General features: G+C 67.0%; 419 protein-coding genes, 4 tRNA genes and 1 pseudogene (2 of these 424 cut by a window edge). 189 read left to right on the top strand and 235 right to left on the bottom strand.

All coding sequences use genetic code 11. The annotated features are described in order from the left end of the window. The 4 genes from HBF32_RS06945 to dapA form a co-directional block, all read right to left on the bottom strand. Positions 1-248, bottom strand: the 5' end (the start) of a protein-coding gene (locus tag HBF32_RS06945) for a hypothetical protein (protein WP_166698959.1). 709 nt of this gene lie to the left of the window's left edge; the window shows 248 of its 957 coding nt (coding positions 1-248); the start codon lies at positions 246-248; the stop codon falls past the left edge of the window. Between the two features lie 70 nt (positions 249-318). Beyond that, a complete protein-coding gene (locus HBF32_RS06950; protein WP_166698960.1) occupies positions 319-1,335 on the bottom strand; it encodes a hypothetical protein in 1,017 nt (338 codons plus the stop codon). 210 nt (positions 1,336-1,545) lie between these two features. After that, complete coding sequence (locus HBF32_RS06955; RefSeq protein WP_166698961.1) at positions 1,546-2,136, bottom strand: hypothetical protein; 591 nt, start codon at positions 2,134-2,136, stop codon at positions 1,546-1,548. A gap of 28 nt (positions 2,137-2,164) precedes the next feature. Next, on the bottom strand, positions 2,165-3,058 hold the full coding sequence (gene dapA, locus HBF32_RS06960) for a 4-hydroxy-tetrahydrodipicolinate synthase (RefSeq protein ID WP_166698962.1): 894 nt from the start codon (positions 3,056-3,058) through the stop codon (positions 2,165-2,167). A gap of 149 nt (positions 3,059-3,207) precedes the next feature. Here dapA and HBF32_RS06965 point away from each other — a divergent pair, with 149 nt between their 5' ends. From HBF32_RS06965 to HBF32_RS06985, 5 genes are all read left to right on the top strand, one after another. Then, positions 3,208-3,783 carry a glycine cleavage system transcriptional repressor gene (locus HBF32_RS06965; RefSeq protein WP_166698963.1) on the top strand — a complete coding sequence of 192 codons (576 nt, stop codon included), beginning with the start codon at positions 3,208-3,210 and terminating at the stop codon, positions 3,781-3,783. 25 nt (positions 3,784-3,808) lie between these two features. Continuing rightward, a complete protein-coding gene (locus tag HBF32_RS06970) occupies positions 3,809-4,270 on the top strand; it encodes a peroxiredoxin (RefSeq protein WP_166698964.1) in 462 nt (153 codons plus the stop codon). Between the two features lie 82 nt (positions 4,271-4,352). Beyond that, entirely contained in the window at positions 4,353-5,741 is a 1,389-nt protein-coding gene (locus tag HBF32_RS06975) for a PhoH family protein (protein ID WP_166698965.1), read from the top strand. 85 nt (positions 5,742-5,826) lie between these two features. Next, positions 5,827-6,597 (top strand): bifunctional hydroxymethylpyrimidine kinase/phosphomethylpyrimidine kinase, encoded by a 771-nt coding sequence (gene thiD / locus HBF32_RS06980; RefSeq protein ID WP_166698966.1) that lies wholly within the window; start codon positions 5,827-5,829, stop codon positions 6,595-6,597. Between the two features lie 100 nt (positions 6,598-6,697). After that, complete coding sequence (locus HBF32_RS06985) at positions 6,698-7,621, top strand: aspartyl/asparaginyl beta-hydroxylase domain-containing protein (protein WP_338039796.1); 924 nt, start codon at positions 6,698-6,700, stop codon at positions 7,619-7,621. Positions 7,622-7,783: 162 nt separating this feature from the next. On the opposite strand, the gene HBF32_RS06990 is transcribed toward HBF32_RS06985, so the two are convergent. From HBF32_RS06990 to grxC, 3 genes are all read right to left on the bottom strand, one after another. Next, the gene (locus tag HBF32_RS06990) at positions 7,784-8,806 is read right to left on the bottom strand and encodes an isocitrate dehydrogenase (protein ID WP_166698968.1); all 1,023 of its coding nucleotides are present in this window, start codon (positions 8,804-8,806) and stop codon (positions 7,784-7,786) included. A gap of 88 nt (positions 8,807-8,894) precedes the next feature. Beyond that, entirely contained in the window at positions 8,895-9,284 is a 390-nt protein-coding gene (locus tag HBF32_RS06995; RefSeq protein WP_166698969.1) for a carboxymuconolactone decarboxylase family protein, read from the bottom strand. Next, positions 9,284-9,553: a glutaredoxin 3 gene (gene grxC / locus HBF32_RS07000; protein WP_166698970.1), complete on the bottom strand. Its 270-nt coding sequence runs from the start codon at positions 9,551-9,553 to the stop codon at positions 9,284-9,286. The genes HBF32_RS06995 and grxC overlap by 1 nt, the downstream gene beginning before the upstream one ends. Positions 9,554-9,710: 157 nt before the next feature. On the opposite strand from grxC, the gene HBF32_RS07005 reads away from it, so the two are divergent. From HBF32_RS07005 to HBF32_RS07045, 9 genes are all read left to right on the top strand, one after another. Continuing rightward, complete coding sequence (locus HBF32_RS07005; protein ID WP_166698971.1) at positions 9,711-11,327, top strand: M48 family metalloprotease; 1,617 nt, start codon at positions 9,711-9,713, stop codon at positions 11,325-11,327. A gap of 105 nt (positions 11,328-11,432) precedes the next feature. After that, a complete protein-coding gene (gene phoB, locus HBF32_RS07010) occupies positions 11,433-12,122 on the top strand; it encodes a phosphate regulon transcriptional regulator PhoB (RefSeq protein WP_166698972.1) in 690 nt (229 codons plus the stop codon). Between the two features lie 58 nt (positions 12,123-12,180). Then, positions 12,181-13,458: a phosphate regulon sensor histidine kinase PhoR gene (phoR, locus tag HBF32_RS07015; RefSeq protein WP_166698973.1), complete on the top strand. Its 1,278-nt coding sequence runs from the start codon at positions 12,181-12,183 to the stop codon at positions 13,456-13,458. Positions 13,459-13,545: 87 nt separating this feature from the next. Next, a complete protein-coding gene (gene ppk1 / locus HBF32_RS07020) occupies positions 13,546-15,621 on the top strand; it encodes a polyphosphate kinase 1 (protein WP_166698974.1) in 2,076 nt (691 codons plus the stop codon). Beyond that, on the top strand, positions 15,618-16,763 hold the full coding sequence (locus HBF32_RS07025; RefSeq protein WP_166698975.1) for an MGDG synthase family glycosyltransferase: 1,146 nt from the start codon (positions 15,618-15,620) through the stop codon (positions 16,761-16,763). The genes ppk1 (HBF32_RS07020) and HBF32_RS07025 overlap by 4 nt, the downstream gene beginning before the upstream one ends. Continuing rightward, positions 16,760-17,293: a hypothetical protein gene (locus HBF32_RS07030; RefSeq protein WP_166698976.1), complete on the top strand. Its 534-nt coding sequence runs from the start codon at positions 16,760-16,762 to the stop codon at positions 17,291-17,293. The genes HBF32_RS07025 and HBF32_RS07030 overlap by 4 nt, the downstream gene beginning before the upstream one ends. A 73-nt stretch (positions 17,294-17,366) precedes the next feature. Then, positions 17,367-18,884, top strand: coding sequence for a Ppx/GppA phosphatase family protein (locus HBF32_RS07035; protein WP_166698977.1), 1,518 nt, complete (start codon positions 17,367-17,369; stop codon positions 18,882-18,884). A gap of 65 nt (positions 18,885-18,949) precedes the next feature. Beyond that, positions 18,950-19,666 carry a peptidylprolyl isomerase gene (locus tag HBF32_RS07040; protein WP_166698978.1) on the top strand — a complete coding sequence of 239 codons (717 nt, stop codon included), beginning with the start codon at positions 18,950-18,952 and terminating at the stop codon, positions 19,664-19,666. Then, positions 19,663-20,388, top strand: a complete 726-nt coding sequence (locus tag HBF32_RS07045) for a UDP-2,3-diacylglucosamine diphosphatase (protein ID WP_166698979.1) — start codon at positions 19,663-19,665, stop codon at positions 20,386-20,388. The genes HBF32_RS07040 and HBF32_RS07045 overlap by 4 nt, the downstream gene beginning before the upstream one ends. Before the next feature lie 68 nt (positions 20,389-20,456). Here HBF32_RS07045 and HBF32_RS07050 read toward each other — a convergent pair whose 3' ends face one another. The 12 genes from HBF32_RS07050 to HBF32_RS07105 form a co-directional block, all read right to left on the bottom strand. After that, complete coding sequence (locus HBF32_RS07050; protein WP_166698980.1) at positions 20,457-21,254, bottom strand: ferritin-like domain-containing protein; 798 nt, start codon at positions 21,252-21,254, stop codon at positions 20,457-20,459. A gap of 109 nt (positions 21,255-21,363) precedes the next feature. Further along, positions 21,364-22,842: an amidophosphoribosyltransferase gene (gene purF, locus HBF32_RS07055; protein ID WP_166698981.1), complete on the bottom strand. Its 1,479-nt coding sequence runs from the start codon at positions 22,840-22,842 to the stop codon at positions 21,364-21,366. Positions 22,843-22,854: 12 nt separating this feature from the next. Continuing rightward, on the bottom strand, positions 22,855-23,490 hold the full coding sequence (locus HBF32_RS07060; protein ID WP_166698982.1) for a CvpA family protein: 636 nt from the start codon (positions 23,488-23,490) through the stop codon (positions 22,855-22,857). Between the two features lie 42 nt (positions 23,491-23,532). Beyond that, positions 23,533-24,534, bottom strand: coding sequence for an SPOR domain-containing protein (locus tag HBF32_RS07065; protein ID WP_166698983.1), 1,002 nt, complete (start codon positions 24,532-24,534; stop codon positions 23,533-23,535). A gap of 136 nt (positions 24,535-24,670) precedes the next feature. Beyond that, a complete protein-coding gene (gene folC / locus HBF32_RS07070) occupies positions 24,671-25,957 on the bottom strand; it encodes a bifunctional tetrahydrofolate synthase/dihydrofolate synthase (RefSeq protein ID WP_166698984.1) in 1,287 nt (428 codons plus the stop codon). 4 nt (positions 25,958-25,961) lie between these two features. After that, on the bottom strand, positions 25,962-27,269 hold the full coding sequence (locus tag HBF32_RS07075; protein WP_166698985.1) for an adenylosuccinate synthase: 1,308 nt from the start codon (positions 27,267-27,269) through the stop codon (positions 25,962-25,964). Between the two features lie 31 nt (positions 27,270-27,300). Further along, positions 27,301-28,170 (bottom strand): protease modulator HflC, encoded by an 870-nt coding sequence (gene hflC, locus HBF32_RS07080; protein ID WP_166698986.1) that lies wholly within the window; start codon positions 28,168-28,170, stop codon positions 27,301-27,303. After that, positions 28,167-29,300 carry an FtsH protease activity modulator HflK gene (gene hflK, locus HBF32_RS07085; RefSeq protein ID WP_166698987.1) on the bottom strand — a complete coding sequence of 378 codons (1,134 nt, stop codon included), beginning with the start codon at positions 29,298-29,300 and terminating at the stop codon, positions 28,167-28,169. The genes hflC and hflK overlap by 4 nt, the downstream gene beginning before the upstream one ends. Positions 29,301-29,410: 110 nt before the next feature. Next, on the bottom strand, positions 29,411-30,709 hold the full coding sequence (gene hflX / locus HBF32_RS07090; RefSeq protein ID WP_166698988.1) for a ribosome rescue GTPase HflX: 1,299 nt from the start codon (positions 30,707-30,709) through the stop codon (positions 29,411-29,413). Positions 30,710-30,802: 93 nt separating this feature from the next. Further along, on the bottom strand, positions 30,803-31,063 hold the full coding sequence (hfq, locus tag HBF32_RS07095) for an RNA chaperone Hfq (protein WP_166698989.1): 261 nt from the start codon (positions 31,061-31,063) through the stop codon (positions 30,803-30,805). Between the two features lie 110 nt (positions 31,064-31,173). Further along, positions 31,174-32,133, bottom strand: a complete 960-nt coding sequence (miaA, locus tag HBF32_RS07100; protein ID WP_166698990.1) for a tRNA (adenosine(37)-N6)-dimethylallyltransferase MiaA — start codon at positions 32,131-32,133, stop codon at positions 31,174-31,176. 459 nt (positions 32,134-32,592) lie between these two features. Further along, complete coding sequence (locus HBF32_RS07105; protein ID WP_166698991.1) at positions 32,593-34,746, bottom strand: S46 family peptidase; 2,154 nt, start codon at positions 34,744-34,746, stop codon at positions 32,593-32,595. 215 nt (positions 34,747-34,961) lie between these two features. Between HBF32_RS07105 and tdh the strand changes: the two genes are divergently transcribed. The 3 genes from tdh to kbl all read left to right on the top strand — a co-directional run bounded on the left by tdh (position 34,962) and on the right by kbl (position 40,984). Further along, complete coding sequence (gene tdh, locus HBF32_RS07110; RefSeq protein ID WP_193570335.1) at positions 34,962-35,996, top strand: L-threonine 3-dehydrogenase; 1,035 nt, start codon at positions 34,962-34,964, stop codon at positions 35,994-35,996. Positions 35,997-36,096: 100 nt separating this feature from the next. Further along, complete coding sequence (locus HBF32_RS07115) at positions 36,097-39,708, top strand: DUF748 domain-containing protein (RefSeq protein ID WP_166698992.1); 3,612 nt, start codon at positions 36,097-36,099, stop codon at positions 39,706-39,708. Positions 39,709-39,784: 76 nt separating this feature from the next. Next, on the top strand, positions 39,785-40,984 hold the full coding sequence (gene kbl / locus HBF32_RS07120) for a glycine C-acetyltransferase (RefSeq protein ID WP_166698993.1): 1,200 nt from the start codon (positions 39,785-39,787) through the stop codon (positions 40,982-40,984). Here the strand turns inward: kbl and HBF32_RS07125 are convergent. The 4 genes from HBF32_RS07125 to HBF32_RS07140 all read right to left on the bottom strand — a co-directional run bounded on the left by HBF32_RS07125 (position 40,981) and on the right by HBF32_RS07140 (position 44,883). After that, a complete protein-coding gene (locus HBF32_RS07125; protein ID WP_166698994.1) occupies positions 40,981-41,718 on the bottom strand; it encodes a pseudouridine synthase in 738 nt (245 codons plus the stop codon). The genes kbl and HBF32_RS07125 overlap by 4 nt on opposite strands. Positions 41,719-41,786: 68 nt before the next feature. After that, complete coding sequence (locus HBF32_RS07130; protein ID WP_338039743.1) at positions 41,787-42,347, bottom strand: C40 family peptidase; 561 nt, start codon at positions 42,345-42,347, stop codon at positions 41,787-41,789. A 392-nt stretch (positions 42,348-42,739) separates the two neighbouring features. Then, a complete protein-coding gene (locus tag HBF32_RS07135; protein ID WP_166698996.1) occupies positions 42,740-43,444 on the bottom strand; it encodes a YggS family pyridoxal phosphate-dependent enzyme in 705 nt (234 codons plus the stop codon). Continuing rightward, a complete protein-coding gene (locus tag HBF32_RS07140) occupies positions 43,441-44,883 on the bottom strand; it encodes a M20 family metallopeptidase (protein WP_166698997.1) in 1,443 nt (480 codons plus the stop codon). The genes HBF32_RS07135 and HBF32_RS07140 overlap by 4 nt, the downstream gene beginning before the upstream one ends. 192 nt (positions 44,884-45,075) lie before the next feature. Here HBF32_RS07140 and HBF32_RS07145 point away from each other — a divergent pair, with 192 nt between their 5' ends. From HBF32_RS07145 to HBF32_RS07155, 3 genes are all read left to right on the top strand, one after another. After that, positions 45,076-45,393, top strand: coding sequence for a ComEA family DNA-binding protein (locus HBF32_RS07145; protein ID WP_166698998.1), 318 nt, complete (start codon positions 45,076-45,078; stop codon positions 45,391-45,393). An 83-nt stretch (positions 45,394-45,476) separates the two neighbouring features. Then, on the top strand, positions 45,477-45,938 hold the full coding sequence (locus HBF32_RS07150; protein WP_166698999.1) for an SET domain-containing protein-lysine N-methyltransferase: 462 nt from the start codon (positions 45,477-45,479) through the stop codon (positions 45,936-45,938). A 21-nt stretch (positions 45,939-45,959) separates the two neighbouring features. After that, positions 45,960-46,496, top strand: coding sequence for a GNAT family N-acetyltransferase (locus HBF32_RS07155; protein WP_166700459.1), 537 nt, complete (start codon positions 45,960-45,962; stop codon positions 46,494-46,496). Between the two features lie 33 nt (positions 46,497-46,529). On the opposite strand, the gene HBF32_RS07160 is transcribed toward HBF32_RS07155, so the two are convergent. From HBF32_RS07160 to HBF32_RS07170, 3 genes are all read right to left on the bottom strand, one after another. Further along, complete coding sequence (locus HBF32_RS07160) at positions 46,530-47,441, bottom strand: hypothetical protein (RefSeq protein ID WP_166699000.1); 912 nt, start codon at positions 47,439-47,441, stop codon at positions 46,530-46,532. Further along, complete coding sequence (locus tag HBF32_RS07165; RefSeq protein ID WP_240147798.1) at positions 47,438-49,669, bottom strand: M1 family metallopeptidase; 2,232 nt, start codon at positions 49,667-49,669, stop codon at positions 47,438-47,440. The genes HBF32_RS07160 and HBF32_RS07165 overlap by 4 nt, the downstream gene beginning before the upstream one ends. Positions 49,670-49,782: 113 nt before the next feature. Next, entirely contained in the window at positions 49,783-50,643 is an 861-nt protein-coding gene (locus HBF32_RS07170) for a 2OG-Fe(II) oxygenase (RefSeq protein WP_166699001.1), read from the bottom strand. Between the two features lie 40 nt (positions 50,644-50,683). Between HBF32_RS07170 and HBF32_RS07175 the strand changes: the two genes are divergently transcribed. Further along, positions 50,684-51,085, top strand: a complete 402-nt coding sequence (locus HBF32_RS07175) for a DUF3224 domain-containing protein (protein ID WP_166699002.1) — start codon at positions 50,684-50,686, stop codon at positions 51,083-51,085. On the opposite strand, the gene HBF32_RS07180 is transcribed toward HBF32_RS07175, so the two are convergent. Beyond that, positions 51,070-51,324, bottom strand: a complete 255-nt coding sequence (locus tag HBF32_RS07180; protein WP_166699003.1) for a GIY-YIG nuclease family protein — start codon at positions 51,322-51,324, stop codon at positions 51,070-51,072. The two genes, HBF32_RS07175 and HBF32_RS07180, sit on opposite strands and share 16 nt — an antisense overlap. A gap of 28 nt (positions 51,325-51,352) precedes the next feature. Between HBF32_RS07180 and HBF32_RS07185 the strand changes: the two genes are divergently transcribed. Continuing rightward, positions 51,353-52,417 (top strand): aminotransferase class I/II-fold pyridoxal phosphate-dependent enzyme, encoded by a 1,065-nt coding sequence (locus HBF32_RS07185; protein ID WP_166699004.1) that lies wholly within the window; start codon positions 51,353-51,355, stop codon positions 52,415-52,417. Between the two features lie 3 nt (positions 52,418-52,420). Here the strand turns inward: HBF32_RS07185 and HBF32_RS07190 are convergent, their stop codons facing one another. After that, complete coding sequence (locus HBF32_RS07190) at positions 52,421-53,239, bottom strand: tRNA threonylcarbamoyladenosine dehydratase (RefSeq protein WP_166699005.1); 819 nt, start codon at positions 53,237-53,239, stop codon at positions 52,421-52,423. A 65-nt stretch (positions 53,240-53,304) separates the two neighbouring features. Here HBF32_RS07190 and HBF32_RS07195 point away from each other — a divergent pair, with 65 nt between their 5' ends. The 4 genes from HBF32_RS07195 to cqsA all read left to right on the top strand — a co-directional run bounded on the left by HBF32_RS07195 (position 53,305) and on the right by cqsA (position 57,648). Continuing rightward, positions 53,305-53,694, top strand: a complete 390-nt coding sequence (locus tag HBF32_RS07195; RefSeq protein ID WP_166699006.1) for a cytochrome c — start codon at positions 53,305-53,307, stop codon at positions 53,692-53,694. Next, a complete protein-coding gene (locus HBF32_RS07200) occupies positions 53,691-55,070 on the top strand; it encodes a sensor histidine kinase (RefSeq protein ID WP_166699007.1) in 1,380 nt (459 codons plus the stop codon). Before HBF32_RS07195 ends, HBF32_RS07200 begins: the two co-directional genes overlap by 4 nt. Continuing rightward, positions 55,070-56,107 carry a response regulator gene (locus HBF32_RS07205; protein WP_166699008.1) on the top strand — a complete coding sequence of 346 codons (1,038 nt, stop codon included), beginning with the start codon at positions 55,070-55,072 and terminating at the stop codon, positions 56,105-56,107. The genes HBF32_RS07200 and HBF32_RS07205 overlap by 1 nt, the downstream gene beginning before the upstream one ends. 275 nt (positions 56,108-56,382) lie before the next feature. After that, positions 56,383-57,648, top strand: coding sequence for an alpha-hydroxyketone-type quorum-sensing autoinducer synthase (gene cqsA, locus HBF32_RS07210; protein ID WP_166699009.1), 1,266 nt, complete (start codon positions 56,383-56,385; stop codon positions 57,646-57,648). 18 nt (positions 57,649-57,666) lie between these two features. On the opposite strand, the gene HBF32_RS07215 is transcribed toward cqsA, so the two are convergent. From HBF32_RS07215 to HBF32_RS07230, 4 genes are all read right to left on the bottom strand, one after another. Continuing rightward, complete coding sequence (locus tag HBF32_RS07215; protein WP_166699010.1) at positions 57,667-57,972, bottom strand: Mpo1-like protein; 306 nt, start codon at positions 57,970-57,972, stop codon at positions 57,667-57,669. Positions 57,973-57,985: 13 nt separating this feature from the next. Further along, positions 57,986-58,855 carry a pirin family protein gene (locus tag HBF32_RS07220; protein WP_166699011.1) on the bottom strand — a complete coding sequence of 290 codons (870 nt, stop codon included), beginning with the start codon at positions 58,853-58,855 and terminating at the stop codon, positions 57,986-57,988. Between the two features lie 157 nt (positions 58,856-59,012). Beyond that, a complete protein-coding gene (gene cspE / locus HBF32_RS07225; RefSeq protein WP_089973954.1) occupies positions 59,013-59,216 on the bottom strand; it encodes a transcription antiterminator/RNA stability regulator CspE in 204 nt (67 codons plus the stop codon). Between the two features lie 380 nt (positions 59,217-59,596). Next, a complete protein-coding gene (locus HBF32_RS07230) occupies positions 59,597-59,806 on the bottom strand; it encodes a cold-shock protein (RefSeq protein WP_036111834.1) in 210 nt (69 codons plus the stop codon). Positions 59,807-60,111: 305 nt separating this feature from the next. On the opposite strand from HBF32_RS07230, the gene HBF32_RS07235 reads away from it, so the two are divergent. Further along, the gene (locus HBF32_RS07235; protein ID WP_240147799.1) at positions 60,112-60,576 is read left to right on the top strand and encodes a hypothetical protein; all 465 of its coding nucleotides are present in this window, start codon (positions 60,112-60,114) and stop codon (positions 60,574-60,576) included. Here the strand turns inward: HBF32_RS07235 and HBF32_RS07240 are convergent, their stop codons facing one another. Continuing rightward, positions 60,577-61,845 carry a winged helix-turn-helix domain-containing protein gene (locus HBF32_RS07240; RefSeq protein ID WP_338039744.1) on the bottom strand — a complete coding sequence of 423 codons (1,269 nt, stop codon included), beginning with the start codon at positions 61,843-61,845 and terminating at the stop codon, positions 60,577-60,579. A 90-nt stretch (positions 61,846-61,935) separates the two neighbouring features. Here HBF32_RS07240 and HBF32_RS19120 point away from each other — a divergent pair, with 90 nt between their 5' ends. Beyond that, positions 61,936-62,505 carry an EF-hand domain-containing protein gene (locus HBF32_RS19120; RefSeq protein WP_193570337.1) on the top strand — a complete coding sequence of 190 codons (570 nt, stop codon included), beginning with the start codon at positions 61,936-61,938 and terminating at the stop codon, positions 62,503-62,505. Between the two features lie 153 nt (positions 62,506-62,658). After that, positions 62,659-63,726: a phospholipase A gene (locus HBF32_RS07255; RefSeq protein ID WP_166699012.1), complete on the top strand. Its 1,068-nt coding sequence runs from the start codon at positions 62,659-62,661 to the stop codon at positions 63,724-63,726. Between the two features lie 94 nt (positions 63,727-63,820). Here HBF32_RS07255 and HBF32_RS07260 read toward each other — a convergent pair whose 3' ends face one another. After that, positions 63,821-64,303 carry an FKBP-type peptidyl-prolyl cis-trans isomerase gene (locus HBF32_RS07260; RefSeq protein WP_166699013.1) on the bottom strand — a complete coding sequence of 161 codons (483 nt, stop codon included), beginning with the start codon at positions 64,301-64,303 and terminating at the stop codon, positions 63,821-63,823. A gap of 190 nt (positions 64,304-64,493) precedes the next feature. On the opposite strand from HBF32_RS07260, the gene HBF32_RS07265 reads away from it, so the two are divergent. From HBF32_RS07265 to kynU, 11 genes and pseudogenes are all read left to right on the top strand, one after another. After that, complete coding sequence (locus HBF32_RS07265) at positions 64,494-66,491, top strand: acetyl/propionyl/methylcrotonyl-CoA carboxylase subunit alpha (RefSeq protein WP_166699014.1); 1,998 nt, start codon at positions 64,494-64,496, stop codon at positions 66,489-66,491. A gap of 11 nt (positions 66,492-66,502) precedes the next feature. Next, positions 66,503-67,402, top strand: coding sequence for a hydroxymethylglutaryl-CoA lyase (locus tag HBF32_RS07270; RefSeq protein WP_166699015.1), 900 nt, complete (start codon positions 66,503-66,505; stop codon positions 67,400-67,402). A 180-nt stretch (positions 67,403-67,582) separates the two neighbouring features. Beyond that, a pseudogene (locus HBF32_RS19265) lies at positions 67,583-68,068 on the top strand (GNAT family N-acetyltransferase); the annotation flags it as partial. A 150-nt stretch (positions 68,069-68,218) separates the two neighbouring features. Continuing rightward, positions 68,219-68,554 carry a GNAT family N-acetyltransferase gene (locus HBF32_RS19270; RefSeq protein WP_338039797.1) on the top strand — a complete coding sequence of 112 codons (336 nt, stop codon included), beginning with the start codon at positions 68,219-68,221 and terminating at the stop codon, positions 68,552-68,554. Continuing rightward, positions 68,551-69,111, top strand: a complete 561-nt coding sequence (locus tag HBF32_RS07280; RefSeq protein WP_166699016.1) for a GNAT family N-acetyltransferase — start codon at positions 68,551-68,553, stop codon at positions 69,109-69,111. The genes HBF32_RS19270 and HBF32_RS07280 overlap by 4 nt, the downstream gene beginning before the upstream one ends. Positions 69,112-69,252: 141 nt before the next feature. Beyond that, positions 69,253-70,020 (top strand): SDR family oxidoreductase, encoded by a 768-nt coding sequence (locus HBF32_RS07285; protein WP_166699017.1) that lies wholly within the window; start codon positions 69,253-69,255, stop codon positions 70,018-70,020. A gap of 30 nt (positions 70,021-70,050) precedes the next feature. Then, positions 70,051-70,617, top strand: coding sequence for an elongation factor P-like protein EfpL (gene efpL / locus HBF32_RS07290; RefSeq protein WP_166699018.1), 567 nt, complete (start codon positions 70,051-70,053; stop codon positions 70,615-70,617). Positions 70,618-70,716: 99 nt separating this feature from the next. Then, on the top strand, positions 70,717-72,786 hold the full coding sequence (locus HBF32_RS07295; RefSeq protein ID WP_166699019.1) for an FUSC family protein: 2,070 nt from the start codon (positions 70,717-70,719) through the stop codon (positions 72,784-72,786). 61 nt (positions 72,787-72,847) lie between these two features. After that, complete coding sequence (locus HBF32_RS07300; RefSeq protein WP_166699020.1) at positions 72,848-73,873, top strand: amidohydrolase family protein; 1,026 nt, start codon at positions 72,848-72,850, stop codon at positions 73,871-73,873. Positions 73,874-73,960: 87 nt separating this feature from the next. Next, on the top strand, positions 73,961-74,458 hold the full coding sequence (locus HBF32_RS07305; protein WP_166699021.1) for a hypothetical protein: 498 nt from the start codon (positions 73,961-73,963) through the stop codon (positions 74,456-74,458). A gap of 16 nt (positions 74,459-74,474) precedes the next feature. Beyond that, positions 74,475-75,746 carry a kynureninase gene (kynU, locus tag HBF32_RS07310; RefSeq protein WP_166699022.1) on the top strand — a complete coding sequence of 424 codons (1,272 nt, stop codon included), beginning with the start codon at positions 74,475-74,477 and terminating at the stop codon, positions 75,744-75,746. A 19-nt stretch (positions 75,747-75,765) separates the two neighbouring features. Here the strand turns inward: kynU and HBF32_RS07315 are convergent, their stop codons facing one another. The 7 genes from HBF32_RS07315 to HBF32_RS07345 all read right to left on the bottom strand — a co-directional run bounded on the left by HBF32_RS07315 (position 75,766) and on the right by HBF32_RS07345 (position 83,630). Further along, positions 75,766-77,058: an argininosuccinate lyase gene (locus tag HBF32_RS07315; protein ID WP_166699023.1), complete on the bottom strand. Its 1,293-nt coding sequence runs from the start codon at positions 77,056-77,058 to the stop codon at positions 75,766-75,768. 16 nt (positions 77,059-77,074) lie between these two features. Next, positions 77,075-78,022: an N-acetyl-gamma-glutamyl-phosphate reductase gene (gene argC, locus HBF32_RS07320; protein ID WP_166699024.1), complete on the bottom strand. Its 948-nt coding sequence runs from the start codon at positions 78,020-78,022 to the stop codon at positions 77,075-77,077. A gap of 6 nt (positions 78,023-78,028) precedes the next feature. Next, on the bottom strand, positions 78,029-79,345 hold the full coding sequence (locus HBF32_RS07325) for an acetylglutamate kinase (RefSeq protein ID WP_166699025.1): 1,317 nt from the start codon (positions 79,343-79,345) through the stop codon (positions 78,029-78,031). Then, the gene (locus HBF32_RS07330) at positions 79,335-80,432 is read right to left on the bottom strand and encodes an acetylornithine deacetylase (protein WP_166699026.1); all 1,098 of its coding nucleotides are present in this window, start codon (positions 80,430-80,432) and stop codon (positions 79,335-79,337) included. The genes HBF32_RS07325 and HBF32_RS07330 overlap by 11 nt, the downstream gene beginning before the upstream one ends. An 8-nt stretch (positions 80,433-80,440) precedes the next feature. Next, complete coding sequence (locus HBF32_RS07335) at positions 80,441-81,646, bottom strand: argininosuccinate synthase (RefSeq protein ID WP_166699027.1); 1,206 nt, start codon at positions 81,644-81,646, stop codon at positions 80,441-80,443. Between the two features lie 43 nt (positions 81,647-81,689). Continuing rightward, complete coding sequence (locus HBF32_RS07340) at positions 81,690-82,697, bottom strand: N-acetylornithine carbamoyltransferase (RefSeq protein WP_166699028.1); 1,008 nt, start codon at positions 82,695-82,697, stop codon at positions 81,690-81,692. Between the two features lie 396 nt (positions 82,698-83,093). Beyond that, a complete protein-coding gene (locus HBF32_RS07345) occupies positions 83,094-83,630 on the bottom strand; it encodes a glycine zipper 2TM domain-containing protein (RefSeq protein WP_166699029.1) in 537 nt (178 codons plus the stop codon). 216 nt (positions 83,631-83,846) lie between these two features. Between HBF32_RS07345 and cysS the strand changes: the two genes are divergently transcribed. Beyond that, entirely contained in the window at positions 83,847-85,226 is a 1,380-nt protein-coding gene (gene cysS, locus HBF32_RS07350) for a cysteine--tRNA ligase (RefSeq protein ID WP_166699030.1), read from the top strand. Further along, positions 85,223-85,660 carry a SufE family protein gene (locus HBF32_RS07355; protein ID WP_166699031.1) on the top strand — a complete coding sequence of 146 codons (438 nt, stop codon included), beginning with the start codon at positions 85,223-85,225 and terminating at the stop codon, positions 85,658-85,660. The genes cysS and HBF32_RS07355 overlap by 4 nt, the downstream gene beginning before the upstream one ends. Before the next feature lie 155 nt (positions 85,661-85,815). Here the strand turns inward: HBF32_RS07355 and dksA are convergent, their stop codons facing one another. Then, complete coding sequence (gene dksA / locus HBF32_RS19700) at positions 85,816-86,904, bottom strand: RNA polymerase-binding protein DksA (RefSeq protein WP_425482187.1); 1,089 nt, start codon at positions 86,902-86,904, stop codon at positions 85,816-85,818. A gap of 169 nt (positions 86,905-87,073) precedes the next feature. Between dksA and yidD the strand changes: the two genes are divergently transcribed. From yidD to HBF32_RS07375, 3 genes are read left to right on the top strand one after another with little or no spacing between them, the layout of a single operon-like run. Next, positions 87,074-87,280 (top strand): membrane protein insertion efficiency factor YidD, encoded by a 207-nt coding sequence (gene yidD, locus HBF32_RS19275; protein WP_240147931.1) that lies wholly within the window; start codon positions 87,074-87,076, stop codon positions 87,278-87,280. After that, the gene (locus tag HBF32_RS07370) at positions 87,273-88,613 is read left to right on the top strand and encodes a dihydroorotase (protein WP_166699033.1); all 1,341 of its coding nucleotides are present in this window, start codon (positions 87,273-87,275) and stop codon (positions 88,611-88,613) included. Before yidD ends, HBF32_RS07370 begins: the two co-directional genes overlap by 8 nt. Next, on the top strand, positions 88,610-89,419 hold the full coding sequence (locus HBF32_RS07375) for a M23 family metallopeptidase (protein WP_166699034.1): 810 nt from the start codon (positions 88,610-88,612) through the stop codon (positions 89,417-89,419). The genes HBF32_RS07370 and HBF32_RS07375 overlap by 4 nt, the downstream gene beginning before the upstream one ends. An 84-nt stretch (positions 89,420-89,503) precedes the next feature. On the opposite strand, the gene folE2 is transcribed toward HBF32_RS07375, so the two are convergent. From folE2 to efp, 7 genes are all read right to left on the bottom strand, one after another. Beyond that, positions 89,504-90,427, bottom strand: coding sequence for a GTP cyclohydrolase FolE2 (folE2, locus tag HBF32_RS07380; RefSeq protein ID WP_166699035.1), 924 nt, complete (start codon positions 90,425-90,427; stop codon positions 89,504-89,506). A 109-nt stretch (positions 90,428-90,536) separates the two neighbouring features. Continuing rightward, positions 90,537-91,373, bottom strand: coding sequence for a squalene/phytoene synthase family protein (locus tag HBF32_RS07385; protein ID WP_166699036.1), 837 nt, complete (start codon positions 91,371-91,373; stop codon positions 90,537-90,539). Then, positions 91,370-92,050, bottom strand: a complete 681-nt coding sequence (gene gph / locus HBF32_RS07390; RefSeq protein ID WP_166699037.1) for a phosphoglycolate phosphatase — start codon at positions 92,048-92,050, stop codon at positions 91,370-91,372. The genes HBF32_RS07385 and gph overlap by 4 nt, the downstream gene beginning before the upstream one ends. Continuing rightward, positions 92,047-92,754: a bifunctional 2-polyprenyl-6-hydroxyphenol methylase/3-demethylubiquinol 3-O-methyltransferase UbiG gene (ubiG, locus tag HBF32_RS07395; RefSeq protein ID WP_166699038.1), complete on the bottom strand. Its 708-nt coding sequence runs from the start codon at positions 92,752-92,754 to the stop codon at positions 92,047-92,049. The genes gph and ubiG overlap by 4 nt, the downstream gene beginning before the upstream one ends. A 4-nt stretch (positions 92,755-92,758) precedes the next feature. Beyond that, positions 92,759-93,043 (bottom strand): YciI family protein, encoded by a 285-nt coding sequence (locus HBF32_RS07400; RefSeq protein ID WP_166699039.1) that lies wholly within the window; start codon positions 93,041-93,043, stop codon positions 92,759-92,761. Then, entirely contained in the window at positions 93,040-94,377 is a 1,338-nt protein-coding gene (locus tag HBF32_RS07405; protein ID WP_166699040.1) for a TRZ/ATZ family hydrolase, read from the bottom strand. Before HBF32_RS07405 ends, HBF32_RS07400 begins: the two co-directional genes overlap by 4 nt. Before the next feature lie 95 nt (positions 94,378-94,472). Next, a complete protein-coding gene (efp, locus tag HBF32_RS07410; protein ID WP_166699041.1) occupies positions 94,473-95,051 on the bottom strand; it encodes an elongation factor P in 579 nt (192 codons plus the stop codon). Positions 95,052-95,116: 65 nt separating this feature from the next. Here efp and epmB point away from each other — a divergent pair, with 65 nt between their 5' ends. Together epmB and HBF32_RS07420 are read left to right on the top strand one after the other, a co-directional pair. Beyond that, complete coding sequence (gene epmB, locus HBF32_RS07415) at positions 95,117-96,142, top strand: EF-P beta-lysylation protein EpmB (RefSeq protein WP_166699042.1); 1,026 nt, start codon at positions 95,117-95,119, stop codon at positions 96,140-96,142. A 100-nt stretch (positions 96,143-96,242) separates the two neighbouring features. Then, the gene (locus HBF32_RS07420) at positions 96,243-98,306 is read left to right on the top strand and encodes an EAL domain-containing response regulator (RefSeq protein ID WP_166699043.1); all 2,064 of its coding nucleotides are present in this window, start codon (positions 96,243-96,245) and stop codon (positions 98,304-98,306) included. A 161-nt stretch (positions 98,307-98,467) separates the two neighbouring features. Here HBF32_RS07420 and rplS read toward each other — a convergent pair whose 3' ends face one another. The 5 genes from rplS to ffh all read right to left on the bottom strand — a co-directional run bounded on the left by rplS (position 98,468) and on the right by ffh (position 101,965). Beyond that, positions 98,468-98,863 (bottom strand): 50S ribosomal protein L19, encoded by a 396-nt coding sequence (rplS, locus tag HBF32_RS07425; protein WP_166699044.1) that lies wholly within the window; start codon positions 98,861-98,863, stop codon positions 98,468-98,470. A gap of 10 nt (positions 98,864-98,873) precedes the next feature. Then, the gene (gene trmD, locus HBF32_RS07430; protein WP_166699045.1) at positions 98,874-99,656 is read right to left on the bottom strand and encodes a tRNA (guanosine(37)-N1)-methyltransferase TrmD; all 783 of its coding nucleotides are present in this window, start codon (positions 99,654-99,656) and stop codon (positions 98,874-98,876) included. 19 nt (positions 99,657-99,675) lie between these two features. Next, positions 99,676-100,191 (bottom strand): ribosome maturation factor RimM, encoded by a 516-nt coding sequence (gene rimM / locus HBF32_RS07435; protein WP_166699046.1) that lies wholly within the window; start codon positions 100,189-100,191, stop codon positions 99,676-99,678. Continuing rightward, positions 100,191-100,442, bottom strand: coding sequence for a 30S ribosomal protein S16 (rpsP, locus tag HBF32_RS07440; RefSeq protein ID WP_166699047.1), 252 nt, complete (start codon positions 100,440-100,442; stop codon positions 100,191-100,193). Before rpsP ends, rimM begins: the two co-directional genes overlap by 1 nt. Positions 100,443-100,585: 143 nt before the next feature. Beyond that, positions 100,586-101,965 (bottom strand): signal recognition particle protein, encoded by a 1,380-nt coding sequence (gene ffh, locus HBF32_RS07445; protein WP_166699048.1) that lies wholly within the window; start codon positions 101,963-101,965, stop codon positions 100,586-100,588. 178 nt (positions 101,966-102,143) lie between these two features. Here ffh and HBF32_RS07450 point away from each other — a divergent pair, with 178 nt between their 5' ends. Next, a complete protein-coding gene (locus HBF32_RS07450) occupies positions 102,144-102,941 on the top strand; it encodes a cytochrome C assembly family protein (RefSeq protein ID WP_166699049.1) in 798 nt (265 codons plus the stop codon). A 67-nt stretch (positions 102,942-103,008) separates the two neighbouring features. Here HBF32_RS07450 and radA read toward each other — a convergent pair whose 3' ends face one another. The 9 genes from radA to HBF32_RS07495 form a co-directional block, all read right to left on the bottom strand. Continuing rightward, positions 103,009-104,397, bottom strand: coding sequence for a DNA repair protein RadA (gene radA / locus HBF32_RS07455; RefSeq protein ID WP_166699050.1), 1,389 nt, complete (start codon positions 104,395-104,397; stop codon positions 103,009-103,011). Between the two features lie 61 nt (positions 104,398-104,458). Beyond that, a complete protein-coding gene (gene alr / locus HBF32_RS07460; RefSeq protein WP_166699051.1) occupies positions 104,459-105,547 on the bottom strand; it encodes an alanine racemase in 1,089 nt (362 codons plus the stop codon). A 138-nt stretch (positions 105,548-105,685) separates the two neighbouring features. Next, on the bottom strand, positions 105,686-106,444 hold the full coding sequence (locus tag HBF32_RS07465; RefSeq protein ID WP_166699052.1) for an SGNH/GDSL hydrolase family protein: 759 nt from the start codon (positions 106,442-106,444) through the stop codon (positions 105,686-105,688). Between the two features lie 39 nt (positions 106,445-106,483). Then, positions 106,484-107,926: an NAD(P)-binding protein gene (locus HBF32_RS07470; protein WP_166699053.1), complete on the bottom strand. Its 1,443-nt coding sequence runs from the start codon at positions 107,924-107,926 to the stop codon at positions 106,484-106,486. 35 nt (positions 107,927-107,961) lie between these two features. Beyond that, positions 107,962-109,377, bottom strand: a complete 1,416-nt coding sequence (locus HBF32_RS07475) for a replicative DNA helicase (RefSeq protein WP_166699054.1) — start codon at positions 109,375-109,377, stop codon at positions 107,962-107,964. 174 nt (positions 109,378-109,551) lie between these two features. Then, positions 109,552-109,998, bottom strand: coding sequence for a 50S ribosomal protein L9 (gene rplI, locus HBF32_RS07480; protein ID WP_166699055.1), 447 nt, complete (start codon positions 109,996-109,998; stop codon positions 109,552-109,554). A 105-nt stretch (positions 109,999-110,103) separates the two neighbouring features. Next, a complete protein-coding gene (rpsR, locus tag HBF32_RS07485; protein WP_029214018.1) occupies positions 110,104-110,334 on the bottom strand; it encodes a 30S ribosomal protein S18 in 231 nt (76 codons plus the stop codon). Positions 110,335-110,349: 15 nt separating this feature from the next. Beyond that, complete coding sequence (gene rpsF, locus HBF32_RS07490; RefSeq protein WP_166699056.1) at positions 110,350-110,772, bottom strand: 30S ribosomal protein S6; 423 nt, start codon at positions 110,770-110,772, stop codon at positions 110,350-110,352. Positions 110,773-111,041: 269 nt separating this feature from the next. Then, on the bottom strand, positions 111,042-111,365 hold the full coding sequence (locus tag HBF32_RS07495) for a HesB/IscA family protein (protein WP_166699057.1): 324 nt from the start codon (positions 111,363-111,365) through the stop codon (positions 111,042-111,044). Positions 111,366-111,484: 119 nt separating this feature from the next. Here HBF32_RS07495 and asnS point away from each other — a divergent pair, with 119 nt between their 5' ends. Genes asnS through HBF32_RS07525 form a run of 6 tightly spaced genes read left to right on the top strand, consistent with a single transcriptional unit; the run spans position 111,485 to position 116,757 of the window. Next, positions 111,485-112,888: an asparagine--tRNA ligase gene (asnS, locus tag HBF32_RS07500; protein ID WP_166699058.1), complete on the top strand. Its 1,404-nt coding sequence runs from the start codon at positions 111,485-111,487 to the stop codon at positions 112,886-112,888. 15 nt (positions 112,889-112,903) lie between these two features. Further along, positions 112,904-113,728, top strand: a complete 825-nt coding sequence (locus tag HBF32_RS07505) for a MalM family protein (RefSeq protein ID WP_338039745.1) — start codon at positions 112,904-112,906, stop codon at positions 113,726-113,728. Positions 113,729-113,733: 5 nt separating this feature from the next. Continuing rightward, positions 113,734-114,066, top strand: coding sequence for a hypothetical protein (locus tag HBF32_RS07510; protein ID WP_166699059.1), 333 nt, complete (start codon positions 113,734-113,736; stop codon positions 114,064-114,066). Between the two features lie 22 nt (positions 114,067-114,088). Then, a complete protein-coding gene (locus tag HBF32_RS07515; protein ID WP_166699060.1) occupies positions 114,089-114,877 on the top strand; it encodes an SDR family oxidoreductase in 789 nt (262 codons plus the stop codon). 7 nt (positions 114,878-114,884) lie between these two features. Further along, positions 114,885-116,336, top strand: a complete 1,452-nt coding sequence (locus HBF32_RS07520; protein ID WP_166699061.1) for an aldehyde dehydrogenase — start codon at positions 114,885-114,887, stop codon at positions 116,334-116,336. Further along, on the top strand, positions 116,326-116,757 hold the full coding sequence (locus HBF32_RS07525; RefSeq protein ID WP_166699062.1) for a RidA family protein: 432 nt from the start codon (positions 116,326-116,328) through the stop codon (positions 116,755-116,757). Before HBF32_RS07520 ends, HBF32_RS07525 begins: the two co-directional genes overlap by 11 nt. A 55-nt stretch (positions 116,758-116,812) precedes the next feature. On the opposite strand, the gene hutG is transcribed toward HBF32_RS07525, so the two are convergent. Genes hutG through HBF32_RS07540 form a run of 3 tightly spaced genes read right to left on the bottom strand, consistent with a single transcriptional unit; the run spans position 116,813 to position 120,254 of the window. After that, the gene (gene hutG, locus HBF32_RS07530; protein WP_166699063.1) at positions 116,813-117,604 is read right to left on the bottom strand and encodes an N-formylglutamate deformylase; all 792 of its coding nucleotides are present in this window, start codon (positions 117,602-117,604) and stop codon (positions 116,813-116,815) included. 16 nt (positions 117,605-117,620) lie between these two features. Beyond that, positions 117,621-118,982 carry a glutathione-disulfide reductase gene (gene gorA, locus HBF32_RS07535; RefSeq protein WP_193570338.1) on the bottom strand — a complete coding sequence of 454 codons (1,362 nt, stop codon included), beginning with the start codon at positions 118,980-118,982 and terminating at the stop codon, positions 117,621-117,623. 12 nt (positions 118,983-118,994) lie between these two features. After that, positions 118,995-120,254 carry an NAD(P)/FAD-dependent oxidoreductase gene (locus tag HBF32_RS07540; protein ID WP_166699064.1) on the bottom strand — a complete coding sequence of 420 codons (1,260 nt, stop codon included), beginning with the start codon at positions 120,252-120,254 and terminating at the stop codon, positions 118,995-118,997. Positions 120,255-120,366: 112 nt separating this feature from the next. Here HBF32_RS07540 and HBF32_RS07545 point away from each other — a divergent pair, with 112 nt between their 5' ends. Both HBF32_RS07545 and HBF32_RS07550 read left to right on the top strand, forming a co-directional pair. After that, positions 120,367-120,939, top strand: a complete 573-nt coding sequence (locus tag HBF32_RS07545) for a C40 family peptidase (RefSeq protein ID WP_166699065.1) — start codon at positions 120,367-120,369, stop codon at positions 120,937-120,939. Positions 120,940-120,967: 28 nt separating this feature from the next. Continuing rightward, positions 120,968-121,420 carry an organic hydroperoxide resistance protein gene (locus HBF32_RS07550; protein ID WP_166699066.1) on the top strand — a complete coding sequence of 151 codons (453 nt, stop codon included), beginning with the start codon at positions 120,968-120,970 and terminating at the stop codon, positions 121,418-121,420. A gap of 79 nt (positions 121,421-121,499) precedes the next feature. Here the strand turns inward: HBF32_RS07550 and HBF32_RS07555 are convergent, their stop codons facing one another. After that, complete coding sequence (locus HBF32_RS07555; protein ID WP_166699067.1) at positions 121,500-121,988, bottom strand: FKBP-type peptidyl-prolyl cis-trans isomerase; 489 nt, start codon at positions 121,986-121,988, stop codon at positions 121,500-121,502. 31 nt (positions 121,989-122,019) lie between these two features. Further along, complete coding sequence (locus tag HBF32_RS07560; RefSeq protein WP_166699068.1) at positions 122,020-123,276, bottom strand: MFS transporter; 1,257 nt, start codon at positions 123,274-123,276, stop codon at positions 122,020-122,022. Between the two features lie 122 nt (positions 123,277-123,398). Between HBF32_RS07560 and HBF32_RS07565 the strand changes: the two genes are divergently transcribed. The 4 genes from HBF32_RS07565 to HBF32_RS07580 all read left to right on the top strand — a co-directional run bounded on the left by HBF32_RS07565 (position 123,399) and on the right by HBF32_RS07580 (position 126,807). After that, on the top strand, positions 123,399-123,701 hold the full coding sequence (locus HBF32_RS07565; protein WP_166699069.1) for an EF-hand domain-containing protein: 303 nt from the start codon (positions 123,399-123,401) through the stop codon (positions 123,699-123,701). Positions 123,702-123,756: 55 nt separating this feature from the next. After that, positions 123,757-124,419, top strand: coding sequence for a class I SAM-dependent methyltransferase (locus HBF32_RS07570; protein ID WP_166699070.1), 663 nt, complete (start codon positions 123,757-123,759; stop codon positions 124,417-124,419). A 464-nt stretch (positions 124,420-124,883) separates the two neighbouring features. Further along, positions 124,884-126,260 (top strand): DEAD/DEAH box helicase, encoded by a 1,377-nt coding sequence (locus tag HBF32_RS07575; protein ID WP_166699071.1) that lies wholly within the window; start codon positions 124,884-124,886, stop codon positions 126,258-126,260. A 103-nt stretch (positions 126,261-126,363) separates the two neighbouring features. Continuing rightward, positions 126,364-126,807, top strand: coding sequence for a DoxX family protein (locus tag HBF32_RS07580; RefSeq protein WP_166699072.1), 444 nt, complete (start codon positions 126,364-126,366; stop codon positions 126,805-126,807). Here the strand turns inward: HBF32_RS07580 and rimJ are convergent. Both rimJ and fghA read right to left on the bottom strand, forming a co-directional pair. Beyond that, positions 126,760-127,314 carry a ribosomal protein S5-alanine N-acetyltransferase gene (rimJ, locus tag HBF32_RS07585; protein WP_166699073.1) on the bottom strand — a complete coding sequence of 185 codons (555 nt, stop codon included), beginning with the start codon at positions 127,312-127,314 and terminating at the stop codon, positions 126,760-126,762. The genes HBF32_RS07580 and rimJ overlap by 48 nt on opposite strands. After that, positions 127,311-128,150, bottom strand: coding sequence for an S-formylglutathione hydrolase (fghA, locus tag HBF32_RS07590; RefSeq protein WP_425482233.1), 840 nt, complete (start codon positions 128,148-128,150; stop codon positions 127,311-127,313). The genes rimJ and fghA overlap by 4 nt, the downstream gene beginning before the upstream one ends. 157 nt (positions 128,151-128,307) lie before the next feature. On the opposite strand from fghA, the gene HBF32_RS07595 reads away from it, so the two are divergent. Further along, a complete protein-coding gene (locus tag HBF32_RS07595; protein ID WP_166699075.1) occupies positions 128,308-130,122 on the top strand; it encodes a DEAD/DEAH box helicase in 1,815 nt (604 codons plus the stop codon). Positions 130,123-130,215: 93 nt separating this feature from the next. On the opposite strand, the gene HBF32_RS07600 is transcribed toward HBF32_RS07595, so the two are convergent. Then, positions 130,216-130,557, bottom strand: a complete 342-nt coding sequence (locus tag HBF32_RS07600) for a YkgJ family cysteine cluster protein (RefSeq protein ID WP_166699076.1) — start codon at positions 130,555-130,557, stop codon at positions 130,216-130,218. A gap of 3 nt (positions 130,558-130,560) precedes the next feature. Further along, positions 130,561-131,433, bottom strand: coding sequence for a KPN_02809 family neutral zinc metallopeptidase (ypfJ, locus tag HBF32_RS07605; RefSeq protein ID WP_166699077.1), 873 nt, complete (start codon positions 131,431-131,433; stop codon positions 130,561-130,563). A gap of 104 nt (positions 131,434-131,537) precedes the next feature. On the opposite strand from ypfJ, the gene HBF32_RS07610 reads away from it, so the two are divergent. After that, the gene (locus HBF32_RS07610; protein WP_166699078.1) at positions 131,538-131,969 is read left to right on the top strand and encodes an MAPEG family protein; all 432 of its coding nucleotides are present in this window, start codon (positions 131,538-131,540) and stop codon (positions 131,967-131,969) included. Positions 131,970-132,063: 94 nt separating this feature from the next. Here the strand turns inward: HBF32_RS07610 and HBF32_RS07615 are convergent, their stop codons facing one another. After that, positions 132,064-133,638, bottom strand: a complete 1,575-nt coding sequence (locus tag HBF32_RS07615) for a TerC family protein (RefSeq protein ID WP_166699079.1) — start codon at positions 133,636-133,638, stop codon at positions 132,064-132,066. A gap of 132 nt (positions 133,639-133,770) precedes the next feature. Between HBF32_RS07615 and HBF32_RS07620 the strand changes: the two genes are divergently transcribed. After that, on the top strand, positions 133,771-134,550 hold the full coding sequence (locus tag HBF32_RS07620; protein ID WP_166699080.1) for a CPBP family intramembrane glutamic endopeptidase: 780 nt from the start codon (positions 133,771-133,773) through the stop codon (positions 134,548-134,550). Between the two features lie 11 nt (positions 134,551-134,561). On the opposite strand, the gene HBF32_RS07625 is transcribed toward HBF32_RS07620, so the two are convergent. Next, positions 134,562-135,158: a class I SAM-dependent DNA methyltransferase gene (locus tag HBF32_RS07625; protein ID WP_166700467.1), complete on the bottom strand. Its 597-nt coding sequence runs from the start codon at positions 135,156-135,158 to the stop codon at positions 134,562-134,564. A 105-nt stretch (positions 135,159-135,263) separates the two neighbouring features. On the opposite strand from HBF32_RS07625, the gene HBF32_RS07630 reads away from it, so the two are divergent. Beyond that, positions 135,264-135,563, top strand: coding sequence for a hypothetical protein (locus HBF32_RS07630; protein WP_166699081.1), 300 nt, complete (start codon positions 135,264-135,266; stop codon positions 135,561-135,563). Positions 135,564-135,618: 55 nt separating this feature from the next. Here the strand turns inward: HBF32_RS07630 and HBF32_RS07635 are convergent, their stop codons facing one another. From HBF32_RS07635 to HBF32_RS07645, 3 genes are all read right to left on the bottom strand, one after another. Further along, positions 135,619-137,436 carry a glycoside hydrolase family 15 protein gene (locus HBF32_RS07635; protein ID WP_205287717.1) on the bottom strand — a complete coding sequence of 606 codons (1,818 nt, stop codon included), beginning with the start codon at positions 137,434-137,436 and terminating at the stop codon, positions 135,619-135,621. Between the two features lie 65 nt (positions 137,437-137,501). Beyond that, positions 137,502-139,733 (bottom strand): DUF5916 domain-containing protein, encoded by a 2,232-nt coding sequence (locus HBF32_RS07640; RefSeq protein WP_166699083.1) that lies wholly within the window; start codon positions 139,731-139,733, stop codon positions 137,502-137,504. Between the two features lie 80 nt (positions 139,734-139,813). After that, on the bottom strand, positions 139,814-140,701 hold the full coding sequence (locus HBF32_RS07645) for a LysR family transcriptional regulator (protein ID WP_193570339.1): 888 nt from the start codon (positions 140,699-140,701) through the stop codon (positions 139,814-139,816). A gap of 101 nt (positions 140,702-140,802) precedes the next feature. On the opposite strand from HBF32_RS07645, the gene HBF32_RS07650 reads away from it, so the two are divergent. Together HBF32_RS07650 and HBF32_RS07655 are read left to right on the top strand one after the other, a co-directional pair. Beyond that, entirely contained in the window at positions 140,803-142,227 is a 1,425-nt protein-coding gene (locus HBF32_RS07650) for an aldehyde dehydrogenase family protein (RefSeq protein ID WP_166699084.1), read from the top strand. A 155-nt stretch (positions 142,228-142,382) separates the two neighbouring features. After that, positions 142,383-143,294, top strand: a complete 912-nt coding sequence (locus tag HBF32_RS07655) for a peptidylprolyl isomerase (RefSeq protein WP_166699085.1) — start codon at positions 142,383-142,385, stop codon at positions 143,292-143,294. Between the two features lie 89 nt (positions 143,295-143,383). Here the strand turns inward: HBF32_RS07655 and HBF32_RS19625 are convergent, their stop codons facing one another. From HBF32_RS19625 to HBF32_RS07670, 3 genes are all read right to left on the bottom strand, one after another. Continuing rightward, a complete protein-coding gene (locus HBF32_RS19625) occupies positions 143,384-144,220 on the bottom strand; it encodes a DUF3014 domain-containing protein (protein ID WP_166699086.1) in 837 nt (278 codons plus the stop codon). 267 nt (positions 144,221-144,487) lie between these two features. Then, the gene (locus HBF32_RS07665) at positions 144,488-147,940 is read right to left on the bottom strand and encodes a methylmalonyl-CoA mutase family protein (protein ID WP_166699087.1); all 3,453 of its coding nucleotides are present in this window, start codon (positions 147,938-147,940) and stop codon (positions 144,488-144,490) included. A gap of 191 nt (positions 147,941-148,131) precedes the next feature. Further along, complete coding sequence (locus HBF32_RS07670; RefSeq protein ID WP_166699088.1) at positions 148,132-149,001, bottom strand: alpha/beta fold hydrolase; 870 nt, start codon at positions 148,999-149,001, stop codon at positions 148,132-148,134. Between the two features lie 125 nt (positions 149,002-149,126). Between HBF32_RS07670 and HBF32_RS07675 the strand changes: the two genes are divergently transcribed. Together HBF32_RS07675 and HBF32_RS07680 are read left to right on the top strand one after the other, a co-directional pair. After that, positions 149,127-149,465: a YXWGXW repeat-containing protein gene (locus tag HBF32_RS07675; protein ID WP_166699089.1), complete on the top strand. Its 339-nt coding sequence runs from the start codon at positions 149,127-149,129 to the stop codon at positions 149,463-149,465. 196 nt (positions 149,466-149,661) lie between these two features. Next, entirely contained in the window at positions 149,662-150,765 is a 1,104-nt protein-coding gene (locus HBF32_RS07680; protein ID WP_166699090.1) for a Glu/Leu/Phe/Val dehydrogenase dimerization domain-containing protein, read from the top strand. A 70-nt stretch (positions 150,766-150,835) separates the two neighbouring features. On the opposite strand, the gene HBF32_RS19475 is transcribed toward HBF32_RS07680, so the two are convergent. Continuing rightward, the gene (locus tag HBF32_RS19475; RefSeq protein ID WP_275690414.1) at positions 150,836-150,964 is read right to left on the bottom strand and encodes a hypothetical protein; all 129 of its coding nucleotides are present in this window, start codon (positions 150,962-150,964) and stop codon (positions 150,836-150,838) included. Positions 150,965-151,374: 410 nt separating this feature from the next. Between HBF32_RS19475 and HBF32_RS07685 the strand changes: the two genes are divergently transcribed. The 18 genes from HBF32_RS07685 (at position 151,375) to HBF32_RS07770 (ending at position 168,927) form a co-directional block, all read left to right on the top strand. Then, entirely contained in the window at positions 151,375-151,644 is a 270-nt protein-coding gene (locus HBF32_RS07685) for an acyl carrier protein (RefSeq protein WP_166699091.1), read from the top strand. Between the two features lie 8 nt (positions 151,645-151,652). Further along, complete coding sequence (locus tag HBF32_RS07690; RefSeq protein WP_166699092.1) at positions 151,653-152,450, top strand: glycosyltransferase family 2 protein; 798 nt, start codon at positions 151,653-151,655, stop codon at positions 152,448-152,450. Beyond that, positions 152,438-153,046: a LolA family protein gene (locus tag HBF32_RS07695; protein WP_166699093.1), complete on the top strand. Its 609-nt coding sequence runs from the start codon at positions 152,438-152,440 to the stop codon at positions 153,044-153,046. The genes HBF32_RS07690 and HBF32_RS07695 overlap by 13 nt, the downstream gene beginning before the upstream one ends. After that, a complete protein-coding gene (locus HBF32_RS07700; RefSeq protein ID WP_166699094.1) occupies positions 153,043-155,457 on the top strand; it encodes an MMPL family transporter in 2,415 nt (804 codons plus the stop codon). Before HBF32_RS07695 ends, HBF32_RS07700 begins: the two co-directional genes overlap by 4 nt. Before the next feature lie 31 nt (positions 155,458-155,488). Continuing rightward, positions 155,489-156,715, top strand: a complete 1,227-nt coding sequence (locus tag HBF32_RS07705) for a beta-ketoacyl-ACP synthase (RefSeq protein ID WP_166699095.1) — start codon at positions 155,489-155,491, stop codon at positions 156,713-156,715. Next, entirely contained in the window at positions 156,715-157,941 is a 1,227-nt protein-coding gene (locus tag HBF32_RS07710) for a beta-ketoacyl-[acyl-carrier-protein] synthase family protein (RefSeq protein WP_166699096.1), read from the top strand. Before HBF32_RS07705 ends, HBF32_RS07710 begins: the two co-directional genes overlap by 1 nt. Next, complete coding sequence (locus tag HBF32_RS07715) at positions 157,938-158,663, top strand: beta-ketoacyl synthase chain length factor (RefSeq protein ID WP_166699097.1); 726 nt, start codon at positions 157,938-157,940, stop codon at positions 158,661-158,663. The genes HBF32_RS07710 and HBF32_RS07715 overlap by 4 nt, the downstream gene beginning before the upstream one ends. Beyond that, a complete protein-coding gene (locus HBF32_RS07720) occupies positions 158,624-159,424 on the top strand; it encodes a lysophospholipid acyltransferase family protein (RefSeq protein ID WP_338039746.1) in 801 nt (266 codons plus the stop codon). The genes HBF32_RS07715 and HBF32_RS07720 overlap by 40 nt, the downstream gene beginning before the upstream one ends. Further along, positions 159,421-159,684, top strand: a complete 264-nt coding sequence (locus HBF32_RS07725) for a phosphopantetheine-binding protein (RefSeq protein WP_166699099.1) — start codon at positions 159,421-159,423, stop codon at positions 159,682-159,684. Before HBF32_RS07720 ends, HBF32_RS07725 begins: the two co-directional genes overlap by 4 nt. After that, positions 159,672-160,844 carry an ApeI family dehydratase gene (locus HBF32_RS19285; RefSeq protein ID WP_240147800.1) on the top strand — a complete coding sequence of 391 codons (1,173 nt, stop codon included), beginning with the start codon at positions 159,672-159,674 and terminating at the stop codon, positions 160,842-160,844. Before HBF32_RS07725 ends, HBF32_RS19285 begins: the two co-directional genes overlap by 13 nt. Beyond that, positions 160,837-161,790, top strand: coding sequence for a lysophospholipid acyltransferase family protein (locus tag HBF32_RS07735; RefSeq protein WP_166699100.1), 954 nt, complete (start codon positions 160,837-160,839; stop codon positions 161,788-161,790). The genes HBF32_RS19285 and HBF32_RS07735 overlap by 8 nt, the downstream gene beginning before the upstream one ends. After that, positions 161,780-162,238: an acyl-CoA thioesterase gene (locus HBF32_RS07740; protein ID WP_166699101.1), complete on the top strand. Its 459-nt coding sequence runs from the start codon at positions 161,780-161,782 to the stop codon at positions 162,236-162,238. The genes HBF32_RS07735 and HBF32_RS07740 overlap by 11 nt, the downstream gene beginning before the upstream one ends. Continuing rightward, the gene (locus tag HBF32_RS07745) at positions 162,235-162,957 is read left to right on the top strand and encodes a class I SAM-dependent methyltransferase (RefSeq protein ID WP_166699102.1); all 723 of its coding nucleotides are present in this window, start codon (positions 162,235-162,237) and stop codon (positions 162,955-162,957) included. Before HBF32_RS07740 ends, HBF32_RS07745 begins: the two co-directional genes overlap by 4 nt. After that, a complete protein-coding gene (locus tag HBF32_RS07750; protein WP_166699103.1) occupies positions 162,954-164,132 on the top strand; it encodes a beta-ketoacyl-ACP synthase in 1,179 nt (392 codons plus the stop codon). The genes HBF32_RS07745 and HBF32_RS07750 overlap by 4 nt, the downstream gene beginning before the upstream one ends. Next, complete coding sequence (locus tag HBF32_RS07755) at positions 164,129-164,602, top strand: hotdog family protein (RefSeq protein WP_166699104.1); 474 nt, start codon at positions 164,129-164,131, stop codon at positions 164,600-164,602. The genes HBF32_RS07750 and HBF32_RS07755 overlap by 4 nt, the downstream gene beginning before the upstream one ends. Beyond that, positions 164,599-165,327 carry a 3-oxoacyl-ACP reductase FabG gene (gene fabG / locus HBF32_RS07760; RefSeq protein WP_166699105.1) on the top strand — a complete coding sequence of 243 codons (729 nt, stop codon included), beginning with the start codon at positions 164,599-164,601 and terminating at the stop codon, positions 165,325-165,327. The genes HBF32_RS07755 and fabG overlap by 4 nt, the downstream gene beginning before the upstream one ends. 106 nt (positions 165,328-165,433) lie before the next feature. Then, the gene (gene yccS / locus HBF32_RS07765; protein WP_166699106.1) at positions 165,434-167,542 is read left to right on the top strand and encodes a YccS family putative transporter; all 2,109 of its coding nucleotides are present in this window, start codon (positions 165,434-165,436) and stop codon (positions 167,540-167,542) included. 227 nt (positions 167,543-167,769) lie between these two features. Beyond that, positions 167,770-168,927, top strand: coding sequence for an isovaleryl-CoA dehydrogenase (locus HBF32_RS07770; protein ID WP_166699107.1), 1,158 nt, complete (start codon positions 167,770-167,772; stop codon positions 168,925-168,927). Positions 168,928-168,972: 45 nt separating this feature from the next. Here the strand turns inward: HBF32_RS07770 and HBF32_RS07775 are convergent, their stop codons facing one another. After that, complete coding sequence (locus HBF32_RS07775) at positions 168,973-171,774, bottom strand: S8 family serine peptidase (RefSeq protein WP_166699108.1); 2,802 nt, start codon at positions 171,772-171,774, stop codon at positions 168,973-168,975. A gap of 205 nt (positions 171,775-171,979) precedes the next feature. Here HBF32_RS07775 and HBF32_RS07780 point away from each other — a divergent pair, with 205 nt between their 5' ends. The 5 genes from HBF32_RS07780 to HBF32_RS07800 all read left to right on the top strand — a co-directional run bounded on the left by HBF32_RS07780 (position 171,980) and on the right by HBF32_RS07800 (position 178,472). Beyond that, complete coding sequence (locus HBF32_RS07780; protein WP_166699109.1) at positions 171,980-173,155, top strand: thiolase family protein; 1,176 nt, start codon at positions 171,980-171,982, stop codon at positions 173,153-173,155. Between the two features lie 156 nt (positions 173,156-173,311). Continuing rightward, positions 173,312-173,695, top strand: coding sequence for a hypothetical protein (locus HBF32_RS07785; RefSeq protein WP_166699110.1), 384 nt, complete (start codon positions 173,312-173,314; stop codon positions 173,693-173,695). 135 nt (positions 173,696-173,830) lie between these two features. Next, complete coding sequence (locus HBF32_RS07790) at positions 173,831-175,438, top strand: carboxyl transferase domain-containing protein (RefSeq protein WP_166699111.1); 1,608 nt, start codon at positions 173,831-173,833, stop codon at positions 175,436-175,438. Positions 175,439-175,602: 164 nt separating this feature from the next. Next, positions 175,603-176,946 carry an exodeoxyribonuclease VII large subunit gene (gene xseA, locus HBF32_RS07795; protein WP_166699112.1) on the top strand — a complete coding sequence of 448 codons (1,344 nt, stop codon included), beginning with the start codon at positions 175,603-175,605 and terminating at the stop codon, positions 176,944-176,946. A gap of 95 nt (positions 176,947-177,041) precedes the next feature. Continuing rightward, positions 177,042-178,472 (top strand): aldehyde dehydrogenase family protein, encoded by a 1,431-nt coding sequence (locus HBF32_RS07800; protein WP_166699113.1) that lies wholly within the window; start codon positions 177,042-177,044, stop codon positions 178,470-178,472. Here the strand turns inward: HBF32_RS07800 and HBF32_RS07805 are convergent. Then, positions 178,459-179,832: an FAD-containing oxidoreductase gene (locus tag HBF32_RS07805; RefSeq protein ID WP_166699114.1), complete on the bottom strand. Its 1,374-nt coding sequence runs from the start codon at positions 179,830-179,832 to the stop codon at positions 178,459-178,461. The two genes, HBF32_RS07800 and HBF32_RS07805, sit on opposite strands and share 14 nt — an antisense overlap. Positions 179,833-180,042: 210 nt before the next feature. Between HBF32_RS07805 and HBF32_RS07810 the strand changes: the two genes are divergently transcribed. Then, positions 180,043-180,222 carry a hypothetical protein gene (locus HBF32_RS07810; protein ID WP_166699115.1) on the top strand — a complete coding sequence of 60 codons (180 nt, stop codon included), beginning with the start codon at positions 180,043-180,045 and terminating at the stop codon, positions 180,220-180,222. A 28-nt stretch (positions 180,223-180,250) separates the two neighbouring features. On the opposite strand, the gene HBF32_RS07815 is transcribed toward HBF32_RS07810, so the two are convergent. Both HBF32_RS07815 and HBF32_RS07820 read right to left on the bottom strand, forming a co-directional pair. After that, positions 180,251-180,574 carry a hypothetical protein gene (locus HBF32_RS07815; RefSeq protein WP_166699116.1) on the bottom strand — a complete coding sequence of 108 codons (324 nt, stop codon included), beginning with the start codon at positions 180,572-180,574 and terminating at the stop codon, positions 180,251-180,253. A gap of 87 nt (positions 180,575-180,661) precedes the next feature. Further along, the gene (locus HBF32_RS07820; RefSeq protein ID WP_240147801.1) at positions 180,662-181,660 is read right to left on the bottom strand and encodes an SOS response-associated peptidase family protein; all 999 of its coding nucleotides are present in this window, start codon (positions 181,658-181,660) and stop codon (positions 180,662-180,664) included. 72 nt (positions 181,661-181,732) lie between these two features. Here HBF32_RS07820 and HBF32_RS07825 point away from each other — a divergent pair, with 72 nt between their 5' ends. Further along, on the top strand, positions 181,733-182,929 hold the full coding sequence (locus tag HBF32_RS07825; protein WP_166699118.1) for an acyltransferase family protein: 1,197 nt from the start codon (positions 181,733-181,735) through the stop codon (positions 182,927-182,929). Positions 182,930-183,314: 385 nt separating this feature from the next. After that, the gene (locus tag HBF32_RS07830; protein WP_166699119.1) at positions 183,315-184,061 is read left to right on the top strand and encodes an SGNH/GDSL hydrolase family protein; all 747 of its coding nucleotides are present in this window, start codon (positions 183,315-183,317) and stop codon (positions 184,059-184,061) included. On the opposite strand, the gene HBF32_RS07835 is transcribed toward HBF32_RS07830, so the two are convergent. The 42 genes from HBF32_RS07835 to HBF32_RS08040 form a co-directional block, all read right to left on the bottom strand. After that, positions 184,042-185,007: a hypothetical protein gene (locus tag HBF32_RS07835; RefSeq protein WP_166699120.1), complete on the bottom strand. Its 966-nt coding sequence runs from the start codon at positions 185,005-185,007 to the stop codon at positions 184,042-184,044. The two genes, HBF32_RS07830 and HBF32_RS07835, sit on opposite strands and share 20 nt — an antisense overlap. Before the next feature lie 6 nt (positions 185,008-185,013). Next, positions 185,014-185,610 (bottom strand): putative phage tail protein, encoded by a 597-nt coding sequence (locus HBF32_RS07840; RefSeq protein ID WP_166699121.1) that lies wholly within the window; start codon positions 185,608-185,610, stop codon positions 185,014-185,016. Next, positions 185,607-186,776: a baseplate J/gp47 family protein gene (locus tag HBF32_RS07845; protein ID WP_166699122.1), complete on the bottom strand. Its 1,170-nt coding sequence runs from the start codon at positions 186,774-186,776 to the stop codon at positions 185,607-185,609. Before HBF32_RS07845 ends, HBF32_RS07840 begins: the two co-directional genes overlap by 4 nt. Before the next feature lie 69 nt (positions 186,777-186,845). After that, a complete protein-coding gene (locus HBF32_RS07850; RefSeq protein WP_166699123.1) occupies positions 186,846-187,295 on the bottom strand; it encodes a phage GP46 family protein in 450 nt (149 codons plus the stop codon). Between the two features lies 1 nt (position 187,296). Next, the gene (locus HBF32_RS07855; protein ID WP_166699124.1) at positions 187,297-187,677 is read right to left on the bottom strand and encodes a hypothetical protein; all 381 of its coding nucleotides are present in this window, start codon (positions 187,675-187,677) and stop codon (positions 187,297-187,299) included. Positions 187,678-187,685: 8 nt separating this feature from the next. Beyond that, complete coding sequence (locus HBF32_RS07860; RefSeq protein WP_166699125.1) at positions 187,686-188,240, bottom strand: phage baseplate assembly protein V; 555 nt, start codon at positions 188,238-188,240, stop codon at positions 187,686-187,688. Continuing rightward, positions 188,237-189,304: a phage baseplate assembly protein gene (locus tag HBF32_RS07865; protein WP_166699126.1), complete on the bottom strand. Its 1,068-nt coding sequence runs from the start codon at positions 189,302-189,304 to the stop codon at positions 188,237-188,239. The genes HBF32_RS07860 and HBF32_RS07865 overlap by 4 nt, the downstream gene beginning before the upstream one ends. Before the next feature lie 3 nt (positions 189,305-189,307). Beyond that, positions 189,308-190,696: a DNA circularization N-terminal domain-containing protein gene (locus HBF32_RS07870; protein ID WP_166699127.1), complete on the bottom strand. Its 1,389-nt coding sequence runs from the start codon at positions 190,694-190,696 to the stop codon at positions 189,308-189,310. Then, the gene (locus HBF32_RS07875) at positions 190,693-192,687 is read right to left on the bottom strand and encodes a phage tail tip lysozyme (RefSeq protein ID WP_166699128.1); all 1,995 of its coding nucleotides are present in this window, start codon (positions 192,685-192,687) and stop codon (positions 190,693-190,695) included. The genes HBF32_RS07870 and HBF32_RS07875 overlap by 4 nt, the downstream gene beginning before the upstream one ends. A gap of 105 nt (positions 192,688-192,792) precedes the next feature. After that, complete coding sequence (locus tag HBF32_RS07880) at positions 192,793-193,083, bottom strand: phage tail assembly protein (protein ID WP_205287718.1); 291 nt, start codon at positions 193,081-193,083, stop codon at positions 192,793-192,795. Between the two features lie 2 nt (positions 193,084-193,085). Beyond that, positions 193,086-193,463, bottom strand: coding sequence for a phage tail tube protein (locus HBF32_RS07885; RefSeq protein ID WP_166699129.1), 378 nt, complete (start codon positions 193,461-193,463; stop codon positions 193,086-193,088). A gap of 63 nt (positions 193,464-193,526) precedes the next feature. Next, positions 193,527-195,032, bottom strand: a complete 1,506-nt coding sequence (locus HBF32_RS07890) for a phage tail sheath subtilisin-like domain-containing protein (RefSeq protein WP_166699130.1) — start codon at positions 195,030-195,032, stop codon at positions 193,527-193,529. Further along, complete coding sequence (locus HBF32_RS07895; RefSeq protein WP_166699131.1) at positions 195,029-195,250, bottom strand: DUF2635 domain-containing protein; 222 nt, start codon at positions 195,248-195,250, stop codon at positions 195,029-195,031. The genes HBF32_RS07890 and HBF32_RS07895 overlap by 4 nt, the downstream gene beginning before the upstream one ends. A gap of 9 nt (positions 195,251-195,259) precedes the next feature. Continuing rightward, positions 195,260-195,889 (bottom strand): phage tail protein, encoded by a 630-nt coding sequence (locus tag HBF32_RS07900; protein ID WP_166699132.1) that lies wholly within the window; start codon positions 195,887-195,889, stop codon positions 195,260-195,262. Next, positions 195,886-196,215: a head-tail joining protein gene (locus tag HBF32_RS07905; protein ID WP_166699133.1), complete on the bottom strand. Its 330-nt coding sequence runs from the start codon at positions 196,213-196,215 to the stop codon at positions 195,886-195,888. The genes HBF32_RS07900 and HBF32_RS07905 overlap by 4 nt, the downstream gene beginning before the upstream one ends. Continuing rightward, positions 196,215-196,694, bottom strand: coding sequence for a hypothetical protein (locus tag HBF32_RS07910; protein ID WP_166699134.1), 480 nt, complete (start codon positions 196,692-196,694; stop codon positions 196,215-196,217). The genes HBF32_RS07905 and HBF32_RS07910 overlap by 1 nt, the downstream gene beginning before the upstream one ends. Continuing rightward, on the bottom strand, positions 196,694-197,773 hold the full coding sequence (locus tag HBF32_RS07915; RefSeq protein WP_166699135.1) for a major capsid protein: 1,080 nt from the start codon (positions 197,771-197,773) through the stop codon (positions 196,694-196,696). Before HBF32_RS07915 ends, HBF32_RS07910 begins: the two co-directional genes overlap by 1 nt. 90 nt (positions 197,774-197,863) lie before the next feature. After that, positions 197,864-198,559, bottom strand: a complete 696-nt coding sequence (locus HBF32_RS07920) for a head decoration protein (RefSeq protein WP_166699136.1) — start codon at positions 198,557-198,559, stop codon at positions 197,864-197,866. Positions 198,560-198,592: 33 nt separating this feature from the next. Continuing rightward, positions 198,593-199,225, bottom strand: coding sequence for a hypothetical protein (locus HBF32_RS07925; RefSeq protein WP_166699137.1), 633 nt, complete (start codon positions 199,223-199,225; stop codon positions 198,593-198,595). 19 nt (positions 199,226-199,244) lie between these two features. Further along, entirely contained in the window at positions 199,245-200,117 is an 873-nt protein-coding gene (locus tag HBF32_RS07930; protein WP_166699138.1) for a S49 family peptidase, read from the bottom strand. Further along, positions 200,117-201,769: a phage portal protein gene (locus HBF32_RS07935; RefSeq protein ID WP_166699139.1), complete on the bottom strand. Its 1,653-nt coding sequence runs from the start codon at positions 201,767-201,769 to the stop codon at positions 200,117-200,119. The genes HBF32_RS07930 and HBF32_RS07935 overlap by 1 nt, the downstream gene beginning before the upstream one ends. Next, complete coding sequence (gene gpW / locus HBF32_RS07940; RefSeq protein ID WP_205287719.1) at positions 201,766-202,044, bottom strand: gpW family head-tail joining protein; 279 nt, start codon at positions 202,042-202,044, stop codon at positions 201,766-201,768. Before gpW ends, HBF32_RS07935 begins: the two co-directional genes overlap by 4 nt. 20 nt (positions 202,045-202,064) lie before the next feature. Continuing rightward, a complete protein-coding gene (locus HBF32_RS07945; protein ID WP_166699140.1) occupies positions 202,065-204,203 on the bottom strand; it encodes a phage terminase large subunit family protein in 2,139 nt (712 codons plus the stop codon). Beyond that, complete coding sequence (locus HBF32_RS07950) at positions 204,142-204,747, bottom strand: hypothetical protein (RefSeq protein WP_166699141.1); 606 nt, start codon at positions 204,745-204,747, stop codon at positions 204,142-204,144. Before HBF32_RS07950 ends, HBF32_RS07945 begins: the two co-directional genes overlap by 62 nt. 129 nt (positions 204,748-204,876) lie before the next feature. Then, the gene (locus HBF32_RS07955) at positions 204,877-205,500 is read right to left on the bottom strand and encodes a hypothetical protein (protein ID WP_166699142.1); all 624 of its coding nucleotides are present in this window, start codon (positions 205,498-205,500) and stop codon (positions 204,877-204,879) included. Beyond that, positions 205,501-205,779 (bottom strand): Rz1-like lysis system protein LysC, encoded by a 279-nt coding sequence (gene lysC, locus HBF32_RS07960; protein ID WP_166699143.1) that lies wholly within the window; start codon positions 205,777-205,779, stop codon positions 205,501-205,503. After that, positions 205,755-206,126 carry a hypothetical protein gene (locus HBF32_RS07965; RefSeq protein WP_166699144.1) on the bottom strand — a complete coding sequence of 124 codons (372 nt, stop codon included), beginning with the start codon at positions 206,124-206,126 and terminating at the stop codon, positions 205,755-205,757. The genes lysC and HBF32_RS07965 overlap by 25 nt, the downstream gene beginning before the upstream one ends. Continuing rightward, positions 206,123-206,374: a DUF7940 domain-containing protein gene (locus tag HBF32_RS07970; RefSeq protein ID WP_166699145.1), complete on the bottom strand. Its 252-nt coding sequence runs from the start codon at positions 206,372-206,374 to the stop codon at positions 206,123-206,125. The genes HBF32_RS07965 and HBF32_RS07970 overlap by 4 nt, the downstream gene beginning before the upstream one ends. Further along, on the bottom strand, positions 206,371-206,694 hold the full coding sequence (locus HBF32_RS07975; protein ID WP_166699146.1) for a hypothetical protein: 324 nt from the start codon (positions 206,692-206,694) through the stop codon (positions 206,371-206,373). Before HBF32_RS07975 ends, HBF32_RS07970 begins: the two co-directional genes overlap by 4 nt. 15 nt (positions 206,695-206,709) lie before the next feature. Then, positions 206,710-207,201 (bottom strand): glycoside hydrolase family 24 protein, encoded by a 492-nt coding sequence (locus HBF32_RS07980; RefSeq protein ID WP_166699147.1) that lies wholly within the window; start codon positions 207,199-207,201, stop codon positions 206,710-206,712. Positions 207,202-207,372: 171 nt separating this feature from the next. Continuing rightward, positions 207,373-207,448, bottom strand: a tRNA-Gly gene (locus HBF32_RS07985). Between the two features lie 96 nt (positions 207,449-207,544). Continuing rightward, positions 207,545-208,228 carry a DnaJ-like cysteine-rich domain-containing protein gene (locus HBF32_RS07990; RefSeq protein ID WP_166699148.1) on the bottom strand — a complete coding sequence of 228 codons (684 nt, stop codon included), beginning with the start codon at positions 208,226-208,228 and terminating at the stop codon, positions 207,545-207,547. Between the two features lie 14 nt (positions 208,229-208,242). After that, on the bottom strand, positions 208,243-208,461 hold the full coding sequence (locus tag HBF32_RS07995; protein ID WP_166699149.1) for a soluble NSF attachment family protein: 219 nt from the start codon (positions 208,459-208,461) through the stop codon (positions 208,243-208,245). Then, the gene (locus HBF32_RS08000) at positions 208,458-208,901 is read right to left on the bottom strand and encodes a VRR-NUC domain-containing protein (protein WP_166699150.1); all 444 of its coding nucleotides are present in this window, start codon (positions 208,899-208,901) and stop codon (positions 208,458-208,460) included. Before HBF32_RS08000 ends, HBF32_RS07995 begins: the two co-directional genes overlap by 4 nt. After that, positions 208,898-209,437, bottom strand: a complete 540-nt coding sequence (locus tag HBF32_RS08005; RefSeq protein WP_166699151.1) for a Ref family recombination enhancement nuclease — start codon at positions 209,435-209,437, stop codon at positions 208,898-208,900. Before HBF32_RS08005 ends, HBF32_RS08000 begins: the two co-directional genes overlap by 4 nt. After that, positions 209,434-209,832: a hypothetical protein gene (locus tag HBF32_RS08010; protein ID WP_166699152.1), complete on the bottom strand. Its 399-nt coding sequence runs from the start codon at positions 209,830-209,832 to the stop codon at positions 209,434-209,436. Before HBF32_RS08010 ends, HBF32_RS08005 begins: the two co-directional genes overlap by 4 nt. Further along, entirely contained in the window at positions 209,829-210,167 is a 339-nt protein-coding gene (locus tag HBF32_RS08015) for a hypothetical protein (protein WP_166699153.1), read from the bottom strand. The genes HBF32_RS08010 and HBF32_RS08015 overlap by 4 nt, the downstream gene beginning before the upstream one ends. After that, on the bottom strand, positions 210,164-210,580 hold the full coding sequence (locus HBF32_RS08020; RefSeq protein ID WP_166699154.1) for a hypothetical protein: 417 nt from the start codon (positions 210,578-210,580) through the stop codon (positions 210,164-210,166). The genes HBF32_RS08015 and HBF32_RS08020 overlap by 4 nt, the downstream gene beginning before the upstream one ends. Next, the gene (locus tag HBF32_RS08025; RefSeq protein WP_166699155.1) at positions 210,580-211,899 is read right to left on the bottom strand and encodes a replicative DNA helicase; all 1,320 of its coding nucleotides are present in this window, start codon (positions 211,897-211,899) and stop codon (positions 210,580-210,582) included. The genes HBF32_RS08020 and HBF32_RS08025 overlap by 1 nt, the downstream gene beginning before the upstream one ends. Beyond that, positions 211,896-212,783: a hypothetical protein gene (locus HBF32_RS08030; protein ID WP_166699156.1), complete on the bottom strand. Its 888-nt coding sequence runs from the start codon at positions 212,781-212,783 to the stop codon at positions 211,896-211,898. Before HBF32_RS08030 ends, HBF32_RS08025 begins: the two co-directional genes overlap by 4 nt. A gap of 238 nt (positions 212,784-213,021) precedes the next feature. Beyond that, positions 213,022-213,213, bottom strand: a complete 192-nt coding sequence (locus HBF32_RS08035) for a hypothetical protein (RefSeq protein ID WP_166699157.1) — start codon at positions 213,211-213,213, stop codon at positions 213,022-213,024. 73 nt (positions 213,214-213,286) lie between these two features. Further along, positions 213,287-213,892, bottom strand: a complete 606-nt coding sequence (locus tag HBF32_RS08040) for a hypothetical protein (RefSeq protein ID WP_166699158.1) — start codon at positions 213,890-213,892, stop codon at positions 213,287-213,289. A 122-nt stretch (positions 213,893-214,014) separates the two neighbouring features. On the opposite strand from HBF32_RS08040, the gene HBF32_RS08045 reads away from it, so the two are divergent. Next, complete coding sequence (locus tag HBF32_RS08045; RefSeq protein WP_166699159.1) at positions 214,015-214,311, top strand: hypothetical protein; 297 nt, start codon at positions 214,015-214,017, stop codon at positions 214,309-214,311. Positions 214,312-214,621: 310 nt separating this feature from the next. Here HBF32_RS08045 and HBF32_RS19705 read toward each other — a convergent pair whose 3' ends face one another. Then, entirely contained in the window at positions 214,622-214,966 is a 345-nt protein-coding gene (locus HBF32_RS19705) for a helix-turn-helix domain-containing protein (protein WP_425482189.1), read from the bottom strand. Between HBF32_RS19705 and HBF32_RS08055 the strand changes: the two genes are divergently transcribed. Continuing rightward, the gene (locus HBF32_RS08055) at positions 214,965-215,618 is read left to right on the top strand and encodes an XRE family transcriptional regulator (protein ID WP_166699161.1); all 654 of its coding nucleotides are present in this window, start codon (positions 214,965-214,967) and stop codon (positions 215,616-215,618) included. The genes HBF32_RS19705 and HBF32_RS08055 overlap by 2 nt on opposite strands. A gap of 272 nt (positions 215,619-215,890) precedes the next feature. Here HBF32_RS08055 and HBF32_RS08060 read toward each other — a convergent pair whose 3' ends face one another. Continuing rightward, the gene (locus tag HBF32_RS08060) at positions 215,891-216,178 is read right to left on the bottom strand and encodes a hypothetical protein (RefSeq protein WP_166697607.1); all 288 of its coding nucleotides are present in this window, start codon (positions 216,176-216,178) and stop codon (positions 215,891-215,893) included. On the opposite strand from HBF32_RS08060, the gene HBF32_RS19710 reads away from it, so the two are divergent. The 3 genes from HBF32_RS19710 (at position 216,093) to HBF32_RS08075 (ending at position 217,194) form a co-directional block, all read left to right on the top strand. Next, positions 216,093-216,584, top strand: coding sequence for a helix-turn-helix transcriptional regulator (locus HBF32_RS19710; RefSeq protein WP_425482234.1), 492 nt, complete (start codon positions 216,093-216,095; stop codon positions 216,582-216,584). The genes HBF32_RS08060 and HBF32_RS19710 overlap by 86 nt on opposite strands. Next, positions 216,581-216,916: a hypothetical protein gene (locus HBF32_RS08070; RefSeq protein WP_166699163.1), complete on the top strand. Its 336-nt coding sequence runs from the start codon at positions 216,581-216,583 to the stop codon at positions 216,914-216,916. Before HBF32_RS19710 ends, HBF32_RS08070 begins: the two co-directional genes overlap by 4 nt. Positions 216,917-216,981: 65 nt before the next feature. Further along, the gene (locus tag HBF32_RS08075; protein ID WP_166699164.1) at positions 216,982-217,194 is read left to right on the top strand and encodes a hypothetical protein; all 213 of its coding nucleotides are present in this window, start codon (positions 216,982-216,984) and stop codon (positions 217,192-217,194) included. Between the two features lie 251 nt (positions 217,195-217,445). Here the strand turns inward: HBF32_RS08075 and HBF32_RS08080 are convergent, their stop codons facing one another. Further along, complete coding sequence (locus HBF32_RS08080; protein WP_166699165.1) at positions 217,446-217,625, bottom strand: hypothetical protein; 180 nt, start codon at positions 217,623-217,625, stop codon at positions 217,446-217,448. Positions 217,626-217,747: 122 nt separating this feature from the next. Between HBF32_RS08080 and HBF32_RS08085 the strand changes: the two genes are divergently transcribed. The 15 genes from HBF32_RS08085 to HBF32_RS08155 all read left to right on the top strand — a co-directional run bounded on the left by HBF32_RS08085 (position 217,748) and on the right by HBF32_RS08155 (position 224,981). Next, complete coding sequence (locus HBF32_RS08085; RefSeq protein ID WP_166699166.1) at positions 217,748-217,990, top strand: hypothetical protein; 243 nt, start codon at positions 217,748-217,750, stop codon at positions 217,988-217,990. Further along, positions 217,987-218,307: a hypothetical protein gene (locus tag HBF32_RS08090; RefSeq protein ID WP_166699167.1), complete on the top strand. Its 321-nt coding sequence runs from the start codon at positions 217,987-217,989 to the stop codon at positions 218,305-218,307. Before HBF32_RS08085 ends, HBF32_RS08090 begins: the two co-directional genes overlap by 4 nt. Further along, a complete protein-coding gene (locus HBF32_RS08095; protein ID WP_166699168.1) occupies positions 218,304-218,519 on the top strand; it encodes a hypothetical protein in 216 nt (71 codons plus the stop codon). The genes HBF32_RS08090 and HBF32_RS08095 overlap by 4 nt, the downstream gene beginning before the upstream one ends. 279 nt (positions 218,520-218,798) lie before the next feature. Then, the gene (locus HBF32_RS08100; protein WP_193570341.1) at positions 218,799-219,044 is read left to right on the top strand and encodes a hypothetical protein; all 246 of its coding nucleotides are present in this window, start codon (positions 218,799-218,801) and stop codon (positions 219,042-219,044) included. Positions 219,045-219,192: 148 nt separating this feature from the next. After that, a complete protein-coding gene (locus tag HBF32_RS08105) occupies positions 219,193-219,993 on the top strand; it encodes a DUF7666 domain-containing protein (RefSeq protein WP_166699169.1) in 801 nt (266 codons plus the stop codon). A gap of 6 nt (positions 219,994-219,999) precedes the next feature. Then, positions 220,000-220,197 carry a hypothetical protein gene (locus HBF32_RS08110; protein ID WP_166699170.1) on the top strand — a complete coding sequence of 66 codons (198 nt, stop codon included), beginning with the start codon at positions 220,000-220,002 and terminating at the stop codon, positions 220,195-220,197. Then, a complete protein-coding gene (locus tag HBF32_RS08115) occupies positions 220,194-221,171 on the top strand; it encodes a DNA cytosine methyltransferase (RefSeq protein ID WP_205287720.1) in 978 nt (325 codons plus the stop codon). Before HBF32_RS08110 ends, HBF32_RS08115 begins: the two co-directional genes overlap by 4 nt. 34 nt (positions 221,172-221,205) lie before the next feature. Beyond that, entirely contained in the window at positions 221,206-221,781 is a 576-nt protein-coding gene (locus HBF32_RS08120) for a winged helix-turn-helix domain-containing protein (RefSeq protein WP_166699171.1), read from the top strand. A gap of 2 nt (positions 221,782-221,783) precedes the next feature. Continuing rightward, positions 221,784-222,560 carry a hypothetical protein gene (locus HBF32_RS08125; RefSeq protein ID WP_166699172.1) on the top strand — a complete coding sequence of 259 codons (777 nt, stop codon included), beginning with the start codon at positions 221,784-221,786 and terminating at the stop codon, positions 222,558-222,560. Between the two features lie 2 nt (positions 222,561-222,562). Then, a complete protein-coding gene (locus HBF32_RS08130; RefSeq protein ID WP_166699173.1) occupies positions 222,563-222,751 on the top strand; it encodes a hypothetical protein in 189 nt (62 codons plus the stop codon). Beyond that, entirely contained in the window at positions 222,748-222,915 is a 168-nt protein-coding gene (locus HBF32_RS08135) for a hypothetical protein (protein WP_166699174.1), read from the top strand. The genes HBF32_RS08130 and HBF32_RS08135 overlap by 4 nt, the downstream gene beginning before the upstream one ends. After that, positions 222,912-223,178: a hypothetical protein gene (locus HBF32_RS08140; protein WP_166699175.1), complete on the top strand. Its 267-nt coding sequence runs from the start codon at positions 222,912-222,914 to the stop codon at positions 223,176-223,178. Before HBF32_RS08135 ends, HBF32_RS08140 begins: the two co-directional genes overlap by 4 nt. After that, positions 223,178-224,503, top strand: coding sequence for a hypothetical protein (locus HBF32_RS08145; RefSeq protein WP_166699176.1), 1,326 nt, complete (start codon positions 223,178-223,180; stop codon positions 224,501-224,503). Before HBF32_RS08140 ends, HBF32_RS08145 begins: the two co-directional genes overlap by 1 nt. Next, positions 224,500-224,736, top strand: a complete 237-nt coding sequence (locus tag HBF32_RS08150; RefSeq protein WP_166699177.1) for a hypothetical protein — start codon at positions 224,500-224,502, stop codon at positions 224,734-224,736. The genes HBF32_RS08145 and HBF32_RS08150 overlap by 4 nt, the downstream gene beginning before the upstream one ends. After that, a complete protein-coding gene (locus HBF32_RS08155) occupies positions 224,733-224,981 on the top strand; it encodes a hypothetical protein (protein WP_166699178.1) in 249 nt (82 codons plus the stop codon). Before HBF32_RS08150 ends, HBF32_RS08155 begins: the two co-directional genes overlap by 4 nt. An 83-nt stretch (positions 224,982-225,064) precedes the next feature. Here the strand turns inward: HBF32_RS08155 and HBF32_RS08160 are convergent, their stop codons facing one another. Then, positions 225,065-225,289, bottom strand: a complete 225-nt coding sequence (locus HBF32_RS08160) for a hypothetical protein (RefSeq protein WP_166697608.1) — start codon at positions 225,287-225,289, stop codon at positions 225,065-225,067. Here HBF32_RS08160 and HBF32_RS08165 point away from each other — a divergent pair. Together HBF32_RS08165 and HBF32_RS08170 are read left to right on the top strand one after the other, a co-directional pair. Next, on the top strand, positions 225,288-225,986 hold the full coding sequence (locus HBF32_RS08165) for a hypothetical protein (RefSeq protein ID WP_205287721.1): 699 nt from the start codon (positions 225,288-225,290) through the stop codon (positions 225,984-225,986). The two genes, HBF32_RS08160 and HBF32_RS08165, sit on opposite strands and share 2 nt — an antisense overlap. Positions 225,987-226,166: 180 nt before the next feature. Then, the gene (locus tag HBF32_RS08170) at positions 226,167-227,147 is read left to right on the top strand and encodes a tyrosine-type recombinase/integrase (RefSeq protein WP_166699179.1); all 981 of its coding nucleotides are present in this window, start codon (positions 226,167-226,169) and stop codon (positions 227,145-227,147) included. A gap of 77 nt (positions 227,148-227,224) precedes the next feature. On the opposite strand, the gene HBF32_RS08175 is transcribed toward HBF32_RS08170, so the two are convergent. The 3 genes from HBF32_RS08175 to HBF32_RS08185 form a co-directional block, all read right to left on the bottom strand. Next, positions 227,225-227,301, bottom strand: a tRNA-Arg gene (locus HBF32_RS08175). Between the two features lie 108 nt (positions 227,302-227,409). After that, positions 227,410-227,844 carry a GFA family protein gene (locus tag HBF32_RS08180; protein ID WP_193570343.1) on the bottom strand — a complete coding sequence of 145 codons (435 nt, stop codon included), beginning with the start codon at positions 227,842-227,844 and terminating at the stop codon, positions 227,410-227,412. A gap of 46 nt (positions 227,845-227,890) precedes the next feature. Next, a complete protein-coding gene (locus HBF32_RS08185; protein WP_166699180.1) occupies positions 227,891-228,148 on the bottom strand; it encodes a DUF2188 domain-containing protein in 258 nt (85 codons plus the stop codon). A 174-nt stretch (positions 228,149-228,322) separates the two neighbouring features. On the opposite strand from HBF32_RS08185, the gene amaB reads away from it, so the two are divergent. The 6 genes from amaB (at position 228,323) to HBF32_RS08215 (ending at position 236,904) form a co-directional block, all read left to right on the top strand. Beyond that, on the top strand, positions 228,323-229,858 hold the full coding sequence (gene amaB / locus HBF32_RS08190; RefSeq protein WP_166699181.1) for an L-piperidine-6-carboxylate dehydrogenase: 1,536 nt from the start codon (positions 228,323-228,325) through the stop codon (positions 229,856-229,858). Between the two features lie 15 nt (positions 229,859-229,873). Further along, on the top strand, positions 229,874-230,641 hold the full coding sequence (locus HBF32_RS08195; RefSeq protein WP_166699182.1) for a class I SAM-dependent methyltransferase: 768 nt from the start codon (positions 229,874-229,876) through the stop codon (positions 230,639-230,641). Continuing rightward, entirely contained in the window at positions 230,641-231,669 is a 1,029-nt protein-coding gene (locus HBF32_RS08200) for a quinone-dependent dihydroorotate dehydrogenase (RefSeq protein ID WP_166699183.1), read from the top strand. The genes HBF32_RS08195 and HBF32_RS08200 overlap by 1 nt, the downstream gene beginning before the upstream one ends. A 17-nt stretch (positions 231,670-231,686) precedes the next feature. After that, positions 231,687-232,706, top strand: coding sequence for a UDP-N-acetylmuramate dehydrogenase (gene murB / locus HBF32_RS08205; protein WP_166700473.1), 1,020 nt, complete (start codon positions 231,687-231,689; stop codon positions 232,704-232,706). Between the two features lie 162 nt (positions 232,707-232,868). Continuing rightward, positions 232,869-235,028 carry a polyphosphate kinase 1 gene (ppk1, locus tag HBF32_RS08210; RefSeq protein WP_166699184.1) on the top strand — a complete coding sequence of 720 codons (2,160 nt, stop codon included), beginning with the start codon at positions 232,869-232,871 and terminating at the stop codon, positions 235,026-235,028. Between the two features lie 193 nt (positions 235,029-235,221). Further along, positions 235,222-236,904: a GGDEF domain-containing protein gene (locus HBF32_RS08215; protein WP_166699185.1), complete on the top strand. Its 1,683-nt coding sequence runs from the start codon at positions 235,222-235,224 to the stop codon at positions 236,902-236,904. Positions 236,905-236,993: 89 nt separating this feature from the next. On the opposite strand, the gene HBF32_RS08220 is transcribed toward HBF32_RS08215, so the two are convergent. From HBF32_RS08220 to HBF32_RS08235, 4 genes are read right to left on the bottom strand one after another with little or no spacing between them, the layout of a single operon-like run. After that, positions 236,994-239,258, bottom strand: a complete 2,265-nt coding sequence (locus HBF32_RS08220) for a thiamine pyrophosphate-dependent enzyme (RefSeq protein WP_166699186.1) — start codon at positions 239,256-239,258, stop codon at positions 236,994-236,996. A gap of 24 nt (positions 239,259-239,282) precedes the next feature. After that, positions 239,283-239,906 carry a glutathione S-transferase family protein gene (locus HBF32_RS08225; protein WP_240147803.1) on the bottom strand — a complete coding sequence of 208 codons (624 nt, stop codon included), beginning with the start codon at positions 239,904-239,906 and terminating at the stop codon, positions 239,283-239,285. A 24-nt stretch (positions 239,907-239,930) separates the two neighbouring features. After that, on the bottom strand, positions 239,931-240,470 hold the full coding sequence (locus HBF32_RS08230) for a GNAT family N-acetyltransferase (RefSeq protein WP_166699187.1): 540 nt from the start codon (positions 240,468-240,470) through the stop codon (positions 239,931-239,933). Between the two features lie 7 nt (positions 240,471-240,477). Further along, on the bottom strand, positions 240,478-241,647 hold the full coding sequence (locus HBF32_RS08235; protein WP_166699188.1) for an acyl-CoA dehydrogenase family protein: 1,170 nt from the start codon (positions 241,645-241,647) through the stop codon (positions 240,478-240,480). Positions 241,648-241,784: 137 nt separating this feature from the next. On the opposite strand from HBF32_RS08235, the gene HBF32_RS08240 reads away from it, so the two are divergent. After that, positions 241,785-242,660, top strand: coding sequence for a DMT family transporter (locus HBF32_RS08240; RefSeq protein WP_166699189.1), 876 nt, complete (start codon positions 241,785-241,787; stop codon positions 242,658-242,660). A 119-nt stretch (positions 242,661-242,779) separates the two neighbouring features. On the opposite strand, the gene HBF32_RS08245 is transcribed toward HBF32_RS08240, so the two are convergent. The 3 genes from HBF32_RS08245 to HBF32_RS08255 form a co-directional block, all read right to left on the bottom strand. Continuing rightward, positions 242,780-243,832, bottom strand: a complete 1,053-nt coding sequence (locus HBF32_RS08245; RefSeq protein ID WP_240147804.1) for a 5'-nucleotidase — start codon at positions 243,830-243,832, stop codon at positions 242,780-242,782. Continuing rightward, positions 243,829-244,587, bottom strand: coding sequence for an NAD kinase (locus HBF32_RS08250; RefSeq protein ID WP_166699190.1), 759 nt, complete (start codon positions 244,585-244,587; stop codon positions 243,829-243,831). The genes HBF32_RS08245 and HBF32_RS08250 overlap by 4 nt, the downstream gene beginning before the upstream one ends. Before the next feature lie 196 nt (positions 244,588-244,783). Then, the gene (locus HBF32_RS08255; protein ID WP_166699191.1) at positions 244,784-249,703 is read right to left on the bottom strand and encodes an NAD-glutamate dehydrogenase; all 4,920 of its coding nucleotides are present in this window, start codon (positions 249,701-249,703) and stop codon (positions 244,784-244,786) included. A gap of 444 nt (positions 249,704-250,147) precedes the next feature. Between HBF32_RS08255 and HBF32_RS08260 the strand changes: the two genes are divergently transcribed. From HBF32_RS08260 to HBF32_RS08305, 10 genes are all read left to right on the top strand, one after another. Beyond that, positions 250,148-251,371 (top strand): efflux RND transporter periplasmic adaptor subunit, encoded by a 1,224-nt coding sequence (locus tag HBF32_RS08260; protein ID WP_166699192.1) that lies wholly within the window; start codon positions 250,148-250,150, stop codon positions 251,369-251,371. A 12-nt stretch (positions 251,372-251,383) separates the two neighbouring features. Continuing rightward, positions 251,384-254,710, top strand: coding sequence for an efflux RND transporter permease subunit (locus HBF32_RS08265; protein WP_166699193.1), 3,327 nt, complete (start codon positions 251,384-251,386; stop codon positions 254,708-254,710). A gap of 192 nt (positions 254,711-254,902) precedes the next feature. Beyond that, positions 254,903-255,193, top strand: a complete 291-nt coding sequence (locus tag HBF32_RS08270; protein WP_205287722.1) for a BrnT family toxin — start codon at positions 254,903-254,905, stop codon at positions 255,191-255,193. Further along, positions 255,150-255,485 carry a BrnA antitoxin family protein gene (locus HBF32_RS08275; protein WP_166699194.1) on the top strand — a complete coding sequence of 112 codons (336 nt, stop codon included), beginning with the start codon at positions 255,150-255,152 and terminating at the stop codon, positions 255,483-255,485. Before HBF32_RS08270 ends, HBF32_RS08275 begins: the two co-directional genes overlap by 44 nt. Before the next feature lie 395 nt (positions 255,486-255,880). Beyond that, entirely contained in the window at positions 255,881-256,546 is a 666-nt protein-coding gene (locus HBF32_RS08280; RefSeq protein ID WP_166699195.1) for a CDP-alcohol phosphatidyltransferase family protein, read from the top strand. Next, positions 256,543-257,475, top strand: coding sequence for a phosphatidate cytidylyltransferase (locus tag HBF32_RS08285; protein ID WP_166699196.1), 933 nt, complete (start codon positions 256,543-256,545; stop codon positions 257,473-257,475). The genes HBF32_RS08280 and HBF32_RS08285 overlap by 4 nt, the downstream gene beginning before the upstream one ends. Positions 257,476-257,546: 71 nt before the next feature. Continuing rightward, a complete protein-coding gene (locus HBF32_RS08290) occupies positions 257,547-258,530 on the top strand; it encodes a DUF2235 domain-containing protein (protein WP_166699197.1) in 984 nt (327 codons plus the stop codon). 65 nt (positions 258,531-258,595) lie between these two features. Then, positions 258,596-259,132 carry a hypothetical protein gene (locus tag HBF32_RS08295; protein WP_166699198.1) on the top strand — a complete coding sequence of 179 codons (537 nt, stop codon included), beginning with the start codon at positions 258,596-258,598 and terminating at the stop codon, positions 259,130-259,132. Between the two features lie 94 nt (positions 259,133-259,226). Continuing rightward, on the top strand, positions 259,227-260,408 hold the full coding sequence (locus HBF32_RS08300; RefSeq protein WP_205287723.1) for a hypothetical protein: 1,182 nt from the start codon (positions 259,227-259,229) through the stop codon (positions 260,406-260,408). Next, positions 260,405-261,214, top strand: coding sequence for a GSU2403 family nucleotidyltransferase fold protein (locus tag HBF32_RS08305; RefSeq protein ID WP_166699200.1), 810 nt, complete (start codon positions 260,405-260,407; stop codon positions 261,212-261,214). Before HBF32_RS08300 ends, HBF32_RS08305 begins: the two co-directional genes overlap by 4 nt. A 47-nt stretch (positions 261,215-261,261) precedes the next feature. Here HBF32_RS08305 and HBF32_RS08310 read toward each other — a convergent pair whose 3' ends face one another. After that, a complete protein-coding gene (locus HBF32_RS08310; RefSeq protein ID WP_166699201.1) occupies positions 261,262-261,645 on the bottom strand; it encodes a VOC family protein in 384 nt (127 codons plus the stop codon). Between the two features lie 151 nt (positions 261,646-261,796). After that, complete coding sequence (locus HBF32_RS08315; RefSeq protein ID WP_166699202.1) at positions 261,797-262,957, bottom strand: acyl-CoA dehydrogenase family protein; 1,161 nt, start codon at positions 262,955-262,957, stop codon at positions 261,797-261,799. 170 nt (positions 262,958-263,127) lie between these two features. Here HBF32_RS08315 and HBF32_RS08320 point away from each other — a divergent pair, with 170 nt between their 5' ends. Genes HBF32_RS08320 through metH form a run of 3 tightly spaced genes read left to right on the top strand, consistent with a single transcriptional unit; the run spans position 263,128 to position 267,847 of the window. After that, positions 263,128-264,054, top strand: a complete 927-nt coding sequence (locus tag HBF32_RS08320; RefSeq protein WP_166699203.1) for an ArsR/SmtB family transcription factor — start codon at positions 263,128-263,130, stop codon at positions 264,052-264,054. A 14-nt stretch (positions 264,055-264,068) separates the two neighbouring features. Then, positions 264,069-265,151, top strand: a complete 1,083-nt coding sequence (locus HBF32_RS08325) for a homocysteine S-methyltransferase family protein (protein ID WP_166699204.1) — start codon at positions 264,069-264,071, stop codon at positions 265,149-265,151. Next, positions 265,148-267,847, top strand: a complete 2,700-nt coding sequence (gene metH, locus HBF32_RS08330; protein WP_166699205.1) for a methionine synthase — start codon at positions 265,148-265,150, stop codon at positions 267,845-267,847. The genes HBF32_RS08325 and metH overlap by 4 nt, the downstream gene beginning before the upstream one ends. 100 nt (positions 267,848-267,947) lie before the next feature. Here metH and HBF32_RS08335 read toward each other — a convergent pair whose 3' ends face one another. The 8 genes from HBF32_RS08335 to pilV all read right to left on the bottom strand — a co-directional run bounded on the left by HBF32_RS08335 (position 267,948) and on the right by pilV (position 275,898). Beyond that, positions 267,948-268,277 (bottom strand): lipid-A-disaccharide synthase N-terminal domain-containing protein, encoded by a 330-nt coding sequence (locus tag HBF32_RS08335; protein ID WP_166699206.1) that lies wholly within the window; start codon positions 268,275-268,277, stop codon positions 267,948-267,950. A gap of 229 nt (positions 268,278-268,506) precedes the next feature. Beyond that, positions 268,507-268,581, bottom strand: a tRNA-Val gene (locus HBF32_RS08340). A gap of 51 nt (positions 268,582-268,632) precedes the next feature. Beyond that, positions 268,633-269,235: a GspH/FimT family pseudopilin gene (locus tag HBF32_RS08345; RefSeq protein WP_166700476.1), complete on the bottom strand. Its 603-nt coding sequence runs from the start codon at positions 269,233-269,235 to the stop codon at positions 268,633-268,635. Between the two features lie 7 nt (positions 269,236-269,242). Beyond that, a complete protein-coding gene (locus HBF32_RS08350; protein ID WP_166699207.1) occupies positions 269,243-269,671 on the bottom strand; it encodes a type IV pilin protein in 429 nt (142 codons plus the stop codon). A gap of 16 nt (positions 269,672-269,687) precedes the next feature. Continuing rightward, a complete protein-coding gene (locus tag HBF32_RS08355) occupies positions 269,688-273,392 on the bottom strand; it encodes a pilus assembly protein (RefSeq protein ID WP_205287724.1) in 3,705 nt (1,234 codons plus the stop codon). Positions 273,393-273,394: 2 nt separating this feature from the next. Then, entirely contained in the window at positions 273,395-274,015 is a 621-nt protein-coding gene (locus HBF32_RS08360) for a pilus assembly PilX family protein (RefSeq protein ID WP_166699209.1), read from the bottom strand. Between the two features lie 18 nt (positions 274,016-274,033). Next, the gene (locus HBF32_RS08365) at positions 274,034-275,359 is read right to left on the bottom strand and encodes a PilW family protein (protein WP_166700477.1); all 1,326 of its coding nucleotides are present in this window, start codon (positions 275,357-275,359) and stop codon (positions 274,034-274,036) included. Then, a complete protein-coding gene (gene pilV / locus HBF32_RS08370; protein ID WP_205287725.1) occupies positions 275,356-275,898 on the bottom strand; it encodes a type IV pilus modification protein PilV in 543 nt (180 codons plus the stop codon). Before pilV ends, HBF32_RS08365 begins: the two co-directional genes overlap by 4 nt. A gap of 180 nt (positions 275,899-276,078) precedes the next feature. On the opposite strand from pilV, the gene HBF32_RS08375 reads away from it, so the two are divergent. Both HBF32_RS08375 and HBF32_RS08380 read left to right on the top strand, forming a co-directional pair. After that, the gene (locus tag HBF32_RS08375) at positions 276,079-276,264 is read left to right on the top strand and encodes a hypothetical protein (RefSeq protein WP_166699210.1); all 186 of its coding nucleotides are present in this window, start codon (positions 276,079-276,081) and stop codon (positions 276,262-276,264) included. Positions 276,265-276,381: 117 nt separating this feature from the next. Then, complete coding sequence (locus tag HBF32_RS08380; protein WP_193570344.1) at positions 276,382-276,642, top strand: hypothetical protein; 261 nt, start codon at positions 276,382-276,384, stop codon at positions 276,640-276,642. A 32-nt stretch (positions 276,643-276,674) separates the two neighbouring features. Here the strand turns inward: HBF32_RS08380 and HBF32_RS08385 are convergent, their stop codons facing one another. Continuing rightward, a complete protein-coding gene (locus tag HBF32_RS08385; protein WP_166699211.1) occupies positions 276,675-277,232 on the bottom strand; it encodes a GNAT family N-acetyltransferase in 558 nt (185 codons plus the stop codon). A gap of 52 nt (positions 277,233-277,284) precedes the next feature. On the opposite strand from HBF32_RS08385, the gene HBF32_RS08390 reads away from it, so the two are divergent. Further along, positions 277,285-277,725, top strand: coding sequence for a GFA family protein (locus HBF32_RS08390; RefSeq protein WP_205287726.1), 441 nt, complete (start codon positions 277,285-277,287; stop codon positions 277,723-277,725). Between the two features lie 149 nt (positions 277,726-277,874). Here HBF32_RS08390 and HBF32_RS08395 read toward each other — a convergent pair. The 6 genes from HBF32_RS08395 to murJ form a co-directional block, all read right to left on the bottom strand. Next, positions 277,875-277,950: transfer RNA gene (locus HBF32_RS08395), tRNA-Thr, on the bottom strand. Positions 277,951-278,004: 54 nt separating this feature from the next. Then, positions 278,005-278,946, bottom strand: a complete 942-nt coding sequence (gene ispH / locus HBF32_RS08400; RefSeq protein ID WP_166699213.1) for a 4-hydroxy-3-methylbut-2-enyl diphosphate reductase — start codon at positions 278,944-278,946, stop codon at positions 278,005-278,007. Positions 278,947-279,135: 189 nt separating this feature from the next. Continuing rightward, positions 279,136-279,642, bottom strand: a complete 507-nt coding sequence (gene lspA, locus HBF32_RS08405) for a signal peptidase II (protein WP_166699214.1) — start codon at positions 279,640-279,642, stop codon at positions 279,136-279,138. Positions 279,643-279,708: 66 nt separating this feature from the next. Then, positions 279,709-282,597 (bottom strand): isoleucine--tRNA ligase, encoded by a 2,889-nt coding sequence (ileS, locus tag HBF32_RS08410; protein ID WP_166699215.1) that lies wholly within the window; start codon positions 282,595-282,597, stop codon positions 279,709-279,711. After that, positions 282,594-283,574 carry a bifunctional riboflavin kinase/FAD synthetase gene (locus HBF32_RS08415; protein ID WP_166699216.1) on the bottom strand — a complete coding sequence of 327 codons (981 nt, stop codon included), beginning with the start codon at positions 283,572-283,574 and terminating at the stop codon, positions 282,594-282,596. Before HBF32_RS08415 ends, ileS begins: the two co-directional genes overlap by 4 nt. Positions 283,575-283,649: 75 nt before the next feature. Continuing rightward, positions 283,650-285,257, bottom strand: a complete 1,608-nt coding sequence (gene murJ / locus HBF32_RS08420; protein WP_166699217.1) for a murein biosynthesis integral membrane protein MurJ — start codon at positions 285,255-285,257, stop codon at positions 283,650-283,652. A gap of 323 nt (positions 285,258-285,580) precedes the next feature. Between murJ and rpsT the strand changes: the two genes are divergently transcribed. Further along, on the top strand, positions 285,581-285,844 hold the full coding sequence (gene rpsT, locus HBF32_RS08425; protein ID WP_166699218.1) for a 30S ribosomal protein S20: 264 nt from the start codon (positions 285,581-285,583) through the stop codon (positions 285,842-285,844). 235 nt (positions 285,845-286,079) lie between these two features. Here rpsT and cgtA read toward each other — a convergent pair whose 3' ends face one another. The 4 genes from cgtA to HBF32_RS08445 all read right to left on the bottom strand — a co-directional run bounded on the left by cgtA (position 286,080) and on the right by HBF32_RS08445 (position 288,632). Further along, entirely contained in the window at positions 286,080-287,147 is a 1,068-nt protein-coding gene (gene cgtA / locus HBF32_RS08430) for an Obg family GTPase CgtA (protein WP_166699219.1), read from the bottom strand. Between the two features lie 154 nt (positions 287,148-287,301). Further along, the gene (rpmA, locus tag HBF32_RS08435; RefSeq protein ID WP_072321611.1) at positions 287,302-287,559 is read right to left on the bottom strand and encodes a 50S ribosomal protein L27; all 258 of its coding nucleotides are present in this window, start codon (positions 287,557-287,559) and stop codon (positions 287,302-287,304) included. Positions 287,560-287,579: 20 nt separating this feature from the next. Next, on the bottom strand, positions 287,580-287,894 hold the full coding sequence (rplU, locus tag HBF32_RS08440; RefSeq protein ID WP_166699220.1) for a 50S ribosomal protein L21: 315 nt from the start codon (positions 287,892-287,894) through the stop codon (positions 287,580-287,582). Between the two features lie 231 nt (positions 287,895-288,125). Further along, complete coding sequence (locus HBF32_RS08445) at positions 288,126-288,632, bottom strand: DUF2059 domain-containing protein (RefSeq protein ID WP_166699221.1); 507 nt, start codon at positions 288,630-288,632, stop codon at positions 288,126-288,128. Positions 288,633-288,809: 177 nt separating this feature from the next. Between HBF32_RS08445 and uvrA the strand changes: the two genes are divergently transcribed. From uvrA to HBF32_RS08465, 4 genes are all read left to right on the top strand, one after another. Next, the gene (gene uvrA, locus HBF32_RS08450) at positions 288,810-291,728 is read left to right on the top strand and encodes an excinuclease ABC subunit UvrA (RefSeq protein ID WP_166699222.1); all 2,919 of its coding nucleotides are present in this window, start codon (positions 288,810-288,812) and stop codon (positions 291,726-291,728) included. Beyond that, entirely contained in the window at positions 291,725-292,153 is a 429-nt protein-coding gene (locus HBF32_RS08455; RefSeq protein WP_166699223.1) for an acyl-CoA thioesterase, read from the top strand. Before uvrA ends, HBF32_RS08455 begins: the two co-directional genes overlap by 4 nt. 170 nt (positions 292,154-292,323) lie before the next feature. Next, complete coding sequence (locus HBF32_RS08460) at positions 292,324-293,784, top strand: DUF4139 domain-containing protein (RefSeq protein WP_166699224.1); 1,461 nt, start codon at positions 292,324-292,326, stop codon at positions 293,782-293,784. Between the two features lie 155 nt (positions 293,785-293,939). Then, positions 293,940-294,695: an enoyl-CoA hydratase/isomerase family protein gene (locus HBF32_RS08465; RefSeq protein WP_166699225.1), complete on the top strand. Its 756-nt coding sequence runs from the start codon at positions 293,940-293,942 to the stop codon at positions 294,693-294,695. Positions 294,696-294,770: 75 nt separating this feature from the next. Here HBF32_RS08465 and HBF32_RS08470 read toward each other — a convergent pair whose 3' ends face one another. Further along, a complete protein-coding gene (locus HBF32_RS08470) occupies positions 294,771-295,709 on the bottom strand; it encodes a Nudix family hydrolase (RefSeq protein WP_166699226.1) in 939 nt (312 codons plus the stop codon). Then, on the bottom strand, positions 295,709-296,224 hold the full coding sequence (locus HBF32_RS08475) for a dihydrofolate reductase (protein WP_166699227.1): 516 nt from the start codon (positions 296,222-296,224) through the stop codon (positions 295,709-295,711). The genes HBF32_RS08470 and HBF32_RS08475 overlap by 1 nt, the downstream gene beginning before the upstream one ends. Positions 296,225-296,385: 161 nt before the next feature. On the opposite strand from HBF32_RS08475, the gene HBF32_RS08480 reads away from it, so the two are divergent. Then, on the top strand, positions 296,386-297,744 hold the full coding sequence (locus tag HBF32_RS08480; protein ID WP_166699228.1) for an epoxide hydrolase family protein: 1,359 nt from the start codon (positions 296,386-296,388) through the stop codon (positions 297,742-297,744). 48 nt (positions 297,745-297,792) lie between these two features. Here HBF32_RS08480 and HBF32_RS08485 read toward each other — a convergent pair whose 3' ends face one another. Together HBF32_RS08485 and HBF32_RS08490 are read right to left on the bottom strand one after the other, a co-directional pair. Beyond that, positions 297,793-298,275 (bottom strand): helical membrane plugin domain-containing protein, encoded by a 483-nt coding sequence (locus HBF32_RS08485; protein WP_166699229.1) that lies wholly within the window; start codon positions 298,273-298,275, stop codon positions 297,793-297,795. After that, complete coding sequence (locus tag HBF32_RS08490) at positions 298,275-298,535, bottom strand: hypothetical protein (protein ID WP_166699230.1); 261 nt, start codon at positions 298,533-298,535, stop codon at positions 298,275-298,277. Before HBF32_RS08490 ends, HBF32_RS08485 begins: the two co-directional genes overlap by 1 nt. A gap of 41 nt (positions 298,536-298,576) precedes the next feature. Between HBF32_RS08490 and HBF32_RS08495 the strand changes: the two genes are divergently transcribed. Continuing rightward, complete coding sequence (locus HBF32_RS08495) at positions 298,577-298,741, top strand: hypothetical protein (protein WP_338039798.1); 165 nt, start codon at positions 298,577-298,579, stop codon at positions 298,739-298,741. Positions 298,742-298,940: 199 nt separating this feature from the next. Here HBF32_RS08495 and HBF32_RS19295 read toward each other — a convergent pair whose 3' ends face one another. After that, positions 298,941-300,374 carry an RHS repeat-associated core domain-containing protein gene (locus HBF32_RS19295; protein WP_166699231.1) on the bottom strand — a complete coding sequence of 478 codons (1,434 nt, stop codon included), beginning with the start codon at positions 300,372-300,374 and terminating at the stop codon, positions 298,941-298,943. Positions 300,375-300,828: 454 nt separating this feature from the next. Then, positions 300,829-305,466 (bottom strand): RHS repeat-associated core domain-containing protein, encoded by a 4,638-nt coding sequence (locus HBF32_RS08505; protein WP_166699232.1) that lies wholly within the window; start codon positions 305,464-305,466, stop codon positions 300,829-300,831. 318 nt (positions 305,467-305,784) lie between these two features. Here HBF32_RS08505 and HBF32_RS08510 point away from each other — a divergent pair, with 318 nt between their 5' ends. Then, complete coding sequence (locus HBF32_RS08510; protein WP_166699233.1) at positions 305,785-306,327, top strand: DUF4142 domain-containing protein; 543 nt, start codon at positions 305,785-305,787, stop codon at positions 306,325-306,327. Positions 306,328-306,330: 3 nt separating this feature from the next. Here the strand turns inward: HBF32_RS08510 and HBF32_RS08515 are convergent, their stop codons facing one another. Continuing rightward, positions 306,331-307,125: a thymidylate synthase gene (locus HBF32_RS08515; RefSeq protein ID WP_166699234.1), complete on the bottom strand. Its 795-nt coding sequence runs from the start codon at positions 307,123-307,125 to the stop codon at positions 306,331-306,333. A gap of 13 nt (positions 307,126-307,138) precedes the next feature. Next, positions 307,139-307,966 (bottom strand): prolipoprotein diacylglyceryl transferase, encoded by an 828-nt coding sequence (gene lgt, locus HBF32_RS08520; protein WP_166699235.1) that lies wholly within the window; start codon positions 307,964-307,966, stop codon positions 307,139-307,141. A gap of 151 nt (positions 307,967-308,117) precedes the next feature. Between lgt and HBF32_RS08525 the strand changes: the two genes are divergently transcribed. The 3 genes from HBF32_RS08525 to HBF32_RS08535 all read left to right on the top strand — a co-directional run bounded on the left by HBF32_RS08525 (position 308,118) and on the right by HBF32_RS08535 (position 316,436). Beyond that, on the top strand, positions 308,118-310,094 hold the full coding sequence (locus HBF32_RS08525; protein WP_240147805.1) for an alpha/beta hydrolase family protein: 1,977 nt from the start codon (positions 308,118-308,120) through the stop codon (positions 310,092-310,094). 273 nt (positions 310,095-310,367) lie between these two features. After that, the gene (locus tag HBF32_RS08530) at positions 310,368-313,172 is read left to right on the top strand and encodes a TonB-dependent receptor domain-containing protein (protein WP_338039747.1); all 2,805 of its coding nucleotides are present in this window, start codon (positions 310,368-310,370) and stop codon (positions 313,170-313,172) included. Between the two features lie 273 nt (positions 313,173-313,445). After that, positions 313,446-316,436 (top strand): TonB-dependent receptor, encoded by a 2,991-nt coding sequence (locus tag HBF32_RS08535; protein WP_166699236.1) that lies wholly within the window; start codon positions 313,446-313,448, stop codon positions 316,434-316,436. Between the two features lie 76 nt (positions 316,437-316,512). On the opposite strand, the gene HBF32_RS08540 is transcribed toward HBF32_RS08535, so the two are convergent. The 4 genes from HBF32_RS08540 to HBF32_RS08555 all read right to left on the bottom strand — a co-directional run bounded on the left by HBF32_RS08540 (position 316,513) and on the right by HBF32_RS08555 (position 319,090). Beyond that, the gene (locus HBF32_RS08540) at positions 316,513-317,013 is read right to left on the bottom strand and encodes a TPM domain-containing protein (RefSeq protein WP_166699237.1); all 501 of its coding nucleotides are present in this window, start codon (positions 317,011-317,013) and stop codon (positions 316,513-316,515) included. Next, positions 317,013-317,903: a TPM domain-containing protein gene (locus HBF32_RS08545; protein WP_166699238.1), complete on the bottom strand. Its 891-nt coding sequence runs from the start codon at positions 317,901-317,903 to the stop codon at positions 317,013-317,015. Before HBF32_RS08545 ends, HBF32_RS08540 begins: the two co-directional genes overlap by 1 nt. Further along, entirely contained in the window at positions 317,903-318,526 is a 624-nt protein-coding gene (locus tag HBF32_RS08550) for a LemA family protein (RefSeq protein WP_166699239.1), read from the bottom strand. Before HBF32_RS08550 ends, HBF32_RS08545 begins: the two co-directional genes overlap by 1 nt. Positions 318,527-318,718: 192 nt before the next feature. Beyond that, entirely contained in the window at positions 318,719-319,090 is a 372-nt protein-coding gene (locus tag HBF32_RS08555; RefSeq protein WP_166699240.1) for a diacylglycerol kinase, read from the bottom strand. Positions 319,091-319,388: 298 nt separating this feature from the next. Between HBF32_RS08555 and HBF32_RS08560 the strand changes: the two genes are divergently transcribed. From HBF32_RS08560 to HBF32_RS08580, 5 genes are read left to right on the top strand one after another with little or no spacing between them, the layout of a single operon-like run. Beyond that, positions 319,389-320,924, top strand: a complete 1,536-nt coding sequence (locus HBF32_RS08560) for a peptide MFS transporter (protein ID WP_166699241.1) — start codon at positions 319,389-319,391, stop codon at positions 320,922-320,924. A gap of 54 nt (positions 320,925-320,978) precedes the next feature. Beyond that, the gene (locus tag HBF32_RS08565) at positions 320,979-322,259 is read left to right on the top strand and encodes an ATP-binding protein (protein ID WP_338039748.1); all 1,281 of its coding nucleotides are present in this window, start codon (positions 320,979-320,981) and stop codon (positions 322,257-322,259) included. Continuing rightward, positions 322,256-322,834 (top strand): response regulator transcription factor, encoded by a 579-nt coding sequence (locus tag HBF32_RS08570; protein ID WP_166699242.1) that lies wholly within the window; start codon positions 322,256-322,258, stop codon positions 322,832-322,834. Before HBF32_RS08565 ends, HBF32_RS08570 begins: the two co-directional genes overlap by 4 nt. Before the next feature lie 2 nt (positions 322,835-322,836). Then, positions 322,837-324,012, top strand: coding sequence for a sialidase family protein (locus tag HBF32_RS08575; RefSeq protein ID WP_166699243.1), 1,176 nt, complete (start codon positions 322,837-322,839; stop codon positions 324,010-324,012). Beyond that, the gene (locus tag HBF32_RS08580; protein WP_166699244.1) at positions 324,012-324,479 is read left to right on the top strand and encodes a TlpA family protein disulfide reductase; all 468 of its coding nucleotides are present in this window, start codon (positions 324,012-324,014) and stop codon (positions 324,477-324,479) included. Before HBF32_RS08575 ends, HBF32_RS08580 begins: the two co-directional genes overlap by 1 nt. A 35-nt stretch (positions 324,480-324,514) precedes the next feature. On the opposite strand, the gene HBF32_RS08585 is transcribed toward HBF32_RS08580, so the two are convergent. From HBF32_RS08585 to HBF32_RS08595, 3 genes are all read right to left on the bottom strand, one after another. Beyond that, positions 324,515-325,507 carry a sensor histidine kinase gene (locus tag HBF32_RS08585; RefSeq protein ID WP_166699245.1) on the bottom strand — a complete coding sequence of 331 codons (993 nt, stop codon included), beginning with the start codon at positions 325,505-325,507 and terminating at the stop codon, positions 324,515-324,517. A gap of 26 nt (positions 325,508-325,533) precedes the next feature. After that, entirely contained in the window at positions 325,534-326,262 is a 729-nt protein-coding gene (locus tag HBF32_RS08590) for a response regulator transcription factor (protein WP_029213612.1), read from the bottom strand. A 176-nt stretch (positions 326,263-326,438) separates the two neighbouring features. Then, positions 326,439-327,050, bottom strand: a complete 612-nt coding sequence (locus tag HBF32_RS08595; protein WP_166699246.1) for an arylesterase — start codon at positions 327,048-327,050, stop codon at positions 326,439-326,441. On the opposite strand from HBF32_RS08595, the gene HBF32_RS08600 reads away from it, so the two are divergent. Further along, positions 327,049-327,735 (top strand): ABC transporter ATP-binding protein, encoded by a 687-nt coding sequence (locus tag HBF32_RS08600; protein ID WP_166699247.1) that lies wholly within the window; start codon positions 327,049-327,051, stop codon positions 327,733-327,735. The two genes, HBF32_RS08595 and HBF32_RS08600, sit on opposite strands and share 2 nt — an antisense overlap. After that, positions 327,732-330,215, top strand: a complete 2,484-nt coding sequence (locus HBF32_RS08605; protein ID WP_166699248.1) for an FtsX-like permease family protein — start codon at positions 327,732-327,734, stop codon at positions 330,213-330,215. Before HBF32_RS08600 ends, HBF32_RS08605 begins: the two co-directional genes overlap by 4 nt. Before the next feature lie 109 nt (positions 330,216-330,324). On the opposite strand, the gene rimI is transcribed toward HBF32_RS08605, so the two are convergent. The 3 genes from rimI to pssA are packed head-to-tail and all read right to left on the bottom strand — an operon-like array spanning position 330,325 to position 332,055. Then, positions 330,325-330,798 carry a ribosomal protein S18-alanine N-acetyltransferase gene (gene rimI / locus HBF32_RS08610; RefSeq protein WP_166699249.1) on the bottom strand — a complete coding sequence of 158 codons (474 nt, stop codon included), beginning with the start codon at positions 330,796-330,798 and terminating at the stop codon, positions 330,325-330,327. Positions 330,799-330,802: 4 nt separating this feature from the next. Continuing rightward, positions 330,803-331,267, bottom strand: coding sequence for a hypothetical protein (locus HBF32_RS08615; RefSeq protein WP_166699250.1), 465 nt, complete (start codon positions 331,265-331,267; stop codon positions 330,803-330,805). A gap of 5 nt (positions 331,268-331,272) precedes the next feature. Then, on the bottom strand, positions 331,273-332,055 hold the full coding sequence (pssA, locus tag HBF32_RS08620; RefSeq protein ID WP_166699251.1) for a CDP-diacylglycerol--serine O-phosphatidyltransferase: 783 nt from the start codon (positions 332,053-332,055) through the stop codon (positions 331,273-331,275). A 166-nt stretch (positions 332,056-332,221) separates the two neighbouring features. Here pssA and HBF32_RS08625 point away from each other — a divergent pair, with 166 nt between their 5' ends. From HBF32_RS08625 to HBF32_RS08635, 3 genes are all read left to right on the top strand, one after another. Next, complete coding sequence (locus tag HBF32_RS08625; protein WP_166699252.1) at positions 332,222-332,638, top strand: DUF4124 domain-containing protein; 417 nt, start codon at positions 332,222-332,224, stop codon at positions 332,636-332,638. Between the two features lie 77 nt (positions 332,639-332,715). Further along, complete coding sequence (locus tag HBF32_RS08630) at positions 332,716-334,413, top strand: proline--tRNA ligase (protein WP_166699253.1); 1,698 nt, start codon at positions 332,716-332,718, stop codon at positions 334,411-334,413. 212 nt (positions 334,414-334,625) lie between these two features. After that, positions 334,626-334,955: an H-NS histone family protein gene (locus tag HBF32_RS08635; protein ID WP_166699254.1), complete on the top strand. Its 330-nt coding sequence runs from the start codon at positions 334,626-334,628 to the stop codon at positions 334,953-334,955. A gap of 52 nt (positions 334,956-335,007) precedes the next feature. Here HBF32_RS08635 and HBF32_RS08640 read toward each other — a convergent pair whose 3' ends face one another. The 20 genes from HBF32_RS08640 to pilG form a co-directional block, all read right to left on the bottom strand. Further along, positions 335,008-336,294 (bottom strand): threonine/serine exporter family protein, encoded by a 1,287-nt coding sequence (locus HBF32_RS08640; RefSeq protein WP_166699255.1) that lies wholly within the window; start codon positions 336,292-336,294, stop codon positions 335,008-335,010. Next, positions 336,284-336,736, bottom strand: a complete 453-nt coding sequence (locus tag HBF32_RS08645) for an NfeD family protein (RefSeq protein ID WP_166699256.1) — start codon at positions 336,734-336,736, stop codon at positions 336,284-336,286. The genes HBF32_RS08640 and HBF32_RS08645 overlap by 11 nt, the downstream gene beginning before the upstream one ends. 4 nt (positions 336,737-336,740) lie before the next feature. Next, the gene (locus HBF32_RS08650) at positions 336,741-337,703 is read right to left on the bottom strand and encodes an SPFH domain-containing protein (protein ID WP_166699257.1); all 963 of its coding nucleotides are present in this window, start codon (positions 337,701-337,703) and stop codon (positions 336,741-336,743) included. Between the two features lie 50 nt (positions 337,704-337,753). Continuing rightward, positions 337,754-339,145 carry a sensor histidine kinase gene (locus HBF32_RS08655; RefSeq protein WP_166699258.1) on the bottom strand — a complete coding sequence of 464 codons (1,392 nt, stop codon included), beginning with the start codon at positions 339,143-339,145 and terminating at the stop codon, positions 337,754-337,756. Positions 339,146-339,158: 13 nt separating this feature from the next. Next, the gene (locus HBF32_RS08660) at positions 339,159-340,493 is read right to left on the bottom strand and encodes a sigma-54-dependent transcriptional regulator (RefSeq protein WP_166699259.1); all 1,335 of its coding nucleotides are present in this window, start codon (positions 340,491-340,493) and stop codon (positions 339,159-339,161) included. Between the two features lie 75 nt (positions 340,494-340,568). After that, positions 340,569-341,786 carry an ABC transporter permease gene (locus HBF32_RS08665; RefSeq protein ID WP_166699260.1) on the bottom strand — a complete coding sequence of 406 codons (1,218 nt, stop codon included), beginning with the start codon at positions 341,784-341,786 and terminating at the stop codon, positions 340,569-340,571. Between the two features lie 2 nt (positions 341,787-341,788). After that, entirely contained in the window at positions 341,789-343,093 is a 1,305-nt protein-coding gene (locus HBF32_RS08670; RefSeq protein WP_166699261.1) for an ABC transporter permease, read from the bottom strand. A gap of 21 nt (positions 343,094-343,114) precedes the next feature. Next, positions 343,115-344,329 carry an ABC transporter permease gene (locus HBF32_RS08675; RefSeq protein ID WP_166699262.1) on the bottom strand — a complete coding sequence of 405 codons (1,215 nt, stop codon included), beginning with the start codon at positions 344,327-344,329 and terminating at the stop codon, positions 343,115-343,117. Between the two features lie 10 nt (positions 344,330-344,339). Then, positions 344,340-345,647 (bottom strand): ABC transporter permease, encoded by a 1,308-nt coding sequence (locus HBF32_RS08680; protein WP_166699263.1) that lies wholly within the window; start codon positions 345,645-345,647, stop codon positions 344,340-344,342. A 29-nt stretch (positions 345,648-345,676) separates the two neighbouring features. After that, entirely contained in the window at positions 345,677-346,387 is a 711-nt protein-coding gene (locus tag HBF32_RS08685) for an ABC transporter ATP-binding protein (RefSeq protein ID WP_166699264.1), read from the bottom strand. A 14-nt stretch (positions 346,388-346,401) separates the two neighbouring features. Continuing rightward, a complete protein-coding gene (locus HBF32_RS08690) occupies positions 346,402-347,679 on the bottom strand; it encodes an efflux RND transporter periplasmic adaptor subunit (protein WP_166699265.1) in 1,278 nt (425 codons plus the stop codon). A 233-nt stretch (positions 347,680-347,912) separates the two neighbouring features. Further along, positions 347,913-348,473 (bottom strand): hypothetical protein, encoded by a 561-nt coding sequence (locus HBF32_RS08695; RefSeq protein ID WP_166699266.1) that lies wholly within the window; start codon positions 348,471-348,473, stop codon positions 347,913-347,915. Between the two features lie 88 nt (positions 348,474-348,561). Next, complete coding sequence (gene hemP / locus HBF32_RS08700) at positions 348,562-348,759, bottom strand: hemin uptake protein HemP (RefSeq protein ID WP_166699267.1); 198 nt, start codon at positions 348,757-348,759, stop codon at positions 348,562-348,564. A gap of 226 nt (positions 348,760-348,985) precedes the next feature. Next, entirely contained in the window at positions 348,986-349,456 is a 471-nt protein-coding gene (locus HBF32_RS08705; protein WP_166699268.1) for a chemotaxis protein CheW, read from the bottom strand. Further along, positions 349,453-351,153, bottom strand: coding sequence for a chemotaxis protein CheB (locus HBF32_RS08710; protein ID WP_166699269.1), 1,701 nt, complete (start codon positions 351,151-351,153; stop codon positions 349,453-349,455). Before HBF32_RS08710 ends, HBF32_RS08705 begins: the two co-directional genes overlap by 4 nt. Continuing rightward, positions 351,146-357,349, bottom strand: a complete 6,204-nt coding sequence (locus tag HBF32_RS08715; RefSeq protein WP_166699270.1) for an Hpt domain-containing protein — start codon at positions 357,347-357,349, stop codon at positions 351,146-351,148. Before HBF32_RS08715 ends, HBF32_RS08710 begins: the two co-directional genes overlap by 8 nt. Before the next feature lie 4 nt (positions 357,350-357,353). Beyond that, on the bottom strand, positions 357,354-359,387 hold the full coding sequence (locus tag HBF32_RS08720; protein WP_166699271.1) for a methyl-accepting chemotaxis protein: 2,034 nt from the start codon (positions 359,385-359,387) through the stop codon (positions 357,354-357,356). Between the two features lie 144 nt (positions 359,388-359,531). After that, complete coding sequence (locus HBF32_RS08725) at positions 359,532-360,077, bottom strand: chemotaxis protein CheW (RefSeq protein ID WP_166699272.1); 546 nt, start codon at positions 360,075-360,077, stop codon at positions 359,532-359,534. A 7-nt stretch (positions 360,078-360,084) separates the two neighbouring features. Next, positions 360,085-360,459, bottom strand: coding sequence for a response regulator (locus HBF32_RS08730; RefSeq protein WP_166699273.1), 375 nt, complete (start codon positions 360,457-360,459; stop codon positions 360,085-360,087). 36 nt (positions 360,460-360,495) lie between these two features. Then, positions 360,496-360,852: a twitching motility response regulator PilG gene (gene pilG, locus HBF32_RS08735; RefSeq protein ID WP_166700483.1), complete on the bottom strand. Its 357-nt coding sequence runs from the start codon at positions 360,850-360,852 to the stop codon at positions 360,496-360,498. Positions 360,853-361,164: 312 nt separating this feature from the next. On the opposite strand from pilG, the gene gshB reads away from it, so the two are divergent. Both gshB and HBF32_RS08745 read left to right on the top strand, forming a co-directional pair. After that, entirely contained in the window at positions 361,165-362,106 is a 942-nt protein-coding gene (gshB, locus tag HBF32_RS08740) for a glutathione synthase (protein ID WP_166699274.1), read from the top strand. Beyond that, entirely contained in the window at positions 362,103-362,963 is an 861-nt protein-coding gene (locus HBF32_RS08745; protein WP_166699275.1) for an energy transducer TonB, read from the top strand. The genes gshB and HBF32_RS08745 overlap by 4 nt, the downstream gene beginning before the upstream one ends. Before the next feature lie 122 nt (positions 362,964-363,085). On the opposite strand, the gene HBF32_RS08750 is transcribed toward HBF32_RS08745, so the two are convergent. Continuing rightward, entirely contained in the window at positions 363,086-363,409 is a 324-nt protein-coding gene (locus HBF32_RS08750) for a hypothetical protein (RefSeq protein WP_205287727.1), read from the bottom strand. A gap of 92 nt (positions 363,410-363,501) precedes the next feature. Between HBF32_RS08750 and HBF32_RS08755 the strand changes: the two genes are divergently transcribed. From HBF32_RS08755 to HBF32_RS08775, 5 genes are all read left to right on the top strand, one after another. After that, on the top strand, positions 363,502-364,068 hold the full coding sequence (locus HBF32_RS08755) for a YqgE/AlgH family protein (protein WP_166699276.1): 567 nt from the start codon (positions 363,502-363,504) through the stop codon (positions 364,066-364,068). Positions 364,069-364,081: 13 nt separating this feature from the next. Continuing rightward, positions 364,082-364,501 carry a Holliday junction resolvase RuvX gene (ruvX, locus tag HBF32_RS08760; protein WP_166699277.1) on the top strand — a complete coding sequence of 140 codons (420 nt, stop codon included), beginning with the start codon at positions 364,082-364,084 and terminating at the stop codon, positions 364,499-364,501. Between the two features lie 46 nt (positions 364,502-364,547). After that, positions 364,548-365,474, top strand: a complete 927-nt coding sequence (locus HBF32_RS08765) for an aspartate carbamoyltransferase catalytic subunit (RefSeq protein ID WP_166699278.1) — start codon at positions 364,548-364,550, stop codon at positions 365,472-365,474. A gap of 103 nt (positions 365,475-365,577) precedes the next feature. Then, positions 365,578-367,326, top strand: a complete 1,749-nt coding sequence (locus HBF32_RS08770) for a hypothetical protein (protein ID WP_166699279.1) — start codon at positions 365,578-365,580, stop codon at positions 367,324-367,326. 195 nt (positions 367,327-367,521) lie between these two features. Beyond that, positions 367,522-367,884 (top strand): BON domain-containing protein, encoded by a 363-nt coding sequence (locus HBF32_RS08775; protein WP_166699280.1) that lies wholly within the window; start codon positions 367,522-367,524, stop codon positions 367,882-367,884. Between the two features lie 152 nt (positions 367,885-368,036). Here the strand turns inward: HBF32_RS08775 and HBF32_RS08780 are convergent, their stop codons facing one another. Together HBF32_RS08780 and HBF32_RS08785 are read right to left on the bottom strand one after the other, a co-directional pair. Beyond that, entirely contained in the window at positions 368,037-369,200 is a 1,164-nt protein-coding gene (locus HBF32_RS08780; protein WP_166699281.1) for a PilT/PilU family type 4a pilus ATPase, read from the bottom strand. A 276-nt stretch (positions 369,201-369,476) separates the two neighbouring features. Next, entirely contained in the window at positions 369,477-370,514 is a 1,038-nt protein-coding gene (locus HBF32_RS08785; RefSeq protein ID WP_166699282.1) for a type IV pilus twitching motility protein PilT, read from the bottom strand. A 115-nt stretch (positions 370,515-370,629) separates the two neighbouring features. Between HBF32_RS08785 and proC the strand changes: the two genes are divergently transcribed. Together proC and HBF32_RS08795 are read left to right on the top strand one after the other, a co-directional pair. Next, positions 370,630-371,454, top strand: a complete 825-nt coding sequence (gene proC, locus HBF32_RS08790; RefSeq protein WP_166699283.1) for a pyrroline-5-carboxylate reductase — start codon at positions 370,630-370,632, stop codon at positions 371,452-371,454. Continuing rightward, positions 371,451-372,026, top strand: a complete 576-nt coding sequence (locus tag HBF32_RS08795) for a YggT family protein (RefSeq protein ID WP_166699284.1) — start codon at positions 371,451-371,453, stop codon at positions 372,024-372,026. The genes proC and HBF32_RS08795 overlap by 4 nt, the downstream gene beginning before the upstream one ends. A 116-nt stretch (positions 372,027-372,142) precedes the next feature. Here HBF32_RS08795 and HBF32_RS08800 read toward each other — a convergent pair whose 3' ends face one another. Beyond that, positions 372,143-374,209: a RelA/SpoT family protein gene (locus HBF32_RS08800; protein ID WP_166699285.1), complete on the bottom strand. Its 2,067-nt coding sequence runs from the start codon at positions 374,207-374,209 to the stop codon at positions 372,143-372,145. A gap of 37 nt (positions 374,210-374,246) precedes the next feature. Further along, a complete protein-coding gene (gene hrpA, locus HBF32_RS08805; protein WP_166699286.1) occupies positions 374,247-378,248 on the bottom strand; it encodes an ATP-dependent RNA helicase HrpA in 4,002 nt (1,333 codons plus the stop codon). Positions 378,249-378,368: 120 nt separating this feature from the next. Here hrpA and HBF32_RS08810 point away from each other — a divergent pair, with 120 nt between their 5' ends. The 7 genes from HBF32_RS08810 to ispA all read left to right on the top strand — a co-directional run bounded on the left by HBF32_RS08810 (position 378,369) and on the right by ispA (position 389,806). Beyond that, positions 378,369-378,836 carry a Dps family protein gene (locus tag HBF32_RS08810; RefSeq protein ID WP_166699287.1) on the top strand — a complete coding sequence of 156 codons (468 nt, stop codon included), beginning with the start codon at positions 378,369-378,371 and terminating at the stop codon, positions 378,834-378,836. Between the two features lie 147 nt (positions 378,837-378,983). Beyond that, on the top strand, positions 378,984-381,584 hold the full coding sequence (locus HBF32_RS08815; protein ID WP_240147806.1) for a glycosyltransferase: 2,601 nt from the start codon (positions 378,984-378,986) through the stop codon (positions 381,582-381,584). A 133-nt stretch (positions 381,585-381,717) separates the two neighbouring features. Beyond that, a complete protein-coding gene (locus HBF32_RS08820) occupies positions 381,718-383,484 on the top strand; it encodes an autotransporter assembly complex protein TamA (RefSeq protein ID WP_166699289.1) in 1,767 nt (588 codons plus the stop codon). Next, on the top strand, positions 383,481-387,245 hold the full coding sequence (locus HBF32_RS08825; protein ID WP_166699290.1) for a translocation/assembly module TamB domain-containing protein: 3,765 nt from the start codon (positions 383,481-383,483) through the stop codon (positions 387,243-387,245). The genes HBF32_RS08820 and HBF32_RS08825 overlap by 4 nt, the downstream gene beginning before the upstream one ends. A 101-nt stretch (positions 387,246-387,346) precedes the next feature. After that, complete coding sequence (gene tilS, locus HBF32_RS08830) at positions 387,347-388,630, top strand: tRNA lysidine(34) synthetase TilS (RefSeq protein ID WP_166699291.1); 1,284 nt, start codon at positions 387,347-387,349, stop codon at positions 388,628-388,630. A 32-nt stretch (positions 388,631-388,662) separates the two neighbouring features. Next, positions 388,663-388,923, top strand: coding sequence for an exodeoxyribonuclease VII small subunit (locus HBF32_RS08835; RefSeq protein ID WP_166699292.1), 261 nt, complete (start codon positions 388,663-388,665; stop codon positions 388,921-388,923). Continuing rightward, complete coding sequence (ispA, locus tag HBF32_RS08840) at positions 388,904-389,806, top strand: (2E,6E)-farnesyl diphosphate synthase (protein WP_166699293.1); 903 nt, start codon at positions 388,904-388,906, stop codon at positions 389,804-389,806. Before HBF32_RS08835 ends, ispA begins: the two co-directional genes overlap by 20 nt. Positions 389,807-389,983: 177 nt before the next feature. On the opposite strand, the gene HBF32_RS08845 is transcribed toward ispA, so the two are convergent. Together HBF32_RS08845 and pmbA are read right to left on the bottom strand one after the other, a co-directional pair. Continuing rightward, positions 389,984-390,385, bottom strand: a complete 402-nt coding sequence (locus HBF32_RS08845; RefSeq protein WP_166699294.1) for a DUF4870 domain-containing protein — start codon at positions 390,383-390,385, stop codon at positions 389,984-389,986. A 197-nt stretch (positions 390,386-390,582) separates the two neighbouring features. Then, on the bottom strand, positions 390,583-391,932 hold the full coding sequence (gene pmbA, locus HBF32_RS08850) for a metalloprotease PmbA (RefSeq protein WP_166699295.1): 1,350 nt from the start codon (positions 391,930-391,932) through the stop codon (positions 390,583-390,585). A 120-nt stretch (positions 391,933-392,052) separates the two neighbouring features. Between pmbA and HBF32_RS08855 the strand changes: the two genes are divergently transcribed. Both HBF32_RS08855 and yjgA read left to right on the top strand, forming a co-directional pair. Next, positions 392,053-392,301, top strand: a complete 249-nt coding sequence (locus HBF32_RS08855; protein WP_166699296.1) for a DUF1653 domain-containing protein — start codon at positions 392,053-392,055, stop codon at positions 392,299-392,301. Continuing rightward, positions 392,298-392,837 carry a ribosome biogenesis factor YjgA gene (gene yjgA, locus HBF32_RS08860; RefSeq protein WP_166699297.1) on the top strand — a complete coding sequence of 180 codons (540 nt, stop codon included), beginning with the start codon at positions 392,298-392,300 and terminating at the stop codon, positions 392,835-392,837. The genes HBF32_RS08855 and yjgA overlap by 4 nt, the downstream gene beginning before the upstream one ends. Positions 392,838-392,984: 147 nt before the next feature. Here the strand turns inward: yjgA and HBF32_RS08865 are convergent, their stop codons facing one another. The 18 genes from HBF32_RS08865 to HBF32_RS08950 all read right to left on the bottom strand — a co-directional run bounded on the left by HBF32_RS08865 (position 392,985) and on the right by HBF32_RS08950 (position 421,046). Next, a complete protein-coding gene (locus HBF32_RS08865) occupies positions 392,985-399,911 on the bottom strand; it encodes a beta-1,3-glucanase family protein (RefSeq protein ID WP_166699298.1) in 6,927 nt (2,308 codons plus the stop codon). Between the two features lie 565 nt (positions 399,912-400,476). Further along, on the bottom strand, positions 400,477-401,526 hold the full coding sequence (locus tag HBF32_RS08870; RefSeq protein WP_166699299.1) for a hypothetical protein: 1,050 nt from the start codon (positions 401,524-401,526) through the stop codon (positions 400,477-400,479). A 125-nt stretch (positions 401,527-401,651) separates the two neighbouring features. Next, positions 401,652-403,241 (bottom strand): M56 family metallopeptidase, encoded by a 1,590-nt coding sequence (locus tag HBF32_RS08875; protein ID WP_166699300.1) that lies wholly within the window; start codon positions 403,239-403,241, stop codon positions 401,652-401,654. Beyond that, positions 403,238-403,615 (bottom strand): BlaI/MecI/CopY family transcriptional regulator, encoded by a 378-nt coding sequence (locus tag HBF32_RS08880; RefSeq protein WP_166699301.1) that lies wholly within the window; start codon positions 403,613-403,615, stop codon positions 403,238-403,240. Before HBF32_RS08880 ends, HBF32_RS08875 begins: the two co-directional genes overlap by 4 nt. A gap of 125 nt (positions 403,616-403,740) precedes the next feature. After that, on the bottom strand, positions 403,741-405,180 hold the full coding sequence (gene tldD, locus HBF32_RS08885) for a metalloprotease TldD (RefSeq protein ID WP_166699302.1): 1,440 nt from the start codon (positions 405,178-405,180) through the stop codon (positions 403,741-403,743). A 74-nt stretch (positions 405,181-405,254) separates the two neighbouring features. Further along, complete coding sequence (locus HBF32_RS08890) at positions 405,255-409,127, bottom strand: YhdP family protein (protein ID WP_166699303.1); 3,873 nt, start codon at positions 409,125-409,127, stop codon at positions 405,255-405,257. Between the two features lie 12 nt (positions 409,128-409,139). Then, positions 409,140-410,627 (bottom strand): ribonuclease G, encoded by a 1,488-nt coding sequence (gene rng / locus HBF32_RS08895; protein WP_166700485.1) that lies wholly within the window; start codon positions 410,625-410,627, stop codon positions 409,140-409,142. Between the two features lie 55 nt (positions 410,628-410,682). Next, complete coding sequence (locus tag HBF32_RS08900) at positions 410,683-411,240, bottom strand: Maf family nucleotide pyrophosphatase (RefSeq protein ID WP_166700486.1); 558 nt, start codon at positions 411,238-411,240, stop codon at positions 410,683-410,685. A 13-nt stretch (positions 411,241-411,253) separates the two neighbouring features. Next, entirely contained in the window at positions 411,254-411,724 is a 471-nt protein-coding gene (rlmH, locus tag HBF32_RS08905; RefSeq protein ID WP_166699304.1) for a 23S rRNA (pseudouridine(1915)-N(3))-methyltransferase RlmH, read from the bottom strand. A gap of 7 nt (positions 411,725-411,731) precedes the next feature. After that, on the bottom strand, positions 411,732-412,118 hold the full coding sequence (gene rsfS, locus HBF32_RS08910) for a ribosome silencing factor (protein ID WP_166699305.1): 387 nt from the start codon (positions 412,116-412,118) through the stop codon (positions 411,732-411,734). A gap of 239 nt (positions 412,119-412,357) precedes the next feature. After that, entirely contained in the window at positions 412,358-412,999 is a 642-nt protein-coding gene (gene nadD, locus HBF32_RS08915; RefSeq protein ID WP_166699306.1) for a nicotinate-nucleotide adenylyltransferase, read from the bottom strand. Continuing rightward, positions 412,996-413,958: a DNA polymerase III subunit delta gene (gene holA, locus HBF32_RS08920; RefSeq protein WP_193570454.1), complete on the bottom strand. Its 963-nt coding sequence runs from the start codon at positions 413,956-413,958 to the stop codon at positions 412,996-412,998. Before holA ends, nadD begins: the two co-directional genes overlap by 4 nt. A gap of 65 nt (positions 413,959-414,023) precedes the next feature. After that, positions 414,024-414,575: an LPS-assembly lipoprotein LptE gene (locus HBF32_RS08925; protein WP_166699308.1), complete on the bottom strand. Its 552-nt coding sequence runs from the start codon at positions 414,573-414,575 to the stop codon at positions 414,024-414,026. Between the two features lie 2 nt (positions 414,576-414,577). Next, positions 414,578-417,325 (bottom strand): leucine--tRNA ligase, encoded by a 2,748-nt coding sequence (gene leuS, locus HBF32_RS08930; protein WP_166699309.1) that lies wholly within the window; start codon positions 417,323-417,325, stop codon positions 414,578-414,580. A gap of 223 nt (positions 417,326-417,548) precedes the next feature. Then, the gene (locus HBF32_RS08935; RefSeq protein WP_166699310.1) at positions 417,549-418,148 is read right to left on the bottom strand and encodes a PqiC family protein; all 600 of its coding nucleotides are present in this window, start codon (positions 418,146-418,148) and stop codon (positions 417,549-417,551) included. After that, positions 418,145-419,821 carry a PqiB family protein gene (locus tag HBF32_RS08940; protein WP_166699311.1) on the bottom strand — a complete coding sequence of 559 codons (1,677 nt, stop codon included), beginning with the start codon at positions 419,819-419,821 and terminating at the stop codon, positions 418,145-418,147. The genes HBF32_RS08935 and HBF32_RS08940 overlap by 4 nt, the downstream gene beginning before the upstream one ends. Continuing rightward, positions 419,818-420,438, bottom strand: coding sequence for a paraquat-inducible protein A (locus tag HBF32_RS08945; protein WP_166699312.1), 621 nt, complete (start codon positions 420,436-420,438; stop codon positions 419,818-419,820). The genes HBF32_RS08940 and HBF32_RS08945 overlap by 4 nt, the downstream gene beginning before the upstream one ends. Next, the gene (locus tag HBF32_RS08950; protein WP_166699313.1) at positions 420,435-421,046 is read right to left on the bottom strand and encodes a paraquat-inducible protein A; all 612 of its coding nucleotides are present in this window, start codon (positions 421,044-421,046) and stop codon (positions 420,435-420,437) included. The genes HBF32_RS08945 and HBF32_RS08950 overlap by 4 nt, the downstream gene beginning before the upstream one ends. A gap of 181 nt (positions 421,047-421,227) precedes the next feature. Between HBF32_RS08950 and trxA the strand changes: the two genes are divergently transcribed. Further along, a complete protein-coding gene (trxA, locus tag HBF32_RS08955; protein ID WP_166699314.1) occupies positions 421,228-422,100 on the top strand; it encodes a thioredoxin in 873 nt (290 codons plus the stop codon). 7 nt (positions 422,101-422,107) lie between these two features. Here trxA and HBF32_RS08960 read toward each other — a convergent pair whose 3' ends face one another. Beyond that, positions 422,108-426,412 carry a dermonecrotic toxin domain-containing protein gene (locus HBF32_RS08960; protein ID WP_166699315.1) on the bottom strand — a complete coding sequence of 1,435 codons (4,305 nt, stop codon included), beginning with the start codon at positions 426,410-426,412 and terminating at the stop codon, positions 422,108-422,110. Positions 426,413-426,545: 133 nt separating this feature from the next. Further along, positions 426,546-426,998 carry a DUF4442 domain-containing protein gene (locus HBF32_RS08965; RefSeq protein ID WP_166699316.1) on the bottom strand — a complete coding sequence of 151 codons (453 nt, stop codon included), beginning with the start codon at positions 426,996-426,998 and terminating at the stop codon, positions 426,546-426,548. 143 nt (positions 426,999-427,141) lie between these two features. On the opposite strand from HBF32_RS08965, the gene HBF32_RS08970 reads away from it, so the two are divergent. Further along, entirely contained in the window at positions 427,142-429,022 is a 1,881-nt protein-coding gene (locus HBF32_RS08970; RefSeq protein WP_166699317.1) for a M61 family metallopeptidase, read from the top strand. Between the two features lie 107 nt (positions 429,023-429,129). On the opposite strand, the gene HBF32_RS08975 is transcribed toward HBF32_RS08970, so the two are convergent. From HBF32_RS08975 to HBF32_RS08990, 4 genes are all read right to left on the bottom strand, one after another. Beyond that, complete coding sequence (locus HBF32_RS08975) at positions 429,130-429,651, bottom strand: Dps family protein (RefSeq protein WP_166699318.1); 522 nt, start codon at positions 429,649-429,651, stop codon at positions 429,130-429,132. Between the two features lie 80 nt (positions 429,652-429,731). Next, positions 429,732-431,123 (bottom strand): ATP-binding protein, encoded by a 1,392-nt coding sequence (locus HBF32_RS08980; protein WP_166699319.1) that lies wholly within the window; start codon positions 431,121-431,123, stop codon positions 429,732-429,734. Next, on the bottom strand, positions 431,120-431,785 hold the full coding sequence (locus HBF32_RS08985) for a response regulator (protein WP_166699320.1): 666 nt from the start codon (positions 431,783-431,785) through the stop codon (positions 431,120-431,122). Before HBF32_RS08985 ends, HBF32_RS08980 begins: the two co-directional genes overlap by 4 nt. A gap of 121 nt (positions 431,786-431,906) precedes the next feature. Then, entirely contained in the window at positions 431,907-435,134 is a 3,228-nt protein-coding gene (locus HBF32_RS08990) for a dermonecrotic toxin domain-containing protein (protein WP_166699321.1), read from the bottom strand. 219 nt (positions 435,135-435,353) lie between these two features. Between HBF32_RS08990 and HBF32_RS08995 the strand changes: the two genes are divergently transcribed. Further along, on the top strand, positions 435,354-437,156 hold the full coding sequence (locus HBF32_RS08995) for a M14 family metallopeptidase (protein WP_166699322.1): 1,803 nt from the start codon (positions 435,354-435,356) through the stop codon (positions 437,154-437,156). Positions 437,157-437,252: 96 nt separating this feature from the next. On the opposite strand, the gene HBF32_RS09000 is transcribed toward HBF32_RS08995, so the two are convergent. Both HBF32_RS09000 and HBF32_RS09005 read right to left on the bottom strand, forming a co-directional pair. Beyond that, positions 437,253-438,872, bottom strand: coding sequence for a multicopper oxidase family protein (locus HBF32_RS09000; protein ID WP_166699323.1), 1,620 nt, complete (start codon positions 438,870-438,872; stop codon positions 437,253-437,255). After that, complete coding sequence (locus HBF32_RS09005) at positions 438,865-440,568, bottom strand: phospholipase C (protein WP_166699324.1); 1,704 nt, start codon at positions 440,566-440,568, stop codon at positions 438,865-438,867. Before HBF32_RS09005 ends, HBF32_RS09000 begins: the two co-directional genes overlap by 8 nt. 237 nt (positions 440,569-440,805) lie before the next feature. Here HBF32_RS09005 and HBF32_RS09010 point away from each other — a divergent pair, with 237 nt between their 5' ends. From HBF32_RS09010 to HBF32_RS09025, 4 genes are all read left to right on the top strand, one after another. Further along, positions 440,806-442,947, top strand: a complete 2,142-nt coding sequence (locus HBF32_RS09010) for a M13 family metallopeptidase (RefSeq protein ID WP_166699325.1) — start codon at positions 440,806-440,808, stop codon at positions 442,945-442,947. A gap of 416 nt (positions 442,948-443,363) precedes the next feature. Continuing rightward, positions 443,364-444,581 carry a YcaO-like family protein gene (locus HBF32_RS09015; protein WP_166699326.1) on the top strand — a complete coding sequence of 406 codons (1,218 nt, stop codon included), beginning with the start codon at positions 443,364-443,366 and terminating at the stop codon, positions 444,579-444,581. Beyond that, positions 444,565-445,569, top strand: coding sequence for a methyltransferase domain-containing protein (locus HBF32_RS09020; protein WP_166699327.1), 1,005 nt, complete (start codon positions 444,565-444,567; stop codon positions 445,567-445,569). Before HBF32_RS09015 ends, HBF32_RS09020 begins: the two co-directional genes overlap by 17 nt. 70 nt (positions 445,570-445,639) lie before the next feature. Beyond that, entirely contained in the window at positions 445,640-447,211 is a 1,572-nt protein-coding gene (locus tag HBF32_RS09025; RefSeq protein ID WP_166699328.1) for an ArnT family glycosyltransferase, read from the top strand. On the opposite strand, the gene HBF32_RS09030 is transcribed toward HBF32_RS09025, so the two are convergent. Then, entirely contained in the window at positions 447,205-448,329 is a 1,125-nt protein-coding gene (locus HBF32_RS09030) for a glycosyltransferase family 9 protein (protein WP_166699329.1), read from the bottom strand. The two genes, HBF32_RS09025 and HBF32_RS09030, sit on opposite strands and share 7 nt — an antisense overlap. Positions 448,330-448,617: 288 nt before the next feature. Between HBF32_RS09030 and HBF32_RS09035 the strand changes: the two genes are divergently transcribed. Together HBF32_RS09035 and HBF32_RS09040 are read left to right on the top strand one after the other, a co-directional pair. Then, entirely contained in the window at positions 448,618-450,936 is a 2,319-nt protein-coding gene (locus tag HBF32_RS09035) for a catecholate siderophore receptor Fiu (protein WP_166699330.1), read from the top strand. 16 nt (positions 450,937-450,952) lie between these two features. Continuing rightward, positions 450,953-451,633: a Fe2+-dependent dioxygenase gene (locus HBF32_RS09040; protein ID WP_166699331.1), complete on the top strand. Its 681-nt coding sequence runs from the start codon at positions 450,953-450,955 to the stop codon at positions 451,631-451,633. A 49-nt stretch (positions 451,634-451,682) separates the two neighbouring features. Here the strand turns inward: HBF32_RS09040 and HBF32_RS09045 are convergent, their stop codons facing one another. Next, on the bottom strand, positions 451,683-452,090 hold the full coding sequence (locus HBF32_RS09045) for a hypothetical protein (protein WP_166699332.1): 408 nt from the start codon (positions 452,088-452,090) through the stop codon (positions 451,683-451,685). A gap of 246 nt (positions 452,091-452,336) precedes the next feature. On the opposite strand from HBF32_RS09045, the gene HBF32_RS09050 reads away from it, so the two are divergent. Together HBF32_RS09050 and rapA are read left to right on the top strand one after the other, a co-directional pair. Further along, positions 452,337-452,765, top strand: a complete 429-nt coding sequence (locus tag HBF32_RS09050) for a DUF4879 domain-containing protein (RefSeq protein WP_166699333.1) — start codon at positions 452,337-452,339, stop codon at positions 452,763-452,765. Positions 452,766-453,003: 238 nt separating this feature from the next. Beyond that, positions 453,004-454,709: the 5' portion of an RNA polymerase-associated protein RapA gene (gene rapA / locus HBF32_RS09055; RefSeq protein WP_166699334.1), read on the top strand. The gene runs 1,126 nt beyond the window's last position; the window shows 1,706 of its 2,832 coding nt (coding positions 1-1,706); it begins with the start codon at positions 453,004-453,006; the stop codon falls past the right edge of the window.

Genomic DNA, 454,709 nt, shown 5'->3' on the forward strand with positions numbered 1-454,709 from the left:
CCGGAGCACAGCACCGCCGGAAGGGGATTGGGATCGCCGGCATACTTGGTGCAGGAAGCGAAGTTTTCCCAGTAGCGCTCCGTCAGGTGCCGGGCGACCGTCGGTCCGTCCGTATCGGCGGCCACGCCGATCGCCGCTCTCTGTTGTCCAGGCGGCCTCGCGGTGCCCGCCGACATGCCATAGCGGGGGCCGGGGCCCGCGCAAGCGGCCACCACGGCGACCATGAAGCCCATGGCCAGTGCGCGCATTCCATGTGTCATCCATGCGTACATGTCGAAACCTCCCTGTATCGATAACGGGGCGCGGATCGCACCGGGGCTACTGGATCGGCTGGTCTTCCTTCAGGTAACGGAACGCCGCCATGCCGTTCGGGACCACGGGCATCGTCACTTGAATGACCGGCACCCAGCGCCCTACCGCACTGAAAAAATCTTCCTGGTTGAGCATGGCTTCACCGCGTCCGCCCGAACCGTTGACGTAGAAGAAGGCTTCGAGGGGCAGGGCCGGATCGTTCTGCGGCCACGTGCCCACCATGAGTTCGTTGTGCTTCGTAAACCCGTTCGGCGCTCCCTGACGGATCTCCATGTGCGCCCGGAAAGCGAGATAGGCATTGGCCGTACCGGGCCCCAAGGCAAACCCGCACTGCCTCTCGTTGGGCGGATCCCATCCGAATTTCGTCACCCACTGATGGCTCGTGGTGATGTTCTGCGCCTGGCAAGGCCGGCTATGGGTATCGCTCCCGAACTGGTCGCAACCGTCGTTGTTTCCACCCGTCCGCTCCCACGTCCAGCCATCGAAAGGAAAGACGCACAGCACGGTCAGTGGCCGGAAACCGCCGGACTCATCGGTGGCGAAACGGGGCATGAGGATGTATCCACTTCCCTTGCCCCAGACAGGCGTGGCGAATGCCGCATCCCTGCGCAACCAGGAAAACGGCACGCCGTTCTTGATAGGAGAACCCGGATTCGGATTCCAGATATGGAATCCAGGCCCTCGCGTGGATACGCGCAGGAGAATGCCCGAGCACAGCACCGCCGGCTGCGGGTTGGGATCGCTTGGCTTCGTGCAGTAGGGCGACGTATCGTCGTAGCGTGCCTGGAGGTGACGGGCGATATCCTCGCCCACCCCGCCCCGAATGCCAGGCCGGGGCGGCGGCATCTCGTAAGGCATCGCGCCCGGATCCGCCGCCCGCGCTCCGACCCTCGCCTGCGCGGCGCTATCGTCATCGAACGACGCATCGCCGGGAGGCCGCACCGTCGTCACGCAACCGGCAAGCAGGATCGCCGCGACGCCCAGCCAGAACGCACACCGCGTGCGCGCGCATGCAGCATTCATCCGACGCCTCCTTGTGTCGGTTTTCCCGGTCGCGGCCAGCGCAACGCTTACCGCGTGCGCCGCAAGTATCGGCAATCGCCCTTTACCGATCCATCCACCGTTCGTTGTAGGGGCGGCGGCAGGTCCTCGGCCACGACCGCGATAACCGGCGATGGCGCAAAGAAAAACGCCGCCCGGAGGCGGCGTTTCCCAAGAGGCGAACCGTGTGGCTTACTTGCTGCCCATGCGCGACTTCAGTGCATCGATGACGCGACGCACGCCATCGGCATCGCCCTGCGCGCGCACTTCGCTGCCGCTGCCGCTGGACGTGACGGCGAGCACGACGTTGTGCCCGCCACCGGCCGCGGATGCCGTGGCGTCCCCGGCATTCTGGTCGGTGTTCTTGCCGGCGCCGAACATGCGGCGGAAGAAGCCCGGGCGACCTTCCGGCTTACCGCGATTCACGGCGATCTGGTAGGTGTGCGTCGCGTCGTCGTGCGAGGTGACCTTGCCCAGGTCGCCCACGCTGAGCAACTCGCCGATGCGGCGGTAGGCGGCGTCGGCATCGTCGGCGAGGATGAAGCCATCGGACACCGGCGCGGCGGCCTGGCTGGAGGTGGCGCCGGCGGCACCGGAGCCCACGTCGGGAATGACCAGGGCGGCGCTGGTCGACGGCGTGTCGAGGCCGGGCGGAATCTCGAGGGGGGCTTCCTGCCGGGCCTTTTCCCAATCCTTCTTGGAGCGGAACGCGCCGCAACCGGAAACGACCAGGACGGAGAGGAGCAGTGCCGGGACGACCAGCGCGTACGAGGTTTTCTTCATGAACTTTGGGTTCCGTTGGAAGGTTGCTTCAGGCGGCGGACGCCAATGGTGCCAGAGCCGCGAGTGTTTCGCGTAGCCGCGCCAGCGCCGGACCCGGTCCGAGCTCCACCAGCGGCGGCCGGGGGACGGCCGAACCAAGCCCCAGGGCGGCCAGGCCGGCCTTTACCGGGATCGGGTTCGGCGCGCAATTCAGGGCCTCGACCAGAGGGGCCAACCGCGCCGCCGCCTCCGCCGTGCGCCCGGCATCGCCCGCACGGGCGGCGTCGCAGAGCGCACGGAAGGCTTCGGGCACGAGATTGGCCACGACGGAGATGGTCCCCGCGGCGCCCGCCAGCATGGCCTGGTGCGCCGAACCGTCGTCGCCGCTCAGGTAGACGAAATCGGCACGGATAAGTTCCGCGATGGCCTGGATGCGCCCGGCGTCGCCGCGGGCCTCCTTGATGCCGACGATGGCGGGGTGGTCGCGCAGTTCCGCCACCGTTTCCGGCGCGATGTCGCAACCGGTGCGCGGCGGCACGTTGTAGAGGATGACGGGCAGGCCGCCCTGGTCGGCCACGGCGAGGAAATGACGACGGAGGCCTTCCTGCGTGGGGCGGACATAGAACGGCGCGACGACCAGCGCGGCATCCGCGCCGAGGGCCTTCGCCCGGCGGGTCGTGGCGACGGTCTTCGCCGTGCCCGCCTCGCCGGTGCCGGCGATGACCGGAATGCGCCCGGCCACGCGCTGCACGGCGAACGCCAGCAGGCGCTCGTACTCGTCGTGCTCGAGGAAATGCGATTCACCCGTGGAGCCGGCCACGACGACCGCCTGCGTGCCGCCGGCCAGCTGCTGGTCCAGCAGCCGCCCGAAGACCTCGAGGTCGAGGGAACCGTCGGCGGCGAACGGCGTCGCCAGCGCGGTGATGCTTCCTGAGATATCCAAGGTGAAACCCGTTGTGTCATCAGCCCTTCGCATGTTACCGGGGCCGTTCCGGCACGTCCATTCGGCGTGCAAGGGCACTCTTGCTAGCGTGCGACGGGGGCAAGTAAGCTGCCCCCAAAGCGTTGGTTCCGCGCCCCGCGGGACGCGCCATGGGTAAACCCGCCTTGAATCGTTCTGCAGCACGCAACGGCACCACCGATAACCAGCTCCTCATCTCGACGCTGTCGCCGGCGCACCGCGCGCCGATCCTGGCGCTGGCCAAGCGGATCGCCGACTCCGGCTGCAACCTCGCCGATGCCCGCGTCTCGACGATCGGCAACGATACCTCGGTGATGCTCCTCGCCGCCGGCGCGTGGGATGCCGTGGCCAAGCTGGAAACCTCGCTGGGCAAGCTCGGGCGCGACGAGGAGTTGCAGATCGTCCACTACCGCACCACGCCGCGCGAGCCGACGACGCACCTGCTGCCTTACCTGGTGGAAGTGATCGCTGCCGACCGTCCCGGCATCCTGGTGAAGATCATCGAGTTCTTCTCCCGTCGCGACATCAGCGTGGAGCAGCTTTCCTCCATGCGTTACCAGGCGATGCAGACCGGCGCCGAGATGTTCCAGGCGCAGATCACGATCGGCATTCCCGCGGAGACGCACATCGCCGCCCTGCGCGACGATTTCCTCGAACTTTGCGATGGCCTCAACCTCGACGCCATCATGGACCCGGTGAAATTCTGAACGACGAGGAGCAGCGGACGTACGCATGACCGGCAAGGGCAAGAAGCTACCGAAACTCGAAGGCACGCTCGGCGACGGCTCCACGCTGTCCCTGTCTTCGCTCAAGGGCCAGTGGGTCGTCGTGTTCTTCTATCCCAAGGACAACACGCCAGGCTGTACGAACGAGGCGAGGGACTTCCGCGATCTCTACGCGACGTTCCGCGCCCGCAACGCGGAGGTCGTCGGCGTCTCCCGCGATTCGGTGCGCTCGCACGCGAACTTCGCGGCGAAGCACGAACTCCCCTTCCCGCTCGTTTCCGACGCCGACGAGACCTGGTGCAAGGCATTCGACGTCATCCACGAGAAAGTGCTTTACGGAAAACGCCACATGGGCGTGGTCCGCAGCACCTTCCTCATCGATCCCGACGGCCGCCTGGCCGCGGAATGGCGCGGCATCAAGATCCCCGGCCATGCGCAGGCCGTCTTAGAGAACGTTCCACCCGCGTGACGGATACCGCGACACGCGGCTTTCCCCTCCGGCCGTCGCCGTGCGGCCGGCAATCGCAACCTCCGCATGAGGTCACTTCCGCATGACCGGAAGCAAGCGCATCTACGCCCTCGACACCAACGTGCTGCTGCACGACCCGACCGCGCTGTTCCGCTTCGAGGAACACGATGTCTTCATACCGATGACGGTGCTGGAGGAACTTGACGAGAAGAAGAAAGGCGGCTCGGAAGTCTCGCGCAACGGCCGCCAGGTAAGCCGATTCCTCAACGAACTGATCGAGCGCGGCAACGGCCACGGCATCCGCGACGGCCTGGAACTCACCAACCCGCAAGGCATCAACCTCAAGCGCGGCGCCGTGGGCCACCTGTTCTTCCAGCAGCGCGCGGGGCACGGCAACGGCAAGGCCGACAACCAGATCCTCGCCTCCGTCATCGATCTGCGCGACCAGTTCCCCGACCGCCCGGTCATCCTCGTCACCAAGGACATCAACCTCCGCATCAAGGCGTCGATCTACGGCATCACCGCGGAGGACTACGAGAACGACCGCGCGCTGGACGATTTCGCGCTGCTCTTCACGGGTTCCGACGAGCTGCCGGAGGATTTCTGGAGCCGGCATCCGGAACTGCGCTCGTGGAACGAGCGCGGCCGCACCTTCTACGAGGTGGACGTACGCGACGACGAGCTGTGGTACCCCAACCAGTGCCTCTACATGCCCGGCGAGAACGACGTGGAACTGCGCGTGCTCGAACTCACCGGCGACGAGGACACGCGCAAGGCGAAGCTCGTGCTGCTCGACGACCACAGCCACGCCGCGCATGGCGTATGGGGCATCGCCGCGCGCAACCGCGAACAGAACTTCGCACTCAACCTCCTGATGGACCCGGAAGTCGATTTCGTCACCCTGCTGGGCACCGCCGGCACCGGCAAGACCCTGCTGGCCCTCGCCGCCGGCCTCGCCCAGGTGATGGACCAGCAGCGTTACCGCGAGATCATCATGACCCGCGCCACCGTCTCGGTGGGCGAGGACATCGGCTTCCTGCCCGGCACGGAGGAAGAAAAGATGACGCCGTGGATGGGCGCGCTGACGGACAACCTCGAAGTGCTCGCCAATCCGGAGGAAGGCGGCTCCTGGGGCAGGCAGGCGACGAACGACCTGCTGGCCTCGCGCGTGAAGATCCGCTCGCTCAACTTCATGCGAGGCCGCACCTTCCTCAGCCGCTACCTCATCATCGACGAGGCACAGAACCTCACGCCAAAGCAGATGAAGACCCTGATCACCCGCGCCGGTCCCGGCACGAAGATCGTCTGCCTGGGCAACGTGGAACAGATCGACACGCCGTATCTCACGGAAACCACGTCGGGCCTCACGTATGCGGTGGACCGCTTCAAGATGTGGGGTCATTCGGGCCACATCACGCTGAAGCGCGGCGAACGGTCGAGACTGGCGGATTTCGCGTCGGAAGCGTTGTAGCGGAAAACACGGGCGCGGGCATGAGGCTCGCGCTCTTTTCATGGAACCCAGCGCCTTGCGCATGAGGACCGACTATCCTCCACGCATGACCAGACCCAACACCCTCACCGTCGCCGGCTCCGACTCCGGTGGCGGCGCAGGCATCCAGGCCGATCTGAAGACCTTCCACGCGCGCGGCACGCACGGCCTCACCGCCATCACCGCGGTCACCTCGCAGAACACGCGGGGCGTCACGGCGGTACACACCCTGCCCCTGGCCCATATCCGCAGCCAGATCGACGCTGTCTTCGACGACTTCCCCATCGCCGCGGTGAAGACTGGCATGCTCGGCAGCGCCGCCGTCACCCGACTCGTCGCGAGGGAGATGCGCAAGCGACAGCCGGCGTGGCTCGTCGTCGATCCGGTCATGATCGCCACCAGCGGCGCGCGGCTGCTCGACGAGGACGCCATCGCGGCGCTGGTGGATCGCCTCATTCCCCTGGCCGACGTGATCACGCCCAACCTGCCGGAGGCCCAGGCCCTGCTCGGCCGGCCGCTGGGCCGCGACATCGATGCCGTCGGCGCCGACCTGCTCGCCCTCGGTGCCGGAGGTGTCCTGCTCAAAGGCGGCCACGCGAAAGGCCGCGACGTCGTCGACCGCTATTACGACGCCACCGGCGTCGTGGAAGTCCGCCATCCCCGCCTCCCTTTCGAAGGCCACGGCAGCGGCTGCACCCTGGCTTCGGCGGTGGCCGCCGGGCTGGCGCGGGGGCGGTCGCCCCGCCAGGCCGTCCGCGAGGCGCTCGCCTGGGTGAACAAGGCCTTCCAGCGCGCCTGGCGGCCCGGCGGCGGTGCCGCCCACGTGCTCGGACACTGAGCCCGGAGTATCCTATGCGCGTTGATACGGGCCGCCCGCGGCCGTATGTATCGCCCGCTCCCCTCGAGTCCAACGCATGAATTTCCTCGGGCCACGCTTCATCGTCCTGTACGTGCTGATCCTGTTCACGCTCTGCGTGCTGCTGGTGCACCTGCGCGGCCGCTCGCGCCTGCGCTTCGACCGCCAGCTGGTCGACCATTCGGCCATCTTCGCGCCGTACAACCTGCTGATGTACGCCTTCTCCGCCGTGCCCGCCCGGCCGATCCTCGACCGCAGCGGCTTCCCCCAGTTGGACCTGCTCCAGGCCAACTGGCAGGCCATTCGCGAGGAAGCGCTGCACCTGTTCGACGAGGGCTTCATCCGCTCCGCCGAGAAGCACAACGACGCCTCGTTCAATTCCTTCTTCAAGCAGGGCTGGAAGCGCTTCTACCTGAAGTGGTACGGCGAACCGCTCGCCTCCGCCGAAGCGCTGTGCCCGGAAACGGTGAAGCTGCTCAACGCCATCCCGAGCGTGAAGGCCGCGATGTTCGCCCTGCTGCCGCCGGGCAGCAAGCTGAATCCGCACCGCGACCCGTTCGCCGGGTCGCTGCGTTACCACCTCGGCCTCATCACGCCGAACTCCGACGACTGCCGCATCTTCGTCGACGGCGAAATGCATGCGTGGCGCGACGGCAAGGACGTGGTCTTCGACGAAACCTATGTGCACTGGGCCGAGAACCGCACGGACCAGACCCGCGTGATCCTGTTCGCCGATGTGGAACGTCCGCTGAAGAGCGGCCTGATGACCGCGATCAACAAGCGCGTGGGTGCCTTCATGGGGTCGATCACCGCCTCGCCCAACAGCGACGACGGCAAGGAGCAGGTCGGCTTCGTGAACCGCATGTTCGCGCTCAACCAGCGTAGCCGCGAGCGCTCGCGACGGTTCAAGAAGTCGAACCCGAAACTCTTCCGCGTGCTGAAGTACATCGGCATCCTGCTGCTGATCTGGCTCATCTTCCTGGCGCCGTATCCATTCGTCCGCTGATAAGCGTGAAACCTCTGGGAGCCGGCTACGCCGGCGATCCCGCGGCAGCGGGCACGCTTGTCGCGAGCACCCATCGCCGCTGAAGCGGCTCCCGCACAAACCCGCCCAAACAAAAGCCCCGCGCGATGGGCGGGGCTTTCGGTGTACAACGGAACCGCCGGCTTACGCCGTGGCGCGGATCCGCTCGACGATCGCGTCGCCGAAGGTATCGGTCGTGCCGGTGCCGCCGACGTCCGGCGTGGTGCGGTCGCGGGCGTCCATCGTGTCGCGGATGGCGCTGCGCAGGCGAGTGGCCTTGGCGACCATGTCGAGGTGGTCGAGCATGTCGGCCGCGGCGAGCAGCAGCGCGCAGGGGTTGGCCTTCTTCTGGCCCGCGATGTCCGGCGCCGAACCGTGCACGGCCTCGAAGATGGCCGCGTCCTTGCCGATGTTCGCGCCCGGCGCGAGGCCGAGGCCACCGACCAGACCGGCGCAGAGGTCGGAGAGGATGTCGCCGAACAGGTTGGTGGTGACGATCACGTCGAACTGGTACGGATTCATCACCAGCTGCATGCACGCGTTGTCGACGATCATCTCGCTGAATTCGAGATCGGGGTAATCCTTCGCCACTTCGCGCGCCACGTCGAGGAACAGGCCCGACGAGGTCTTCATGATGTTGGCCTTGTGCACGGCCGTGACCTTCTTGCGCCCCTTCCTGCGCGCCATCTCGAAACCGTAGCGGCAGATGCGCTCCATGCCCGGGCGGGTGTTGCGGATGACCGACACGGCCACCTCGTTCTCGCCCTCGCCCTCGCGCGTCTGGCCTTCGGCCATGTACGCGCCCATGGTGTTCTCGCGCACCGTGATGATGTCGATGTTCTCGTAGCGCGCCTTCGTGCCCGGGAAGCTGATCGCCGGACGCACGTTAGCGTAGAGGTCGAACTTGCGGCGGAGGGTGACGTTGATCGAGGTGAAACCGCCACCGATCGGGGTGGTCAGCGGACCCTTGAGGGCCACCTTGTGCTTCTCGATCGCATCGAGCGTGGCCTGCGGCAGGAGATCGCCATGCTTCTCGAGCGCCACCATGCCGGCGTCCACGTAGTCGTAGGTGAGGCCGCAGTCGAGCGCGTCGAGGACGCGGATCGTCGCGTCCATGATCTCGGGGCCGATACCGTCGCCGGGGATCACGGCAATGGTTTTGCTCATGGGGATACTCCTGAGGGGGTGGCGCAATGGGGAGAAAATCGTCCAATTATCGGCGATCTACCCCGTTTCCTCAAGGATCGCGCGCGGGTCAGGCGGTCGTGTGGTCCGCGCAGGCGGCCGCTTCGCCCGTCGCCTCGCCTTCGAGGGAATCGAGGAAATCGACGGCGCGGCGCAGGTGCGGGATCACGATGGACCCGCCCACCACGAGGCCGACGCTGAAGACCTCGAAAAACTCGTCGCGGTTCACGCCCGCTTCCTTGCACTGGGCCACGTGGTAGCTGATGCAGTCGTCGCAGCGCAGCACCATCGAGGCGACCAGGCCGAGCATCTCCTTGGTCTTCACGTCCAGCGCACCCTCGCGGTACGTCTGCGTGTCGAGGGCGAAGAAGCGGCGCACCACCTGGTTGTCCTCGGCCAGGATCCGTTCGTTCATCCGTTTGCGGAACGCGGTGAACTCTTCCACGCGATCGCCGGCCATCAGTGCGCCGCCCCGAGGATCTCCGCCAGGCGGCCGCTGCGGTCGGCCGCGGCGAGGTCGTCGAAACCGCCCACATGGGTGCCGTTGATGAAGATCTGCGGCACCGTGCGACGGCCGCCGCTCTTCTCGAGCATCGCCTCGCGCTGGGCGGGATCGGCGTCGATCCGCACCTCGTTCCAGGACAGGCCCTTGGCCTTGAGCAGGTTTTTCGCCGCCACGCAGTACGGGCAGACGGCGGTCGAATAGATGGTGATCTCGGGGGTGGACATGGAACGATTTCTCGGCGGGAATAGGCGCGAAATGGTGGCCCGGGACGGATTTTACAAGACGAAACGAACCCGCGGCCCACCTTACTGTCAAAGCCATCCAAGCGCCCCGTCCGTGGAAGGCGACTCTTCGTTTGGTGATGGTATCGTCGTTCGACCTATGCGCCCGTCCTTTCCCCGCCTCGCCCTCATCGCCACCGCCACCCTCGCGACCCTGGTCGCGGGCGCCCAGGACGCCGTCCGCCTCCCCGACCTGGGCAGCTCCGCCAACGCCCTCATCAGTCCGCGCGAGGCCGACCAGTACGGCGCGATGATGCTGCGCCAGATGCACGCGCTGGACATGACGGTGGACGACGCGCTGCTCGACCAGTACATCAACGACCTGGGCTACCGCCTGGTGGCGGCCAGCGACCGTCCGAAGGACCACTTCTCCTTCTTCATCGTGCGCGACGACCAGATCAACGCCTTCGCCGCGCCGGGCGGCTACATCGGCGTGAACGCCGGCCTGATCGACATCACCAGCAGCGAGAGCGAGCTGGCCGGCGTCATCGCGCACGAAATCGGCCATATCACGCAGAACCACCTGTACCGGGCCTTCGAGGACTCGAAGAAGAACGCTCCGCTGATGGCCCTCGTGCTGCTGGGCGCCATCGCCGCCGGCGCGGGCGGCGGCGCGGGCGACGCCGCTCCCGCCGTGCTCATGGGCGGCCAGGGCCTGCTTCTCCAACGGCAGATCAACTTCACCCGCAAGGACGAGATCGAGGCCGACCGGGTCGGCATCCAGACCCTCGCCAATGCCGGTTTCGACCCGAATGCCATGGCCGGCTTCTTCGGCCGCATGCAGGACACCCTGCGCGTCGGTCAGGGCGAGGAAGCCCTCCCCGCGCTGCTGCAGACCCATCCGGTGACCCTCGCCCGCATCAGCGACGCGAAGGCGCGCGCCCGTGTGCTCGAGGAGCGCCAGGCGAACCGGCCGCGCCTGCCCACCCTCGACAAGACCACCTGGGAGAAGAGCACCGCCCCGGTGCTGTACGTGAAGGACCCGACCACCCTGGTCGGCACCGCCGCCAAGCCCCCCAAGGACAGCGTCGGCGACACGTATGCGCTGATGCGCGAGCGCGTGCGCGTCCTGTCGGGCGACGCCCGGAAGCTCTCCGGTTACTACGCCAGCAACCTGAAGCGGAAGGATTTCGATACCGCGGCCAACCGCTACGGGTACGCCCTGGCGTTGTTGCGGAGCGAGCAGGGCGCGGCGGCCGTGGACCAGCTCCAGCCGCTCCTGTCGAGTCAGCCGGGCAATGTGGTGATCCGGCTCGCCATGGCGGACGCATACCAGGCGGCGGGCAGGCACGGCGACGCCATGGCGATCTACAAGGCCCTGCACGACAATTCCCCCCGCAACCGGGCCGTGGTCCTGGGCTACGCCAAGGCTCTCGCCAACAGCGGTCGGGCCGACGACGCCCGCGCGGCGGCGGCCATGCTGCGGCCGATGCTCGACGACAGCGACGATCCTGAGATCTTTCGCACTTTTGCCCGGGCCAGCGAACGCGCGGGAGACAGCGTGCGCGCCGCCGAGGCCTATGCCGACAGCGCCTACCTGTCCGGCCGCCCCTTCGACGCCATGGAACAGCTGCGCCGGCTGCTGAAGCGGGACGACCTCGACTACTACCAGCGCTCGCGCATCCAGGCCCGTATCGGCGACCTGACCCCGCTCCTCCTCGAACTGCGCAAGAAGCGCGTCGCCACCGACGACAACCCGGACGGCCGGAGCCAGTGAACGGCGGGCGCCGGTTTGCCGAAAAGGCCTAATGTGACGATTGTCATTGCCGTGTAACACTGCATGGCTGCAATATGACCGTCATAGCCAACGAGCGGTCACAGCGTGCATAAGCGCATCCTTATCGTGGAAGACGAAGCTTCGATTCGCGACATGGTCGCCTTCGCGCTTCGCAAGGCGGGCATGGATGCGGCGCACGCCGCGGACGCCCGCGCCGCCCAGATGGCCATCTCGGAACGGGTTCCCGACCTGATCCTGCTGGACTGGATGCTCCCGGGCACCAGTGGCCTGGAGCTGGCCCGGCGCCTGCGCCGCGAGGAACTCTCGCGGGAGATCCCGATCATCATGCTCACCGCCCGCGGCGAGGAAATGGATCGCGTGAACGGCCTGGAAGCCGGCGTCGACGACTACGTCATCAAGCCCTTCTCCACCCGCGAACTGATCGCCCGGATCAAGGCGGTGCTGCGCCGCAGCCAGGGCGACGACGGGTCGGGCGTGGTGGAACTCGGTGGCCTGCGCATCGACGGGCCAGCGCACCGTGTGTTCGCCGGCGAGGACGCCGTGCCCATCGGGCCGACCGAATACCGCCTGCTCTTCTTCTTCATGACCCACCCGGAGCGCGTGTACTCGCGCGCGCAGCTGCTCGACCACGTATGGGGCGGCAGCGTGTATGTGGAGGAACGCACGGTCGACGTGCACATCCGCCGCCTGCGCAAGACGCTGGAGCCGTGGAAGCTGGACGACATGGTCCAGACCGTCCGCGGCGCAGGTTACCGGTTCTCCTCCAATACCTAGGTTTTCCGGGTCCAGGCGCGCTATGGTGGGTGCCACCAGACCGTCATCGGCCCAACGCATGTCCGATCGCTTCGTCACCACCTGGCGACTTCCCGCCGCATGCGCCGTGGCGCTGCTGGCGGCCGCCGGCGTCGGTTTGCTGGTAGGTGCGACCCTTCCTGTCATCGCCGCGGTCGCCGTAGCGGAAACCGTCGTGCTGCTGTCTTTGTTCCGTCATAAGACGCGGCCAATGTTGCAATCGCCCGCCACGTCCCACCCTGAGCATGACCGTCTGATGACTCGCACCCGCCGTATCGCCTCACGCCTGCGCGACCTGCGCAGCGCGGCCGGAACCCTGCCGGACGCCGTGGTCCTGCTCGACCACGGCCTGCACGTGCGCTGGTTCAACCACGCGGCGGAAGACCTGCTCGGCCTCAAGCGTCCGCGCGACCGCGGCCGTTCCATCGCGGAGCTGCTACGCAATTCGGAACTTGCCGAATGGCTCGCCGACGGCGGACGCGAACCGCTCAACGACGTCACCGCCCCCGGCCATCCCAACCGCCACGTCACCGCCACGCTGTTGCCCTTCGGCAGCCGGCAGCGCCTGCTCCTGGCGCGCGACACCAGCCACCTCACCCGCCTGGAACAGATCCGCCGCGACTTCGTGGCGAACGTCTCGCACGAGCTGCGTACGCCGCTCACGGTGATCCACGGCTATCTCGAGCTGCTCGACCCGGAAGACGTGCCCGAACTGGCGCCGGTGCTCGACGAGATGCGCGCGCAGTCCAAGCGCATGGGCCAGATCGTGGAAGACCTGCTGACCCTGTCCCGCCTGGAAACGCAGGACCACGTGGCCGAGGAGCACGTGCAGATGTCTCCCCTGCTCGCCAGCCTGCGCAAGGAGGCCGAAGCGCTCAGCCAGGGGCGGCACACGATATCGCTCGATGTCGCCACCCCGTACGACCTGCTCGGCTCGCCGAAGGACCTGCACAGCGCGTTCTCCAACCTCGTCAGCAACGCCGTGCGCTATACGCCCACCGGGGGTCGCATCGCCATCCGCTGGGCCGAATTCGAAGGCGGCGCGCGCTTCTCGGTACAGGATTCCGGCTTCGGCATTCCCGCCGCGCACATCGCCCGCCTCACCGAACGCTTCTACCGCGTATCGTCCAGCCGCTCGCGCGACTCGGGCGGCACGGGCCTCGGCCTGTCCATCGTGAAGCACGTGCTGAACCTGCACCAGGCCCGCCTGGCGATCGAAAGCGAGCCTGGCAAGGGCTCGACCTTCGCCTGCGTGTTCGGCAGCGAGCGCCTGATCGACGGAGCGCGGGTCCAGGAAGCCGCCGGACTGCACCCCTGATGGCCAGGATGGCTTGCTGCGTCGCCGCTTTCCGGCATGATCGCCGATGAGCCACCATCGGACGTCGTGAGTGGAACATTGGAACGCATGAGCAAGACCGTGGATCTCGCCAACCCCGAGCTGTACATCAATCGCGAACTGGCGGCACTGGAATTCAACTTCCGTGTCCTGGCCCAGGCGCGCGATCCCGACGTGCCCGTGCTGGAGCGCCTGCGCTACCTCACCATCGTGAACAACAACCTCGACGAATACTTCGAGGTGCGCGTGGCCGTGCTCAAGCACAAGCACGCCCTCGGCGCCGCCGTACCGGGTGCCGACGGCCTCTCGTCCAGCGAGATCCTCGCGCGCATCCGCGAGCGCGCGCTGGAGCTGGTGGCCGAGATCTTCGACACCTGGCGGGAGGAACTGCTGCCGGCGCTCGATGCCGAGGGCATCCGCTTCCTCACCCGCGACGGCTGGAGCGACAAGCAACGCCGCTGGCTGCAGGGCTATTTCCAGAACGAGATCATGCCGGTGCTTTCCCCGCTCGGCCTCGATCCCGCGCATCCGTTCCCGCGCATCCTCAACAAGACGCTCAATCTCGCCGTGGTGCTCAAGGGCCGCGACGCGTTCGGGCGCGAGGGTCACATGGCGCTGGTGCGGGCACCGCGCTCCCTGCCGAGGATCATCCACCTCCCCGCCGAGGTCTCCGGCGGCGACGGCGATTTCGTCTTCCTCGCCGAAGTGCTGCAGGCGTTCGCCGACGAGATCTTCCCCGGCTTCCAGGTCTGCGCCGCCTACCAGTTCCGCGTCACGCGCAACAGCGAGCTGGTGGTCGAGGAGGCCGAGGTGGAGAACCTCGCCCGTGCGCTGAGCGAGGAACTCGCCGGTCGCGGCTACGCGCGCCCCGTCCGCCTCGAGGTCGGCGCCGACTGTCCGCGCGCGATCACCGAGATGCTGATCGCGAATTTCGACCTGGAGGAAACGGACGTCTATCGCTGCGACGGCCCGGTGAACATCATCCGCGCCGGCATGATCTACGACCAGGTGGACCGCCCCGAACTGAAGTTCCCGCGTTTCACCCCGCGCCTCTCGCCCGCCTTCGACAAGGGCGTGAACGAGTTCGACGTCCTCGGCGCCCGCGACGTGCTGCTGCACCACCCCTACGAATCCTTCGCCTCGGTGGTGGAACTGCTGCGCCGCGCCGTGGACGATCCGGGCGTTCTCGCCATCAAGCAGACGCTGTACCGCGCCGGCAAGGATTCGCCGCTGGTCGACCTCCTGGTGGAGGCCGCGCGCAACGGCAAGGACGTCACCGTCGTGATCGAGCTGCGCGCGCGTTTCGACGAGGAGGCCAACATCGGGCTCGCGAACCGGCTGCAGGAAGCCGGCGTGCAGGTCGTCTACGGCGTGGTGGGCTACAAGACCCACGCGAAGATGCTGCTGATCGTGCGCCGCGAAGGCGGCGGCCTGCGCCGCTACGTGCACCTGTCCACCGGCAACTACCACCAGGGCAACAGCCGCGGCTACACCGACATCGGCCTCATGACGGCCGATCCGGAGATCGGCGAGGACATCCACAAGGTGTTCCAGCAGCTTTCGGGCCTCGGCCCGATGATCCAGCTGAAACGCCTGCTGCATTCGCCGTTCACGCTCTACACCAGCGTGATGGCCAAGATCGAGCGCGAGACGGAGCACGCACGCCACGGGCGGCCCGGCCGCATCGTCGCCAAGCTCAACGCACTGAACGAGGCGCACGTCGTCGAAGCGCTCTACCGCGCCTCCATGGCGGGCGTGCAGATCGACCTCATCATCCGCGGCGCGTGCACGCTGCGCCCGGGCATTCCGGGCGTGTCCGACAACATCCGCGTCCGCTCCATCGTGGGGCGCTTCCTCGAGCACAGCCGCGTCTACTGGTTCGGCAACGACGGCGCGCCCGAACTGTACTGCGCCAGCGCGGACTGGATGGAGCGAAACCTCATGCGCCGCATCGAAGTGGGCGTGCCGATCCTCCAGCCGGAACTCGCCCGCCGCGTGTACGACGAGACGCTCGACAACTACCTGCGCGACAACACGCAGGCGTGGATCCTCGGCAGCGACGGCCGCTACACGCGCAGCCACCCGGCCAGGGGCGAGGCGCCGCACGCGGCGCAGCAAGCCCTCCTCGCGGCTTACAGCGGGTGAAGCGGCGCATCCTCCTCCTGTCCGTGTCCGCCGGCGCGGGCCATGTCCGCGCGGCGCAGGCGCTCGAAGCGGCGGTTGCCACGCTGGCGGAGGACGGACGCGAGGTGGAGGCCCGCCACCTGGACGTGATGGACTATGTGCCATCGAGCTTCCGGCGCATCTACGCCGATTTCTACCTGCGCCTCATCACGCGGCATCCGCAGCTGTGGGGCATGCTTTACCGCATCACCGACGACGCCCGTCCCGAAGCGCTCACCCAGCGCATGCGGCGGACCGTCGAGCGCCTCAACACGCGGCGGCTGCGCGCCGCCATCGCGCAGTTCGCGCCGGACGCGATCGTCTGCACGCATTTCCTTCCCGCCGAGATGCTCGCACGGCAGATCCGCAAGGGACGGATCGACGTGCCGGTGTGGTTGCAGGTCACCGACTTCGACCTGCATCGCATGTGGATCATTCCGGAAATGACCGGCTACCTCGCCGCCAGCCCGGAGATCGCGCAACGCATGCGCGCCGTGGGCCTGCCCGCCGAGCGCGTGCACGCCACCGGCATCCCGGTGATGCCCGCGTTCGCCGGACCGCACGACCGGCGCGAGCTCTCGGCCGAATTCGGTTTCGACCCGGAGAAGCCGGTCTACCTCGTCATGGGCGGCGGCGCCGGGGTCGGCGGACTGGCCGAGCTTGCCGAAGCCCTGCTCTCGGCGGCCGAGGGCTTCCAGCTCGTGGTCCTTGCCGGCCGCAACGCCGCGGCACTCGAAAGGCTGCGCGCCCTCGCGTCGTCGCGCTACCCCGGCAGGCTCTTCCCGCAGGGATACACCCAGCACGTCGACCGCCTGATGGCCTGCTGCGACCTGGCCATCACGAAGCCCGGCGGCCTCACCACCTCCGAATGCCTGGCGATGGGCCTGCCCATGATCGTCAACGCGCCCATTCCGGGCCAGGAAGAACGCAACGCCGACTACCTGCTGGAACACGGCGCGGCATGGAAGGCGATCGACGCCGTGTCGCTCGCCTGGCGTATCGGCCAGATCCAGGCGCAACCCGCGCGTCTCGCCGCCATGGCCGCGAACGCGCGTGCGATCGGGCGTCCGCACGCGGCACGCGAAGTCGTGGCCACGGTGCTCGACCAGTTGGACGGTGCATGAGCCATTCCCCGCGTCGCCGCATCGCCGCCGTCGTCTCGACCGCCCTTTTCACGCTGCTCCTCGCCTTCTGCTTCGCCCATGTGGAAATCGAGATCGAGGGCCCGCACGGCTGGGCCACGAGCCTGCCCACCTGGCGTATCGAGAACCACTGGCTGCTGGACCTGCTCTGGGGTGGACGGCCGATGACCGGCTACCACGCATGGGTCTTTCCCTTCATCGCCCTGTTCTTCCACTTCCCGATGGTGTTTCGCGGCTTCTGGAGCTGGCGTGCCCAGGTACGGGCCATCGCCTGCGTGATGCTGTTCTGGGTGGCGGAGGACGGCCTGTGGTTCGTGCTGAATCCAGCCTTCGGACTGGCCCGGTTCGACCCGGCGGACGTGCCCTGGCACCGGCACTGGTGGGGACCGGCGCCCACGGATTACTGGGTCTTCGGATTCCTGTGCATCGTGTTGTTCGTTCTCTCTGCGTTGCCGAAGCCCCGCCCTGCCGTGGGAGCCGCCATAGCGGCGAGAAGCCCACGAAGCGAGTAAGCGTTGAGGCAGTTCCCCCTCGCCGCTATAGCGGCTCCTACACTCTCTTGCCCGGCCATGACAGAATTATCAGATGGCACCCACAGGTAAATCGCAGATCAACGAAGGCGAGTTGCTCGCCGCCGTCGACCTCGGGTCCAACAGCTTCCACATGGTGGTGGCACGCTACGAACACGGCGAGCCCCGCGTCATCGACCGCCTGCGCGACACGGTGCGCATGGCGGTAGGCCTGCGGCCCGACGGCACGCTGGATGCCGGGCACCGCGCCGCCGCGCTCGCCAGCCTCGCGCGCTTCGGCCAGCGCATCGCCGGCATTCCCGCGCTGCACGTGCGCGCCGTGGCCACCAACACCGTGCGCCGGCTGGCCTCGCCGCATGCCTTCCTCTCGGCGGCCGAGGCCGCCCTGGGGCATCCGGTGGAAATCGTGTCCGGCCGCGAGGAAGGCCGCCTCATCTTCCTCGGCGCGGCGCACGACCTGCCCGCGTCGCGCGACCATCGCCTGGTGATCGACATCGGCGGCGGCAGCACGGAGTTCATCGTCGGTCGCGGCACGTCGCCCATCCTCACCGAGAGTGTGCAGGTCGGCTGCATCGCCAGCACCCTGCGCTTCTTTCCCGGCGGCAAGATCACGCGCAAGCGCTGGTTGCGTGCGCGGCGCGAAATCGGCGTGCTGCTCCAGCAGTTTTCCGAGGATTACCGCGAGGCCGGCTGGGCCGATGCCTACGGGTCCTCCGGCACCGCTAAGGCGATCGGCGCGGTGGTTCGGGCGATGAAGCTCTCCGACGACGGCATCACGCCGGAATCGCTGGTGGCGGTGCGCGAGGCGCTGATCGAGCAGGGTTCGTCGGACGTGCTGAAGCTGCCGGGTCTTGCCGACGATCGCGCGGGCGTCTTCGCCGGCGGCGTGGCCATCTTCGAGGCCGCGTTCGAGGCCCTGGGCATCGAACGCCTGCGCGTGTCGGAGAGCTCCATGCGCGAAGGCGTGCTCTGGGACCTGATCGGACGCTCCGCCGGCACCGACCCGCGCATGGCCAGCATCGATTCCCTTGCCACCCGGTATGGCGTGGACCGCGCGCAGGCGCGCAGGGTGGAGACCACCGCCCTTGCCATCTTCGACCAGCTCGCGAAGGTATGGAAGCTCGACGACGACGCGCGCGAATGGCTTTCCTGGGCCGCCCGCGTGCACGAGCTGGGCCTCGCCATCGCGCACAGCCAGCATCACCGCCATGGCGCCTACATCCTGCGCAACGCCGACCTGGCCGGTTTCTCGCGGCAGGAGCAGCAGCTGCTCGCGGCCATCGTCGAGTCGCATCGCCGCAAACCGGAGAAATCCGCGATCTCGGCGCTGCCCGTGCGTTACCGCGTCCTTGCCCGCCATATCACCGCGATCCTGCGGCTGGGTGTGCTCTTCCGTCGCGCGCGTCGCGCCGAAGCCCTGCCGCGCATCCGCGTCGTGGCCACGCGCCAGCGCCTGCGCCTCTCGCTACCCGCCGACTGGCTCGACCAGCACCCGTTGACCGAGGCGGACCTGGAACAGGAGCGCGAGCCGCTGGCGGAACTGGGCCTGGAACTCGAGATCGTCACCGAATGAGCGGGAACCGCCCGGCAAACGGGCGTATCATGCCGGGAATGTTCCACCGTCAAGACCAGTCATCCATGCTCAGAGCCTTCGTCGCCAGCGCCCTCCTCGCCCTGCCTGTCGCCACCCTCGCACAGGCGGCCAAGCCTGCGACCCAGCCTCAGCCTCCCGCCGCCGTCGAGCACCCGCGGGTGCTCATGCACACGAGCCAGGGCGACTTCACCCTCGAGCTGTTTCCGGAGAAGGCGCCGAAGAGCGTCGCCAACTTCCTCCAGTACGTGCGCGACGGCTTCTACGACGGCACGGTGTTCCATCGCGTGGTGAACGGCTACATGGTGCAGGGCGGCCTCTACAGCCGCGACCTCACCCAACGGCGTACCCGCGCCGCCGTCCCCAGCGAAGCCGACAACGGCCTGTCCAACCTGCGCGGCACGGTCGCCGTGGCGCGCGGCACGGACCCGAACTCGGGCACCTCGCAGTTCTTCGTGAACCTCGTCGACAACCGGCGCCTCGACTACGTCGGCAACCAGAGCAGCCTCACCTGGGGCTTCGCGGTGTTCGGCAAGGTCGTGTCCGGCATGGAAACGATCGACAAGATCGCCGCGCTGCCCACCCGTGCGCAGGGCCCGTTCGTAGGCGACGTGCCCAATCCGCTCGTGATCATCGAATCGGCCAACGTGGTCGGCGAAGAGAAGGCCGCGCCCGCGCCCGCTTCCACCGCCGCCGCGCCCGCGAAGACCCCGGCGCCGAAAAAGGGCGAAAAGAAAGCGGCCGTGCCGTCGAAGTCCGCATGAGCACGCTGCTCATCGCCGACCTGCACCTGGACGACGCACGGCCGGACATCACCGCTCTCTTCGAACGCTTTCTCGCATCGGAGGAAGCCCGTTCGGCGACGTCTTTCTACATCCTCGGCGACCTCGTGGAAGCCTGGATCGGCGACGACGACGACGCCGAGCTGCCCGGGCGCATCGCCGCCGCGACGCGCGGCCTGCACGACGCGGGCGTGCCGGTCTATTTCATGGTCGGCAACCGCGACTTCCTGCTCGGACCGGCGTTCGCCGAGCGTGCCGGCATGATCCTGCTCGACGACGGCACCGTGCACACCATCGAAGGCGTGCCCACCCTGCTGATGCACGGCGACGTGCTCTGCACCGACGACGTGGAATACCAGGCGGTGCGCGCCCAGGTGCGCACCGAGGCATGGAAGGCGCAGATCCTGTCCATGCCGCTCGAGGCCCGCCGCTCGTTCGCCGCGAAGGCCCGTAGCGACAGCAAGTCGCGCACGGGACGCATCGACGAAACGATCATGGACGTGAACCAGGAAGCAGTCGAAGGGGCCATGCGCACGGCCGGCGTGTACCGGCTGCTGCACGGGCATACGCATCGTCCGGCGATCCACGACTTCACGCTCGACGGCGCACCCGCACAACGCATCGTGCTGGGCGACTGGTACGACCACGGGTCGGTGCTGGCGATCGATGGCGATCGCGTCGACCTGCGCGGCTTGACCCTGTAGGAGCCGCCATGGCGGCGAGGGCAATCTTGCCGTTGAGTCGCAAGGTTTCCTCGCCGCTATAGCGGCTCCTACAGGGTGGTCAGCCAGGTCAGTTCGGACTCCGAGAAACCAGCCGCGCGCCGGGCCTCCAGGTTGAACGGCCCGCGCAGCGAGTTGTTCATGTAATCGGCGAGCAGCCGGGCGAAGGTCGCTTCGGGGTCGATGCCGTCGCGTGCGCAGCACCAGTGGAACCAGCGGGTCCCCGCCGCGACGTGCGCGACCTCTTCGCGCAGGATGACTTCGAGGATCGCCACCGTGCGCTCGTCGCCCTGGCGACGCAGGCGCTCCATCATGCCGGGGGTGACGTCCAGGCCGCGCGCTTCCAGCACGCGCGGCACGAGGGCCATGCGCGCGGTGTCGCTGTGCGCGGTCTTCTCCGCCATTTCCCACAGGCCGTTGTGCGCGTCGAAGTCGCCGTAAGCGTGGCCGAGTTCGGCAAGGCGGGCGGACAGCATGGTGAAGTGACGCGCTTCGTCGTTGGCGCAGGAAGCCCAGTCGCGATAGTACGCATCCGGTTTGCCGCGGAAGCGGTAGACCGCGTCCCAGGCAAGGTCGATGGCGTTGAACTCGATGTGCGCGATGGCATGCACCAGCGCGGCGCGGCCCGCTTCCGTACCGAGTCCGCGCTGCGCGAGTTCGCGCGCCGGTACGAGCCGCGGCCGCTCCGGGCGCCCGGGCAGGCCGATCGGCTGGGGCGGCGGTGAGGACGTATCCGGTGAGACGCTTCCGGCCTTGAGCGCAGCCCACGTTTCGAAGCTAAGCCTCACCTTCTCGAGCGGATCGGCGGTGTCGAGGCAGCGGCGGGCCGCTGCGTGCAGGTCATTCATGGCCGATCCCATGGGGGTGCCGCTTCAGCGGCGATGGGTGCTCGCGGCACGCTTGCCCGCTGCCGCGGGATCGCCGGCGTAGCCGGCTCCCACATCCCCAACACAGCCGTCACGCGCTGCGGCGTTCGTTCTTGGCCGCGTCCGAGCGCATCGCTTCCTGCTGTTCGAGGAAACGCGCATCCACGCCGGTGACGTATTCGCCGGAGAAGCACGAGGTATCGAACTGCCGCAGGTCCTCGTTGCCGTCGGTGACCGCCCAGATGAGGTCGTCGAGATCCTGGTAGACCAGCCAGTCGGCACCGAGCGCCTTCTCCACTTCCTCCACCGTGCGGCCGGCCGCGATCAGTTCCGAGGCGGCGGGCATGTCGATGCCGTAGATGTTCGGGTAACGCACCGGCGGCGCGGCCGAGGCGAAGTAGACGTTCTTCGCGCCCGCGTCGCGGGCCATCTGGATGATCTGCCGCGAGGTGGTGCCGCGGACGATCGAATCGTCCACCAGCAGCACGTTCTTCTTGCGGAATTCGAGGTCGATGGCGTTGAGCTTGCGCCGCACGGATTTCACCCGCTCGCCCTGCCCCGGCATGATGAAGGTGCGGCCGATGTAACGGTTCTTCACCAGTCCTTCGCGCATGGGCACGCCCAGTGCCTGCGCCAGCGAGCTGGCCGCCGTGCGCGAGGTGTCCGGGATGGGGATGACGGCGTCGATGCCATGGTCGGGGCCGCGTTCGCGGAGGATCTTCTCCGCCAGCTTCTCGCCCATGCGCAGGCGCGCCTTGTAGACCGAGACGTCCTCGATCATCGAATCCGGACGCGCCAGGTACACGTATTCGAAGATGCACGGCGCATGTACCGCGCCTTCGGCGCAATGTTGCGCGAGCAGTTCGCCGCCCTCGGTGATGATGACCGCCTCGCCCGGCGCGACGTCCCGCAGGCGCTTGAAGCCGAGGACGTCGAGTGCCACGGACTCGGAGGCCACCGCATATTCGCGGCCTTCCGCGGTGACCCGCTCGCCGAGTACCAGCGGACGGATGCCGTGGGGGTCGCGGAACGCGATGAGGCCATAACCCAGCACCAACGCGATGCAGGCGTAGCCGCCGCGCGCGCGCGCATGCACGCGCGACACTGCCTTGAAGACGTGCTCGTGGGTCAGGTTGCCCCGATCCTCCACCTGCAGCTCGTGCGCGAGCACGTTGAGCAGCACTTCGGAATCGGAGTCGGTATCGATGTGGCGGCGGTCGTCCTCGAACATCTCCTTGCGCAGGGTCTCGGTGTTCACGAGGTTGCCGTTGTGCGCGAAGGCGATGCCGTAGGGCGAGTTCACGTAGAACGGCTGCGCCTCCTCGGTGCCTTCCGACCCCGCGGTGGGATAACGGCAATGGCCGATGCCGATGCGGCCGCGCAGCTTGCTCACGCCCGCCGAATTGAAGACGTCGCGAACCAGCCCGTTGCCCTTGTGCAGGCGCAGGCGGGCGCCGTCCACGGTGGCGATGCCGGCGGCATCCTGCCCGCGGTGTTGCAGGACGGTCAGGCCGTCATACAGAGCCGATGCCACTTCCGTGGTACCGACGATGCCGATGATTCCGCACATGGGTCTTGCCTTCTACGAAGAGGCCGCCGTGGTCGCGGCGGCAGGGTGAGCGTTCTGTTCTCGGGTGGGCCGCGCGGGTGTCGTGAGGTCGCGCAGTTTCATCAATTCTTCCCGGCTGGGCAATTTCACGTCCGGCAGCTTTACATCCTTCAGCGCCGCGGGCGGATGCATGTAGTCGCGCACGTTCGCCGGCACCTGCTGACCCAGCCATGCCGCCGGCCCGGCGAACTGCGGCAGCATCGTCGATTCGCGCCACATCGGCTCGTTCGGCAACGCGGTGAAGCCCAGCAGGAACACCACGCCACTGACGATGAGCACGCCGCGCACGAGACCGAAGAGCATCCCGAACAGGCGATCCACGCCGCCCAGCCCCGTGCCGGAGACCAGCCGCGACATCAGGAACCGGAACACGGCACCCACCAGCAGCACCGCGATGAAGCAAAGTCCGTAGCCGATCGCCACCCGCGCCGTGGGCAGCGACACGCTGTGCTCGAAATACCGCGCGACCGTGGGGCCGAACAGCCAGGCCACCCAGAAGGCGGCCACCCAGATCACGAGCGAAAGCACCTCCGAAATGAGGCCGCGCGCCAGGCCGATCAAGACCGAGATGAACAGCACGGCGAGGATGACGTAGTCGACCCAGTTCACGCGATACGCTCCGGCTTGGCGACGGCTGGCAGATCCGGCCCGTCAGGGCGCCGGCACGACGACGCCGTCGAGGCCCACCTTGGCCTTGATCTGGTCCTTGAGCCGGACCGCATCGTCGCGCTGCGTCTGCGGCCCGGCGCGGACGCGCCAGAGCTTCGCGCCGCTGCTGGAAGCGATGCTGTCCACGTAACCCGGGATGCCGGCGCCACGCAGCTTGTCGCGCAGACGGGTCGCGTCGGCCTCGCTGCTGACCGCCGCCACCTGAACGGCGAAGCCGCCGGCACGCGGCGGGGCGGCGGGCACGGCGGCCGGTGCCGGCGCCTTGGTGGCCGCCGGGCGAGCCGGTGCGGGCGCATCCGCCGTCTGCGTTTCCGCCTTGGACAGCAGCGTGGCGGGGGCGCCTGGCGCGGCGGCGGCGATCTTCAGGCGCGCGGCCTCCGCGGCGGCCCGCGTCTCGAAGGGTCCGGCGGTGACGCGCGTCAGCGCCTTGCCGGCCTGGTTCATGGCGGCGGTGCTCACCGGATAGCCCAGGGCCTTCACTTTCTGGACCAGCGCATCGGCCTTGCTGCGATCGGCGTAGGCGCTGAGATTGATGCTGTAGCTGCCGCGGGCGGCGGTACCGGGCGGCAAGGCCGGGGCGCTGGCGACCGGCGCGGCCGCTGCCGGCGCGGCGGCAGCGGGCTTCGGCGCGGGCGTTGCCGGCTTGGCGGCGGCCGGCGGGGTGGCGAGGTCCTCAGGGAGCGCGTCGGCGGGCTTCCGCGAGGCGATCTCCACCGAGGCCAGGCGGTTGCCGTTGCCCGGCGTCACGCTGGCGGCCGGCGCGGCGGGCTGCGCCGCCGTCGCGTTCGCGGCGGGGGCAACGGGCGTGCCGGCAGGCGCGACGTCGAGGGTACGCGTCTGCAGCTCGCGGTCGGGCGCCGGCGGGATGGCAAGGCTCACGGTCTGGTCCGCGTCGGTCTTCGGCGGCGTGCTGGAGAAGAACATCGGCACGAACAGGACCAACAGAGCGATCAGAACGGCGGCACCCAGCAGGCGTGTTTTCAAGGAAGGCTCCATACGACCGGTGCAATGCGAATCGACGCGATTATACCCGGCAAAGGGGGTGGGAGCCGCTATGGCGGCGAGAAGCCAGCGGAGCCATGACGCGGAGAGGTACGGCCCCTCGCCGCCGCCGCGGCTCCTACCGCGGAGCCGCCAGGGCCGCGCTCGCGACGAAGAAGGAGCCGAACAGCAGCACGGTGTCGTCGGCGGTCGCCGCTTCGCGCGCGGCCGCCCAGGCGGCGGAGACATTCGGATACGGCGAGACCGCCGCGCCGGGCAACACGGCGGCGAGCGTGGCGGCCAGCGGCTCCGCCGCCAGGCCGCGCGGCGTGTCGCGATCCAACCCGGCGACGAACCAGCGGTCGATCCGCTGCCCTATCGCCTCGACGACGCCCGCCACGTCCTTGTCCGCGAGGGCGCCGTACACCGCGAGCACATGACCGCCCGAGGGTTGCGCATCCAGCCACGCCGCGAGCGCGCGCGCCGCCTGAGGGTTGTGGCCCACGTCGACGAGAGTGCGCGGGTGTACGGCGATGCGTTGCAGGCGGCCCGCGACCTGGACGGCCGCCAACGCCGAGCGGATAGCCGCCGGCGACACGTCGAGCCTTGGGCCCAGCACGTGGATGGCGGCGATCGCCGTCGCGGCGTTCGCGAGCTGGATGGGCGCGGCCAGTGCCGGGAATGGAAGTTCCAGCACCGTGCCGTCGCGATGAACCCACGACCATGAATCCCCTGTGGGAGCCGCTATAGCGGCTTCCACATTCGCGCTGTAGGCGATCCCTGATTGGACGAGGGTCGCGCCGATGGCGCGCAGTGCCTCGAGCAGCCCTTCCGGCGGATTCGCTTCGCCGACGATCGCCGGGCGCCCCGCCCTGGCGATGCCCGCCTTCTCTCGGCCGATGCTGTCGCGGTCGTTGCCCAGCCAGTCCTGGTGATCGAGATCGACCGTCGTCACGACGGCGACGTCCGCATCGACGATGTTCACGGCGTCCAGCCGCCCGCCAAGGCCGACCTCGAGGATCGCCACGTCGAGTGCCGCGCGCGCCATCAGGTCCAGCGCCGCCAGGGTGCCGAACTCGAAATACGTCTGGGGAGTGCCGCCGCGCGCGGCCTCGATGCGCTCGAACGACGCGACCAGCGCGTCGTCCTCGACATCCTCGCCGTCGATCCTGATCCGCTCGTTGTAGCGGAGCAGGTGCGGCGAGGTATAGCAACCCGTGCGGTAGCCGGCGGCGCGCAGCATGCCTTCAAGCAGGGCCACGGTGGAGCCCTTGCCGTTCGTGCCGCCGACCGTGATCACGATGGGGGCGGGGCGCGGCGCACCCATGGCCTCCCACACGCTGCGCACCCGCTCGAGACCGAGTTCGATATCGCGCGGGTGCGTACGTTCCTGGTACGCCAGCCACTCGCCCAGCGTGCGGGTCATGCGATCAACAGTTGCCGTCGCCGCCGAACGGATCGTCGAGCACGATCGTGTCGTCGCGATCGGCACCCGTGGCGACCAGCGCCAGCTTGCAGCCCGACAGTTCCTCCACGGCGCGCAGGTAGGCGCGCGCGGCCGGCGGCAGCTTGTTCCAGTCGCGGATACCCGCGGTGGACTCTTCCCAGCCCGGGAACTCGAGGTACACCGGCTTGCACTCGGCCCAGCCGTCCGCGTCCAGGGGCGCGAGCTCGCGACGCTTGCCGCGGTATTCGTACGCGATGCAGACCTTGATGGTCTCCAGGCCGTCGAGCACGTCGAGCTTGGTGATGGCGAGGCCGTCGATGCCGTTGATCTGCACCGCGCGCTTCAGCGCCACGAGGTCGATCCAGCCGCAGCGGCGCGGACGGCCCGTGCTGGCGCCGAATTCGTTGCCCTTCTTGCGCAGCAGTTCGCCCATCTCGTCGTTGAGCTCGGTGGGGAACGGACCGCCACCGACGCGGGTGGCGTAGGCCTTGCAGATACCCAGGACGTAATCGATGTCGCGCGCGCCCACGCCGGTACCGGCCAGCGCACCGCCGACGGTGGTGTTGGACGAGGTGACGTACGGATAGGTGCCGTGATCGATGTCGAGCAGCGCGCCCTGCGCGCCTTCGTACAGGATATTGCCGCCGTCGCGGCGTACGTCGTGCAGGATGGTCGCGACGTCGTCGACCATCGGACGCATGTACTCGCCCCAGGTCAGCGCCTCGTCGAGCACGGTCTGGTAGTCGACCGGCTCGGCCTTCAGCCATTCCGTGAGCACGAAGTTGTGGTACTCGACGGCGGCCTTGACCTTCTCCGGCAGCTCGTGCGGATACATGAGGTCGGCCACGCGGATGGAGCGGCGTGCCACCTTGTCCTCGTATGCCGGACCGATGCCGCGGCCCGTCGTGCCGATGGCCTTGGCGCCCGAGGCGGCCTCGCGCGCCTTATCCACGGCGATGTGGTACGGCATGATCAGCGGCGTCGCCGGCGAGATCTTCAGGCGCGGACGCACGTCGACGCCCTGCGCCTCCAGCTCGGCGATCTCGCTCATCAGCGCGGCCGGCGACAGCACCACGCCGTTGCCGATGAGGCAGAGCGCGTCGTCGCGCAGGATGCCGGACGGGATGAGGTGGAGGACCGTCTTCTTGCCCTTGATCACCAGCGTGTGACCGGCATTGTGGCCACCCTGGAAGCGCGCGACGGCGCCGACGCGTTCGGTGAGGAGGTCGACGATCTTGCCCTTGCCCTCGTCGCCCCATTGCGCGCCGAGAATGACGACTGACTTGCCCATGTGCTGTATCTCTCAGATAAAGATGCGATGTTTAGCGCTGACGGCCGGGACCGTCGTTGAGGTAGCGCAGGAATTCGGAATCGGGCTTCAGCACGAACGTGCCCTTGCCGTCGGCGAAGGCCTTACGGTAAGCCGCCAGGCTGCGATAGAACGCGAAGAACTCGGGATCCTGGCTATAGGCCTGGGCGTAGATGGCGGCTGCCTGCGCATCGCCGTCGCCCTTCACCTTCGTGGCCTCGCGGTTGGCGTCGGCCAGCAGCACCAGCTTCTGGCGGTCGGCGTCCGCGCGGATCGTCTCGGCGCTTTCCTTGCCCGTGTAACGCAGTTCGTTCGCGAGCTGCAGGCGCTCGGCGCGCATGCGTTTGTAGACCGAGCCGCTGACCTCGTCGGGCAGGTCGATGCGCTTGATCCGCACGTCGACCACGGCGATGCCGAGGTTCTTGCGCGCCGCGAGGTCGGTCTGATGGCGCACGCGCTCGGTAATGTCCTTGCGGCCCCCGGCGATGAGGTCCTCGAGCGGACGCGCGTTGAACTCGTAGCGCAACGCGTCCTTCACGATGGGCGTGAGGCGCTGGACGGCCTGCACCACCTCGCCCGACGTGGCGCGGTAATACGCGGCATTGTCGGCGATGCGCCACTTCACGTAGAAGTCGACGTTGACGCTCTTCTTCTCCAGCGTGAAGTAACGCTCGGGCTGGGCGTCCAGGCCGAGGATGCGGTTGTCGAAGCGCATGACCTGCTGCACGACGGGAATCTTGAAATGCAGGCCGGGCTTGTAGTCCGCGCGCACGATGCGGCCGAACTGGAGCAGCAGCGCGTTCTCGCCTTCCTTCACCACGAAGGCGCTGTTGAACCCGAGGAGGACCAGGGCGACGATGACGATGCCGGTAACGAACTTCACTGGGCACTCCCCTGCGACGGATTCGGATTGGCGTCCGTCGTCGCGGACTGGACGACCGTGCCGATGCCCGGCACGTTACGCACGGCGCCGTTGTTCGGCTCGACCGGCAACTGGATGATGTTCTTGCCGTTGCTGCCGTCGATCACCTTCGGATTGCCTGCCATCACGTCCTCGACGGTTTCCAGCCACAGGCGGCGGCGGGTGACCTCCGGCGCGGCACGGTATTCCTTCAGCAGCAGGTTGAAGCGCGCGACGTCGCCGTTGGCGCGCGCGATGCGCTCCACGCGCTGGGCGTCGGCTTCGGCGGCGATGCGCGCGGCATCGCCCCGGGCCACCGGGACCACCTGGCTCTCGTAGGCGCGGGCCTTGTTCTCTTCGCTCTGCTTGTCTTCGCGCGCGGCGTTCACGTCGTCGAAGGCGTCCTTCACTTCCTTCGGCGGCGAGACGTTCTGGAAGCTCACGCCCGTGACCAGGATGCCGGCGTCGTACTTGTCGAGCGTGGCCTGGAGGATGTCGCGGGTCTGCTGCTGAAGCGTCTCCTTCGCGGCCGGCGCGACACCGGCGGCGGGCGCCTGGTCCGGCGCGGGGGTGTCGACGCCCGGCGTGGTCAGGATGTTGTCCATGATGTTGGCGCCGACCACGGAACGCACCGCGGCTTCGGCCGCGTTGTGGATGGTGTTCTCTTCGCGGTCGGCGTTGGAATAGAGGAACTTCCGTGCATCCGATACCTGGTACTGCACGTTGAAGTCGATCGCGATGATGTTCTCGTCGCGGGTGAGCATCGAGACGTTGTCCGACACCGAGCGCACCTGGGTGGTCTCGACCTTGGTCACGGTTTCGACGGGGCTCGGCGCCTTCAGGTGGAAGCCCGGCGGCAGGATTCGCGAGAACTGGCCGAAGCGCAGCACCACGCCCACCTGACGGGCGTCGATCACGGTGTAGCTGGACACCAGCAGCCACGCCAGGACGAAGACGAGCACCACGGCGATGATGCCGCCGCTGCCTGCGCCGAAGCGGCCGAAACGGGCCCTGAGGCTCTTGAGCACGCTGTCGAGATCGGGCTTGCGCCCACTCGACCGGTTGCGGTTCCAGGGGTCCTTCTGGCCGTTGCCGGGTTCGTTCCAAGCCATGGGCGGCAGTCTCCTTCTCCGGAACGGAGGGTGTGGGTGGCGTGAGAGCCTTTGGGGAAGCGCCGATGGGGCACGCAAACACCCAAATTCTATCAGATGGCCATTCGCTCCTACAGGGCCGGCTCGATCAGTTCCCGCAAGGCACCGGCATGGACATCGTCGCCCAGCAGTGGCGCGAGGACCGAGCGCGGCGCGTCGATATCGAGGTGCCAGCCGTGCTCGTCGATCGCCTCGCCGGCGATGGCACCCGCCGCCTTCAGCCGCGCATGGAGGCGGCCGGCACTGAGAGGAAGCTCAAGACCGGCCCGGATGCGTTCTCCGCCAAGGAGTTCGCCCAGCGCTTCCCGCAGGCCGTCGAGCCCCTCGCCCGTGGCGGCGGAGAGCCAGACCTGGCGCGGCTTGCCGTCGTCGCCGCGGTCGACGCGGGGCGCGGCGTCCGCGAGGTCGATCTTGTTCATGACCGAGAGCTGCGGCACGTCCCCTGCGCCGATCTCCTCGAGCACCGAATTCACCACACGCGCCAGCAGTTCGCGCTCCTCGTCGGCGGCGTCGCTGACGTGGATGAGGAGGTCCGCGTCGCGGGCCTCGGCCAGCGTCGCGCGGAAGGCTGCGACCAGGTCATGCGGCAATTCGCGGATGAAACCGACCGTGTCGGCCACGACCGCCGGCCCGCAGGCGAGTCCGTCGATCTTGCGCACCGTGGGATCCAGCGTGGCGAACAGCTGGTCCGCCGCGTACACACCGCCGGTGGTCAGCGCGTTGAAAAGGGTGGATTTGCCCGCGTTGGTATAGCCGACCAGGGCCACCCGCGGCACGGTGTTGCGCAGCCGCGCCCGGCGCTGCTGGTCGCGCTGCACGCCGACTTTGCCGAGGCGCTTCGTCAGCATCTTCACCCGCTCGGCGAGCAGGCGGCGGTCGGTTTCCAGCTGGGTTTCGCCCGGGCCGCGGTTGCCGATGGCACCGCCGCGCTGGGCGTCGAGATGGGTCCAGCCGCGCACCAGGCGCGTGGCCAGGTGTTTCAGCTGGGCCAGCTCCACTTCCAGTTTGCCTTCGTGGGAACGGGCGCGCTGGGCGAAGATGTCCAGGATGAGGCCCGCGCGATCCACCACGCGTGCCTTCAGGTGTTTTTCGAGGTTGCGCTCCTGCACGGGGCTGAGCTCGTGGTCGACGAGGACCAGATCGGCCTCGAGGGCGCGCACGGCCTCGGCGACCTCGTCGGCCTTGCCGCTGCCGATGTAGAAACGCGGATTGGGCACGTCCACGCGCGCCGGGATGCTGGCAAGGATCTCGGCGCCCGCCGAGGTCACCAGCTCGGCGAACTCCTCGCCGCGACGGATCGCATCGCCTTCGCCGCGGGAATGCGGCAGCACCAGCACGGCGCGATCGCCTTTCTTTTGTCTATCGAACACTTAGGGGAATGACCTCATGTGGAATAACGATGCGCGCGGCCCGGGGGCACGCGCGCATCCGAGGTCACTATATGGGATTCCGCCGATGGCCCCTCAACCCTCGCCGTCGCCCGACGATGCCTCGCCATGGTTCTCGTGACCGCCGACCCGCACGTTGCGGCTCGGGACCACCGTGGAGATGGCGTGCTTGTACACCATCTGGCTCACCTGGTTGCGCAGCAGCACCACGAACTGGTCGAACGACTCGATGGTGCCCTGCAACTTGATGCCGTTCACCAGGTAGATGGCGACCGGCACGCGCTCGCGGCGCAGTGCGTTCAGAAATGGATCCTGCAACGATTGCCCTTTGGACATTCTTCTTCTCCCCTACGCTACTCGTACGGGTCCGGGTAAAAAAACGCCATGCGGCGCCCCGGCCCAAGTGCCCGGAATCTTAACTGCTTTTAAATGCCCGCTGGAAGCCACTACCGTGACGGCATCGGCATTCCAACGAACTGCTCCACCGCGCGTTCGGCCTCGGGCAACGGATCCCCCCGGTCCGGGTCGAACGTTCGGGCGTCCATCTCGCTTCGCAGCCAGGTGACCTGGCGCTTGGCGAGTTGACGAGTGGCATAGATACCACGGTTGCGGAACTCCGTGGCATCGCCTTCACATTCGAGGTAGTCCCACGCCTGCCGGTAGCCCACCGCGCGTATCGCGGGCAGGTCGGCGTGAAGGTCCCCGCGGGCGCGCAGTGCGCGCACCTCGTCGAGGAAGCCGGCGGCCAGCATGGCGTCGAAACGCCGTTCGATGCGCTCGTGGAGTACGCGCCGGTCCCCGGGCAGGAGCGCCAGCTTCAGCACGCGCCACGGGAAGCGGACGGCGCTGCCGCCCTGCTGCAGCTCGCTCAACGGCCGCCCCGTCAGCTCCATCACTTCGAGCGCGCGCTGGATCCGTTGGGTGTCGCCCGGCCGAATCCGCTCACCCGCCGCCGGATCGAGCGCGGTCATGCGCGCATGCAGCGCCTCCCAGCCGATGACCGATGCCTCGGTGGCCAGCCGCGCGCGCAACGCCGGATCCGCATCGGGGAGATCGGAGAGGCCGCGTTGCAGCGCACGGAAATACAGTCCGGTGCCACCGACCAGCAACGGCACCCTGCCCTCCGCCGAAATCCGCTCCATCGCCGCGACGGCGTCCTCGCGGAACTCGGCGGCCGAATAAGGCTGCGCGGGATCGCGGATGTCGACGAGCGCATGCGGATAGCGCGCGAGCGTGGCCGCATCCGGTTTCGCCGATCCGATGTCGAGCCCGCGATAGACGAGCGCCGAATCGACGCTGACGAGGCCGAGGGGGAACCGATCGGCCAACGCGCAGGCGAGCGCCGTCTTGCCCGAGGCGGTCGGGCCCATCAGGAAGATGGCGAGAGGGCGGCGGTCGATGCTCATTGCGGCCGCAAGATTACGGTGGTGGGCACGCGTTGACCAGCGTAACGCAAGTACATGTCGCACAAGGTGCAAGCGGAGTTGTCCACATGCTTATGCAGCGCGTATCCACATCGGCTGTGGATATCGTGCGGACACGCCGCCAGTGCCGCCCTGGGCAATTCATAAGCAGTGCAACGCAAGTACGCGTCGCACAAGGTCGAAACGAAGTTGTCCACACGCTTATGCAGCGCGTATCCACACCGGCTGTGGATATCGCGAACACGCTGGCGCGTTTGTGACCAACGCAACGCAAGTGCGCGTCGCGTAACGGTGGAACGGAGTTGTCCACATGCTTATGCAGCGGGTATCCACACGAGCTGTGGATAGGATGGTCTTGATGAGTGATCCTTGCGACTCGACGACTGCTGGCTGTTCCAGCCACGGCCCAGGCGCCGAGTGCGAGGTCGACGACGGGGGCGATTACTTTGAAGGCACGCCCAGTTCGCGCAACAAAGCCGGCGATGGATAGACCTTGTCGACCAGCCAGCGCATGTAGCGCATGTCGACATGGATGGCGCGCTTGTAGCGCGGGTCGTACATCCAGCTGGCGCTGACCGCTTCCCAGTTGCTGTCGAAATTCAGGCCCACCAGTTCGCCCTTCGCGTCGAGCACCGGCGAGCCCGAGTTGCCGCCCGTGGTATCGAGGTTGCTCAGGAAGTCCACCGGCATGGCACCCGTCTTCGGATCGGCGTAGCCGGCGAAATCGCCCTTGTGGATGGCGTCCAGCAGCGGCTTCGGCGCGTCGAACGGTGCCATGCCCGTGTTCTTCTCGACGATGCCGGCCACCGTGGTGAGCGGCGCATAGGTGACGGCGTCGCGTGCCATCAGCGGCGTAACCTTGCCATAGCTCACCCGCAGCGTGGCGTTCGCATCGGGATAGACCGCCTTGCCCTGCTTCTCGCGATACGCGATCAGCGCCTGCATGTAGGACGGACGCAGGCGAAGCAGGTCGCCTTCGCGCGCCTTGCGTTCGTCCTCGATGCGCAGCAGCGCCGGCCGGAGCGTGCGGGCCGCCACGAGCAGCGGATCCTTGCTCGCCGCCGCCTCGGCCGGCGCTGCGTCGAACAGACGCGTGCGCTCGGCCTCGTCGCCGAACTTCGTTCCCGCGTAGATGCGGTCCAGCGCCTTCGCCAGTTCGGCCGGCGAGCGGCCGAAGACCTTGTCCACCTCGGGCAGGCGCCCGGCATCGGGCAGCTTCTGGTAGCGCAGCATCATCGACGCGATCAGCGCCTTTTCGACCGCGGGGTCGTAGCGCCGCTGGATCTGCTTCAGCTGACTTCGGATCAGTTCCTCATCGCGCTCCTGGTAGCCCGTTTCGCGCTCGGCGTCGGCCTTCGGCCGTTCGACCGAGAGCCGGTCCACCGCCAGGGCGCCCTTCATCAGCTGCGTCTGCGACGAAAGGAGACCCACGAGAAGGTCGCGCTCGCGGACGTCCTTCCCCTGAGCGATGAGCGCCAGGACCTGGTCGATCGCCGGCCTCAACGTCTTGCCGTCCGGTTGCGTGGCGAGCCACGCGAGCATCGCGGCCTCGTCGTCGCGGCGCACGGCAACGGCGTCGCTGCGCCGGAGGCCCTCCAACTCGCCGCTGAAGCGCTTGATGCCGTTCTTCAGCGATTGAAGCTGCGAGGCGTAACGGATACCGGCCTCCTTGTCGTCCTTGCCCTTGGCCTCGATCACGTCCTGCAAGGCCTTCAGCACCTCCACCGCGGTGGGCAGGCGCCATTCCACCTGGTCGGCGAACTCCGCCGCCGTGCGGTGGCGGTACGTGATGCCCGGATAACCCGCCAGCATCACGAAATCGCCTTCGGTCACGCCCCCGGTAGCAAGCTTCAGGTGCGACGGCGGGTGGTAAGGCTTGTTGTCCGGGGAGTAATCGGCCGGCTTGCCGTCCGGGCCCACATAAGCACGGAGGATGGTGAAGTCGCCGGCATGGCGCGGCCAGACGAAATTGTCGACCTCGTCGCCGTAATTGCCGATGGCACGCGGCGGCGCGTAGACGAGCCGCAGGTCGCGCAGCTCGAGTTGCTTCACCAGGTAGAAGTCTCGCCCATAGAACATGTTCGCGACGCTGCACCGGATGCCGGCCTCGGTCTCGCACTCCGCGACCAGCACCTTGCTGGCCGCGTCCAGCGCGTCGTAGTACGCCTTGCCCGTCTTGCCCCGCGCGGCTGCCAGGATCCGGTCCGTGACCTTGTCGAAGCCGACCGTGACCCGCAGGCGGTAGTCCGGATTGGCGGGAAGCTCGCCCGCGCGGTCGGCGGCGACGTACCCGTTCGCGATCAGGTCGCGGTCCGGCCTCGAGTTGTACTGGATGACGCCGAAAGCCACGTGGTGGTTGGTCACGACCAGCCCGTCGGCCGAGACGAAGGAACCCGTCCCGCCGCCGATCCGGACCACCGCGTTCAGCGGCGCCCGGGTGAGGTCGGCGAGGTCCTTGGGGTCGCCCCGGAAGCCCGCCTCCTTGAGATTCTTCGCCAGACCGGGGAGCTGCGACGGCAGCCACATGCCCTCGTCGGCCTTCGCGTCCAGCGCCAGCGCCATGGCGGCTCCCAGCATCATCGAGTGGATTCGCATGTTCGTTGCCCCTGCAGGTCGTGCGGCGGTCGCAAGAAAAAACGTTCCGACCATAGAGGGGGCCGGCGCGGCTGGCAATGGCCGCCGGCTGCGGGGCGCGGGCTGGCCCGTGGGGAAGCCCGCCGCGGGCCCTTCGCGCGTCGCCGCGCTTCCCACCTATAATGCGGAATTCGGTCCGCGCCGCGGACCCTCCCCGCCCGGAACCCAAGAGCCCCATGCAGCAGACGATGAAGGCGCTGGTCAAGCGCAAGCCAGAACAAGGCATCTGGATGGAAGAAGTGCCGGTGCCGCAGGTCGGCCCGAACGAAGTCCTTATCAAGATCGAGAAGACCGCCATCTGCGGTACCGATCTGCACATCTACAAGTGGGACGAATGGTCCCAGCGCACGATCAAGCCCGGCCTCACCATCGGCCACGAATTCGTCGGCCGCATCGCCGAAATCGGCCCGGGCGTCACCGGCTACAAGATCGGCGACCGCGTGTCCGCCGAAGGCCACATCGTGTGCGGCCACTGCCGCAACTGCCGCGCCGGCCGCCAGCACCTGTGCCCGAACACCTTCGGCATCGGCGTGAACCGCAACGGCGCGTTCGCCGAGTACATGACCATGCCGGCCTCCAACCTGTGGCCGATCCCGGACCAGATCCCCTCCGAGCTGGCCGCCTTCTTCGACCCGTACGGCAACGCCGCGCATTGCGCGCTCGAGTTCGACCTGATCGGCGAGGACGTGCTCATCACCGGCGCGGGCCCCATCGGCATCATCGCCGCCGGCATCGCCAAGCACGTGGGCGCGCGCAACGTCGTGGTCACCGACGTCAACGATTACCGTCTGAAGCTGGCCGCCGACATGGGCGCCACGCGCGTGGTGAACGTCGCCAACCAGCCGCTCAAGGACGTGGTGAAGGACCTGCACATCGAGGGCTTCGACGTGGGCCTGGAAATGAGCGGCAATCCGCGCGCCTTCGGCGACATGCTCGACTGCATGTACCACGGCGGCAAGATCGCCATGCTCGGCATCATGCCGCGCGGTGCCGGCATCGACTGGGACAAGGTGATCTTCAAGGGCCTCACCCTGCAGGGCATCTACGGCCGCCGCATGTACGAGACCTGGTACAAGATGACTCAGATGGTTCTCACCGGCTTCCCGCTGCAGAAGGTGCTCACGCACCAGATCGCCATCGACGATTTCCAGAAGGGCTTCGACCTGATGGACGCCGGCCAGTGCGGCAAGGTCGTCTGCTCCTGGACCTGATGCGGGCCGCCTGAACCGGCTTGCCTGATCCGCCCCTCCGACGGCTTTCCCGGCGAGTACACTCCGCCGGGGAATCCGGATTGTCCGAGGAGTTGGCGGCATGGAAACACGCAAGACCAGGGGCAGGCTTTACCTGGACCGGGGCCGGGAACGCGCCCTGGTTCTTTACCGGTCGCGGCGCACCCGCCGGATCGTCGCCGGCGTCCTGATCGCGCTGGTCGCCTTCGGCCTGCTCGGCTTCTTCGCCGCTCCGCCCCTGATCCGCTCGCAGGTCGAATCCCGTGCCGGCGCGGCCTTGGGGCGCCCGGTAACGGTGGGAGGACTCTCCCTCAATCCGTTTACCCTGAAGCTCACCGTCGAGCGCCTGCACATCGGGGAAGCGGACGGCAAGACACCCTTCGTGGACGTGGACAGGATCACGGCGAACGCCTCGTGGGCGTCGCTTTTCCGCGCCGCGCCAATCCTCGATGCGCTCGAGGTGAACGGGCCGAAGGTGCGCCTGCAACGAACCGCGCCGCAACGCTTCAACTTCTCCGACATCCTCGACCGGCTCGCGTCGGGACCGGCCGCACCCGACGAGGGGCCGGCGCGCTTCGCCGTCTCCAATATCGCCGTCCACGGCGGCCGGGTCGACTTCGACGACCGCGTGCTCGACGCCACGCACCGCCTCGACCGGATCGAACTCGGCATTCCCTTCCTCGCCAGCCTGCCCAGCGCCACCGACATCTATGTCCGGCCGCTGCTCGCGATGAACGTGGATGGCAGCCCGCTCCGCGTCGACGGCCAGACCAAGCCGTTCGCCGGCAGCCACGAATCGTTGGTCAGCTTCCACCTCGACCACCTGGACCTGCCCCGTTACCTCGGCTTCGCGCCCACGCCGCTTCCGGTCGCTGTACCCAGCGGCAAGTTGTCCGGACGGCTGGACCTGCGTTTCACGATGACGGACGCCAGGCCGCAGGTGATCCTTAGCGGGCGCCTCGCCGTCGACGACCTGAAGATCGCCGAGAAAGGCGGCGCCTCCATCCTCACGCTGGGTCACGGCGACGCCGCCCTTACCGCGATCGAACCGCTGACCTCGCGCTACCGCCTGGGAACCGTCGCACTCGACCGTTTCGGCGTGCGTTACGCGCGACTGCCCGGCGGACGCAGCAACTTCGACGCGCTCACCGGAGGACCATCCGCGCCCCCGCCGCCGCCGGACGCGAAACCGACCGATGTGCGCATCGACGCGCTCGTCCTGAAGGATGCGCGCATCGAATACGCCGACCTCGCGGCACCCGCGCCGGCACGGCTGCTGCTCGAAGGCGTGCAGGGCAGCATCCGCGGCCTGAGCACCGTGGCCGCCCCCGTGGCGAACCTCGACCTCGCCGCACACATGGCGGGCGGCAAGGTCGCCACGAAGGGCACGCTGGACCTCGCCGCCAGCCGCTATGCCGGCACGCTGTCGATGACGAACGTGTCGCTCGCCGACCTGGTGCCGCTGGCACCGCCGCCGCTCGATGCCGACATCGCCGGCGGGAGCCTGGGCGCGAACGGCGAACTCGCGCTCGACTGGCACGAGGCAGCCACCGTGAAGATCGCCAGGGCGCAGGCGAACGTGGACGGCTTCCGCCTCGTCCCGCGTCACGGGCGTGCCGCTCCGGTGACCTGGACGTCGATGAAGGCGTCGATCGCCCTCGTCGACCTCGCCACCAGCGAGGCACGCCTCGACAGCCTTTCGCTCGACGGCCTCGCGCTGGACCTGCGTCGCCTCGCCGACGGCAGCTTCGACCTCGCCCACGTGATGATGCCGACGCCGGCGGCGAAGACCTCAGGGCCGCCCACGCCCGCGTGGCGATGGAGCATCGGGCACGTCGGCCTCGGCGACGGCACGCTGACGCTGCGCGACCCGAAAATACGGCGCCGGGCCGGCAGCATCGAACTCAAGGCCACGGCGTTCGGCATCGACGGCCTGTCCGACGACATGAAGAAGCCGGTGACGCTCGACCTGAAGGGTACGCTCGGCAAGGGAACGTTCGCCGTCACCGGCAAGGTGCGGCCGCAGCCCCTCGACGCGCAGCTGGTCGTGAAGGCGAAGCAACTCAACGTGGCGCCGTTGCAGGCGCTGGTCACCGTGCCCCTGAACGTGCGCATCGCCAGCGGACTGCTGAGCCTCGACGGCCGCGTTCGCTACGAGGACCGCGGCGCGGCGCCTGCGCGTATCGCCTACCGCGGCGAAGCCACGCTGGGCCGCGTGCGCGTGCTGGACAAGGTGACCGATGCCGACTTCCTCCGCTGGAATTCGCTCAGTGCGTCCCGCATGGCGATCCGCCTGGGCGAGGACGTGCCCCACGTCGACATCGGCGGCCTCGCGCTCGACGACTTCTATGCACGCGTGATCATCAACGCCAACGGACGCACGAACCTGCAGGACGTCGTCGCCAGCCCGGAAGCGCCGGGTGCGGTCTCGGTGACCGAGGCGCGGGACGCGTCCACGCCGGCACCGGCGCCCGCTCCCGCGGCGACAGCCGCGTCCCCCGCTGTCGCCGCGGGCCCGGCGGCGGACATCCAGATCGGCCAGGTGTCCCTGACCAGGGGTCATCTCAACTACACGGACAACTTCATCAAGCCCAACTACACCGCCGACGTGACCGAGCTCACCGGCAAGATCGGCGCGTTCGGAACGACCGGCGGCGCCGCGCCCGCGGAGTTGACCGTGCAGGGCCAGCTCGACGGCAACGCGCCCGTGGACATCCGCGGCACCGTGAACCCGCTGACACCCGTGGCGTTCCTCGACATCACGGCCAAGGCCGACGGCATCCAGCTCGCCAACCTCTCGCCCTACTCCGGGAAGTACGCCGGCTACCCGATCACGAAGGGCCGCCTCAACGTCGACGTCCACTACCTGCTCGACCAGCGCAAGCTCACCGCGGACAACCACATCTTCATCGACCAGCTCACCTTCGGCGACCGCATCGAGGGACCCGGGATCAGCCACCTCCCGGTGAAGCTCGCCGTGGCCCTGCTGAAGGACAGCCAGGGGCGCATCGACGTGCACGTTCCCGTCAGCGGCTCGCTCGACGATCCGCAGTTCAGCGTCGGCGGGCTGGTCTGGCGCGCCATCGGCAACCTCATCGTGAAGGCGGTGACCTCGCCGTTCAGGCTGCTGGCCTCCGTGGGCGGCGGCGGTGGGCGCCAGGACCTCGGCTACATCGAATTCGCGCCCGGCTCCGCCGTGCTCGACGCCGACGGGCAGGCGAAGCTGGCCGAGATCGTGAAAGTGCTGGCGGAGAAACCCTCGATCAGCCTCGACATCGTCGGCCGCGTCGACCCGGAAAAGGACGAAACCGGCCTGCGCAAGGTCATGGTCGACGACCTCGTCCACCAGGAGCAGGTCAACGCGAAAGACGACGACACGACGCCGCCGACGGACGAGGAACGTGAGAAGTATCTCGAACGCGCCTATCGGCACGCCTCGTTTCCCAAACCGAAGAACGTGATCGGACTGTCAAAGTCACTGCCGCCCGACGAGATGCGCGCACTCATGGAGGCCAACATGCCGGTGGATGCCGATGCCTTGCGTCATCTCGCGGAGCGGCGCGCGGGAGCCGTACAGCAGTGGCTACAGGGGAAGGTGGACGATAAACGCGTGTTCGTCGTGGCGCCGAAGACCGATGCCAAGGGGATCGACGACGGTGGCAAGACGACACGCGTGGATTTCGGCCTGCACTGAGACGGGACGTCCAGGTTTTCTCATCCGGGGAAAGGTCCCACAATAGGAGTCTTCCTATATACAAGGCCTCCCCGACATGTCCTATCCCGGCCAGACCCGCTTCGCCAGCGAGCTCGACGCTATCCGCGAGCAGGGCCTGTTCAAGAACGAACGGGTCATCGTCTCGCCGCAATCGGCCGAGATCGAGCTGGAAGGAGGCCGCAAGGTCCTCAACTTCTGCGCGAACAACTACCTCGGCCTGGCCGATCACCCCGACGTGATCCAGGCCGCCAAGGAGGCCCTGGACACGCACGGCTTCGGCATGGCCAGCGTGCGCTTCATCTGCGGCACGCAGGACCTGCACAAGGCGCTCGAACGGAAGATCGCCGAGTTCTTCGGCACCGAGGACACCATCCTCTACGCCGCCTGCTTCGACGCCAACGGCGGCCTCTTCGAACCGCTGCTGGGCGAGGAGGATGCGGTCATCTCGGACGCGCTGAACCATGCGTCGATCATCGACGGCATCCGCCTGTGCAAGGCCAAGCGCTTCCGTTACGCGAACTGCGACATGGCCGACCTCGAGGCCCAGCTGCAGGCCGCCGACGCCGCCGGCGCGCGCACCAAGCTCATCACCACCGACGGCGCGTTCTCGATGGACGGCTTCGTCGCCCCGCTCGACGAGATCACCGCGCTGGCGCGCAAGTACGGCGCGCTCGTGCACATCGACGAATGCCACTGCACCGGCTTCCTCGGCGAGACCGGCCGCGGTTCCGCCGAGCTGCACGGCGTGATGGACAAGATCGACATCTTCACCGGCACCTTGGGCAAGGCGCTCGGTGGCGCGCTGGGCGGCTTCACCACGGGGCGCCGCGAAGTGATCGAGATGCTGCGCCAGCGCTCGCGCCCGTACCTGTTCTCGAACTCGCTGCCGCCCCACGTGGTTGCGGCGGGCATCAAGGTGTTCGACATGCTCGCCGCCGCCGGCGAACTCCGCGAGAAGGTGAAGGAGAACACCCGCTACTTCCGCGAGAAAATGACCGAGGCCGGCTTCGACATCCGTCCCGGCCAGCATCCGATCGTCCCGGTGATGATCTACGACGCCAAGCAGGCGCAGGCCATGGCGGCCGAATTGCTCGAGGAAGGCATCTACGTGACGGGCTTCTTCTTCCCTGTCGTCCCGCAGGGCAAGGCGCGCATCCGCACGCAGATGAGCGCGGCGCATACGCGCGAGCACCTCGACCGTGCCATCGCGGCGTTCACCAAGGTCGGCAGGAAACTCGGCATCCTGAAAGCCTAACGCCGGCGCAGCGCCGACACCTCGTCCGCGCCCAGGTACCGCCACTGGCCCTTCGGCAATTCGCCAAGGGCCAGATCGCCGATGGCCACCCGCACCAGCCGCAACACGTCGAAGCCCAGGGCCGCCAGCAACCGTCGGATATGCCGGTTGCGGCCCTCTTCCAGCACGACCGCCAGCCAGGCGTTGCGCTCGCCCTGGCGCAGCAGCGTGGCCGCCGTGGCACGCAACGGCTCGCCGGCCTCGACGACGCCTTCGAGCATGGCGGCGATCGTCGCCTCGTCGGGCCTGCCGGCGACCTGCACATGATAGGTCTTCGGCACGTGCGTCACGGGATCGGTGATGCCCGCCGCCCACGCGGTGTCGTTGGTCAGCAGCAGCAGGCCTTCGCTCGCCTTGTCGAGTCTCCCGACGGGGCCGAGCCAGGGCAACCCGGCGCCTTCGAGCAGCGAATACACGGTATCGCGTCCCCGCTCGTCCGCGGCGGACACGACGATGCCGCGGGGTTTGTTCATGGCGATGTAGACCGGGGCGGCGGCGTGCGCCGACTCCCCGTCCATCTCGATCCGCTCGTGACCCGCGATGGGAAATTCAGGGTCGCGGACGAGGCGCCCGTCGACGCGCACCCGCCCTTCCCTCACCAGCCGCTCACCCTGGCTGCGCGAACAGATACCGCGCTTCGACAGCACGCGGGCGAGGCCGTAGACAGGAGTGGAGGAGCGGCGCGGAGGAGGCATGCGGGACAGGATAAAAAAAACGGCATGCCGGAGCATGCCGTTTCGGAAATATGCGTTGGAGGTGACCGTCAGATCTTGGCGATGCCTTCGGGACGCTTGGCGCCGACGAAGTGCTTGGCCCAGTAAGCCTCGTTGAGGCTGTCGACGCGGACCGTCTTGCCCGCCGACGGCGAGTGGATGAACTGACCGTTGTCGATGTAGATGCCGACATGCGAGATGGCCTTGCCGCGAGTGCGGAAGAACACCAGGTCGCCCGTCTTCATTTCGTTGCGCTTGACCTTCAGGCCGGCGAGGAACTGGCTGGCGGAGTTGGTCGGGAGATCGAGGCCGATGCTGTGCAGGAACACGTAGCGGACGAAACCGCTGCAGTCGAACCCGGTGGACGGTTTGCGGCCGCCGCGGTGGTAGCGGATGTCGCGGAGCTTCATGGCGAAGGCGAGAAGCGCCTCGCGGGCGTGGCCGTCGACGTGGCCGGCCAGCTTGTCGGTGGCGGCGGCGACGAGGCTGTCACCGTCGTCGTCGGAGGCCGCGCCGTCATCGGAGGCGGCGGTATCGGCCGCCTTCGGCGCGGCGATCGTAGCGATATCGGAAACGGTGGACTGGGCCAGCGCGGTGGCCGGGGCGAACACCGGCAGGTCCGTGAGAAGGAGCGTGGCGGACTGATCAAGACCCTGTGGAGCGGTGATCGTGTCGGCGATGGCGGGTGTTACGGCGGCGATACAGCAGGAGGCTAACGCGAGAGCGGTCAGTCGCTTTAAATACATGAGCGAAAAGGCCTATTCATCGTGAGGTTAAGCCGCCGTGAAGGTGAGACGACCGTGAACGAGCGGTGAAGTTACCAAACCGCCTCCCCCTAGTTGTTGGCATAAAGTTAAAAACGACCATTCCTAGGAAAGATTCAGACTAGTCGCAAAGAAATGCGGCTTTTCGGCCAAAAACCTGAACAGGTTTAGGCACTTGCCTTCACATTCGTGAGGACTGACGGATAGCCCGCAAGGCCTCCGGCCGCGAATCGCAGCGGTCAGACCTTGTAGGATCTTGCCCCGAAGATGGCCGAGCCGATCCGCAGCTCGGTACTGCCTTCGGCAATAGCGAGAGCGTAATCCCCGCTCATGCCCATGGAGAGGCGATCCACCGCGTGGCCAGCCTCGCGGGCCCTGTCACGCAGACGATACAGGGTGCGGAAGCACGCTCTCACCCGCTCCTCGTCCTCGCTCGCCTCGGCGAGCGTCATCAGTCCGCGCAGGCGCAGCGAGTGGAAGGCCTTCAGTTCGTCGAGGAACGGGAGCAGGTCGGCGGGGGATATCCCCGATTTCGTTTCCTCCGGCGAGGTTTTTACCTGCACGAGCACGTCGATCGCACGGCCGCGCGCCTGCAACGCCTTGTCCAGGGCCACGGCGAGGTCGGGGCGGTCGAGCGACTGAACCTCGCTGGCGTAGGTCGCGACCACCTTCGCCTTATTCGTCTGCAGGTGGCCGATGACCACCCATTCCAGGTTTTCCCCGGCTAGCGCCGTTGCCTTCGCCTGGATCTCCTGTGCCTTGTTCTCCCCGAAACGACGCAAGCCCAGACCGACGGCCTCGCGCACGATATCCACGCCGAAGGTCTTGCTGACGGGAAGCAGGACGACCTCCGCCGGATCGCGTCCCGCCTGGCGGCAGGCATCGGCCATCGACGCCCGCACGGCAGCGAGCCGCCCCGCCAGCGTCGAGACGTCGAAGGTCATGCCTTCGACGCTTCCTGGAAGTGGCGTGCCACCACGTCGGCCACCACCATGCTCACGCGCTTGCCGGTGGGGATGTGCAGGAATTCGTTCGGCCCATGCGCATTCGAGTGCGGACCGAGCACGCCCGTGATGAGGAACTGCGCCTGCGGGAATTTCTCCCCCAGCATGCCCATGAACGGAATGCTGCCACCCTCGCCCATGTACGCGGCCGGTGCGCCGAAATAATGCTCGGAGGCCTTCGCCACCGCTTCCTCCAGCCATGGCGAGAGCGCCGGCGCGTTCCAGCCGCTGCCGTCCTTCTCGAGGTCGAAGGTGACCTTCGCGCCGTACGGCGGGTCCTTCTCCAGCAGCTGCTTCAGGAACTTGCCCGCCTGTGCACCGGAAAGCGTCGGCGGCACGCGCAGGCTGAGCTTCACCGAGGTCTTCGGACGCAGCACGTTGCCCGCGCTGTCCAGCGGCGGCATGCCGCCCACGCCGGTGACGGCGAGCTGCGGGCGCCATGTGCGGTTGAGCACCAGTTCGGCCAGGTCGTCGGTGACGGGCTTCATGCCGTCCACGAAGGGGAACTTATCGTAGACCGCGGTGCCGAGCACCTCGGCCGAACGCCGCGCCTGCTCCATGCGCTGCGGCGGGATCTCGACGTACAGTTCCTTCGGCAGGATGCTGCCCGTCTTCGCGTCTTCCAGGCGGCCGAGGATGTCGCGGAGGATGCGGAAGCTCGACGGCACCACGCCGGACGCGTCGCCGGAATGCACGCCCTCTTCCAGCACCTGCACGGTGAGGTTGCCGCCGGTCATGCCGCGCAGCGACGTGGTGAGCCAGAGCTGGTCGTAATTGCCGCAGCCGGAGTCGAGGCACACGACGAGTGCCGGATTGCCGATGCGGTCGGCGAGGTGGTCGACGTAGTACGGCAGATCGTAGCTGCCCGACTCCTCGCAGGCCTCGATGAGGATCACGCAGCGCGCGTGCGGCAAGCCCTGGTCGCGCAGCGCGAGCAGCGCGGCGAGCGAACCGAAGATGGCATAGCCGTCGTCGGCGCCGCCGCGACCGTAAAGCTTGTCGCCCTTGATCACCGGCGTCCACGGACCGAGGTCGTCCGCCCAACCCGTCATCTCCGGCTGCTTGTCGAGGTGGCCGTAAAGGACGACGGTTTCGTCCGTGCCCTTGCCCTGCACGCCCTGCGCGGGTACGTCGATGTAGATGAGCGGCGTGCGCCCTTCCAGCCGCACGACCTCCAGCGAGGCACCCTCGAACGCGGTCAGCTTGGAACGCGCCCAGGTCTCCATGAGCGCCACCGCCTGGTCCATGTAGCCATGCTCGCGCCACTGCGCGTCGAACATCGGCGACTTGTTCGGGATGCGGATGTACTCGACGAGTTGCGGGACGATTTCCGCGTCCCAGAGGCCGCTGACGAAAGAGGAAATGCGGGAGGTATCCATGGCTGGCCACGCTCGTTGGTCAAAGGCCGATTGTAACAGCGACGACGGTGAGGCCCGCTGCGGTGTGGGAAAACGCAGGCCTTTCGCGCCGATAACGACGCACACGGCGTCCCTCCGGGCACCGGTATGCGCGCCGCGCAGCGCATTCCAGAGTGCGCCTGCGCCATCCGGCGTTCCTGAAGGAGAACCATCTTGAACCGCACTCTCGTCGCCCTCGCCTGCCTCCTGCTTGCGCCACTGGCGTCCGCCTCCACGCCGGTGAACATCAACACCGCCGATGCCGCCACGCTGGCCCAGTCGCTCGACGGCGTCGGCATGGCGAAGGCCCAGGCCATCGTGGCGTGGCGCGAAACGAACGGCGCCTTCGAATCCGCCGACCAGCTGACCCAGGTGAAGGGCATCGGCAGCTCCCTCGTCGACCGCAACCGCGAGGCCATCCAGGTGGACGGCGGAAAGCCGGCGAAGAGGGCGAAGGCCGCCCGCCGGGGCAAAGCCGGCGAGGAGGATTGAACCGCAGGGCGAAAGCGCTACACTCGCGCCCCATGCCGGGGACGCACTTGCGTCCCCGCATGGAACAGGGGCTTGATGAAGCAATGATCCTGCCGCGTTACCGCATCGCCGATTCCGCCATCCCCGGCGCCGGCAAGGGCCTGTTCGTCGACGAATTCGTGACGGCGGGACGCATCGTGACGGCGCCCGACCAGATCGACCGCACCCACAGCTGGGCCGAGATCCTGGCCTCTCCCGCGCTATCCGCCGACCTCCACGCCGCCGCCCGCTGGTTCGAGGACCGCTACACCGTCTCGCCCGAGTGGCCGGACGAGTGCTATGTGAACCATAGCTTCGAGCCCACCGGGCTCTGGCACCTGGGGTTCATCTTCGCCGCGAAGGACCTCGCCCAAGGCACTGAAATCACTGTGGATTACCGGCACCTTCTCGCTCCCGGCCAGGACGAGAGCTTCCATGACGCCGCCACTGGTGAGAAAATAACCGGCTTGTCCTGGCAGGAAAGCCTCGCGCGGAGCACACGCGCCCTGGCTCTCCTCCTGGGCTGACACCTGGTCACTTCGATGGCAATTGCAGACATCCCCGTCCTGGAAACGCCGCGCCTGCGGCTCACCGCCCTTACCGAACGCCACTTCGACGATTACGCGGCCATGCTCGCGGACGCCGACAGCACGCGTTGGATCGGTGACGGCCAGCCGCTGGATCGCATGAATGCCTGGCGGTCGATGGCGATGCTGCTCGGCCACTGGGCGCTGCGTGGATGCGGGATGTGGGCCATCGAACTGAAGGACACCGGCGAATTCATCGGCCGCGCGGGCCTGATGAAGCCCGAAGGCTGGCCCGACCTCGAGTTGGGCTGGATGCTCAAGCCCGAGCACCGCCATCACGGTTATGCCACCGAGGCGGGCGAGGCGATCCTGGACTACGCGTGGAAACAGATGCACGCGCAGCGCGTCATCAGCCTGGTGCGCATCGGCAACGAAGCCTCCGACCACGTCGCCGAGCGCCTCGGCGGCGAACACATCGACAACATCGACTTCCTCGGCGGCGCGACCCACCTGTTCGCGTACTACCCGCCGCACCGGGCCGTCCGTCGCGCGGGCTGACCGAGGCTCGTTCGACTGCGGAAAACAAGGATGTCATAGGGCCGGCGCGAAATCGCTGCGACGACGGCGATGCGTCCCCACCGCCACGAGTCCCGCCAACGCCAGCAGGCGCGCGGTACGCATCCAGGCCACCACGACCACGCCTATCTGCACGATGAGAATGCCGAGCGGCAGGCCGCCGCCGACACTCGCCGTGTGACCGCGCCATGAGGCGATGGCCACGAGCAGCGCGCCTCCGGCCAGGGTGATGACGAGATAGACGAACAGCGTCGCGAACGGCCGGCGGACCAACAGCATGACGCCCCGGCCCAGTGCGCGGAAAGCGGACCGCAATCCGATATCCGCGATGAACTGCGCGCGCGCCGATTCCACGATCGCCTGCGCGATCACGAAAAACAGCACCGCCACGGCCAGCGCGCCATGGCGGTAGCCGTCCGCGGTCGACGCCAGCAGCGCCGCATCGATCTTGTCATCGGCGAATGAAGACGCCCCGTAGGCCGCGGCGACGAACAATCCATACGGAATCAGGGCAAGGATCGACAGCCGCAGCATGCGCCCGTATTCGGCGGCGCCGCCCTGGAGCAATCCAGCGAATCCGAGTGTGCGATGGGCGCGCCCGCCGGCCACGATCATGCCGGCGAGGAACGGTGCGGTGAGAAGGGTCAGCAGCATGCCGGCGACGTAGGCCATCCCGGTCCACCCATGGTCGTCATGCAAGGCCGCGAGCACGTCGCCGAACAGGAGGCCGTCGAAATTCGCGGCCCAGGCGTCCGCGTGCACGGCATGTCCCAGCAGGTCGTCGAGCATCCGCCACAGCGGCAGCGCGATCACCATCGTCGGCAGCAGCGTGACGAAGATCCACAACAGCATCAACCGCCATTGCAGCGCCGCGATGCTGCCGCGTCCGATGGCCGCGAAGGAAGAACGTCGTTGCTGGCCGTTCATAGCGTCCCCAGGAGCGCGTAGATACCTTGCAGGAGAGCGGCGAAATCCGCCCCCCATCGATTCGATGCGGCGTGGTTCGCCTCCACCGTGCGGCTATCGTTGAGCTTGTTCGAGTCGAGGTAGATCTTCCGCTCGGGATCCAGTTCGGCGGACGCCGCCTTCACCGGCTTGACGAACGCGAAGCGCGCCCAGCGACGATCGTCGTCCCAGCGCACGGTCTCCACGGAGCCGTCCATGAAGGTCACCTTGAGCGTCTGCGGCACGGGCGACGCGTCGCGCCGTACCGTCACGATCGTTTTCCAGGGGAACGGTCCGGTGCCCGGCTTCGCGTCGGGATGCGCCTTCTTCCAGGCATCGCGCTGCTTCTCGATCGCCTCGTCGTTGTCCTCGGAACTCAGTTCCTCGCGATGGCCGTCCTTCACGCGGGTACCCGCGAGCGGCAGTACTTCCTCGCTGACGATGTCGCTCACGCGGTCGTCGATGCGTTCGGTACCGTAGACGTACTGGTCGAACACCTGCGCCACCACCTCCGGCTTGCCGGAGACCGCGGCGAGCGTGGCCTGCAAGTCCCCGATGCCCGGATGACGGAAATGCCACGTGGCGTAGTACTGGCGGAAGGCCTTCTCGGTGACCTCCTTGCCGAGGCGCTCCTCCAGGTCGTGCATCGCCGTGGCGGTGCGCGAGTAGACCGTGCCGTAGTCGGCGCTGGACAGGCGGTCCCACGCGTTCTGTCCGAGCGGATCGGATGGATGTCGCAACGTCCCCGTCATGCGCTCGAGCATGAAGGCGTCGAGCGGCGGTTCCACGCCGAAGAACTGCAAGAGCGGCTTCGTGAGATACACCTTCTGCCCGCGCTCGCGGAGCATGCGATCGTCCCAGTACTCGTTGAGCCCCTCGTCGAGCATCGGTTCCTCGAACTCGTTCGACGCGAGCAGGCCATAGAAATACCCGTGCCCGAACTCGTGGATCGTGACGAAATCCAACAGGTACTCATCCAGCGTCTTCGGCTTCACTTTGACGAAGCTTTCGGCCGTGAAGAAAGTCGGATACTCCATGCCGCCCGCCTCCGACGCATTGAACGGCGGGACCACGGCGGTCAGCGTCTTGTAGGGATACGGTCCCAGCGTGCCGGAGAAATAGGCAAGCGAGTCGATGGACGCCTTGAGCACCGGCTTCGCGCTGGCCTCGTATTCGGGCGGATAGACCACCCGCACCTTCACCCGCGGACTCCCCGGCCCCGTGTACTCGCCATCGAGCGTCTTGTAGCCCGGAGCTGCCATCCACGCGAAGTCGTGCACGTCGCCCTGGATGAAGTGCCAGGTAAGGTCATTGCCCTCGGGCGTGGGATCGCCCTGTTGTTCACCGACGGCGGCAACCAGGTAATCCTTCGGCGCGGTCACCCGCACGTCGTATTCGCCGAAGTCGGCGTAGAACTCGCTGTTGAAATGGAACTCGTGCACGTTCCACCGCGGTTCGGCGGCACCGCGCTCGCCAGGCAGCTCGAGCACGCCGATCTTCGGGAACCACTGACCCACCATGTGGAACTTGCCGACGTAGCCCGTGCGAATGATGACCCGCGGCAATTGGCTGTGGAAGTTCATGTCGAGCGTGACACTGCCGCCCGCGGGCACCGGCTGCGCAAGATCCACGCGCACCACGGTGTGGTCCGTCTGGGGACCGCCATCGGGATGCACGTAACGCCATTTGAGCGCCGCGCCATCCTGTTCGACGTTGCCCAGGTCGATGTAACCCCACTCGCCCTTCTTCACCGGCGCGATACCGCGCGACCCCCCATGCGCGGCCAGGAGGCGCCGCTCGGTGAAGAACGTACTGCCCTCCCCCTCGAAGGCATTGAGGTAAAGATGCAGGAACACCGCCGACACGGGCCGGTCGCTGCGATTGCGCCAGGTAAGTTGTTGCTGGCCGTCGACCGTGTGCTTCACCGGATCGAGCCGCGCCTGGATGCGATAAGACACCACGCGATCGGAGAGCGTGGCTTCGCTTCCCGTACGCGGTCCACCCCATGCCGTCGGGGCACTTGGCACGCGGACAAATCCGGCATGCGGCAAGGCGAAGGGAATCTCGGCGGGCGGGGCCTCCGAGGTGGGCGCCACCGCCGGTGCTGCCGATGCTGCCGGTGCGGGAGCGTCCTGCGCCCATGCGCCGCCGGCACATAGCAGCACACTGGCCACTGTCGAACGAACGATTCTGGCTGCCTCTCGGCGCATCGGTTCCATCCTCCCCTAGAAGCGAACGAGATTGCGTCGCCGGGGGCGTAGCCGATATAGGCCAGAGGTCACGGTTCGACGGGGGCGATGGAGGAGCGAGCATGGGGTGCCGGCTAACCGGCGAAAGCGTTCTCGCGCATCCATTTGGTGAGGATCCACTTTTCGCCGGCGAGCACCGGGGCGCCGCCATGCAGGGACAGCGGGTCCAGTGAGCCGTCGGGGGCCGTGTATTCAAAGTACAGGGCCTGTCCGCGACGAGGCACGTAACTGAAGTCGATCCGCGGGAAGATCGTTTCGCCGCCGGCCTCCACATCGTCGAGGTACATGATCAGCGTGGAAACGCGCTGGCCGCCATGGCGCAGGTGCGGCTCGCTACCCGGATCGTCGGGCGGGAAGAAATCGAAGTGCGGCACGTATTCGGCGCCGACGCCATAACGCATCGCCTGCAGCCCTTCGCCATGTTCCCCGTCCATGCCCATGACGGCAGCGGCGCGCGCGTCGATGCGGGCGATGAGTTCGGTTTCGCCCCGGCCGAAGTTCGCGCCTTCGCTCGTGCGGATGTCCTGCACCACGCCGACACCGGTGCCGGGATTGACCACCTGCGAGCGCGCGAGCCGCGTCCGCGCCAGCTCGCGGAGCATGAAGCATTCGTCCGCATCGAGCACGTTGTCCAGCAAGGCGATGGTCGGACGCGACACGCGCACGAGGACACGGATATCGCGGTCGCCAGCATGCAGGACGTGCCCCTCGGCGAGCCTGCTCGTGAACGCCGCCGCCGTCGTCGCCGCAGGGGACGCGACAGGTACTGCGGAACCGAATACCGCATCCGCGATGGCGTCCCTGGCGGCACGCTCGTCGAAGCGGTTTTCCTTCATGGTGGCGAGCAGTTCGGCCGGCGGATGGCCGGCGGCGAGGGCTTCGCCGATCCAGCGATGCCAATCGGGGGTAACCTTCGTGTGCAGGCGAGTCTCCATCGCAGCCATCCTAAGCCACGCCAACGTCCGCGGGTACCCCATGTCCAGTCATGCCAAAGGTCCGTTCCAAGTCACCCTCACCCCTGCCGGTGCGCCCGACGAGGGCGACGGTTCCTCCCTCGGTGCGCTGACCATCGCCAAGGTCTTCCACGGCGACCTGGAAGGCACGTCGAGGGGCACGATGCTCACCGCATCGAGCACCGGCACGCCCGGTTCCGCCGCCTATGTGGCGGTCGAGCGGGTCGATGGCGTTCTCGGCGGGAAACACGGCAGTTTTTCCCTCGTCCATCGCGGCGTCATGTCGGGCGCCGGGCGCGATCTGGTCATAACGATCGTCCCGGACTCGGGGGCGGGCGAACTGACAGGTATCTCGGGCAGCATGACGATCGCGATCGCCGAAGGCGGCGCGCACAGCTACGAACTGAGCTACACGCTGCCCTGATCCCCGGCCAGCCACGCGAGCTTCTTCGACTTCGGCAGGCGCTTCACCGCATGCTCCGCCTTCGACGCCGCGGAGCGATCGGCGAAGGCGCGCGAACCGAGCAGGCGCACGGGTGGATTCGCTCGCGTATAGCGGGCGCCCTTCCCCGCCACATGCGCGGCATAGCGTGCCTCGAGGTCGTTGGTGATGCCGGCGTACCAGGCGCCATTCCGGCATTCGATGAGATAGACGCACCACATGGCGCAAAGCCTAACCGATGATGTGCCGATGAATACGACTTACAACCTCGCGGTGAACTTGCCGCTGCGCGCGGAAACCGCGGCGATGCTCGGCGCGGCGCTCGGCGCGATGACGGTGAAGGCCGACGATCTGGGCTACCCGGATCCGGCGGGCTCCCTCGCCGTCAGGCGATCGATCGCCCGGTGGCTGGAGCAAGCGTGCGGCTACGGCCCCCTGGACCCTGCCCTCATGGTGCTGACGAACGGCGCGCGCCACGCGCTCGGCCTGGCGCTTCGACAGGCCGGTCCGCCGGCGGCGGTGCTGGTGGAAGAACGGACCTACCAGGGTTTCCGCGCACTGGCCGACGGCATGGGCATCCGTTGCGTCGACGTTGCCATGGACGAGCAAGGCATGCGCCCCGACGCATTATTGGAAGCGCAGGAACGCAGCGGTGCCGCCGCGGTCTACGTCCAGCCCACGCTGCACAATCCCTCCACGATCACCATGCCGTTCTCCCGCCGCATGGAAATCGCCGCCGTGGCCGGCATGCGCGAACTGACGATCATCGAGGGCGACGTCTATGCGCCGCTGGCCTGGCACGGTCGCGACGCGGTGCCACCCTTCGCCGTCCTCGCGCAGGGCCGCACCCTGAATGCGGGTGGCATCGGCAAGATCCTCGGTCCGGGATTGCGGATCGGCTGGCTGCTGCATCCGGAGGCAGGCGCGCAGGAACGCAGCAGCGCCGTCATCCAGCGGGAGCAGGACGGATTGCCGACGCTCTTGCCGTCCGTGGTCGCGCGCTGGATGGAGGACGGCACGGCCCAGGCGCGGTTGGGGCAACTCGCGGCGGCCATGGCGCAGCGTGCCGGGATGGCGCGGCGCATCGTCGGCCCGGGACTCGTCACCTCGGCCGCGAGCCTGCATGCCTGGTTGCCCTGCACCCAATCGGCGGCGCTGGAACGGCGCCTCCTCGCGCGCGGCGTTCGCGTCGCCGCCGGCGCGGGGTTCGTCGGCGCGGGGGCCGATGCCGGCGGCATCCGCCTTGCCCTCGGTGCCGAGGAAAGCCTCGAACGGCTCGAGGACGGGCTCCGCATCGTGGCGGAGGAGCGCTGAGGCTCAGTCCTTCTTCGCGGCCGTCAGCTTCTCCAGCGCCTTGCCGACCGCCGCGAAAGCGAACGCACCGGTGACGTGCGTCGCCGCGCCCAGGCCACCGCCGCAGTCGAGCTTGAGCGCATCGGCACCCGGCGGACGCACGCCGCAGACGCTGCCGTCCGCCTGCGGATACTGCACGTTCTGCAACGAATACACCGCGGAGACGCCGAAGAAGCGGTCTGGATTGCGCGGGAAGCCATGTTCCTGGCGGAGCTTCTTGCGGATCATGCTGAGCATCGCGTCGTGCTCCGTGCGCGAAAGGTCGCGCACGCGGACCTGGGTGGGATCCGTGCGGCCGCCCGCGGCGCCCACGGTGACCAGGGGCAGCTTGCGTCGGCGGCACCAGACGATCGTCTCCAGCTTTACCTTCAGCGCATCGCAGGCGTCGATCACGACGTCGTAATGGCGATCCAGCAGATCGTCGAGGGTGGACGGCGTGAGGAAACGCTCGATGGCCTCGAGCCGGATCGTCGGGCTCACGGCGTGCATGCGCTCCGCCATGACGCCGACCTTCGGCTTGCCGTACTGCCCGTCCAGCGCGTGCAGCTGGCGGTTCGTGTTGGACAGGCAGACATCGTCGCCGTCGATCAGGGTAAGCCGGCCGATGCCGCTGCGGGCCAGGGCCTCGGCGGCCCAGGAGCCCACGCCGCCCACGCCGATGACGCAGACGTGCGCATGCGCCAGCCGGTCGAGGCTGCCACGGCCATACAGGCGTTCGATGCCGGCGAAACGTTCGGCCTGGGCCGTGCTCACGGAAAACTCGCTGGAAACAGGGGCGTCCATTGTCTCATATCGAAAAATTGTAGCTGTGGGCTATGCTGACGCCCTCGTGCTGCGATGGACCCCCGATGCGCCCGCTGCTTCTCGTCATTCTTGGCCTCGTCGTGGGCGCGATGGGCGCCACGTTCGCCCTTTCGGCGCTGCGCCAGGGCACGCCATTCCACCGGGGCGTGATGGCCGTGATGCAGCACCACATGGGGGTTCTGCGCAGCAATGTGCGGGCCAGGCAGTGCGATGCCAAGGCCACGGCGAACCGCTTCTCGCGAATGCGCCAGGCGGCCGGCGATCTGCGCGAAGCCTTTCCCGACATGGACGCATCCTTTTACGAGGCGGCCGGCCGGCTCGACCAGGCCCTCGACGGTGCGGCGGCGACGGCGCCCGCCACCTGCGAGGCGCTTGCCCGGGCGGTCGCCCCCGTCGGCGAGGCCTGCCAGGCCTGCCATCGCCAGTACCGATGAACGTCGCGGATCCGCACAAGCCGGCGCGCCCGCGTCAATTCTTCCGCATGCAGCTATGGCTGCTTCTGCGGGCGTTCGCGCGCTTCGAAACCACCATGTTCCTGCGCACGCGGTACTCGCAGCCGAAGATGGTGGCGATCGGTGTCGTGGGCAGCTTCTGCCTCGCGGTGTACTACCCGGTCTGGGCGTATCTCTTTCCCCAGCCGTATGAAAATCTGCCGATGCGGCTGGTCTGCAGCGCCACCTTCATTCCGCTGGCGTTGCTGCCGTGGTGGCCACGCCGCCTGCGCACCCACCTGCCGACCTACTGGTATTTCGCGATGACGGTGGCGATGCCGTTCTTCGTGGGCTACATGACGCTGCGCAACGCCACGCCCGCATGGCTGATGACCCATCTCGCCTGCGTGATGCTGCTGATGATGCTGTTCGACATTGCCAGCTTCCTCGTGGTGTTCAGCATCGGCAGCCTGCTGGCCGGGCTGGTGTTCGCCCTCTCCCCCGAGGCGCACCTGCAGACGCGGACGATGCTCGAATACATCCCCCTCCTCTTGTTCGGCATGGTCGGCGGCGCCACCTGCACCGTCTCCTCGAACATGGCCGAGCAGTCGCGCATCGACGCGCTCACCGCCGCCTCGAACAACATCGCCCACGAACTGCGCACGCCGCTGGGCTCCCTGCGCATCGCCGCGCGCGCCGTGGCCCGTTTCATGCCGGACCTGATCCGCAGCCACCGGCTGGCCGAGCATGAAGGGCTGGCCGTACCCGAGGTGCGGGCGCAGAACCTGCACGCGCTGGAGCGCAGCATCGGCGTGATGGAGCGCGAGGTCACCTACGCCAACACCATCATCGACATGCTGCTGCTCTCGGCCCGGCCGATCGGCGAGGTGCCCCTGACGCTGCTGGCCGCGCGCGAGTGCGTGGAACAGGCGCTTCGGCGGTTTCCCTACGGTTCACGGGCGGAGCGCGAACGTATCACCCTGTCGCCCACGGGCGATTTCCCCCTCCTGGGCGAGGAAGCGCTGGTGGTCCACATCCTGTTCAACCTGCTGCGCAACGCCCTCTTCCATACCGACCGGGCCGGCAAGGGCGACATCCAGGTGTTCGTCGAGCCCGGCGAACAGGCCAACCGGATCCGCGTCCACGACACCGGTCCGGGGATTCCCCCGGACGTGGTGCCCCGGATCTTCAACCGCTTCTATTCCTACGCCAGCGACAGCGCAGGGGCCGGTACCGTGACCGGCCTGGGAATAGGACTCGCTTTTTGTCGCGCGGCGATGGAGCATATGGGCGGTGGCATCGCATGCCGTACCAATCTGGGCGAATTCACGGAGTTCACCCTCACCTTCCCGCATCCGGAGACCGGGGACCGGCAGTGATGACGTTGAGCTCGCAGGGCGATATCCAGCCTTTCCATTTCCCGACCACCACGGTGCTCGTCGACGACCACGAGGAGTACCTCGAGGTCGTGCCGTTGCTGCTCGACCCGATGATGCGCGTGCGCACGTTCAGTTCGCCACGCAGCGCCCTCGCCACGCTCGGCAACAACGGCAGCCGCCCCGTGCCCGGCGGCGGCTGGCTGTACCGCTGGAAGGACCGCCCCTCCGAGACGCAGGAGCTGGTGGCGCTCGACATCGACTCCATCCACCGGGTGGTGTACGACCCCGAGCGCTTCGCCGAGATTTCGGTGGTCGTGGTGGACCAGGCCATGCCGGAGATGGACGGCATCACCTTCTGCAAGCGCCTGCCCAACCCGCATATCGGCAAGATCCTCCTCACCGGCCGCGCCGACGACGCGACGGCGATCGACGCCTTCAACTCGGGCGTGATCGACCGCTTCATCCGCAAGAACGATCCCGCCGCCATCGAGAAGCTGCAGACGGCGATCACCGAGCTCCAGCACCGCTATTTCGAGCGCGCCAGCGCGTTCGTGGCCGAGACCCTGGCCCTGGGCAATTTCCGCTTCCTGCGCGACCCCGCCTTCCGCGAGGTGCTGCAATCGGTCACGGCCACTTTCCAGCCTGTGGAGTGCTACGTCCACTGCAATCCCACCGGCCTCCTGCTGGTGGATGCCTGGGGTATCGGGCGTTTTCTCCTCGTCCAGACGGACGAGGACCTCCGCACCCACTATGAAATTGCGGCAGATCTGGGCGCGCCGCCGGCCGTGCTGGAGGCGCTGCGCAGGGGTACAGCCCTGCCCTGGTTCAATTCGCGCGACGGCTTCTACCACAAGGGCGTGGCGGACCCGGAGTCGCAGCTCCACGCGGCCACCGCGGTCTCCGGCGAGCAGTGGTATTACTACGCCCTCATCGACGATGTGCAGCGTTTCCGTCTGCAGCACGTCAAGTCCTACCGTGCCTGGCTGCGCGAGCAGGACCTCAGTCTGGCCGCCGACAGCAGGTCGCGGTTCATCTGACCGCTCTCAAGGCTTCGCGATTCCCAAGCAAGCGCACCACCCGTTCCGGACCCTCCGGTGCGCAAGGTTCGCGTTGCCTGGAAAAAACTCGTTCGGACGACACGGTCCGCACAACGTCTCTCTGTTAATGGCTTGAGGGGCGGGGGTCCCACGGGACTCCCGGCAATGCCCTCCCTCCCGATTACGCGCCTGCCAGGGCGAGGCCGGCGCGCGCGCCGTCACGACTGGCGGTGGCGCGGATTCGCCCGTCCCTTGACCAGAGAGAGAGATGATCCATGGAAAACGTTTCCATCCTGCACCCGATCGCCAAGGCACCGGCACTCCCGGACTTCGTCACGCGTAGGGTCGACCGATTTCACAACGAACGCGTGGCCGTCGATTGGGGCGGACGTCACATTTTGAGGGGACGGCGTCCAGGCGCCGGCGACCTCATGCTGCAGAGCAACGACTACCTCGCCATCGCCGGCCATGCGGCCATCGTGGAGGCCCAGCGGGAGGCCCTGGCGCGAGGCGGGCTCGGCATGATGATGTCCGCGCTGTTCCAGCAGGACGAAGGCCAGCCGCTGCATCGCGTCGAGGCCGAACTGGCCCGGGCCGTCGGCAGCGAGGACGGCATCCTCGCCCAGTCGGGCTTCGCCGCCAACGTGGGCCTGATCCAGTCCATCGCCGGGGAGCGCGTGCCGGTGTACATCGACATGCTCGCCCACGCCTCTCTCTGGGAGGGTATCCGCAGTGCGGGCGCCAAGGCCGTATCGGTCCTGCACAACGATATGGCCCACCTGGAGCGGCAGGTGCTGCGCAACGGTCCGGGCGTCATCGTCGTCGACGCCGTGTACAGCACCAACGGCAGCCTCGCACCGCTCGTGGAGATCGCCGACATCGCACAGGCCCAAGGCTGCGTGCTGGTGGTGGACGAATCCCATTCGCTCGGCACGCACGGCCAACGCGGCGAGGGCCTCGTCGCCGCCCTGGGCCTCAACGACCGCGTGCACTTCGTGACCGCCAGCCTGGCGAAGGCCTATTGCTCGCGCGCGGGCTTCATCGCATGCACCACCCGCTTCAAGGATTATTTCGGCTGCGAGGCGTTGCCCGCGATCTTCAGTTCCTCGCTGCTGCCGCACGAACTGGCCGGTCTCTCCGCGTCGCATCGGGTCATCCAGACGGAGGGCTGGCGGCGCCAGCGCCTGCGCGCGGTCACCCGCCACGTCCGCGGCGAGCTTGCCGCCATGGGGTATCCCATCGGCGACGGCACCGAGCAGATCGTCGCCTTCGAGGCCGGGCAGGAGATCCTCACCGGCCGGGTGCGCGACGTTATGGAACGGCACGGCGTGTTCGGCTCGGTGTTCAGCGCGCCGGCGACGACGGTCAGTCGCTCGCTCCTGCGCCTCACGCTCAACGCGGGAATGAGCGATACCGACGTGGAGCGGCTGCTGGAGGTGTGCCGCCAGGCGCGCGACGAGATGGACCTGGACGCCTGGAGCGCCTCGCGGCGGGCGCAGCGCGACGCGGGCCGGCAGCCGGTATCGGCCGAAGTGGCGTGAGGAACGGCGCGGGCGCGCTCAACGCAAGGAGACGCGCCCGCGCAGGATGTCCCGGAACATCGCCCAATCGCCCATCAGGCTGTAGACCGGGTGTCGGAACGTGGCGGGCCGGTTCTTCTCGAAGACGAAATGGCCGACCCACGCGAAACCGTAACCGCCGACCAGGGCCAGCAGCAGCCACCACGGTTCTCCCGTGGCGACGAGCATGCCCAGGGCAAACAGCACGACCCAGCTCCCGGCGAAATGCATTCGGCGGCAACGGACGTCCGCGTGCTCGCCCAGGTAGTAAGGATAGAACTCGCGAAAACTGCCGAAGCCTGCCATACGGCCCTCCCCGTCAATGATCGGGCAGCGGGATCCGCTCGTACTCGTCGCCGGGTACCAGCGGAAACCGCCCCGCGGCCCAGTCAGCCTTCGCCGTTTCGATCAGTTCCGGCGAGCTGGCCACGAAATTCCACCACAGATGGCGCTCGCCATCGAGCGGGGCGCCGCCGAACAGCATCACCAGCGAAGGCTCCAGTGCCTCGAGCACCGGCGGCGGTCCGTCGTGCGCCACCGCCATGTCGAGCGCGCCGAGGTCCAGGCCGTCGAGGCGAGCGGCGCCCTGCACGACGTAGGCGCCCCACTCCGCATGTTCCTCCGGCATGGCGAGGCGCGCGCCGGCCTCCAGGCGGGCCTCGACGAAGAACATGGGCGAGAACACGCGCACGGGCGAAGTCGCGCCGAACGCCTGCCCGGCGATCACCACCATCCGGGCGCCGTCCCGCTCCACCCGGGGCAGCTCGGCGGCGGCATGGTGATGGAACTCCGGCTCCACGGCCTCGTGCGACTTCGGCAGGGCGACCCATACCTGGATGCCATGCAGGCTCGCATGGTGATGACGCGCGTCGGGCGGCGTTCGCTCGGAATGCACGATGCCCCGACCCGCGGTCATCCAGTTCACGTCGCCCGGATGGATGTCCACGGCGCTGCCGAGGCTGTCGCGATGGCGGATCACCCCGTCGAACAGCCAGGTGACGGTGGCGAGGCCGATATGCGGATGCGGGCGCACGTCGAGCCCGGCATCGTCGTCGAAGGCCGCCGGGCCCATCTGGTCGAAGAAGACGAAGGGGCCGACATGGCGGGCCTTCAGGTGCGGCAGCATGCGCCGGACGACGAATCCGCCGCCGAGGTCGCGCTGCTTGCCGTCTATGGGAATAAGGGTCATGACCGGGCTCCGTACGATGCACTAAGCGTAGCAAACGCTCATGCGGCCCGATGGCACGAATATGCCTCGCGCAAGCAAAACTCCCCCGGCGCGCGAAGCGCCGAAGGAGCGGAAGTCAGGCAAGAACGGGACGGCGCGAGCCGGCCCTCCCCAAGCATTACTTCGGAACGACGTTATCCGCCTGCGGGCCCTTCTGGCCCTGGGTCACGGTGTATTCCACCTTCTGACCTTCCTGCAACGACTTGAAGCCATTGCCCTGTATCGAGCGGAAATGCACGAATACGTCGGGGCCGCCCTCATCCTGAGTAATGAAGCCAAAGCCCTTGGCGTCGTTGAACCACTTCACGGTACCTGTTGCCATCACACACACCTCTATCCAACACACGAAAACCCGGCTCGCGAGCCGGCGACTTACTGGGCATGCTGGACCGGGTGAGGCGATGGAGCGCAACAACTGCTCGCTTACATCGGGTCACTCTCGTGACCGCGCAGACACAGTAGCGAGGATCATAACCACATTTTCCCAAACTTCTGTAGGGGAACGCCTACATAAGACGGTTTTTTGACGCCGATCACGCCGAAATACGTGAAGAAAGCGCGATGGGGTGATTTTTCTTGCCGATAATGCCCCGCGAAAATAGGAGTCGCCCATTTACGTCAGTGCGAACGTAACTAACGAGGACAAAAAAAGCCGGGCGTCGCCGCCCGGCTTCTTTTTGCAAAGCTGGTCCGGAGGGCCGATCAGGCCTTCTGGACTTCCTCAGCCTGCAGACCCTTCTGGCCGTTCACGACCTTGAAGGAGACCTTCTCGCCTTCGGCGAGGGACTTGAAGCCGTTGCCCTGGATGGCGCGGAAGTGAACGAACACATCCGGGCCGTTCTCACGGGAAATGAAGCCGAAGCCCTTGGCATCGTTGAACCACTTTACGGTGCCGATCTCACGATCCGACATAGAAACACTCCAATACGATTTACGAATGAAACCAGCGACTTGAAACAAGTCGCTGCATTACTGGTGTGCAAGGAAACGCGAGGAGCGAAGCGATGTGGCGGATCCGTGATCAGCGGCATCGGGTCAACGTAACTCTATGACCCCGGCAAACACAGTGCGCGGACTATACCTGTACCGGTGGGAAATAGCGATGGGGCACGCTGACATCGCTTTCACTCCTTCCTGGCCCATGCTTGCGCCGCGTCGCATCGATGCTGCGACTTTGGCTACCATCCGTTCACGCTCGCCAAGGGGGACCCGCACCCATGAACCGTTCCATGACCCGCCTCATTCCCATCCTCGCCGGCGCGCTTGCGCTCGCCGCCTGCTCGGATCACAAGACCCGCCCCGATACCGCCACTGGCCGCACCGCGACGACGACAACGACGACAACCAGCGCGCCGGCGAATAGGTCCTCGACGAGCACCACGACCCCCGCTCCCCGGTCGGGCAGCAAGAAAGAGGCCGCCCTGCCCGAGAACACCGGCATCGCGGCATGCGACGAATACCTCGCGAGCTATAAGAGTTGCCACCTGGCCGCCGGGGTCTATGCCCGCGACCAGATCGAAAACCGCTACGAGCTGATGCGCACCAGCCTCCTCCGCCAGTCGCAGGATCCGGACATGCGCGGCCAGTTGGACGCGCGTTGCACGTCGCTGGCGAACCAGCTGAAGGAAGCCCTTCACGGGAAATCCTGCGCGGACGTCCCGGCCCCCGCTTCCACGCGCTGATCAGGCGGTCACCGCCTTTCCCACCAGCCGGGCCAGCTCGCGCGGCTGGCTCCGCTCGATGGCAACGCGCGGCGTGCCGTGCCATGCCGCGCACTCGTCGATCGCGCCGGCGATCCCCTCGACGAGGGCCGGCGTGACGGCCACCCCCTCTTCCAGCCAGATCCCCAGCACCTGGAACAGCTCGGCCTGTCGATGCGCCTTCGCATCCAGACGGCCTACCAGCCGGCCGCGATGCAGGATGGGCAAGGCGTAGTAGCCGTACTTCCGCTTCGCCGCCGGCGTATAGCACTCGATGGTGTATTCGAAGCCGAAGAGGTCCAGCGCCCGCGCGCGGTCCCACACCACCGGGTCGAAGGGCGAGAGCAACGTGGTTCGGGTGGCGCGCAGTCCGTTCCTCGCGGCCTCCGCGAGCAGCGCCGCATGGTCGCGGTGCGCATAGGCCGGTGCGTCCCAGCCGTCCACCGACACCTCGACGAGGCGGCCTTCGGCGACCAGCGGCTCGAGCTCCTCGTCGGTCACCCGCGGTCGGAGCCGGAAGTAGTCGGCGATCCAGCGTGCCTTTGCGATGCCGAGCGCGCGCACGCTTTCCACGATGAAATACCGGCGGACCGCGGCTTCGTCCAACGCGCCGGGAGGCGGCGGTTCGGGCCATCGTCCCGTCACCCGTTCGGCGAGGTCGTACACGCGCTGGAAGCGCTCGCGCCGTGCCACCATCAACCGGCCCAGGGCAAACCACGCCTCGAGCCAGCGCTTCTCGGGTTTCCAGCCCCACCATCCTTTCGTCCCCGGGGTGTCGCGCTCGAAATCAGCGGCCCGCAGCGGCCCTTCCTCGCGGATTCGTTCGAGCAGGGCGTCCATGTCCGCGCGGGCTTCCGCGTGCGTGCGTTCGGCCATCTTGTGCGCCCAATGACCGGCCCTGCCCGCGCGGTAATCGCGGTGGTAACGGTACTGTGCGACGGGCACGAAGCAGGCCTCGTGTGCCCAGCACTCCGCAACGAGGCCTTCCGCCAGGGACTCGTCCAGCCACTCGTTGCGATAGGTGCCCAGGCGCGAGAACAGCGTCATGTACGGGCTGCGCGCGACGACGTTGATGGTGTCGATCTGCAGCATGCCCATGCGCGCGATCGCGCTCGCCACGTCGGCCTTGCGTGCCTTGCGCGGTGCCCGCCTGAGCAATCCTTGCGCGGCGAGGTGCATCAGCTGCGCCGACCGTGGCGAAAGACGAAGCACGCCGCCCGTGGAGGGCGCGTCGGATACGCGTGACGGCACGGTAGAGGCCTTTTCGCAATTGGGCCGCCATTAAATCGCTCCTTGATAGCGTCGGCAACGATCAACCACGAAACGAAAGGAGGCCTCTCCATGAAGAAGCAAGTTCGCGCCGTCGCGATCGGCGCATCGCTGCTGCTGGCAGGCGCGGCATTCGCCCAGGTTCCGCCGCCCACCGGCCAGGTCCCGCCTCCGCCACCGGGCGAGGCCACGCCGCCTCCGCCCCCGTCGCCGGGGGCGATGCCACCGCCGGCACCGGGCCAGACGATGCCGCCGACCGCGCAGCCCCCCGCTCCGGGCATGCCGCCGACCGCGAACGAAGCACTGCCTCCGCCGCCTCCGCCGCCGGCCGCTCCCGCCGCCCCGACAGCACCCATGCCACCGGCGCCGGGAGCGGAAATGGGCACCACCGGCGCAACGATGGCCACGCCGCAAGGCGAGGTCACCGTGAACAGCGCTCCCGCACCGGCGAAGCCGGCGGGGCCGGCGCCGGATTTCGCGACGCTTTCCGGAGGCAAGGGCTCGATTTCCGCCGACCAGGCCTCCGCGTATCCGCTGCTCGCCAACGACTTCCAATACGCGGACAGCAACCGCGACGGACGTATCTCCAAGGGCGAGTACCAGAAATGGGTCGCCAAGTCGGGCGCGCCTTCCAGCCCATAACGAGAACGCCGGCTCGACCGGCCCACGCCGTGGGAAGCCCGTTCGCGGGCTTCCCACCTTTCGCGAAGCTGAACGCTGCACGTTTTCCCGACGATTCGCACCGCTACACTCCCTGGCTTACCGTTTTGGACGGCCCGCAGGGAGTCACCCACCATGAAGCCATTCCGCGCCGCCGGCGCCCTCGGCGCCTACGCGTGCCTGCATGCGGGCATCGTGCTTGCGCAGAATCCGAGCCCCTTGGACATCCGCGCCTGCTCGGCGATCGAGACCGACTCGCAGCGCCTGCTCTGCTACGACAAGGCGGTAGGCCGAGACCGGCTGCCGCAGGCCGCGAAGAAGGAAGACCCCAACGCGAATTCGGTCAGCGTGGACCTGGCGACGCGCAACTCGCGCGACGTCGCGCGTCCGCTGTCGCTGCTCGACAGCCGCTGGGAGCTTTCCCCGGAATCGAAGCTGGGCACGTTCAACCTGCGCGGGTACAAGCCCACGTACGCACTGCCCTTCTTCGGTGCCTCGAAGCAGAACACGCGGCCGCATAGCCCCGCTCCCGACCATACGGTGACCACGCCGCAGCAGCTCGACGACGTGGAGGCCAAGTTCCAGATCAGCCTGAAGACCAAGGTGGCCGAGAACCTGTTCGACGACAACGGCGACCTGTGGGTGGGTTACACGCAATCCTCCCGCTGGCAGGTCTACAACAGCGACCATTCGCGGCCCTTCCGTGAGACGAACTACGAGCCCGAGGTCATGCTCGCGTTCAACACGCATTACCAGGTCTTCGGCTGGACGGGGCGCCTCGCCGGCATCGGCGTCAACCACCAGTCCAACGGCCGTGCCGATCCGCTGTCGCGCAGCTGGAACCGCGTGATCGCCGATATCGGCCTGGAGCGCGAAGGCTGGACGATCATGCTGCGTCCGTGGTGGCGCATTCCCGAGAACCGCAAGGACGACGACAACCCGGACATCCAGGACTACATGGGGCGCGGCGAGATCCAGATCGTGCACGAGGTGGGCAGGCAGGAATTCGGCCTGACCGCACGGCATTCGTTCCGTGCCGGCGACCGTTCGCACGGCTCGCTGCGCGGCACGTGGAGTTTTCCCGTGGCCGGCAACCTGCGCGGTTACCTGGAGATCTTCAACGGGTACGGTGAAAGCCTGATCGACTACAACCACCGCGCCACTTATCTTGGCCTGGGTGTGTCGTTACTCGATTGGTATTAAGAAGCGAAATCGCTGGGCCCCTGCCTGCGCAGGGGCGACGCACCACGGTCGTTCCCGCGCAGACGGGAACCCAGTGACTTGAGCGAGGCAAGCGTCAGTGGTGATGGCCGCCTTCGCCGTGCACGTGGCCATGCGACAGCTCTTCGTCGGTAGCTTCGCGCACGTTGGTGATCTCGACGGCGAAATGCAGCGTCTGGCCCGCGAGCGGATGGTTGCCGTCGACGGTGACATTGTCGCCCTCGATCTTGCTCACGGTGACGTTGATGCTGCCCTGGTCGTTGCGGCCCTGGAACTGCATGCCCGGCTGGAGGTCTTCCACGCCCTGAAACGCGGCCCGCGGCACGACCTGGATCAGCTCCTGGTGGCGCGGACCGTAGCCCTCTTCCGGTGCGACGTCGACCTTGAACTGGTCGCCCGCCGAACGGCCTTCCAGCGCCTTCTCGAGGCCCGGAACGATATGGCCTTCGCCATGGATATAGGCCAGCGGTTCACGGCCTTCCGAACTGTCGATGACGTTGCCCTGGTCGTCGGTCAGCGTGTAGTGGAAGGAAACGGCGTGACGATTGGCGATCTGCATGGAATTCTCGCTTTGGAGGGGGATCGGGAAAGACAGGAAACGCCCTTCCGGGCCTCCAAGGCTAGGCGACCCGCTCCCGTACTGCAAATCACGGGGCGTTCGCGATGCTGCGTTGCAACCCGCCGGAGGGCTACGATCTGCTAGTTTTCCCGCTTTTCCCCTTTCCCTCCGTTACCGTGCCGGGAGCCGCATGTTCGACTGCATTCTGATCGCCAACCGTGGCGAGATCGCCTGCCGCGTGATCCGGACCTGCCGCCGCCTGGGCATTCGCACCGTGGCCGTGTATTCCACCGCCGACGCGGGAGCGCAGCACGTGCGCCTGGCCGACGAAGCCTGGCCTATCGGCGGTCCGCGTCCGGCGGAGTCCTACCTGCGCGGCGACGCGATCATCGAGGTGGCGAAGCGCAGCGGTGCGCAGGCGATCCACCCCGGGTACGGTTTCCTCTCCGAGAACACCGATTTCGCGCGGGCCTGCGCCGAAGCCGGCATCGTCTTCATCGGGCCGCGCCCCGAAAGCATCGACGCCATGGGCTCGAAAGCGGCGGCGAAAGCCCTGATGGAACGCCACGTCGTGCCCCTCGTTCCCGGCTATCACGGCGAGGACCAGGATCCCGCGCACCTCGCCGCCGAGGCCGCCCGCACCGGTTTCCCGCTCATGATCAAGGCGGCGGCGGGTGGTGGGGGCAAGGGCATGCGCATCGTGCGCGACGCGGCCGGCTTCGCCGACGCGCTGGCTTCGGCACAGCGCGAGGCGGCGAACGCCTTCGGCGACACGCGCGTGATCCTCGAGCGCTACGTCGAGCATCCGCGGCACATCGAATTCCAGGTGTTCGGCGACACGCACGGCAACGTCATCCACCTCAACGAGCGCGAGTGCTCGGCCCAGCGCCGTTACCAGAAGGTACTGGAGGAAACGCCGTCGCCCTTCCTCGACGAGACCCGCCGCGCGCGCATGGGTGCCGCCGCGGTCGCCGCGGCGCGGGCCGTGGATTACGTCGGCGCGGGCACGGTCGAGTTCATCGTGGGCCAGGACGGCGAATTCTTCTTCATGGAAATGAACACCCGCCTGCAGGTGGAGCATCCCGTCACCGAGGAGACGCTCGGGCTCGACCTCGTCGAGTGGCAGCTGCGCGTGGCCTCGGGCGAGCCGCTGCCGATGACGCAGGGCGACGTCCGCGCCCAGGGCCACGCGATCGAGGTACGGCTGTACGCGGAAGATCCCGAAGCCAACTTCCTGCCGGGATCGGGTCGTCTCGTCTCGCTCACCCTGCCGGCGCCGTCGAAACACGTGCGGCTGGACGGTGGCGTCGTCGCCGGCGACACCGTCACGATCTTCTACGATCCGATGATCGCGAAGCTCATCGTGTACGACCGCGACCGCACGCAAGCCCTCGAACGCCTGCGCGAGGCGCTTGCGCAGACGGACATCGTCGGACCGAAATCCAACGTGGCCTTCCTCGAACGGCTGGTGCGTCATCCCATCGTGGTCGAAGGCCGCATCGACACCGGCTACCTCGATCGCCACCTCGACGAGTTCCTGGTGGGCGCCGCCGAGGCCGCCGACCTCGACCGCTTCGCCGCCGCGACGGCCATGCTCCTCGCCGACGAAGCCTCGCCGCGCAACGGTGCCGGCGATCCGCATTCCCCCTGGGGCAACTCGGACGCATGGCGCCTCGGCCATCCCGGCAAGCGCGTCGTGGCGCTGCTGGAAGGCGGCCGCCGCCACGAGATCGATGCGCATGGCCATGACGGCGACTACGTGCTGCATCTCGGTACCGGCAGCGCATGCACCGTCGCGGGTGCGCGATGCGATGGCGGCGTCCTCTCCGCCCGTTTCGACGAACACGCCCGGCGCGTGCCGCTGTCGCTCCACGACGGCCGCGTCCGCCTGCACGACGCGCAGGGCCGCCGCTGGACGTTCGAGCGCGCCCCCGCTTTCGCGTGGGAAGGCGAGGAATCCTCCGGCGCGAAGCAGTTGGTCGCGCCGATGCCGGGCCGCATCGTGCTCGTCCGCGCCGCGGCGGGCGACGTCGTCGAGGAAGGCCAGGAACTGCTGGTGATGGAAGCGATGAAGATGGAGCTCGCCTTGAAGGCGCCGCGCGCCGGCACCATCGAATCCGTATCGGCTGCGCAAGGCGACTTCGTGGACGCCGACACCGTCCTCGTCCGCTTCGCCGACATGGCCTGACCGGAGTCCGCATGAACGCTTCCAACCACGTCCGCATCGTCGAAGTCGGCCCCCGCGACGGCCTGCAGAACGAAAAGGCCATGCTGCCCGCCGCGGTGAAGATCGAGCTCATCGACCGCCTGTCCGACACGGGCCTATCCACCATCGAGGCCACCAGCTTCGTCAGCCCCCGGTGGGTGCCGCAACTGGCCGATGCCGCCGAGGTCTTCCGTGCCATCCGCAAGGCGCCCGGCGTCGCGTATCCCGTTCTCGTGCCCAACCTGCAGGGCTACGAGCGCGCGCGGGAAGTGGGCGCCACCGACGTGGCCGTCTTCACCGCCGCCTCGGAAGCGTTCAACCGTAAGAACGTCAATGCCTCGATCGACGAGTCGATCGATCGCTTCGTCCCCGTGCTCGAGCGCGCCCGCGCCGATGGGGTGGCCGTGCGCGGCTACGTCTCGACGGTGCTCGGCTGCCCGTACCAGGGCGACGTACCGGTCGCGGACGTGGTGCGCGTGGCGCGCCGCCTGCACGAACTCGGCTGTCGCGAGGTGTCGCTGGGCGACACGATCGGCGTCGGTACGCCGGCGAAGGCCCGCGCCATGCTGCGCGCGGTCGCGGCCGAGGTACCGATGGATGCCCTGGCCGTCCATTTCCACGACACCTACGGGCAGGCCCTCGCCAACATCCTCGCCTGCCTCGAGGAAGGGGTGCGCGTGGTGGACAGCGCCGTCTCCGGCACCGGCGGCTGCCCCTATGCGAAGGGCGCGACGGGGAACGTCGCGAGCGAGGACGTCGTGTACATGCTCCACGGCATGGGCATGACCACCGGCGTGGACCTCGACCGCCTGGTGGAAACGGGCGCGTGGCTGGCCGGACAGCTCGGCAAGGCGACCGCCAGCCGCGTCACCCAGGCGCGCACCGCCGCCTGAGTCCCGCCCTTCGCCTGCAGGAGCCGCCATGGCGGCGGGTGGAACTTACCTCGCCGCTTCATCACTCCGTTGGCTTCTCGCCGCTGTAGCGGCTCCCACAGTTACGGCTAGCCCCCTACCGCCGTAGCGGCTCCTACACAAAGCATGACGCGGACTCTTGTCCATGGCAGCATCAGCGCCATGCCTGCCGACTACCTCATCCGCCCCATCGAATCGCGCGACGATGCCGACATCGCCGCGGTCATCCGCACCGTCATGCCCGAGTTCGGTGCCGACGGCCCCGGCTTCGCGATCCACGACGTCGAGGTCGACACGATGTCGACCGCTTATTCGCGGCCGCGCACGGCGTATTTCGTCGTCGAGATGAACGGGCGCGCGGTCGGTGGCGGCGGCATGGCGCCGCTGGAAGGCGGCGACGAAGAAACCTGCGAACTGCGCAAGATGTATTTCCTGCCCGAGGCGCGCGGCACGGGCGCGGCGTCGCAGTTGCTGCGCCGCTGCCTCGACGCCGCGCGGCGTGCGGGATTCTCGCGCTGCTACCTGGAAACCCTCACCGGCATGGATGCGGCGCAGACGCTCTACCTGCGCCATGGCTTCACCCGCATCGACGCGCCGATGGGCGGCACCGGGCATTTCAGCTGCGATCGCTTTTTCCTGCGCCACCTCAACGACGGCGACCTCATCGTGCCGCCCTCGCCGCCCTCGCTGGTGTTCGCCATCGACGATCCCGGCCGGCCGGATATCCTGCCGCTGATCGAACAGCTGCACGGCTACCTCTCCGACCTCGACCGGCACCTTCCACCGCCCTCCGTCAGCGTGGAGAGCCTGCGCCAGCCGCACACGACCTTCATGACCGCACGCGTGGACGGCACCCCGCTGGCCTGCGGCGCGGGGGTGGACCACGGCGACTACGTCGAACTCAAGTACATGTACGTCTTGCCCGCCTGCCGCGGCATGGGCCTGGGCAAGCAGATGCTCGAGGCGCTCGAACGACAGGTGCGCTCCACCGGCGGCAAGATGGTCAAGCTCGAGACCGGCACCGCGCAGACCGAATCGATCGAACTCTACGAGCGCGCCGGTTACCGCCGCTGCCGCCCGTTCGGCGAGCACCGGGTCAGCGCCTCGAGCATCTGCATGGAGAAAGCGCTGTGATCCGTGTCGCCGTCGAGGCCGACGCAGCCGCCTGCCATGCGATCTACGCGCCGGTCGTCGAGACCAGCGCGATCACCTTCGAAACGGAACTCCCCGGCGAGGAAGCGATGGCCCGGCGCATCCGCGCACGACTCGCCACCCACCCCTGGCTGGTCTGGGAGGAACGCGGGGACGTCCTCGCTTACGCGTACGGCGGCCGCTTCCGCGAGCGTGCCGCGTACGACTGGGTCGCCGAGACATCGATCTACGTGCACGAGAAGGCGCGCCGCCGCGGCATCGCCCGGCGTCTCTACGGCACCCTGCTCGAGGCCATGCGGCTGCAGGGTATAAACCAGGCCGTCGGTGTCATCACCCTTCCGGGCGACACCAGCGTGGCCATGCACGAAGCCCTGGGCTTCGCGGCCGCCGGCGTGTGGCCGAAAGCCGGCTACAAGCTCGGCCGCTGGTGGGACGTCGGTGTATGGAGCCTGTTCCTGTCGGAACCGGCCAATCCGCCGTCCCCGGTGATCCCCTTCGCGGAACTGGCGACGTCGGCGGAACTGCGGGCGCTGTTGTAGGAGCCGCTATAGCGGCGAGGGGAACTTACCTCACCGTTTCGTCGCTCCGTTGGCTTCTCGCCGCTATAGCGGCTCCTACAGGACCGCGACACGCCTCCGGAGGTAAGATGGGCCTCTTTGCCATTCGCTAGCGGAGTTTCCATGCAGCTCGAGCAGGTCAGGGCCGTCATCACCGGCGGCGCATCCGGTCTGGGTCACGCGGTCGCCCAGCGACTCGTCGCCGCCGGCGCCAAGGTCGCCCTCTTCGACGTCAACGAGGAAAAAGGTCAGGCCGCGGTGGCCGCGCTCGGCGCCAACGCCTCCTTCCATCGCACCGACGTGACGTCCGAGGAAGGCGTCGCCGCCAACGTCGCGGCCGCGAGCCAGGCGATGGGCGGCCTGAACGCCGTGGTGAACTGCGCCGGCATCCTCGGCGCCGGCCGCGTGCTCGGCAAGGAAGGCCCGATGCCGCTGGCGAATTTCTCGACCACCGTCATGGTGAACCTGATCGGCAGCTTCAACGTCGCCAAGGCCGCGGCCCAGCTCATGCAGTCCAACACTGCGGGCGAAGACGGCGAACGCGGCGTCATCGTGAATACCGCCTCGGTCGCCGCCTATGAAGGCCAGATCGGCCAGGCCGCTTATTCCGCCTCGAAGGGTGGCGTGGTAGGCATGACGCTGCCGATGGCGCGCGAACTCGCCCGCTTCGGCATCCGCGTCAACACCATCGCGCCCGGCATCTTCTGGACGCCGATGGTCGACAGCATGTCGCCGCAGGTGCAGGAATCCCTGTCGGCCTCCATCCCGTTCCCCTCGCGCCTGGGCAAGCCGGAGGAGTTCGCCGACATGGTGGCCTTCATCCTCGCCAGCCGCTACATCAACGGCGAGACGATCCGCCTCGACGGTGCCGTCCGTCTCGCGCCGAAGTAATCCAACCCCACGACACGAAGTCGCACAGTCATGAAAGCATCCGAAGTCAAGAAGGGTAACGTCGTCGAAAACGAAGGCACGGTGTACCAGGTCCGCGACATCGAACGCAGTGCGCCCACGGCGCGCGGCGGCAATGTGACCTTCCGGTTCACCCTGTATTCGATTCCCGGCAACCGCAAGTTCGACCTGAGCCTGCGCGCCGACGACGACCTGAAGGAAGTCGAACTCAGTCGCCGCCAGGCCAAGTTCTCTTACATGGACGGCGACGCGTTCGTCTTCATGGACGACGAGGACTACACCCAGTACACCCTGGGCCCCGAAGTCATCGGCGACAACGCCGGTTACATCGTGGAAGACCTCGAGGGTTACTACGTGCAGGTGATCGACGACGCTCCGGTGGGCCTCCAGGTCCCGACCTCGGTGGTCCTCACCGTGACCGACACCGCGCCGGAACTCAAGGGCGCCAGCGCCACCAAGCGCACCAAGCCGGCGACGCTGAGCACCGGCATCGAAGTGCAGGTGCCGGAGTACATCACCACCGGAGAGAAAGTCACGGTGAACACCGTGACGGGCGAGTTCTCGGGCCGGGCCTCGTAAGCGCACCGCACGGGACATTCCCCACCCCGGCCTTTCGGATGCCAGGGACAGGCGATTTACGGCAGAATCGAGGGCTCACAGGACGAGCCCTCCGACACCATGAGCAACGGCTACTCGCTCCGCGCCAGCGTCATCGGCACGCTGATCCGGACGAAACGACCCGACGTCCCGTTGCGGGTCGCGCTGCGCAATACCGCGGCGGTGGTGCTGCCGCTCGCCATCGGACTCCTGCTCGGCTATCCGCAGGTGGGCATCGGCATCGCGGCGGGTGCGCTGGACACGATGTTCTCGGACCAGCCCGGCCCCTACCAGCAACGCCTCAGCCGCCTGTTCCTCGCCGCGCTGGCCGCGGGTGCCGCCTCGCTGGTGGGCTTCCTCATCGGCGACTGGGTGCTGCCCATGTCGCTGGCCTGCGCCGTCTGCGGTTTCCTTGGCGGCTTGCTGGTGGTCTTCGGCCCCGACATCGCGCGCGTGGGCATGACCAGCATGCTGCTGCTCGTGATCACCGCCGCCACCCCCACCGACCTGCGGGGCGCCTTCGCGGGCGGTGCCCTGATCTTCGCTGGCGGCATGCTGCTCGCCGCGTTCTCCATCGCGGCATGGCCCCTGCAACGCTACCGGCCCGAGCGTACGGCCCTCGCCACCGTCTACCGCGGCCTGGCCGTGCTGGCGCGCAAGCAACAGCACGATGGCGAGGCGCCCGCCCTCACCGATGCCATGGACGCCTTGCAGACCACGCTGCTCGGCCGCCACCATGCCCGCGGCCGTGCCATGGAAGCTTTCCGCGTGCTGCTGGAACTCGCCGAGCGCATCCGTCTCGAACTCGTGGCGATGGAAGTCCTGGAGACGGCCCGCGACGGCATGGGCGAGATGTTCCGCAACGATGCCGCCCGCGTGCTGGCCGCCACCGCCGACGCGCTGGACGCCGCCGAACCACCGCAGCGCGCGGCACGCGCGCTCGCCACCCTGCAGGCCAGCGAACGCGCCCTGCTCGCCGGCGGCGCGGCCTTTGGAATGGGGGCGCACATCCAGGCGTTGTCCGGCCAGCTCGCCGCCGTGGTGCGCAACACCCACTGGGCCGGCTCGCGTGGCGAAGAGCGCGCCCAGCGCGCGGAAACCTCCCTGCCCGACACCCTGCGCAGCGCGTCCGCCCTGTCCACGCTGCGCGCCAACCTCACGCCGCATTCGGTGGCCTTCCGCCACGCCGTGCGCTGCGCGGTGGTGCTCACCCTCGCCTTCGCCCTTTCGCGCTACTTCGCGCTGCCGCACGGTTACTGGCTGCCGATGACGGCGGCGATCGTCCTGCGTCCCGATTTCGCCGCCACCTTCAATTTCGGCCTGTTGCGCGTCGTGGGCACCATGCTCGGCCTCATGCTCACCACGCTCATCCTGAGGCTGACGCCGGACCTGGTGTGGGCCCACGTGGCGGCGATGAGCGTGCTCTGCGTGGCTTTCCGCTACCTGGCGGGCGCGCATTACGGTATCGCGGTGGCCGCATTGACCGGCACCGTGGTCGTGCTGCTCTCGTTCGAGGGCGTGGACCCGTTCTCGGCCATGTCCGACCGCATGCTCAACACGGCGCTAGGCAGCGGCCTCGCCCTGCTCGCCTACCTGCTGTGGCCCACGTGGGAACGTCACCGCGCGCGCAGCGCGCTCTCGGACATGCTCTGCGCGTACGCCGATTACCTGGAATCGCTGGTCGGCCCGGCCGACAGCCGCACCCGCCACGAGGTACGCGCCGCCACGCGCACGGCGCGCACCAACGCCCAGGCATCGCTGGACCGCATGGTGGCGGAGCCGGGTACGCCGCCCGTGCTGCGCGAGCTTGCGGAGACGCTGTACGCGAACGGCAACCGTCTCGCCCGTACCGCGATGGCGCTGGAGTCGCTGATCGACGTGGGCGAGGTCCCCGAGACATGGCGTCAGGTCGGCGCCTTCATCCATGAGGCGTCCACCGCGCTGCGCGCGCAGGCGGGGGCGCTGACGCGCACCGAAGCCGTGGCGATGCCACCGGGGCTGCGCGAGCACCAGCGGGCACTCGTCACCGCGCTCGACCGAAACAAGGACCGCGACTTCGTCGATGCGGTCTCGCGCCTGACGGATCGCCTGACCGACAACGTCGACACGATCGCGCACGTCGTGAACCGCCGCTCCACGGCGCCGGCCTGACGGCCGGCCCTTGCTGCACCGCGAGAGGTCCCTTCACGGACACGGCGCTACACTCGACGCCATGCTCAAGATCGACACCCACGCGCATATCCTGCCTCGTGACTGGCCCGATCTCGCCGCCCGCTATGGCGACGAGCGCTTTCCCGTGATGACCCATTCCAGCGGCCACCACCGGATCTACAAGGACGGGAAGTTCTTCCGCGAGGTCTGGGAGTCTGCCTTCGACGCCGAACACCGCATCGCCGACTACGCCCGCTTCGGCGTCGGCGTGCAGGTGGTGTCCACGGTACCGGTGATGTTCTCGTACTGGGCCAAGGGCTACCAGGCGCTCGAATTGCACACCCATCTCAACGACGCCATGGCGACCGTGTGCGAGGCGCACCCGCGCCACTACGCCGGCATCGGCACCGTGCCGCTGCAATCGCCCTCGCTCGCGATCCGCGAGATGGAACGCTGCATCGGCGAACTCGGCCTGCAGGGCGTGCAAATCGGCTCGCATTGCAACGCCTGGAACCTCGACGCGGCGGAACTGTTCCCGTTCTTCGAGGCGGCCGCCGATCTCGGCGCGGCGATCCTCGTGCACCCCTGGGACATGATGGGTGCCGACACGATGCCCAAGTACTGGCTGCCCTGGCTTGTCGGCATGCCCGCGGAACAGTCGCGCGCCGCTTGCGCGCTGATCTTCGGCGGTGTGCTCGAGCGCCTGCCTTCGCTCAGGGTCATGCTGGCCCACGGCGGCGGCAGCTTCCCGTATTCGATCGGGCGCATCGAGCACGGTTTCCGCATGCGTCCCGACCTCGTCGCCACCGACAACGCACGCAATCCGCGCGAGTACATGTCGCGGCTCTACTTCGATTCCTGCGTGCACGACGACGCGGCGCTGCGCTACCTCCTCGCCACCGCGGGAAGCGATCGCGTGATGCTCGGCACCGATTACCCCTTCCCGCTCGGCGAGCAGGAGCCCGGCAGCGGCATCGAGGCGCTCGGCCTCGACGAAAGGGAACGCGCGCGGCTCTTCCATGGCACCGCACTGGAGTGGCTGGGCGTGCCCATGTCACGGTTCCAGCCGGTCGCCGCCGTGGCGTGAACCAGGTCCCACCATCCGGCCACGTCCGCTGTGCCAGAATGCCGCCGTTGCGCGGCGTCGCCGCGCCCTCCAAGGGGATCTCCGATCGTGAACCGCCTGCCTCGCCTCTTCCTCACCGCCATGCTCCTTGCCAGCCCCGCGGTCGGCGCCACCGACGTCTCGATGATGGATGGCGCCATCCGCTTCGCGGTGCCCGACCAGTGGGTGCCGATCATGCAGTCGGCAGGCGAGAAGGAGACCCAGGTATTCCAGGTGCCCGGCGCGAGCGCCACGGACGCCACGCTCGCACGCGTGACCGTCACCGCGCAGAAGGTGCCCAACCTCAACGGCTTCCAGCAGTTCGCGGGCAACCTGCGCAGCCATGCCACGTCGCTGACGGAATACGCGCCCGCGAAGGCCTCGTCGCCGACCGAGAATGTCTATACCGCCAAGGAAGGGACGGTGAAGCTGCAATACTTCGAGCGCTACTTCTACAGCGACGGTTACGCGATCCAGCTGCGCTGCATCCGCCCGGCCGACGATGCGCGCTTCGGCGCGACCTTCGACAAGGGCTGTGCCGAGGTGGCCGCCCGCATGCCTTCGTGACCCCAGGATTTTCCAGATGACCGCTTTCGAAGCGACGCGCGCATGGGCGGAAGCCCAGGACGCCGCCGACCCGCTGCGTGCCTTCCGCGACGAGTTCCACATCCCCGCGCACGCAGGCGCCGACACGCTGTACTTCTGCGGCAACTCGCTCGGGTTACAGCCGAAGGGCGTGAGGGCCGCCATCGAAGCGGAGCTTTCCGACTGGGCCGAGCTGGCGGTCGAGGCCCACTTCCGCGGCCGCCTGCCGTGGATGCACTACCACGAGTACGTGCGCGACGCGATGGCCGAGGTGGTCGGCGCGCGACCGCACGAAGTGGTGGCGATGAATTCGCTCGGCGCGAACCTGCACCTCATGATGGTCAGCTTCTACCGGCCGACCGCGGAGCGTTCCGCGATCCTCATGGAGGCGGGGGCGTTCCCGACCGACCGCTACGCACTGGAGTCCCAGGTCCGCTTCCACGGATTCGATCCGTCGCGCGACCTCATCGAACTGCAGCCCGACGGGCCCGGCGGCACGTTGTCGATGACCGCCATCGAGCGAGCCATCGCCGAACACGGTCATCGCGTGGCGCTGATCCTCCTGCCGGGCGTGCAGTACCGCACGGGCCAGGTGTTCGACCTCGAGGCGATCGTACGGCTCGGTCATGCGCAAGGCTGCGTCGTGGGCTTCGACCTCGCCCATGCCGTGGGCAACCTGCCCCTGGCCCTGCACGATGCCGGCCCCGACTTCGCGGTGTGGTGCACGTACAAGTACCTCAACGCGGGTCCCGGTGCCGTTGCGGGTGCCTTCGTGCATGAGCGCCACGCGCGCGCCGACCTGCCCCGCTTCGCGGGCTGGTGGGGCCACGACAAGAGCACGCGCTTCCAGATGGGCCCGCACTTCAGCCCCACGCCCGGCGCGGACGGCTGGCAGCTCTCCAATCCGCCTATCCTCGCGCTGGCGCCGCTGCGTGCGTCGCTGAACGTGTTCACGCGCTCGGGGATGGCCCGTCTCGTCGAAAAGAGCCGCCGCCTCACCGCGTACCTCGACTGGCTCATCCGCACGCGGCTCGACGACACGCTGGACATCGTGACGCCGGACGATCCGACCCAACGCGGGGCGCAGCTGTCCATTCGCGTTCGCGCGGGGCGCGACGCTGGCCGTTCACTGTTCGAACACCTCGAACGCCATGGCGTCATCGGCGACTGGCGCGAGCCGGACGTGATCCGGCTGTCGCCCGTGCCGTTGTACAACCGGTATGCGGATTGCTTCGGGGCGGTGGAAGCGATCGAAGCCTGGGTACGTTGAAGCCGGCTCCCGCAACGGCTTAGCGAAGCGACGACAGGCGCGCGCGCAGCGTGTCCAGCATCAGGTCGTTGCCTGCGCCCGGCGACGTGCGCGCGGCCAGGCTCGACTCCGGCGTGCGGCCCTCGCCCGCCGAGGCCGCCGTTTCCGCCGCCGCACGATAGGCGTCGCGAAACGGCACGCCGGCCACGGCCTGCTCGATGGCCACATCGGTGGCGTACATGGCCGGTTCGATCGCGGCGCGCATCGCGTCCGCCTTCCACTCGAGGCGGGCCAGCATGTCCGGAAGGAGCTCGAGGGCGCCGAGGCCCATGGAAAAACCATGGAACAGCGAGCCCTTGGAGAACTGGAGATCGCGCTGGTAGCCGGAAGGCAACGAGAGCAGTTGCTCCACCTCGGTGCGCGCCGCCGCGACGCTGGCATAGCTCGCGCGCAACAGCTCGACGACATCCGGATTGCGCTTGTTCGGCATGATCGATGAGCCGGTGGTGTACTCCGCCGGCAGCGTCACGAAACCGAATTCGGCCGTGGTGAACAACGACAGGTCCCATGCCAGCCTGCGCGTATCGAGCAAGGCGGTGCCTACCGCGTCCAACGCCGCCATCTCGAACTTGCCGCGCGAGAGCTGGGCGTAGATGGGCGAGACCTGCATGCGGCCGAAGCCCAGCGCGGCCGTCGTATGCGCGCGGTCGAGCGCGACGTTCACGCCGTAACCCGCCGCCGTGCCAAGTGGATTGGCGTCGATCAGTGCCAGGGCCTGGCGAGCGCGCAGCACATTGTCGATGAAGGCCTCGGCGAATGCCGCGAACCACATGCCCGTGGAAGACACCACCGCGCGCTGGATATGCGTATAGCCCGGCATCGGCAACGCGTCTCCGGCGGCGCGCTCCAGGCAGACTTCCGCCACGCGGCGGCACAGGGCTTCCAGCGTCGCCAGTTTGTCCTTGAGCCACAAGCGCGTCGCCACGAGGACCTGGTCGTTGCGGCTGCGCCCCGTGTGCACGCGGCGGCCGGCATCGCCAAGGCGCTCCGTCAGGCGGGCCTCGATCGCGGAGTGACCGTCCTCGAAGCGTTCGTCGAGCACGAAGGCGCCGCTCGTGAAATCGGCTGCCAGTGCGTTCAGCTCGCGCAACAGGGCATCGCGCTCATCGGCCGAGACCACGCCGATGTTGGCGAGGCCTCCGACGTGTGCCTTGCTCGCCACGATGTCGTGCAGGAAGAACTCGCGGTCGAGCACCACGTCGTTGCCGGCAAGGAAGCGCATGATGCGCGCGTCGACCTGGGTATCGGATTTCTGCCAGAGCGGCTGGGTCATGATGGGGTCCTACCGCTCAGAGCGGAATGGCGGTGAGCTCGTCGAAGCCGAGCGCACGGTTGACGTTCTGCATGGCCTGGGTGGCCGCGCCCTTGAGCAGGTTGTCGAGCGTGGCGACCACGACGACGCGACGGCCGTCGGCCGACATCGCGAAACCGCCCACGTCGAGGTGGTGGCGGTTCGCCACATGGCTCACCCACGGCGCCTCGTCGACGACATGGATCAGAGCTTCCTTCTCGAAGCGTGCCTCGAAGCGGCGCACGATGTCCTCGCGCTTCGCCGGCTTCGCCAGGTAGAGGTTGGTAGTGACGGTGAGGCCACGGAAATGCGGCGCCACGTGCGGCATGAATTCCACCGGCAGGCCAAGGTGGCGGCTGGCTTCCTTCTCGTGCATGTGACCCGTGAGCGAGTACGGCATGAGGTTGTCGCGCAGCTTGTCCGGATCGTTGCGATCCGAGGGCGTCGTGCCCGCGCCGGAATAGCCGGAAACGCCGAACGACACCGGCGGCGCGGCAAGCAGGTCCTTCACCGGTGCGATCGACACCTGCACCGCCGTGGCGTAGCACCCGGGGTTGCTGATCCGCTTCTCGCCGCGCCAGCGGTCCCGGTACAGTTCCGGCAGGCCGTAGTACCAGCGCTCGTCGAAGCGGTAATCGGCCGAGAGGTCCACGATCACGGTCTTCCCGCCGGCCTTGTCGATCGCTTCGACATAGGGCGCGGCCTTGCCGTTGGGCAGCGCGAGAACGACCGCGTCCACGCCGGCCGCGGCGACCGCGGCCGGGTCCAGGTTGCCGTACCTGAGTTCGCCACGGTACGCCTCGCTATGGTCGGCGAGACGCTGCCCGTCGAGTTCCCGCGACGAGACGAAAGCCAGTTCGAGGCCGGGATGCGCCGCGACGAGCCTGATCAGTTCGGCGCCGGTGTGGCCGCGCGCGCCGACGATGCCGATGGTCTTGGTGTCCATGTCGCGTCAGTCCTGCAAGGTGGGTTCGCGCGCGGCGCAATGCGTCACGCAACGCTCGATGTCGGCGAAGTTGTCCAACCCGTACCAGAAGACCTGCCAGCGGGACTGCTTCAGACAGCCGTCCGACTCCGCATGGTAGAAGGCGTTGATCGTGTTGCCGTGGCGCGAGCGCCAGAACAGCTTCGGGTTCTCGTCGCGCATCACCTGCCACACGGCCCGGCCCAGCCCCTCGCCCTGCGCGTCGTCGAGCACCGCGAACTTGTCCAGGTAGGCGAAGCCTTCCTCACGGGTGATCACCATCGCCGCGCGATAGTTTTCGGAGACGTAGAGACGGTAGAGGTCCGTGCGCTCGAAATACCCGTCCACGAGGGTCCGGCCGAAGCTGGACTCGATGAGCTGGCGCATGCGCGCAAGGTCGACGGTATCCCACGAATCGAACCGCAGCACGCGCTCGCCGCGGCGCACGAGCGTGCCCGAGCCCTTGTGCGTGAAGAGTTCCTTCGCCAGCTCCGCCGGGCGCGTGATCGACACCGAGGACGTCAGCGGCAGGTCGTCGAGGAGATCCTTGATCTGCTCGATCTTCAGGCGCATGCCCGAATGCAACCATGGCTGCTGCAGGAGCTGCTCGTACTCGGTGGACAGGTTGATCGAATCGATCACGTTGCCGTCGCCGTCGAGCAGGCCGCCGGTGCCGGTGAGGAACACGATCTTGTACGGCTGCAGCACGCGCACGAGTTCGTTCGCCGCGAAGTCGGCGTTGATATTGAGGATCTGCCCGGCGTCCGTCTCGCCGAGGCTGGCGATGACCGGGATCGAGCCGGCGCGTAGGCTGGCTTCGATCGGTGCGAGGTTGATGTCGCGCACGCGTCCCACCAGGCCCAGCGTGCCCTGGTCGAGGAAATCGGCCGCGAAGACGCCCGAAGGCACGGACGTGGCGCGCGTGCCCACTTCCTGCAAGGCCTCGACGAGGCGCAGGTTCTGCGCCTGGAACACGCGGCGGACGACGGCCAGCGCCGCCGGCGAGGTCACACGCAGGCCGTTCACCGTCTTCTTCTCGATGCCGGCGGCAGCCAGCTCCTCGTCGAGCTGCGGACCCGCGCCGTGCAGCACGATCGGCGTGAGGCCCACCTGTTGCAGGAACGACAGCGAGGAGGTGAGGTCCGGCAGCTCGTCGCGCAGCACCGCGCCGCCGACCTTCACCACGGCGAAGCGAGCGGCATCCAGTTGCGAGAAACGCTTGAGGTACTGCTGGATCTCGCGCGCGCTGCCCATGGCCGACAGGAGACGGACGATGGTCTTCCTCGTGTGCTTGTTAGATTCCATGGTCGACGATCCGATGGATGGTCCGGGCGTAGTGCGCCAGTTGATCGAGGGCGACCCACTCGTCGGCGCTGTGCGCCTGCGCGATGTCGCCGGGGCCATAGACGAAGGAGGTGTAGCCCGCCATCGAGAACAACGCGGCCTCCGTCCAGAAATCCACCGCGTTGCCGACCGGGATGCCGAGTTCGTCGGCGAGGTCGCGTGCGGCGAGGCGGCGCGTCTCCGCGGTGGCGGTGTCTCCCGCCGGCAACGAATCGCCGCGGAAGGTTTCGCCGTATTCGATCGGATGCGGTTCCACGAGCGTGCGGAACGCCTCCAGGAGGCCGTCCGCGTTCATCGACGGCAGCGGACGGAAGCCGAAGCGGACATCGGCCGTCGGCGCGATCACGTTGGCCTTGATGCCGCCCTCGACCTTGCCGATGTTGAAGCGCAGGCCGGTGAGACCGCCGAAACGCTCGTGCGACTGGGCCTGCACGTGGTCGAGCGCCGCGGCGCCCCAACGGATCGCCTGGTGCAACGCGCTGTCGGACGGCTTCTGCTCGCCGGAGGCGTGCCCCGCCTTGCCCTGGAAACGCATCTGCACCGAGTGGATGCCGCGATGCGCCAGCACCGCCTCGCCGCGGGTGGGCTCGGCGACGATGATCGCCGCATAATCGCGGGGCGTCTTGAGGAACCCGTCGATGCAACGGGCGTCGTTCGCCTCCTCGTCGGTGGACAGCAGCAGGGCCATGTCGCCCTGCGTGGCATTCGCCACCGCGACCAGCGCCGCGGCCGCCCCCTTGATGTCGCAGGAGCCAAGGCCGACGGCGCGGTCCCCGGACACGCGCAGTTCGAACGGACTGGCCGTCCAGTGCGGCGAATCCGGCACCGTGTCGAGGTGCACGTTGAACAGATATTTCGGCTTGCCACGCACCGCATAGAGATTGACGGCGCCGGCGCCGAAATCGGTCACCTCCACGTCGAATCCGGGAAGGTTCGCGCGCAGGTAATCGAAGATGCCGCCGGTGCCGATGGTTCGGGGCGGGTTGCGCGTGTCGAAACCGACGAGCGCGCGCAGATGGGTAAGCGTATCCGTGAGCAGGGAGTCCATGGGTCCGATCACTTCCCGTTGGCGCGGTCGACTTCGGCCCAGAGCGTGGAGCTCATGCCGTAGAGCTTGATGAAGCCCTCCGCCTCGGCCACGCCCCAGTCGGCGGCCTGGGCGTACGTCGCCTTCGCCGACTGCAGGATGTTCTTCGACTCCACCTTCACCGCGTACACGGTGCCGCCGCGCGTCTCGATGACGACCTTGCCGTCCACCTTGCGCTGCGTGGAGACGAGGAAGGCTTCGAGATCGGCCTTGATCGGATCGTTGAAGAAGCCTTCATAGGCCACCTCGGTCCACTTGCGGCCGACCTCCGGCTTGAAGCGGTTCTGTTGTTTCGAGAGCACGGTTTCCTCGAGGGCACGGTGCGCGGTAAGCAGCGCGGTGAGCGCTGGCGCCTCGAACACGATGCGTCCCTTCAGGCCGATGTTGGTATCGCCCGTATACATGCTGCGGCCGACGCCATACTTCGCAAGCTCGCGATTCAGGAAGCCGAGGATCTCCGGGCCCGAGGCCGCCTTGCCGTTCAGCGACACCGCCGTGCCCTTCTCGAAGCCGAGTTCGATACGCAGCGGCTCGGACGGCCATTCGGAACGCGGCGCGCACCAGGCGACGGCGCCTTCTTCCGGAATCTCCCACGCATCGATCTCGCCGCCGGAGATGGTGACGCCGAGGACGTTCTCGTTGATCGTGTAATGCTTCGTCTTGGCGCGGACCTCGAAGCCCTTCTCCTCGAGGTACTTCTGCTCGTACGCGCGCACCTGGGTGTGCTCGCGCTGGATCTCGCGGATCGGCGCCACGATGGTGTAGTCGCCCAGCGCCTTCACGGTGAGGTCGAAGCGCACCTGGTCGTTGCCCATGCCGGTACAGCCGTGCGCGAAGAATCGGGTGCCGAGTTCGTCGCAGCGCTCGAGCGAGGCCTTCACGATGAGGTAGCGATCGGACACCAGCAGCGGGTACTGGCCCTGGTAAAACTCGCCGGCCCAGATCAGCGGCGTGACGAAGCTGTCCCAGATGGCCTGCGCCGCGTCGACGGTGCGATGCGAGGCCGCGCCCAGTTCGTTGGCGCGCTGCTCGATGTAGTCGCGCTCCTCCGCCGAGACGCCGCCGGTGTCGACGAAGACCGTGTGCACGGCGTAGCCGCGCTCGATCAGGTAGGGGACGCAGAAGCTGGTGTCGAGGCCGCCGGAAAAGGCGAGGACGATATCGTTGCTGGACATGCGGGCTCCGGGGGAGACGTTGGACCGAAAGGAATGGGACGGATCAGGAATGCGAAACAAGCGAGGCCATGACCGCCTTCTGCACGTGCAGGCGGTTCTCGGCTTCGTCGATGGCGATGCAGGCCGGCGAGTCCATCACCGCGTCGGTCGCCTTGATGTTCCTGCGCAGCGGCAGGCAGTGGCTGAAGAGCCCGTTGTTGGTCAGCGCCATCTTGGCCTCGTCGACGATGAAGTGCCGGTTGGCGTCGCGGATCGCCTTCTCCTCGTCCCAGCGGCCGAAGTAAGGGATGGCGCCCCAGCTCTTCGCGTAGATGACGTCCGCGCCGCGGTAGGCCGACTCGATGTCGTGCGACACCTGCAGCGAGCCGCCGTTCTCGCGGGCGTTGGCCTCGGCGAATGCCATGTAGCGCTCGTCGAGCACGTATTCCGGCGTCGGGCACAGCAGGGTCACGTCCATGCCCATCTTCGTCGCGATCAGCAGCGCCGAATTTGCGACGGCGGTATTCAGCGGCTTCGGGTGGTAGGTCCAGGTGAGGACGTACTTGCGGTTCTGCAGATCGCCCAGGTGCTCCTTCAACGCCAGCGCGTGGGCCAGTTCCTGGCAGGGATGGGTGATGGTTTCCAGGTTGATCACCGGCACGGTGGCGTACTGCGCAAAGGCGGCCAGCACCTTGTCCTGCCGATCCACCGACCAGTCGACGAATTTGGGGAAGGCGCGCACGCCGATGAGATCCACGTAGCGGGAGAGCACCCGCGCCACCTCGGCGATGTGCTCCTCGGTGTCCCCGTCCATCACGGCACCCACCTCGAACTCGATGGGCCACGCGTCCTTGCCGGGCGAAAGCACCACCGCGTGGCCGCCGAGCTGGAAGGCACCCAGTTCGAAGCTGGTGCGCGTGCGCATGGACGAGTTGAAGAACAGCAGCGCGATCGACTTGCCGGCCAGCTGCCGTCCTTGCCGCGACCGTTTGAACTCGGCGGCCTGTTCGAGCAGCGCGTCGATTTCGGCGCGGCTGTAGTCCTGGGTGGAAAGGAAATGGCGAACGGTCATGGCAATCCGGATCGGTCGGTGGCCCGGGGGCCGTGGATGAGAGGGGATGCGGAAACGAAAAAACCCGGCACAAGGCCGGGTTTTTTCGTCGGTACGTATGAAACGCGCGCGACAGCCTACCCGGCACAGGGTCCGATGTACGGTCGACGAGCACGCGAGGTCATCCCTGCGGCCATACGGGCGCTGGTGAGGACGATCGCGGTGTAGACGGCGTGAGACACGGAGGGACCTGGGAAAGGTGGAACGGCGATCATGCCGTGGTTTGCTGCGATGCGCAACAGGGGAAAGCCGCGAAACCTTGTAGGAGCCGCTATAGCGGCGAGAGCAACCTTGCGGCGCCGTGGCCAGGTTCCCTCGCCGCTATAGCGGCTCCTACAGAGTCGGTCGGCCGCCGGGTCAGTCGGCGGGAGAGACGCTGACCCGTACCCGCAGGCGCTCGCCCGGGTCGTAGTTGAGGCGGGAGACGTAGACTTCGCCGCGATAGCGGTATTCCACGTCGTAGCCCGCGATGCGGCGCTGCTCGGATACCGTGCTCACGTCGCGGCAGCGGGTTTCCGTGCTCTCGTAGGTACGGTCGCCGCGACGGGAAATGCTGTTGCCTACGGCACCGCCCGCGACCGCGCCGGCCACCGTGGCCGCCTTGCGGCCATCGCCCTTGCCCACGGTGTTGCCCAGGACGCCGCCGACCACGGCACCGAGGATGGTGCCCGCGGTGCTGCTGCCGCCGGATTCCTGGCGGACCACCGGCTGGTCGTAGCATTCCTGGCGGGGGGTTTCCACACGAGCCACCCCGTACACCGGATCGACGCGCAGCACATCCGCCCACCCGTAATGGGTGTTGTCGTCGGGACCGGGGCCGTAACGGCCGTCCTGCGCTTGGGCGCCGGTGGCGAAAACCGCGAGGATGAGCGCGGGGATGAGCAGGCGAGACATGTAGGAAAACCTCCAGTCAGGCGCACGAGCGCGCCCACTGGCATGCATTTCATCAAGTTCACGCTGAATCCACGCTTAGAGCCCGCCGGCGTAAAATCGCGACCGTTGTCAACCAAATCGGTCACCGCGCGTAGGGCTCCGCCGTCGGCCCCCGGGCCTTGCCTGGAGCCTCCCTTGCTACTATGTCGGATTGGCCGAACCGCCCACGGATGTCCGATGCCGATCTCGCTCTACAACACCATGTCGCGCCGCACGGAGGCGTTCACCCCCCTCGATCCCGAGCGGGTGACGATGTACCTGTGCGGGCCCACGGTCTACAACTACATCCATATCGGCAACGCCCGCCCGGCGGTGGTCTTCGACGTGCTGGCCCGCCTGCTCCGCCGGCATTACCCGAAGCTGGTCTTCGCCCGCAATATCACGGACGTGGACGACAAGATCAACGCGGCCGCGGCCGCGGCGGGGCTGCCCATCGCCCAGATCACCGAGCGCTACGCCGAGGCCTATCGCGAGGACATCGCCCGGCTCGGCGTCGCCCCGCCGGACATCGAACCGCATGCCACGGCGCACATCCCGCAGATCGTCGCGATGATCGAACGGCTCATCGCCGGCGGGTACGCCTACGAGGCGCAGGGCCACGTCCTGTTCCATGTGGAGTCCTTCCCCGAGTACGGCACCCTCTCCGGGCGCGATCCGGACGAACTCCTGGCCGGGGCTCGCGTCGAGGTGGCGCCATACAAGAAGAGCCCGGGCGATTTCGTCCTGTGGAAACCCTCGGACGCGACCCAGCCCGGCTGGGACAGCCCCTGGGGCCGTGGCCGACCCGGCTGGCACATCGAGTGCTCGGCCATGAGCGAGGCCCATCTCGGGGAGACGATCGACATCCACGCCGGCGGCGTGGACCTCACCTTCCCGCACCACGAGAACGAGATCGCCCAGAGCGTCTGCGCCCACGGGGGCAAGGTGTTCGCACGTTACTGGCTGCACAACGGCATGCTCACGTTCGATGGGCGGAAGATGTCGAAGTCGCTCGGCAATGTGCTCCAGCTGCACGAACTGTTGCGCAAGCACCCCGCCGAGGCCCTGCGCCTGATGCTCCTGCGCGGCCACTACCGCCAGCCGCTGGACTGGTCCGACGCCGCCATGACGCAGGCCGTGCGCACGCTGGACGGCTGGTACGGCGTCCTGCGCGACATGGCGGACGTGGACGCGGGCGAGCCTGTGATACCGGAGGCCGTGGAAGCCGCCCTGTTCGACGATCTCAACACGCCGCAGGCGCTGGCCGAACTGTCTCACCTGGCCGACGCCGCGCGCCGCTCCACGGGCGACGCACGCGGCCCCGCCAAGGCCGCCCTGCTTGGCGGCGGCGCGCTGCTCGGCCTGCTCCAGCAGGATCCCGAAGCCTGGTTCCGCCAGGGCAACGCCGGGGAGACGATCGATGCCGACGCCATCGAGGCCCTGCTGGAAGAGCGCAGGGCGGCACGCGCGGCGAAGGACTTCGCCCGGTCCGACGCCATTCGCGACCAGCTCAAGGAACTCGGCATCGCCATCGAGGACAGCGCCCAGGGCACACGCTGGAGCGTGGTGAAGGCATGAGCACACCGATCGAAAGCAGCGCCGTGGAAGCCCAGGCCGCCATCGCGGAGGAATTCGCGTTCTTCGGCGACTGGACCGAGCGCTACCAGTACCTGATCGATCTCGGCCGCCAGTTGCCGGCCTTCCCGGACGAGCGCAAGACCGAGGAAAACCGCGTGCACGGTTGCCAGTCGATGGTGTGGCTGATTCCGTCCGGCGACGCCTCGCGCATGCATTTCGACGCGGCCAGCGACTCGGCCATCGTGTCGGGACTGATCGCGCTGGTGCTGCGGGTGTATTCGGACCGCTCCGCTCGCGAGATCGTGGAGACGGAGCCTGCGTTCATCCAGGAGATCGGGCTGGCCAAGCATCTTTCGCCGACCCGTTCCAACGGTCTGGCGGCGATGCTGGCCAGGCTGAAGGCCTATGCGGCGGAAGCCCTGGCCGCGAAGTAACCCCGCTTTGTGTGGGAGCCGCTTCGGCGGCGATGAGTGCTCGCGGCACACTGGCCCGCTACCGCGGGATCGCCGGCATAGCCGGGCCCCACAGGGGGCCGATCAAGCCCGGCAATTCAAAAAAAGCCCCGCGATGCGATGCGGGGCTTCTCGGCTCAGTCGCCCATCTGCTTCTGCAGGTGTTCGCGACGCTCCTGGGCATCCAGGGACAGCGTGGCGATCGGGCGGGCGTCGAGACGATCCACGCCGATTTCCTCGTCGGTTTCTTCACAGTAACCGTAACGGCCTTCTTCGATGCGGCGCAGGGCCTTGTCGATCTTGGAGATCAGCTTGCGGTAGCGGTCGCGGGTGCGCAGTTCGAGCGAATTCTCGGTCTCGCGCGTGGCGCGCTCGGCCTCGTCGCCCACGTCGCGGACTTCCTCGCGGAGGTTGTCCATCGTCTGGCGGGATTCCTCGACCAGCTGCTCGCGCCATTCCTTCAGCTTGTTGCGGAAATAGGCGAGCTGACGGGGATTCATGTACTCCTCGTCGTCGTTCGGCCGATAGCCCTTGGGGAGGTCGATGATGGTGGAAGCGGGCAGCGCGTAGCGGCCGTCTTCGCGCGTGATGCCGTTATCGGCGGTGTGAGTGGCAGTGCTGTTCATGCTGGCTTGCGCGGACTTCTCGTTTCTGGATGAGGTGGTGCCTGCCACCGCGGACGCCGTCCGGGGCGGTGTGGCGGCAACGGCCGACGCCGTGCGGCCCTTGGTGGACGCGACGGGGGATGCGGCTGTTGCGGTCTTCTTGGCCACCGGCGCGGACGCCGGGGCGGGTGCGGCCTTTACCGGCGCCGCGGATGCCTTCTTGGCGGGAGCGGGCGCCGCCTTCTTCGCGGCGGGAGCGGGTTTCGCGGCCGCCTTCGGCGTGGCCTTGGACGCGCTCTTCGCGACGGGGCTGGAGGCGGCCTTGCCCGCAGGCGCCTTCGCGGCCTTCGCAGGTGCCTTCTTGGCCGGAGCGGCCTTCACGGGCGCCTTGGCGGCCGGTTTCGCGGCGGCCTTCTTCGCGGGCGCCGGGGCGGCTTTCTTCGGAGCGGCCTTGGCAGCCGTCTTCGTCGGCGACTTCGCCGCTGCGCGCGCCGGGGTCTTGGCCGGCGCCTTTGTCGCCTTCACTCCGGCCGCTACCGTCCTGGCCTTCTTCACGTCGCCGGCTCCGCCCTTCTTGGCGGCTCCCTTGGCGGTTGCGGAACTACGAGCGTTTTTCGCCATTTCCTTCACCTCGGTGGCCGTGGCGGCGGGGTGTTATAGCCCAGATGCGTTACCCCAGCAACCCGTCTTCTGGGATACTGTCGGCTGGCCTACGCCGGTCGATACCCGACACACAGTGACCCGCCTCCTCCTATTCCTGCTATCTCTCTACAAACGGTGGCTCAGCCCGATGCTTGGGGCGCGCTGCCGGTTCCACCCATCCTGTTCCGATTATGCACGGGTTGCCATAGCGCGCTTCGGTCCCTTGCGTGGCAGCGTACTCGGCACGTGGCGCATCCTGCGCTGCCAGCCGCTGTGCGAAGGTGGCCTCGACCCCGTTCCGGAACATTTCGTCCTGCGCCGCTGCGGCGCCCAAGGAGCACATACCCATGACTGACGCCTGGCTCATCAAGAACGCCGAACTGGTCAACGAAGGACGGCGTTTCACCGCCGACGTCCGCCTGCGCGACGGAAAAATCGAAACGATCTCGCAGAACCTGGAAAAACTTCGTGACGAAGAGGTTATCGACGCCACCGGGCTCTGGCTGCTGCCGGGCATGATCGACGACCAGGTGCACTTCCGCGAGCCCGGCCTCACCCAGAAGGCCGACATCGCCCACGAATCGCGGGCCTGCGCCGCGGGCGGCATCACCAGTTACATGGAAATGCCCAACACGAGGCCGCCCGCGCTGGACCGCGACTCGCTGGAAGCCAAGTACGCGCGCGCCGCCGAAACCTCGGTGGTGAACTATGCGTTCTACCTCGGCGCCAGCAATGACAACCTCGAGGCGATCCGCGCGCTCGATCCGAAGAGCGCGCCCGGCATCAAGGTGTTCATGGGCGCGTCCACGGGCAACATGCTGGTGGACGACCCGGAAACGCTCGACCACATCTTCCGCGACGCGCCCACGCCGATCATCACGCATTGCGAGGACACGCCGATGATCGACGCGAACCTCGCGAAGGCGCACGAAAAGTACGGCGAAGACATTCCCGCCTGGGAACATCCGCACATCCGCTCGCGCGAGGCCTGCATCAAGTCGACGCGCCTCGCGATATCGCTGGCGAGGAAGCACAACACCCGCCTCCACGTCCTGCACATCTCCACCGCCGACGAACTCGCCCTGTTCGAGCCGGGCCCGATCGAGGGCAAGCGGATCACCGCCGAAACCTGCGTGCATTTCCTCCACTTCGGCGGCAAGGCCGATTACGACGAGAAGGGCTTCCTCATCAAGTGCAATCCGGCGATCAAGGAAGAATCCGACCGCGAGGCGATCACGAAGGCGCTCGCCGAAGGCCGTCTCGACGTCCTCGCCACGGATCACGCGCCGCACCTGCTCGAAGAGAAGGCGCAGAAGTACGACAAGGCGCCTTCCGGCCTGCCGCTGGTGCAGTTCGCCCTGCAGGCGGCGCTGGAGCGCGTGTTCGAGGGCAAGCTCACGCTCGAGCGCGTGGTCGAGGCCGTCTGTCACGCCCCCGCCAAGCTCTTCGACGTGGACAAGCGCGGCTTCCTCCGCGAGGGCTACGCCGCCGACCTCGTGCTGGTCGATCCGAAGCGCAAGCACACCGTCACCCGCGAGGAAGTGCTGTCGAAGTGCGGCTGGTCGCCGTTCGAGGGCACCACGTTCGGCAGCAGCATCGCCTCGACCTTCGTCAACGGGCGGCGCGTGTTCGACGGCGCGAAGGTGGACGAATCCATTCGCGGCCAGCGGCTGACCTTCGACCGATGAGAACATTGGCATGCGCGCTCCTGGGCGCGCTCCTGGGCGGCGCGACGGTGACGGCGACGGGCGCGACCGCCGCCCTCCCCGCCAGCGTGCAGCAAGGGGCGCTGGTCATCGGCCACGCAGCACCCGGAACGCGCGTGACCGTGGCGGGAAAGCCCGTGCACGTCGGCGACGACGGCCTTTTTGTCTTCGGTGTGGGCCGCGACGAGGCGGGGCCTGTCGCTGTCACGCTGGGCAGGGATCGGCGCGACGTGGCGGTCACGCCGCGCGACTGGCCGATCGAACGTGTCGAGGGCGTACCGCCGAAGACGGTGAATCCGCCAGCGGCCATCGCGGCACGCATCGCCCGTGAACAGGCGGAGGTGGTTGCCGCCCGCACGCGCGACGATTCGCGGGAGGATTTCGCGAAGGGCTTCGCCTGGCCGGTGACGGGACGCATCAGCGGCCGCTTCGGAAACCAGCGCATTTACGACGGCGATCCGAAGGCACCGCACTCGGGCATGGATATCGCGGTGCCCGAGGGCACACCGGTGAAGGCGCCGGCCGATGGCGTGATCACCTTCGCGAAGCCCGACCTTTACCTCACGGGCGGCACGCTGCTGCTCGACCACGGGTTCGGCCTGTCGTCCAACTTCCTCCATCTGTCGCGCATCGACGTGAAGGTGGGGCAGCACGTACGGCAGGGCCAGGTCATCGGCGCGGCGGGCAGGACCGGCCGCGCGACCGGGCCCCATCTGCATTGGGGCTTCAACTGGTTCGGGGTGCGGCTCGATCCGCTGCTGCTGCCCGGTATCGCCCAGCCCCTGTAGGAGCCGCTATAGCGGCGAGGAAAACTTGCCATACCGCTGCAAGAATGCTCTCGCCGCTATAGCGACTCCTACAAGGAGATGTGCTCAGCGGACCTTCGAGGCGAAGGCCACCGCGTCGTGCGGGTGCAGGCTTTCGTGGTGCGACACGCGAAGGTGGAAGTCGGCGATGCTGGCATCGTTCGACAGCGCCGCCTGAATGCGCCGCGCCGCGTCCTCGCAGAACATGAGGTTCTGGCCGTTGGCCAGGGCGAAGGCCTGTTCGTCGGCGCGCTTCACCGCCGTCTGCACGGACGTGCCCAGCGCGGCTTCCACGTTGTCGATCATGCCGATCAGCGGGAACACGCCGTCGCCCGCCGGGCGCACGCGGATCGTGGCGGTGCTGCGCTGCGCGTGCGGTGTCGCGACGATGCCCTGTTCCGTACCCAGCCACGCGAGGATCGTCTCGCGGTCCAGCGGCTGGTCGGCGCCGAAGGTCTTCGCGAAGTTGTCCTGGATGAGCTGGCGCGACAGCGCCGCGGAGGCGGGGCATGTCGACGAATACACGACGTCCGTCGTGATCTCGATGCGGAACGTGCCGCCGGTCAGCGTGGCGTCGATCGTGATCGGATAGGCGCGCCAGCCGCTGTTGTCGCTGCGCAGCGATCGGCGCCGCACCAGGTGCTCGAAGCCCACCGTCAGGCGTGCGTGGTCCGACAGCCCCTCGTGCGAGGCCAGGAACGATTCCAGGAGGGCGCGGATGCCCGATACGGTGAGCGGGCCGGCCGACAATGCCTCGGATACCAGGAGGTACAGCCGCGACATATGGATGCCGCGCGCCTCGGGCTTCGTCAGGTTCACGAAGGCACCGACGCGGGCCCCGGTGGAACGGACGTCGCCATCGCCGGCATCGAACGCCACCGGCATTTCCATGCCGTCCATGCCCACCCAGTCCAGGGTTCCGATGGCCAGTGCGTGCTCCTGGGAAGCGACGTCGGGCAGCAGGCGGGTGGGAGAATCGTGGATGTACATCGGGGAATATCCTTGGGACGTGCCGGTATCCGGCTTACCGTGACTCACATGGGGTCCCGGGGTATAGGCTCAATGTTAGTGCCGGGAAACGGTCCGTTCGGCCAAACAATCAGCCAAATCGTCCGGCATGGCGCGCGGAGAGCCAGGCGCGGACCGCGGTAGCCGGCCCCGTGCGCGACTGGCGGCGGTGCAGCTCGGCGAAGGGCTCCCCCGCCCTCGCCGCCCCGACGGCCGTGGAAAGCGCCGTACGGCCTTCCAGGCCACGGAAGGTGCTGAGCGGCTCGCCTCGTGCCAGCGCCTCGCGCAGCCCCCCGGCGAGATCGCGGAGCTGCTCGCGCACGGCCTCCCGGCGTGCCGGGGAATCGCCCTTCAGCTGGCCGCGCGACAGGCCGTGGCGCGCCAGCCGCGCCATCGGCAGCGGCAGGCGCTCGCTTTCCGCATCCAGCTCCAGCCGCGAGAGCGCGAACACCAGGTGCGACAGGGTCGCGATGCGCGCCGCGGACTCCGTGGGCGCCGCCGCCCCGAACCACCAGGCGTTCTCCAGCCCCGCCAGCGCGCCATGAAGACCGCGCGAGGCGGCCACCTGGGCCGAAAAGTCCGATGCCGTGCCCTGCTCCAGCTGGGCCATGGCCGCGAGGACCGGAGCGAGCCAGAGGTTCGCGGGAACGGCGCGCGCGCGTTCGCCGGCGAACAGGGCCTGCGTCAACGGATGGCGGCCGCCGCTGGCGGCCGCGCCGGACAGCTCCTCGGCCCACCATTGCAGCTTGGCGGCGGCAACCTGCGGCTCGCGGATGCCGTAGGCCGATGCCACCAGCTCCTGCTCGAGCGCGGCCAGCGCCACGCGCTCGTCGCGTACGCGCTCGTCGACGAAGCCCAGGGCGATCCGCTGCTGCGGCTGCACCGCCAGCCACTTGTCCACGAAACTCCGGGTGGCGCCGTCGCTCACGCCGCGACCTCGCCCACGCCCAGCAAGGTGGCGAGTTCGTCCGCGCTGTCGAGCACGACGTCGGCGCCCCAGGTATCCGGATCGCCGCCGTCGAGGTAACCCCAGCGCACCGCCACGGTGAACATGCCCGCGGCGTTGCCGGCGAGGATGTCGCGGCGGTCGTCGCCGACGAAGACCGAACGCGCGGGATCGCAACCCGCGAGCGTGGCGGCGTGAAGCACGGGCGCGGGGTCGGGTTTCTTCACCGCCAGCGTATCGCCGGAGACCACCGCCGCGGGCTTCCAGTGCGGCACGGCCATCGGCAGCAGCGCGTCGGTAAGGAAACCGGGCTTGTTGGTCACGATGCCCCAGCGGATGCCGGCGGCGTCGAGTCCCCCGAGCATGGCTTCGACGCCGTCGAACGGCACGGTGTGGCGAGCCATGCCCGCCTCGTAGATCGCCAGGTAGCGCGGCACGAGCCGCAGCACCGCCTCCGGATCGGCGTTTGGAAAACCGGCGCCGATGATGGCGCGCGAGCCGCGCGAGACGACCGGCCGCACCTGCTCGTAGGGCGGCGGCTCGAGGCCGTGCTCGGCGCACAGCACGCGCAGGCCCGCGTAGAGGTCGGGCGCGCTGTCGAGCAGCGTGCCGTCGAGGTCGAAGAACGCCCCTTCCGGCTTGAACGGCAGCGCGCTCACGCGACCTTCCTCGCCGAGAGGACGTAGTTCACCGAGGTGTTCGTCGAGAGGCTGGCGTTGCGCGTGAGCGGGTTGTACGAGAGGCCCTGCAGGTCTTCCAGTTCCAGCCCGAAACGGCGCAGCATCGCCGCGACTTCGGACGGCTTGAGGAACTGCGCGTAGTGGTGAGTGCCGCGCGGCAGCAGGCGCATGAGGTACTCCGCCCCGACGATGGCCGCGCCGAACGCGGCCGGCGTGCGGTTGAGGGTGGAGAGGAACAGCTGACCGCCCGGCTTGAGCATGGCCGACAGGTCGCGCACCAGCGCCAGCGGATCGGGCACGTGCTCGATCATCTCCATGCAGCACACGGCGTCGAACGACGCCGGCTCGGCTTCCGCCAGTTCCGTGGAGGACTGCACGCGGTAATCGACGTGGAGGTTCGATTCGAACAGGTGCAGTGTCGCGATCTGGATCAGCTTCTCGCCAAGGTCGATGGCGGTGACGTTCGCACCCGCGCGCGCCAGCGCCTCGCTGAGCAGGCCGCCGCCGCAGCCCACGTCCACCACCTTCGCGCCGCGAAGGTTCGTGCGGCCGGCGATATAGGCGGCGCGCACGGGGTTGAGGTCGTGGAGGGGACGCGATTCGCCGTCGGGATCCCACCAGCGCGCGGCGAGCTTCTCGAAACGCGCGATCTCTTCCGCGCTGACGTTGGCCTGGTTCTGCATGGCTCTACTCCCCCGCGCGCGGACGATGCGCGCGCCACTCGTGGACGGTGAGCGTCGACGACCCGGTGATGTGCAGCGGATCGTTGTGCGCGATCTTCGTGGCGGTCTCGATATCCGTCGTGCGCAGGATGTAGGCACCGCCGCTGCCGTCGGTGAAAGGGCCGGTGAGTTCGAGCAGCCCCTGCTCGATCAGGTCCTGGAGGAACGCCTGGTGCGCGACGCCGGCTTCCGGCTGGAAATCCGGCGTGCGCATGGCAAGCACCAGGTAGAAAGGCAAGGAATCGTTCATGCTGCATCCTCCGCGGCGATACGTTCGCGCCATGCGCGCGCCTTGGCGCGGATGGCGGCGGTGTCGATGTCGACGAGTTCGCCGGCGGCGAGCTTGCGCCGCCCGTCGATCCATACGTCGCTGACCTGGTGCCGGCCCGCGGCGTACACGAGCTGCGACGCCACATGGTAAAGCGGTTGGGTTTCCAGTGCGTCGAGACGCACGGCGGCGAGGTCGGCGCGCTTGCCCGGCTCGATCGAGCCGATGCGTTCGCCCAGACCGATGGCCCTGGCGCCGTTGAGGGTGGCTGCGCGCAGGGCGTAGGCGGCGTCGAAGGCGGCGGCGTCGCCCGCCACGGCCTTCGCCAGCAGCGCGGCGGTACGCATTTCCCCGAACATGTCGAGGTCGTTGTTCGAGGCGCAGCCGTCGGTGGCGATGCACACGTTCACGCCGGCGGCGCGCAGCTTCTCCACCGGGCAGAAGCCCGAGGCCAGCTTGAGGTTCGATTCCGGGCAGTGCACCACCGAGACGCCGGCCTTCGCGCACGCGGCAATCTCCGCATCGGTGAGCTGGGTCATATGCACGGCCACAAGACGATCGTTGACGATGCCGAGCTTCTGCAGGCGCTGGAACGGACGGATGCCATCCTTCGCCACAGCCTCGTCCACTTCGTGCGCGGTCTCGTGCGTGTGCAGGTGCACGGGAATGTCGAGCTGGTCCGCGAGCACGCGGATGCGCTCGAAGTTCTCGTCCGAGACGGTGTACGGCGCGTGCGGCACGAACGCGGTGCTGAGCAGCGGCTCGCCGCGCAGGCTGTCGTGCACTTCCAACGCGCGGCTGAAGTATTCGTCCGCGGTCTTCGCCCAGGCGGTGGGGAAATCGATCACCGGCAGGCCGATCACCGCGCGGAAGCCCATCGCGCGATACGTCGCGGCGATCACGTCGGGGAAGAAGTAGTTCTCGTTGGCGCACGTGGTGCCGCCGCGGATCATCTCCGCCACGGCCAGTTCCACGCCGTCGCGAATGAAGTCCGGTCCCATCACCCGGGCTTCGGCCGGCCAGATGTGGTCCTTCAGCCAGGTCATGAGCGGCAGGTCGTCGGCCAGGCCGCGCAGCAGCGTCATGGGGTTGTGCGTATGCGCGTTGACCAGTCCGGGGATCAGCGCATGCTCGTCGAGCACCACGCGCTCGCGCGGCGCGTACGCGGCACGCGCCTCGGCGATGGGCAACAGGGCGACGACGGCCCCCTCGTGCACCGCGACCGCATGGTCTTCGAGGACCACGGCGTGGGGTTCGACGGGGACGACCCAGCGGGCCTCCACGAGGAGATCGATTTCGGTGGGGCTGGCACTCATCCGGGGCCTCTCGGTGGGGAAGTCGGGAGCCTCAATGCGAAAGCGGCACGGCCCCAGGGGGTGCCGTGCCGCGAGCGAGGAGCAAACTGCAGGCCTTACTTGACGCGGCTGTCGTACTCGCCGGTGCGGGTATCGACCTTGATCACTTCGTCCTGGTTGACGAAGAGCGGCACGCGGACGACCGCGCCCGTCTCCAGCGTGGCCGGCTTGCCGCCGCCACCCGAGGTGTCGCCGCGGACGCCCGGATCGGTCTCGACGATCTTCAGCTCGACGAACTTCGGCGGGGTCACGGCGATGATGTTGCCGTTGAACAGCGTGACCACGCACTCTTCCTCGCCCTTCAGCCACTTCCAGGCGTCGCCCATGGCGGCGAGGCTGGCGCGGTACTGCTCGAAGGTCTCGGAATGCATGAATATCCACTCGCGGTCGTCGCCGGTGCCCTCGACGTACGAGAACTGGGCGTCGGTGTCGACGGCGTCGGCTTCCTCGAAGGAATCGCTCGACTTCAGCGTCTGCTCCGTCGTGCGGCCGTCCTTCAGGTTGCGGATGCGGATGCGGGTGAACGCCTGGCCCTTGCCCGGCTTGATGAAGTCGGCCTCGGTGATGATCCACGGATCGCCGTTGTGAAGGATCTTCTTGCCCGTTTTGACGTCATTGAGGCCAAGGGTCGCCATGCGAATCTGCTCCAGAGCTAAAATAGAGGTTGTCACGGGCCTCCGGGCCCGATCCAAGGTCCGCAATGATAACCGCAAGCCCCTCTTCCCGCCTATCGCCGCCCCTCAGGGACTGGCGCGAACTCTGGCGGGAATCCATCACCGACGCCGCCGAACTCCTTGAAGCCGCCGGCCTGGGCGGTCGCACCGACCTCCTGCCGCCCGACGACGCGGGCTTCCCGCTGAGGGTGCCGCGCGGCTTCGTGGCCCGGATGCGCCAGGGCGACCCGGCCGATCCGCTGCTGCTGCAGGTGCTGCCGCGCGCGGTGGAGCACGAGGCCGCGGAAGGGTACGCGGTCGACGCCGTGGGGGACATGGCCGCCCGGGCCGGACATGGCGTGCTGCACAAGTACGATGGCCGGGCCCTGCTCATCGCGAGCGGCAGCTGCGCCGTGAACTGCCGCTACTGCTTCCGCCGGCACTTCCCCTACGCCGAGGACATCGCCGCGGCGGCACAATGGCGGGAGGCATTGGCCCACGTCCGGGCCGATACATCCATCCGCGAACTGATCCTGTCCGGGGGCGACCCGCTCTCGTTGGCGACGCACAAGCTCGAGGAGCTGACCCGCGGGTTGGCCGACCTGCCGCATGTGATCCGGTTGCGGATCCACACGCGCCTGCCGGTGGTGTTGCCCGAGCGCATCGACGAGGCCTTCACGGGCTGGCTCGCCGGCCTGCCGCTGCAGAAAGTGGTGGTGCTGCACGCCAACCACGCCAACGAATTCGACGCCGGCGTGGACGCGGCCTGTGCCCGCCTCCGCGGCGCGGGGGCCACGCTGCTCAACCAGGCGGTGCTCCTGCGCGGCGTGAACGACGACGTGGCCGCGCTGGCCGCACTGGGCGAGCGCGCCTTCGCCGCAGGCGTCCTGCCCTACTACCTGCACCAGCTCGACAAGGTCCAGGGGGCCGCCCACTTCGAGGTGGACGACGACCGCGCCCTCTGGCTCATGGAGGCTTTACGGGCCCGCCTGCCGGGATATCTCGTGCCTCGCCTCGTGCGCGAACTGCAGGGCGATCCCGCGAAGCGACCTATTGCCGATTTCGCGCGTTAGTATGGGTGGTATCCGGTCAGCATGACCTGTCCGGAGCACGCTATGGGGGAGCGGGCCGGTCATTCGGTTCGCGGGATAGGCAAGCGGCAACCGGAACGGCATGAAACTCGACAACGTCATCAGGATCCTCTTCATCGAAAGCTCGGTGGAAGACGCCGAACTCTTGATCAATGTCTTGCGCAACGGCGGCATCGCGGTGCGCCCCGCGCGGGCCACCAATCCCGACGAGATCAAGGCCTGTCTCGACGAGATCGTTCCCGACCTGGTCCTGATGAACCCCGCCGTCCCCGGCATCGACCCCGTGGCGGTGATGCGCCAGCTCGACGCCAGCGGGCGCGACCTCGCGCTCATCGCCGTGGTCGAGAGCCTGCACGACGACGCCACCGCCGACCTGATCACCAGCGGCTTGCGCGGCGTGGCGCTCAGGAAGCGCCCGGACCAGGTGCTGGCCGTGGTCCAGCGCGAGTTCGAGTCGCTCTCGACGCGACGCGCCGTCCGCCGGCTCGAAACCGCCCTGCGCGAAACCGAACGTCGCTGCGATGCCCTGCTCGACTCCTCGCGCGACGCCATCGCCTACGTGCACGAGGGCATGCACGTGCGCGTGAACCAGGCCTACCTGGAGGCTTTCGGTTTCGCCGAATTCGACGACATCATCGGCCTGCCGATCCTCGACCTCATCGCCGGTACCCACGCCGACGACTTCAAGAACACCCTGCGCGGCCTGTCCAAGAGCGACAAGGTGCCGCCCGCGATGGAACTGCTGGCCCGCCGCGACGACGGCAGCACCTTCAAGGCGATGGTCGACTTTGCCCACGCCACCTTCGAAGGCGAATCCTGCCTGCAGATCGTGTTCCGCCAGCAGACCGTGGACGCGGCCCTGGTGGCCCAGCTGCAGCGCGATCCGGTCACCGGCCTGTTCAACCGCGCACGCACCCTCGAGTGCATCGACGAGGCCGTGGCCGCGGCGGCGGCGGGCCGCGCGGGCCAAGCGGTGATCCTGCTCGAGCCGGACAACTGGAAGGACATCGTCGCCGGTACCGGTATCGGCAACGCCGACCACCTGCTTGCCGCACTGGCCGCGAAGGTCGGCGAATCCATCGACGAGGACGATATCGCCGGCGTGCTCGGCGATCACACGCTCGGCCTTGTCCTTTCCGCCCGGGGCGACCTCGAACATGCGGCGCTCACCGAACGCCTGCGCACCACCATCGCCGAAACCATCTTCGACGCGGGCTCGCGCTCGCTGACGGTCACCGTCACCATCGGCGGCACCCTGCTGGCCGAGAAGAACGCCAACACCGAAACCGTGCTCGACCAGGCCAGCGCCGCGCTGCGGGCCGCGCAGAACCAGGGCGGAAACCGCGTGGAGCTGCACGATCCCAGTGCGCGAGAGAAGGCGGACGCCGAACGCGAGCAGTACTGGCTGGACCTCGTCCGCGAGGCGCTGGCCCAGGACGGCCTGCGCCTGTACCACCAGCAGATCATCAGCCTGCAGGATGCCGCCGGCGAGTACTACGAGATCCTGGTGCGCATGCGCGGACCCAAGGGCGACGTGCTGCCGTCGTACTTCTTCCCGGTGGCCGAGCGCAACGGCCTGCTCCCCGCCATCGACCGCTGGGTGCTCGGCCACGCCATCGACGCCCTCGCCCACCGCGAGAACGACGGCCTGACCACCACGTACTTCGTGAAGATGACCCTGCAATCGCTGGAGGATCCCGAACTCCTGCCCTGGCTGGTCCGCCGCCTGCAGACGGCGAACCTCCGCCGCAGCAAGCTGGTCATCGAGATGCCGGAATCGAAGGTGCTGACCAGCCTGCGGCCCACCCAGGAGTTCGTCGCGGGCTGGCGCAAGGCCGGTGGCGGCTTCGCCATCGAGCAGTTCGGCTCGGGCCTCAATTCCTTCCAGCTGCTCACCCACGTCGAGGCCGATTTCCTGAAGATCGACCGCAGCTTCATGACCGACCTGCCGCAGCACCCGGAGAACCAGAAGAAGATCGCCGAGATCTGCAAGGAAGGCCACGCCTCGGGCAAGCAGACGGTGGCCGAATGGGTCGAGGACGCGGTGAGCACCTCGCTGCTGTTCGCCTGCGGTGTCGACTTCATCCAGGGCAACTTCCTCCAGGAGCCGGCGAAGGTGCTGGCCGAGGAATACATGCCGGTCTGAACGACCTGTGGGAGCCGCTATAGCGGCGAGAAGCCAACGGAGCGATGAAGCGGTGAGGCATGTTCCCCTCGCCGCTATAGCGGCTCCTACAGGGCCGCCACAGTTCCAACAAAAAAGCCCGCGATCGCTCGCGGGCTTTTCGTTCGCCTTGCGGCAGCCGATTACTCGGCCGCGGCAGCAGCCTTCTTCGCGGCCTTGGCGGCAGCGGCGGCGGCGACGTCTTCCTTGATGCGGGCGGCCTTGCCTTCCAGGCCACGCAGGTAGTACAGCTTCGCGCCACGGACCTTGCCCTTGCGCTTCACTTCCACCGAGTCGATCGCGCGGCTGTGCGACTGGAACACGCGCTCCACGCCGGTGCCGTGCGAGATCTTGCGCACGGTGAAGGCCGAGTGCAGGCCACGGCTGCGCTTGGCGATGACGATGCCCTCGAACGCCTGGACGCGCTCGCGGTTACCTTCCTTCACCTTCACGTTCACGACGACGGTATCGCCAGGACCGAAATCCGGCAGCTGGCGGGTGATCTGCTCGGCTTCGAACTGTTGGAGGAGTTTGTTCATGGCGCACCTGTCAATTTTTATTACGGCGGTCGTTGCCGGCCGCACCGTTTAGCCGTTCAAAGTCACGGCGGAATTCATCCAGCAATGCCCTCGACTCGTCGTCGAGCGCACGCTGCGTTAGCAGATCCGGCCGGCGCAGCCAGGTACGACCCAGCGACTGCTTGCGACGCCAGCGGCGAATGGCCGCGTGATCGCCGGAAAGCAGCACCTCCGGCACGCCGCCCCACGCATCGTGATGCACGGGACGGGTGTAGTGCGGGCAATCCAGCAGGCCATCCGAGAAGGAATCCTGCTGGGCGGACTGCGCGTCGTTCAACGCGCCTTCCTGTAGACGACCCACCGCATCGATGACCACCGCTGCGCCGAGTTCCCCGCCAGACAGCACATAATCGCCGATTGAGAGCTCCTCGTCGACCTCGTGCTCGAGCAGGCGTTCGTCCACACCCTCGTAACGTCCGCAGATCAGGGCGATTCGCGGCATCTTGGCCAGCGCTTCCACCCTCTTCTGCGTCAGCCGCGCACCTTGCGGGCTGAGATAAATCACATGCACCGGCTCCGATGCCGCCTCGCGAATCGCCGCGAGCGCGGCTCGCAGGGGCTCGATCAGCATCACCATGCCGGGTCCGCCTCCGAAGGGGCGCCCGTCCACGGTGCGGTAATTGTCGGTGGCGAAGTCGCGAGGGTTCCAGGTTTCCACCTGCAACAGTTCGCGCTGCTGCGCCCTGCCGACCACCCCGATCGCGGCCGACTGGCGGACGAAATCGGGAAACAGCGAAACCACGTCGATACGCATGATCTTCAGGCTTCGCCGTTCAGAACTCGGGGTCCCAGTCCACCACGATGCGCCCGGCGTCGATATCGACCGAATGCACGTAAGGGCCTTGGACGAATGGAACCAGTCGCTCCCTGTCGCCATCCTTCACCACCATGACGTCGTTGGCGCCGGTGGAAAAGAGGTGACTCACCCGGCCCAGGACCGCGTTCTCCGTGGTGACGACCTCGAGGCCTTCGAGGTCGGTCCAGTAGAACTCGCCCGGGGCGGACGGCGGCAGCGTGTCGCGCGAAACCGTGATTTCGCAGCCGACCAGCGCGGCCGCCTGGTCGCGATCCTCGATGCCCGGCAGGGTGGCGACGATGCCCTTGCCCTGCGCGCGACCTCGGATCCCGTTCACCTCACGCTCCATGCCCGGCGCGGTCAGCAGCCATGGCTGGTAGCGGAAGATCTGGATGCGGGGCTCGGTCCAGCTTTCGAGCTTGACCTGTCCCTGCACGCCATGGAGCCCGACAATGCGCCCTACACGGACGCGCTTCCCGGACTCCGTCGACATCAAGCCGCCAGCTTGCCGGCTTCCTTCACGAGGGCACGGACCTTGTCGGTCAGCTGCGCGCCCTTCGCCACCCAGGCCTGGACCTTGGCGACGTCGAGCTCGAGGCGCTTGTCGGCGCCCGAAGCGACCGGGTTGTAGTAGCCCACGCGCTCGATGTTGCGACCATCGCGCGGCGCGCGCTGGTCGGTCACGACGACGTGATAAAACGGACGGCCCTTGGCGCCACCGCGCGAAAGACGAATCTTGACCATAAGTTACGAGCTCCAGAGTGCCGCTGACCGGCAAGGCGCGCGCGAGAAGCGGGCGCGGTAAAGCCGGACATTTTAGCGAAAGTTTCCCAAAATGGAAGGGGTTAAGGGCATTCGGCCCCTGAAACCCTTCCGCGCGATGCCGCTCAGCGCGGCGGCATCATCCCGCCCATGCCGCCCATGCCCTTCATGGCGCCGCGCATCTGGCGGAGGAGGCCCTTGCTGCCGCCCTTGGACAGCTTGGACATCATTTTTTCCATCTGCATGTACTGCTTCAGCAGCCGATTGACGTCCGCCGGCTGGGTGCCGGAACCCCGCGCCACGCGGGCCTTGCGGGAACCGTTCAGGAGATCCGGGTGGCGGCGCTCCTTCTTCGTCATCGAGCCGATGATGGCGACCATGCGCTTCAGTTCATTGTCGTTGACCTTGGACTTGACGCTGTCGGGGAGGCTGCCCATGCCCGGGAGCTTGTCCATGAGACCGGCCAGGCCGCCCATGTTGCTCATCTGATCGAGCTGGTCGCGCATGTCGTTGAGATCGAACCGCTTGCCCTTGATGACCTTCTCGGCCAGCTTCTGCGCCTTTTCCTGGTCGACCTTGCGCTCGACCTCCTCGACCAGCGACAGGACGTCGCCCATGCCGAGAATGCGCTGGGCCACGCGATCGGGATGGAACGGCTCCAGGGCGTCGGTCTTCTCGCCTGCGCCGAGGAACTTGATCGGACGGCCGGTGACGTAGCGCACCGACAGGGCGGCACCGCCGCGGGCGTCGCCGTCGGTCTTGGTCAGCACCACGCCGGTGAGCGGAAGCGCATCGGCGAAGGCCTTGGCGACGTTCGCGGCGTCCTGGCCGGTCATGGAATCGACCACGAACAGCGTCTCGATGGGATCGAGGGCACCGTGCAGGGCCTTGATCTCGCCCATCATGGCTTCGTCGACGTGCAGGCGGCCGGCGGTATCCACCAGCAGCACGTCGATCACCTCCCGGCGGGCCGCCGCGACAGCGGCCTTCGCGATGTCGACCGGGTTCTGCCCCGCTTCGGACGGGAAGAAGGCGACCTCGACCTGGCTGGCCAGGGTACGCAACTGTTCGATGGCGGCCGGGCGGTAGACGTCGCAGCTCACGACCATCACGCGCTTCTTCTTGCGCTCCTTGAGGAAGCGGGCCAGCTTGCCGACGGTGGTGGTCTTGCCCGCGCCCTGCAGGCCGGCCATGAGAACCACGGCCGGGGGTTGCGCGGCCAGGTTCAGCTCGCTGTTGGCCGCACCCATCACGGCCGTGAGTTCGTCGCTGACGACCTTGACCAGGGCCTGGCCCGGCGAAAGGCTCTTCAGCACCTCCTGGCCCACGGCGCGCACCTTCACACGCTCGACCAGCGCCTTCACCACCGGCAGGGCCACGTCGGCCTCGAGCAGGGCGATACGCACCTCGCGCAAGGTTTCGCGGATGTTTTCTTCCGTCAGCCGGCCGCGGCCACGCAGGCGGTTGACGGTGTCGGACAGGCGCTGGCTGAGGGATTCGAACATGAGGATTCGGTCAGGATGCGGTAAAACGGGGATTATAGCGGAACCTTCGGTGCGCCACTTTTGTGGGAGCCGCTACAGCGGCGAGAAGCCGACGGAGCGACGAGGCGGCGAGGCAAGGTTTCCCTCGCCGCTATAGCGGCTCCTACAAAGCGCGCGCTCTATGCGACACTGCGCCTCCATGATCGTCACCGCCCTTTCCCTGGTCGCCGTCGTCCTGTATCTGTCTGCCGCCGGCGTCCTCGCCCGGCCTCTCGCGACGGGCGGACAGCCGCTCACGCGCTGGGGCATGAGCCTGGCGACATTCGCGGCGCTGGCCCATGGCGCGCTCCTGCTCAGCGCGCACCGCGGCACGCTCGACCTGCACTTCTTCGCCGCCCTGTCGCTGGTCGCCTGGATCGCCTCGGCGCTCACCCTGGTGGTGAACCTGTCACGGCCCGTCGCCGGCCTCGGCATCCTCGTCTTTCCGCTCTCGGCCGTGCTCCTCGCTGTCGACAGCTTCCTCGCGCCGCACACCGCGCCGCAGTCGATGACCTGGCAGATCGAACTGCACGTGACCATCGCGGTGTTCGCCTTCGGCATCCTCTCGATCGCCGCCGCGCTGGCCATCCTCCTCGCCATCCAGGAGCGCGCGCTGCGTCGCAGCCGCTTCGGCCACTGGGTCCGCGCCCTGCCCCCGCTTACGCTCACCGAGGTGCTCCTGTTCCGCCTGATCGCGGCGGGCTTCGTGCTGCTCACGCTGACCCTCGTCACCGGCGCGCTGTTCGTCGGCGACCTGTTCGGCCAGCACCTCGTGCACAAGACGGTGCTGTCGATCATCGCGTGGGTGGTGTTCGGCGTCCTGCTCTGGGGCCGCTGGCGCCACGGCTGGCGCGGCATCCGCGCGGTTTACCTCACCCTCGTCGGCATGGGCATCCTGCTGCTCGCCTTCTTCGGTACCAAGGCGGTGCTGGAACTGATCCTGCACCGCACGCCCTGATAGCGAGCGCCAGGCCTCGAACCGCACGCCACACCATACCCGCCCGCGTAGCGGCGACGCCGAAAGGTCACTCCCGGCTGGCGTCGATCGCCTGTGCCAGGCGTTCGACGCCGATGACTTCCATCTCGCCCACGCGGCCGCGCTTCGGTGCGTTCGCCGCGGGAACGACTGCGCGGCGGAAACCATGCGTCGCGGCCTCCTTCAGGCGCTCTTCGCCGTTGGGCACGGGACGGATCTCGCCCGATAGACCGACCTCGCCGAACGCGATGGTCTTTTCCGGCAAGGGGCGGTCGCGCAGGCTCGACAGCACCGCCATCAGCACCGGGACGTCGGACGCGGTTTCCTGCACACGGATGCCGCCCACCACGTTGACGAAGACATCCTGGTCGTACGCTGCGACACCGCCATGCCGGTGCAGCACGGCGAGCAGCATCGCGAGGCGGTTCTGTTCGAGGCCGAGCACGACACGGCGCGGATTACCCAGCGAGGACTGGTCGACCAGCGCCTGTACCTCCACCAGCAGCGGCCGCGTACCCTCGCGGGTGACCATCACGGCGCTTCCCGGCGTGGGTCCGGCGTGCGCGGAGAGGAAGATCGCCGAGGGATTCGGCACTTCGCGCAGCCCCTTCTCGGACATCGCGAACACACCCAGCTCGTTCACCGCGCCGAAGCGGTTCTTGAACGCGCGAAGGACGCGGAAACGGCTGCCCGATTCGCCTTCGAAATAGAGCACGGCATCCACCATGTGCTCGAGCACGCGCGGGCCGGCGATGCCGCCCTCCTTCGTCACATGGCCGACGAGGAAGACCGATGTCCCCGTTTCCTTCGCGAAACGCGTGAGCTTCGCCGCCGATTCGCGCACCTGGCTCACCGAGCCGGGGGCGGCGGTGAGCAACTCCGTCCAGATGGTCTGGATCGAGTCGATGACCAGCACGCGCGGGCGTGCCGAGGCCGCCTGTTCGAGGATGCGCTCGATGCAGGTTTCCGCGAGCGCGTGCAGCGGCCCGAGCGGAAGATCGAGCCGCTGCGCACGGCCCGCCACCTGGCCCAGCGATTCCTCGCCGGTGACGTAGAGGCTGGGCAGGCTGGCGCCCAGCGTGCCCAGCATCTGCAGGAGCAGCGTCGACTTGCCGATGCCCGGATCGCCGCCGATCAGGACCACCGAGCCATCGACGAGGCCGCCGCCCAGCACGCGGTCCAGTTCGCCGATGCCGGTGTTCGTCCGCGCCTCGGCCGTCAGCAGCACTTCGGTAAGCGGCGTGATCCTCGGCGCGCCCGCGGCCTCGCCCGCATACCCGCCGCGCCGCGTGCCCGTCGACACCGCGTTGGGTTTCGCCGGCTGCACGACGAACTCGGAGAGCACGTTCCACTCGCCGCACTCGGCGCACTGACCCTGCCACTTGCTGTGTTCGGCGCCGCACTGGGTGCAGACGTAGGCGGTCTTGGCCTTGGCCATCGTTCGGGTGTTCCTCTGGCGAAGCGGTATGTATAACGCGGCGGCGTCGCAGGAGACGCGATCAGGCCTCGTCCTCGACGAACAATACGCGCCGGGTCATGCCGCAGGTGAGATCGTAGGAGATCGTGCCGGCCGAGGCCGCGACGGTCTCGACCGGCAAGCCGTCGCCCCAGAGGGTTACCTTGTCGCCGAGGCGCGCATCGGGCACCGCGCGCAGGTCGAGGGTGATGAGGTCCATGGACACGCGCCCCACCAGCGGCGCGACACGGCCATTGACGAGGACCGGCGTGCCCGCGGCCGCGCTTCGCGGATAACCGTCGCCGTAGCCGATGGCCGCCACGCCCACGTCCATGTCTTCGGGACACTCGTAGGTGCCGTTGTAGCCCACGCGCTCGCCCTTCGCCAGGCGGTTGATCGCCACCAGCCGCGTCGCGAGCGACATCGCGGGGCGAAAGCCGAAATCGGCGCCCGAGCGCCCTTCCACCACGGAAAGACCGTAGAGCAGTCCACCGGTGCGGACCCAGTCGCCGCGCGCGTCCGGCCAGCCGAGTACGGCGGCGGAATTGGAAAGGGCGCGCGGCCCTTCCAATCCTTTCGTGGCCTCGCGGAACCGCGCGATCTGCAACGCCGTGTCGCGGCCCTGGAATTCCTCCGACGAGGCGAAATGCGTCATCAGACCGACCTCGCCTTCGATCACCGGCATGGCCAGCAGGCTCGCATGGACCTCGCGGGCCCGTTCGGGCGGGAACCCGAGACGGTGCATGCCCGTGTCGACCTTGATCCATACCCGGAGCGGCCCCCTTGCCGGATCGGCCTTGGCGAGCCAGGGCAGCTGGGCCTCGTGGTGGATGAGCGCATCGAGCCGCAGGCGCTGCATTTCCACGAGGTCCGACGGCGTATCCGGCCCGGAGAGCACGACGATCCGCTGCCGGTGACCCGCCGCGCGGAGGCGAAGCCCATCCGCGATGGCCGCCACGGCGAAGGCCTCCGCCTCCGCGTCGAGCGCCCGCGCCACGCGCTCCAGGCCGTGACCGTAAGCATCGGCCTTGACCACCGCCATGACCTTCGCGGGGCCTGCCAGCGCCCGCGCGCGAGCGAGGTTATGGCGGAGGGCGCCGAGGTGGATGGTGGCGACGGTGGTACGGCTCATGGCGTGGGGACGACCGGGCGTGGTTCAGTGACCGCCCAGTCTATCCGCAACGAGCGGGCAACCACGGGGCGGCGATGAGGCCGACCGCGGCCGACTTCGTCCGGATCGCCGCGGCTTGCCCGCTCGCGGCGGTATCGCTTACCGAGGGTCGCCGCCAAACGCCTTGTCGATGGCCGACTGCGCCAAGGGGGACATCACCTCGTAGCCCGCCGCGTTGGGATGCAGGCCGTCGTCGCTGAGTTCCTTCTTCAATTGGCCGCGTTCATCGACCATCGCCGTGTAATAGTCCACGAAAACGAGGTGCTCGCGTGCCGCATACGCCTTGATCCAGGCATTGAGCGCACGGATGGTCTCCGGCGGCCGTTGCACCGTCTGGTCCTTCACCACGTCGTCGTTCACCGGCATGAGCGATGCGATCGCCACGCGGATGCCGTGCGCCCTCGCCAGATCGGTCATCGAGGCGAGGTTGTCTTCGATGGCCGCCAGCGTCTCGGGGCCGGTGTTGCCCGCGATGTCGTTGGTTCCCGCCAGGATCACGACGACCGCGGGCTTCAGCGCGATAACGTCCGCACGAAAGCGGATCAGCATCTGCGGCGTCGTCTGCCCGCTGATGCCGCGATTGACGTACGGTCGCCCCGGAAAGAACGTGCCGACGGAACGACCCCAGAAATCCGTGATCGAGTCGCCCATGAAGACGACGCGCTTCTCGCCGGGTTTCGGCGGTGCCAGCGCCGCATTGTCCTTGGCGTAACGGCCGAGGTCCGGCCAGTCGTTGAGCCGGTGCTCGATGTCCTTGCGCTGGTCTGCCGAGGGATGTTCGGGAAGGACGATCCGGTTTGCGGCCGGGACGTTCGCCGCGAACAGGCACGCGGCCAGGATCAGACAGGTACGGAACATCGTTGCTCTCCGGGCGGGGTGTCCGTCGAGCTTAGCAAGTCAGGACAGGACGAGCGCGGGATCGTCCAACGGCTCTTCCAACAGCGTCCGGCGGTCCCACTCGTAGCGATGGCTCACTCGCCATGGTCCGTTCCTTCCCTGCCGCGGCATCGTCGATTCGCCACGCGCCACGTAACCGGCGCGAAGCTGGTCGAGGATACAGACATCGAGCGCCTCGTCTTCCGGCGCGTGCGGCGTCGCCACGGTCGCGCCACGCTTGTCCATGTGATTCAGCAGACGGCAGATGTATTGCGCGGCGAGGTCCACCTTCAGTGTCCACGATGCATTGATGTAACCGAACAACACCGCGAGATTCGGTATGCCGTCGAGCAGCACGCCCTTGTAGGTGAGTGTCTTTCCCGGATCGCGCGGCACGCCATCGACCTCGATGCGCATGCCGCCGAGGGCCTGCAGGTTGAATCCGGTGGCGCTGATGACGATGTCGGCTTCAAGCAGCTTTCCCGAGGCCAGGCGGATGGTCCGGCCTTCGAAGCCCGCCACCTCGTCCGTCACCACGGACGCCCTGCCCGCGCGCATCGCCTTGAACAGGTCCGCATCGGGCACGATGCACAGCCGCTGGGTCCAGGGCGCGTAGGCGGGCGTGAAATCGTCGATCGGCGCGTTGCCGAGCTGCCGCCGCACCGCGCCGAGAAGCACCGCCTTCACGCGCGCAGGCCAGCGCATGGCCGACTTGTAGAGCACGCGCTGCAACAGGATGTTCCTGCGCCTCGCCAGGCCATAGACGATCTTCGCCGGCAGGAAGCGCAGCAGCACGGCCGAGATCGCGTCGCGCGACGGCACGGAGAAGATGTAACCGGGCGACCTCTGCAACATGGTCACGTGCGCGGCCCGTTCCGCCAACGCCGGCACGAGGGTGATGGCCGTGGCGCCGCTGCCGATGACCACCACGCGCTTGCCCGTCCAGTCGAGGTCCTCCGGCCAGTGCTGCGGATGGACGAAGCGGCCGGTGAAGTCCGCACGACCCGGGAAGTCCGGAACATGGCCGCGGTCGTAGTCGTAGTAACCGGTGGCGCCGACGAGAAAACGGCAGGTGAAGACGCGGGCCGAGCCGTCGTCGTGCCGCGCATGGACGGTCCAGCGGCGCTCGCCCGACGACCACTCGGCACGGAGTGCCTGCAGGCCGAACAGGACCTGGTCGCCGATGCCGAACTCCCGGGCCGTGTCGGCGACGTATTGCCGGATCGAGGGGCCGTCGGCCAGCACCTTCAGTTCGTTCCACGGCCGGAAGCCGAACCCGAAGGTGAACATGTCCGAATCCGAACGCACGCCCGGGTAGCGGAACAGGTCCCAGGTACCGCCGATCGCCCTGCGCCGCTCGACGATGCCCACGCGCTTGCCCGGGCAGGCCAGGGCCAGCCGGCAGGCCATGCCGATGCCGGACAGGCCGGCACCGATGATGAGGACGTCGTAGTGGTGGTCCACGCTGCACCTCCCTCTGGAGGTGCAGGTTACGCCGCCTAGTCGAAGCTGCCTACATATGAGTCCGGTGCCCAGTTCTCGAACTTCGTGTAGTGGCCGAGGAAGGCCAGTTTCACGGTGTCGGTAGGGCCGTTACGCTGCTTGCCGATGATGATCTCGGCGAGGCCCTTGTCCGCGGATTCCTTGTTGTAGTACTCGTCGCGGTAGATGAACATGATCACGTCGGCGTCCTGCTCGATAGCGCCGGATTCGCGCAGGTCGGACATCATCGGGCGCTTGTCGGCGCGTTGTTCCAGCGAGCGGTTCAGCTGCGACAGCGCGATGACCGGCACGTTGAGTTCCTTCGCCAGCGCCTTCAGGCCTCGGGAGATCTCCGAGATTTCCGTGGCGCGGTTCTCGGAGTTGCCGGGTACCTGCATGAGCTGCAGGTAGTCGATCACGATCATGCCCAGGCCGTGTTCACGCTGCAGGCGACGCGCGCGCGAGCGCATTTCCACGGGCGACATCGCGGGCGTGTCGTCGATGAAGATCTTCGCGTCGGACAGCATGGTGATCGCGGAGGTGACGCGCGGCCAGTCCTCTTCCGCCAGGTCGCCGTTACGCAGGTGTTGCGCGTGTACGCGGCCGAGCGAGGAAATGAGTCGGAAGGCCAGCTGCGACGCCGACATTTCCATCGAGAACACCGCCACCGCCTTCTTGCCGCGCATGGCGGCGGCCTCGGCGAGGTTGAGCGCGAACGCCGTCTTACCCATCGAGGGACGCGCGGCGATGATGATCAGGTCGGACGGCTGCAGGCCCGAGGTAAGCTCGTCCAGGTCGGTGAAGCCGGTGGATAGACCGGTGAGCTGGCCGCGCTTCTCGTAGCGCTCGGTCAGCATGCGGAACGCCTCGGCCGTGGCCTCGCGGACCGACACGATGTCCTTCTTGCCGCGCGCGCCGGATTCCGCGATGCGGAACACGCGCTGCTCGGCCAGTTCCATCACTTCCTGGACGCTCTTGCCCTCGGGGCGGAAGCCGTCCTCGGTGATCGACGTGCCGGCGTCGATCAACTGGCGCAGCACGGACTTCTCGCGAACGATGTCGCCGTAGGCCGCGATGTTCGCGGCGCTGGGCGTGGAGTTCGCCAGTTCCATGAGGTAGGTGGCGCCACCGACCATCTCGGCCATGTCGTTGGCGATGAACCAGTCGCCGAGCGTGATCGCATCGCAGGGCATGCCCTTGGTCGCCAGCTCGTTGATGGCGCGCCAGATGAGGCGGTGGTCGCGGCGGTAGAAGTCGTCGTCGCTGAGCTTGTCGGCCACCTTGTCCAGCGAATCCGGCGAGAGCATCAGGCCGCCGAGCACGGCCTGCTCGGCCTCGATGGAGTGCGGCGGGATACGCAGCGCGTCGATGGCGGAGGGCTCGCGCCGGCGCTTGCGGTCGCCGCGCTCGCTTCGCTCTGGATTGAAGGACATGGATTACCTCGTGTTGCGGGCGGCGCCGGGGCCGAAACGGCAGGCCGTGAGGGGATCATACGCGGACCTGTCTCACCCGTTGAGAGGATAAGTCTGTGGATAAGTTGTGCGCAGATCCGGAAACGAAGACGGGCGCCTCGCGGCGCCCGTCGGGTATCGCAGGTCGGACGGAGCTTACGCGCCGATGACCTTGACCTTGACCGTCTGCTGCACGTCGGCGTGGAGGACGATGACGACCTCGTACTCGCCGGTGTTGCGGAACGGGCCTTCGGCCTGGATCACTTCGCTCTTGTCCACTTCCAGACCCTTGGCCGTGAGGGCCTCGGCGACGTCGCGCGGGGTGACCGAGCCGAACAGCTTGCCTTCCGGCGAGGCGTTCACTTCGATCGTGACCTCGGCGCCTTCCAGCTTCGCCGAACGACCCTCGGCACCGGAGAGCTGCTCCTTGGCCTTGGCTTCGTACTCGGCGCGGCGGGCTTCGAACGCGGCGATGTTGTCGGCGGTGGCGCGAGCGGCCTTGCCGGTCGGGAGGAGGAAGTTACGGCCGTAACCCGGCTTGACGTTGACCTTGTCGCCGAGGTTGCCGAGGTTCTTCACCTTCTCGAGGAGGATGAGTTCCATGGTTTGTTCCTTTCGTTAGCACGGGATGGCACCCGTGCAGCCATTGTGGTTGTCCGAGTGTCTTTCATCGGGCGCCCTCCCCGCGAACGGGAAGAGCGGCGAGGATCAGACGTCGTGGTTATCGGTGTACGGCAGCAGCGACAGGAAGCGGGCGCGCTTGATCGCGGTCGCCAGCTGGCGCTGGTAGCGGGCCTTCGTGCCGGTGATGCGGCTCGGGACGATCTTGCCGTTCTCCGTGACGTACTGGCGGAGCGTGTTGAGATCCTTGTAATCGATCTCCTTCACGCCCTCGGCGGTGAAGCGGCAGAACTTGCGGCGGCGGAAAAACTTGGACATGGCTGTGATCCCCGATTAGTCGTCGCTGTCGCGATCGTTGTCGTTGTCGCGACCGCCACGGCGGTCGTCGCCGTCGCTGTCGTCGTCACGGCGGCGCGAACCCTTCTGCTCGTCCTTTTCCTTGCTCTTGAGGATGAAGGACTGCTCGGTGTCGGCTTCGTCGCGACGGATCACGAGGTGGCGCAGGACGGCGTCGTTGAAGCGGAAGCCCGTCTCGAGCTCGTTCAGGGCGTTCTGCGAAACCTCGATGTTCAGCATCACGTAGTGAGCCTTGGCGAGGTTCTCGATCGGGTAGGCCAGCTGGCGGCGGCCCCAGTCTTCGAGGCGGTGGATCTTGCCGTTGTCGCCTTCGATCAGCGTCTTGTAACGCTCGATCATGGCGGGCACCTGTTCGCTCTGGTCCGGATGGACCAGGAACACGACTTCATAATGACGCATGGTGGCTCCTTGTGGATGCACCCCTTCACGGGGATGGCAGCCTCCCGCGCGGAGCGGTGAGGCAAGAAGACCCTCCTTGGGGAGGGCCAGCCGCGCATTGTAAGGAGAAACGAGGGGTTAGGGCAAGAGGGACAGCTCCGTAGGAGCCGCTATAGCGGCGAGAGAAACCTGTCCCATCGCCTCATCGCTGCTTGACTTCGATGGGAATCCACCTTCCCGCGTCATCGCTTCGTGGGCTTCTCGCCGCTATAGCGGCTCCCACAGGGTCGCTAAGCGACCGTAAAGCTCTCGCCGCACCCGCATTCGCCCGTGGCATTGGGGTTGTGGAAGACGAACGAGGCGTTCAAGCCCTGGCGCTGGAAGTCGATCAGGGTGCCGTCCACCAGGGGCAGGCTCTTAGGATCCACGACGACGCGGATGCCGTCGATATCGAGCACGCGATCGTCCTCGGCGATGTCGCCGGCCAGGTCCACGACATAGCCGAAACCCGAGCAGCCCATGCGTTTTACGGCGAAGCGCACGCCCGCGGCCCCGGGGGATCGGGCCAGGAAGGCGCGCATGCGGTCGGAGGCGGCGGGAGTGATCTGTATCATGAAAACGTTTTCTGGCCGTGGTATATCGGGGAGCGGTGCCGTTCACGCGGACCTTACATTATCATGTAGGGTCGCGTCCTACGCGCCTACATGCGGCGCCTTTTCCGGAGTTTCAATCGATGACGGTGGTAAGCGTCAAGCAGGCCCTCGCCGGCGGCACGGCCGCAGGCGAAAAGGAAGTCACGGTCCGCGGCTGGGTGCGCACCCTGCGCGAGTCCAAGGGTGGACTCTCGTTCGTGAACGTGAGCGACGGTTCCTGCTTCGCCCCTATCCAGGTGGTCGCCACCGCCGATCTCCCCAATTATGAGACCGAAGTGAAGCGGCTCTCCGCCGGCGCCGGCGTCATCGCCACCGGCAAGCTGGTGCCCTCCCAGGGCAAGGGCCAGGCCTTCGAGATCCAGGCCACCCGCATCGAGGTCACCGGCTTCGTCGAGAACCCGCTCACCTACCCGATCCAGCCGAAGCAGCACTCCATGGAGTTCCTGCGCGAGGTCGCCCACCTGCGTCCGCGCACGAATCTGTTCGGCGCCGTCACCCGCGTCCGCCACACGATGATGACGGCGATCCACCGCCTCCTGACCGAGCGCGGCTTCTTCTGGATCAATACGCCGATCATCACCACGTCCGATGCCGAGGGCGCGGGCGACATGTTCCGCCTGTCCACGCTGGACCTCGCCAACCTGCCGCGCGACGAGAAGGGCGCCATCGATTTCCGCAAGGATTTCTTCGGCCGCGAAGCCTTCCTCACCGTGTCCGGCCAGCTCAACGTGGAGGGCTACGCCCTCGCGATGAGCAAGGTGTACACGTTCGGCCCCACCTTCCGCGCCGAAAACTCGAACACCACGCGCCACCTGGCCGAGTTCTGGATGGTGGAGCCCGAAGTCGCCTTCGCCGATCTCAACGACATCGCCGACCTCTCCGAGGCGTTCCTCAAAGGCATCTTCAAGGCCGTGCTCGACGAACGGCCGGACGACATGGCGTTCTTCGCCGAGCGCGTGCAACCGGATGCCGTCTCGCGCCTGGAAGCCTTCATCGCCAAGCCGTTCGAGCGCATCGACTACACCGAGGCGGTGTCGATCCTGCAGAAGTCGGGCAAGACCTTCGAGCACGCCGTGGCCTGGGGCGTCGACCTGCAGACCGAGCACGAGCGCTACCTTGCCGAGGAACATATCGGCCGCCCTGTGGTCGTCATGAACTATCCCGAACAAATCAAGGCGTTCTACATGCGTCTGAACGACGACGGGAAGACCGTCGCCGCCATGGACGTGCTCGCGCCGGGCATCGGAGAGATCATCGGCGGCTCGCAGCGCGAGGAGCGTCTCGACTACCTCGACCGGCGCATGGACCAGTTCCACCTCGACAAGACCACCTACGACTGGTATCGCGACCTGCGCCGCTACGGCACGGTGCCCCACGCCGGTTTCGGCCTGGGTTTCGAGCGCCTGCTGGTCTACGTCTGCGGCCTGGCCAACATCCGCGACGCCATCCCTTATCCCCGTGCGGCAGGGAGTGCCGACTTCTAGCGATAGAAAGAAATCATGATGCCCCCTTCCCTGCTCCGCCCGCTGCTCCTCGCCCTCGTCCTCGTGGCGCTGGGCGCCTGCCGCTCCATCGTGCCGCCGAACCTCCGTCCTCCGGAGAATCCGACGAACACGATCGACATCGCGCGGAAGACGCTCGAGGACGCCAGCCCCTGCTGCGGCAGCTTCGCCGACCTGTCCTTCCAGGACATGCTGCCGTGGCAGCCGCAGCGCTTCGAGCTGAACAAGGAAAGCCCGGTGGCCAGCCTCAACGGCGACCGCAGCTACTTCCTCGCGTTCCGCCTGCCGCAAGGAGCGCACCTGCCGTACACCATCGCGATGAAATCGGAACTCAACGGCCGCTGGCTGAGTTCCAGCTACCTCTTCGCACCCACGGTGGTACTGCTGGACGACGCCTTCCAGCCGTTGCATTCGGAGGACATCCAGCTCTGCGAATACATCGGCTGGACGAGCGAGACCACCGGCGCCTTCGGCAAGTTCAAAGTCGTGGACGACAAGGCGCGCTACCTCGTGGTCTATTCCTCGGCGAAGCAGCAACAAGGCCAGACGTACTGGGAACAATCGCCCACGACGTTCTCCGCCGAGGCCCCGGTGAAGATGAATCCCGCCGGCAGCTTCAAGATTTCCCACGGCCCGGACGGCGTGCTGTTCGTCGGCATGCAGAACGACACCTACAGGAAAGCGATCAACAACGCCGTATGCTCGAAGGCGCAGCAGGGTAATGGTGTCATTTCGACGATCCGCAGCGTGGTCGCCACCGACCTGCTGGGCGAGGATCCGGAAAAGAAGGACACCGGCAAAGACAAAGAGAAAGGCAGCTGATCCCCATGCAGACCGCGGTCTACCTCTACCTCCTGCTCCTCCTGGGCGCGGTCGCCTTCTTCATACTGCACTTCGTCGCGCAGTGGCGCTTCACCGCGCTGCTGCGCAAGCGCTACCCCGACCAGTGGAAAACCATCGTGGAGGCCGATACCGGCCGGCCCAACGGCACGGCGAACTGGCTGCGCGTGCGCCGCGTGCTGCGTTCCGACGCGCCGGCGCTGTTCAACGACGACGACCTGAACCGCTGGCAGCGCCTGTGGCGGCTGGCACCGTGGCTCGCCTGGCCGTGCTGGTTCGTGGCAATGGCGATACAGTGGTGGGCAATGAAACAGGGCTGACCGCCCATCCCCCGGGGGCCTCATGGATCTTCGTCTCACCGGTCGTCACGCGCTCGTCTGCGGTGCCTCGCAGGGCCTGGGCCGCGCCACGGCTTTCGAACTCGCCGAACTCGGCGCCAGCCTGACCCTGCTTTCCCGTTCCGCCGATGCACTCGCGGCGCTCGCCGCCGAACTCCCGGCGGGTCATCCGGGCCAGAAGCATCGCCATGTCGCCGTCGATATGCTCGATACCGCCGCGCTCGCCGCCGCGGTGGCGGAAATCGTGGGCGACCATGCCGTCCACGTGCTGGTGAACAACAGCGGCGGCCCGCCGCCCGGGCCCGTCTGGAGCGCCGAACCCGACGCCTTCCTTGCCGCCTACCGTCAGCACGTGATCGCCGCGCAGGTACTCGCCCAGGCCTGCCTGCCAGGCATGCGCGAGGCTCGCTATGGCCGCATCGTGAACATCATCTCCACCTCGGTGAAGGAACCGATCCCCAACCTGGGCGTGTCCAACACCACCCGGGCCGCCATGGCCGGCTGGGCGAAGACGCTCGCGGGTGAGGTTGCCGCGGACGGCATCACCGTGAACAACATCCTGCCGGGCTATACGCGCACCCCTCGCCTCGAGGCACTCGTGGAGGCCAGCGTGAAGGCCGGCCGCACGCGCGAGGAAGTGGAAAAGGGCCTCCTCGCGAGCGTGCCCGCGGGACGCTTCGCCGAACCCGCGGAAATCGCCGCGATGGTGGCCTTCCTCGCCAGTCCCGCCGCCGGTTACGTCAACGGCACCAGCATCGCCATCGACGGCGGGCGCACCCGCGCGCTGAACTGAGACGGCCATGCTGGTCTTCGCCAACCTCATCGACGGCAAAGCCTGCGCGCCGCTTGGCGGCGGCTATCTCGACGTGGTCGACCCGGCCGTCGGACGGCCGTTCGCCCGCTGCCCCGATTCCGGCGCGGATGACGTGGCGGCGGCCGTCGCCGCTGCTTCGCGTGCCGCGGCGGCCTGGGGAAAGCTTCCCGCCGAAAGCCGCGCCCGCTGCCTGCAGCGCCTGGCGGACGCCGTCGAGGCCCGGCTGGAATCCTTCGCAGCCGCCGAGTCGCAGGACAGCGGCAAACCGCTCGCCCTCGCCCGATCGCTCGATATCCCACGCGCGATCGCCAACCTGCGCTTCTTCGCCGCCGCGGCGGGACAGTGGAGCGGTGAGTCGCACGCGATGGAACAGGGCGCCATCAATTACACGTTGCGCCTGCCGCTCGGCGTGGTGGGCTGCATCAGCCCGTGGAACCTGCCGCTCTACCTCTTCACCTGGAAGATCGCGCCCGCGCTCGCCGCGGGTAACACGGTGGTCGCGAAGCCATCGGAGGTCACGCCGTATACGGCGTGGCTGCTCGGCACCCTGGCCGACGAAGCGGGCTTCCCGCCTGGCGTCCTGAACATCGTGCACGGCACGGGCCCCGCCGTGGGCGAAGCCATCGTCACGCACGAGGAGGTCAAGGCCATCTCCTTCACCGGCAGCACGCGTACGGGCACCGCGATCGCCGCGGCCGCCGCGCCTCGTCTCAAGAAGGTGTCCCTGGAGCTCGGCGGCAAGAATCCCGCCATCGTCTTCGGCGATTTCGATTTCGACGATACCGCGATGGCGACGATCGTCCGCTCGGGATTCGCGAACCAGGGCGAGATCTGCCTCTGCGGCTCGCGCCTGCTCGTGCAGCGCTCCATCTACGAGCGCTTCCGCGACGCCTACCTCCAGCGCGTGCGCGCCTTGCGCGTGGGCGATCCGCTGGACGCCGACAACCATCTCGGCGCGCTCGTGTCGCGGGCCCACTTCGACAAGGTCAGCGGCTGCATCGAGCGCGCCCGCGCGGAAGGAGGCAGGATCCTCACGGGAGGCGGCCGGGTCGAACTCGACGGACGCTGTGCCGGAGGATGGTTCATCGAACCCACGGTGATCGAGGGGCTGGCGCCCGGCACGGCGACCAACCAGGAAGAGATCTTCGGCCCGGTCGTCACGCTCATTCCCTTCGACACCGAGGACGAAGCCCTCGCCATCGCGAACGGCACGCCCTACGGCCTGGCGGCCTCGGTGTGGACGCGCGACGTGTCGCGTGCGCACCGCTTCGCCGCGAAACTGGACTTCGGCATCGTCTGGGTCAACTGCTGGATGCTGCGCGACCTGCGCACGCCGTTCGGCGGCACGAAACAATCCGGCGTGGGCCGCGAAGGCGGTTTCGAGGCCATGCGTTTCTTCACCGAAGCCAGGAACATCTGCATCGACCATGGCCAATGAGATCATCCGCGTCGAAGGCGCACCCGCTCCCGTCGGGGCCTACCCGCATGCCCGCCGCGTGGGGCAGCTGCTGTTCCTCTCCGGCATCGGTCCGCGCGACCCGGCCACGAACGCGATCCCGGGAAACGTGACGGATGCGCAGGGCAACCTGCTCTCCTACGACATCGAGGCGCAGTGCCGGCAGGTTTTCGCCAACGTGCGCACGGTGCTCGAAGCCAGCGGCGCCCGCTTCGAGGATCTTGTCGACGTCACCGTGTACCTGACCGACATGGCCCACGATTTCGCGGCGTACAACCGCCTGTATGCGGAAGCGTTCGCGGGGGTGGATGCGTGCCGGACGACCGTGGAGGTCAACGCCCTGCCGACGCCGATCGCGATCGAACTGAAATGCGTGGCGGCCCTTGTGCAGGAGCCGCTATAGCGGCGAGAAGCCAATGAAGCGGCGACGCGGATTGCCCTCGCCGCTATAGCGGCTCCTACGCCGAGCGCGCATGTTCCAGGCAGGTTTTCAGCATCTCGCCTATCAGCAGCTGCACGTTCGCCGCCTTCGCCGGCAGGTATTCGAACGAGTCCTCGTCCATGTAGTTGACCTGGGCGAGCTCCAGCTGCACGGCGTCGATGCCCTGCTCCGGCTTGCCGTAGTTGCGCGTGATGTAGCCGCCCTTGAAGCGGCCGTTCACGGCGTGGGTGTAATCGGCCTGCGCTTCCAGCAGCGACGCCAGGCGCGACTGGAGTTCCGGCGAGCAGCTCGCCCCGTCGGCCGTGCCGATGTTGAAGTCCGGCAGGCGGCCTTCGAACAGCATGGGAACATGGCTGCGGATCGAATGCCCTTCCCATAGCACCGCGCGCCCGTGCTCCTTCCGCAGCCGGTTCAGTTCGTCGGCGAGGGCGCGATGGTAGGGTTTCCACCAGCGCTTCACGCGATCGGCGATCTCATCGGCGTCGGGCTCGGCACCCGGTCGGTAGATGGCCTCGCCGCTGAAGAGGATGGTCGGCACCAGGCCGGTCTCGCTCTTGCCCGGATACAGGGCATGGCCGTCCGCCGGGCGGTTCAGGTCCACCACGTAGCGCGAGGCGAAGGGGCGGATCACGCTGGCGCCCATGTCGCGCGCGAAGTCGTAGAGCTCCGCCACGTGCCAGTCGGTGTCGGGCGAGCGGCGCGCGGGACGCTTCATGCGCGCCGCCAGCTCGTCCGGAATGGCGCTGCCGTTGTGCGGCAGGCTGATGAGGAGCGGCGCGCTGCCGCGATGCAGGGTATACGGGCTCATGGGCGCAGTGTACCGCTCATCCGGGCACCCGATCCCCCATCAGCACCATCTCCTCCGCCGCCGTGGGATGGACGGCCAGCGTGGCGTCGAGGTCACCCTTCGTGGCGCCCATCTTGATGGCCACGGCGAAGCCCTGGAGGATCTCGTCCACGCCGGGGCCGAACATCTGCATCCCCACGATGCGCGAATCGTCGCCGACACAGATCAGCTTGAACAGCGTCGTCATCGGCCGGTGAGCCAGCGCCAGCTGCATGGGAATGAAGGACTGCTTGTAAAGGTGCACCTCCGCGCCGTACGCCTCGCGCGCCTGCTGTTCGGACATGCCGATCGTGCCCAATGGCGGGTGCGAGAACACCACGCTGGGGATGTTCTGGTAATCGAGCTTCGCTTCCGGCTTGCCGCCGAACAGGCGATCGGCGAGCTTGCGCCCGGCCGCGACCGCCACCGGCGTGAGCTGCATGCGCTGGGTCACGTCGCCCACGGCGTAAACGCCCGGCACGTTGGTGTTCTGGTAATCGTCGATTTCCACGTGCCCGTACTCGCCGGTGCGCAGGCCGATCCGCCCGATGTCGAGGGAGGCCGTGTTCGAACTGCGACCGACCGCCCAGACGAGCACGTCGTATGGACCGGGATGGTCGCCGCGGTCGCAGTCGAGCAGCAGCACGCCGTCCTTCTCGTGCACCGCCTCGATCTGGCAACCGTAATTGATGTTGATGCCGTGCTTGCGCATCTCCTCGCCAAGGCCGAACGCCATTTCCTCGTCGAAGCCTCCCATCAGGCGGCCGCGCACGAACATGTCCACGTCGCAGCCCAGCGCGCGCAACACGCCGGCGAGTTCGACCGCGATATAGCCGCCGCCGACGATCGCCGCGCGGCGCGGGCAGGCGCGCAACGCGAAGAAGTCGTCCGAGGTGATGCCCCGTTCGAACCCGGGCTTGTCGAGCCTGTTCGGGGAGGACCCGGTGGCGATGACGACGTGCGGCGCGGTCAACTCGCGCGAACCCGCCTGGATGCGGTCGGGCGCAAGGAAGCGGCCGGTCTCGCGGATGTGCGTGATGTGCAGGCCGTCGAGGGTCTGGGCGTACTTGCCGCGGATGCGCTCGACGTATTCGTCACGGCGTTCGATGAAGCGCGGCCAGTCGAGGCTGCCCGGGGTGTCGTGGAAACCGTAGTCGACCGCGATGTACTGCGCTTCGGCCATCTGGGCCGCGTACCACATCGCCTTTTTCGGCACGCAACCGACGTTGACGCAGGTGCCGCCGAGTTCCTTCGGCTCCAGCAGAGCCACCCTGGCGCCGTGTTTCGCCGCGCGAATCGCCGCGGCGAGCCCGCCGGAGCCGCCGCCGATCACGATGAGGTCGAAGGTTTCCACGGTCATGCGTCTCTCCAGTCAAAGATTGAATCGTGCAGGGGAATAGGGTTGCGGGTCTAGCACCGGCGCCGGACCCGCGAGCAGGCTGGCCAGCAATTCGCCGGTCGCGGCGGCCATGCTGATACCGAGCATGCCGTGCGCGGTCGCGTAGGCGAGGTTGGACCAGCGTGTGCTCGGACCGATGATCGGCACCTCGTCCACGCTCATCGGGCGCCAGCCCCACCAGGGCACGACCTCGCCGCGGCCTTCCGGCTCGAGCAGGTAGGCCGCCGCGCCGCGGCGCAATGCGTCGATGCGTACGTCGTTCAGGCCTTCCTCGAAACCGGAGAATTCCATGGTGCTGCCGAGGCGATAGCCCGATTGCCACGGCGTCACGCAGACCGCCGCCTCGCGCAGCACCAGCGAATGATGCGGCGGGTGTTCGGGCGGCTGTTCCCACGTCAGGGAATAGCCCTTGCCCGGCTGCATCGGAAGGCGGATACCAAGCAAGCGGCCGACCAGAGGCGACCAGGCACCCAAGGCCATCACGACGCGTTCGCCGCTGAAGACGCCGCCGGTGGTGCGCACGTGGCTGATCCTCGCGCCGTCGAGGACGAATTCGTCGATCCGCGCGCCGGTTTCGATGGCGCCGCCGAGCTCGCGCACGCGTCGTGCGAGTTCGGCGACGAAGCGGTCGGGGCGCAATCGCGCGTCGCCGGGATGCAGGAGGGCTCCGGCCACGCCATCGCGCAGGCCGGGCTCGAGCGCCAACACCTCGTCGCCGTCCAGTTCGCGCACGTCCATGCCGAGTCCGCGCAGCAGGTCCACGTGCGGGCGATCGGCCTGGAACGTTCGCGGCTGCCGGTACACGTAGAGTTCGCCCACGGCTTCGAACTCGCAGCGCAATCCCTCGCCCGCCACGAGATCGTCCAGGAGGGCGCGCGAGCGCGCGAGGATCGCGCCGCGCGCCGCGCCGGCGCGCTGGAAATCGCGCCAGTTGCAGTGCCGGGCGAAACCGAGGAGCCAGCGCGCCCGTGCGGCATCCGCCCGGGGATTCACGTAGAGCGGCGCGTCGCGCCGCAGCAGCGAACGCAAGGCGGTGCCGACCATGCCCGGCATGGTCAGCGGGGCCGCATGGCTCGGCGTGACGGTGCCGCAGTTGCCGTGGGAGCTGCCGCTGCCGGGGAAGCCCTGTTCCAGCACCCGCACACTGGCCCCGGCTTTCAGCAGGTACAGCGCGCAGGCCAGGCCGATCACGCCGCCTCCCATGATCAGCACGTCGCTTCGGGATCTGTCCATCCGCGCATTCTAGCCCCGCCGGATGAGTAAATTCGTGCGATTTGACAGGTATTCCTTGCAACCTATTGATTTGCTACCCTCGTTGCGCCCGACGTCGACAGGGAAACGCACGATGATCCCAGCCAAGCACCGCCCCCGCCTCCGGACCGGCCTCGGAACGCTGGCCGTGACGGCGACGGCGATCCTCCTCGCCGCTTGCGGCAGCGCCCCGCACAAGCCTTCCTCGTCGCAGCGGCGCAACCCCGCCTCCGCGGTGCCGATCGCGAAGAACCTGAACTGGTCGATGGCACCCGCGGCCGCGCCGCCGGCCGATGCCGCCAACGACGTCCTGTTCCGCGCCATCGGCCTGGTCGGCACGCCCTACCGCTGGGGCGGCAACACACCCCAGGGCGGATTCGACTGCAGCGGGCTCATCAATTACATCTACATGACCTCGACGGGCTTGCGCCTGCCGCGCACGTCGGCCGAAATGGCCGCGCTCGACAAGCCCAAGATCCGCGAGGACGAACTGGCCAGCGGCGACCTTGTCTTCTTCGGTCGCGGCCATATCACCCACGTAGGCGTCTATGTCGGGAAAGGCCGTTTCGTGCACGCGCCCAACTCGGGCGGTACGGTACGCTTGGACGATCTGGACGGTGCCTACTGGAAAGAGAACTTCGCCTACGGACGGCGCGTTCTGAATTGACTTATCCCCTGATCCAAGGACATCCGAAATGAGCAACATCTCGAAGCTGCAGAAGGTCCTCTACACCGCGCACGCCAAGGTCGCCGGCGGCCGCGAAGGCCATGGTGAAACCGACGACGGCCAGATCAAGGTCGACCTGCGCCTCCCGAAGGACATGGGCGGCAACGGTGGCGGCACGAATCCCGAGCAGCTCTTCGCGGTCGGTTATGCGGCGTGCTTCGAAGGTGCCGTGCGCTTCGTGGCGGGCCAGGAAAAGGTCAAGGTCGACGGCGCCTCGGTCGCCAGCAGCATAGGCATCGGCCCGCGCGAGGATTCCGGTTTCGGCATCCGCGCGAAGCTGGAAGTCAGCCTCCCCGGCGTGGACGCCGAGACGGCGAAGAACATTGTCCGGACCGCGCACGAGAAGGTCTGCCCTTACTCGCACGCCACCCGCGGCAATATCGACGTCGAGATCTCGGTGAACGGCGAAGCGGTCGTCTGAGGCCGATTCCCCCCCGCGAGAACGAAGAACGGCGCCTGCGGGCGCCGTTCCTTTTCCAGCATCGGACAGGGACGACGGCTCAGTGCGCGCCGTCGCCGTTCGGGTGGGCGTGGCCGTGGGCGATTTCTTCTTCCGAGGCATCGCGCACGCTCTGCACGTCCACGTGGAAGTTGAGGGTCTTGCCGGCCATCGGATGGTTGAGGTCGATGTCGACCACGCTGGAACCGATCTTCTGCACGACCACGACGCGGTTGCCGCCTTCCTTCAGCGAGAGCACCGTGCTGTCGCCGACCTTCAGGCCCTTGCCCTGCTGCGGGAAGTACTTCTTCGGCACGCGCTGGGTCATGCCCTCCTGGCGCTGGCCGTAGCCCTGCTCCGGGGCGATCTCGACATCGAACGTGTCGCCGACCGACTTGCCCTCGAGGCCGGCTTCCAGGCCCGGGATCAGCTGGCCGTGGCCGAGCAGGATCCACAGCGGCTCGCCGCCGTCGATGGAGCTTTCGACCTTCTCGCCGTCCACGGTGAGGGAATAATGGAACGAGACGACCTTGCCCTTGCCAGCCTGCATGTTGGTTTCTACCCAAGGAAAACCTGGGATTTTAGCCGTGCCCGGCCCCGTCGTCACCCGGTTCGGGCCGCCGGCCGAAGCCGATGCCCCGCGCCTCGGGCCCGATCCAGGTCAGCACGGCCAGCAGGATGGCCACCGCGGCGATCCAGGTGGACATGGCGAAGGCGAAATCCCCCCCCCGCCGTTCGGCCAGCCATGTCTGGGCGGTCGCCGTGATCGCGGCCAGCAGGTTGCCCATCTGGTAGGCGAAACCCGGCAACGTGCCGCGCACCGCGTCCGGCGCCAGCTCGTTGAGGTGGGTGGGGACCACGCCCCATGCGCCCTGCACCATCACCTGGATGAGGAAGGCGCCGAGGCCGAGCAGCAGCAGGGAGCCGCCGTAGGTCCATAGCGGGATGACCGGGATGGCGAGCAGCGCCGCGATGATGATCGCCTTGCGCCGTCCGATCTTCTCCGACAGCGACCCGAACGCCAGCCCACCCGCCAGTGCCCCCAGGTTGAGCAGCGCCGTGAGCATGAAGGCGGTGCCCGACCCGGCGGGGATCTTCAACTGGGTCTGGATGAAGGTGGGATACATGTCCTGCGAGCCGTGGCTGAACATGTTGAACGCCGCCATCAGCAGCATGAGATAGACGAACAGCTTCCAGTACCCGCGCATCGAGACGAAGACGCTCTCGCGCGCGTGGTGACGGCGCCCTTCCCACACCGGCGACTCGGGCACCTTCCGGCGGATGTACAACACCAGCAGCGCCGGCAGCGCGCCCACGACGAAGAGCCCGCGCCAGCCCACCGCGTCCACCAGCAGCCAGTTGACCAGCGCGGCAAGGAAGAAGCCGCAGGGGTAGCCGCTCTGCAGCAACCCGGAAACGAAACCGCGCGATGTCGATGGGATCGATTCCATCGCCAGCGAGGCGCCGATGCCCCACTCGCCGCCCATCGCGATACCGAAGAGGAAACGCAGGCCCAGCAGCACGCCGAGACTGGGCGAGAAGGCGCACGCCAGTTCGAGGATGGAGAACAGGACGATGTCGACCATCAGCACGGGACGGCGCCCGTAACGGTCGGCCAGGCGGCCGAACAGCAGCGCGCCGATCGGCCGCGCCGCGAGGGTCAGGAACAATCCGTACGTGACGTCCTGCTTCGGTACATGGAACTCCTGGGCCACGGCCAGGATCACGAAGGTAAGCAGGAAATAGTCGAAGGCGTCGAGCGTCCAGCCCAGGAAGCTGGCGAGCACGGTATGCCGCTGCGTGTGATCGAGATCGCGCAGCGCGGCGGGAAGGCGCATGAGATTTTCCTCAACGATCGGGCGGCGCCGAGGCTAGCACAGCGCTACTATCCGACGGGCGCCTCACGGCGCCATGACAGTGCCTCGCTACACTGGCCATCTCACGACAGACGGAGGACTCGATGACGTACTCGCGATCGATCGTTTCATTCGCATTGCTGGCAAGCCTCGCCACCGGCGCCGCTTTCGCACACGGCGCCCCACCGCAAGCCACCCCTGGCGACAGCGGCGCGCCGTCGTTCTCCGACCTGGACAAGGACAACAAGGGTTCGATCCGGCGCTCCGACGTGCCCAAGGACGTCGACGCGCTGAAGGAATTGCGCGCGCACTTCAACGAAGCGGACACCAACCACGACGGCAAGGTGGACAAGGGCGAATACGACACCTATATCAACAAGGGCAACACGAAACAGCCGCAGCGCTAGCCCCGACGGCCGGGGCGCAGTGCCGCCCCGGTCTTCCTGCCGGACGGAGATCCGCATGACTCCCGACAGTCGCACCAGGCGACGCATCGCTGCCCGATTCCGGCAGCGCGGCGATCGGATCTACATCCATGGCAAGCTGGCCACCGACCCCGTGTACGCGGCCACGGCGCGGGCGATCGCAGGACGCCGCCTCCCACTGCTCGACATCGGCTGCGGCCTGGGCCTGCTCGGCCACTACCTGCATGCCTGCGATGCGCTGGACGGCTACGTCGGCCTCGACCATGACGGCCGCAAGATCGCCATGGGCCGCGACGCGGCCGAACGCGCCGGCCTCGGCGACGAGATCGCCCTGCGCGAAGCGGATGCCGCCACGCCGCAATCCCTGCGCGGTCATGTCGCGATGCTCGACGTGCTGCATTACCTCCCCCGCGAACGGCAGTCCGAACTGCTCGCCTTCGCCGTGGAACACCTCGCCGACGACGGCGTGCTCGTCCTGCGCAACGTCATCCGCGACGGATCCTGGCGATACAGGGCCACGGTCTGGGAAGAGCGGTTCATCAAGGCGGTGGGCTGGATTCCGGGCGGGGCGCAGTATTTCCCGACCGAAGACGACATCCGCGAGGTGCTCGAGCCGCGCGGTATCGCGGTCGATTTCGAGCCGCTGTTCGGGCGCACGCCTTATAACAGCTGGCTGATGACGGCGTCGCGCAACCTGTAGACCCTCTGCCCCGTAGGAGCCGCTATAGCGGCGAGGGGAGCCTGCCTTACTGCTTCATCCCTCCGTCGGCTTCTCGCCGCTATGGCGGCTCCTACAGGCGGCGAGGGGAGCCTGCCTTACTGCTTCATCCCTCCGTTGGCTTCTCGCCGCTATAGCGGCTCCTACAGGCGGCGAGGGGAGCCTGCCTTACTGCTTCATCCCTCCGTTGGCTTCTCGCCGCTATGGCGGCGCCTACAGGGCAGTCCCCATTGTGCGTCGCAATAAGGTATACTTGGCCGGTCGTGCCTGCGCTCCGACTCCCTTGCGGACCCCCGGCGTGGAGATTCTCCCGCCCGTTCCCCCACCCCCGGAAGCGCGCGCGACACCGGCCAGCCTGCTGTCTTCGTCATGGCTCGCGGCCGCCGAATCCATAACTCGCAGCGCGGTTCCAGGGAACGCTCGGGTCACGCAGGAGTGTTTCTCCCATGTCTTTCGATTCGCTGGGCCTCGCGCCCGCGTTGCTGCGCGCGCTGTCCGAAGCCGGCTATGAAAAGCCCACGCCGATCCAGGCCGCCGCCATTCCCGAGGTGCTCGCAGGCCACGACCTGATGGCCGCCGCGCAGACCGGCACCGGCAAGACCGCCGCCTTCTCGCTTCCCCTGCTCCACCGCCTCGCCCGCGAGGAGCGCACCGAAGGCCGCCGCCCCATCCGCGCCCTGATCCTCACCCCCACCCGCGAACTCGCCGCCCAGGTGCAGGAAAACCTGCGCGACTACGGCAAGCACCTGCGCCTTTCCAGCACCGTGATCTTCGGCGGCGTCGGCATGGGCAACCAGTTGCAGGCGCTGCGCCGCGGCGTCGACATCGTCGTCGCCACGCCGGGTCGCCTGATCGACCACATGCAGCAGCGCTCGGTGGACCTGTCGAAAGTGGACGTGCTCGTGCTCGACGAAGCCGACCGCATGCTCGACATGGGCTTCCTGCCGGCGCTGAAGCGCATCCTCGCCGCGGTGCCGCGCCAGCGCCAGACGCTGCTGTTCTCGGCCACCTTCGCGCCGGAGATCAAGGCGCTGGCCCAGCAGTTCATGCGCGAGCCGCGCGAGGTGTCGACCACGCCGGCGAACACCGTCGCGAACACCGTCACCCACGTGGTGCACCCCGTGGACGCGGCGAACAAGCGCGACCTGCTGCTGCACATCCTCGCCCAGGACAGCCGTCGCCAGACGCTGGTGTTCAGCCGTACCAAGCACGGCGCCGACAAGCTCGTGCGCCACCTGGAACAGGCCGGCATCCGCGCCGCCGCGATCCATGGCAACAAGAGCCAGAACGCACGCACGCGCGCTCTCTCGGATTTCAAGAGCGGCCGGGTCACGGTGCTGGTCGCGACCGACATCGCCGCGCGCGGCATCGACATCGACCAGCTGCCGGTCGTGATCAACTTCGACCTGCCGATGGTGGCCGAGGACTACGTGCACCGCATCGGTCGCACCGGCCGCGCCGGCGCGGAAGGCCAGGCCATCTCGCTGGTGAGCCACGACGAGTCCGGCCTGCTCCGTGACATCGGCCGCCTGCTGAAGGCCGACATCTCGATCCGCAACCTGCCGGGTTTCGAGCCGAGCGCACCCTTGCGCCTGGACGCCGGCGCGCCGCGTCCGAAGCAGCAGCAGCGCCAGCCGCGTTCGCAGCAGGGCGGCGGCCAGGGACGCGCCGGCGGTAACGGCTCGTCGCGCCAGGGTTCCGGCAATGGCGGCCGCCCGTCGTCGCATCGTCCGCATGGCCATCCGGCGGCGGGCACCGGCGAGAGCACCGGCAACCACAAGCGCCGCCGCCAGCGTCGCGGCCCGGCCACCAACAAGGCTTGACGGCGACCCGCCGTGATGGACTAGCCGTATGGGCGATGGCCCGCCCATGCGGCAACCGGGATCATGCGGGATGGCAGGCCACCCCACCCAGGTAGTTCCCCGCATGTCCCGAGTCCACCGCTACAGCGTCGCCGTGCTGCGCACGGTCTTCGGCGCGTTCTTCGTCTTTTCCGGACTGAACCATATCTTCGCCTTCTGGGCGCCCCCGGCCCCGCATACCGCGGCCGGGCGCACGTTCCTCGCCGGCCTCGAGGCCAGCGGGTTCGTGGAACCCCTGATCGGCGTGATCTTCGTCTATGCAGGCGTGGCGCTCATGGCCGCGCGGCTCGTCCCGCTCGCGCTGCTCCTGCTGGCCGCGCCCGTCGTCGTCATCTTCGGCTACGGCTTCGTCACCGAGGGCCAGACGCTCGGCCCGCACGTACCGGTGCTCGCGATCTACCTGCTGCTGGCTTGGGAAGAGCGACGGGCGTGGCGGGCGATGTTCGCCGCGGGCCGCGGTTCATCCCTGGGCCCTGACCTTCGCGGTAAGGACATGGTCCTCCCATAGTCCGTCGATCTTCAGGTAACGCTTCGCATAGCCCTCCTTCTCGAACCCCAGGCGTTCGAGCAGGCGGCCGCTGCGTTCGTTGCGCGGCATGTAGTTGGCCATCACCCGATGGAAGTCCAGCGGGCCGAAGGCGTAACGCACCGCGGCATCGAGGGCTTCGAACATGACGCCCTTGCCTTCGTGCCTGGCGCCGATGCCGTAGCCGAGGTGGCAGGCCTGGAAAACGCCGCGTACCACGTTGGCGAGGGTGAAGCTCCCGATCATCTCGGTCGCGTCGGGGGTCAACACGGCGAACGGGTAGCCGCGATCGGCGCGTGCCGCCTCGAGGCCCGCCTCGATCGCCTGCCGGCAACCGTCCAGCGAGTAATGCGATTCGGTGCGCAGCGGTTCCCATGGCGCGAGATGTTCGCGATTTTCCACGCGGTAGCGCCGCAGCAGTTCCGCTTCCTCCACGTCGAGCAGGCGGATCACCGTGCGCGCGGTGCGCATGCGGACCGGTTCGCTCATGCGACGAGGGCTTTCGCGTGATGGCGGAGATGGTCATCCACGAAGGTCTGGATGAAGTAATAACTGTGGTCGTAGCCCGGATGCATGCGCAGCTCCAGCGGCTGGTCCGCTCCCTCGCAGGCCGCCTCGAGACGTTGCGGCTGCAGCTGGTTCACAAGGAACCCGTCGGCCTCGCCCTGGTCCACGAGGATCGTGCCGTCGAAGCGCGCGCCACCCTTCACCAGTGCGGTGGCGTCGTGGCGCTCCCATGCCTTGCGGTCCGGGCCGAGATAGTGCGAAAACGCCTTCTCGCCCCAGGGCACGCGCGAGGGCGCCACGATGGGAGCGAACGCCGACACGGAGCGGTAGCGGCCGGGATTGCGCAGCGCGATCGTCAGCGCGCCATGGCCGCCCATGGAGTGGCCGAAGATGCCCTGCCGGCCCATGTCGAGGCGGAAGCTCGCGGCGACCAGGCGCGGCAGCTCGTCCACCACATAGCTGTACATGCGGAAGCGGGCGTTCCACGGCGCCTCGGTGGCGTCGAGGTAGAAGCCCGCCCCTTCGCCGAACTCCCAGTCGCCGGTGGCGCCGGGCAGGCCGGTGTCGCGCGGGCTCGTGTCCGGCATGACCAGGGCCAGGCCCAGTTCCGAGGCCAGGCGCTGCGCGCCGGCTTTGATCGTGAAGGTTTCGGCCGTACAGGTGAGGCCCGCGAGGTACCAGAGCAGCGGCACCGGCCCCTCTTCGGCCGCCGGGGGCATATAGACGGCGAAACGCATGGGGCCGCCGCAGGCCTCCGACACGTGCGAATAGAAACCCTGGATGCCGCCGAAGCAGCGTTGTTCCGAAACCGTCTCGATGGCCGCCATGGGACCCGTCCCTTACATAAAGCTGACCGGAGAGTGTAGCGCCGACGCGACATACGGCCACGGCCCACGGCGAAGCACCCGTATCACTGCTACAATAGTCTTACTGCCCGGCGCCGAACGTGCCGCCGCGCCCCTCCCTGAGGTCGCCATGTCCCCCGATAACGATAACGCTCCGGCCCTGCCCGGTTTCAGCGCGCTTGCCCTCGATGCCAACGTCGTGCGCGCGCTGACCGAGGTCGGCTACGAGACCCCCTCCCCCATCCAGGCCGCCACCATCCCGGCCCTGCTCGACGGCCGCGACGTGATCGGCCAGGCGCAGACCGGTACCGGCAAGACCGCGGCATTCGCGCTGCCGGTGCTTTCGCGCATCGACCTGAAACCCGGCAAGCCGCAGGCCCTCGTTCTGGCGCCTACGCGCGAGCTGGCCATCCAGGTGGCCGAGGCCTTCCAGAAGTACGCGACCTATATGCCGGGCTTCCAGGTGCTGCCGATCTACGGCGGCCAGAGCTACGGTCCGCAGCTGCAGGGCCTGAAGCGCGGCGCCCAGGTGATCGTGGGCACCCCGGGCCGCGTCATCGACCACCTCGACAAGGGCACGCTGGATCTCTCCGGCCTGCGCTTCGTGGTGCTCGACGAGGCCGACGAGATGCTGCGCATGGGCTTCATCGACGACGTCGAGAAGCTGCTCCAGGCCACGCCGGAAGGCCGTCAGGTGGCCCTGTTCTCCGCGACCATGCCGGCGCCGATCCGCCGCATCGCGCAGACCTACCTGAAGAACCCGTCCGAGGTCACGATCAAGAACAAGACCACCACCGCGGCGAACATCCGCCAGCGCTACTGGTGGGTGAGTGGCGTGCACAAGCTCGACGCGCTCACGCGCATCCTCGAGGCCGAAAGCTTCGACGCGATGATCGTCTTCGCGCGCACCAAGCAGGCCACCGAGGAACTCGCGAGCAAGCTGCAGGCGCGCGGCTTCGCCGCCGCGGCCATCAACGGCGACATCGCCCAGGCCCAGCGCGAGCGCGTGATCGACCAGCTGAAGACCGGCAAGCTCGACATCCTGATCGCCACCGACGTCGCCGCGCGCGGCCTCGACGTGGAGCGCATCAGCCACGTGCTCAACTACGACATTCCGCACGACACCGAGTCGTACGTGCACCGCATCGGCCGCACCGGCCGCGCGGGCCGCAGCGGCGAGGCGATCCTGTTCGTCACGCCGCGCGAGCGCAACCTGCTCCGCCAGATCGAGCGCGCCACGCGCCAGCCGATCGAGCAGATGCAGCTGCCCACCATCGAGGCGGTGAACGACACCCGCGTGAACAAGTTCAACCAGCGGATCACCGATACGCTGGCCACGGGCGACCTGGGCCTCTTCCAGCAGCTGGTGGAAAAGTTCGAGCAGGAGCACAACGTGCCGGCGATCGAGATCGCTGCCGCGCTTGCGCGCATCGCCCAGGGCGACCAGCCGCTGCTGCTGGAGCCGCCGGCGAAGCGCGAATACACCGAGCGCCCGCCGCGCGAGTACGACCGCGAGCGCCCCACGCGCGACGGCGGCGATTTCAGCGACCGCCGCCCGGTCCGCGAAGGCATGCGCCAGCCGCGTCCGCACGTCACCGAGACCGGCAAGCGCACCTATCGCATCGAGGTCGGCCACGAGCACGGCGTGAAGCCCGGCAATATCGTGGGCGCCATCGCCAACGAAGGCGGTGTCGAGGCGAAGTTCATCGGCCGCGTCAGCATCCGCGACGATTACAGCCTCATCGACCTGCCGGACGGTATGCCGGCGGAGACCTTCAACCACCTGAAGAAGGTGTGGGTCGCGCAGCAGCAGCTGAAGATCAGCGAGTGGGACGGCAAGGAGTCGCCGCAGAGCGGCGCGCCGCCGCGTCCGCGCGGTAACTTCCGTCCGTCGTCTGGCGCGCGCCCGGGCGGCGGCAAGCCGCCGCGCCGCAAGCGCGATTGAAGAAGAAGCGATATCCGTAGGAGCCGCTATGGCGGCGAGAGCCCACGGAGCATTGAAGCGGTGAGGGAGTTTCCCTCGCCGCTATAGCGGCTCCTACAGGAAGTCCGAGGGCGTCAGTGGCTGCATGCCGTGCCGCAGCCTTGCCCTGTCGCACTGCGGGCTCGGCGTGCCGTCTTCCCATGCCGGCTTGAGGTCATGGCATGGCGACGGCCGCAGCGCATAGATGCCGCAATGCGCGGCCACGCCGACCGCGCCGACGAGCGACTTGCAACGCGGTTCGTACGCGTTCGTGCCATGCATCGCCACGCGATGCGGGTCGAGGTGTTCGGTCAACGCGGCCGGCACGATTCCGCCGGCCGTATCCGTTTCGAGCCAGTGGAAGGCCACGCGATATGTCGCGCAGCATGCGCCGCAACGCAGGCATGGATGCGTCATGGATCAGATCGCGCCCGAGAACGTATTGCACTTGCCGACATCGCCGCTCTCCAGTCCGGTGCGGAACCAATGCACGCGTTGCGCCGAGGTCCCGTGGGTGAAGGAGTCCGGCACCACCCTGCCCTGGGCCTGCTCCTGCAGCGCGTCGTCGCCGATGGCGGTGGCGGCGTTGATCGCCGATTCGATGTCGCCCTCCTGCAGCCAGTGCTGGCGCTGCTGCGAATGGTTCGCCCAGACGCCCGCGAAACAATCCGCCTGCAGCTCCTGGCGCACGGAAAGACCGGAGGCACCCTGGAGGCTCGCGCCACGCCGACGCGCGTCGTTCACCTTGTCGAACACACCCACCAGGTTCTGCACATGGTGGCCGACCTCGTGCGCGATCACGTAGGCGCGGGCAAAGTCGCCGGCCTCATGGAAGCGCGTCTGCATCTCCTGGAAGAAGCCGAGGTCGAGGTAGACCTTGTGATCGCCAGGGCAATAAAACGGACCGACGGCCGACGACGCCGACCCGCAGGCCGTGCGCACGCCGTTGCGGAACAGCACCAGCTTCGGCTGCTCGTACTGCTGGCCGTTCGCGGCGAAGATCTCGCCCCAGGTATCCTCCGTCTCGCCAAGGATGGCGCGGACGAAATCCACCTGCGGATCGTCCGCGGCCGCCCGGTGCGGCGCTTCTTCCCGGGTCTGCGGCGAGACCGACGCGCCGGGATCGCCCTGGCCCAGCAGGGCCGTGGGGTCTTTGAAGAAGACGAGGCCGAGGATCGCCAGGATCACGATGCCGCCCAGGCCAAGCCCACGGCCGCCGAACGACGGCCCGCCGCCCCGGCCTTCGCCGGCATCTTCCACGTTGTCGCTTCTACGGCCCTTCTGCCAGAGCATCGCCCGTCCTCCCGTCGCATGCGCCCCAAGCGAGACGCGGTAAGCATGATCGCATGGACCGTTGCCGGTAAACTTCGGCGCTGAAGTCGTCCCCCGGATCCCCCATGACCAGCCAGCTCCCCGCCGTCGTCACCCTGCTTACCCTCCTGCTGATGTTCGCCACCGTCTGGATGGTGGGCCGCGCTCGTGAACGTTACGGCATCAAGGCCCCGTCCATTTCGGGCGACCCCGCCTTCGAGCGCGCCTGGCGGGTGCAGATGAACACCCTGGAAAACGCCGTGATGTTCATCCCGGCGCTGTGGCTGGCCTCGCAGTACGTGGACCCGCTGTGGGCGGGCATCGCCGGGCTGGTATGGCTGGCGGGCCGTGCGTGGTATGCGCTGGCCTACCTGCGCGACCCCACCCGCCGCGGCCCCGGCTATATCGTCTCCATGATCGCCTGGGCGGCGTTGATGCTCATGGCGGCCGGCGGCATCGGCATGGCCATCATGGAAAACAACGCGACACCCGCCGAAGACGTCACAGGCGCACCGTAACTCTGTGGGAGCCGGCTACGCCGGCGATCCCGCGGCAGCGGGAAAGGTACGGCAAGCACCTATCGCCGCTGAAGCGGCTCCCACACAAAGCCTCTTACTCGTCGTCGCGGATCAGGGCCAGCACGCGCACTTTCTGGATGCGCGCGCCGTCCATCGCCGTGACCTCGAACTCGAGGCCGCCGGTCTCGAACCGGTCGCCGGCCGTGGGCAGGCGGCCCAGCTGTTGCAGGACGAAGCCCGCCAGGGTGGAGAAGCTCGCGTCGGCCGCACCCGGAAGGCGCCGGCCGAGCAGGTGCTCCACGCGGCGCGCATCGAGGCTGGCATCGAGCAGCCAGGCGCCGTCCGGCTCGCTGACCGCGGAGGGGTCGCCCTCGCGGGACTCGTCCGGGAATTCGCCCGCGATCACTTCCAGCACATCGGCCGGCGTGACCAGGCCGAGGATGCTGCCGTATTCGTCCACCACCAGCGCCACCTGAAGCGGCGCGCGGCGGAATTCGTCGATCAGGCGCAGGACGCTGAGCGATTCCAGCACGGTGATCGGCTTGCGCACGAAGGTTCCGGTGTCCAGGCGGCCGTGGTCGTTCAGGCTGGCGAGGAGGTCGCGTGAGGACACCACGCCCACCAGTTCGTCCAGGTCGCCATAGGCCACCAGCATCCAGTGGTGCGGGGATTCGCGCGCCTCCCCAAGCAGGACGGACAGCTCTTCCTCCGGATCGACCCACACGATTTCCGTCCGCGGCGTCATGATCGAGCGCACTGGTCGCTGCGACAGGTCGAGCACGCCCTGCACCATTTCCAGTTCGTCCTTGCCGAAGACGGCCGTCTCGGCGGGCTCCGCCACGGCCTCGCCCTTGCCGGTGTCGCCTTCGTCGTCGGACTTGCCGCCGAGCAGGCGCAGCACCGCCTTGGCGGTGCGGTCGCGCATGACCCTGCCGCCCACCAGCAACGAGCGGCGGCGGTTATGCCGCATCGTCTGGTTGAAGACCTCGATCATGATCGAGAAGCCGATCGCGGCGTACAGGTAGCCCTTCGGGATATGGAAGCCGAAGCCTTCCGCGATGAGGCTGAAGCCGATCATCAGCAGGAACGAGAGGCAGAGGATGACCACCGTCGGCCGCGCATTGACGAACGCGGTCAGCGGCTTGCTCGCGGTGATCATGAGGGCCATCGCCACCACGACGCCGACCATCATGATCGACAGGTGGTCGACCATGCCCACGGCGGTGATGACCGAATCGAGCGAGAACACCGCGTCCAGCACGACGATCTGCGTCACCACGAGCCAGAAGCTCGCGCGGCGGCGGTTGCCGCCCTCGTCGTGCTCGGAAGCCTCCAGCCGCTCGTGCAGCTCGAGCGTGGCCTTGAACAGCAGGAAGATGCCGCCGACGATCAGGATGACGTCGCGCCACGACAGGCTGAAGCCGTTCCACTGGAACAGCGGCCGGGTGAGCGTCACCAGCCAGGACATGGCGGCGAGCAGGCACAGGCGCATGACCAGCGCGAGGCCGAGGCCCATGAGACGCGCGTGGTCGCGCTGGCGGGCGTGGAGCTTGTCGGCGAGGATCGCGACGAAGACGAGGTTGTCGATACCGAGCACGATCTCCAGCACGATCAACGTGAGAAGACCCGCCCAGGCCGAAGGGTCGGCTAGCCAGTCGAATGCGAACATGGGGCGACGCGTCGTGGCGCCGGTTTTCCTCCTTTAGGGAGGGTCAACTATACAGGGCCTCGAGGACAGGTCATGACAGTCTGTGCCGGAAGCGCCGTTGCGACCCCGGCCATCCGTCGGCTAGGGTGCCGCATGACCGACGATTACCTGCCAGCCTCCCCCTCCCCGACGGCACTCGCGCCCCCGCGGACACCGGGCGTTGTCGAGACGACCCTCTGCATCGCGGCGTACTTCGGTCTCCAGTTCGCCTTTGGCGGACTGTTCGGCGGGATCTCGATGCAGATCGCCCGGTCCTTCCCCGGCCATGTGCCCCCCGCGCCCGACCGGCTCATCGTGGTGGTGATCCTCACCGTGCTCTGCGCGGCCGTCGTGGTCTCCTGGCTGCTGCTCCGGCGCTGGGGCGCGGCGCGCGCGACGGACCCGGGCCCGGCAGGGCTCGGCTTCACTCCACCCGCCGGGCGCTTCATCGTCCTCGCCTCCGCCCTGGGCGTCGCCGCGCCGGTCATCGGCGGGCTGCTCACCCAGCTCCTGGCCGGAGACCACACGGTCAGCCAGGCCGTCAGCGACATCGCCGACAAGGCCGACATCGGCATGCGAGTGGCGCTCCTGCCGGTGGTCGTCCTGATCGGACCGGCGGTAGAGGAACTCCTGTTCCGCGGCGCCCTCCTGTCCATCCTGCGCACCCGCCTCGGCGACGGCTGGGCGATCGGCCTGTCCGCGCTCATCTTCGGCACGATCCACCTGCCCGACCTCGCCTGGCTCTGGTACGCCGTGCCCAACCTCGTGCTGGTGGGCCTGTTCTGCGCCTGGCTGCGCGTGCGCAGCGGGTCCATCTGGCCCGCCTTCGTCGCCCATGCCGCGAACAATGCGCTGGCGACGGTCGCCTGGTTCACCGTCGCCGCGGGCTCGTAAGGACAGCGGGCCTAGAGCCGCTCCAGCGATGCCACGTGGCGGGCCAGTCGCGGGCTGGCGTAGCACTGCGAGCCCACGGGAATGAGCCCCACCTCGTCGAAGGCCTCGCGATACCAACGGGCGGAGCGGCCGTAGAACCCCTCCCTGTCGCCGCCAGGGTCGTCCTCGCGGGTGTAGACCTCGAGGAAAGCGAGCCCTTCCGCCATCTCCCCGATGCCGACGAGCCCCGCCCGGATTTCGGCCGGCTTCAGGTAATGCAACACGTCCGTGCAGACGATGAGGTCGAAGCGCGTATCGAAACGCAGCTCGGCGAGCTGCCCGAACCGGGCATAACCGATATGACGCGAGCGGCCGTACCGGGCCACGACGTACTCGCTCGCCTCCAGCCCGCGGTATTCGATGCCGGGCCGCAGGCGGCGCAGTTCGGCCCGCCATGGCGCTTCCCCGCAGCCGACGTCCAGCACGTTCCGCACCGGACGGCCAAGGTAGAACTCGGCCTGGCCGAGCACCATCGCCACCTTGCGCCGCAGCTCCGCCGGCGAGCGCACGGCATGCTCCGCGCTGCGGTACCACTTGTCGAAATAGGCCTGGTCGTAGGTCTTGGGCATGGTCATGGCCGCAGGAAACGTCAAACCGCCATGGTAACGGCGGCGTACACTTCCGGCATACATGCCGCGCGCCAGCATCGGTTCCATACGGCCCAGGAGGATTCCATGCCCCGCATCCAGCTTCGTATCACCGGCGACCGCGACGTGTTCGACGATGTGCTGACCGCCGTCCACGGCATCGACCGCGTCGAGAGGGTCGAGGAAATCGACGATTTCATGAGCGATTTCCGCGACGACTCGAGCTCGCAGAACCTCTCCGACGACATGAGTTCGAAAACCTATACCCTCGAAGTCGAAGTACCCAACGAGCGCATCGGCGAACGCGTGCGCGAGATTGCCGAAGAGACCGCCGGCACGCGCGAGGCGGCGATCGAGTTCATCGGCCCGGACGAAATCGAAATGTGACCGGTCAGCCCATCGACGCGGGCTTCCGCTCTTGCCCGCGCGGGGGCGACGGCAATCAGGGTTGCCAGACTTCGCCCTGCGGACTCGAAAGGCGGCGGTCCAGGTAGTACGCCGCGCTGATGAAAGCGAGGTGCGTGAGTGCCTGGGGGAAATTGCCCAGTTGTTCCGCGCGCAGACTCAGCTCCTCGGAAAAAAGGCCGAGGTGGTTCGCGTAGTGGACGCCACGCACCATCGCGTCGCGCGCCTCGTCGAGGCGACCCGCGCGGGCCAGGCATTCCACGTACCAGAAGGTACAGGTAGTGAATGCGCCGTCGCCGCCCTCGAGGCCATCCGCATTGCGGTAGCGGAAGACCATGCCGTCGTCGGTAAGCCGCTCGCCGATCGCGTCCAGCGTCTTCAGCCATACCGGGTCCGTCGCCGACACGAAGCGGACCAGCGGCATCATCAGCGCCGCGGCGTCGAGGTCCGTGCCGCCCATGGTCTGCACGAAGTACCCGTGTTCGGGATGACGGAAGTGCGCCCAGATGTCCTCCGCGATGCGGTCGCGTTCCATGGCCCATTCGACGACGGCACCCGGGAGCGAGCGCTTGCTCGCGAGGCGTACCGAGCGATCCAGCGCCACCCAGCACATCAGGCGCGAGTGGAGGAAATGCCGCGGGGTGTCGCGGATCTCCCAGATGCCCTCGTCCGCGTCGCGCCAGTGCGCGCACACGTGATCGACCAGGCGTTTCACGTGCGCCCAGCCCGCGTGACTGATCGCCCTTCCGTACTTGTTCGACAGGTAGATGCTATCGATCAGTTCGCCGAAGATATCCAGCTGGGTCTGCGTGCGCGCCGCGTTGCCGATGCGCACGGGCTTCGATCCCGCGTAGCCGGCCAGATGGTCCAGCGTCGATTCCTTCAGCGCCTCGCTGCCATCCAGCGCATACATGACGCGGAGCGCGGCGCCCTCCTCCAGCTCCACGAAACGGTCTTCCGTCCACTGCCGGAAATGCGCCGCCTCCTCGACGTAGCCGAGCCGCATGAAGGCGTACACGGTGAACGAGGCGTCCCGTATCCAGCTGGCGCGGTAATCCCAGTTGCGTGCGGCGCCCGTGGCCTCGGGCAGGCCGAAGGTTCCGGCGGCGGCGATCGAGCCGTGCTCGTGCGAGGTGAGCAGCTTCAGCACCAGCGCGGAACGGTCGACCAGTTCGCGCCAGCGGCCACGGTAATGGGAACGGCGGGTCCAGTGGCGCCATGCGTCGGACGTCGCCTCCAGCGCCGTGGCGCATTCCGCCACGTCAAGCGGATCGAATGCCTCGTCGCAGAGCACGAACCATGCGTCCTGGCCCGCTTCGAGTTCGAACTCCGCATGCGCCTCGCTCTCGCCCACCAGGATGGGCACCGACGCGCCGAGGCGCAGCGAGTGCGCGTCATCGTGGAACACCACGGTATCCCCGTACGCGTCGGCCGTCGGCACGCTCGCGGCATAGTCGAAGCGGGGCCGGCAGCGCACGCGCACCTTCACCCTTCCCCGCGACGCCCGCACCCGGCGCACGAGGCTGCGCGGAAGACGGGCGCCGGCCTCGGGATGAGGCATGAAATCGGTCAGCTCCATGCTGCCCTTCCCGCCCATCCAGCGCGTGACCAGTACGTTCGTCTCCGGTATGTAGAGTTGCATGCGCCGCGCATCCGGTAGCGCCGGCGCCACGGAGAACTCGCCGCCTTTCGCGGGATCGAGCAAGGCGGCGAACACCGTCGGGCTGTCCATGTGCGGCCAGCACAGGAAATCGATCGTGCCGTCGGTGGCCACGAGCGCGATGGTGTCCTGGTTCCCGATGACGCCGTGCTCGCCGATGCTGCGGCCGGGCACGGGGTTCTCTCGATGTGGCACGGGGGTCTCCACAGGCATTCCTTGGCCCAAGGAATGCCACAAGGCGCGTGAAGCCCGGCTCTACTTCAGAACTCGAGGCGGTAGGCGATCTTGATCAGGCCTTCGTTGACATCCTTGAGGCTGAAACCGCGGCGGAACTGCGAGTTCACATCGTCCTCGGTGTCGTCCTCGTAGCCGCCGCGGTTGTAGACGATGTAGAGATCCGACAGCGGAGCGATCTCGTAGCGATAGCGGATCTGGAAGCCCAGGTTCGCCACGCCGAGCGGATCCACGTGTTCATCGCTGTGGACGGTGCCGCCGGTGGGCGTCACGTCGATCGTATCGCGCAGCTTCGCGCCCAACGCCAGCGTCTGCAGTTTCACGCGCAGTTCCTGCCGGTTGCTGAGGTTCCAGTTCACGCCGCTGTCGATCCCGACGGTCCGGCCGTCGTACACGCCCAGCAGGTTGTCGTGGCCCTGCCAGATCAGCCAGTTCGGATCCCACTCGTAGCTGGCGCCGAGAAACACGCTGAAAGCGTCGGTGATGAAGTACGTGGGCGTGAACTTGAAGTAGTAGCCGAGCCGGTGGTAACCGGTGAGCTGGTTGCCGGTGATGAAACCCTCCGCCTCCCAGGCCCAGCGGCCGATGCGCGGACGCGTGCGGTCGTAGGTCAGCTTCGCCGTGGGCGGGGTGTGCAGGGCATTGCCGCCACGGGTGAGCCGGTCGTCGTACGCCGCGGAGAACGTATCCAGCCGCCACTCCTCCTCGCCGCCGTCGCGCCGCCGGCTGTCGCGCACGATGCGGAAACGGCGGCTCACGGCACGTCCGTCGGTGTTGTCGGCGCCCGAAATGCGGTACTCCCACAGGTGCGAGGTGTACGCGGAATCCGCCGGGAGACCGGTAAGGCGGCGGCGCACTTCCCAGTGCAGGTAGAGCATGTCGTTGCGCGGCAGGTAGCCGAAGTCGTCGATGTCCAGGCGGCGGCCGAAGTACATGCCGAGCCACTGCTGGGCCCACACGTCGTTCATCTGCCAATAGGCGATGCTGGTCGCGCCGAGGCCGGACGTGTTCGCCCCGGGCTCGTCGATCTTGCTGCCGACCACGTTGCTGGTGATGGTGAACGCGCTGCTGGGCTGCCAGCGATGGTCGAAGCCGAGCACGTTGGCATCGCGGTCGAGGTACGGATGGTTCACCCGCGTGGCGAGCATGCCGAAGGTCTGCGTACCCTCGTTCTGGCTCAGGCGCAGCGCGCCGAAGGTACGGCCGGCGTCGCCCTTCTCCTGCGCGGTGAGGATGCCGTAGCTCGTCGAACCGACGCTGCCGTTGACCTTCACCGCGGTGGAGATGTCGGCGGCACCGTGGCCGTCGTCGGACGCGCCACCCACGCGCCGCGTGTAGACCAGCTGCGAGTAGTCGTCGAGCAGGCTGAAGTCGAAGATGCCCTGGTTCTCGGTGAAGAACGGGCGTTTGTCGGTGAAGAAGGTTTCCTCCGGCGAGAAGTTCACCACGAGGTCGTCGCTCTCCACCTGGCCGAAGTCCGGATTGATGGTGGCGGTGAGCTGGGTCTGGCCGTTGGGCTTCCACAGGATGTCCGCGCCCTGCTCGAACGACGTGCCGCCGTTCACGCGATCCACCCTTCCGACCACGTACGGCGTGACCGCGAAAAGCGATTGCGAATACGCGGGAAGCCGCACGTGATTGAAGCTGGACAGGAACCGCCCCTGGTCGAACGTGATCGTGGGCCAGCCCATGCGCTCGCCGGTGCCGCCGATCACGCGATCGATGTAAAGCCCGATGGTGCGCTCGCCGTCGTGCGCCTTGTGCATCGGCGCGATGTACCACGGGATCAGCACCTCGACGGAATAGCCGTCCGCGTCCTCGCTGACCGCGTGATCCCACGCGCCGTCCCAGTCGTAGCTGAAATCGGATTCGTTGGTGATCACCTCGTCGGCGATGCCGCCCTGCGACTTCACCTCAAAGTCGTAGCCCACGCGACCGTCGCCGTTGAAGTCGACCATCACGTTGACGCGGTCGACCAGCGCGTTCTCGTCGCGCCGGGTCTGCTGGTGCGAGCGCGGGACACCGTCCGGCTGCGTGGCGCGGATCGCCACCGCGAGGCCCTTCGGCGTCGACAGGATCCACGCCTCGGTGGGCTGACTGCCGGGCTTCCCCGTCAACGGCTGGGTCTGGCGAAAGTCGACGATGTGTTTGGCGCCGGCCCATTCCGTGGGATCGATATGACCGTCGATGACGACCTCGGCATACGCGGGAGCGACGGTGAACCCCAGGAGGGCGGCGAGGATGAAGCGACAACGCATGAGTAATCCGGGACGTGGAAACTTGCGGAAAGGATGCCTGCGGAACCGCAAAGGTTTGCCATGACCCTTGGCCCATGCGCTCAACCCGATTCCCTGATGAGATCGACCAGCGCACGCAACGGCGCGGGTACGTGCCGCCTCCCCGGGTAGTACAGGCACAGGCGGTCGAAGGGCGGCGTCCATTCGGCAAGCACGCGTTCGAGCGTGCCCGCGGCGAGCGCTTCCTCCACGTTGAACTCGGTGAGGTAGGTGAGGCCCAGGCCCGCCAGCGCGGCTTCCAGCATGAGCTGCGGCGCGTCGAGCGTCAGGGCGCCCTGCACGTCGACAGCCAGCGCTTCCCCATGCCGCTCGAACTCCCAGCGATAGATGTGCCCGGCCGGCATGCGCGCGCGTATGCATGCGTGCCGCGAAAGGTCGGCCGGCGTGCGCGGCCGACCGTGTTTCGCGAAATAGTCCGGCGAACCGACCACCGCGAAGCGGATCCGGGCGCCGAAAGGTATCGCGATCATGTCGCCCGGTACCGTATCCTCCGTCCGGAAGCCCGCGTCGAACCCCTCCCGCACGATGTCGATCAGGCGCCCCTCGGTCACCAGGTCCAGGTGTACGCCGGGATACTTACGCATGTACGGAATCAGGTACGGACCGATGACCCGTTGCGCAGCGCCGAACGAGGCATTGATCCGCAGGGTGCCGGTGGGTGGGCCGCCCTCGTCGCTGGCCCGCTCGATGGCGCCGCGGATATCCGCCATGGCCGGGGCCACGTCGGCCACGAAACGCTCGCCGGCCTGGGTGAGGCGGACGCTGCGCGTGGTCCGGTGGAACAGCCGCGTACCGATGCGGCCCTCCAGCGACGCCACGGCCTGGCTCAGGGCCGAGGTAGACATCTCCAGAGCGGCCGCGGCGGCGCGGAAACTGCCGTGGCGGGCCACTGCCAGCACGGCTTCGAGCTCGGTGAGTCCGGATCGCATTATCCGCTCCTGCTTAACAAGTCATTCGGCTTTGTCCTTCTTATCAGATCAATGGCCCGGCCGCATCGTTGGAGGTACCCACCCCACGATCGAGGACCGCCATGCACACCATCGAGCAGATCTACATCGACGGCGCTTTTGTCACCCCACACGGACAGGAGCGCTTCGAACTCTTCAACCCCGCCACCGAGGAGGTGATCGGCACCGTGCGGCTCGGCGACGCGGAAGACGCCCGCCGCGCGATCGCCGCGGCGAAGCGCGCCTTCGCCACGTTCTCGACGTCCACGGTCGAGGAACGCATCGCCCTGCTCCAGCGCATGCACGACGCCGTACGCGCCCGCGAAGACGACCTGTTCGAGGCCATACGCGAAGAATACGGAGCACCGGTATCGCGCGGGCGCTGGATGACCGGCTACGCCTCCAGCGTCTTCGTCGAAGCCATCGAGACCCTGCGCGCGTTCGACTTCGAGCGGCGGATGGGCGCGGCCGCCGTCGTCATGCAGCCCGTCGGCGTGACGGGCCTCATCACGCCCTGGAACAGCAATGCCGGCTTCATTTGCGGCAAGCTCGCCACCGCCATCGCGGCCGGCTGCACGGCGGTGATCAAGCCCAGCGAGATGAGCGCGCTGCAGACCCGGATCGTGACCGAGGCACTGCATGAGGCAGGCGCGCCGGCGGGCGTGTACAACATCGTCACCGGTCGCGGCGACGTGGTGGGCGCAGAGATCGTCGACAGCCCGGACGTCGCGAAGATCTCGTTCACCGGATCGACGGCGGTCGGCAAAGGCATCGTCCGCGCCGCCGCGGACACCCTGAAGCGCGTCACGCTCGAGCTGGGCGGCAAATCGCCCAGTGTGATCCTCGACGATGCCGATCTCGCGAAGGCCATGCCGCTGGTGATCGGTGCGGGATTCATGAACAGCGGACAGGCCTGCATCGCCGGAACGCGCATCCTCGTGCCGCGTTCCCGACTCGCGGAGTTCGAGGCGATGGCGAAGTCGGCCGTGGAAGCCGTCGTCTCGGGCGATCCCGCGGATCCCGCCACGGAAGTCGGCCCCATGGTCAGCGCGAAGCAGTGGAACCGCGTGCAAGGCTACATCCGCAAGGGCATCGAGGAAGGCGCCCGCCTCATCGCCGGCGGCGAAGGACGCCCGCATGGCCATGCCCGGGGGTGGCTGGTACGCCCCACCCTGTTTACCGACGTGCGCAACGACATGACCATCGCCCGCGAGGAAATCTTCGGGCCGGTGCTGTCGATCATCGCGTATGACGACGAAGAGGAAGCCATCGCAATCGCCAACGATACGAGCTACGGGCTGCAGGCCTACGTACATTCCACCGACGAGGCCCGCGCGGTGCGCGTGGCGGCGCGCATCGATGCGGGGCGCGTGCTGGTCAATACGCTGACCCACGAGCCGAAGGCGCCGTTCGGCGGGTTCAAGCAATCGGGTCTCGGCCGCGAGTCCGGACGCTTCGGCCTCGAGGCCTACCTGGAGCCCAAAGCCGTCCTGGGCCTGCACCAGTAGGAAAGGTTCCGCCGGGCCTGCTTTTGTGTAGGAGCCGCCATGGCGGCGAGGAACCTCGCGACGCGGCCAGAAGCGTGCTCTCGCCGCTATAGCGGCTCCTACAACAGCCCGGGCTCTGCTAACGTCTCCGGGGTCAACAGACCCCAGGGGACTCCATGCTCACCCGTACCTGCCTCGCGCTCGCCTTCCTGCTTGCCCTGCCCGCCATGGCGGAAGAGGCGAAGAAATCGCCCACGCCGAAGGAGCTGCTGGCGAAGTCGACGCCCGCCGAGTGGCGCACGCCCGATCCGCAGAACCTTGTGTACATGGATCTCCCGCAAGGCCGCGTCATCATCGAGCTGGCCCAGGACTGGTCGCCGCTGCACGCCGCGAACATCCGCACGCTGATCCGCGAGCACTACTTCGACGGCACGCAGATCATCCGTGTGCAGGACAACTTCGTCACCCAATGGGGCGACCCCGACGGCGACGACAAGAAGAAAGCAAAGAGCCTGGGCACGGCGAAGGAAACCCTCGCGCCGGAATTCACCCGCAAGGGCGGCAAGGCCTATCCCTTCACCAAGCTGCCGGATGGCGACGTCTATGCACCGGAAGTCGGTTTCTCGGAGGGCTTCCCCGTGGCGCGCGACGGCAAGGGCGGGGCATGGATCACGCACTGCTACGGCACCGTGGGCGTCGCGCGCGACACCGGCGCGGAGACCGGCAACGGCAGCTCGCTCTACGCCATCATCGGACAGGCGCCGCGCAATCTCGACCGCAACCTCGCCGTGGCCGGCAAGGTCATCAAAGGCATGGAGATCCTCTCGGCCTATCCGCGCGGCGGCGAGCCGATGGGCTTCTATGACAAGCCGGAACAGCGCGTCACGATCAAGAGCGTGCGCCTCGCCGCCGACGTGCCGGAAGCCGAGCGCACACCGATCCAGGTGCTGCGCACGGACAGCAAGACCTTCGCTGCGGTGATCGACGCGAAGCGCAACCGCCGCGACGACTTCTACACCCGCCCGGCCGGGAAGATCGACCTGTGCAACATCAGCGTGCCGGTGCGGGACCCGTCGAAGAAGCCCTGAAGGCGCCTGTAGGAGCCGCTATAGCGGCGAGGAAAAGCTGGCGACCGAATCGCAAGATTGCCCTCGCCGCTATAGCGGCTCCCACATGTTTAGTTCGCGCTGGTCGATGACACCGCGGGCGCACCGGCCACGATGGCCTCCCGCAACGCCCGAAGCTTCGCCTTCAGCTTCGCCTCGTTCGCCGGCCCCACGCGGATCATGAACTTCTGTCCTACCGACAACTGTTCGTAGTCGGGGTTGGCGTAGACATAGCCTTCCTTCGCCGGAATCAGCTGTAGCGTGCCCTTCGGTTCCGGCGCGGCGAGGAGGTGGTCGATGACCTCGATGAGGCGGTCGTTGAAATAGCCGCCCGTGCCGAGGTCGCGATACGCATCCTGGAATAGCGGATAGTTGCGCTTGTACCAGCTTGCGGCAGCGGCCGGATTCACGCGGTCGGCCACGTACATGTACGTGTCGTAGCGCGCATAGTTCTTCTTTGATTCGACGAACATGCCGTCGTCCGACTGCACCTGGAAGCGGCCTGTCGGGGTGCGCAACGGCACGACGTTCATGCCGATGGTGTGCTTTGGCAATGCATCAATGGTGGACACCATGCGCGAGACGATCGCCTGCGGCTTCAGCAGCGACTTCAGCGCATCGTCGCTGGTGAGCGCCATGAGGCCGGCGAGCACGGCGTCGTCGCTCTGGTCCAGCGACGGCAGCGCCGCGGTGGAACCGCTGGCCGGGCCGATGGGATGCTGCGGCAGCGCCGCGTTCTGCGCGGTGCCGGCATGGGCCGGTGCGGAAGAACTCGCGCCCGCGAAGGCCGGCGCCTCCGCCTTGTCGCGCGCCATTTTCTCCCGATACACGAAGATGCCGACCACCACGGCGATCGCCACCACCAGCAAACCCGCAACCCACTTCGAACCCGACGACTGACTGCTCACTACACCGCTCCTACACAGAACCAAGCCCCCATGGGACTACGAACCGGTGGTCGAGTTCAAATCGGGGGCTTGCCCGACGCCTGCATACCTGCTTAATCCGCAGGCGCCGGGTACTCCCCCTCTGGCCTAGCTCCCCATGAGGGAACAACCCGCATCGAGGCACGAACTCGCGTCAGCGAGTCGTCCGATTCCGTAGGCGGCGATGCGGCGCGCAGGATAACCGGGGCGTAAGTCGTTGGGTCCCTGCCTGCGCAGGGACGACGGGCTTTACATGTTACGGCGGTACTCGCCGCCCACGTCGTACAGCGCGTGGCTGATCTGTCCGAGCGAGTTGTGCTGTACGGCTTCCATCAGTTCCGCGAACACGTTGCGGCGGTCGCGGGCCGTCTTCTGCAACGTCTTCAGGCTCTCCGGGGCCAGGCCGTTGCGGGCCTTGCCGTAGAGCAGCACGTTGTCGATCTGCTGGCCCTTCTCCTCTTCCGTGGAGCGGATCAGTTCGATCTCGGTGGCGATCTCGCCGCCGTGGTCCTTCGGCAGGAAGGTGTTCACGCCGATGAGCGGAAGCGAGCCGTCGTGCTTCTTGTGCTCGTAGTACATCGACTCTTCCTGGATCTTGCCGCGCTGGTACATCGTATCCATAGCGCCGAGCACGCCGCCGCGCTCGCTGATCGCCTCGAACTCCTTGTACACGGCTTCTTCCACGAGGTCGGTCAGTTCGTCGACCACGAAGCTGCCCTGCCACGGGTTCTCGTTGAAGTTGAGGCCGAGCTCGCGGTTGATGATGAGCTGGATCGCCACGGCACGGCGCACGCTCTCTTCCGTGGGCGTGGTGATCGCCTCGTCGTAGGCGTTCGTGTGCAGGCTGTTGCAGTTGTCGAACAACGCGTACAGCGCCTGCAGCGTGGTGCGGATGTCGTTGAACTGGATTTCCTGCGCGTGCAGCGAACGGCCGGAGGTCTGGATGTGGTACTTCAGCATCTGGCTGCGCGCGCTGGCGCCGTAGCGCTCGCGCATGGCGCGGGCCCAGATGCGGCGAGCCACGCGACCGATCACCGTATATTCCGGGTCCATGCCGTTGGAGAAGAAGAACGACAGGTTCGGCGCGAAATCGTCGATCTTCATGCCGCGGGCGAGGTAGTACTCCACGATGGTGAAGCCGTTCGACAGCGTGAAGGCCAGCTGGCTGATCGGGTTCGCCCCGGCTTCCGCGATGTGGTAGCCCGAGATCGACACCGAATAGAAGTTGCGGACCTTGTGGTCGACGAAGTACTGCTGGATGTCGCCCATCATGCGCAGCGCGAATTCCGTGCTGAAGATGCAGGTGTTCTGCGCCTGGTCTTCCTTCAGGATGTCGGCCTGCACTGTGCCTCGCACGGTCGCCAGCGTGTACGCCTTGATCCGCGCGTAGGTCTCCGCATCCACGACTTCCTCGCCCGAGACGCCGAGCAGCCCGAGGCCGAGGCCGTCGTTGCCCTGGGGCAGGTCGCCGTTGTAACGCGGGCGGTTGCCGTCCGGATACAGCTCGGCGATGCGCGCGTTGGCGGCTTCCCAGCGCGAGGCATCCTCGTTGAGGTACTTCTCGATGTTCTGGTCGATCGCCGTGTTCATGAACATGGCGAGGATGATCGGCGCGGGACCGTTGATCGTCATCGACACAGACGTGGTCGGTGCCGACAGGTCGAAGCCGGAGTAGAGCTTCTTCATGTCGTCGAGCGTGGCGATGGAGACGCCGGAGTTGCCGATCTTGCCGTAGATGTCGGGACGCGGTGCGGGATCCTCGCCGTACAGCGTCACCGAGTCGAACGCCGTGGACAGGCGCGCGGCGCCGCCGCCCAGCGAGAGGTAATGGAAGCGGCGATTCGTACGCTCGGGCGTACCCTCGCCCGCGAACATGCGGGTCGGGTCTTCGCCGGCGCGACGGTACGGGAACACGCCGCCGGTATACGGATAGTGGCCAGGCAGGTTCTCGCGCATGAGGAAGGAAAGCAGTTCGCCCCAGTCCTTGGTCTTGGGCGGCGACACCTTCGGGATTTTCTGGTGGCTCAACGATTCGCGGTAGTTTTCCACGCGAATGACCTTGTCGCGCACCTGGTATTCGTTGAATTCGGCCGTGACCGACTCGAACCGGGCCGGCCACTCGCGCAGGAGGTGGATCGCCTCGCTGGACAGCTCGCGCACGGTCTCGTTGTAGCGCTGGCGCAGGGTGATGAGGGAGCGGTCGCCGTGCACGGTGAGCAGCGCGTGGTCGTAGAGGTCGAAGGCACGCGGCAGCGACTCGTCGCCGATGTCCTTCAACGACTCGTAGTAATGCTGCGCCTTGCTCGCCGCCGCGGCCTGCACCGCGATGGATGCGTTGACGCCCCGGCCCTGCTCCGCGATCTCCGCAAGGTAACGCACGCGGTTGCCCGGAATCAGCACGGTGGCGCGCGGCTCGCGCAGGCTGGTGTCGACATCCGGCGTCCACGTGGCCTCGGGCAGCGAGAGCTTCTCGCGCAGCAGCCGGCACAGGTTGTCGAACATCCAGGTCACGCCCGGATCGTTGAACTGGCTGGCAATGGTCGGATAGACCGGCACCTTCTCGTCCGGCAGCTGGAAGGCCGCGCGGTTGCGCTTCCACTGCTTGCGCACGTCGCGCAGCGCATCCTCGGCGCCGCGCTTGTCGAATTTGTTGAGCACCACGAGCTCGGCGAAGTCGAGCATGTCGATCTTCTCGAGCTGGCTCGCGGCGCCGTATTCGCTGGTCATGACATAGACCGGGAAATCGACGAGATCGACGATCTCCGAGTCGCTCTGGCCGATGCCGGCGGTCTCGACGATCACCAGGTCGTAGCTCTGGGCCTTGAGGAAATCGATGCAGTCGTGCAGCACGACCGAGGTGGCGGCATGCTGGCGGCGGGTGGCCATCGAACGCATGTACACGCGCGGACTGCGCAGCGAGTTCATGCGGATGCGATCGCCCAGCAGCGCGCCGCCGCTGCGACGGCGGGTCGGGTCGACGGCCAGCACGGCGATGCGCATCTGCGGGAAGGCATGCAGGAAGCGCAGCAGCAGTTCGTCCACGACGGACGACTTGCCGGCGCCGCCGGTACCGGTCAGCCCGAGCACCGGGGTCTTCCCCCCGGCGAGCTTCCACGCCTTGCGCAGGCGGGCCAGTTCTTCCTCGCCCAGGTGGTCTTCCTCGATCGCCGAAAGCATGGCGCCGATGGAGATCTCGTCCTCGACGGAGGTGGCGGGCGGGGCGACTTCCACGCGCTGCATCGCTGCGGCGCGCGTACGCGTCATCACGTCCTCGATCATCTCCACGAGGCCGAGCTTCATGCCGTCGTTCGGATGGTAGATGCGCTCCACGCCGTAGGCCTGGAGCTCCTTGATTTCTTCCGGCGTGATGGTGCCGCCACCGCCGCCAAACACGCGCACATGGCCTGCACCGCGCTCGCGCAGCATGTCCACCATGTACTTGAAATATTCCACGTGGCCGCCCTGGTAGGACGACAGTGCGATGGCGTCCGCGTCTTCCTGCAGCGCGGCGCGCACCACGTCTTCCACCGAGCGGTTATGGCCCAGGTGGATCACCTCCGCACCCTGGCTCTGGATGATCCGGCGCATGATGTTGATGGCGGCGTCGTGTCCGTCGAACAGGCTCGCCGCCGTGACGAAGCGCAGCGGGGTCGCCTCGGCGTCCGTGCTGCTGGCGGGGATGTGCTGGGGCTGCGAGCTCATGAAGACTCCGGGAACGATCGACGACGGTGGGGAGCTGTGAATTCTACTGCGGCGGGGGCGCAGCGCTTTGCTGCAATGCAGCGCAGAGAGCCTGCTGTAGGAGCCGCTATAGCGGCGAGAAGCCAACGAAGCCATGAAGCGAGAAGGCACGTCCCCTCGCCGCTATAGCGGCTCCTACAGTGGTGGCGGCGTTATCGGGGGGAGAGGAAATTCAGCGCCGCTTCCCTCACTGCCTTATCGTCCACCACGGCCCGGTGGCCGAGGCCGCGGGTTTCCAGGAGCGTCGCCCCGGGCCAGAGCTTCATGTACATCGCGGCCTCCTCCATCGGCACCTCGGGATCGCCGCGATCGTGCACCACCAGCACCGGCTGGGTCCGCTTCGGAGCGTGCCTCGCGATGTGCAGGTCGTCGATGAGGACACCGGTACGCTCCGCCAGCAGCTCGTGCAGTTTCGGCCGCAGGCGCTCGCTCAATCGCACGAAGCGCGCGAAGCGTCGCGTGGCGCCTTCCACGTCCGCCGCGGCGGCGATCAGCACCACCCGCTTCGTCGTCCACCCGCCGTCGAGCGCCAGTGCCACGGCGGCCCCGCCCAGCGAGTGCGCGACCACGCCTTCCGGATCGCCGTAATGCCGGGCCACGGCCGTCACCGTGTTCGCGAAATCCGGCAGCGTGCAGAGGTCGCCGCCGCTCCGTCCGTGTCCCGGCTGGTCGAAAGCCACCGCCGCCCAGCCTTTCGCAAGAACCTGCGGCATCCAGCTTTCCCAGCGCAGGCCCATGCTCGACCAGCCATGCACGAACAGCAGGTACGGCCGTGTCGCGGGGTCGCCCCAGACATACGTGGCGATGGGCCTGCCGTCGACGTCGATGCGCGCTTCCCGCGCCGAGGTGAGCGCCGCGGCGTGGTCGGCGCGCTCGCGGCTGCTCGGCAACGGCGTCTGGAAAACCCGTGCGGCATGGGCGACGGTCCGCCGCGGCGCCAGGCGGCTGCCCAGCCGGTAGGCAAGGCGAATGCCGAGGATGGTCGCGACGGTACGGACGCCGAAGCGGCGCGGTGGCTTCATGGGGGGAACCGGATAGGGGGTCCGCGAAGCTGAACGCATGCCGCGAGGGGAGTCAACCCGCCGGTGCGAGCCTGCGTTCTGGCGCACGAATCCGCATCCGACGCGGAGTGCCGAAGGAGACAGTCATGAGCCTGACCCGCACCCTCGCCGCCGTGGCCGCCCTGGGCCTGGCCGTTGGCGCCGCGAGCTACACCCCGCCCGCCGCCGCGCGGGAATACGTCTCGGTCACCGTGGGCACCCGCCCGCCTCCGCCGCGTTTCGAGCGCGTGCCGCCGCCGCGTGCCGGGTACGTCTGGGCCCCCGGGTACTGGAACTGGGCCCGAGGCCGCTACGTCTGGGTCGACGGCCATTGGTATGCCGCGCGCCCGGGCTACGTGTACCGGGCCCCGGTATGGCGCCCGTACGGCCACGGCTGGCGTTTCGAGCGGGAAACCTGGCACCGCGACCGCCACTGGCACCGCTGACCGCGAGCCCCCGTGCTGCGGCGCACCTACACACGGGCCCGCAACGGTTTAAACTATCCAACTGACACGACATATCGCCCCCGCCCTCAAGGTTGGGGCGATTTTTTTGGACAGTCACAATCCACCGGGGGTCCCCACCGCCGGTTTCCACCTGAAGGGCGGCGCCCAAGCCGCTTGTAACTGGAGTTTGCGTTCGATGATTTTCGAAACCATCGCCAACACGGGCCACGAAGAAGTCGTCTTCTGCCATAACAAGGACGCAGGCCTGAAGGCCATCATCGCGATCCACAACACCGTGCTTGGCCCGTCGCTGGGCGGCCTGCGCATGTGGCCCTACAAGAGCGAGCAGGACGCCGTGAACGACGTGCTGCGCCTGTCGCGCGGCATGACCTACAAGAACGCGGTGGCCGGCCTGAACCTCGGCGGCGGCAAGGCCGTGATCATCGGCGATCCCTCCAAGGACAAGTCGGAAGCGCTGTTCCGCGCCTTCGGCCGCTTCGTCAACTCGCTCAACGGTCGCTACATCACGGCCGAGGACGTCGGCATCGACGTCAACGACATGGAATACGTGTTCCGCGAGACCGAGTACGTCACCGGCGTGCATCAGGTCCATGGCGGCTCGGGCGATCCCTCGCCGTTCACCGCCTTCGGCACGCTCCAGGGCCTGATGGCCGCGCTGCAGCACAAGCACGGCAACGAAGACGTGGGCAAGTACAGCTACGCCGTTCAGGGCTGCGGCCACGTGGGCAGCGAGTTCATCAAGCTGCTGCGCGAGCAGGGCGCGAAGGTGTTCGTCACCGACATCAACAAGGACGCCGTGCAGCGCTGCGTCGACGAGCTGGGCTGCGAAGCCGTGGGCCTCGACGAGATCTACGACGTGGACGCCGACGTCTACAGCCCGTGCGCCCTCGGTGGCACGGTGAACGAGCAGACCATCGACCGCATCAAGGCGAAGATCATCTGCGGCGCGGCCAACAACCAGCTGGCCACCGACGCCATCGGCGACGAACTCTCCCGCCGCGGCGTGCTCTACGCCCCGGACTACGCCGTGAACGCCGGCGGCGTCATGAACGTGTCGCTGGAAATCGACGGCTACAACCGCGAGCGCGCGATGCGCATGATGCGCACGATCTACTACAACGTCGGTCGCATCTTCGAGATCTCCGCACGCGACAAGATCCCGACCTACAAGGCCGCGGACCGCATGGCCGAGGAGCGCATCAGCGCGATCGGCAAGATCCGTCTCCCGCACATGGGCAACGGTGCGCCGCGTTTCCAGGGTCGCATGCGCGGCCAGTAGTCGCGAGACGTCGGTGAAGAAAAAACCGCCGGCCTGCCCGGCGGTTTTTTTTTGTTCGACGGGTCGCGAATCAGCGGATGGCCGCGATGGCCTGGGCGGTAACCGGTGCGGGCGCGGTAACCATCGCGCCCAGGGTCAGCAGGCAGGTCAGGACGGCGGCGACGAAGAAGGTCTTCAGCATGGCGGTTTCGTACTTCATGGTGTTTCTCCTGCGACAAGGGGGATTCGGGTTTCGAGAGGTAGGTTGCAGAAGCCGTGCCAACCGCCCGGAACGCGCGGAACCCGCATTCCAGCGCGGTTTCCCTTTCGGCCCCTGTCCCTCGCCTCCCTGTCCGCGGACGCCGGGGCCGGTCCGTCCGGACAGTGTCCGGCCGCATCGGGGGTCGCAAGGACGCATTGTTCCGGACCGTGATCTGTTACACTTTGCGGAGCCCGAGGATCCTGTAAGGCTTTGCCTACACGGGTCTTTTGGGTCAGGGGAGCCGCCTTAGGGGCGGAGACAACCAGAGCCTTTTCGATCACCTTCGTCGCCTCGGTGATGGCGTATGGCATCGCTTTTCCTCGCGGAAGCGTGTCGCCCATCCGGGGATGAAATGGACTTACCGAGCTATGAGCGCGATCCCAGCCGAAACCTTCACTCCCGACGACGTCCTCGCTCGCCTTCGGTCGGTCCTCCATGAGACCTTCGAGATCGACCCGGCCAAGGTGACTCCGGAAGCCAACCTCTTCACCGACCTGGAGCTGGACAGCATCGATGCGATCGATCTCGCCATCCAGGTGCAGGACATGACCGGGACACGGATCAAGCCCGAGGACTTCAAGAGCGTGCGTACGGTCGGCGACGTGGTCGCCACCGTGCAGGCATTGCTCGCCCGCTGAGCGGACCGATGGCGGGCAGGCCCGGACCGCGCGAGGACGCGGCGCGATCCTTCGCGCCCTGCGCCGTCGTACCCGTCTACAACCACGGCCGCACCGCCGGGGCCACCGCGAATGCGCTGGCCGCCCACGGCCTGCCCGTGTTCCTCGTGGACGACGGATCGAACGCGGAAACCCGCGACGCGCTCGACCGCCTCGTGGAAGGGCGCGACGACCTGCGCCTGATCCGCCTGCCGGAGAACGGCGGCAAGGGCAGCGCGCTTACCGCCGGTTTCCTTGCCGCGCACGAAGCCGGTTACAGCCACGTGCTGCAGATCGATGCGGACGGCCAGCACGATACCGACGACGTCCCGCGCTTCCTCGAGACCGGCCGCGCGTCGCCGGCCGCGATGGTGTGCGGACGCCCCGTCTACGACGATTCCGTGCCTCGCTCGCGACTGTACGGGCGCTACGTCACGCATGCCTTCGTGTGGCTGGAAACCCTGTCCTTCGATATCGACGATTCGATGTGCGGGTACCGTCTTTATCCGTTGGACGAAACGCGCGCGGAGATCGCGCGCAAGCCGCTGCCCGCACGCATGGACTTCGACACGGAGATCGCCGTGCGCCTGTTCTGGCGGGGTGTGCCGGTGCGCAACCTCGCCACCCGTGTGATCTACCCGGAAGACGGCCTCTCGCACTTCCGCATGTGGCGCGACAACCTCCGCATCGCCGCCATGCACACGCGTCTCGTGCTTGGCATGCTGCCACGCGCACCACGCCTGATCCTTCGCAAGTTCGACCGCCGGAATAGCCGATGCGCCGTCTGATCGCCCTCGCCGCCTTGTTCTGTGCGTTCGCCGCGCAGGTGCAGGCCACCACGCTCGTCGACGACGTGCTCGGCCACCTCGCCCGCCACACCCAGGTCCGCGCTGCGTTCACGCAGACGCGCGACAATCCCGCGCTCGCGGAGCCGCAGGTGAGCCGTGGCGACCTGCTCTTCGTCGTCGGCCGCGGCATGGTGTGGCATACGCGCGAGCCGTTCGACGACAACCTGGTGCTCACGGCCGGCGATACCGCGCGGATCGATGCGCAGGGCAACCTCGCCCGCGTACGCGACGGCAATCGCGGCGTGAGCCGGGTGTCGGGGATGCTGCAATCGCTGCTCGCCGGCAAGTCCGAGGAGGCCGCGCGCCAGTTCGCCATCACCGCCGACGGCACCACGGCGCGCTGGACCCTGCACTTCGTGCCGCGCCAGGCACGCATGGCCCGGGTGCTTGCCGGGATCACGCTGAAGGGCGACGACTTCCTGCAATCCATCGAGGTGGACCTCGCGAGTGGCGAGCGCACCGTCATCGCCTTCGCCAACACGCGCGACGCGGGACCGCTGACCCTGCTCGAAGCCAAGGTGCTGGGCGTTCCATGACGTTGCCGCCGACCACGCCGCGCGCCGGCCTCTTCGCGTTCGCGGCCGTGGTCGCCTGCCTGCTTTGCGCCTGGCTGCTGTTCGGCCGCGGCGCGTCCCCCCTGCAGACGGACCTGCTCACGATGCTGCCCGCCACCGAGCGGCATCCGCTTGCCGAGGACGCCGTGGAACGGCTCGCCAAGGCCAGCGGCGACCGGATGATCCTCCTCGTCGGCCATGCCGACGACGCCACGGCCAAGGAGGCCGCGCGACAGCTCGGCGACGATCTGCGCAAGGACGCCGTGTTCGCCTCGGTGGTGGCCGAACTGCCGCCCTTCGACCTCGACCGCCTGGTCACGCCGTTCCTGCCGTTCCGCTTCCACCTGCTCACACCGGAAGACCGGGCCGCCGTCGCCGCGCCGGGTTTCGATGCCGTCGCCGCGCTGCGCCGCCGCCTCAACGAACCCTTCGGCGCCACCATCGGCACCCGCCTCACCGACGACCCCTTCGGCTGGACGCAGCACTGGCTCGACCGCCAGCCGTGGAACCGCGCGAACCTCGTGCCCGAGGACGACCTGCTCACCGCACATCGCGACGACGGCAGCGACGTGCTCGTGATCGCCACGCTCGCCGGTTCGTCCTACGACGATGCCGTGCAGCGGCGGGCGCTCGCCGCGCTGGACGGCGCCGAGCGCGCGATGGTCGCGACACATCCGGGAACGCGCCTCCTGCGCACCGGCGCGGTCTTTTACGCCGCGGCCGCGCGGGCGGGCGCGGAGCGCGACACGCACGTGGTCGGCATCGCTTCCTCGCTCGGCATCGCGGTGCTCCTGCTGTTCGTGTTCCGCTCGGTACGGCCGCTGCTGGTCGCCTTCCTCTCCACGGCACTCGGCGTCGTCGGCGCCATCGTCGTCACGGTGCTCGTATTCGGGCAGCTGCACCTGCTCACGCTCGTCTTCGGCGCGGCGTTGCTGGGCGAGGCAGTGGACTATTCGATCCAGTACCTTTGCGCGCGCGCCAACGCCGGACCGGCGTGGGACGCGCGGCGCGGCGTGCGCCAGGTGCGTCCGGCCCTGCTGTTGGCCCTTGCCACGTCGCTCCTCGGTTACGCCTTGCTGGCCCTCGTACCCTTCCCCGCCCTGCGCCAGATGGCATGCTTCGCCATCGCCGGCATGACCGTCGCCTGCGCCAGCGTGTTCTGGCTGTTGCCCGCGCTGGTCGCGGGCCCGGCGCGGAAACCGATCTCACCCGCGCTCGTGCGGCTCGCGCTCGGCTGGCAGCGCATCGCATCGGGACGTCGCGCGCTGGCCGCCACCGGCGTGCTCCTCCTGCTGGCCGTGCCGGGCTGGCTGCGTCTCGGCCACGACGACGATATCCACCTGCTGATTTCGCCGCCGCCCTCGCTGGATGCGCAGACCGCGGCGATCCGCGACATCGCCGGTTTCGGCGGCGGCAGCCAGTTCTGGCTGGTGGAAGGGCGCGACGCCGAAGAGGTGTTGCGGCGCGAGGAAGCGTTGACCGACCGGCTGCGCGCGTGGGTGGACGAAGGCAGGCTCGCGGGCTGGACGGGCATCGGCACGATGTTGCCGTCGCAAAAGCGGCAGGCGGAAAACCTCGCGGCGGTCTGTGGGAGCCGCCACGGCGGCGAGGGAAACTTGCCTCACGGCGACACGGCTTCGTTGGCTTCTCGCCGCTATAGCGGCTCCTATAAGAGCTGCTTCGCGGAGAGCATGGTGACCGCGGGCTTCAAGGGCGAAGCGGCGGATGCTTATGAGGCTGCGTTCCCGGGCCGCGTCTTCACGCTCGCCGACTGGCTGGCGATGCCTGCCTATACGCCGTTCCACTATCTGTGGTTGAGCGGCGAACACGGCACCGGCAGCATCGTCGTGCCGCAGGGACAGGACGATCCGCGCGCGCTGCGCGCGGCGGCCGAGGGTCTGCCCGGCGTATCGCTGATCGACAAGCCCGCGAGCATCTCCGCCCTGTTCGGCCGCTACCGCGGCTATGCGGATGCCTGGCTCGGTGCGGCACTCGCACTGGTGGGCCTCGCCTTCGCCTGGCGCTATGGTTGGCGGGCCGCCTGGCGTGTGCTGCTGCCCCCGGCCGCGGGCATCGTGTTCAGCGTGGCCACCCTGGGTTACCTTGGCGAACCGCTCACCCTGTTCCACGTCATGGCGCTCATGCTCGTGCTCGGCGTAGGCGCCAACTACGCCGTGTTCCTGCGCGAAGGCGAGCCTTTCGTCGTGCACAGGCCCGGCGCGGCATATGCGGGCGTGCTCCTCTCCGCCGTCACCGCCCTGCTTTCCTTCGGCCTGCTCGCGCTCGGCTCCATGCCCGCGCTGCGCCATTTCGGACTCACCCTGCTCTTCGGCATCGGCTTCACGGCGCTGCTCGCGCCGCTCAGCCTCCCTGCGGAAAAGACCAACGCATGAACACACAACGCACCCTTCGGGAGGGCGCACGATGAAGCGCGTCGTCGTCACCGGCATCGGCGGCATCACGCCGCTCGGCCACGACTGGGCCACGATCGAGGCGCGGCTGCGCCGCTTCCGCAATGCCATCCGCCGCATGGACGAGTGGGACTACTTCGACAAGCTCAACGGCAGGTTGGGCGCGCCGGTGGACGATTTCGTCCTGCCCGCGCACTGGTCGCGCAAGCACGTGCGCTCGATGGGACGCGTCGCCCAGCTGGCCGTCGCAGCGAGCGAGCGGGCGCTGGCCGATGCCGGACTGCTCGGCGACAAGGACATCGCGGACGGACGCATGGGCGTGGCCTATGGTTCTTCCGGCGGCAGCATCGAACCCGCGCGCACCGTGGGCCACATGCTGGAAACCGGTTCCATGCAGGGCGTGACCGCCACCAGCTACATCCAGATGATGGCGCACACCACGGCGGTGAACGTGGGCGTCTTCTTCGGCCTCAAGGGCCGTGTCGTCACGACGTCCAGCGCGTGCACCTCGGGCAGCCAGGCCATCGGCTACGGCTACGAGGCAATCCAGCAGGGCAAGCAGACGCTCATGCTCTGCGGCGGCGCCGAGGAACTGTCCGGTCCTGGCGCCGCGGTGTTCGACACGTTGTTCGCCACCAGCACGCGCAACGACACGCCCGGACTCACGCCACGCCCCTTCGACGCGGCGCGCGACGGCCTCGTGGTGGGCGAAGGCGCCACCACGCTGGTCCTCGAGGAATACGAGCATGCCGTGGCGCGCGGCGCGCGCATCTATGCCGAGATCGTCGGCTTCGGCACGAACTCGGACGGCGCGCACATCACCCAGCCCACGCGCGAAACCATGGCCGCCGCCATGCGCATGGCGCTGGCCGACGCGAACCTGCCGCCGGCCGCGATCGGCTACGTGAGCGCGCACGGCACCGCCACCGACCGCGGCGACGTCGCCGAGAGTCACGCCACGGCGGACGTCCTCGGCGGTGGCATCCCCATCAGTTCGATGAAGAGCTACGTCGGCCACACCCTCGGCGCCTGCGGCGCGCTGGAAGCCTGGTGGGCGATCGAAATGATGCGCGGCGGCTGGTTCGCGCCCACGATCAACCTCGAAACGCCCGATCCGGAGTGCGCGGCCCTGGATTACCTCCTGGGCGAAGGCCGCGAGATCCGCACCGGCTACGTGATGAACAACAATTTCGCGTTCGGCGGCATCAACACGTCGCTGATCTTCAAGGCGCACGGCTGATGCGGCGAACGGTCGTCACCGGCATGGGCGCGGTTTCCTGCCTCGGCGCGGGATGGAGGGCGCTGTTCGACGGTTTGCGCGCGGGCCGTTCCGGCTTCCGCCACATGGCGGACTTCGCCGCGCTGGGCATGCGCTGCCAGGTGGCCGCACCGGCCGACACGACCGCGCTCGAGCCACCGCCGCGCAAGCTGCGACGTTACCTGCCGCAGGCCGCCGAGTACGCGTGGCACGCGACCGCCGAAGCCCTGGCCGAAGCCGGGCTGGATGCCGCCCGTGTCCGCGAACGCGACGTCGGCATCGTGATGGGCGGCGCGGCGGCACTGAGCGAATACGAGGCCGGTCTGGACGTGTTCCACGCCAAGGGCATCTCGCGCCTGTCGCCGTTCATCGTGCCGCGCAGCATGGGCAGCGCGGTATCCGCCACGCTCACGCAGGCGTTCGGGTTCGGCGGCCGGGGCTTCACGGTGGGTTCGGCGTGCACGAGCGCCACGCACGCGATCGGCCAGGCGATGGAGATGATCCAGCTCGGCCGCCAGGAGATCGTGGTCTGCGGCGGTGCGGAGGAACTGCACGACAAGGCCGCCATGTGCTTCGACGTGATGAACGCGCTGTCGACGGCGAGCGTCGCGGGCGGGCGTGTCTCCATGCCTTACGCCGCGGACCGGGACGGCATCCTGCTTGGCGGCGGCGCGGGCGTGCTGGTGCTGGAATCGCTCGAGCACGCGCGGGCACGCGGCGCCGCCATCCTCGCCGAAGTGACGGGCTACGGCGCGGCGTCCGATCCCGACGGCATGATCAGTCCTGCCGCCGACGGCATGGCCGAAGCGATGCACCAGGCCATCGACCTTGCCGGCATGCTGCCCGATTACGTGAACACCCATGCCTGTGCGACCCTTCCCGGCGACCTTGCCGAGTGGGACGCATTGCGCCGTGTCTTCGGCGAGCGCGGTCGCGACGTGCCGCCCATGTCCTCGATCAAGGGACTCGTCGGCCACGCACCCGCGGCGGCGGGCGCGCTCGACGCCATCGCTTCCATCGCGATGATGAGGAAAGGCGTGCTGCTCGGCGGCGCCTCGGCAACCGAGCGCGATCCGGCCTTCTCCGACGCGCCGCTCGTCCAGGGCGAACTGGCCATGCGCGTCGACAGCGTGCTGTCGAACAGCTTCGGCTTTGGCGGCAGCTGCGCGGCGCTGATGATCCGCCGCTTCGAAGAGGCCGCGGCATGATCGACGTATGCATCGATGCGTGGCGTGCGTGGGCTCCCGGCATGGAGGACCCCGGCGCCTGGGCGGCATGGGCCGAAGCGCCGCATGCGATCGTCGACAACGGCGAGCAGCCCGCATGCGAGTTCGTCCCGCCGATGCAGCGCCGTCGCCTCAGCAGGCTTGCGCGCATCGTGATGCATGCGGCATGGCCCCTCTGCGGCGACGGCGAGCAGCTGCCCTTCGTGTTCGCCTCGCGCCATGGCGAGACCACGCGCACCTTCGCCATGCTCGACGAGATCGGCCGTCAATCGCCGCTGTCGCCGACGCAGTTCGGTCTCTCGGTGCATAACGCCATTGCCGGACAATGGTCGATCCTGCGCGGGCAACGTGGAGAGTCGGTGGCCATCGCCGGCGAGGCGGATACCTTCGAGCACGCCATCGTCGAGGCCGCCGCCCTGCTGGGCGACGGCGCCCCGGCCGTGATCGCCGTCGTCGCGGAGGAGCTTCCGGCGGCCGCCTACGACGGCTGGATCGACGACGTGCCGTTCTCGTATACGCTGGCACTGCGCCTGTCCCTCGCAGGCGACGGCCCGCGCTGGCGGCTGTCGTTGGCCGCGAACGACGGTGCCACGCCGGTGGCGGGCCTGCCGCACGCCCTGCGTTTCGTCCGCGCCTTGCACGACGGCGCGCCCCTGGACCACCCGTGGAAGACACGACGATGGAACTGGCAGCCGACAACATGACCCGCCGCGACGCCTGGGCATGGCGTTTCGTCTGCACCGCGCTGAGCTTCGCGTTGTTCGGCATCGGCGGCGTGATGCTGCGCCTGCTCATCCTTCCGGTCGTGCTGCACTGGCCGGGACCGCCGGCGGTCCGGCGCCGGCGTGCCCGGCGCACCGTCGGCCGCGCGTTCTGGCTGCATTCGCAATTCATGTACCGCACCGGCGTGCTCGACTACCGCTTCGAGGGGCTGGAGCGGCTTGGCCGTCCCGGCCAGATGATCGTGGCCAACCATCCTTCGCTGATCGACGTGGTGTTCCTCATCGGGCACGTGCCCGACGCGAACTGCATCGTGAAGCACAGCCTGTGGAAGAACCCCTGCATGCGCGGCCCCGTGCGCGTGGCGCAGTACATCAGCAACGATGGCAGCGCGGAGATGCTGGAACGCGCGGCGGACGTGCTGCGCGAAGGCCAGACGCTCATCGTGTTTCCCGAAGGCACCCGCACCACACCGGGCAAGGCGCCGGTCTTCCACCGGGGTGCCGCCGCCATCGCGGTGCGCGGCGCGCACACGATCACGCCCGTGTTCGTCACCGTCCGGCCCACCACGCTCACCAAGGCCGAGCCCTGGTATCGCATTCCGCACCGTCGCGTGCAGATGGATTTCCGCGTGGGCGACGATATCGCGGTCGCCGACTTCTCCAATGGCCATCCCGCGCCGCTGGCCTCGCGCCGCATCAACGAACACCTGCACGCCCTCTACGCCAGGGAACTCAAGGCATGAACGACCTCGAACGCGACATCGCCCGGCTGATCATCGACACGCTGGCGCTGGAACACCTCACGGTGGACGACATCGCCGCCGACCAGCCGCTGTTCGGCCAGGGCCTGGGGCTGGACTCGGTCGACGCGCTGGAGCTGGCCCTCGCGCTGCAGAACCGCTACGGCCTGCAGATCGCCTCCGACTCGCGCGACGCGCGACGCCACTTCGAAACCGTGCGCAGCCTGGCGCTCTACGTGGAGGGTTCCTCGTGCGCAGGCTGAGCGACCTCGTACTGGTCGTGGTGGGGGTGCTCTACCCCTTCATCGTGTACTTCGGCACGGACCATGTATCGACGCCGATCTTCGGCCTGATCCTCGGCGCGCTGTGGCTCGTGCGCGCGCCGGCGCTGCTGCGGCAGCCCGGCGGCCGCTGGATGCTGGGCGTCACCCTCGTCTATTGCGCGGTGCTCGCCTTCGGCGGCGGCGAGCACCTGCTGCGCTGGTATCCCAGCCTCATCTGTGCGCTGCTCCTGGCGGCCTTCGGGCTCAGCCTGAAGTTCGGCCCGCCGATCATCGAGCGCATCGCCCGCGTGACCGAGCCGGACCTGCCACCGGTGGCGGTGCGCTACACGCGACGCGTCACCTGGGTGTGGGTGGCGTTCTTCGCGTTGAACGGCACCGCTTCCGGCGTGCTGGCCGAATGGGGGCCGCTGTCGTGGTGGACGTTCTACAACGGCATTCTGGCTTACTCGGTGATGGGTGCCCTCTTCGTCGGGGAATGGCTGCTGCGCCAGCGCCTGCGCCGGCGGATCAACAAGGCGCCGATGGATGCCGCGGCCGGTCGTCTCGCGTCGCATCCCTGGGTGGCGGGCGCGACCGGCGGTTACGCGGGCAAGCTCGGGCCCGGCATGATCGTGGCGCTGGGCGCCGCCGGCCGCACCGCGTTGTTGCGCCACGGGCGCGCGGGGCTGGTCAACGAACTCGGCCAGCATGCCGCCGGCGACGATGCCCTGTCGACGCCGCTGGTCTGGCGCTTCGTCGATCGCCTGCCGGAGCCCGCGAACGTGGACGCCATGCTGCGTGCCCCGTTGCCCGAAGCCGCCATCGTTCTCGACGAGCGCCGCGAAGGCGACGCATACGTCCTGGATCTGGAACTCCCGCTGGACCTCGCCTGCTTCGCCGATCATTTTCCCGAAGCGCCGGTGCTGCCCGGTGTGCTGCAGGTGGGCTGGGCCCTGGAGTTCGCCGCGCTGCGCCTCGGCACGCCCGCGACCTGTCGCGCCGCGGACGGCATGAAGTTCCAGCGGTTGCTGCGTCCGGGGGATCGCGTGCGGCTGATCCTGCGCCACGACGCCGCCCGCGGACGCCTGCATTTCGCTTATCGCAGCGACGATGCACCGGTGTCGTCGGCACATCTGCGACTCGAGGGCACCGATGACTGATTCCGTCGCCAACGCGCACTGGGCCGAACAGAGGGAACGCGGCAGCTTCCTCGGCATGAAACTCACGGCCATCGCGGTGCGCGTGCTCGGCCGTCGCGCGGTAACGCCGGTGATCCGGCTGGTCGTGCTGTATTTCTTCGTCACCGGGCGCGCCGCGCGAAGGAACGTCGCCGACTACCAGCGGCGCCTCGCGGCGTGGAGCGGTCGGCGCGACCTCTTTCCGCGGTCGCGCGCCGTCTTCGCCCAATACCTGGCCTTCGGCGAATGCATGCTCGACCGCTTCGACGTCTGGCGCGGCAAGCTGCGCCTGTCGTCGGTGGACATGGACGATCCCGACGGCGTGCGCGAGGCGTTGATCGCGGGGGGACGCGGACAGCTCCTCGTCTGCACCCACCTCGGCAACCTGGACGTCTGCCGCGCCATGGCCGAACTGGGCGAAGGCGTGGCGCTCAACGTGCTGATGCACCTGCCGAACGCGGCGCACTTCAACCGCCTGCTAGGGGAGTCCGGCGACCGGCGCCTGCGCCTGATGCACGTGGGCGACCTGGACACCGCGGCGATGCTCGACCTGTCGCAGCGCCTGGAACGTGGCGAGTGGATCGCCATTGCCGGCGATCGCGTGCCCGCCCATGGCGGGCGCACCGTCGACGCCGACTTCCTCGGCTCGGCAGCGCCCTTCCCGCAGGGACCGTGGCTCATGGCGGCGATGCTGCGCTGCCCGGTCAACCTGGTCTGCTGCCTCAAGCACGACGGCCGCTATCGCATCCATCTCCGCCGCTTCGACGATGCGGCCGGCTGGGACCGCGGGCGGCGCGACACGATCATCGCATCGAGCGTCGCGCGCTACGCCGGATGGCTCGCGGCGCATTGCCTCCAGGCACCATTGCAATGGTTCAACTTCCATCCTTACTGGCAACCGGCGAACGGAGGCTCCCATGCGGACTAAGGGCGTGCTCGCCGCCGAGATCGACGTGACCGTGCCGTTCTTCGACGTGGATTCCATGGACGTCGTGTGGCACGGCCATTACGTGAAGTACCTGGAAATCGCCCGTTGCGCCCTGCTCGACGAGCTCGGGCACAACTATATGCGCATGAAGGAAACCGGCTATGTCTGGCCCATCATCGACCTGCAGCTGCGCTATGCGCGCGCCGCGCGTTTCGGCCAGAAGCTGACGGTTCGCGCCGAGCTGGTCGAGTGGCAGAACCGGCTGAAGATCCACTACACCCTGAGCGACGCCGTCACCGGCGAACGGCTCACCCGCGCCAGCACCATACAGGTGGCCGTGAAGCTCGCCGACGGCGAGATGCAGCTGGTCTCGCCTGCCGTTTTCGTCGACGACGTGGAGCATCGCCTCGCCGCGTCGTCCCAGCGTTCCACCGGAAGCCATCCATGAAGTACGCCAGCGCCACCTATGTCGAGGAAACCCGCATCGGGTTCGTCTTCCTGCGCACGCACACCTGGCAGCACCACGTGCTGCGCGTGGCGATCAACGACCTCAAGCGGTTGGTGGGCGAGCCGCTGCCGCGCGGCGGCACCTTGCTCGACGTGGGCTGCGGCCAGGGCCGTTCCTTCCGCCTGCTGCGCGATGCCTTCGCGCCGCAACGCCTGATCGGGCTCGACGCCGATCCGCACAGCATCGCATTGTCGCGCGCGGAAGCGGAACGCGAGGGCATCGACGCCACCCTGCTGCTCGGCGACTGCGCCGGCATCGACCTGCCCGACGCGAGCGTGGACGTGCTGTTCTGCCACCAGACCTTTCACCACCTGGTGGAGCAGGAACGGGCGCTCGACGAATTCTGGCGCGTGCTGAAGCCCGGCGGCCTGCTGCTCTTCGCCGAATCGACGAAGGCCTATATCGATAGCTGGGTGATCCGCTGGTTCTTCCGCCATCCCATGCACGTGCAGAAAAGCGCCGACGAATACCTGGCGATGCTGCGTGGCCGCGGCTTCGTCTTCGCCGGCACGAACGTCTCGCTGCCCTACCTCTGGTGGAGCCGCGCGAAGGACTTCGGCCTGCTCGAACGCTGGGGCATCAAGGCCCCGCCGCCACCGGGCAAGCGCGAGGAAACCCTCGTCAACGTGGCGGCGCGCAAGCCAGTCGCCGACGCATGAAGACGTACCTCGACGCACTGGGCGTGGCCTGCGCGCTCGGCGTGGGCAAGGATGCCGTGGCGGAAGCCCTGTTCGAAGCGGCGCCGCACGGCCTGCGCCCGCTCGAAGGCTGGGTGCCTGCGCACAGCTTGCCCCTGGGCGAGGTGACCGCGGCCCTGCCGGCCGTCCCGGCGGGGCTCGAACATCGCGACACACGGAACAATCGCCTGCTGCTGCTCGCCGCGCAGGAGATCGAGACCGAGATCCGCGACGCCATCGCGCGCTTCGGCGCGGCGCGGATCGGCGTCGTGGTGGGCACCAGCACCACCGGCATCGAGGAAGCCACGCGCAACATCGCCGCACGCGGGAAGAGCGGCGCATGGCCGGACGGCTATCGCTACATCGACCAGGAGCTGGGCGCACCGGCGGCCTTCCTCGCCGAATGGCTGGGCGTGTCCGGCCCCTGCTACGGCATCTCCACCGCCTGTACCTCCGGCGCGCGCGCCCTGCTCAGCGCGCGCCGGCTGCTGCGCCTCGGTCTTTGCGACGCGGTGATCTGCGGCGGGGCCGACACGCTCTGCCGCCTCGCCATCCACGGGTTCCATTCGCTGGAGGCGACCGCACCGGGGCGCTGCCTGCCGTTCTCGTCCGCACGACGCGGCATCAACATCGGCGAGGGTGCCGCCCTGTTCCTGATGACCCGCGACGAAGCGCCGGTGGCCTTCCTCGGCGGCGGTGCCAGCTCGGACGCGTACCATATGTCGTCGCCCGAACCCGACGGGCGCGGCGCGGTCGAAGCGATGCGCCTCGCCCTCGACGCGGCGGGTATCGACCCGGGAGCCATCGACTACGTGAACCTGCACGGCACCGCCACCGAGCACAACGACGCCATGGAAAGCCGCGCCGTCGCCGGAACCTTCGCGCGCGCCGTGCCCTGCTCGTCGACCAAGGCGCTCACCGGGCATACGCTCGGTGCCGCCGGTGCGCTGGAGGCCGCGTTCTGCTGGCTCGCGCTGAGGGATCCGCATCGCCGCCTGCCGCCCCATGCGTGGGACGGCCAGCCCGACCCGGCGTTGCCGCCGCTGGCCTTTACCCGGGTCGGCGACACGTTACCCCCCGGGCTTCGCCACCTCATGAGCAATTCGTTCGCGTTCGGCGGAAACAACGCCAGCCTCATCCTGGCGGGGGGCGCATGACGATCTGGCCCATCGAGAAACTGCTGCCGCACGCGGGACGCATGATCCTGCTCGACCGCGTCGTGACCTGGGAAGCGGAGCGCATCGTCTGCGAGCGCACCGTGCGCCGCGGCGATGCCTTAGTCAACGCCACCGGCCTGCCCGCGTGGGCGGGCGTGGAACTGATGGCGCAGGCCATCGCGGCCTGGAACGGTTGCCAGGTGCTCGCCGCCGGCGGGCTCGTGCGTCCCGGCTTCCTGCTCGGCACACGTGCCTACCGCGCCGACGTCGACGCCTTTCCGCTCGGCGCGAAGCTCGCGATCGAGACGGTGCGCAGCTTCCACGACGAGGACGGCATGGGCGCCTTCGCCTGCCGTATCGATGCGCCCGGCATGCACGCCGAGGCGCGCCTCACCGTCTTCAGTCCACCGGACCCCACACCTTATCTCGATCCGCGCAACAGCCTGGATTCCAAGGGAACACCCTCATGACCGACACCGTCCTCGTCACCGGCTCCAGCCGCGGCATCGGCCGCGCCATCGCGCTGAACCTCGCCGACGCGGGCTACGACCTCGTCGTGCACTGCCGCTCGCGCCGCGAGGAGGCCGAAGCCGTGCAGGCGGAAGTCGCCGCACGCGGGCGCAATGCACGCATCGTGCAGTTCGACATCTCCGATCGCGCCGCCTCCGCCGCCGCCCTCGACGCCGACGTGGCGGCGCACGGCGCCTATTACGGCGTGGTCTGCAACGCCGGCCTCACGCGCGACGGCGCGTTCCCCGGCCTCACGTCCGAAGACTGGGACCAGGTGCTGCGGACGAACCTCGACGGTTTCTACAATGTGCTGCACCCGCTGGTGATGCCCATGATCCGCCGCCGGGCGGCGGGCCGCATCGTCTGCATCACCTCCGTGTCGGGCCTCGTCGGCAATCGCGGACAGGTGAACTACAGCGCCTCGAAGGCCGGTGTCATCGGTGCGGCCAAGGCCCTGGCCGTGGAACTGGCCAAGCGCAAGATCACGGTGAACTGCGTCGCGCCGGGCCTCATCGACACCGACATGCTCGAGCCGGAGGTGCCGGTGGAGCAGATCCTGAAGGCGATCCCGATGGAGCGCACCGGTACCCCGGAAGAGGTAGCCGCGGCGGTGCGGTTCCTGATGAGCCCCGAGGCCGGCTACATCACCCGCCAGGTGCTGGCCGTGAACGGCGGCCTCTGTTGACCCCTGTAGGAGCCGCTATAGCGGCGAGGAAACCTTGCGGAGGCACCGCAAGATTGCTCTCGCCGCTATAGCGGCTCCTACAACGAAGCACGGTTAATCTAGACGGATGGTTTCCTTCCGCCACCTCGCCCAATCCGATCGCTTCGCCGATCTCGTGCGCGTCTTCCTCGCCCTCGCCGGCATCGTGGCCTGGTGCGTGCCCGCCGGGCAGGTCGATGCCGTCGTGCCGGCGTTGCTGGGCGCCATCGCCTGCGCCCTTGCCGAGACCGACGATGCCTGGCGGGGGCGGCTGCGCGGTCTCGTCGTCACCCTCGTCTGCTTCGCCGCCGCCGCCGCGGTGGTGAAGGCGACGCTCGGCACACCGCTCCTGTTCGCCGTACTGCTGCCCGTCGGGACCTTCACGCTGGTGATGCTTGGCGCCGCCAGCGGACGCTATTCGACCATCGCCACCGGCACGCTGATCCTCTCGGTCTACACGATGCTCGCCTCCGATGCGGCCACCGCGGGGACGGGGAACTGGAGCGACATGCTGGCCATCCTGGCCGGTGCGGCATGGTACGGAATGCTCTCCCTGCTATGGAGCGCAATGGCTCCCCAGCGCGCCGTGCGCCACGCGCTCGCGCGACTTTTCGAATCCCTCGCGAACCTGATGGACGCCCGGGCCGCCCTGTTCGAACCCGTGCATGGCCTGGACCGCGACGCCCTCGCCGTCGAGTTCTCGCGGCGCAACCGGCATACCGTCGACGCGCTGGCTGCCGCGCGCGCCGCACTGATCGATCGCATCGGCCGGCGCCAGCCGCGCGGCCAGTCGGCGGCGAGGCTCGCCATGTTCTTCATCGCGCAGGACATCCACGAGCGGATCAGTTCCTCGCATTATCCCTACGAGGAGATGACCGAGGCGCTTTACCACAGCGACATCATGTTCCGTTTCGGCCGCCTGCTCCGCCTGCAGGCGCGCGCATGCCGCGAGCGCGCCGACGCCATTCGCCACGGGCAGCCGCCGGGATCGATCGCGTTGCCGCGATCCGCGCTCGACGATGTGCGCGATGCGATCGCCTATCGCCGTCGCACCGGCGCCATCGGCCAGGCGCTGGACGACGCGCTGTCCGCCCTCCTCGCCAACATGGAGGGGCTGCAGGGCGATATCGGCGACGAAGGGCGCCTTCCCGATGGGACAGACGTGGCGCTGCAGGACAGCGAACCGGGATCGTTCCGCGAAGCCGTCGCGCGCATCCGCGTGCGGCTCGACCGCCGCTCCATGCATTTCCGCCATGCCGTGCGCCTCGCGACCGGCATGCTGGCGGGTTACCTGGTCATGCTCGTCCTGCATCCGAGCCACGGCTACTGGATCCTGATGACCACCCTGTTCGTCTGCCAGCCCGGCTATGGCGCGACCCGGAAGCGGACCCTGCAGCGCATCGCCGGCACCGTCGCCGGCCTCGTCGCCGGCTGGGCGATGCTGAAGCTGCTCCCGGGCGGCGCCTGGCGATTGCCGGTACTGGTCGCCACCGGTGCGGGCTTCTTCGCCTTCCGCCTGCGCCGCTACGCCCTGGCCACCGCGGTCATCACGCTGTTCGTCCTGCTCTGTTTCGGCCTCGTCGGCGACGGTTACGACGCCATCGGGCCGCGCCTCCTGGATACCGTTCTGGGTGCGCTCGTCGCCACCGTGGTGATCCGCTTCGTGCTCCCGGACTGGCGGGTGCGCCGGCTGGAGGACGTCTCGGCCGACGCGCTGCTCGCCTATGCGAATTACCTGCGGGGTATCGCCGCGCAATACACCACCGGCAAGGCGGACGACCTGCCTTATCGCATCCTGCGCCGCGACGCCCATGCGGCGCAGGCGGCCGTCGCCGGCAACGTGGCCGAACTGCTCGGCGAGCCTGGTCATTCGCGCGAGCGCGGGGAGCGCGCGCTGCGCCTCGTCTCGGCCCTGCAAGCCGGCCTTTCCCACCTTTCGACCCTGGGAGCGCACCGGCGCGCCCTGCCCGCCGATGAAGCGGCGGTGGTCGGCAGGCTTTGCGCGGGAGTTGCCGATGCCTTCGGCGCCCTGGCGAAACGCCTCGGCTCGCCGTCCTCGCCGCACGATACCTCCACACAGCGACCCGACGTCCCGGCGATGGCGGAAGATGCCTCTCCCGTCGTGCGCCTGGTGGCCGGCCAGTGCATCCTCCTGATGCGCGTCCACGACCGGATCGCCATCCTGACGGCCGTCTGATACGAAAGATCCCATCGGTCCCGCCGGTCGGCGGTTCGGACAGAGCCGCTTTCGGCGGCGGGGGGCGCGCTTCATGTTGCCCCGCTGCCGTGGGATCGCCGGTATAGCCCGCTCCCACAAGGTTCCCGTGGGGCCTGACGGCGCCATTGCTGCGTCGCGCCGTGGCTTGCGGCCCCCCGCACGCTACGATGGGCCGCTTTTCCCCGCCTCTTCCGGAGCTTCGCACCATGCGCCCGTTTTCCCTCGGTGAAGACCTCGACCTCCTGCGCGAAAGCGTCCACGCTTTTGCCGACAAGGAGATCGCGCCGCGCGCCGACCGCATCGATCGCGAGAACGTGTTCCCAGAAGACCTCTGGCGCAAGTTCGGCGACATGGGGCTCCTCGGCGTCACCATTCCCGAGGAATTCGGCGGCTCCGGCCTGGGTTTCCTCGCACACATGATCGCGATGGAGGAAATCTCCCGCGCCTCCGCCTCGGTCGGCCTCTCATATGGCGCGCATTCGAACCTGTGCGTGCAGAACATCTACCACAACGGCAACGACGCCCAGCGGCGCAAGTACCTGCCGAAGCTGGCGAGCGGCGAATGGGTGGGCGCGTTGGCGATGAGCGAACCGGGCGCCGGTTCCGACGTGGTCGGCTCGATGAGCTGTCATGCCGAACTCGTCGGCGACACCTGGGTCGCCAACGGTTCCAAGATGTGGATCACCAACGGTCCCGATGCCGATGTGCTGCTGGTCTACATGCGCACGGCACCCCGCCCCGCCGGCAGCCGCTGCATGACCGCCTTCATCGTCGAGAAAGGCATGAAGGGATTCTCAACGGCGCAGAAGCTCGACAAGCTGGGCATGCGCGGTTCGAACACCTGCGAACTGGTGTTCGACAACTGCGAGATTCCTGCCGAGAACATCGTGGGCGAGGTGAACGAAGGCGTGCGCGTGCTCATGGGCGGCCTCGACACCGAGCGACTGGTGCTCTCCGGCGGCCCCATCGGCATCATGCAGGCCGCGGTGGACCTCGTACTGCCCTACGTGCGCGAGCGCAAACAGTTCAACGCGCCAATCGGCACCTTCGGCATGATGCAGGCGAAGATCGCGGACATGTACACCGCGCTGCAATCGTCGCGCGGTTTCGCATACATGGTGGCGCAGCAGTTCGACAACGGGGTGAAGTCGCGCATCGACCCGGCGGCCTGCCTGCTCAATGCGTCGACCAACGCGGTGAAGGTGGCGCTCGAGGCCATCCAGGCCCTCGGCGGCAATGGTTACATCAACGAATTCCCCGCCGGTCGCCTGCTCCGCGACGCCAAGCTTTACGAGATCGGCGCGGGCACGAACGAGATCCGGCGCATGCTGATCGGCCGCGAACTGTTCCACGGCAAGTCCTGAGCATAAAAACTGTGGGAGCCGTTATAGCGGCTCCCACAGGGGGTGTTACCAGTTCATCCGGAACGACGCCCGAGCGGAGCGCGAGTGATCGCGATCGGCAAAGCGCTGGTCCACGTCGAAGCCCAGCTGCGTGTGCGCGCTCATGTCCAGCGAGAGGTTCAGGCCTGCCGTGCCGGCACGGCGCGAGAGGCCGATGCCTTCCACCGGCGCCCACTGCGCGAAGCCGGTATACCGCGCCGCGAACACCTCGCCCTTGGTGGCGAATGCGTTCTGCCAGCCCAGTTTCGCGCTGAGCTGCAGTTTGCCGGCCGAGGTCAGCCACGAGCCGCCCGCGCGCAGGCCGAAGCCCGCCTGCCAGCGCGAGGTGGTGTGCCCGTCCGCCGCCAGGCCGAAGCCGTCGCCGCCGTTTTCCTGGAAGCCGTCGCGGCGGATGCTCGCGTACTGCACGTTCGCGAACGGCGTGAGGGTGAAGGCGCCCGCGTTCGTGCGGAAACCCACTTCGCCATACGCCGCGTTGTAGCTGCCGTTGAGATCGGCGCCGGCGAACGCCGCCTGGTCGCCGAAACGCAGCATGCGCTGCATGCTGCCGCGGAAGCTGCCGTAGCCCACCTGCCCTACGCCGTACCAGTTCGCACCGCGCGAACCGGCATAGAACATGCCCTGCGTGGCGTGCGTGCGCTGGCGGTCGAAACTGCCGTTCAACTGCCCGTTGCTGCTCATCTGCGCCACGGCGACGCCGGCGAAGCCGTTGTTGCCGAAACGCACGTCGTGACCGACGAGGCCACCGTCGAGGTTGAACCCGACGTTGCCGAACCCGCCACGGCTGAGCCCACCCTGATAACCCAGGGACTGCGTCCATGAACCCGTGCCCTGCTGGTCCAGGTGCGCCATCAGCGCATCGTTGCCCGCGTCGATGCCGGCCAGCGTGACCGCCGTGCCGGCCGCGTACAACTGGCCCGACAGGGATTCGAGCGAAGCCTGGGCCGTCTGCGTGTCGCGCGACTGCTGGATGCCGCCTGCGGCGAGCAACGTACCCTGCGCGACGGCGGCGGCCGAGGCCGGAGACGACAAGGCGTGGTCGAGCTGGCCGAAGGCCGCGTCGAGACGGGGCGCCGAGGACAACGCCGCGGCCGAACGCGACATCGTCTGCGATGCGACCTTCACGACCGTGATGGTCGAGGTATCCACCCAGACCTCGGTAGGCGTGTATTGCAGCGTGGTCGACAGGAACACGCTGGGATCGGTCGAGAGGCTGGCGAACGTGCCGGAGACGATACCCGCCGACAGCACCGCCTGGTGCGAGGTCTTCACGTAACCGTCGGTCACGCCCGACACATGGAAGTCGCCATCGAGCGTGGCGGTGCCGCTGACGACCAGCGGCGCACCAAGCACCTCGCGCAACTGGCCGGTCGGGCCCTGGGTAAAGTTGCCGTGGATCTGCGTGCCCGCGGCCGTCGACTGCAGCATGCCGTCGTTGGTCACCGAGCCGCCGATGTTGCCGCGTGCCAGCAGCATGCCGGTGTTCTGGATGGTGGCCGAACCCGGGAAGAACCCCGTGGAGTCCAGGGTGGCCCCGTTTCCGATGCTGCTGTTGCCGCTGAAGGTGTTGCCGCCGTTCGACAGCACCAGCGTGCCGATGCCGTTGACGCTGAAACCGCCGGAACCCGCGATGGGATTGGAAAAGGCGACGACGTTCCCGTCCAGGTCGACCGGCAGCCCGCCCCAGTCCACACGGCCCGGGCCGTGGATGGCCTTGCCCACGTTCAGGCGGCCGTATCCGTATACGGGATCCGGCCCGGTGGCGCCGAGATCGTCGGCCGTGCCGAGGATGATCTGGCGTACCGCGTCCATGGAAAGCGTCGGGAACACGCCTTTCACCACCGCCGCCGCGCCGGATACCTGGGGCGCGGCAAACGAGGTGCCCGTGCCTTCCACATAGGTCAGGTTGGACGCGGTGGCGGTCGGCGCCAGCGCGACCACGCCACCCGGCGCGGCGAGGCAGTAATCCATCGCGATGCCGCAATGGTTGGAGTACGAGGCGATGGTGTCGAGGTGGTTGCTGTCGAGCGCGACGACGGTCAGCCAGCCCTTGTCGAGTCCGGCGACGCGGCTAGGCAGCGTGGCGATCGTTGACGGATTGGCTTCGCCCTTGTTGCCGGCGGCGAACACATAGAGCGTGCCGGACGCGGCCGAGGCATAGGCATTGGCGAAGCTCGTCGTCGTGGCGGTATCGGTCGCGTCCCAATACACGCCGTCCCAGGAGTTGTTGATGATCGACGCACCGGCGGCGATCATGTCGTTGTTGATCTGGCCGAGCGGATCGGCCGATGTCACCTTGTTTCCCTGGCCCGAACCATCGTCGGCGGGAGACTTGTCGGCGATGATGCGCGCCGATACGAGGTTCGCGGCCGGTGCGATGCCGCCCGCGAAATAGCCCGTGGTAACGCCCGCGGCGATTTCCGCGACGACGGTGCCGTGGCCCAACACGTCGTCGACGGCCACATTGTTCACCGCCGGATCGACGTAGACCTTGCTGACCTTCACACGGCCCTCTAGGGCCGGATTCGTGGTCGTGACGCCCGAGTCGACGATCGCGATCGTGACGTCGCCGCCCTTCGCGCCGGCATCCTGCGCGGCCTTGGCGTTCGTGCCGGAGAGCTGCACATCGGCGGGAAAGCTGAAGGTGGGTGCCGTCGGCGGAGGGGAAGGCGGCGGAGGCTCGACGATCGGCGGCACGTTGTAGTTCGTGCGGGAGTTTCCACCTCCACCGCCACACGCGGTCAGGCCCATACCGACGGCAATAGCCAGCGCGATGTCGCGCCGACGCGGCAGATTGATCGTATTCACGTTGTCCCCTGGTTCGACGTCAATGTCAGCGCCTTCAGGCCCCTGGGCGCCCCTGCGCCGATAGTGCCACACCTTTTTAAGGAAAATATCAACCCCGCCCGATGCCCCTCGCTGCGGCGCGGATTGCCCCGCCCGGGGTCGCAGGCGATACTTGCAGGGTTTTCCGCCCCCAAAAGGCGGCCATCCGAGTCTTATGGAGTACCCCATGTCCGACATCGTCATCGCGGGTGCCAAGCGCACCGCCATCGGTTCCTTCCTCGGCCAGTTCACCGGCGTGCCGACGCCGAAGCTGGGCTCCGTCGCCATCAAGGCCGCGCTCGAGCAGGCCGGCATCGCAGCCGCCGACGTAAGCGAAGTGATCATGGGTTGCGTGCTGCCGGCCAACCTCGGCCAGGCCCCGGCCCGCCAGGCATCCCTCGAGGCCGGCCTGCCCACCGCCACCGGCTGCACCACCATCAACAAGGTGTGCGGATCCGGCATGAAGGCGATGATGCTCGGCCACGACCTGATCAAGGCCGGCTCGGCCGGCATCGTGGTGGCGGGCGGCATGGAGTCGATGACCAACGCGCCGCACATGGTCGCCGCGCGCACCGGCATCCGCTACGGCGACGGCCAGCTCGTGGACCACATGGCATGGGACGGCCTGACCAATCCGTACGACGGCAAGGCGATGGGTGTCTTCGGAGAGCAGTGCGCGGACAAGTACCACTTCTCCCGCGAGGAGCAGGACGCTTATGCGATCGCCTCCGTGGAGCGCGCGCAGGCCGCACAGAAGAGCGGCGCCTTTGCCAACGAGATCGTTCCGGTGACGGTGCAGGGCCGCAAGGGCGCACAGGATTTTGCCGAAGACGAGCAGCCGGGCCGTTCCGACGTCGCGAAGATCCCGACCCTGCGCGCCGCCTTCCGCAAGGAAAACGGCACGATCACGGCCGCCAGCTCCTCGAGCATTTCCGACGGCGCGGCGGCACTGGTCCTCCTTTCCGCCGACGACGCCAAGGCGCGCGGCGTGACTCCGCTGGCCCGCATCGTCGCCCACGCGACCCATTCGCAGGAGCCGGAATGGTTCACCACCGCCCCGGTGGGAGCGATTTCGAAGGTGCTGGAGAAGGCCGGGTGGACGACGGACGAGGTCGACCTTTTCGAGGTCAACGAGGCGTTCGCGGTGGTTCCCATGGCGGTGATGCGCGAACTGGGCGTGCCCCACGACAAGATCAACGTGCACGGCGGCGCCTGCGCCCTGGGCCATCCGATCGGTGCCAGCGGCGCCCGCATCGTGGTCACTCTTCTCAATGCGTTGACAGCCCGTGGGGCAAAAAAGGGCGTCGCCGCGCTCTGCATCGGTGGCGGCGAGGCAACGGCGATCGCCATCGAGGTGGTGTGAAGCCGGCGTCGAAAGGCGCTATTCCCGGAACAATCACGCCACATGGATAGGGTTTAATGCGCCCTGAAGCGACTTGGCTCGATATGTAGCTAACCAGGTACAACTGAGCTATTAATACGCCCGCCTGACGGCATTCCACGGTTAAGGAGAAACACAATGAATTTGACGCGTACCCTTCTCGCCTCTGCGCTCGTCGCGCTTCTGGCAGCTTGCAGCAACGGCGCGCAGGATTCCGCGCAAGACGCCCAGAAGTCGGCCGCCGATGCCCAGCAGCAGGCGGACAAGGCCCAGCAGGCCGCCGACCAGTCGCAGAACGCCGCGACCAACCAGGCTGCCGACCAGGCTCAGCAGGCTGCCGACCAGGCCAAGGACGCCGCTTCGCAGGCCCAGCAGGCCGCTTCGGCCTCGACTGCCGGCGGTGCTTCGGACATGGCGAAGGACGCCGCTTCCAACGCCGCGGACCAGGCCGACAAGTCGGCTGACCAGGCGAAGGACGCTGCCGATAACGCCAAGGATGCTGCGGACGACAGCAAGAAGTAAGCCTTCCCGGTTTATTTCGGTATCCAGGAACGGCCACCTCCGGGTGGCCGTTTTCTTTTGCCCTGACGCAACGCAGCGTTTTCGCCAAAGCCCCGCCCGGTATCATGGACGTTTCGTCCTCGCGCGACCGCTCCCATGCCTATCCTCTCCTCGCAACTCGATACCCGTTCCGCCGAATTCCAGGCGGCGAGCCTGCGCCTGCGCGCGCTGACGGAAGACTTGCGCGAAACCCTGCGGCTTACCGGCGAAGGCGGCGGGACGAAGGCACGCGAGAAACACGTCGCGCGCGGCAAGCTGCTCCCGCGCGAACGCATCCGCGCGCTGCTCGACCCCGGATCGCCCTTCCTCGAGATCGCTCCGCTCGCCGCCCACGGGATGTATGACGGCGCGGCGCCTGCCGCCGGCGTCATCGCGGGCATCGGTCGCGTGATGGGCCACGAAGTGGTGGTGCTGGCGAACGACGCCACCGTGAAGGGCGGCACGTATTTCCCCATGACGGTGAAGAAGCACCTGCGCGCACAGGAAGTGGCGATGGAAAACCGCCTCCCCTGCGTTTACCTCGTGGATTCCGGCGGCGCCTTCCTGCCCCTGCAGGACGAGGTGTTCCCCGACCGCGAGCACTTCGGCCGCATCTTCTACAACCAGGCGCGGATGAGCGCGCAGGGCATCCCCCAGATCGCGGTGGTGATGGGCTCCTGCACCGCCGGCGGCGCTTACGTGCCGGCGATGAGCGACGAGACGATCATCGTGCGCGAACAAGGCACCATCTTCCTCGGCGGCCCCCCGCTGGTGAAGGCGGCGACCGGCGAGGTGGTGGATGCCGAAGCACTGGGCGGTGCCGACGTGCATACGTCGGTCTCCGGCGTCGCCGATCATTTCGCCGAGAACGATGCCCACGCGCTGGCCATCGCGCGCGACATCGTCGGTTCGCTCAACCGGGTGAAGAAGCAGCCGCTGGCGGTGCGTCCGCCAAGGGAACCGCGCTTCGCCGCCGAGGAATTGTATGGCGTGATCCCGGAAGACACGCGGCGTCCGTTCGACATCCGCGAGGTGATCGCCCGCCTCGTCGACGATTCCGAATTCCACGAGTTCAAGGCGCGCTACGGCAAGACCCTGGTGACCGGCTTCGCCCATATCCATGGTTACCCCGTGGGCATCGTCGCGAACAACGGCATCCTGTTCGGCGAGTCGGCGCAGAAAGGCGCGCACTTCATCGAGTTGTGCAACCAGCGCAACGTGCCGCTGGTGTTCCTGCAGAACATCACCGGCTTCATGGTGGGTCGCAAGTACGAGAACGGCGGCATCGCGAAGGACGGCGCAAAGATGGTCACGGCCGTGGCCTGCTCGCACGTGCCGAAGTTCACCGTGGTGATCGGCGGCAGCTTCGGCGCAGGCAACTACGCCATGTGCGGCCGCGCCTATGGCGCGCGCTTCCTGTGGATGTGGCCGAACGCGCGGATCAGCGTGATGGGCGGCGAACAGGCCGCCTCGGTGCTCGCCACCGTGCGCCGCGACGGCATCGAGGCCGGCGGCGGCCAGTGGAGCGCCGAGGACGAGGAAGCTTTCAAGGCGCCCATCCGCGAACAATACGAGCACCAGGGCCATCCTTATTACGCCAGCGCGCGGTTGTGGGACGACGGCATCATCGACCCGGCCGATACCCGCCGCGTCCTTGGCCTGGCGATCTCGGCCTCGCTCAACGCACCGATCGAACAAGGCCGCTTCGGCGTCTTCCGCATGTAGCGCCCCCTGTAGGAGCCGCTACAGCGGCGAGGGAAATCTTGCCACGGTGTCGCGAGGTTCCCTCGCCGCCATAGCGGCTCCTACACGTGACATGAACATCAAGAATGTGACCTAAGTCCCTGCCCCATCGACATTCCCGGCCGCCGTGCTAACCTCGGCGGCCCATGTCCGACTTCGACGCCCCGGCACGCCAGATCTTCACGCCCTCCGGCCTCAACCGGCTGGTGCGCGATCTGCTGGAAGACGCCCTGCCCATGGGCGTTTGGATCGAGGGCGAGCTTTCCAATGTGGCGCGGCCCGCGTCCGGGCACGTGTACTTCACCCTGAAGGACGCCAACGCCCAGGTCCGCTGCGCCATGTTCCGCACGGCCGCGTCGCGGCTGCGCTTCCGTCCCGTCGACGGCATGCACGTGCTGATGCGCGCCAAGGTCGGCCTGTACGAGGCACGCGGCGAGTTCCAACTGGTCGCCGACCACATGGAACCCGCCGGCGAGGGCGCCTTGCAACGCGAGTTCGAGCAGTTGAAGGCACGGCTCGGCGCCGAAGGGCTGTTCGCGCCGGAACGGAAGCGTGCCCTGCCCGCCTTTCCACGCCGTATCGGCGTGATCACTTCGCCGTCCGGCGCGGCGATCCGCGACGTGCTGAGCGTGCTCGGCCGTCGCTTCGGCCTCGCCGAAGTCGACGTCCTGCCGGTGCCGGTGCAGGGTCGCGAGGCGCCGCCCGCGATCGCCGCCATGCTTCGCCGTGCATCGGCCAGTGGCCGCTACGACGTGCTGCTCGTGACGCGCGGCGGCGGTTCGCTGGAAGACCTCTGGGCGTTCAATGACGAAAGCGTGGCGCGAGCGATCCATGCCAGCGCCGTTCCCGTCGTGTCGGCGGTGGGCCACGAGGTGGATTTCACGATCGCCGATTTCGTCGCGGACCTGCGCGCGGCCACGCCGTCCGCGGCCGCCGAACTGCTCGTGCCCGACGCCGCGGATGTCACCCGCCAGCTGGAACGCCTTCGCCAGCGCATGGCGACGCTCGTCACGCGCCGCCTCCAGGCCGCCGCGCAGCGTGCCGACCATTGGCAGGCACGGCTTAACGCGCAACGCCCCCAGGCCCGCCTGGCGCGCGATGCGCAACGGCTCGAATCCCTCCGCCGCCGGCTCTTCGTCCTCGTCAGCCAGTCGAATCATCTCCGCCGCGCACGTCTGGAACGCTTGCAGACGAGGCTCGCGGCCCAGCATCCGCGGCTGCGCCTGACGCCGTCGCGCACACGCCTGGCCGAGCTGCGCCAACGCATGTCGATCGCCATCTCGCGGCGTATCGAACGCGACCGTCTGCGCCTTGCCGAGCAGGGACGCACGCTGCACGCCGTCAGTCCGTTGGCGACACTGGAACGCGGCTATGCGATCGTCTTCGACGAGCGGGACGCCGTGGTACGCCGCGCCGCGGACGTCGCCATCGGCGAACGCGTTCGCGTGATGCTGGCCGAAGGCCAGATGCGCCTGCTCCGCGAAGAGTAGCGTCCGACCGCCCGCCGCACCCGTTCCGATCTCACGGGAAGTGAACGCATCGGATACGATCATGGGCGGCATTGCCATTCGGGAGGCCGTCGCCCGTGCTTCGCAAGACCTATCCCTATTACCTCGCCGGCACCGCCGTGAAAGGCAAGGCGAAACTCGACGTCATCGACAAATACACCGGCGACGTCGCCACGCGCGTCGCCCTTCCCGATGCGGCGGCGCTCGAACGGGCGATCGATGCGGCGCATGCCGCCGCCGGCCCGATGAGGCAATTCAAACCCTTCCAGCGCCAGGCGGTGCTCGAACATTGCGTGGCGCGTTTCCGCGAACGCCGCGACGAGTTGGCTTATGCGCTCTGCGTGGAAGCGGGCAAGCCCATCAAGGACTCGGTGGGCGAGGTGGAGCGGCTCATCGACACCTTCAAGATCGCCGCCGAGGAAGCGGTCCGGATCAACGGCGAAACGCTCAATCTCGAGATCTCCGCGCGCACGGCCGGTTACCACGGGTATACGCGCCGGGTGCCGCTCGGGCCGGTGGCCTTCATCACGCCGTTCAACTTCCCGCTCAACCTCGTGGCGCACAAGGTGGCGCCGGCGATCGCCGCCGGATGTCCGTTCGTGCTGAAGCCGTCCGAACGCACGCCGCTGGGCGCGCTGATCATCGGCGAGGTGCTCGCTGAAACCGACCTGCCGAGAGGCGCCTTCTCCATCCTGCCGATGACCGGGCGCGACGCCGAAGCGCTGGTGACCGACCCGCGATTGAAGCTGCTGTCGTTCACCGGCGGCCTGGTCGGCTGGGACCTCAAGGCGAAGGCCGGACACAAGAAGGTCGTACTCGAACTGGGCGGCAACGCCGCCTGCATCGTGGATGCCGACCAGGGGCCGCAACTGGATGCCGTGGTCGATCGCCTCGTCTTCGGCGCGTTCTACCAGTCGGGACAGAGCTGCATCAGCGTCCAGCGCATCCTCGTGCACGACGACGTGTACGACGCGTTGCGCCGCAAGCTGGTGGCCAAGGTGAAGGCCCTGAAGGCCGGCGATCCCAAGAAGAAATCCACCTTTCTCGGCCCGATGATCGATACCGCCGCGGCGGAGCGGCTCGAAAGCTGGATCGTCGAGGCGAAGAAGGCGGGCGCGCGACTCCTGTGCGGCGGCGGGCGCAAGCGTGCGATGCTCGAAGCCACCCTGCTGGAAAACGTGCCGCGCGAGGCGAAACTGCAGCGCATGGAAGCCTTCGGCCCCGTCGCCGTCCTGCAACGCTTCATCAGCTTCGACGAAGCCATCGCCGCGGCCAACGACTCGGACTTCGGCCTGCAGGCCGGCGTGTTCACCAACGATCTTCGCCATGCGATGCGCGCGTGGGACGAACTCGAACAAGGCGGCGTCATCGTGAACGATGTGCCGAGCTTCCGCGTGGACAACATGCCCTACGGCGGCACGAAGTCGTCGGGCATCGGGCGCGAAGGTGTGCGCTACGCCATCGAGGACATGACGGAAACGCGGTTGCTGGTGATCAGAGAGGCTTGAGCTCCCCGACCACGGTCGGAATCAACTCCGATACCGTCGGGTGGATCGGCATGGCCCACTGCAGGACGCCTATGGAGGCGTCGGCGTTCATCATGTCGAGGATCCCGTGGATGGCTTCGTCCCCGCCGGTCCCCAGGATGGCCGCGCCAAGGATCTTCTTCGTGTCCGCGTCCGCCACGATCTTCATGAAGCCGCGGGTTTCGCCCTTCTCCACCGCACGTCCCACCCGGCTCATCGGTCGTTTCGACACGAGCAGGGGCCGGCCGCTCTTGCGCGCCTGGGCCTCGGTCATGCCGACGCGCCCCAGGGGCGGATCGACATAAAGCGCATAACCCAGTATGCGGTCGCTCACCTTGCGGTCCTCGCCATCCAGGAGGTTCGCGGCGACGATCTCGTAGTCGTTCCACGCGGTGTGCGTGAACGCGCCCTTTCCGTTGCAGTCGCCCAGGGCCCAGACGCCTTCCGCGGTGGTGGCCAGACCGTCGTCCACCGTGATGTACCCGGCTTCGTCGACGGCTACACCCGCCTTGTCCAGGCCCAGGTCGTCGGTGTTCGGGCGACGCCCGACGGCAAGCAGCAGGTGGGTGCCGACGACTTGCGGCGAACCGTCCGTGCAGTCCACCCGGACGCTCACGCCCTCGGGGTGCCTGGCGAGTGCGACGCAGCATGCATTCGTACGCACCTCGATACCTTCTTCCTCGAGGAAGGAACGAATCTCTCCGGAAACGTCCTCGTCTTCGCGCTGCACCAGTCGTGGCCCCTGCTCCACCACCGTCACCTCCGCGCCGAAGCGCCGATACATCTGCGCGAACTCGAGGCCGATGTAGCTGCCACCCACGACGACCAGATGCGCGGGGACCGATTCCAGCGGAATGATCGTACTGTTGGTGAGGTAGTCGACCTCATCGATACCGGGGAAATCGGGAACCCTCGCCCTGCCGCCGACATTGAGGAAAACCTGGGCCGCTTCGATGGTTTCGCCGTTCACTTCCAGCCTTCGCGGCCCGACGAACCGCGCATGGCCGCGGATGAAGGTGAGCCCGGGCATCCCCGCCAGCCAGTCCTCGGTATCCTTGCGCGAATCGAGGATCACCTTGCGCGCGCGGGACGCCACGGTCGGCATGTCGATCGAAACGGAACCGACACCCACGCCATAGTCGGCGCCGCGCCGGGCGATCCGCGCGGCATAGGCGCTCGCGATCAGGGTCTTCGTGGGTTTGCAACCGGTGTTGACGCAGGTGCCGCCGACCAGATGCCGCTCGACGATGGCCACCGTCTTTCCTGCCGCGACAAGGCGAAGTGCCAAGGCCGGGCCTGCCTGCCCGGCACCGACGATGATGGCGTCGAACGTACGGGACATATCGGACCTCCGGCTGCGACTGGTGACCCCGGCCCGATTCGAACGGGCGACCTTCCCCTTAGGAGGGGGCTTGCGCGTGGTATAGGAATGCGGGTTCCGGGGCGCGATGTGCTTATGCTGTGCTAATTCTACCCTAGCGGCGCCAGCGACAGACCATGGAACCCAGCCAGTAGGGAGTGATCATAGCTCCCCATCCTTGAGGACATAGACATGAGCATCAGCAACGAAGAGCTAGCGGATACCCTGCGAGTAATGGCATGGGAGAGGGCAAAGGGCGAGCTGCAGTCAACCCTGCGGACCTTCTACGGCCGCCGGGAGCAGTTCGAGGCGTTATCCCAGGCCATCGATTCGTTCGTGAAACAGGTGGAGGACGAGGGCCTGATCGACTGACCGTCACCGATTGACACAGCTGCCGATCCTATGACCGATCATCAAGCCCCTTTGGCTTACGCGGCACCGACCATCGCGTCTCGATCGCCTTCGGCCATACGGGCGCCTGCGGGTGCAGTTGGCGTGATGCTGCCCAGCGTTCAATGAAACGCTTCGCCTGCCGCTCGGAGGCCGCCCTGCTCTCGATCGCGCGCTCGGGATTCCCGTCCGGGTAGAGGCTCACCCGCCATAGGTCGCAGTTGGCAAGCTCTCGAACCATGACGAAGGGCACGCCGTTCTCCGCCGCGCCGTACTGCTGCGGCACAGGGGCACCCATGAGGACGAGTCGGGGAAGCCAGGTGACGGTGCTCATGCCGCGGACGATACCGGCGGCGAGTCTCAGGAATGTGGACGGCGCGCGAGGGGCGTGGGAGGTTTGCGCAGCAACCGACCGTCGCGGCTAAGCTTCCTCGCGCTGGACGACCTCGTGCTCATAGAAGGCGTCGATGGGATCCTCGAGGATCGCCATCATGTCGGCCAGCCGACCCGGCTGGGGGTCGAGCCAGGCGTCGAGATTTTCGGGCTTGATGGGGATGACGCAGCGGTCGTGGCCGGCGGCCTCCACCTCGGGCGGAGGGTTCCGGGTGATGGCGGCCACCGAGTAGAAGCCAGGCTCGTCGCCGTCCGGCTCCACGTAGCGCCACAGGCACGCCAGCAGCATGTCCTGCTCGGGCTCGGGGCGGAATTCGATCTCGACGGACATATCGCGCTCGCCCGGGGCAAGAGCCCGGCCCTGGAGACGGTGCAGCGACACGCTCTCGAAGAACCGCCGCGCGACCATCACGCCGTGGTTGTAGCCCCACAGCTTCCGCCACACCGTGGCGAGGGAGTCCATGCGGGCGTTGTAGGTGCCTGGCTTCTCGCGCTCCTTGGCGTCGTCCCAGCCCGGCAGGCGGCAGCGGTAGCGCATCGGCACCACGCGGCGCTCGCCGGTGGCGGGGTCGCGGATCAGCACGGGCGTGACGCCGCCGGGCCATATCCGGGCGTAGCCTTCGCCGGCAGCGCGGTCGGTCACCTGGTCCAGCTTCGCCCGCGCCCCGGCGATCTTGTTGGTGGCGACGCGCCGGTCGTTCTCGGCCTTCTTCGTGGGCTTCGGGCCGGCCAGCACCACCTGGGCGCGCGCCAGGCGCTCGGACTGCTCGGCGATCTCCTGCTCGAGCACGGCGGCGGCGTCCTGGTACGCGGCGAGGGAGACCGCGCGGGCCTCCTGCTCCTCCGGCGCCGTCGAGCCCACGAAGGCGTTCCGCATGGCCTTGGGCACGCCCTTGATCCAGACGCCCTTCTTCCGCGCCCAGCCGGCCATCTCGACGAACACCCGGAGATCCAGGTCGCCGCCGTACCGGACGTATTTTTCGAACTCTGCGAGAATCTGGGCCGAGTAGCACATGGGCGCCAGCATAGCGCGGGCACACGACATCGTCGCTGTGGGCGTCCACTATCATTCACCCACCACAGACATGGATATAACGCGTTGGACGCAAGCCACCGAGCCCACGGCAAGAATCTGGACATCGAAGTCCTACGAGCCGTAGCCATAATCGGCACGCTATGGGCGCACCTCGACATCCTGTTCTATTGGGGAAGCCCGGCGCTGAAGGCGATCAGCACGGTTTTCGTTTTCTGGGGCGGTGTAGATCTGTTCTTCGCTATATCCGGCTACGTGATCACTTCATCGCTACTTCGGGCGATGGAGGACGCCGCCTCCTTACGTGATCTGGCTATTCCTTTTTGGATCCGCCGATTTTGGAGAATTGTCCCGTCCGCATGGGCATGGCTGGCAGTGACGCTCATTGCAAGCATGCTGTTCCAGCACACGGGGTATCTCGGAACACCCCGAGGAAATCTCACGGATACACTGTGGTCCGTGGCGCAGCTCGCAAACCTGCACTTCTCACGGGTTTACGCACACCTAACCGACAACTACGGCATCAACCAGGTCTACTGGAGCCTATCCCTCGAGGAGCAGTGCTACCTCGTTATGCCATTCATTCTCTTTCTAGCGAGCCGTAGCTGGTCCGTTTTTGTTCTTTTCGTCATCGTCGCTGCACAGATATTCTTATCCCGACCATTCCTCGGGACGCTTTGGTTCTTCCGCACCGATGCGCTCGCCCTAGGCGCACTCATCGCAATGGCGCGTGGCACATCCGCCTACCATCGAATCGAGCCAACCATCCTACGCAGAAGGCTGATCTCCTACGGGGCGCTTGCGGGAACGGTTCTGTTGATCGGAGCCATCGGGGGCAATTCAGGATCATTCAGTCTTGCGACTTCCGCCATGGGTGTCGTCGCAGCTGCCGCGGTGTGGATTGCCAGTTACGACCGGGATTACACGATGCCACGTGGGCCGACAAAGCGACTTCTCACCTACCTCGGTGCACGGTCGTATGCGATCTACCTGATTCATATCCCGGTGTACAGAGGCCTTCGCGAAGCCACCGCAAGCATCCCTGTAGACGTCATCAGCCAAGGCTTCTATCCCATCGCGTATTTCGTGATCGCCATCGTCGCTACGCTCGCCATCTCCGAGATCAACTACCGCTATATCGAAACCCCGCTTCGTAGGTTCGGCGCCAGGATTGCGGACGCCCGTAGCCAGGGACGTCAATCGTCACCAGAGGTAAGTTCGTCCCTCACCACATCTGGGAGGTTCATTAGAAACGATGCGTAGCGCTCGTCATCCTCGGCCACCTCTCCCTGGTTAGGGTAGATAGCCGCGTCTTGCGGATTGGCGAAAACGGCGACGATGGACGCCTCTTCGGCATCGGCAAACTGAACATAAACCATCATGGGATCTCCGGCTCTTGACGTTATATATCTAACGTGGTGAACTAAGGACCAAGCAATGACGACTCCAAAAAAGCCACGAAGCCTTTCTGAACGAGTGAAGGACTCGCAGCAGAGGGTTATCGAGTCTGGTGGGCGCCGAATCTCGCCGATGGTCATCGGACCAGAGGCGACGAACGCCTTGGAATCGCTGCTTGAAAAAGGGTATGCGACCAGTGTCACAGCAGCGGTGACAAGGGCGCTGATCGACGCTGCAAAACGGGTCTAACATGACCCTGGGAGCGATCATGAAGCTTGGATTACGCATAGCGCTGGCCGCTGGGATGTTTGCGCTCGCGATTTCAGGAGACGTACTCGCCGATCACAACGTAAGGATTGGCTTTTATGGCGATTCTACCGTCTACGGAAGTACGCTAGTCGACGGAGAATATCCACAATCACCCAGCAACGAGCCGGAGATCCTTCAAGCACTCCTACAAGCGCGTTATAGGGGTAATGAATCCAGTAACGTGTACGTCGAGAATCATGGCGTTCCAGGCTCCGTTTGCTCTGACTTCCTATGGGGTCAGAACAAAGTAAAGTCGGACTGGAAGACGGAAATGGCTACCTCGCCCGTCGATATCGTCATCATGGGTACAGGAATCAATGACGCCGGACGCCTATCTTACAACGACCTGATATTTTGCTATCAGCACCTTTCTGCCATTGCCAATCAGGCCGGAAAGATATTCATCGTCGAAACCCCCAACCCAGTCGATTACGCTTGGAACAGTGACCTATGGAGCGTGGTGCACGTCGAGACGTATGCCGCATCCTCAACAGGCGCACTCCTTATTGATCAGTGGAACTACATCATGGCGTCCGTGCCGAACTGGTCTTCCATGTTAAGCGACAAGATCCACCCGAACGACTCCCTCTATTCCTTGAAGGCTGCACATACTTTCAAAGTGATCGCACCAGCGGTCGACGTAGCTATGCAGAAAAAACAAACCGGGCTCAAAACTCGAATTCCGTGACCGAGATCGTGTACGACGGCGTGCCGGCAGTGTTGCTGCTCGTGTAGTAAATCGTTTGCGGCACCGAAATCGGGAGCCTTCGGTAAGGTGCTGAGATATATCCAGGTGCTCCGAGACTCGACCCGAGTCCCTGGATACCCGCGGCCAATGCCACCGGCGTCAAGTTGATGCCAATCGTGCTCGTGGTGCTCGTTTGCACCAACACTGTGCCAGACACAAATTTTGCGTTGGGCGGAACTGCCGAAGTTATAGATAGAGCTGTCGGGGTAGTCGCTACCATTGAGCTACTGGCAAGGACCGTGACCGTCCCAATCGATATCACGCGGTCAATTTGCAATCCGGCCTTGAACTGAAGGGAACTGTTGGTAGGCCACACACTCACCAAGGCCGATGCGGTGTAGCCAGCCGGCATATTCGACCCGCCATACACTTCGGGTTGAACACCCGAAGTGGCATCCTTGCCAAGCAACGCAACAGCACCTGTGGTGGGGTTGTAGATCGCGTAGATCGCAACGTACCCGCTCGTCGGCGCGGTCCCCGTATCCATGCCTCCGGCCCCGGTCGATGCAAGGTTGATGGCTTGGTTAAGATTGCTGATGCGAAACGAAAGACCGGCCGAATTCTCGACGACGAGCTCCGCAGCAGTGAGGGTAGCCGTCGCGCTGGCCGCAGCGACAGCCATTCGCAAACCGCGTGAGCTGCCAACGACCGAAGAAGTCGACCGGATGGCTGCTGCCAACTGGTTGAAAGCGGTCTTCGATGGCGTCAGGCCGGCAGCTACCACTGCGTTTACCAGCTCCTCTTGCACGCCATTCAACCACTCGGCAGGCACAACGGTGGCGGGAACCCCGCCGACGGCGCTTCCGTCGGTGAAGAACCCGGGCGTGCCTGCCGGCGTCGGCGCGGGTGGCGTGGTGACCGATGTCGCGTTGTCGATCTGGTACATGATGCCTCACTCGAAAATGAACTGGAGGATGGTGTGCGCAGGGGAACGCGACTCGATTTCGCATACGAGAACCGCGTTACCGAACGAGCCGAGTGCTTCGCCGGCTGTCGAATGACCGGCAAGGAAAGGATTGATCGTGAATTCGGGAGCGTGGACTGTCCAAACGTAGAACCACTCTTCCGAGCCAACGTGGTGCCCCGCTCGGCTTTGCCCACAGCGAAAAGGCGCATCGTTTGCGACCGTAATCGTGTAGCCCAGGGCTTTCGCAAACTGGATGAAGTAAGGCGCGGACTGGCCTCCGCTATCAGTGAGGCGCGCGACGATCTGTTGCCGCTGCTGGGCAATCGTCGCGGACGGCCCCGCGCATGGGTCAGGTAGACCCAGCGTCTCCTGCCACTCGGGGATGAGGTCGGTTGCCGTCGCTGGGAAAGCCGTGACGAGCAGGTCGATCGCTGCTGTGCAGTTGCGCTCATACATCGGCGCGAGGCACGCCACGGCTTGCATGAGCACCGATTCCGGATCGCGCGGCCACACGCGCCCGCGCGGCAGCAGGCCCGACAGAGCCGACGTGAAGTCAGCAGAGGAATAGTTGGGAATGGTCACGGGTAAGACACCGTGCCGCGCACCGGCAGCTTGCCAGTGAGGTTCGGGATGTTCCCAGCCGGCACCGTGATGACGAATCCGGCCGTGCCGGCGATGGCTGCAATGGCGGCGTTGATCGAGGACATGTCGACATCCGTGCCGGCCTTCGGCTGACCCTGCGCCAGTAACACGGCGTCGATAGCCGAGTCGATCGCCGCCTTCGTGGCCGCAGTCGCGCCAGAAAGACCGGCAATGGTGAAATCGATGACGTTCGGCTCCGGCGCACAGACATAGACCAGGGCAGTCACGGGCTGCACAACGATGATGGCGTTGGCGACCGTGAGCTGATCGCCCGTCGCCACGGTCCCGCGGGGACCCGTATCACCCGGCCCTTCGTCGAACCGCGAAACGCCGTCCGTACCCTGCGGGAAGCCACCGTAGGCAGCCTCCGACACATCGAGCATGACGTAGACGACCACGGTACCCGCGCCAAACCCGTTGGGCGCGCACCATGCCCGCGTGACCCCAGGAACGTCCCGTGCCCACTTCACGTAATCGGACTTGGCGCCTCCCGACACTGGGTTCTGGTATGCGAACAGCATGCGCGACCGGAGCGAGTCGTTGCCCTCGACGTCGGAACCGCCAGTGAGCGCCGTTACCGCCGATCCCGTCGATTGAATTCCAACAACGGGCCCCTGAAGGGTAAGGGCCGTGCCGATCGAGGCATTGCCGAGGGCGCCCATGCCGGTCGGGTTGTTCACCGGATCGATCGGTGGAAGCACAGCCTCGATGGGCACCGTCACGAGACCAGCGCCGGATACCGTACCCTCCGCCGTTGTGCGGTAGACGTATCCATCCCCACGCGCGACGAGCGTGCCGACGGGAAGCACCGTTCCCACCTGACCAGGCCACGCAGCCGAGCCCCCGGCAGGTGTCGCCGGCTCGCGGAAGACATCCTTGAGCGCCGCCCACGCCTCGAGGAATTCGTCCGTGGCGGTGTAGGGTGTAGCCTGCAGCGCGATGTAGTCGAGGTATCCGTAGTGCAGGTGGCCCAGGCCGGCGCTCGCCTTGCCGATGACGTTGAGGTTGGAAAAGCGCAGCAGCGAATCCGCGCCAGGAAGGCCTGCCTTGATGTCGGCGAGAACCTGAGCGCGCAGCTCGGACAGCGTCGGGCGCGAAAAAGGCATCGGTGCGTCCCTTGAAAAAGAAAAGGGCCGCCGAATGGGCAGCCCGCGAAGGAATTGGTGTGGGTGCCGCTACGCGCCGATCTGCGCCCAGGCCCAGTCGAACGTAAAGGCCGTCTTCGTGCCGTCCGCATGCTGGATCGTCGCGACCAGCCGTAGCGTCGACGGGCGGGAGATGGTCGCCGTGGCCGATACCTTCGCAGCGACGTCATCGCTGACCAGCCACGCCAGCGCTTCCTCGGCGTAGCCCTTTGCCGCGGAAGCGACGGCGGGCACCAACTTCGATCGTTCCAGGAGCCACAGGCGCGATCCGATGGGGACATCCTCATCCAGGTCGCCCCACCAGCCCCGGCGATCCGTGGTGCCATCGGGGAGCACGTCCGAAGGCTCGGCGGTGCGATCCGTGAACAGGCTGATGAGTACAGCGGTCGCCAAATCGTTGCCGGAGGCAAGTGATGGACCTACCAGCACCCAGCCACCTTCCCCGCGCGATATGTCCCATACGGTCGTGATATCGGCCATGTCAAAGCCCAATGTGGCAGTTTGGGAACTTCAGCGACGCGGCAGAAAACGCGGCCTGCAGAGAAGAAATTTTGCTCGCCAACTCTTCAAGCTGAGCCACGTAGGTGACAGTGGGAAGCGTGTACGGGGTCAGGAAGCTCGTGATGAAGTTGGTGATCCACGAGACGATGTCAGCCGGGTTAAGGCCGGGCGCACTCAGCAGAACGAGGATCGGCTGAAGCTTTGCCAGTTCCGCAGTGATGGCGTCCTGTGTTGCAGCAATCGAGGCCATCGCATCGGATGCGATCTGCTGAAGCTCTTCGCAACTGGAAACCCCGTCGATACTGGCCTGCAGGTTGTTGAAGTAGTCGACGTTGAGAAGCGCGGATCCTTGCGGATTCATGGGGTGCCCTAGGTAATGTTTGTGATGATGCCGTCCTGGACGGTGACGACAGCGCCGGTTGGCGTTGAAAACGATCCAGACGCGCCGTTTCCCACCACTACGCTTCCCGTGGTCTTGACCATAGGCGTATCCAGGAGCACGCGAGCCGAGGCGTGCACCACGACTTCGGCCGCGTTATTGACCGTCACCGGTGATCCATTCGCTTCGATGACGATGCCGCCGTCCTTCGTTAATCGGATGAACTTGCCGAAGAGGTCGTAGACGATCGTCTCGCCCTCCTCCAGACTGCGTGGGCGGCTCGCCTGGTGGCCCGTTGCGATCACCACGCCGTTGCTCCTGTCCCCACTGAGGAAGAGCAGCACGGCGTCCGTGCCGGCCGGCGGGCGCGAACTGAATCCGAACTCGGCCAGGCGAGGCGTGGTGTCGCGCACCTCGAGCGGACCGAGCTTCACCTGGAGGCGCTGGGCGGGGCCGGTGTCGTCACTGACCGTGATTCGGCCTCGTCCGGCCAGCGCCTGGACCGCGCGCCTTACGCGATCGAGTGCGCCCGAAAAGCTCGTCATCGGCTCATATCCGGAATGTCGCCGAAGATCGGCTGTAGCAGGATGGGCTCGGGCTTGAACGCATCCGGCGACATGAGCATCAGCTCAGCCACCGTGCCGCGGCCCTCGCTCCGCATGAAGGACACCTGCCCGATCACGAAATCGTTGGCGACGAGCTTCAGGGTCGGCAGACTGACCGGTGCGACAGTGTTTGGTCGCCACAGGTTGCCTGCCTTATCCCGCCAGCTGTCGCAGGTGAGCCGCACGACACGCGAATGCCCGGCACGGCGAGCCATTTCCCACAGGGCACGCTTCTCCGATATCTCGTTGCCGCCGCCGCCCGCCTCAGCGATGAGAATCAAGCCGCGGTGCCGCGACACGTTCGGGTCATTGATCGTGTAGATCAGGTTTCCGCCATCGCCGAGATCGGTAAGCACATCCACCGCTTGCAGAAACACCTGGTAGGTGCTGTAGCGCTGGTCGGCCGAATACTCCACCTGAGCGTCAAGGACGTTCTGCCCCTCGGCGAATCCACTGGCTGCACGCTCCGTGCCGACCTGCGACAACTGAAGGTCGCCGGTGGGAAGGTCGTACGCCAGCAGTGCCGAATAGCGGGAGATGCGTTCGATGATCTCGAACGCCGATTCGCCCAGCATCAGGTTGAACTGCGGAATGACTGGCAGGTCCTTGACCGAGCACTGCACCCCGATGCCATAGACGCCGGCCAGTTTCTGGGCGATGCCTACGGCATCCGCGCCGCTGATCTGGCCACCGGGCCATTCCGCAGCGCAGTCAATCAGGTCGGCACACTTCGACCGGCCGACGACCGTGATGCTGTGCTCGCCGGCGCTCAGGCTGGGAACGAATCGATCGATATACCCGGTAATGACGACGTCTCCGCCAACCTCGACCGTGCACGGCGCGCCAGGCTTCGTCACAACCTGCGCCAGCTCGCCGGGATAGCGCTCGGTCAAGCCGATGCTGAAATCCGACGGCAAACGCTCGATGCCTTGCGTAATTCGGATGTCTGTCCAGCCGGAAATGGCCTGCCCACCGATTGTGAGCGTGACCTCCTCATCGAACATGGGCTACCTCGCCAGCACGCGCAGGCGCGCCGGCATGAACGCTGGGTGGATGGGGTTCGCCTCGGCGATAAGCTCATCCGCCCGCGACGGGTCCTGGTACAGACGTTGCGCCAGCGACAGCGCGGGCTGGCCAGAGCCGAAACGGAAGTCCTGAAGCGCGGCCAAGTTCTGCCCGGAGGCCGCCAGCGCATCGATGACGCCCTGCCGGAGCTCACGCAAGGCCAGGAATGAGGCATCGTCGCCAGCGTCGCCAGCAACCTCGATCTCTGCCTCGAGTGCGTCGGCCACAGATGATCGAACCGCCGAGGCATCGTCGTACGAGGACGGGACATAGGCAATGGCAGCGCGGGCCATTTCACCGAGGGCCGCGCGGCGCAGGAGTGCGGCGGTAGCGGACTGCGCGATGGCCATGGCGGCTCCCGTCTGGCCGGGGTCCGTCACCGGGTCGGCCTGATACCCGCCAAGGCCGCCGAAGATGCGCAAGGCATCGCCGGGGTTCTTGGTTACGCCCGCCAAGCTCGACGTCAGGCCCTCCACGGCGGGAGGAACCTGCGACACCGTGGACGGGTCTAGTCCTGTTACGGCGACCGTCAGCGCGGCACTCGCGGCTGCGACGGCTGCACGCCCTTCCGCCCCTTGAGCCGTGAGCGTTGCAATGGTCGTAGGCGTGGATCCGGCAGACTGGCGACTGCGCACATACGCCGAGCTGACGTTCGCGTTCTGGTACCGTCCGAAGTTACCCGTGAGCAGGCTGGCTAGGTTTGCGAGGTTCGTCGCATCGCGAGACGCCTGGCCGACAAGAACCTGAAATCCGGCTGCGGTGCTCACCACCCTCGCAACGACGGCGTTGCCGAGGCTGATCACTCCGCGCACCACGCCGAGCCCAAGATTCACAGTACGCGTGAGTGAGGAAACGAAGTCCGCCGCACTGGCCAGCCCGAGGCTATCGATGAGCGCGTCGACAAGGCTGCCGCTGGAGGGTGACACCGCCGGGAACAGGCGTTCCCCTGCCTCGACGAACGAAAACGACAGCTCGAAGTAGCGGCCTGAGTCCCAGCGCTCCACGACGCCAAGGCCGCCATCGGGGACCACGACGCGCAGCTCACCGTACGTCGGGTGGACCAGCATCCCCGGTCCCTTCTGCTCCGCCGCCGCGACCATCGCTTCGCGCTGGGCAATGACCCCACCTCCGCCATAGACGGCGCTGTCCTCGATGAGGAAGCCGACCAGGCTTATTCGACGCGCGGAGCGGCCCATATCCTCTGGGTACGGCTTGTCACGGTTCGGGTACTCGTGGATCGCCACACGGCGGCCGAAGCGTCCCTCGCCGCCCAGGACGGCGAATGGCACGCCGCGAAAGGATGCGGGCTGGAGTTCGTCGAAGAAACTCACATCGTCGCTCCCACGCCCGAATACCCGATGCGCACTGGCGCCGCCGAGGCGTTGCCCTTGGTCTTCGCCGTGGCGGTCGTGCCAGCCGGCGCATTCTTGAGTTCGACCTCGACCTTCACAGAACCGTCCTTGGCCGCCGCGCCGCTGCTATAGGGGCCGTCGGGCACGGAAAGACGCGCCGCCAGGCCGCCCCGGCGGTAAGCCTCGCCCTGGGTGTCCCGCGGGCGCTCGTAGTGCGTGGAAACGATGGCTCCAGCGGTCTGCGCATCCGCAGCCCTGCGAAGCATGTCGCCGGCCGCCCGCTCGCTGCCCTTCGTCAGCTCGTACTGGACGAACTTCAGCTGATCGGTGAGTGAGGAGCCCTGGATTCCGCGTCCGGCCCACTGCTCGAATGCCTTCTGCCGGTCAGGGTGCCACTGGGCGAGGCCGTAAGCCTTGCCGTTGTCACCCACCGCATGCGGATTCAGAGCGCTTTCGCTGCTGAGGTTGGCAGCGATGCCTGCTGCCTGTGCACGCGTCCAGCCCTGCTGCTCGAAGAAGCGCACGACGCGCGACTGCAGGCCGGCATCGACACCGGCCGCCGGCGCAGCGCCGTTGTATTTCTGGTCGTAGCCGTCGAACCGCGCAGCCTGCGCGAACTGGTTGTTCTTGAGGCCCACCGCACTTAGCAGGGAGCCAAGCGCCTTGGTGTTGTAGTGCGAAAACTTGTCGCCGAAGGTCGTGCCGTCAATGGCGTCGCTGATCTTCGTGCCGAGGTAGATCCCGCCGACGGCCCCCCCAGCGAGCACGCCGCCGCGCCCCAACGCCCCGAGGGCCGAGTTGCCCACTGCACCGTTTGCCGTCGCCGCGGCGGTCGCTGCCGCCTCCATGGCCCCAAGCTGGCCGATGTAGGTGAGGATTCCCGCGCCAGCCTTGATCAACGTCCCGGAAAGGGACACGACGCTGAGGATCAACTGCGCGTTCATCACGCCGGCGACGACGATGGCTGTATTCTTCCATCCGCCCAGCCAGTCGACCACATCCTTTACGCCCCGGCCGAAGTCGGCGATGCCCTTCCCGACGGCGCGCCAGTCGATACCATTCAGCCAGTTCCCGAAATCGCGCGCCCATGCGCCGACATTGCTGGCGATGAGTTCGCGGTTCTTCGCGATCCACGACGAAAGCTGCGTGACCAGCGGCTTGATGGCCGGGATAAGCGCGTTACCCAGCTCGTTTCGCAAGCCACGGCCGGCAGCCTCTACCTCCTCGAGGTTGTTCGCGAAGTCGGTGGCGGACTTGAGTGCCGTCCCGTCGAGCACGAGGCCGAGGTCCCGCGCACGGCGGGTGAGGCGTTCGAAGGCGTCCGGTCCCTGCCGGATCAGCGGCAGAAGCGCGGTCAGGCCGAACTGGCCGGCGACGAGGTTCTGCTGCTGGGCGTTCTTGAGTCCGTAGATGGCACCCGCGAGCGCCTTGAACTGGCCCTCTGCGTCGACGGCTCCGTCGGCGGTCTTCTTAATGCCGACCCCCAGCCGATTGAAGAGCATCAGGGCCTGCTGGTTGCGGCCGAACAGGGCGTCCTGCATCGTGTCGCCAAGGCCCTGCAGAGCCTGCGTGGCAGCGCCAGAGGACACGCCCACGAGCTGGGCCGCGCCCTCGATTTCCTGAAGGCCTTTCGTGCCGCCCCCGATGCTTTGCGCCGCGTACGTGATGCTCCGGCCGACCTTGGCCCAGCTATCGGCCAAGGCGACCACGCCACTGACCGAAGCAACGCCCGTGATGGCCGAGAGCGGTGCGACGATGGACCCCAGTCCCCGGGCGGTGGAGATGGCCGAATTACGGATGTTGCCCAGGTTCTTGCCGATCTTCTCGAACCCGATCTCTCGACCCAGACTCTTGAAGGACTTGCCCATCTCGTCGAACGGACGCGTGATGCGGCTGAGCGCGTTCTCGACCTTCCGCGCGGTCGCTGACGCCTTATCGGCGGCGCTGATGACGATGTTGAAATTAGGCATCGCTCGTCATCCTCTGCGCCTGGTCGTTCCACCAGAGCAACTCGTCCAATGTGAGGCTCCGCGCGTCACGCGGGCCCCACCCGTAAAACTTCGTGACCTCGGCGATCAGTCGTCCCCACCCGTCGGGATCTCCTGACCACCGTCGGTAAAACTGTTGAGGACCCTCGAAGCCGCCTGCAGATCACGCTGGCACAACTTTTCGACGGCACTACGCGGCACCTTGGCGACCAAGCTGATCAGCGTGATCTGGGAACCAATACCCGTTGTCGCCGCCGATGCCTTCTCCAGCTCGCCGGCGGTCGGTTCACGGAGCTTCAGCTCGGTGTATTCGATAGCGCCGTCGCCCTTGCCGATCGACACGGGCTTGATGAGTTCCACAATCTGCTCGTCTTCCACGATCACGACTCCTTGACCGAGCCCTGCGGACCTTCCCACCGAACTTCGATGGTGCCGTCGTCCTGCTTGCTCGTCTGCGATTCGACCGTCCACATGTTCCGGCCGATGATGGTTTTGCCGTTCGCCAGCTCGGCGACAACGGTGACGTTGGTCATGTCGCCCAACGATTCGACGCTCAGGCCGCCCGAGTCACGGAGCGTGCCGGCGATATGAGGTGCAACGGGCTTCTCGATGTACCCGTGCACGCCGTCCTGGCCGGTGGCCGTTTCGCGCGCGAACTTCGACGGGCTGTACTCGAAGGCGCCGACGAGCATGTAGGTCTGACCATCCACCGAAAGGTAGACGGTGCCGGCCAGACGGTTTGCGGTGTTACCCGGCATCGCTGTTCTCCAGAAATGAGAAAGCCGCCCTTAGGCGGCTTTGAGGATGGGAGGGAGGCGGCGTTACGCCGACAGGCGGAACTGCGCCAGCACCGCGAAGATGCGCAGCTGGTTGATGAGCGCTCCGGGCCAGAGAACGTCGATACGGTTCGGGTTCGACTCGTTTCGCTGGACGATGAGGCCCTGCGCGAAGGCATCAGCCCCCTGCACCACACCCGCATACTCCAGCGTCCGGAACTCGGCGATGAGATCGGCCCGGATCATGCCCGGCGTGACGATCGCGGAACCCGGGGCAAAGCGAGTGCCGTCGGCGGCCAGCTTCACGCGGGAATACTTCGAGGTGACCAGCGCCGCCATGTCGCGCAGCACGAACATCAGAAGGAACATCGTCTCGACTTCCAGGTAACTGTCGTCGGGCTGGCCGAAGGCGTTCTTCTGGTAGGTCGTGATGACGTTCTCAAGCGAGACCGTGCCGTCCTGGGCGACAGTGAAGGTCGAGATGCCGTCGAAGAGCAGCGTATTGCGCTCGGACCGCGTGTAGCGAGAGGCGACAGGAGGCGCGAGCGCCACGTTCAGCGAGATCGTCTGGAGCGGTCGGCCCGGATCGGCACGCAACGCCACAGCCGCGGCGCCGGTGTAGTCCGCTGCCCACAGCCAGGAGGGAGTGGGCGAGTCGTTGAAGCCGAGGATGCTCTCGTGCTGGTTGTTTCGGCCGTTGCCCAGCGTGGTCTGCGACCCGACCGTACCGCGGTTGGCCGCGAACACGTGACCATACAGCTGATTCGACCAGCTCCACCGACCCGTGCTGTCGCTCAGGAACGCCTTCAGGGCATCCAGCGATGCCGTATCGGTGTACGGGCACACGATGAAGTCGAACGGCTCGTCGCCGAGATTGGCGAGCGCCGCGGTCAGCGTGGGGTTCGTCGCACCGCCCGTCATGGACACGATGGTCGCGGTGATGCCCGCAGGCGTGGATTCGCCGGCGGCGGAGCCGCCATAGTTCAGGCGCACGTCGATGTCGTTGCCGGCGAGGCCCTTGTTACGAGCGGTCAGGTTCACCTTGCTCGTCGTCGTGCCGTCCACGACAGCGGTCACGGGCAGATTCGCCGCGGCGTTGATGGCCGCAGCCACGGCCGTGGCAATCGTGTCGGGCGTATCGGTCAGCGAGACAGGCACCGTGACCGGCGGCGTCAGCTTGGAGGCGGCGATGTAGATGGCCAGCACGCCGGTCGCGGTCGGGGTGCCCGCAAAGGTAATGGATCCGGCCGCTGCCGTGGCGCCTGCGGCGTCCGCCAGAGGAAGGTTCCACAGTTCGCCGAAATCATCCGAGGCGCGGTAGGCGGCCGTCATGAGGGCGAGCATGGAGCCTGGACCGCCCTTCGCAAGGGCATCGCTGGGCCCCTGACTGAGAAAGGGCACGCCAGGCGCCGCCATGCCGTCGCTCGTGATCTGGCCGATGATCAAGGCGCGCTGCGTCTGCTGCCCGGAGTTCGCCTGAGAGTTGTCGACCTCGGCGTAGAACAGAGGGACGCGGAGGTTCTGGGGAATGTGGCTGAAGGCGAGGCTCATGCGTCATTGCTCCCGTTGTCGGTGGCAGTGGAGGCGGCGCCCTTGCCGCTCACGCGGGGCGCAGTTGCGGGCGCGGTACGCGTGGTCGTCACATCGCCATCGGCGACGCGGCGAAGCCAGTACAGGTCGCCGTCGCCGACCTCGCGGCCGCTTTCGGGGATGAGGTCGTGCTTCTCCGGATCACGGATGAGCAGACCCGGCTTGGGATAGACGAACATGCGTCGCTCCTACGAGGGGAAGGTGATGTCGAGGCCACCCTCGGCGCGGCCGTCAGGCCCCTCCGAGCGTGGCGCGGGAGTGACCGAGCCGGGAAACGGCGGGTCGGGATAGGTGCCCGTCGTGTCGAACACGTTGCGCAGGTCCGCGTCGACGGTGAGGCGCTCCAGCGGCACCGTGGGAATGGGGTAGAAATCCTCCGGCCCCTGGTAAAACTCGAGGCCGATCTGCATCGACAGTTCGCCGAGGTTCTTCGCACCCTCGCCGTCCACTTCGATCTTGCTGCGGATAAACGGCATGTGCTGGATCAGCTGCTGAAGCGGCGGGTAGTTGATGAGCGCACGCTCGATCTGTCCCTTGATCTGTTCCAGTGCGGACTGTGTGCTTTCGGTACCGACGTTGTTCGCGGCCGCCGGGCGCTCGATACGAACCATGAGGGGCAGCGTCGCCGTGACCGTAAACTGCTGCCCGCCCTGCCGGCCCAGGGACTCCTTGTCCTCTTCGAACGCTTCGAAGTACGCAAGCGGGTAGGTTCCGGACCACGTGGCCCAGTCGCGAATCGGAAAGACGTTATCGCCCACATCGGTTGCGCCCTTGAGCGCCGCAACCATGATGTCGCGCAGCTGTGCGGTGTCGGTCATGGCAGTCCCGTGTCCGCCAGCATGAGCTTCACCGATCCATGGCCGTCATCACGCACCTCGCGGACCAGGAACAGCGTTGCAGCGCTTGGGATGCGCACGCGATCGCCCTGCACGGGTTCTGCCTGGAAGATGGACCGGCGGACGCCAATTACCGGCTTCGTCGAAGTCGCATCGACCTGCGGGTCGATGAGGTCCACGTCCTTGTAGGCGCTGTCGAAGACGCCGGTGATGGGATAAGGGTCACCGACCTGCGGGATGTACTCCGCAGGTTCGGCGAACACCTGGGCCAGCGGCGCGAGAACGTGCTTGTCCCAGTCGATGGGCATCAGCTGCCTCGGGTGATCGAAGGCCCTTTCTTCGGCGAGGGCACGACGATCTGCCGCTCGGGCTTCGCCAGGAAGCCGAGGTCGAGAAGGCGTTCGTGGTCCGCGACAGGGACACGTACAGATTGCCCCGCCTTGCGGTTGACGCCGTCCACGTCCTGGACGGTGCGACCCTTGGCCACCACAGCGCTGATCACACCACGATCGTGGTGGCGAGACACGACAGGCGGCGGCTGCGGTTCACCCTCGGCGCCATCCTCATTCGTCGCACCCTCGCCTTCGGCGTTCAGGTCGCCCTGGACAGCGCCTTCGCCATTCGGGGTCGCCGCCTGCTGGAGAGCGCCGGACTCGGCCTCCTTCTCCGCGTTCGCCCCCTCGCCACCGCCCGTACCGACCAGTTGCTCTTTCGAGCGGTCGGTGGATTCCAGCGCCCCGCCAGTGGTCGGCGAGGCGCTCTGCTGGTTGTTCGACGGGCGTGCCATCAGAACACCTGCGGGGCGCAGACCGTGCCGGCGAACGAGGCGTTCACGCGGCTCGGGATAACGATGGGCGAGCTCTGCATCAGCAGGATACGCTGGGCCGGGTCATTCTCGACCCATGTCTTCGGCGCGTATGGCAGCGAGGCATAGTTGAAGGCCGGATCCATGATCTGGCCGAACGCGCGCGTGCCCATGAGCTGCGGTCCGGACATGATCACAGTGCCGTCCGGGATCATCGGCTGCTCGACACCATTCTCGTCGATGTACCAGTCGTTGTAGACCCAGAGGTTGTAGTTGCCCCAGCGGCCCTTGTAGACGGCGCCCGGAGCGATCGTCGCGCCCGGGTTGATGGAATTCCCACCCTCGCCCTGCTTCGGGAAGTAGATGGCCCCCTGGACGCCTCGGGCGTTGAGGAAGTGCAACCACGGGGTGGTCGTGAACACGATGTCTTCGACCTGCGCACCGGAGAGCCGCAGGATGTCGTGCTGCCACTTTTCGACGCTGCGGGGCGGCACCGGGTCGCGGCCATCGGCGTCGAAGTTCGCAGCGACACCCCACTGGTTGTTACCCGTGAGCGCCACAGTGAGCGCCGCATCACGTCCGAAGTCGACGAGCTCGCTTTCGAAGCCCTCGCCTTCGATCAGAACCGTGCCAGTGCGCAGCGCCTGGGCGGCCATCCATTCGAGGCGGCGATCGAGCATATCGATCTGGTCCGTCATCTCGAAGTTGATGTTCGCCTGTTCGCGCTCGGCACCCGTAAGATCGCCGCCGCCAATGCGCTCGCCGATCTGGCGCATCACCGGCTTGCGAAGGTCTGGCGCGCGCTTGTCCTTGATGTACGCCGGCTTGTACAGGTTCGTCTGGTACCGGCGCTGCTCGACGAGCTTGCCCTGCACGAGCGGGCTGACAAACGGCGACATACGGCGCAGACCGACGTCGATATCGATCGCGACGAACTCGGTGTCGCTGACCTTGATGTTGGGAAAGAAGCGGTCCAGCAGGAACTTCTGGGAACGCTTCAGCGTGGGAACGACCTGGATCAGGTCGGTGGTGCTGAAGGGAAACGTGGTCGTGGCGCTCATCGGGCCTCTCCGTGTGGGGCGTCGGTGGCGGCCCAAAAGAAAAGGCCCCGCATTGCGGGGCCTTTCATTGAGCCTGCTGGTTGGCTTGGGTTATGGGGCGCTGTTGTTGGACGGCGGGGCCGCCGACACCGAGCTCTTGAGGAAGATGCCGTAGGCACGCGCGGCGCTGGTGACCTGCGGCAACGTCCAGCTGGCATCGCGGATCACAGCAGCAGCGTTGAACTCGCCCGCGAGGTACGCACCGGCAGTGACAGGTCCTGCCGAGGCATCGGCATCGTCCGCGAGAATCGCCACCGGGTTCTGGCTGCCATCGCTCGCGGTGCGCACCGACTGGATGTACACGCCGACGGCGTCTTCCACGTCGATGTAGAACGCATCGCCGGCGACGAAGGCCGTGCCGCCTGCCGTGATCGTGAAACCGACCCCGGTGCTGGTGAAGGCGGTGCCGACCGTCGCATTGCCGAGCGATGCGCCTTCGGGATCGACAACCGCGAACGTCGTCGCGGCCGTCGCCGTGGCGGTGTAACGACCGGTCCTGGGCGCGGATCCGACACCAAGGGAGCCGATCGTTCCGTTACCAGTGTTGCCGGGGGCCGCGGCAGCCGTCACCGGCACGGCGGTCTGCTGGCCGAGCACGGTACCGCGCTTGAGGTTGCCGGCACCGAGGATGATCGGCTGCGACACGAGGTTGCGTGCGTCCGCGATCAGCTGGTCGGGGATGTAGACCTGCGCCTGGATACCGGGCTGCTGGACGTTGTCGCCGATGATGGAGGGCGTGAGCGTCATGGGTTGCTCCTGGTTCGTGTGAGTGGACGGCGATTACTTGCCGCGAGCCTTTTCGCCGGCAGCCACGATGGCGGCTGCGACCGGGGTCATGCCGGCCGGTGCCGAGGCACCACCGTCCACGCCTGCGGCGGGCGTCCTGAGCGATGCCATCCGCTCATCCAAGCCGCGACGGCGCGGCTCGGTGGACGTGGCCGTGGAGGTGAGCACGGCGATGGCCTCGCGGCGCGACATCGTGGTGCTGAAGGCGAGCGTGGCGGCCACGTCGGGGCGAGCCCCGGCCGCCTTGCAGCCGAAGATCGCGGCGCACCGGGCACGCTCGCGGCGACGGGACTTCGCGGCGGCACTGTTGCCGCGCATCTCTTCCTCGTCGTCCTCGTCGTCGTCCATGTCCTCGTCGTCTTCCGCACGGGACTTCGCCCGGCGGCCGGACTTGTCGTCGTCCTTTTCCTTGTCGTCGTCGCCCTCGGCGCGGCCTTCCTTTTCGTCGCCGTCCTTCTCCTTGTCATCCTCGGCACGGCGGGCTTTGCCATCCTTGTCCTTATCGTCGTCGTCACCGCCGTCTTCGGCGCGGCGACCCTTCTTGGTCTTGTCCTCATCTTCCTCCGCGCTCGCGCCGAGGCCGAGAAGGTGCGCGAAGGGGGCGGCGAGCTTGGTGCGCATGCTCATGTGTGGTGTCTCCAGTGGTTTAGGCCAGCTCGGCAATGAGCGCCCGAAAAGCGGCATCAGGCGCCGCGACAGCGTCCGCGAGTCCCTTGGTGACGCCGTCGGCGCCCAGGTAGGTCACGGCTTGGGTATCGCGCACCTGGCGGGCCGCGATATTCCGGTTCCGGGCGACGGTTTCGACGAACAACTCGCCCATGGTGTTGATGTCCGCCTGGAAGCGGTCGAACGCTTCCTTGGACAGCGGGATTTCGGAGTGCCCGTCGGCCTTTCGATCGCCGTAGTGGATGAACGTCACCTCGATGCCGGCGCTCGTGAGCGCTTTCGAGAAATCGACGTGCATGCAGATGACGCCGATGGATCCGGTCCCGCCCGTGCGCGGCACATAAATCTTGTTGGCGGAACTCGCGATCGCATATCCCGCGGAGTAGGCACTCTCCGTCAGGATCGAATAGATCGGCTTGTCGCCGCGGGCGCCGTAGATCGTGTCGACCAGGTCGAAGCAGCCCGCGACCTCGCCGCCTGGCGAGTCGACATCCAGCACGACCGCCTTCACGTCCTCGTCGTTCATCGCGGTCATGAAGGCCTGCCGGATGCCGTCGTAACCGGTCATCCCCGACCAGGGGCGCAGGGTTCCAAGCTTCTGCACGAGCGTGCCGTGCACGGGAATCACCGCGACGTTACCGACCAGGTCGTAGCCGTTGTCACGATCCCGGTACTGGTACCCATCGTCCTCGTCGTAGAACGATGCGTTGGGGCGGATCGCCGCGCCATCGACGTTCACCATGCGCGTTACGCCGAGACGCTCGGCGAGCGCGGCCATGATGACCTCGGCCTTGTCGCGATGAATGGCCAGCGGGCGGTTGAACAGGCGCTGCGCCAGGTGGGCGAACTGCATCAGGTCGGCTCCGGCTTGGAAATGGTCTGGCTCGCCGGCGTGTAGCCGGGAACCTGCATACCGGCCCAGGTCGGGACGGGGATGCCGAGTTCCTCGAACTTCTCGATCTCACGGGCGCGCTGCTCGAGCACCTCCTCGTAGTCGAGGCCCTGCTCCATGCACTCCAACTGGAGCGTCGACAGGCCAGCATCCATACCGAGGACGGAGCCCTGCTTTTCGGCGACTGGGTCGATCCAGCCGCGAGCCGGACCCATCCATTCCGCTCGGCTGTACATCGCGCGACATTCGGCGAAGGGCGGAGCGCCAGCCGGCATGGGGTAGTCATCCACGTCCATGGATTCCTCGAGCCAGCACCCGACGACGGGCTGAGCGAAGCCGGTGCTGAAATCCGCCTGCCGGCGCTTGAGTGTCTTGAACGCTTCCAGGAGCGCACCGCGAGCGGAGCTGTAATTCGTGTCCGACCAGTCCTGGCTGAACTGCTGCGACGAGAGGCCGGTCGCGGCGGAGAAATTCCGAAGGAACACCTTTTCGAACTGGGCGAAGTTGGAGTTCGGACGCTCGGCCTTGACCGTGTTGATCTTCTCGCCCGGGAACAGGATCGGCACCTTCACATCGCCGAGCATGGTGCGTCGGTCCGCGTGGAAGTCACTGCGGGCCGTCTGGTAGGCGGACATCTCCACGCTGTCGCCGATGGCCTGCTCGACGAGCTGCGGGTCGAACGGGCTCTCGAGATAGGCGCCGAACATCGAATTGATGACGGCCGCGTCCAACTCCGTCGAGTCCATTTTCGCGAGCATGCGCATCCGCTGAAGGATCGGCGTGAAAATGCCGGCACCTCCGCGGTGCTGGCCTGCCCGGTCGTGGTCGAAGTCGTGCACGATGATCGGCCGGCCCCAATCGGTCTCGCGCGGGATCGATTCCCACGTCACGCTGTCGGCGGCCGCCCACCAGTCGCCTTGGTGCGCCTTGCGGATCCAGTACGCGTGGGCCGCGCCGTAACGGTCGATCTGGACGCCTCCGCGCGAGTCCGCGCTGTCGAATCGCAACTGCGGGTTCGAGAGGCGATCCGGGTCGAGGATCTGGACCGCGGTTGCGTACCGCGCGCGGCCGAGGCCGATGCGGTCGGGCAACCACACCATCTGGGCGAGACCATCCCCGTCGACGAGCTTATGGCGGAACGCCAGCCGCATCATCTGTGGGAACGTCAGGTTCCGCTGGGCGTCGCAGTAGTGGTTCGGGTCGAACGCCCAGCTGCGATAGTGGGCTTCGGCGACGCGGCCGAATTCGTGCGCCCACTGCGCGTCGAAGGTCGACTTTCCCGTGTACGCCGCGAGGGCGCGGTAATCGGGACGGAACAACGGCCTGTAGTGGCCGCCGATCGCGTTGTCGAGGATGCGGGTAACCGCACCCGACGCCCATCCATCGTTCCGCACCAGGTCGCGCACGCGCGCGACGATGCGGTCGCGATACATGTTGAGCTCGCCATCCGGCGAGTACAGGTATGGCTGCCAGGCGGCCACATGGGCGCCGTAGTTGTCCGCGGCGTCGTACGGCGCATTTCCCCCGGGAGCGAGGGCACGCGCACGGTTCGGCGTGATCGGTTCGCCCCGAGCGTCGAGGATCACCGGCGCGTTGTCGGAGCGGGCAGTCATCTGCGGTAGAGTGGCCGAATCGGGTTACGAGGACGCGTGACGATGCCAAGCTGCGCCTGCAGCGTCTGGATCAAGGCCGCGAGCTGAGCGAGGTTTCCCCGGGTATAGGTGACGGATTTGGCGCCGTCGCCCTGCGTGTAGCTGTAGCTCTCGCCCTTCGCACCCGTGGACAGATCGACGTAGGCCTGCTGTGCATCGGCCAAGTTCTTGCGCAGGGTGTCCGTCGGCATCCCCGAGAGGAGACTCGACGCGGGATTGAAGGGTACACAGCGCATGCGGTTCTCCGCGCGACCCGTCAAGCGAGACGCGACGATAGGTTTTTCTTCGTGGCGGCCGCCGGCTTGGAGACCGATGGCCCGGTTTTCGATCTTGGCGGCGGAGTCGGTACGGCAGGCTCCTGCGGCTCGCCGCCCGGGACGTCGGACGGAAGTGCCACCGGCGGACCTGCCGTCATCGCTACTTCATCGGCGCGCCGATTGAGTTTCAGCCCCATGTGGAGCAGCCCGCATAGAGCGGCATAGGCGTAGACGCGGCAGTCGAGCGCCTCGTTAGCACGGCCGGGACGGGGTTCCCATACGCGGTACCGCTGTCCACCCTTCGTCACCAGTACCGACCGTTCGGCCGTGAGCTGGGCGTAGTAGTTGATGTCGCGGTCTGTCGGGAAATGCATGTAGCCCGGTCCCGGCTCCGTCCGACCCAGGCGGCTCGCGATCGTGTCCTTCGCTGCATTCACGCCGATGATGACCGGCCGATACGACTTCTTGTTTCGGCTCGACGGGCGCGCCGTGGGCCATACCGGCGACCGCTTGCCGCTGCGCGCGGATTCGCCCTTGATCGCCCAGATCCGCCGGCCAATCCTCGCCTTGCAGAAGTTGTAAACGTCCTGCGTGTGGTGACCGCCCGAGTCGATACAGGCACCCATGACCTCGAATCCACGGCCGTCGGCGCGGTGCCAGAGACGGGAGAGGTACATGTCCAGTTGCGTCTGAACCTTCGGGTCACTGAACTCGCCATCGATCACGTGGTAGGCGATGGACCAGGACTCCTCGTTCCGACCCCACACCACGATCTCGATTTCGACGCGCCAGTCCTGCACGTCGACGCCGGCGGTTACGACGGCGCCCTTCTCGGGCACGTCTCCCGCCCAAATTTCGGCTCGGGCTGCAAGCGCCTCGATCTGGATCTCGCGACCCGAGTGGCGCCGGTATGGCAGGCCCAGCTGGGTATTCCAGAACGCCTGCTTTTTCTCTTCGTCGTCCTTGGCCAGCACCCACTTTCGGGCGATGTCCGAGGGCTTGTCCTTCGACCAGGGGCTGTAGAGCTTGCTGGCCTGAAAGCCAGCATGCTCATTGTCGACCGGCATCAATCCGCAGTCGCGGCAGATACACCGGTACACCGCGAAGCGGTCGGATGACCACCAGCGCCAGATACGCTCGACCGCGCTGTTCTCGTCGGCCTTCCAGGCCTGTTCGTACTCGTCCAATGGCACATGACGCTGGCCGCAACACGTGAACGGCTTCGTCTGGTGCCATCGAATGGACTGCAGTGCACGAAGGCGCTCGCCCTCGGACCACATGCAGCCGCAGGCCTCGCAGAAGATCCGCGCGGTCTTCGTGTTGTGGGTCGTACCGTCCTTGTCCCACTCAACGTGCTTGAAGAAATCGAGAAACTGCCGGTGCCCGCAGTGCGGGCATGGCACCGATGCGCGGCGCTGGTCCGAATCCTCGTAGCTGGCCGCGATCCGGCTCTCGTCTTCCACCGTCGGCGAACAGGCGCGGACAGACAGCCAGTTCGCGCCGAAGCTGGCGGTGCGCTCCTCAGCGAGCGTAATCGGGTCACCCTCGCGGGTGACCGGGTACTTGTCGACCTCGTCAGCGAGCAGCACACGGATGGGGCGGCGTGCCAGATTGTCCGGGCTGCCTGCGCCCGCCATGGCCAGGAAGCCACCCGGGAATGGCTTGTAGAGGAGAGTCTCCTCGATGTTCCTCGCCTTCCCACTGCCCATCGTCTCCCGCAACACCGGGGTGACGCGGATCAGAGGGGCGATGCGCTCCTTCGAAAACTGCTCGGCGGCGTCCTCCTTCGGCTGAAGGAGAAGCATCGGGCACGGGTCCAGGTGCGCGAAATACCCGAACACGTTCTCTAACAGGGCCGTCTTCAGCAGCTGCGTGCTGACCTCGACCGTGATGACATGGACCCCGGGCTCGGTGACGGCGAGCATCGGGCCGCGCCCTACCTCGACCGTCGACGTGCGCCAGTTTCCCGACGTGCTGCCCGATTCCTTCGCCAGACGGCGAAACGTATCAGCCCATTCTGGAACGCTGATGCGCGGCGGCGGCGTGTAACCACGCCGGTACGCCTGGGCGAGGCGCTCAGCCTTGTCCAGTGAAGTCTGCGGAGGGCTCGCCGAGCTGGGCGATGTGCTGGTGGACATACCCTGTCAGGACCTCGGTGACGCGATCGGCCTCAAGGCCGAGGTCGGCGGCCACCAGCGGACCGACCCGGGAAGGCCAGTTCAGCCAGGAGTCCCGTGCGGCGCGTGAGGCATCGAAGAGCACTCGCACCGCCACGTCCATCTCGACGAGGCTTCCCTCCTTCTGTTCGAACTCGAGCTTCTTGAGGAGCGCGAGGAAGTTTTCTTTGATCCGCTCCGCCTCAGCCCGGGGGAACGGCGCCGTGGCCAGCGCGATGCGCATGGCCGCTTCGTCGATCGTTTCGCCGTCCTCGACGGTCAGCGAGGTGCGGACATCAGGGGTGCGGACATCGGTGCGGACATTTTTCGAAGTGTCCGCAGCCTTCGCCGCTGCCGAGTCGCGACCTCGCCGGTTCGTTTTTCGCCAAGGGCCGCCCACCTGAGAAGCGTCGAGAAGGCCGGCCGAGTCCTTGACCAGCAAGCCTTTTTCGATCCCGCGACGCACTTGCTTCTCGTCGCACTGTTCACGCCTGGCGAACTCGCGGACGGTGATCAGCTCGGCCATGGGTGCGGACAATCCTGCGGACAACTTTTGGGGCCTAGAGCCGGTGACTCATCGCGGCGCGCAATGCCCACGATGCACGAGCGCGTAGGAAGGACCCGCGATAGGGGGGGGTATGCCCACCCCAGGGCTTCACCGGGCCGTCGCGAGGGCGCGGGCCATCGCCCGCTCGAACGCGCCGTGCCACCCCCGCTCGAGAATGCCCTTCGCGGTGGAGACCCATCCCAGCCGCTTCTTCACCGGCAGTGCATCGCCGAAGCGGATGAGCAGCTTTAGCCCTGCCGGCTGTCCACGCGCTGCCTTGGTCCTCTGCCACACACCGTTCACCGGACCATGCTTCGTATTCACTGGCCCGATGAACACGTCGCGGCGCGCCTTGAGGCGCTGCAACGTCGATCGCGTCAGCTGGCCGTATTGGTCGAGCCGGATGTTCTTCGGGTTCAGCAGCGCCCGGCCTGGCAGTTTATGCACTCCACCCTGCTCGTACGGCGCGAGGTATTTCGCGGCGACCGGCCGCATGAAAACCGTCGCCGTCAGTGTGCGCTTCGTCGCACCCCTCACGCCAACCGCATTCACTGTGAAGGGTTTCGGCTTCTCGAAGGTCGCCTTGATGTTTTCCTTTTCAGCTGCGGCCACTTGCCGGGCCAAGTCGTTGATCGCCTGCGACGCTGCGAAATCAACCTGCTTGTACGCAAGCGCGGAAAGCTGCTTCGTCACCTGCTTGAGGTTCGAACGCAGAGAAATCTCGACAGCCATTTACTGGGCCGGAGGAACAGCCAACGCCCGGATGGCCGCCTTATCGGCATTGCAGTTCTTGAGTGCCACCTTCCGTGCATTGGCGACCCTTACAGCCTCCTCGACCATGAGGGAGGTGGCCTCGGCGATCGGGCAGTCCTTGGTCAACTCGGGCGGGACGGGCACGTAGACCGGCACCTGCACGCGGACCACCTGCGGGACCGGAACGGGCTTCACCGCCTCGGGGCAACCGGAAAGCAGCGGCAGGAGAGCGATCAGTACCCAGAGAGCGCGGGGCATAGCTGAGCCTCCAGTACGGCCTGGCAGTCCGGTGCCTTGGCGCTGTGGGTGACCTTCTCGGCGAACGCAGCGCCGTCGGCGTTGTTCTTGGCCTTATCGCTGGCGGCCGAATCGATCAGGGTCTGAGCCTGGCTCTGCATGAGCGCGGCCTTCTGTTCGGCCTTGGCCGTGGCGTCATTGGCGAGGGTAAGCGCGGTGGCGCAGCTGCTGGTCGCTGACTGGGCGGTCGCGAGATCCCTCCGGGCGGCGGCCACGTCAGCCTGGAGGCTGTCCACGTACCACCAGGTGCTACCCACGGCGATCACCACGAGCAGGATGGCCAGGGCCGGGGCGTAGAACCTGCTCATGCGGGCGGCAACCTCTCGTCGCGCGGAAGTATCGGCCGCGGCGGATCGATCTTTCGGCCCTGGGCACGGATGCGCAGGAAGAAGCCCAGGCCACCGATGAAGGGAGCTATCTTGGCCACGAGCCACACCGGCAGGAGCGCCTGCAGCTCGGGCGAGTTCAGCCATACCTCGGGCAGGATGGCGAGCGCGGCGAACACGTACGTGCTGTGCCACTTCCACCAATTCCGGGCATCGTCGACAAGTTTCACTTGAGGTGCCTCACGGACTGGAGTTCGTGGATGTCCTGGGTGTTTCGCTCGGTTCGGACGTCAAGTTCGGCCATCTTCCGCGTGAGCCCGGGCACGTCTGAGAGCTGCTGTGACAAGGTCTGCAGCTGGGCATTGGTCACCGCCTGCGCGGTCACCACCGTCTGCATGGTCTTGTCCTGCGCCTCCAAGCGGCTGTCGAACGAGTGAAACACGTAGCCGATGAGGAATGTCAGCAGCGCGAAGCTCGCGCCCAGGCCGATGCGCTCCACCGGGCCCAGCTTGAAATGCAGACTTCCATCGTCGCTACGCTTGATATCCATCAGGTCATCCACTCGTCAGGCCACCGTGCCACCGGCGGCCTCGAAGGCGGCCTGCAAATGAGAAATGAGTTGCGTGTGCTGCCCGTAGGGAGAGCCCGGCAGGCTCGCCCATACCGGCGCGCACTTGGCGATCGCCACATCGAGGTGGCCCGCCTTGATGTCGTCCACTGCCCGGGCGCGCGCTATCAGGTAGATCGCCACCCGATCCTGGCTCAGCGGAGAGAAGTCCTTCGCTCCAGCGGCCCGGCTCGCCCAGTCCCACGTGTCCGTGCGGATCCGGCCCGGAATCGCTGCCATGATCTGGTACCGCCCCGCCGCGTCGCTCCATCCCCAATGGGTTCGGATGGCGATGCGCGGGTGGTTCTCGTAGCCGACGAATAGGTCGCCGCCCACGTTGACGTTGTATCCGTCATCGCCGATGCCGAACGTTCCTTCGGCGGTCGACAACATGTCGAGGAACGCGAGCACGTTCTGACCACCAGCCTCGTTTGCGGTGATCCTCGGCATCGCATTGCCTCCAAGGTGCCAGCGCGGCGCCGAATAGGTGACCAGGCTCAGCGATCCGCGGCCGGCGTTGCTGCCAGCAGGCTCCAGGGGAGGAAAGCCATCATCGGAAGCACCGCAGCGGCTCACGCCGTGGCGGATAGGTGCATGTAGCGGACCTGGTCATGGTGAAACTGGAGCGGGACGCCGGATTCGAACCGGCACCTCCAACCTTGGAAGGGTTGCACTCTGCCAGTTGAGCTAGCCCCGCTGAAACGCAAAAAGCCCAGCGCGTTGGCTGAGCTTTTCGTGTGGTCGCATGTAGCGGCAGAGGCATTGTACAAAGCAAAATAGAGGTCCGAAACCTTCATTTCTCGTCGCGATGTAGCTTCCTCCTCAGTTCGTCGGCGGCGCCGCTCGCCATGTCGGTCACCGCGGCAAGCAGCCATTCGTACGGCTCATGCCAGGTCTGCTTGTACGACACCTCTTTCATCCCCAGCGCCGCCGCGCGCCATGTCGGACCCTGCTTCGTCGTCCCCTGCCCCAGGCATCGGTCGCACGGGGCTACACCCGCACGCGCGCGAACCTCGCCGGATCCACCACAGCACGAGCAGCGCCGAGGCTCGGCGATCTCCGTGAGCACCGCCTCGCGCAGGTGCTTGTACGTCTCCGTGATCGTCACGGGCTCCAGCCTTTCGATCCACTTCGGCCAGCGACGGGCATGCGCTTCCGCATATTGCCGCTGCGCCGAAGCACGCTCGCCTGGTGAAACGGCTCCTGCGACGGCGCCGAGCGCCTTGTACATCGCCAGCTCTCGCTCGGTCCACTCCTTCAGGAGGAGGTCCATCAGAGCCCGATCGAGTTGCGAGGCGGTGAGCGCTGCGCCAGCGGGCCACCACAACCGGCACATGAGCTCGCGCGGCAGACCGGCGGGAACCATGCCTATCGCCGCGGCGATGTCCTGCGGCGTCAGTTCGGGGATACCACCGCGCCCGATGTCGTATCGGACCGTGGACGGGTTGAGGCGGGCCATCAGTTCGGCTGCGTGCATGGTGTTTCCCCTGCTCAGTTCTTCGTGTCGTTTGTGGCGCCAGCAACGCCGGTCTTCTTCTGCTGTCTTGCCGCACGGCGGAAATCGCCTGCGGCCTTGTTCAGCTCCCGTGCCGCGCGCTCGCATGCCTTCGCCATTTCGACGTACGCTTGTCCCGCCTCGTGCGACGCATCGATCAGTGAGCGCACGGCGTTAAGCCTTAACGATGCCCGGGTCGCGAAATGGATGGTCATGCGGGCGCACCTTCGATCAGGACTTCCCTGGTCAGGTACTGAAGGATTGCCGTACGTGCTTCCCACCAGCCATTGCAGCGAATGGCGCAATAACCCTGGTCGGCAAGGCGGTGCAGCCACTCCTTCTGCTCAGGCGAGAGCATGCCGCCTTTGGTGCGCTTCATCTCAATGAAGAGCCCGTGGTACTGGCCACGAGCCACAGGCAGGCAAAGGTCAGGCACGCCCGACTTCATACCCTCCGCGCGCAGCTTCGCGCCCTGACGAGAGAACCGGCTGCGGCGGCCTGATCCCGTGTTCTTCGAAGCCAGCGCAGCACCGTTGGGAATGGCGAACAGGAGATGCAATTCCGGTAGCTTGGCGGCGGCGACCTCCGCCCATTCCACCAGGGTCGCCTGCTCCTCGTGCTCGGTGGGCAGCGGCAACGCCCGCGCGCTCGTCATGCTGCCTCCGGGAAGCGCGCGGGCAGGTTCTCAATCATCCAGTCCTGCAGCGCCAGCAGGGCGTCGTCGTCCCGGTAGACCTCGCGGAAGCGGCGCGGCTCCCGCCCGAAGCTGGGTCCATACATCACAGCGTGATCCTGGTAACCAAGGTCCGCGAAGATCAAGCGCGCTGCCTGGTGATGATGCTCGCAGAGGCACACCGTGAACCGATGGCCACGCCGGCGACCGCCGCTGAGCAGGTGGTGGATCTCGAGGCTCTGGCCGTAGCTGGCACGGCAGCAGAACCGTTCCGTCTCATTGAGGTAGCACGCTACGCACCCCCGCACGCGAGCCGCGGCCCAGCGCTCCCGCTCCGCCTTCGTCGGCTTGGGCTTCGGCTTGGCCGTTAAGGTCTTACGGGGATATGCCGTCAGGGCCTTGCCCGACTCGTCGAAGGCCGCCGTTAAGCGCTTCTTCGCCTCGCGGATGACCGCAGTCGCTGCGAAACCGCGGCGAGCCTGGAGGGGTGTCTTCCGGATGAGAGGGGTGCGCTTCATGCAGGGACCTTCTGCGAGGCTGCACCCGCGCGCCAGTCGTCCTCGAAGGGGACGCCCTCGGCCTGCAACTCAGCGATGATCTCTCGGCCGATCTGGGTTGCGGCATCATCGGAAAGCCTGAAACAGCAAGCCGTGCTGTAGCGGCGTTCCTCGGTGAGGAAGCCTGCTGCGGCCAGCTTTCGAAGCCTGGACAGGGCAACCGCCCCGCTGCATCCGGCTATCTTCGCGAAATCCCATGAGTGGAGGCTGGTCAGATTGAGCGTATGCGAGGTCGGCTCTCGAACGGATATCGTCCGCATTCCGCTCGCATAGTTGTGCTGGTATGCCCAGGACGAAGACGTCTTCGCGGCCTCGGTGGCCATCTTCTTCGCACTTTCCAGGTCGATGCGCTTCATGCGGCCTTCCTCCCGCGCAGCCCCGCGATGTGGCAGACGAGGTCCTGCTCGATCTCCTGCAGGTCGGCCACGGTGAGACGCTCACCCTCGCGCTTGGCCTGGTAGATGCCCACCAGCTCGTTCCCATGGACGCGGCAGTGCCGGTCGTAGTCGACGTGGCGCCAGGAGTACGCGGCCACCTCGCCGTTAGCGCCGGCGAACAGGGCTATACGGCCATGGTCGCCGACCGCGGCTTTCACCTTCTTCACCAGGTACTCGCCACCGACATGGTTGAAGTTGCCCAGGTAGGTGCGCATGGCGCTGACCTGGCGGCGGGGGTTGCGGATACAGCTCATTCCTCGATGCCTCGCATGTGTGGCTTGATTCCGCGCTGGGCGCGCTCGTTGTAGGCCTTACGGTCGTCAGGTTGCTTTGCGTAGAACCGGCGCCAGCTCGCCTCGAATTCGGGAAGGTGCGCCAGCTTCTCGCCGTCGATGACCATGCCGCCGACGTCCCGCTCCGCACCCCACGCCTCGCCAGCATCGTTCCGGGCGAAGACCGGGCGGGCGCCGAGGGACTCACCGGGATTGCGCGCGTCGGACTCGCGGAACGTGTCCAGCATCGAGGCCACGAGCGGGAACCGCTTGCGGTACTCGGCGCGGCGTTGCGCCTTGGCGGCGTCGTGCTCCGCGCGCTTATCGGCACGGTCGGGCGCCACCCGCGCCAGCAGATCATCGGCCTTCAGCGACACGGGCGCGGCGGCGGCCATCAGAAGTCCTCGCCCATCGCGGCGCCCCAGGCAGCGTCTGCGCGCGTCACGGCGTCGCTGGACACGCCGACCGGGATTTTGTCCGTGACGTGGAAGGTCATGTACTTGTAGTCGGCCTGCAGGGCCAGCTTGATCGTCACACCGTTACGCTGCTTGCCGACGATCAACTCGATGAACGTGAAGAACTTCGGCTTTGGCCGCCACAGGAACAGGATGACGTCGGCGTCCTGCTCGATGGAGCCGGAGTCGCGCAGGTGTGACATGTTCGGCTCCTTGCCCTCGGCCTCGCGGTTTAGCTGCGAGAGCAGGATCACGACGATATTCAGTTCCTTCGCCAGGTTCTTCAGGGCCGCGGTTATATCGCCGATCGCCGTGGTCGTGTTCTCGGCCTTGCCCTTCTTAATCAGCTGCAGGTAGTCGATCGCGATGGCGCCCAGCGGCGTGTCGGTTTCGTCGAGTTGCGCCTTCAGCTGCCGCGTCCTGGCGCAGATGGCTTCCACCGAGACGCCCGCGGTGTCGTCGATGTAGATGGGCATGCCGCTGATCGCTTCGCATGCTCGGGCCCACCTGCCCCAGTCAGACTCGTCCATCGCCTTCGGGCGTCGCAGCAGCGTGCCGTCGATCACGCCCACGGCGGACGTCAGGCGGTCGGTCAGCTGCTTGCCGCTCATTTCAAGCGAGAAGACTGCCGTCGCCTTCCCCGCCGTCGCGATGGAACGGACCACCTGCAGCAACATGGCCGTCTTGCCTACCGACGGTCGGGCGGCGATCACGACGAGGTCGGGCGCCTGGAAGCCGCCAGTCACCTCGTCCAATTCCGGAATGCCCGTGGGAAGTCCTGTCAGTTCCTCGGTAGCCTCGTAGCGCGACTGGAGGTCGGCGACGGCTTCCTTGGCGAACTCGCGGATGTGGCGGACTGTGCCCTGGTTGCGCGGCGCGCACGCGGCGAGGATCTTCTGCGCCTGGCCGTAGGGGTCCTCGTCGTCGAGGTTCGCAATGCGGGCGCCGGCCTGGCGCAGCCGACGAACGAGCGACTGTGCAGCGACGCGCTCGGCGTAGCCGGCAACGTTGCTGACGCGCCAGCCCTCGGCGAGCATGGCATCCATGGCGAGGTCATTGAGTTCCGGCCGGTCGGTGCCGATGGTCACCGCGTCGAATAGCTGGCCAGCCTTCGCGCGGGCGGCGATCTCGGCGAACAGCGCGGCGCGGGCGGCGTGCGTGAAGTCCTCTGGCGCCAGCGAGGCGGCGATCTGCCAGTAGGCCTTCGGCTCGGCCATGCAGCAGCCCAAGACAGCGATTTCGGGGAGGATCGCGCTCATGCCGCAGCCGCCTCGCCGTCGCCGCGCTGCGCCCGCTCCATGCGATCCATGGCCTTCTCGTAGACCTTCGTCACGGTCTTACTGCGGATCAGGTAATCGAAGTCGGGGCGCCAGTTCGCGTGCTCACCGGTGTAAGGACCGGCGCCGTTGAGGAACTTCGTTGCGGCGCACTCAGCCCAGAACGCGGTCCAGAACGCCAGCGACTGTCGGCCCTTGCTGCCGTGCCAGGCGGTGCGGATGGCGGACTTGCGAGCGGGCGTCAGTTCCCGAACCTTCGGGAGGTTTACCATGGCCGAGTTGTAGCCGCGGACGATCTGCGAGTATGGAATCGGATCGGAACGGTTCGGTGCGTCGTCGCCAGACGATGCACCTTGCTGCTCTTTATCCTGCTCCTGTTCTTGCTCCTGTTCCTGTTCTTGGCTTCGAAGGGGCTTCGAAGGGGCTTCGTTTGCCCTCCCCTCTCCACGGCACGAGGTGAGGTGGAAAGCGTCTACGTAAAGGCAGAAAAACGGCGTCAGAAAGCGGTTTGCGGGCAGCGCGTCGTAGTCGGCCTGGATGCCTTTGCAACGGTTGTCACCAGCCTTGAGCGAGTCGGCCACCTGGAAGCGCGCCATCTGGTGCACCCAGACCACCTCGGCGTCCTCGTCATAGCTGCAAAAACCCACTTCGCAGCACCTTTGAAGGGCCTTTAAAGCCCCTTCAAAGGGGATTCCGGTCTCGTGAGCAAGGGTCGGCAAGGGGAGGTAATAGAGCCCCAGCATGTTCGCCGACGGGCACGTCATCAGGTACATCGCCACCACCAGCACATCAGGACCCGCCTTGCGCAGTGCCTTGCCGGTGTCGCCGATCCAGAACTTGGGTCCCACTTTCGCGTAGTCGCGCATGCCTACTCCGGTTTCCGGGTAAGTGCAGACACGCAACCGGCCGGATCCGGCTGTCCTCGGGCAGCTACTCCCGAGTTAGCGTGCTGCGGGTTGAACAACGAGCCTTGCGGCGATGGCGCCAGCGAGGCGAGGTGCATTTCGGCAGCGACGTGCTGCTCAGGGGTGGCCACGCGCTCGGCGACATCCACGCATTCGCGCAGGTGCGCGAGCAGGCGGTCGGGACGGCGCGGGCCAGGCGTCATCGCGGCGGGCTCAGCAGCGGCGAGCAGGTGAACAGGCGGCCGTGCCACTTGTCCGTCGAGTCCAGCGCCAGCCGGTAGTAGCCGTTCTCTTCGGCCCAGGCCGGTCGCGGCGACGGGCATGGGATGCTCGGGTCGGTGAACCGGCACGCCATGTCGTCGCACCAGCACATCCGGGACGGTTGGCTCATGGGGCGAATCCCCGCAGAGCGCGGAGTGTGGCGAACCACAGCTTCCATTCGGCGTGCGTGTACTGGACCTGCATTAGCCGGCGCTCCTCATCGAGACAACGTTCGGCGGCACCTCGTCGGGCAGCGCGCCCGCAAGCTGGGCCTGGATACCGGCGAGGCTGGCCATCAAGTGCGATACCGCCTCGAGCGCGGGCTTCAGGTGCGGCTGGTCACGTTCGTCCACCCGACCGTCGGCCACGATGGGCGCCATGGCATCGGTCACGGCCGCCACCCGGCCGAGCATCGCGCTGAAGCACGACAGGCCCTCTTCCGGATCCGCCTTCTTCGCCGGCAGGCGGTCATAGCGATCGAACAGCGCCAGCAGCGCACGCTCGCGGGATGCGTCCGGCAGCGCCATCACCCAGGGCTCGACGAACTCCACCGGGAACTCGCTCACCTTGCCGCTGAGCCAGCGATCGACGATCTGGCGGTTGTGCGCCCTGTCCTTCTCGTACTGCGCACCGTCGGTCGGATGCGGAATCCGCAGATTCGACTCGTCGAACGCCGCGGCGGCCATCGTGTGCGCCAGCATGACGAACGCGTCGGCGAACGCCGTGACGACCAGCTGCCGTTCGGCCTGCGCCTCGCGCGCGATCCGGCGAACCAACTCGACCTGGGTTTCGTGAAGACGCTTCGTCATGGTGGTGAATCTCACTGGTTGCGACACTTGCGCCATGAACATCACGGCGAACGAATTGGGCGGGTTTCCCTTCGTGGCAGAATCGAGCTGCGACACCACCATCCACACACGAAGGAGAACCCATGGAAAAGAGTCCTGCGGGGCTGACCTACACGCCCGACTTCACCAAGGACGCGCGCTTTCGCGCGTTGGAGCTATTACTGACGGGGGTCATCCGGCACCTTCCCGATGCGGATCGGTTCCGGCAGCACATGGACACGTTGATCGACTTGGAGCAGACGCTGTACGAAACCGAGGCCCGAAAGATTCCGGCGCCGGCGCGAGTAAGCGCGCTGGAACTGGTCAATTCGCGCATGGAGGAGATCCGGGACGAGGTGAGCCGGATTTTTCAGAATCGCGTTCCACCCGCTGCGCAGTAGCTATCCGGTTGGACAGGTCACCGATGAGGTCGGCAGCCAGCCGACCTTCATCGATAGCACGGCGCGAAACTTCCGCCACGCGCTTTCCGAATTCCGCCGCGTCCACCTTGACGTGGAGCTTGCCGATGCGCGTCGATCGACTGTTCAAACGCGCCAGCCACGCGAAGTTGGCGACGGTGATCGCGAGCGCGACCAGGGAAAGGATCAGGCTCATGGATGCCTCGCGGTTCGATTGGGGGATGTCGCCTTGAGCACCGTCCAGGCGATAGGTGCGGCGAAGGTCAGGAGAGACAGGGCCATGGCGAACACGTCAGCCCGCCCTCCCCGTCAGAACAGCTTCAGCTGCTTCGGCCGTCGCCCCTGCCGAGGCGGCCGAGGGTCGGTGTCGCCCTGGTTCATCCGACGGAAACAGGTCCGGCCTCTGTGCCCGCGCCTGCCACTGCCTACCCTCGGGCAGCGGTTCGTCCTCGGCCCAGTTCGAGACGGCGGCCTTGCCCACGCCAAACCAGGCGGCAAGCTGGATGTCCTTGGTGAACCCAAGGGCGGATCGGACAGCGGCTTTGGTCAGTTCCATGAGGCGCGAGTCTAGAGCTATGAACTTTGTCGAGTCAAGCGCTCTGAACCGCTTCGTCCCTATCGTTCCGCTTATGAGCATGGGGACCCGACTTCAAGAAGCACTGGAACTACGCCAGCGCACCGCGCCCGACGTGATCGCGGCCTGCCGCCTGTCGAAAGGCGCCGTTTACAACATCCTCAACGACCTTACGAAGCCGGAGAAGGTGCGCGCCGAGACCGTGAACAAGGTAGCCGGCTACCTCAACGTCAGCCGCGATTGGCTGGTATGGGGCAAGGGATCCCCCGAGGACGTCGACGCCGTGGCCGAGGAGGGCTGGTCCGACATCGTCGGGGTGCGCCAGGCCGCCGCCCTGGGCGAAGGCGCCGTGGTCGACGACTATGCCGAGACCCACAAGCTGAAGTTCCGGGCCGAAAGCCTTCGCCGGAAGCATCTGCGCGCCGATCGGCTGGCTGTCCTCTATGGCAAGGGCGATTCCATGTCCCCCACCATCAAGAACGGGGACGCCATCCTCTTCGATACTTCAGATATCGAGCCCCGGGACGAAAAGATCTATGTGATCAGCTACGAAGGCGTGCTCATGGCCAAGCGCCTGGTGGATCTCGGCGGGCGGTGGTTCATCGCCAGCGACAACAAGGACGACCCGAAGTGGCGTAAGCCCGTCGCGGTCGACGAAACAAGGCAGTTCGCCATCCACGGTCGGGTCCGGTGGATCGGCAGCTGGGAAGACTGAGACGAATCTTTACAGGGGGAAACGGGGTGTCGAAATCGAGGAAAGGGAAAGCCACGGCGGCCGAGTCGCCTGAGGTCGTCGATTCACATCCCGACGAGAACGGTCCGGAGCCACCGTGGCGGTGGCATTGTCGCCTCGATCACAGAAACATAGACGTTATAGATCAATGGGTTAAGGGCGATCTTAGTGTTAAGGCCCGTGCGAACTTCGACCGGAAACGAGATCAGCTCCGTCAACTCCCTTTCCACTACTGGCAGCGGCCGGTCGCGTGTTCAATCGGCGATCACATTTATGTGATACATTTTCAAGATGAGGCGAGAAAGCAGTGGCGTGTCTTCGGGTTCGCTCAGGTAGCAACGAGCGCGTTCGTCATGACGAACACAGCATTTGAGAAGGACAATGTCTACCATCCCAGTGACGCAAAAAGTCGTGCCGGAGAGCATCGTGATCGGATTCGTGACGACTTCGATCGCTATGCAACCCAGTGTTTCAAGCCAAAAAAACGACTTATCTAGAGAGGCGGTTGCGACCCGTACCCAATGGGTCAACTCGAGATTCAACAGTCACATATCCTCCAGAACGACGAAGCCAGCGCCTAGCGCCGCGGAGCTGCTTAAGTCAAAGGAAGAGTGGAGAGATCGCGAGTACAGAGCATGCTACGCCGAGGCAGCCGTCGAACAGGGTGTTGCGTTCCAAATACAGGTGAACAGGAAGCGGCGAGGATGGAGCCAGAAGGAGCTGGCTGATCGTGTCGGCACACGGCAGAACGCAATATGTAGACTGGAAGATCCGGATTACGGGTCCCATTCTCTACGGATGCTTATGAAGGTCGCTGCGGCTTTCGACGTTGCACTTATCGTGAAGCTTGCGAGCTTTTCCACGTTGGCGCGAGAGAGTGAGTCCCTGTCAGAGCACCAACTCTACGCTGCTGGCTACGATGAAGAAATCGGGATGGATGAAACATGAGCATGAAGAAGAGACCAGCCGAGGGATCGCCTTCCATAAAGAATGCGCCAAAGCCTCCTGAGGTCACTGCCGCGGATGTCGATGCTGCCGCGGCTGTATATACCGACTCCTTGGTGCACTTGGGCATAGGGCCATTCATCAGTAAGGCCACCTTCGCTTATCAAGGCCCAACCGGAACCAAGGTGACGCCAAACCTAGTGTTGACTATGCCGACCAACATGATGGTTGAGGCCGCAAAGCACATTCTTATGGGCGTGTCACCCCCCGATAGCGCTGAGGGATTTCAGCGTAGTTGGGATGCCTTCCTTGCGTCGATAAAATTCGGCGAATGAAGTAGAAGAGCCCGCTCCGGCGGGCTTTTTCGTATCATGGGGGCGCTCAACAACAGGGGAATGGAATGCGTTACACATGGATTTTCGTGGCGGCCGCAATGGCTGCCCTCTCGGGATGCGGCCCTATCCGGGCTCGGCCCGACCTGAAGGTCTCCACCCTGACCCAGCCGGATCAGGCCCACTGCGTTCGAGGCTACAAAACCCGCAGCACCGGTACGGTTGGCCAGTATGACGCTCAGGTGGTCGAGGTCACCGGCGAGCGCTGCCGGGAAGAATGATCGTGTCGATGTTTAAGGCCGTAATAGCAGTATCCTTCGCCGCCATGAGCGGGCAAGTCGCGATCGACGCTCCCAGGCTTGTCGTCCCCAAGTTCAAAATGGGTCCGCCGGTGACAACGCCAGCGCTACCAAAATGCGGTTGCGCCACAGAATGCGAAGCCGCCTGGGCGATAGCGACAAGCTCGGTTGAGGAGTTGAGTGGGATGCGCATTCGCCTCGCGACCCCTTCCCTGCTCGAGACGTATCCCCCATCAGACGCTGGCCGGTTCGAGGGCCGAGTGACGCGCCAGCCCGACGGCAATGGCACCTACACGCTCCGCGCTTCCTTCGTTCCCTGGGTAACCGGCGGCATGCAAGAGCAGGAAAGTCGTCGGCTGATTGGCGTGCTCCACGAGCGATTGCGCGCCAGCATTCAGGCTGAGACGTGCCATAGCTAAACCAATCCTGAACAGCGTTCAGTGCTCTGTACTGAATAAGTTCATTTCTCTTGACTGGTGATAGTTCAGAGAACTAGACTCTCTCCCATGCCGAACAACCGGCACGGGAGAGGACCATGGGCACCAACCAGCGCAAGCCGAACTGCCAGACGCTCGCCGACCGGGCGGGCGAACTGGTCAACATCGTCAACAACCTGATCGCAGACATCGAGTCGGATCTCTCGGCTCCCGGCGAAGCCGCGCTCCATACGAAGGACGCCTACCGCACGCTGTGCAGGGCCCATAACGCCCTGATCGATGCGGCGCGCGAGCAGACCGTCACGCACTACCAGGGCCTCGCCCAGCAGGCCGCGGCATGAACACCGAGACGCAGAGGGTGGATGTGCTGGCCGTTATGGCGTACGCCGTCGCGACGTACAAACGCCTGAACCGCGAGGCGCGGTCGTCGGAAGATTACCGGCTCGACATCGAGGACGCGGAGTCGGCGCTCGCCGCCGTGGCCGATCTGATCGAGGCGGCCAGTCTCCGCGTCGATTACGTCAACCGCAGCTGGTACGTCCAGCATCCAAGTGGTGCGGCATGGTCGAACGTCGGCCATGGATCGGAACGCGAAGCGCGTGCCGAAGCTGACGAAGCCCTCAGGACCGCCCTCGCCCGCGTCGGGGGTGCCGCATGAGCGCCCTCACCGTCCGCCAGCGGCAGGCCCTGCGCTACGCCACGCTCAAGTCCGAAGGTGACCGGGATCTGCGGGCAGCCGAAGCGCACCAGCACGCCCAGTCGTCCACACCGAACCTGCAGCGCATCGTCGAGAGCCCTCGCGGCATCACCGTGCTGCTGATCGTCGGCCTCGCGCTCTTCGCCCTGTTCGCTCCCGTGGGGAACTGGTGATGCGCCGCCTGATCGCCTGGTGGATGTCTCGCCCATGCAGCGTGTGGGTCGCGCTGGCGGCCGTGTCTTCGCCTTCGCTGATCGTCACGGCGTGCGCCATGGCATCGCACGGATGCCCGCTGTGAACGCACGTCTTGCCGACTTTGGGGCGCTGACTACGTGCGCTTGTGCGGTCACCGGCGCCGCAGGGTTCCTCCTCTGGCTTGCCTGGGTGCTTACCGCCCCGCTTGCTTCCTAACCGTCCACACACGCGCCGGCTCGGCCGGCAAGGAATTTCCTATGAAGCAGTTGCTCGCCGTGTTCCTCGTCCTCGCCGCACTGTCCGCCTGCTCCAGCAGCAGCGACGCAAGGAAGGCCCTCGAAGCCCAGGGCTTCACCGACATCCAGACACACGGACACGCCTTCTTCGGCTGCTCCGACAGCGACGACTTCGCGACCAAGTTCGAGGCCACCAGTCCCACCGGCCAGCACGTCACCGGCGTTGTCTGCTCCGGCTGGCTGAAGGGCGCCACCGTCCGTTTCTGACCTCCCCGCCCCGTGGAGGAGCACGGGGCACAAGCAAGCCGCCTTTCGGCGCGGGGACTTCCCCTCTCCCCCCGTCAGGCCTCGCCCGAGAGGCGGCTTCCTTGTCCATCTCACCAGCAAAGCCGGCTTGTCCGGCAAGGATTTCGTCATGGCAAAGAAGGCGTCGAGCAAGGCCGCGAAGGCCAGCACGGATAAGCCGGCCGCAGTGGTGATCGACGCCTTCAAGGGCTTCGACTCGAACTGGCAGTGCCGCGGGTTCCAGTACGAGGTGGGCCAGACCTACTACACCCATGCCAGCACGGTCGTGCGGTGCGCGTCGGGCGGGTTCCATTCCTGCGAGAACCCGCTGGACGTGTGGGGCTACTACGGCCCAGCCACGAGCAAGTTCGCCGCGGTCCAGGCCTCCGGCGCGATCGATAAGGCGGAGAACGAGGACACGAAGATCGCATCGGCGAACATCGCGATTCGGCTGGAGCTTCGCCTGCCGGAGTTCATTAAGCGCGGCGTGGAGTGGATCCTCGCTGCCGCAAAGAACAATGGAGCCGTGACGACGGGCTACCGCGCCCACGCGGCGAGCACGGGCAACTACGCCCACGCGGCGAGCACGGGCAACTACGCCCACGCGGCGAGCACGGGCAACTACGCCCACGCGGCGAGCACGGGCAACTACGCCCACGCGGCGAGCACGGGCGACGGCGCCCACGCGGCGAGCACGGGCGACGGCGCCCACGCGGCGAGCACGGGCGACGGCGCGGTAGCTGCCACCCTGGGGCATGGCGGGCGGGCTAAGGCGGGAAAGAACGGCGCGATCGTGCTGTCGCGCTGGGTTGAAGCCGAGTCGCGTTACCGCGTGGCTGTCGGCTATGTCGGCGAGAACGGCATCGAGGCCGATACCTGGTACGGACTGAACGACGAAGGCGAGATCGTCGCGGTGGTGGCCGAGGACTGATCTGCCATGCCGCGCACCCCCGACATGTTCTCCGGCTGGTTCGACAACCAGATCACGAGGCACCGCGAGTACTGGGACAACGGCCGGATGGGTCGGCATGCCCATCGCTCCGCCATCTGCCCGCACAGCGTGCACCCCGAACTGCGCCCCGCATGGGGAAGCAATCCGGACTTGCCCACGAATTCCTCGAAGGATGCGGCGTGACGGCCTACTACAACGAAATCGAGCCATACGCCGCCCAGTGGCTGCGCAACCTCATCGACGCCGGGCATATCCCACACGGCGTCGTCGATACCAGGAGCATTGCGGATGTTCGACCCGAAGACCTCGCCGGATTCACCCAGTGCCATTTCTTCGCCGGCATCGGCGGATGGGCTCTCGCAGCTCGACTTGCTGGGTGGCCCGACGACCGCCAACTCTGGACAGGCTCCCCGCCGTGCCAGCCGTTCTCGGTCGCAGGCAAAGGCAAAGCGCAGGCTGACGATCGGCACCTGTGGCCCCACCTTTTTCGACTCATCCGTGCCTGCCGGCCCCATGACTTCGTGGGAGAGCAGGTTGCGGCGGCGGTTGGCAAGGACTGGCTCGACGGAGTGTTTGCTGACCTGGAAAGCATCGACTACGCCGGGGGGCGGTCGTTGTCCCGGCTTGTGCCGTCGATGCGCCCCACCGGAGGGATCGCCTGTGGTATGTGGCCCACGCCGCCGACATGTACGGCCAAAGGATCGAGTCCGGCGGCGCTCACCCGAAAGTCGGGAGCATCGCGTGCGAACGACCGGCTGGATCATTGCGTGCTGGCGACGGCCCTCTGGCCCACGCCAACGAGCCTTGCGCCAGCGAGGGATGGGAACAACGAGGCGGGGAACAGCGCAGGGCTCGTAGCGATACGGGCGCACGTTCTGGCCACGTGGCCGACTCCGACCGCATCGCTGGCGGACAAGGGCGTGCGATCCACTGCGGGAGCTATCAAGGAGGCCATGCGCAGCCACGGCCCGGACTTGGCCGCGATGGCAGTTTTTGGAGCGACGCCTCCTGGATCGTCGGCCACGACGGAAAAGCCCGGCGCGTTGAACCCAGCATTCGTCTCCTGGCTCATGGGGTTCCCGCCCGAGTGGGACGCCTGCGCGCCGACGGCAATGCCATCGTCCCGCAAGTCGCGGCCGAAGTCATCGGTGCCCTGATGGACTGCTATCCGGACTACATGGCGGTGGCGGCATGAAGACCACCACCATCACCCCCGAAGAGTTCGAGAAGGCCGTGGCCCGCGCGTGCATGAGGGCAATCAACGCCTGGGCGATCATCGACCCCTTGCGCCACGGGGATAAGACGGCCGTCCTCATTGGGCCGCACCTGCGCGACATCGCCCGCGAGGCCGGGATCTCGATTCCCCAGACGCGCCGGCGCATGCAGAAGCTGATGGAGGCCGGCAAGGTGCTGCGACACGACACCAGCGGCGGGTCAACGTGCTGGTGGCTCATCGGCCTTGCCGAGGCACCGGGCAACACGGCCACCGCCGTGAAGCAGGCAGCGCCCATGACGATCATGTTGAGCGCGACCACGCCGGAGCAGAAGGCATCGATCGACGCGCTCCGTCAAGCCGTGACGCCCGCACGCCAGCACTGGAGCGACGTCCTGGGCGTGGCCCGCGACTGCTCCACCAGCGAAGCGCGCGAAGCCTTCCAGTCCGCCCTTGCCGCGGTGGACGACCTCGACCTCGACGCGGAGCAGCAGCGCCGGCGCATCCGCGATGCCTACAACGCCCGTCTCGTTGAAGACGGTATTTCGGAGTGACCATGGGAGCCGCAGATATCACCGCACAACTCGAGGCCGCGCTGCTCAAGGCGTTCCCGATTCCTGAGTACGCCACGTTCTTCGAGGTCGGAGACGCCACCGGCGGACGTCATTCGCGCTGGGCCGATGCCGTCTCCATGGCGTGCTGGCCGAGCCGCGGGCTCATCGTGACGGGCTTCGAACTGAAGGCCTCTCGATCCGACTGGCTGCGCGAGAAGAAGTCGCCCACGAAGTCATCGGCGATCCAGAAATACTGCGACAAGTGGGTGCTCGTGACGGCTCCTGGTGTGTTGCTCGATGGCGAGCTGCCCGAAACGTGGGGCCACATGGAGTTGTCAGGGTCGCGCCTGGTGACGAAGGTGAAAGCCCCCGTCCTGACGCCTGAGCCGTTGGACCGCCCGTTCCTTGCGGCTCTTCTCCGGCGTGCCGGGCAGGCCAGTGAGGCGCTGATCTCAACTCGCGTGGCCGAGGCCACCGAGGAAGCGAGGAAGCGCGCAAACGAACGGGCCGAGCAGGAGATCAAACGCCGGACTGAAGACCGTGCCGTGGCTGTTGCCGCAATCGAGGAATTCGAAAAGGCATCAGGTATCCGAATCCAGAGCTACCAAGCCGAAGAAATCGGCAGGGCGGTCGCCGCCCTGATGCGCCTTCGGTCCTCAGCCGAAGGCTGGAACGGCCTCACGAAGATTGCCGACAACCTCGCGCAGCTCGCGGAGTCTGCGCGCACCGTGCACGCGGAACTCGACGCCATCGGCGCCACCGAAAACACGGAGGCCTGACCATGGACCTGCCCATCCGCCCCAAGCCCAGCAACGCGCACAAGCCACGCATCAAGCCTATCCGCGACGAGAACGGCTTCACTCGCTACGAGGTTTCGCGGGGTGACAGCATCTTCGTCCAGTCCTGGACCTTCAATGGTGCTTGGAAGTGGGCTGTCATCTACGCCAAGCAACAGGCGGCCTTCGCATGAAACCCAGCACCGACCGCCCCGAGGCCTGCGCCATCGCCGGCAGCGTCCACGTCTTCGTGGGCGGCTACCACCAGGTGATGTCGATCGCAGCCGCAGAAACCCTCGTCAACAAGATCGCCGATGCCATCGAGCAGGCGAAGCAGCAGGAGGCCGAAAAGGCATGAGCACCGAACTGAAAGCTTTCCAGTGCGACGAAACCGAGCTTTTCGCCGCGGTCAGCGCCGAGCAGGCCGCTGAGTTGTACGAGGATTGGACGGGTGAGGCGCCGGAAGCGCCTTATCCGGCCGAACTCACCGATGCCCAACTGGACGAGCCGATTCCCGATTTCGACGAGGACGAGAATCCCACCGGCGAGATGACGAGCGTGCGGCAGTTTCTCGCCGAGCACGGCGACGAGCCGGGCTGGCTTGCGGGGAGCATGGGCTGATGAGCACGAAAGAGACGATGACGCTGAAGCAGCTTCGCGACCAGATACAGGCGTTCGCCACTCAGAAGCCGCGCGATACGGAATCCACGAACTACTACGTCGAGATGAACGTCTTGCTCTTGGACGACTGGTGGAAGTCTATCGACGCCCACCTCGCCTCCCAGCCTGCCGAGCAGCCGAGGGGCTTGCGTAATTACATCCTAAAGGCGTTGGGCGGCTACTTGGAACGGCATTGGCCCGATAGCCCGGTGAATTATGACGATATGGCCGACTACATTACGCAAGCTTTGCCTGCTGACCAGCCGAAGCCCGAGCAGGCGAAATGCGTCGTGTGCGACGAGCCGAACACCTACGACCCCGAGAGCGGCGTCTGCCTCCGCTGCCAAGGCATCGAGGAACGGAAGCCCGAGCAGGTGGTGGGCGATGGGGTGGTGGTCGGATACATCCGCGAACAGGATGTTGCGCACCTGAAAGGCGGAAACCGCAATGACTGGCGATGGTCGTACATTGCGAGCGCCCCGAATGAAAGTCACACACTACCCGTCTACACCGCCCCTCGCCCGGCTGTCGCCACTCCTGCCGAGGTGACGGAGGAAAGCGAGATTTGCGTGAAAGACTTGAAGGTGTTGCCGGCTTACACCGTCTCGTGGAATTACGAAGAGCTACGGCCGACTTCCGCTCCTGCTGCTGATTCTGCTGTAGGCGCTACCGTAGTCATTCGCTGGGAGGATTACGATGCCGCCCTCACCGCCCAATGCCAGGTCCGCAAGGATGGGCAGGGGGTGGCGAGTTGCGATTGGCCTGCTGGAAATTCCTTCACCGTACTGGACGACCCGGACGAGCATAAGCCGTGCTATCTGGTCATGCCTGACGGCGCTGCATTGCCCTTGTGCCACCACGCAACGAACGGCGTCGATCAAGCGCGGGCGAAATTTATCGCCGACGCGTGCAACGCCGCCCTCGCCTCGCCCAGCGCCGGGGCGGTGGTGCCGGAGGATCTGGCTCGCGACGCGACCAGGTATCGGAAACTGTGCAATTCGCAGATGGGGGTTCCCGGCGTTGCCTGCATCGCGCTTCCTTCCGGCCCCCGTAGCGGGGACTACGTGACCGCGGAAGACGCCGATGCTGCTGTCGATGGTCTTCCGTTGCCCGACCCACGCGATGCAATTGAATCGAAGCTCCGCGATGCCCTGATCCCCTTCGAAATCGCGCACAACGTTGCTGGCCCAGAGACCGAATACGCGCGTGGATATGGGGACGCTTGCGGGGACATTGTAGCGGCCATGCGACCTCTGCTCGCCGCCGCGCCGGAGGTGCAGTCGTGAGCCTGGACTGGATTCGCCGCAACTACATCGTGCCCGCGCGCCGTGGTGCGCGTGTGGCGTACGACGGCGCCATTGGCTCTCCGCGGCACGGGACGATCGTCGGCGCGAGACAGCAGTACCTGAAGATCCTGATGGACGGCGATGCCAAGCCGGGGTTATACCACCCAACGTGGATGATCCGTTTCCTTCCGACGGACACCCGCACGGCGGGGGATGGGGAGGTGCGGTCGTGAGTGCAACCTTCTTTCACCGTATCGGCGAGGCGGTAGAGGCGGCCTGCCGCGATCTCCCTGACGGCTACATCATCGAACTTGCTCTGGAGCGCGGCGCAGCAGTGCCCACGCTATACGATCCCGATGGAGAGCAGATCAGCCCCGAGGTGGGGAACGGCCTGGAGCTTCCCGACGAGATCGCCGACTTCGTTGTGCTCGCGAATGCGCACGCCGCCGGCGAGAAGGCCAAGGCGGTGCAGTCGTGAACGGGCCTTCGATTTGCTGCGTAGCCTGCGGGCGCGTGACGAACAACATCATGTCTCCGCTCTGCGCGAAGTGCCGCCGGAGCCTACCCTTCGATGATTTCGCGCGATCGCGCGTGCCCGGCGTCGAAAGCCTCGTCGAGGCTAGCGTACCGAGCACCCTCTGCAATCTTGGCGACGGGCAATCCCTCAACGGCGACCTCTTCGAGGCTGTAGCGGCCGCTGCCGCTAGCCCAGACGGTGACGGTGTATGCCGTCCCGCTGTGGCGCCCATCACGAACGAAGACCCTGACGTCCCGGTAATCAACCATGCGTGAACTCCCCATCCTTTTCAATGCGCCGATGGTGCGCGCCATCCTCGAAGGCCGCAAGACCGTGACGCGGCGGGTGGCCAAAGGCATGGCCCTCGACTGGCTCGCCGAAGGTATGTTCACGCCCGCGTACGTCGCGGACCCGGGTAACGGCCTCTGCCCGTACGGCCAGGTCGGCGACCGGCTGTGGGTGAAGGAGGGACACGCGCTCGAGCACGCCGTCGACGGTGCAGAGCCGCCGCATGCCGATGGCCGGCCTATCCTCCACCGACCCGACGACGACGTCGACGGTGTCCACCCCCTGTGGACCCAACCACACTACCGCGCCACGGACCCGGCGCCGGACCTGACGTGCGAGCGCCCGGCCTGCGCGCAGTGCCGCGATCACGACATGGGGCCTCACTGGCGTTCGCCCATCCACATGCCCCGCTGGGCCAGCCGGATCACCCTTGAGGTGACCGCCGTGCGCGTGGAGCGGTTGCAGGACATCACCGAGGACGAGGCGCAGGCGGAAGGCGTGGCCCCCGGCTTCCTCTGTGAGGATGACGTCGTGCGCGCTTCAGCGCGGTACGTCAACGGCTTTCGGATGCTGTGGGATGACCTTGCGAAGGACGGCACCCGCTGGGCCGACAACCCATGGGTGTGGGTGGTGGAGTTTCGACGAATCGAGACGGAGGTGCCCTATGGGGGCGGCTGAAGACCTGAACCTCGCCGGGAAAGACTGGCTGACCGTCGAGGAGAGCGCCCACTACTGCGGCGTGTCAGTGAGCCAGTTCCGAGAGCACGCCCTCGCCTACGGCCTCACGCCGCGGCGATTCATGGGCAAGCAGTTGTACGAACGAGCGGAACTCTACGCAGCGATTCACGGGGCTGAACCTTGGCGACGATCTACTGGCGCGGCGACCGTGCCTACCTCAACTGGCGGGAAAACGGGCGTCAGGTCCGGCTCTCTCTCGGGGCGGTTGACGCCCGAGAGGCGGAGAGAATTCGTGCCGCGAAAGAAGCCGAGCTGACGCATGGTGTCCGTATTCTCGCTCGCCTCCCGACTGTTCGTGCGTACCTGGAGTGGTATTTGGACTGGTACGAGAGCGAGCACCCCACCACCGCCGGCAAGGCCAAGAGCGAGGTGAAGCGCTTTATCGAGCGATTCGGGGCCAGGCCGATCGACACCCTTCGGCCGACGGAGATGGAGGGCTACAAGCGGGACCGCCTCAAGATCGATCGCGCAGCGGCGGAGACGGTGGGAAAGGAAATGCGGAGACTGAAGGCGGCATTCCGCCGCGGCGTCGAGTGGGAAGAGATCGACGCGAACCCGCTGGAGAAGGTGAAGGCGCCACGCGGCGTTCGAAGCGTAGCTGTGCGCTTCTACGGAGCCGAGGACATGGCCGCCCTGTATGCGGCGAGGCCGGCGCGCGCGGCGCTATGGGCATTCATGGCCCACACCGGGCTGCGGCGCGGCGAGATGTGCAAGATGCGCAAGGCCGATGTCTTCGCCGGCGTGCTCCGTGTCGAGTCCGATCCGGACGAGGACGGCGACGGCCGCACGAAATCGGCCCGGTGGCGGGAGGTTCCCCTGAATGAAAAGGCTCGAGCAGCACTCGATCTGCTGCCAGACCCGCCCGTGGGTGTGCACCCTGATACCCTCTCGGACTGGTTTGCGGCCGACGCGAAGCTCGCCGGGATCGGAGGGTCGCTCCACCGGCTCCGCCATACCTTCTGCGCCCACCTGGCCATGGCCGGCGTACCGCTACGCCGCATCCAGATCTTGGCCGGGCACAGCGACTACAAGATCACTGAGAAATATGCCCATCTGGCGCCCGGTGGCGCCGACGCCGCGGTCGCCAAGCTCACCTTCTGAGGGTGTGCTTACTGTGCTCAAACGGCGGCGATTTGTGGCGGAATATGGAATTCACGCCAGCCGGAAACGGCTTGAAATGGTGACCCCGGCCCGATTCGAACGGGCGACCTTCCCCTTAGGAGGGGGACGCTCTATCCAGCTGAGCTACGGGGCCAATCCGGGCAAGGATACCGTAACGGCCTCCGCCGTAGGAACCCGACGGCGACGCCACGGGGTGCCTGAAAACCACTTCGCAACGAACGATTTCCGTTGCGGCGCGCAGCTACGCGGGAACGTACCGAAGGAACCCGGCAGGCCCTGCCGAGGGCACGCCGTCCGCCGGATGGTTCACCCCATCCAGCACCGGCACCTCGGCGAAATCGAACGGGCTGATGCCTTCCAGGCAGGCGACGTTGACACCGTACTGACCCGGATTCGAGCGGCGCTGGTGGAAGGTATAAATGCCGCACTTCGAACAGAAATAATGCTTTGCGCTGCCGGTGTTGAACTGGTAGACGCTCAGCATGTCTTCGCCCTGCTCCACCACGATACCGTCCAGCTGGGCGGACACGGCGACCGCACCGCGCATGCGGCAGTAGGAGCAGTTGCAGCGCCGGGCGGTGCGGAGCCCATCGGTGAGCGTCACGGAAAAACGCACCGCGCCGCAGTGGCAGGACGCGCGGGAAGTCGTGATGTCGATGTCGATGTCGGGAAGCATGCGATCCGTCCGGGGTGGTGGGATCGCACGATTCTATCCCCGGCGTTCACCTGACGACCGAGAACCGCTGCGGAAGTGGGGGTACCGCGACCGGCCGCTTGGCGTCGCTGCCGAAAGGCCTCCAGATGCCGTCGGCGCCTTCCACGTCGATGCGCACATCGCCGCCTTCCGCCGAGGCACGGTTGACCATCGCACGCAGGGCCTCGAAGCGGGAGGAAAACCGTCCGATGGGGAGCCCATCGACGCGAACCGTCCAGGAAGCCCCATCGTCGGGCTGATAGGGAATCTCGTAGACGCGGGTCATAAGGTCGGCTCGCTCTCTCGATAAGTTCAAGCGGAGCATAGACTTGCGCGCGTCATTGAGAGGTCGTCGCAAGTGTGAACGATGCAGACGCCCCCGCGACATCCGTCCCGCGCCGCACAACGGGCCGTGAAGGGGGTGTTTGCTAGAATCGGCGTTTTACCAGGAGCAGTCTCCATGTCCGCCAAGATCCTTGCCGCGCTCGGCCTCAACGCCACCGAGTCGGGTACCTACCTCGGCCGCGGCCAGTGGGCCGGCACCAGCGACGCCGGCACGCTCATGCCGGTGAACCCGGCGACCGGCGAGGTCATCGCGACGGTGCAGGCATCCAGCGCGGCCGATTACGAGACGATCGTCCAGCGCGCACAGGAAGCCTTCGCGATCTGGCGCACCATCCCCGCCCCGCGCCGCGGCGAAGCCGTGCGCCTGTGCGGCGACGCCCTGCGCAGGCACAAGGACGCCCTGGGTTCGCTGGTCGCCCTCGAAATGGGCAAGATCAAGCCGGAGGGCGACGGCGAAGTGCAGGAGATGATCGACATCGCCGATTTCGCGGTGGGCCAGAGCCGCATGCTCTACGGCAACACCATGCATTCGGAGCGTCCGGGCCATCGCATGTACGAGCAGTGGCACCCGGTGGGCCTCGTCGGCATCGTCAGCGCCTTCAACTTCCCGGTGGCGGTGTGGGCCTGGAACGCCTTCCTCGCCGCCATCTGCGGCGACATCTGCATCTGGAAGCCCTCGCCGAAGACGCCGCTGTCCGCCATCGCCACGATGAAGATCTGCAACGAGGCGCTGAAGGAAGGCGGCTTCCCGGATATTTTCTTCCTCTTCAACGATGCCGGCAGCGATCTCGCCCAGGCTTTCGTGGACGACAAGCGCATTCCGCTCATCAGCTTCACCGGCTCCACCAAGGTCGGCCGCATGGTCGGCGAGCGCGTGGCGAAGCGCATGGGCCGCAGCCTCCTCGAGCTGGGCGGCAACAACGCCATCATCCTCGACAAGTCGGCCGACCTGAAGCTGGCCATTCCCGCGATCGTCTTCGGCGCCGTCGGCACCGCCGGCCAGCGCTGCACGACCACGCGCCGCCTGCTGGTGCATTCGTCCATCCACGATGCCGTGGTGGATACGCTCGTGAAGGCCTATGGCCAGGTGGAACAGAAGATCGGCGATCCGACGCTCGCCACCACGCTCATGGGTCCGCTGAACAGCCCGGAAGCCGTGCAGGCGTTCCTCGCCGCCGTCGAGAAGGCCAAGGCCTCGGGCGGCACCGTGCGCACCGGTGGCAAGGCGCTCACCGACCGCAAGGGCAACTTCGTGCTCCCGACCATCGTCACCGGCCTGGGCAACACCGACGAGGTCGTGCAGACCGAAACCTTCGCGCCGATCCTCTACGTGATGCCGTTCGACTCGCTGGACGACGCCATCGCCCAGCAGAACGCGGTACCGCAGGGCCTGTCCTCCGCCATCTTCACGCAGGACCTCAAGGCGGCCGAGCAGTACCTCTCCGCGGCCGGCTCCGACTGCGGCATCGCCAACGTGAACATCGGCACCTCGGGTGCGGAGATCGGCGGCGCCTTCGGTGGCGAGAAGGAAACCGGTGGCGGACGCGAGTCGGGCTCGGACGCGTGGAAGGTCTACATGCGCCGCCAGACCAACACCATCAACTACTCCGACGCGCTGCCGCTGGCCCAGGGCATCAAGTTCGAGTTCTGATCACCGGGTGACGCCATGACCGACCTGCGCTCAACGGAACGTTTCTCCGACCGTGTCGAGGACTATGTCCGCTACCGCCCGGACTATCCGCAGGCGCTGGTCGGCTGGCTGCATGGCCTTGGCGTCCACGCGGACTGGACCGTGGCCGATATCGGCGCCGGTACCGGCATTTCCAGCAAGCTGTTCCTGGACGCCGGTCACCGCGTCACCGCCGTCGAGCCGAACGCGGCGATGCGCGCCGCGGCGGAACGCTGGCTCGGAAGCGAAGGACGCTTCGACGCCGTCGACGGCAGCGCGGAAGCCACCGGCCTGGCCGGTGGTTCGGTGGACCTCGTCGTCGCCGCGCAGGCGTTCCACTGGTTCGACAAGGAAAAGGTGCGCGCCGAGTTCGCGCGCATCCTCTCGCCGCAGGGCCTCGTCGCCGTGTTCTGGAACTCGCGCCGGCTGGTCGGCACGCCGTTCCTCGAAGGCTACGAGCGCCTGTTGCTCGAATACGGCCTCGATTACCGCGGCGTTGCCGAACGCTACACCGACGACGAGTCCATGGCCCGCTGGTTCGGCCAGGGCTATCGCGGCATGGCCAGCATCCCGCACAGCCAGAAACTCGATCACGAAGGACTGCTCGGCCGCCTGATGTCGTCGTCGTACGCGCCGAAGCCGGGACACCCCAACCACGAACCGATGCTCCACGCCCTGCGCGCGCTCTTCGATGCGACGCAGGAAGGCGGCACGGTGGATTTCGATTACGACACCCGCGTCTTCGCGGGCCGCCCGGACGCCTGATGTACGACCTGATTCGCCCCCTGCTCTTCATGCTGGATGCCGAGACGGCGCACGGCCTCACGCTTTACGCCTCGGACGTCGCGCAGCGCAGCGGCATATCCGGATGGATCGCGAAGCCTCCTGCCGACCTGCCGGTGCGTGTCTTCGGCATCGACTTCCCGAACCCCGTCGGTCTTGCCGCCGGCCTGGACAAGAACGGCGAGCACCTCGACGGCCTTGCGGCGCTCGGTTTCGGCTTCGTGGAAATCGGCACCGTCACGCCACGCCCGCAGGCGGGCAACGACAAACCGCGCATGTTCCGGCTGCCCGCGCACGAGGCGGTGATCAACCGCCTGGGCTTCAACAACGGCGGCATCGACGCGCTGGTACGCAACGTGGAGAAGGCCGCGTTCCGCGGCGTGCTTGGCATCAACATCGGCAAGAACAGGGACACGCCGAACGAGCGCGCCATCGACGACTATCTGCTGTGCCTCGAGCGTGCCTATCCGCTCGCCAGCTACGTCACGGTGAACATCTCGTCGCCCAATACGCAAGGGCTGCGCGACCTGCAGGAAGAAGAGACCCTGCGCCGCTTCGTCGGCGCCCTGCGCGAAGCGCAGGAACGCCTCGCCGGCCAGCACGGCAAGCGCAAGCCCATGCTGCTGAAGATCGCGCCCGACCTTTCCGAGGCCGAACTCGACGGTATCGCGGAGGTGCTGCTCGCTTCCGGCATCGACGGCGTCATCTGCACGAACACGACCATCGACCGCCCGGACGTCGCGAGCGACCCGAACGCGCACCAGGCCGGCGGCCTTTCCGGCCGTCCGCTGTTCGAGAAATCCACCGCCGTGCTGCGCGGCATGCGCGCCCGCGTGGGGGACAAGCTGCCGATCGTCGGCGTCGGCGGCATCCTCGACGGCGACACGGCGGCCGAAAAGATCGAGGCCGGCGCCTCGCTGGTGCAGGTCTACACGGGCCTGGTATACCGGGGGCCGAAGCTGATCGCGGAAGCGGTCGCGGAAATCCGTCGCCGCGGAATCCTGGCATGAACAACGCCGCGGTGGACATGGGCGGGTTCACGCTCGCCAGCGACGCCCCATTGGGTGGACGCAACACGCTGCGCGTGGACGCGCGCGCGAAGCTGCTCGCGGAGGTGCGCGACCCGACGAAGATTCCGGAACTGCTGGCCTACCCCGCCGTGAAAGCGGGAAAGGTCCTCGTGCTGGGCGAGGGCAGCAATGTGCTCATCAAGGGCGACTTCGAGGGCACGGTCCTCGCCATGGCGACGCGCGGCGTGGAAACCTTCCAGCGCGACGACCGCGTGCTGATCCGGGTGGCGGCGGGCGAGCGTTGGGACGACTTCGTGCGCTGGTCGCTTGGCCAGGGTTATGCCGGTCTCGAGAACCTCATCCTCATCCCCGGCACGGTCGGCGCATCGCCGATCCAGAACATCGGCGCCTACGGCGTCGAGGTCGCCGAGTTCATCGACACGGTGGAAGCCTGGGATACGCACACGGGTGAATTCGTCGTGCTCGACAAGGCGGCCTGCGCGTTCTCGTATCGCGATTCCGCGTTCAAGCAGCAGGCCGGACGCTGGATCGTCGTGGCGGTGACCTTCGCGCTCCCGCGCGAACGGCCGCTGTCGCTGGACTATGCCGGCATCCGCGACGAAGTGGAGAAGATGGGTGTCGCTCGTGCCACGCCCTACCACGTGGCCGAGGCCGTCGTGCGCCTGCGTTCGCGCAAGCTGCCCGATCCCGCCGTCATCGGCAACGCCGGCAGTTTTTTCAAGAACCCGATCGTGCCCGTGGCACAGGCGGAAGCGCTGGCCCTCGCCCACCCCGGCCTTCCGGTGTGGCCGCATGCGGATGGCACGGCGAAGGTCTCCGCCGGCTGGCTCATCGAGGCCGCGGGCTTCAAGGGCGAACGTGACGGCGACGCCGGCATGTCGAATCGCCATGCCCTGGTCCTGGTGAATCACGGCAAGGCCACGGGCCCGCAACTCTGGGCCTTCGCGCAGAAGGTGATCGCCGGGGTCCAGGCGACATTCGGGGTATCGCTGGAACCCGAGCCGCTCGTCGTCTGATCCGCGACATCCTCATGCAGGAGCCGCCATAGCGGCACCCGCAGCCATCGGGCAGGCCCGGGCCCGTGTCACGCGGATGTAAGGGGACCGTCATACGCTCCCGCCGGCGGCGTACCATTGGGGAGCGTCGCCACACGCGACGAGGACGCCGTTCTGGATACCATGACGCCACCCACCGACTCCGCCAGTCTCCCCGCGAAGGCCGCCGCCCGGCAGGCCGCGCCGGCGGACGTACCGGAAGTCGACCTCAACGACCCCGCGCTCTACGTCCACCGCGAGCTGTCGCAGCTCCAGTTCAACGTCCGCGTGCTCGACCAGGCGCTGGACGAGTCCAAGCCGCTCATCGAGCGCCTCAAGTTCCTGCTGATCTTCTCGTCCAACATGGACGAGTTCTTCGAGATCCGCGTGGCGGGCCTGAAACAGCAGATCGCCTTCGATCATGAAATGATCGGCGCGGACGGCATCCCTCCGCGACGCGCCCTCGCCGAGATTTCGGAAGTCGCACACCGGCAGATCGAGCGCCAGTACGCCATCCTCAACGAAAAGATCCTTCCCGCGCTGGCGGAGGAAGGCATCCGCATCGTTCGCCGCAACCAGTGGACGCACAAGCAGAAGCTCTGGGTGCGCCGCTATTTCCGCCACGAGGTCGCACCGCTGGTCACGCCCATCGGGCTGGACCCGACGCATCCGTTCCCGCGGCTGGTGAACAAGAGCCTCAACTTCATCGTCCAGCTGGAAGGTACCGATGCCTTCGGTCGCGATTCGGGCCTGGCGATCGTGCCGGCGCCGCGCATCCTGCCGCGCCTGATCCGCCTGCCGGAAGAAGCGTGCGAGGGCGGCGACAACTACGTGCTGCTGTCCTCCATCATCCATGCGCACGCGGACGACCTCTTTCCCGGCATGCGCGTGCTCGGCTCCTACCAGTTCCGCCTCACCCGCAACGCCGACCTCACCATCGATCCGGAAGACGTCGAAGACCTGGCGCGCACGCTCCGCGGCGAGTTGTTCTCGCGCCGCTACGGCGACGCCGTGCGTCTCGAGGTCGCCGACAACTGCCCGAAGCCGCTGGTCGATTACCTCCTGAAGCAGTACTCGCTGGAGGCGGATGCGCTCTATGAGGTGAACGGGCCGGTGAACCTCGCCCGCCTGTTCGAGATGACCTTGCAGCCTGCGTATGCGCGCCTGCAGTTCCCGGCTTTCGTACCCGCATTGCCCAAGGCGCTGGCCGATGCCGAGGACATGTTCACGGTGATCGGCAAGCAGGACATCCTGCTTTACCACCCGTTCGAATCGTTCTCCCCGGTGGTGGACTTCCTGCGCCAGGCGGCGAAGGACCCGCAGGTGCTCACGATCAAGCAGACGCTTTACCGCAGCGGCGCCAATTCCGAGATCGTCGACGCCCTGGTGGAAGCGGCGCGGGCCGGCAAGGAAGTCACCGCGGTGGTGGAACTGCGCGCCCGCTTCGACGAAGAGTCCAATCTCAGCCTGGCCTCGCGCCTGCAACAGGCCGGCGCCGTGGTGACCTACGGCGTGGTCGGCGTGAAGACGCACGCGAAACTGATGCTCGTGCAGCGCCGCGAAGCCGGCAAGCTGGTGAGCTACGCCCATCTCGGCACCGGCAACTACCATTCGGGCAACGCGCGGCTCTACACCGATTACAGCCTGCTCACGTCGGACGAAGCGTTGTGCGACGACGTGCACCGCCTGTTCCGCCTGCTCACCGGTATGGGCAAGGCGTTGAAGATGAAACGCATGCTCTACGCGCCCTTTACGCTGAAGAAGGGCCTGCTCGACCTGATCGCCCGCGAGGTGGCCCATGCCGCGGCGGGGAAGAAGGCGGAGATCGTCTGCAAGATCAACGCGATCACCGATCCGAAGGTGATCCGCGCGCTCTATCGCGCCAGCCAGGCCGGCGTGAAGATCGACCTGATCGTGCGCGGCATGTGCTGCCTGCGGGCGGGTATCCCCGGCGTGTCGCAGAACATCCGGGTCCGCTCTGTCGTGGGCCGCTTCCTCGAGCACAGCCGCGTCTACTGGTTCCTCAACGACGGCGAGCCCGACCTCTACCTGGCCAGCGCCGACCTGATGGAACGTAACCTCGAACGCCGCGTGGAGACCTGCTTCCCCGTCGAGGGCAAGAAGCTGCGCCAGCGCATCCGGCGCGAGCTGGACCTCTACCTGACCGACAATCACTCGGCCTGGGTCCAGCAGCCCGACGGCGGGTATGCCCTCCTCCAGCCCCCTTCGAGCCAGCCGGTCCGGGACGCGCAGACCCAGCTCCTGGAGCGCTTCGGCGGCATCGCGGCCCCCGATCCTTCCTGACCCCCGGCCTTTCACCTAACCCGAACGGCCAAGGCGACATTCTGTTGCGGTCAAGGCACAATAGCCTTGCTGTTAAAGGGGGAGACGGGCTTTCTCTCGAAACGCTTCCGGATCCACGCCGCGCCCCCGCTGGGTGCGCCGTTCGCTTGGCACGGGTATCGGAATGCGCTCCTGCAACCGGCAGCACGGATGGATGCTTCGTCTCCTGCAGGCGACCCTCGTCTGTGGGCTATGGTTCGCCGGGGCCGCAGGTGCCTCGGCGCTCCTGACCAACATGCGGGAAGTACGGCCCGGCGAGCAGCCTGCGGATGTCCTCGCGCAAGCCGCCCAGCGCCCTTTCCCCTCCTTCGACCCCACCCGCCTGCAGATCCTTCCGAACTCGCCAGGCGGCAGCTGGGTGGTCGTGCGCACCCCGCCGCCCTGGACTCCCGGCGAGCGTGTCCTCAGCGTCCGTCATCCCGGCATGGGTGCCGTGTCGCTGTACGACGGGAACACCCTGATCGCCACCACGTCGCTGGAAGACTTTGGCCCGCCGTTGCATGGCCATGGCCGCCTCATCTTCAACGTGCCCGCCTCCATCCCCGCGTCGCGACCGCTCCTGTTGAAGTTCGAAGGTACGTCGGCGCCGCCGGGCGCCGTGACGATATCGATGGACTCCTGGCCCGATTACCTTCGCGAGGACGGGAGCTGGATGGTGTTCGCGGCGGGCTCCTTCGCCGTGATGATGACGATGGCGCTGATGGCGCTGTGCTTCGCTCTCATCCTGCGCGACATGACCTTCGGGTGGTACGCCGCGTACCTGGTCTGCTACGCCCTCATCCAGGGCCTGCGCTCCGGGTTCGTTTTCCACCCGCTGGAGATCCAGTCGCTGGCGGGCATGGCCGACAACCTGGGTGCCGCTGCCACGGCGCTGTCCGTGTCGTTCGCCGCGCTCTTCATGCTGCGTTTCGCCCGCGTCGACGAATACGTGCCGCTGCTCCGCACGCCGGTGCTTTCCTTCGCGGTGGTGATGCCCCTGCTCGTCATCCTGCGCGCCACCGGTATCGGGTTGTTCGTGGGCATGGCGCAGCTGCTGCTGCAGCCGCTCGTCCTCCTGGGCGCCCTCCTCCTGCTGGCGGCGGGCACGCTGGCGGCGGCGCGTGGCTCGCGGCATGCCTGGTTCTTCCTCGTCGGCTGGACCCCCCTGCTGATCCTCACCGCGCTCTGCGGAGCGCAACAGCAGGGCATGCTGGCGGGGGCACCGTGGTTGCCGGATGCGGCGATCGCCATGGGCGCGTTCGAGGCCATCGTCCTTTCCATCGGCCTTTCCGATCGCGCGCTCACCATCCGGCACGATCGCGACCGCGCGCGCGAACTCGCCGACAGCGATCCGCTCACGGGCCTGCTCAACCGCCGTGCCTGGACCGAAGCGGCGATCGAGGTACTGGAACAGGGCCTCGCACGTCCCGTGGCCATGCTGTTCTTCGACCTCGATCACTTCAAGGCGCTCAACGACCGTCACGGCCATGCGGCGGGCGACAAGGCGCTCGTCGCCGTGGCCGCCGCCCTGCGCCAGGAACTGCGTCCGTCGGACCTGCTCGGCCGTTACGGCGGCGAGGAATTCGTGGCGTTGCTGCAAGGCGTGGACCGGGAAAACGCCACACTGATCGCCTCGCGACTGTGCCGGCGCGTGCATCGGCTTGACGTGCACGTGAGCACGTCGGACATGCTCACGGTGTCGATCGGCGTGGCCATGCGCACGCCGGCGGACTCCGTCCAGTCGCTCATCGAACGGGCCGACGCGGCGATGTACCAGGCGAAACTGGCCGGGCGCAACCGCGTGGTATGCGCGAACCATGTCGGTCCGGTGCTGGTCCGCCGCTCCGACGTCAGGTAAATAGGTGGGAGCCGCTTCAGCGGCGATGGGCGCTCGCGGAGACGGTGCCCGCTGCCGCGGGATCGCCGGCGTAGCCGGCCCCCACAAGGTCAGGCCAGGGTGTTCGCCGCGGCCACGATGTCGTCGTCGCCCGGCAGGACCAGGAACGCCGCGCCGGCCAGCGGCGTGAACGTGTCGGCGCCGACCACGCGACGCAGCGGGAGGTGGCCGAGGCCCGCCTCGACGACGGCCGTGATCACGCCCTCGCCCACCCCCGCGCTCTTTCGGCCCTCGTCGACGACGAGGATGCGCTTCGCGCTCGCCGCCTGCTTCGCGATGAAGGCGTCGTTGAGGGGCACCAGCCAGCGAAGGTCCACCACGCGCACCTTCCAGCCGTTCGCGGCCTCGATGCGGCGTGCGGCGCGCAGGCTCATCGGCACGCCGTTGCCGAAGGTGAAGATGACGAGGTCGTCGGCCGCCTCGGCGTAGACGCGGCCCTCGCCCAGCGGCATCGCCTCGCCCGGCGCCGGGTAACCGAATTGCCACTGGCCGTCGCCGGCTTCGTACAAGTCCTTGGTCATGTACAGCGCGATGGGCTCGAGGAAGGCGGTGACCCGGCCGTCGACCTTCGCCAGCGCCGCCAGCGTGCGCAGCATCGTCGCCGCGTCGTCGCCGCGGCTGGGGCAGCCCACCACGAGCCCGGGAATGTCGCGCAGCGCGGCAATCGAATTGTCGTTGTGGAAGTGTCCGCCGAAACCGCGCTGGTAACCGAGCGATGCCACGCGCATCAGCATCGGATTGCGGTACTGGCCGTTGGAGAAGAACTGGAGCGATGCCGCTTCGCCGCGAATCTGGTCGCAGGCGTTGTGGAAATACGCCAGGTACTGGATTTCCGGCAGGGGCAGCATGCCCATGTTGGCGTAACCCTGGGCCAGGCCCAGGATCATCGTCTCGTCGAGCAGCGTGTTGAACACGCGCGCGTTGCGGAACGCTTTGTGCAGCCCCTTGGTGACGGTGTAGACGCCACCCTTCTGCGCCACGTCCTCGCCGAACAGGAGGCTCTCCGGATACTTCGCCATCAGGTCGTGCAGCGCCTGGCCGATCTGGATGGCGAGATGGCGCGGCGGTTGCTTCTCCGGCAGTTTCTCCGCGCCACCGAACACGCGCTCGCGCTCCGCCGCATCGCCGGCGCGCTCCGCTTCCGCACGCACGGCCTCGGGCGTATAGGGCGCCAGCGGTGCCATGACGTCCGCGAGCGAGGTCAGGCGCGGCCGGCGGTCCGCATCTTCCGCGGCCTCGAAGCAGCGCTTGCGGATGGACTCGTAGAGATCCATCAGGCCGTCGCGGTCGTACAGCCCCGAGGCGAGCGCGATGGCCGCGCTGCGCAGCAGCGGATCGGTGGCTTCCAGCGCCACCAGCTCCTCCACGGAACGCCATTCGATCTCGAAGTCGGTACCCGCATGACCCATGATGCGGGTGGTGCCGAGGTGCAGGAAGGTCGGCCGGCGCGTGGCGCGGCAGTGTTCCACCGCACGCTGCACGTCGGCATAGCCTCCGGCGAGGTCGAGGCCGTCGGCATAGAAATAGTCCAGGCCGGGACGATGCCTGAAGTTGCTCGCCACCCAGCCGCTCGGCGTCTTCACCGAGATGCCGATGCCGTTGTCCTCGCAGACGAAGAGCACGGGGGCGGGCAGCTTCTGGTAGGCGGTCCAGGCGGCGGCGTTGAAGGCCGTCTGGGCGGTGGCGTGGTTGGACGAGGCATCGCCGAACGAACACACGGCGATGGCGTCGCCGGGGATGGGCAGCGCATGGCCGATGCGCGCGGCCTGCTCGATGGCGATGGCCGTGCCCAGCGCCTTGGGCAGGTGCGAAGCGATCGTCGAGGTCTGCGGCAGCACCCACAACGGCTTGCTGCCCCATACCTTGTGCCTGCCGCCCGATGCGGGATCCTCGCTGCTCGCCGCGAACGACAGCGCCGAATCCATCACCGGGTCCATGCCCGGCAGCTTGCGGAAGCGCTCCGCCATGAAGCCGCCGCTGCGGTAATGAAGGAAGGCGGGATCGGTATGCCGCGTGAGCCGCGCCACCATCGCATTGCCTTCGTGACCCGACGAGCCGATGGTGTAGAACACCTTGTTCTGCACGCGCAGTACGCGCGCCATGAGGTCGAGGTGGCGGCTGATCAGCTGCGATTCGAACAGCTCGCGGAAGCCGCGCGCATCGAGCCCGCTGCCCGGCAGCACGGGTTCGTCGTCGCGCGGCGCGCGGGCGACGTCGCCCTGCCAGGAGCGCACGAACTCGGCGAAATTCTGGTCGACGATCTCGGCGCGGTTGAAGCCCTTGTGGCGGGCGGCGATGGGTTGCGGAACGGACATGGGAGGCTCGGCGGGGAAAGGGAGTCAGGCGATCATCGGCGAGAAGCCGGGCTGCGCGCGCACGCGCTCCAGCCAGGCGGCGACGCCCGGCCAGCGCGGAAGCTCGAAGCCGGCCTCGGAGGCGCAATGGGTATACGCGAACAGCGCGATGTCGGCGATGCCGAACGCGCCGCCGCTGAACCAGCCCTCGCGGGCAAGGTGGTCTTCCATCACGTCGAGCGCCACGGCGCCGCGCTCGCGCAGGCGCGGCAGTTCGGCCTGGCGTTCATGGTCCGCGGGCAGCCAGCGGGCGATGAAACGCGCCACCGCGATGCAGGGTTCGTGGCTGTACTGCTCGAAGAACAGCCATTGCAAGGTACGGGCCCTGTCCCATGCGTCGTCAGGCAGGTACGGCGTGCCTTCGGCGAGGTAGCAGAGGATGGCGTTGGACTCCGCGAGCCGGCGGCCGTCCTCCAGTACGAGGAGCGGCACCTTGCCGTTCGGATTCAGCGCGAGGAACTCGGGCGTGCGCGTGGCGCCGGCCGTGGTCACCGTGTCGATCCATCGATAGGGGCGGCCGAGCATGTCCAGCAAGAGCTGCAGCTTGTAGCAGTTGCCCGAGGCGCGCCAGCCGTAGACGGTGGGCCCGGTGGATGCGGAATGAGTCAAGGCGGTGTGCTCGCGTGGATGGATTCAACGGCGACGGCGAGCGAGCCACTGCTCACGCGTCTGCCCCCAGAGGTCGACGACATCGTCCTCGAACGGCGCCGGCAACGTACCCGGCCCCTGCAGCGCGGAACCGAGCTTCTTCGCCACGCCGATGGACGCGAGGTTTTCCGGATTGATCGAATGGATGACCTGGCTCCAGCCGAGGTGGTCGAAGGCCCAGTCCATCGAGGCGGCGGCGCCTTCGGTAGCGTAGCCCTTGCCCCAGGTCTCGCGCTTGAGACCCCAGCCGATCTCGTGGCCGGGCCAGCCCTCGGGCTGCCACGGACCCAGGCGACCCACCCAGCGCCCCGTGGCGCGCTCGATCACCGAGAACATGCCGAACCCCTGGATACTCCAGCAGCCGGCCATCGTCATGAAGTTGCGCCAGGCCACCGCACGCGGCTGCGGGCCGCCGAGGAAGCGGTTCACCTCGGGGTCGGCCATGCATTCGGCCCACGCGTCGAAATCTTCCGCGGCGGTGGGCCGCAGGATCAGGCGGTCCGTCTCGATGCGCAGGCCGTGCATGCTTGCCTCAGAACGCGTTGATACCGGTGAGTTCGCGGCCGACCACGAGCTGGTGGACGGTCTCGGTGCCTTCGTAGGTGATGACCGATTCGAGGTTGAGCGCGTGGCGGATGGCCGAATGCTCGGTGGTGATGCCGGCGCCGCCGAGGATGTCGCGGCATTCACGCGCGATGTCCAGCGCCATGCGCACGTTGTTCCACTTCGCCAGCGATACCTGGGTGGGCTGGAGGCGCCCGGCGTCCTTCAGCCGGCCCAGCTGCAGCGAGAGCAGCTGCGCGGTGGTGATGCGGCGGGCCATGTCGGCCATCTTCACCTGCACCGCCTGGTTGGCCGCGAGCGGACGGCCGAACAACACGCGCTGCGCGGTGTAATCGAGCACTTCCTTCAGGCAGGCCTGTGCGGCGCCGATCGGGCCCCAGGTGATGCCGTAGCGCGCCTGGTTGAGGCAGCCGAGCGGCCCCTTGAGTCCCTTCACGTTCGGCAGCCGCGCGCTGTCGGGCACGCGTACGTCGTCGAAGAACAGCGCGGAGGTCACCGAGGCGCGCAGGCTCATCTTCTTGTGCACTTCCTGCGCCGCGAAGCCCTTCGTGGAGGTGGGCACGATGAAACCCTGAATGCCGTCGTCGGTCTGCGCCCAGACGATGGCGATATGGGCAAGGTTGCCGTTGGTGATCCACATCTTGGCGCCGTTGATCACCCAGTCCCCGCCGTCCTTGCGCGCGACCGTCTTCATGTTCGCCGGATCGGAGCCGCCATGCGGCTCGGTCAGGCCGAAGCATCCGATGACTTCACCCGCGGCCATCTTCGGCAGGTATTCGCGCTTCTGCTCTTCCGAGCCGTAGGCGAAGATCGGATACATGCACAGCGAGCTCTGCACGGAAGCGAAGCTGCGCAGACCGGAATCGCCGCGCTCCAGTTCCTGGCAGATGAGGCCGTAGCTCACGCCGTTCATGCCGGCGCAGCCGTACTCCTCGGGCAGCGTGGCGCCGAGCAGGCCCAGGGAGGCGATCTCGGGCACCAGTTCGGCCGGGAAGCGCCCCTGGTCGAACGCGTCGCCGATGATCGGCAGCACCTTTTCGTCGACGAAACGGCCGACGGCATCCTGCACGGCGCGCTCCTCGTCGGTGAGCAGCGAGCGGACGTCGTAGAGATCGAGCGGGTCGAGGCGGTGGGCCATGCTTGGGACTCTTACTTGGGCAGCCGGAAACGTCCGATTGTAGCCACGGCGCGGGGCGCGGTCATGGCGGGGCGCAACAATCCAGGCACCCGGCCAGCCCCCATAATGGCCCCTCCCCCCACCACCGGATGCCAGCCATGTTCAAGGGCGTACTCCTGGGTTTCGCCTGCTACGCGGCCTACGCGTGGAGCGACGCCTTCGTGAAGTCGCTCGAGGGCAGCCTGCCCGCCTACGAGGCGGTCTTCTTCGGCGCGATCCTGGCCATGGCGGCCTTCCCCTTCCTGAAGAAGCCCGGGGACCGCTGGAGCGAGGTGGTGGTATCGAAACTGCCCGGCCTCTGGCTGCTGCGTGCGGTGGCCGGCGCCATCGGCAACGTCACCGCGGTGATGGCCTTCACGGCCCTGCCGATGGCGGAGGCCTTCTCGCTGATCTTCCTGCTGCCGATCTTCGTGACCATCCTCTCGGTGGTCTTCCTCCGCGAACACGTGGGCTGGCGGCGCTGGTCGGCCGTGATCGTCGGTTTCCTGGGCGTACTGGTGGTGCTGCGGCCCGGTTTTCGCCACCTGGGTACCGGACATGTGGCCGCGATCGTCTGCGGCCTCGCCGGCGCGCTGTCGATCGTGGCGCTGCGCATGGCGGGGGCGACGGAGAAGCGCATCACCCTGTACGGCGCCGGCGCGATCGGGCCGATGGTGGCCGGCTTCATCATGATGCTGCCGCATTTCGTGTGGCCGGATGCGCACCAGTGGTTCCTGCTGCTGGGCTACGGGTTGTTCGCCGCGGCAGGTGCCGTGCTGCTGATGCTGGCGACGCAGCACGCCCCGGCCAATCGCGTCGCGCCCACGCAATACAGCCAGATGCTGTGGGCGATCCTGTTCGGCTACCTCCTCTTCCACGACCGCCTGGACTGGCCGATGCTCATCGGCATCACGATGATCCTCGGCGCGGGGTTGTTCACCTTCGTCCGCGAGGAAAAGAAGACCCAGTGGTGGCGCTGGACGAATATCGTCTGACCCTGTTCCTCTGTAGGAGCCGCTATAGCGGCGAGGGCGATCTTGCGGGGTGTCGCGAGGTTTTCTCGCCGCTATGGCGGCTCCTACAGTCGATCGCCGGCTCAACCCTCACGACGACGTCAAGGGTTGGACACGCCATGGGGCACGTGGCCGGTGGCCACATGCTTGCGCGCCGACTCCACGTTCGCCGGCGAATCGTCGAAGAAGATGTCGGCGCCGAAGGCATCCAGGAACGGACCCTTGTCGCGACCGCCCAGGAACAGCGCCTCGTCGATGCGCACGCCCCAGCGGCGCAAGGTGAGGATCACGCGCTTGTGCGCCGGTGCGGAACGCGCCGTGACCAGCGCGGTGCGGATCGGCGACGTCTCGGCGGGGAACGCCGCCTGCAACCGGTGCAACGCGGCCAGGAAGCCGCGGAACGGGCCGCCGGACAAGGGCTCCGCCCAGCGTTCGGTCTCGTTGCGGTGGAAGGCGTCGAGGCCCTGCTCCTTCGACACCCGCTCCCCTTCGTCGCCGAAGATGACCGCGTCCCCGTCGAAGGCGATGCGTAGCTGCTCGCTGGAACGCTGCGGTGCCGTGGACGGCAGGATCGTCGCCGCCGCCACGCCGGCGCGAAGCGCGCGACCCACGTCCTCCGCGTTCGCGGAAAGGAAGAGATCGGCGCGGAACGGTGCGATGTAATCGGAAGTCGGCGCGCCGCTGGTGAAGGCCGCGCGCGAGATGCCCAGCGCGTAGTGCTGGATGGCGTTGAAGATGCGCAGGCCCGTGTCGCCCGAATTGCGCGACAGCAGGATCACTTCGACCGCCGGCACGTCGCCGGAGAGCGCATTGAGCCCCAGCAGCTTCTTCACCAGCGGGAATGCGACACCCGGCTTCAGCAATTCGTCCTCGTGTTCGATCTGGTACGCGCGATACGCATCGAGACCTTCGCGCTCGAACAGGTCGTGGCTGTCGCCCATGTCGAACAGCGCCCGCGAGGAAATCGCCACGACGAGACGGTTGTCGCGAACCGAGGCATCCGAGTGAGCGCCATGGGTGGGCCGTTCGGGCGCCGGCGCGCTTCCCGCATCGTCCGGCGCAGCGGCGACGGCATGGTCCGGATCGGCAGCGCCCGGGACAGCGGGCCTGTCGTCGGGACCGTTCGGCGTGTCGTGGCTATCGGGGGCGGTCATGGGGCGAACTGCTCGTCGAGGATACGTTGCTGAAGGTTGTGCTCGGGATCGAACAGCAGCCGCACGGCGTTGCGGCGCGACTGCCGGATCTCCACCATGCGCACGTCGCGCACCTCGTGGAAGTCGGCCGTGGCGCTGATGGGGCGCTTGTTCGGGTCCTTCGTGTCGAAGCCGACCCGCGTCGCATGGGGAAGGATGGCGCCGCGCCAGCGGCGCGGGCGGAACGGGCTGATCGGAGTGAGCGCCAGCACGTTGGCGTCCAGCGGAAGGATGGGACCGTGGGCGGACAGGTTATAGGCCGTGGAACCGGCGGGCGTGCACACGAGGATGCCATCGCAGACGAGTTCGTCGAGTTTCACTTCGCCGTTGAGGCGAACCCGCAGGTGCGCCGCCTGGTTGCTCTGCCGCAGCAGCGCGACCTCGTTGAAGGCGAGCGCGCGATGCTCCACGCCGTCGCAGCAGGTGCTGTGCATTTCCAGCGGATGCAGCACGGCCGGGTGCGCCTTCTCGATGCGCTCGGGCAGGTGGTCCACATCGTGCTGGTTCATGAGGAAACCGAGGCGCCCGAGCTTCATGCCGTAGAACGGCACGCCGAGGGTCCGGTGTGCGTGCAGGGTGCGCAGCATGAAGCCGTCGCCACCCAGGGACACGATGATATCGGCCTCGCCCGGCTCCACGCCGGCATAGCGCTTGATGAGGGCGGCGCGGGCACGTTGGGCGACTTCGGTTTCGCTGGCGACGAAGGCTAGGCGCATTGGGGAGTTGGGCATCCGGGTCCAACCCGGAGCTTAGTCCCTAACGCGGCAGGTCGGATAGTCGGCGGGCGCGACACCTGTAGGAGCCGCTATAGCGGCGAGGGGAATCTACCTCGCCGCTTCATGGCTTCGTTGGCTTCTCGCCGCTCTAGCGGCTCCTACAGGTGATCGCGGCCCTCTCGGCCAGGTATCTGCGTCAGACCGGAATCTGCGCCAGCTGGGCCAGGCGGCGGACGGCGACCGAGGCGATCGGGTAGTCCGCGTTCTGGGTGAGGATTTCCGCAAGCATCGCGCGGGTGTACTTCAGCGTCGCGTCGTCGCGGTCCAGCCAGGCCTTGACCGGGCTGACGTCGGTGCGATCGCCGGCGACGCCGAGCACCTGCAGGGCCAGGGCGCGATGCTGGGCGTTCAACTCGTCCAGCAGCGAGCCGCGTGCCTGCGCGTGCCACGCGCCTTCCACCGGCAGCGCCTCGATCTGGCCGCGCAGCCAGTCGAGGTCGAGCGCCTCGGCCAGTTCGTAGAAGACCGTGGCGACCGTGGCGATGCCCTTGCCGCTCTGCTTCGAGACCTCGACCATGTCCAGCGCCGAGCGCAGCACCGGAACGCGGGCCAGGCGCACGGCCAGGGTATTGGGCACGCCGAGGCCTTCCCACTTCTCCTGGCTGGCGGCGAAGTCGCCACGACCGGTGTTGGTCAGCGCGTCCGGCAGCGCCTCGCGCAGCTTCGTGACCTCGCTGGCGTAACGATCGACGTTCGCGGCGATGTCCAGGGAACCGCCCGGACGGTTCAGCAGCCAGCGCGTGAGATGGCGCAGCAGCGACCAGATCTGCAGGATCGCGTCGATCTGCGTATCCTCGGCCACCTTGCCGTCGAGCGCCTCGATCTCGGCCCACAGGTCGCGGGCGTCCAGGATCTCGCGTGCCGCCGTATAAGCCTTGGCGATGGACGCCGGACCGTGGCCGGTGTCCTCCTGCATGCGCATCATGAACGTGGCGCCCATGCGGTTGATGGTCGAGTTGGTCACCGCCGTGGCGATGATCTCGCGCTTCAGGCGATGGCGCTGCATGTGCTCGGCGTATTTCTCGTGCAGCGGCACGGGGAAGTAGCGCACCAGCTCGCGCGACAGGTACGGATCTTCCGGCACGTCCGACTCCAGCAGCTGCTGGAACAGGCGGATCTTGTCGTAGGAGAGCAGCACCGACAGTTCGGGACGCGTCATGCCCTGGCCGCGCTGCTTGCGCTCGGCCAGTTCGGCGGCCGTCGGCAGCGACTCCACCTGGCGATCGAGAAGGCCTTCGGCTTCCAGCGTGCCGATGAAGTGGGCCATCGAACCCAGGCGGCGCACCGACTGGTGCTCCATCATCGTGATGGCCTGGTTCTGCCGGTAGTTGTCCCAAAGCACGAGGCGCGCCACTTCGTCGGTCATTTCCGCCAGCTGGCGGTTGCGGCCGTCGAAGCTGAGCTCGCCGCGCTGCACGGCGTCGTTGAGCAGGATCTTGATGTTCACCTCGTGGTCGGAGGTGTCCACGCCCGCGGAGTTGTCGATGAAGTCGGTGTTGAGCAACACGCCGGCCTGGCCGGCCTCGATGCGACCCTTCTGGGTCATGCCCAGGTTTCCGCCCTCGCCCACCACCTTGCAGCGCAGCTCGTTGCCGTTCACGCGCAGCGAATTGTTCGCGCGATCGCCGACGTCGGCATGCGTTTCGGAGGTGGCCTTCACGTAGGTGCCGATGCCGCCGTTCCAGAGCAGGTCCACCGGCGCCCTCAGGATCGCCGAGAGGAGATCGCTGGGCGCCATGTGGGCGACGTCGGCACGGATACCGAGCGCCGCGCGGATTTCCGGGGACACCGGGATCGACTTCGCGCTACGCGGATAGACGCCGCCGCCGGCGGAGATCAGCGACTTGTCGTAATCGTCCCACGAGGAGCGCGGCAGGGCGAACATGCGCTGGCGTTCCGCGAACGACTTCGCCGCGTCCGGATTCGGGTCGAGGAATACATGGCGGTGGTCGAACGCGGCCAGCAGGCGGATGTGCTCCGAGAGCAGCATGCCGTTGCCGAACACGTCGCCGGACATGTCGCCCACACCCACCACGGTGAAATCCTGGGTCTGGCAGTCGCGGCCCAGCGCGCGGAAGTGGCGTTTCACCGACTCCCAGGCGCCCTTGGCCGTGATGCCCATGCCCTTGTGGTCGTAACCGTAGGAGCCGCCGGAGGCGAAGGCATCGTCGAGCCAGAAGCCATGCTCGGTCGAGATGGCGTTGGCGATGTCGGAGAACGTGGCCGTGCCCTTGTCCGCGGCGACCACCAGGTACGGGTCGTCTTCGTCATGCCGCACGACGTCGTGCGGCGGGACGACCTTGCCCTCGACGAGGTTGTCGGTGATGTCGAGCAGGCCGTTGATGAACATGCGGTAGCAGGCGATGCCCTCGGCCAGCTGCGCATCGCGGTCGCCGCCCGCCGGCGGACGCTTCACGAAGAACCCGCCCTTGGAACCGACCGGCACGATGACGGTGTTCTTCACCATCTGCGCCTTCACCAGGCCCAGCACCTCGGTGCGGAAGTCTTCGCGGCGATCGGACCAGCGCAGGCCGCCGCGGGCCACGGAGCCGAAGCGCAGGTGGATGCCTTCCACGCGCGGCGCATAGACGAAGATCTCGCGGAACGGCACCGGCTTGGCCAGGTCCGGCACGCGATGCGAATCGAACTTGAAGCTGAGGTACGGACGGTAGGCGCCGTCCCAGGCCTGGAAGAAGTTCGTGCGCAACGTGGCATGCACCAGCGCGATGAAGCTGCGCAGGATGCGGTCCTCGTCGAGGCTGGACACATTGTCGAGCAGGGCGTTGATGGCCTCTTCCACCGCCGCGACCTGCTCGCCGCGCGGACGGCCGAGCGAGGACACCAGATTGCCGATGAGGCCCGGCTGCGCGGCGAGCGTTTCCGCGTCCAACAGGGCATGCATCTCGTGCGAGAGCAGGCTCTCGGCGCGCTCGCGCTCCGCACCGTCGAGGCTTTCCCGGCGTGGATCGAAGCGGGCGTTGAACAGTTCGACGATGAGGCCGGCGATGGCCGGGTAACGGTTGAGCGCGTCTTCCATATACGCCTGCGAGAACGCCACCCCGGTCTGCAGCAGGTACTTGCAGTAGCTGCGCAGCACCGCCACCTGGCGCCAGCCGAGTTTCGCGCCGAGGACGAGGCGGTTGAAGCCGTCGTTCTCCGCGCTGCCGCGCCAGATGTGCTCGAACGCATCCTCGAAGATCGTGCCGACCTGCTCCACCTCGAACACGAGGCGGCCCACCGGCTGCACCTCGAAATCCTGCACGAAGAGGTGGCCCTCGCCGAGCTTCACCTCGTACATGTGCTCGGTGAGCACGCGCAGGCCCAGGTTCTCGAGCTGCGGCATCACCTCGGACAGCGCGATGTCGGAACCGGAACGGTAGACCTTGAAGCGCAGCTCCTCCCGACGGTGCGGCGGATGGTAGAACGACATGCTGATGGCGTCGGGGCCGTCGAGGCCGGCCAGCGCGCGCACGTCGGCGGCCGCGACCTCGGGTGATACCTCGTCGACGTAGCCCGCCGGAAGCGCCTTGCCGTAGCGGTTGGCGAGGATGATGCCCTGCTGCTCGCCGGCCAGTTCGATCAGGCGGTCGCGCAGGTCGTCGTACCAGTTGCGCGCGATCGACACGATCTGCGCTTCGATGGAGGCCGCGTCGTACACCGGGTGGTCGCCGATACGCGGACGCACCACCACGTGCAGGCGGACCAGGGCGGCTTCGCCCATCAGGACCGCGGAATCGAGGTGCTCGCCATGGAAGGCATCGCGCAGCACGTTCTCCACGCGCTCGCGCACGCTCGTGTTGAAGCGGTCGCGCGGTATGTAGACGAGGCAGGAGAAGAATCGGCCGTAGCTGTCGCGACGGATGAACAGGCGCGTGCGCGTGCGCTGGGCCAGTTCGAGCAAGCCCATGGAGAGCGCGTAAAGCTCGTCGGTGCTGCACTGGAACAGCTCGTCGCGCGGCAGGGTGTCGAGGATGTGGCGCAGGGCCTTGCCCGAATGCGAATCGCGCTTCAGGCCGGAGCGGTTCATCACCGCCTCGCACTTGTCGCGCACCAGCGGCACGTGCTGCGGGTGGGCCATGTATGCGTTGGAGGAGAACAGGCCGAGGAAACGCTGCTCGGCGGTGGGACGGCCCTGCTCGTCGAACTTGAGCACGCCCACATAATCCATGTAGCCCGGGCGATGGATCGGCGAACGGGCGTTGGTCTTGGTGAGGATGATGGCGTCGGTCGCGCCCGAGCGCGGCAGTTCGCTCGCCACCAGGGTACGCAGCGACCGCGGCGCCACCGAGCGCTCGGCGCCGCGGAGGATGCCGAGACCGGAGCCGTCGACGGCCTTCAGGACCTGGTCGCCCGCGTCCGCGGCCACTTCGTACTCGCGGTAGCCCATGAAGGTGAAATGGTCGTCCGCCACCCAGCGCAGGAACTCGGTGGCCTCGCCCACTTCCTCGGCCGTGTACGGCAGGGACCGCTTGCCGAGCTCGTCCGCGATCTCCACCATCTTGCCGCGCATCGCGCGCCAGTCGCCCACGGCCTCGCGCACGTCGGCAAGGGCGGCCTCGACGTTCGCCTTCAGCGTCTCGAGTTCGGCCTCGTCGATGCGGTCGATCTCGAAGCGCATCACGGATTCGGTCTTCTCCCCCGCGCCCATGGATTCGAGGACGCCCGAGGCCGAGCGCACCACCGGCACCACCGGATGGATGATCGCGTGGATGTCCGCGTGGGCGGCGGCGACCATGGACACCGTGTCCACCAGGAAGGGCATGTCGTCGGTGACGACCTCGACCACCGCCCGGCTACCGGACTGACCGGGGTTGTAGACACGGACCTTCGCCTTGCCCGCCGTGCGCTCGCGGACGAAGGCGAGCAGGTCGGCGATCAACGCGGCCCAGCGCTCGGGCGCGTGCAGCGCGTGGTCGGCCGGGGCGATCCGCTCGAAAAAGGCCTCGATAAAAAAGCGCGCCTCGTTGAGGCGCTCCGCGGGGTAGTCCAGCTTATTCAGTTCATCGAAGACAACGGCGTGGAACGGGCCGTTTTCGGCAGCGCGAATCGCATTCATGGGCGGATTGTCGATGTGGGGAGGACGGAAATCCGTGAAAGCATAGCTCTCACCGGTGCCAACTAGCCACACCGCGAGCGAGTGCGCGTTGGCGTTTTTTCACTGCGTTGCCGCATGGGCCTCCACGCGCCTACGAATTGAGTCGGCGCTAACGGATAAGGGCATCGTGTGCATCGCAGCAATTCGCGTGCGAATGCGTAAACGGCCCGTTGACGATAGTGCACCCGAGATTCTAAACTGGACGGTATACTTACGTGTTGAATCAGCACACGGCGGCGCTGCGCACCAAGACAGCGTCACGGGCGTCCTATACACGCAAGAGGCCGTAAGGCACAGGACGGGTGGGCTGGGTACGCGGTAACACTAGCGATGCATGCGAGCGGCATCCTTCCCCGGTGCGGCGGCGCGAACGAACAAGAAACCTGGAAAAGGAACGAAGTTCTCATGAATCCCCTGCCCTTGCGCTCGTCCCTGCTGGCCCTCGGCCTCGCCGCGGCGCTTGCCGCCTGCCATAAGCAGGAAGCTCCCCAGCAGCCGCCTCCGCCGGAAGTGGGCGTCATCACCGCCCAGCCGCAGGACGCGCCGCTGGTCCAGGACCAGGTCGGCCGCCTCTCCGCCTACCGTACGGCCGACGTGCGTGCGCGCGTGCCCGGCATCCTGCTGCACCGTCTGTATGAGGAAGGCACGGACGTGAAGGCCGGCCAGAAGCTGTTCCAGATCGACCCCCAGCCGCTCAAGGCCGAACTGGACGCCCAGCTCGCCAACCTTGCCTCCACCCGTGCCTCGGCGGTCAATGCCAAGGCGCAGGCGGATCGGGCGCGCGGCCTCATCGGCAAGAACTACGTATCCCGCCAGGACCTCGACACGGCCGAAGCGAACGAGCGGACCGCGAACGCCGCGGTCAAGCAGGCCCAGGCGAACGCCGAGGCGGCGCGAATCAACCTCGGCTTTACCGATGTGGTCTCGCCGATCGACGGTCGCGCCGGGCAGCAGCAGGTGACCGAAGGCGCGCTGGTGGGCCAGGGCGAGACCACCCTGCTCACCCGCGTCGACCAGATCGACAAGCTGTACGTGAACTTCAGCGTCTCGGTGTCCGACCTCGACGCGATGCGCCGCGCCGCGGCCGCCGGCGCCGCCACGCTGTCGCCGACGGACAAGGCCACCGTGCGCATCCAGCTCCCGGACGGCTCCGACTTCGGCGAGGAAGGAACGCTCGATTTCTCCTCGGCGACGGTGAATCCGCAGACGGGCACGGTGAACCTGCGCGCGCTGCTGAACAATCCAGGCGAGCGCCTGCTTCCGGGCCAGTTCGTGACGGTGAAGGCCACCCTCGGCGACCTGCACAACGTCTACCTGGTGCCGCAGGCCGCCGTGCTGCGCGACGCCAACGACGCCTATGTGATGGTCGTCGGCGAAGGCCATGCCAAGAACCCACAGACCGGTGCCGAAACGGCCGTACCTTCGGCGGCCGTGCGCCGCCCGATCAAGGCCGATCGCATCAGCGGCTCCAACTGGGTGGTCACCGACGGCCTCAAGCCGGGTGACCGGATCATCGTCCAGGGCCTGCCCAAGGCGAGGGAGAACGCGCCGGTGAAGGCGTCCCCCGCGCAGGCCGCACCCGCGGCAGCGGCCGGCCCCGGTGCCGCCGCTCCCGCCGGCAAGCAGTAAAAGGAAACCGACATGCCGAGTTTCTTCATCGACCGCCCCATCTTCGCGTGGGTGGTGGCGATCCTGATCAGCCTGTGCGGCACGATCGCCCTGCTCAACATGGGTATCGAGTCGTATCCGAACATCGCCCCGCCGCAGGTCGTCGTCTCGGCGACCTACCCGGGCGCGAGTGCGGACACGACCGAAAAGACCGTGACGCAGGTCATCGAGCAGCAGCTGACCGGTATCGACCACCTGCTGTACTTCAGTTCCTCGTCGAGCTCCAGCGGTACCGCGCAGGTCACGCTGACCTTCGAGTCCGGCACCGATCCCGACATCGCCCAGGTGCAGGTGCAGAACAAGGTGGCGCTGGCCACGCCGCGCCTGCCGTCGGAAGTGACCCAGCAGGGCGTCGTGGTGGCGAAGTCCAACCCCGACTTCCTGATGTTCATCGCGCTGACCTCGTCGAACCCGGCGATCGACGGCGACCGCCTGACCGACATCGTGTCGTCGCAGGTGCTCGACCAGATCGCCCGTATCCCCGGCGTGGGCAACACCCGCCAGCTGGGTGCCGAGTACGCCATGCGTGTCTGGCTCAATCCGGACAAGCTGCGCGGCTACGGCCTCTCCGCCACCGACCTGCGCAACGCGCTCAGCACGCAGAACGTGCAGTTCGCCGCGGGCTCCATCGGCACCGATCCGGCCGTGAAGGGCCAGGGCTTCAGCGCCACGGTGTCCGCGGAAGGCCGCTTCACCACGCCTGAGCAGTTCTCCGAGATCATCCTGCGCGCCAACAACGACGGCACCGTCGTCCGCCTGAAGGACGTGGCCCGGGTGGAGCTCGGCCCGCAGAATTACGGCTTCAATGCGCAGTGGAACGGCACGGCCACGGGTTCGTTCGGCGTGCAGTTGCTGCCCGGCGCGAACGCGCTGGACGTCGCGAACGCCGTGCGCGCGAAGATGAACGAGCTGGCCAGGAGCTTCCCGGACGGCGTGACCTGGTTCGCGCCGTACGACACGACGAAGTTCGTGACCATCTCGATCGAGGAAGTGGTGCACACGCTGATCGAGGCGATCATCCTCGTCTTCCTCGTGATGCTGCTGTTCCTGCAGAACTTCCGCGCCACGATCATCCCGACCCTGGTCATCCCGGTGGCCCTGCTCGGCACCTTCCTGGGCCTCTCGCCGCTCGGCTTCACGATCAACCAGCTGACCCTGTTCGGCATGGTGCTCGCCATCGGCATCGTCGTCGACGACGCCATCGTGGTGATCGAGAACGTCGAGCGCATCATGTCCGAGGAAGGACTGTCGCCGAAGGAAGCCACGCGCAAGGCCATGGGCCAGATCACCGGCGCCGTCATCGCGATCACCGTGGTGCTGACGGCCGTGTTCGTGCCTTCGGCGCTGCAGCCCGGCGCCTCGGGCATCATTTACAAGCAGTTCGCGCTGACGATCGCGGTGTCGATGGGCTTCTCGGCCTTCCTCGCCCTGACCTTCACCCCGGCCCTCTGCGCGACGATCCTCCGGCACGAGCACGCGCACAAGAAGAACGTCGTCTACCGCAAGTTCAACCAGCTGTTCGACTGGGTCACGCATACCTACTCCGGCCACATCGGCGGCGCGATCCGCCATGCACCGCGCTGGATGGTCTTGTTCGTGCTGATCGCCGTACTCTGCGGCTTCCTGTTCGCCAGGCTGCCGACCAGCTTCGTGCCGGACGAGGACCAGGGTTATGCGCTGGCCATCGTGCAGCTGCCTCCGGGTTCCAGCCTTGCCCGCACCGAGAAGGTGATGGCCGAACAGCGCGGGATTCTGCTGAAGGATCCGGCCGTGGACGGCATCTTCCAGATCTCCGGCTTCAGCTTCGTGGGCCAGGGCGAGAACGTGGGCATGACCTTCATCCGCCTGAAGGACTGGGGCGACCGCGACCTGACCGCCACCCAGTTCATCCAGCAGGCGAACGGCAAGATGCAGGCCGTGCGCGATGCCACGATCTTCGTCGTCAACCTGCCGACGATCCGCGGTCTCTCGCAGTTCGGCGGTATCGACATGTACCTGCAGGCCCGCGCCGGCCAGTCGCGCGATCAGCTCACCGCGGCGCGCAACATGCTGCTGGGCGCCGCCGCGCAGAACAGCGCGCTGGTAGGCGTGCGCCCGAACACCCTGGAAGACGCGCCGCTGCTGCAACTGCACGTGGACCGTACCCAGGCGCAGACGATGGGCCTCTCGGTCAGCGACATCTACACGGCCATCCAGCTCACGCTGGCGCCGGTATACGTCAACGACTTCTCCTACGAGGGCCGTGTGAAGCGCGTGATGCTGCAGGCCGACGCGCCCTACCGCATGGGCACGGACGCGTTCTCGCACATCTTCACGCCGAGCACGCTTGCCGCGGCTTCGTCGGCCACGTCGCCGGATACGAACGTGGCCAGCACCACGTCGTCGGTGGACAACGCGATGATCCCGCTGTCCACGGTGGTGGACTCGAAGTGGGCGATGGCGGCACCGACACTCAATCGCTACAACGGCTACTCGGCGGTGGAAATCGTCGGTAACCAGGCGCCGGGGTATTCCACCGGCCAGGCGATGCAGATCGTCGAAGGTATCGTCAACGACAAGCTGCCGAAGGGCTTCGGTTACGACTGGACCGGCCAGTCGTACCAGGAAATCCTCTCCGGCAACTCGGCGACGATGCTGCTGGCCCTGTCGGTGGTGATCGTATTCCTCTGCCTCGCCGCCCTGTACGAGAGCTGGTCGATCCCGGTCGCGGTGCTGCTGGTGGTGCCGCTGGGCATCCTGGGCACGGTGGTGTTCTCGATGCTGCGCGGCCTGCCGAACGACATCTACTTCAAGATCGGCATGATCACCGTCATCGGCCTCGCGGCGAAGAACGCGATCCTGATCGTGGAATTCGCGGTCGAACAGCAGCAGGCAGGAAAAACGCTGCGCGAAGGCGTCGTCGAGGCCGCCCGTCTCCGACTGCGCCCCATCCTGATGACCTCGCTGGCCTTCATCCTCGGCGTGTTCCCGCTGGCGATCTCCACCGGCGCGGGTGCGAACTCCCGCCACGCGATCGGCACCGGCGTCATCGGCGGCATGCTCTTCGCCACGTTCCTGGGCCTGCTGCTGATCCCGGTGTTCTACGTGACGGTGCGCCGCATGCTGGGCGACAAGATGGACGAGGTGTCGCAGACCATCCGCCACACGCACGGCCCGGACGGCGACGGCCACGGTCCGCACGGCGGCGGCGATGGCCCGCAAGGCGGTAACCCGTCGACCAACGTCGGCCCGCACGCCCCGAACGTCGGCGACGTGAGCGCCTTCGATTCGGATCCTCGACGAGGCACCGACCGACCGTAACGAGAGGAGCCCGGCGCAAGCCGGGCTTCTTTTTGGGGCGGAACTGACAGCGCGCAGAGTGTCGATCCGGCCGACACGCGCCGTGCCGTCACTCAGGCTTTCCGAATGGCTAGACCACAGGAATGCCGTCATGACAAGTATTGGGTTCTTGCAGTTCAACTACTTTTGTAGCTACATTTGTAGTGCCTCCGAATGAAGGCGCTGACGTTCGAGTGGGACGCTGCGAAAGCCGTCGCCAACAAAGCGAAACACGGCGTCTCCTTTCGAGCTGCGACGAAAGTGTTCTTCGATCCCTGTTACGTCGAGCACCACGATGGTGGCGATCATGCAGAAGACAGGTACGTCGCCTTCGGACTTGTTCGAGGGCGAGTTCTGTTGGTCGTCTACACAATGCGCGACAAGGTCATCCGTTTGATTTCAGCCCGCGAGGCACCCCGTCATGAAGCGACCCACTACTGGAAAAACCGTTCGCTATACCATTGATCTGGACGCTCCTCCGTCCTTCACTCCCGAGGAAATCGCGGAACTCGATGCCCTGGAGGGCCGCCCCGTCGACTTCAGCGATATCCCCGAGCAGGTCGACGACGGCAAGTGGTATCGTCCGGGCAAGTTCGAAGAAGTGATCAACAAGCAGCAGGTCACCCTGCGTATCGATCGCGACGTGCTGGAATTCTTTCGCAGCAGCGGCCAGCGCTACCAGACCCGCATCAACAACGTGTTGCGCGACTACATGCTGGCGCATCAGGCGACGCCCCCGCAGAAGCGTAGTCGCTGATTCCCCCTTCGCATGGTGAAGGAACACATGCGAGGCGCTGTCCGATCCTCCGAAACATCTGAAGCCGCGACTTAATCGCACTCGCTGCGGGTGATCGATGAAATCGCCGTCCGGCGTGGCCTACAACACATGTCAGCAATAGATTATTGCCAGGCCGCGCCACTTATTTGAGCATCCTTGCCCACCTCGCAAGGAACACCCTCATGCGCTCACGGAAGGCGACCGTCGCCGTCACCGCTCCACTCGCTGCCGCGGTTGCCGCGGTTGCCGCGGTTGCCGCGGTTGCCGCAGCCTACGGCCCGGCCTGTTGCATCAACCTGTTTCTTGGTTTCGACGGCTGTTCTGGCGGCTGTAGCTCCACGGCGAAGGAAATCTGCAGGTAGAAGGAATTCTTCATGCACCGACGACCCATCAGAAGCCGCGACACGCGCGCTGTTCGGGGGATTGCACGTATCCTTGCCCTGCGCAGCATTACACCCAACCAGATCTCGGCGCTATCAGTGGTCTTCGCACTGATCGGAACAGTCTTATTCGGAGCGTCCCCTCATTCTCCAGCGGCTCTTGTTGGCGTCATCGTCGCCATCCAACTGCGCCTGCTATGCAACCTGCTGGACGGCATGATTGCTATCGAGGGTGACAAGGCGGAAAGCTCCGGACGGTTCTTCAACGAGGTACCCGATCGTCTCGCGGACGTACTTCTTCTGGTGCCACTGGGATACGCGGTCGACCAGGATTATCTCGGATGGTTGATTGCCTGTCTGGCATTGAGCACGGCCTACCTACGCGCCTTTGGCGCCTCGCTCGGGTTCGGTGAGGACTTTCGAGGCCCCGGTGCCAAGCCTCATCGCATGGCTATGCTGACCGCCACCTGCGCCGCTGCCGCGCTTGAGTCGATCTGGCGGGCGCCCTTCTGGAGCTTCTGGCTGGGCGCGGTGGCTCTGATTTTGTTGACGAGCCTGACCCTGGTCCGACGATCGCAACACATCGTCCGCAGTCTTCGAGAGAAGCCCCGTCGGTCCTCATTCCAGGTGACCTCGGCCTTTATAAGAGAAAAGGAATGAACCGGCTCTTGGTAGTGACGGCCCTGATCCTGAGTGTACTGCTGATAGCCAGCCTCATAGGTTGGCGCCTCGACCGAAGGACACCTGAAGGAGCTCGCTCGACGATGGTGGCGAACCTTAACCAGCGCATCCGGGCTTGGTGGGTGATGGCCTTGATACTGGGCATCTGCCTGTGGGCCGGAAAGAGCGTGACGCTGGCGTTCTTCGCGATCTTGTCGGCTTTGTCACTGAAGGAATTCATGGCGCTTTCGCCACCTTCACGTGCGGATCGCTGGCCACTGGCGCTGTCGTTCTGTGTCCTGATAACGCTGCAATACGGGTTGATTGGAATCGGATGGTATGGACTCTTTTCGATCTTGATCCCCCTTTACGGCTTCCTGCTCCTGCCTGCAATATCCGCGCTTCGTGGCGAAACCGATCGATTTCTCGATCGATGTGCCAAGGTTCAGTTCGGACTCCTCCTAAGCGCTTACTGCATCAGCCATGTACCGGCGCTCTGGTTGATTCGGATTCCGGGCCATGACGACCAAACCATCCTGCTCATAATTTATCTCTTGCTGGTCGCCCAGATGAGCGATGTGTTCCAGTTCGTCTTTGGCAGGATCGTGGGTAAACACCCGCTCGCACCACGGGTCAGCCCGTCAAAGACGATCGAAGGCCTGGTCGGAGGCGGCCTTTCTGCTGTGGTCATCGGCGGATTGATGTGGTGGATAACACCCTTTTCGCCGATGGCTTCCCTCGCCATGTCCGTGCTGATCGTTCTTTGCGGATTCCTTGGCGGGCTAACCCTCTCGGCCATCAAACGGAGCCATGGAGTCAAGGACTGGGGTTCGTTGATCGGAGGCCATGGAGGCGTGCTCGATCGACTGGATTCCGTGTATTTCTCCGCGCCTGTCTTTTTCCATACGGTGAGATTCTTCTACGAATAACCAGACAACTCAGACTGTCGATTCCGAAACATCTGAAGCCCCGGCTTAACCGCACTCGCCGCAGGTGATCGATGAAATCGCCGTCCGGCGCGGCCTACAACACATGTCAGCAACAGATTATTGCCAGGTCGCGCCACTTATTTGAGCATCCTTGCCCACCTCGCAAGGAACACCCTCATGCGCTCACGGAAGGCGGCCGTCGCCGTCATCGCTCCACTCGCCGCCGCTGTTGCCTCCGTGTGGTTGGCGTCGGCTACAGTCGTGGTGCCGTCCTGGTCCCCGGATTCGCCCGCCTTGTCGACGAGTTTGGCATCGCCCATCCCGAAGGTTTGAAATTCGGCCGCGACGCTCATGGCAACCTCACCGTGGAATCGTCGCAAATCCTCGTGCCTCCCGGCGAGGTGGCTCAGGCCGTCGGCCTGTTCGACCCGGTCGGCACCAACCTGCCGAAGAACTACGACGCACGCTTACCCAAATCCGTGCTGTCCGGCTTCTCGCAGATCGCCCGCGACGAACAGCGCGAGCTGTTTCTGCACCAGACCATCCTCGATCCGGACTGGTCCGACGATGGCCGTTTCCTGAGTGCCACCCTTCCGGGCGGGCATTCGAACATCGGCGGGGGCAACGACGAGGCGGGGCTGGAAACGCTGGCCTTCAATGGCATGGCCGACTACCTCAACGCGCTGACCGACCGGCCGCTGTTCACGCATCGTGTGGTGCCGTCCGATCCCGCGCAATTCACCATCTTCCAGGCCACCGGCGCGACCGCCGCCTTCGGCCTGCGCATGGACAAGGACGGCCAGCGCAACCTGCGCGACGAGTTGGCGAACTGCAAGATCGTCGATATCTGTCGCGACGCCGATCCGGTGGATCAAGCACTGGCAAACCGGTTCAACTGGCAACGTGTTACGCCACAACTCACCGAATCACTGCCGCGACTGCCGGACCCCATTTCCATCACGCCACCGGCAGAAGCGCCGCCCTGGTCGTTGCCACCCGTTCCGATGGCCTCGGCCGCATCGACCGCATCGACCGCATCGACCGCATTGAACTAAGCAAGGACGCCGCCACGATCACGGCTGTCGAAACACCGTTCGATGGGCCGGAAAAGCGTATCGAGGTGCCAGTCGTCGCTTCACTGAACACGACGATGGCGCGCAGCTCTGACCATTGGTCGACTGCTATACATGACTTCGAACAAGAGCAGGCCCCGTCGCGCGGCAGGGCGCAGGAAGCCACCCCGAGCCTGACGGAAGCGCCGGCCTATATCCGAGGCCTCACCATGGCGCTGGACTCCAGACTTGGCCTCGAGGACCCGCGCCATCCGGAAAATCCCAACCACCGGCTCTATAAGGAACTGGAGCGCTGCGTCCCCCAGGCGTCGGAAGACCGTCTGATGCAATTCACCGTCGCCTGCCACGCGAGCCGGATCACCGCCGACAATCTTTCGGAAGTGCGTCTGGACGAGGAGAAATCGACCATCGAATTCATAGGGACAGGCGTACTGACCAGGCCGGCGAAGATCGACCTCGACAGTGAGCCACCCTACCCCGAGCAAGCCATCGCCCAGATCCAACAATACGACCAGCGGCAGGCGCAGATGCAGGAAGAGGTACGCATGCAGCAGGCGCAGATGAGCATGGGGCGTTCGCTTTAGGTGAAAACGATGCCGGCACGCCTTCCAAACATGAAGGTAAGCCTTTGTTTTAACAGATATTCGCCCTCAACATACCACGGCCATGGTATTTAACATGGCCGTGGTATATAACATGGCCACGGTAACTGACTCTGTCTCGATCATGGCCTCTTCGCTGAACCAGAACAATGTCGCGGCCGATGCCCACTTGGCCAGCCTTTTTCGCGAGCATGGCTGGGCCGTAGACGCAGAACCCGCTGAAAAGGATTTCCGACCGGATCTCGTGATCAGCAAAGGCTCTCTGCACTACGTTGTCGAAATTAAATCTGCTGGGGAAGGCCGCCCCGATCGTGTCCTACCGCTGCTGTCGCAGGCCATCCTAGAGGCGCGCCGATATGCCGAACTCGGTGTCATGTCCCCCCTTGCGGTTGTACAGGTGAACCACGCCTCCTCTTCGCTTCTCCGCAAAGTCGAGCAGTTCCAGCGCGACTATGCCCGTGACGTCGCGGTGGGTCTGGTGTCGGAAGTAGGCGCAAGCCAGTTCATCGGCAGCCCCGACCTGGAGAGCATGAATGTCGAGGCACCGCATCACCCCGGCAAGGACAAGTCGGTGCGCAAGGCCTCGGACCTCTTCTCCGACCTCAACCAATGGATGCTCAAGGTGCTTCTGGCGCCCGAACTACCAGAGGGCCTGTTGAATGCCCCCCGTGGCGAATATCGTTCGGCATCGGACCTGGCCGATGCCGCACAGGTATCTGCCATGAGCGCATCGCGCTTCGTGCGCCGCCTGAAGGAAGACGGCTTCCTTGAAGACGCGGGACGCTCATTTCAGCTTGTCCGCCGTCGCGAGCTTTTTCACCGCTGGCAGTCGGCTGCCGTGCGGTCATCGTCCGAATTGCGCATGTCTTATCTGATTCCGGGAGGGGGTGCGCGCCAACTCCATAAGGTAGTGAAGCGCTTGGATGGATGCATTGGCCTGTTTTCCGCGGCGGACCTCTTGCACATCGGTCATGTCAGCGGCGTGGTGCCATATGTCTATGTTCGGCAGATCTCGGCTGCTTTCGGTGACTGGAGCGACCTCGTGCCGGCTAGAGACGGAGAACCGGCACAGATCATACTCAAGCAGTCGAATGCGCCTCAATCATTGTTCCGAGGCGCGGTGCGCGTCGACGACGTTCTGGTGTCCGATGTTCTCCAAATCTGGCTCGATGTATCGGCGAATCCTTCGCGCGGCGCCGAACAGGCCGATCTCCTGAAGCACAAGGTACTGTCGAACGTCCTGGGATATTCCGAATGAATGATCGCGCCGCTTTCGCAAAGCTGGTCGAAACGTTATCTCCATGGGGCCACCAACTCGTATTCATCGGCGGCTGGGCCCATCGCCTTTATCGGCTTCATCCCAAAGCCGACGCGCCTGCCTATCAGCCCCTGGCCACGCTGGATGCCGACGTAGCGTTCTCGGAAGGTGAGCGACTCGAAGGCAGCATCAAAGCATGTCTACAGGAAGCGGGCTTCGAAGAGCAATTGACTGGCAATCATCGCCCTCCAGTCTCGCAGTACACATTGGGTGACGATGACGCGGGTGGTTTCTATGCCGAATTCCTGACCCCTCTTATCGGCCGTGAAACCACACGGGAGGGCAAGCGGATCGTTACGCTGGAAAAGGCGGGCATCACGGCCCAGCGGCTGCGTTACCTGGACATTCTTCTCCAGTCTCCCTGGACGGTAGCGTTGCCCCCCGACTGGGGTGCGCCCGCACTATCGGACCTGCGAATTCCGAATCCCGTCAGTTTCATCGTGCAGAAGCTGCTGATCCACGATGACCGCCACGGTAGCAAGAAAGCTCAAGACCTCCTTTACATTCACGACACGCTCGAACTTTTCGGGCCGGAACTTGAGCATCTGACCCTGCTCTGGCGCGACGAAGTGCGACCTTCGATGCACGAGAAATGGGTGCAACGTGCGTTACAGGCGAAGGAGGAAATGTTCGCAACTATGAATGACCGGATCCGCGATGCGGCGGCGATCCCCGTGGATCGCGACCTAGCTCCGGAACGGATGCGGGCAATGTGCGCTGCGATATTGGCCGAAGTATTGACATGAAGACCGGGGCTGTTGGCCCAGGCGTCCGTCGGGGCGACGGCGGGGCTTTAAGGAGCCTGGTAGACCGCCTCGATGTTGTGTCCATCCGGGTCGAGCACGAAGGCGCCGTAATACCCCGCGCTGTAGTGCGAGCGCGGGCCGGGCGGACCGTTGTCGCGGCCACCGGCGGCGAGGGCCGCCTCATGGAACGCGCGGACGAGCTGCTGCGAGGCGACACGGAAGGCGACGTGCACGGGCGGCCGGTTCGGCTCGCCCTGGGTGATCCAGAAATCGGCCTTGTCGTCTTCGCCAAAGCCGGCGACATCGGTGCGGCCGGTAGTCGAGGCCGGGAAGATCATCAGCAACTCGTAACCGATGGCGCCGAGCGCCGCCTGGTAGAACTGCTTGCTGCGCTCGAAGTCGCTGACGGTGACGCCGGTGTGGTCGATCATGAGAAGCCCCAGGCAAGTTTGTGCCGAGGGAGCTTAGCGCCACGACTGTAGGAGCCGCTATAGCGGCGAGGAAAGCTCGCCGCGGAATGGCAAGATTGCTCTCGCCGCTATAGCGGCTCCTACAAGGAGGCCGGGGACGGGACCCGGGGCCTCAGCGCAGCCCGGTTTCCGCGCGGGCGATGACCAGGCGCTGGATCTCGCTGGTGCCTTCGTAGATTTCCGTGATCTTCGCATCGCGGAAATAGCGCTCGAGCGGCATTTCCTTCGAGTAGCCCATGCCGCCGTGGATCTGCACCGCCTGGTGGGTGATCCACATCGCCGCTTCCGACGCGACCAGCTTGGCCATCGAGGCCTCGGTGCCGAAGCGGCCGCCGGTCTTCTCGACCTGGCCCTTCGTCCAGGCCGCGCGCAGCGTCAGCAGCAGGGCTGCATCGAGCTTGCACTTCATGTCGGCGATCTTCGCCTGGGTCATCTGGAAGGTGCCGATCGGCTGGCCGAAGGCCTTGCGGTCGCGCGACCATTGCAGGGTGGCTTCATAGGCCGCGCGGGCGATGCCCACCGCCTGCGACGCGATGCCGATGCGGCCGGCATCGAGCACGCCCATGGCGATGGAGAAGCCCTTGCCTTCCTCGCCCAGCATGTCCTCCTTCGGGCACACGTAGTCGTGGAACTCGATTTCACAGGTGGCGGAAGCGCGGATGCCCAGCTTCGGCTCGGTCTTCCCGGCAAGGAAACCCTCGCGCTTCGTGTCGATGACGAAGGCCGACACGCCCCTGGCGCCGATGCCCGGCGTGGTGACCGCGAACAGCACGATGTAGCGCGCGACGGGACCCGACGTGATCCAGCTCTTCTTGCCGTTGATGACCCAGTCGCCGGCGGCGTTCTTCACCGCGCGGGTATGCATGTTCGAGGCGTCCGAGCCGGACTGCGGCTCGGTGAGCGCGTAGGCGCCGATGGCCTCGCCCGAGGCGATGGCGCGCACGTACTTCTGCTTCTGTTCCTCGGTGCCGTTCTTCAGGATGCCGTTGCAGAACAGCGAGTTGTTCACCGACATGATGGTGGAGGTGGCCGCGTCGGCGGCCGCGATCTCGACCATCGCCAGGACGTAGGCCACCGGGTCCATGCCCGCGCCGCCGTACTCTTCCGGCACCTCGATGCCCATCAGGCCCAGCTGGCCCATTTCCTGGATGTTCTCCAGGGGGAACTCGCCCTTGGCGTCGAGTTCGGCGGCCACGGGGACGATACGCTTCTGGGCGAAATCGCGGGCGATGGACTGGATCGACAGCTGGTCGTCGGTAAAGCGGAAATCCATGGGGTGTTCCTCTCGCCGGCCTGGCGGGCGGCAGTCTTGGGGTGGAGACAAGCCCGCCATTCTAACGGGCGTTCGGCTGCTTGCCGCCGTGCACTGCAACATCCGACCTTGACGCTGACCGCTGGCGGACGCATCCTATGTATCTCTATATCGCGATATAAGGATGTTGGATGGACCTGTCGACGGCCTCCACGGCGCTCCGGCTCCTGGCCGACCCTACCCGTGTCCGCCTCCTCGCCCTGCTGGATCGCGAAGAACTGACGGTCGCGGAACTGGCCGCCGTCCTGCATCTGGCCCAGCCGCGTGTCTCCACCCACCTCGCCAAACTGAAGGAGGCGGAACTGGTGCGCGATCGCCGCGCAGGCGTGTCGGCCTATTATCGGGCCAACGCCGAGGCCGATCCCACCCTCGCGGCCCTGGTCGCCTCCTTGCGCGACACCTTGAGCGACGCCCTGCTCCGCGAGGATGCGGAGCGGCTGCCCGCCGTGCTGGCCCAGCGCGCCCGCGCCGAAGGCTGGGCCGATACCGTCGCCGGCGACATGGAACGCCATTACTCACCGGGACGGACTTGGGAAACCCTCGCGCGCTCGCTTCTGCAGCTCCTCGCCACCGGCGACGTCCTGGACATCGCCTCCGGCGACGGCGTCACCGCCGAACTGCTTGCCCCGCATGCCCATTCCATCGTCTGCATCGACAGCTCCGAGCGCGTCGTCGAGGCGGCCCGCCAGCGCCTCTCCGGCTTTGCCAATGTGGAGGTCCGCACCGGCGACATGCATGCCCTCGATCTCGCCGAGCACCGCTTCGACCTTGTCCTGCTGCTGCACGCCCTCACCTACTCGACCGAACCGCAGAAGGTGTTCGACGAAGTCGCCCGCGTGCTGAAACCCGGGGGCCGCGTGCTCGCCTCCACGCTCGGCGAACACGACCATCGCGCCGTCGTGGAACCGTTCGACCATCGCAACCTCGGCTTTGCCTGCGAGCAGCTGACCGCCATGGCGAGGAAGGCGGGCCTGGACGTCGTCAGCTGCGAACGCCTGAGCCGCGAGCGCCGTGCGCCGCATTTCGAAGTCATCAGCCTGCTTGCCCGCAAGCCTTGAGCGAAGGAAATCCCATGAGCCACCTGCCCTGGCTGCACCCCGAGCGCGTCGCCCTCATCCAGAAGGCCCTCGCCGAACGCATCATGATCCTCGACGGCGGCATGGGCACCATGTTGCAGGGCCACCGGCTGGACGAATCCGGCTACCGCGGCGAGCGCTTCGCCGGCGGCCACGACAGCACGCACGACCATGGCCACGACCATCCCGGCGAGTGCGACCTCAAGGGAAACAACGACCTCCTGCTGCTCACCCAGCCGGATATCATCCGCGGCGTGCACACGGCCTATCTCGAAGCCGGCGCGGACTTCGTGGAAACGAACACCTTCAACGCCACGCGCGTGAGCCAGGCGGACTACCACCTGGAACACCTGGTACCGGAGCTCAACCGGGAAGGCGCGCGCATCGCGCGCGAAGCCTGCGACGCGATGACCGCGCGCACGCCGGACAAGCCGCGCTTCGTCATCGGCGTGCTGGGCCCGACGAGTCGCACGGCCTCCATCTCGCCCGACGTGAACGACCCCGGCTTCCGCAACATCTCCTTCGAGGAGCTGAAGGCGAACTACATCGAGTCCGCGCGTGCCCTTGTCGAAGGCGGCGCCGACACGATCATGGTCGAAACCATCTTCGACACGCTGAACGCGAAGGCCGCGCTGTTTGCCCTGAGCGAGCTGTTCCACGAGCTGGGCGCGCGCGTGCCCGTGATGATCTCGGGGACGATCACGGACCGCTCCGGCCGCACGCTCTCCGGACAGACGGCGGAGGCGTTCTTCTATTCGGTGGAACACATCCAGCCCCTGTCCGTGGGTCTGAACTGCGCGCTGGGCGCGGAGGACCTGCGGCCGCACGTACAGATGCTGTCCCGCATCGCCGGCAGCGCCGTGAGCACGCATCCGAACGCCGGCCTGCCCAATGCCTTCGGCGAATACGACGAGACGCCCGAGAGCATGGCCGAAACCATCCGCGGTTTCGCCGCCGACGGCCTCATCAACATCGTGGGCGGGTGTTGCGGCACCACGCCCGCCCACATCGCGGCCATCGCCGCCGCCGTGGCGCCCTACGCGCCGCGCTCACCCAAGGACACCGCGCAAGCCGCATGAGCATCCGATACACTCGCCTCTCCGGCCTCGAACCGCTGGTCATCACGCCGGACCTCAATTTCATCAACGTCGGCGAGCGTACCAACGTCACCGGCTCCGCCCAGTTCCGCAAGCTGATCAAGGAAGGCCGCTACGAGGAAGCGGTGGATGTCGCCCGCCAACAGGTGGAGAACGGCGCGCAGATCATCGACATCAACATGGACGAAGGCCTGATCGACTCCGAGTCGGCGATGGCCCGCTTCATCAACCTGATCTCCTCCGAGCCCGATATCGCCCGGGTCCCGATCATGGTCGACTCCTCCAAGTGGAGCGTGATCGAAGCCGGTCTACGCTGCATGCAGGGCAAGGGCATCGTCAATTCCATCTCGATGAAGGAAGGCGAGGTCGCCTTCGTCGAACATGCGCGCCGCGTACGCCAGTACGGCGCCGCCGTGGTCGTCATGGCCTTCGACGAGGCCGGCCAGGCGGACACGAAGGAACGCAAGGTCGAGATCTGTTCGCGTGCGTACGAACTCCTGGTGGGCGAGCTGGACTTCCCGCCGGAAGACATCATCTTCGATCCCAACATCTTCGCCATCGCCACCGGCATCGAGGAGCACAACAATTACGCCGTGGACTTCATCGAGGCCACGCGCGAGCTGAAGAAGCGCTTCCCCTCCTCCCACGTCTCCGGGGGCGTATCCAACGTTTCCTTTTCCTTCCGTGGCAACAACCTGGTGCGCGAGGCGATCCATTCCGTATTCCTCTACCACGCGATCGCCGCGGGCATGGACATGGGCATCGTCAACGCCGGCGCGTTGGCCATCTACGACGACCTGCCGGAGGAACTGCGCGAGCGCGTCGAGGACGTGGTGCTCAACCGCCGCCCGGACGCCACCGAGCGCCTTCTCGACATCGCCGACCGCTACAAGGGTGGCAAGGGCGAGGCGGCCGTGGAAACCGCCGCCTGGCGCGAGAAGCCCGTGGTGGAACGCCTCAGTCACGCCCTTGTCCACGGCATCGACCAGTTCGTCGTCGAGGACACCGAGGAGGCGCGACTCGCCGCGCGGCGCCCGCTCGACGTCATCGAGGGCCCGCTCATGGCCGGCATGAACGTGGTCGGCGACCTGTTCGGCGCCGGAAAGATGTTCCTGCCCCAGGTGGTGAAGTCCGCACGCGTGATGAAGAAGGCCGTGGCCCATCTCATCCCGTTCATCGAGGAAGAAAAGCGCAACTCCGGCGACGCGGGCAAGAACAACGGCAAGATCGTGCTCGCCACGGTCAAGGGCGACGTCCACGACATCGGCAAGAACATCGTCGGCGTGGTGCTCCAGTGCAACAACTTCGAGGTGATCGACCTCGGCGTGATGGTGCCCACGCAGAAGATCCTCGACACGGCGCGCGCCGAGAACGCCGATATCATCGGCCTCTCCGGCCTCATCACGCCGTCGCTGGAGGAAATGAGCCAGGTAGCGCGCGAAATGCAGCGCCAGGATTTCCGTGTGCCGCTGATGATCGGCGGCGCGACCACGTCGCGCGCGCACACCGCGCTGCGCATCGAGCCGCACTACACGTCGCCCACGGTATGGGTGAAGGACGCCTCGCGCGCCGTGGGCGTGGCGCAGTCGTTGGTCAGCAAGGAACTGGTCGACGACTTCATGGCGAAGGTGAAGGCCGAATACGCGGAAGTGCGCGAACGCCATCGGAACCGTGGTGCCGGCAAACAACTGGTCCCGCTGGCGAAGGCCCGCGCGCAGCGCTACCAGGGCAACTGGCAGGCCTACCGGCCGCCGGTCCCGCGCACGCCCGGCATCACCGTGTTCGACGACTATGACCTGGCCGAACTGCGCGGGTATATCGACTGGTCGCCCTTCTTCAATGCCTGGGAGCTGGCGGGCAAGTTCCCGGCCATCCTCACCGACGAAGTCGTCGGTGCGCAGGCGAGCGAACTGTATGCCGACGCACAGGCGATGCTCGACACGCTGATCGCCGAAAAGTGGCTCAGCGCACGCGGCGTGATCGGATTCTGGCCGGCCGCGCAGCATGGCGACGATATCGAGGTCTATGCCGAGCCTGGCACGGGCAAGCGCAAGCCGGCCGCCACGTTGCACCACCTGCGCCAGCAGGCGGACAAACCGGCGGAACGCCCCGACTTCTGCCTCGCCGACTTCATCGCGCCGCGCGACAGCGGCGTGGAGGACTGGATCGGCGGTTTTGCCGTCACGGCGGGCCTCGGCATCGACGCGCACGTGGCCCGTTTCGAGGCGGTGCACGATGACTATTCCGCGATCCTGCTCAAGGCGTTGGCCGACCGGCTGGCCGAGGCCTTCGCCGAGCGCATGCACGAGCGCGTGCGCAAGGAATTCTGGGCTTACGAGCCGGGCGAGACGCTGGACAACGACGCGTTGATCGCCGAGGCCTACCGCGGCATACGCCCGGCCCCGGGCTACCCGGCCTGTCCGGAACACTCCGAGAAGCGCACGCTGTTCGATCTGCTCGGGGCGACGCAACGGACCGGCATCGAACTCACGGACAACTTCGCGATGTATCCCACCGCGGCGGTCTCCGGCTGGTATTTCTCGCACCCCGACAGCCAGTACTTCGTCGTGGGCCGCCTGACCCGCGAGCAGGTCGAGGACTATGCGAAGCGCAAGGGCTGGGATCGCACGGAAGCCGAGCGCTGGCTGGCGCCGTACCTCGATTACGACCCGGATTGAATCCAGTGTAGGAGCCGCTATAGCGGCGAGAAGCCTACGGAGCGGTGAGGCGGCGAGGCCGGTTCCCCTCGCCGCTATAGCGGCTCCTACAACGCCCGATTCAGTCTTCCGGGCCGCCGGGCTTGACGGTTTCCTGCCTGTCCCTGTGCTTCAGGTGCGCGAAGACGTTGTAGAACGACACCAGCATCGGGAAGGCCGTCTGGATGATGCCCACCGAGTCGTTCTTGCCCCAGATGAAGTACGCCAGCGTAAGCACGCTGCCGCTCACCGACAGGTACCAGAAGGACATCGGCACCGTGACCTTCTTGTTCTTTTTCGTCGCATAGAACTGGACGAACCAGCGGGCGGTGAAGAGCAAGGTGCCGATCAGGCCGATGATCTTCCACGGCGTGAGGGTCAGCAGATGGAACTCGGTCAGGGCTTCATGCATGGCGGTATCCGGGTGCGCGCGGGTTGCCCATTTTAAGGGCCGGGCATTGACGGTGGCTTAGCGAAAAAAAACCCGGCACGAGGCCGGGTTCCTTGAATTCGATGGTGGGCGGTACAAGGATCGAACTTGTGACACCTGCCGTGTAAAGGTTCGCTGCTACGCCGGGCCGGCGGCCTGTGCTGCCCGACGAAGAAAAACCCGGCACAAGGCCGGGTCTTTGCAAAGACGATGGTGGGCGGTACAAGGATCGAACTTGTGACACCTGCCGTGTGAAGGCAGTGCTCTACCGCTGAGCTAACCGCCCATCGAGCGGGGCATTTTAAGGGCTCCCCCGAAGGAGGTCAATCACCCCGGGCTATTCCGTCGGCAGGCAGCTGGCGGAACTGGCCAGCTTGGTGTTGATCAGCGAGCCGGAGACACCCAGCATCACCCGCGACCCGGGCGATTCGCTGTTGTTCTCGCCCGGATCCTTCGTCTTCCCCGCCTGCCGGGAGCAGAACACGAACTCCATCGCGGTCCGGGTGCCGTTGGCGGCCGGGAGGCCGGTCTGGCCGAAGGTCAGCACGTCCCCGTCCGTCGCCTGGATGGACACATCCGTGGTGATCGGCGTGGTGCGGAGCAGCTCATGGGTCGAATCGCTGGCGTCGTACGTCTGGTTCGCTCCGTCCGCCGACGCGTCGTAGGCGTAGACGATGTAACCAACGTCGTAGTTGGAGTCGTCGGTGGCGCACGCCTTGCCGTCCAGGCTGCGGCATACCGAAACGAACTTGTGGCGCATTGCCGCCTCGGAACGCGCGAACTGGAGATCGCCCACGAGCGTATTGACGCTGTCGCTGAGGTGCGCCCGGCGCATCGTTCCGCGGAACGTCGGCACGGCGATGGCCATGAGCACGGCCAGCACGGTGACCGTGACGATCAGCTCGAGGATCGTGAAGCCCTTGTTTTTCGGGAGCGTCATCGCCGCATCACCAGCAGCGGCCGTTGGCCGTGTTCGACCCGGTCTGGGATTTGTTGCCGCGCGAATCCAGTGTCAGGTCCTTACAGCTATCGCCTGCCTGGCTCCCGCTCGCCACCGCGGTGGCGATATAGCCCGTATCGAACGTCGTGCCGTCGAGCTGCTCGATCTTGATCGTGTAGTAGCCGCCGGCACTCTTGTTCGAAGCGAACTTCAGGTCGGTCACCGGATCCTGCGCGTACTTGTTGTAGGTGGCGTAGTAGCGCTCCTGCGCGTTGGCGAGGCGAAGCAGCAGTTCCTGCCCTTCGCCGCGCCGCGCGCGGAACGTGTACTTCGTGTACGCGGGCAAGGCGATCATCACGAGCACCGCGATCACGGTGACCACGATCATCAGCTCGATCAGGGTGAAACCCTTACCTGTCCATCCAAACCGGCGCATCGGCCCACTCCCCCCGTTACAGACCATTATTGAGCTCCCGCCAGGAACGGCGGCGCCAGACCGCGTCGTCGACATGGAACGAGGCACCGTCATCGTCGCTGCCACCGCCACCGCCACTGTCCATGGTAAGCCCAGGCAGGGCGATCTTACCGCCACCGATGGCCGTCGCCGCGGGCAGCGAGCCCGAGATCGGCACGTTCTCCACGCGGATGCCCGCGGCGGCGTAACCGGAGCCGAATGTACCCGAGCCCACGTTCACGCCGGTGGCCGCGCCGCCCGTGGCCGCGTCGACCACCAGGATGGCACCGCGGCGGACCGGATTGCAGGGATCGTCGTTGCCCGGGATCAGGCTCGTGATGATGGCGCGGCCGCTGTCGAACAGCGCCGTCGCATCCACCACCACGCGCTCACCCTTATTGGTCTGCGTTCCGCCCGAGGTGGTTTTCAGGTCGATGTACCAGCCGTCGATGGCGGTACCGTCCTGAGTCGTAGCCGGCACGGGCGACCGGGTCAGCCCGCGCGCGTTGTTCGATTCCACCAGGGTCTGCGCGACGAGCGTGGAACGCCCCGCCACCGTATTCGTGCTGCCCGGGCCGCGGTCGCGGATGCCGTAGACCGACTGTACCTTGGTCGCATCCGTCGCCGTGTTATCGGACGCGCTCAAGTATTTGCCCGTGCCGAAGACCACCATGAAGTAGGGGGACGTCGGGTCCGGGAACAGACGAGGCATGACCGTGATGGGCTGATCTTCCGGACCCGGCTTGCCAGCGGTGCCGTCGCCATTGGGCTGGTAGAGGAGCGAGACGCTCCACTTGTTCGGATCCGAGTTGGTCAGGTCGAAGCGCCAGAGATTGCCGACGAGGTCGCCGGCGAAAGCCACGTCGTCGATCTGGTCGTTTTCGTAGTCGCCGAGGACGGGCGTGGTCAGGCCGTAACTGGTCGTGCCAGTGGGCGTCACCAGCTCCTTGATGAGCTCGCCCGACTGCGCGTCCAGGACGAACAGCGAGCTTTGCGTGCGCTTGGCGGCGGCATCGTTGGCGTACTTGTCATAGGGCTTGCTGGCCGTGTCGGACGGGAAATAGCCCGAGGGGACGAGCACCACCCACTTGCCGTTGGCCAGGCGGCCGATGTTCGGCCGCCCATAGGTGTAGCCGAGGTTCGCGCCTACGACCGTGCCGCCGGCGTTCTTGCTGGTGTTGTTGAACTCCCAGAGCACCTTGGACTTCGCGTCCGTCTCCGACGCGGCCGCGTCGGTGACATCGAGGGCGTACACACCGCGGCCGCCGAGGCGGAGCCCGCCAACGAGGATCGTATGCCAGCCCTTGTTGGTACCGCTGCTAAAGAAGACATCGCGTGTCACCGGCGCACCGTCCACCGTCGGCCGGAAGGTAAAATTCGAGACCGGCGTGAGGTAGCTGAGCTTGTCGTAAACGGTAAACGGCACATAGGCCCAGCGTTCGTTGCCCGGCGAGGGCGTCACGTCGACGTCGTCGCTCTTGGTCGTCGGGAGCGTCGCGTCGAACGCGTGCAGCATGCCGTCGTTCGCGCCAACGTAAATGGTCGGCGCGCGTTTCAGGTGATCGTTGACGAACTTCTCGTAGCTGTACTTCAGGGCGCCATCGTTGCCCGTTTCCATCTCGGGAGCACCCGTCGGATAGGCATCCTTATAGCCACCCGAAGGGGCACCGACGTATGCGACCTGGGAATTGATGATCGCCCCGAGCGTCGATGCACGCACACGGAACAACGTCCCCTCGTTGGTGGTATCGCCACGAAGGTAGGCGATCATGTTGCCGTCGATCGTCGAGTCGACCGCCTTCAGGGCAGTACCGGCTCCCGTGCTGGTGAAGGCCGCACCGTTCCCCGCCCCCACCGCCGTGCTGGTGAAAATCACGCGGTTGTCGCCCGCCTTGGCGCGCGCCGTCAGCAGGTCGCCGGCGCTCCACAACGCATTGGTGCTCACGTTACCGTCGACATCGACGGTCTTGGCCTTGAGCGAGCCACTGTAATTGGCGCTGTTGTAACCGGTTTCATACACCACGCCATCGCCGGTCAGCACGGAGCTGCTCAGCGCGCCCGGAGCACCCGAGCTGTTGCGACCGAGGATGCGGGTCAACAGGGTCTGCAATGCCGTCGAGAGCGTTGCGGGATCGCGTGCGCTGAAGTACTGACCGCGGCTGTTGATGGCAGCGCGCCAGGTGTCGTCGAGATTCGTGGGTTCGGTATTGGTCTTGGTCGAAGCAGCAGGCCATTGTTTGGTACCGGCGCGGAGCTGCGCATAGTCGCCCGGATAATTGAGCTGGCCACTGATGCCAAGCGCGATCATGTACTGGACCACGTGCGGCCAGGTGGCCACGTCGTTCGCCGGATTGAAATAGATCGAGGCTGGCATCGTGCTGATGCCGTCCCATGCAACCGGCTTGCCGTTCTGGTCGGTGTAATCCGTGATAGACGGCGGCACATCGAGCTTCGCGGTACCGTCGGCCTTCTTGAAATCCGGGCGCAGGTTGGTGGCCCAATAGTAGAGGGCAAGGTCGGCCATCGATGTCAGTCCCGAGACGGGGACGTTCCAGAATATCTTCGATGCCACGCTACCGCCGTTGCCAGGATAAGTCACGCCGTCCGGCAAAGAGATCGCACCACGGGAATAGTCGTTCGACGGCGTGAGGCCGCTGGCCGATTGATTCCAATAGCCGTCCGTCACCAACAGGCTGTAATTCAGGCGACAGCTCAGCTCCGCTCCCTTGTTTGAATCGCTTGGGTCCACCTCCCAATAGGGGTTGGTGGAGTCATTTACGCCTTTGCCGTAAGTAAACATCTGACCCGCAGCGTCAATCCTCGAGCGGGATTCCGTACCGCCGCTGTTGGCCACGGCGTATAGCCAGTTGAAGAACGATGTCCGGGCGTCACCCGCGAACGGATCGAACCGGGTTGTACCCTTCACTAGTTTCGTACCCGTATTGATGGTCTGCCAGACCACTCGGATATTCGACTTCAACGTGGAGAACACATTGGCGATGGCGCTTCGCGAGGAAAGGTTGCGGGTGCGGTAGTAGCTGTACCAGTTCGCAAAATTCTTCTGCTGGGTGCTCGGAATTTTTACGAGCGTGCAGTTCGTGCTGCTGTTCACGGTCGGGCACGAGTAATAGAAACCTCCTGCGTCGCCGATGGTAGTACTGATGTTCCAAAGGCCGGTCTGACTCGCATTGCGGCCAGATCCGGTCTGATTAGCGAATGCGGTACGAAAATCCTTTGAGAGATCGACCAAGAATCCGCTACCGGTGCCTCCAATACACGCGCTTGCCGAACCCTTTATCTCGTAGCAAATGCCATCGCGAGGTGCGCTTGTGTATGAGGAATCCGGAAACCGTGTGACGCCATCGGATTTCAGTGGCGGCTGATAGACGATGTTGGGGTTGTAATACTGGGAATTGCTATTGGCGGAGAAATAGTATTTCGTCGTCACGTCGCCACTTGGATTACCCCTGTTATTGGTAGGGAGCAAGGAATCCAGCCCATCCGGCAAGTGCGTCGCGCCCATCGAACCCGAATCGTCAAACGTCACCGCGATATTCGGAGCGACGCTGACCGCGACGTCCGGCGGCGTGGTGGCCAGGTCCGTCGTGGTCGCGTAAGCAATCCCCATCGGCGCCGCCAAGGCGCACAGCGCCAGCGTCGCGACGAAGGCGCCGAATCCCTGAAATTTGGATGTCGCGGACATGGTCATTCGGCCTTCGCGGCAAACGTGGTTTCGATGATGCGGATGGCGTTGGAATTGTTGCCCATGCCACGCGCGGTGATCCGGTAAAGGTGACGGCTGGTGCTGGTATTGCCCGTACCGGTGGAGGAAGTCACGCCGGACTCATGCTGCGGACCGGAGTTCTGCGGCAGGTCGAGGCCCAGGTCCTCGATGATGTAATAAGGATTGCTGCCCAGCCCAAACGTCTTGTCCGAGCTCGCCGCAGTGAGGTCCGTGGCGTCGTATTCCGTGGCGCCATCGGTCACCCAACCCGTGGAATTGCGGAAGACCTGGACCTTGGACGTGGCGGGTGCGTTCGGATCGTACTGGTAGCAGCTCGAGTATGCGCCGCTGCCGCACTGGATCTGCGCGCTCTTGCTCGAGCTCGACCGCCATAGCTGCCATTCCACGCCGCGGATGGCGGATTCGGCGCTCCACTCGGCGAGCTGCGCATTGCGGAGACCGCCGGCCAGCTTCTGCTGCAGCAGCGACGTGCCGGAGGCGCTGACGGCGAGCATCGTGATCAGCAGCAGGAAGATCAGGGCGACGACGAGCACCACGCCTTGCTGGCGGCGGGGAGCGTTGAAATCGAAGTGACGGTTCATGGCGTGGTGTCCTCGCCGTTACGGGTTGTAGTTGCGCATCATGACCAGCGTGCCGAACTGGCGGCGCAGCATCTGGTTCGGGAAGCCCTGTTCGGACGGCGCGATGCCGTTGTCGCCGCGGTCGTCGGGCGCCTTCGGCGTCGTGTTGCCCTCGGGCGAATACGCGTAGGCGATATCCGGGCCTTGCAGCGTGTAGAGCGGCGCCTGGCCGTCCATCAGCAGGTTCACTTCCACGGTCTTCAGAGCGCGCCAGAGGCAACCCTGGTCGGTCGCGGTCGAACCGGGCGGTCCCGTCGGGCAATCGATGGTGTTGGCGGCGCGCGAATCGACTTCGTCCGCGGTCAGGTAATGCAGGAGGCCGTTCGCATCCTCGATGCCGTAGGTGAAGTCGAGGCGTTCGGTGCCGCGCACCAGTTCCTGGCAGGCCGGCGTGTTGCCGCTGTCGCAACGCATGAGCGCACCCGTCTTGGCGCCGGTCTCGGTGCCGTCGTCGCTCACCACCTGGAGGAAATAGGTGATGGTGCGGAAATCGGTCTTCATGCGGAAGAACCGCGGGGCCGACTGCGGCGTGAGGGCGCGCGGCGCGGAGAAGTTGCCTGCGGTGTCCACCGGCACGAAGTCCGGATTGCCCGTGGTCTGGAAGATCTGCGCGGTGGAGCAGTCGGCCAGCATCATGAATTCATTGTCGGCGATACCATCGAGCTTCGCCTCGCCAAGGGCGGTCTTCGGCTCGATGTGGATGGAGCTGATCAGGCCGTTGTTGCCGACGACCGTACTCGCGCCACCGATGGCCCAGCCGCGGCCCGAATCCACGTAGCGCAACTGCAACACCGCCGCGCCCTTCACGCGGTCGCCGACCTTGTCGCCCATCGCGGGGACGCCGTCGTCCGCCGTTGGCGGGCTGTCGGGGGCGCAGGTGCTCTTCGTGCAGTCGAAGCCGCGCATGTAGAAGAACGAGGGCAACGAATAGGCCGCCGTGGGTTTCGCCGGGTACGGATCGCCCCAGGGCGTGGTGTTCTGCGGGAAGGTGAGATCCTTGGCGAGCACCGTCGGCGAGCGCAGGGAATCGAGCGCGACACCGCTCTTGTCGGCCACCGTGGCTACACCGCTGGTGCCGCTGCAGTACTGTGCGCCGGCCATCTTCAGGTCGCTGGCGATACGCGTGACCGCGAAGCGCCCTTCTTCCTGCAGGCGCGCGAGCTGGGTCTGCGCGCGGTTGCTCGACGATGTGGAAAGGAACACCGTGACGATGCCACCGGCGACGATGAGGCCGAGCACCAGCGCCACCATCAACTCGACCAGGGTGACGCCGCGGACGCGCCGCGAGGAACGGAACAGAGTCATGGCTCGAACACCCAGGTAAAGGATTGCAGGTTCCCGGCCGCGACCTTGTCGTCGCCGCCGGTGAGGCCACGCTCGGCCCAGGTGATCGTCATCGTGCAGGTGCCGTTATAGGGAGGACGTTTGGAATACAGCGACGAGTCGGGGGGATTCGCTCCCTTGACGCACTGGATGCTGGTCGGTCCGACCGCCGGCAGCGAGTCCTTCAGCTGCTGGCTCCACACGATCTGGTCGCGCAAGGCGACGTCCGCCGGGGCACAGCCCTTGCTGGCGTCGCAGACGGGCAGCGTGCCGCTGATCGGATAGTTCGTGGAATCGTATTTCGCGTTCCACAACCCGAGCGGATTGGCGCGCATGCGATCGGCCATGCTGTTGGCCAGGAACGTGACCTGCGTGCGGACGAGGGCGGAGGCATTGGACTTCGTGGCGGTGATCAGAAGGCCGCCCAGGCCGATCAGGCCGATCGTGAAGATCAGCACCGCGACCAGGACTTCGATCATCGACACACCGCGCTGCGCGCGCGGCGACGGGACGTGGATCACGCTGGCTTCCCCCAACAACCATTCGGACGACCTGACGGTAACTAAACCTGAATGGAATGCCGAGCTTCAGCCGACGGTCGGCCGAATTATTCCGACAAGCGGCGTCCACCCCGCGGCGACCTGCCATTCACGGCCGCGCGCGCCCGATAGGTCCCACGCCCAAGAGAGTGGAGACATCGCATGACCAGCCACGACCGCCAGGACGTCAACCACCCCGACCACACCCAGCCCAAGCACCAGGAAACCGAGGCGGAAAGAAAGAACCGCAAGCACCACACGGACGAGAACCAGGACCAGGCACTGGAAGAAACCTTCCCGGCGAGCGATCCGGTGTCCCCGTTCGTGCCGGCGAAGGCGCCAGACTGAACGGTCATCGACCGACACGACGCCGCGTGTTCCACAGACACGACGGCGTCCCGTACGCATAACGAAGCGGTCACGGAAACACGGGGAGAATGAGCGGGCTAAGAAGGAGTCCGTTCCGTGCTTGCGCAGTATGTCTTTTCGTCACCCGATACACCGTTCCGCATCGTCCGCCACGGGCACCGCTGGCGCGCCCTCCGCGGCGACATCGAAGTCGGCCGCTACGATCTTCCCGAAGATGCCGTGCGCGACCTCCGCGAGCGGCATCCGTCCGCGCGCCTGCCGCGTCGCCTCGGCGACTGGCGGTTCATCCCCGATGCGCCGCTCCGGCATCTTCCACCGCCCAGCCCCTCCGCCCTCGCGCGTCTGTCACTGGCCTGAACGTGCCATCGGCGGCTCGCGCCGAATACCCATCATTTGAACGGCCACTCCCGGGCCAGTAACGCGAACACGACATCGTCCGTCCACTCGCCGCGCACGAGGCAGCTCTCCACGTGGTGCGCCTCCTGGCGGAAACCCAGCGAACGCAGCAGCGCCATGCTGGCGACGTTGCGCGGATCGACGGAACCCACCGCGCGGCGGTAGCCCCATGCGCCGAAGGCGAGATCGAGGACCGCACCCAGCGCTTCGCGCGCATATCCCCTTCCCTGCCGCGCCGGCATCAGCGTGACGCCGAATTCGATGGCATCGACATGGCGGGCCGGAAAGTGGATGCCGAGATCCCCGACAAGCTCGCCCGATGCCCGTTCGCGGATGGCCAGCTGGAACCAGCTGTCGGGTGCCGCGAACGCCTGGCCGGACTGCTTGGCGATGAACGCCTCCACCTCCGCCAGTTCGCCGGGTTTCCAGCCCTGGAATCGCGCCACGGCGTCATCGCCCCGGTAGGCGTACAACACGGGGGCGTCGTCGGCCGCGAGCCGGTCGAGGCGCAGGCGGGGCGTGGCGATGGCAGTGAAGTCGAGGTCGTCCATTCCAGTATCCTCTTCGGATTCTGCTTTCCCCCGCAAGTCAGGAGTGGATACCTTGAGTGCGATTACCGGTGGCTGCCGCTGCGGGCAGGTGAGATATGCGCTTTCCATGGAGGCGCTGCCGCCCAGCTACGCCTGCCATTGCCTCGACTGCCAGACCTGGACGGGCGTCGCCTTCAGCCAGAGCTGCGTGCTGCCCGGCGATACGCTGAGGGTCACGGGGGAGGTTGCGATCTACGAACTCGAAGGCACTCAAGGCCGGGTGTCGCGCCAGCGCATCTGCCCCACGTGCCATACCCGGGTCTACAACACGAATTCGGGACACGGTTTCGCGGTGCTGCGCGCCGGCACCCTGGACCGCAGCAACGAACTCGACTGCGTCGCCCACATGTGGACACGCCGCAAGCAGGCCTGGATAACGATTCCGCCCGGCGTGCGCACGTGGCCCGAGGCACCCGCGATGGGCGAACTCGCCGGCGCACTCGGGCTCGGATAGGCGCAGACTTTGTGGGCACCGCTGAAGCGGCTCCCACACAAAGCGTCCCCTGTGGGCAGTTCGCGCTTCATGGAAACAAAAAAACCCGCGGCAGCGGGTTTCTTTGTTTCCTCCGGGACCGCGCAGTGGCAGTTCGGGAGGGAATTCGGTGGTGCCGGAAATAGGAATCGAACCTACGACCTCATCATTACGAATGACGCGCTCTACCAACTGAGCTATTCCGGCGAGAAGCGGAATTCTAGGGGAACCCCGGGGCGCCGTGCAAGCCTTGGGCGGCCCTCAACCGGCCAGGCGCAGTTCCTTCGGCAGCGCGAAGGTGATGTTCTCGGCCTCGCCGTCGAGTTCGCGGACACTGCCCGAGCCCCAGGACTGCAGGCGGGCTATCACCTCCTGGACCAGCTTCTCGGGAGCCGAGGCGCCGGCGGTGACGCCGATGCGCGACTTGCCGTCCAGCCAGCTGCGCTCGATGTGCTCGGCGCCGTCGATCAGGTGGGAGGTGACGCCCCGCTTCTCGGCCAGCTCCTTCAGGCGGTTGGAGTTGGAACTGTTGACCGAACCCACGACGAGCACGAGGTCCACGGCGTCGGCCAGGCGGCGCACGGCGTCCTGGCGGTTCTGCGTGGCGTAGCAGATGTCGTCCTTGCGGGGGCCTTCGATGGTCGCGAACTTCGCGCGCAACGCGCCGATGATGGCGATGGTGTCGTCCACCGACAACGTGGTCTGCGTGACGAAGGCCAGCTTGTCCGGCTGCCGGGGCTCCAACGCCTCGACGTCTTCCACGGATTCGACCAGGTAGATGCTGCCGCTGTTGGCCGGGTTCCACTGACCCATGGTGCCTTCCACCTCGGGATGGCCAGCGTGGCCGATCAGCACCACGTCGTGGCCGGCGCGGCCGAGGCGCGCGACTTCCATGTGCACCTTCGTCACCAGCGGACAGGTGGCGTCGAACACGTTGAGGCGACGGCGGTCGGCCTCCTCGCGTACGGACTTCGGCACGCCGTGGGCGCTGAAGATCACCGTGGAACCGTCCGGCACCTCGTCCAGTTCCTCGACGAACACCGCGCCGTCGGCGCGCAGGCGCTCCACGACGTAACGGTTGTGCACGACTTCGTGGCGCACGTAAATCGGCGCGCCATAGGATTCGAGGGCGCGTTCGACGATGGCGATGGCGCGATCGACACCGGCGCAGAAACCGCGGGGATTGGCGAGGACGATGTCCAAGGGGAACCTCGGAGGCCGCTGAGGCCTGGTTGCGGGCTTGAGCGCCGTCGGGCGCAGGAACCAGGCGATTATCGCACGAGGTCGGGGAGCTCGCTGTAGGAGCCGCTATAGCGGCGAGGGAACCTCGCGACACCCCCGCAGGTTGGTCTCGCCGCTATGGCGGCTCCTACAGCCCATATGCGTCCTTGGTCAGGGTGAGACGGGCTTCTGCGATCCGCCGAACATGCTGAACACGATCAGGGCCACGGCGCCGACGCTGATGGCCGAATCGGCGACATTGAACACCGGAAAGGGATAGCTGCCCAGGAAGACCTGGATGAAATCGGTGACCTTGGCCGCATGCAGCCGGTCGATGACGTTGCCCAGCGCGCCCCCGAGGATCAGCGCCAGCGGTGCCGCGGTGCGCCAGTCGCCGCGTGGCGTGCGGGAGAGCCACACGCCCAGCGTGGCGCTCACTGCCACGGCCAGCAGCACGAAGAACCAGCGCTGCCAGCCGGCGCTGTCCGCCAGGAAGCTGAACGCGGCGCCCGTGTTGAAGGTGAGCGTCCAGTTCAGGATGCCGGGGATCACCGGGTGCGGCGTCTCCGCCGGCTGCAGGGCCGTGAGCGCCCACCACTTCGTCAGCTGGTCGAGCACGATCATGGCGGCGGCGAGCCACAGCCAGGACAGGGCGTTGGGTTTCGGGCGTACGGTCATTCGGAAAGCCATTGGCGGACAGGAACCCGCGCCGCCGGGCGGCGCGGGTGCTCGGGTATCGGCCGGTCAGAACCAGCGGCGGTCCTCGCCCTGCCCCGTCACGTTCGTCACGCAGCGGCCGCAGATCTCGGGGTGCGCCGGATCGACACCGACATCGGCGCGATGCTGCCAGCAACGGATGCACTTGACGGCGTCGCTGACCGCGGCAGATACGTAAACCTCCGCCCCGTCGAGTTCCACGCGCTCCGCCGTGGCCGGCCGGCTCTCGAGGGGAGCCAGCGCCACGTCCGAGGTGATGAAGAAAAAGCGTAGTTCGGACGCGGATTCGGCCAAGGCCGCCTGCGTCGCCAAGTCGGCGTGGATCGCGAGCGTGGCGTCGAGCGAGGCGCCGATCTGGCCCGCCTTGCGCATGCCCTCCAGCACGCGCGAAGCAGTCTCGCGGATCGCCAGCAGCGTCGCCCACCAGCCGCGCGCATCGCCGTCCTGGCGCACATCGAGGCCGTCGTAGAAGGTCTCGAACAGCACCGACTCGCCACGCGTGCCGGGCATGTGCGCCCAGGCTTCCTCGGCGGTGAAGCTGACGATCGGCGCGAGCCAGCGCAGCATCGCCTCGAGGATCCGGTACATCGCACTCTGCGCGCTGCGCCGGCCGAGGCTGTCCGTCGGCATCGTGTACAGACGGTCTTTCGTGATGTCGAGGTACAACGCACCGAGTTCGTTGGTGCAGAAGTTCTGCACGCGCTGGACGATCTCGGGAAAGTCGTAGCGCTCGTACGCGGCCACGATGGCGGCCTGCGCATCGGCCGCCTGCTGCACGGCCCAGCGATCGAGCGCGAGGCACGCGTCGGTGGCAATCAGATGCTTGTCCGGATCGAATCCGTCGAGGTTGCCGAGCAGGAAGCGCGCCGTGTTGCGAATACGCCGGTAGGTATCGGCCACGCGCTTCAGGATCTCGTCCGAGAGCGACATCTCGTTGCGGTAATCGGTGGAGCAGATCCACAGGCGCAGGATGTCGGCGCCGAGGGTCTTCATGATGTCCTGCGGCTCGATGCCGTTGCCCAGCGACTTGGACATCTTGCGGCCCTGCGCGTCCACGGTGAAGCCATGGGTCAGCACATGGTCGTACGGCGCGCGGCCGTGGATGGCCGCCGATGTCAGCAGCGAGGACTGGAACCAGCCGCGATGCTGGTCGGAGCCTTCGAGGTACATCACCTTGTATTCGCTGGCGTCGCCCGGCTGCAGCTCGGGGCGCGCGCCCAGCACGGCGAAATGGCTCACGCCGGAGTCGAACCATACGTCGAGGACGTCGGTCACCTTCTCGTACTTGTCGGCATCGTCGCCCAGCAGTTCGCGCGGATCGAGCGAGAACCAGCTGTCGATGCCCTCGAGCGCGACCTTCTGTGCCACCTTTTCCATGAGGGGCACGGTATCCGGGTGCGGCTCGTGGGTGTCCTTGTCGATGAACAGCGTGATCGGCACGCCCCAGGTACGCTGGCGCGAGATGCACCAGTCGGGACGGCCTTCGACCATGCCGGCGATGCGCTCCTCGCCCCAGCCCGGCACCCAGCGCACGGCCTTGATCGAAGTGAGCGCGGTACGGCGAAGATCGGCCTGTTCCATGCCGATGAACCACTGCGGCGTGGCGCGGAAGATCACCGGGGTCTTGTGCCGCCAGCAATGCGGGTAACTGTGCTTGAGCTTCGCCGAGGCGAGCAGCACGCGGCGATCGGCCAACAGCTTCACGATCTGGTCGTTGGCCTTCCAGATGTGCACGCCGGCGAAAGAAACGTCGCCCGCCAGCGGCAGGTCGGCGCGGTAGACGCCGCGACCGTCCACGTAGTTGAGCGTGCCGATGCCGTAGTTCTGGCCCACGGCGAAATCGTCCGCACCATGGTCCGGCGACGTGTGCACGGCACCCGTGCCGTCGTCGGCCGAAACGTGATCGCCGAGGATGATCGGCACCTGCCGGTCATAGAAAGGATGCCGCAGCTGCATGTTCTCGAGCGCCGCGCCCTGCACCCTGCCGAGCACGGCGTAGGTCGCGGAGCCCTGGACATCGCTCAATGGCTCGAACGCGTCGTATCGCTTGAGGGCGGCGACCCACAGCGGCTCGGCGAGCACGAGCAGCTGGCGGCGCCCTTCCCTCTCGGGGCCTTCCACGAGGACATAGTCGATTTCGCCGCCCAGGGAGACCGCCTGGCTGGACGGCAGCGTCCAGGGCGTGGTCGTCCAGATGGGCACGGCCACGATGGCGTCGCCCACGTCGACACCGAATTCGGCACCGATTTCCTTCGGATGGACGGCGTCGTACGCCACGTCCACCGCGGGAGATTCCTTGTCGGCGTATTCGATCTCCGCCTCGGCCAGCGCCGAGCCGCAATCGAAGCACCAGTACACCGGCTTGGCGCCGCGCACGACGTGCCCGTTGGCGACGATGCGCGCCAGCGCGCGGATCATGTCGGCCTCATAGGTGAAGTCGAGCGTGCGGTAAGGCTTTTCCCAATCGCCGAGCACGCCCAGGCGCTTGAAATCCACGCGCTGCAGGTCGATCTGCGCCATGGCGTATTCCCGGCACTTCTGCCGGAACGCGGCGGCATCGAGCTTGTCGCCCGCCTTGCCGAACTTCTTCTCGATGGCGATCTCGATGGGCAGGCCATGGCAGTCCCAGCCCGGCACGTACGGTGCGCGATAGCCGGCCATCAGCCTGGACTTCACCACGACGTCCTTGAGCACCTTGTTGACCGCATGGCCCAGGTGGATCGCGCCGTTGGCGTACGGGGGGCCATCGTGCAGCACGAAGACCTTGTCGCGCCCGGCGGTGCGCTCCTGGATCTGCGCGTAACGGCCCACGCGTTCCCACGTGGCCAGCCAGCCCGGCTCGCGCTTGGGCAGGTCGCCGCGCATCGGGAATGCCGTCTGCGGCAGGTTGATCGTGTTCTTGTAATCCTGGGTCATCGCTGGGAACCGTAAGCTTCTGGGGCTTCGACAAGTATGGGGTTCATCCCAAGGGCCTGCCGCGCGGCAATCTCGTCCTGGCGCATCTGCGCGGTAAGGGCGTCGAGACCGTCGAATTTTTCTTCGTCGCGCAGTTTCCGCACGAACTCCACACCGATGCGCTGGCCGTAGAGGTCGCCGGAGAAATCGAACAGATGGGCTTCGAGCAGCGGTTCGCGCACCTCGTTCACCGTAGGGCGGAAGCCGAGGCTCGCCACGCCCGGCCAGCTGCACGGCCCGTCGCCGATGCCGATGCGCACGGCGAAGATGCCGTGGATCGGACTCACGCGGTCGCCGAGGTGTACGTTGGCGGTGGGATAGCCCAAGGTCCGCCCCAACTGCTTGCCGCGCTCCACGTGGCCGTCGATCACGAACGGCCGCCCGAGCAGCCGCGTGGCCGCGGCGAAGTCGCCCTCGGCCAGCAGCGTACGCACGCGCGAGGACGAGACCCGCTCGCCGTCGACGATCACCGGGGCCACCGCATGGGCGGTAAAGCCCAGGTCGGCGCCCATGGCCTGCAACAGGGCGAAATCGCCCCCGCGACGGTGACCGAAACGGAAATCCTCGCCGACCCACACTTCGCGGGCGGCCATGCGCCCGACGATGACCTTGCGCACGAAGTCCTCGGCGGACATCTCGGTGAGCGCACGGTCGAAACGTAGCGACAGGAGTTCGCGGATGCCGGCAGCGGTCATACCCTCGGCCTTCTCGCGCACGCCCGAAAGGCGCGGCACCGGCTCCTTCGAGAAGAAGGCGCGGGGCAGCGGGTCGAATGTGATCACGGCGGGCAGCAGGGCCGCGGCTTCGGCACGCCGGCGCACCTCGACGAGGATGGCCTGGTGGCCCAGGTGCAGGCCGTCGAAGGCGCCGATCGCCACGATGCTGCCGCCGGGCGCGAGGCAGGGACCGTCGACGTCGCGATGGAGTCGCAGCGTCATGCCGGGGCGCCCAGGAATCGATGCGGAATGAAAGCCATCGGACCAGTATAGCGGCCCGCAAGGCCGCCGCGACCGTCAATGGGCGCGCAATTCGCGCAGGCGGAAGCCCAGGGCGAACAGGGTCGCGAGGTAGGCGCCGCCGCCCGCGCCGACGAGCACCGCCAGGCGCCATACCCGCTCCCACTTCTCGACGCCGCTCCAGTCCGGCCAGACGTACAGACCGGCCAGGAGAACGGCCACCATCACGCCGCACGACACCGCGAGGCGGACGAGGTGGCGACTCCAACCGGGTTGCCGCGTGTAGACGCCGGCCTTGCCGAGCCAGCGCCAGAGCAGCCACAGGTTGAGGTAGCTCGCCACCGCGCTCGCCATGCCGAGGGCCATGTGCAGGCCCGGGATCGCCGCAAGCGCCGCCATCCACGAGCCAGCCTTCTGTTCGGGGCTCGCCCACAGGAAGAACAGCAGGGCCAGGAAGGCCACGTTGAAGACCATGTTCGCCACGAGCGAGGCCACGCCGGCGCGCACGGGCGTCTTCGTGTCCTTGCGCGCATAGAACGCGGGCAGCACCACCTTGACCAGCGCGAAGGCCGGCAGGCCGAAGCTCAGCGCCGAGATGGAAAGCGACGCCATCTTCGTGTCGAAGGCAGTGAAACGGCCATGCTGGAAGATCGTCGCCACCAGTGGCACGGACAGGAGCATCAGCGCGAACATCGCCGGTACGGCGATCAGCAGGGTCGTGCGCAGACCCCAGTCGAGCGCGCGCGAGAAGCCTTCCTTGTCGGTGGCCACGTGGTGGCGCGACAGCGACGGCAGGATCACCGTGCCGAGGGCCACGCCGAACACGCCCAGGGGCAATTCGAGGAAGCGGTCGGCCTGCGAGAGCCAGCTCTGCGAGCCGGCGATCAGCAGCGAGGCGATCACGGTATCCAGAAGCAGGTTGATCTGGGCCACGGAGGAGCCGAACAGGGTCGGCACCATCAGCGTCATGATCCGGCGCACGTCCGGCGAACTCCATCCCCAGCGCGGCAGCGCGAGCAGGTCGAGGCCACGCAGGGCCGGCAGCTGGAAGACCAGCTGGAGCATGCCGGCCAGCAGGATCGCCCATCCCATCGCCATGATCGGCGTCTGCAACCGCGGGGCGAGCCACAGGGCGCCGGCGATCATGCACAGGTTGAGGATCACCGGCGTGAGCGCCGGCAGGCCGAAGCGGTGGAAACTGTTGAGCGCGCCGCCGGACAGCGCGGTGAGCGACACGAACAGCAGGAACGGGAAGGTCAGGCGCAGCAGGTCGACGGTCAGGGAGAACTTTTCCGGCGCCTCGATGGCACCCGGCGAGAACAGCGCGGTGACCTGGGGCGCGAAGACGATGCCGAGCGCGACCACCACGAGCAGCACGCCGCCGAGCGTGCCCGAGGTGAGCGACATCAGTCGCTTCAGGTCCTCGTGGGGCCGGGTCTCTTTCACTTCCGTGAAGACGGGCACGAAGGCCGTCGAGAAGGAACCCTCGGCGAACAGCCGGCGCATGAAGTTCGGGATGCGGAAGGCCACCCAGAAGGCGTCGGTGGCCGCGTTGGCGCCGAACGAGGCGTTGATCGCCATGTCGCGTACCAGCCCGAGCACGCGCGATACCATGGTCATGCCGCTGAAGCTGAGCATGCCGCGAAGGAGACTGGGGGTTTTCATCCGGTCGAAGGCCGCCTTGGGACGATCGGAGCGGCCCGGTAGGCCGCCGCAAACCCCTAGTTTGACAGCGACGATGGGGCGGAGGACAGTCCTTCCCCTGAAAAATCAAGGACAACCTTCGGCCGCCCGCGCCCCTGCCGGCCCTCGCTGCAGGAGCCGCCATGGCGGCGAGGGGAACTTGCCTCGCTGCTTCGTCGCTCCATTGGCTTCTCGCCGCTATAGCGGCTCCTACAAGGGAGATGGCCCTAACCTATTGACGCGACCCGCCTTTGGCCCCAAAATGGGCGTCTTTTTTAAAACCAACCGAACTCTGGAGCTTTACCTTGGCCAACATCAAGTCCGCGAAGAAGCGTGCGCGTCAGTCGGAGCAGCGCCGTCTGCGCAACGTCAGCGCGCGTTCCATGGTGCGTTCCGCACTGAAGAAGGTCGTCAAGGCGATCGACGCCAAGGATAAGGCCGGCGCCGCCAGCGCCTACGCCGTCGCCGTGCCGGTGATGGACCGTTACGCTGCCCGTGGCCTGATCCACAAGAACAAGGCCGCTCGCCACAAGAGCCGCCTGAACGCGAAGATCCGCGACCTGGCGTAAGCCTGCGCGACATCGTCGTTCACGAAAAAGCCGGCTCACGCCGGCTTTTTTGTACTTATAAAAAAGCAGGCCGCCTCACGCCGGCTTTTTTGTACTTATAAAAAAGCAGGCCGCCTCACGCCGGCTTTTTTGTTGCCCTTTATCTGTAGGAGCCGCTATAGCGGCGAGAAGCCAACGAAGCCATGAAGCAGCGAGGCAGGCCGCCCTCGCCGCTATAGCGGCTCCTACAGGGCAGTCACTCACCCCGCATGCGTACGTCGTCCATGGCCTCAGTCCGCTCACGCCGCGCCGCGCGCTCCGCGTCGAAGAACTGCTGCACCTTGAGGCATACGTCCCAGGTACCCACCTGGCCCGCGGCGGAGACCACGAACCACGGCGCGGTCCACTCCAGGCGCGCCACGATATCGTCCACTACCCGCTTCAGCTCGTCCTCGTCGTCGATGACGTCGGACTTGTTGATCACCAGCCAGCGGGGGCGGTCGACCAGCTCGGTGTCGAACTGCTGCAGTTCGTGCTCGATGGCGCGCACCTGCTCCACCGGATCGGAACCGTCGATGGGGTGGATGTCGACGACGTGCAGCAGGAGGCTGGTGCGCGAGACATGACGAAGGAACTGGATGCCCAGGCCCGCGCCTTCGGCCGCGCCCTCGATGATGCCGGGGATGTCCGCGATCACGAAGCTCTGGTCGGTGCCGATACGCACGACGCCCAGGTTCGGGTGCAGCGTGGTGAAGGGATAATCCGCCACGCGCGGCGTCGCCGCCGATACGGCGCGGATGAAGGTGCTCTTGCCCGCATTGGGGAAGCCCAGCAGACCCACGTCGGCCAGCAGGCGCAGCTCGAGCTTCAGGTCGCGCACCTCGCCCGGCGTGCCCGGGGTAGCCTTGCGCGGCGCCCGGTTCACCGAGCTCTTGAAGTGAATGTTGCCAAGACCGCCACGGCCGCCCTGCGCCACCTTCAGGCGCTGGCCGTGCGCGGTGAGGTCGCCGATCACCTCGTCGGTATCGACGTTGGTGACCACCGTGCCCACGGGCACGCGGACCTCGATGTCGTCGCCGCCCTTGCCATACATCTGGCTACCCATGCCGCCCTGGCCACGAGGGGCCTTGAACGAGCGCATGTGCCGGAAATCCACGAGCGTGTTGAGGCCCTCGTCGGCCACCAGCCACACGGAACCGCCGCTGCCGCCGTCGCCGCCGTCGGGGCCGCCGAAGGGAATGAACTTTTCGCGACGGAAGCTCACGCAGCCGTTGCCGCCGTCACCGGCCGAGACTCTGATTTGCGCTTCGTCGACGAATTTCATAGGAAAGAGTGAACCGTGAAGAGTGAACCGTGAACCGTATAGCGCGAATTGCCATGGCGGAGCCACTGACGGTTTACGCTTTACGGTTCACGCTTTACGCAAAAACGAAAAGCCCCGCCTATGGCGGGGCCTTCGTTATCGCGTCGAAGGAGGCTTACGCCTGGACGACGTCGACGAACTTGCGGCCCTTGTCGCCGCGGGTCTTGAACGACACGGTGCCGTCGACCAGCGCGAACAGGGTGTGGTCGCGGCCGAGGCCGACGCCCACGCCGGCGTGGAACTTGGTGCCACGCTGGCGAACGATGATGTTACCGGCTTCGACAGCCTGGCCACCGTAGATCTTCACGCCGAGGTACTTCGGGTTCGAATCGCGGCCGTTACGGCTGGAACCTACGCCTTTTTTATGTGCCATGACTTATATCCTCCGGCGACTCAGGCGTTGATGCCCGTGATCTCGATTTCGGTGTAATGCTGACGGTGTCCCTGCGTGCGCTTGTAGTGCTTGCGACGACGGAACTTGACGATGCGGATCTTATCGGCGCGGCCGTGGGCGCGAACCTTCGCGCTGACGGTGGCACCGGCGACCAGCGGGGCGCCGACGGTGATCGACTCGCCTTCGCCGACAAGGAGGACCTGGTCGAACTGGACGGTGGAATCGACTTCGGCGTTGAGCAGCTCGACGCGCAGGACTTCGCCTGCCATCACGCGATACTGCTTGCCACCGGTCTTGATGACTGCGTAGCTCATGGTGGTTTCCTGTTGCTGTTTATGTAGTTCTTTTTGGGTGTTGCGGGTGTTGCGAATCGCGAATTATAGCGGGGTGCAAAAGGCAAGGTCAATCAGCGGGTTAAAGAAACACCCCAGGACCGGCAAATCCCTCAAGTGCCGCAAAAACAATAACTTGCAAAGAACCGCCGCTCCTGCGGAGGCAGGAGCGACGGCGTGGGGGAGGTACTTCAGTTCCCCGACGGTCTCTCGTTACTTCTTCGGTGCCGGGGCGGGCGCCGGCTTCGCCGCCGCGGTGGCCGGACACTGGCCCTGCTGGTTCAGCGTGCCCTGGCTCTGGAGCTGCGAAATCATCTGCTTGCCGCGCTCCTGGCCCCATTGCTTGCCGATCTGCATGCCCTCGGCCATCGTGGCCGGCATCTGGGTGATCACCTTCTGGCCCAGGGGCGAGCGGTAGAACTTGAGCAGGCCGTCGATGTCCTCGGCCGTGAAATGCTTCTGGTAGACCGGCACCATGCGGCCGATCAGCTGGTTGGTGGCGTTGGCGTCCACGAAACCCTGCCAGTAGCTGGCCGGCACGCAGGGCAGCGCGTTCTGCATCACGCCCGCCATCTGGCTGTTCATCTGGCTGAGCATGCGGCCCATGCCCACGGCATCCATCAGCTGGCGCACCTGCTGTTCGGACGGCACCGCCGCCAGGGCCTGCCCCGCACAACCCGCCAGCACGAGGCCGGCGGCAATCCCTGTCCACTTACGCATGCGTGTCTTCCTCTCGGATGATTGGCTGTGATCCCTCCCCGGGATCGGGCCATGGTAGCCCCGCCGGGGTCCTGTCGTAACCCTCATAACAAATGTGATGAACCGTCAAAAATCGAGCCGGCATACAGGCCGGAAACCCTTGGTATAGTCGTCGACTTCCCCCATCTACGTCGGCACATGGACAGCATTCGCATCCGCGGCGCCCGCACGCACAATCTCAAGAATATCGACCTCGACCTGCCCCGCGATCGCCTGATCGTGATCACGGGCCTGTCCGGGTCCGGCAAATCCTCGCTGGCTTTCGACACCATCTATGCCGAAGGCCAGCGTCGCTACGTCGAGTCGCTGTCGGCCTATGCCCGGCAGTTCCTCTCGATGATGGAGAAGCCGGACGTGGACACGATCGAAGGCCTCTCCCCGGCCATCTCGATCGAACAGAAGTCGACGTCGCATAACCCGCGCTCCACCGTCGGTACGATCACCGAGGTGTACGACTACCTGCGCCTGCTCTACGCGCGCGTCGGTACACCGCGGTGCCCCACGCACGGCATCCCGCTGGAAGCGCAGACCGTCAGCCAGATGGTGGACACCGCGCTGGCGCTGGACGCCGACAAGCGCTGGATGCTGCTGGCGCCGGTCATCCGCGAACGCAAGGGCGAACACGTGCAGGTCTTCGACCAGCTGCGCGCCCAGGGCTTCGTGCGTGCCCGCGTGGACGGCGAGGTCTACGACCTCGACGCCGTGCCACCCCTCACGCTGCGGCAGAAGCACACCATCGAAGCGGTGATCGACCGCTTCAAGCCGCGCGAGGACATCAAGCAGCGCCTGGCCGAATCCTTCGAGACCGCGCTGCGCCTCGGCGACGGCATCGTCATCCTGGTGGACATGGACGACGCGAAGGCACAGGAGCAGCTGTTCTCCTCGCGCTTTTCCTGTCCGATGTGCGACTACTCGCTGCCGGAACTCGAGCCGCGCCTGTTTTCGTTCAACTCGCCCGTGGGCGCATGCCCGACCTGCGACGGCCTGGGCATCACGCAGGTGTTCGATCCCGCGCGTGTGGTGGGCCATCCGGAACTCAGCCTCGCCGGCGGCGCCATCCGCGGCTGGGACCGGCGCAACCCGTACTACTACCAGATGGTCATCTCGCTGGGTAAGCACTACGGCTTCGACCCGGAAACGCCGTGGCGCGAACTGCCGAAGTCGGCGCAGAACGCGGTCCTCAACGGATCCGGCCGCGAACTCATCCCGTTCCGCTATATCACGGAGCGCGGCGGCAAGGTCACCCGCGAACACAAGTTCGAAGGCATCCTGCCGAACCTCGAGCGCCGTTACCGCGAAACCGAATCGGCCGCGGTGCGCGAGGAACTGTCGCGCTACATCGCGGACCATCCCTGCCCCGATTGCGGGGGCCAGCGCCTGAACCCGTCGGCGCGCAACGTCTTCGTGGCCGACCGCGCGATTCCGGAAATCACCTCGCTGGCGATCGATACCGCCCTGGCCTTTTTCGAGAAGCTGAAGCTTCCGGGCTGGCGTGGCGAGATCGCCGTGAAGATCGTGAAGGAGATCCGCGAACGCCTCACCTTCCTCAACGACGTGGGCCTCAACTACCTCACGCTCGACCGCCAGGCGGATTCGCTCTCCGGCGGCGAGGCGCAGCGCATCCGCCTGGCCAGCCAGATCGGTGCCGGCCTCGTGGGTGTGATGTACGTGCTGGACGAGCCGTCCATCGGACTGCACCAGCGCGACAACGAACGCCTGCTCGGCACGCTCACCCGGCTGCGCGACCTCGGCAACACGGTCATCGTGGTGGAACACGACGAGGACGCCATTCGCGCGGCGGACCATATCCTGGACATCGGCCCCGGCGCCGGCGTGCATGGCGGCCATATCGTGGCCGAGGGCACGCTGGACCAGGTGCTCGCGTCCCCGGCCTCGGTTACGGCCAAGTACCTGAGTGGCGAGCGCGGCATCCAGGTACCGGCGAAGCGCCGCGAGGCCCGCGACGACCAGTGGATCGAACTCAAGGGCGCAAGCGGCAATAACCTGAAGGACGTGGACGTCCGCATCCCGGTCGGCACCTTCACCTGCGTGACCGGCGTATCCGGGTCGGGCAAATCCACACTCATCAACGACACGTTCTATCGCCTGGCCGCGATGGAACTCAACGGCGCGGGCGAGCAGCCGGCACCGTACGAGTCCATCGAGGGACTGGAACTGTTCGACAAGGTCGTGGACATCGACCAGTCGCCGATCGGCCGCACGCCGCGCTCGAACCCGGCCACGTATACCGGCCTGTTCACGCCGCTGCGCGAGCTGTACGCGCAGGTGCCCGAGTCGCGCCAGCGCGGCTACACGCCGGGCCGCTTCAGCTTCAACGTACGCGGCGGCCGCTGCGAGGCCTGCGAAGGCGACGGCATGATCAAGGTGGAGATGCACTTCCTCCCCGACGTGTACGTGCCCTGCGACGTGTGCCACGGCAAGCGCTACAACCGCGAGACGCTGGAAGTCATGTACAAGGGCCACACCATCGCCGACGTGCTGGACATGACGGTGGAAGATGCCTTCAAGCTGTTCGAGAACGTGCCGGTGATCGCGCGCAAGCTCGAGACGTTGCGCGCCGTGGGTCTCGATTACATCAAGCTCGGCCAGAGCGCCACCACGCTCTCCGGCGGCGAAGCGCAGCGCGTCAAACTCTCGAAGGAGCTATCGAAGCGCGACACGGGCAGCACCCTGTACATCCTCGACGAGCCGACCACCGGCCTGCATTTCCACGACATCGAGCAACTGCTCGACGTGCTTCACCAGCTCGTGGAACACGGCAACACCGTGGTCGTGATCGAACACAATCTCGACGTGATCAAGACGGCCGACTGGCTGATCGACCTCGGCCCCGAAGGCGGTGCGGGCGGCGGGCGCATCCTCGTGAGCGGCACGCCGGAAAAGGTGGCCGCCACGAAGGCCTCGCACACCGGCCGCTTCCTGCTCCCGCACCTGAAGCCGGCCGCACCGGTCGCGAAACCCGCGGCTGCGAAGGCCGCTCCGAAGAAGACGGCCGCGAAAAAGGCGGCTCCGGCGAAAAAGAAAAGGACCGCATGAGTACCGAAGCCTCCCTGACGCCTGCGCCCGTCCCGCTGTTCATCACGCCGATGGACGTGCGCTGGCAGGACCTCGACGCCTACAACCACGTCAACAACGCCAACTATCTCGTCTACCTCCAGGAAGCGCGGCTGCAGTGGCTGAAGGACGTCCCGGGCGAGTGGTACAGCCCGGAAGCCGCGCCGGTCATGGCGCACAGCGAGCTCAACTACCGGCTGCCCATCGAATGGCCGGCGGACATCCAGATCGAGCTGTTCGTCAATCGCATCGGCAACAGCTCGATGACGATCGGCCACCGCATCCTCGACAGCAACGATCCGACGCGTATCCACTGCGACGGCAGCATCACCATGGTGTGGATCGACACCCGCAGCGGCCGGCCGGTGCCGCTGCCACAGGCGATCCGCGACGCGGTTCCCGTGTAGGAGCCGCTATGGCGGCGAGGGGGATTTACCTCGCCGCTTAGTCGCTCCGTAGGCTTCTCGCCGCTATAGCGGCTCCTACAAGGTTGCTGCGGCTCCTGCAAGGTTGCTGCGGCTCCCACATTGTTCATGTGTCGCCGGTATGATCCGCGAGGGTCTACATGGAGAGCACCATGCTGCAACGTTCCCTCGTCCTCGCGATCGCCTGCGCCGTCGCCCTCCCCGCCTTCGCCGCCGACGAGCGCACCGCGCTCACGCTGTACCGCGCCGATGGCGACCAGCTGTTTTCCACGGGCGGCGATGCCGTCTCCGGCGACGGCTACGCCGTCGTCCACGAGCGCCGCGCCTTCGACTTGAAGGGCGGCACGCAGGACCTGTCCATCGACGGCCTGCCCGCCGCGCTCGACAGCGAGGCGCTGTCCCTGCGCTTTCCCGGCAAGGAAACCCGCGTCGTCTCGCAACGCCTCCTGCTCGGCCAGGGCTTCGACGGCGCGGTGGCCGGCCTCGTGGGGCACAACATCAGCGTGATCGGCGAGAGCGGCCAACCCATCGCCAGCGGCACGCTGGTCCGCGGCGGCGACGCGCTCGTGGTGCGCGAGGCGAACGGCCAGGCGACGCTCGTGCGCCAGTACGCCGCGCTACGCGCCGCGGACAGCAAGGATTTCGCGCGCGGATCGACGCTGCAGGTACGCGTCGCCGGCAGCGGCGCGGGCCATGCGAACGCCCAGCTCGACTACCCCACCTCCGGGCTTGGCTGGCGCGGCGCGTACGTCGCCACGCTGCAGCCCGGCCATGCCTGCCGCATGACCTTCGACGCCGCCGCCAGCATCGCCAACCGCAGCGGCCGCGACTGGGAAGACGTGACGCTGAAGCTGGTCGCGGGCGAGGCGCGCCGGGCGAAGACCCCGCCGCAGCCGAGGATGTTCGACCGTGGCATGGTCGCCGCGATGGCCAAGGCGCCCGAGCGAACGCCCGCCCAGGCCACGCTGGGCGACCTCCGCACCTATACGCTCCCCGCCGCGGTGGACCTGCCGGACGGCAGCGTCACGCAGACGCCGCTCTACGACCGCCGCACGCTCGATTGCGAGCGCCAGGCGCTGTACGACTCGCAGGCCGGCGGCTGGTTCCCGCCCCGCCCGAACATGGAACGCCAGACGGTTCCTCCCGCGGACGGCGTGCCGATCGTCTCCAACCTCCGCTTCAAGGCCTTCGACAGCCTGCCGGCCGGCTACGTGCGCGTGCTGACCACCGACCGCGACGGCAATGCGGAACTCCTCGGCGAGGGACGCATCGACGACACGCCGAAGAACCAGGACACCACCGTGTCGCTGGGCAACGCCTTCGACCTCTCGGCCAGGCGCGAGCAGACGGCATTCACGGCGGACGCGGACGCGCACCGCATCGACGAGGCGTTCCGCATCGTGCTCTCCAACGCCGGCGACACGGCCCGCACGATCACCGTCCACGAACATCCGAACCGCTGGCGTGCATGGAAGGTCGCGTCGTCTTCGCTGAAGCCGACGAAGGTCTCGCCGGAACTGCTCGAATTCAAGGTGGAGGTACCGGCCAACGGCAGCGCCACGCTGGATTACGCGGTGCAGTACACCTGGATCGACGCCGACCTGCCGAAGTAAGCAAGGCATCTGTAGGAGCCGCCATGGCGGCGAGGGCCAACTTGCGACCATATCGCGAGGTTTCCTCGCCGCTATAGCGGCTCCTACACAGCGGTGTCGCGACATTCCGGGTTTCGATCGCCATAATCGGCGCAACCCCAAACGGACCCACGACCATGCTCGACATCCTTCCGCACGACGGTGGCATCCAAGAAATCCGCATGGCGCGCGCACCGGTGAACGCGTTCGACATCGGCCTGCTCCAGGCGCTGCGCGAGGCCATCGCCGAGGCACCGGCCAACGGTGCCCGCGGCATCGTGATCTCGGGCGCGCAGGGCATGTTTTCCGCCGGCGTGGACGTACCCGCCCTGATCCAGCGCGATCGCGCGGGCGTCAAGGCATTCTGGGACGAGTTCTTCGCGCTGTGCGGCACCATTGCCGCCTCGCGCGTGCCTACCGTCGCCGCGATCACCGGGCACAGCCCGGCCGGCGGCGCGGTCGTGTCGCTGTTCTGCGATTACCGGATCATGGCGCACGGTGTCTACAAGATCGGTCTTAACGAAGTACAGGTCGGCCTTTCCGTCCCCGAGCCGATCCAGTTCGCCATGCGCCGCATCGTGGGCGCTTACCGCGCCGAGCGCCTGCTGGTGGCAGGCGCCATGGTCGACGCGGAGCAGGCGCATGCGATCGGGCTGGTCGACGAACTGGCCGCGGTGGAACAGGTGGTGACGCGCGCGGTGCTATGGCTGGAAGACCTGCTGAAGCTGCCGCCGAAGGCCATGCTGCGCACCCGCGCCATCGCCCGTGCCGACCTCCTGGCCGTCTGGGGCGACACGAGCGACCTCCTCGACCCGGGTTTCATCGACGATTTCTTCGGCGAGGAAACGCAGACGGTACTGAAGGCGCTCGTAGCCCGCCTCAAATCCAGGTAGCCCCCGCTGTAGGAGCCGCTATAGCGGCGAGAAGCCAGCGAAGCGATGAAGCGGCCGGGCAGGATTCCCTCGCCGCTATAGCGGCTCCTGCACGAAGCCCCGGATGGCTGAAACGCCTTGGCCTGCGTGCAACCTGGCCTCCGCCACGTCGCCGGGGCCGAGGCCGCCCAAGGCGTACACGGGCAGCGAGGCCGCTTCCGCCATGCGCCCGAAGCGCGGCCAACCCAGCGGCTCGGCATCCGGATGGCTTGCCGTCGCCACAACCGGTGACAATGTCGCGAAATCGCACCCGAGGCGGGATGTCCGTTCCAGCTCCCTGGCGTCGTGGCAGGAGGCTCCGACCGCGAGGGAAAGCGGCAGCGGTCGCGCGGCGAGTTCGCCAAGCTGCGCCGACGACAGGTGCACGCCCATCCCCAGCGCCAGCGCCCCTTCGATATCGCGGCTCAGCAGCAGCCGGGCGCCGACCCGGCCAACCTCGGGCAGGACCTGCGCGGCCACGGCGCGAACGGTCTCCTTCGGCAGGCCCGGAAGCCGCAATTGCAGCAGCCGCTCGCCCCGTGCCAGTGCCGCCAGCACCCACGCGGCGGCCTCTTCCGGCGACGCGTCCGCGGGGCTTATCGGGTAATGCCATGGAAGACGCAGCGCGGCCAGGATGGGCCGGTCGGCCGGGGCGAGCAGGCCCGGATCGATGGAGGCGGGCGCGTGCCATGCGATCGCGGCGGCATCCAGCGCGGCGGGCTCGCCTGTCCAGGCACGGACGACCAGGGCCTCCAGCAGCATGTCCCGCTCGCCGTAGCGCCAGGGCACGCGGATCAAGGCTTCGAAGGAAGCCGGATCGACCGCGATGCCGAGTTCCTCGTCCAGTTCGCGCGCGAGCGCCGTCACCGCGGTCTCGCCGGGTTCGAGCTTGCCGCCCGGAAACTCCCACATGCCGGCCAGGTGCTTACCGGCCGGGCGTTGCGCGATGAGGATTCGTCCGCTGTCGTCGACGAGGACGCCAGCGACCACGTGCATCAACGATGCCGGTGCCGATCGTGGTCGGGCGCCTTCCGGACGTACTCGACCATGTCGAAGGCATACGGGTGGTCCGCATCCTTCTTGTGGCTTACGCGGGAGACTTCGTCCCAGTCCTTGAAGTCGATGCCCGGGAAGAACACATCGGCGCCTTCGACGGCCGCGAACACCCAGGTGAGATAGAGAGTGCTGGCCAGGGGAAGGGCCTCCCGGAACACCTCGCCGCCGCCGATCACCATCAGCCCGGTATGCCCACAGCTGGCCTGCGCCTCCTGGATGGAGCGCACCGTGATCTGTCCGGCATACGGCGCCTCGCCCTTGCGCGTCAGCACGTAATTCTCGCGGTCGGGCAACGGCTTGCCGATCGACTCGGCCGTTTTCCGGCCCATCAGCACGGCCCTGTCCTTGGTGAGCTTCTTGAAGTACTTCAGATCGTCCGGAAGATGCCAGGGCAGGCCGCCCTTTTTGCCGATGGCAAAGTTTTCGTCGAGCGCGGCAACCAGGTGAACAGCCATGGAACGTCCTTACGCGGTGAGTTGTAACGGTCGGGCTCGCGGCCCTGCGAGGCAGATAGTAGTCCTCTGCGTCTTGGGGCGAAACCATATCCTCCAAGACGCACCCGGGTTTTTCATGGATGAATGAAGGGGCCGGCGCGCGCCGAAGCGAGGGCAACGTCATGTCCGCAGACTCCAGGTCGGCCCCACTACGGGCTTTCCTCGTCGTTTTCATACTGGGCGCGACCCAGTTCGCCGTTATTCCTCCGCTGCGCGCGGGCCAGGCATCGGCGTCCGGAAGCAAGGCGGCCGTGACGGGTGCCGTGAAGGCCGCGGCGAGGACCGCCGCCCCTTCGAAGGACGACACCTCGATACGCGAATTCCCGAAAGTCCACGTCTCCGACGACGAGCTCGCCGACCTCCGCCGCCGCATCGCCGCCACACGATGGCCCGACAAGGAAACGGTGGACGACACCTCGCAGGGTGTGCGGCTGGACACCATGCGCAAGCTCGCGACGTACTGGCAGTCCGATTACGACTGGCGCAAGTTCGAGGCAAGGCTCAACGCGCTGCCGCAATTCGTGACCACGATCGACGGCGTGGACATCCACTTCATCCATGTGCGCTCGAAGAACAAGAACGCCCTGCCCGTCATCATCACTCACGGATGGCCCGGCTCCATCGTCGAGCAGATGAAGGTCATCGGGCCGCTGACCGATCCGGTCGCGCACGGTGGCAAGGCTGCGGACGCATTCGACGTCGTGATCCCCTCTCTTCCGGGTTATGGCTACTCGGGCAAGCCGACCGGCACCGGCTGGGACCCTCAGCACATCGCACGGGCGTGGATCGAACTGATGAAGCGGCTCGGCTACAAGCGCTACGTCGCGCAGGGCGGCGACTGGGGCGATGCCGTGTCCGAACAGATGGCCGTGATCGCTCCGCCGGAACTGCTGGCCATCCATACCAACATGGCGGCCACGGTGCCCGACGACATCGCCAAGGCATTGGCCGCGGGTGGTCCGCCGCCCGCGGGCCTCTCCGCCGAGGAGCGAGGCGCTTACGAGCAGCTGGACTTCTTCTACAAGCATGGCTTGGGATATGCCCAGGAAATGACCAACAAGCCGCAGACGCTCTACGCGCTGGAAGACTCGCCGATCGGGCTCGCCGCATGGATGCTCGACCACGACATCCGCAGCTACGAACTCATCGCACGCGTGTTCGACGGGCAGAAAGAAGGGCTCTCGCGCGACGACATCCTCGACAACGTGACGCTTTATTGGCTGACGAAGACGGCGGTGTCTTCCGCGCGACTCTACTGGGAGAACAAGCTGCCGTTCTTCGAGCCGAAACACCTGAAGATCCCCGTCGCCGTGAGCGTGTTCCCCGACGAGATCTACGCCGCGCCGAAGCGTTGGGCGGAACAGGCATTCCCGAAGCTCATCCACTACAACCGGCTTCCCAAAGGCGGTCACTTCGCCGCGTGGGAGCAGCCGGACGAGTTCGTGAGCGAGCTTCGCGCCTCGTTCAAGTCGGTGCGTTGAGTACCACGTCGCTCGACTCGCTATTCGTGTGGGAAACGCCTGCCTGCATCAGGCGTCGCTTTGCTTGCCCGAGTGCGCTGTGATGGGTTTTTCCGGCGTGGGACGCGCCATCGCACGGCCGAAGACGCCGACGGCACGGGCCAGGGGTGCCAGGGTTTGCCACAACTCGTCGTCGTTGAGGAGCCGGTAGACGCCACGCACGCCAGGGGCGGCGTCGCCCGCTTCGTGCGGCGCGGACTCCAGCGCTCGCGCGGCTTCGCGAAGCGCTTCCGCGAACTTATAGACCGCTCCTGGCGGAACCTTCCCCAGCACCATCGCCAGGGCCGAGAGGTTCTGCATGAGGTTGCGGGCGCCTTCGGTCTCGAGCCCTTTCACGACGATGGCCGCGATGTCCTGGTTCGCCGCCACCGCGTCGTTCGCAAGCCGGAGCACACCGTGTCGATGCAGCGTTTCCACGAGCCGGTCCAGCTCCTCGCGTGCCGTGGCCTGCGTGCGGACAGGGGTAGGTTTGAAGTCGAGGGGCTCGGCCATCACAGCGTCTCCGGGTGTTCGATGTGCCGCGGCGGATCTTCGTACTCCTGGCGCTCCCACTTCGCGCGGGCATCGGGCCCCGCATTGGGCGTGCGCCGCCCGTAGCGGAAATTACGGTACGGCAAGGCGGGCTCGCCTTTCGGCCGCGGGAGTTTCTCGATGCGTACCGCCAGTTCCTTGTATCCCGGCGTATTGACGTCAGGATCGTGGTGCTCGCCGGTCAGCGCGTTCACGCCCGGCTTGGAATGATGGATGGGCACGCATCCACCTCGGCACCTGGAATACCGTCGCGGGGCCGGCCATCGCCGCGGCGAAGACGTCCATGGTTCTGTTCTTCTTCATGAAGCTGCGCAAGAGCAGACCTGCCGTACGTTTCCCGGCCTGCATCGGCCTTGCGTGGCTGGCGATCACGGTCACGCTGACGCTGGCGGAGTTCTTGATGCGGTTTCCCGTCATGGTTCGCTGATACTCACACCGTCGTCCGGCGAAGGCGGAGAACCGGCGACTTGCCGTTCAGCTACCAAATCGCTCCGCAATTAAACGCGCCAACAAAGCGCATCCTATCGCTAGGACGAGCACAATAGGCCCTCCCAAGTGCTTCTGCATGAAGCCTTGAAAGAAGACAAATGGCACAAGGATCAACGTGTAGATCCATATCTTTCTCATCAAGGGCATCCACACTCGTCGATGTCGAATCCATTCGTCACTACATTTCCGGCCGCTTTCACTCCTTGCAACCCAAGCTGTGGAATTAAGACGTCACCAACCTTAGTCTTATGAGTTGACATGCGCCCCTGAATCTTGATGAGCCGGTTTGCGGTCCTGGCTCGCTCAAGCTGATTACTCAACGTGGACATGGCGCGGCTCGATGTCCAGGCTCGCCTACCGACAGCAACCCACCCAGGAGCAATCGCACCGATACTGGCGGATATGCCGACACTCGCCCAGTTGTAGTTTCTAGCGTTTAGCACACCGCATCCGCTTCTATAGTTTTGAAATGCTTGAATCGCGAGATCCAGAACCGCGCTTACGCCAGCGCCTACAACTCCAAATTCTCCCGTTGGATCGACATATCTTAAAGGTGAACCGTTCGCATACAGATACGGATTGACTCCACCCGCCAAGCCAATCGGATCGACCTGGATATACCGCCCCGCATCCGGATCGTAATCACGCCGGTAGTTGTAGTGCAGACCTGTCACCGCGTCGTAACGCTGTCCCGGGAAACGCAGATCGAAGACGAAACGCGCACCGTCGCCGTCCGGGTCCTCGTCGGGCGGTGCCGTACCAAACGGATCGTCACTCGGCCGCCAGCGCCAGACGGTTGCGTTGCGTGCTGGATCGATCACCGCACGCGGCGTGCCCAGGTGATCGGGCTCGACGTAATAGACCTTCGTGCCTTCGACCAGCCCCACGAGGTAGTCACCCATCCAGACGGCCTGACGCGTCACCTTGCCGCTGGTGTCGTAGTCGGCCAACCAGCGGCCCTGCTCGTCATAGAGCCACAGCTCGGCCGACTTACCGGTTTCCGTCCGCGCGATGCGCTGCCCATCCGCGTCGTAGCCGTACGTCACCAGCACGCGGCCTTGCTCGCTTGCCGAAGCCAAGCGGCCGGCGTCGTCGTAAGTCAGGGTCGCATCACCGATACCGATCGTATTGCCGGCGGCATCGTAGCGGCGGGCCTTGCCGTCCGCCGTGGTCAGGCGATGGCTGGCCGGATCGTAGAGGTACGTCTGCCTTACCCCGCCGGCCGTCATCGCCGTGCGGTCACCGGTGTTGGTGTACTCGAAGCTGCGCAGAGGGCTGCCGCTGCTGAAGTCCTTCACCGTATCCAGATAGCCCAGCCCATCGTGACCAAGCGTGAAGCCGTACCAGCGCCCGAACTGCGAGGCGATTTCTCCGCCCGGGGTGTAGCCCAGCACATAGAGCGAATTGGCCGGATCGATGCTGCCCCAGGACGTCACCCGCCCACTTTTGTCGCGCGCCGCGCGCAGTTCGCCGCCGTTGCCATAACGCCAGCTTTCGATGAGATCGAAGGGACGGTAGGCGACCGAGCTGACGAGGTCGGTCCACGTCCCGCCGGCCGGGGTGGCAATCACGCCGGCCAGGGAACCGTCAGCGTCGTAGCGGTAGCAAGCAGTCCGCCTCACTTTCCGAGAAGGTCTATAAGCCGTTTAATGTCCTCACGTGAGAACGGCTTAAGGTTGATGACCATTAGCGGCTTTTGGCGAGTATCAGTAAATATTCTTAAGCCCACCGTGGGATCGAGAGGTTTTTTTGCGTAGCTCACATCGAACTTTGAGATGTCGCAGAGCGCGACGTGTCGAGTGGTAAAAATGCCTCGGTATGAAAGTGTCGTTTCGTTCCAGCTAATTCGGTAGCGAAAGACTGTGGCAAATAGGCATAGACCATAGAACAAAACGGCGAGCACCTTCAGCTGGCCGAGCCACAGAAAGTACATACTCGGGATAATAAAAACGGAAGCCATAATGCCGAAAATGGCAATGGCGCTCCTACAAGAGCGAATTACAGCAGTGTCGCCATCAACTATTTTCACCTTGCGTCATCCACATAGCCTGGAATAACTGGCCCAAGATAGGTTCCCGCAAAGGAACCGGCTGCCATTCCCGGCACCACAGCGGTATCAACCGCCCGGCCTCCACCCATCTTCAGTGCAGTTCGGAAAGTTACCGTCGAAATCGTTCCGTTCCTGAACTTTGTCTTCATCTGCCTAAAAATTGAATTCATGCTGTTCCGGCCTGCAGTTATTCCTGCCACGCGGGTGCCGGGAATGAAGCCGGTGATGCCACCTACCGCACTGTCTGCGGCGAGTGATGTCAGATTGAATCCACATTGCCTCTTGGATAAATTCCTGAGAGCTTGTTTCGAGAAATTCGTTGCTGCACCACCCGCGATTCCAGCACCAACGGGCCCGGTGTACAACAAAGCCTCCCCACTGACAGCACCACCGATCGCGGAGCCCGCATAATCTTCCCAGCCACTTAATCGTCCGGAGAGAAGGTCTGAAAAGCCTTGGCCAATCACGCCTACGAGGGCTCCGCCAGTCGTGAAAACCAGATCGTCAATGCCCGCATAAAGCCCCAAAGGATCGGTGTATCTCAGCGGCGACCCACTCCCATAAAGGTACGGGTTAATCCCACCCGCCAGACCGATCGGATCGACTTGGATATACCGGCCCGCCTCCGGATCGTAGTCACGCCGGTAGTTGTAGTGCAGACCTGTCACCGCGTCGTACCGCTGTCCCGGGAAACGCAGATCGAAGACGAAACGCGCACCGTCGCCGTCCGGGTCCTCGTCGGGCGGTGCCGTACCAAACGGATCGTCACTCGGCCGCCAGCGCCAGACGGTTGCGTTGCGTGCCGGATCGATCACCGCGCGCGGCGTGCCCAGGTGATCGGGCTCGACGTAATAGACCTTCGTGCCTTCGACCAGCCCCACGAGGTAGTCACCCATCCAGACGGCCTGACGCGTCACCTTGCCGCTGGTGTCGTAGTCGGCCAACCAGCGGCCCTGCTCGTCATAGAGCCACAGCTCGGCCGACTTACCGGTTTCCGTCCGCGCGATGCGCTGCCCATCCGCGTCGTAGCCGTACGTCACCAGCACGCGGCCTTGCTCGCTTGCCGAAGCCAAGCGGCCGGCGTCGTCGTAAGTCAGGGTCGCATCACCGATACCGATCGTATTGCCGGCGGCATCGTAACGGCGGGCCTTGCCGTCCGCCGTGGTCAGGCGATGGCTGGCCGGATCGTAGAGGTACGTCTGCCTTACCCCGCCGGCCGTCATCGCCGTGCGGTCACCGGTGTTGGTGTACTCGAAGCTGCGCAGAGGGCTGCCGCTGCTGAAGTCCTTCACCGTATCCAGATAGCCCAGCCCATCGTGACCAAGCGTGAAGCCGTACCAGCGCCCGAACTGCGAGGCGATTTCTCCGCCCGGGGTGTAGCCCAGCACATAGAGCGAATTGGCCGGATCGATGCTACTCCACGACGTCACCCGCCCACTTTTGTCGCGCGCCGCGCGCAGTTCGCCGCCGTTGCCATAACGCCAGCTTTCGATCAGGTCGAAGGGGCGATAGGCCACCGAGGTAATGAGGTCGGCTCTCGCTCCGCCAGCAGGAGTCACAGTTACACCGGCCATGGAACCGTCCGCGTCGTAGCGGTAGGTCGTCTCCGCGCCACCATCGATGCCAACGGCTTCCAGACGTCCGGCCTTTGAATAACGGTACGATACGGTCTTCGTGGTCGTGGCCCAACGCTGGATCGTGCGCGTGACGTGGCCCGGCGCGTCGTAGCAATACACGGTGCGGCTGCTGCCCTGGGTCATGGACGCCAGCCGGCCCTTCGCGTGGCGCTGGTCCGCCGGGCAGGCAGTGTCGGCCACATCGTAGGCAAAGAGGGCGTCCAGCCCGCCGTCGTAGTGCACGAGGGTCGGCCGGCCCAGCGCATCACGGGTGACTCGATAGCTACCCACGCCGCCGGCACCCTCGTGCCGAATAACGAGGCCGGTCGCATCGTGCTCGTCGGTCGAAAGTCCGGCATCGGGACTGTCCACGCTGCCGACATCGCCCAGGCCCGTGGTCAGGTAGCGGGTGCTCAGGCCCTTGGGGTCTTCGATCGCGGTCAACTGATTGAGCGGGTCGTACCTGGCCTTGCTGATCGCACCGATGCCGCCCACATCGCGGATCACCTCGCGCAAGCGGCCCAAAGCATCGTAGCTGGCCGTGTCCTTGCGGTTATCGGCATCGGTCGTGCTCGTGGGCCGACCGCGTTCGTCGTAGGTGAAGCGGGTGACCGCGCCCTCTCGTGTTTCCGTTTCAATCCGGCCCAAGGCATCGAAGGTGCGGCTCAGCTGCGTGCGAAGCAGCAGGTCGTAGGTGGCTTCCTCGCGCCGCTGGCCGGCGGCATCGAGGGTGAAGCGCAGGCGGTGGTTCGACGGGTTCGCGACCTGGATGAGGCGACCAGCGTTGTCGTATTCGAAGCGGAGCGTGATGCCGTCGGCATCGGTCACCGAGGCGATATCGCCGCGCGGCGTATAGGTAAACGCCGTGGTGGCGACGATGCCACCGGGGCGGGTTTCAGTCACCGCGTCCAGCCAGCCGCGCGGGCCATAAGTGTAGGTGAACACCGTGCCTTGGGCATCTTTGCGCGAGCGTACGCGACCGGCCGGGTCGTAGCTCAGGGCTTCCTCGACCTGGCCCAGCGCGTTCTCGCTCTTCCAGAGATCGCCCTTGCGGTAATCGCAGGCACCCGTGGCGCAATTGGCGGCGTCGGCGCCGCGATAGGTGTACCGCGCCACCGTCGCGGTGGTATCGCGGTCGCTGCGTGGACCCTCTTCGTGGGCCAGACGGCCGTCGGCGTCGTAGGTGAAACGCCAGATGCGCGATAGCGTGAGCGGGGCGCCGGGCTGGGTGGGATCGATCGCGGCCCACGTCTCGCGGCCGGTGAGGTTGCCCGCCCCGTCGTAGCTGAAGCGTTCCTCGCGGCCGGGCGCGGTGATGCGCGTGGGCAGACCCAGCGTCGGATGCCAGGTCGTCGCGATCGTTCGCACGGACGGCGTGCCAGTGGCTTCGCTACGCTCGATCTCGTTGCCGTCACTATCGTAACGATATTCCGTGGCTTGCCCGTCGAAGTCGACACGACGCGAGACGAGGCCGTTGCCGTCATATTCGATGCGTGAGCTGGCGGCGGCGCAACCCGCACCGCCGGGCTGATCCACGCTCACAAGGCGACGGCTGCCGCGAACATCGGCGTAACGGTAGCGGTGAACGGCACCCATCGGTCCCGTCACGGCGACGGTACCGCCCGCCTCGCGGGCCAGCTGCACCTTGCCCACGCCGTTCCAGTGCTCACTGGCGATCGCGCGGCCGTCGCTGTCGTAGCGGAAGGTGGCGAAACGCTGCTTCGTTTCGTCGTAGATGCCCGTAAGAACGTGCGGGTGGTCGCCGCCGGCAAACCCGGTTTCGTTATACAGGTACTCATGGAAGGTGCCGTCGGCGTAAGTAGCGCGCACGAGATGGGCTTCCTTACCGGTGGCAGGCCCCGCGTACGTATAAGTCACCACCACACCGTTGCCATCGCTGACCGAGGCCATGCGTCCTACCGCATCGTAGGCAACGGTAAGCTGGCGGCCCTGGGCATCGACGATGGCGACGAGCCGATCGGTGTAACGCAACGTCACCTGCTGCGACGTGCCGGCGCCCATGGCCACAAGACGCCCTTGGGCATCGTAGGTCTCGACGGGCTGACCGGAAGCAGCCCGGTAAGTCCAGCCGCCACCGACACGCCGCAACTGGCCGCGCGAATCGACGGCACTCACATAGCGACCGCTCTCCTCGACAAAATCGATGCGCTCGCCGGTGTGCCGGAGAAGGCGAACGCGGCTGGCGTCGTCGGAAAGAACCGACAGCGCGCGGTCGTAGGTACCTCGCCAGCGTGCGCCCAGCGCGGCGGTGGTGGGCACGGTCCACTCCCCGCGACGCGCGTCCTCGCCGGCGATGCCGCTGTTGTAGTACCGATGCCAGACCAGCGGCGAACCACCGGTGGCCGCGATATCGACGACTTCTTGATACTTGTTGCCGAGACCGATGTTGAGCGGGTTGCCAGCGCTGGGGCGGGTAGTGCAGTCGCCCGGGCCGAGGTCGGCTTGATAGGGAGTGGTATCGGGATCGGGAAGCTCCGGCTCCGTACCGTAGCGGCAGACGACCTCGCCGCCCGTCGTGCCTACGATGCGGCTCCGGTTGGGATAAGGTCCCATCACCGCGTAGGGTGTGATGATGTACAGCGCAGGCGGATTGTGGCAGGCGTAATACTTGCTGGCGACCGTCGTCCTGGTGTAAGTCTCACCCGTCGGCAGCGTCGCCAGATAAAAGGCCTGGTACGCGTGGGCTCCTTCGCCGAGCCCCGTGATTCTGCAGTTACTGTAGTTGCGTTGGGCGCATTCGTTCCTGACCAGGACCCCGGCGGCTTCCGGCATATCCGTCGAGAAGAAGTCCGGCCCGTCGTACACATCCGCGCGATACTCGGCGAAGGGCTCGATGTCCTGCGATACCTCGTTCGCTTGCGCGTACGCGTGCGAACACATCGTTGCGATGGCGACCGCGAATGCCCGTGCCAGGGGCTTTTTCGCACCTCGGGTTAGCGGGGCAACGAATTCGCCGCGCTCTACCATTGCATCCATTTGCTTAACTCGCGTTTCTGTTTCCATCCGGGCGCGAGTTTAGGTAGGCAAAATCCGACTGTCTGTCATCCTGACGCAGATAGTCGAGCTTTTCAGAAAAGTTCTATGTCTGCGATGTGCCGCTCGAAATGCGGCAAGCCGATGTAGCGCTTTCGCGCCAACCGCGGCCAAGGCACTGGGCCCCTGCCTGCGCAGGAGCGACGGTAGGGGGGACGTTTTTTCGGCGCTGGCGGCCTTGATGCTGGCTGCACACGTCTTTCATCGGGTAGGTGAGACACCGTGGGCTCCTTCCGCGCCGCGGATATCACGGAGCCCGACATGAATCGCATGCCCCATCGCATCCTCGCGACCGCTCTCGCGGCCGCCGCCGTTCTTCCCGCCGTGACGTTGGCCCAGGCATCGGGTGCCCCGTCCAAGGTGGCCGCTTCCGCCGACACCGCCTTCGTGAGGAAGGCCAGCGCGGGCGGCCTTGCCGAGGTCGCGCTCGGCCAGCTCGCCGCCTCGCAAGGCAGCTCGGCCGGCACGAAAGCCTTCGGCGAGCGGATGGTGAAGGATCACACGGCCGCGAACGAGGAACTCAAGGGCATCGCCTCCAGCAAGAACATGACCGTATCGCCGGCCCTAATGGCCCGCGACAAGGAAACCGCCGCGAAGCTGGGCAAGAAGTCGGGCGCCGAGTTCGACAAGGCCTACGCGAAGATGATGGTCGCCGACCATGAAGAGGATGTCGTGCTTTTCACGAAAGAGGCGAACGAAGGCAAGGACCCGGAACTGAAGGCTTTCGCCGCCAAGACGCTCCCGACGCTGAAGGAGCACCTGGACATGGCGAAGAAGCTGCCCGGCGGTTCGGGCGGCATGTGACGCTCAGACGGCGACGGGCGCCTTGATCGCGGGATGCGGATCGTAATCGACGATGGCGACGTCTTCGAAACGGAAGGCGAAGATGTCGCGCACGTCGGGATTCAGCACCAGCTTCGGCAGCGTACGCGGTTCGCGCGACAGCTGCGTCTTCGCCTGCTCGATGTGGTTGGAGTAAAGGTGCGCATCGCCCAGCGTGTGCACGAAGTCGCCCGGCTCCAGGCCCGTCACCTGGGCCACCATGTGGGTCAGCAGCGCATAGCTCGCGATGTTGAACGGAATGCCGAGGAAAATATCGCCGGACCGCTGGTACAGCTGGCAGGACAGTTTCCCGTTCGCCACGTAGAACTGGAACATCGTGTGGCACGGCATCAACGCCATCTTCGGCAACTCGCCCACGTTCCACGCCGATACGATCAGACGGCGCGAATCCGGGTTGCGCCTGATCTCGTCCACCACCCAGGCGATCTGGTCGACCGCCTTGCCGTCGGCCGTCGGCCACGCACGCCACTGGCGGCCATAAACGGGGCCGAGGTCGCCGTTGGCGTCGGCCCATTCGTCCCAGATGCTGACGCCATGTTCCTTCAGGTAGGCGATGTTCGTGTCGCCCTGCAGGAACCAGATCAGCTCGTGCACGATGGACTTGAGGTGCAGCTTCTTCGTCGTGACCAGCGGAAAGCCCTTCGACAGGTCGTAACGCATCTGCCAGCCGAACACGCTGCGCGTGCCGGTACCGGTGCGATCCGATTTCTCGGCGCCGTGATCGAGGACGTGACGGAGGAGTTCGAGATAGGGCTGCATGGACGGGACGATATCAGTTCGCGGTCGCCGGCACCGGCGCGACGGGGGCATATGGCGCCTTGCGCGACATGGCCAGCAGCACGATGCCGACCGCGATCAGCGGCAGGGAAAGGATCTGTCCCATCGTGACCCAGCCGAAGGCGAGGTAGCCCAGCTGGGCGTCGGGCACGCGGACGAACTCGATGGCGAAGCGGAACACGCCGTAGAGGAGCGCGAACATGCCGGAGACGGCGTAACGCGGACGCGGCTTCATCGAGAAGAGCCAGAGCACCGCGAACATGACCACGCCCTCGAGGGCGAATTCGTAGAGCGGATTCGGATGCCGGGGCAGCGCGTCCGGCGCGTGCGGAAAGATCATGCCGATCGGGAGGTCGGTGGGCTTGCCCCACAGCTCGCCATTGATGAAATTGCCCAGGCGGCCCAAGCCGAGGCCCAGCGGCACGAGCGGGGCCACGAAGTCCACCGCGTCGAAGAACTTCACGCCATTGCGGCGCGACCACCAGAGGCCGGCCACCAGCACGCCGAGCAACCCGCCATGGAACGACATGCCGCCGTCCCATACACGAAAGATCGCCAGCGGGTCGGTCCAGATCCAGTCGATGGCCGTGTAGAAGAGCATGTAGCCCACCCGGCCGCCCAGCACCACACCCATCATCGCGTAGAACATGAGGTCGCCGAAGCGGTCGGCGCTGACAGGCAGGCGGCCCTGGCGCCGGCGATACTCGCCCAGCGCCCACCCGCCGAGGAAACCGCCCAGGTACATGAGGCCGTACCAGTGCACCTGGATGGGGCCGAGGGAAAACGCGACAGGATCGATATCGACGACGAAAGGGGTGGCCATGGAATGCCCGGATCGAAAGCAGATGCCAAGTGTACCGCCCATCCCGCGGCGAGGGCCGCCTTGTGGCGAAAGCCGGGATGGGCTATATCGGCGCTCGGGGACCGTCCGGGGGGACGGTGCGAAAACGGATCCATCGATCCAGGGGAGAACCATGACTTACCGCTTCGTGCGGCCCATGCTGGCCGTGCTGTGCCTTGCCTCGACCGCCGCCATGGCGGCCGACCTCGTTCCGGTGGCCGATTTCGCCCGGCGCATGCCACTGACCGATCCCAGCCTGTCGCCCGACGGCCAGTACGTCTCGATGGCCTACCACGACCCGGACGGCAAGACCCACGGCCTCGCGATCTACCGCGTCGGCGACATGAGCAAGCCGGTCACCCTCATCAAGATGCCGCCCTACGAATTGCCGGCGGGCATGATCTGGGCGAGTTCCACCCGCCTGGTGGTCGCCCGCGGGAAGGTGGACGGTTCGATCGGCCGCGCCACGTATACCGGCGAACTGATGGCCATCGACGTCGACGGCAAGAACCCGGATTACCTGTACGGCTACGAAGGCTACGGCAAGCGCGCCGCCACCCGCGCGCTGGACCGCGGCTGGGGCACCATCGAAGGGGGGCCGGTGCAAAGCAACGGCCACTTCTACATGCGCGCGACGGAGTGGGACAACCAGAACAAGAGCACGCTGTACGACGTGGACGCCAAGACCAGTACGCGCAAGCTGATGGCGGACATCGGGCTGGGCGGCATGAATTTCATGATCGACCCCACGGGCAACGCGCGCTTCGCCTTCGGCACCGACGACAATTTCAAGTGGGTGGTGTTCCATCGCGACGGCAACGGCTGGACCAGGCTGCCGAACAGCGAGGAAAAGCAGACCTTCGAGCCCATCGCGAAGGTGGCCGGCAGCGATCGGATCTATGCGAAGTTCAGCCCCAATGGCCAGGGCGGCCAGTTCGTCGAACAGGACGAGGACGGCGGCAACCTCAAGGTGATCCGCAAGGACGACTTCAGCGAGGTGACCTCCTCCGGGCTCTGGACGCCGGCTCCGCTGCGTCCGTTCGGCACCGTGTCGGCCACGGGGATACCCAAGGCCACCTACATCGATCCGCAGGCGCCCGTTTCCAAGCTGCACATGGCCCTGTCGCAGAAATTCCCGGGCAACTTCGTGAGCTTCGTGGACTTCAGCGAGGACGGCGGCCAGCTCATGTTCAAGGTCGCAGGCGACCGCGAGCCGGGCCGTTACATGCTGATCGACACGAAGACCTACAAGGTCACGAAGCTGTTCGACGCGGTGCCCTGGATCGATCCGGCGAAGATGGCCGAACGACGCCCGCTGCGCTTCAAGGCCAGCGACGGCACGGAACTCGAGGCCATCCTCACCTTCCCGAAAGGCAAGGCCGAGTCGGACCTGCCGATGGTGCTGATGCCACACGGCGGCCCGCACGGCGTCAGCGACGACTGGTTCTTCGATGGCGATGCGCAGTTCCTCGCCAACCGCGGCTACCTGGTGCTGCAGGTCAACTACCGCGGCTCCGGCGGACGCGGCGCCAGCTTCGAGCAGGCCGGCTACCTCAAGTGGGGCACGCGCATCCAGGAAGACCTGATCGACGGCGTGAAGTGGGCGATCGCCGAACGCTATGCCGATCCGAAGCGGGTCTGCGTGTACGGCGCGAGCTTCGGCGGCTATTCGGCCATGATGACCGCCATCCGCGCGCCCGGCATGTTCAAGTGCGCCGTCGGCTACGACGGTATCTACGACCTCGACATGATGTACAACAAGGGCGACATCAAGGACCGCAAGTTCGGACGCAGCTACCTCACCACGGTGATCGGCAAGGACGCGGCCGACCTGGCCGCCAATTCGCCGGACCGCCTCGCCGACAAGATCGACGTGCCCGTGTTCCTCGTGCACGGCGAGGACGACCAGCGCGCTCCGTTTGCCCAGTTCAAGGCCATGCGCGCCGCCCTGGAAGCCGCTCACAAGCCGTACGAGACACTGACCAAGCCGGACGAACGGCACGGCTTCGTGAAGCCCGAGAACGTCGAGGAATTCTATAACCGGTTGCAGGCATTCCTGGACAAGCACATCGGCGAAGGGCGGGCATCGACGGCCTCCGCGGCTCCGTAGCCCCGTAGCCCACCCCTGTAGGAGCCGCTATAGCGGCGAGAAGCCAACGGAGCGACGAAGCGGCGAGGTAAGTTCCCCTCGCCGCTATAGCGGCTCCTACAGGGAGCCTGAGAATCTGGCCGGTTGCGCGCCTTCGGGACAGGCGTTATGGTCGCGTGATCGTCGGGCCCGGGTGGGGTATGGCGGGGCTTGGGAGGCTTTAAGGGTATGCACGTCAGTTCGGGGCATAGACGCCTCGTCGCGCGACGACGCGCGGCGCTAGCGACCGCGCTCGTGGCCGCCCTGTCCGCCGCCGCCCACGCCCAGCAGACGGCGCCCACCGCCGAAATGCTCGCGCCGGTCAACGTGACCGTCACCGGTTCGCGCATCCGCGGCACCGACGTGGAAACGGCGCAGCCGGTCTTCAGCATGGACCGTGCGGCCATCCGCGCCACCGGCCTGACCGACCTCGGCGACATCGTCGCCCGCATGCCCTCGGCCTCCACGCCGGAGGTGACGCCGCAGGACACCCTCTCCTCCAGCAACGACGCCGGCGGCAGGTACGCCAACCTGCGCAACCTCGGCGCCGTGCGCACGCTGGTGCTGGTCAACGGCCGCCGCTGGACCACCAGTCTCGGCGGGCTGACCGACCTCTCGACCATCCCCGTCTCGATCGTCGAGCGGATCGAGGTGCTGAAGGACGGTGCCTCGTCCATCTACGGCTCCGACGCCATCGGTGGTGTGGTCAATATCGTCACCACCGATCGTTTCGAGGGCGCGTCCGCCGACGTTTTCTACGGCGTGAACGGCCACGGTGACGGCGCGCAGAAGAACGGCACGTTCACCTGGGGCCGGAGCACCGAGAGGGCGTCCATCATCCTCGGCGCCGGTTACGAGGACGGCGACGAGCTGCGCGACAGCAAGCGCTCGCTGACCCGCTCCGGATACGGACCGCGCCACCCCGACGCCGGCTTCGGCATGGGACCGTACGGCGGCGTGGTCGACCCGGTGACGGGGCAGAGCTACGTCGTGAACCATCCAGGTGGCGTCGTGGGTGACACGTCGGACATCGCCAACTACCACCCGTACGACGTCGACAGCAACGCCGACAAATATTCGACCGCCCGCGACATGACGTTCCGCGCCGGCACCAAGCTGCGCAACCTGTTCGGCACCGGGCGCTACAACCTCAGCGACAACGTGGCGCTGCGCGGGATGGCGATTTACGACGTGCGCGACACGCGCAGCCAGAGCGCCGGCTACCCCTTGCAGAGCGGATCGGGCCGGGGCGACGGCCTGGGCATCGATCCGGACAACGCCTACAACCCCTTCCCCGGCTACGAGACCTCGTTCTTCCGGCGCACCGTCGAGATGCCGCGCATCGTATGGGCCAGGAGCAAGGCGATGCACGTGGACGCGGGCGCCGAGGGCACCTTCCCCTGGGCAGGCCACACCTGGAACTGGGACGTCACCTACGCCTATTCCGAAACACGCGCCAGCCGCACCACCACCGGCAACATCGACCTCCTCAACGCGCGCAAGGCCCTCGGTCCGACCGCGGTCGTCGACGGCCAGACGGTGTGCGCGAACGCGGCCGACCGCGCCGCGGGTTGCGTGCCGTGGAACATCCTCGCAGGCCCCGGCGGTACGCCCGCCGCCGTATGGGACTACGTCGGATCCACGACCACGGCGCGCCAGACCACGCGCACGAACGATGTCATCGCGAACCTGACGGGCGGCCTGTTCGACCTTCCCGCCGGTACCCTCCGGGCCGCCGGCGGTTTCGAGCATCGCCGCGAACACGGCCGCTACGTGCCGGATCCCGCCGACTCCGCGGGCCTCACCACGCAGCTTGCGACCGACCCGACCGACGGCGGCTACATCGCCAACGAGGCGTATCTCGAATTCGACGTGCCCTTGCTCGCGGAACGGCCGCTGGCGAGGGAACTGGCCGTGAACGCGTCGTCGCGCTACTCCCACTACACGGCTTTCGGCGGGCGGACCAACAACAAGTACAGCCTGCGCTGGAAGCCCTTCGACGACCTCTTGCTGCGCGCCACGTACGCCGAGGGCTTTCGTGCACCGACGGTGGCCGACCTTTACGCCGGCTCCGCGGAAAGCTTCGAGAGCTTCCTCGATCCCTGCGACAGCGCCTTCGGCGCGGCGGCGAGCGACGGCGCCGTGCGCGCGCGCTGCGCGGCGGCAGGCGTGCCGGCGAATTACCGGCAGATCGACCAGTCCGGCGCGCAGATCGGTTCGGCCACCGGGGGACAGAATCCCGTCGCCTTCCGTACGGGGGCCAATCCGGCGCTGAAACCCGAGTCGTCCATCACGCGTACGGCGGGGCTCGTCTACAGCCCGTATTTCATCGACGGTCTCGACCTCACCCTCGACTATTACAAGGTCGATATCAGCGGCGTCATCACGCCGATCGTCGCCGGCGACATCCTCAACTTCTGCTACGTGCGCAACGACCCGACCTGGTGCGGCCGCTTTGTCCGCGGCGCCGATGGCCATATCGCCGCGCTGGACGAAAGCCTCGCCAATCTCGGCTCGCTGCGCACCGAGGGCTACGACCTCGGCCTGCACTATCGTTTCCCCGAAACGCGCTACGGCGAATTCACCGTACTTTCGGACAGCACCTATCTCAAGGACTACACGCAGGTCAGCGCACCGGGCGCCGCACCGCGTCACCTCGCCGGTTACATGAACGGTGTGCAGGGGCTGTACCGCGTCCGTTCGAACCTCTCGCTCGACTGGTCGTGGCGCCGGTTCGGCGCGACGTGGACCACACGCTACTTTTCGGGACTGAAGGATTCCTGCTGGTCCCCCGACGTCGAATGCAACCGCCCCACCGAGCTGAACGCGCTCACCGGCGTCACCGGCGTGAGCCGCAAAGGCGGTGTCGCGTTCCACGACCTGCAGGTGCGCTGGCAGGCGCCGTGGAACGGCAGCGTCCGTTTCGGCGTCAACAACGTGTTCGGCCGCAAGGGCCCGCTGTATTACAACGTGTCCAGCGCCGGCGGCGGCAGCCCGCCGTACAACCCGGCGTTCGATGTCGATCGCTATTACTACATCGGCTACCAGCAGCGCTTCTGACACCTCCCGCGGAAGCCGCCATGGCGGCGACACGCCGGCGACCCCTCCATGGCTCGCAATGAGAAATTTCGCAAAGTCTATGATTTTGCTGGAATTTCTTGCGTCGTCGTAAACATCGCGTTATGGTCGGATCACGTCGTATTCACGTGTAGGGTCTTTACGACGCGGGTGTCCCCACACCCTGGCCCGGTACCTCCATAACGAGCGCCCAAGGCGCCTCCAAGCAAGTTGTTCAGCCCTGTTGTGAAACAGGGTCAGGGAGATTTTTACCTCATGACAAGCATGTTCAAGCGCACCGCGCTTGCTTCCACCCTGGCCGCCGTCCTCTTCGCCGGCACCACCCAGGCGCAGAGCACCGTTGGCGAGATCCATGGCAGTGCCGCCGCGGCGCAGACGGTCCAGATCCACAATATCGATACCGGTGCGACGCGCACGGTGACGGTCGGCGAGGACGGCCGCTACCGCGCCGCATCGCTGCCGATCGGCAGCTACCGCGTGAACGTCCAGAAGGACGGGCGGACCGTGTCCACCCGCGAGATCAACGTCGTGGCCGGGCAGTCATCGCAGGTGAACTTCGCCGCGGATGCCTCCGACGCCTACGCGCTGGACACCGTCAGCGTCTCGGCGAACGCCCTGGCCGTCATCGACATCGCCTCGGTCGAATCGCGTACCAGCTTCACCGCCGACCAGCTCAACAAGCTGCCCGTGCCGCGCAACGTCGTCGACGTCGCCGCGCTGACACCGGGCACCGTCAAGGGCGATGGCGCGTTCGGCAACCTGCCGTCGTTCGGCGGCGCCTCGGTCGCCGAGAACAGCTACTACGTCAACGGCTTCAACGTCACCAACCTGTACAACAACCTCTCGTTCTCGGAAGTGCCCTTCCAGGCCATCCAGCAGCTCGACGTGCAGACCGGCGGCTACGGCGCGCAGTACGGCTTCTCCACCGGCGGCGTGACATCGGTCATCACCAAGCGCGGCACCAACGAATGGAAGGGTGGCGCGAGCTGGGTCTATACCCCGGCATGGGGCCGCGAGCAGTCGCCGACCACCTACACGAAGGACGGCAACCTCTATCGCACGTACCGGCAGAACAACGAGAACCAGAACGTCTACTCGGCGTGGCTCGGCGGCGCGCTGGTCAAGGACAAGCTGTTCTTCTACGGCATCTTCCAGGCCGACCGGAAGACGGAAACCCGCTACCCCGTCGCCACCTCGACGGCGGCCGCACAGCGCAACACGCAGAGCAATCCGTTCTACCTCGTCAAGATGGACTGGAACCTCGACGACTCGAACATCCTCGAGTGGACGTCGATGAACAACACCCAGCACACGACGAACCGGTATTTCGGTTCCTCCATCGACGCCAACGGCAAGCCTTCCACCGACGATTACCTGGGTCGTCGCCACGTCAAGACCGGCGGCGCCACCAACATCTTCAAGTACACCGGTTACCTGACCGACGACCTGACACTGTCCGCCCAATGGGGCAAGATGAAGAGCAAGAACTCTTCGGAATACGTCAACGCGGACGGAACGGTCGGACGGTACGACGGCAACATCGACAGCGCGATCGCCGGTTGCCCTTACATCATCGACCGCCGGGCCAGCACGCTGAACGGCACGACCAGCCCCATCCGCTCCTGCTACCTCGACAGCAGGATGAACCGCTTCGACGGCGAGGACCAGCGCACGGCCTACCGCGTCGACCTCGACTGGAAGATCGGCGACCATAGCCTCGCGGGCGGGTATTCGCGCGAGAAGTGGACGTCCGAGGCCGGTACCGCCTATGCCGGCGGCGTGCTGTACAGCTACAACACGAACAAGCGAGGCGAGGATTACGTCCAGGTCGTCAATTTCCGGAACGGCGGCTCCGTCATGGTGGACCAGAAATCCTGGTACCTGCAGGACAACTGGCAGGTCACGGACAACGTCCTCGCGTACATCGGCGTCCGCAACGACTCGTTCAACAACAAGAATGGCGACGGCCGCAACTTCGTCCGCCAGGGCAATATCTGGCAGCCCCGCCTGGGCTTCTCCTGGGACGTGTTCGGCGATTCCGCCACGAAGGTCTACGGTACCGCCGGCCGCTATTCGCTGCCGATCGCGGCCAATGTCGCGCTGCGTGCCGCCACAGCTTCGTATTACACGCAGCAGGAGTTCGCGTACTCTGCCATCGATCCCGTCACCGGCGCACCCACCTTGGGCGACCCGCTCGGCGAGCGCGAAATCGTCAATGGCGAGAGTGGCGTTACCCCCAATCCACGTTCGGTCGCCGCCAGGAATCTGAAGCCCTACTCCCAGGATGAATACATCCTGGGCTTCCAGCACCGCATCGGCAGCGACAACGCCTTCCTCGACGGCTGGGTGGTCGGTGCCAAGGCGACGTACCGGCGCCTGAACAACGCCATCGAGGATACCTGCGACTGGCGTCCGTTCTACGATTACGGCAAGTCGATCGGGCTGGACATGGACACCCACGGCGGCAGCCGGTTCACGCCGCCGCAGGGTACGCCAGGCTGCTTCATCTACAACCCCGGCAGCAAGGTCACCCTCGACGTCGACCTCGACGGCAGCGGTACGCTGCGCAAGGTCACCCTCCCCGGCACCGCGTTCGGTCAGAAGGCCAAGCGCAGCTATCAGGCGCTGACCCTTTCGGCGGAGAAGGCCAGCGAGAAGCTGTACGTCAATGCCTCGTACACCTGGTCGAAGAACCGCGGCAACATGGAAGGCCTGGTCAAGTCCGACAACGGCCAGGACGACACGGGCACCACCAGCGCCTTCGACTACCCGGAACTGATGATCGGCGCCAACGGCTACTTGCCGAACGACCGCCGCCACAGCTTCAAGGTCTACGGCGGTTATGCGCTTACGCCGGAGTGGTCGGTGGGAGTGAACGGCCTGCTCGAGTCCGGCCGCCCGACCAACTGCTTCGGTGGCGGCAACGGCACCGTCGCCGGCATCCCGAGCTACAACTCCGCGTTCTTCTACTGCGAAGGAAAGATCACTTCGCGCGGTCGCGGCAAGCGCCTGCCGTGGACCTGGACGCTCAGCCCGAACATCGTCTACACCCCCGCCTATGCCAGGGGCCTGACGATGCAGCTCGACGTCATCAACGCGTTCAACAACAGCAAGCCGATCGCCATCAACGAGATCGCGGAGAGAGGTAGCGACCAGACGTACTACAACACGACGTACCGCGTGCCGACGTACTTCCAGACGCCACGCCACGTGCGCCTGATGGTGCAGTACGACTTCAGCCTGTAAGAACCCTCCCCTCCCGTCGTTCCTGCGGAGGCAGGGACGGCGAGAGGGGAACCTGCCGCCTTATTCGTAAAACGGGTCAGAGAACCAGCGGGCGATCCGGCAGTTCGTTCCTGCGCGGGTCGCCATTCCCCGGGAAGTGCCGTGCCAGCAGGGCGCCGGCTTCCGCCACGCCCGTCTGCACCGCCTCGCGGTAACGCCCCCCTGCGAACTCGTCACGCATGTGCGAGGTGATCGCTTCCCACTCAGCCGGTGCGACCACCTTCGCGATACCGCGATCGGCCACGATTTCGATGCGGTGCTCGGAGAGCAGCACGTAGAGCAGCACGCCGCAGTTCTCGTCGGTATCCCATACGCGCAGGTGCGAGAACAGCATGGCCGCGCGGTCGCGGGCGGTGACGTTCGCCGCCACCGCCGGGAACGGCAGGCGCGACTCGATCGCCACGCGCAGCTCGCCGCGATGCGTGCCCTCGCCCTCCGCCACCGTCTTCGCGATGGTGTCGAGCGTGGCGGACGGGAAGTGCTTGCCCATCTGGAACCAGCCGGCAAACAGATTGGTTGCGATACGTCCGATATCCATCACCAGTTCCCCGATGCGCCGCCGCCGCCGAAGCTGCCGCCGCCGCCGCTGAAGCCACCACCGCCACCGCCGCCGAAGCCGCCGCCGCCAAAACCGCCACCGCCGCCCCAGCCGCCGAAGCCGCCCCAGCCACCGCCCCCGATGGAGCGGCCGGCGCCAAGCGGGATGGCCATGAACAAGGCGCCGGCGACGAGACCGAGCACGCCGCCAAGCAGCGAATGCAGGAACAGCCAGCCGAGGCCACCCGCCATCGCGCCGCCCAAGGGCATGCGCACGCCAAGCGGCGCGCGGCCGAGGATGCCCCGCAGGAAGATCGCGCCGAAGATCAGCGGGACCAGCAGGTGCCCGCCTCCGCCACGACGCCGCTCATGGCTCTCGTCCGGTGCCACCGGCGCGGGCAGCGCCTCGCCCTGCACGATCTGGGTAATCGCGTTGAGCGCTTCGGCGATGCCGCCGTAGTAGTCGTTGGCGCGCAACTTCGGGGCCATGTATTCGCGGATGATCCTCGAGGCGATGGCATCAGGCAGCGCGCCCTCGAGACCGTAACCGACCTCGATGCGCACGCGGCGGTCATTCTTGGCGAGCAGGAGCAGGACGCCGTCGTCGGGTCCTTCCCTGCCCACCTTGTTGGTTTCCGCCACCTTGAGCGAATAGCTTTCGAGGTCTTCCGGCTGGGTCGTCGGGACCATCAGCACGACAACCTGCGCGCCCTTGGTCTTTTCCAGGTCGACCAGCCGCGCATCGAGCTGGGCCACCTGCTCGGCGCTGAGCGTACCGGTGAGATCGGTGACGTGACGGGCGAGCTTCGGCACCGCCACGTCGGCCCGCGCCGCCAGCGGCGGCACGAACAAGGCGATGGCGAGCAGCAACGCTGTCGCGAAACCGCGCATCACCGGCCGGCCGTGGAAGCCGGAGCCGGGGTGGAACCGAAATCGACCGTGGGTGCGCTGGAAATGGCCTTTTCGTTCTCGACGCTGAAGTTCGCCTTCACCTTGTAGCCCATGACCTTGGCCGTCAGGTTGTTCGGGAACGAGCGGATCAGCGTGTTGTAGCTCTGCACCGCGGCCACGTACCGGTTACGGGCGACGGTGATGCGGTTTTCGGTGCCCTCGAGCTGGGCCTGCAGGTCGCGGAACGAGCCATCGGCCTTCAGCTGCGGGTAGTTCTCGCTGACCACCAACAGGCGGGACAGCGCGCTGGTCAGCTGGCCCTGCGCGGCCTGGAACTTCGCGAGCGCTTCCGGATCGTTGAGCAGTTCCGGCGTGATCTGGGTCTGGCCGACCTTGGCACGGGCGTTGGTCACCTCGGTAAGCACGCGTTCCTCGTGCTGGGCGTAGCCTTTCACGGTGTTGACGAGGTTCGGCACCAGATCGGCGCGGCGCTGGTATTGGTTCAGCACTTCGGACCAGGCGGCCTTCACCGCCTCGTCCTCGCGCTGTATGGCGTTATAGCCGCAGCCGGAGAGGAAAGCGGCGAGCAGGACGAGGGCAAAGGCGCGGACGAGTGTCTTCATGGCAGCGGGTTTCCTTGGTAGGTGCCGCAACAAATTACCCTAAAGCCATCCCCCGGGTGTAGGAAATCCCGATCGCGGCGAAAAGCCAAACGCAATTGCAGGAGCCGCTATAGCGGCGAGGGAAGCTCGACTCACGGTTTCATCGCTCCGTCGGCTTCTCGCCGCTATAGCGGCTCCTACAGGCCGCTGCGCCTAGAGGAAACGAGGCACCAGGATCAGCGCCCAGCTGACCAGCACCATCATCATCAGCAGGAACACGGCCGCCGAGCCCATGTCCTTGGCCCGGCCCGCCAGCTCGTGGAATTCCGGGCTTACCTTGTCCACCACGGCCTCGATGGCCGAGTTCAGCAGTTCGGCCGAAAGAACCAGGATCGGGAACGTGATGAGGACGATCTTCTCCACCGCCCCATGCCCCAGCCAGAGCCCCAGCGGGACGACCGCCACGGCAAGGAAGACCTCGAGCCGGAACGAGGCTTCGTGCCGGAAACAGGCCTTCAGTCCCTTCATGGACCACAGGAAGGCCGCATAGATCTGCCGCGGCCCCCGCCGCTCGGTCGATGCCATGTTCGCTCAGGCCGCCCGCATCGGGGCCGGGCCGGCGAGCCGGCAGGTGGTGGTCGGGTTGCACTGCGGCATCGAGGCGGTATCGGGACAAGTGGAAGGACCCCGTATCATGCCACAGCCCGCCTTGCCTCTGGCTTAGGGGCTGCCGCCGTGGCGAATCGCCGCGCCCTCTGGCGCCGCAACACAACCGGGCGGACCATTTGTATTACGCTTGAACGGTTGTGACTCCGTTCAGGGTCACGGCAACGGGAGCAGGGCCACCGGTCCTCTCGCTGTTTCCAACGCGACCGGAAAATACATGGCAATCCAGAACCCGCCCGTATCACAGACCAAGTCCTTCAGCACGGTCTTCCTCATCGAGATGTGGGAGCGCTTCGGCTTCTACGGCATGCAGGTGCTGATGGTCACCTACATGGTGAAGAAGCTCGGCTTCGCCGACGTCGACGCCAACCTCGTCTGGGGCGCGGCTTCGGCCCTGATCTACGCCACTCCCGCCATCGGCGGATGGATCGGCGACAAATTCCTCGGTTCGCGCCGCACCATGCTCAGCGGCGCCGTGGTCCTCATGGTGGGCTACGCCCTGCTCTGGATCCCGACCAACAACGCCTACGCGCTATACCTCGCGCTCGGCGTGATCATCCTCGGCAATGGCCTGTTCAAGCCCAACGCGGGCAACCTCGTGCGCAAGATCTACGAGGGCGACGAAGTCAAGATCGACAGCGCCTTCACCATCTACTACATGGCGGTGAACGTCGGCTCGACGATCTCGATGCTGCTCACGCCCTGGATCCGCGACTACGTCGGCGAACACTACGGCGACGCGCTCGGCTGGCACACCGCCTTCGGCGTCTGCTCCATCGGCCTCATCCTCGGCCTGATCAACTACTACTTCATGCGCCGCACGCTGGCGCACATCGGCTCGGTGCCGGACTACGAGCCGCCGAAGGCGAAGAACATCCTCGGCGTGGTCGTGGGCGGCTTCGTCATCATCGCCGTCTCGGCCTACATCCTGCAGAACCAGAGCGTCGCCCAGCTTTGCGTCTATGCCGCGGGCATCGTCATCCTTGGCATCTTCGTGCACCTCATCCGTTCCAGCGAACCCGGCGAGCGCGCCGGTCTCATCGCGGCGCTGGTGCTCACGATCCAGACGATCTTCTTCTTCATCTTCTACCAGCAGATGTCGACTTCGCTGAACCTGTTCGCCCAGCGCAACGTCGATCTCTCCTTCGGCATCTTCGGCTTCGAGATCTTCCGCTGGATCCCCGAGCAGTTCCAGTCGCTCAACGCCATCTGGATCGTGATCCTGTCGCCGATCCTGGTGTGGATCTACAACTCGCTCGGCAAGCACGGCAAGGATTTCCCCGTCGCCGCCAAGTTCGCCCTCGGCTTCGCCGCGGTGGCCGCCGGTTTCTTCATGTACGGCCTCGGCGCCACCACCGCAGTGAACGGCGCGATCTCGTCCTGGTACATGGTGTGGGGTTACGGCCTGTACTCGCTGGGCGAAGTGCTGGTGAGCGGCCTGGGTCTCGCCATGATCGCCCGCTACGTCCCGGCGCGCATGGGCGGCTTCATGATGGGCGCCTACTACGTCGCCTCGGGCGTGGCCCAGTACATGGGCAGCGTGGTGGCCAATTATGCCGCCATCCCCGACAACATCACCGATCCGCTGCAGTCGCTGCCGATCTACACCAGCCTGTTCAACAAGCTGGGCTTCGTGGGCGTGGGCTGCACGGTCATCGCCGTGGCGATGCTGCCGCTCATGAGGAAGCTGTCCGCCAACCACGCGCTGGCGGCGCTCCCCCCGATCCCGCCCGTGCACAACGAAGACCTGTGATGCGGCGGAGGGCCGCGCCGCCTGGCGCGGCCTTCCCGCCATGACGAGACCACCGTGAGCGACAACCTGCATACGCCATCGTCCCGCTCCGGTCCCTTCGCCCTTGCGCGCACCCTTGCCTGGCTCCGCCTCTGCGCCATCGCCGGGCAGAGCGTGGCGATCCTGTCCTGCGTCACCCTGCTGAAACTCGACATCCCTTTGCTGCCGCTCATGCTCGGCGTGTGCGTGCTGGCGGTTTTCGCCGCCGCGGCCTCGTTCCGTCTCGGCATGCCGTGGAAGGTCGGCGAGGGCGAGGCCATCGTGCACATCGCCGCCGACACGCTCGTGCTCGGTTACCTGCTCTATTTCACCGGCGGCGCGGCGAATCCCTTCGTGTCCCTCTTGCTCGTGCCGATCGCGCTTTCCGCCGCGGCACTGTCGATCGCCGGCGTGTCGCTCGTGGCGATCCTCACCGGGGTGGCCTACGTGCTGCTGGTGCCTTACCACCTGCCGCTGCCGACCCTGGGCGACAAGAGCCTCGATTTCGACCTCTACGTCGCGGGCATGGGCGTCAACTTCGTCATCATGGCGATCCTGCTCGGCGTCTTCATCAGCAACCTGGCCAAGGCCATCCGCCTCCAGCAAGGCGAGGTGCAGCGCGTGCGCGAGCGCGCCCTGCGCGACGAGGGCATCCTCGCCATCGCGACCCAGGCCGCCGGCGCGGCACACGAACTGAATACGCCGCTCTCGACCATGCGCACGCTGCTGCCCGAGATCCGCCGCGAGCACGCGACGGACAACCCGCTCGGCGAGGACCTCGACCTGCTCGAGGGTCAGGTGGAGCGATGCCGCACCATTCTTCGCGAGATGGTCGCCTTCGGGCAGGCACAGCTCTCCCAGGTACCGGAACGGCTCACGCTCGACGAGTTCGTGCACGTCTGCCTGGAGCGCTTCCAGCTGCTGCGGCCGGAAGCGGACGTCACGCTCACGCTCGAGCCGGGGGCGGGCCGCATCGCCCTGCGCTCGCCGCCGGGTCTGCGCCATGCCCTCATCAACCTGCTCAACAACGCGGCCGACGCGTCGGCCCTGAACGAGAGCGCCGCCGTGGGCCTGCGCATCGGCATCGTGGAGCAATGGCTGGAGCTGACCGTCACCGACGAAGGCCCCGGCTTCGACGAAGTCGACGAACTCGGCACACTGGGCCTGTCGCAGAAAGAGACGGGCCTCGGCCTGGGCCTCGCCCTCGCGGAAGCCACCGCCGAACGACTGGACGGCGAACTCGCCGCGAGCAATACAGGGCATGGCGCGCAGATGCGCCTGCGCCTGCCCCTTCGGGTCATCGGAGACCACGCATGAACGATCTCGTTCCACCCCAGGGCCGTCCCCTCCTGATCGTCGACGACGACGCCACGTTCGCGCGCGTGCTCGGCCGTGCGCTGACTTCGCGCGGCTTCGAGGTCATCACCAGCGACAACGCCGACGACGCGCGTGCCCTCGCCCGCCGTCACCAGCCGCGCTACTGCGTGCTCGACCTGAAACTCGGCGACGAGAACGGCCTGCGCCTGATCCCCGAACTGCAGGCGCTCGTACCGGACATGCGCGTGCTGCTGCTCACCGGTTACGCTTCCATCGCCACCGCGGTGGAAGCGATCAAGCGCGGCGCGCACGACTACCTCGCGAAACCCGTCGACGCCGACGCCGTCGTTCGCGCGCTGCTCGATGGCGACGGCCCCGCCGACCTGGACGACCTGGTCGACGCGCCGGATGCCCCGCTGCCGCTGCGCCGCCTGGAGTGGGAACACATCCAGCGCGTGCTCACGGAGTGCGAGGGCAACATCTCCGAGACGGCCCGCCGCCTCGGCATGCACCGCCGTACCTTGCAGCGCAAGCTCAGCAAGCATCCCGTCCGCGAACGTCCCGACGAACATTGACCATGCGCCTTTCCCTCATTTTCGCCTCGTCGCTCGCGATCGCGGGGGCCGTGCATGCCCACGACATGGCCGGCATGGCGATGGGCCACGAGGCGCCCCTGGGCTTCGACGCCGCGATCGACGACGCGGGCCATCTCTGGGTCGTGGACACGGTGGGCGAGCACGTGCGCGTCAGGCGCTCCGACGACATGGGCCGCGACTTCGCGACTTCCACCATCGTCAATCCGGTGGGCGAACCACTGTATGCCGAAGGCGAGAACCGGCCGAAGATCGCGCTGGGCCCGAAGGGCGAGCTTTACGTGAGCTGGTCGCAGCCACGCAAGCTGCCGTGGACGGGGTTCGTGCGTTTCTCGCGATCGCTCGACGGCGGCGTGCATTTCGATCCGCCGAAGACGGTGCACACCGATCGTGCCGAGATCACCCATCGCTTCGACTCGCTCGCCGTGGACGGCAAGGGCGACATCGTGGTCGCATGGATCGACAAGCGCGATGTCGAAGCGGCCAAGGCCAAAGGCGAACCCTACCTGGGCGCCGCCACGTACTACAGCTGGTCGACCGATCGCGGCGCGAGCTTCGTGCCCGAGCGCAAGATCGTCGACGAGAGCTGCGAGTGCTGCCGCATCGCGCTCGCACGCGCACCGGACGGCAGCATCGACGCCTTCTTCCGCGCGATCTACGGCAACAACATCCGCGACCATGCGTATGCCACGCTGCCGATCGGAAAGGCCGCGCCGAACGTCGAACGCGCCACCTTCACCCAGTGGCACATCGAGGGCTGCCCGCATCACGGCCCGTCGCTGGCCATCGACGGGGCCGGCGTGCGTCACGCCGTATGGTTCAGCGCCGCGGACGGCAAGCCGACCATCTGGTATGGGCAACTCCAACCGGGTGGCGCCCCGGCTCACCTCGCTGCCGTTGCCGGCGCGGGGGCATCGCATGCCGACCTGGTCGCCGACGGCGGGCATGTCTGGATCGCCTACCACCAGGTGTCCGCGAAAGGACTGGATCTGATGCTGCGCGCGTCCGACGACGGCGGCGCCACCTTCGGCGAGCCGCGCGCCATCGCGCACACCGCCGACGCATCGGGATGGCCAAAGCTCGTCGTGTGGCAGCACCGCGCCTTCGTCGCCTGGAATCCGGGCGGACGGTTCCGGCTCGTGCCGACGGAGGCGTTGTGATGCGGAAGATCGTCCTCGCCGCCGCGCTGGCCGTGGCGTATTGCGCATTGGCCGCCCACGCCGCCGCTCCCGTCGCCCTGGGCACCGGCGACGTCGAGGCCTTGCTCGCGACGCCCGCCAAGGGCGTGCGGGTCGTCGGGATCTGGTCGCTCGATTGCGCGTATTGCGAGCAGAACCTCTCGGCGTTGCTCGCCTACCAGCGCGCGCACGCCGACGTGGATCTGGTCTTCGTGGCCACCGATCCGGTGACGCGGGCCGACGCCCTCGAAAGCCGGCTGAAGGCGGCGAAGCTCGACAGCGTGCCTTCCCGTGCCTATGCGGAATCGATGCCGGACCGGCTCAATTTCCTCATCGATCCGGCATGGGGCGGCGAGACGCCGAGGACGCTCGTGATCAAGGCGGACGGCACACGGCGGGCGTTCAGCGGTGCGCTGGATGCGAAGCGCATCGAAAAGCTCATGCGCTGAAAAACCGTAGAAGCCGGTGTCCTGCGACGGCGGTATCAGGCCTCGACCGGCTGCGGGTGCGGGAAACGCACGCTCGCGATGCGATTCGCACCGGGCAGCGACCGCAGTTCCAGCGGCCACTCGAAACGGTCCGAGAGGCGGCGTGCGATGGCGAGGTCGAAGCCGTGGCGGTCGACGGCCGCATGCCGGCGGCTGCCGGCCTCGGGCGCATCGAGTGCCGGATTGATCACGCTGACGCTTCCCGGCATCACCGTGACGACGATGGTTCCCTGGTCGGTCTGCTGCAGCGCGTGGCGGATCAGCTGCCCGCAAAGCACCGCGAACACGCGCGGCGAGGCATGCAGGGCGAAGCTCGCCGGCTCGTCGAGCACCAGTTCCACCGGCCGTCCGGCAATCAGTTCCCGCGCATAGTCCACTTCCTGGCGAAGCACCGTGTTCACCACGAAGTCCTCCTCGGCCAGGCCCTGGTCCGATTCCCGCGAAAGAATGAGGAAGGCCTCGACCAGCGCTTCCAGCTCGCGCGTGGAGCGGCGGATGCGCTCCAGCGACCGGTAACCCACGTCCGAGAGATCGCTTTCGTCGGCGAGCATGTCCGAAGACATCTTGATCACGGTGAGCGGGCTGCGCAGCTCGTGGCTCGCGTCGCGGGTGAAGTTGCGTTCGCGCTCGCCGTAGCCCTCGATGCGGGACGCCAGGCCGTGCAGTCCGCGGATCAGTGAGGAAACGTCGTTGTCCGCGCGCTTCCCGCCCTCGCGATCGAGTCCCGCCATGTCCGGCCGCTCGGGGTCCCAGGCTTCGAGGAGACGCGCCAGCGTCGCCACCGGAATCCATTCCCGCGACACGGCGATCCAGGCGAGGCCGCCCGAGCAGAGCATGATCGCGATCACCGCGCCGATGGGCGCCACGTTGTTCGCCGCCATGACGGAGGCGACGATCATCACGATCGTCTGCAATACGAAGACGACGGCGATGCGCGCGCGGAAGGAGCCGCGTCGTCGCCGAATGTCCTGCGGTGCCCTGCCTTCCATCGATCAGACCCGGTGTCGCTCCCGCCTCATGCCGTCTGCGACGCGGCGACTTCGGAATCCAGATCCGCCAGGCGGTATCCGGCGGAATGGATGGTATGCAGCAGGGGGCGGTCGAAGGGCTTGTCGATCACCCGGCGCAGGTTGTACAGGTGCGAGCGCAGGGTATCCGAATCGGGCAGCGTGTCGCCCCAGATCTCCCGCTCGATATCGCGGCGGCTGACGACCCGCGGGGACTCGCGCATGAGGATCGCAAGCAGCTTCAGGCCGATCGGCGACACGGTCAGCTCCTGGCCGCCGCGGGTCAGGCGCAGCGTGGCGGTATCGAGGGTCATGTCGCCCACGTTGAGCACCTCGGACGATACCTGGCGGCGATCGCGGCGGATCAGCGCGCGCAGGCGGGCTTCGAGCTCGCGCACCTCGAATGGCTTGACGAGGTAATCGTCGGCACCGGCTTCCAGGCCCACCAGCTTGTCTTCCAGGGTGTCGCGGGCGGTCAGCATGAGCACCGGCGTGGACTTTTTCCCATCCTTGCGCAGCTTGCGGCAGACGTCGAGACCGTCCATGCCCGGAAGCATGAGGTCGAGGACGATCACGTCGTAGCTGTTGGAAACGGCGAGGTGCAGGCCGCTGACGCCGTCGGCGGCGTAGTCGACCGAATAGCCCCGACGCTCGAGGAACTCACCGACCATCTCGGCGATCTGGCGGTTGTCCTCCACGAGAAGGATCAATCCAGCCTGTTCGTCGCGTGTGCTCATCGCTCCACTCCTCTGGTGATTCACAAATGTGAAGAGTTAACGGCCGGACCGGTGAGAGCAACGTGAAGACCGAAAACAAGCATTCATTCTGCGGGCGGCAACGTCGATAAAGTGTCTGTGGGAACGCCCTCCGCCGCGACACCTTTTCGACGTGTGCGCAAACGACGCACCCGCGCCTACATCAGCATCGGGCCGAGGGCTTTCCACACATTGTCGGCCACGCGCGGCTCGCCGGCGGCCGTCGGGTGCAGACCGTCGTCCTGCATCAGTCGAGGGTCCAGGGCCACCCCGTCGAGGAAGAACGGCACCAGGGCGGCGCCGTGTTTCTTCGCCGCGTCGGCGTAGACCTTGCGCAACCCGTCGCGGTACTGCGGACCGTAGTTCACCGGGAGCTCGATGCCGAGCAGGAGCACCTTCGCGCCGGCCTTCGTGGCGGCGCCGATCATCGCGTCGAGGTTCTCGGCCAGCTTGCCCAGCGGCAGGCCCTGCAGGCCGTCGTTGGCCCCCAGCTCGATGACCACCACGCCGGGACGCTGCTTCGCCAGCAGGCCGGGCAGGCGGTTGCGGCCGCTCAGGGAGGTTTCTCCGCTGATGCTGGCATTGACCATCGTCCATGGCGTCGCCATCTTCGAGGTGCGCGCGTCCAGCAAACGCACCCAGCCGGCCTCCACCGGAATGTTGTGCGCCGCCGACAACGAGTCCCCGAGCACCAGCACCTTGCGCGGCGCATCCGCCGCGGAAGCGATGGCGCACCAGACGAACAGCAACAGGACCAGGCAACGACGCATGAGCGATTCTTCCCGTGTTCTTCTCGAAGTGGCGGATGTTAGCAAGTCGGTTTTCGGCCCGGAGGGCCGGCTGGACATTCTCTCGGGGGTGAACCTGAGCGTGGCGGCCGGCGAGAGCTTCGCCATCGTCGGTGCCTCCGGCTCCGGCAAGACCACCCTCCTGGGACTGCTGGCCGGCCTGGACGTTCCCACCGCGGGCAGCATCCGCCTCGACGGCCAGCCCCTGGAACGCATGGACGAGGAGGCCCGCGCGGCCATCCGGCGCCGCCTGGTGGGCTTCGTGTTCCAGTCCTTCCACCTCCTGCCGGCCCTGACGGCCGAGGAGAACGTCATGCTGCCGATGGAACTGGAAGGCGACGACACGGCGCGCGAGCGGGCGCATGCCGCCCTCGACGCGGTGGGCCTCGCCGCCCGTCGCCGGCATTACCCGGCCCAGCTGTCCGGCGGAGAGCAGCAGCGCGTGGCGCTGGCCCGCGCCTTCGTGCACCGCCCGCGCATCCTCTTCGCCGACGAGCCCACCGGAAACCTCGACCAGCACACCGGCGAGCACGTGGGCGACCTGCTCTTCGAAATGAACCGGCAGTACGCGACCACCCTGATCCTGGTCACCCACGATCCCCGCCTGGCCGCCCGCTGCGGCCGCTCGGCCGAACTGCACGAAGGCCGCCTCGGGGTGCCGGCGTGAACGTCGCGCGCCTCGCCCTCCGCACGCTGCGGCGCGAATGGCACCTGGTCGAACTGCGCACGCTGGCCGCCTCGCTGGTACTCGCGGTCATCGCACTCGGCGTCGTCGCCACCCTGTCCACGCGTATCGAACGCGGCATCCTCGCCAGTGCCGCCGAGCTGATCGGCGGCGACCTCGGCATCTCCGCGCCCGCACCCCTGCCCGAGCCGATGCTGCGCTCCGCGCAGGCCGACGGCCTGTCCGTCACGCGCGGCGCGGGGTTCCGCAGCGTGGCCTTCGTCGGCGAGCGCAGCCAGCTGCTCGACGTCCTCGCCACCGATGGCGTCTATCCCCTGCGCGGCACGCTCGAAGTGCGCGACACCGAGGGGCGCGACCGCGCCGCGCACGGCCCCGCGCGCGGCCAGGTCTTCCTCGACCATCGCGCGATGGTGGGCCTGGGCATACACGCCGGACAGACCATCCAGATCGGCGGCCGCGACCTCGTCGCGACGGCGGAACTGCTGCGCCAGCCCGACGGCGGCGAACTGTTCGCACTCGCGCCGCGCGCCATCATGAACCTCGACGACGCCAGCGACGCCGGACTGCTTTCCGTGGGCAGCCGCGCCCGTCATCGCCTGCTGGTGTCCGGTTCCCCGGCCGCCGTCGCGGCATGGCGCGCCAGCCTTGAGAACAGCACCCTGCCGACGGGTGCCGACCTCATCACGCCCGAGAAGATGCAGGAACGGATGCGCACGGCCTTCGACCGCGCCAGCGCCTTCCTGCGCCTCACCGCCCTGCTGTCGGCCCTGCTGGCCGGCGTGGCCATCGCCCTGGCGGCGGCGCGCTACGCCCGGCGCAAGGCCGGCGAAGTCGCCCTGCTCCGGGCGCTGGGCACCCCGCGACGCCGCGTGGCCGCCCTGCTGGTCACGACCTTGGCCGCGCTGGCCCTTCCCGCCGCGGCACTCGGCATGGCCATCGCCCTGGGCCTCGCTCAAGGCGCGTGGTACTTCGCCCGCCAGCTGTTCGAGAACATCCCCACCACCCTGCCGCTGGGCCCGGCTTTCGCCGCGGCCGCGATGGGCCTCGCCGTGCTCGCCGGCTTCGCCCTGCCGCCGCTGGTCCGGCTGGCCGAGGTGCCGCCGGTCGCCGTCTTCCGCGAATCGATGCAACGCCGCATGCGCCGCTTCGACGCGCTTTACCTCGTGCCGCTGGTGACCGCCGTGCTCCTGGTCTGGGTGCAGAGCGACTCGGCGAAGCTTGCCGGCATTCTCGCCGCCACGCTCGCCGGCGTGGCCGTCGTCGCCGCCCTCCTTTCGGCGCTGCTGCTGGTGATCGCGCGACGCGTGGCACCCGGCGCGCATCCCGCGCTGCGCCTCGGCCTCGCGGCGCTCGCCCGGCGGCGCGGCCTTTCGCTCGTGCAGGCGACCGCACTGTCGCTGGGCCTCTGCGCCCTGCTCCTGCTCGCCGTGATCGCCCCCTCGCTACTCGAGGGCTGGCGACGCGAACTGCCCGCGGATACGCCGAACTGGTTCGCGCTGAACCTCCAGGACGACCAGCGCGCGGCCTTCACGAAAGCGCTCGACGAGATGGGCGCCACCCGCACCAACATGATGCCGCTCGCGGTAGGCAAGCTCACCGCCATCAATGGCAAACCTGTCGACACCATCGCGTTCGCCAACGAGGACGCAAAGGAATCGGCAGACCGGCAACTGCGCCTCTCGTGGGCCGCCGACCTGCCGCCGTCGAACCAGGTAGTGCAAGGCACCTGGGCGGGACCGTCGCCGTCGCGGGCCGAAGTGTCCGTCGACACCTCGTGGCGCGACCGCTACCAGCTCAAGATCGGCGACACGCTCAGCTTCGAAGTGGGCGAAGGCACGATCGACGCGAAGGTGAGCAGCGTGCGCAAGGTCGACTGGAGTTCGTTCCGCGTGAACTTCTTCCTCATGCTCGACCCCGCGCACGCCGGCGACCTGCCGCACACGTGGCTCACGAGTTTCTACCTCCCGCGAGGCCGTGGCGACCAGCTGGCGAAAGTCTCGCGCGACTTCGGCAACCTGAGCCTGATCGACGTCGACGCCCTGCTCGACCGCGTGCGCGAGATCGTGGACCGCGTGGGCGGCGCCGTGCGCTGGGTACTCGGCTTCAGCCTGCTGGCCGGCGCCCTCGTGCTCGCCGCCGCGCTCGCGGCCAGCGCGCAGGAACGGCGCAAGGAAGCCGCGCTGCTGCGCACGCTCGGTGCGACGCGCGCGCAATTGCGTGCGGCGGCAGCCTGCGAATTCGCGCTGCTCGGCCTCGTCGCCGGCCTCACCGCCGCACTGGGAGCGGCAGGCGCCGGCCTATGGCTGGGCAACGCGGTCTTCCACATCGAAAACTTCGTGCCGCCGCTGTGGCCGCTCATCGGTACCGCGGCACTGGCGGCGTTCGTCGTGATGGCCATCGGCCTGTTCGGCACCCGAAAAGTAGTGCGCACATCGCCCATGGCCCTGCTGCGAGAAGGCTGAAACTCGAAGCTGGCACCGGTGCACCCCGGAGCCCACCGCGGCGGTCGTCTCCATCGCTCTTCCGGTGGAGAAGTCACTGGGTGCCTGCCTGCGCAGGGCGACGGGCGGATCAGGAGTCCGTGTGCATGCCCAGGGACATCACGATCGCGTCCTCGCGGCCGCCCTTCGCCGGGTAGTACGACGGGCGACGGCCGATCTCGGTGAAACCGAGCGAGTCGTACAACGCCTTCGCCACGGGATTCGAGGGGCGCACTTCGAGGAAGATCCGCTCCGCGCCGTACCAGCGGGCGAGGTCGAGCAGGCGGCGCATCATCCGTCGGCCGTAGCCGAGCCCGCGATGCGCGTCGCCGATGCACACGTTCAGCACATGCGCCTCGCCCGCGGCCACCGAGAGGATGCCGTAACCCGCGATCTCGCCCTCGTGGACGATCACCCAGCAGTTATGTCCCGCCTGCAGGCAGTCGCGGAAGATCCCCGCGCTCCAGGGAAACTCGTACGAGGCGTGCTCGATGGCGACGACCGCATCGAGGTCCTCGCGACGCATCGCGCGTACTTCGGTGGACGGGCGTGCAACGGCGACCATCGGATCAGGCTCCGCGGAGTGTCGGTCCAAGCGTGCGCAGTCCGTTCCAGAGGCGACGCTTCGCCGCCGGGTCGGCGAGGATCGCGGCGGGCGTGTCCACCAGCACGATCTGCGCCGCGCTCATCACGGCCGCGGGAAGATCGCGGCCGAGCGCCCTCGCCTGCGCTTCGCCAAAGACGAGATAAACCCTGGCGACGGGCACCTTGCCCAGACCCTGCTCGCCCGCTTCCAGACGCGCGGCGCGGCCCGTGATCGGACCGTAGGCTCGCAAGGCGCGACCCACCAGGTCCAGTTCGCGTTCGCTCGCGCCCGCGGGGAGTACCACCACGCAGGCCGCCTGCCCCGCCGGGACGGCGTCGTTCGCGGGCGCCATCTCCTGCTCGGGCGCCGCCGGACCGGTGCGCAGTTGCCAGGGCGTGACGCCCATGACCCTGAGCAGGCGCTGGCGGCGGTCGAGTGCGGCGGACATCGGGCTTACTCCGGCAACCTGGCGCGGCGCGCGCGGCGACGGCGCGTGGCACGGCCCCACAAGGTCATGACCGGGCCGGACACCGTGTAGATGACGGCCACCGCGAACAGCACGCGCGCCGTGTCCACGAGGAGCAGCACCACGATCAGCACCGCGGCGATCAGCCAGATGAAGGGCACGCGATCGCCCTTGGGCCAGGCCTTGAAGCTGAAATAGCGGACGTTGCTGACCATGAGCAGACCGGCGATCACCGCCAGGGGCATGGCGAAGAACGCCACGGACGGCCCGGGGATGTCGAACTTTTCCATCGTCCACACGAAGGACATGCACAGTCCGGCGGCCGCCGGGCTGGCGAGGCCCTGGAAATAACGCTTGTCGGCGACACCGACCTGGGTGTTGAAGCGGGCGAGGCGCAACGCCGCGCAGACGGCGTAGATAAAGGCGGCGGCCCAGCCGATCTTGCCCCACACCCGGCCATAATCGGCCAGCGAAGAGAGCGACCAGGTGTACATGACCAGCGCCGGAGCCAGGCCGAAGCTGACCAGGTCCGACAGCGAGTCGTACTGCACGCCGAATTCGCTCTGGGTATTGGTGAGGCGCGCCACGCGCCCATCCATGCCATCCAGGATGCCCGCCACGAACACCGCCAGGGCGGCCACCGCGTAATGCCCGCCGATGGCGGACACGATCGCGTAGAAACCGGCGAACATCGCGCCCGTCGTGAACAGGTTCGGAAGCAGGTAGATGCCGCGATGACGCGGCGCCCGGACTTGGATCGGATCGCTCATGGGCCATTCCGTGACATGGGCCACCAGTGTAGCTTAGTGGCACTCTGACCGCCGTGAAGCGTCAGTCCGGGGGCCGGCGGCGGGAACCGCGACCTGTGTCGCTTGCGCGGCTTCCTGCCCGATGATACTTGTTCCCGCCACGCCTCTCGTCCTCAGGATGGCCCGCATGCGCCGTATCGTCACCCTCGCCGTCCTCCTCGCGGCCTGCCCCCTGGCTTTCGCCCAGGCCTACAAGTGGAAGGACGCCCAAGGCGTCACGCATTACTCCGATTCGCCGCCGCCCATGGGCACGAAGTACGACAAGGTGAAGACCACGGGCACCGTCGAAGCGCCCGCTGGCGCGAACCCGACAGCGCCGCCGACACCGGCTCCGCCCAAGGCCGCGCCGGCGGGGCCGGCCTCCGACACGCCGGAGAACCGCCAGAAGCTCTGCGCCACCCTGCGCTCGAACATGGAGATCCTGTCGAAACAGCAGCAGGTGTCGGTCGACGACGGCAAGGGCGGCCAGGTCGCCCTCGACGACGCCGGCCGCAAGCGCCAGATCGAAACCACGCAAGCCCAGATGACCCTGTACTGCAAGTAGCGCCACCCGGCGCGGCCCGGTCGGTACGGGGAAGAAACCCCCTATAATCCCGCCTTTACCGTCCGGACCGCTCGCCGATGCGCCTCAGCAAGTTCCACCTCGCCACCGTCAAGGAAGTCCCCGCCGACGCGGAGATCGCAAGCCACCAGCTGATGCTGCGGGCCGGCATGATCCGCAAGCTCGCCTCCGGCCTGTACACGTGGAGCCCGCTGGGCCTGCGGGTCATGCGCAAGGTCGAACAGGTAGTCCGCGAGGAAATGGTCCGCGCCGGCGCCGTCGAAATGCTGATGCCATCCGTGCAGCCGCGCGAGCTGTGGGAAGAGAGCGGCCGTTGGGAGAAGTTCGGCGGCCAGCTGCTGAAGATGAAGGACCGCAAGGAGCAGGACTACTGCTACGGTCCCACGCACGAAGAGGTCGTGACCGACTTCGCGCGCAACGAGCTGAAGAGCTACAAGCAGCTGCCGCTCAACTTTTTCCAGATCCAGACCAAGTTCCGCGACGAGATCCGTCCGCGCTTCGGCGTGATGCGCGCGCGCGAATTCCTCATGAAGGACGCCTACTCGTTCCACCTGACGCCCGAATCGCTCTGCGAAACGTACGACGCCATGTACGAGGCGTACTCGCGCATATTCACCCGCCTGGGCCTGGCGTTCCGCGCGGTGGATGCGGACACGGGTGCCATCGGCGGCAGCGCCAGCCACGAATTCCAGGTGCTGGCGGAAGCCGGCGAGGATGCCCTCGCCTTCTCCGACGCCTCCCCTTATGCGGCCAACATCGAGAAGGCCGAAGCCCTTGCCCCGGCCGGCGAACGCCCCGCGCCGTTGGCGGCGCTGATGCGGGTCGACACGCCCACGCAACGCTCGATCGACGAGGTGACGGCCTTCCTCGGCGTCCCCGCCAACCAGGTGCTGAAGACCATCCTCGTGCGCGGGCGCGAAGGCCTCGTCGCCCTGTGCCTGCGCGGCGACCACGAACTCAACGAAGTGAAGGCCGCCCACCTTCCCGAACTGCCGGGCGAATCCGAACTCGCGAGCGAAGCGGACATCCTCGCCGCCACCGGCACCCGGCCCGGCTTCATCGGGCCGGTCGGCCTGCCCACCTCGATCCCCGTCATCGTGGACCGTAGCGCCGCCCTGCTGGCGGACTTCGTCTGCGGCGGCAACCAGGAAGGCATGCATTACACCGGCGCCAACTGGGAGCGCGACGCGCGGATCGATCGCGTGGCCGACCTGCGCAACGTCGTCGACGGCGACCTGTCGCCCGACGGCAAGGGCCACATCCGCCTCGGCCGCGGCATCGAGGTCGGCCACATCTTCCAGCTCGGCCAGAAGTACGCCGAGGCGATGGGCGCCGGCGTGCTCGACGACCAGGGCAAGATGCGCACGATGTACATGGGCTGCTACGGCGTCGGCGTCAGCCGCATCGTCGCTGCCGCCATCGAGCAGCGCCACGACGACGCCGGCATCATCTGGCCGGAGGCCATGGCGCCCTGGCGCGTGGCGGTGTGCATCATCAACCCGAAGAACGACCCCGCCGTCGCCGAAGCCGCCGAATCGCTTTACCAGGCATTGTCGCAGGCGGGCATCGACACGGTGCTCGACGATCGCGGCCTCCGGCCCGGCCCGATGTTCGCGGACATGGAACTGATCGGCATCCCGCATCGCGTGGTGGTGAGCGGCCGTGGCCTCGAGGCCGGTACGTTCGAGTATCGTGCCCGCACGGATACCGAAGCGCGCAATGTCACGCGCGAGGCATTGTTCACCCTGTTGGGTTGATCCTCGTCATTCAAACCGCGCTGCGCCGATGCCATCATTAGCGCAGCGCGCTTGTCGGATTCAGCTGATAATCGTATCGGCGAAATCGATAATCCATTCATTACACTGACATCCATTCATTAATTGAGTCACAATGCGGATTCGCCCGCATTACGTGGCGGGTCGTGGATCGATATACCGATCCGATTATTGAAACAGACCGGAGTTTGCGAATGGCCGTCGATATCAAGAACCTCAACCATAGTCAGCTCACCGAACTGATTGCCAAGGCGCAGAGCCGTCAGAACGAACTGCGAAAGGACAAGGTCGCCAAGGTTCGCGAAAAGATCAATGCGCTGCTCAAGGCCGAAGGCCTCGGCATCGACGACGTCTTCGGCAATCGCGCCACGAAGGGCCGCCGCGCCACCCCCGGCACGCCTGTCGCCGCCAAGTATCGCAACCCCGCCAATCCCGAGCAGACCTGGTCCGGTCGTGGCAAGCGCCCGAACTGGTTCAACGATGCACTGAAGGCGGGCAAGAAAGAGAAAGACCTGCTGGCCTGATCGCTGCACTGCAGGAGCCGCTATAGCGGCTCCTGCAGATGTGGCGCGGTACTCAGAGGGAGCGTCGCGGTGCCACGATAAGGTCGCCGAACAATAATCCGGCCACCAGCGACACCAGCAGCGTGATACCCAGTAGCCCGGTATCCATGCCCAGCGAGGTATCGCGGTCGAGCAGGTACGACACGCTGCGGAAGCTCACCGATCCCGGCACCAGCAGGATGATGCCCGGCTCGCGCACCACCGCTCCCGGCATGTGCGTGTAACGCGCGTAGACGTTGCTCAACGAGCCCAGCAGCAGGCCTCCGACGAAGACGCCGAACGGCGCCCCCGGCAGCGACCCGGAAATGCTGCCGCCCCATGTGGTGGCGAGATACCCGAGTACCACCGATGCCATCACCACCGGCCACGAGCGCCGCGCCGCGCGGAACAGGATGGCGAAGGAAAACGCGCCAAGGATGAGCGATGGCCAGTCGGCCCAGCCCGGGAGCGGCGGCAACGCGTAATCGCGCGGCACGACCCCCAGGGCCTCGCACAACTGGCTTGCCGCCACGGTGCCGAAGGTGAGCTTGAGCAGCGTCGCCACCGCGCCGCCCATGCGGGCGACCCCTGATACCAGGTGCTGGCTGGAGATTTCACGCACGGCCGTCGTGAGCGCCATGCCCGGCAGAAGCACGATGAGGCTGCCGAGGATCACCGATTTCAACGCCAGCGGCACGACATAGGCGCTGACGACGGTGGCGATCACCGTGGCTACCAGTGCGCTGATGGCCTCGCTCGCCGCCGCGAGTCGGGGGCGGCCTCCGGAAGCGACCGTGATGAGGCCGATGATCACGCCGATGATGCCGGCGGTGACAAGATCGGGCCATGCGCTGTGCAGCAGCAGCGCCACGACGCTGGCGGCACAGAGACCGTAGCTCGCGATGACGCCCAGCTGTGCGCGGAAAGTGTCCGGCGCTCCCAGCTTGCGCAGGAGGTAGAAGCCTTCGCGCAGTTCCATCTGCCCGTCGATGACGGCATCCGCGATGCGATCGGCCTCGCACAGGCGGGCCAGGTTCACGTCGCCCGGCGGCAGGCGCATCACCTGGGTGACCTGCGCCACGCTCTCCTCACCCTGCCCCAGGTCGGCGAAGGACACGATGATCGCCGTGGGACTGGACCAGACTTCGGCGGAGAGGCCGAGCCGCTGCGCCGAGCGACCGATGGCGACTTCCAGCCGCGGCGCGGTGGTGCCGTACTGGTGAAGCCGTCGCGCCAGTTCGGTGAGGAAGGCAATGCGGGTGTTGATCGCCGTGGTGGCGAAGCTTACCGGCACCTTCAACGGCACGGCGTCAGCCAACATCCACCGCCTTCACGCGCAGGGTCGTGCCGTCGATGCCCACCACTTCCACGGTGGCGCCCAGCGGGAGGTCCGGCCCCGTGACGAGCCAGGTCCCGTCGCCCACCTTCGCCTTGCCGCGGCCATTGAGGATGGCCTCGCACAACACGTAGCGCTGGCCGATGAGCTGCTCGCCGCGCCGGTTGAGCCGCTCGTTGCCCGGCGGGATACGTTCCAGGCGCGGTCTCACCAGTTTCCAGTACGCGAAGCAGGAGACAAAGGCGAACACGCCGAACACGATCGCCTGCGCCAGCGCACCCATGCCGGGTATGGCGAGGAGAAGGATGCCCATGGCGGCCGCGGCGATGCCGATCCACAGCATGAAATAACCGGGCAGGATCACCTCGCCACCGATGAGGAGCAGCGCGACGATCCACCAGAGGTAGTGCGTGGCGACCTGTTCCATGGCGTCAGCGCGGCAGCGGCGGGGTGCGGCCGGAGACGCCATCCGCAGGCGCGCGCTGCTGCGTCGCCAGCGAATCCTTCGCCAGTTCGGCGATGCCGGCAAGCGAGCCGAGGATGCCCGTGGCTTCCATCGGCAGCAGCAGGGTCTTCTGGTTCGGCGACTTCGCCATTTCCTTCAGCGCCTCCACGTAGTTGTTGGCGACGAAGTAGTTCAGCGCGTTGACGTCGCCGCCGGCGATCGCCTGCGAGACCATGGTGGTCGCCTTGGCTTCCGCCTCGGCGAGACGCTCGCGCGCCTCGGCTTCGCGGAACGCCGCCTCCTTCTTGCCCTCGGCTTCCAGGATGGCGGACTGCTTCTCGCCATCGGCCTTGAGGATGGCCGCCTGGCGGAAGCCCTCGGCGTCCAGGATGTTGGCGCGCTTCTCGCGCTCGGCCTTCATCTGCCGCGCCATGGCGTCGACGAGGTCGCGCGGGGGCGAGATGTCCTTGATCTCGATGCGGGTGACCTTGACGCCCCAGGGATGGGTGGCCTCGTCGACCACGCCCAGCAGCTTCGCATTGATGGCGTCGCGCTGGCTGAGGCTCTCGTCGAGGTCCATCGAACCCAGCACGGTGCGGATGTTGGTCATGATGAGGGCCAGTGCCGCGGTCTCGAGGTTCGCGACCTCGTAGGCGGCCTTGGCGGCGTCGAGCACCTGGTAGAACACCACGCCGTCGACGCGGACCACGGCGTTGTCCTTGGTGATGACGTCCTGCGAGGGCACGTCCAGCACTTGTTCCATCATGTTCATCTTGCGCCCGATGGCATAGACGAACGGGATGAGGAAATGCAGGCCGGGCGTGAGCGTGCCCGTGTACTTGCCGAACATCTCCACCGTCCATTCGTAACCCTGCGGCACGATCCGGATCAGCTTCGCCAGTACGACGACGACGACCACCACCACAACCAGCGCGACGACGCTTCCCATGACCTGACTTCCCTCTCCCGATGCGTTCCGGGGAGTATAGGCGAAGCGCCTCAGGCCGAACCGACGGGCAGCACCAGGGTCACCCGCAGGCCTCCGCCGTCGCGGTTGGCCAGTGCGATGCGTCCGCCGTGCGCCTCAGAAATTTCGCGCGCGAGGGCCAACCCCAGGCCGGTGCCCGAACGCTTGGTCGAGTAGAACGGAAGGAGCGCCTGGGCCAGGACGGTTTCGCTCATGCCCGGGCCACGGTCGGCCACCTCGATCAGCATCTCGCGGCCGACGTGGTGGACGGCGAGGGTCACCTCCCCGGGATCGCCGCCGGCCTCGTGCGCGTTCTTGATCAGGTTGATCAGTACCTGCTCCACCTGGGTGGGATCGAACCAGCCGGGCTGCTTCGGCGGCGGCGCGGCCAGGCGGAAGCTCGCATGCAGGGCGAGGGCCTCGAGGAAGGTTTCCCAGACCACGCCCTTCGACTGTGGGGCCGGCAGCTTGGCGAAGCTCGCATAGCCGGCGATGAAGCTGTGCAGGTGCTTCGCGCGGTCGCCGATGGAGGCGAACACGCCGGGGAGGCGCGCCAGGTCGCCGCGCCGGGCCAGTTCGACGCCCGAGTGGGACAGCGACGAGATGGGCGCGAGGGAATTGTTGAGTTCGTGACTGATGACGCGGATCACGCGCTTCCAGGTATGCACTTCCTGCCGCGACAGTTCACGGGTCATCCGCCGGTACAGCTGAAGGCGGTGAGGCCTGCCCTGCAGACGGAAACCGCGCTGGGACAGGTGGAAGGTCTCCTCGCTGCCTTCCATCTCGACGGAAAACAGGGCGTCCTCCCCGCCCTTCGCGGCCTCGCGCAGGCTTTCGGGCATGCCGGCGAGCACTTCGTCGAAGTCCAGGCCGGCCAGCGCGCGGCCTTCGTTGAAGAGATGCCGCGCGGCGATGTTGGCGTAGGTGATCTTGCCGGCGGTATCGGTGAGCACCAGCGCCACCGGTGTGTTCTGCACCACGGTGTCCAGCAGCAGCTCCCGCTGCGCCAGGTGTTGGCGCTGGTCGCGCAGGGTCTGGCCCAAGGCGTTGTGCATGCGGATCAGGTCGCCGAGCTCGTCGCGCCGGGCGGTTCCGATCGACATGCTGAAATCGCCGTCGCGGTAGCTGGCCACCGCGCTCTCCAGCGCGCGCATGAGCCGGCGCAGCGGCTCCACCAGCGCATGGGCGACCAAGGCCGACAGCGGCAGGATCATCAGCAGGCAGATCAGCAACGCGGTGCCGCCGTCGACGCTTTCGAGCGGCGGCACCGGCGGCAGCTTTCCGGCCTTGTCCGGCACCTCGCGCATCCAGGCGAGCAGCTGCGGGAACGGCCATATGTACACGCCGGCGAATACCAGCGCGCCCACGATGGCGGACCCGGCGACGACCAGGGTCATCCGACCTTCGAGCGAAATCGTCTTCATGACGCCGAACGTATCAGACCGCGAGTCCGTAGCGCTCCATGCGCCGGTACAGCGCCTGCCGCGAGAGGCCGAGATGGCTCGCCGCGCGGCTGACCACGCCGCCGGCCGAGGCCAGCGCGGCCTCCACCGACTCGCGGCTGGGTTCGTCAAGGTTGCGGGTGGCGTTGGGTGTGGGCGGCGGCAGGTTGAGGTGCGCGGGCTCGATGCGTCCGTCCACGGCCAGCAGCGCGGCGCGGGCGATGGCGTTCTTCAGTTCGCGCACGTTGCCGGGCCACGCGTGCGCCAGGAGGGCCTCGCGTGCGTCCTCGGTGAGCGTGGCCTTCCCGTCCAGGAAGAATTCGGCCAGCGGCAGGATATCGTCAGAGCGTTCCGACAGCGGCGGGAGGTTCACGTCGATCACGTTGAGACGGTAGTAAAGGTCCTCGCGGAACGTGCCGGCGGCGATCATCGCCTTGAGGTCGGCGTTCGTCGCGCTGACCACGCGCACTTTCGCGTGCCGCGTACGCCCTGAACCGAGCCGCTCGAATTGCCCGGTCTCCAGCACGCGCAGCAGCTTCATCTGCCCCGGCAGCGGCAGGTTGCCGATCTCGTCGAGGAAGAGCGTGCCGCCGTCGGCCATTTCAAAGCGTCCCTCGCGCGCCTTGTTCGCGCCCGTATAGGCGCCCGCCTCGGCACCGAACAGTTCGGCTTCGATGAGTTCGCCCGGCAGCGCACCGCAGTTCACCGCCACGAACGGACCCCGGCGCACCGCGGAATTGGCGTGGACGATGGCGGCGATACGCTCCTTGCCGGCACCGTTCGGCCCCGTGATGAGCACGGGCACGTCGGAACGCGCGACCTGGCAGGCGAGCTCGATCGTACGGCCCATGGCCTCCGACGCGAAGACCAGGCCGTCCAGCTCGTACTTGCTCTCCAGCGCCTCGCGCCGGCGGCGACGCTCGACGCGGGCACGGGTGACTTCGCGGGTGGACTCGGACAGCTCGAGCAGGTTCTCCACCGTCGCCAGCAGCTTGGTGTCGTCCCACGGCTTGGCGAGATAGTCGGCGGCGCCGGCCTTCACCAGTTCCACCGCGGCCTCGAGGTGGGTCCACGCGGTGAGCAGGATCACCGGCAGGTCGGAATGGCGTGCGCGGATCGCCTTGAACAGAGCCGCGCCTTCCTCGCCCGAGGTGGTGTCGGCGGTGAAGTTCATGTCCTGGATGACCACGTCCACGCGCTCGCGGGCCAGGGTCGCCAGCCCGTCTTCGGGCGTAAGCGCCACGAGCGGACGGATATCACGCAGGCTGAGAGCGAGCGAAAGGGCTTCGCCCACCGCGGGGTTGTCGTCGATGATCAGTACGCAGCGCATCGGGTCTCTTCGCATGCAACCATGGATGCCTCCCCCGGCGAAAAGGTTGCTTCCCCGCCGGCACATTTTTCCATTCTAGCCACGGGTGGCCTCGACCGGGGGAACGGACGCCGCGCGCAGGGCCGGGGCCAGCACCGCCACCTGCCCCAACAGCCACAGCACGGTGGCGCCCACGGGCAGGTAGGCCAAGGGCAGGCGCGGCAGTTCGTACTGCTTCATCAGCAGCGCGTTGATGCCGTAGGCCAGCACCATGCCGAGCACGATGCCCATGCTCGCCAGCAGGAAATTCTCCGTCTGGAAATAATGCAGGATGTCGGCGCGCGAGGCCCCGAGCGCCCGTCGCACCCCGATCTGGCGGCGCCGCTGGCCCACCCAGAAACTCGCCAGCCCCACGATGCCGAGCGCGGTCACCGCCAGCAGGGCCACCGAAACCGACGACAACAGCACTGCCATCGCGCGGTCCGCGGCAAAGAAGCGCCCGCGAATCTCGGTATACGGCCGCGCCTCGACCACCACGCGTCGCGGGTTCACACCCTTCAGGGCGGCGACGGCATCCTTGAGCACGCGGGCGGTCTCGCCCTTCCGGGCACGCACGAAATAGCCGCCGCCGTAGGCGGGAATCATCCGCCACGGCATCAGCACCGTGTCGTTCACGTCCTCGCGCGCCTTCCCCGATGCGGCGGGCAGGCGCTCCAGGACACCCACGATGCGCACCGGCTCGCCGCCTACCAGGATCTCTTCGCCCAGGGCCGACTTGTCCGGGAACAGACGCCGCGCCAGGTCGTTCGTCACGATCCCCACGTGACTGCTCGTCGCCTTTTCGGCGACGAGGTCGTCCACCCAACGGTATTCGTCGGGATGGAACATACGCCCGGCCAGCAGGCGGCTACCGAGGGTCTCGGCCAACGATTCGCCATAGAAAGTCGCGACGTCGACACTCGAGGATCTCTGCGAGCGATCCAGCTTCAGGCCCGAATTCCATGCGTTGCCCCCGAACGGCAGCGAATTCCCGACCGTGACCGCTTCGACGCCGGGAATGCCGCGGATCGCGGCAAGATCCGCCTCGACGCGGGCATGGATGTCCTTGCGCGGGCCGATGTCCGATACGGTGATGCGCATCAGCTGGTCCTCGGCGATGCCGCTCGGCGTCGTCATCCAGGCCAGGCGGTCCCCGATCACGAAGACCGCGTTGCAGACGATCGCGCAGGTCAGCGCGATCTGCAGCACGAGCAGCGTGGCGGTCAGCCGGTGCCGGCGCAAGGTGGCGACGATAGGAAGGATGTCGAGGGACATGGTTACTGGCTCTTGATCTGCAATGCCGGCGCGATGCGGCAGGTTCGCCATGCCGGGATCAGGCCCGCGGCCAGGGTGGCGGCGATGGAGACGAGGAAGGTGACCAGCAGCATCGCCAGATCCAGATGCGCCAGTTGCGACGCGGCGCCGGGCTGCATCCGCACTATCGCCAGTCCGAGGAAGGCCACGCCGAGCCCGACGATGCCGCCCGCGACGCCGATGATGGCGGCCTCGGTGAGCAACTGCGCGAAGACGCTGCGCCGCGACGCGCCGAGCGCGCGCCGCACACCGACTTCGCCGGCACGGCGCATGAACTTCGCCAGCATCAGGCCGACGGTGTTGACCAGGCAGACCAGGAAGAAACCGAAGGCAAGCCAGACCTGCAGGCGTACATCGCTCGGAACGACACGTTGTTCGTCGAGGAATCGCATGACGTCGGGCAAGGCGGTTCGCGCCGGACGCTCGAAACGGCCCAGCGCCACCTGGTCCCGCGCGTAGCCGTCGAGGAAGGCACGATACGATACGACGGCGGCCGCGTCGTCGAGCTCCACCCACAGCTGCAGCCATACGCAGTTGGCGGTTTCCATCCCTTCCTCGTCCGACGACTTGTTGCCCCAGCACTCGAGGCCGCCGTTGCGCTTCAGCTTCGCATCCCGCGCGGTGCCCAGCGGCACGAACACTTCCTCGCCCACGCTGTAATTGCCGGTGTTGAGGTCGTAGAAGTGCGGCACGGCGCGCCATGGCGCGAGCACACCGACAATGCGCAGGTCGACGCCGTCCGCATGGACGATGCGGCCCACGCTGTTCTCGCCGTGGAAAAGCCGATCGTTGAGGTCCGCACCGATCACCGCGACGCGCGCGCGAGACGCGTCGTCGGCGGCGCTCCAGCCCTGACCGAAGCGGAACGGCACGTCGAACATCGGGAAGAAGTCCGTCGTGGTGTACCGGGCCGGCACGATGAAGGGATCGATAGCGGCGTCATCGGACTGCACCGGCGTGGCGCCTGCCGTCATCAGCGCCTGGCGCCGGGCGCGGTGCGCGTGGAGCAGGTTCATGCCGTCCGCCCAGGTCACCTGGACGGGCAGCTCGTCGGTCGGGTCGTAACCTTCCTTGTCGCGCGGGTCGAGGCGCGGCATGAAGACCTTGCTGCTTTTCCCGGGAAGCGGATCCCCCGAGAGCACATGCAGCACCGTCAGCGTCGTCATGCTGGCCCCGATCCCGAGGGCGACGGCCAGGATCATGAGGGCCGTGAGTGCCCTGCTCAGCCGGAGGCTGCGCAGGGCCAGTTCCACGTAGTAGCCGAACATCCGGATTCCTTAGAGCGGGCCTCAGACGCTGCGCGTGGCTTCGACCGGCGACACCCTGGACGCACGCAGCGCGGGAGCGAACACGGCCGCCTGGCCGAGACCGAGAAGCACCAGCACGCCGATAAGGACGTAGCTGACGGAGATGCGCGCCATCTCGAACTGCGTGAGCATCCACTGGTTCATGCCAAGGGCCAGCACGACACCCAGGACGACACCGGCCAGCGCAATCAGGAAGTTCTCGGTCATGAAGTAGCTGAGGATGTCCTTCCGCCGGGCGCCGAGCGCACGCCGCACGCCGATCTGCTTGCGGCGCTGGCCCACCCAGAAACTCGACAGGCCCACGATGCCCGCCGCGGTGATCGCCAGCAGCACCCCGCACACGATGCTCATGAGGACCGCCATGCCGCGGTCCGCCTCGTAGGCATTGGCGCGCACCATGTCGAACGTGCGCACACCGTTCTTCTCGGGCAGCACGCGCATCCGGCTCACGCCGTACAGCGTGTTCGCGATCGTCCGGTACACCGCATCCTGCTGGCCGGGCTTCGTGCGCACGATGAAGTGCTGGTAGCTGCTGTCGAAAAACAACGGCATGATCGTCACGTTGTCGATGAAGTTGGCATCGATCCAGGGCACGGTGAGCTTTTCGACGATGCCGATGATCGTGGACGGTTTGCCCTTGATGTAATAGACCGTCTTGCCCAGCGCATTCCCTTCCGGGAAGAGCTTGTCGGCGAAGGCCTTGGTCACGATCACCTGCGGCGGCGCCGGTTGCTGGTCGCGCCCGAACGAGACCACCTCGCTGGGCCTGAAGTTGCGGCCGGCGATCAGTTTCACGCCGAGCGTGGCCAGCGTGTGTTCGTCGCCGAAATAGAGGGCGCTCTGCACGCCGTTTTTCGTGGCATCGGGATCCTTCTGCGCCGACGTCGACCAGCCGCCGCGGCGGAGCGGGAAGGCGTTGGTGATGTATGCGTCCTGCACACCGGGCATCGAGCGGATCGCCTGGAGGTCCGTCTTCATCAGCGGAATATAGGTGGACGGGGAACCGACGTAGAGGTTCTGCACCGCGACGACATTGGCTTCGTTCATGCCGGTGGCGCGGCGCACCCGGTCGACGCGCTCGTGCACGATGAACAGGGCGTTGCACACGATCGCGAGCGTCAAGGCGATCTGCAGGGCGATGAGGATGGTGCCCGCCTTGTGCCGGCGAAGCGCTGCCAGGATGGGTTTGATCTGCATGGCGGAATCCTCAGTTCGACTTCAGCTGCCAGGCGGGCTGCACTTGCGCGGCGCGCCAGGTGGGATAGAACGCGGCGATGACCGATGCGGAGATCGCCACCACCAGCGTGAGCGCCATCAGGGTCGGGTCCAGCGTGGCGAGTCTCGCGATCTCCTCGGGGAAGACCAGGCCAACGCCGAGTACGCCGAGGCCGGTGAGTAGCAGGCCCAGCACGCCACCCGCGATGCCTATCGTTCCCGCTTCGATCAGGAATTGCGTGTAGATGTCGCGGCGCGACGCACCAAGGGCACGCCGAACGCCGATCTCGGGCGCACGACGCAGGAACTTGGCAAGCAGCAGGCCGACCGTGTTCACCAGGCAGATGATCAGGAAGCCGAGCGACACGAGCAGCGACACCTGCGACTCGCGGGGCACGACCTTCTGCACCGACAGCCACTCCATCACGTCGCGCAGCTTGACGTTCGGCGCCCAGCTGAACCGCCCGGAGCGCTGCATCTCGGCGGCGTATCCCGTCAGGTACTCGCGATAGGTTTGCGCTTCGGCCTTGCTCGGCAGCTCGGCCCACAGGGACAGCCAGATGCATTCCGAGCGCAGGTAATTCTCCCAGCCCTCGCCCGGGTCCTTCACGCAGTTGTTATTGCCGTTGTTCGGCAGCTTGAGGTCCACCGCGCGGTTGAACGGTACGTAGACCGAGGCACCGTCGTCGAAACCCTGGGTGTTTGGCACGTCGAAGAACAGCGGCTGCGGCGCCCAGTCCTTGATCACGCCGGTGATCCGGAAGAGATGCCCGTCGAGATTGATCTGCTTGCCCACGCTCTGGCCACCGTTGAACAGCTTGTCGTTGAGCGACTTGCTGATGACGGCCACGTCGGCGTGCCTGTCGTCGTCTTCGAGGCTCCACGCGCGCCCCTGCAGGAATGGCACGTCGAACATCGGGAAGAAGTCGGCGCCCGTCGCATACGCGCCCTGGCGTATGGGCAGACGGGACGGATCGTCCGGGATCGCCGAAACGCCGATCGGATAGGTCACCGTCTGGCGCTTCGCCTTGTGCGCGCGCAGCAGCGCCGTCGCATCCTTGTAGCTCAACGCCGGCGGCGGTTCGCCGTTCTGGGTGTTCTCCGGACCCCAGTTATCGATCTGCACGTTGTAGAGCACGTCGGACTTCTGCGGGATCGGATCGCGCGACGTCGCGCGGAACACCGAGTAAGTGGTCATCGACGCCGCCACGCCGAACCCGATGGCCATCACCATCAGCGCGGTGAGCATCGGATTGCGGCGCAGGCTGCGCAGGCCGAGTTGAAGGTAGTAACTGAACATGGATGCCCCCGGAGGTGGAACGGCTTCGATCAGGAATGGGCGGTGTGGGCGTGCGCGTGGAAGCGCGGTTCTTCCGCGAGGTCCACCACCTGGCCGTCGATCACGTGGACGTTGCGCTGCGCGCGGGCCGCCAGTTCCGGATCGTGGGTGACCATGACGATGGTGGCGCCTTCGCGATGGATCTCTTCGAGCAGTTCCATCACGCCGCGGGCCATCTGCGTGTCCAGGTTACCGGTCGGTTCGTCCGCCAGGAGCAGGCGCGGCGAGCCGGCCAGTGCGCGGGCGATGGCGACGCGCTGCTGCTGGCCGCCGGAGAGTTCCGCCGGATAGTGCTTGGCGCGCGAGGCCAGACCCACGCGCTCCAGCGCGTCCATGATGCGCTGTTTGCGCTCGGCCGCCTTCATGCCGCGATAGCGCAGCGGCACTTCCACGTTGTCGAACACGTTGAGGTCGGGAATCAGGTTGAAGGCCTGGAAGATGAAGCCGATCTTCTCGTTGCGGATACGCGAGCGCGCGTTGTCGTCCAGCTGGCTCACTTCCACGCCATCGAGGTGGTAATGGCCGCCGGTGAAGGTTTCCAGGAGGCCGGCGATGGTCAGGAAGGTGGTCTTGCCCGAACCCGAGGGACCGGTCACGGCGACGAACTCGCCCTCCTTCACGTCGATGTTGAAGTCGCGCAAGGCGTAGGTCTCGACGACTTCCGTGCGGTAGACCTTGGCGAGATGGGTCATCTTGAGCATGGTTTTTCCCTCTGTCAGCGGCTGATGGCGACGTGTTTCGCGTCGCCGAAGGTGTCGGCACCGGAGATGACGATCTTGTCGCCCTCCTTCAGGCCATCAAGGATTTCGACCTTGTCGATGCTGCTCGCACCGACACGGATGTCGCGGCGATCGGCCATGCCGTCGTTCACCACGTAGGCATAGCGGCCCGCGCTTTCGTCCACGAAGGAACCGCGCTGCACGGTGAGCACGTTGTCGCGCTTGTCCATCAGGATGCGCACCGACAGGCGCTGGCTCTGGCGCAGCTGCTTGGGCGTATCGCCGTCGAAGCGCAGGCGGGCGGCAACCTCGCCGTTCACCACTTCGGGCGACACGGCACTGACCTTGCCGTTCCAGGTCTTGCCGTTGCCGCTGATCTCGCCCGGCATGCCGATGGCGAGATCGCGGGCGAAGCTTTCCGGCACCTTCATCTCCACTTCCAGCGCGGAGAGGTCGATGACGCTGAGTAGCTGGGCGTCCTTCGCGACGGTGGCGCGCTCGGCGATGAACAGCTGGCCCACCTGGCCGTCCACGGGGGATTTCACGTTGAGGTCTTCCACCTGGCGCTCGAGATCCTGCACCAGGTAGACCTGGCGATCGTGGGCCAGCTTCTTCGACTGCACGTCGAAAGTGAGACTGTCGTTGTCCATCGCGAGATCGGTCTTCGCGTGCTTGGCCGTGATCTGCGCCTTGTCGAGCGTGGACTTCGCTTTATCGACATCGGCCTGCGGCACCGCGCCCTTGCCGTAGGCACTCTCGTAGCGGTTCAGGTCGCGCTCGGCGGCGGTCTGGTCGATGGTGGCGTTGTCGTACGCCTTCTGGAGTTCGGAACGCTTCTTCTTGGCGTCGATCTGCGCGCGCAGGTAATCCACCTCCATCGCGTCCGCGGCGGACTTCTCCTGGGCCAGCTTGCTGGTCAGTTCCGGGCTGGTGATGACCGCGAGCACCTGGCCCTTCTTCACCACATCGCCCGCATGCACCTTCAGCACGACCGCGCCCGCGGAAGTGGCATACATCGTGGGGCTCACCGCCGCCACCACCTTGCCCTCGGCGGCGATGTCGCGGACGAAGGGGCCGCGCGTCACGGTGGCGAAGTTCAGGCGCGAGGCACTCACCGAGGTGTCCGCCGAGAACATCGTGGACACGCGCGGCGCGGCCAGGGCGATGAGGGCCACGACGGCCACACCGCCGCCAATGAGGAGGAGCTTGCGGTTGCGGCTGCGGCTCGGGCGGACTTCGACGAGACGGTCCTGGGCGGAGGTATCACGGATCATGGTGGATTCCCTGGTCTACTTGCCGGGAAAGGGAGCAAGTGCCGTGCCAACCGGGAAAACACTTTTAGATCAGTGGCATAGTTCCGGCACGCAGGGCCGGAGAGTGTGTCCGCGGACAAAGTGTCCGGACACCGCAGCCTCCGGACACCTGCCCTGTAGGAGCCGCTACAGCGGCGAGGAAACCTCGCGACACCACCGCAGGTTGCCCTCGCCGCTATAGCGGCTCCTACAGATCAGATCGAAATCGCCACCGACTCCGAGACGGCTATATCGCGGGCCACGCCATGACCCAGCGAGGAAATCGGCGCCTCGCGGACGCCCAGCACAGTGAAACCGGCCATGCGACGCCGCGTGAAGCAGAGCACCCGCGCGCGTGAAGCCCGCAGCCACTCGCGGTCGGGCGTGCGGCAGGACGGCGGCTCGGAAGGCAGCGCACCGGCGAACAGGCCATCCCACGCGAGGTAGTCGGTGTCCGGCAGCAGGTAGACGCGGCCGACCGTGTCGCCCTGCCCGTTCACGCAATCGATCCACTCGCGCGGCCCTTCCGCGGTCACCGCGCACGTCACGCCGACATACCGCGTGCCAAGCAACGGTGCCAGTTCGGCCGATTCGACGAGACAGCCCGACGCGTCGACGACGTCCGGTGCCACGGCATGGCGCGGCGCAAGGTAGAGCAAGCCGCCCAGCTGGCCCAGGCCTTCGAACAGCGTGCGCGGCGACAGGGCCAGCCAGCGTGTGGTGGCAGTGGAGCGGGCGCGCGATTGCACGCCGAAGGATTCGAGCCAACCGAACATGGCGTCTCCCGAGACGGACGACCGAGGGATGCCTGGCTGGGCGGCCTGGGGAGACCCGCGTGGCTTGGCGTCGGGGAGAAAGTGACGCTTACTTCGTGAGAATGAGCTTGTCGTTGCGGGTCAACCGCAGGTGGTATTCGCTGCCCTGGTGCTCGATGACGAGTTCACGCGAACCGTCGAGCAGGTTCTTGCTTGCCACGCGCCGGGCAGCCACCGGGGTGGCGCGAAGCGGCACGATCTTGTCGCGGCCGCCGTTGTCGGCCAGGGGGAGCGTTCGAAGCAGCATGGTCGGGACTCCGCGGGTTGGGGTGCGGAGTTGATGATAATGATTCTCAATTGCGAGTCAAGCATCGACACAAAGATCGGTGGGCACCTCGCCGTCGCGGTGCGGGCGCCGAACGCGAGGCCGACAGGCGAGCCCACCCTACGAAGCGACCACGAAACACGGATGCGGCGCGCAGGACAACCGGAGCGTAAGTCGCTGGGCCCCTGCCTGCGCAGGAGCCACGGGATCAGGCAGCGGCCAGCATGTCCGTCAGCGTGCTTTCCAGCTGCTCCAGATCCGGGATCACCGCCGTGTCGTCGCGGACGAGGACGCGGGCGCGGACGCCGAACGGGAGGTCGTGGCCGTCGTGGGTGGGGAGCAGGAGTTCCGCGTTCAGCGTGGTCAGGCGCGGGAAGCCGTGGGTGAGCACGGCGAGGTAAGGCATCGACGGATTGTGGCCCACGGACTTCAGCACCGCGACGCGCGCAGCCTGCGGCGGGGCGTCTTCCGGCAGGCTGGCCACGTGGTCGAAGCTCAGCAGCGGAATGCTCCAGCCGCGCCAGGCGATCTGGCCCAGCAGCCACGACGGCGCGTCGGCCACCGGTTCCACACCCGCCAGAGTGATGACTTCGGCCACCGCGGCATTGGGAAGCAACAGGCGGACGCCACCGCTGGGAATCAGGACGCAGCGAATTTCGCGCGGTAACGGCTCGCTCATGGGAATTCCTCGATCAGTTTCTGTGCCAGCGCGCGAACGTCGCCTGCGTAGTCGGCCACCCGCTCCTCGCGGATGCCGGCCACCATATGGCCCGCCTCGAGATCCGGCGGTACCGTCTCGACCCATACGCGGCCACCTGCGTCGTAGACCGCCTGGGAGCCCGCCACCGCGTCATTGCCGCGGCCGGCGAAGACGATGGCCAGCGCGTCGGCACCGAAGCCGCCGGCGAGCGTGCTGAGGATGCCGTCGATCGACGGTCCGTTCGCGCTCGAGGCGGTGCCGTCCTCGCGCACCGTGACGCTGCCGTCGCGGCGGATCTGCACGTGCGCGCCACGCGGCACGACGACGCAGTCGCCGTGCACGGCATGACTGCCGTCGGTCGCGACCCGCGCCCGGCCGAGGCGCGCCGCGAATGCCTGGGTATCGTCGTGATGGGCTACCACCAGCAGCACGCCGGGCACGCGCGCCGGAAGCGCGGCGAGGAACGCGGCGATCGACGCCTCGCTTTCCTCGGCGCCGGCGAGCGCGATGACGCGACGCACGGCGCGGGGCGCCGCCTCGAGGAACATCTCGTGGCTGAAGTCGCCGTCCGTACGCGGAGCGATCGCTTCCTCGATGGACACCAGTTCCAGGGTGAGGCCCGCTTCGAAACCGTGGCTACCGTCGTCCACCACGTCGTGCGCGAGGTACTCGGCCGCACTCATCGTCTGGATGCCGAATTCGGCCGGCTCGGGACGCGGCACCGGTTCGACCGCCATCGTGTCGTGGTCGACCAGGTCCCATTCGGGCACGGGTGGCGGCACGTACTCGGTGGCGCGCGACTCGATCTGCACGGAAGGCGTGCCTTCCTGCGCGGCGCCGGGCAATCCGTCCTCCAACGACGTGAGGCTGAGACGGCCCGCGTCGAATCCTTCCTCGGGCTGAGCCTCCGGTGCCGGCGTTTCCTCGACGACTTCGAAACCGGAGAGGTCGAGCGAGGCGAGTTCGGTGAGCTGGACCGGCGCGGACGGCACCGATTCCAGATCGTCCTCCGCCAGCGGACCGGAATCGGCAAGCAGGGCTTCGAGCTCCGCGGCCTGTTCGGATGGATCGGCGTTGCCGCCGTCGCCGTCGGCGTCGTCGGCCAACGGCGTGGAGAAACTCAGTTCGTCGTCGACGCCTTCGGCCACGGACGGCGCTACGTCCACCGCGACCGTGTCGACCGCCGGCATCGGGGTTTCCGGATAGCCGTGGCTTCCCGTGATCGCCAGGTCGTCGACGAGCGGTTCGTCGAAGCTTTCCTCGGCCGGTGCCGCGATGCCCGCGAGCGCGGCGACACGCGGCTCGATGGCGCGCGCGTCTTCGGGACGCGGCGGATCGAGCGCCATCTCGCCGATCAGCTTCGCGGCCAGGTGGCGCGCCCAGCGGGCACGGTCCCAGCCCTCGAGCTTGCGGCTCGCATCCGCGTCGTTGAACACGAGGCGCGGATGCCCGCCCTCGACGGTGTCGTAGAGCCGGTCCAGGTCGTCGTCGGCCGGATTGTCCAGGTCGACCACGACCACGTCGGCCGAGGAGCCGACGAGTTCCGCCGGCGCGAACGAACGCAGGTCCGATTCGTAGACGATCCGCGCGCCCTGGGCGACGAGCGCTTCCCGCAGGTCCGCGGAAAGGCTGGCATCGTCGAACAGCAGCGCGACCGTCGCCTCGCGATCAGCCATGATGAACTCCGAGCACGTCGTTGATCTGCACGATGAGGTCGTTCTCCTGGTACGGCTTGCCGATGTAACGGTCCACGCCGATGTCGAAGGCGCGCTGGCGATGCTTGTCGCCGGTACGGGACGTGATCATGATGATCGGCACCCCGGCCAGGCGCTCCTCCGCCTTCATCTGCGTCGCCAGCTCGTACCCGTCCATGCGCGGCATCTCGATGTCGAGCAGCATCAGGTCGGGCACGCGCTCGTTGAGTTTCTCGAGCGCATCCACGCCGTCCTTCGCCGTCATCACCTCGAACTCGTGGCGCTCGAGCACGCGGCCGGTGACCTTGCGCATGGTGATCGAATCGTCGACCACCATCACCAGAGGCTTCACGCGCACCTCGTCCTGCGCGCGCGGCGCATGCGGCATCTGCGACTCGGCCTCGAACGCGCGGCGCGCCACACCGTGGCGGACCAGCGGGGCGAGGTCGAGGATCATCAGCACCGAACCATCGCCCATGATCGTCGCACCGAGGATGCCCGGCACCGAGCTCACCTGCGGACCGACCGGCTTCACCACGATTTCGCGGGAGCCGAGCACGGCGTCGACGCGGATCGCGGCACGCAGGTCGCCCGAGCGCGCGAGCAGCAGCGGGATGTCTCCTTCGTCCGGCGACGAGACCACGTGCACGCCCAACAGCTGCGGCAGGTCGTGGATGCCGTATTCCTCGCCCAGGTAATCGAAGGCGGGGTTGGCGTCGGCCATGCGATGGGCCAGTTCGTTCGGCGCCATGCGGGCTACGCCGTGCACCGAGGTCATCGGGATCGCGAAGTTGGTTTCGCCGATGCGCACGATCAGGGCCTGGGTCACCGCAAGGGTGAACGGCAGGCGCATGACGAAGGTGGTGCCGCGGCCCTTCTGCGATTCGATGCCGAGCGTGCCGCCGAGCTGCTTGATCTCGTTCGCCACCACGTCCATGCCCACGCCGCGACCGGCCACCTGGGTGACCTTTTCGGCGGTGGAGAAGCCCGGCACCTGGGTGAGCTGGAAGATCTGGTCGTCGGACACGCGCGCATCGGGACGCAGCAGGCCGCGCTCGATGGCCTTGGCGCGGATCGCGTCGCGGTCCATGCCGCCGCCGTCGTCGGACAGGCGCACCACGATCTCGGTGGCTTCGCGGGCCACCTGGATGCGCACCGTGCCTTCCGGATTCTTGCCCGCGGCTTCGCGTGCGTCCGGCGTCTCGATGCCGTGCGCCACGGCGTTGCGCAGCATGTGCTCGAACGGCGCCTTGATGCGGTCGAGCATGTTGCGGTCCATTTCGCCGTTGGCGCCCTCCACCACCAGCTGCGCGCGCTTGCCGACGTCGGACGCCGCCTGGCGCAGCGTGCGGCGCAGGTTCGGCACCATGGCGTCGAACGGCAGCATGCGCGTCTGCATGAGGCCTTCCTGCAGCTCCGCGTTCACCCGCTGCTGCTGGAGCAGGAGATTCTCGGACTGGCGGGTCAGCTCGTCCAGGATCGTCTGCAGCGAGACAAGGTCGGACACCGACTCGGCCAGCGCTCGCGAGTACTGCTGCAACTGCGAGAAGCGGTCGAGTTCCAGCGGGTCGAAGTTCGACAGGCCGGTGTCGCGGTGCTCCTGGTGGTAGCGCGCGATGATCTGCGCCTCGGTTTCGATCTCGAGCATGCGCAGCTGGCTGCGCAGGCGGCTGACCGTCTGCTCGTGCTCGGTGAGCGCCGAACGGAAGCTGGCGGTCTGCTGTTCCAGGCGCGAACGATAGATCGACACCTCGCCGGCGTGGTTCACCAGCGTGTCGAGCATGTCGGCGCGAACACGGATCTGTTCCTGCGACGCGCGCTGGAGCTCCTCTTCCTCGAACTCCGGCAGGAGTTCCGGAAGATCGCGTTCGAGCACGGGCTCCGCCTCGGGTTCGGGCAGCGGTTCGAACACGGGCGCGGGCGCGTGTTCGATGATCGCGGCCTCGCGCTCCTCGCGATAGGCCTCGGCCGTGAGCGTGTCCGGTGCGATCGGCGAGCCGGCGAGGCGCGCGAACGGCTCGATATCGGCGTCGGCGAGCGCGATCGGCTTGCCCATGGCAATGGACTGCACCATGCCGTGCAGACGATCGAAACCGACCTCCGTCGCCTCGATGGCGGGACGGTCGCTCTCGCGCTGGCCACCGGCCACCGCGTCGAGCAGCGCTTCCATCGCGTGCGAAAGGTCGCCGACCGCGGAGATACCGGCCATGCGCGCGCTGCCCTTCAGGGTGTGCAGGTCGCGCTGCAGGGCGGCGACGTGCTCCGGCTGCTCGGGCTCGGCGCGCCAGGCGGCAAGCGCGGCGTCCGCATGGTCCAGGATCTCGCGGCCTTCCTCGACGAACACTTCGAGCAGGTCCGGATCGATATCGGCGTACGGCGACAGCTCCGGCACCAGGGACGGCACAGGCTCTTCGACCGGCGTATGCACCGGCGGCGCGACAGGCTCGTGCGACTGGTCCTCGATCTGGACGGGTTCGTCCGCGAGCGCCGGCGGCTCGGACGCCGCAAGGAACTCGTCAGACGCCGCAGGCGGTTCGACCGATTCCGCAGACAACTCGATCGGCTCCGGGGACAACTCGACCGGCTCCGCGGCCACCTCGACCGACTCCGCGGAAGCGGACTCGTCGTCGTTCCCGGCGTCCTCCGAAGCGAAATCCACCAGCCCGTCGTCGACGTGCAACACCTCGCCGTCGCGAGACATCGGCTGCGGCAGCGCCTCGTCTTCGGCGGGTGCCGGCGACGCGGCACCCTCGAGCTCGCCGAGCAGCGACCGCCATGCGGCATCTTCCTCGGCGTCGTACTGGAGGATCGGCCGGACGTCGCCCTCGGGCTTCTCCACCTCGGGTTTCTCTATCCCGAAATCCTCGAGCGAGGCCAGCAGTTCGGCGGTGAATTCGTCGCTGGACGCGATCGGTTCCACCGGCACCTGCTCGATGCCCGGCAAGTCACCCTCTTCCGCGAGCTCGTCGGCGATCAGCTGCTCGTCCAGCGAAGGAATGCTCGCTTCCACCGGCTGCTCGGGCAGGTAGGCCTGTTCGTCCTCGAAGGCCGGCACGGACGCCACCGCGTCCTCTTCGGCATCGAGTGCCAGCTCGTCGTCGAGCGGCATCGGGTCGGGTTCGTAGAGGATGTGGGCGACCGTCGCTTCCGGCTGTTCGTCGCGCAATGCGGCGATGCGCGCGGCAAGCCCCACCACGTCCGGCACCCGCGGATCGGGTGCGTCGAACTGGTCCATGACGTGGTCGACGAGATCGGCCGCCTCGGTAAGCACGGCGACGCCCTCCCGCCTCAACGGCAGGCCGGTGGCGCGCACGCGCTTGATCAGGCCTTCCAGCGGCGCCAACACCTGGATCAGCACGGGGATGTCGACCATGCCGATCGCGCCGTGCAACGTATGCACCGCGCGCAACAGCCCGTCGTCCACCGGCAGCTCGCCGTCGCCCGTCATCGCGAGGTTCGCGCGGATCACGGTGAGGTACTGCGCCACTTCCGCACGGAGGATGTCGAGCAGCACCGCGTCGACTGGCGGTAACGGCGGAGCGACGTAGGCGGGTTCGGCGGCCTCCACCGGTGCGGCCGGCTCGGCCGGCGCGGACTCGATCGCCGCGGGAGCTTCCGGCGTTTCCGCCGGGGCCTGGCCGTAAGCGGCGAAACCGGCGGTCGGGACCGCCGCGATGGTGTCGCGCGGCACGCGGCGCTTGACCTTGCTGCGCACGCGATGGATGGAGTTGCGCGCCACGTCCTCGACGAACGCCATGTCGCCCATCGCCAGGCGATCGGCCGTTTCCATGATCGCGGCGATCGGCGCGGCCGGCGTGGCGTCGCCTTCCAGCGCCGCCTTCAGCTGCGGCAGCGCGTCGACGGCGTGGCGGACCAGCGCCTGCACACCCTCGTGCGAGGCAATGGAGCCGTCGAGCACGCGGTTGAGCATGTTCTCCACCTTCCAGGAGAACTCGCCCAGGAGGCGCGCGCCGACCAGCCTGCCGGAGCCCTTCAGGGTATGGAACGAGCGGCGGATCGGCACCAGTGCGTCGCCGCGCTCCGGGTCGGCGAGCCAGTGGCCCAGCGCGGCACGGAGGTTGCCGATCTCTTCCTCGGTTTCCTCCAGGAAAATCTCGCGGATCTCGTCGTCGATGCCGTCGACCGTGATCTGGAAGCCGGCGAACTCGGCCATGCCGGCACCGCCGACGTCCTGTTCGATTTCTTCCTCGATCTCCACCCAGTCATCCTCGGCGGCCGGGGAGGCGGATGCCTCCTCGACGACGGGAGCGGATGTCGCCGCGGCGATGGCGGCGTCTTCCTCCGCGGGCGCTTCGTCCACGAGGTCGAAACTGTCGGCGAAACTGGCGACGGTCTCGCCAGGGTCGGTACTGGTCGCGGGCACAGCGATGTGTTCGATGGCAGCCGCCTCGATGTCCTCGAGCGCGGCATCGCCGAGCGCTTCCTCTCCTTCCCCGGCATCGACCGGCACGGGCCAGTAGCCGAGTTCGGCCAGGCTCTGCTGGGTGACGTCGAGGATGTGCTCCAGGCCGCCGCGATGCTCGCGCGCCGCCTCGAGGTAGTACTCGAGCGCGGCCAGCGCGTCGGCGAGGCGATCCATCTGCGTGCCGTTCGGCACGCGGCGGTCGCCGAGCAGTTCGCGGTGGATGAACAGGCCGATGCCATCGGCGAGTTCGGCCGGACGACCGGCACCGAGCATGCGCATCGCGCCGCCGATCTCCGCCATCTGCTCGGGGGCACCGGCGAGCTGTTCGTGGTCCCACGACGATTCGACGAAGCCGACGATGGCGTCCTTCACCTTCGCGGTGTTGGCCGTCGCTTCGCGCATCAGGGTGGAAAGGATGTGGCGCGCCTCGCTGCGCGGCAGCGGCGACGGGCCGAGGTCGCTCGGTGCCGGCGCTTCGCCGTCGGCACCCAGGCGTTCGATGTGGTCGTCGAGCGACGCTTCGACGTAGAGCAGCGCGCCGGCGACGTCGAGCAGCGACTCCTCGTCAGGCGCGCGCGTCCCCGTGGCGATCTCGCCGAGGATCCGGCGCTGTTCGCCGACGACGCGGCGCGGCACGCCGAGGGCCAGCATACCCAGCGTGTCGCCGACGCGGTCGAGCACCTCGGTCTGCTGGCCCAGCTGGGCCGGATCGCCGTCGGGACGGCGCAGGAACAGGTCGAGCGATTCCTTCACGCGCAGCAGGTCGTCCTTGATCGCGGCCGACACGGTATCGAGCAGGGCACGGTTGTGACCCGACATCGAGCCGCGTGCGTGCTCCACTTCCGAGGCTTGCGGCAGCAGGCCTTCGAGGCGATAGGTCTGGCGCAGTTCCTCGATACGCTCGCTGCCTGGCTTGGCCTGGGCCACGTAATACAGAAGCTTGCGCGCGAGTTCGTCCGCATCGCCGTTGAGCAGGGCTTCCTCGCCGCCGTCGACCAGCTCGCGGATCGAGCGGTCCACGCGGCCGATCAGCTGACGGACGTCCTTATCGTGTGCGCGCAGGACGCCGCGCTCCAGGCCTTCGAGCACGCCCGCGGCGATCCACCACAGGCGGCGGCCGGCGATGGTGTAACAACGCGCGGCGATGCTGTCGAGCGTGGCGCGCATGCCGAGCAGCTGGCGCTCGTTGCCCTGGCCGCGGAACCACGAGAGCAGCTGCTGCTGGAAGCGCACGCGCAGTTCGGCGAGTTCGCCGCGCTGCGCTTCGGCGGCCGCCGGATCGTTCGCACCCGGTGCCGTGGCCGGCAGCATGGTGTCCAGGTTCGGCGTGAACAGCGCGGACTCGTGCAGCGACTGCTCGCCGCGGCTCGCGCGCAGGTCGTTGAGCAGCGGCAGCAGCACGATGGGAACGTCGCGGTGGCCGCTCTGCAGGCGCTCGAGGTAATCGGGCATCTGCATCATGCCGCGCATCAGCGCCGCATAGGCATCGTCGCGCTGGGCCACGCGGTCGTCGATCAGCGCGGCGACCAGCTGCTCCATCTCGCCGACGACCATCGCTGCCCCGTACAGCTCGACCATACGCAGCGTGCCGTGGACCTGGTGCAGGTCCGCGGCGCAGGTGTGCATGACATAGGCGTCCCGCGAATCCTCGACGTACGACTCGAGGGCCTGGCGCGCCTTGGACAAGGCGTCGTCGAGCTCGGCCTTGACCCAGTGCAGCGTGGTGAAATCGGTATGGTCTTGAAGTCTCACTGCGTTAGCCCGGCAGCTTGAAGTTCGCGACGGACAGGCGCAGGTCGTTCGCGAGCTGGGCCAGGTTGCCGATCGACTCGGCCGTCTGGCTCGCGCCCAGCGACGTCTGCGAGGTGATCTCCTGGATGACGTTCATCGTCGCCGAGGTGTCGGTCGCCGCGGCGGACTGCTGGCGTGCCGCCGCCGAGATGTTCTGAATCAGCGCCGAGAGGTCGTTCGAGACGCGCTCGATGTCGCCCAGCGCCGTACCGGCGTCCTCGGCCAGGCGGGCACCGGCCACCACTTCCGCGGTGGTCTGTTCCATCGAGCTGACGGCCTCGTTGGTATCGGACTGAATCGTCTGGACCAGGGTCTCGATACGCTTCGTCGCGCTCGCCGAGCGTTCGGCGAGGCGCTGCACTTCGTCCGCCACCACCGCGAAACCGCGGCCCGCCTCGCCGGCCGACGCCGCCTGGATGGCCGCGTTCAAGGCGAGGATATTGGTCTGTTCGGCAATGTCGTTGATGAGTTCCACGATCGAGCCGATCTCCTGCGACGACTCGCCCAGGCGCTTGATGCGCTTGGAGGTTTCCTGGATCTGGTCGCGGATGGAATCCATGCCCTGGATCGTCTCGCGCACCACTTCGGCGCCACGCGACGCGATCTGCACCGAGCGCTGCGCCACGTCGGCGGATTCGGCGGAATCCTTCGACACCGTGTCCATCGAGGTCGCGATCTGGTTGATCGCTGAGGTGGCCGAGGTGATCTGCTGCGCCTGCTGCTCCGCCGCGTCGGCGAGGTGCATGGCGGTGGCCTGGGTTTCCTGCGCCGCCGCCGAGACGCGCACCGCGGTCTCGTTGATCGTGGTCACGAGGTTGCGCATCTCGTCCACGGCGGAGTTCATGGCGTCCGCGATGGCGCCCGTGATGTCCTCGGTCACCGTCGCCTTGATGGTCAGGTCGCCTTCGGCGAGCGTGCCCATCTCGTCCAGCAACCGCATGATCGCGGTCTGGTTACGCTGGTTGAGTTCGGACGTGGTCTCGAAGCGGCGGCGCTGGTCGCGCACCAGGTTGTAGACCAGCAGCAGCGCGAACAGGACCGCGCCGATGGCACCGAGCAAGCCCCACCAGACGTTCGGGAACAGGCGGGTCAGCGGCAGCCTGGCGATCTGGTCGGCGGACTCGTTCGCGCGGAGCAGCACGGTCTGCGAATCGAGCGAGGCCTGGTTGCCGGCGCGCTTCACGTCCTGCAGGTTCGGCGACGCGGTGACCAGCTGGTTCACCGGGTCCACCAGGTCGCCCCAGGAGGTCTGCATGCCTTCGAGGATCTTGCGCGCGTTGCCGTCGCTGATGGCGCGCACGCCGCCATCGGGGTTGCCGTCGATCAGGCCCTTGAGCACCGCACCGTACAGCTGCGCGTCGCGGGACAGGCCGTCGGCCGCCGACTGCGCGGCGTCGCCGCCCTGCAGGATCTCCTGCACGCGGCGGATCATGCGGTCGGCCATGAGCATCCAGCGGGCCAGGGTAAAGGTCTGCTCCACCGAGGCGTTCTTCTGCTGGACGATGTTCAGGACCTCGTCGGTGCGGGCGTTCAGCAGCGGCATCTGCTTGGAGAAGAGGTCGGCGCGTTCACCCGAGGACAGGACCAGGTCCTTGTTCGAGAGGATCTTGCCGATGTCCGCGTCCAGCTGGTGCCAGGCGTTGGACAGAGCCCCCACGGAGCGGCCTGCGTTGGTCAGGTTGCCGTCGGCGTAGGCCGGCATGCCGGTCTTCTCGTCGCCCTTCACCAGGCGCTGCACGGCCGAATCGATCGTGTTCCTCGTGGCCGCCAGTTCGCGGAAGGAGTCGCGGTTGCCGTCCGACGCCTCGAGCGCGTACTTCGCGGTCTGCTGCGAAAGCACCTGCACCTGGGTCGTGAGCGCGATGGCTTCGCGATCCTCGCCGTTCTTGTTGTTCAGCCACCAGAAGTCGACCGACGCCAAACCGATCGCCAGGAGCAGGAACACGATGACGATCGTGTAACCACGTTCCCGGCCTGCGCCGCCTGCTGTCGTGCTCATATCCCACCTCACCCAAACCTGGCAAAGCAATGACGAAGCGGCCCGCGGACCGCCCCTCCGTTCCCATCGCGAGGCCGGCCAAGCCGCCCCCACCCATCCTGTAAGGGGCGGCCACGCGGCCGTCCCCTCCCCCTATGGAGGCGCTTAAAGCGCCGCCTGCCGAAAATCCGGCGCACGAACCAGACGGCTCATGCTGAAAAGTCCGAACGTCTGCTCGCCGAGCTGCACGTTCTCCGCGACGAAACGTGCCAGCCGCGGATCGTGTTCTTCTTCGCCGGCGCCCCGCTGGGCGTCGTCCATCGTACGCTGGCCGAACACTTCGTCCACCAGCAAGCCCACGGTGCCGCCGTGCTGGCGCACCAGCAGCAGGCGGGCACGCTCCGACGCCGGCGTGCGCTCGTCGAACAGGAACCGGCCCAGGTCGATCGCGGGCACCAGGTTGCCGCGCACGTTGGCCACGCCCATCAGCCAGGGCTGTGTGCCCGGCACGTTGGTCAGCGGCGGAACGGCCAGCAGTTCGTTGATCTCCTCGATGCCGCTGACGAAGGCGTGGCGCCCCACGCGGAAACCGATGCCGCGCCAGAGGCCCAGCGACTCCACGCGCTCGGGCGCGTCGGCGGAGTGCGCGAGGCACGCCCGCTCGTAGTGGGCGAGAAGTTCGAAAGGCGTGAGTGCCGCGTTCTCGCTCATGGCGTCCTCAATGCGTCGTGTTCGGCAGGAGGCTGGCGATGGTCGAGAGCAGCTCCTTCTCGTTCACCGGCTTGGTGATGAAGGCTTTCGCGCCCTGGCGCAGGCCCCACACCCTGTCGGTCTCCATGGACTTGGTGGTGATCATCACCACCGGCACGTCGGCCGTGTTCGGGTCGCGGCTCAGCGTGCGCGTGGCCTGGAAGCCGTTCATGCCCGGCATGATCACGTCCATGATCACCAGGTCCGGCTTGTTCGCCTTGATGCGGTCGAGCCCAGCCTCGGCGTTGTCGACGCTGGAAACGGAAAAACCCGCCTTCTCGAGCAGCGTGGTGAACACGCGGACATCGGTGGGCGAGTCGTCGATGATGAGAATGTTTGCCACACGTCCCCCTGGACGTCGTCTTGCGTAAGTGTCCGGTCAGCTCGCCTTCGCGTACCGGTGGATCGCGCCGAGCAGCTCGTCGCGGGTGAAAGGCTTGGTGAGGTATTGCTCGGCACCGACGATGCGGCCGCGCGCCTTGTCGAACAGGCCGTCCTTCGACGAGAGCATGATGACCGGCGTGCCCCGGAACTGCGCGTTGTTCTTGATCAGCGCGCAGGTCTGATACCCGTCGAGGCGCGGCATCATGATGTCGACGAAGATGATGTTCGGCTTCTGGTCGGAGATCTTGGCGAGGGCCTCGAACCCGTCCACGGCGGTCAGTACGTCGCAGCCTTCCTTCTTCAGCAGGGTCTCCGCCGTGCGTCGGATGGTTTTGGAATCGTCGATGACCATGACCCGTAACCCGGTCAGGTCGTTACCGCGTCCGTTTTCGTTCACTGCGCCCCCGTACCACGAAAAAAAACCGCAAATACCGTCGCAGGATAGCCGGTTTCGGCCGACTATTCCGTGCGCCAGGTCGTTGTCCGGGACCGGTGGCCCCGGCGGCCCGCTCTTTGGCGGTCCTACCGACCGCTGTTTAATGGTTGGCCGTGGCGCCGTCAAGATGAATTGTTCTTAAGCGATCATTCCCCAGGTCGCCGCCGTCCCAATCCGGGGCCGCGTTCACTAGACTTGGCACCTTTCCTGCCTGCCGGACGTTCCCGCATGACACTCTCCGTCGCCGTCCTGATGGACCCGATCCGATCCATCAAGATCGCCAAGGACACCACCTTCGCCCTCCTCCTCGAGGCCTCCCGCCGCGGCCACGCCCTCCTGTACATGGAACAGGGCGATCTGGCGATGCGAAACGGCGAGGCCTGGGCCCGTCTCCGCCCCTTGACGGTGACGGAGGATCCGTCCGGCTGGTTCACCCTCGGCGATCCCCAGTGGCGCCCTCTGGCGGAGGTGGACATCGTGCTGGCCCGCAAGGACCCGCCGGTGGATGCGCAGTTCATCTACGACACCATGGTGCTCGAGCGCGCCCAGCGGGCCGGCTGCAAGGTGGTGAACGACCCCCGTTCGCTACGCGACTGCAACGAGAAGCTGTTCTCGCTCGATTTTCCGCAGTGCATCGTGCCCACCCTGGTCTCGCGCGACGCCGGCGAGCTGAAGGCGTTCGTGGCCGAGCACGGCGAGGTGGTGCTGAAGCCGCTGGACGGCATGGGCGGGCGCGGCATCTTCCGGGTGAGGGCCGGCGACACGAACCTGAATTCCATGCTGGAGACGATGCTCGCCGGCGGCCGGAACTTCACCGTCGTGCAGAAGTACATCCCCGAGATCACCGCCGGCGACAAGCGCATCCTGCTGATCGACGGCGAGCCGGTGCCGTATGCCCTCGCCCGCATCCCCCAGGGCGACGAGTTCCGCGGCAACCTGGCCGCCGGCGGCCGCGGCGAGGGCATCCCGCTCTCCGACCGCGACCGATGGATCGCCGCCCAGGTCGCCCCGGAGCTGATCCGCCGCGGGCTGCGCTTCGTGGGGCTGGACGTCATCGGCGACTACCTGACCGAGATCAACGTCACATCTCCGACGGGCCTGCGCGAACTGGACGCCCGGTTCGGCATTAACATCGCCGGGCTGCTGTTCGACGCGATCGAGGCCCGATGACGACCCGCACCACCGGCGCCGACCTGTTCGGCGCGACCTTGCTGTTCTCGCTGCTCCTGCATGGCATCGTCATCCTCGGCATCACCTTCGAGGCGGAGAAGCCACGGCCCAGCGTGCCCACGCTGGACGTGACCCTCGTGGACGTCGCCAACCAGGAGCAGCCGGACAAGGCCGACTTCCTGGCCCAGGCGAACAACGCGGGCGGTGGTGACAAGGACAAGGCGGCACGTCCGTCCGAGCCCGTCTCGGGCCTGCTGCCGACGCCGCAGCACAGCCTCGCCGCGGAGCCGAAGGACGCCCAGGCGCCTGCCCCGCGCGAGGCGACGCCGAGCCAGCTCCTGACCAGCTCGGGCGAGACGGCCTTCACGGTGGATACCACGCGGGAGCAGACCGAACGGAAGGAACGCCCCCTGCCCGAATCGGACCAGGAAGTGCAGCGACGGATGGAAATGGCCCGGCTCGCCGCCGAGGTGCGCGAGCAGTCGCAGGCGTACGCGAAGCGCCCCAAGAAGAAATTCATCTCCTCGAACACCCGGGAATACGTCTACGCCGCCTATATGAAGGGCTGGGTCGGCCGCGTGGAGCGCGTGGGCAACCTGAACTATCCCGACGAGGCCCGCCGCCAGGAGCTGTACGGGGAACTGGTGCTCACGGTGGGCCTCAACCGCGACGGCTCGATCAAGAGCATGGACGTCATCAAGAGTTCGGGCCACAAGGTACTGGACGACGCCGCGCAGCGGATCGTCCGCCTCGCCGCGCCCTTCCCGGCCTTGCCGGCGGACAAGAACCGGGTGGACGAGCTGTACATCACGCGCACGTGGCAGTTCCTGCCGGGGAATGTCCTGAGAAATTACTGATCGGGCGGCGCGATCGATATCGGCGGCGGCGCGGCCGACTCCTGTAGGAGCCGCTATAGCGGCGAGGGAACCTTGCCTCACCGCTTCACCGCCTTGTCGGCTTCTCGCCGCTATAGCGGCTCCTACAACGGCAGCAGTTGGTCCGCCTCGCTCACATAGGCTTTTCCGGCCTTGCGGTCCCAGACGCACAGTTCGCGGCCGGGCCGGTTCTTCATGTGCTTCTGTGGATAACGTCCGGCCAGCACCAGCGCCGTGACGGGCACGCGGTCGTCGTAGTGGATGGGGCCGCCCACGGGCTTCGCGTCCCTCAGTCCGCTGGCGGCGACGCAGGCCTTCGTCAGCCGTTGGTCGTAGTCCTTCCAGGCGCCCGGCGTCGACGCCCACGCGGTGGTCGCGAAACCCATGGCGACGATCGCGAAACCCTTTGCAAACATAAGCTTGGACATTTGCTGCATTCCTTGTGGCGGAATGCCGACGGTACCCGGAATGCACTGAACGTTCGCACACGGCTCAGGGTCGTAGCGGCTACAATGCAGCCATGACGATCGCCAACACTTTCGCGGGTCAGTTCCTCATTGCGATGCCCTCGCTGGCCGAGCCACCGTTCGCGCGCGGCGTGGCGTTCCTTTGCCAGCATGGCGAGGACGGAGCCGTCGGCCTGCTGATCAACCAGATTTCCGAATACCGCCTGGGCGACGTACTGGCCCAGATGAAGCTGGCGTGCGACGACCCCGAGATCGCCGACTCCCCCGTGCTCATCGGCGGCCCCGTCCAGCAGGAGCGCGGCTTCGTGCTCCATCGCGAACCAGGCAACTGGGATTCGAGCTACCGCGTGAACGAGGATTGGTCGGTCACGACCTCGCGCGACATCCTCGTGGCGATGGCCGCGGGCGAAGGCCCGCGCCGTGCCGTGGTCACGCTCGGCTACGCGGGGTGGGACGCCGGTCAACTCGAGCAGGAAGTGATGGACAACGCCTGGCTCACCACGCGTGCGGACGAACACATCGTCTTCGACACGCCCATCGACGAACGCTGGCTGGCCGCCGCGCGCAAGCTCGGCGTACACGACCCTTCCCAGTTGACCGGCTACGCCGGCCACGCCTGAGCCGCCCCGTACGATGAGCTGCCTGTTCGGCTTCGACGTCGGGACGAAGATCGTCGGCGTCGCCGTCGGCAACCGGCTTACCGGTACCGCCCGCGCCCTGGCCGCCGTGCCCGTGCGCGACGGCGAACCGGACTGGACCGCCCTGGATACGCTGCGCCGCGAATGGCTTCCGGCCGAGCTGGTGGTGGGCCTTCCGCTCGACAATGAAGGCAAGGAGCAGCCGATGACGCGCACGGCGCGCCGCTTTGCCGAACGCCTCGGCGAGCGTTATGCCCTTCCCGTCGCCTTCGCCGACGAGCGCATGAGTTCGCAGGAAGCGGCTCGCCGCTTCGCCGCGGGCCGGGCCGCGGGCACGCGCAAGCGATCCGATGCGAAGTCGATCGACGCGGAGGCCGCGGCCGTGATCCTCGAGTCGTACCTCGTGCAGGCATGATCGCCGAACGCTCCCTTTCGTTTTCTCCATCCACCTTGAGGAAGTCATGTCACACCGCCTGCGCCATCTGACCACCCTCGAGAACCTCCCGCGCGAAGCCATCGAACGCCTGCTCGACCGCGCCAACAGCATGCGCGAGGCCACCGCGCACGGCACCCGCAAGCTGGACCTGCTCGGGGGCCGCACGGTGCTCAACCTGTTCTTCGAGCCCTCCACGCGTACGCGCACCTCGTTCGAACTGGCCGCGCGCCGGCTGGGTGCGGACGTGATCAATTTCGATATCGGATTTTCTTCCACCGCCAAGGGCGAGGAGTTGTTCGACACCCTGCACACGCTGGAGGCGATGCACCTGGACACCATCGTGGTCCGGCACAAGGAGTCGGGCACGCCCGAATCCCTCGTACGCCATGCGATGAGCGGCGTCGCGGTGGTGAACGCCGGCGACGGCAACCGCGCCCATCCCACCCAGGGCCTCCTGGACGCGCTGACCATCCGCAACCACCACCCGGACTTCCGCAAGCTGCGCATCGTCATCTGCGGCGACGTGCGCCATTCGCGCGTGGCCCGGTCCGACGTGCATGCGTTCACCGCACTGGGTGCGAAGGATGTCCGCATCGTCGGCCCCTCCTCGCTGCTCCCGGCCGAAGGCGAGCTGGAAGGCGTGACGTACCACGACGACTTCGACGCGGCGATCGAGGGCGCCCACGCGGTCATCATGCTGCGCCTGCAGAAAGAACGCATGGCGTCGACCGACCTTCCCGACGAAGCCGCCTACTTCGAACGCTTCGGACTCGACTGCCGCCGCCTCGCCCGCGCCGCCAAGGGCTGCCTGGTGATGCACCCCGGCCCGATCAACCGCGGTATCGAAATCGCGCCCGACGTCGCCGATGGCGCGCAGTCGCGCATCCTCGAGCAAGTCGGCAACGGCGTGTTCGTGCGCATGGCCGTCCTGGCCGAGGTCATGGGCCGGTAAGACCGCAAGAATTTGCGCTGCCCCGCCACGGGGCCGCCTTCAGCTCCCACGGTTCCGGCATAATGGCCGGACCAAGGGACCAAACCGGACAATGGGATACAAGATGCGACCGACGAAGCGACTTCTCGCGCTCGGCGTCGCCAGCGTTTTGCTGGCGGCCTGTGGCCACAAGGACAAGGACGCGCCGCTGGCCTTCGTGCCGGCCGACACGCCTTACGTGCTGGCGAACCTGGACAAGCTCGACGACGATGCCTACGAGGCAATGCTTGTGCAGGCCAACAGCGAGCTGCCCGGCGAAGTCGCGCAGATGAAGTCCCTCGCCCAGGACCTGGAAACCCGGGGCAACGCCGAAGGCGCCCGCCTGCTCAAGGCTTTCGCCGCCGAATTCGACGGGAAGACCGCGGAAGCGGCCCTCAAGAACATGGGCCTGGACATCAAGACCGGCTCCGCGATCTACGGTGTCGGCCTGAGCCCGGTCGCCCGCGTGGCCCTCGCCGATCCGGCTGCCTGGGAAGCCTTCGTGGGCCGCATCGAAACGGCCTACGGCAAGAAGCTCGAAACCGGCGATGCGGGTGGCCAGGCCTACCGTCACACCACCCTGTCCGACTCGGGCCTGCAGTTGGTCATCGCCACTGTCGGCAAGCAGGCTGTGGTGTCGCTGCTTCCCGCCGACGCCGCCCAGCCGGCGATCCGCCAGGCGCTGGGCGTCGATCGCCCCGAGAAGAGCCTGCAGGAGGACGGCCGCCTCGCGGACCTCGCGAAGGACAAGGGCTACAAGGATTACGCGGTCGGCCAGGTCGACCTCGTCCGCCTGCTGCCGCTCGTCGCCACCGGCAAGGATCCGCTGTTCGCCACCTTCCTGAAGCACCAGTCGGCCAAGACCGGCGAACCCGTGCCGGTACCGCCGCCGAGCTGCGTCACCGAGGCCAACCGCATCGCCGCACGCGTGCCCTCGCTCAGCTTCGGCTACACCCGCCTCGACATGCGCCACCAGGAACAGCGTGTCGACGTCGCGCTGGCCGACGACATCGCCAAGGCCTTCTCCGGCCTGAAGGTCGAACTGCCGGGCCTCGGCAACGAAGCCTCCGGTCCGTTCGACGTCAGCCTCGCGCTGCCGATGGAACAGATCCGTACGTTCTTCACCGCGCAGTCCGATGCCGTGGCGGCCAAGCCGTTCGAGTGCCCGGCCTTCGTCGCCATGAACGACAGCTTCGCGAAGCTCGGTTCGACCATGCAGCAGGCGGCCATCCCGCCGTTCGGCGACATCCGCGGCGTGCGCATTGTCCTGGATTCGTTCAAGCCCGCCGTGGGCGGACAGCAGATGCCCACGTTCACCGGCCGCGTGCTCCTGGGCACGCGCAATCCGGCCGGGCTGCTCGCCATGGGCCAGGCGATGCTCGGCGGCGACTTCAAGCTTGCCGGCGACGGCAAGCCGGCACCGCTCCCGCAGAACATCACCGCCATGCTCGGCATGCCGGGCTGGGCGGCGATGAACGGCCAGGCCATCGCGATCGGCGTGGGCGATGGCGAGGACGGCAAGCTCGACGAGATGCTGATGGGCGCCATCGGCGATGCCGGCCGTCTCGGCCGCATGCACCTTAACGGCGACATGTACCGCATGTGGGTCGACGTGATGGCCGAAAAGGCACAGGCTTATGCCAGCTCCATGGCCGAAGCCGCGGGTGCCGACGGCGCCCCGGAAGACCAGGCCGCGCAGGCTTCCGCCGCCGAGCGTTCGAAGATGCAGTTCGATGCGATGAAGGCGCAAGCCGCGCGTATCGTGCAGGTGTCGGGCGAGGCGCATGTGGAGGACAAGGGCCTCGTGATCTCCGGCGCCGTCGAGTACAAATAAGACGCGCGCATCGTGTGAAGGAAAGGGCGCTCTCCGGAGCGCCTTTTTTCATGTGTCTTGACGAAGCTGAACGCCCGTACTTTTCCGGCACGAATCGTTCACGGATGCGCTGTTTCCATGAGTCCCGCGAAACGGCCGCCACAGCGCGTGGCGCCATCGCCAGACCCATTCAGTGCGAGACAAAGGAGTCACACCATGAACCACGCCAACCTCCGTAAGGCCCTGTTCGCCGCCGCCCTCGTCGCCGGTCTCGGCGCGGCTCCCTTCGCGCAGGTGTATGCGCAGGACTCCGCCGCGATGTCGAAGGGCGATAACCAGACCGTCGCCGGCAAGGCCGACGATGCCTGGATCACCACGAAGGTGAAGTCCGAATTCGCCACGACGAAGAACGTCAAGGCCACCGACATCAGCGTCGACACGAAGGACGGCATGGTGACCCTGACCGGCACCGTCGCCACCGCCGCCGAGAAGAGCAAGGCGGAGAAGGTCGCCAAGAGCGTCAAGGGCGTGAAGAGCGTCGACGCCAGCGGGCTGACCGTGTCGGCCGCGGCCAAGTAAAGCGCTTAGAAGCGTCGGAAGAAGAGGGAGCCTAGCGGCTCCCTTTTTTTCGCCCCGTAGGAGCCGCTATAGCGGCGAGGAAACCTCGCGACACGCCGGCAAGCGTGTCCTCGCCACTACACAGCGGCTCCTACAGGGAGGGTGCCACCCGATCAACGATGCAGCATGCCGCCAAAGGTATTGCGGTCGTTGCTCTTGTCGATCTCCACGCCTTCCAACCCCTGCGACAGCGTGTGCGCGTCGCCGCCCTGGGCCAGCTTGATGCGGAGGCGGACCTCGTTGGAACTGTCGGCGTGGCGGAGGGCGTCCTCGTAGGAGATCTCGCCCGCGTGGTAGAGCTCCACCAGGCTCTGGTCGAAGGTGCGCATGCCAAGCTGGTTGGAATCGCGCATCAGCTCCTTGAGCTTGTGAATCTCGCCCTGGCGGATGTAGTCCTGGGCGAGCGGCGTACCGAGCAGCACTTCCACCGCCACGCGACGCGCCTTGCCGTCGGGCGTGGGGATGAGCTGCTGCGCCACGATGCCCTTGAGGTTCAGGGACAGATCCATGAAGAGCTGCTGGCGGCGGTCTTCCGGGAAGAAATGCAGGATGCGGTCGAGCGCCTGGTTGGCGTTGTTCGCGTGCAGCGTGCACAGGCAGAGGTGGCCTGTTTCCGAGAAGTTGATGGCGTGTTCCATCGTCTCGCGGGTACGCACTTCGCCGATCATGATCACGTCCGGGGCCTGGCGCAACGTGTTCTTCAGTGCGTTTTCCCAGCTGTCGGTGTCGATACCGAGCTCGCGCTGGGTGATGATGCAGCCCTCGTGCTTGTGCACGTATTCGATCGGGTCCTCGATCGTGATGATGTGGCCCGTCGAATTCTGGTTGCGGTAGCCGATCATCGAGGCGAGCGAGGTGGATTTACCCGTGCCCGTGCCGCCCACGAAGATGATGATGCCGCGCTTGGTCATCGCCAGTTGCTTGATGACCGGCGGCAGGCTGAGTTCCTCCGGCGTCGGGATCTTCGACTCGATCCGGCGCAGCACCATGCCCACGCAGTTGCGCTGGTAGAAGCACGAAACGCGGAAGCGGCCGATGCCCGAGGCGCTGATGGCGAACTGGCACTCGTGGGTCTTTTCGAACTCCTCGCGCTGCGCGGGCGTCATGACGTTCAGCACCATGTCGCGCGACTGCTGCGCGGACAGCGGGCTCTGCGTGATCGGCACGATACGACCCTGCACCTTGATGGAGGGCGCGACGCCGGCGGTGATGAACAGGTCGGAGGCCTGCTTGTGCACCATCAGCTTGAGGAAGGAAGTGAAATCGAAGTCGCTCATGGCCTGTATCCCATTGCCGGACCGGGCCGGCGTCCCCTGTGGGGTGATCATATACCCCTGACCCCAACCGCGCAGAGACGCCGGTCTCGAACCGCCCCTGTGGGAGCCGCTATAGCGGCGAGAAGCCGACGAAGCAATGAAGCAGCAACGCCTGCTCCCCATGTAGGAGCCGCTATGGCGGCGAGGGGAGTCTTGCCCCGGTGTCGCCAGGTTCCCTCGCCGCTATAGCGGCTCCTACAGGCGGGAACAGCCCGCGGCGGGGTTCGAAGCGGTTTGTCAGCGGAAACCTTCCTTGTTCTTGGCGTAGGTGGACGCTTCCTGCCGGGTGACCAGGCCACGCTTGACCAGGTCGGCCAGGTTCTGGTCCAGGGTCTGCATCCCGTACTGCTGGCCGGTCTGGATGGACGAGTACATCTGCGCCACCTTGTCCTCGCGGATCAGGTTGCGGATGGCGGGGATGCCCACCATGATCTCGTGCGCCGCGGTACGCCCCCCGCCCACCTTCTTGAGCAGCGACTGCGAGATCACCGCGCGCAGCGATTCGGAGAGCATCGAGCGGACCATCGGCTTCTCGCCCGCGGGGAAGACGTCGATGATGCGGTCGATGGTCTTGGCCGCCGACGAGGTGTGCAACGTGCCGAAAACGAGGTGACCGGTTTCGGCGGCGGTAAGCGCCAGGCGGATGGTCTCGAGATCGCGAAGCTCGCCCACCAGGATGTAATCCGGGTCTTCGCGGAGGGCGGAGCGCAGCGCCTCGTTGAAGCCATGGGTATCGCGGTGGACCTCGCGCTGGTTCACCAGGCACTTCTGCGAGGTATGCACGAATTCGATCGGGTCCTCCACCGTGAGGATGTGGCCGTATTCGTTCTTGTTCACATGGTCGACCATCGCCGCCAGCGTGGTGGACTTGCCCGAACCGGTGGGGCCGGTGACCAGGATGAGGCCCTGCGGCTGCTCGATCAGCTCGCGGAAGATCCTCGGCGCACCGAGGTCTTCGAGGGTGAGCACTTCCGAGGGAATGGTACGGAACACGCCGCCGGCGCCGCGATTGTGGTTGAACGCGTTGACGCGGAAACGGGCCAGGCCCGGGATCTCGAACGAAAAGTCGACTTCGAGGAATTCCTCATAGTCGCGCCGCTGCTTGTCCGACATGATGTCGTAGATCAGCGAATGGACCTGTTTGTGCTCCAGGGGCGGGATATTGATGCGCCGGACGTCGCCGTCGACGCGGATCATCGGCGGCAGACCCGCGGACAGGTGCAGGTCGGAGGCCTTGTTCTTCACGGAGAAGGCAAGGAGTTCGGCGATATCCATTGGGTTCCCCTATCTTGGTGGGCATAGGTAACCATGCCCGGGGGGAAGCGGCAAGGGACGGGTCCGTATATCCTTTGCGCGTTGTGAACGACGTCGCCAACGGAGCGAAACCCCAATGAACCGGATCGCCTTCATCGGCGGAGGCAATATGGCCACCGCGCTGATCGCCGGAATGATCCGCCACGGCGCGCAGCCGGGCGGGATCGCCGTGGCCGAACCGCGCGCGGAAGCCCTGCACGAACTGTCCCGCGAGTACGGGGTGGCCACGTATACGGACAACCTCGATGCCGCCGAGGGGGCTTCGATCCTCGTCCTGGCCGTGAAGCCGCAGATGCTGGCCGAGGTCTGCCGCCACCTGCGGCCCGCGGTGCAGAAGTACCGTCCCCTGGTGATCTCCATCGCCGCGGGCATCCGCATCCACCAGATCGAACGCTGGCTGGATGCCGCCCTGCCCGTCGTGCGCTGCATGCCCAATACGCCGGCGATGTTCGGGGCGGGCGCCACGGCGCTGTACGCCAACGCGCGGGTGAGTGCGCCGCAGCGGGCGGAGGCCCAGCACGTGCTGGACGCCGCCGGCCTCACCGTCTGGGTGCCGGAGGAAGAGCAACTGGACACCGTCACCGCCCTTTCCGGCTCCGGCCCGGCGTATTTCTTCCTGATGGTGGAAGCGCTGGAGAACGCGGCCTTCTCGCAGGGCCTCAGTCGCGAGACGGCCCGGGCGCTGGCCGCGCAGACCGCCTTCGGCGCCGGCCGCATGCTCGTGGAGAGCGGCGAGACCGCGGCCGCGCTGCGCCGCAAGGTCACCTCCCCCAACGGCACCACGCAGGCGGCGCTGGACAGCTTCCGCACCGATCATTTCGCCGAGGTCGTGGCTCGCGCGGTGGACGCGGCGCGCCGACGCGGCGTAGAACTTTCCGAAGACATGGAATCGAAAACGTGAATTACCTGACCAATGCCGGAGCGCTGCTGCTCCAGTTCGCCTTCGGCGCCATCGTCACCCTCTTCGTGTTGCGGCTCCTGGCCGAGGCCCATCGCGCGGATTTCCACAATCCGATCTGCCAGTTCCTCTACCGCTTCACCAATCCCGTCGTGCGTCCGCTGCGCAAGGCCTTGCCGAACGTACGCCGGGTGAACACCGCCGCCCTGCTGATCATCCTGGCGCTGGAGTGCCTGAAGACGCTGCTGATCGTAGCCCTCGCGGGGATCGCGCCGGCGCCGCTCGGCATCCTCGTGGCGGGCATCGCGGAAACGCTGGATTTCTTCCTGCTGACCTGGATCGTGCTGGTCTTCGTATGGTCGCTGATGAGCATGCTCTCCACCGACCGCTACCATCCGGTGGCCCGGCTGGTATCGAGCCTCGCCGAACCACTGGTGCGCCCGTTCCGCGGGCGGCTGACGATCGGCGGCCTGGATTTCTCGCCCACCGCCGTGCTGCTGGGGCTGTTCCTGGCGCGCATGCTGATCGTGCAGCCGTTGGCGGATTGGGGAATGCGCTTGCTGCTAGGGGCCTGAGCGCCCTCTGTAGGAGCCGCTATATAGCGGCGAGAAGCCGGCGCAGCGATGAAGCTGTGAGGCGGGTGGCCCTCGCCGCTGTAGCGGCTCCTACGGGAGCGGTGCCGCGTCGGCGCCTACCGGCCGCCCAACCGCCGGGCATCGGTCACGTTCGGCAACGCGCCCAGCCTTCCCAGCAACGTCGAGAGCTGTTCGTAATCCTTCACCCGCAGCGTGAAACGCATCTCCACTTCGCCCGTGCGCACCTGCACGCGGCTGGACGACGCCACGATGTGCGGCCCCACGTTGTTGATCGTCGTGGCCACGTCCTTTTGCAGGCCCTTGCGGTCGTAGCCGCGCAGCTCGACGTCCACCTCGTAGTTCTGCACGTCCACCCTGCCCCAGCCCACCTCGATCACGCGGTCGGGGTCGCGCCGGGCGAGGCGTGCCAGCGAGGCGCAGTCGGCGCGGTGCACCGATACGCCGCGGCCGCGGGTGATGAAACCGCGCACCGGGTCGCCGGGCAGCGGCTGGCAGCAGCGCGCCAGCGTCGTGAGCAGGTTGCCCACGCCTTCGATCGAGAGCGCCCCGCGATCGCGCTGGGCGGCGCGCGACGCGACGGGGTTGCCCGACTGCGTGATTTCCGGCTCCGCCGGTTCCTGCAGCGAACGCGCGATCTGGCCGAGCGTCACTTCGCCCAGCGCGACGGTGACGTAGAGTTCGTCGACGCTCTTCAGGCGGAAATGCACCGCCAGCTTCGCCAGGTCCACGTCGTCCAGGGCAAGCCGGCGCAACTCCTTTTCCAGCGAGGCCTTGCCCGCGAGGATGTTCGCGTCGTGCGCCTCGCGGCGGAACCATGCGCGCACCTTCTCCTTCGCGCGCGATGTGTTGAGGTAACCATGGTGCGCGGATAGCCAGTCGCGGCTGGGCTCGGAGACCTTCGTGGTGAGGATTTCCACGCGGTCGCCACTGCGCGGCTGCGTGGTCAGCGGCACGATGCGGCCGTTGACCTTGGCGCCGCGGCAGCGATGCCCCACCTCGGTATGGATGTGGTACGCGAAATCCAGCACGGTGGCCCCGCGCGGCATGTCGATGACCTCGCCCTTGGGCGACAGCACGTACACGCGGTCTTCCATCAACTCCGTTTCGAAGCCGGCCGCCAGTTCGGCCTCGTCCTCGCCGCGCGGTTCGAGCAGCTTGCGCATCCAGGCGATCTTGGCCTCGAACTCCGCGTCCGCGCCGCCGCCCTCCTTGTAGCGCCAGTGCGCGGCCACGCCGAGTTCGTTGGCGCGGTGCATCTCGTGGGTGCGGATCTGTACCTCGAGCGTCTTCCCTTCCGGGCCGAGCACGGCCGTGTGCAGCGAGCGGTACCCGTTGCCCTTGGGCCGCGCGATATAGTCGTCGAATTCGCCTGGCAGGTGCGGCCACAGGCTGTGCACGAGTCCCAGGGCCGCATAGCAGTCGCCGACGCTGTCGACCAGGATACGTACCGCGCGGATGTCGTAGAGGTCGGAGAACTCCAGGCCCTTCTTCTTCATCTTCTTCCAGATGGAGAAGATGTGCTTTGGCCGCCCGGCCAGCTCGGCAGGGATGCCCGCGCCCTCCAGCACCGCGCGCAGTTGCGCGAGGCTGGCGGCGATGAAGCTCTCGCGGTCGGCGCGACGCTCGTCGAGCAGCCGTGCGATGCGGCGGTACGTATCCGGCTCGAGGTAGCGGAACGCCAGGTCTTCCAGCTCCCATTTCAACTGCCAGATGCCGAGGCGGTTGGCGAGCGGCGCATGGATGTCCGACGTGAGCTGGGCGAGCTCGCGCCGCTCGTGGTCGGGCAGCGCCATGGCCGTGCGCATTGCCGCGAGCTGCCGCGCCAGCAGCACGAAGACCACGCGCAGATCGCGGATGATGGCGAGGAGGAGGCGGCGCAGGCCTTCGGCCCCGCTGCCGAAACCGCGCTGGGCATGCAGGTCCCAGACCTTCTCGGCCTCGCCCTGCCCGTCGACCAGGCGGCGCAACGACGGCGGCCACTGCGTCGCCACCTCGTCCACCGCACCCGGCAAACCGCGCTGCAATGAGTACCAGAGCGCCGACGCACAGGTTTCGTCGTCGCAGCCCAGCGATCGAAGCAGTTCGATGATGGTCTCGCCCTCCGCCCGCGCAGCCACCGGCAGCGCCGCACAGGCTTCGCGCGCCTGCTCGATCAGCGACATGGCGGATTCACTCCCGTTGGAAACGACGAGCCAGGCTTCATGGCCCACCCGCCGCTTGCGCCGTTTCCAGCGCGCGTGCCAGCCGCTTCGCCGACACCGGCTCGGCCGTCTTCAATTCCTGGGCGAACAGCGACACGCGCCATTCCTCCAGCAACCAGCGCAGTTCCCGCCACACACGGTCGTCGAGCGCCGTCCCGCCCGCGTTCAGCAGTGCGCGCCAGTATGGCAGCACCTGCAACATGCGTTGCTGGTCGCGGGCTGGATCCTGGCGCAGGCGCTCGGCGCGCAGGCGCATCGCCCGCAGGTAGCGGGGGAAGTGCGCCAGCCGGTCGCGCGGCAATTCACGCAGGAATCCGGGCTGCAGCAGCGCGGCGAGCTGTTCGCGAAGATCGTCGTAACTGGCCTTGGCGAAACCGATCAGCGGAGGGTCCATCCAGGGTTTCAGGTCGGCCTGCGCCTCGATGATCGGTTCAGCGAGCTTCTGCCTCGCCATCGCCGCGCCGAAGAGTTCGCGGGCGAACTCGACGCGCAAGGCCTCGAATTCGCCCTGCGTCCGCGCATCGAGGCGGCGGTCGGCCAGCAGGTCGGCGAAGCCGCCCTCGACGAGATCCTCGCGCAGGCCGTCGACGCTACCCAGTGGCGCGTATTTCAGCGACAACGGATTGCCGATCGGCAACTGGCGCCGCGCACGCTTGAATTCGGGCGCCAGCGCCTGGCGCAGGAGGCGCTCGACACCGGCGACGTGGGCTTCGGCAGCCTCGTCGGCGCGCTCGAAGACGCGCAGGGCCACCGCCTCGCCGAGGTCCACGAGCGCGGGATAGGCCTTGAGGCCGCCTTCCGAGCGCACTTCCTTCGGGATGGCCTCGAAATCCCACGCGACGATGCCTTCGCGCGTGAGTTCGACATCGGTCTTCCGCGAGAACGCCTCGCGCGCCTTGCCTTCCCATTGCGCGCGAATGGCAGCGAGGTCGCGGCCTTCGGCCACCGTGCGTCCCTGCTCGTCGTGCACGCGATAGCGCATCAGGAGGTGCGCCGGCAGTTCGGCATCGGCGAAGGCGGAAGACTCCACGTCCACGCCCGTCGTGCGCTTGAGGAACGTCGCAAGCGCGGCGACCAGGGGTTCGTCGCGTGGCGCCTCCGCTTCGGCGAAGGCGCGGGCGAAGTCCGGCGCGGGCACGAAGTTGCGACGCAGCGCCTTCGGTAGCGCGCGGATCAGCTCGGCCACCTTGTCGGCCAGGAGGCCGCCCACGAGCCAGTCGCCACGGGCGGCCGGCAGCGCGTTGAGGAAGGCCAGCGGCACGTGGATGGTGACGCCGTCGGCGGGGTCGCCGGGGACGAATCGGTATTCGAGTCGGTAGCGGTGCTGGCCGATGTCCAGCGAGGCGGGAAACGCCTTGGGATCGAGCCCCGCCCCGGTGTCCATCACGTCCGCGAGGCTCCAGCGCAAGGCCGCCTGTTCCGCCGGGGCGGCCTTGCGGTACCACGCGTCGAGTGCCCGCGTATCCGAAATGCTCTCCGGAAGCTTCCCGTCGAAGAACGCCGCGAGGTCCTCGTCCGAACGCAGCAGGCCCGCGCGGCGCTGCTTGGCCTCGATGTCGTGGGCCTGCTCGAGCACGCGCGCGTTGGCGCGCACGAAGTCGGCACGGCTGTCGAGGTCGGCGCGGACGAGCGCCTCGCGCACGAAGATCTCGTGGGCGAGCCGGGGATCCTGGCGCTGGAAGGTCACGGGACGGCGTTCGACCAGCACGAGGCCAAACAGCGTCACCTGTTCGTAGGCGACCACGGTGCCGCGCTTGCGCGACCAGTGCGCGTCGCGCGCCGTCGCGCGCACGAGGTGGCTGGCCTGCCCCTCGACCCATGCCGGGTCGACGCGCGCACACATCATGGCCCAGATGCGCCCGCCGATATCGAGGATCTGCGCGGCGAATAACCAGGCAGGCGGCGTTTTCGCGAGCGCCGAGCCCGGGAACACCTGGAAGCGGCGCTCGCGCGTACCGCGATATACGCCTTTCTCGTCCTTGTGGCCCACCTGGGTTGGGAGACCGGCCAGCAGGCTGCGGTGGATGGCTTCGAACAGCGCATCGCCTTGGAGCGGGTCCGCCGCCTGCTGGGGGGAGGTGCTCTTGGGCACGAAGCGGGCCTGCCGCGGGCCTCGTCGGCGGCCAGCGGCGGCGCCCTCCGCGAGAGGGGCGTCCGGGGCTTCCGGGCCGGCTGTCGACCAGCCGATATCGCGTGCGACGAGCACCAGCTGCCGATGCAGCTCGCGCCATTCGCGCATGCGCATGAAGCTGAGGAAATGCCGCGAGCACCAGTCGCGCAGTTTCGACGAGGTGAATTCCTCGGCGGCGGAGAGGTACGCGCGCCAGAGGTTCAGCACACCGACGAAGTCGGACTTGGCATCGGCGAACTGCGCATGCGCGGCATCGGCCTGACCGCGCGCGTCCGGCGGCCGCTCGCGCGGGTCCTGGATGCTGAGGAAGGCCACGATGGTGGTGAGTTCCGCGAGACTGCCGAGGCGGCGGGCCTCCACCAGCATGCGCGCCAGTTGCACGTCGATGGGGAGGCGCGCGACCGTGCGGCCCACCTCGCTGAGCCGGCGGTCGTCGTCGATGGCGCCGATCTCCGCCAGTCGGCGGTAACCGTCCGCGACCACGCGCGGATCGGGGGCCTCGAGGAACGGGAAATCCTCCACTTCGCCGAGGTCCAGCGCGAGCATGCGCAGGATCACGTTCGCCAGCGACGACCGCAGCAGCTCCGGATCGGTGTATTCCGGACGCAACGCGAAGTCGGATTCCTCGTAGAGGCGATAGCAGATGCCGGGGCCCACGCGTCCGCAGCGGCCCTTGCGCTGGTTGGCGGCGGCCTGGGAAACGGGCTCGATGTGCAGGCGTTCGAGCTGCCCGCGCTGGCTGTAGCGCTTCACGCGCGCCGTACCCGAATCGACGACGTAACGGATACGCGGCACCGTCAGCGAGGTTTCCGCCACGTTGGTCGCCAGCACGATGCGCCGTTTCGGTCCAGGGCGGAACACACGATCCTGCTCGCTCGCCGACAGCCGCGCGTACAGCGCCAGCACCTCGGTCTCGCGGTACTGCCTGCGCGAAAGCAGCAGGTGCGCGTCGCGGATCTCGCGTTCGCCCGGAAGGAACACCAGCACGTCGCCGCGTGGATCCTCGCGGGTGATCTCGTCCATGGCGTCGGCCACCTGCTGCGCCACGTTGCCCTCCACGCGCTCGCCCGGGGGACGGTACCGGACCTCGACCGGGTACGTGCGGCCCTCCACGGCGACCACCGGGGCGCCGCCGAAGTGCGCGGCGAAGCGCTCGGTATCGATGGTCGCGGAGGTGACGACGATCTTCAGCTCCGGCCGCCGCACGGCCAGCCGCTTCAGGTACCCGAGCAGGAAGTCGATGTTGAGGCTGCGCTCGTGGGCCTCGTCGATGATGATCGTGTCGTAGGCCGACAGCCAGGGATCGGACTGCGTCTCGGCGAGCAGGATGCCGTCGGTCATGAACTTGACCAGCGCCTGGTCGGACACCTTCTCGGTGAACCGGACCTGGAAACCCACCTTCTCGCCGAGCGGGGTGCCCAGCTCCTCGGCGACGCGGGTAGCCACGGAACGCGCGGCCAGGCGGCGCGGCTGCGTGCAGCCGATCATGCCCGCCTCGCCGCGGCCGGCGGCCAGGCAGAGCTTGGGCAGCTGGGTGGTCTTGCCCGAGCCGGTCTCGCCGGCGATCACCACGACCTGATGCTCGCGGATGAGCTTCACGATGTCGTCGGCCCGCGCCGCGATGGGCAGCGAGGCATCCACCGCGATGGCCGGCTTGGCGGCCACGCGCGCGGCACGGCGGGCCGCCGAGGCGGCGATCTCGGCGGCCAGGGCCTGCACCTTCCCGGCATCCGGCTTGCGCGACAGCGTGCGCCACCGGCCCAGGAGGCGGCCGAAGTCGCGGCTGGCGACCTGCGCCAGCGCATCGCGCAGTTCGCGCAGGCGCGGATCGGGGGCGGGGGATCGCGAAGGGCTTGTGGAGGTACTCATGGGGACGCCAATAATAGCGTGAGCCTATCGGCGGCATCGGAACCTTTCATTTCACGTCGCCCCCGCGGATCGTTAGGATTTCACCTCCGCGATCCCCAAAACCCCAAGGAGAGCCACACCATGGCCATTGACATCGGTATCGCCAAGAAGGACCGCGAAGCTGTCGCCAAGCAGCTTGCCCGCCTTCTCGCGGATACGTATTCCCTTTACCTGAAGACCCACAATTTCCACTGGAACGTCACCGGCCCGCAGTTCAACAGCCTGCACGCCATGTTCGAGACCCAGTACAACGCGCTCTGGCTGGCCGCCGACGAGGTCGCCGAACGCATCCGCATCCTCGACGTGTTCGCCCCGGGTTCCTACAGCCAGTTCGCCAAGCTCACCTCGATCAAGGAAGAATCCGGGGTACCCGAGTGGAAAACCATGGTCGCCCAGCTGGTGGAAGGCCATGAAATCGCCGCCGCCACCTCCCGCGACACCATCAAGGCCGCCGAGGGCGTGGGCGACGAAGGCACCGCCGACATGGTCACGGGCCGCCTGAAGGACCACGAGAAGACGGCCTGGATGCTGCGTTCGCTGCTGAAGTGAGCCTTCCGCGGGAGCGCGCAGGGCGCGCTCCTGCAACCCCTGCTGACCGGCGGACTCCCTGTCCGTTGAGCAGTTGCGCCCCGTTCGTTAAGCTCCCCCGGTTACCTCATGGATACCACTCGGGGGCCGACCGGTCCGGGGATTGTTTTGAGCGCTGCCGCCACGACCGAACGAAGCCACCCGATCCTTGCCGCGCTGATCCTCGCGATCGTCGTCGCGGCCCTGAATTTCGGCCTCTGGCTGGTCGCGAACCTGCCCAACGGCCCGGATGACTGGCACGGCCCCGTGCCGGGCTTCGCGTTCACCGCCTATCAGCGCTACCAGAACCCCATCAAGGGCGACGTCTCCACGGACGCGGAAATCGACAGCGACCTGCGCCTGATCAAGCGCTATTCGCCGCGCATCCGCACCTATTCGATGCTGGAGAACCCCCAGGTCATCCGCCTGGCCGATAAGGAAGGCCTCGACGTGATGGCCGGCGCCCTGATCGACGCGCGCCTGGAGACCAACGAGCGCGAGATCGCGGCCCTGATCGCCCAGGCCCGGCGCTATCCGAAGACCATCAGCCGCGTCATCGTCGGCAACGAGGTCCTGTTCCGCGGCGACCTCACGCCCGAGCAGATGATGAGCTACCTCGACCGCGTGCGCGCGGCCGTTCACCAGCCGGTGTCCATCGCGGAGCCGTTCCACATCTGGATGCAGAACCCGGAGCTGGCCAACCACGTCGACTTCATCACGGTCCACCTGTTCCCCTACTGGAACGGCATCGAGGCCCGCGCCGGCGTCAACGACTCGATCCAGAGCTACAAGGCGCTGCGCGCGCAGTTCCCCGGCATGCACGTGGCGATCGGCGAGATCGGCTGGCCTTCGAACGGCGACCGCTTCAAGTACGCCTATCCGAGCGTCTCCAACGAGGCGATCTTCCTGCGCACGTTCTTCAACCAGGCCAAGGCCAACGGCATCGACGACTACTACGTCCTCGAGGCCATCGACCAGCCGTGGAAGGAAAACCTCGGCGAAGGCCGCACCGGTGCGTACTGGGGCATGTTCAACGCCGACCGCCAGTTGAAGTTCCCCTTCACCGGCCCGGTGACGGAAGACGTGGGCTGGCCCTGGAAGGCCTTCGCGGCCTCCATCCTGGCCTTCTTCCCGATGCTTTGGTTCGGCATCCGCTTCAGCCGCTTCAAGCTGATGGGCCGCCTGTTCTTCATGGCGCTGCTCCAGCTGGCCTGCGGCCTGATCGTCTGGTCGGCCACCCTGCCCTTCAATTTCTACCTCGGCCCGTTCGACTGGGCGATGCTGATCCTGCTGTTCCCGGCGCAGATCGCCATCCTGGGCATCCTGTTGATCAACGGCTTCGAGTTCACCGAGGTGCTCTGGCGGCGCAGCTGGGTGCGCCATGCGGGCATGCTGCCGCCGGACCCGGTGGAGAAGCAGCCGTTCGTGTCCATCCACCTGGCCTGCCATAACGAGCCGCCGGAGATGGTGCAGATCACCCTCGACTCGCTGGCCGCGCTGGATTACGAGAACTTCGAGGTCCTCGTGCTGGACAACAACACCAAGGATCCCGCGGTGTGGAAGCCGGTGGAGGAATACTGCAAGCAGCTCGGTCCGAAGTTCCGCTTCTTCCACCTGGAACCGTGGCCGGGCTACAAGGCGGGTGCGCTCAACTTCGGCCTCACCGCGACGGACGAGCGTGCCGACGTCGTGGCCGTGATCGACGCCGACTACGTCGTCCGCGAGGACTGGCTGTCCTCGCTCACCGGCTACTTCCACGACGCGAAGGTGGCCGTGGTGCAGTGCCCGCAGGCCCATCGCGACTTCGAGAAGAACCGTTTCCGCCGCATGACGGCCTGGGAATACGACGGCTTCTTCCGCATCGGCATGCACCACCGCAACGAGCGCAATGCCATCATCCAGCACGGCACCATGACCATGGTCCGGCGCTCCGCGCTGGAAGGCACCGGCGGCTGGTCCGAGTGGACGATCTGCGAGGACGCGGAGCTCGGCCTGCGCCTGATGCATGCGGGCTACGAGCTGGTCTACGTCGACGAGCTGATGGGCAAGGGCCTCACTCCCGCCGACTTCAAGGCGTACAAGAGCCAGCGTTACCGCTGGGCCTTCGGCGCCATGCAGATCCTGAAGGGCCGCTGGAGCTGGATGACGCGCAAGGGGCCACTCTCGGCCGGCCAGCGCTTCCATTTCCTCACCGGCTGGTTCAGCTGGTTCGCCGACGCGCTGCACTTCGTGTTCACGATGATGGGCCTGTTGTGGACCGCCGGCATGATCTACGCGCCGGAATACTTCAACCTGCCGATGCAGCTGTTCCTCATCCCGGTGATCGGCTTCTTCTTCGCGAAGGCGATCTTCGGCGTCGTGCTCTACCGCGCGCGGGTGCCTTGCGGGTGGTACGACACCATCATGGCCTCGGTGGCGAGCATGGGCCTCTCCCACGCCATCGCACGCGGCATCCTGCACGGCCTCACCCGCGAGAAGACGGCGTTCGTGGTCACGGCAAAGAGCCGGCGCATGGGTGGCAGCAGCTTCGCGGCCTTCGCACCCGTACGCGAAGAGGGCCTCATGGCCATCGCCCTGCTGTGCGCGATCGTGGGCATGGCGCTGCACTACGGCACGAACTACATCGAGAGCGAGCTGTGGATGTTCATCCTGGGCGCGCAGTCGATTCCGTACGTGTCGGCCCTTGTGGGTGCATGGATCGCCCATCGCGCGGGCGACGAAGCGGGCTAGCCGTTCACATTCGTGTATCGACCTTGCACACCGTGCGCGGTAAGTTACGCCAAGACCTGACGTCAGAGGCAGTGGACCGCCTCCCGCTGTGGTCGTACCCCCGGCCTTGGATCACGAACGGAACGGGACGCTCATGCGCCGAACCAGACGCCATGGACTGCTGCTTCTGCCGTGGTTCTTTCTGCCCACGATGGCCCATGCGGGCATCGTCCTCCGCGTCGACGGCGTGGACGAGAACCTGCGAAACGCGGTCGTGGCGGGCGTGGAGCTGAGCCAGTACGCGCACCGCGAGGCCACCGCCGCGCAAGTCCGCCGTCTCTACGAAAAAGCGCCCGACGAAGTCCAGGCCGCGCTTAGGCCCTATGGCTACTACGAGGCCACCGCCACCGGCGACCTGAACCAGGTCGGCACGGACTGGCAGGTGACCCTTCACGTGGTGACCGGGCTTCCCGTGAAGGTCACCGCCGTGAACGTACGGATGAGCGAGGACGCCGGCAAGGTGCCGGCGGTGCGCCGGGCCCTGCGCGGCGTGGAAAGCCTGAAGGACAAGACGCTCGACGACGGCGCGTACGACGGTGCGCGCGATGCCGTGGGTGGCGCGCTCACCGCCACCGGCTTCCTCGACGCGAAGCTGGTGACGCGCCGGGTCGAGGTGAACCGCGCGGAACACCGCGCGACGGTGAACCTGGCCTGGGAGGCGGGTCAGCGCTACCGCTACGGCCACGTCAACTTCAAGAATTCACAGTTCCGGGACGGCTTCCTGGACCGCTACGTGCCGTTCAAGAGCGGCGACTACTTCTCGCAAGACCAGCTGCTGGAGCTGCAGCAGGCGCTCAACGGCGCCGATTATTTCGCGGTGGTCAACGTCATTCCCGATACGGACAAGGCGAAGGGCGGCACGATCGACATCGACGTGGAACTCGCACCCGCCAAGCGCACCATCTACACGGGCGGCCCGTTCTTCGGCACCGACACGGGCGCGGGTCTGCGCGGCGGCATCGAAAAACGCTGGATCAACGACCGCGGGCACAAGTGGAAAAACGAACTGGTGTTGGCACAGCGGCTGAAAACGCTATCCACGCTCTACCAGATTCCCATGCCCGGCCCCCACCAGCGCAGCTTCAATTTCGGCGCCAACTTCCGCGACGCCAACACCGTCACCTCGAAATCGCGCACGCTGCAACTGGTCGCGAACGAGACGCGCCTGTGGCACGGCTGGCAGCGCACCATCGGCATCAACGCGCTTGCCGGCACGTTCACGGTGGGCAAGCGCGGCGGCGAAGGCGACAACGCCGAAGGCCTCGAGCGCGGGCGCAGCACGCTGCTTTATCCGGAGATCACGCTGAGCCGGAAGCGTGGCGACAACCCCACCTTCGTGCGCCGCGGCTGGTCGCTGACGCTGACCGGGCGCAGCACCGTCGGCCCGCTGCTTTCCGACGCCAGCTTCTCGCAGGTGATCGGCGACGTGAAGTGGATCCGCCAGTTCTGGGGGCGCAACCGCCTGATCCTGCGCGGCAGCGCCGGCAAGATCTGGACGAGCAACTTCAGCGCCCTGCCGCCGCAGCTGCGCTTCTTCGCCGGCGGCGACCGCTCCGTGCGCGGCTACGATTTCGAGAGCATCGGTCCGCGCAATGCCTTCAACCGGGTGATCGGCGGCGAAGGGCTGCTCGTCGGCAGCACCGAGGTCGAGCATTACTTCACCCGCAACTGGGGCATGGCCGCCTTCGTGGATGCCGGCAACGCGTTCACCGGCACGGATTACAGTCCTCGCGTGGGCGCCGGTCTCGGCGTACGCTGGCTGTCGCCGGTGGGCATGATCCGCTTCGACGTCGCCGTACCGGTCGGCGACAAGAACGAGCACGGCATCCACCTGCATGTCGTCATCGGGCCCGACCTATGAGCAGCAACGGCAGGAAGTGGACGATCCGCATCGGCATCGCACTGGGCGCGCTGCTCCTGGTGCTGGGGCTCGCCGCCGGATGGCTCGTCGGAACGGCTTCGGGGCTGCGCTTCGCGCTCGCCCGCGCCCAGGGTTTCACGGACAACGCGCTCACCGTCGAGAAAGCGGAGGGCCGGCTCGCGGGACCGATCGACCTCGATGGCGTGCGCTACCGCGACGGCAAGGGCATGGACGTGCGCGTTGCAACGGCGCATCTCGACTTCTCGTTCGGCTCGCTCCTGCGCAAGCGTGCGCACGTATACGACCTGAGGGCCGACGACATCGACGTCGAGCTCGGCCCTCCGCAACCCGAACCCGACACCCCGTCCGAGCCGTTCTCGCTGAAGCCACCGCTGGACGTCGTGCTCGACAAGGTGAAGGTTGGCCAGGTGCGCGTCACGCAGGAAGGCAAGCCCCTGTTCGAGTCCAACTCGCTCGCCCTCGCGGGATCGTGGACGGCCGACGGCATCGCCGTGAAATCGCTGGCGCTGCGCGCTCCGGACGGACAGGCCGATCTCGACGGCACGCTCGCCGTCGGCACCGGCTACAAGGGCGACGGCAAGGCCCGCTTCCGCTGGAAGATCGGCGACATCGACTATGCCGGCGACATCGAGGCGCATAGCGATGGCGTGAAGGCGCATACCGTCGTGACGCTTGCCCTGCCGTTCGTCGCCCAGGTGGACGCGAACCTCGTGCAGAGCGGCGATTACCCCTGGAGTGCGACCATCGACGCCCCGCGCTTCGATCCCAAGCCGCTGCTGGGCGATGGATCGCTGGCATCGCTGGGCTTCGCCCTGAAGGGTACCGGCGACCGTTACGGTGCCAATCTCTCCGGCGACGTCGATCTCAACGACTATCGCGTGCGCCTTTCGCCGATCAGGGCAGCGTTCGATCACGCGTACACGCGCCTGACGCTCGACGAACTGACCGTGGGCTCGCCGCAGGTGAAGGGTTCGCTCACCGCGAAAGGCACGGTGGAGGTCGCCGCGCAACCCGTGTCGGCCGACCTCGCGATCGACTGGAAGGATGTGCTCGTCCCCGCCAGCGTGGCAGGCCAGGACCTTGCCAGCACCGGCCGGCTCACGTTCAAGGGCAGCGCGGAGGCCTACCACGCGGAAGGCGACGTCGACATCGGTCCGCCCGGCCAGGTGGGCAAGTTCGCACTCGACGTCGACGGCAAGGCCGATCTCATCACGTTGCGCAACGTGCAATGGAAGCAGCCCAAGGGCAACCTCGTCGCCACCGGTACGCTCATGCTGAAGCCCGCCATCGCCTGGAAGCTGGACGTCAAGGGCGAGCGCTTCGACCCCGGCCAGCTGCTGGCCGAATGGCCCGGTGCGCTCGACCTCGACCTGGCCACCGAAGGCCACATGGAGAACGACGAGCCGCTCGGCACGCTCGACCTGCGCAAGCTCGACGGCACCTTGCGCAAGCGCCCGCTGCGCGGCGCCGGCAAGCTCACGCTCAAGCCGCACGAGGTGATCAACGGCCAGCTCGACATCGCTTCCGGCGGCAGCACCATCCGCCTCGACGCACGCGGCGATACATCGAACGACGCCACGCTCAAGCTCGCCATCGCCTCGCTGGGCGACTGGCTGCCCGACGCGGGGGGTCGCGTTACCGGCGACATCTCGGCGAAGGGCAACCTGCCGAAGCTCGCGGTGAAGGCGAACCTGCGCGGCAGTGCGATCGTCTACGCCGACCAGAAGATCGACGCGCTCGCGGTGGACGCCGATATCCCCGACATCGGCACGCCTGGCGGCAAACTCGACCTCGTCGGTACCGGGGTGGTGAGCGGCGGACTCGTGTTCGACCGCGTGGCGGTCGTTGCGAACGGCAGCCAGGAACGCCACCAGCTGAGCATCGATGCCAAGGGACGCCCGCTCGCGGCCGATCTGCGTCTTTCCGGCTCGATGAAGAACGGCGCGTGGAGCGGCACGTTGTCCGCGCTGGACATCGACTACCAGGGCATCCCGCCCTGGCACCTGCAGAACCCCGGCCAACTCGCCTGGAACGACGGCGCGGCGAGCATGAGCGAACTCTGCCTCACGGCGGGCGATCCCATGCTCTGCGTGGCGGCGAAACAGGACAAGGCCGGCAACCTCGACGCGAGCTACCGCCTGCGCCGCGTGCCGTTGGCCTTGCTCATGACGATCGCCGAGGCCTCGAACAGTCCCATGCGCGCCGAAGGCATCCTGGAAGGCGACGGCAGCGTGCGGCGCACGGCGGCCGGGGCCCTCTCCGGCCAGGCGAGCATCGCCTCCGCGCACGGCTCGGTCGCCTACGCGGATCGCATCGACCGTCCCCTCGTCGTGTACGACAACCTGTCCGCCCATGCGCAGCTGTCGCCCGGCAACCAGCGCATGACGCTGCGGGCATCGCTCAACGACGGCGGTACGGTCGACGGCAACGTCTCCGTCAGCGGTGCGCAGCAGGCCCTCGGCGGCAACGTGTCGCTGCACCTGAAGAACCTTTCCGTCATCGAACTGTTCACCGCCGAGCTGGCCGAGGTGAAGGGCGTGCTCGACGCCAACTTCAACCTCGGCGGTACCGTCGCCTCGCCGGCCGTCACCGGCCAGGCCGTGGTCGGCGGCTTCGCCGCGGAAGTGCCGAGCGCCGGACTGAAGCTGAAGGACGGCCGGATCGGCATCGACACCAGCGACGCGAAGAACTACCTCGTCGACGGCACGATCCGCTCCGGCGAGGGCACGTTGTCCATCAAGGGCACCGCGGCACTCGGCACGGGCGCGCAGATGCGCCTGGGCATCGAAGGCACGAAGTTCACGGCGGTGGATATTCCCGCCGCGAAGGCCGTGATCTCGCCCCACCTCGCCATCGTGCAGGACGCCAAGGGCATGAACGTGAGCGGCAAGCTCGACGTCGACATGGCCGATATCGACGTCGAACGCCTCCCGGGTGCGGGCGCGACGAAGGCCTCGCCGGACGTGGTCGTCGTCGACGACAAGCAGCGCGAGGCGGCGGAGGAATCCGCGCCGATCAGCGCCGACATCCGCGTCGACCTCGGCCAGAAGGTGCACCTCGTCGGCTTCGGCATCGACGGTCGCATCACTGGCCAGCTCGACGTGCGCGAGCGTCCGGGGCGCGCCACCACCGGTCAGGGCCAGATCGGCGTCGACGGCACCTACAAGGCGTATGGACAGGACCTGCGCATCGAACAGGGCCAGCTGCTGTTTGCCAGCACACCGATCGACAATCCCGGCCTCAACATTCGCGCGGCACGCACGCTCAACCCCAACGCCACCATCGACGAAGGCCAGAAAGTCGGCCTCTACGTTTCCGGTACGGCACGTCGCCCGATCCTCACCGTGTTCTCGAATCCGGTGATGGAGCAGTCCGACGCCCTCTCCTATCTCGTCACCGGCAAGCCGCTGTCGCAGGTGAAAGGCGGCGAAGGCAACATGGTGGGCGCCGCCGCCCAGGCCCTCGGCTCGGCCGCCGGCGACCTGCTCGCGAAGAGCGTGGGCTCGAAGATCGGCGTGGACGACATTGGCGTCAGCAACAACGACGCCCTGGGCGGCACCTCGGCCTTCACCGTGGGCAAATACCTCTCGCCGCGCCTCTACCTCAGCTACGGCGTCGGCCTCTTCGACCCCGGCCAGGTCATCACCCTGCGCTACCTGTTGAGTCGCCGATGGAATTTCGAGGCACAGAACGCGACGGATTTCAGCCGGGCCAGCTTGAACTACCGGCTGGAGCGGTAGTCGTCGTCGCGCGCCGAAGGGAGCAACGCGGCGCGTTCCTGCAGGTACGGCCTCATGGGACGCGGTAAAGTACCTGCCGGGCCTATCTACCCGGAAGTGAAGTGAACCTCTCCGCCCACCTCGACAGCGCGCTTGACGAAGCCGGCGAGGCGTCGCTGGTCGTGGCCTACAGTGGCGGCCCCGATTCCACCGCCCTGCTGCATGCGCTCGCCACGCGCACACCGCGCCCGGCGCTCCGCGCGCTGCACGTGGACCACGGCCTGCACGCGGAAAGCGGTGTCTGGGCGCTGCATTGCCGGCGCTTCTGCGAGTCGCTGGCGGTTCCCTTCGAAGCGATCCGCGTCACCGTCGACCTCACTCGCGGCGAGGGTGTCGAGGCAGCCGCGCGGCGCGCGCGGCGTGCCGCCTTCGCCGCCGCGCTGAAACCAGGCGAACGGCTGGTCCTGGCCCACCATCGCGACGACCAGGTCGAGACCGTGCTGCTGAAGCTGCTGCGCGGCGCCGGGCCGGAAGGACTCGCCGGCATGCGCGCGTGGCGCCCGCTGGGCGCGGGCATGCTGTGGCGCCCCCTGCTCGACCTGCCGCGCACCGCCCTGCTCGACCACGTCGCCGAATTCGACCTCGATACCGTGCACGATCCATCCAACGACGACCCCCGCATCGCCCGCGGTTACCTTCGCGCCAGCGTCGTTCCCGCGCTGGCCTCGCAGTGGCCGCAGGCCGCGGTGAGCATTGCGCACAGCGCCCGTCTTTGCGCCGAGGCCGCGGACAGTCTTCGCGACGCGTGGATGGACGCCCTCGCCCTCCTCCGCGACGATCGCGACACCCTGGACGCCCCGGCCTGGCTCGCCCTTCCTCCCGCATGGCGGGTGCCGCTGCTGGACCACTGGCTGCACGCGGCCGGACTGTCCGCGCCGACCACCGCGCAGCGCGAAGCGCTCGAGCGGCAGGTGCGCGAAGCCGCGGCGGAGCGCCTGCCGCTGGTCGGCTGGGCCGATACGGACGTGCGGGTCTGGCGCGGCCGCCTCTGGGCGATGCGCCGTCGCGCCGGCTTCGATGCCCACTGGTCGGCGCCGTGGCGCGGCGAGCCACTCGACCTGCCGGGCGGTGGAACGCTGTCGCTCGACGGTGCCCGCCTGGACTCCGCCCTGACCGTGCGCTACCGCCAGGGTGGCGAAGCCCTGCGGCCACACGGCGACCGGCACACGCGCGAGCTTCGGGATCTGTTCCAGCAAGCGGCGGTACCGCCCTGGGAGCGCCCGCGCATCCCCCTCGTGGAAGCCGGCGGCCGCCTCCTCGCCGTGGCCGACAAGTGGCTGAGCGACGAGGGGAAATCGCTGTTCGCCACGGCCGGCGGAAGCCCGGTGTGGCATCGCGACGATTGATTGAAACGGCCGTGTGAGCTAGTTTTGCGGCCATGCCGAAGTCCTCCGACACCCCCGCGCCCGCATCGTCGATCGCCGAATTCGAGCACTCGCTGGACGAGCTCGAGCAGCTGGTGACGCGCATGGAAGGCGGGGAACTCAGCCTCGACGATTCGCTGAAGTCGTTCGAGCGCGGCATCGGCCTTTACCGGCACTGCCAGACGGCACTGGAGCAGGCGGAATTGCGCGTGCGCCTGTTGCTCGACCCCGAAGCCCCCGATACCGCCGAACCCTTTGACTCCCGCATCGACTGACCTGCCGGCGCCGCTGAAGGCGCTGGTCGGCCGGGCGGACGACGCGCTCGCGCGCGTCCTTCCCGGCGAAGACCTGCCGCCCACCGACCTGCATCGCGCCATGCGCTATGCCGTTCTCGGCGGCGGCAAGCGCCTGCGTCCATTGTTCGTTTACGCCGCCGGTCACGCGCTCGGCTGCGACGGGCCGGTGCTCGACGCGCCGGCCTGCGCGGTGGAGATCATCCACGCCTACTCGCTTGTGCATGACGACCTCCCTGCCATGGACGACGACGCGCTTCGCCGCGGTCGACCCACCTGCCACATCGTGTTCGGCGAGGCCATGGCGATCCTGGCCGGCGATGCCTTGCAGGCGCTGGCCTTCGAGATCCTGGCCACGGCGCCGGGCGAGGACGATGCACGGCAGCGCATCGCCATGCTGCGCGCCCTCGGCGCGGCCTGCGGCGCCGAGGGCATGGCCGGCGGCCAGGCCTTCGACCTCGCGGGCGTCGGCCGCAAGCTCTCGCTGGACGAACTGGAGCGGATGCACGCCTACAAGACCGGCGCGCTCATCCGCGCGTCCGTCCGGCTGGGTGCGCTGGCCGCGGGCTGTACCGATGCGGACATGCTCGAGCGCCTGGACCGCTACGCTCATGCCGTGGGCCTGGCCTTCCAGGTCCGCGACGACATCCTCGACGTCGAAGGCGAATCCGCGGTGATCGGCAAGACGGCCGGCAAGGACGCCGCCGCCGACAAGCCGACCTTCCCCTCCCTCCTCGGCCTGGACGCATCAAGAGACCGGCTCGCGACCCTGGTGGACGAGGCCCTCGAAGCCATCGCGCCGCTGGGTGGGCACGGCGAGTGGCTCGCCGAACTGGCGCGCTATTCAGCGCGGCGCGGACACTGACACCGCACTGTTCTGTAGGAGCCGCTATAGCGGCGAGAGAAATCTTGCCAGGGTGTCGCGAGGTTTCCTCGCCGCTATAGCGGCTCCTACAGTTAAATGAGGCGAAATGCCCGATCGCGGCGGACGAAAAAGAAAAGGCCCGCCGAAGCGGGCCTTCCTGCCCGTGAATCAACCGCCTCAGGCGATCAGGCGCAGCGTGAACGGATAACGATAGCTGCCGTTCGAACTCGTCTTGACCGCCGCGATGATGCAGAACACCAGGTTGAACAGCCACAGCAGCGGCGTGAGGAACGCGCCGATGATGACGAAGGCGAGGATCCAGCAGACCACGTAGCCGATGAGCACGGTGATCTGGAAATTCAGGGCTTCCTTCGCCTCGCCGACGAGATAGGACTTGTCGGCGCGATCCTTGTGCACCAGCCACACGATGAGCGGGACGATGATGCTGAAGATGATCCCCGAGAGATGGGTCAGCATCGCGATGTTCTTGTCGTCGGTGTTCACCACGGGCCCACTGGGCTCGTACGGCGGCGGTGACGGCGGGGGCGACGGCGGAATCTGGTCGGACGGCGTGCTCATGGTAGTACTCCGTGGACGATGTCGGCACCCACTCTCCCGTGCGTCCGGGTCTGTGTCAAGCCGACGTTCGGCACGGGGGCGACCGGCCGCGAGGAGACCCGTTCCTGTAGGAGCCGCTATAGCGGCGAGAGCAATCCTGCCGCGATATCGCGAGGTTTCCTCGCCGCTATCGCGGGCTCCTACAAAGGACGCCAGGGTCATTCCCCGGCGATGGTCATCTTCTCCACCAGCCAGGAGCCGGTGAGAATATGCGAGCGGTGATCGACATCCGCGCCCACGGCGACCAGATTCGCATACATGTCGCGCAGGTTCGCGGCGATGGTGATCTCCTCGACCGGATACGCGATCCTGCCGTTTTCCACCCAGAAACCCGACGCCCCGCGCGAGTAATCGCCGGTAACGATCGACACGCCCTGCCCCATCACCTCGGTGACCAGCAGGCCGGTGCCGAGCTTGCGCAGCATGCCCTCGAAATCGTCGTCGCCGGTCTTCACGTAGAGGTTGTGCACGCCGCCGGCATTGCCGGTGGACGACAGGCCGAGCTTGCGCGCGGAATAGCTGCCCAGGATATAGCGCTGGAGGACACCGTCCACGACCAGCGGCGCATCCATGGTGGCCACGCCCTCCGCGTCGAAGACGGAGGAACCGAGGCCGCGCGGCACCAGCGGCTTCTCGTCGATGCGGAACCAGGACGGCAGGATCTGCTTGCCCGCATGGTCGACCAGGAAACTGGAGCGCCGATAGAGCGAACCCCCGCTCACCGCGCCCAGGAGGTGGCCGAGCAGCGAGCGCGACACTTCGGGCGCGAACAGCACCGGCGCCTGGCGCGTGCCGAGGCGACGTGCGCCCAGGCGCGACAGCGTGCGCTCGGCGGCCTTCCGGCCGATCTCGCCCGCGTCCATGAAGTCGCCGGCGCGGCGAACGCTGTCGTACCAGTAGTCGCGCTGCATGCCCTCGTCGTCGCCGGCGATCAGCGCGACCGACAGCGAATGCCGGGTACCGCGTTCGCGGCCGAGGAAGCCGTGCGAATTGGCGTAGACGGAGAGGCTCTGGCCCACATTGACGCTCGAACCGTCGGAATTCGTGATGCCGGCGATGGCGCGGCCGGCATCCTCGATCTCCTGGCCCAGCGCAATGGCAGCGTCCACGTCCAGGTCCCACGGATGCCAGAGGTCGAGGTCCGGGAAATCCGTAGCCATGCGCTCCGCGTCGGCGAGGCCCGAGGCCGGGTCTTCCTCGGTGAAGCGCGCGATGGCGCAGGCCTGCTCGATGGTGGCCTGGATCGAATCGGGGTTGAGGTCGGCCGTGCTCGCCGAGCCCTTGCGCCGGCCGAAATACACGGTGAGCGCGAAACCGCGGTCGCGGGTGTGCTCCACCGTCTCCACCTCGCCCAGGCGGACGTTCACGTTCAGGCCCACGTCGATGCTGGCCGACACCTCCGCCTGGCTGGCCCCCGCGGCGCGGGCGCGCCGGATCGTGTCCTCGGCCAGTCCGGCGAGGCGATCGAGGTCCTGGTGGCTGGTATCGGGGGTCGCAACTTGGCTCACGTGGGCGTCCTGGGGGCTGGGCGGTTAGAATAGGGGGCCGTGCGCGGCCATTCCCATCAGATGGGGCCGCGTCGCCCGATAAAAAGCAACGCACCGTACATGGTGCCATGGAATTCCCGTATGAGCGTCCGTGTCGGCTACTACCGCCACTTCAAGGGCATGCCTTACCGCGTGCTCGGGACCGCCCTGCACAGCGAAACGATGGAGGAGCTGGTGATCTACCAGGACCTCTACGACCAGCGTCGCCTGTGGGTCCGCCCCGCCACCATGTTCGCCGAAACCGTCGAACGCGACGGCACCACCGTCCCGCGCTTCGCGTTCGAACGCGAGGCCGACGATTTCCAGTCCATCACGGATGCCATGCCATGAAGCCTTTCGACGACCGCCCGCACGACGAGGAAGAAGAGGACTTCGGCCCCAGTCGCAGCGAGAAACGGCGCAACGCGCTCGACATCCTGAAGCTGGCGGGACAGCTCATGGAACTGCCGCCCAGCCGCATTCCGAAGCTGAACCTGCCCGAGGACATCGTCGAGGAAATCGGTCGCACGCGTAAGATCACGGCGCACATCGCGCGCAAGCGCCAGCTCGCCTATCTCGCCAAGCAGATGCGCCGGCACGGCGACGAAGCCTTCGCCGATGCGCGCGCGGAACTGGGCGAGGACCGCGACCGCCAGCGCCAGGAAGCCGCGCACATGCACCGCCTCGAGGCGGCGCGCGAGAAGCTGCTGGAAGGCGGCGACGAGGCGCTGGGCGAACTGTTCGACCGCCACCCGGACCTCGACCGCCAGCACCTGCGTTCGCTGGTGCGCCAGGCGAAGGCCGAGCGCGAGGGCGGCAAGCCGCCGCATGCGTTCCGCGAGATCTACCGGATACTGAAGGAACTCGACGCTTCGTCCCCGGAATAACGCTGCGCTGTAGGAGCCGCCATGGCGGCGAGGAAACCTGGCGACGGCCTCGCAAGATGGCTCTCGCCGCCATGGCGGCTCCCACACAAAGCAAAAAAGGGCGGTGGATCGCTCCACCGCCCTTTCTTTTGCCTTACTGCCTGCGGCTTACCAGCCGATCCCGAGTTCGAGATGTTCCGGCTGCGTCTCGATCAAGGTCGAGCTCTGGTCGGAAACATCGTCGTACGCGAAGCCGTACGCCTTGCCGTTCACGCCGTGCAGGTGCCAGAAGCGCGAATAGTAGTTCGCCGGCGACTGCGTGTAGAACGAACCCGGATCCTTCCACAGGCTCGTGTCTTCCATCACGTGACGGTTGAATGCCGCGCAGATCTGGGCCTCGAGCTGGCCCTCCACACCCCACGGATCGTTCGAGCGGGCGAGGTTGCCCTTGCCTTCGAGCACGTCCTGCGTACTGGGCTTGTTCACCTTGAACAGCATGCCTTCCGGCTCGCCCTGTTCATGCGTCTCGGCCCAGTTGGTGTGGATGAAGGTCAGCACGCCGTCGACCACGGTGCCTTCGAACTGCTTGTTGCCGATCGTCATCTCCAGCACGTGGCCCTGGTAATACGCCCACGACTGGTCGATGTAATCGTCGAAGTAGTGCTCCTGCGGCTTGCCGGCGTCGAACGCGGCCTTGCCCGGTGCCAGGATCCGGATCGGATCGGCCTCGGTGAGCTGGAACTCCGCCGGGACCTCCTGGTTGTACTGGGCGAAGATCTGCGCACGCGTCTGCGTGATGCCCGACGATTCGTGCCTGGTCTTGTCGCCGCCATACACATCGAGCGACAACGGGATCGAGAACTGGTCGACCTGCGTCGTGTTGATGAAGATGGCGTTGTCGTTCCAGGTGAACTCGTACCAGTCGTAGGCCACGCCGATGTTCGGGTCGGTGGCATTGAGCGGGTTGGGGCCCGCGAAGCCGATCGAACCGTCGGCGGCCTTCAGGATCTTGATGTACATCGGTTCGCCGACCGAGACGAAGATCCGGCCCGAATCGAGCTTCGGCAGCTTGAGCAGCTTGGCCTGCGCGAGCGTGAAGAAGTAGTTCGGGTAGTTCTGGCCGTTCTTGGTCAGGTGGCCCGGGCCGTCGTTGTCCGCTTCCGATGCGGCGGTCACCGTGCCGTCCGGCTTGACCCACGAGAACACCTGCGTGACCGGGTCACGGCCGATGACGGCAACGAAGATCTGGTCGTCGCGCCACTTGCCGTTCGTCGTGTTGCGCAGCTGCGTACCGATGAAGCCCGGATACGTCGTGTAATCGAAGCCCTGCGACGGATCGTTCGCCTGCGGATCCTCGGGCGGCGTCGTGCCGTCGTTGGCGTCCGCGGCGTACACGCCCATCTCCCACAGCGAATAGCCGTAGGGGCTGGAGCGCTTGATGCCGCTCATCCGCACGTACTGCGCCGAGATCGCCGGGAAGGTGACCGTTTCCACCCCACCCTGGCTGTTCTCGTTGTCGTAGGCGAGGTTCCAGGTCCTGCCATCGGTGGACACTTCGATGCGGTAGGCGAGCGCATGCGCGTTCTCCCACGACAACACCACCTTTCCGATCGTCTTCACCGCGCCCAGGTCGACCTGGATCCACTGGTCGTCCGTGAAGCCCGAGGACCAGCGCGTGCCGGCGTCGCCGTCGTTCACGTTTTCCGGCTTGAACGCCACCGGATTCTCGCTGTCCGACGCCAGCACCGTGCGGTGCAGGGCCAGGTTCCCCGTGGCGGGCACGGTCGCATCCGGCTGCGGCGGAAGCTGTGGCTGCGTCTGCGCGGGCTGGTCGGTGACAGGCTGCTGCGGCTGGGTGGCCGTCGCGGCATACACCTCGAACTCGAACATGGAATTGCCGTAGCCGGTATTGCGCCTGGTGCTGTTCATGCGCACGAACCGCGCGGTCTGCGCCGCGAAGGCCTGCGTATCCACACCGCCCTTGCCCGCGACCGGCCCCTTCACGGTGTTCCAGTGCGTGCCGTCGTCCGAGGTGTCGATCGTGTACTCGGCGGACGAGGCGTTCTCCCAGCGCATGATCACATGGTCGAAGGTCTTCGGCGTACCGAAGTCCACGACCAGGTCGGCCGGATCGATGCCCGGAGCCGAACTCCAGCGGGTATCGAAGTTGCCGTCGATGGCCGCGGACGGGCTGAGGTCGCCGCGTTCCGGATCCACCGACGACGAGGCGGTGGCGCCGATGGCGATGTTCACGCCACCGTTGCCGTCGCCCGGCGTGCCGGGGCTGGGCGGATTCCCGCCGCCGTTGTCGCCACCGTTGTCGCCATCGCCGTTACCCGGCTGCTGCACCGGCACGGTGCCGAAGACGGGGTCGAAGCCGTCGGTGGAGTTGTCGACCGCCAGCATGACGTCGTCGCTGGTCGTCGAAAGCCCCTGGGCACTGATCGCCTTCACGCGCAGGCGCGCACCGTTGTTCGCCGCGACGAGGGCCGGCGTGGCATAGGTGCCGTCCGCGGTGCTGGACAGGAACGACTCGACATCGCCACCGTCGGCGTCCTTGGTCACGTCGTACCAGTTGTAGCTGAGCGGACCGACGCCCGTCGCCTCCACGGTGAAGTGGGCGGAACGGCCTACGCCCGCCTTCTGGCTGGTGGGCTGCGCGGTGATCAGCGGAGCGATCGCCTTCGTACCCTTCACACACAGCACGTGGCCCGGATTGTTCTCCGCCACCTCGCGGGTCTTCAGGCCGAGCGAGTTCACCTGGAAGGCGAACTGGTTGTCGGTCGGGTCCTGACCCTCGGTCCAGGTGGTCCATGCACCCGGGAACGCCGCCGTCGAATAGTTCTGACCGCTGATGGCCAGGGCTTCGTCGACGGTCGGGAGGCGCATGCCGTCCTTCGCGCATTCGGCGATCGCCTTCGACTGGGTGAACTGGGCGCCCTGGTCGCTGAAGCCGCGCTGGGTACGATCCCATTGCAGGCCGCTCAGGGTGTCGGTCACGAGCGTGGAGCCGGTGACGGTCGTGTAACGATCCGTGACCGCGCAGCAACCGGCCGAGTCATACACCTCGAACTCATAGAGCGAATAACCGTAGTCGGTCGCACGCTTGATGCCCTGCATGCGCACGTAACGGCCGGTCACCGGATGGTCGAAGGTGAAGTCCTCGGTGCCGCCGTTGCTGGTCTCGGCGTGGTACGCGTCCTGAAAGCCCGAGTCGGGGCTGTCCGAGTACTGGATCTTGTACTCGGCGGCGTGGGCATTCTCCCACTTCAGGACGACACGGTTGAAGGTTCGCGACGAGCCGAGGTCCACCGTGACGAACGCATTGTCGTCGCCGATCTTCGAACCCCAACGAGTGGTTTCGTCACCGTCGACAGCCTGCCACGCCGCGGTACCCTGCGGGTTTTCGACTGCGCTGGACAGCGTCTGCTTCTGTCGGGCCAGGTTAGCGCCCGGGGGAGCAAGCGTGAGCTTGGCCGTGGCCGTGACGGCGGCCGCATCGCCCGTGATGTTGGTCACCGTGACGCTGTAGCTGCCGACATCGGCCTGCTGCACCGACGGGATGGTGAACGTCGGCTGGTCGTCGCCGACCGGCTGGCCATCGTGCGACCACTTGTAGTGGAACGGCGAGGTGCCGGCCACGAGCGTGGACACGTCGAACGTCGCCGGCTGGCCCGGATTCGCTCGAACGTCGGCCAGCGCGGCGGTGAACACCGGCGGACGCGCGGCGTTGACCGTGAGCAGCACCTCGTCGGAGCTCTGCTGGCTGCCGGAGTTGCTGATGAACACCCGGTACTTCCTGCCATTGTCGGCCTGGGTGAGGATCGGCGTGTCGTAGGTGGGCGCGGTGGCGTTCGGGATGGGCACGCCGTCCTTCATCCACTGGTACTTCACCTTCGGCGAACCGGACGCCACGACGGCGAAGTGGGCGGTCTGCCCCTCGTCGACGTTCTGCGCGACCGGCTGCGTGCCGATCGTCACCTGGCTGAACGGGAACACGTGCAGCGTCGCGGGAGCCGACGGTGCATCAGGACCCTGGCCGTGGACCACCACGCTGTACTTCGCGTTGTTGTCGGCCAGCGTGGTCGCGGGCGTGGTGTAGCTCGCCCCGGTGGCACCCGGGATCTCCACACCGTTCTTCATCCAGGTGAAGCTCAGCGGCAGCGCGCCGGAAGCCGTGACGGAGAAGTGGCCGGCATCCCCGACGGTTACGCTGTCGTCGATGGGATCGGCATTGACCGCTGGCTCGCCGGAAGGGGAAGGCGCCTTTGGCACCTGCGCGATCGTGAACGAGGTATGGCCCGTCAACAGGCCCGGTGCCGACGCGCTCACCGTCACCGTACCCGTCGCGAACTTCGTGCGCAGCGCGATCTTCTGCAGACCGCCCTCGAACTGAAGCTCATGCGAGCCCGGCGAGTGGTAGTAGTGCATCGGTTCGGCGATGCCGCCGTTCTGGTCCGGGATTTCGCCGGCGCTGTAATCGACGTATTGCTGCGTACCGCCATTGAAGCTGACCAGCGAAGCGCCGCTGTCGACTTCGAAGTCGACCTTCTGCTTGGCGTCCGGCACGAGCACGCCGTTGGCGTCGACGACCCTGGCCACGATGAAGGCGGCGTCCGAGCCGTTCGCGGTGATCTGGAAGCGCGTGCCGTCCGGCTTGACGATCGGATCGGTCGTGTTCACCACCTCGAGTTCGATGTGGTGGGCCGGACCGGCCGTGGTCAGCGTGTCCTCCACGTTCGCCCCGTTGTCGTCGGTGCGCACGTTACCCAGGTTATCGAGGCATTGCGCCACCGCCTTGCCCGACTGCCACGTCACGTTCCAATGCACCTGGCCCGGGAGCTTCGTGGTCTTCTGCGCCTTGTCGGCGCCCACGATCTTGCCGGTCAGCTCGTCCGTCGGGCCGTTTTCCAGGCCGTAAGAAGCTTCGTCGATCGTGTCCCAGGGATTCGGCACCTGGTCGGTACCCTGCTGCACGCCGTTCACCAGCAGGCGAACCTTCGGGCAGTTGCTGAAAGCGTTCACCTGGATGTCCGCAGGCGTGCCGTCGGCGTTGCCGCGGTTCCAGGTATGCGCCAGCTTCACCACCGGACGCAGGTCGTAAGGCACCCACACCGATTCGTAGATGTAGGCCAGCATGCGTGGGAAACGGTTCGCATCGGTCATCGACGCGTTGTTGCCGCGCGCGTTGTGGCGGAAACCCTTGATCGGCGTGCCGTCAGGATGCGTCGCGATGCTCCCGTCCGGATTGCGCTGGTACGTCCAGTGCGTGGCGTCCTCCAGGCCGTCCACCAGCTCGATGGTTTCTCCCGGGGTATCGGCGAAGTACCACTGCGCCATGCCGAAGGTGCCGGCCTTGCGGGCCTGCGAGTACGGCACGAGGTAGTTGAGCGCGAAGGCCAGCTCGTAGTCGTACGCTTCGCGCGTTCCGCCCGGACCCCAGTACTCCGCGCCCCAGGCGGGCTTGTTCGGGTACTCGGTGGAGTGCAGGTAGGTTTCGCAACCCGCCTTCGAACAGCTCAGGATGTCACCGTTGGCGGCATTCGGCGTGCGGTCGGCCGCGGCGCGGGGAGCGATATTGTCCCAGCTTCGGGCCATGGCACGCAGTTCCTGCGCGAAGGCCGTGTTCATCGCGCCGTTGTCGTGCTCCCAGGCCAGGATGGACGGATGGCTGCGGTCGCGGATCACGATGTCGCGATGGACCTCGCGCTTGATCGTCCACATGTCCGCGCAGGCCTGGTCGCCTGCCGTACAGGCGTTCGCGAAGCCGTTCTCGCCGTCGCCGCTGGGCTGCACGATGAATACGCCAAGCGCGTCGGCCGCCTCCACGAATTCCGGACTGGAGGGCGAGTGACCGGGCCGCCACAGGTTGCCGCCGTAGGAGGCCATCTGCTTCAGATCGCGCCACTGCTGTTCCTCGGGGACGGACGAACCAAGACCCGGGTAATCGTAGCGGCCGGAACCGCCCCACATGTACTGCTTCTTGCCGTTGACGTACGGGAAATCCTTGTCCCAGGTGATCGTGCGGATGCCGAGCGTGCTCTGCTTCGCATCCACCACCACGCCGTCGATGCTGACGGTATGGAAGACCTTGTACAGGTACGGCTTGCCGTCCAGGCTGTTGTTCGGATACCAGAGCGTCGGGTTGTTCACCGTCAGCGTTTCGTCGAACACGGGCGTCTCGTCGTGCGGAACGACGTGCGGTGCGAGCGTGGCCTGCCGCTGCTCCGAAGCGACCTTGTTACCGTTCGCGTCCACGATCTCCGTCACCAGCGTCACGTTCTGCGGCGCGTCGGTCTCGTTGACCACGTTGGTCTCGACGCGGATCGTCGCCTGGCTGTGGTCGGCGCTGATCGACTGCGTGCCGACGTAGGTACCCCAGGTGTTCTGGCCGGCGTACACGTTCTCCGGAATGTGCACGAGGTTGGTCACGTGCAGCTTCACCGGACGGAAGATGCCCGCCTCGGCCTGGCCGAAACGGAAGGAGCCGGAGAAGCCCGGATCCTCGAAGAACCCGCCGCCGCTGCGGCTTACCTTCACGGCCAGCACGTCGGTGCCGTCGAATTTGAGGTAGGGGGTGAGGTCCACGATGTGCGGCAGGAAGCCGATCACGTGGGTGGCTTCATAGTCGGGCTGGCCCGGCTGGTTCAACACGCCCGTACCGCGGATGAACGTGCCGTTGACATAGACACGGTCGCCCGTGTGCGCGCCTTCGAACTCCACCATCACCTTCTTGCCGCGATACGACGCGGAATCGGCGAGTCTGGTGCGATACCAGCTGGTTTCGCCATCCAGGCTGCCCTGGCCGCCGCCGGACTCCTGGTTGATGAAGGTAGTGAAGTCATTGGCCGCGTGCGGCAGGCCGACGGTGAGCCAGGCGCTGTCGTCGAAATTGACAGCCGCCCCGGCGTCGCCGCTCGGCACCGGCGCGTAGACCACCGGATCGTTCGGGTTGACGATGGATTGCTTGGTGTATTTCCACGGCTGTGCGCCGAGGTTGATGTCCTGGCGATCCGATTGCGCGAGCGTGACGGCCTGGGCCGTCGCGGTCACGCCGAGGAACGCCAGGGCAAGCAGGCCGGTCAGCCTGCCCAACCTGGGCGTACTCCGTGGTGATGCGGGATGTCGCTTCATTGGGTCTGGATCCCCTGTCTGGGCAACGTACGGAAGACGGCCGGTTTATCGAACGCGCACGCACGCAGAGCCGACGCTCGATGCGTCGGCTTTCCGTCGTTACGCGATGAGTGGACTGTTCGCCCTGGTGCCGGTCTGTACGAGCCCCTGCAGGCCTCCCGGGTTCAGCCGTCCATACGCCGTCGCCGCGGATCATCCCCTTGCTGGATGACACTCACAATACCAATTCGGGGAACGAAGCCGAAAATTCATACCGCACGTTCGCATTCCGTGATGTGCTTCCGGTTTGAGGATCGATGCACACGAAGGGATAGGTTTGGGCAAGACGATCGAGGACATAAAAAGCGTCACTACGGCATCGCGCCTTCCGCGCGCATTCCACGTCACCCGTCAAAATTGCGACGATCTAAGGATCGTTGCAAACAGGGAAACAACGTCAGCGGCTCCTACAAAAGGTGTGGCGGCACCGGCTTTGCCCACCCCTCGCCGTACTTCGGTGATCGGAGAGGTGCCGGGGCCGTTGCGGTTAGTTGGCGCTGGCCTTTCGCAGCAGGGTGTCGAACGCCGCAGACGTCTGCTCGTCGGTAAAGTTGCAATGGCCCTCGCCCACGGGATCGAGCACGGTAAGCCACCGCGCGCTTCCCGCCCGCTTGATCTGCTCCGGGTACACCGCATGGAAGCGTGAGGGGATGGTTTCGTCGAACGCATTCCACTGCATCACGAGCGGGACTTCGATATGGCCCGTCAGGGTGACGTTTCGCCTGGCATAGGCCACCGCCGCCGGTGAGGCGTCGTAGCGACGCACGCTGCGATTGAACGCGGCATCGTCGCCGAAGCCTTCGTACACGGCTTTTCGATTGTCGACAGGCATGCCGCCCGCACGCTTTTCGAATTCGCGGAGCACCATGTAATACAGCGCCAGCGTCGGCAGCGTTTCCGGCTTCTCCTCGAGGCGCCTTGCCAGCACGGCGGCCTCCCCAGGATGCTTTTCGACCGCCTTGGCGATGGCCTCGAATTGAATCGCCGGCGGGGCATCGGGCGCGGCCAGATCGGGGATGACACCCGGGATCAACGCATCGAACGCCAGCAGGGGTGTCACCACGCCCCGGGCCAGCATGTCCGGAGTGGACACTGTCATCCCGCAAGTGATCATCGCGCCCGTATACGCATGGGGATAACGTTCGATGCTTGCGGCGACTTCCAGCCCTCCCAGCGAAAACCCATAGATATAGGTATGCGCTGGCTGGACATACGTTCGGACAAAGTACTGGCGGAGTCTCTCGGTGTCGGCAATCGCGTCGCTCACCGCCCAGCCTTGCGATGCATATTGGCTCTGGGCGACCGCGAATCCTTTCTCGAGGAACACGGGAGTCGCATCCGCGGCAGCCATCGGCGTCGAGACGGGGGCCCCCACGGGCTGATAGCCATGCATGAGCATGACAAGGTCGCCGTTCCAGTCGGCAGGGACGTCGATACGGTAGAGGGCATTGTGCAACGTGCCGGTATAGGCGCCCGGGCCGGGCTTTGCGGCATGGGCCGGCCAGGAAGCGAGGACGACGCACATGATCGCGGCCATGCAGCGTCCGGTTGCGTTGCGCATTGCTGTAGAGGTCATTTCATCACTCCGATGGTCGGAACGGGGGCGCAGGGCTGCCCGTGCGGCCCAGGGGGTCGCCGGCGGGTACACGGTGTGGCCGGGCATCAGACGTCAGGCGGCGAGGCCATGGGCGAGTACCGCACGGCGTTCGCCAGGGTGCCATCTGCATCCACCACCAGCATGATCGTTTCCTCGCCATTCCTGCGCTTGACGAGGTAGGTATCCGAGCCGAATGCGTTCACCCCGGTGAACGCGTAGGACTGAACCGGCCCGATACGGGCAAGATAGTCTTCACGCGCGGCTTTTTGCTGCTGGCGTTGCCAGGCGAGTTCGGGACTCATGCCGGCACCGCTGTCGGGATCGCTGAGAAACAGGCGCAGCGCCTTTTCGCTGCCGGGAAAAGGCTTCTGCGCCTTGATGCGGACGGCGAGCGCATTCTTGATCCGCTGCGCGGTCGCCTCGTCGATGCGGGGCCGATCGAGCACGACGCGTCCCGCCTGGGTAGCGACCAGGCGCACGGCGCGCCCGGAGGCATCCGTCACGAAACGGACGGCCAGGGCATCGTTGCCTTGTACCGCGAATCGATCATTACCGACGAGAACGAGGTGGAAGGGCCTGGGTGCGGCCATCTGTCCGCTGATGCTGACGGAAAGGCTCCCGTCGGCCCGTGTCACCTCGATGAGCGAAATGGGGCTGATCTGGAAGAAACCGGTGTAGCGATCCAACGCCTCGGGGCCTGGCGTCACCGAAGATCGCATGCCTGGGCGGATCGCAGCGGGCGGAGCGACCTGCGCCGCGACCACCGCCATGCCGATCGAAAGGCATAGGAACAGCACGGTGGATGCCCGGACCCACTTGCCGGGCTTGCGCAGCATCTGCCGGATGCGGAGTTCAAGAAACGAGACGGAATCGCTCATCGCCGGCAGCAGGGGGATATGCGACGACTTCTTCTGGCCGACGTAGAGCAGCGTTTCGCAGTAAGCGGAAACATCGCATCCACACTGAAGAACCCGGGCATCGCAGTCCATCTCGATGGCGCGGCGCAGTCGGTGAAACTGCCACCACAGCAACACGTTCCACGGCATCAGCGCCAGCAGGCCCAACGCGACGCCGATGACAGAAGGGTCGCGGGCGTCCAGGTGGGAGCGCTCGTGGGCCAGCGCATATCCCTGTTGCTCCCGGCTCATCTGGAGAAGCCACTCGGGCACGACGATTTGCGGACGGATCAAGCCGACGACGGCTGGACCCGTATGGGGTGCGATGCAAACCTGTTCGCCGTACAAGGTCTCCTGGCGCCAGCCGCGTTTGCGTCGCAACACCCAGACCGCGCCCAGCGAGAGCGTCACCATCATGAGTGCCGATGCGGACACCCACAGGACAACGGCGACGGCATCGGCGCTGACGGACACCCCATACACCGGCACATCGTCGAGATGGATCTGCGTCAGGGGCGTTCGAATCGACGTCGCGCCGCTCAGCACCAGCGACGCCGCGGCGTTGCCCCCGGCAAGGCTATCGGGAAGCCGTATCGATGCGCAGGCTGCGAGGATGGGCACCGCCAAGGATCCGAGCATGGACGCGACCCATGGCCATCTCGTCGGCGCTCCACGACCCTTGGCGGCCCGTTCGGCCATGAATGCAGCCGCGGTCAATGCAAGGGCGACCAGCACGGCATAAAGCATCCAGGCAATCATCGGGGCTCGTCCTCGCCGGAGCGTTCGGCCAGCAGTCGCCGCATGCGCTCGATCTGCTCGGGGCTGAGCTTCTGCTCAGCCACCATGTGCGAAAAAAGCAGCTCCGCCGAACCCTTGAACAGCTTGTCCGTCAGGTGCTGGATCGCGTTCCGTCGCGCCGCCTTCTGCTTCACGCTGGCGAAATAGCGATGCCCCCGGCCCTCTTCCTGGTGCCCTACGTAACCTTTGCTCTCGAGAACGCGCAGTACCGTCAGCACCGTGGTGTAAGCCAGCTTGTCGCTCAGGTGCTCGCGAACCTCGGCGACCAGGCATGGCCCCTGGTCCCAAAGCACCTGCATGACGTCGGCTTCGCGATCGGTCAGTGAGATAGGCATGTTCCGGGTCCGCATCTACTATGAACATAGTAATTACCCGGCCGGGGAACGGAAGTCAACTAGGGGAGTAGTAGAGGGGCCGTGACCCGGCGTGCGCCGGGGTCACGGGTAGCGCTGAAACGGGGTTATGCGGCGGTGCCGCCCACCGTCATGCCGTCTACGCGAAGCGTCGGCTGGCCTACGCCTACCGGGACGCTCTGGCCATCCTTGCCGCAGACGCCTACGCCTTCGTCGAGGGCGAGATCGTTGCCGATCATCGAGACACGGGTCAGCACGTCGGGACCGGAACCCACCAGCGTGGCGCCCTTCACCGGACGCGTGATCTTGCCGTCCTCGATCAGGTAGGCCTCGCTCGCCGAGAACACGAACTTGCCGTTCGTGATGTCGACCTGGCCGCCGCCGAAGTTCACCGCGTAGAGACCCCGCTTCACCGAGCGGACGATCTCTTCCGGCTCGCGGTTACCCGCCAGCATGTACGTGTTCGTCATGCGCGGCATCGGCAGCTGCGCGAAGGACTCGCGGCGACCGTTGCCCGTCGACTTCACGCCCATCAGGCGCGCGTTGAGCTTGTCCTGCATGTAGCCCTTAAGGATGCCGTTCTCGATCAGCGTGGTGCACTCCGTCGGCGTGCCCTCGTCGTCGATGCTCAGCGAGCCGCGGCGGCCCGGCAGCGTGCCGTCGTCGACGACGGTGACGCCTTCGGCCGCCACGCGCTGGCCGATGCGGCCCGCGAAGGCGGAACTGCCCTTGCGGTTGAAGTCGCCTTCCAGGCCATGGCCGATCGCCTCGTGCAGCAGGATGCCCGGCCAGCCGGGACCGAGCACGACGCTCATGCTGCCAGCCGGCGCATCGACCGCCTCGAGGTTCACCAGCGCCTGGCGCACCGCTTCCGCGGCGAAGGCGTGCGCGCGGCCGTTGTCGATCAGCTCGCGATAACCGTAACGGCCGCCGCCGCCGGCGTGTCCCTGTTCGCGGCGACCGTTCTGCTCGGCGATCACCTGCACGTTGAGGCGCACGAGCGGACGGACGTCGGCGGCCAGCGTGCCATCGGAACCGGCGACAAGGATGGTGTCCATCGTGGCGGCGAGGCTCACGACCACCTGCTTCACCCGCGGATCGCGGGAGCGCGCGTAGGCGTCCACCTCGCGCAGCAGCGCGATCTTGTCTTCGTTCGGCAGGCTTTCCACCGGATCGATGGCGGGATACAGGCCGCGACCCGTTGCGATCGCCAGCGGCTTGCCCGCGCCCGCGCCGCCCTGCGCGATCGCGCGCGCGGCGCGCGAGGCCTCGAGCAGCTGCGGCAACACGATTTCGTCGGAATAGGAAAAGCCGGTCTTTTCGCCGGAGATGGCGCGCACGCCGACGCCCTGCTCGATCGAGTGGCTGCCGTCCTTCACGATGCCCTCTTCCAGCACCCACGACTCGCTGCGCGAATGCTGGAAATAGAGGTCCGCCGCGTCGATCGACGGTCCCATCAACTGGGAGAACACGCGATCGAGGTCGTTGGCGGCGAGGCCTCCGGGGGTGAGGAGACGGCGTTCGGCGAGGGAGATCAGGGAATCCATGGGGCAGCCGGTAAAGGGAACGATGAAGCCCCTGATCTGGGGCCATGACGGTCTAGCTTAAACCCTATCTACAGCTATGGCGTCGGGGACGCGGTGGACGGCTGGCCCTTGTCGATGGGGGTGAAGACGGGTTTATCCCAGCTGCCGGTCACGTGGTAGCGCTTGCGGGCGGCCTGGTTCAGGCCCTTGCCCAGGATGCCCTGCACCGCCAGGCCCGCCGCCGCGCCCACCGGGCCACCGGCCAGCGCGCCCACCACCGGAAGACTGTTGCCGACGTGCGGCACGATCAGCACTTCCTGGTCGTAGTCGCGCGCCTTGAGGCCCGCGCGGCCGGTGATCGTGATCTCCGCCGCCGGGGCACGGATCTTCAGGTTCTGCGTGGTGGCGTTGCCGCCGGCGAAGCGGAAATCGCCCTTGATCGAGTCGAAGCCGAAGCCCTTGCCCAGCACGTCGCCGAAATCCAGCGAAAGGCGGCGCGGCAGCTCGGTGACGGAGACGAGGCCGAAGAGACGGCCGACGCCGGGCTGGACCTCGAGGATGCGGCCGTTGGCAAGATCGACCTTCAGCGTACCGTCCATGTTGGCGAGCGCGAGCGCGGAAGGACCGCCGGGCCAGGTGGCATCCAATCGGGCCGAAGTGCGTCCGCCCTGGAGGATGCCGGCGAAACCGAGGGCGTCGAACATGCGTGCGACGTCCTCGGAATTGAAGTCGATGGCCAGGTGCGTGCGGCTGCGCTTCTCGTCGCCGTTCCAGTCGCCCGACGCGGTGATCTGCACGTTCTTCGACTGCGCGCGCAACTGGTCGATGTGCATGCCCTCGTCGGTGGGCCAGGTCTCGAGGCGGGCTTCGCCCAGCCGCGCATTGCCCAGGCGCATATCGCTCACGTGGAGGTGCAGCGGCGGCAGGCTCGAAGGCGCCACGCCCGCTTCGTTCGCGTCCGGCGGGTTCGCCGCCGCGGCTTGATGGGTCTTCGCCTCTTCCGCCTTCGCCACGGTGGCGGCGGTCGTCGCGGCGGCGCCGGCGGCGGCCTTGCCCTTCTTCGCCGCGGTGGCCGCATCGTCGGCCGCCGGCCACCAGAGGCGCTCCATGCGCGCGGTGATGCCCCGGCGCCGGAGTTCTTCGTTGGGCACGGTCAGCTGGCCGGCCATGCCATCGCCGTCGACACGCAGAGAGAGTTCCTGCGGACCCGGCTTCGCCACCAGGTGCATGTTCTTGAAGTGCTGGCCGAAAACCTCGGCATCGTCGGTCGTGACGTCCAGGGCGGAAAGTCCCGGACCGGACTGGCCCGTGGAGAGGCCCACGACGTACTGCACCCAGCCCGATGCGTCGAGTTTCGACGCGTGGCCGCCAATGAGGTAGCCCTGCGCGGGCAGCGTCGCCGGCACGGTGCCGCCCAGGTTGAACGCGGCGGCGATCGGCTGGCTGTCGGTCGGGAGACGCAGGCGGCCGCGCACGATGTCGCCGAGTGCGATGTCCAGCCGCGCGCCGTCGACGGGCAGGCCGACGCTCACGGAAAGCGGCGTGGACACGTTCGCGGGTTTCTTCACCGGCGTGGGCATGGCCAGTTCCACGCCGCTCAGATCCGAATCCACGCGCAAGGTCTGTGCGGTGGCGTCGCCCTGCCCGGTCTTGCGCAGGTCGAAGCCGACGCGGAACTGGCCACGACCCTTCGCGATGTCGGCCAGCCACTTCAGGTTTTCGAAGTCGCCCACCATCTCGTCCACGGTGAAGGCGCCGGTGAGCGAGGCGTCGAGGATCTTTGCCGGATCGCCGGTGGCACCGGCGATGGCGAGGTCGAGCTGCGCGGGCTGGCCATGGAACGATGTCTTCAGGCCCTTGGCGCTAAACCCGGCGCCGTCGAAAGTCATCGGTCCCGTGATCTTGTCCAGGCGCAGCTTCCACGCGTCGGCGACGAGGTCGGCATCCCTGATCGTCGCCTTGCCTTGCAGCGTGAAGTCCTTCGCGCTCTTCAACGGCATAAGCAGGTTGAAACCGAACTCGCCGGTACCGCCAAGCTTCATCTTGTCCAGTGCGTCGCGGCTGTGGCTGGCGATGGGGCTGTTCTTGATGAAATCGAGGTAACTGCCGCCGGTGCCCGCGCCGCTGACCTTGAGGTCGAGCACACCGTCGGAGAAATCGGGGATGGCCGCCGTGGCGGTGCTCACCGCGTTGCCCAGCGAGTTTCCGGCACTGGCCTCCACGTACATGCCGTTGCCGATGAAGCTCGCCACCGCAGAGACGCCTTCGGCACGCGGCCAGCCGACGCCATAGTCGAGCACGGTGTCCTCGATGACCGCGCGCCCCTCGAACCGGCCTTCCTGGTTCCGGAACGGGAACTCGCGGAGGTTGCCGCGGATCAGCGCGGAACCGCCCGCGATACGCCCGGCGACAAGACCGCGGTTGAGCCAGTTCTGCGCGGCCTCGGACATCGAATGGACGGGCCAGAACAGTTTCGCGGCGGGTACCTCGCCCTCGCCCAGCGCCACGTACATGTCCATGAAGGGACCGGTGTCCGCCGCGGGCAGCACCAGTTCGCCGCGTGCCTGGCCGCTGTAGCCTTCGCCGCGGAAGTCGAGCGGATCCACGCCGACGTGCCAGTCGCCGTCGTCCTTGTAGACCGCGACGTCGCCGCCGAGCGAGGACATCGCGAACGGTTTGCGGAAGATGCCGGTGGCGTCGATCGTGGTCGCCTGGTCGGGAAGACTGAGCGCCAGCGCTTCGCCGTCCCCGAACACTTCACCCTTCAGCGAGGAGATGCCGGGCAGGCTTCCGCTCGCATCGATGCCCAACCCGGAAAACGCCGCATGCGCGAAGCTCAGGCCCGATACCGAATTCCAGTCGGCGCGCAGGTGGTCGAAACGTCCGCGCGGGTGGCCGTCGCCCAGCCAGCGGGCCAGCGACGGCGAGACCTGCGGCAGGACGCCTGCCCACGGCAGCAATGGGGCGAGGTCCAGCCTGCGCCCCACCAGCGTGCCGTCGCTCCGTGCGCCCTCGTGCCGGAGGACGAGCGCGAGATCGCTGCCGTCGTGTCCCGCCCAGTCGACCCTTGTGCCGTCCGTGGTGCGATGAATGTCGACGATGCCGTGCAGCCCGGCGGTGCGCACCGTGCGCGCGGGCCCGCGCACGGCGAGATGGTCGAGATCCACGCGCCATGTGGCACGCACCACGTGGGCGTCGCGCCAGTCCAGCCAGCTTTCGAAACCGCCCTTGCCGCCGGCGAGCGCATAGCCGTCGATGTCGAAATCGCCGGTCAGTCCCGCGAAGTCGACATCGACGCCCCTGACGTAGATGCGCCCGCTCGAACCGTCCTCGGCGAAGCGCCCGGCCGCGGTGAGCCGCCCGGAAGCATTCTCGCGGCGCAGGCTGCCGCCGAAGCGGATCGCATGGCCGCGCAGGCTGATCTGCAACTGGTCGGCGACCAGTCCGTAATGCCGCCGCGTGGTTTCGTCGGCGATGTCGAGGCGCAGGTTGCCGAGCCACAGGTCGGCGGAGAGATTGCCCAGCGATACTTTCTGCGTGCCGCCGCCGGCGCCGAAACCGTCGATGCTCCAGCGCCCGTCGACCGCGCGGCGCAGGCCGAGGCGGAGGTCTTGCAGGCGCAGGTTGATGAGATGGCGCGACGGCAGGACGAAGGCGCCGAAATCGAGTTTCACCGCCGCCTGCGGCAGGTGCAGCGGCTCGCCGCCCTCGGCCGGCGCGATGGTGACGTCGCGCATGACGAACAGCGGGCCGGACGGCCGCCAGAAACCCTCCAGCGAGGCGAAGCGCACGGGACGATGCAACTGCTCGCCGAGCAGCGTGGCCACGCGCTCCGGATAGCGCGCCGCCAGCGGCAGCAGCAGCTGGCCGAGCGCCATGACGATCGCGAGCGCGACCAGCACGCCCGCGACCAGTCCCAACAAGACGAACCGCAGGCGTCGCGCGCGATGGCGCCAGTTCGGATTCACCGGCAGGCCAGTTCAGAGCAGGACGACATCGAACTGTTCCTGCGAGTAGTGCTCCTCCGCCTGGAAGCGGATGCTCTTGGCGATGAATTCCTCCAGCTCGGCCACCGCCGCCGATTCTTCCTCGAGGATGCGACCGACCACCTTGGGGCTGGCCATCACCAGCAGCTTCTGCGCGTTGAACTGGCGCACCGCGCGGGTGATCTCGCGGAAGATCTCGTAGATCACCGTCTCGGCCGTCTTCAACGTACCGCGCCCGCTGCATGCGGGGCAGGGTTCGCAGAGCTGGCGCTCCAGGCTTTCGGTGGTGCGCTTGCGGGTCATTTCCACCAGGCCCAGTGCCGACATCGGGTACACGGTGGTCTTCGCGTGATCCTTCGACAGGCCTTTCTCGAGCATGCGCAGCACCTGGCGCTTGTGTTCGTCGTCGGTCATGTCGATGAAGTCGATGATGACGATGCCGCCGAGGTTGCGCAGGCGCAGCTGGCGCGCCGCCGCCTGTGCGGCCTCGAGGTTCGTGCGGTACACGGTTTCCTCGAGGTTGCGGGTGCCGAGGTAACCGCCCGTGTTGACGTCGATGGTGGTCATCGCCTCGGTCTGGTCGACGATGAGGTAACCGCCCGACTTCAGCGGCACCTCCTTGCGCAGCGCGCGCTGGATCTCGTCTTCCACGCCGTAGAGGTCGAAGATCGGTCGCTCGCCCGAGTAATGCTCGATGCGGTCGGAAAGCACCGGCATGAACTTCTGCACGAACCGGGCGGTTTTCTCGAAGGTCTCGCGCGAGTCCACGCGCACCTTCTCGATCCCGTCGTTGAGCGAATCGCGCAAGGAGCGCAGCGGCAGCGAGAGTTCCTCGTACACGCGCTCGCCCACCTTCGCCTTCTGGATGTTCTCCTGCACCACGCGCCAAACCTTGCCGAGGTAGGTCACGTCGAAGGCCAGGGATTCTTCCGACTGGCCTTCCGCGTTCGTGCGGACGATGTAGCCCAGGTGGTTCTCGCCGATCAGCGGAAGGATGATGTCCTTGAGGCGCTGGCGCTCGGCCTCGTCCTCGATGCGCACCGACACGCCCAGCGTGCGCGAGTGCGGCAGGAGCACGAGGTAGCGGGAGGGAATGGACAGGTGCGTCGAAAGGCGCGCGCCCTTGCTGCCGATGGGGTCCTTCACCACCTGCACGACGATTTCCTGGCCCTCGTGCACCAGTTCGGAAATCGACGGGACGGGCCCGTGGCCGTTGCCCTTCCCCTCGGCGGGGGCGTCGGTCGGCGGCAACGACGGGCGCACGATGTCGGAAGCGTGCAGGAACGCGGCGCGCTCCAGCCCTATCTCCACGAACACCGCCTGCATACCGGGCATGACGCGCTGGACGCGGCCCTTGTACACGTTGCCCACGTAGCCGCGCTTCTGGGCGCGCTCCACGTGGACTTCCTGCAGCATGCCGTTTTCGACGATCGCCACGCGTGTCTCACGCGGCGTGACATTGATCAGGATTTCCTCGCTCACCGCGCTGCCTTTTCCTTCGGTCGTCATGCTTTATAGCCCGTGCATCGACGCCATGTCACTGATCGCGCAGGAGCCGGGAGGTTTCGAACAGGGGTAGCCCCATCACGCCCGAATAACTGCCGGAAAGGTGCGCCACGAAGGCCCCGGCGCGCCCCTGGATGGCATAGGCGCCCGCCTTGCCCACGTATTCCCCGGTGGCCACGTAGGCGGCGATATCGGCGTCGGACAGCGTGGCGAAGCGCACCGTGGAAACGGACATGGCGCAACGCTCGTCCCCGGCCCGGACCAGCCATACGGCGGAAACGACCCGGTGCTCGCGGCCTTCGAGGCGGCGCAGCATGGCGGCCGCGGCGGCGGCGTCGCGGGGTTTGCCGAACACTTCGTCGTCCAGCACCACCTCGGTATCGGCGCCCAGCACGCGGGCGCCCGCCTCCCCCCTCACGAGGGCGAAACCGGCGCGTGCCTTGTCCAGGGCCACCCGCGAGACGTAATCGTCCGGCGATTCGGCCGGATCCCGCGCCTCCTCCACGTCGATGTCCAGCGTGCGGTGGGGCTCGCCGAGCTGGTCGAGGAGTTCGCGACGGCGCGGCGATCGAGAGGCGAGGTACAGCACGGCGAGCGGTCCTTCAGGCACGGTGATAGGGGTGCCCGGACAGGAGTGTCGTGGCGCGGTAGAGCTGTTCGGCCAGCACGAGGCGGACCAGCATGTGCGGCAACGTCAGCGGCCCGAGCGACCAGCGCTGGTCGGCGCGGGCCAGCACGTCGGGCGCATGCCCGTCGGGCCCGCCGATGAGGAAAGCGATATCGCGGCCGCTCATGCGCCATTGCTCGAGCTGCTGGCCCAGGTCCTCGCTGGACCAGGCCTTGCCGCGTCCGTCCAGCGCCACGACGTGGGTGTCGCGCGGCATGGCGGCCAGGATCGCGGCGCCTTCGTCGAGGATCGCCTTCGCGTCGTCGCGGCCCTTGCCGCGCGTGCCGGGCTTGATCTCGATCAGTTCGAGGGGCAACTCGTGGGACAGCCTCTTGCGGTATTCCGCAAAGCCTTCGGCCACCCAGGACGGCATGCGTTCGCCGACGGCGATGAGGCGAGCCCGCACGACGGGCTCAGTCGTTTGCGGCTTCGGCGCCGTCGTCGCCCACGGTCCACAGGCGTTCCAGGCCATAGAACTCGCGGATGCGCGGCATCATCACGTGGACGATGATGTCGCCGAGGTCGACGAGCACCCATTCGGCTTCGGTCTGTCCTTCGACGCCGAGCGGCATCACGCCCGCTTCCTTCGCGAACTTGATGACTTCGTCGGCGATGGATTTCACGTGGCGGGCCGAGGTACCCGAGGCGATGAAGAGGGTATCCGCGATGGAGGTCTTGCCGCGAACGTCGATTTCGCGAACGTCCTTGGCCTTGAGGTCTTCGAGGGCGGCCACCACGCGCTGGCGCAGATGCTCGTTGCTGGCGGCGGATTTTGCCTTGCGGGATGCGGTCGAACTCAAGATGCGGAAACCTCGTACGGCGGGATGCCGGGGTTGGCGGCAGTATAACGCCCGAGCGTTCCGGCGGCGTCAAATGTCCTGGCAGGTATATTCACGCGATGCCTTCTTGTAGGAGCCGCTATAGCGGCGAGGGAACCTGCCTCGCGGCTTCATCGCTTCGTTGGCTCCTCGCCGCTATAGCGGCTCCTACAGTTCCGGCCAGACCGCTCGTCGCTTAGCGGCTCCGGACAAGGGCTCGGTTAGTGGCCCAGGGCGCGGTAGGGCGCCAGCAGGGCTTCATCTTCGAAACAGGCCGAGGGCAGCAGGAAGCGGGGCTCGTTGCCGGCCGCGAAGGATTCGCGGATCGCCGTGGCGGCGATGTCCAGCGGCGTGATGGCGATGTCCACGACGCTGCCCGCCGGGCCGTGTACGCGGGCGGCCCGGCGCCCGGCCACGAAGCCGGCGAGCGGGCCGGTGGGCTCCTGCGCGCCGCCCGGACGGGTGAGCACGCCGATGTGCGCGAACGCGAACAGCTCCTGCCAGAGATGCCAGGAGGCCAGCCCCGCGAAGGCGTCGGCGCCGACGAGCAGCACCAGGGGCCGGGCCGGGCCGATGTCGGCGCGCAGGGAGGCCAGTGTGTCCACGGTGTACGAGGGGCCGTCGCGGTCCAGCTCCCGGGTGTCGATGACGAGCCGGTTCTGCCCGGCGAGCGCGGCGCGAAGCAGGGCCACCCGGCCGGCGGCGTCGGCCACCGGCGGCGGCCGGTGCGGCGGCGTCCGGGCCGGGACCATGCGCACCTCGGCGTCCAGTGCCTCGGCGGCCTCCCAGGCGGCGCGCAGGTGCCCATGATGGACCGGGTCGAAGGTGCCGCCGAGGACGGCGAGCGGACGCAGGTCGCTCATCCGAAGGCGACCGCGGCGCGCGGTTCGGCGATGGCGGCGATCAGCCGCTCCGCTTCGAGCCAGGGATCGCCCTGCTCCCGCCCCTTCGCCATGCGGTCGATCCGCGCGGCCCGGGCGAGGCATGCCATCCAGTGTTCGCGCGGCGCACGGCGCAGCGCCTTGCGGAAGAGCTGTTCGCGCGCCGGCCACAGGCGCTCCGCCTTCGCCTGCGCGCCAAAGTCGCGCGCGTTCGCCAGACGCATCGCCAGCTGCAGCTGATTCACCAGCCAGCCCATCAGGGCGATCAGTTCGTCGCCCTCGGCGCGCAGGCCGGCGAGGATGCGCAGCGCGCGCCCGCCCTCGCCCGCGAACGCGGCATCGGTGAGTTTGAATGCGTCGAAGCGTGCGCTGTCGGCGACGAGGCCTTCCAGCGTGGCCGCGTCGAGCGGCCGGTCGCCGGCGAGGACGACGAGCTTGTCGATTTCCTGGGCGGCGGCGAGCAGGTTGCCCTCCACGCGCTCGGCGAGCATCGCGACGGCATCGGGCGTGGCCTTCAGGCCTCGCGAAGCCAGCCGCGTGCCGACCCACTTGGACCATTCGTGCGGTCGCGGCGCCTGGAACAGTACCTGGATGCCGCCCTGGTCGACGGTCTTCGTCCACGCAGCCTCGTGCTTGCTGCTCCACTCGGTGGCGGTGATCAGCAAGGTAGTGTCGGGTGGCGGATCCGCCACGAACGCGGCGATTGCCTGACCACCGTCCTTGCCCGCGCGGCCACCGGCCAGACGCAGGTCGAGGAGGCGCTGCGTGGCGAACAGGGACAGGCCAGCCGAGGCCCGCGCCAGGTCGTCCCAGTCGAAGCGGCTGTCGGCCTCGAGCACGTCGCGTTCGTTGTAGCCGAGCCGGCGCGCCATCGCGCGCACGGCGTCGGCGGCCTCGAGCACCAGCAGTTCTTCGCCGGCCAGCAGGTAGACCGGCGCCATGCGGTCGCCCGCGAGGTGCTTCTGCCACTGGACCGGATTGAGGGGCACGCTGGTTTACCCGGGGCTCAGTTCGAGGTCGCCGGAACCGGCGCAGGCGACGCCACCGCGGGATGCTCGGCGGCGGCCTGGAGCCGGAACAGGATCGCCTGGACCATGTCGCCGATCAGGCTGCGCTGAAGCTCCTCGGTCTGGCTCGCCGTGCCGATGGTGTTGGTCGCGTCGTAGCTGAACTCGCGCGACATGTCGACCGACTGCGTCGGGATGATCACGGTGCCGTCGGCCGCCTTCGCGTTGAAGTCGACGTGGTAGCGCACGGCGTATTCGGTGACGCGCGCGGTGCCGCTCACGGTGAGCGAGTCGGTACGGAAGGTGTTCGAGGTGATCGCCAGTTCCGCCGCGTCGGGCGCGGGCGCGTCCACCACCGTCACGTCGGAGTTCCCCAGCGCCCGGGTGAGATCGCGCTCGAGCTTGCCGCCACCGGACACCGTGAGGTGGATCTTCTTCATTCCCGGCGGCAGCGATGCGCTCTGCCGCAGGTGGAAGCCGCAGGCGGAGAGCGCGGCCACGGCGGAGAGCAGCACGGCGATGCGGAACGAACGAAGGAGGTTCGGGCTCATGGTTATCCTGCGACGATGTTGACGATCTTGCCGGGCACGACGATCACCTTGCGCACGGTCTGGCCTTCGAGCAGGCGGGCCACGTTCGGCTCGGCCCGCGCCATCGCCTCGGCCTCTTCCTTCGAGGCCGACGCCGGCACCTCGATGGTAGCGCGAAGCTTGCCGTTCACCTGCACGGCATAGGTCAGGGAGTCGCGGACCAGCGCCGCCGGGTCCACCTGCGGCCAGCCCGCGTCCTCGACCAGGGTCTCGGCATGGCCCAGGACCTGCCACAGTGCGTGCGCCACGTGGGGCGTGAACGGGTTGATCAGCTGCACCATGGCCGTGAAGGCCTCCTGGCGCAAGGCCACGCCCTGGGCGCTGGCATCGTCGAACTTGCCCAGCGCGTTCAGCAGTTCCATGAGCGCCGCGATGGCCGTGTTGAACGACTGGCGGCGGCCGATGTCGTCGCCGACCTTCTGGATGGTCTCGTGCAGCTGGCGCCGCAGCGCCTTGCGCGCGCCCTCCCCGGCCGGATTGTCGCCGGTACCGCCGGGCGCGGCTTCCGCATGGGCGGTGACGTCGCGCCACAGCCGGCGCAGGAAGCGGGCCATGCCCTCCACGCCCGCCTCGTTCCATTCCAGCGACTGGTCCGGCGGCGCGGCGAACATCGAGAACAGGCGCACGGTGTCCGCGCCGTACTTCTCGACCATGGACTGCGGGTCCACGCCGTTGTTCTTCGACTTCGCCATCTTCTCGATGCCGCCGATCTCCACCGGTTTGCCGTCGGCACGCAGCACGGCGCCGACGATGCGCGCGCGTTCGTCGCGCTGCACGTCGACGTCCGCGGGGTTGAACCAGGTGGCCGAGCCGTCGGCTTCCTTGCGGAAGTAGGTCTCGGCGATCACCATGCCCTGGCAGAGCAGGTTCGTGGCCGGCTCGTCGCCGTGCACCATGCCCTCGTCGCGCATGAGCTTGTGATAGAAGCGGAAGTACAGCAGGTGCAGGATCGCGTGTTCGATGCCGCCGATGTACTGGTCGACCGGCATCCAGTAGTTCGCGCGCTCGTCCACCATGGCGTTCGCGCCGGGGCTCGTGTAGCGGGCCGGATACCAGCTCGACTCCATGAAGGTGTCGAAGGTGTCGGTCTCGCGCTCGGCCGGGCCGCCGCAGTTCGGGCAGGTGGTCTTGCGCCACTCCGGGTCGGCCTTGATCGGCGACTGCACGCCCGAGAATTCCACGTCCTCGGGCAGCACGACGGGCAGCTGGTCTTCCGGCACGGGCACGACGTCGCACGTCACGCAGTAGATCGCCGGGATCGGGCAACCCCAGTAGCGCTGGCGGCTCACTCCCCAATCGCGGATGCGCCAGTTCACGCGGCGCTCGCCATGACCGTTCGCAGCCAGCTTCGCCGCGATCGCCTCGAACGCGTCCTTGAATTCCAGGCCGTCGAACTCGCCCGAATGGATGAGGGTGCCGTATTCCGTGTATGCCTCGACGTTCTGGATACGGTTCTCGAACGCCTTGATGGTCTCCACGGCGGCGGACGACTGGTAGGCGTCGGACGAGCCTCCCTCCAGCGCGTTCTGCACCGTGTCCGTGCCTTCGGCGGCAAGGTCGCGCTTCAGTTCCGCCACGGCATCGACGACGCCGCGGTCGACGACCACCATCCGGATGGGCAGCGAATACTTCTGGGCGAACTCCCAGTCGCGCTGGTCGTGGCCGGGCACGGCCATCACGGCACCGGTGCCGTACGCCATGAGGACGAAATTCGCGACCCAGATGGGCAGTTTCTCGCCGGTGATGGGGTGCGTGGCATCCACGCCGGTGTAGTAACCGCGCTTTTCCTGCGTCTCCAGCTCGGCTTCGGAGATGCCGCCGGTCTTGCAGCTTTCGATGAACGCGGCGAGGTCGGGGTTGGTTTCGGCGGCGCGCGCGGCGATGGGATGCTCCGCGGCCACGGCGAGATACGATGCGCCCATGAGCGTGTCCGCGCGCGTCGTGAACACGGTGAGCGGCTCGCTCCAGCCATCCACGTCGAACGCGATCTCCAGGCCTTCGGAACGGCCCAGCCAGTTGCGCTGCATGGTCTTCACCGCGTCCGGCCAGCCGGGCAGCGTGTCGAGGCCGTCGAGCAGCTCCTGCGCGTAAGCAGTGATCTTCAGGAACCACTGCGGGATCTCGCGCTTCTCCACCAGCGCGCCGGAGCGCCAGCCACGTCCTTCGATCACCTGCTCGTTCGCCAGCACCGTCTGGTCCACCGGATCCCAGTTCACGACGCTGTTCTTGCGGTAGACGAGGCCCTTCTTCATCAGCCGGGTGAACATGAGCTGTTCCCACCGGTAGTAGTCGGGCTTGCAGGTGGTGACCTCACGGTTCCAGTCGTACGCGAAACCCATGCGCTTCAGCTGCTCGCGCATGTGCTCGATGTTCTTGTAGGTCCACTTCGCCGGCGCCGTGCGGTTCTTGATCGCGGCGTTCTCGGCGGGCAGGCCGAACGCGTCCCAGCCCATCGGCTGCACCACGTTCCTGCCTTGCTGGCGCTGGAAGCGGCTGATGACGTCGCCGATGGTGTAGTTGCGCACGTGGCCCATGTGCAGGGCGCCCGACGGATACGGGAGCATCGAGAGGCAGTAGAACTTCGGTTTGGCCGAGTCTTCGGTGACCTCGAAGGCGCGGGTGTCGTTCCAGAAGCGCTGGGCAGCCGTCTCGACGACGTCCGGGGCGTAACCGCCCTGCTCGCGCGTGCCCTGATCGTGGGTGTCCTGCATGGTGTTCGGTACCGGTGGGGATGCTCGGGTGGCCGCGCGGAAAACGCGGCGGTCAATCGCGGGAGACTATCCCACGAGGGCGGCAAGGCCAAGCCCGCCAGTCCTGTAGGAGCCGCTATAGCGGCGAGGGAACCCGCCTCTCCGCTTCGTCGCTCCGTGGGCTCTCGCCGCTATAGCGGCTCCCACAGTTGAGGCAAGCTCCCGCTCGCCGCCATAGCGGCTCCTACGGCGATGGGCAGTTTGCCGCCTGGCCGGCGGCGATGGCGCGCACCGCGGCCGCCACCTGGTCGGCCACCTTGCCCAGCCCGCGCTGGTGGGCCTCCACGAGGCTGTCGTAGCTGGATCCGGCCGGCTCGGCGACGCGCGAGGCGCAGCTCGCCGCCCCGCCACCGGTCCCGCGCACGGACCAGGCGGCCTCGAGCGTGGCATCGCCACCCACGACCGAATCGAAGCGGCGGACGTCGAGCTGCACGCGGACCACTTTCGCGTCCTTCCCGCGCGGCAGGCCGTGTACGTCGTGCGTGCCCAGGCGCGCGGCGAGGTCGGCGGAAAGAGCGCCACGGATCTCGTCGCCCAAGGGCGAGGCCCAGCGTTCGCCATCGAGCACGGCGACGCCGCTCGCGCCCTGGCGCAAGACCAGCGCGGGCTGGTCGACCTGGGGCGGCACGCCCACGGGCAGCACGTCGATGACGAAGGGCGCGGTGGCCGCCGGCAGCGGCGCCGGCGGGGGAATCAGCGTGTGGAAGTGCATCGGCGCCGAGGCGCAGGCACCGATACCGGCCACGAGGAGGGCGACACCGGCGAGGCGGAGGGAGTGGATCATGGCTGTTCTTCCTTGCCCTGGCTCGTGGACGGGGTGGCGATCTTCGGCGGCGCTTCGGCCCCGCGGCCACGCAGCAGCGCTTCCGGGTGACGGCCGAGGTAATCGGTGAAAGCCCGCACCGAACGCACCGTGCGCTGCAGTTCCTCGAGCGTGTTGGCGATGTTGATCTGCAGCGGCGAGTTCTCGGACAGGGCGTCGTTGGCCGTGCCCATCGTGTGGTTCACGCCTTGCAGCGTCTTTTTCGCCTCGGGCAGCAGGTCGCCGTTCACCTGCTTGAGGGTGCCGTTGAGTTCCTTGAGGCTGCCGTCGAGGTTGCGGCCGATCGAATCGAACGGGATCTTCTGGACCTTGTCCACGATGCTCGATATCTGTTCCTGCAGGTGGTCGAAGTCGCCCGGCGTGGTCGGAATCTCCACCGGCTTGGCGCCTGGATCGAAGGCGACCTTCTTCGCTTTCGCGTCGAAATCGAGCGCGATGTAGAGCTGCCCGGTAAGCAGGTTGCCGGTGCGCGCCTGCGCACGCAGGCCCTGCGCGACCAGTCCGCTCATGATCCGCGGGAACAGCGTCTCGTCGTCGCCGCCGATGGCCTTGGCCAGCTTTTCATGGGCCTGGCCGAGGCGCTGCGGATAGACCAGGGCGCCCACCAGCACCGGGAAGGTCTTCGTCGCGGGGTCGTAGTCGAGGTTCACCGACACGACGCGACCTACCTTCACGCCGAGGAATTCCACCGGCGCGTCGACCGCGAGGCCCCGCAGCGAGTGCTCGAAACGCATGCGGATGTAGCGCGGCTTGCCGTCCGGCGGTGCCAGCGCGGTCGCCTGGTCGTTGAACAGCGTGTATTCCGACATCTCCGGGGCGATCACGACCTCGTGCGGTCCGGGCGGGTCCTGGAAGGCGACGCCGCCGGCAATCACCGTCGCAAGGGACTGCGTGTTCATCCTGAGACCGTCGGCGCCAAGCGAGACATCGACGCCGCTGGCGTTCCAAAAGCGCGAGTCCTTCGACACGAAGCGGTCGTTGGGCCCGTCGATGAACAGCTGCAGCGAAACGCCCTTGCCATCCTTGTCCAGTTCATAGGACACGATCCGGCCGACCTGGATGCGCCGGTAATAGACGGGCGAGCCGATATCCAGGGAGCCCAGGTCGGCGGCATGCAGCACGAAGCGCCGGCCCGGCGCGCCGTGGGTTACCGCCGGAGGCGTCTCCAACCCGGTGAAGTCGCTCTGTTCCTCGTCCGAATCGCCGGCGTCGGCGCCGATGAAGGCACCGGACAGCAGCGTGTCGATGCCGGACACGCCGCTGGCGCCGATGCGCGGACGCACGACCCAGTAGCGCGTCCCCTTCGTGGCGAAGGCGCGCGCGTCCTTGTCGAGGTCGATCATCACCGTGATGTGGGTGCGGTCCTTCGACAGGCGCATGGTGGTGACCTTGCCGATCACCACGTTCTTGTACTTCACCTGCGTCTTGCCCGCCTCGATGCCCTCCGCGGTGAGGAAGGAAACGGTGATCTGCGGGCCCGCCGACATGAAGTGGCTGACCAGCAGCGAGATGCCCACCAGCGCCGCGACGATGGGCACCAGCCAGATCAGCGAGAAGCCCAGCTTCGACTTGCGCACCACGGGCTGGGGCAGGTCCTCGTCGGGCGGCATGTTTCCTTCGTTGGCGTCGCTCATTGCGATTTCCTGTTGTCCCAGATCAGGCGGGGATCGAAGCTCATGGCGGAGAGCATCGTGAGCACGACGACCACCCCGAAATAGACCACGCCGGGCAGGGGCTCCACCCGGCTCAGTATCTTGAAATGGACCAGGGCCGACAGGATCGCCACGACGAACACGTCGAGCATCGACCAGTATCCGACCAGTTCCACGAAACGGTAGAGCCTGGCGCGTTGCCGCGCCACGAGCCCGCTGGAGCGCTGCACCGACACCAGCAGGAAGCCCATGATGACGAACTTCAGCACGGGCACGATGATGCTCGCCGTGAAGACGATCGCCGCCAGCCCCGGGGAGCCCGCCCGCCAGAGCTCGAAGATGCCGCTCAGGATCGTGTTGTCGTCGCGCGACGAGATGCTCTGCGTGCGCATGATCGGGAACACGTTCGCCGGGATGTAGAAGACCGCCGCGGCGATCAGGAGCGCCCACGCGCGGGAAATGCTGCCGTGCTTGCGGGCGTGCAGGGTGTTTCCGCAGCGCGGGCAGTGGGCGTGCGGATCCTCGGTATACGCCGTGATCTGGCGGCACACGTGGCAGCTCGTGATGCCCAGGTCGCGGGCGCGTGGCGGCGCGTTCACGCGGCATCCTCGCGGGTCAGGTTCCAGAGCTCCCGCGGATCGAGGCTCGAGAACACGGTGACGAGGAGCGTGAGGACGCCGAAGGCCCAGATGCCGGGGCCCGGCACCACGTCGAAATACGTATGCGCCTTGACCACCGCCACGAGGGTGCCGAGCATGAACACCTCGATCATGCTCCACGGCTTGACCCTGACCAGCGCCGACATGGCTTGCGCGAACCACGGCGCGCGCCTGCCGTCGCGGGCGAACCAGAGTACCCAGCCGAAGATGAGGATCTGGCTGAGCGGAAAGAAGAACAGCGTCATCGCGCTCAGGAAGGCCACGACCTGCGCGCCGTCCTTCCACATGGCGATCACGGCACCCCACAGCGTCGTGGCGGCCGTCATGCCGGAAAGGCCGAGCGTGACGATGGGCGAGACGTTGGCGATGACGAAAACGATGAGCGCCGTCGCGATGAGGGCGAACTGGGCATCCACGCCAAGCCATTGGTGGCGCTCCAGCACGGCCCCGCAGACGACGCAGTCGGCCACGTCGCCGCGCGCGAGTTCGCGCCTCCGGTAAACGGAGTCGCAGTGCTCGCAGACGATCAGGTCCCGGACGTTGTGCATGCCTTCCAGAGGTCGGAGGCCGCAACGGCCCTCGTCATATGATCGCAAATCCGCGTAAACGGCGCATGACGGGGTCCGTAGGGGCAGCCTGAGCCGTCGCGCGAGGCCCGCGACGGACCTTGATATCCTCCCTTTCTTACCCGACTTTCCGGACATCGACTTTCGTCCCCAGGAGCATTCCGTGAGCAGCGCCCAGACCCCCGGCAAACACGTCTTCGACGCGACCACGGCCGGTTTCGAGAACGACGTCATCAACGCCTCCCTCGACACGCCCATCCTGGTCGACCTCTGGGCCGAATGGTGCGGGCCGTGCAAGACCCTGGGGCCCATCCTCGAGAAGCTCGCCGTCGAATACGGCGGCGCGTTCCGTCTCGCGAAGATCGACGTCGAGGCGGAACAGCAGCTTGCCGCCATGTTCGGCGTACGCAGCATCCCCACCGTCGTCCTCATCAGCGGCGGACAGGTGGTCGACGGTTTCGCGGGCGCCCTGCCCGAAGGCGAGATCCGCAAGTTCCTCGCCAAGCATGGCCTGGAACCTCTCGACGGCGAAGCCGCCGCCGAGGCACCGGCGACCACGGCTGAGACGCCGGAGGAAGCGATCAACCGCATCCAGCAGGCGATCGCCGGCGAGCCCGATCGCGCGGAACTGAAGCTCGATCTCGCACTCGCGCTCATGCGCGCCGGCCAGGTCGAACCCGCGCAGGCGGAACTCGACGCCCTGCCCGCCAACCTCGCCACCGATGCGCGTGCCGTGCGCCTGCGCAGCCAGCTCGAACTGGCCCGCGCGCTCGCCGGCGCGCCGTCGATGGAAGCACTGCGCGCACGCGTGCAGTCCGACGACGCCGACTGGGAGGCGCGCGACCTGCTCGGCGTGCGTCTGCTCATCGAGGGCGAGGTCGCCGCCGGCCTCGACCAGTTCCTGGACATCCTGAAGCGCCAGCGCGACTGGCAGGATGGCCAGGCGAAGAAGCGCATGCTCGCCGCCTTCGCCACGCTCGACGATGCGGAACTGGTGGGAAGCTATCGTCGCAAGATGGCGTCGTTGCTGTTCTGAGCCCGCTTCATCCGCCGGCCGACATGCGCGGCTCCTTCGGAGCGTCCGGTTGCAGGGACGGGAAGAGGAATTCGGCGACGCCTGCCGACGCCTCCGCGTGGCGGGTGCCGAGATGGATCGCGGTTTCGGCCAGGCCATGCAAGACCGAGGCAGGCACGTCGTCCGGCGACGGCGTGCCGTCGTACGGCGGCGCGAAGTAGGTCATGTAATCCCGGCGTGCGTGGCGCGTCTGCAGCCAGTCCAGTCCCGCATGCCGGGCGGGCTCGCCGCTTGCATGACGACGATGCATGTAGCCGACATAGGCCCGCTCGGAAATCGGATCGTTGCGGGGACTCCACAGATGGGGCCTGAACGCTGTCGAGAGCACCCGCTCGGTGAAATCGATCGGCGATTCGCGCGCCTCCGTGCCGTTGGGCAGCAACCGCTTCATCGTCACGCCGGCCGCCTGCCATCGGCGCGCGACCTCGCGGACCCGGGCGGGATAGTCCGCCGCGGTCGCCCTGACGCCGTACATGTCGTCGACGATGACCGTGCCGGCCGGCAGGTCCGCCACGCGCCGGCCCTCCGCGCCGCCGGATGTCGCGAAGCCGAGCGTGCCCGCGTCCACCGGCATGGCCAGGATCAGCACGTGATCCGGCGTCGCACCGAGCAGCACGAGGTGCGTGTCCTCGCGCAACATGCCACGCAGGCGCCGGGCGTTCGCCAGTGCCTTGATATGGCGGTTGCCGAATCCGGCCGCCACGAAGGCACTGATCGGGCTTTCCCCTTCTTGCAGTCTCAGCTGGGTCGCCGGGTCTGGTGCCGGGCCGTGGCGAACGGCGGCAAGGCCGTCGGGCACAGGCAGCACGAGTTGCCTGTCCGCCGCCTGCGCGGCCGGCACGTCAACCTGCCGCGGTGCCGTCGACGGGCGCGCAACGGGTCTTCCCCTTCCGTCGACCCGGGTGGCGAAGATCATCGGCCGACCCGCCGCCGGAGGCTCGAGTACCAGCTCCAGCCCGCCGTCGGCGGCCGTTCGAACGGACGTCAGCGACCGGCGGACGAAGGGCAGCAGGGGTTGCGGGACGCTCCCGGCGATACGTCCGAGGCTTCCGGCATCCGCTTCGACGCCGGCCGGCATGTGGGAAGCCAGCAGCATCATCGCCTTCGCGTACTCCCTGGGGTCGAGGGGAGCGAAACCGTCGCGCAGGTTCGCGTCGGGAAACCACATGCCGTCGAGTTCGGTGACGTAGTAACCGGTGGTCCGGTTTTCGTCGCTCCCCGGCACGAGGATCTCGGCCATGCCGCCCGGACGGTCCGGTCCCGTCTCGACGACCTGCATGCGTCCGTCCAGGTGGCGCAACCGGACGTAGTGGCGGCCCTCCTCGCTCCACCGGTCCACCCGTCGTCCGCCGGCCCGCTGCAACACGACGGCATCCTTGACCAGCAAGCGGTCGAGGGCCGCGGGAAGCAGGGCGCTTTCCTTGTCGACGATCTTCGCAAGAAGGCTGGCGAAGCCCGGCGCGCCGGCGGAGGCGGCGTCCTCGCCAGGCTCTTCGACGTCGCGAAGCCACTGGCGCTGGTCGGCCGTCAAGGCCTCGTGCCGGTCGACCAGGGCGTGGCGCAGACGCGAAATGCGCCGTAGCACCTGCCCTTCCCTCGTCGACCGCAGGGACGGCGTCATCCAGTGCCGATGCATGCGCCGGAGTGCCTGACGGGTGGACGCGGTGTCGATGGCATCGGCCAGTTGGCGGCGGAACGCAGCCTCGCGCAACGCGGGCGTCGGTGCGTCCTGGCTTCCCTGCGGACGCATGTGTTCCGCCACCGCGGCGAAGACCGAAGCGTGCTCGTCGGACGGGCCGCGGCCATCGAGGACGGTATAGCGCCCGTCGCGGCGCTGCAGGCGCAGCGTGTCGGACGGCACGCGGTCGGCGGCGAATTCCGTCCCGTCGGGCAAGACGCCGAAGTGGAAACCCCCGTCCCGGCGATAAAGCGCCAGCGGACGTCCCAGATGCCGGGCGACGATCGGCGCGACGAGACCCACCTCCCTGGCGCTCCACACCGTGGCCCGGGTATCGCGCAGGCGGGTGGGAAGCGTCTCGATGAATCCATGACCGAGGGCAAGGACCAGCAGCGGTTCCATCGCTCCCGCCTCGTGGCCGGAAAGATGCGGCAACGCCATCGTCGCCTCCGCGACGCCTAACTGCGCCAGTACGTGCGCGGCGCGATGCAGCGTGTGCGGGTCCGCGGTGAGATCGCGCCCGACGATCTGGGCGAGGATGCTGCCGGGAAGGTAGTCGCGCTCGCCCGAACCGAGCAGCCAGGTGTCGTTCCCCTGCCTTTCGACGTGCGGCCCGGCGGTGCCGTCGCGCAGCAGGATCCGGTATCCGCCCGTTTCGGCATCGGCGACGACACGCACCGCGCGGAGGCCGTAGCCGCGAAGGATCAGGGGCACATAGCGCGCCTGGTGGTGGATCAGGATGCCGTCGGCCCGCGGCACGGCATCCCTCGGCAGGGGCACCAGGTGGCGGTCCGCCTCGGCGGCGATCCAGAGGGCCGGCGCGCCGTCCCGCCGGCGATACAGCCGGTTCACCAGGTCGTGCGGCCAGCCGGGGGGCCGCGTCGGACCGAGCGGATAGCCCGGCCGGCCATTCACCCTCTGCCATGGAACGAAGGCAGGCCGCGTTCCCTCTTTCGTGGCGGCAGCACCCTCGGCGCCTTCCGCTTTCAGGCCACCGAACACCGCGCCGACGGGAACGCTGGTGATCGCCGTCGTCAGCGTCTGCTCCAGTCCCGCCTTCCTTTCCTCCGCCGTCCGGCCGTTGATGCCCTGGTCGATGCCGGTGGCCGCGCTCGCCAGGCCGGCCACTGCCTGGACCGGGATGGCGAGGGGCGGGACATAGCCCAAGGGACCCAGCAGGGCCACGCTGCGGTTGATCGTTGCTCGCCATGCCTCCCAGGCCGTGCTCGCCCGTATTCGCGCGTCGCGCCGCATGCGCGTTTCCATCTGCACGCCCATGTCCTCGAACACGTCGCCGGCGATGAGCGCATTCGCATGGTCGATCGCGCCGGCGTCGGCCGGCCATCGTCCGCCACCCAGGTGCTCCAGGCCATGTTTCACGCCCGTCCAGAAGATCCCGTCCTGGCCGTCATAGAGGGAAAAGTGCGCAAGCAACCGGTCGAGACTGTCCGGGTTCTCCGCCTGCTGGCGCACCCATTGGCGAAGCTCGCGCTCGCTGTCCTTCGCGACGAAGGACGGATGACCGCCGGGGACGTACATCACTTCGCGGCCATCGTCGGCGACGAAGCGGACGAGGTCCGTGGCCGCGTAGCCATTGATGTCCAGGCGCCTTGCCCTGACCCGCTCGCCGGGAGGCGAGGAACGCAATTGCGCCAGCGCGATCGGGCCGGTGAGGGGAACCTTCGCCGCTCCGCCGCGCATGACCAGGCGGTATTGCGCGTCGTCGAGCAGGCCGGTGTCGCGCGCGTGTCGCGCCTGCTGGACGAACTCGTAGCGCGCCAGCACCGGCCATCCGGCACGGTTCTCCGCCCAGTACCGGTCCAGCTCGTCGTTGAGCTTCCTCACGTAAGGAAGCTCGGCAAAGGCTCCCGGCGCGCCGAATCGTTCGACCAGCAACGACAGGCGTATCGGGCTGGCGTATGCCTCGGCGAACCCGCCGGCACGGTACACACCGAACGCTTCGTCCAGCGACCGCGCGTCTTCGGCCACCGTCTCGACGACATTGCCGCGGGCGAAAAACGTGTTGTACAGGTAGCCCGGTCCCGTCCGGCTCCACAGGAACCTGCCCAACCGGGCGAAGAAATCCTTCGCGTCGCCGCTGTGCGCGAGGCGATCGACCAGCGAGACGATGCCGGGACTCTGGCCGCCTCCCGAGGAAAGAGCGCCGACGGTATCGGAGAGCCCGGCGAAGAAGCTGTGCCGGGAGTGTTCCGGAAACGCTTCCATCAACGCATCCGTCAGTGCGACCGCGCGATCGGGTACACCGCGCGTCCGGTCCGCCGGCGTGGCGAAGTGCGCCACGACGTAATCGTCGCCGTCGATACCCAGGTTTTCCCTGATGAAATCGCGCGAGAGCTTTCGCGGATCGGGGACCGGCGAGGCACTCGCCCTGGCGGAAATTTTCAGGAACGCGTCGATATCCCCTGGCGACGCGAACTGGGGGGCGACCGGCGAGGCGGAAAGATCGATGCCTTCGACGTGATAATAAGTGGCGGCGTCCATGGGCACCGCCATGGCAGGGACAGGGAACAGCGCCGCAACGGCCAGGACCGCGCCGGCGCCGACGAACCGGTGGAGGGAAGGAAGACGATTCATGGGAGGAAGACGGGAGCGCATGCAAAGTCTGCAAACGTAGCCCGCTTCCGCCGATCGGGGTGCCGTCGCATTCCGCGACGGCGAACCCGCAATCACCGAATGTCTTGTCGGCCGAATCTCCCCGCGTGCGCTCCTACGGGGCGCGAGGTTTCTTGCGGCGCACGTAGAGCTGCTTGCGCACCGTCGCCACCAGCTCGCCGGAGGCGGTGCGGATGTCGGTGTCGAACCAGCGCAGGTATTTCTCGCCGTTCGCCGTGCCCGCGCGCAATTCCTCGAGCGTGGCTTCGTCGATGCGGAACTCCGCGTAAACGTCCTCCCTCCCCGGGGCGACGAAGCGGATCTCGCCTGCCTGGTCCCACACGATGTAATCGCTGCCCAGGCTCTTCAGCGTCATGAGCATCCAGAACGGGTCGGTCATGGCGAACAGGCTGCCGCCGAAATGCGTTCGCACGTAATTGCGGTTGTACCAGGTCAGCTTGAGCCGGACCTTGGCGTAACGGTAATCGTCGAAGACGACGACACGGATGCCGGCGAAGAGGAAAGGCGGCCAGGTGTTGAGGATACGCCGCATCGTGCGAGCTTTCATGCCGCGATGCTAGCGACGTGGACGGCGCGAACGATAGCCCCCCGTTTCAAACGCAACCATGGGGCCCATGACCTCTGGCACACGTCCGCGCGGTCAACGGACGCCGACTATCGAAAGTCGACAACCGCCAGGGGCCATGAGCCATGCGCCATCCGCTTCGCCGCGCCACCCTCGCCGCCGCCGTCGCCTCCGCGATGGCCTTTTCCGCCCCTCATGCCACGGCCGCCGATCTTCCCGTCGCCGTCGACCAGCCCTACCCCGGCACGCTCACGCTGCGTGTCGATCTCTCGGATGCGTCGAAACACCTCTACCACGTGCACGAGACCATTCCGGTCAGCGCGGGACACGCGATCCTCTATTACCCGAAGTGGATCCCGGGCGTGCACGCCCCATCCGGTCCGCTGGCCAATGTCGCGGGCTTCATCGTCCGCGCGAACGGCAAGCAGATTCCGTGGCGCCGCGACCTGAAGGAAATGTATGCCTTCCACGTGGATGTACCCGACGGCGTGGACAAGCTGGACCTGGCCTTCGAGTACCTCGCGCCGGCCACGCCCAACTACGTGCCCCTCTCCTTCAATGAAGTGGCCTTCTATCCCGCCGGCCACTACACCAGCCGGATCACCATCCAGCCCACGGTGAAACTGCCCGCGGGCTGGAAGTACGCTTCCGCGCTGGAGACCGCCTCGCAGTCCGGCGACGAAGTGCGCTTCAAGCCGGTGAGCTTCGAGAACCTGGTCGACTCGCCGCTGATGACCGGCAAGTACTTCAACCGCATCGACCTCGCGCCGGGGCAGGACACGCAGGTGCACCTCGACATCACCGGCGACACCGCGGCGGGCGTGAAGCCCACCGACGAGCAGATCGCCAGGCAGCGCTCGCTCGTGGTCCAGGCCAACAGGCTCTTCGGCGCACACCACTACGGACACTATGACTTCCTGCTGGTCACGTCCGACCATACGGGGCACTTCGGCCTGGAACACCACCAGTCCAGCGACGATCGCCTCTACGCCAACTTCTTCACCGATCCCGACGTGAACGTGGCCGCGGGCACGCTGCTTCCGCACGAATACATCCATTCGTGGAACGGCAAGTTCCGCCGTCCGGCGGACCTCTGGACACCGACCTTCACCGAGCCGATGCAGGATGACCTGCTCTGGGTATACGAAGGCCTCACCGACTATTGGGCGGGCGTGCTCACCGCGCGGTCGGGCATCTGGACCACCGCGCAATGGCGCGATTCGCTCGCCGGCATCGCGGCCGACATGTCCGCGCGCACGGGACGCTCGTGGCGCTCGCTGCAGGATACCGCGGACGGCATCCCGCTCTCCGCCCGACGGGGCCATGGCTGGACGAACCTGCGCCGCAGCTCGGATTACTATCCGGAAGGCCAGTTGCTGTGGCTCGACGTCGATACGAAGATGCGCGACCTCTCCGGCGGCAAGCATACGCTGGACGAATTCGCCCGCGCCTTCTACGGCATGGACAACGGCAGCTACACACCGAAGACCTATACCTTCGAGGACGTGGTCTCCACGCTCAACGGCATCCAGCCGTTCGACTGGGCGGCATTCCTGCGCCAGCGCCTGGACTACACCGGCGACACGCTGCCTGAGCACGGCATCGAGGGCGGCGGCTGGAAGCTTGTCTACGACGACAAACCCACCGCCTTCGCCAAGACGGCCGAGAAGGTGCGCAAGACGGTCAATCTCGCCTATTCGCTGGGCATCCAGGTCTCGGACAAGGGCGAAGTCACCGATTCGCAGTGGGACGGCGTCGCGGCGAAGGCGGGACTGGTCCCCGGCGTGACGATCGTGGCGGTGAACGGCAAGGACTATTCGGCGCAGGTGTTGAAGGACGCGGTGACGGCGGCGAAATCCACGAGCACGCCGATCGAGTTCCTCATCAAGGACATCGAGGACTACGCGACCGTGAAGGTCGACTACCACGGCGGCCTGAAGTATCCGCACCTCGTGCGCGGCGAGGGCAAGGACCTCATCGGCGCCATTGCCACGCCGCGAAAATAACCGCGCTCCCGTAGGAGCCGCTATAGCGGCCAGGGGAAACTGGCCTCGCCGCTTCATCGCTTCGTTGGCTTCTCGCCGCCATAGCGGCTCCTACAGGATCCGCACGCTCAACGAGTTTCGCGCGCGGTCTCGAACAGGAACCACACGCGGCGCTCGGCCTGGTCGATCCAGTTCTCGATGAGGCTGGCCGTCGCCACGTCGCCGTATTCGTCGCACACGCCGTGCGTTTCGCGGAGGAAGCCGACGAAGCGCTCGTTGTCGTCGCGCAGTTCCGCGATCATGTCCTGCGGCGTGACGAACTCGGCGTCGTTGTCGGAAAGACGCTGCTGGCGGGCCACGTGCCCGATGGAGCGCAGCGTGGTACCGCCGATCTTGCGCGCGCGCTCGGCGATGTCGTCGGTGATGGCGAAGATTTCCGTGGCCTGCTCGTCAAGCAGGAGGTGCAGGTCGCGGAAGTGCTGACCGGACATGTGCCAGTGGAAATTCTTCGTCTTCAGGTACAGCGCGAAAGTATCCGCAAGCAGTATGCCCAGGGCGCCGGAGATGTCGCGGGTGGCATCGGCGCCAAGGCCGTTCGGCGTCTTCAGCGCGGCCTTCCGCAGGTTCCTGGTGGCTTGGGGGTTCTTCATCGTGATGCGCTCCAGATCGGTTGGGCTCCCGAGGATGCGCCAGACGCATGGCGCAGGATTGGACGAAACACGCTCGCCCATCACGCCAGCGGCAGGCTTACCACCACGCGCAGGCCAGAACCGCCGTTGCCGTCCAGCAGACGGATGCTCGCGCCATGCAGTTCGACCGCGCGTTGCACGATCGACAGCCCCAGGCCATAACCGCTCGCTTGCGTATCCAGGCCGCGCTGGAAGCGGGTGAACATGGCCTCGCGCCGCTCCGGCGGGATGCCCGGGCCGTCGTCGACCACCTCGATCAGCGCCTGCCCTTCCTCGCGGTGGATGGACAGTTCCACATGTCCGCCATCCGGCACGTGGCGGAAGGCGTTTTCCAGCAGGTTGCGCAGCAACGAGGCCAGGGCCACGCCGTAACCGTCGACGACGAGGCCGTCGGAAAGATCGATACCCAACTCGACGCCACCGGTGCCGATCAGGGGCGACAGCTCGTCGACCACGTCCAGCGCCAGCGCGCCCAGGTCCACAGGGCTGCGCGGTCCCGCGGCCACGCCCGCCTCGAGCCGCGCCAGCGCCAGCAACTGCTCGGTGCGCCGGGCGAGCGACACCAGGCACTCCCTGGCGGCCTTCAGCGCCGCCTGGGCCTCGTCGGGCTGCGCGGATGCCATGGCGTCTTCCAGGTTGATCATCGTGGACGCCAGCGGCGTGCGCAGCTCGTGGGCCACGTCGGCGCTGAACCGGCGTTCGCGCTCAAGGGCTTCCTCGAGGCGGTCTATCTGGTCGTTCAGGGCAGCCAGCACCGGCTGCAACTCGGTGGGCGCGTCGTCGAGGCGCACCGGCTCCCGGCTACCCGGCTTGCGCCGCGACAGCACCCGGGCCAGGCCGTCCAACGGCCGCAGGCCACGACGGATCGCCCAGCCGACCAGGAACGCCATCAGGGGCAGTCCCAGCAGCATCGGCAGGCTATGCTCGATCCACAGGGCGCGGGTGATCTCGTTGCGGCTGTCGTAACGCTCGCCGGCACGGATCGTGACTCCGTCGTCCTCCTGGATCAGGGTGAACACGCGCCATTTGTACTTGCCCTTGCGGATGTTCTCGAAGGCACCGTCGGGCGCATGCGTATTCGGCACGTTGGCGAGGTTCTCCGTCGCCAGCAGCAGGGTGCCGTCGCGATCGAAGACCTGGAAACCCACCTCCGATTCGAAGGTACGCCCTTGCACGGTCATTTCCGGCGGATGGTTGGAAACGCTCGGCACCAGCAGGCGCGTTCCGCGTTGCCGGCGCAGCTCGTCCACGCCGATGCGGCCGACCAGCACCTCCAGCGTGCGCGCCGCCTGGGCCAGGCGGCCATCGGACAACTCGTCCACCTCTTCGAGCGTGTGCTTGATGCTCAGCACGCCGAGCGGCAGGAGCACCGCCGCCAGCACCAGCACGATCAACGCGAGCAGGCGCGAGCGCAGGCTGCCGGTAACGGTCACTGCGGCTCCCGCGGCAGCATGTAGCCGAATCCACGCACCGTCTGGATGGCACCGTGGCTGAGCTTGCGCCGCAGCGAATGCACCAGCACCTCCAGCGCGCTGGTGCTCATGACATTGTCGGGACCGTACAGCGACGTCTCCAGCGACTCGCGGCGCACGATGCGCCCTGCCCGCTCCATCAACGCCTGCAACAGCGCGAACTCGCGCCGGGTCAGCTCCACCCGCTCGCCGTGCCAGGTGACTTCGAACGTACCCAGGTCGAGGCTGAGCGCGCCGGCCTCCAGCCGGTTCACGGCCGCGCCGCGCACGCGCCGTGCCAAAGAGCGGATGCGCGCCGCGAGTTCGTCGAGATGGAACGGCTTCACCAGGTAATCGTCCGCGCCGGCATCGAGCACGCTGATGCGCGAATCGACCGCGTCGCGCGCCGACATCACGATCACCGGCGTGGTCACGCGCAGGCGACGCGCTTCGGTCAGCACGTCCATGCCGTCCTTGCCGGGCAGGCCGAGGTCGAGCAGCACCAGGTCCGCGTCGTGGTCGCGCAGGGCCAGGAGGGCCTCGTTGCCGTTGCGGAACCAGCTTATGGTGTAGGCCAGCCGTTCGAGGGCCCGGCGAATGGCTTCGCCGAGCTGGACGTCGTCTTCGACCAGGATGATGTGCAAGGCGGTGGCCTATCGTGCTGCTGGAGGGCGATTATCCTTTCGCCCAGCTTAGCGCGCCCTTAGGAAGGCTAGAAGAACGGCCCCACCGGCCCCCACGGCGGGGCGAAATAACCCCTGCCCTTCAAAGACTGACGAACGTCGGGAGCGTCTCCTTCTGGAAAAACCACATGCCGTAAGCCTCGGCGACATGGCGACCCGTGCCGCGGTTTTCGCCCTCGCCCGGCGCGAGGATTTCGCTGCGCTGGCCCACCCGGTAGGGGCTCTCCGGAACATAGGGCGCCGTCTCGACAATCTGCGTGCGTCCGTCGAGGCGCCGCAATCGTACGTAGTGGCGGCCATCCGATATCCAGTGATCCGAGGCCTGCAAGGCCGCGTCCAGCAAGACCGATTCGTCGGCGACGACCAGGTGGTCGAGCCCATCGGGCAGCAACCCGTCATAGCCCTCCGCCACTCGCCGCAGGAGATCGGTGAGGTACTCGGTGTCGGCCGGCAAGAGCTCGCCCTCCTCGTCGGCGACCTTCGCCATCAGCTCGTCGAACGGCGCGCGAGCGTATGGCTGGCCCGGAGACAATGCACCATGTCGTGCCTGATCCGCCCACTCCAGTTGCTCCAGCTCGCGGGGACTCAGTTCGGTGTACCTGTCGAACACGGCATGGCGAAGACGCGACAGGTCCCCGAGCATTTGCCGCTGCTCGGCGGGAAGTTCCAGCGGCTCGACCCAGCGCTCGACCATGGCGCGTTCGGGGGCGGTGGACCGGGCGTCGAAACGGACGGCCAGCTCCCGTCGGAAGTACCTTTCCGAAGCTCTCAGGCTATAGCCGAGCCGCAGACCCAGCGCCTGGAAGATCGTCCGCCGCGTACGGGACAGGTTCGACCCTCCCAGCCCCATGTCGACGTAGAGTTCGCCCACGCGTCGCAACCTGAGCGCACCGGGGGGCAACCCTGCGGCGCCGCTCTCCGTGCCGTCGGCCTGCACCGCGAACCGGAACTGCCCGTCCTCGCCGAAGAAGGCCAGGGGAAGGTTGACCGTCCGGGCCATTTCCGGCGCCATCAGTTGGATTTCCCGGTCGCTCCACACTTCGATGGTCCGATCGCGCAACCGTCCGGGCAGCGTCTCGATGAGGGCTTGTCCGACCGCCACTTTCAGGACCGGACCCACGCCCGACGCGTGGGAGGCGAGCAGGTCCGCCTCGGAAGACCCCAACTGCTCCAGTATCTCCGCGGTCCGATGAAGGACGTCGGGATGCAGGGTGTAGGACTCGTCCACGTGCTGCGCGACGACGCTGCCCTGAAAATAGTTGTCGTCGGTCAGGGCGAGATCCCAGAATCCGTCGGCATGCCTGACGACACGTGGGCCCGGCACACCGCCCCGGAAGGCGAGCCGGTAACCGGTTCCATCGGGCAGGACGTCCGCCACGCGATGGCCTCGCATGATCACCGTTGTCCTGTCGCCGCGAACGAAGACACCCGAACGCGTTGCCTCCATATGGTTGGGCAGGTAGGTCAAGGTGTGCGAGGACAGGTCGGCGCTCGTCCAGCGGACCAGCTCGCCGCTCGGGCCCACGTATAGACGGATATCCGAGTTACGCGGAATCCCCGGGGCTCTCGTCGGGCTCATGAGGTATCCGACCCGGCCGTTGATCCGTTTCGGTGGAACGAAGAACGGCGGCCGTCGCACCGGCGCCGCCGGGCCCTCTTCTTGACGGGCCTGCCCCTGACGGCCGAGCAGACCGGCCAGCGCCACATGCGTGACGATCGTCATTCCCGCCTGCTCCAGTCCGAGCCTGCGTTCCTGCAACGTCCTGCCGTCGAGGGTCCGTTCCACGCCCGTACCGGTCTGGACAACACCGAGGACCACCTGCACGGGGACGACCAGGGGACGCACGAAACCCAAGGGGGAGAGCAGTGTCGCCGTGCGATCGATCGTGGCCCGCCAGGCCTCCCAGGCGGTACTCGCACGCATGCCGGCGTCGCCACGCATACGCTGCTCCGTCGCGGCCCGCATGTCTTCGAACATGTCCCCGTCGATGACGGCGTTCGCGTGGTCGATGCTGCCGCTATCGGCCTGCCAGCGGCCGCTGCCGAGGTTTTCCAGGCCGTGCCTGACGCCGGTCCAGAACACGCCGTCCTGCGCATCGTGGATCGAGAACCGCGAGAGCAGTCCATCGAGCGCCTGCGGATCCTTCGTCTGCTGCAGTACCCATTGGCGCAGAGCGCGCTCGTCGCCGGCCACCACGAAGGAAGGGGTGTGGCCGGGAAGGTACATCACTTCGCTGCCGTCGACGGCGACGAAGCGGACCAGGTTGGTGGCCGGATAACCGTTGATATCGAAGCGCCTCATGTCGACGTCGCTCCGCTGCGCCGTCTTGCGCAACTGCGCCATGCCGACCGGGCCATCGAGGGGCACATGCGGCGCCCCGCCACGCATGACGAGTTCGTACTGCGCCCGGTTGAGCAGCCCCGCATCGCGCGCCAGCCGCGCGCGAAGGACGAACCGATAGCGGGCCAGCACGGGCCAGTCGGCCTTATTCCGTTGCCAGAAGGCGTCCAGATCGGCATTCAGCCGCTTGACGTAGGGAAGTTCGGCGAACATGCCGGGCGCCTTGAATGCGTCGACGAGCCCCGACAACGTGAAGGTACTTTCGTGCGCCTTGTCGAAGCCGCCGGTCCGATAGATGCCGAAAGCGTCGTCGAGCGCGCGGGCGTCTTCACCGACCGTCTCGACGACGTTTCCTTCGGCGAAAAAGGTGTTGTAGAGATAGCCCGGACCTGTCCGGCTCCACAGGAAGGCGCCGATGTCCCTGAAGACCGCCTTGACGTCGTCGTGCCGCAAGCGCTCGCCCAGGGTCACGATCGTGGGGCTTCCGGCGCCGCCATTGACGATGCCTCCCACCAGATCCGACGAGCCCGCGAAGAAGCCGTGCCGCGCATGGCCCGGAAACGCCTCCATGAGCGCCTCGGTGAGCGACGTCGTGCGATCCGGCCTGCCGTTCCGCCGGTCTTCCGCGGAAGCGAAATGGGCCACGACATGGCCGTCGCCGTCGATGCCAAGGTGCTCGCGGATGAAATCCCTGGCCGCACTGCCGGCATCGGCTGGAGCCAAGGCATCCATCCTGGCCGCGAGTGCCTCGAATGCCTCGGCGTCGCCGTCGGTGGCGAACTGGAGGGCGACCATCCATACCTGCGACGTCTTTCCACTCCCGGCAGCGGCGACTTCGTAGTGCCGGTCATCCGCCGCATCGACGTCCCGGGCACTGGCGGCGACCGGGTCGGCGCCGGTCGCCATGGCCGCGACGATCAGCATGGCGGCGATCGCCGGCGGGAATGCGGGGAAAGCGGTCCTGGTCATCGTATCCATCTCTCGACTGGGCTCATGGGAGCCGACGACGTTAGTCGCCACCCCCGCGCGAACGCAGTCGTTCGACATGGAAGGCCATGCCGGTCGTCGTCCCCGGGCCGTGTCGGACACTGGCGCAAGGACCGCGACCGTGGTTCGGTCCTATGGACGACGGTGCCGATCCGCGACCCGGGTGCCTACAATGCCCGCTTCACCCGACGGACCAATGCCATGCCTGGGATCTTCCCCGCACGCCTCCTCTTCACCCTCGCCGCGCTATCGCCGGTCGTGGTCCATGCCAAGGACACGTGGATCACGCCGGCCGAGGCGTCGTCGTTCCGCACCACGCCGAGCTATGCGGAAACGGTCGCATATCTGCGCCGACTGGCCGATGCCGCGCCGGGTACGCTTCGCATGGAGACCTTCGGGACCACTCCCGAAGGCCGCCCGATGACGGTGATGATCGCGGCGAAGGACGGCGACCTGACACCCGCGAAGGCGCACGCGGCCGGAAAGCCGGTGATCCTGGTCCAGGCGGGCATCCATCCCGGCGAAATCGAAGGCAAGGACGCCGGCCTGATGCTCCTGCGCGACATCGCTGTCACCGGCCGCCTGCCGCACCTGCTCGATCATGCCGTGCTGGTGTATATCCCGGTGTACAGCGTGGACGGCCACGAGAATTCGGGACCGTATTTCCGGATCAACCAGAATGGCCCGGAGAAGATGGGCTTCCGCGGCCAGTCGCAGTACCTCAACCTCAACCGCGACTACGTGAAGGCCGATGCGCCGGAAACGCGCGCGTGGCTGACGCTGTGGAACACCTGGCGGCCTGACCTGCTCGTCGACATCCACACCACCGACGGCGCCGACTACCAGCCGGACCTCACCTGGTACGCGGAAGACCCGCACAAGCTGCCGCCCTCGATCGCCGCCTGGCAGGGGCATGCTTTCGCCGGCGACGCCATTCCCCGGTTCGAGAAAATGGGCCATATCGCTTCGCCGTACCTCGAATTCCGCGACGGTCGCGACATTACCAAGGGGATCGAGAACTTCGGCTCCGGGCCGCGCTTTTCCACCGGTTACGCGGCGATCCGCAACCGCGCGGGGCTGCTGATCGAAACGCACATGCTGAAGCCCTACGCGGTGCGCGTGCGCGGCAGCTACGATGTCGTGCGCAGCGTGCTGGAGACCGTCGACGAGGATCCGGCCGCCCTGCTGAAGGCCTCGAAGGAGGCCGACGCGTGGGCCGCCTCGTTGTCCGCCGGACCGGAGGCTTCCGTTCCCGTCACCTTCAAGAAGGACCCGTCACCGAAGCCGTTCACACTGAAAGGCTTCGCGTTCACTCAAACGAAGAGCGACATCTCGGGCGATATCTGGGTCCGTTACGACACCTCGCAGAAGAAGACCTACGAGATCCAGAGCTGGAACGACCTGTTGCCGGACGTGTCCGCGCCCCTTCCCGCCGCCTGGGCCATTCCGCCGCAGTGGACCGTCGTGATCGACCGCCTCGACGCGCACGGCATTCCGTACACGCGTCTTGCCACCGCCACGCGCGTGAAGGTCGTGCGCGACGAACTCACCCAGCCGACCTGGGCGGACAAGCCCTTCGAGGGGCATCACATGCTCAGGGACGTGGCCATCGCCCCGACGCGGGAAGACATGACCTTGCCGGCCGGCACGGTCATCGTGCGCGCGGACAACACCGACGCCGTGCTTGCGCTCAACCTGCTCGACGCTCGCGCGCCGGACTCCCTGCTGCGCTGGGGTTACCTCGATGCCATCTTCGAGGCAAAGGAATACGGCGAGCCCCGTGTCCTCGAAGCGCTTGCGCGCAAGATGATGGCGGAAGATCCGTCGCTGAAGACCGCGTTCGAGGCGAAGGTGAAGAGCGATCCGGCATTTGCCGCGAATGCGCGTGCACGCCTGATGTTCTTCTTCGAACGCAGCCCCTGGTACACGGCACAGAAGGTGGGAGCGTATCCGGTGGTCCGCCTGAATGCGGCGACACTCCAAACCCTTCCGCCTTCGTTGTAGGAGCCGCCATGGCGGCGAGGGAAACCTCGCGACGGCATCGCATGAGTGCTCTCGCCGCTATAGCGGCTCCTACAGAGTGCGGTCAGCCGCCTGCGCTCACACCACCTCGAACGGCCGCATCATCTCGTTGGCCTCGTGTTCGGCCAGGTGGCAGTGCCAGGCGTAGCGCCCGGGATACCCGTCGAACGTGGCGACGATGCGGGTGACCATACCGGGATGCGCCTGCACCACGTCCTTCCAGCCGCGCTCGTGCGGCGGCGGTTCCTGGGCGGGACCGAGGTAACGGAGGGTCTTCTTTTCCAGGTACTCGTCCACGTCGAAAGGCCGGCGATCGAGGATCTGGAAGCGGACCAGGTGCAGGTGGATGGGATGGGTGTCCTCGGTCAGGTTCACCAGGCGCCACGTTTCCGTGCTGCCGAGCCTCACCTTTTCCGTCACCGGATCGTGCCAGCGCTTGCCGTTGAGCAACATGAGCATGGGCGTCGCCACGCAATCGCTGTACTCGTCCAGGGTCAGCTCGCGCGTCTTCGAGGCGGTCGTCTCGTCCACCCGCGGAAGATCGCGCAACGCGTCCGGCACGCGACTGTCGTCGCGCACCAGGCCCCGGCCGACCGCGAAACGCATCAGCGGCAGCGCGTCGTTCATGAGTTCGGCCGCGCCGCTTCGAAGATCGGCGAAGTCCACCACGATGTCCGCGCGCTCTCCCGGCGCAAGGAAGATCGAGGTCATCGCGGCCGGCGCGGCCAGCAGCCCCTGGTCGGAACCGACGACCTGGAACGCCCGGCCGTCGCGGAAGCGGAGGTGGTAGAAGCGGCCGTTGGCCGCGTTCAGCACGCGCAGGCGATAGCGCCTCGCCTGCACCTCGGCGCGCGGAAGGATCGCGCCGTTGACCAGCGTGAGGTTGCCGAACACCTCGGGTACCCACGGCGACTTCGCGTCGCCGGAATCGGGGTAGTAAAGACGCCCGTCTTCGCGCAAGAGGCGGTCGGCCAGCACCAGCGGCAGTTCCTGGTCGCCGGACGGCAGGCCGAGGGATAGTTCGTGCTCGTCGCGCAACAGGTAAAGGCCGGCCAGCCCCGCATACATGTTGAGCCGGTTTATGCCCATGGCATGGTCGTGGTACCAGAGGGTAGCCGCGTCCTGTGCGTTCGGATAACGATGCCGGCGAGACCCGCCGGGCACGTACCAGTCTTCCGGGTATCCATCGTCCTTGCGGGGCACCTTGGCGCCATGCAGGTGCACGATGGCGCGGACGTCGGGCTTGTCGTCTTCCGCCCCGCAGATCGTATGGTCGATGGGCAGGAAATGCCTCGCCGGCAGGGCATTCTCCCAGACCACCTCGACGGGGCGGCCACGATGCGCTTCGATCGTCGGCCCCGGATAGTGTCCGCCGTACGTCCACAGCTTCGTCGGCGGAAGATCGCGATGCAGCTTCTGGGCGGTCTCCGCCATGCGCACGTGCAAGATTCCGCCCGGCTCCGCGCGCAGGACCGGAGGCAACGGCAACGTGTCCACGAAGGGCGCCAGCTTCGCCGGATCGACGAGCCCCGGCAGGTGCGTCACGTCGCCCATCGCATGCATGCACAGGTCGTTGCCGACCTGTCCGGCCGGTCCCGCTTTCATCGCATGCTTGTCGTGCGCGAAGAGCCGCGGCGGGATCCACCCCGCCGCGGCCATCCACCCTGCCGTCGCCAGGAAGCGGCGGCGATCAACCATGCCCGCCGTTTCCGAACGGCCAGAACGGCCATCCACCGTGCTGCCTGGGTTCGCCGGTGGACTCGTCCAGGATCAGCTTGCGGTCGAACAGGCGCGGCAGGAAGAAGTCGAACATGGGGTCCAGGCGTCCCGCCTGCGCATCGCTGGAACCGCCGCCGATGCGCTTGCCGTCGAGCCAGTTGTCCTCGATGAAGCGCGTGATCGAGCTCTGGTCGGTCACCGTGTGGTCCACCATGTTCTCGCGCGCCCACGGCGACACCACGAGCAGCGGCAGGCGCGGTCCGAAGCCGCAGCGTCCCTGCGCGGGCGTCTTGCCGTCGAGGCCGGGCAAGGTGCCGTGGCCCTTGCACACGCCGTCGCCGTCGAGTGCGTCGGTGGCGCCCCGCGAGCCGTTGACGTGCGGCGGCTCCTGGTGGTCGTACCAGCCGTCGGAGTCGTCGTAGGCGATCACCACCGCGGTATCCCGCCATTCGCCGGTCTGCTGCAGCGCGTTGATCACGTGCACCACGAACGCCTGCTCGTCCAACGGATCGGAATAGCCGGCATGACCGTCCTGGTAGGCCGGCGCCTTGAGGAAACTCACCGCCGGCAAGTTGCCGGCGTCGAGGGCATCGTAGAAGTCCTCGATGTCGTACTGGTGGTTGGCCGCGTCGCCGCTGTGGCCGATGGCCGCCACGGAGGCCGGACGGGCATGGGTCGGGTTCGCCGTGGACGGGTAGTACTGGAACGGCTCGTGGTGCGGGCTGTAGTCGTTGGAGGTGCTGTGGGTGACGTTCGACAATGTGCGCCGCGTGCAGCCGCTGCTGCCGTCGGGGTTCGTCCGGCTGACGTCGAAACCGCCCTGGAACCAGCCCCAGGTGATGCCGCGGTCGTTCAGCAGGTCGCCGATGTTGCGGCCGCCCATGCTGACCTGGCTCGCCGTCGGCGACGAGCAGATGTCGCCGATGGGATCGGGGTCGCCGATCATCGTGAGGCCGCCGTTGCCGTCGTCCGTGGTGGCGCCCGTGCCGTTGAGGGTGGCGGACACGCCGGCCGTCTGACCGGAGACGAGGTTGATCGCGCCCGGCGACGAAGGACCGAAGGTCGTGTTGTAGCTGTTGTCGCTCATCGCGAAGTTCTGCGCGTAGTTCCAGAGTGCGGTGACGGTGTTGCCGTCGTAGTAGCCCATCACCTGGCCCTTGCCTTCCTGCGAGGCGTCGCCGCCGGGAAGCGCTTCGCCACGGCCGGTGTACTTCGGGAACAGGTCCATCTTCCCGCCGTCGAAGGCGCGCTGTTCGGAGGTGTAGCCGTGGTCCTGGTCGGCCGTGGCGGCCTGCGTGCGGGCGAGGCGGAACGGATTGATCGCGCCGTCGGCGTTGTCGGCATTGCGCGCGTTGGGATTCTTCGTAAGCAGGCGACGGTCGAGTCCGTTCACCGGCGGGGTGAACGGCCGGGCGTAGAACACCGGGTCGCCCTTCGGATTCGCGGCATAGGGGTAGGTACCGAAGTAGTGGTCGAAGGACACGTTCTCCTGGAAGATCACCACCAGGTGCTTGATCGGGGTGGCGGTGCGCGGCGCGCCGTGGCCGCCATGGCCGAAGCCGAGCACCCCGGCCGCGTCGGCGGCAGGGACCTGGCCGGCCTGCCCGGCGGCGACGATCGAGGCGGCGGAGAGTGTAAGCACGCAGGCGATGCCCGCGGCCAGTAGCTTGCGCATGACGGATGCTCCTCGTAATGGGATCGGTGGCTTGCCCTGGGCCGCATCCCCTGCATGCGGTGGTTCGAGGCTAGATAGCCGTCATGACAGCCGCGGGACAGTCGTCGCGAGTTATTGCGAAATGTCGCCAACCATGACTTTCGTCACAGTCGCCCCCTGTACGGCGGCCCCAGCCGCTATGCTCGGACCCCTGCGGCGCCGGGGGCGTCGTCAGTCACCACGTAACGAGGGACACCCATGACCAAGCAGTATCTGAAGCCGCTCGCGCTGGCGCTCTCCGTGGCGCTGGCCGGCACGGCGTGCAGCAAGCACAACGACGACGCGGCAGCGCCGGGGGGCAGCCAGCCGTCGTCGACGTCCACCGCGGCGCCCGCCGCCGCCGGCAGCACCGCCGCGGCCACGCCCGCCGGCCCGACGTTCAACATCGCCGAACTCGACACCGGCATCGACGCTTGCGCCGATTTCAACGGTTTCGTCAACGCGAAGTGGGTGGCCGCCAACCCGATTCCCGAAGACCGTACCCGCTGGGGCGCCTTCGACCAGCTGGCCGAGAACAGCCTGAACACGCAGCACGATATCGTCGACGCGATGGACAAGGGCGCGGCCAATGCCAAGGCCGGGTCGATCGAGCAGAAGATCGGCCTGCTCTATCGCTCGGGCATGAACGAGGACGCCATCGAAAAGGCGGGCATCGAGCCGCTGAAGCCGGAACTGGCGAAGATCGACGCGCTGAAGAGCTCGCAGGACATCGCCGATTTCCTCGATGCCAGCTTCAACGAAGGCGACGGCTACGTCTTCGGCTTCGGCTCGGGCGCGGACTTCCAGAACGCGAAGATGCAGATCGCCTACGCGCAGCAGGATGGCCTGGGCCTGCCGACCAAGGATTACTACACCGATCCGAAGCAGGCCGATAACCGCAAGGCCTACCTCGCGTACATCGCCAAGACCCTGACCCTCGCCGGCGTGCCCGAGGCCGATGCGAAGAAGCAGGCCGATGACGTGATGAAGTTCGAGACCCGGCTCGCCGCCGCCTCGCTCGCACCGGTGGAACTGCGCGTGCCGGAGAACCAGTACCACTTCGTCTCCGTGAACGACGCGGACAAGCTGACCCCGCACTTCAACTGGGAGAAGTTCTTCGCCGCCCAAGGCGTGAAGGTCGACAAGGGCTTCTCGCTGTCGCAGCCGAAGTTCTTCAAGGAATTCGACAAGATGCTGGCGTCCACGCCGGTGTCCACCTGGCAGGCCTACCTGCGTTTCCACGCCATCGACAGCGCCTCGCCGTACCTGTCCAAGCCGTTCCAGGACAACAAGTTCGACTTCTACAACAAGACCCTCGCCGGCCAGCCGCAGCAGAAGCCGCGCTGGAAGCGCGTGCTCGGCACGGTCAACAGCTCGATGGGCGAGGCCCTCGGCCAGCTCTACGTCGCCAAGGTGTTCAAGCCGGAAGCGAAGCAACGCGCCAACGAACTGGTCGACAACGTGCGCAACGCCCTCAAGACGCGCATCGAGAACCTCGACTGGATGAGCGACGAGACCAAGCAGAAGGCGATCCAGAAGTGGAACACCTTCCTGCCGAAGATCGGCTACCCGGACAAGTGGCGCGACTGGTCGGGCCTGGACATCGACGGCGAGAACTACTTCGCCAACGTCGAGGCCGCCAGCAAGTTCAACTACCACTACGACATCGCGAAGATCGGCAAGCCGACCGATCGCCTCGAATGGGGCATGACGCCGCAGACGGTCAACGCCTATTACAACCCGACCGACAACACGATCAACTTCCCGGCCGCCATCCTGCAGCCGCCGTTCTTCGACGCCAACGGCGACGACGCCATCAACTACGGCGGTATCGGCGCGGTGATCGGCCATGAGGCCAGCCATGGCTTCGACGACGAGGGCAGCCAGTTCGACGGCGACGGCAACAACAAGAACTGGTGGACCAAGGAAGACCGCGCCAAGTTCGACGAACGCGCCGGCAAGCTGGTGAAGCAGTTCGACGAGTACGCGCCGATCAAGGACCACCCGGACCTGCACGTCAACGGCAAGCTCACCCTGGGCGAGAACATTGCCGATCTGGGTGGCCTCAACGTGGCCTACGACGCGCTGCAGGAAGCGCTCAAGAAGAACCCGCAGGAAGCCAACGCGAAGATCGACGGTTACACCCAGGACCAGCGCTTCTTCCTCAACTGGGCCCGCGTGTGGCGCGGCAACGTCCGCGAGAAGCAGGCGATGCTGTACCTCAACGTCGACCCGCACGCACCGGCCTCGCTGCGCGCCATCGGCGCGCCGTCGAACATGGAAGCCTTCGCCACGGCGTTCCAGTGCAAGCCGGACGCGAAGATGGTCCGTGCGACCGACAAGCAGGTGAAGATCTGGTAAGCGCGACACGCCATCGCTGAAGCGATGGACCCAAGGCGCCGCACGCGAGTGCGGCGCCTTTTTCATGAGGGTCGCTCGTTCGCAGCGTGGCGTGGGAGAGAACATCGCCGGAGCGACGACGTCGATCTCGGAATTCGCTTGCAAGGATCTCAGGGCTCGTCCAATGATCGGCCGACTCACGCTCTCCTAGTCTGGATGTGCCGTCGCACCACTCCCGCGACGGCATCCCCTAACGAAACAAGGAGAATCCCCATGGGATACATGACCCGCGCCTTCGCTCACCTGCCCGGCGAGAACGAGCAGGAAGACGCCGCGACCGTCGTCGCCCGTCTGGCACCGACCGAGCTCGACGAGATCGCCGAGGATTGACGGCAGTGGAACGGGGCCGATGGCCCCGTTCCTTCATGGAGGAGCACATGATTCCATTCGAACGCGAATTCCCATTAGCCGCCGCCCGCGCACGCATCGAGGCCGCCCTCGCCGACCACGGGCTGCGCTGGCGCGCGACGGTCCACGGCGAAGCCCTGCATGCCACCCTGGTCGAACTGTTCGATGCGGAAGGCAGGCCCTTGTGCACGGGCGTGGGGAAGGGCGATGCGGAAACAGCGCTCGTCGGCGGGTTGTTCGAAGCCTTCGAACATCATCTCGCGCTGCACGATGCATGCTCCGCGCACCATGTGCTGACGCCGGCGGCACGGGTTCCCCAGGGACTGGGCAAGGCGATCGACGCCCTGCTCGCCGAGCAGCCGGAAAGCTCGATGGCCTGCCGCGTCTATGCCGACTTCTTCCATGGCGGCGCGGCGCTGTATCCGCTCGCCCTCGCCCGCCCCACCTATATCGACGATCCCGCCCCCGGCGACGACTTCGACTATGCGAGCCTTCGCCGTTATGCCTGCAACAGCGGCACGGCTATCGGGTCCACGCCCACGGAGGCGAGCCTGCACGCGATGAACGAAGCCATCGAACGCGACGACGTTTCCCATTTTCTGCGCGCGCATTTCCACGACCGCGACGACGAGGCACTGCGCGTGGTCGACCGGCGGACCGTCGAGCGCGACATCGAGCGGCTCTGGTCGCTGGCAGAGCGCGAACTGGGTCAGGATGCCATCCTGCTCGACATTTCCTCGCACAAGTCCGCGCACACCTTCCTGGCCTTCGCCCCCACCTGTCCCCACCCCGTGCACGTCTACGGAAGCGGCAGCTCCGCGCGGGCATCGCATGGCATGCGCCGCGCCCTGAGCGAACTGGTGCAGATGCATGTCATGGCGCAGGTCGCGCCGGCCGTGGCGAACGACCTGATCCGCGCGGAGTTACGCCTCCGTCCGTGGCCGCGACTGCACCGGGCCTGCGTCGCCGACCTTCCCGCGCGATTCGACGCGGCACGGCGGCAGCATGTAACGCCACGGAACACCGCCTCCGCCGGCAGCGTCGCCGCGCAGCTGTCGCAAGGCATGCGCGGGCTGCGTGACGAGGGTTATTCGCCACTCGTCCACACGATCCACTGCCGCCATGGCGATATCGCGTTGTGCCAGGTCCTCGTGCCCGGCTTCGAGCATTACCATATCGTCGGACACGGCAACCTCGTGGTTCCCTCCTTCCCGATCCGACGTGCCAGCCATGCGCGATACGCCTGACTGGCTCCGCGACGAGCGGCAATGGCGCGACCGCATGCGCGACGCACGCGGCGACGCGCCACGGCGGTACCGGCTCGTCGAGCGATCGTCCGAGGCGCGACAGCCCTACTTCCTGCTGCGGCATCGCGATAGGCAGTGGCTGGGACGCAGGTCGGTCATGGACTCGCCCGCCGGCCCCTCGTTGTCGAACCGCATCCATGCAACGCACCTGCTTGGCGACCGACTCGACATGTCGTTGTGCAGCGAGATGCTCCTCTTCGATTTCACCCTGCGCACGGCCACGGAGGCCGAGGGGTTCCTGCGCGAGGCTTCCGGCGATCCTTCGAGCGATCTCGTCTTTCCCTTCCCTCCGCTCGACGCCGGCGGCCGCGAAGCGGTCTGTCCACCGGCGTTCTGGGCGCGCCTCGCCTCGCGGCCGGCGCGCCTCGCCGAGGACGAGCTACATATGCGCTCCCTGTGTGCGGATACCCTGGCGCGGTGGCTGCGTCCCGGCGCGGTGGTGCGCGACCCGGCATGTTCCACCGGTGATTTCGTCGCCGCGATGGCCGCGAGCTGCCCCCTCTTGCGCTTCGAAGGCAGCGATATCTCGGCGAGCATGATCGACACCGCAAGGACACGGCACGCCGGCAGCGCGGTGGCCTTCGAGGTGGCCGACGCCACCGGAACAGGAATGGCATCGTGCGACGGCCTCATCGTGCGCTTCCTCAATGCCGAGGTCGTCACTCGCGCGCAGGCCTTGGCGATCTTCGACCGCCTCGTGGTTACCGTGCGTCCCGGCGGCATCGTCATACTCTTCGGACACACCCCCCTGCTCGTCCCGGTTCGCGGGCAGGCAGCCATGCACGGCCTGCGCGTCGTCCAGTGCAGCGCGGCGCTCCCGGAGGGCCCGGCGCTCGTCCAGTATTACGTGCTGGAGGTTCCCGACATGGGCAGGAGACCACCTTCCTCCAGAGGTCGGGATGCGCACGTACTCTGCCGAAAGGCATAGTGCGCCTTTCCGGCAAGATCGTACTTCCGGTTCTAAGGACACCCTAAGCGCAGATTCTTACCATCCACACATGCCGCACATCCTCAGCCATTTCGATGGGCCGGTACGCCGTCCATGGCTATGGATGGGTCTTGTCGCCTTCGTCGCGGTCCTTCTTCCGGCGGTCCCCGTCGACGAGACGCGGTATCTCACCGTCGCATGGGAGCTTCAGCACAGCGACGGTTTCGCGTGGCTGACCTTGAACGGCCGCCCCTACCTGGACAAGCCGCCGCTCCTTTTCTGGCTGATCGGACTCGCCTGGCAGCTGTTGGGCCATTCGATCTGGGCGGCGCGCATGGTCTCGCTCGCGGCGGCGGCGGGAACCATAGCGCTGCTCGGCGCGATCGAGCGGCGGCTGGTCGCCGGCGGCCAGAACCCGCCGCTCGCACCGTGGATCCTGCTTCCCTTCGTCCTCTTCGATGCGTTCTCGGGCAGCATCATGTTCGACGTGCCGCTGTGCTTCTTCGTCGCCGGCAGCCTGCTTGCCCTGATCCACTGGCTGCGCGACGGGCACGGCACCGCCCTCGTGTTGCTGTTCGCCTGCGCGGCGCTGGGCATGCTGATGAAAGGCCCGGTCGTCGCGGTGCACCTGATCGGTCCGATCCTGCTGAGCCCCTGGTGGAACGCTCCCCATCCGGCGAGACCCTGGCGCATCGGACTGGCGCTCGTCGCACTCCTGCTGTCCTGCCTTCCGCTGGCCTGGTGGGCCGCGAGCGCCGCGGCGGAAGTCGACCATGTGCCGGTCGTCGAGACGTTGCGCCACCAGGCATTCGGCCGGGTGACCGACAGTTTCGCGCATCGTCGCGGCCCGTACTGGTACCTGTTGCTTTTACCGCTGCTTTCCCTGCCCTGGATCCTGTGGATTCGCTGGCGGCCTTTCGCACGCGGAGCGCGCGACGCACGTCGGGATCCCCGCCTGCGTTTCGGCATCGCCTCGTCGGCCGTCGCGCTGCTGCTGTTCTCCCTCATCAGCGGCAAGCAGGTGCATTACCTGCTTCCGTTGCTGCCGGGAGCCTCGCTGATCCTCGCCGCCATCGTGGCCGCGCAACCGGAGACGATCGCCCATCGCCGCCCGGTTTACGCGATCCTTCTCGCCGCCGCGGCATGCGCGTGGCCCGTCGCCCTCGCGTTGTCGGGAAGGAGTGAGCACGCCGGATGGTTATCCACGGCGGCGGCGGCTTTCGCCTTGCTGGCCCTTGCGACGTTCGTCTCGGCACGCCGCCACCGTGGGATCGAGGCGACCTCGGTGGCTTCGCTGTGCATCGTGGTCGCACTGTTGCTTCAGCTCGGCACGGTGCTCGGGCGATCGCCCAACGTCGACGACCTTGCCGGATACGTTCGCGACCTGCGCCAGCGCGGCGTGCCCCTGGTCGCCCTCGACGACGAACCCGGCATGGTCGGGTTCCTCGCCCGGCTGCCCGAGCCCCTGCCTGTCGTCGATGCGGCCGATGCCGCCCGGTGGGCGACCGAGAACCCCGGGGGTGTCGCCCTGATCCACGGAGGAAAGAGCCAGCCACCCGCCGGAGCGCTTCTCGTCGTGAAGCTGGCGGACGGCTGGGAAGGCCTGGTGCCTGCGCCGATAGTGCGCCGTGGCGCCTATTGAGCGCCGGTCTCGGGGGCGGGTGAAGCGCGACGCTCGAGGTGCGCGGCAACCCTCGCGACGACACTGCGCGGGTCGCCGTCTTCGCAGGACACCGCCGTGTTGTTTCTTCCATAGGGCGCGTAGCGCGCGGGATCGGTGTGGCCGAAGAGACCGACCGCCGTCGCCGACGTGGCCGCCGCCAGGTGCATCACGCCACAGTCGGCGCTGAGGTAAGTGCCCGCGGCTTCGATGAACGCGGCGAGCTTGCGCGGATCGCTCGTGTAATACGTCGGATACGCGCCACCGAGTCGCGACTGGCCGTCGGCCGAGACCAGTTCGACGATGCGCAAGGCGCCATGACGTGCGACCAGTTCGGCGGTAAACGTGCTCCACCATTCGGGCGCGAGCCGCTTGGCCCCCGTGGCGTTCGGGAAGATCGCCAGCACCGGTGGCGCATGCTCGCCGGCGGGGCCGAGCACCCGCGACAGCGCTTCGCGTCCGCAGCGGCGCTCGGCATCGGTCAGGCGCAGGTCCAACGGGGGCACCGGCGCATCGCCGGGCAACCCGAGCGCCCAGCGCAGCGCATGCACCGGCCGCGCCGCGAGGTGCGTGGCGGTCGCTCCGCCGGACAGCGCGTCCACCCGCAACTGGAAACGTGCCTTCACCATCGCGCTCGCGAAACGTCCCGACGAGGATCCCGAGGCGGCATCGACGACGAGATCGTAGCGACGGGCGCGCAGCTTGCGCAGCGCGGCCCAGGTCGCAAGCGGGTGGCGAACCGCACGGCGGTCCAGCGTCACGCAGTCGCCAACGATGTCGAAGCCGCGGAAGATCGCGCGGGCCGCGGGGCCTGCCGACAGGAGATCGACCTCGGCCCCGGGAAAGCGCCGTTCGATCTCCACCAGCAGCGGCGTCAGCAGCAAGGTATTGCCCAGCCGGTGGTTGGGACGGCAGACGAGGATGCGCTGGATCCCGAATGCGGGAAGTTCGCCCGCGCCGACGAGGTTCTTCTGGGGGGCCAGCAAATGCCGTGCCAGCCACGCCGCGGCGCGCCTTCGCCAGGTTGCCGCGTTCCCGTGCAGGGGCTTGCGGGCAGGCACCACCGATGGGCCGGACGAATGGGTTGCGACGGGTGACATAGACGAAGCACTCTGAAATGTGCCACTCACGATGCCATCGCATGCTTATTTCTTCCTGTCGGCAAAATGACGATTCCCCTACGCTGCGCTTAGCGGGCCCTTAGTTTCGGATACGATTGCAAATCGTTCTCATTAAACTTACGATAGGCAGCCAGACGGGTCCCGTACCCGCGCACGCCCGACCCAGGGACAACAGGAGTCTTGCCCTCGCACCACCCCGGTGACGCGCGAGCGGTGGCGTATGCGCGAACGAAGGCCGTTCCCTTCATTCGCACAAGGAATCGATCCATGGCCTTCATCACGAGCCGGAAGCACGGCGCTCCCGCCGCGCGCACCGTCGGCACCGCCGTTCTTCTCGCCCTCGCCCACGGTGCCACCGCTGCGGAGGTTCCCGTCGACGTCCCCGCGCCCCCGCAGCAGGCCAAGGTCAACGACGCGCAGGCATTGCCCGGCATGAAGGTCGAGGCCGACCGCTCCAGCGACTACCGCGTCGACAAGGTTTCCTCGCCGAAATTCACCCAGTCGCTGCTCGACACGACGCAGACCATCCAGGTCATCGGCAAGCAGCTGATCCAGCAGCAGGGCGCCACCACGCTGACGGAAGCGCTACGGAACAGCCCCGGCGTGGGCACCTTCTTCGTCGGCGAAAACGGTTCGACGAACACCGGCGATTCCATCTATATGCGCGGCTTCGACACGTCCGGCAGCATCTTCGTGGACGGCGTGCGCGACCTGGGCACCGTCTCGCGCGATGTCTTCAACATCGAACAGGTGGAAGTCACCAAGGGCCCGGACGGCACCGAATACGGGCGCACCGCGCCGACCGGCGCCGTGAACCTCGTGACCAAACAGCCCGTGCTCGGGAATGGCGTTTCCGGCTCCGTGCAGTTCGGCAGCGGGCAGCGCCGCCGCGCCACGGCCGACTGGAACCAGTCGATGGGCAACGATGCCGCCTTCCGTCTCAACGTGATGGGCCAGGAAAGCGGCGTCTACGGCCGCGACCAGGTGGAAACCAACCGCTGGGGCATCGCGCCGTCGCTCGCCTTCGGTCTGGGCACGCCTACCCGCGTCTACCTCGATTACCTGCACATCAAGCAGAACAACGTGCCCGACGGCGGCGTGCCGACCATCGGCCTGCCCGGCTACACCAGCCCGGATTCGCGTACGTTCCTCGACCATGCCCGCAAGGTCGACCAGGACAACTTCTACGGCACGAGCCAGGACCACGACCATGTCACCCAGGACATGTTCACGGTGATCGTGGAGCACGATGTCAGCGACACGCTCACGCTGCACAACACCTCGCGCTGGGGTCGCACCACGCAGGACTACCTGCTCACCTCGTTCCTGGGCTCGGCGGCCAACCTGCGGACGCCGGATCCGGCCGATCCGTTCGCCTGGACGATCGCGCGCAGCAATCCCACGTTCAAGCACCAGTCCAACCGCATCGCCACCAACCAGACCAACCTGACCGCCTCGATCGGCAGCGGCGCCGTGACGCAGGACATCAGCACCGGTATCGAACTGACCCAGGAGCGCGCGCGCACGATCGGCCTGGGGGCGCTCGGCGGCAGCACCTGGCCTGCCGCCAACCTTTATCGTCCGTATTCGAACGTCGGCGGCTTGCACTACGGCGAAACCGGCGCGACCAGCCAGGGGAAGACGACCACCGCGGCGGCCTACTTCTTCGACACCGTGAAATTCGGCGAGCACTGGAAGGTGAACGCGGGGGTGCGTGTCGACCACTACAAGACCGAATTCGACAGCCTGGTCGTCTGCGGCGGCCGCAGCGGTCCGGCCTGCGGCACCCTTCCCGCGGGCAGCGTGCTGCCCGGTGTGGATGCGAAGAAGAGCGACAACCTGGTCAACTACAAGGTCGGCGTGCTCTACAAGCCCGCCGCCAACGGCAGCATCTATGCCAACGTCGCGCAGTCGCAGGAGCCGCCGGGCGGCAATACGCTCACGCTCTCATCGTCGGCCAACAGCGCGGACAACCCCCGTTTCGATCCGCAGAAGGCGCGCACCGCCGAGGTCGGCACGAAGTGGGACCTGCTCGGCGAAAAGCTGCTGCTCACGGCGGCGCTCTACCGCACCACGGTGACCAACGAGCTGGTGCAGGACCCGACCGACCTCCTTTACTACCAGGTCGGCAAGAAGCGCGTGCAGGGCGTGGAGATATCCGCGCTGGGCAAGCTCACCGACGACTGGGCGGTGAGCGCCGGCTTCACCACGATGGATGCCACCGTCGAGAAGGGCGCCGGCGTCACCGCGAACGGCTCCGACGACCTCGCCTACACGCCGAAGCGCGCGTTCACGGCGTGGACCACCTATCACCTGCCGTTCGACCTCACGATCGGCGGCGGTGCCCGTTACTCGGGCGAGTTGCAGCGGGGCACGGATGGCGCGGTGGGCACGCCCGCCTATACGAAGGCCTACTGGGTGTTCGATGCGATGGCCAGCTACCCGATCAACCGCCACGTCGACGTCCAGCTGAACGTCTACAACCTGTTCGGCAAGACCTACGTCGCGGCGATCAACAAGAGCGGTTACCGCTACACTCCGGGCACGCCCCGCTCGGCCATGCTGACCGCCAACGTCCGCTTCTGATCGAAAGGAAACCGCCATGCTGATGCACGTACCGGAAGTCCTGAGCAAGGAACAGGTCGCCGGGATGCGCGCGTCGATGGAAAGCGCCGAATGGACCGACGGGCGGCAGACCGTCGGTCCGCAAGGCGCGCTGGTGAAACGCAACCTGCAGCTGCCCGAGGGGTCGGCGCTGCGCCGCGAACTGGGTGCGCTCGTCGTCGCGGCGCTGGGCCGCCACCCGCTCTACCATGCGGCGGTCTTGCCGCTGCGCACGCTGTCGCCGCGTTTCAACCGTTACGAAGGTGGCGGCGAGTACGGCTTCCATATCGACGGCGCCGTCATGGCCACCGCCGATGCCGACACGCACGTCCGCAGCGACGTTTCCTGCACGCTGTTCCTCAGCGAGCCGGAGGAATACGATGGCGGCGAGCTGATCGTGAGCGATACCTATGGCGAGCATGAGGTGAAGCTGCCCGCCGGCGACGCCATCGTCTATCCCTCGTCCAGCCTGCACCGCGTCGCCGCCGTCACCCGCGGCGCGCGCATCGCGTCGTTCTTCTGGGTGCAGAGCATGGTCCGCGACGATGGCGCGCGCCGCCTGCTGCTGGAAATGGACACGGCCATCCGCACGTTGTCGGCGGATGGCGCGGACCAGGCTTCGATCCTGCAGCTGACCGGCGTGTATCACAACCTGCTTCGACGCTGGGCTGAGACCTGAAAGGTTTGGGGTTATTGCGGGAGCCGGCTATACCGGTGTTCCGGCGAACTCATGCCGTGACGGAAATATGCACGGAACGATCCTCCATCATCTTCATGCGCTCGAGCAAGCCGGTGTAGAACGTTGCCAGCAGATCGAATCCGTTATTCCGGTCGAACTCGATCATGCCTTCGATCTGCGCACGAAGGTCGATGGGAGTGTCGGGCGCGCGTTCGAAAATGCCTGATGGAAGGGAAGTACTGAGGGCTGTCGCATCGAGCAGATCGATCTGCTCGCTGAAGATCATTTCGTCGAGGTATTCCTGCAGCTGCCGGGGCGTTACCCTCGAGAAATCGATACGATTCGATAACGGCGGGCGATCCTGCTTCCTGGACTCCTGCGGCTGAGGGCCTTGAGAGGGTCGCATGGCTTTCGAGGCATCACCTGGAACCGGAGAACACAACGGTGTGATATGCATGGTCTGCTCCTTGGGTTGGTCGACCAACAAGAACAGATGGAGAGTCCGGGTTTAAGGGGCCTTTCGTCTTGGAAGTGAAATACCCACCGCAATTCACGATCATCACTTACATGCACGGGCGCGCCGATTTACCGCACCCAACAATAGGCACTTTACCTTCGCGAGGTTGCGGGCCTGACTGGTCGAGGTGAACTTACCTTGACGCCATGCTGGTCAAGGCCAATCCGGCCAATCCAAGGACAATGCATGAAAACCCTCAGCATCGCGGCAGCCGCAATAGCGGCGACCCTACTTTGTGATTTCGCGCAAGCCAACAATCTCTCCAGTGTTTATGTCTATTCCGTAGACTCTACCCAGGGCGGTACGGAAACGCTGTCTCCCTGGGCCTCGTCCACGTCCCGGAATCATGGCGGTGCAAGGATGCATATCACGACCGAGGAAATCGGTTACGGGAACAACGCTCAAGCCCGGCTACTCGGCTTCAATCTTCGCGAGATCCAGACACAGCCTCTCTGCAACGTTCGCGGCTATGCAAGGCCGTGCAACGGTCGCGGGACGATCGTCGGCTATCGCCGCACATGGGACGCGAGCGGCCGTGACGGCGGTAACTTCGACTACATGGTGATCCCCAATGGGGTCGGTGGCGTGCGGCGAGTAAACCTTCAGGTGAAATAGAGCTGCTCTAACCGGTGCCTGTTCCTTTCCAACAGAACACCTTATCGTTCAGAGCCGCTAGACGTCGCCCTCGCCCCGGTGACTGGAGTCGAGGGCATTCGAGCGGATAAGGCCCGGCAGAGCCTGCCCCGGCGAAGGCCGGGGGCAGGGGCGGCGGGTGGCACGACGGCGACGTGGTGACGGGGACGGCTCGGGGAGCGGATAATTGGCACCCCCTGATGTCCTGGCTCCCTAAAGCATGTTCCAACCCGGTCAACGCTGGATCTCCACTGCCGAGCCTGAGCTCGGCCTCGGCACCATTCTTCGCGTGGAAGGACGCAGCGTGCAGGTGCTGTTCGCCAAGTCCGGCGTCCTTCGTCCCTATGCCACCGACAGCGCGCCGCTGATCCGCGCCGAATTCCGTGCCGGCCAGCGCGTATCCGGCAAGGGCATCGCTTTCCTGGTCGAGCGCATCGAGGAACGCGAGGGCCTCTTCGTTTACCGCGGCGAAGGCCGCGAACTCGAGGAGGGCCAGCTCGACGACGAACAGGCACTGTCGCAGGCCGACGACCGCCTCATCGGCGGCCGCACCGACCCGAACGACCGCTTCGACCTGCGCCTGGAAGCCCTGAGCCGCCGCGCCGATGCGCGCCGCTCGGCCGCCTGGGGCCTGGAATCCGCGCGGATCGGACTCGTGCCGCACCAGCTGCGTGTGGCGGGCATCGCCTCGGCGCGCCGCCCGCCCCGCGTGCTGCTGGCCGACGAGGTGGGCCTGGGCAAGACCATCGAGGCGGGCATGATCCTCGCCCGCCAGCTGGCCACGGGTCGCGCGGGGCGCGTGCTCGTGCTGTTGCCGGAGACCCTCGTCTACCAGTGGTTCGTGGAACTGCTGCGCCGCTTCAACCTGTCCTTTGCCATCTTCGACGAAGAGCGCTGCGAGGCCATCGAGCAGGCCAACGACGGGCGCAATCCGTTCGAGGACGAACAGCTCGTCATCGCCGATTTCGCCTTCCTGGAATCGTCGCCGAAGCGCGCGGGCCAGCTGGCCGAGGCCGGCTGGGACCTGATCGTGGTCGACGAGGCCCATCATCTGGAATGGACGCCCGAAGGCGCCAGCCCGCGCTACCGCCTGGTCGAGGAACTGGCCTCGGCCACGCCGGGCGTGATCCTGCTCACCGCCACGCCGGAACAGCTAGGCCGCGCCGGGCACTTCGCCCGCCTGCGCCTGCTCGATCCGCAGCGTTATGCCGATCTGGACGCCTACCTCGCCGAATCGGCGGGCTATACCGCGCTCTCCGACGTCGCGAGCACGCTCGCCGCCGGCAAGCCACTGAATGCGGCACAGCGCGAGATGCTCGGCGGACGCTTCAAGGGCGACCGCGAACTCGCGGCCCTGCTCGCGCGCGACGACGCCGGTGACGAACTGCTCGCCGCGCTGATCGACCGCCACGGCACCGGCCGGGCCATGTTCCGCAACCGCCGCGCCGGCATTGGCGGATTCCCGCGGCGCATGCCCGAGATCCTCGCCATCGATCCGGCGACCCTCGACCCGGGCCGGCGCGAGGCGCTGCTCGCCGAATTCCGTTCGGACATCCAGCAGCCGCCGGCGGCGCTCGAATTCGACTACACGAACGATCCGCGCCTCGCCGCACTCATCGGCCTGCTCGACGCCCATCCGAACGACAAGTTCCTTCTGCTCTGCCGTAGCCAGGCCAAGGTGATGGCCATCGAGGACGCGCTGCGCACGAAGAGCGGCGTCGGCGTGGCGCGCTTCCATGAAGGCCTCGGCATCGTCCAGCGCGACCGCAACGCGGCCTTCTTTGCCCAGCCCGACGGTGCCCGTCTCCTGCTCTGCTCCGAGATCGGCTCGGAAGGACGCAACTTCCAGTTCGCCCATCGCCTGGTGATGTGGGATCTGCCGCTGGACCCGGACCTGCTGGAACAGCGCATCGGCCGCCTCGACCG

It is taken from the genome of Luteibacter yeojuensis (assembly GCF_011742875.1).
GTDB lineage: Bacteria > Pseudomonadota > Gammaproteobacteria > Xanthomonadales > Rhodanobacteraceae > Luteibacter > Luteibacter yeojuensis.

What these genes read in the sequence shown, in the direction of transcription:
- HBF32_RS08590 (WP_029213612.1), bottom strand. Translation starts at nt 326,262, where the DNA reads ATGAGCACACGCGACGAACAGGCTGGATTGATCCTTCTCGTGGAGGAC.
- HBF32_RS07785 (WP_166699110.1), top strand. Translation starts at nt 173,312, where the DNA reads ATGAATTTGACGCGTACCCTTCTCGCCTCTGCGCTCGTCGCGCTTCTG.
- HBF32_RS07045 (WP_166698979.1), top strand. Translation starts at nt 19,663, where the DNA reads ATGAGCACGCTGCTCATCGCCGACCTGCACCTGGACGACGCACGGCCG.
- HBF32_RS07540 (WP_166699064.1), bottom strand. Translation starts at nt 120,254, where the DNA reads ATGGACAGATCCCGAAGCGACGTGCTGATCATGGGAGGCGGCGTGATC.
- HBF32_RS07340 (WP_166699028.1), bottom strand. Translation starts at nt 82,697, where the DNA reads ATGACCGTTCGCCATTTCCTTTCCACCCAGGACTACAGCCGCGCCGAA.
- HBF32_RS08695 (WP_166699266.1), bottom strand. Translation starts at nt 348,473, where the DNA reads ATGTTCGGTTGGCTCGAATCCTTCGGCGTGCAATCGCGCGCCCGCTCC.
- tdh (WP_193570335.1), top strand. Translation starts at nt 34,962, where the DNA reads ATGCAGCAGACGATGAAGGCGCTGGTCAAGCGCAAGCCAGAACAAGGC.
- HBF32_RS07315 (WP_166699023.1), bottom strand. Translation starts at nt 77,058, where the DNA reads ATGACCCAGCCGCTCTGGCAGAAATCCGATACCCAGGTCGACGCGCGC.
- HBF32_RS07465 (WP_166699052.1), bottom strand. Translation starts at nt 106,444, where the DNA reads ATGTTCCGTACCTGTCTGATCCTGGCCGCGTGCCTGTTCGCGGCGAAC.
- HBF32_RS07865 (WP_166699126.1), bottom strand. Translation starts at nt 189,304, where the DNA reads ATGTTCGATGAGGAGGTCACGCTCACAATCGGTGGGCAGGCCATTTCC.
- HBF32_RS08230 (WP_166699187.1), bottom strand. Translation starts at nt 240,470, where the DNA reads ATGCACGGCCTGCGCATCGAGACGGACCGCCTGATCCTGCGGCCCACC.
- HBF32_RS08785 (WP_166699282.1), bottom strand. Translation starts at nt 370,514, where the DNA reads ATGGATATCGCCGAACTCCTTGCCTTCTCCGTGAAGAACAAGGCCTCC.
- HBF32_RS08515 (WP_166699234.1), bottom strand. Translation starts at nt 307,125, where the DNA reads ATGCAGCCCTATCTCGAACTCCTCCGTCACGTCCTCGATCACGGCGCC.
- HBF32_RS08855 (WP_166699296.1), top strand. Translation starts at nt 392,053, where the DNA reads ATGAGCGTCCGTGTCGGCTACTACCGCCACTTCAAGGGCATGCCTTAC.
- HBF32_RS07195 (WP_166699006.1), top strand. Translation starts at nt 53,305, where the DNA reads ATGCGCCCGCTGCTTCTCGTCATTCTTGGCCTCGTCGTGGGCGCGATG.
- ppk1 (WP_166699184.1), top strand. Translation starts at nt 232,869, where the DNA reads ATGACGCCACCCACCGACTCCGCCAGTCTCCCCGCGAAGGCCGCCGCC.
- HBF32_RS08325 (WP_166699204.1), top strand. Translation starts at nt 264,069, where the DNA reads ATGAGCCACCTGCCCTGGCTGCACCCCGAGCGCGTCGCCCTCATCCAG.
- HBF32_RS06975 (WP_166698965.1), top strand. Translation starts at nt 4,353, where the DNA reads ATGACCGGAAGCAAGCGCATCTACGCCCTCGACACCAACGTGCTGCTG.
- HBF32_RS08745 (WP_166699275.1), top strand. Translation starts at nt 362,103, where the DNA reads ATGACGACCCGCACCACCGGCGCCGACCTGTTCGGCGCGACCTTGCTG.
- HBF32_RS07810 (WP_166699115.1), top strand. Translation starts at nt 180,043, where the DNA reads ATGAGCATCAGCAACGAAGAGCTAGCGGATACCCTGCGAGTAATGGCA.
- HBF32_RS08445 (WP_166699221.1), bottom strand. Translation starts at nt 288,632, where the DNA reads ATGCGTAAGTGGACAGGGATTGCCGCCGGCCTCGTGCTGGCGGGTTGT.
- HBF32_RS09040 (WP_166699331.1), top strand. Translation starts at nt 450,953, where the DNA reads ATGCTGATGCACGTACCGGAAGTCCTGAGCAAGGAACAGGTCGCCGGG.
- HBF32_RS07665 (WP_166699087.1), bottom strand. Translation starts at nt 147,940, where the DNA reads ATGAGCTCGCAGCCCCAGCACATCCCCGCCAGCAGCACGGACGCCGAG.
- HBF32_RS08755 (WP_166699276.1), top strand. Translation starts at nt 363,502, where the DNA reads ATGACGATCGCCAACACTTTCGCGGGTCAGTTCCTCATTGCGATGCCC.
- HBF32_RS08215 (WP_166699185.1), top strand. Translation starts at nt 235,222, where the DNA reads ATGCTTCGTCTCCTGCAGGCGACCCTCGTCTGTGGGCTATGGTTCGCC.
- HBF32_RS08240 (WP_166699189.1), top strand. Translation starts at nt 241,785, where the DNA reads ATGTTCAAGGGCGTACTCCTGGGTTTCGCCTGCTACGCGGCCTACGCG.
- HBF32_RS07845 (WP_166699122.1), bottom strand. Translation starts at nt 186,776, where the DNA reads ATGCCTTTTTCGCGCCCGACGCTGTCCGAGCTGCGCGCTCAGGTTCTC.
- efp (WP_166699041.1), bottom strand. Translation starts at nt 95,051, where the DNA reads ATGGCGACCCTTGGCCTCAATGACGTCAAAACGGGCAAGAAGATCCTT.
- HBF32_RS07150 (WP_166698999.1), top strand. Translation starts at nt 45,477, where the DNA reads ATGATCCTGCCGCGTTACCGCATCGCCGATTCCGCCATCCCCGGCGCC.
- HBF32_RS07450 (WP_166699049.1), top strand. Translation starts at nt 102,144, where the DNA reads ATGATCGTCACCGCCCTTTCCCTGGTCGCCGTCGTCCTGTATCTGTCT.
- HBF32_RS08040 (WP_166699158.1), bottom strand. Translation starts at nt 213,892, where the DNA reads ATGACGAAGCGTCTTCACGAAACCCAGGTCGAGTTGGTTCGCCGGATC.
- HBF32_RS07510 (WP_166699059.1), top strand. Translation starts at nt 113,734, where the DNA reads ATGCAGACCGCGGTCTACCTCTACCTCCTGCTCCTCCTGGGCGCGGTC.
- HBF32_RS08200 (WP_166699183.1), top strand. Translation starts at nt 230,641, where the DNA reads ATGTACGACCTGATTCGCCCCCTGCTCTTCATGCTGGATGCCGAGACG.
- gshB (WP_166699274.1), top strand. Translation starts at nt 361,165, where the DNA reads ATGACACTCTCCGTCGCCGTCCTGATGGACCCGATCCGATCCATCAAG.
- HBF32_RS07675 (WP_166699089.1), top strand. Translation starts at nt 149,127, where the DNA reads ATGAGCCTGACCCGCACCCTCGCCGCCGTGGCCGCCCTGGGCCTGGCC.
- HBF32_RS08305 (WP_166699200.1), top strand. Translation starts at nt 260,405, where the DNA reads ATGAATGATCGCGCCGCTTTCGCAAAGCTGGTCGAAACGTTATCTCCA.
- HBF32_RS08625 (WP_166699252.1), top strand. Translation starts at nt 332,222, where the DNA reads ATGCGCCGTATCGTCACCCTCGCCGTCCTCCTCGCGGCCTGCCCCCTG.
- folC (WP_166698984.1), bottom strand. Translation starts at nt 25,957, where the DNA reads ATGACCCGCACGCTGGGCGAGTGGCTGGCGTACCAGGAACGTACGCAC.
- cgtA (WP_166699219.1), bottom strand. Translation starts at nt 287,147, where the DNA reads ATGAAATTCGTCGACGAAGCGCAAATCAGAGTCTCGGCCGGTGACGGC.
- HBF32_RS07905 (WP_166699133.1), bottom strand. Translation starts at nt 196,215, where the DNA reads ATGCCCATCGACTGGGACAAGCACGTTCTCGCGCCGCTGGCCCAGGTG.
- ubiG (WP_166699038.1), bottom strand. Translation starts at nt 92,754, where the DNA reads ATGCAGAACCAGGCCAACGTCAGCGCGGAAGAGATCGCGCGTTTCGAG.
- HBF32_RS07140 (WP_166698997.1), bottom strand. Translation starts at nt 44,883, where the DNA reads ATGGATACCTCCCGCATTTCCTCTTTCGTCAGCGGCCTCTGGGACGCG.
- HBF32_RS08055 (WP_166699161.1), top strand. Translation starts at nt 214,965, where the DNA reads ATGGGGACCCGACTTCAAGAAGCACTGGAACTACGCCAGCGCACCGCG.
- HBF32_RS08680 (WP_166699263.1), bottom strand. Translation starts at nt 345,647, where the DNA reads ATGTTCAGTTACTACCTTCAACTCGGCCTGCGCAGCCTGCGCCGCAAT.
- HBF32_RS06990 (WP_166698968.1), bottom strand. Translation starts at nt 8,806, where the DNA reads ATGAGCAAAACCATTGCCGTGATCCCCGGCGACGGTATCGGCCCCGAG.
- HBF32_RS08660 (WP_166699259.1), bottom strand. Translation starts at nt 340,493, where the DNA reads ATGCGCTGCGTACTGATCATCGACGACAACCCCGCGGTGGGCGAAGCC.
- HBF32_RS08555 (WP_166699240.1), bottom strand. Translation starts at nt 319,090, where the DNA reads ATGGCATCGACCGAGCGGCGGGGGCCGCGGCAGATCTATGCGGCCTTC.
- HBF32_RS07030 (WP_166698976.1), top strand. Translation starts at nt 16,760, where the DNA reads ATGAGCCATTCCCCGCGTCGCCGCATCGCCGCCGTCGTCTCGACCGCC.
- lysC (WP_166699143.1), bottom strand. Translation starts at nt 205,779, where the DNA reads ATGCCCCGCGCTCTCTGGGTACTGATCGCTCTCCTGCCGCTGCTTTCC.
- holA (WP_193570454.1), bottom strand. Translation starts at nt 413,958, where the DNA reads ATGGCGCCGGTCTACCTGCTGGCCGGCGAAGAACTGCTGGTGCTCGAG.
- HBF32_RS07705 (WP_166699095.1), top strand. Translation starts at nt 155,489, where the DNA reads ATGAAGCGCGTCGTCGTCACCGGCATCGGCGGCATCACGCCGCTCGGC.
- HBF32_RS08650 (WP_166699257.1), bottom strand. Translation starts at nt 337,703, where the DNA reads ATGGGAAGCGTCGTCGCGCTGGTTGTGGTGGTGGTCGTCGTCGTCGTA.
- HBF32_RS07780 (WP_166699109.1), top strand. Translation starts at nt 171,980, where the DNA reads ATGTCCGACATCGTCATCGCGGGTGCCAAGCGCACCGCCATCGGTTCC.
- HBF32_RS07260 (WP_166699013.1), bottom strand. Translation starts at nt 64,303, where the DNA reads ATGCAGATCGCCAATCGTCACGCCGTTTCCTTCCACTACACGCTGACC.
- yccS (WP_166699106.1), top strand. Translation starts at nt 165,434, where the DNA reads ATGGTTTCCTTCCGCCACCTCGCCCAATCCGATCGCTTCGCCGATCTC.
- HBF32_RS08140 (WP_166699175.1), top strand. Translation starts at nt 222,912, where the DNA reads ATGAGCACCGAACTGAAAGCTTTCCAGTGCGACGAAACCGAGCTTTTC.
- HBF32_RS07640 (WP_166699083.1), bottom strand. Translation starts at nt 139,733, where the DNA reads ATGCGTTGTCGCTTCATCCTCGCCGCCCTCCTGGGGTTCACCGTCGCT.
- HBF32_RS08525 (WP_240147805.1), top strand. Translation starts at nt 308,118, where the DNA reads ATGACTTACCGCTTCGTGCGGCCCATGCTGGCCGTGCTGTGCCTTGCC.
- rplS (WP_166699044.1), bottom strand. Translation starts at nt 98,863, where the DNA reads ATGAACAAACTCCTCCAACAGTTCGAAGCCGAGCAGATCACCCGCCAG.
- HBF32_RS08820 (WP_166699289.1), top strand. Translation starts at nt 381,718, where the DNA reads ATGCGCCGAACCAGACGCCATGGACTGCTGCTTCTGCCGTGGTTCTTT.
- HBF32_RS08035 (WP_166699157.1), bottom strand. Translation starts at nt 213,213, where the DNA reads ATGAGCCAACCGTCCCGGATGTGCTGGTGCGACGACATGGCGTGCCGG.
- HBF32_RS08665 (WP_166699260.1), bottom strand. Translation starts at nt 341,786, where the DNA reads ATGTCCCTCGACATCCTTCCTATCGTCGCCACCTTGCGCCGGCACCGG.
- HBF32_RS07610 (WP_166699078.1), top strand. Translation starts at nt 131,538, where the DNA reads ATGACCAGCCAGCTCCCCGCCGTCGTCACCCTGCTTACCCTCCTGCTG.
- hutG (WP_166699063.1), bottom strand. Translation starts at nt 117,604, where the DNA reads ATGAGCCCGTATACCCTGCATCGCGGCAGCGCGCCGCTCCTCATCAGC.
- radA (WP_166699050.1), bottom strand. Translation starts at nt 104,397, where the DNA reads ATGGCCAAGGCCAAGACCGCCTACGTCTGCACCCAGTGCGGCGCCGAA.
- HBF32_RS08130 (WP_166699173.1), top strand. Translation starts at nt 222,563, where the DNA reads ATGGACCTGCCCATCCGCCCCAAGCCCAGCAACGCGCACAAGCCACGC.
- HBF32_RS08970 (WP_166699317.1), top strand. Translation starts at nt 427,142, where the DNA reads ATGCGCCATCCGCTTCGCCGCGCCACCCTCGCCGCCGCCGTCGCCTCC.
- HBF32_RS07420 (WP_166699043.1), top strand. Translation starts at nt 96,243, where the DNA reads ATGAAACTCGACAACGTCATCAGGATCCTCTTCATCGAAAGCTCGGTG.
- HBF32_RS08875 (WP_166699300.1), bottom strand. Translation starts at nt 403,241, where the DNA reads ATGATTGCCTGGATGCTTTATGCCGTGCTGGTCGCCCTTGCATTGACC.
- HBF32_RS08720 (WP_166699271.1), bottom strand. Translation starts at nt 359,387, where the DNA reads ATGAGCACGACAGCAGGCGGCGCAGGCCGGGAACGTGGTTACACGATC.
- HBF32_RS08090 (WP_166699167.1), top strand. Translation starts at nt 217,987, where the DNA reads ATGAACACCGAGACGCAGAGGGTGGATGTGCTGGCCGTTATGGCGTAC.
- efpL (WP_166699018.1), top strand. Translation starts at nt 70,051, where the DNA reads ATGAAAGCATCCGAAGTCAAGAAGGGTAACGTCGTCGAAAACGAAGGC.
- HBF32_RS08455 (WP_166699223.1), top strand. Translation starts at nt 291,725, where the DNA reads ATGAGTACCGAAGCCTCCCTGACGCCTGCGCCCGTCCCGCTGTTCATC.
- hrpA (WP_166699286.1), bottom strand. Translation starts at nt 378,248, where the DNA reads ATGAGTACCTCCACAAGCCCTTCGCGATCCCCCGCCCCCGATCCGCGC.
- HBF32_RS08635 (WP_166699254.1), top strand. Translation starts at nt 334,626, where the DNA reads ATGGCCGTCGATATCAAGAACCTCAACCATAGTCAGCTCACCGAACTG.
- HBF32_RS07105 (WP_166698991.1), bottom strand. Translation starts at nt 34,746, where the DNA reads ATGCGAATCCACTCGATGATGCTGGGAGCCGCCATGGCGCTGGCGCTG.
- rpsP (WP_166699047.1), bottom strand. Translation starts at nt 100,442, where the DNA reads ATGGTCAAGATTCGTCTTTCGCGCGGTGGCGCCAAGGGCCGTCCGTTT.
- HBF32_RS07945 (WP_166699140.1), bottom strand. Translation starts at nt 204,203, where the DNA reads ATGTCCACCAGCACATCGCCCAGCTCGGCGAGCCCTCCGCAGACTTCA.
- HBF32_RS08120 (WP_166699171.1), top strand. Translation starts at nt 221,206, where the DNA reads ATGAAGACCACCACCATCACCCCCGAAGAGTTCGAGAAGGCCGTGGCC.
- hemP (WP_166699267.1), bottom strand. Translation starts at nt 348,759, where the DNA reads ATGCTGCTTCGAACGCTCCCCCTGGCCGACAACGGCGGCCGCGACAAG.
- HBF32_RS07715 (WP_166699097.1), top strand. Translation starts at nt 157,938, where the DNA reads ATGATCGACGTATGCATCGATGCGTGGCGTGCGTGGGCTCCCGGCATG.
- HBF32_RS08165 (WP_205287721.1), top strand. Translation starts at nt 225,288, where the DNA reads ATGCGTGAACTCCCCATCCTTTTCAATGCGCCGATGGTGCGCGCCATC.
- HBF32_RS08460 (WP_166699224.1), top strand. Translation starts at nt 292,324, where the DNA reads ATGCTGCAACGTTCCCTCGTCCTCGCGATCGCCTGCGCCGTCGCCCTC.
- HBF32_RS19475 (WP_275690414.1), bottom strand. Translation starts at nt 150,964, where the DNA reads ATGAAGTACGAAACCGCCATGCTGAAGACCTTCTTCGTCGCCGCCGTC.
- HBF32_RS09020 (WP_166699327.1), top strand. Translation starts at nt 444,565, where the DNA reads ATGCGCGATACGCCTGACTGGCTCCGCGACGAGCGGCAATGGCGCGAC.
- HBF32_RS08750 (WP_205287727.1), bottom strand. Translation starts at nt 363,409, where the DNA reads ATGTCCAAGCTTATGTTTGCAAAGGGTTTCGCGATCGTCGCCATGGGT.
- HBF32_RS08835 (WP_166699292.1), top strand. Translation starts at nt 388,663, where the DNA reads ATGCCGAAGTCCTCCGACACCCCCGCGCCCGCATCGTCGATCGCCGAA.
- HBF32_RS08145 (WP_166699176.1), top strand. Translation starts at nt 223,178, where the DNA reads ATGAGCACGAAAGAGACGATGACGCTGAAGCAGCTTCGCGACCAGATA.
- kbl (WP_166698993.1), top strand. Translation starts at nt 39,785, where the DNA reads ATGTCCTATCCCGGCCAGACCCGCTTCGCCAGCGAGCTCGACGCTATC.
- HBF32_RS08470 (WP_166699226.1), bottom strand. Translation starts at nt 295,709, where the DNA reads ATGCACGTGGTCGCTGGCGTCCTCGTCGACGACAGCGGACGAATCCTC.
- HBF32_RS06965 (WP_166698963.1), top strand. Translation starts at nt 3,208, where the DNA reads ATGGGTAAACCCGCCTTGAATCGTTCTGCAGCACGCAACGGCACCACC.
- HBF32_RS08655 (WP_166699258.1), bottom strand. Translation starts at nt 339,145, where the DNA reads ATGAAGACGATTTCGCTCGAAGGTCGGATGACCCTGGTCGTCGCCGGG.
- HBF32_RS08320 (WP_166699203.1), top strand. Translation starts at nt 263,128, where the DNA reads ATGGACCTGTCGACGGCCTCCACGGCGCTCCGGCTCCTGGCCGACCCT.
- HBF32_RS07770 (WP_166699107.1), top strand. Translation starts at nt 167,770, where the DNA reads ATGCGCCCGTTTTCCCTCGGTGAAGACCTCGACCTCCTGCGCGAAAGC.
- HBF32_RS08085 (WP_166699166.1), top strand. Translation starts at nt 217,748, where the DNA reads ATGGGCACCAACCAGCGCAAGCCGAACTGCCAGACGCTCGCCGACCGG.
- HBF32_RS08185 (WP_166699180.1), bottom strand. Translation starts at nt 228,148, where the DNA reads ATGACCCGCGTCTACGAGATTCCCTATCAGCCCGACGATGGGGCTTCC.
- HBF32_RS08560 (WP_166699241.1), top strand. Translation starts at nt 319,389, where the DNA reads ATGGCAATCCAGAACCCGCCCGTATCACAGACCAAGTCCTTCAGCACG.
- HBF32_RS07955 (WP_166699142.1), bottom strand. Translation starts at nt 205,500, where the DNA reads ATGGCTGTCGAGATTTCTCTGCGTTCGAACCTCAAGCAGGTGACGAAG.
- HBF32_RS07740 (WP_166699101.1), top strand. Translation starts at nt 161,780, where the DNA reads ATGCGGACTAAGGGCGTGCTCGCCGCCGAGATCGACGTGACCGTGCCG.
- rimJ (WP_166699073.1), bottom strand. Translation starts at nt 127,314, where the DNA reads ATGAGCGAACCGGTCCGCATGCGCACCGCGCGCACGGTGATCCGCCTG.
- HBF32_RS07965 (WP_166699144.1), bottom strand. Translation starts at nt 206,126, where the DNA reads ATGAGCAGGTTCTACGCCCCGGCCCTGGCCATCCTGCTCGTGGTGATC.
- HBF32_RS08925 (WP_166699308.1), bottom strand. Translation starts at nt 414,575, where the DNA reads ATGAGCCCGAACCTCCTTCGTTCGTTCCGCATCGCCGTGCTGCTCTCC.
- HBF32_RS08965 (WP_166699316.1), bottom strand. Translation starts at nt 426,998, where the DNA reads ATGAAAGCTCGCACGATGCGGCGTATCCTCAACACCTGGCCGCCTTTC.
- HBF32_RS07860 (WP_166699125.1), bottom strand. Translation starts at nt 188,240, where the DNA reads ATGACGAGCTTTTCGGGCGCACTCGATCGCGTAAGGCGCGCGGTCCAG.
- HBF32_RS07890 (WP_166699130.1), bottom strand. Translation starts at nt 195,032, where the DNA reads ATGAGCCTCGCCTTCAGCCACATTCCCCAGAACCTCCGCGTCCCTCTG.
- HBF32_RS08725 (WP_166699272.1), bottom strand. Translation starts at nt 360,077, where the DNA reads ATGAGCGAGAACGCGGCACTCACGCCTTTCGAACTTCTCGCCCACTAC.
- fabG (WP_166699105.1), top strand. Translation starts at nt 164,599, where the DNA reads ATGACCGACACCGTCCTCGTCACCGGCTCCAGCCGCGGCATCGGCCGC.
- HBF32_RS07495 (WP_166699057.1), bottom strand. Translation starts at nt 111,365, where the DNA reads ATGATACAGATCACTCCCGCCGCCTCCGACCGCATGCGCGCCTTCCTG.
- HBF32_RS07600 (WP_166699076.1), bottom strand. Translation starts at nt 130,557, where the DNA reads ATGACGCATCCATGCCTGCGTTGCGGCGCATGCTGCGCGACATATCGC.
- HBF32_RS08465 (WP_166699225.1), top strand. Translation starts at nt 293,940, where the DNA reads ATGCTCGACATCCTTCCGCACGACGGTGGCATCCAAGAAATCCGCATG.
- rplI (WP_166699055.1), bottom strand. Translation starts at nt 109,998, where the DNA reads ATGGAACTCATCCTCCTCGAGAAGGTGAAGAACCTCGGCAACCTCGGC.
- alr (WP_166699051.1), bottom strand. Translation starts at nt 105,547, where the DNA reads ATGAGCCGTACCACCGTCGCCACCATCCACCTCGGCGCCCTCCGCCAT.
- HBF32_RS07575 (WP_166699071.1), top strand. Translation starts at nt 124,884, where the DNA reads ATGTCTTTCGATTCGCTGGGCCTCGCGCCCGCGTTGCTGCGCGCGCTG.
- HBF32_RS07205 (WP_166699008.1), top strand. Translation starts at nt 55,070, where the DNA reads ATGACGTTGAGCTCGCAGGGCGATATCCAGCCTTTCCATTTCCCGACC.
- HBF32_RS08670 (WP_166699261.1), bottom strand. Translation starts at nt 343,093, where the DNA reads ATGTTCGGCTACTACGTGGAACTGGCCCTGCGCAGCCTCCGGCTGAGC.
- gpW (WP_205287719.1), bottom strand. Translation starts at nt 202,044, where the DNA reads ATGCGCTGTGTACCCTTCAATCCCGCGTCGAGTCTCCTCTCGGGGATG.
- HBF32_RS08485 (WP_166699229.1), bottom strand. Translation starts at nt 298,275, where the DNA reads ATGGCCGAGCCCCTCGACTTCAAACCTACCCCTGTCCGCACGCAGGCC.
- HBF32_RS07895 (WP_166699131.1), bottom strand. Translation starts at nt 195,250, where the DNA reads ATGTTCGTCTATCCCAAGCCGGGTCTGCTCATCCGTGATCCGGAGAAG.
- HBF32_RS06950 (WP_166698960.1), bottom strand. Translation starts at nt 1,335, where the DNA reads ATGAATGCTGCATGCGCGCGCACGCGGTGTGCGTTCTGGCTGGGCGTC.
- HBF32_RS07630 (WP_166699081.1), top strand. Translation starts at nt 135,264, where the DNA reads ATGCCCCGCATCCAGCTTCGTATCACCGGCGACCGCGACGTGTTCGAC.
- HBF32_RS08355 (WP_205287724.1), bottom strand. Translation starts at nt 273,392, where the DNA reads ATGTCCGCGACATCCAAATTTCAGGGATTCGGCGCCTTCGTCGCGACG.
- HBF32_RS08315 (WP_166699202.1), bottom strand. Translation starts at nt 262,957, where the DNA reads ATGGATTTCCGCTTTACCGACGACCAGCTGTCGATCCAGTCCATCGCC.
- HBF32_RS07625 (WP_166700467.1), bottom strand. Translation starts at nt 135,158, where the DNA reads ATGCCCAAGACCTACGACCAGGCCTATTTCGACAAGTGGTACCGCAGC.
- HBF32_RS07850 (WP_166699123.1), bottom strand. Translation starts at nt 187,295, where the DNA reads ATGGCCGATATCACGACCGTATGGGACATATCGCGCGGGGAAGGTGGC.
- HBF32_RS08505 (WP_166699232.1), bottom strand. Translation starts at nt 305,466, where the DNA reads ATGGATGCAATGGTAGAGCGCGGCGAATTCGTTGCCCCGCTAACCCGA.
- HBF32_RS08975 (WP_166699318.1), bottom strand. Translation starts at nt 429,651, where the DNA reads ATGAAGAACCCCCAAGCCACCAGGAACCTGCGGAAGGCCGCGCTGAAG.
- metH (WP_166699205.1), top strand. Translation starts at nt 265,148, where the DNA reads ATGAGCATCCGATACACTCGCCTCTCCGGCCTCGAACCGCTGGTCATC.
- HBF32_RS08095 (WP_166699168.1), top strand. Translation starts at nt 218,304, where the DNA reads ATGAGCGCCCTCACCGTCCGCCAGCGGCAGGCCCTGCGCTACGCCACG.
- HBF32_RS07185 (WP_166699004.1), top strand. Translation starts at nt 51,353, where the DNA reads ATGAATACGACTTACAACCTCGCGGTGAACTTGCCGCTGCGCGCGGAA.
- HBF32_RS07995 (WP_166699149.1), bottom strand. Translation starts at nt 208,461, where the DNA reads ATGACCATCCATTTCGCGACCCGGGCATCGTTAAGGCTTAACGCCGTG.
- HBF32_RS08780 (WP_166699281.1), bottom strand. Translation starts at nt 369,200, where the DNA reads ATGAGCGACTTCGATTTCACTTCCTTCCTCAAGCTGATGGTGCACAAG.
- HBF32_RS08280 (WP_166699195.1), top strand. Translation starts at nt 255,881, where the DNA reads ATGCACCGACGACCCATCAGAAGCCGCGACACGCGCGCTGTTCGGGGG.
- HBF32_RS08800 (WP_166699285.1), bottom strand. Translation starts at nt 374,209, where the DNA reads ATGTCGCTGATCGAGCAGGCGCGCGAAGCCTGTGCGGCGCTGCCGGTG.
- HBF32_RS08000 (WP_166699150.1), bottom strand. Translation starts at nt 208,901, where the DNA reads ATGACGAGCGCGCGGGCGTTGCCGCTGCCCACCGAGCACGAGGAGCAG.
- HBF32_RS08275 (WP_166699194.1), top strand. Translation starts at nt 255,150, where the DNA reads ATGAAGCGACCCACTACTGGAAAAACCGTTCGCTATACCATTGATCTG.
- HBF32_RS07255 (WP_166699012.1), top strand. Translation starts at nt 62,659, where the DNA reads ATGAAGCCATTCCGCGCCGCCGGCGCCCTCGGCGCCTACGCGTGCCTG.
- HBF32_RS07160 (WP_166699000.1), bottom strand. Translation starts at nt 47,441, where the DNA reads ATGAACGGCCAGCAACGACGTTCTTCCTTCGCGGCCATCGGACGCGGC.
- HBF32_RS07595 (WP_166699075.1), top strand. Translation starts at nt 128,308, where the DNA reads ATGTCCCCCGATAACGATAACGCTCCGGCCCTGCCCGGTTTCAGCGCG.
- HBF32_RS08265 (WP_166699193.1), top strand. Translation starts at nt 251,384, where the DNA reads ATGCCGAGTTTCTTCATCGACCGCCCCATCTTCGCGTGGGTGGTGGCG.
- HBF32_RS08595 (WP_166699246.1), bottom strand. Translation starts at nt 327,050, where the DNA reads ATGCGTCGTTGCCTGGTCCTGTTGCTGTTCGTCTGGTGCGCCATCGCT.
- HBF32_RS19705 (WP_425482189.1), bottom strand. Translation starts at nt 214,966, where the DNA reads ATGCTCATAAGCGGAACGATAGGGACGAAGCGGTTCAGAGCGCTTGAC.
- HBF32_RS07220 (WP_166699011.1), bottom strand. Translation starts at nt 58,855, where the DNA reads ATGACCCTTATTCCCATAGACGGCAAGCAGCGCGACCTCGGCGGCGGA.
- HBF32_RS08690 (WP_166699265.1), bottom strand. Translation starts at nt 347,679, where the DNA reads ATGATCCGTGATACCTCCGCCCAGGACCGTCTCGTCGAAGTCCGCCCG.
- HBF32_RS08935 (WP_166699310.1), bottom strand. Translation starts at nt 418,148, where the DNA reads ATGATCCACTCCCTCCGCCTCGCCGGTGTCGCCCTCCTCGTGGCCGGT.
- HBF32_RS07175 (WP_166699002.1), top strand. Translation starts at nt 50,684, where the DNA reads ATGTCCAGTCATGCCAAAGGTCCGTTCCAAGTCACCCTCACCCCTGCC.
- HBF32_RS07700 (WP_166699094.1), top strand. Translation starts at nt 153,043, where the DNA reads ATGACGTTGCCGCCGACCACGCCGCGCGCCGGCCTCTTCGCGTTCGCG.
- HBF32_RS08775 (WP_166699280.1), top strand. Translation starts at nt 367,522, where the DNA reads ATGAACCACGCCAACCTCCGTAAGGCCCTGTTCGCCGCCGCCCTCGTC.
- HBF32_RS07370 (WP_166699033.1), top strand. Translation starts at nt 87,273, where the DNA reads ATGACTGACGCCTGGCTCATCAAGAACGCCGAACTGGTCAACGAAGGA.
- HBF32_RS07300 (WP_166699020.1), top strand. Translation starts at nt 72,848, where the DNA reads ATGCTCAAGATCGACACCCACGCGCATATCCTGCCTCGTGACTGGCCC.
- purF (WP_166698981.1), bottom strand. Translation starts at nt 22,842, where the DNA reads ATGTGCGGAATCATCGGCATCGTCGGTACCACGGAAGTGGCATCGGCT.
- HBF32_RS08250 (WP_166699190.1), bottom strand. Translation starts at nt 244,587, where the DNA reads ATGCGCCTAGCCTTCGTCGCCAGCGAAACCGAAGTCGCCCAACGTGCC.
- HBF32_RS07615 (WP_166699079.1), bottom strand. Translation starts at nt 133,638, where the DNA reads ATGTTCGCATTCGACTGGCTAGCCGACCCTTCGGCCTGGGCGGGTCTT.
- HBF32_RS08075 (WP_166699164.1), top strand. Translation starts at nt 216,982, where the DNA reads ATGCGTTACACATGGATTTTCGTGGCGGCCGCAATGGCTGCCCTCTCG.
- gorA (WP_193570338.1), bottom strand. Translation starts at nt 118,982, where the DNA reads ATGACCGTGGAAACCTTCGACCTCATCGTGATCGGCGGCGGCTCCGGC.
- HBF32_RS08245 (WP_240147804.1), bottom strand. Translation starts at nt 243,832, where the DNA reads ATGACCGCCCCCGATAGCCACGACACGCCGAACGGTCCCGACGACAGG.
- HBF32_RS09000 (WP_166699323.1), bottom strand. Translation starts at nt 438,872, where the DNA reads ATGGTTGATCGCCGCCGCTTCCTGGCGACGGCAGGGTGGATGGCCGCG.
- HBF32_RS08615 (WP_166699250.1), bottom strand. Translation starts at nt 331,267, where the DNA reads ATGTCCGCCGCACTCGACCGCCGCCAGCGCCTGCTCAGGGTCATGGGC.
- proC (WP_166699283.1), top strand. Translation starts at nt 370,630, where the DNA reads ATGAACCGGATCGCCTTCATCGGCGGAGGCAATATGGCCACCGCGCTG.
- ffh (WP_166699048.1), bottom strand. Translation starts at nt 101,965, where the DNA reads ATGTTCGAATCCCTCAGCCAGCGCCTGTCCGACACCGTCAACCGCCTG.
- HBF32_RS08255 (WP_166699191.1), bottom strand. Translation starts at nt 249,703, where the DNA reads ATGAATGCGATTCGCGCTGCCGAAAACGGCCCGTTCCACGCCGTTGTC.
- HBF32_RS09045 (WP_166699332.1), bottom strand. Translation starts at nt 452,090, where the DNA reads ATGCATATCACACCGTTGTGTTCTCCGGTTCCAGGTGATGCCTCGAAA.
- HBF32_RS07755 (WP_166699104.1), top strand. Translation starts at nt 164,129, where the DNA reads ATGACGATCTGGCCCATCGAGAAACTGCTGCCGCACGCGGGACGCATG.
- HBF32_RS08020 (WP_166699154.1), bottom strand. Translation starts at nt 210,580, where the DNA reads ATGGCCGCCGCCGCGCCCGTGTCGCTGAAGGCCGATGATCTGCTGGCG.
- HBF32_RS08685 (WP_166699264.1), bottom strand. Translation starts at nt 346,387, where the DNA reads ATGCTCAAGATGACCCATCTCGCCAAGGTCTACCGCACGGAAGTCGTC.
- HBF32_RS07135 (WP_166698996.1), bottom strand. Translation starts at nt 43,444, where the DNA reads ATGACCTTCGACGTCTCGACGCTGGCGGGGCGGCTCGCTGCCGTGCGG.
- HBF32_RS07695 (WP_166699093.1), top strand. Translation starts at nt 152,438, where the DNA reads ATGCGCCGTCTGATCGCCCTCGCCGCCTTGTTCTGTGCGTTCGCCGCG.
- HBF32_RS08580 (WP_166699244.1), top strand. Translation starts at nt 324,012, where the DNA reads ATGCGGAAGATCGTCCTCGCCGCCGCGCTGGCCGTGGCGTATTGCGCA.
- HBF32_RS07925 (WP_166699137.1), bottom strand. Translation starts at nt 199,225, where the DNA reads ATGAGCATGCGCACCAAGCTCGCCGCCCCCTTCGCGCACCTTCTCGGC.
- HBF32_RS07405 (WP_166699040.1), bottom strand. Translation starts at nt 94,377, where the DNA reads ATGAGTGCCAGCCCCACCGAAATCGATCTCCTCGTGGAGGCCCGCTGG.
- HBF32_RS07125 (WP_166698994.1), bottom strand. Translation starts at nt 41,718, where the DNA reads ATGCCTCCTCCGCGCCGCTCCTCCACTCCTGTCTACGGCCTCGCCCGC.
- HBF32_RS08045 (WP_166699159.1), top strand. Translation starts at nt 214,015, where the DNA reads ATGGAAAAGAGTCCTGCGGGGCTGACCTACACGCCCGACTTCACCAAG.
- rpsF (WP_166699056.1), bottom strand. Translation starts at nt 110,772, where the DNA reads ATGCGTCATTATGAAGTCGTGTTCCTGGTCCATCCGGACCAGAGCGAA.
- HBF32_RS08160 (WP_166697608.1), bottom strand. Translation starts at nt 225,289, where the DNA reads ATGGTTGATTACCGGGACGTCAGGGTCTTCGTTCGTGATGGGCGCCAC.
- HBF32_RS19120 (WP_193570337.1), top strand. Translation starts at nt 61,936, where the DNA reads ATGAAGAAGCAAGTTCGCGCCGTCGCGATCGGCGCATCGCTGCTGCTG.
- dksA (WP_425482187.1), bottom strand. Translation starts at nt 86,904, where the DNA reads ATGGCGAAAAACGCTCGTAGTTCCGCAACCGCCAAGGGAGCCGCCAAG.
- HBF32_RS07335 (WP_166699027.1), bottom strand. Translation starts at nt 81,646, where the DNA reads ATGTCCAGCAACGATATCGTCCTCGCCTTTTCCGGCGGCCTCGACACC.
- HBF32_RS08870 (WP_166699299.1), bottom strand. Translation starts at nt 401,526, where the DNA reads ATGGCCGCGATCATGTGCGTCGTCCTCGCTTCCTGGCCGGCCCATGCC.
- thiD (WP_166698966.1), top strand. Translation starts at nt 5,827, where the DNA reads ATGACCAGACCCAACACCCTCACCGTCGCCGGCTCCGACTCCGGTGGC.
- HBF32_RS08100 (WP_193570341.1), top strand. Translation starts at nt 218,799, where the DNA reads ATGAAGCAGTTGCTCGCCGTGTTCCTCGTCCTCGCCGCACTGTCCGCC.
- HBF32_RS08770 (WP_166699279.1), top strand. Translation starts at nt 365,578, where the DNA reads ATGCGACCGACGAAGCGACTTCTCGCGCTCGGCGTCGCCAGCGTTTTG.
- HBF32_RS19710 (WP_425482234.1), top strand. Translation starts at nt 216,093, where the DNA reads ATGCAACCCAGTGTTTCAAGCCAAAAAAACGACTTATCTAGAGAGGCG.
- HBF32_RS08570 (WP_166699242.1), top strand. Translation starts at nt 322,256, where the DNA reads ATGAACGATCTCGTTCCACCCCAGGGCCGTCCCCTCCTGATCGTCGAC.
- HBF32_RS07075 (WP_166698985.1), bottom strand. Translation starts at nt 27,269, where the DNA reads ATGGGCAAGTCAGTCGTCATTCTCGGCGCGCAATGGGGCGACGAGGGC.
- rpsR (WP_029214018.1), bottom strand. Translation starts at nt 110,334, where the DNA reads ATGTCCAAGTTTTTCCGCCGCCGCAAGTTCTGCCGCTTCACCGCCGAG.
- HBF32_RS07565 (WP_166699069.1), top strand. Translation starts at nt 123,399, where the DNA reads ATGACGTACTCGCGATCGATCGTTTCATTCGCATTGCTGGCAAGCCTC.
- HBF32_RS07515 (WP_166699060.1), top strand. Translation starts at nt 114,089, where the DNA reads ATGGATCTTCGTCTCACCGGTCGTCACGCGCTCGTCTGCGGTGCCTCG.
- HBF32_RS08030 (WP_166699156.1), bottom strand. Translation starts at nt 212,783, where the DNA reads ATGCGCGACTACGCGAAAGTGGGACCCAAGTTCTGGATCGGCGACACC.
- HBF32_RS07525 (WP_166699062.1), top strand. Translation starts at nt 116,326, where the DNA reads ATGGCCAATGAGATCATCCGCGTCGAAGGCGCACCCGCTCCCGTCGGG.
- miaA (WP_166698990.1), bottom strand. Translation starts at nt 32,133, where the DNA reads ATGAGCATCGACCGCCGCCCTCTCGCCATCTTCCTGATGGGCCCGACC.
- HBF32_RS07835 (WP_166699120.1), bottom strand. Translation starts at nt 185,007, where the DNA reads ATGTACCAGATCGACAACGCGACATCGGTCACCACGCCACCCGCGCCG.
- HBF32_RS08350 (WP_166699207.1), bottom strand. Translation starts at nt 269,671, where the DNA reads ATGCGCCGGTTTGGATGGACAGGTAAGGGTTTCACCCTGATCGAGCTG.
- lgt (WP_166699235.1), bottom strand. Translation starts at nt 307,966, where the DNA reads ATGGCCACCCCTTTCGTCGTCGATATCGATCCTGTCGCGTTTTCCCTC.
- HBF32_RS08645 (WP_166699256.1), bottom strand. Translation starts at nt 336,736, where the DNA reads ATGGAACAGGTCGCCACGCACTACCTCTGGTGGATCGTCGCGCTGCTC.
- rimI (WP_166699249.1), bottom strand. Translation starts at nt 330,798, where the DNA reads ATGGTCGCCGTTGCACGCCCGTCCACCGAAGTACGCGCGATGCGTCGC.
- HBF32_RS07230 (WP_036111834.1), bottom strand. Translation starts at nt 59,806, where the DNA reads ATGTCGGATCGTGAGATCGGCACCGTAAAGTGGTTCAACGATGCCAAG.
- HBF32_RS07325 (WP_166699025.1), bottom strand. Translation starts at nt 79,345, where the DNA reads ATGGAATCTAACAAGCACACGAGGAAGACCATCGTCCGTCTCCTGTCG.
- hflK (WP_166698987.1), bottom strand. Translation starts at nt 29,300, where the DNA reads ATGGCTTGGAACGAACCCGGCAACGGCCAGAAGGACCCCTGGAACCGC.
- nadD (WP_166699306.1), bottom strand. Translation starts at nt 412,999, where the DNA reads ATGAGCGACCTGCGTCCGCTCGCCGTCCTCGGCGGCACCTTCGACCCG.
- HBF32_RS08810 (WP_166699287.1), top strand. Translation starts at nt 378,369, where the DNA reads ATGGCCATTGACATCGGTATCGCCAAGAAGGACCGCGAAGCTGTCGCC.
- uvrA (WP_166699222.1), top strand. Translation starts at nt 288,810, where the DNA reads ATGGACAGCATTCGCATCCGCGGCGCCCGCACGCACAATCTCAAGAAT.
- HBF32_RS07295 (WP_166699019.1), top strand. Translation starts at nt 70,717, where the DNA reads ATGAGCAACGGCTACTCGCTCCGCGCCAGCGTCATCGGCACGCTGATC.
- HBF32_RS08600 (WP_166699247.1), top strand. Translation starts at nt 327,049, where the DNA reads ATGAGCGATTCTTCCCGTGTTCTTCTCGAAGTGGCGGATGTTAGCAAG.
- HBF32_RS08675 (WP_166699262.1), bottom strand. Translation starts at nt 344,329, where the DNA reads ATGCAGATCAAACCCATCCTGGCAGCGCTTCGCCGGCACAAGGCGGGC.
- HBF32_RS07710 (WP_166699096.1), top strand. Translation starts at nt 156,715, where the DNA reads ATGCGGCGAACGGTCGTCACCGGCATGGGCGCGGTTTCCTGCCTCGGC.
- yidD (WP_240147931.1), top strand. Translation starts at nt 87,074, where the DNA reads ATGCTTGGGGCGCGCTGCCGGTTCCACCCATCCTGTTCCGATTATGCA.
- HBF32_RS08540 (WP_166699237.1), bottom strand. Translation starts at nt 317,013, where the DNA reads ATGGATATCGGACGTATCGCAACCAATCTGTTTGCCGGCTGGTTCCAG.
- HBF32_RS07735 (WP_166699100.1), top strand. Translation starts at nt 160,837, where the DNA reads ATGACTGATTCCGTCGCCAACGCGCACTGGGCCGAACAGAGGGAACGC.
- HBF32_RS07915 (WP_166699135.1), bottom strand. Translation starts at nt 197,773, where the DNA reads ATGAGCGCCACGACCACGTTTCCCTTCAGCACCACCGACCTGATCCAG.
- HBF32_RS08105 (WP_166699169.1), top strand. Translation starts at nt 219,193, where the DNA reads ATGGCAAAGAAGGCGTCGAGCAAGGCCGCGAAGGCCAGCACGGATAAG.
- HBF32_RS08015 (WP_166699153.1), bottom strand. Translation starts at nt 210,167, where the DNA reads ATGAGCTGTATCCGCAACCCCCGCCGCCAGGTCAGCGCCATGCGCACC.
- HBF32_RS07520 (WP_166699061.1), top strand. Translation starts at nt 114,885, where the DNA reads ATGCTGGTCTTCGCCAACCTCATCGACGGCAAAGCCTGCGCGCCGCTT.
- HBF32_RS07265 (WP_166699014.1), top strand. Translation starts at nt 64,494, where the DNA reads ATGTTCGACTGCATTCTGATCGCCAACCGTGGCGAGATCGCCTGCCGC.
- HBF32_RS07650 (WP_166699084.1), top strand. Translation starts at nt 140,803, where the DNA reads ATGCACACCATCGAGCAGATCTACATCGACGGCGCTTTTGTCACCCCA.
- HBF32_RS08765 (WP_166699278.1), top strand. Translation starts at nt 364,548, where the DNA reads ATGTCACACCGCCTGCGCCATCTGACCACCCTCGAGAACCTCCCGCGC.
- HBF32_RS08535 (WP_166699236.1), top strand. Translation starts at nt 313,446, where the DNA reads ATGACAAGCATGTTCAAGCGCACCGCGCTTGCTTCCACCCTGGCCGCC.
- kynU (WP_166699022.1), top strand. Translation starts at nt 74,475, where the DNA reads ATGACCGCTTTCGAAGCGACGCGCGCATGGGCGGAAGCCCAGGACGCC.
- amaB (WP_166699181.1), top strand. Translation starts at nt 228,323, where the DNA reads ATGTCCGCCAAGATCCTTGCCGCGCTCGGCCTCAACGCCACCGAGTCG.
- epmB (WP_166699042.1), top strand. Translation starts at nt 95,117, where the DNA reads ATGATAACCGCAAGCCCCTCTTCCCGCCTATCGCCGCCCCTCAGGGAC.
- HBF32_RS09035 (WP_166699330.1), top strand. Translation starts at nt 448,618, where the DNA reads ATGGCCTTCATCACGAGCCGGAAGCACGGCGCTCCCGCCGCGCGCACC.
- HBF32_RS07620 (WP_166699080.1), top strand. Translation starts at nt 133,771, where the DNA reads ATGACCGACGATTACCTGCCAGCCTCCCCCTCCCCGACGGCACTCGCG.
- HBF32_RS07975 (WP_166699146.1), bottom strand. Translation starts at nt 206,694, where the DNA reads ATGGATATCAAGCGTAGCGACGATGGAAGTCTGCATTTCAAGCTGGGC.
- HBF32_RS08335 (WP_166699206.1), bottom strand. Translation starts at nt 268,277, where the DNA reads ATGCATGAAGCCCTGACCGAGTTCCATCTGCTGACCCTCACGCCGTGG.
- HBF32_RS07875 (WP_166699128.1), bottom strand. Translation starts at nt 192,687, where the DNA reads ATGCCTAATTTCAACATCGTCATCAGCGCCGCCGATAAGGCGTCAGCG.
- HBF32_RS08290 (WP_166699197.1), top strand. Translation starts at nt 257,547, where the DNA reads ATGAAATCGCCGTCCGGCGCGGCCTACAACACATGTCAGCAACAGATT.
- HBF32_RS07990 (WP_166699148.1), bottom strand. Translation starts at nt 208,228, where the DNA reads ATGCACGCAGCCGAACTGATGGCCCGCCTCAACCCGTCCACGGTCCGA.
- asnS (WP_166699058.1), top strand. Translation starts at nt 111,485, where the DNA reads ATGACGGTGGTAAGCGTCAAGCAGGCCCTCGCCGGCGGCACGGCCGCA.
- HBF32_RS07745 (WP_166699102.1), top strand. Translation starts at nt 162,235, where the DNA reads ATGAAGTACGCCAGCGCCACCTATGTCGAGGAAACCCGCATCGGGTTC.
- lspA (WP_166699214.1), bottom strand. Translation starts at nt 279,642, where the DNA reads ATGACCGTACGCCCGAAACCCAACGCCCTGTCCTGGCTGTGGCTCGCC.
- HBF32_RS08070 (WP_166699163.1), top strand. Translation starts at nt 216,581, where the DNA reads ATGAGCATGAAGAAGAGACCAGCCGAGGGATCGCCTTCCATAAAGAAT.
- HBF32_RS08195 (WP_166699182.1), top strand. Translation starts at nt 229,874, where the DNA reads ATGACCGACCTGCGCTCAACGGAACGTTTCTCCGACCGTGTCGAGGAC.
- HBF32_RS09030 (WP_166699329.1), bottom strand. Translation starts at nt 448,329, where the DNA reads ATGTCACCCGTCGCAACCCATTCGTCCGGCCCATCGGTGGTGCCTGCC.
- HBF32_RS08270 (WP_205287722.1), top strand. Translation starts at nt 254,903, where the DNA reads ATGAAGGCGCTGACGTTCGAGTGGGACGCTGCGAAAGCCGTCGCCAAC.
- HBF32_RS08995 (WP_166699322.1), top strand. Translation starts at nt 435,354, where the DNA reads ATGCCTGGGATCTTCCCCGCACGCCTCCTCTTCACCCTCGCCGCGCTA.
- argC (WP_166699024.1), bottom strand. Translation starts at nt 78,022, where the DNA reads ATGGACACCAAGACCATCGGCATCGTCGGCGCGCGCGGCCACACCGGC.
- HBF32_RS07725 (WP_166699099.1), top strand. Translation starts at nt 159,421, where the DNA reads ATGAACGACCTCGAACGCGACATCGCCCGGCTGATCATCGACACGCTG.
- HBF32_RS08385 (WP_166699211.1), bottom strand. Translation starts at nt 277,232, where the DNA reads ATGGACGACCTCGACTTCACTGCCATCGCCACGCCCCGCCTGCGCCTC.
- HBF32_RS08940 (WP_166699311.1), bottom strand. Translation starts at nt 419,821, where the DNA reads ATGAGCGACGCCAACGAAGGAAACATGCCGCCCGACGAGGACCTGCCC.
- tldD (WP_166699302.1), bottom strand. Translation starts at nt 405,180, where the DNA reads ATGGATTCCCTGATCTCCCTCGCCGAACGCCGTCTCCTCACCCCCGGA.
- grxC (WP_166698970.1), bottom strand. Translation starts at nt 9,553, where the DNA reads ATGTCCACCCCCGAGATCACCATCTATTCGACCGCCGTCTGCCCGTAC.
- ypfJ (WP_166699077.1), bottom strand. Translation starts at nt 131,433, where the DNA reads ATGCTCTGGCAGAAGGGCCGTAGAAGCGACAACGTGGAAGATGCCGGC.
- HBF32_RS07670 (WP_166699088.1), bottom strand. Translation starts at nt 149,001, where the DNA reads ATGAAGCCACCGCGCCGCTTCGGCGTCCGTACCGTCGCGACCATCCTC.
- HBF32_RS06995 (WP_166698969.1), bottom strand. Translation starts at nt 9,284, where the DNA reads ATGGCCGGCGATCGCGTGGAAGAGTTCACCGCGTTCCGCAAACGGATG.
- HBF32_RS07215 (WP_166699010.1), bottom strand. Translation starts at nt 57,972, where the DNA reads ATGGCAGGCTTCGGCAGTTTTCGCGAGTTCTATCCTTACTACCTGGGC.
- HBF32_RS07550 (WP_166699066.1), top strand. Translation starts at nt 120,968, where the DNA reads ATGAGCAACATCTCGAAGCTGCAGAAGGTCCTCTACACCGCGCACGCC.
- HBF32_RS07750 (WP_166699103.1), top strand. Translation starts at nt 162,954, where the DNA reads ATGAAGACGTACCTCGACGCACTGGGCGTGGCCTGCGCGCTCGGCGTG.
- HBF32_RS08345 (WP_166700476.1), bottom strand. Translation starts at nt 269,235, where the DNA reads ATGACGCTCCCGAAAAACAAGGGCTTCACGATCCTCGAGCTGATCGTC.
- HBF32_RS08310 (WP_166699201.1), bottom strand. Translation starts at nt 261,645, where the DNA reads ATGATCGACCACACCGGCGTCACCGTCAGCGACTTCGAGCGCAGCAAG.
- HBF32_RS07400 (WP_166699039.1), bottom strand. Translation starts at nt 93,043, where the DNA reads ATGAACGATTCCTTGCCTTTCTACCTGGTGCTTGCCATGCGCACGCCG.
- HBF32_RS08220 (WP_166699186.1), bottom strand. Translation starts at nt 239,258, where the DNA reads ATGTCCGTTCCGCAACCCATCGCCGCCCGCCACAAGGGCTTCAACCGC.
- HBF32_RS08285 (WP_166699196.1), top strand. Translation starts at nt 256,543, where the DNA reads ATGAACCGGCTCTTGGTAGTGACGGCCCTGATCCTGAGTGTACTGCTG.
- HBF32_RS07355 (WP_166699031.1), top strand. Translation starts at nt 85,223, where the DNA reads ATGAGCACACCGATCGAAAGCAGCGCCGTGGAAGCCCAGGCCGCCATC.
- HBF32_RS08545 (WP_166699238.1), bottom strand. Translation starts at nt 317,903, where the DNA reads ATGCGCGGTTTCGCGACAGCGTTGCTGCTCGCCATCGCCTTGTTCGTG.
- HBF32_RS08365 (WP_166700477.1), bottom strand. Translation starts at nt 275,359, where the DNA reads ATGACTCTGTTCCGTTCCTCGCGGCGCGTCCGCGGCGTCACCCTGGTC.
- HBF32_RS08010 (WP_166699152.1), bottom strand. Translation starts at nt 209,832, where the DNA reads ATGAAGCGCATCGACCTGGAAAGTGCGAAGAAGATGGCCACCGAGGCC.
- HBF32_RS08300 (WP_205287723.1), top strand. Translation starts at nt 259,227, where the DNA reads ATGGCCGTGGTATATAACATGGCCACGGTAACTGACTCTGTCTCGATC.
- HBF32_RS08825 (WP_166699290.1), top strand. Translation starts at nt 383,481, where the DNA reads ATGAGCAGCAACGGCAGGAAGTGGACGATCCGCATCGGCATCGCACTG.
- ruvX (WP_166699277.1), top strand. Translation starts at nt 364,082, where the DNA reads ATGAGCTGCCTGTTCGGCTTCGACGTCGGGACGAAGATCGTCGGCGTC.
- HBF32_RS06955 (WP_166698961.1), bottom strand. Translation starts at nt 2,136, where the DNA reads ATGAAGAAAACCTCGTACGCGCTGGTCGTCCCGGCACTGCTCCTCTCC.
- HBF32_RS09005 (WP_166699324.1), bottom strand. Translation starts at nt 440,568, where the DNA reads ATGCGCAAGCTACTGGCCGCGGGCATCGCCTGCGTGCTTACACTCTCC.
- HBF32_RS07920 (WP_166699136.1), bottom strand. Translation starts at nt 198,559, where the DNA reads ATGACGCTCACGCCCTCCATCATCGGCGACAACGTCCAGCAGCCCGGT.
- HBF32_RS07830 (WP_166699119.1), top strand. Translation starts at nt 183,315, where the DNA reads ATGACCCTGGGAGCGATCATGAAGCTTGGATTACGCATAGCGCTGGCC.
- HBF32_RS07115 (WP_166698992.1), top strand. Translation starts at nt 36,097, where the DNA reads ATGGAAACACGCAAGACCAGGGGCAGGCTTTACCTGGACCGGGGCCGG.
- phoR (WP_166698973.1), top strand. Translation starts at nt 12,181, where the DNA reads ATGTCCGATCGCTTCGTCACCACCTGGCGACTTCCCGCCGCATGCGCC.
- HBF32_RS07200 (WP_166699007.1), top strand. Translation starts at nt 53,691, where the DNA reads ATGAACGTCGCGGATCCGCACAAGCCGGCGCGCCCGCGTCAATTCTTC.
- HBF32_RS09050 (WP_166699333.1), top strand. Translation starts at nt 452,337, where the DNA reads ATGAAAACCCTCAGCATCGCGGCAGCCGCAATAGCGGCGACCCTACTT.
- rplU (WP_166699220.1), bottom strand. Translation starts at nt 287,894, where the DNA reads ATGAGCTACGCAGTCATCAAGACCGGTGGCAAGCAGTATCGCGTGATG.
- HBF32_RS08880 (WP_166699301.1), bottom strand. Translation starts at nt 403,615, where the DNA reads ATGCCTATCTCACTGACCGATCGCGAAGCCGACGTCATGCAGGTGCTT.
- HBF32_RS08990 (WP_166699321.1), bottom strand. Translation starts at nt 435,134, where the DNA reads ATGACCAGGACCGCTTTCCCCGCATTCCCGCCGGCGATCGCCGCCATG.
- HBF32_RS07690 (WP_166699092.1), top strand. Translation starts at nt 151,653, where the DNA reads ATGGCGGGCAGGCCCGGACCGCGCGAGGACGCGGCGCGATCCTTCGCG.
- HBF32_RS07980 (WP_166699147.1), bottom strand. Translation starts at nt 207,201, where the DNA reads ATGCCGAGGATCACCGCAAACGAGGCTGGTGGTCAGAACGTGCTCGCG.
- HBF32_RS07820 (WP_240147801.1), bottom strand. Translation starts at nt 181,660, where the DNA reads ATGCTGGCGCCCATGTGCTACTCGGCCCAGATTCTCGCAGAGTTCGAA.
- HBF32_RS07570 (WP_166699070.1), top strand. Translation starts at nt 123,757, where the DNA reads ATGACTCCCGACAGTCGCACCAGGCGACGCATCGCTGCCCGATTCCGG.
- HBF32_RS08360 (WP_166699209.1), bottom strand. Translation starts at nt 274,015, where the DNA reads ATGAACCGTCACTTCGATTTCAACGCTCCCCGCCGCCAGCAAGGCGTG.
- HBF32_RS07930 (WP_166699138.1), bottom strand. Translation starts at nt 200,117, where the DNA reads ATGCAGTTCGCCCACCTGGCGCAGCGCCTGTTCAACCGCCCGCTGGCC.
- HBF32_RS09025 (WP_166699328.1), top strand. Translation starts at nt 445,640, where the DNA reads ATGCCGCACATCCTCAGCCATTTCGATGGGCCGGTACGCCGTCCATGG.
- HBF32_RS08640 (WP_166699255.1), bottom strand. Translation starts at nt 336,294, where the DNA reads ATGTTGGCTGACGCCGTGCCGTTGAAGGTGCCGGTAAGCTTCGCCACC.
- murB (WP_166700473.1), top strand. Translation starts at nt 231,687, where the DNA reads ATGGGCGGGTTCACGCTCGCCAGCGACGCCCCATTGGGTGGACGCAAC.
- ileS (WP_166699215.1), bottom strand. Translation starts at nt 282,597, where the DNA reads ATGACCCAGGATTACAAGAACACGATCAACCTGCCGCAGACGGCATTC.
- cspE (WP_089973954.1), bottom strand. Translation starts at nt 59,216, where the DNA reads ATGGCAACAGGTACCGTGAAGTGGTTCAACGACGCCAAGGGCTTTGGC.
- HBF32_RS08235 (WP_166699188.1), bottom strand. Translation starts at nt 241,647, where the DNA reads ATGGCCCACCGCCTCGACCCGCTCGATCTCTACGACGTCCGCTCGCTG.
- murJ (WP_166699217.1), bottom strand. Translation starts at nt 285,257, where the DNA reads ATGAAAACCCCCAGTCTCCTTCGCGGCATGCTCAGCTTCAGCGGCATG.
- HBF32_RS07580 (WP_166699072.1), top strand. Translation starts at nt 126,364, where the DNA reads ATGTCCCGAGTCCACCGCTACAGCGTCGCCGTGCTGCGCACGGTCTTC.
- HBF32_RS08585 (WP_166699245.1), bottom strand. Translation starts at nt 325,507, where the DNA reads ATGGAAGGCAGGGCACCGCAGGACATTCGGCGACGACGCGGCTCCTTC.
- HBF32_RS07545 (WP_166699065.1), top strand. Translation starts at nt 120,367, where the DNA reads ATGATCCCAGCCAAGCACCGCCCCCGCCTCCGGACCGGCCTCGGAACG.
- HBF32_RS07050 (WP_166698980.1), bottom strand. Translation starts at nt 21,254, where the DNA reads ATGAATGACCTGCACGCAGCGGCCCGCCGCTGCCTCGACACCGCCGAT.
- yjgA (WP_166699297.1), top strand. Translation starts at nt 392,298, where the DNA reads ATGAAGCCTTTCGACGACCGCCCGCACGACGAGGAAGAAGAGGACTTC.
- HBF32_RS08110 (WP_166699170.1), top strand. Translation starts at nt 220,000, where the DNA reads ATGCCGCGCACCCCCGACATGTTCTCCGGCTGGTTCGACAACCAGATC.
- HBF32_RS07190 (WP_166699005.1), bottom strand. Translation starts at nt 53,239, where the DNA reads ATGGACGCCCCTGTTTCCAGCGAGTTTTCCGTGAGCACGGCCCAGGCC.
- HBF32_RS09015 (WP_166699326.1), top strand. Translation starts at nt 443,364, where the DNA reads ATGATTCCATTCGAACGCGAATTCCCATTAGCCGCCGCCCGCGCACGC.
- HBF32_RS07555 (WP_166699067.1), bottom strand. Translation starts at nt 121,988, where the DNA reads ATGCAGGCTGGCAAGGGCAAGGTCGTCTCGTTCCATTATTCCCTCACC.
- HBF32_RS07475 (WP_166699054.1), bottom strand. Translation starts at nt 109,377, where the DNA reads ATGTCCTTCAATCCAGAGCGAAGCGAGCGCGGCGACCGCAAGCGCCGG.
- rimM (WP_166699046.1), bottom strand. Translation starts at nt 100,191, where the DNA reads ATGTCGACGGAGTCCGGGAAGCGCGTCCGTGTAGGGCGCATTGTCGGG.
- HBF32_RS08710 (WP_166699269.1), bottom strand. Translation starts at nt 351,153, where the DNA reads ATGGCTGATCGCGAGGCGACGGTCGCGCTGCTGTTCGACGATGCCAGC.
- HBF32_RS08575 (WP_166699243.1), top strand. Translation starts at nt 322,837, where the DNA reads ATGCGCCTTTCCCTCATTTTCGCCTCGTCGCTCGCGATCGCGGGGGCC.
- HBF32_RS08705 (WP_166699268.1), bottom strand. Translation starts at nt 349,456, where the DNA reads ATGAGCGAGCCGTTACCGCGCGAAATTCGCTGCGTCCTGATTCCCAGC.
- HBF32_RS08375 (WP_166699210.1), top strand. Translation starts at nt 276,079, where the DNA reads ATGACCAGCCACGACCGCCAGGACGTCAACCACCCCGACCACACCCAG.
- HBF32_RS07165 (WP_240147798.1), bottom strand. Translation starts at nt 49,669, where the DNA reads ATGCGCCGAGAGGCAGCCAGAATCGTTCGTTCGACAGTGGCCAGTGTG.
- leuS (WP_166699309.1), bottom strand. Translation starts at nt 417,325, where the DNA reads ATGCAGGACACCCACGATCAGGGCACGCGCGAGCAGGGCGGTTACGCC.
- HBF32_RS07790 (WP_166699111.1), top strand. Translation starts at nt 173,831, where the DNA reads ATGCCTATCCTCTCCTCGCAACTCGATACCCGTTCCGCCGAATTCCAG.
- HBF32_RS08125 (WP_166699172.1), top strand. Translation starts at nt 221,784, where the DNA reads ATGGGAGCCGCAGATATCACCGCACAACTCGAGGCCGCGCTGCTCAAG.
- HBF32_RS07560 (WP_166699068.1), bottom strand. Translation starts at nt 123,276, where the DNA reads ATGCGCCTTCCCGCCGCGCTGCGCGATCTCGATCACACGCAGCGGCAT.
- HBF32_RS07805 (WP_166699114.1), bottom strand. Translation starts at nt 179,832, where the DNA reads ATGTCCCGTACGTTCGACGCCATCATCGTCGGTGCCGGGCAGGCAGGC.
- HBF32_RS07035 (WP_166698977.1), top strand. Translation starts at nt 17,367, where the DNA reads ATGGCACCCACAGGTAAATCGCAGATCAACGAAGGCGAGTTGCTCGCC.
- HBF32_RS07005 (WP_166698971.1), top strand. Translation starts at nt 9,711, where the DNA reads ATGCGCCCGTCCTTTCCCCGCCTCGCCCTCATCGCCACCGCCACCCTC.
- HBF32_RS07345 (WP_166699029.1), bottom strand. Translation starts at nt 83,630, where the DNA reads ATGTCTCGCCTGCTCATCCCCGCGCTCATCCTCGCGGTTTTCGCCACC.
- HBF32_RS07910 (WP_166699134.1), bottom strand. Translation starts at nt 196,694, where the DNA reads ATGGCACGCCCGTCGAACAACCAGCAGAGCGCCTCGCCGACCACTGGC.
- HBF32_RS07505 (WP_338039745.1), top strand. Translation starts at nt 112,904, where the DNA reads ATGATGCCCCCTTCCCTGCTCCGCCCGCTGCTCCTCGCCCTCGTCCTC.
- folE2 (WP_166699035.1), bottom strand. Translation starts at nt 90,427, where the DNA reads ATGTACATCCACGATTCTCCCACCCGCCTGCTGCCCGACGTCGCTTCC.
- HBF32_RS07235 (WP_240147799.1), top strand. Translation starts at nt 60,112, where the DNA reads ATGAACCGTTCCATGACCCGCCTCATTCCCATCCTCGCCGGCGCGCTT.
- HBF32_RS07685 (WP_166699091.1), top strand. Translation starts at nt 151,375, where the DNA reads ATGAGCGCGATCCCAGCCGAAACCTTCACTCCCGACGACGTCCTCGCT.
- pssA (WP_166699251.1), bottom strand. Translation starts at nt 332,055, where the DNA reads ATGAGCGATCCGATCCAAGTCCGGGCGCCGCGTCATCGCGGCATCTAC.
- pilG (WP_166700483.1), bottom strand. Translation starts at nt 360,852, where the DNA reads ATGGTCATCGACGATTCCAAAACCATCCGACGCACGGCGGAGACCCTG.
- trmD (WP_166699045.1), bottom strand. Translation starts at nt 99,656, where the DNA reads ATGCGTATCGACGTGGTTTCGCTGTTTCCCGATTTCGTCCGCCAGTCG.
- HBF32_RS07270 (WP_166699015.1), top strand. Translation starts at nt 66,503, where the DNA reads ATGAACGCTTCCAACCACGTCCGCATCGTCGAAGTCGGCCCCCGCGAC.
- xseA (WP_166699112.1), top strand. Translation starts at nt 175,603, where the DNA reads ATGTCCGACTTCGACGCCCCGGCACGCCAGATCTTCACGCCCTCCGGC.
- HBF32_RS08510 (WP_166699233.1), top strand. Translation starts at nt 305,785, where the DNA reads ATGAATCGCATGCCCCATCGCATCCTCGCGACCGCTCTCGCGGCCGCC.
- HBF32_RS07900 (WP_166699132.1), bottom strand. Translation starts at nt 195,889, where the DNA reads ATGACCGACACCGCACAGCTGCGCGACATCATGGTTGCGGCGCTCAAG.
- HBF32_RS08480 (WP_166699228.1), top strand. Translation starts at nt 296,386, where the DNA reads ATGTCCGCAGACTCCAGGTCGGCCCCACTACGGGCTTTCCTCGTCGTT.
- hfq (WP_166698989.1), bottom strand. Translation starts at nt 31,063, where the DNA reads ATGTCCAAAGGGCAATCGTTGCAGGATCCATTTCTGAACGCACTGCGC.
- HBF32_RS07885 (WP_166699129.1), bottom strand. Translation starts at nt 193,463, where the DNA reads ATGCCGGGTAACACCGCAAACCGTCTGGCCGGCACCGTCTACCTTTCG.
- HBF32_RS07180 (WP_166699003.1), bottom strand. Translation starts at nt 51,324, where the DNA reads ATGTGGTGCGTCTATCTCATCGAATGCCGGAATGGCGCCTGGTACGCC.
- HBF32_RS07950 (WP_166699141.1), bottom strand. Translation starts at nt 204,747, where the DNA reads ATGGCCGAGCTGATCACCGTCCGCGAGTTCGCCAGGCGTGAACAGTGC.
- HBF32_RS08845 (WP_166699294.1), bottom strand. Translation starts at nt 390,385, where the DNA reads ATGAGCACGCCGTCCGACCAGATTCCGCCGTCGCCCCCGCCGTCACCG.
- HBF32_RS07655 (WP_166699085.1), top strand. Translation starts at nt 142,383, where the DNA reads ATGCTCACCCGTACCTGCCTCGCGCTCGCCTTCCTGCTTGCCCTGCCC.
- HBF32_RS08950 (WP_166699313.1), bottom strand. Translation starts at nt 421,046, where the DNA reads ATGCACAACGTCCGGGACCTGATCGTCTGCGAGCACTGCGACTCCGTT.
- HBF32_RS07040 (WP_166698978.1), top strand. Translation starts at nt 18,950, where the DNA reads ATGCTCAGAGCCTTCGTCGCCAGCGCCCTCCTCGCCCTGCCTGTCGCC.
- HBF32_RS06970 (WP_166698964.1), top strand. Translation starts at nt 3,809, where the DNA reads ATGACCGGCAAGGGCAAGAAGCTACCGAAACTCGAAGGCACGCTCGGC.
- HBF32_RS07285 (WP_166699017.1), top strand. Translation starts at nt 69,253, where the DNA reads ATGCAGCTCGAGCAGGTCAGGGCCGTCATCACCGGCGGCGCATCCGGT.
- cqsA (WP_166699009.1), top strand. Translation starts at nt 56,383, where the DNA reads ATGGAAAACGTTTCCATCCTGCACCCGATCGCCAAGGCACCGGCACTC.
- ppk1 (WP_166698974.1), top strand. Translation starts at nt 13,546, where the DNA reads ATGAGCAAGACCGTGGATCTCGCCAACCCCGAGCTGTACATCAATCGC.
- HBF32_RS08475 (WP_166699227.1), bottom strand. Translation starts at nt 296,224, where the DNA reads ATGGCTGTTCACCTGGTTGCCGCGCTCGACGAAAACTTTGCCATCGGC.
- HBF32_RS07330 (WP_166699026.1), bottom strand. Translation starts at nt 80,432, where the DNA reads ATGGACTCCCTGCTCACGGATACGCTTACCCATCTGCGCGCGCTCGTC.
- HBF32_RS08415 (WP_166699216.1), bottom strand. Translation starts at nt 283,574, where the DNA reads ATGACGCTGCGACTCCATCGCGACGTCGACGGTCCCTGCCTCGCGCCC.
- HBF32_RS07815 (WP_166699116.1), bottom strand. Translation starts at nt 180,574, where the DNA reads ATGAGCACCGTCACCTGGCTTCCCCGACTCGTCCTCATGGGTGCCCCT.
- HBF32_RS07375 (WP_166699034.1), top strand. Translation starts at nt 88,610, where the DNA reads ATGAGAACATTGGCATGCGCGCTCCTGGGCGCGCTCCTGGGCGGCGCG.
- HBF32_RS07645 (WP_193570339.1), bottom strand. Translation starts at nt 140,701, where the DNA reads ATGCGATCCGGACTCACCGAGCTCGAAGCCGTGCTGGCAGTGGCCCGC.
- cysS (WP_166699030.1), top strand. Translation starts at nt 83,847, where the DNA reads ATGCCGATCTCGCTCTACAACACCATGTCGCGCCGCACGGAGGCGTTC.
- HBF32_RS08025 (WP_166699155.1), bottom strand. Translation starts at nt 211,899, where the DNA reads ATGAGCGCGATCCTCCCCGAAATCGCTGTCTTGGGCTGCTGCATGGCC.
- HBF32_RS08080 (WP_166699165.1), bottom strand. Translation starts at nt 217,625, where the DNA reads ATGGCACGTCTCAGCCTGAATGCTGGCGCGCAATCGCTCGTGGAGCAC.
- HBF32_RS08630 (WP_166699253.1), top strand. Translation starts at nt 332,716, where the DNA reads ATGCGCCTCAGCAAGTTCCACCTCGCCACCGTCAAGGAAGTCCCCGCC.
- HBF32_RS09010 (WP_166699325.1), top strand. Translation starts at nt 440,806, where the DNA reads ATGACCAAGCAGTATCTGAAGCCGCTCGCGCTGGCGCTCTCCGTGGCG.
- rpmA (WP_072321611.1), bottom strand. Translation starts at nt 287,559, where the DNA reads ATGGCACATAAAAAAGGCGTAGGTTCCAGCCGTAACGGCCGCGATTCG.
- HBF32_RS07855 (WP_166699124.1), bottom strand. Translation starts at nt 187,677, where the DNA reads ATGAATCCGCAAGGATCCGCGCTTCTCAACGTCGACTACTTCAACAAC.
- HBF32_RS07935 (WP_166699139.1), bottom strand. Translation starts at nt 201,769, where the DNA reads ATGACTGCCCGCTCCGACAACGCGCCGGTGATCCTCGACGCTCGGGGC.
- HBF32_RS08260 (WP_166699192.1), top strand. Translation starts at nt 250,148, where the DNA reads ATGAATCCCCTGCCCTTGCGCTCGTCCCTGCTGGCCCTCGGCCTCGCC.
- HBF32_RS08005 (WP_166699151.1), bottom strand. Translation starts at nt 209,437, where the DNA reads ATGAAGCGCACCCCTCTCATCCGGAAGACACCCCTCCAGGCTCGCCGC.
- HBF32_RS08960 (WP_166699315.1), bottom strand. Translation starts at nt 426,412, where the DNA reads ATGAATCGTCTTCCTTCCCTCCACCGGTTCGTCGGCGCCGGCGCGGTC.
- HBF32_RS08180 (WP_193570343.1), bottom strand. Translation starts at nt 227,844, where the DNA reads ATGCTTCCCGACATCGACATCGACATCACGACTTCCCGCGCGTCCTGC.
- HBF32_RS08550 (WP_166699239.1), bottom strand. Translation starts at nt 318,526, where the DNA reads ATGAAGACACTCGTCCGCGCCTTTGCCCTCGTCCTGCTCGCCGCTTTC.
- HBF32_RS07680 (WP_166699090.1), top strand. Translation starts at nt 149,662, where the DNA reads ATGATTTTCGAAACCATCGCCAACACGGGCCACGAAGAAGTCGTCTTC.
- HBF32_RS07170 (WP_166699001.1), bottom strand. Translation starts at nt 50,643, where the DNA reads ATGGAGACTCGCCTGCACACGAAGGTTACCCCCGATTGGCATCGCTGG.
- HBF32_RS08135 (WP_166699174.1), top strand. Translation starts at nt 222,748, where the DNA reads ATGAAACCCAGCACCGACCGCCCCGAGGCCTGCGCCATCGCCGGCAGC.